At 71.5% G+C, this 460026-nt stretch carries 386 protein-coding genes, 6 tRNA genes, 3 rRNA genes, 1 pseudogene and 3 riboswitches (2 of these 399 running past the window's edge); of the genes and pseudogenes, 145 read left to right on the top strand and 251 right to left on the bottom strand.

Going from position 1 to position 460026, the window contains the following annotated elements; all coding sequences use genetic code 11:
* Together GC092_RS03810 and GC092_RS03805 are read right to left on the bottom strand one after the other, a co-directional pair.
* A protein-coding gene (locus tag GC092_RS03810) for a monocarboxylic acid transporter (RefSeq protein ID WP_271173548.1) crosses the window boundary here: on the bottom strand, window positions 1-1318 show its 5' portion. It extends 290 nt beyond the left edge of the window; only the first 1318 of its 1608 coding nucleotides appear in the window; it begins with the start codon at window positions 1316-1318; the stop codon falls past the left edge of the window.
* Window positions 1315-1665: a DUF485 domain-containing protein gene (locus GC092_RS03805; protein ID WP_271173549.1), complete on the bottom strand. Its 351-nt coding sequence runs from the start codon at window positions 1663-1665 to the stop codon at window positions 1315-1317. The genes GC092_RS03810 and GC092_RS03805 overlap by 4 nt, the downstream gene beginning before the upstream one ends.
* A 133-nt stretch (window positions 1666-1798) precedes the next feature.
* Between GC092_RS03805 and GC092_RS03800 the strand changes: the two genes are divergently transcribed.
* From GC092_RS03800 to GC092_RS03785, 4 genes are all read left to right on the top strand, one after another.
* Window positions 1799-2665, top strand: a complete 867-nt coding sequence (locus GC092_RS03800) for a LuxR C-terminal-related transcriptional regulator (protein WP_282979390.1) — start codon at window positions 1799-1801, stop codon at window positions 2663-2665.
* A 60-nt stretch (window positions 2666-2725) separates the two neighbouring features.
* Complete coding sequence (locus tag GC092_RS03795; RefSeq protein ID WP_271173551.1) at window positions 2726-3079, top strand: histone-like nucleoid-structuring protein Lsr2; 354 nt, start codon at window positions 2726-2728, stop codon at window positions 3077-3079.
* Between the two features lie 132 nt (window positions 3080-3211).
* Complete coding sequence (locus GC092_RS03790; protein WP_271173552.1) at window positions 3212-3493, top strand: Fe-S cluster assembly protein HesB; 282 nt, start codon at window positions 3212-3214, stop codon at window positions 3491-3493.
* A gap of 76 nt (window positions 3494-3569) precedes the next feature.
* Window positions 3570-3642: transfer RNA gene (locus GC092_RS03785), tRNA-Arg, on the top strand.
* Between the two features lie 5 nt (window positions 3643-3647).
* On the opposite strand, the gene GC092_RS03780 is transcribed toward GC092_RS03785, so the two are convergent.
* From GC092_RS03780 to GC092_RS03770, 3 genes are all read right to left on the bottom strand, one after another.
* Window positions 3648-4145 carry an HNH endonuclease gene (locus GC092_RS03780; RefSeq protein ID WP_324014145.1) on the bottom strand — a complete coding sequence of 166 codons (498 nt, stop codon included), beginning with the start codon at window positions 4143-4145 and terminating at the stop codon, window positions 3648-3650.
* 366 nt (window positions 4146-4511) lie between these two features.
* Window positions 4512-5432: a M23 family metallopeptidase gene (locus GC092_RS03775; RefSeq protein ID WP_271173554.1), complete on the bottom strand. Its 921-nt coding sequence runs from the start codon at window positions 5430-5432 to the stop codon at window positions 4512-4514.
* 198 nt (window positions 5433-5630) lie between these two features.
* A complete protein-coding gene (locus GC092_RS03770) occupies window positions 5631-6332 on the bottom strand; it encodes an iron-dependent transcriptional repressor DtxR (RefSeq protein WP_271173555.1) in 702 nt (233 codons plus the stop codon).
* A gap of 97 nt (window positions 6333-6429) precedes the next feature.
* Here GC092_RS03770 and serC point away from each other — a divergent pair, with 97 nt between their 5' ends.
* Complete coding sequence (gene serC, locus GC092_RS03765; protein WP_324014144.1) at window positions 6430-7539, top strand: phosphoserine transaminase; 1110 nt, start codon at window positions 6430-6432, stop codon at window positions 7537-7539.
* A 62-nt stretch (window positions 7540-7601) separates the two neighbouring features.
* Here the strand turns inward: serC and GC092_RS03760 are convergent, their stop codons facing one another.
* Together GC092_RS03760 and GC092_RS03755 are read right to left on the bottom strand one after the other, a co-directional pair.
* Window positions 7602-8303 (bottom strand): DUF3027 domain-containing protein, encoded by a 702-nt coding sequence (locus tag GC092_RS03760; RefSeq protein ID WP_324014143.1) that lies wholly within the window; start codon window positions 8301-8303, stop codon window positions 7602-7604.
* Window positions 8296-8679: a cold-shock protein gene (locus GC092_RS03755; protein ID WP_271173558.1), complete on the bottom strand. Its 384-nt coding sequence runs from the start codon at window positions 8677-8679 to the stop codon at window positions 8296-8298. The genes GC092_RS03760 and GC092_RS03755 overlap by 8 nt, the downstream gene beginning before the upstream one ends.
* 96 nt (window positions 8680-8775) lie before the next feature.
* Here GC092_RS03755 and GC092_RS03750 point away from each other — a divergent pair, with 96 nt between their 5' ends.
* From GC092_RS03750 to GC092_RS03725, 6 genes are all read left to right on the top strand, one after another.
* A complete protein-coding gene (locus GC092_RS03750) occupies window positions 8776-9042 on the top strand; it encodes a multidrug ABC transporter ATPase (protein WP_271173559.1) in 267 nt (88 codons plus the stop codon).
* A gap of 4 nt (window positions 9043-9046) precedes the next feature.
* Complete coding sequence (locus GC092_RS03745; RefSeq protein WP_324014142.1) at window positions 9047-10738, top strand: helicase-associated domain-containing protein; 1692 nt, start codon at window positions 9047-9049, stop codon at window positions 10736-10738.
* A 49-nt stretch (window positions 10739-10787) separates the two neighbouring features.
* Window positions 10788-12431 carry a DNA repair helicase XPB gene (locus tag GC092_RS03740; protein WP_324014141.1) on the top strand — a complete coding sequence of 548 codons (1644 nt, stop codon included), beginning with the start codon at window positions 10788-10790 and terminating at the stop codon, window positions 12429-12431.
* An 81-nt stretch (window positions 12432-12512) separates the two neighbouring features.
* Entirely contained in the window at window positions 12513-13208 is a 696-nt protein-coding gene (locus GC092_RS03735; RefSeq protein ID WP_271173562.1) for a response regulator transcription factor, read from the top strand.
* A 61-nt stretch (window positions 13209-13269) separates the two neighbouring features.
* On the top strand, window positions 13270-15072 hold the full coding sequence (locus GC092_RS03730) for a sensor histidine kinase (protein ID WP_271173563.1): 1803 nt from the start codon (window positions 13270-13272) through the stop codon (window positions 15070-15072).
* 47 nt (window positions 15073-15119) lie between these two features.
* Window positions 15120-15407: a WXG100 family type VII secretion target gene (locus tag GC092_RS03725; RefSeq protein ID WP_271173564.1), complete on the top strand. Its 288-nt coding sequence runs from the start codon at window positions 15120-15122 to the stop codon at window positions 15405-15407.
* Window positions 15408-15489: 82 nt separating this feature from the next.
* Here GC092_RS03725 and groL read toward each other — a convergent pair whose 3' ends face one another.
* From groL to GC092_RS03700, 5 genes are all read right to left on the bottom strand, one after another.
* Window positions 15490-17109, bottom strand: coding sequence for a chaperonin GroEL (gene groL / locus GC092_RS03720; protein ID WP_271173565.1), 1620 nt, complete (start codon window positions 17107-17109; stop codon window positions 15490-15492).
* A 179-nt stretch (window positions 17110-17288) separates the two neighbouring features.
* Window positions 17289-17492, bottom strand: coding sequence for a cold-shock protein (locus GC092_RS03715; protein ID WP_271173566.1), 204 nt, complete (start codon window positions 17490-17492; stop codon window positions 17289-17291).
* Window positions 17493-17595: 103 nt separating this feature from the next.
* The gene (locus GC092_RS03710; RefSeq protein ID WP_282979401.1) at window positions 17596-18135 is read right to left on the bottom strand and encodes a LytR C-terminal domain-containing protein; all 540 of its coding nucleotides are present in this window, start codon (window positions 18133-18135) and stop codon (window positions 17596-17598) included.
* A gap of 29 nt (window positions 18136-18164) precedes the next feature.
* Window positions 18165-18410, bottom strand: a complete 246-nt coding sequence (locus GC092_RS03705; protein WP_271173568.1) for a DUF3263 domain-containing protein — start codon at window positions 18408-18410, stop codon at window positions 18165-18167.
* 35 nt (window positions 18411-18445) lie between these two features.
* Entirely contained in the window at window positions 18446-19444 is a 999-nt protein-coding gene (locus GC092_RS03700; protein ID WP_324014140.1) for a DUF2332 family protein, read from the bottom strand.
* A 72-nt stretch (window positions 19445-19516) separates the two neighbouring features.
* Here GC092_RS03700 and msrB point away from each other — a divergent pair, with 72 nt between their 5' ends.
* Both msrB and GC092_RS03690 read left to right on the top strand, forming a co-directional pair.
* Complete coding sequence (gene msrB / locus GC092_RS03695) at window positions 19517-19918, top strand: peptide-methionine (R)-S-oxide reductase MsrB (protein WP_271173570.1); 402 nt, start codon at window positions 19517-19519, stop codon at window positions 19916-19918.
* Between the two features lie 11 nt (window positions 19919-19929).
* On the top strand, window positions 19930-20478 hold the full coding sequence (locus tag GC092_RS03690) for a nitroreductase family protein (RefSeq protein WP_324014841.1): 549 nt from the start codon (window positions 19930-19932) through the stop codon (window positions 20476-20478).
* A 17-nt stretch (window positions 20479-20495) separates the two neighbouring features.
* On the opposite strand, the gene GC092_RS03685 is transcribed toward GC092_RS03690, so the two are convergent.
* The 3 genes from GC092_RS03685 to GC092_RS03675 form a co-directional block, all read right to left on the bottom strand.
* Entirely contained in the window at window positions 20496-20933 is a 438-nt protein-coding gene (locus tag GC092_RS03685) for a hypothetical protein (protein ID WP_324014139.1), read from the bottom strand.
* Window positions 20934-21040: 107 nt separating this feature from the next.
* A complete protein-coding gene (locus tag GC092_RS03680) occupies window positions 21041-21334 on the bottom strand; it encodes a DUF4287 domain-containing protein (protein WP_271173571.1) in 294 nt (97 codons plus the stop codon).
* Window positions 21334-21666 (bottom strand): cupin domain-containing protein, encoded by a 333-nt coding sequence (locus tag GC092_RS03675; protein WP_324014138.1) that lies wholly within the window; start codon window positions 21664-21666, stop codon window positions 21334-21336. The genes GC092_RS03680 and GC092_RS03675 overlap by 1 nt, the downstream gene beginning before the upstream one ends.
* 65 nt (window positions 21667-21731) lie before the next feature.
* On the opposite strand from GC092_RS03675, the gene GC092_RS03670 reads away from it, so the two are divergent.
* A complete protein-coding gene (locus GC092_RS03670) occupies window positions 21732-22712 on the top strand; it encodes an ArsR/SmtB family transcription factor (protein WP_324014137.1) in 981 nt (326 codons plus the stop codon).
* A 4-nt stretch (window positions 22713-22716) separates the two neighbouring features.
* Here GC092_RS03670 and GC092_RS03665 read toward each other — a convergent pair whose 3' ends face one another.
* On the bottom strand, window positions 22717-23667 hold the full coding sequence (locus GC092_RS03665) for a DMT family transporter (RefSeq protein WP_324014136.1): 951 nt from the start codon (window positions 23665-23667) through the stop codon (window positions 22717-22719).
* 226 nt (window positions 23668-23893) lie between these two features.
* Window positions 23894-24193, bottom strand: coding sequence for a hypothetical protein (locus GC092_RS03660; RefSeq protein WP_324014135.1), 300 nt, complete (start codon window positions 24191-24193; stop codon window positions 23894-23896).
* 306 nt (window positions 24194-24499) lie between these two features.
* Between GC092_RS03660 and GC092_RS03655 the strand changes: the two genes are divergently transcribed.
* Together GC092_RS03655 and GC092_RS03650 are read left to right on the top strand one after the other, a co-directional pair.
* Complete coding sequence (locus tag GC092_RS03655; protein ID WP_324014134.1) at window positions 24500-25270, top strand: metal-dependent hydrolase; 771 nt, start codon at window positions 24500-24502, stop codon at window positions 25268-25270.
* A gap of 77 nt (window positions 25271-25347) precedes the next feature.
* Entirely contained in the window at window positions 25348-28242 is a 2895-nt protein-coding gene (locus GC092_RS03650; RefSeq protein ID WP_324014133.1) for a glycosyl hydrolase, read from the top strand.
* A gap of 60 nt (window positions 28243-28302) precedes the next feature.
* Here the strand turns inward: GC092_RS03650 and GC092_RS03645 are convergent.
* Together GC092_RS03645 and GC092_RS03640 are read right to left on the bottom strand one after the other, a co-directional pair.
* Window positions 28303-28378, bottom strand: a tRNA-Thr gene (locus tag GC092_RS03645).
* Window positions 28379-28431: 53 nt separating this feature from the next.
* On the bottom strand, window positions 28432-29421 hold the full coding sequence (locus GC092_RS03640) for a DsbA family protein (protein WP_324014132.1): 990 nt from the start codon (window positions 29419-29421) through the stop codon (window positions 28432-28434).
* Window positions 29422-29691: 270 nt separating this feature from the next.
* Between GC092_RS03640 and GC092_RS03635 the strand changes: the two genes are divergently transcribed.
* Window positions 29692-30789 (top strand): ABC transporter ATP-binding protein, encoded by a 1098-nt coding sequence (locus GC092_RS03635; protein WP_271173579.1) that lies wholly within the window; start codon window positions 29692-29694, stop codon window positions 30787-30789.
* A gap of 78 nt (window positions 30790-30867) precedes the next feature.
* On the top strand, window positions 30868-32151 hold the full coding sequence (locus tag GC092_RS03630) for a DUF4032 domain-containing protein (RefSeq protein ID WP_271173580.1): 1284 nt from the start codon (window positions 30868-30870) through the stop codon (window positions 32149-32151).
* A 64-nt stretch (window positions 32152-32215) separates the two neighbouring features.
* Here the strand turns inward: GC092_RS03630 and rlmB are convergent, their stop codons facing one another.
* Both rlmB and cysS read right to left on the bottom strand, forming a co-directional pair.
* On the bottom strand, window positions 32216-33190 hold the full coding sequence (gene rlmB / locus GC092_RS03625; protein ID WP_271173581.1) for a 23S rRNA (guanosine(2251)-2'-O)-methyltransferase RlmB: 975 nt from the start codon (window positions 33188-33190) through the stop codon (window positions 32216-32218).
* Window positions 33183-34574: a cysteine--tRNA ligase gene (gene cysS / locus GC092_RS03620; RefSeq protein ID WP_324014131.1), complete on the bottom strand. Its 1392-nt coding sequence runs from the start codon at window positions 34572-34574 to the stop codon at window positions 33183-33185. Before cysS ends, rlmB begins: the two co-directional genes overlap by 8 nt.
* An 86-nt stretch (window positions 34575-34660) precedes the next feature.
* Between cysS and GC092_RS03615 the strand changes: the two genes are divergently transcribed.
* Both GC092_RS03615 and GC092_RS03610 read left to right on the top strand, forming a co-directional pair.
* Window positions 34661-35572: a DMT family transporter gene (locus GC092_RS03615; RefSeq protein ID WP_324014840.1), complete on the top strand. Its 912-nt coding sequence runs from the start codon at window positions 34661-34663 to the stop codon at window positions 35570-35572.
* Between the two features lies 1 nt (window position 35573).
* A complete protein-coding gene (locus GC092_RS03610) occupies window positions 35574-36035 on the top strand; it encodes a GNAT family N-acetyltransferase (protein WP_324014130.1) in 462 nt (153 codons plus the stop codon).
* Between the two features lie 10 nt (window positions 36036-36045).
* Here GC092_RS03610 and ispD read toward each other — a convergent pair whose 3' ends face one another.
* The 3 genes from ispD to GC092_RS03595 all read right to left on the bottom strand — a co-directional run bounded on the left by ispD (window position 36046) and on the right by GC092_RS03595 (window position 39243).
* The gene (ispD, locus tag GC092_RS03605) at window positions 36046-37227 is read right to left on the bottom strand and encodes a 2-C-methyl-D-erythritol 4-phosphate cytidylyltransferase (RefSeq protein WP_324014129.1); all 1182 of its coding nucleotides are present in this window, start codon (window positions 37225-37227) and stop codon (window positions 36046-36048) included.
* Between the two features lie 82 nt (window positions 37228-37309).
* Window positions 37310-38476, bottom strand: a complete 1167-nt coding sequence (locus GC092_RS03600; protein ID WP_324014838.1) for an IS30 family transposase — start codon at window positions 38474-38476, stop codon at window positions 37310-37312.
* Between the two features lie 281 nt (window positions 38477-38757).
* On the bottom strand, window positions 38758-39243 hold the full coding sequence (locus tag GC092_RS03595; protein ID WP_271173585.1) for a CarD family transcriptional regulator: 486 nt from the start codon (window positions 39241-39243) through the stop codon (window positions 38758-38760).
* Window positions 39244-39417: 174 nt separating this feature from the next.
* On the opposite strand from GC092_RS03595, the gene GC092_RS03590 reads away from it, so the two are divergent.
* The gene (locus GC092_RS03590; RefSeq protein ID WP_324014128.1) at window positions 39418-39945 is read left to right on the top strand and encodes a DNA modification methylase; all 528 of its coding nucleotides are present in this window, start codon (window positions 39418-39420) and stop codon (window positions 39943-39945) included.
* A gap of 71 nt (window positions 39946-40016) precedes the next feature.
* Here GC092_RS03590 and GC092_RS03585 read toward each other — a convergent pair whose 3' ends face one another.
* Window positions 40017-40700, bottom strand: coding sequence for a response regulator (locus GC092_RS03585; RefSeq protein WP_271173587.1), 684 nt, complete (start codon window positions 40698-40700; stop codon window positions 40017-40019).
* A 28-nt stretch (window positions 40701-40728) separates the two neighbouring features.
* Window positions 40729-41919, bottom strand: coding sequence for a sensor histidine kinase (locus GC092_RS03580; protein WP_324014127.1), 1191 nt, complete (start codon window positions 41917-41919; stop codon window positions 40729-40731).
* 190 nt (window positions 41920-42109) lie between these two features.
* Here GC092_RS03580 and phoU point away from each other — a divergent pair, with 190 nt between their 5' ends.
* A complete protein-coding gene (phoU, locus tag GC092_RS03575; protein WP_271173589.1) occupies window positions 42110-42799 on the top strand; it encodes a phosphate signaling complex protein PhoU in 690 nt (229 codons plus the stop codon).
* A gap of 54 nt (window positions 42800-42853) precedes the next feature.
* On the opposite strand, the gene GC092_RS03570 is transcribed toward phoU, so the two are convergent.
* A complete protein-coding gene (locus tag GC092_RS03570; protein WP_271173590.1) occupies window positions 42854-43597 on the bottom strand; it encodes a phosphoglyceromutase in 744 nt (247 codons plus the stop codon).
* 71 nt (window positions 43598-43668) lie between these two features.
* Here GC092_RS03570 and GC092_RS03565 point away from each other — a divergent pair, with 71 nt between their 5' ends.
* Window positions 43669-44487 (top strand): class I SAM-dependent methyltransferase, encoded by an 819-nt coding sequence (locus GC092_RS03565; protein ID WP_324014126.1) that lies wholly within the window; start codon window positions 43669-43671, stop codon window positions 44485-44487.
* Between the two features lie 13 nt (window positions 44488-44500).
* On the opposite strand, the gene GC092_RS03560 is transcribed toward GC092_RS03565, so the two are convergent.
* From GC092_RS03560 to GC092_RS03545, 4 genes are all read right to left on the bottom strand, one after another.
* On the bottom strand, window positions 44501-45625 hold the full coding sequence (locus GC092_RS03560; protein WP_324014125.1) for an FUSC family protein: 1125 nt from the start codon (window positions 45623-45625) through the stop codon (window positions 44501-44503).
* A 17-nt stretch (window positions 45626-45642) separates the two neighbouring features.
* Window positions 45643-46740, bottom strand: coding sequence for a CAF17-like 4Fe-4S cluster assembly/insertion protein YgfZ (locus tag GC092_RS03555; RefSeq protein ID WP_324014124.1), 1098 nt, complete (start codon window positions 46738-46740; stop codon window positions 45643-45645).
* Between the two features lie 119 nt (window positions 46741-46859).
* Window positions 46860-47465: a nitrobindin family protein gene (locus GC092_RS03550; RefSeq protein ID WP_324014123.1), complete on the bottom strand. Its 606-nt coding sequence runs from the start codon at window positions 47463-47465 to the stop codon at window positions 46860-46862.
* A 176-nt stretch (window positions 47466-47641) separates the two neighbouring features.
* The gene (locus tag GC092_RS03545; protein ID WP_271173595.1) at window positions 47642-47932 is read right to left on the bottom strand and encodes a hypothetical protein; all 291 of its coding nucleotides are present in this window, start codon (window positions 47930-47932) and stop codon (window positions 47642-47644) included.
* Window positions 47933-48073: 141 nt separating this feature from the next.
* Here GC092_RS03545 and GC092_RS03540 point away from each other — a divergent pair, with 141 nt between their 5' ends.
* From GC092_RS03540 to GC092_RS03520, 5 genes are read left to right on the top strand one after another with little or no spacing between them, the layout of a single operon-like run.
* Window positions 48074-48772 carry a response regulator transcription factor gene (locus GC092_RS03540; RefSeq protein ID WP_324014122.1) on the top strand — a complete coding sequence of 233 codons (699 nt, stop codon included), beginning with the start codon at window positions 48074-48076 and terminating at the stop codon, window positions 48770-48772.
* A 49-nt stretch (window positions 48773-48821) separates the two neighbouring features.
* Window positions 48822-51005, top strand: coding sequence for an RNA degradosome polyphosphate kinase (locus GC092_RS03535; protein ID WP_324014121.1), 2184 nt, complete (start codon window positions 48822-48824; stop codon window positions 51003-51005).
* Window positions 51002-51946, top strand: coding sequence for an NUDIX hydrolase (locus tag GC092_RS03530; RefSeq protein ID WP_324014120.1), 945 nt, complete (start codon window positions 51002-51004; stop codon window positions 51944-51946). The genes GC092_RS03535 and GC092_RS03530 overlap by 4 nt, the downstream gene beginning before the upstream one ends.
* 19 nt (window positions 51947-51965) lie before the next feature.
* Complete coding sequence (gene trpS, locus GC092_RS03525; protein ID WP_271173599.1) at window positions 51966-52973, top strand: tryptophan--tRNA ligase; 1008 nt, start codon at window positions 51966-51968, stop codon at window positions 52971-52973.
* A gap of 7 nt (window positions 52974-52980) precedes the next feature.
* Window positions 52981-53613, top strand: coding sequence for a GNAT family N-acetyltransferase (locus tag GC092_RS03520; RefSeq protein WP_324014119.1), 633 nt, complete (start codon window positions 52981-52983; stop codon window positions 53611-53613).
* Window positions 53614-53731: 118 nt separating this feature from the next.
* On the opposite strand, the gene GC092_RS03515 is transcribed toward GC092_RS03520, so the two are convergent.
* Both GC092_RS03515 and GC092_RS03510 read right to left on the bottom strand, forming a co-directional pair.
* A complete protein-coding gene (locus tag GC092_RS03515; protein WP_324014118.1) occupies window positions 53732-54604 on the bottom strand; it encodes a type IV toxin-antitoxin system AbiEi family antitoxin domain-containing protein in 873 nt (290 codons plus the stop codon).
* A gap of 235 nt (window positions 54605-54839) precedes the next feature.
* On the bottom strand, window positions 54840-55301 hold the full coding sequence (locus GC092_RS03510; protein ID WP_324014117.1) for a GNAT family N-acetyltransferase: 462 nt from the start codon (window positions 55299-55301) through the stop codon (window positions 54840-54842).
* Window positions 55302-55427: 126 nt separating this feature from the next.
* On the opposite strand from GC092_RS03510, the gene GC092_RS03505 reads away from it, so the two are divergent.
* The 9 genes from GC092_RS03505 to GC092_RS03465 all read left to right on the top strand — a co-directional run bounded on the left by GC092_RS03505 (window position 55428) and on the right by GC092_RS03465 (window position 65416).
* A complete protein-coding gene (locus GC092_RS03505; RefSeq protein WP_324014116.1) occupies window positions 55428-56291 on the top strand; it encodes an Fpg/Nei family DNA glycosylase in 864 nt (287 codons plus the stop codon).
* A 62-nt stretch (window positions 56292-56353) separates the two neighbouring features.
* A riboswitch (FMN riboswitch) is annotated at window positions 56354-56500 on the top strand.
* A 55-nt stretch (window positions 56501-56555) separates the two neighbouring features.
* Window positions 56556-57590, top strand: coding sequence for a bifunctional diaminohydroxyphosphoribosylaminopyrimidine deaminase/5-amino-6-(5-phosphoribosylamino)uracil reductase RibD (gene ribD / locus GC092_RS03500; RefSeq protein WP_282979434.1), 1035 nt, complete (start codon window positions 56556-56558; stop codon window positions 57588-57590).
* 1 nt (window position 57591) lies between these two features.
* A complete protein-coding gene (locus GC092_RS03495) occupies window positions 57592-58347 on the top strand; it encodes a riboflavin synthase (RefSeq protein WP_282979435.1) in 756 nt (251 codons plus the stop codon).
* Window positions 58344-59630, top strand: a complete 1287-nt coding sequence (ribA, locus tag GC092_RS03490) for a GTP cyclohydrolase II (RefSeq protein WP_271173605.1) — start codon at window positions 58344-58346, stop codon at window positions 59628-59630. Before GC092_RS03495 ends, ribA begins: the two co-directional genes overlap by 4 nt.
* On the top strand, window positions 59627-60100 hold the full coding sequence (ribH, locus tag GC092_RS03485; RefSeq protein WP_324014115.1) for a 6,7-dimethyl-8-ribityllumazine synthase: 474 nt from the start codon (window positions 59627-59629) through the stop codon (window positions 60098-60100). The genes ribA and ribH overlap by 4 nt, the downstream gene beginning before the upstream one ends.
* Before the next feature lie 47 nt (window positions 60101-60147).
* Window positions 60148-60498: a Fe-S protein gene (locus GC092_RS03480; RefSeq protein WP_324014114.1), complete on the top strand. Its 351-nt coding sequence runs from the start codon at window positions 60148-60150 to the stop codon at window positions 60496-60498.
* A gap of 236 nt (window positions 60499-60734) precedes the next feature.
* Window positions 60735-62165 carry an MFS transporter gene (locus GC092_RS03475; protein WP_324014113.1) on the top strand — a complete coding sequence of 477 codons (1431 nt, stop codon included), beginning with the start codon at window positions 60735-60737 and terminating at the stop codon, window positions 62163-62165.
* A 76-nt stretch (window positions 62166-62241) separates the two neighbouring features.
* On the top strand, window positions 62242-64299 hold the full coding sequence (locus tag GC092_RS03470) for an ABC transporter ATP-binding protein (RefSeq protein ID WP_324014112.1): 2058 nt from the start codon (window positions 62242-62244) through the stop codon (window positions 64297-64299).
* Window positions 64300-64342: 43 nt separating this feature from the next.
* Window positions 64343-65416: a winged helix DNA-binding domain-containing protein gene (locus tag GC092_RS03465; RefSeq protein ID WP_324014111.1), complete on the top strand. Its 1074-nt coding sequence runs from the start codon at window positions 64343-64345 to the stop codon at window positions 65414-65416.
* Window positions 65417-65521: 105 nt separating this feature from the next.
* On the opposite strand, the gene GC092_RS03460 is transcribed toward GC092_RS03465, so the two are convergent.
* Window positions 65522-67378 (bottom strand): phosphoenolpyruvate carboxykinase (GTP), encoded by a 1857-nt coding sequence (locus GC092_RS03460; RefSeq protein ID WP_324014110.1) that lies wholly within the window; start codon window positions 67376-67378, stop codon window positions 65522-65524.
* A gap of 121 nt (window positions 67379-67499) precedes the next feature.
* Between GC092_RS03460 and GC092_RS03455 the strand changes: the two genes are divergently transcribed.
* From GC092_RS03455 to GC092_RS03445, 3 genes are all read left to right on the top strand, one after another.
* Entirely contained in the window at window positions 67500-68948 is a 1449-nt protein-coding gene (locus tag GC092_RS03455) for a helix-turn-helix domain-containing protein (RefSeq protein ID WP_416383290.1), read from the top strand.
* A 204-nt stretch (window positions 68949-69152) separates the two neighbouring features.
* The gene (locus tag GC092_RS03450; protein ID WP_324014108.1) at window positions 69153-69332 is read left to right on the top strand and encodes a hypothetical protein; all 180 of its coding nucleotides are present in this window, start codon (window positions 69153-69155) and stop codon (window positions 69330-69332) included.
* A 32-nt stretch (window positions 69333-69364) separates the two neighbouring features.
* A complete protein-coding gene (locus GC092_RS03445; protein ID WP_282979444.1) occupies window positions 69365-69805 on the top strand; it encodes a hypothetical protein in 441 nt (146 codons plus the stop codon).
* A gap of 3 nt (window positions 69806-69808) precedes the next feature.
* On the opposite strand, the gene GC092_RS03440 is transcribed toward GC092_RS03445, so the two are convergent.
* From GC092_RS03440 to glyA, 3 genes are all read right to left on the bottom strand, one after another.
* A complete protein-coding gene (locus GC092_RS03440; RefSeq protein WP_324014107.1) occupies window positions 69809-71389 on the bottom strand; it encodes an AMP-binding protein in 1581 nt (526 codons plus the stop codon).
* Between the two features lie 133 nt (window positions 71390-71522).
* Window positions 71523-72404, bottom strand: a complete 882-nt coding sequence (locus GC092_RS03435; protein ID WP_324014106.1) for a bifunctional methylenetetrahydrofolate dehydrogenase/methenyltetrahydrofolate cyclohydrolase — start codon at window positions 72402-72404, stop codon at window positions 71523-71525.
* A gap of 120 nt (window positions 72405-72524) precedes the next feature.
* Window positions 72525-73823: a serine hydroxymethyltransferase gene (gene glyA, locus GC092_RS03430; protein WP_324014105.1), complete on the bottom strand. Its 1299-nt coding sequence runs from the start codon at window positions 73821-73823 to the stop codon at window positions 72525-72527.
* Between the two features lie 34 nt (window positions 73824-73857).
* Window positions 73858-73941, bottom strand: a riboswitch (ZMP/ZTP riboswitch).
* A 57-nt stretch (window positions 73942-73998) separates the two neighbouring features.
* On the opposite strand from glyA, the gene GC092_RS03425 reads away from it, so the two are divergent.
* The 4 genes from GC092_RS03425 (at window position 73999) to GC092_RS03410 (ending at window position 80510) form a co-directional block, all read left to right on the top strand.
* Window positions 73999-75165, top strand: a complete 1167-nt coding sequence (locus tag GC092_RS03425; RefSeq protein ID WP_324014104.1) for an N-acetylglucosamine-6-phosphate deacetylase — start codon at window positions 73999-74001, stop codon at window positions 75163-75165.
* Between the two features lie 364 nt (window positions 75166-75529).
* Entirely contained in the window at window positions 75530-78676 is a 3147-nt protein-coding gene (locus GC092_RS03420) for a sigma-70 family RNA polymerase sigma factor (RefSeq protein ID WP_324014103.1), read from the top strand.
* Window positions 78677-78695: 19 nt separating this feature from the next.
* Window positions 78696-79517 (top strand): alpha/beta fold hydrolase, encoded by an 822-nt coding sequence (locus GC092_RS03415; RefSeq protein WP_324014102.1) that lies wholly within the window; start codon window positions 78696-78698, stop codon window positions 79515-79517.
* A gap of 9 nt (window positions 79518-79526) precedes the next feature.
* Window positions 79527-80510: a malate dehydrogenase gene (locus GC092_RS03410; RefSeq protein ID WP_324014101.1), complete on the top strand. Its 984-nt coding sequence runs from the start codon at window positions 79527-79529 to the stop codon at window positions 80508-80510.
* A 54-nt stretch (window positions 80511-80564) separates the two neighbouring features.
* On the opposite strand, the gene GC092_RS03405 is transcribed toward GC092_RS03410, so the two are convergent.
* The 3 genes from GC092_RS03405 to GC092_RS03395 all read right to left on the bottom strand — a co-directional run bounded on the left by GC092_RS03405 (window position 80565) and on the right by GC092_RS03395 (window position 84578).
* Window positions 80565-82502, bottom strand: coding sequence for a helicase HerA-like domain-containing protein (locus tag GC092_RS03405; protein WP_324014100.1), 1938 nt, complete (start codon window positions 82500-82502; stop codon window positions 80565-80567).
* 137 nt (window positions 82503-82639) lie between these two features.
* Window positions 82640-83296 (bottom strand): phosphatase PAP2 family protein, encoded by a 657-nt coding sequence (locus GC092_RS03400; protein ID WP_271173624.1) that lies wholly within the window; start codon window positions 83294-83296, stop codon window positions 82640-82642.
* A gap of 46 nt (window positions 83297-83342) precedes the next feature.
* On the bottom strand, window positions 83343-84578 hold the full coding sequence (locus GC092_RS03395; protein WP_324014836.1) for a multidrug effflux MFS transporter: 1236 nt from the start codon (window positions 84576-84578) through the stop codon (window positions 83343-83345).
* Window positions 84579-84911: 333 nt separating this feature from the next.
* On the opposite strand from GC092_RS03395, the gene GC092_RS03390 reads away from it, so the two are divergent.
* Entirely contained in the window at window positions 84912-85625 is a 714-nt protein-coding gene (locus GC092_RS03390) for a thioredoxin-like domain-containing protein (protein ID WP_282979456.1), read from the top strand.
* 2 nt (window positions 85626-85627) lie between these two features.
* Window positions 85628-86302, top strand: a complete 675-nt coding sequence (locus GC092_RS03385; RefSeq protein ID WP_324014099.1) for a DUF305 domain-containing protein — start codon at window positions 85628-85630, stop codon at window positions 86300-86302.
* A 55-nt stretch (window positions 86303-86357) separates the two neighbouring features.
* On the opposite strand, the gene GC092_RS03380 is transcribed toward GC092_RS03385, so the two are convergent.
* From GC092_RS03380 to rplJ, 5 genes are all read right to left on the bottom strand, one after another.
* A complete protein-coding gene (locus GC092_RS03380; RefSeq protein WP_271173627.1) occupies window positions 86358-87293 on the bottom strand; it encodes a carbohydrate ABC transporter permease in 936 nt (311 codons plus the stop codon).
* Window positions 87293-88426: a carbohydrate ABC transporter permease gene (locus GC092_RS03375; RefSeq protein WP_271173628.1), complete on the bottom strand. Its 1134-nt coding sequence runs from the start codon at window positions 88424-88426 to the stop codon at window positions 87293-87295. The genes GC092_RS03380 and GC092_RS03375 overlap by 1 nt, the downstream gene beginning before the upstream one ends.
* A gap of 9 nt (window positions 88427-88435) precedes the next feature.
* Complete coding sequence (locus GC092_RS03370) at window positions 88436-89770, bottom strand: ABC transporter substrate-binding protein (RefSeq protein ID WP_324014098.1); 1335 nt, start codon at window positions 89768-89770, stop codon at window positions 88436-88438.
* A gap of 172 nt (window positions 89771-89942) precedes the next feature.
* Window positions 89943-90332: a 50S ribosomal protein L7/L12 gene (rplL, locus tag GC092_RS03365; RefSeq protein ID WP_271173630.1), complete on the bottom strand. Its 390-nt coding sequence runs from the start codon at window positions 90330-90332 to the stop codon at window positions 89943-89945.
* A 51-nt stretch (window positions 90333-90383) separates the two neighbouring features.
* Window positions 90384-90899 carry a 50S ribosomal protein L10 gene (gene rplJ, locus GC092_RS03360; protein WP_271173631.1) on the bottom strand — a complete coding sequence of 172 codons (516 nt, stop codon included), beginning with the start codon at window positions 90897-90899 and terminating at the stop codon, window positions 90384-90386.
* A gap of 334 nt (window positions 90900-91233) precedes the next feature.
* Between rplJ and GC092_RS03355 the strand changes: the two genes are divergently transcribed.
* The 3 genes from GC092_RS03355 to GC092_RS03345 all read left to right on the top strand — a co-directional run bounded on the left by GC092_RS03355 (window position 91234) and on the right by GC092_RS03345 (window position 94520).
* Window positions 91234-91920, top strand: coding sequence for a YqaJ viral recombinase family protein (locus tag GC092_RS03355; protein WP_324014097.1), 687 nt, complete (start codon window positions 91234-91236; stop codon window positions 91918-91920).
* 367 nt (window positions 91921-92287) lie between these two features.
* On the top strand, window positions 92288-93964 hold the full coding sequence (locus GC092_RS03350) for a DHA2 family efflux MFS transporter permease subunit (RefSeq protein WP_324014096.1): 1677 nt from the start codon (window positions 92288-92290) through the stop codon (window positions 93962-93964).
* Between the two features lie 22 nt (window positions 93965-93986).
* A complete protein-coding gene (locus GC092_RS03345) occupies window positions 93987-94520 on the top strand; it encodes a MarR family winged helix-turn-helix transcriptional regulator (protein WP_271173634.1) in 534 nt (177 codons plus the stop codon).
* Between the two features lie 11 nt (window positions 94521-94531).
* Here GC092_RS03345 and GC092_RS03340 read toward each other — a convergent pair whose 3' ends face one another.
* From GC092_RS03340 to GC092_RS03305, 8 genes are all read right to left on the bottom strand, one after another.
* Entirely contained in the window at window positions 94532-95089 is a 558-nt protein-coding gene (locus tag GC092_RS03340) for a hypothetical protein (protein ID WP_324014095.1), read from the bottom strand.
* Window positions 95086-95715 (bottom strand): hypothetical protein, encoded by a 630-nt coding sequence (locus tag GC092_RS03335; RefSeq protein ID WP_324014094.1) that lies wholly within the window; start codon window positions 95713-95715, stop codon window positions 95086-95088. The genes GC092_RS03340 and GC092_RS03335 overlap by 4 nt, the downstream gene beginning before the upstream one ends.
* A complete protein-coding gene (locus tag GC092_RS03330) occupies window positions 95712-96314 on the bottom strand; it encodes a signal peptidase I (RefSeq protein WP_324014093.1) in 603 nt (200 codons plus the stop codon). The genes GC092_RS03335 and GC092_RS03330 overlap by 4 nt, the downstream gene beginning before the upstream one ends.
* 10 nt (window positions 96315-96324) lie before the next feature.
* Window positions 96325-96951, bottom strand: coding sequence for a SipW-dependent-type signal peptide-containing protein (locus GC092_RS03325; protein ID WP_324014092.1), 627 nt, complete (start codon window positions 96949-96951; stop codon window positions 96325-96327).
* A 4-nt stretch (window positions 96952-96955) separates the two neighbouring features.
* Entirely contained in the window at window positions 96956-97558 is a 603-nt protein-coding gene (locus tag GC092_RS03320; RefSeq protein ID WP_324014091.1) for a SipW-dependent-type signal peptide-containing protein, read from the bottom strand.
* 175 nt (window positions 97559-97733) lie between these two features.
* On the bottom strand, window positions 97734-98426 hold the full coding sequence (gene rplA / locus GC092_RS03315) for a 50S ribosomal protein L1 (RefSeq protein ID WP_271173640.1): 693 nt from the start codon (window positions 98424-98426) through the stop codon (window positions 97734-97736).
* A 14-nt stretch (window positions 98427-98440) separates the two neighbouring features.
* Window positions 98441-98872 (bottom strand): 50S ribosomal protein L11, encoded by a 432-nt coding sequence (gene rplK / locus GC092_RS03310; protein ID WP_271173641.1) that lies wholly within the window; start codon window positions 98870-98872, stop codon window positions 98441-98443.
* 112 nt (window positions 98873-98984) lie between these two features.
* Window positions 98985-99968, bottom strand: a complete 984-nt coding sequence (locus GC092_RS03305) for a helix-turn-helix transcriptional regulator (RefSeq protein ID WP_324014835.1) — start codon at window positions 99966-99968, stop codon at window positions 98985-98987.
* A gap of 101 nt (window positions 99969-100069) precedes the next feature.
* On the opposite strand from GC092_RS03305, the gene GC092_RS03300 reads away from it, so the two are divergent.
* Window positions 100070-100468 (top strand): VOC family protein, encoded by a 399-nt coding sequence (locus GC092_RS03300; protein ID WP_324014090.1) that lies wholly within the window; start codon window positions 100070-100072, stop codon window positions 100466-100468.
* A 56-nt stretch (window positions 100469-100524) separates the two neighbouring features.
* Here the strand turns inward: GC092_RS03300 and nusG are convergent, their stop codons facing one another.
* From nusG to GC092_RS03280, 4 genes are all read right to left on the bottom strand, one after another.
* Window positions 100525-101535, bottom strand: coding sequence for a transcription termination/antitermination protein NusG (gene nusG, locus GC092_RS03295; protein ID WP_271173642.1), 1011 nt, complete (start codon window positions 101533-101535; stop codon window positions 100525-100527).
* 98 nt (window positions 101536-101633) lie between these two features.
* On the bottom strand, window positions 101634-101897 hold the full coding sequence (gene secE / locus GC092_RS03290; RefSeq protein WP_271173643.1) for a preprotein translocase subunit SecE: 264 nt from the start codon (window positions 101895-101897) through the stop codon (window positions 101634-101636).
* A 35-nt stretch (window positions 101898-101932) separates the two neighbouring features.
* Window positions 101933-102005, bottom strand: a tRNA-Trp gene (locus GC092_RS03285).
* A gap of 137 nt (window positions 102006-102142) precedes the next feature.
* Window positions 102143-103612: a helix-turn-helix domain-containing protein gene (locus GC092_RS03280; protein ID WP_324014089.1), complete on the bottom strand. Its 1470-nt coding sequence runs from the start codon at window positions 103610-103612 to the stop codon at window positions 102143-102145.
* A gap of 145 nt (window positions 103613-103757) precedes the next feature.
* Between GC092_RS03280 and aceA the strand changes: the two genes are divergently transcribed.
* From aceA to GC092_RS03265, 3 genes are all read left to right on the top strand, one after another.
* Window positions 103758-105074, top strand: a complete 1317-nt coding sequence (gene aceA / locus GC092_RS03275; protein WP_271173645.1) for an isocitrate lyase — start codon at window positions 103758-103760, stop codon at window positions 105072-105074.
* Between the two features lie 49 nt (window positions 105075-105123).
* Complete coding sequence (gene aceB / locus GC092_RS03270) at window positions 105124-106782, top strand: malate synthase A (protein WP_324014088.1); 1659 nt, start codon at window positions 105124-105126, stop codon at window positions 106780-106782.
* Between the two features lie 130 nt (window positions 106783-106912).
* The gene (locus GC092_RS03265; RefSeq protein ID WP_324014087.1) at window positions 106913-108112 is read left to right on the top strand and encodes a pyridoxal phosphate-dependent aminotransferase; all 1200 of its coding nucleotides are present in this window, start codon (window positions 106913-106915) and stop codon (window positions 108110-108112) included.
* A gap of 118 nt (window positions 108113-108230) precedes the next feature.
* On the opposite strand, the gene GC092_RS03260 is transcribed toward GC092_RS03265, so the two are convergent.
* From GC092_RS03260 to GC092_RS03250, 3 genes are read right to left on the bottom strand one after another with little or no spacing between them, the layout of a single operon-like run.
* Complete coding sequence (locus GC092_RS03260) at window positions 108231-109367, bottom strand: UDP-N-acetylmuramate dehydrogenase (RefSeq protein WP_324014086.1); 1137 nt, start codon at window positions 109365-109367, stop codon at window positions 108231-108233.
* On the bottom strand, window positions 109364-109768 hold the full coding sequence (locus tag GC092_RS03255) for a MaoC/PaaZ C-terminal domain-containing protein (protein ID WP_324014085.1): 405 nt from the start codon (window positions 109766-109768) through the stop codon (window positions 109364-109366). The genes GC092_RS03260 and GC092_RS03255 overlap by 4 nt, the downstream gene beginning before the upstream one ends.
* Entirely contained in the window at window positions 109761-110219 is a 459-nt protein-coding gene (locus GC092_RS03250; RefSeq protein ID WP_282979475.1) for an FAS1-like dehydratase domain-containing protein, read from the bottom strand. The genes GC092_RS03255 and GC092_RS03250 overlap by 8 nt, the downstream gene beginning before the upstream one ends.
* 334 nt (window positions 110220-110553) lie before the next feature.
* On the opposite strand from GC092_RS03250, the gene GC092_RS03245 reads away from it, so the two are divergent.
* Complete coding sequence (locus tag GC092_RS03245; protein ID WP_282979476.1) at window positions 110554-111045, top strand: FBP domain-containing protein; 492 nt, start codon at window positions 110554-110556, stop codon at window positions 111043-111045.
* An 11-nt stretch (window positions 111046-111056) separates the two neighbouring features.
* On the opposite strand, the gene GC092_RS03240 is transcribed toward GC092_RS03245, so the two are convergent.
* Window positions 111057-111851, bottom strand: coding sequence for a sulfite exporter TauE/SafE family protein (locus GC092_RS03240; protein WP_282979478.1), 795 nt, complete (start codon window positions 111849-111851; stop codon window positions 111057-111059).
* Between the two features lie 112 nt (window positions 111852-111963).
* Window positions 111964-112572 carry a GNAT family N-acetyltransferase gene (locus tag GC092_RS03235; protein ID WP_324014084.1) on the bottom strand — a complete coding sequence of 203 codons (609 nt, stop codon included), beginning with the start codon at window positions 112570-112572 and terminating at the stop codon, window positions 111964-111966.
* A 35-nt stretch (window positions 112573-112607) separates the two neighbouring features.
* On the opposite strand from GC092_RS03235, the gene GC092_RS03230 reads away from it, so the two are divergent.
* Entirely contained in the window at window positions 112608-113183 is a 576-nt protein-coding gene (locus tag GC092_RS03230; RefSeq protein WP_324014083.1) for a 4'-phosphopantetheinyl transferase family protein, read from the top strand.
* On the opposite strand, the gene GC092_RS03225 is transcribed toward GC092_RS03230, so the two are convergent.
* The 3 genes from GC092_RS03225 to GC092_RS03215 form a co-directional block, all read right to left on the bottom strand.
* A complete protein-coding gene (locus tag GC092_RS03225; RefSeq protein ID WP_324014082.1) occupies window positions 113171-114502 on the bottom strand; it encodes a M1 family metallopeptidase in 1332 nt (443 codons plus the stop codon). The genes GC092_RS03230 and GC092_RS03225 overlap by 13 nt on opposite strands.
* A complete protein-coding gene (locus GC092_RS03220; protein WP_324014081.1) occupies window positions 114499-118431 on the bottom strand; it encodes a Pls/PosA family non-ribosomal peptide synthetase in 3933 nt (1310 codons plus the stop codon). The genes GC092_RS03225 and GC092_RS03220 overlap by 4 nt, the downstream gene beginning before the upstream one ends.
* Before the next feature lie 121 nt (window positions 118432-118552).
* On the bottom strand, window positions 118553-119155 hold the full coding sequence (locus GC092_RS03215) for a TetR/AcrR family transcriptional regulator C-terminal domain-containing protein (RefSeq protein ID WP_324014080.1): 603 nt from the start codon (window positions 119153-119155) through the stop codon (window positions 118553-118555).
* Window positions 119156-119341: 186 nt separating this feature from the next.
* On the opposite strand from GC092_RS03215, the gene GC092_RS03210 reads away from it, so the two are divergent.
* Both GC092_RS03210 and GC092_RS03205 read left to right on the top strand, forming a co-directional pair.
* Entirely contained in the window at window positions 119342-120583 is a 1242-nt protein-coding gene (locus GC092_RS03210) for an MFS transporter (protein ID WP_324014079.1), read from the top strand.
* On the top strand, window positions 120583-122181 hold the full coding sequence (locus GC092_RS03205) for an amidohydrolase (RefSeq protein WP_324014078.1): 1599 nt from the start codon (window positions 120583-120585) through the stop codon (window positions 122179-122181). The genes GC092_RS03210 and GC092_RS03205 overlap by 1 nt, the downstream gene beginning before the upstream one ends.
* Window positions 122182-122345: 164 nt before the next feature.
* Here GC092_RS03205 and GC092_RS03200 read toward each other — a convergent pair whose 3' ends face one another.
* Window positions 122346-122957, bottom strand: coding sequence for a TetR/AcrR family transcriptional regulator (locus GC092_RS03200; RefSeq protein WP_324014077.1), 612 nt, complete (start codon window positions 122955-122957; stop codon window positions 122346-122348).
* A gap of 64 nt (window positions 122958-123021) precedes the next feature.
* Between GC092_RS03200 and GC092_RS03195 the strand changes: the two genes are divergently transcribed.
* A complete protein-coding gene (locus tag GC092_RS03195) occupies window positions 123022-124059 on the top strand; it encodes an agmatine deiminase family protein (protein WP_324014076.1) in 1038 nt (345 codons plus the stop codon).
* Entirely contained in the window at window positions 124059-125759 is a 1701-nt protein-coding gene (locus GC092_RS03190; RefSeq protein WP_324014075.1) for an amidase, read from the top strand. Before GC092_RS03195 ends, GC092_RS03190 begins: the two co-directional genes overlap by 1 nt.
* Window positions 125760-125877: 118 nt before the next feature.
* On the opposite strand, the gene GC092_RS03185 is transcribed toward GC092_RS03190, so the two are convergent.
* From GC092_RS03185 to gabT, 6 genes are read right to left on the bottom strand one after another with little or no spacing between them, the layout of a single operon-like run.
* Window positions 125878-127239, bottom strand: a complete 1362-nt coding sequence (locus GC092_RS03185) for an NAD-dependent succinate-semialdehyde dehydrogenase (RefSeq protein ID WP_324014074.1) — start codon at window positions 127237-127239, stop codon at window positions 125878-125880.
* A 19-nt stretch (window positions 127240-127258) separates the two neighbouring features.
* Window positions 127259-128725 carry an NAD-dependent succinate-semialdehyde dehydrogenase gene (locus tag GC092_RS03180; protein WP_271173663.1) on the bottom strand — a complete coding sequence of 489 codons (1467 nt, stop codon included), beginning with the start codon at window positions 128723-128725 and terminating at the stop codon, window positions 127259-127261.
* 37 nt (window positions 128726-128762) lie between these two features.
* Entirely contained in the window at window positions 128763-130310 is a 1548-nt protein-coding gene (locus GC092_RS03175; protein ID WP_324014073.1) for an APC family permease, read from the bottom strand.
* 4 nt (window positions 130311-130314) lie between these two features.
* A complete protein-coding gene (locus tag GC092_RS03170; RefSeq protein ID WP_324014072.1) occupies window positions 130315-131190 on the bottom strand; it encodes a universal stress protein in 876 nt (291 codons plus the stop codon).
* Entirely contained in the window at window positions 131187-132545 is a 1359-nt protein-coding gene (locus GC092_RS03165; RefSeq protein WP_271173666.1) for a flavin monoamine oxidase family protein, read from the bottom strand. Before GC092_RS03165 ends, GC092_RS03170 begins: the two co-directional genes overlap by 4 nt.
* A gap of 26 nt (window positions 132546-132571) precedes the next feature.
* Window positions 132572-133924, bottom strand: coding sequence for a 4-aminobutyrate--2-oxoglutarate transaminase (gabT, locus tag GC092_RS03160; protein WP_324014071.1), 1353 nt, complete (start codon window positions 133922-133924; stop codon window positions 132572-132574).
* A gap of 84 nt (window positions 133925-134008) precedes the next feature.
* Between gabT and GC092_RS03155 the strand changes: the two genes are divergently transcribed.
* The 4 genes from GC092_RS03155 to GC092_RS03140 all read left to right on the top strand — a co-directional run bounded on the left by GC092_RS03155 (window position 134009) and on the right by GC092_RS03140 (window position 138663).
* On the top strand, window positions 134009-135511 hold the full coding sequence (locus GC092_RS03155; protein ID WP_324014070.1) for a PucR family transcriptional regulator: 1503 nt from the start codon (window positions 134009-134011) through the stop codon (window positions 135509-135511).
* Between the two features lie 27 nt (window positions 135512-135538).
* Entirely contained in the window at window positions 135539-135718 is a 180-nt protein-coding gene (locus GC092_RS03150; RefSeq protein WP_271173669.1) for a hypothetical protein, read from the top strand.
* Window positions 135719-135778: 60 nt separating this feature from the next.
* Entirely contained in the window at window positions 135779-136984 is a 1206-nt protein-coding gene (locus tag GC092_RS03145) for a low temperature requirement protein A (RefSeq protein WP_324014069.1), read from the top strand.
* 272 nt (window positions 136985-137256) lie between these two features.
* Window positions 137257-138663: a ricin-type beta-trefoil lectin domain protein gene (locus GC092_RS03140; protein ID WP_324014068.1), complete on the top strand. Its 1407-nt coding sequence runs from the start codon at window positions 137257-137259 to the stop codon at window positions 138661-138663.
* Between the two features lie 314 nt (window positions 138664-138977).
* On the opposite strand, the gene GC092_RS03135 is transcribed toward GC092_RS03140, so the two are convergent.
* The 5 genes from GC092_RS03135 to GC092_RS03115 all read right to left on the bottom strand — a co-directional run bounded on the left by GC092_RS03135 (window position 138978) and on the right by GC092_RS03115 (window position 142508).
* Window positions 138978-139051 (bottom strand) — tRNA-Met (locus GC092_RS03135).
* Between the two features lie 23 nt (window positions 139052-139074).
* A tRNA-Thr gene (locus GC092_RS03130) sits at window positions 139075-139146 on the bottom strand.
* Window positions 139147-139226: 80 nt separating this feature from the next.
* Window positions 139227-140300: a M23 family metallopeptidase gene (locus GC092_RS03125; protein WP_324014067.1), complete on the bottom strand. Its 1074-nt coding sequence runs from the start codon at window positions 140298-140300 to the stop codon at window positions 139227-139229.
* Between the two features lie 365 nt (window positions 140301-140665).
* Window positions 140666-141457, bottom strand: a complete 792-nt coding sequence (locus GC092_RS03120) for an inositol monophosphatase family protein (protein ID WP_324014066.1) — start codon at window positions 141455-141457, stop codon at window positions 140666-140668.
* A 79-nt stretch (window positions 141458-141536) separates the two neighbouring features.
* A complete protein-coding gene (locus GC092_RS03115; RefSeq protein ID WP_324014065.1) occupies window positions 141537-142508 on the bottom strand; it encodes a hypothetical protein in 972 nt (323 codons plus the stop codon).
* 201 nt (window positions 142509-142709) lie between these two features.
* Between GC092_RS03115 and GC092_RS03110 the strand changes: the two genes are divergently transcribed.
* Window positions 142710-142791 (top strand) — tRNA-Tyr (locus tag GC092_RS03110).
* A gap of 50 nt (window positions 142792-142841) precedes the next feature.
* Here the strand turns inward: GC092_RS03110 and GC092_RS03105 are convergent.
* Window positions 142842-144020, bottom strand: coding sequence for a MarP family serine protease (locus tag GC092_RS03105; RefSeq protein WP_324014064.1), 1179 nt, complete (start codon window positions 144018-144020; stop codon window positions 142842-142844).
* Between the two features lie 216 nt (window positions 144021-144236).
* On the opposite strand from GC092_RS03105, the gene GC092_RS03100 reads away from it, so the two are divergent.
* A complete protein-coding gene (locus GC092_RS03100) occupies window positions 144237-145277 on the top strand; it encodes an NAD(P)-dependent alcohol dehydrogenase (RefSeq protein ID WP_324014063.1) in 1041 nt (346 codons plus the stop codon).
* Window positions 145278-145356: 79 nt separating this feature from the next.
* On the opposite strand, the gene GC092_RS03095 is transcribed toward GC092_RS03100, so the two are convergent.
* Entirely contained in the window at window positions 145357-146247 is an 891-nt protein-coding gene (locus GC092_RS03095; protein ID WP_324014062.1) for an alpha/beta fold hydrolase, read from the bottom strand.
* Between the two features lie 53 nt (window positions 146248-146300).
* On the opposite strand from GC092_RS03095, the gene GC092_RS03090 reads away from it, so the two are divergent.
* Window positions 146301-146840: a TetR/AcrR family transcriptional regulator gene (locus tag GC092_RS03090; protein WP_324014061.1), complete on the top strand. Its 540-nt coding sequence runs from the start codon at window positions 146301-146303 to the stop codon at window positions 146838-146840.
* A gap of 1 nt (window position 146841) precedes the next feature.
* On the opposite strand, the gene GC092_RS03085 is transcribed toward GC092_RS03090, so the two are convergent.
* From GC092_RS03085 to GC092_RS03075, 3 genes are read right to left on the bottom strand one after another with little or no spacing between them, the layout of a single operon-like run.
* Window positions 146842-148065: a PQQ-dependent sugar dehydrogenase gene (locus tag GC092_RS03085; RefSeq protein ID WP_324014060.1), complete on the bottom strand. Its 1224-nt coding sequence runs from the start codon at window positions 148063-148065 to the stop codon at window positions 146842-146844.
* A gap of 39 nt (window positions 148066-148104) precedes the next feature.
* Entirely contained in the window at window positions 148105-148497 is a 393-nt protein-coding gene (locus tag GC092_RS03080; protein ID WP_282979508.1) for a DoxX family protein, read from the bottom strand.
* Window positions 148498-148525: 28 nt separating this feature from the next.
* The gene (locus GC092_RS03075; RefSeq protein WP_271173680.1) at window positions 148526-149017 is read right to left on the bottom strand and encodes an FBP domain-containing protein; all 492 of its coding nucleotides are present in this window, start codon (window positions 149015-149017) and stop codon (window positions 148526-148528) included.
* 81 nt (window positions 149018-149098) lie between these two features.
* Between GC092_RS03075 and GC092_RS03070 the strand changes: the two genes are divergently transcribed.
* Entirely contained in the window at window positions 149099-149587 is a 489-nt protein-coding gene (locus GC092_RS03070; RefSeq protein ID WP_271173681.1) for a YajQ family cyclic di-GMP-binding protein, read from the top strand.
* Window positions 149588-149770: 183 nt separating this feature from the next.
* On the opposite strand, the gene GC092_RS03065 is transcribed toward GC092_RS03070, so the two are convergent.
* Entirely contained in the window at window positions 149771-150094 is a 324-nt protein-coding gene (locus tag GC092_RS03065; protein WP_324014058.1) for a hypothetical protein, read from the bottom strand.
* Window positions 150095-150347: 253 nt separating this feature from the next.
* On the opposite strand from GC092_RS03065, the gene GC092_RS03060 reads away from it, so the two are divergent.
* Window positions 150348-151943 (top strand): DEAD/DEAH box helicase, encoded by a 1596-nt coding sequence (locus GC092_RS03060; RefSeq protein WP_324014056.1) that lies wholly within the window; start codon window positions 150348-150350, stop codon window positions 151941-151943.
* Window positions 151944-152191: 248 nt separating this feature from the next.
* On the opposite strand, the gene GC092_RS03055 is transcribed toward GC092_RS03060, so the two are convergent.
* The 3 genes from GC092_RS03055 to GC092_RS03045 all read right to left on the bottom strand — a co-directional run bounded on the left by GC092_RS03055 (window position 152192) and on the right by GC092_RS03045 (window position 156119).
* Window positions 152192-153112, bottom strand: a complete 921-nt coding sequence (locus GC092_RS03055) for a sugar ABC transporter permease (RefSeq protein ID WP_156243004.1) — start codon at window positions 153110-153112, stop codon at window positions 152192-152194.
* A complete protein-coding gene (locus tag GC092_RS03050) occupies window positions 153109-154731 on the bottom strand; it encodes an ABC transporter permease subunit (protein ID WP_324014053.1) in 1623 nt (540 codons plus the stop codon). The genes GC092_RS03055 and GC092_RS03050 overlap by 4 nt, the downstream gene beginning before the upstream one ends.
* 146 nt (window positions 154732-154877) lie before the next feature.
* Complete coding sequence (locus tag GC092_RS03045; RefSeq protein WP_282980369.1) at window positions 154878-156119, bottom strand: sugar ABC transporter substrate-binding protein; 1242 nt, start codon at window positions 156117-156119, stop codon at window positions 154878-154880.
* Window positions 156120-156306: 187 nt separating this feature from the next.
* On the opposite strand from GC092_RS03045, the gene GC092_RS03040 reads away from it, so the two are divergent.
* Entirely contained in the window at window positions 156307-157947 is a 1641-nt protein-coding gene (locus tag GC092_RS03040; RefSeq protein ID WP_324014050.1) for a glycoside hydrolase family 13 protein, read from the top strand.
* 33 nt (window positions 157948-157980) lie between these two features.
* Complete coding sequence (locus GC092_RS03035; protein ID WP_282980366.1) at window positions 157981-159006, top strand: LacI family DNA-binding transcriptional regulator; 1026 nt, start codon at window positions 157981-157983, stop codon at window positions 159004-159006.
* Between the two features lie 21 nt (window positions 159007-159027).
* Here the strand turns inward: GC092_RS03035 and GC092_RS03030 are convergent, their stop codons facing one another.
* The 4 genes from GC092_RS03030 to GC092_RS03015 all read right to left on the bottom strand — a co-directional run bounded on the left by GC092_RS03030 (window position 159028) and on the right by GC092_RS03015 (window position 162960).
* Window positions 159028-160398, bottom strand: coding sequence for an FAD-dependent oxidoreductase (locus GC092_RS03030; protein WP_282980364.1), 1371 nt, complete (start codon window positions 160396-160398; stop codon window positions 159028-159030).
* Between the two features lie 35 nt (window positions 160399-160433).
* On the bottom strand, window positions 160434-161495 hold the full coding sequence (locus GC092_RS03025; protein ID WP_271174588.1) for a polyprenyl synthetase family protein: 1062 nt from the start codon (window positions 161493-161495) through the stop codon (window positions 160434-160436).
* A gap of 45 nt (window positions 161496-161540) precedes the next feature.
* The gene (locus tag GC092_RS03020) at window positions 161541-162296 is read right to left on the bottom strand and encodes a class I SAM-dependent methyltransferase (RefSeq protein WP_282980362.1); all 756 of its coding nucleotides are present in this window, start codon (window positions 162294-162296) and stop codon (window positions 161541-161543) included.
* Between the two features lie 121 nt (window positions 162297-162417).
* Complete coding sequence (locus GC092_RS03015; RefSeq protein ID WP_324014048.1) at window positions 162418-162960, bottom strand: DUF402 domain-containing protein; 543 nt, start codon at window positions 162958-162960, stop codon at window positions 162418-162420.
* 58 nt (window positions 162961-163018) lie between these two features.
* Here GC092_RS03015 and GC092_RS03010 point away from each other — a divergent pair, with 58 nt between their 5' ends.
* Window positions 163019-164275, top strand: coding sequence for an isochorismate synthase (locus GC092_RS03010; protein WP_324014046.1), 1257 nt, complete (start codon window positions 163019-163021; stop codon window positions 164273-164275).
* 8 nt (window positions 164276-164283) lie between these two features.
* Here the strand turns inward: GC092_RS03010 and GC092_RS03005 are convergent, their stop codons facing one another.
* The 11 genes from GC092_RS03005 to GC092_RS02955 form a co-directional block, all read right to left on the bottom strand.
* Entirely contained in the window at window positions 164284-165531 is a 1248-nt protein-coding gene (locus tag GC092_RS03005; protein ID WP_324014044.1) for an FAD-binding protein, read from the bottom strand.
* Between the two features lie 93 nt (window positions 165532-165624).
* Window positions 165625-167118 carry an arabinosylfuranosidase ArfA gene (locus GC092_RS03000; protein WP_324014042.1) on the bottom strand — a complete coding sequence of 498 codons (1494 nt, stop codon included), beginning with the start codon at window positions 167116-167118 and terminating at the stop codon, window positions 165625-165627.
* A 50-nt stretch (window positions 167119-167168) separates the two neighbouring features.
* Window positions 167169-167798 (bottom strand): DUF624 domain-containing protein, encoded by a 630-nt coding sequence (locus tag GC092_RS02995; protein WP_324014039.1) that lies wholly within the window; start codon window positions 167796-167798, stop codon window positions 167169-167171.
* Window positions 167799-167800: 2 nt separating this feature from the next.
* Window positions 167801-168736, bottom strand: a complete 936-nt coding sequence (locus GC092_RS02990; protein WP_324014038.1) for a carbohydrate ABC transporter permease — start codon at window positions 168734-168736, stop codon at window positions 167801-167803.
* An 8-nt stretch (window positions 168737-168744) separates the two neighbouring features.
* Complete coding sequence (locus tag GC092_RS02985; protein ID WP_271174580.1) at window positions 168745-169671, bottom strand: carbohydrate ABC transporter permease; 927 nt, start codon at window positions 169669-169671, stop codon at window positions 168745-168747.
* A 55-nt stretch (window positions 169672-169726) separates the two neighbouring features.
* Complete coding sequence (locus GC092_RS02980; RefSeq protein ID WP_282980355.1) at window positions 169727-171061, bottom strand: ABC transporter substrate-binding protein; 1335 nt, start codon at window positions 171059-171061, stop codon at window positions 169727-169729.
* 133 nt (window positions 171062-171194) lie between these two features.
* On the bottom strand, window positions 171195-172232 hold the full coding sequence (locus tag GC092_RS02975; protein WP_271174578.1) for a LacI family DNA-binding transcriptional regulator: 1038 nt from the start codon (window positions 172230-172232) through the stop codon (window positions 171195-171197).
* Window positions 172233-172256: 24 nt separating this feature from the next.
* Complete coding sequence (locus GC092_RS02970; RefSeq protein ID WP_324014035.1) at window positions 172257-173402, bottom strand: glycerate kinase; 1146 nt, start codon at window positions 173400-173402, stop codon at window positions 172257-172259.
* A 60-nt stretch (window positions 173403-173462) separates the two neighbouring features.
* The gene (locus GC092_RS02965; RefSeq protein ID WP_324014033.1) at window positions 173463-174332 is read right to left on the bottom strand and encodes a polyphosphate kinase 2 family protein; all 870 of its coding nucleotides are present in this window, start codon (window positions 174330-174332) and stop codon (window positions 173463-173465) included.
* A 44-nt stretch (window positions 174333-174376) separates the two neighbouring features.
* Entirely contained in the window at window positions 174377-176065 is a 1689-nt protein-coding gene (menD, locus tag GC092_RS02960; RefSeq protein WP_324014031.1) for a 2-succinyl-5-enolpyruvyl-6-hydroxy-3-cyclohexene-1-carboxylic-acid synthase, read from the bottom strand.
* A 1-nt stretch (window position 176066) separates the two neighbouring features.
* The gene (locus GC092_RS02955) at window positions 176067-176441 is read right to left on the bottom strand and encodes a PLD nuclease N-terminal domain-containing protein (RefSeq protein ID WP_271174574.1); all 375 of its coding nucleotides are present in this window, start codon (window positions 176439-176441) and stop codon (window positions 176067-176069) included.
* A gap of 79 nt (window positions 176442-176520) precedes the next feature.
* Here GC092_RS02955 and GC092_RS02950 point away from each other — a divergent pair, with 79 nt between their 5' ends.
* A complete protein-coding gene (locus GC092_RS02950; RefSeq protein ID WP_324014029.1) occupies window positions 176521-176799 on the top strand; it encodes a DUF4229 domain-containing protein in 279 nt (92 codons plus the stop codon).
* Window positions 176800-177095: 296 nt separating this feature from the next.
* On the opposite strand, the gene GC092_RS02945 is transcribed toward GC092_RS02950, so the two are convergent.
* The 7 genes from GC092_RS02945 to GC092_RS02915 form a co-directional block, all read right to left on the bottom strand.
* A complete protein-coding gene (locus GC092_RS02945) occupies window positions 177096-178049 on the bottom strand; it encodes a 1,4-dihydroxy-2-naphthoate polyprenyltransferase (protein ID WP_324014027.1) in 954 nt (317 codons plus the stop codon).
* A gap of 11 nt (window positions 178050-178060) precedes the next feature.
* Complete coding sequence (locus GC092_RS02940; RefSeq protein ID WP_324014025.1) at window positions 178061-179209, bottom strand: AMP-binding protein; 1149 nt, start codon at window positions 179207-179209, stop codon at window positions 178061-178063.
* Between the two features lie 13 nt (window positions 179210-179222).
* The gene (locus GC092_RS02935; RefSeq protein WP_324014023.1) at window positions 179223-180131 is read right to left on the bottom strand and encodes a 1,4-dihydroxy-2-naphthoyl-CoA synthase; all 909 of its coding nucleotides are present in this window, start codon (window positions 180129-180131) and stop codon (window positions 179223-179225) included.
* Between the two features lie 97 nt (window positions 180132-180228).
* A complete protein-coding gene (locus GC092_RS02930) occupies window positions 180229-181029 on the bottom strand; it encodes an LLM class F420-dependent oxidoreductase (protein ID WP_324014021.1) in 801 nt (266 codons plus the stop codon).
* A gap of 50 nt (window positions 181030-181079) precedes the next feature.
* Entirely contained in the window at window positions 181080-181742 is a 663-nt protein-coding gene (locus GC092_RS02925) for a DNA alkylation repair protein (RefSeq protein ID WP_324014019.1), read from the bottom strand.
* Window positions 181743-181811: 69 nt separating this feature from the next.
* A complete protein-coding gene (locus GC092_RS02920; RefSeq protein WP_324014017.1) occupies window positions 181812-182771 on the bottom strand; it encodes a permease prefix domain 1-containing protein in 960 nt (319 codons plus the stop codon).
* 1 nt (window position 182772) lies between these two features.
* On the bottom strand, window positions 182773-183114 hold the full coding sequence (locus GC092_RS02915; RefSeq protein WP_324014015.1) for a PadR family transcriptional regulator: 342 nt from the start codon (window positions 183112-183114) through the stop codon (window positions 182773-182775).
* Between the two features lie 96 nt (window positions 183115-183210).
* Between GC092_RS02915 and GC092_RS02910 the strand changes: the two genes are divergently transcribed.
* Complete coding sequence (locus GC092_RS02910) at window positions 183211-184197, top strand: o-succinylbenzoate synthase (RefSeq protein ID WP_324014014.1); 987 nt, start codon at window positions 183211-183213, stop codon at window positions 184195-184197.
* Window positions 184198-184393: 196 nt separating this feature from the next.
* Here the strand turns inward: GC092_RS02910 and GC092_RS02905 are convergent, their stop codons facing one another.
* From GC092_RS02905 to GC092_RS02890, 4 genes are all read right to left on the bottom strand, one after another.
* A complete protein-coding gene (locus GC092_RS02905) occupies window positions 184394-185449 on the bottom strand; it encodes a hypothetical protein (RefSeq protein WP_324014011.1) in 1056 nt (351 codons plus the stop codon).
* Complete coding sequence (locus GC092_RS02900) at window positions 185446-187326, bottom strand: GNAT family N-acetyltransferase (protein WP_324014009.1); 1881 nt, start codon at window positions 187324-187326, stop codon at window positions 185446-185448. Before GC092_RS02900 ends, GC092_RS02905 begins: the two co-directional genes overlap by 4 nt.
* A gap of 1 nt (window position 187327) precedes the next feature.
* Complete coding sequence (locus tag GC092_RS02895; RefSeq protein ID WP_324014007.1) at window positions 187328-188911, bottom strand: phenylacetate--CoA ligase family protein; 1584 nt, start codon at window positions 188909-188911, stop codon at window positions 187328-187330.
* Between the two features lie 80 nt (window positions 188912-188991).
* Window positions 188992-189627 carry a TetR/AcrR family transcriptional regulator gene (locus GC092_RS02890; RefSeq protein WP_271174561.1) on the bottom strand — a complete coding sequence of 212 codons (636 nt, stop codon included), beginning with the start codon at window positions 189625-189627 and terminating at the stop codon, window positions 188992-188994.
* A 165-nt stretch (window positions 189628-189792) separates the two neighbouring features.
* Between GC092_RS02890 and GC092_RS02885 the strand changes: the two genes are divergently transcribed.
* From GC092_RS02885 to GC092_RS02875, 3 genes are all read left to right on the top strand, one after another.
* Window positions 189793-192591, top strand: a complete 2799-nt coding sequence (locus GC092_RS02885) for an MMPL family transporter (protein WP_324014005.1) — start codon at window positions 189793-189795, stop codon at window positions 192589-192591.
* Complete coding sequence (locus GC092_RS02880; protein WP_324014003.1) at window positions 192588-195032, top strand: YhgE/Pip family protein; 2445 nt, start codon at window positions 192588-192590, stop codon at window positions 195030-195032. The genes GC092_RS02885 and GC092_RS02880 overlap by 4 nt, the downstream gene beginning before the upstream one ends.
* Window positions 195033-195198: 166 nt before the next feature.
* On the top strand, window positions 195199-195642 hold the full coding sequence (locus GC092_RS02875) for a DUF1905 domain-containing protein (RefSeq protein WP_324014001.1): 444 nt from the start codon (window positions 195199-195201) through the stop codon (window positions 195640-195642).
* A 55-nt stretch (window positions 195643-195697) separates the two neighbouring features.
* Here the strand turns inward: GC092_RS02875 and GC092_RS02870 are convergent, their stop codons facing one another.
* The 3 genes from GC092_RS02870 to GC092_RS02860 are packed head-to-tail and all read right to left on the bottom strand — an operon-like array spanning window position 195698 to window position 199553.
* Window positions 195698-197734 (bottom strand): PTS fructose transporter subunit IIABC, encoded by a 2037-nt coding sequence (locus GC092_RS02870; protein WP_324013999.1) that lies wholly within the window; start codon window positions 197732-197734, stop codon window positions 195698-195700.
* Window positions 197735-197775: 41 nt separating this feature from the next.
* Complete coding sequence (locus tag GC092_RS02865; protein ID WP_271174556.1) at window positions 197776-198777, bottom strand: 1-phosphofructokinase family hexose kinase; 1002 nt, start codon at window positions 198775-198777, stop codon at window positions 197776-197778.
* A complete protein-coding gene (locus GC092_RS02860; RefSeq protein ID WP_324013996.1) occupies window positions 198774-199553 on the bottom strand; it encodes a DeoR/GlpR family DNA-binding transcription regulator in 780 nt (259 codons plus the stop codon). Before GC092_RS02860 ends, GC092_RS02865 begins: the two co-directional genes overlap by 4 nt.
* 137 nt (window positions 199554-199690) lie before the next feature.
* Here GC092_RS02860 and GC092_RS02855 point away from each other — a divergent pair, with 137 nt between their 5' ends.
* Window positions 199691-201133, top strand: coding sequence for a glycosyltransferase (locus GC092_RS02855; protein ID WP_324013995.1), 1443 nt, complete (start codon window positions 199691-199693; stop codon window positions 201131-201133).
* Here GC092_RS02855 and GC092_RS02850 read toward each other — a convergent pair.
* The 10 genes from GC092_RS02850 to GC092_RS02805 all read right to left on the bottom strand — a co-directional run bounded on the left by GC092_RS02850 (window position 201123) and on the right by GC092_RS02805 (window position 211357).
* A complete protein-coding gene (locus GC092_RS02850; protein ID WP_324013994.1) occupies window positions 201123-202265 on the bottom strand; it encodes an acyltransferase family protein in 1143 nt (380 codons plus the stop codon). The genes GC092_RS02855 and GC092_RS02850 overlap by 11 nt on opposite strands.
* Before the next feature lie 52 nt (window positions 202266-202317).
* Entirely contained in the window at window positions 202318-203295 is a 978-nt protein-coding gene (ccsB, locus tag GC092_RS02845; protein ID WP_416383289.1) for a c-type cytochrome biogenesis protein CcsB, read from the bottom strand.
* A gap of 54 nt (window positions 203296-203349) precedes the next feature.
* Window positions 203350-205071: a cytochrome c biogenesis protein ResB gene (gene resB, locus GC092_RS02840; protein WP_271174551.1), complete on the bottom strand. Its 1722-nt coding sequence runs from the start codon at window positions 205069-205071 to the stop codon at window positions 203350-203352.
* Window positions 205068-205841 carry a cytochrome c biogenesis CcdA family protein gene (locus GC092_RS02835; RefSeq protein ID WP_282980321.1) on the bottom strand — a complete coding sequence of 258 codons (774 nt, stop codon included), beginning with the start codon at window positions 205839-205841 and terminating at the stop codon, window positions 205068-205070. The genes resB and GC092_RS02835 overlap by 4 nt, the downstream gene beginning before the upstream one ends.
* Window positions 205842-205860: 19 nt before the next feature.
* The gene (locus GC092_RS02830) at window positions 205861-206496 is read right to left on the bottom strand and encodes a TlpA family protein disulfide reductase (protein WP_324013988.1); all 636 of its coding nucleotides are present in this window, start codon (window positions 206494-206496) and stop codon (window positions 205861-205863) included.
* A 142-nt stretch (window positions 206497-206638) separates the two neighbouring features.
* Window positions 206639-207523 (bottom strand): N-acetylneuraminate synthase family protein, encoded by an 885-nt coding sequence (locus tag GC092_RS02825; protein WP_324013987.1) that lies wholly within the window; start codon window positions 207521-207523, stop codon window positions 206639-206641.
* Window positions 207520-208083, bottom strand: a complete 564-nt coding sequence (locus tag GC092_RS02820) for a KdsC family phosphatase (protein WP_374727746.1) — start codon at window positions 208081-208083, stop codon at window positions 207520-207522. The genes GC092_RS02825 and GC092_RS02820 overlap by 4 nt, the downstream gene beginning before the upstream one ends.
* Before the next feature lie 121 nt (window positions 208084-208204).
* Complete coding sequence (locus tag GC092_RS02815; protein WP_324013986.1) at window positions 208205-208834, bottom strand: histidine phosphatase family protein; 630 nt, start codon at window positions 208832-208834, stop codon at window positions 208205-208207.
* 19 nt (window positions 208835-208853) lie between these two features.
* The gene (locus GC092_RS02810) at window positions 208854-209561 is read right to left on the bottom strand and encodes a DedA family protein (protein ID WP_324013984.1); all 708 of its coding nucleotides are present in this window, start codon (window positions 209559-209561) and stop codon (window positions 208854-208856) included.
* A 134-nt stretch (window positions 209562-209695) separates the two neighbouring features.
* Window positions 209696-211357 (bottom strand): HNH endonuclease signature motif containing protein, encoded by a 1662-nt coding sequence (locus GC092_RS02805; RefSeq protein WP_324013983.1) that lies wholly within the window; start codon window positions 211355-211357, stop codon window positions 209696-209698.
* Between the two features lie 343 nt (window positions 211358-211700).
* Between GC092_RS02805 and aspS the strand changes: the two genes are divergently transcribed.
* Complete coding sequence (gene aspS, locus GC092_RS02800; RefSeq protein WP_324013981.1) at window positions 211701-213476, top strand: aspartate--tRNA ligase; 1776 nt, start codon at window positions 211701-211703, stop codon at window positions 213474-213476.
* A gap of 67 nt (window positions 213477-213543) precedes the next feature.
* Here the strand turns inward: aspS and GC092_RS02795 are convergent, their stop codons facing one another.
* From GC092_RS02795 to GC092_RS02765, 7 genes are all read right to left on the bottom strand, one after another.
* Window positions 213544-213846 (bottom strand): Dabb family protein, encoded by a 303-nt coding sequence (locus GC092_RS02795; protein WP_271174421.1) that lies wholly within the window; start codon window positions 213844-213846, stop codon window positions 213544-213546.
* A 16-nt stretch (window positions 213847-213862) separates the two neighbouring features.
* A complete protein-coding gene (locus GC092_RS02790; protein ID WP_282980178.1) occupies window positions 213863-214123 on the bottom strand; it encodes a glutaredoxin family protein in 261 nt (86 codons plus the stop codon).
* A 5-nt stretch (window positions 214124-214128) separates the two neighbouring features.
* Entirely contained in the window at window positions 214129-214422 is a 294-nt protein-coding gene (locus GC092_RS02785) for a rhodanese-like domain-containing protein (protein ID WP_271174419.1), read from the bottom strand.
* A gap of 50 nt (window positions 214423-214472) precedes the next feature.
* On the bottom strand, window positions 214473-215171 hold the full coding sequence (gene aqpZ / locus GC092_RS02780) for an aquaporin Z (protein WP_271174426.1): 699 nt from the start codon (window positions 215169-215171) through the stop codon (window positions 214473-214475).
* Between the two features lie 156 nt (window positions 215172-215327).
* Window positions 215328-215426: a 30S ribosomal protein bS22 gene (locus GC092_RS02775; protein ID WP_003792170.1), complete on the bottom strand. Its 99-nt coding sequence runs from the start codon at window positions 215424-215426 to the stop codon at window positions 215328-215330.
* A 138-nt stretch (window positions 215427-215564) separates the two neighbouring features.
* Window positions 215565-215768 (bottom strand): helix-turn-helix domain-containing protein, encoded by a 204-nt coding sequence (locus GC092_RS02770; protein ID WP_271174418.1) that lies wholly within the window; start codon window positions 215766-215768, stop codon window positions 215565-215567.
* Window positions 215769-215860: 92 nt separating this feature from the next.
* Window positions 215861-216805 carry a TetR/AcrR family transcriptional regulator gene (locus tag GC092_RS02765; protein WP_282980173.1) on the bottom strand — a complete coding sequence of 315 codons (945 nt, stop codon included), beginning with the start codon at window positions 216803-216805 and terminating at the stop codon, window positions 215861-215863.
* An 83-nt stretch (window positions 216806-216888) separates the two neighbouring features.
* On the opposite strand from GC092_RS02765, the gene GC092_RS02760 reads away from it, so the two are divergent.
* Window positions 216889-217785: an efflux ABC transporter ATPase subunit, DrrA-related gene (locus GC092_RS02760; RefSeq protein ID WP_324013977.1), complete on the top strand. Its 897-nt coding sequence runs from the start codon at window positions 216889-216891 to the stop codon at window positions 217783-217785.
* The gene (locus GC092_RS02755; RefSeq protein WP_324013975.1) at window positions 217782-218570 is read left to right on the top strand and encodes an ABC transporter permease; all 789 of its coding nucleotides are present in this window, start codon (window positions 217782-217784) and stop codon (window positions 218568-218570) included. The genes GC092_RS02760 and GC092_RS02755 overlap by 4 nt, the downstream gene beginning before the upstream one ends.
* Before the next feature lie 45 nt (window positions 218571-218615).
* Here the strand turns inward: GC092_RS02755 and GC092_RS02750 are convergent, their stop codons facing one another.
* From GC092_RS02750 to GC092_RS02740, 3 genes are all read right to left on the bottom strand, one after another.
* Complete coding sequence (locus GC092_RS02750) at window positions 218616-219977, bottom strand: copper amine oxidase (protein ID WP_324013974.1); 1362 nt, start codon at window positions 219975-219977, stop codon at window positions 218616-218618.
* A gap of 71 nt (window positions 219978-220048) precedes the next feature.
* Complete coding sequence (locus tag GC092_RS02745; RefSeq protein WP_324013972.1) at window positions 220049-226093, bottom strand: hypothetical protein; 6045 nt, start codon at window positions 226091-226093, stop codon at window positions 220049-220051.
* Window positions 226094-226503: 410 nt separating this feature from the next.
* Window positions 226504-226917 (bottom strand): ArsR/SmtB family transcription factor, encoded by a 414-nt coding sequence (locus GC092_RS02740; protein ID WP_271174412.1) that lies wholly within the window; start codon window positions 226915-226917, stop codon window positions 226504-226506.
* 69 nt (window positions 226918-226986) lie between these two features.
* On the opposite strand from GC092_RS02740, the gene GC092_RS02735 reads away from it, so the two are divergent.
* Entirely contained in the window at window positions 226987-228426 is a 1440-nt protein-coding gene (locus tag GC092_RS02735; protein ID WP_324013969.1) for a TrkH family potassium uptake protein, read from the top strand.
* Window positions 228419-229090 carry a potassium channel family protein gene (locus GC092_RS02730; protein ID WP_271174410.1) on the top strand — a complete coding sequence of 224 codons (672 nt, stop codon included), beginning with the start codon at window positions 228419-228421 and terminating at the stop codon, window positions 229088-229090. The genes GC092_RS02735 and GC092_RS02730 overlap by 8 nt, the downstream gene beginning before the upstream one ends.
* A gap of 9 nt (window positions 229091-229099) precedes the next feature.
* Here GC092_RS02730 and GC092_RS02725 read toward each other — a convergent pair whose 3' ends face one another.
* Window positions 229100-229795, bottom strand: a complete 696-nt coding sequence (locus GC092_RS02725; protein ID WP_324013968.1) for a potassium channel family protein — start codon at window positions 229793-229795, stop codon at window positions 229100-229102.
* Window positions 229796-229821: 26 nt separating this feature from the next.
* Window positions 229822-231285, bottom strand: coding sequence for a TrkH family potassium uptake protein (locus GC092_RS02720; RefSeq protein WP_324013967.1), 1464 nt, complete (start codon window positions 231283-231285; stop codon window positions 229822-229824).
* A gap of 9 nt (window positions 231286-231294) precedes the next feature.
* Here GC092_RS02720 and GC092_RS02715 point away from each other — a divergent pair, with 9 nt between their 5' ends.
* The gene (locus GC092_RS02715) at window positions 231295-232503 is read left to right on the top strand and encodes an FAD-dependent oxidoreductase (protein WP_324013966.1); all 1209 of its coding nucleotides are present in this window, start codon (window positions 231295-231297) and stop codon (window positions 232501-232503) included.
* Window positions 232504-232507: 4 nt separating this feature from the next.
* On the opposite strand, the gene proC is transcribed toward GC092_RS02715, so the two are convergent.
* Complete coding sequence (gene proC / locus GC092_RS02710) at window positions 232508-233347, bottom strand: pyrroline-5-carboxylate reductase (protein ID WP_324013965.1); 840 nt, start codon at window positions 233345-233347, stop codon at window positions 232508-232510.
* A gap of 74 nt (window positions 233348-233421) precedes the next feature.
* Between proC and GC092_RS02705 the strand changes: the two genes are divergently transcribed.
* Both GC092_RS02705 and GC092_RS02700 read left to right on the top strand, forming a co-directional pair.
* Window positions 233422-234387: a cation diffusion facilitator family transporter gene (locus tag GC092_RS02705; protein ID WP_282980161.1), complete on the top strand. Its 966-nt coding sequence runs from the start codon at window positions 233422-233424 to the stop codon at window positions 234385-234387.
* A gap of 29 nt (window positions 234388-234416) precedes the next feature.
* Window positions 234417-235340 (top strand): LLM class F420-dependent oxidoreductase, encoded by a 924-nt coding sequence (locus GC092_RS02700; RefSeq protein ID WP_324013963.1) that lies wholly within the window; start codon window positions 234417-234419, stop codon window positions 235338-235340.
* A 240-nt stretch (window positions 235341-235580) separates the two neighbouring features.
* Here the strand turns inward: GC092_RS02700 and tadA are convergent, their stop codons facing one another.
* On the bottom strand, window positions 235581-236042 hold the full coding sequence (gene tadA / locus GC092_RS02695; RefSeq protein ID WP_416383288.1) for a tRNA adenosine(34) deaminase TadA: 462 nt from the start codon (window positions 236040-236042) through the stop codon (window positions 235581-235583).
* Window positions 236043-236107: 65 nt separating this feature from the next.
* Between tadA and upp the strand changes: the two genes are divergently transcribed.
* Window positions 236108-236740, top strand: coding sequence for a uracil phosphoribosyltransferase (upp, locus tag GC092_RS02690; RefSeq protein ID WP_271174406.1), 633 nt, complete (start codon window positions 236108-236110; stop codon window positions 236738-236740).
* 23 nt (window positions 236741-236763) lie between these two features.
* Here upp and GC092_RS02685 read toward each other — a convergent pair whose 3' ends face one another.
* Both GC092_RS02685 and GC092_RS02680 read right to left on the bottom strand, forming a co-directional pair.
* Window positions 236764-237537, bottom strand: a complete 774-nt coding sequence (locus GC092_RS02685) for a hypothetical protein (RefSeq protein WP_324013961.1) — start codon at window positions 237535-237537, stop codon at window positions 236764-236766.
* On the bottom strand, window positions 237534-241085 hold the full coding sequence (locus GC092_RS02680; protein ID WP_324013960.1) for a TM0106 family RecB-like putative nuclease: 3552 nt from the start codon (window positions 241083-241085) through the stop codon (window positions 237534-237536). The genes GC092_RS02685 and GC092_RS02680 overlap by 4 nt, the downstream gene beginning before the upstream one ends.
* A gap of 84 nt (window positions 241086-241169) precedes the next feature.
* Between GC092_RS02680 and GC092_RS02675 the strand changes: the two genes are divergently transcribed.
* Window positions 241170-241991: an SMP-30/gluconolactonase/LRE family protein gene (locus GC092_RS02675; protein ID WP_324013958.1), complete on the top strand. Its 822-nt coding sequence runs from the start codon at window positions 241170-241172 to the stop codon at window positions 241989-241991.
* Between the two features lie 44 nt (window positions 241992-242035).
* Here GC092_RS02675 and GC092_RS02670 read toward each other — a convergent pair whose 3' ends face one another.
* Complete coding sequence (locus GC092_RS02670) at window positions 242036-242344, bottom strand: mannitol-1-phosphate 5-dehydrogenase (protein ID WP_271174402.1); 309 nt, start codon at window positions 242342-242344, stop codon at window positions 242036-242038.
* The gene (locus GC092_RS02665; RefSeq protein ID WP_324013956.1) at window positions 242341-244062 is read right to left on the bottom strand and encodes a PspC domain-containing protein; all 1722 of its coding nucleotides are present in this window, start codon (window positions 244060-244062) and stop codon (window positions 242341-242343) included. The genes GC092_RS02670 and GC092_RS02665 overlap by 4 nt, the downstream gene beginning before the upstream one ends.
* Window positions 244063-244196: 134 nt before the next feature.
* On the opposite strand from GC092_RS02665, the gene GC092_RS02660 reads away from it, so the two are divergent.
* Genes GC092_RS02660 through GC092_RS02650 form a run of 3 tightly spaced genes read left to right on the top strand, consistent with a single transcriptional unit; the run spans window position 244197 to window position 248136 of the window.
* Window positions 244197-245381: an ATP-binding protein gene (locus GC092_RS02660; RefSeq protein WP_271174400.1), complete on the top strand. Its 1185-nt coding sequence runs from the start codon at window positions 244197-244199 to the stop codon at window positions 245379-245381.
* Entirely contained in the window at window positions 245368-246033 is a 666-nt protein-coding gene (locus GC092_RS02655; RefSeq protein ID WP_271174399.1) for a LuxR C-terminal-related transcriptional regulator, read from the top strand. The genes GC092_RS02660 and GC092_RS02655 overlap by 14 nt, the downstream gene beginning before the upstream one ends.
* 45 nt (window positions 246034-246078) lie before the next feature.
* A complete protein-coding gene (locus GC092_RS02650; protein WP_324013954.1) occupies window positions 246079-248136 on the top strand; it encodes an NAD(+) synthase in 2058 nt (685 codons plus the stop codon).
* Here the strand turns inward: GC092_RS02650 and GC092_RS02645 are convergent, their stop codons facing one another.
* Complete coding sequence (locus GC092_RS02645) at window positions 248137-248691, bottom strand: hypothetical protein (protein WP_271174397.1); 555 nt, start codon at window positions 248689-248691, stop codon at window positions 248137-248139.
* Between the two features lie 88 nt (window positions 248692-248779).
* Between GC092_RS02645 and GC092_RS02640 the strand changes: the two genes are divergently transcribed.
* Complete coding sequence (locus GC092_RS02640; RefSeq protein WP_324013952.1) at window positions 248780-250240, top strand: lipase maturation factor family protein; 1461 nt, start codon at window positions 248780-248782, stop codon at window positions 250238-250240.
* Here GC092_RS02640 and GC092_RS02635 read toward each other — a convergent pair whose 3' ends face one another.
* A complete protein-coding gene (locus GC092_RS02635; protein ID WP_324013951.1) occupies window positions 250241-251149 on the bottom strand; it encodes a LysR family transcriptional regulator in 909 nt (302 codons plus the stop codon). It abuts the gene before it with no gap.
* 70 nt (window positions 251150-251219) lie between these two features.
* On the opposite strand from GC092_RS02635, the gene GC092_RS02630 reads away from it, so the two are divergent.
* Complete coding sequence (locus GC092_RS02630) at window positions 251220-252407, top strand: MFS transporter (RefSeq protein ID WP_324013950.1); 1188 nt, start codon at window positions 251220-251222, stop codon at window positions 252405-252407.
* Window positions 252408-252410: 3 nt separating this feature from the next.
* On the opposite strand, the gene GC092_RS02625 is transcribed toward GC092_RS02630, so the two are convergent.
* Entirely contained in the window at window positions 252411-253016 is a 606-nt protein-coding gene (locus GC092_RS02625) for a nucleoside deaminase (RefSeq protein WP_271174393.1), read from the bottom strand.
* Between the two features lie 225 nt (window positions 253017-253241).
* On the opposite strand from GC092_RS02625, the gene GC092_RS02620 reads away from it, so the two are divergent.
* From GC092_RS02620 to GC092_RS02595, 6 genes are read left to right on the top strand one after another with little or no spacing between them, the layout of a single operon-like run.
* Window positions 253242-256121, top strand: coding sequence for a glycoside hydrolase family 3 N-terminal domain-containing protein (locus GC092_RS02620; protein WP_324013947.1), 2880 nt, complete (start codon window positions 253242-253244; stop codon window positions 256119-256121).
* A 60-nt stretch (window positions 256122-256181) separates the two neighbouring features.
* Complete coding sequence (locus GC092_RS02615) at window positions 256182-258641, top strand: glycoside hydrolase family 3 C-terminal domain-containing protein (RefSeq protein WP_324013946.1); 2460 nt, start codon at window positions 256182-256184, stop codon at window positions 258639-258641.
* The gene (locus GC092_RS02610; protein ID WP_271174390.1) at window positions 258638-259264 is read left to right on the top strand and encodes a hypothetical protein; all 627 of its coding nucleotides are present in this window, start codon (window positions 258638-258640) and stop codon (window positions 259262-259264) included. Before GC092_RS02615 ends, GC092_RS02610 begins: the two co-directional genes overlap by 4 nt.
* A 4-nt stretch (window positions 259265-259268) precedes the next feature.
* On the top strand, window positions 259269-260294 hold the full coding sequence (locus tag GC092_RS02605) for a glycosyltransferase family 2 protein (RefSeq protein ID WP_324013945.1): 1026 nt from the start codon (window positions 259269-259271) through the stop codon (window positions 260292-260294).
* Between the two features lie 18 nt (window positions 260295-260312).
* Window positions 260313-261035 carry a LytR/AlgR family response regulator transcription factor gene (locus GC092_RS02600; protein WP_282980144.1) on the top strand — a complete coding sequence of 241 codons (723 nt, stop codon included), beginning with the start codon at window positions 260313-260315 and terminating at the stop codon, window positions 261033-261035.
* Complete coding sequence (locus tag GC092_RS02595) at window positions 261032-262336, top strand: GHKL domain-containing protein (protein ID WP_324013944.1); 1305 nt, start codon at window positions 261032-261034, stop codon at window positions 262334-262336. The genes GC092_RS02600 and GC092_RS02595 overlap by 4 nt, the downstream gene beginning before the upstream one ends.
* 21 nt (window positions 262337-262357) lie before the next feature.
* On the opposite strand, the gene GC092_RS02590 is transcribed toward GC092_RS02595, so the two are convergent.
* Together GC092_RS02590 and GC092_RS02585 are read right to left on the bottom strand one after the other, a co-directional pair.
* Complete coding sequence (locus tag GC092_RS02590) at window positions 262358-262537, bottom strand: hypothetical protein (protein ID WP_324013943.1); 180 nt, start codon at window positions 262535-262537, stop codon at window positions 262358-262360.
* Between the two features lie 23 nt (window positions 262538-262560).
* The gene (locus GC092_RS02585; RefSeq protein WP_324013942.1) at window positions 262561-263925 is read right to left on the bottom strand and encodes an HNH endonuclease; all 1365 of its coding nucleotides are present in this window, start codon (window positions 263923-263925) and stop codon (window positions 262561-262563) included.
* A gap of 193 nt (window positions 263926-264118) precedes the next feature.
* Here GC092_RS02585 and GC092_RS02580 point away from each other — a divergent pair, with 193 nt between their 5' ends.
* Both GC092_RS02580 and GC092_RS02575 read left to right on the top strand, forming a co-directional pair.
* On the top strand, window positions 264119-265045 hold the full coding sequence (locus tag GC092_RS02580; RefSeq protein ID WP_324013941.1) for an aldo/keto reductase: 927 nt from the start codon (window positions 264119-264121) through the stop codon (window positions 265043-265045).
* Window positions 265046-265087: 42 nt separating this feature from the next.
* A complete protein-coding gene (locus GC092_RS02575) occupies window positions 265088-265861 on the top strand; it encodes a hypothetical protein (RefSeq protein WP_324013940.1) in 774 nt (257 codons plus the stop codon).
* Here the strand turns inward: GC092_RS02575 and GC092_RS02570 are convergent.
* The 6 genes from GC092_RS02570 to GC092_RS02545 all read right to left on the bottom strand — a co-directional run bounded on the left by GC092_RS02570 (window position 265842) and on the right by GC092_RS02545 (window position 272345).
* Complete coding sequence (locus GC092_RS02570) at window positions 265842-268907, bottom strand: AAA family ATPase (protein WP_324013939.1); 3066 nt, start codon at window positions 268905-268907, stop codon at window positions 265842-265844. The two genes, GC092_RS02575 and GC092_RS02570, sit on opposite strands and share 20 nt — an antisense overlap.
* Window positions 268904-270061: an exonuclease SbcCD subunit D gene (locus GC092_RS02565; RefSeq protein WP_324013938.1), complete on the bottom strand. Its 1158-nt coding sequence runs from the start codon at window positions 270059-270061 to the stop codon at window positions 268904-268906. Before GC092_RS02565 ends, GC092_RS02570 begins: the two co-directional genes overlap by 4 nt.
* 111 nt (window positions 270062-270172) lie before the next feature.
* Window positions 270173-270559 (bottom strand): PNPOx family protein, encoded by a 387-nt coding sequence (locus GC092_RS02560; RefSeq protein ID WP_324013937.1) that lies wholly within the window; start codon window positions 270557-270559, stop codon window positions 270173-270175.
* 79 nt (window positions 270560-270638) lie between these two features.
* Window positions 270639-271610: an SDR family oxidoreductase gene (locus tag GC092_RS02555; protein WP_324013936.1), complete on the bottom strand. Its 972-nt coding sequence runs from the start codon at window positions 271608-271610 to the stop codon at window positions 270639-270641.
* 10 nt (window positions 271611-271620) lie between these two features.
* The gene (locus GC092_RS02550; RefSeq protein WP_324013935.1) at window positions 271621-272061 is read right to left on the bottom strand and encodes a pyrimidine dimer DNA glycosylase/endonuclease V; all 441 of its coding nucleotides are present in this window, start codon (window positions 272059-272061) and stop codon (window positions 271621-271623) included.
* On the bottom strand, window positions 272058-272345 hold the full coding sequence (locus tag GC092_RS02545) for a GNAT family N-acetyltransferase (RefSeq protein WP_282980131.1): 288 nt from the start codon (window positions 272343-272345) through the stop codon (window positions 272058-272060). The genes GC092_RS02550 and GC092_RS02545 overlap by 4 nt, the downstream gene beginning before the upstream one ends.
* Window positions 272346-272803: 458 nt before the next feature.
* Between GC092_RS02545 and GC092_RS02540 the strand changes: the two genes are divergently transcribed.
* From GC092_RS02540 to GC092_RS02530, 3 genes are read left to right on the top strand one after another with little or no spacing between them, the layout of a single operon-like run.
* On the top strand, window positions 272804-273526 hold the full coding sequence (locus GC092_RS02540; RefSeq protein WP_324014831.1) for a winged helix-turn-helix domain-containing protein: 723 nt from the start codon (window positions 272804-272806) through the stop codon (window positions 273524-273526).
* A 47-nt stretch (window positions 273527-273573) separates the two neighbouring features.
* The gene (locus GC092_RS02535; protein WP_324013933.1) at window positions 273574-274557 is read left to right on the top strand and encodes a DNA-3-methyladenine glycosylase family protein; all 984 of its coding nucleotides are present in this window, start codon (window positions 273574-273576) and stop codon (window positions 274555-274557) included.
* Between the two features lie 18 nt (window positions 274558-274575).
* Window positions 274576-274770 carry a hypothetical protein gene (locus GC092_RS02530; protein WP_271174366.1) on the top strand — a complete coding sequence of 65 codons (195 nt, stop codon included), beginning with the start codon at window positions 274576-274578 and terminating at the stop codon, window positions 274768-274770.
* Window position 274771: 1 nt separating this feature from the next.
* Here GC092_RS02530 and GC092_RS02525 read toward each other — a convergent pair whose 3' ends face one another.
* From GC092_RS02525 to GC092_RS02510, 4 genes and pseudogenes are all read right to left on the bottom strand, one after another.
* The gene (locus tag GC092_RS02525) at window positions 274772-275527 is read right to left on the bottom strand and encodes an iron ABC transporter ATP-binding protein (RefSeq protein WP_271174365.1); all 756 of its coding nucleotides are present in this window, start codon (window positions 275525-275527) and stop codon (window positions 274772-274774) included.
* The gene (locus GC092_RS02520) at window positions 275524-276570 is read right to left on the bottom strand and encodes an iron chelate uptake ABC transporter family permease subunit (protein ID WP_416383287.1); all 1047 of its coding nucleotides are present in this window, start codon (window positions 276568-276570) and stop codon (window positions 275524-275526) included. The genes GC092_RS02525 and GC092_RS02520 overlap by 4 nt, the downstream gene beginning before the upstream one ends.
* A pseudogene (locus GC092_RS02515) lies at window positions 276563-277548 on the bottom strand (ABC transporter permease). The gene GC092_RS02520 and the pseudogene GC092_RS02515 overlap by 8 nt, the downstream one beginning before the upstream one ends.
* Window positions 277549-277612: 64 nt before the next feature.
* Window positions 277613-278617, bottom strand: a complete 1005-nt coding sequence (locus GC092_RS02510) for a siderophore ABC transporter substrate-binding protein (RefSeq protein WP_324014829.1) — start codon at window positions 278615-278617, stop codon at window positions 277613-277615.
* Between the two features lie 146 nt (window positions 278618-278763).
* Here GC092_RS02510 and GC092_RS02505 point away from each other — a divergent pair, with 146 nt between their 5' ends.
* Complete coding sequence (locus GC092_RS02505) at window positions 278764-279546, top strand: siderophore-interacting protein (protein WP_416383286.1); 783 nt, start codon at window positions 278764-278766, stop codon at window positions 279544-279546.
* Window positions 279547-279549: 3 nt separating this feature from the next.
* On the opposite strand, the gene GC092_RS02500 is transcribed toward GC092_RS02505, so the two are convergent.
* Complete coding sequence (locus GC092_RS02500) at window positions 279550-280110, bottom strand: hypothetical protein (protein WP_282980126.1); 561 nt, start codon at window positions 280108-280110, stop codon at window positions 279550-279552.
* A 103-nt stretch (window positions 280111-280213) separates the two neighbouring features.
* Between GC092_RS02500 and GC092_RS02495 the strand changes: the two genes are divergently transcribed.
* Window positions 280214-280510 (top strand): DUF503 domain-containing protein, encoded by a 297-nt coding sequence (locus tag GC092_RS02495; RefSeq protein ID WP_282980125.1) that lies wholly within the window; start codon window positions 280214-280216, stop codon window positions 280508-280510.
* 5 nt (window positions 280511-280515) lie between these two features.
* Here GC092_RS02495 and coaBC read toward each other — a convergent pair whose 3' ends face one another.
* The gene (coaBC, locus tag GC092_RS02490) at window positions 280516-281730 is read right to left on the bottom strand and encodes a bifunctional phosphopantothenoylcysteine decarboxylase/phosphopantothenate--cysteine ligase CoaBC (protein WP_324013926.1); all 1215 of its coding nucleotides are present in this window, start codon (window positions 281728-281730) and stop codon (window positions 280516-280518) included.
* Between the two features lie 71 nt (window positions 281731-281801).
* Between coaBC and GC092_RS02485 the strand changes: the two genes are divergently transcribed.
* On the top strand, window positions 281802-282530 hold the full coding sequence (locus GC092_RS02485) for an NRDE family protein (protein ID WP_324013925.1): 729 nt from the start codon (window positions 281802-281804) through the stop codon (window positions 282528-282530).
* A gap of 82 nt (window positions 282531-282612) precedes the next feature.
* On the opposite strand, the gene rrf is transcribed toward GC092_RS02485, so the two are convergent.
* From rrf to GC092_RS02465, 4 genes are all read right to left on the bottom strand, one after another.
* Window positions 282613-282729: ribosomal RNA gene (gene rrf / locus GC092_RS02480) — 5S ribosomal RNA — on the bottom strand.
* Between the two features lie 103 nt (window positions 282730-282832).
* Window positions 282833-285936, bottom strand: a 23S ribosomal RNA gene (locus GC092_RS02475).
* A gap of 363 nt (window positions 285937-286299) precedes the next feature.
* Window positions 286300-287823, bottom strand: a 16S ribosomal RNA gene (locus GC092_RS02470).
* Together the 16S, 23S and 5S rRNA genes form the textbook arrangement of a ribosomal RNA operon.
* 540 nt (window positions 287824-288363) lie before the next feature.
* Window positions 288364-289005 carry an NAD(P)-dependent oxidoreductase gene (locus tag GC092_RS02465; RefSeq protein WP_282980051.1) on the bottom strand — a complete coding sequence of 214 codons (642 nt, stop codon included), beginning with the start codon at window positions 289003-289005 and terminating at the stop codon, window positions 288364-288366.
* A gap of 124 nt (window positions 289006-289129) precedes the next feature.
* Between GC092_RS02465 and GC092_RS02460 the strand changes: the two genes are divergently transcribed.
* Window positions 289130-289486, top strand: coding sequence for a winged helix-turn-helix transcriptional regulator (locus GC092_RS02460; RefSeq protein WP_271174290.1), 357 nt, complete (start codon window positions 289130-289132; stop codon window positions 289484-289486).
* Window positions 289487-289500: 14 nt separating this feature from the next.
* Here GC092_RS02460 and GC092_RS02455 read toward each other — a convergent pair whose 3' ends face one another.
* Both GC092_RS02455 and GC092_RS02450 read right to left on the bottom strand, forming a co-directional pair.
* Window positions 289501-290610 (bottom strand): threonine synthase, encoded by a 1110-nt coding sequence (locus GC092_RS02455; RefSeq protein WP_282980052.1) that lies wholly within the window; start codon window positions 290608-290610, stop codon window positions 289501-289503.
* Window positions 290611-290657: 47 nt separating this feature from the next.
* On the bottom strand, window positions 290658-291953 hold the full coding sequence (locus tag GC092_RS02450) for a hypothetical protein (protein WP_324013922.1): 1296 nt from the start codon (window positions 291951-291953) through the stop codon (window positions 290658-290660).
* A gap of 267 nt (window positions 291954-292220) precedes the next feature.
* Here GC092_RS02450 and GC092_RS02445 point away from each other — a divergent pair, with 267 nt between their 5' ends.
* A complete protein-coding gene (locus GC092_RS02445; RefSeq protein ID WP_271174293.1) occupies window positions 292221-293765 on the top strand; it encodes an SDR family oxidoreductase in 1545 nt (514 codons plus the stop codon).
* A 99-nt stretch (window positions 293766-293864) separates the two neighbouring features.
* On the opposite strand, the gene GC092_RS02440 is transcribed toward GC092_RS02445, so the two are convergent.
* The 3 genes from GC092_RS02440 to soxR all read right to left on the bottom strand — a co-directional run bounded on the left by GC092_RS02440 (window position 293865) and on the right by soxR (window position 295549).
* The gene (locus GC092_RS02440) at window positions 293865-294497 is read right to left on the bottom strand and encodes a superoxide dismutase (protein ID WP_271174294.1); all 633 of its coding nucleotides are present in this window, start codon (window positions 294495-294497) and stop codon (window positions 293865-293867) included.
* Between the two features lie 27 nt (window positions 294498-294524).
* A complete protein-coding gene (locus GC092_RS02435) occupies window positions 294525-295019 on the bottom strand; it encodes a flavin reductase family protein (RefSeq protein ID WP_324013919.1) in 495 nt (164 codons plus the stop codon).
* Between the two features lie 62 nt (window positions 295020-295081).
* A complete protein-coding gene (gene soxR / locus GC092_RS02430) occupies window positions 295082-295549 on the bottom strand; it encodes a redox-sensitive transcriptional activator SoxR (RefSeq protein ID WP_324013917.1) in 468 nt (155 codons plus the stop codon).
* Window positions 295550-295670: 121 nt separating this feature from the next.
* Between soxR and GC092_RS02425 the strand changes: the two genes are divergently transcribed.
* Together GC092_RS02425 and corA are read left to right on the top strand one after the other, a co-directional pair.
* A complete protein-coding gene (locus GC092_RS02425; RefSeq protein ID WP_324013916.1) occupies window positions 295671-296969 on the top strand; it encodes an alpha-galactosidase in 1299 nt (432 codons plus the stop codon).
* 286 nt (window positions 296970-297255) lie between these two features.
* The gene (corA, locus tag GC092_RS02420; RefSeq protein ID WP_324013913.1) at window positions 297256-298272 is read left to right on the top strand and encodes a magnesium/cobalt transporter CorA; all 1017 of its coding nucleotides are present in this window, start codon (window positions 297256-297258) and stop codon (window positions 298270-298272) included.
* A gap of 12 nt (window positions 298273-298284) precedes the next feature.
* Here corA and GC092_RS02415 read toward each other — a convergent pair whose 3' ends face one another.
* The 4 genes from GC092_RS02415 to GC092_RS02400 form a co-directional block, all read right to left on the bottom strand.
* A complete protein-coding gene (locus GC092_RS02415) occupies window positions 298285-298668 on the bottom strand; it encodes a hypothetical protein (RefSeq protein WP_324013912.1) in 384 nt (127 codons plus the stop codon).
* Between the two features lie 86 nt (window positions 298669-298754).
* Window positions 298755-299252: a hypothetical protein gene (locus tag GC092_RS02410; protein WP_324013909.1), complete on the bottom strand. Its 498-nt coding sequence runs from the start codon at window positions 299250-299252 to the stop codon at window positions 298755-298757.
* 58 nt (window positions 299253-299310) lie between these two features.
* Window positions 299311-299742, bottom strand: a complete 432-nt coding sequence (locus GC092_RS02405; protein WP_324013908.1) for a YkvA family protein — start codon at window positions 299740-299742, stop codon at window positions 299311-299313.
* Window positions 299739-300083: an ArsR/SmtB family transcription factor gene (locus tag GC092_RS02400; protein ID WP_324013907.1), complete on the bottom strand. Its 345-nt coding sequence runs from the start codon at window positions 300081-300083 to the stop codon at window positions 299739-299741. The genes GC092_RS02405 and GC092_RS02400 overlap by 4 nt, the downstream gene beginning before the upstream one ends.
* An 83-nt stretch (window positions 300084-300166) precedes the next feature.
* Here GC092_RS02400 and GC092_RS02395 point away from each other — a divergent pair, with 83 nt between their 5' ends.
* From GC092_RS02395 to GC092_RS02365, 7 genes are all read left to right on the top strand, one after another.
* The gene (locus GC092_RS02395) at window positions 300167-301459 is read left to right on the top strand and encodes an FAD-dependent oxidoreductase (RefSeq protein WP_324013904.1); all 1293 of its coding nucleotides are present in this window, start codon (window positions 300167-300169) and stop codon (window positions 301457-301459) included.
* Between the two features lie 75 nt (window positions 301460-301534).
* A complete protein-coding gene (locus GC092_RS02390; RefSeq protein ID WP_282980067.1) occupies window positions 301535-302008 on the top strand; it encodes an HD domain-containing protein in 474 nt (157 codons plus the stop codon).
* A gap of 445 nt (window positions 302009-302453) precedes the next feature.
* A complete protein-coding gene (locus GC092_RS02385; RefSeq protein ID WP_324013902.1) occupies window positions 302454-303740 on the top strand; it encodes an ABC transporter substrate-binding protein in 1287 nt (428 codons plus the stop codon).
* Window positions 303741-303744: 4 nt separating this feature from the next.
* Window positions 303745-304677, top strand: a complete 933-nt coding sequence (locus tag GC092_RS02380; RefSeq protein ID WP_324013901.1) for a carbohydrate ABC transporter permease — start codon at window positions 303745-303747, stop codon at window positions 304675-304677.
* Window positions 304674-305570 carry a carbohydrate ABC transporter permease gene (locus GC092_RS02375; protein WP_324013899.1) on the top strand — a complete coding sequence of 299 codons (897 nt, stop codon included), beginning with the start codon at window positions 304674-304676 and terminating at the stop codon, window positions 305568-305570. The genes GC092_RS02380 and GC092_RS02375 overlap by 4 nt, the downstream gene beginning before the upstream one ends.
* Window positions 305567-307243 carry a hypothetical protein gene (locus GC092_RS02370; protein WP_324013898.1) on the top strand — a complete coding sequence of 559 codons (1677 nt, stop codon included), beginning with the start codon at window positions 305567-305569 and terminating at the stop codon, window positions 307241-307243. Before GC092_RS02375 ends, GC092_RS02370 begins: the two co-directional genes overlap by 4 nt.
* Before the next feature lie 60 nt (window positions 307244-307303).
* Window positions 307304-307750 carry a MarR family winged helix-turn-helix transcriptional regulator gene (locus GC092_RS02365; RefSeq protein ID WP_271174314.1) on the top strand — a complete coding sequence of 149 codons (447 nt, stop codon included), beginning with the start codon at window positions 307304-307306 and terminating at the stop codon, window positions 307748-307750.
* Here the strand turns inward: GC092_RS02365 and GC092_RS02360 are convergent.
* Window positions 307732-309204, bottom strand: coding sequence for an MFS transporter (locus tag GC092_RS02360; RefSeq protein ID WP_324013894.1), 1473 nt, complete (start codon window positions 309202-309204; stop codon window positions 307732-307734). The two genes, GC092_RS02365 and GC092_RS02360, sit on opposite strands and share 19 nt — an antisense overlap.
* A 181-nt stretch (window positions 309205-309385) precedes the next feature.
* Between GC092_RS02360 and poxB the strand changes: the two genes are divergently transcribed.
* Window positions 309386-311110 (top strand): ubiquinone-dependent pyruvate dehydrogenase, encoded by a 1725-nt coding sequence (gene poxB / locus GC092_RS02355; protein WP_282980071.1) that lies wholly within the window; start codon window positions 309386-309388, stop codon window positions 311108-311110.
* A gap of 28 nt (window positions 311111-311138) precedes the next feature.
* On the top strand, window positions 311139-312638 hold the full coding sequence (locus GC092_RS02350) for a carboxylesterase/lipase family protein (protein WP_324013891.1): 1500 nt from the start codon (window positions 311139-311141) through the stop codon (window positions 312636-312638).
* A 10-nt stretch (window positions 312639-312648) separates the two neighbouring features.
* Here GC092_RS02350 and GC092_RS02345 read toward each other — a convergent pair whose 3' ends face one another.
* On the bottom strand, window positions 312649-313632 hold the full coding sequence (locus GC092_RS02345) for an LLM class F420-dependent oxidoreductase (RefSeq protein ID WP_324013889.1): 984 nt from the start codon (window positions 313630-313632) through the stop codon (window positions 312649-312651).
* Between the two features lie 115 nt (window positions 313633-313747).
* Between GC092_RS02345 and GC092_RS02340 the strand changes: the two genes are divergently transcribed.
* Entirely contained in the window at window positions 313748-315790 is a 2043-nt protein-coding gene (locus GC092_RS02340) for a 5'-nucleotidase C-terminal domain-containing protein (protein WP_324013888.1), read from the top strand.
* A gap of 12 nt (window positions 315791-315802) precedes the next feature.
* Here the strand turns inward: GC092_RS02340 and GC092_RS02335 are convergent, their stop codons facing one another.
* The 3 genes from GC092_RS02335 to GC092_RS02325 are packed head-to-tail and all read right to left on the bottom strand — an operon-like array spanning window position 315803 to window position 318777.
* A complete protein-coding gene (locus GC092_RS02335; RefSeq protein WP_324013887.1) occupies window positions 315803-316813 on the bottom strand; it encodes a DNA-methyltransferase in 1011 nt (336 codons plus the stop codon).
* Window positions 316810-317859 carry a lipoate-protein ligase LplAB gene (locus GC092_RS02330; protein ID WP_324013884.1) on the bottom strand — a complete coding sequence of 350 codons (1050 nt, stop codon included), beginning with the start codon at window positions 317857-317859 and terminating at the stop codon, window positions 316810-316812. The genes GC092_RS02335 and GC092_RS02330 overlap by 4 nt, the downstream gene beginning before the upstream one ends.
* 60 nt (window positions 317860-317919) lie before the next feature.
* Complete coding sequence (locus tag GC092_RS02325; RefSeq protein WP_324013882.1) at window positions 317920-318777, bottom strand: alpha/beta fold hydrolase; 858 nt, start codon at window positions 318775-318777, stop codon at window positions 317920-317922.
* Between the two features lie 59 nt (window positions 318778-318836).
* Here GC092_RS02325 and GC092_RS02320 point away from each other — a divergent pair, with 59 nt between their 5' ends.
* The 3 genes from GC092_RS02320 to GC092_RS02310 are packed head-to-tail and all read left to right on the top strand — an operon-like array spanning window position 318837 to window position 321057.
* On the top strand, window positions 318837-319277 hold the full coding sequence (locus tag GC092_RS02320) for a MarR family winged helix-turn-helix transcriptional regulator (RefSeq protein ID WP_271174323.1): 441 nt from the start codon (window positions 318837-318839) through the stop codon (window positions 319275-319277).
* 5 nt (window positions 319278-319282) lie between these two features.
* On the top strand, window positions 319283-320650 hold the full coding sequence (locus GC092_RS02315; protein WP_324014826.1) for an MFS transporter: 1368 nt from the start codon (window positions 319283-319285) through the stop codon (window positions 320648-320650).
* A 53-nt stretch (window positions 320651-320703) separates the two neighbouring features.
* A complete protein-coding gene (locus GC092_RS02310) occupies window positions 320704-321057 on the top strand; it encodes an L-rhamnose mutarotase (RefSeq protein ID WP_282980080.1) in 354 nt (117 codons plus the stop codon).
* Between the two features lie 59 nt (window positions 321058-321116).
* Here the strand turns inward: GC092_RS02310 and GC092_RS02305 are convergent, their stop codons facing one another.
* The 5 genes from GC092_RS02305 to GC092_RS02285 form a co-directional block, all read right to left on the bottom strand.
* Window positions 321117-322403 (bottom strand): MFS transporter, encoded by a 1287-nt coding sequence (locus tag GC092_RS02305; RefSeq protein ID WP_324013879.1) that lies wholly within the window; start codon window positions 322401-322403, stop codon window positions 321117-321119.
* 189 nt (window positions 322404-322592) lie between these two features.
* Entirely contained in the window at window positions 322593-323792 is a 1200-nt protein-coding gene (gene rocD, locus GC092_RS02300; RefSeq protein WP_324013877.1) for an ornithine--oxo-acid transaminase, read from the bottom strand.
* Window positions 323789-324658 (bottom strand): dimethylargininase, encoded by an 870-nt coding sequence (gene ddaH / locus GC092_RS02295; RefSeq protein WP_282980086.1) that lies wholly within the window; start codon window positions 324656-324658, stop codon window positions 323789-323791. The genes rocD and ddaH overlap by 4 nt, the downstream gene beginning before the upstream one ends.
* 386 nt (window positions 324659-325044) lie before the next feature.
* Window positions 325045-328773, bottom strand: a complete 3729-nt coding sequence (locus GC092_RS02290; protein ID WP_324013875.1) for a proline dehydrogenase family protein — start codon at window positions 328771-328773, stop codon at window positions 325045-325047.
* A gap of 65 nt (window positions 328774-328838) precedes the next feature.
* Entirely contained in the window at window positions 328839-329396 is a 558-nt protein-coding gene (locus tag GC092_RS02285; RefSeq protein ID WP_282980090.1) for an acyl-CoA thioesterase, read from the bottom strand.
* A 120-nt stretch (window positions 329397-329516) separates the two neighbouring features.
* On the opposite strand from GC092_RS02285, the gene GC092_RS02280 reads away from it, so the two are divergent.
* The 4 genes from GC092_RS02280 to GC092_RS02265 are packed head-to-tail and all read left to right on the top strand — an operon-like array spanning window position 329517 to window position 331892.
* Window positions 329517-330026, top strand: a complete 510-nt coding sequence (locus GC092_RS02280; RefSeq protein WP_271174330.1) for a GNAT family N-acetyltransferase — start codon at window positions 329517-329519, stop codon at window positions 330024-330026.
* 5 nt (window positions 330027-330031) lie between these two features.
* On the top strand, window positions 330032-330796 hold the full coding sequence (gene cofE / locus GC092_RS02275; protein ID WP_324013872.1) for a coenzyme F420-0:L-glutamate ligase: 765 nt from the start codon (window positions 330032-330034) through the stop codon (window positions 330794-330796).
* Window positions 330797-330846: 50 nt separating this feature from the next.
* Entirely contained in the window at window positions 330847-331233 is a 387-nt protein-coding gene (locus GC092_RS02270) for an ArsR/SmtB family transcription factor (RefSeq protein WP_271174332.1), read from the top strand.
* Window positions 331234-331235: 2 nt separating this feature from the next.
* Window positions 331236-331892, top strand: coding sequence for an SRPBCC domain-containing protein (locus tag GC092_RS02265; RefSeq protein ID WP_324013870.1), 657 nt, complete (start codon window positions 331236-331238; stop codon window positions 331890-331892).
* Here the strand turns inward: GC092_RS02265 and GC092_RS02260 are convergent, their stop codons facing one another.
* Window positions 331893-333038: an alpha/beta hydrolase family protein gene (locus GC092_RS02260; protein ID WP_324013868.1), complete on the bottom strand. Its 1146-nt coding sequence runs from the start codon at window positions 333036-333038 to the stop codon at window positions 331893-331895.
* 119 nt (window positions 333039-333157) lie between these two features.
* On the opposite strand from GC092_RS02260, the gene GC092_RS02255 reads away from it, so the two are divergent.
* Window positions 333158-335104, top strand: a complete 1947-nt coding sequence (locus GC092_RS02255) for a bifunctional metallophosphatase/5'-nucleotidase (protein ID WP_324013866.1) — start codon at window positions 333158-333160, stop codon at window positions 335102-335104.
* 185 nt (window positions 335105-335289) lie between these two features.
* Entirely contained in the window at window positions 335290-338850 is a 3561-nt protein-coding gene (locus GC092_RS02250) for a choice-of-anchor I family protein (RefSeq protein WP_324013865.1), read from the top strand.
* 78 nt (window positions 338851-338928) lie between these two features.
* Here GC092_RS02250 and GC092_RS02245 read toward each other — a convergent pair whose 3' ends face one another.
* Entirely contained in the window at window positions 338929-339168 is a 240-nt protein-coding gene (locus GC092_RS02245; RefSeq protein WP_324013863.1) for a hypothetical protein, read from the bottom strand.
* Window positions 339169-339460: 292 nt separating this feature from the next.
* On the opposite strand from GC092_RS02245, the gene GC092_RS02240 reads away from it, so the two are divergent.
* Both GC092_RS02240 and GC092_RS02235 read left to right on the top strand, forming a co-directional pair.
* Window positions 339461-340558 (top strand): NAD(P)-binding domain-containing protein, encoded by a 1098-nt coding sequence (locus GC092_RS02240; protein ID WP_324013859.1) that lies wholly within the window; start codon window positions 339461-339463, stop codon window positions 340556-340558.
* 131 nt (window positions 340559-340689) lie between these two features.
* Window positions 340690-341967 carry an ATP-binding protein gene (locus tag GC092_RS02235; protein ID WP_271174338.1) on the top strand — a complete coding sequence of 426 codons (1278 nt, stop codon included), beginning with the start codon at window positions 340690-340692 and terminating at the stop codon, window positions 341965-341967.
* Between the two features lie 95 nt (window positions 341968-342062).
* Here GC092_RS02235 and GC092_RS02230 read toward each other — a convergent pair whose 3' ends face one another.
* The 3 genes from GC092_RS02230 to rlmN all read right to left on the bottom strand — a co-directional run bounded on the left by GC092_RS02230 (window position 342063) and on the right by rlmN (window position 345475).
* A complete protein-coding gene (locus tag GC092_RS02230; protein WP_324013856.1) occupies window positions 342063-342977 on the bottom strand; it encodes a cytochrome b/b6 domain-containing protein in 915 nt (304 codons plus the stop codon).
* A gap of 100 nt (window positions 342978-343077) precedes the next feature.
* The gene (locus GC092_RS02225; RefSeq protein WP_324013854.1) at window positions 343078-344091 is read right to left on the bottom strand and encodes an aldo/keto reductase family protein; all 1014 of its coding nucleotides are present in this window, start codon (window positions 344089-344091) and stop codon (window positions 343078-343080) included.
* A gap of 127 nt (window positions 344092-344218) precedes the next feature.
* Window positions 344219-345475: a dual-specificity RNA methyltransferase RlmN gene (gene rlmN / locus GC092_RS02220; protein WP_324013852.1), complete on the bottom strand. Its 1257-nt coding sequence runs from the start codon at window positions 345473-345475 to the stop codon at window positions 344219-344221.
* 60 nt (window positions 345476-345535) lie between these two features.
* Between rlmN and GC092_RS02215 the strand changes: the two genes are divergently transcribed.
* Entirely contained in the window at window positions 345536-346261 is a 726-nt protein-coding gene (locus tag GC092_RS02215; protein WP_271174342.1) for an aminoglycoside 3'-phosphotransferase, read from the top strand.
* Window positions 346262-346268: 7 nt separating this feature from the next.
* On the opposite strand, the gene GC092_RS02210 is transcribed toward GC092_RS02215, so the two are convergent.
* The gene (locus GC092_RS02210; protein ID WP_324013850.1) at window positions 346269-347108 is read right to left on the bottom strand and encodes an SDR family oxidoreductase; all 840 of its coding nucleotides are present in this window, start codon (window positions 347106-347108) and stop codon (window positions 346269-346271) included.
* Window positions 347109-347325: 217 nt separating this feature from the next.
* Between GC092_RS02210 and GC092_RS02205 the strand changes: the two genes are divergently transcribed.
* Window positions 347326-348585: an Nramp family divalent metal transporter gene (locus tag GC092_RS02205; RefSeq protein WP_324013849.1), complete on the top strand. Its 1260-nt coding sequence runs from the start codon at window positions 347326-347328 to the stop codon at window positions 348583-348585.
* Window positions 348586-348597: 12 nt separating this feature from the next.
* On the opposite strand, the gene GC092_RS02200 is transcribed toward GC092_RS02205, so the two are convergent.
* From GC092_RS02200 to GC092_RS02185, 4 genes are all read right to left on the bottom strand, one after another.
* Window positions 348598-349596: an aldo/keto reductase gene (locus GC092_RS02200; RefSeq protein WP_271174345.1), complete on the bottom strand. Its 999-nt coding sequence runs from the start codon at window positions 349594-349596 to the stop codon at window positions 348598-348600.
* A gap of 65 nt (window positions 349597-349661) precedes the next feature.
* Window positions 349662-350447, bottom strand: coding sequence for an energy-coupling factor transporter transmembrane component T family protein (locus GC092_RS02195; protein ID WP_271174346.1), 786 nt, complete (start codon window positions 350445-350447; stop codon window positions 349662-349664).
* Window positions 350444-351928 (bottom strand): ABC transporter ATP-binding protein, encoded by a 1485-nt coding sequence (locus GC092_RS02190; RefSeq protein WP_324013846.1) that lies wholly within the window; start codon window positions 351926-351928, stop codon window positions 350444-350446. Before GC092_RS02190 ends, GC092_RS02195 begins: the two co-directional genes overlap by 4 nt.
* Window position 351929: 1 nt before the next feature.
* Window positions 351930-352550, bottom strand: coding sequence for an ECF transporter S component (locus GC092_RS02185; RefSeq protein WP_271174348.1), 621 nt, complete (start codon window positions 352548-352550; stop codon window positions 351930-351932).
* A riboswitch (TPP riboswitch) is annotated at window positions 352542-352652 on the bottom strand. Its footprint overlaps the gene before it by 9 nt.
* Window positions 352653-352717: 65 nt before the next feature.
* Here GC092_RS02185 and GC092_RS02180 point away from each other — a divergent pair.
* Window positions 352718-354109: a D-alanyl-D-alanine carboxypeptidase family protein gene (locus GC092_RS02180; RefSeq protein WP_282980115.1), complete on the top strand. Its 1392-nt coding sequence runs from the start codon at window positions 352718-352720 to the stop codon at window positions 354107-354109.
* Window positions 354110-354297: 188 nt separating this feature from the next.
* Here the strand turns inward: GC092_RS02180 and GC092_RS02175 are convergent, their stop codons facing one another.
* Window positions 354298-357753 (bottom strand): bifunctional proline dehydrogenase/L-glutamate gamma-semialdehyde dehydrogenase, encoded by a 3456-nt coding sequence (locus GC092_RS02175; protein WP_324013843.1) that lies wholly within the window; start codon window positions 357751-357753, stop codon window positions 354298-354300.
* Between the two features lie 99 nt (window positions 357754-357852).
* Here GC092_RS02175 and GC092_RS02170 point away from each other — a divergent pair, with 99 nt between their 5' ends.
* Both GC092_RS02170 and GC092_RS02165 read left to right on the top strand, forming a co-directional pair.
* Entirely contained in the window at window positions 357853-358752 is a 900-nt protein-coding gene (locus tag GC092_RS02170; RefSeq protein ID WP_271174351.1) for a LysR family transcriptional regulator, read from the top strand.
* A 59-nt stretch (window positions 358753-358811) separates the two neighbouring features.
* A complete protein-coding gene (locus GC092_RS02165; protein ID WP_324013840.1) occupies window positions 358812-359798 on the top strand; it encodes a nuclease-related domain-containing protein in 987 nt (328 codons plus the stop codon).
* Window positions 359799-359817: 19 nt separating this feature from the next.
* On the opposite strand, the gene GC092_RS02160 is transcribed toward GC092_RS02165, so the two are convergent.
* The 4 genes from GC092_RS02160 to GC092_RS02145 form a co-directional block, all read right to left on the bottom strand.
* Window positions 359818-360750, bottom strand: coding sequence for an aminotransferase class IV (locus tag GC092_RS02160; protein WP_324013838.1), 933 nt, complete (start codon window positions 360748-360750; stop codon window positions 359818-359820).
* 22 nt (window positions 360751-360772) lie between these two features.
* A complete protein-coding gene (locus GC092_RS02155; protein WP_324013837.1) occupies window positions 360773-361732 on the bottom strand; it encodes a phosphotransferase enzyme family protein in 960 nt (319 codons plus the stop codon).
* A gap of 52 nt (window positions 361733-361784) precedes the next feature.
* Entirely contained in the window at window positions 361785-363539 is a 1755-nt protein-coding gene (locus GC092_RS02150) for an HNH endonuclease signature motif containing protein (RefSeq protein WP_324013834.1), read from the bottom strand.
* Between the two features lie 390 nt (window positions 363540-363929).
* Complete coding sequence (locus GC092_RS02145) at window positions 363930-364538, bottom strand: GrpB family protein (RefSeq protein WP_324013831.1); 609 nt, start codon at window positions 364536-364538, stop codon at window positions 363930-363932.
* Between the two features lie 61 nt (window positions 364539-364599).
* Here GC092_RS02145 and GC092_RS02140 point away from each other — a divergent pair, with 61 nt between their 5' ends.
* Window positions 364600-365007, top strand: coding sequence for a RidA family protein (locus tag GC092_RS02140; protein ID WP_324013829.1), 408 nt, complete (start codon window positions 364600-364602; stop codon window positions 365005-365007).
* Window positions 365008-365053: 46 nt separating this feature from the next.
* Here GC092_RS02140 and GC092_RS02135 read toward each other — a convergent pair whose 3' ends face one another.
* From GC092_RS02135 to GC092_RS02000, 28 genes are all read right to left on the bottom strand, one after another.
* Window positions 365054-365914, bottom strand: a complete 861-nt coding sequence (locus GC092_RS02135) for a phosphotransferase (RefSeq protein WP_324013827.1) — start codon at window positions 365912-365914, stop codon at window positions 365054-365056.
* A 4-nt stretch (window positions 365915-365918) separates the two neighbouring features.
* Window positions 365919-366560, bottom strand: a complete 642-nt coding sequence (locus GC092_RS02130) for a DNA-3-methyladenine glycosylase I (RefSeq protein WP_324013826.1) — start codon at window positions 366558-366560, stop codon at window positions 365919-365921.
* The gene (locus GC092_RS02125; protein ID WP_324013825.1) at window positions 366560-368731 is read right to left on the bottom strand and encodes an ABC transporter ATP-binding protein; all 2172 of its coding nucleotides are present in this window, start codon (window positions 368729-368731) and stop codon (window positions 366560-366562) included. Before GC092_RS02125 ends, GC092_RS02130 begins: the two co-directional genes overlap by 1 nt.
* Complete coding sequence (locus GC092_RS02120) at window positions 368728-370455, bottom strand: ABC transporter ATP-binding protein (RefSeq protein WP_282978711.1); 1728 nt, start codon at window positions 370453-370455, stop codon at window positions 368728-368730. The genes GC092_RS02125 and GC092_RS02120 overlap by 4 nt, the downstream gene beginning before the upstream one ends.
* Before the next feature lie 117 nt (window positions 370456-370572).
* Window positions 370573-371631: a WxL protein peptidoglycan domain-containing protein gene (locus tag GC092_RS02115; protein ID WP_324013824.1), complete on the bottom strand. Its 1059-nt coding sequence runs from the start codon at window positions 371629-371631 to the stop codon at window positions 370573-370575.
* 112 nt (window positions 371632-371743) lie between these two features.
* The gene (locus GC092_RS02110) at window positions 371744-372355 is read right to left on the bottom strand and encodes a hypothetical protein (protein WP_271172875.1); all 612 of its coding nucleotides are present in this window, start codon (window positions 372353-372355) and stop codon (window positions 371744-371746) included.
* Window positions 372356-372455: 100 nt separating this feature from the next.
* Window positions 372456-376805: a family 43 glycosylhydrolase gene (locus GC092_RS02105; protein WP_324013822.1), complete on the bottom strand. Its 4350-nt coding sequence runs from the start codon at window positions 376803-376805 to the stop codon at window positions 372456-372458.
* A 250-nt stretch (window positions 376806-377055) separates the two neighbouring features.
* Window positions 377056-380541, bottom strand: a complete 3486-nt coding sequence (locus GC092_RS02100; protein ID WP_324013820.1) for a family 43 glycosylhydrolase — start codon at window positions 380539-380541, stop codon at window positions 377056-377058.
* A gap of 262 nt (window positions 380542-380803) precedes the next feature.
* Window positions 380804-383695: an immunoglobulin-like domain-containing protein gene (locus GC092_RS02095; protein WP_324013818.1), complete on the bottom strand. Its 2892-nt coding sequence runs from the start codon at window positions 383693-383695 to the stop codon at window positions 380804-380806.
* Between the two features lie 142 nt (window positions 383696-383837).
* Window positions 383838-384884, bottom strand: a complete 1047-nt coding sequence (locus tag GC092_RS02090; RefSeq protein ID WP_271172879.1) for an ABC transporter permease subunit — start codon at window positions 384882-384884, stop codon at window positions 383838-383840.
* Window positions 384881-385945: an ABC transporter permease gene (locus tag GC092_RS02085; protein WP_271172880.1), complete on the bottom strand. Its 1065-nt coding sequence runs from the start codon at window positions 385943-385945 to the stop codon at window positions 384881-384883. The genes GC092_RS02090 and GC092_RS02085 overlap by 4 nt, the downstream gene beginning before the upstream one ends.
* Window positions 385942-387501 (bottom strand): sugar ABC transporter ATP-binding protein, encoded by a 1560-nt coding sequence (locus tag GC092_RS02080; RefSeq protein ID WP_271172881.1) that lies wholly within the window; start codon window positions 387499-387501, stop codon window positions 385942-385944. The genes GC092_RS02085 and GC092_RS02080 overlap by 4 nt, the downstream gene beginning before the upstream one ends.
* Window positions 387502-387592: 91 nt before the next feature.
* Window positions 387593-388576, bottom strand: coding sequence for an ABC transporter substrate-binding protein (locus GC092_RS02075; protein WP_324013815.1), 984 nt, complete (start codon window positions 388574-388576; stop codon window positions 387593-387595).
* Window positions 388577-388731: 155 nt separating this feature from the next.
* Window positions 388732-390270, bottom strand: a complete 1539-nt coding sequence (locus GC092_RS02070; protein WP_271172883.1) for a sugar ABC transporter ATP-binding protein — start codon at window positions 390268-390270, stop codon at window positions 388732-388734.
* Entirely contained in the window at window positions 390267-391286 is a 1020-nt protein-coding gene (locus GC092_RS02065; protein WP_324013814.1) for a LacI family DNA-binding transcriptional regulator, read from the bottom strand. Before GC092_RS02065 ends, GC092_RS02070 begins: the two co-directional genes overlap by 4 nt.
* Window positions 391287-391392: 106 nt before the next feature.
* Entirely contained in the window at window positions 391393-394914 is a 3522-nt protein-coding gene (locus tag GC092_RS02060; RefSeq protein ID WP_271172885.1) for a discoidin domain-containing protein, read from the bottom strand.
* A 142-nt stretch (window positions 394915-395056) separates the two neighbouring features.
* Window positions 395057-396022, bottom strand: a complete 966-nt coding sequence (locus GC092_RS02055; protein ID WP_324013811.1) for an NAD(P)-dependent oxidoreductase — start codon at window positions 396020-396022, stop codon at window positions 395057-395059.
* The gene (locus GC092_RS02050) at window positions 396019-396912 is read right to left on the bottom strand and encodes a family 43 glycosylhydrolase (protein WP_282978724.1); all 894 of its coding nucleotides are present in this window, start codon (window positions 396910-396912) and stop codon (window positions 396019-396021) included. Before GC092_RS02050 ends, GC092_RS02055 begins: the two co-directional genes overlap by 4 nt.
* A complete protein-coding gene (locus GC092_RS02045) occupies window positions 396909-398996 on the bottom strand; it encodes a glycoside hydrolase family 36 protein (protein WP_324013808.1) in 2088 nt (695 codons plus the stop codon). Before GC092_RS02045 ends, GC092_RS02050 begins: the two co-directional genes overlap by 4 nt.
* Complete coding sequence (locus tag GC092_RS02040) at window positions 398993-399697, bottom strand: hypothetical protein (RefSeq protein ID WP_324013806.1); 705 nt, start codon at window positions 399695-399697, stop codon at window positions 398993-398995. The genes GC092_RS02045 and GC092_RS02040 overlap by 4 nt, the downstream gene beginning before the upstream one ends.
* Entirely contained in the window at window positions 399694-400572 is an 879-nt protein-coding gene (locus tag GC092_RS02035) for a carbohydrate ABC transporter permease (RefSeq protein WP_271172890.1), read from the bottom strand. The genes GC092_RS02040 and GC092_RS02035 overlap by 4 nt, the downstream gene beginning before the upstream one ends.
* Entirely contained in the window at window positions 400569-401555 is a 987-nt protein-coding gene (locus GC092_RS02030) for a carbohydrate ABC transporter permease (protein ID WP_324013804.1), read from the bottom strand. Before GC092_RS02030 ends, GC092_RS02035 begins: the two co-directional genes overlap by 4 nt.
* 62 nt (window positions 401556-401617) lie before the next feature.
* Window positions 401618-402967, bottom strand: a complete 1350-nt coding sequence (locus GC092_RS02025; protein ID WP_324013803.1) for an ABC transporter substrate-binding protein — start codon at window positions 402965-402967, stop codon at window positions 401618-401620.
* 111 nt (window positions 402968-403078) lie between these two features.
* The gene (locus tag GC092_RS02020; RefSeq protein ID WP_271172893.1) at window positions 403079-404122 is read right to left on the bottom strand and encodes a LacI family DNA-binding transcriptional regulator; all 1044 of its coding nucleotides are present in this window, start codon (window positions 404120-404122) and stop codon (window positions 403079-403081) included.
* Window positions 404123-404361: 239 nt separating this feature from the next.
* On the bottom strand, window positions 404362-406308 hold the full coding sequence (locus tag GC092_RS02015) for a glycoside hydrolase family 127 protein (protein WP_324013801.1): 1947 nt from the start codon (window positions 406306-406308) through the stop codon (window positions 404362-404364).
* A 2-nt stretch (window positions 406309-406310) separates the two neighbouring features.
* Window positions 406311-407210, bottom strand: coding sequence for a carbohydrate ABC transporter permease (locus GC092_RS02010; RefSeq protein ID WP_271172895.1), 900 nt, complete (start codon window positions 407208-407210; stop codon window positions 406311-406313).
* A 1-nt stretch (window position 407211) separates the two neighbouring features.
* Window positions 407212-408120, bottom strand: coding sequence for a carbohydrate ABC transporter permease (locus GC092_RS02005; RefSeq protein ID WP_324013800.1), 909 nt, complete (start codon window positions 408118-408120; stop codon window positions 407212-407214).
* 64 nt (window positions 408121-408184) lie between these two features.
* Window positions 408185-409483: an ABC transporter substrate-binding protein gene (locus GC092_RS02000; RefSeq protein WP_324013798.1), complete on the bottom strand. Its 1299-nt coding sequence runs from the start codon at window positions 409481-409483 to the stop codon at window positions 408185-408187.
* 179 nt (window positions 409484-409662) lie between these two features.
* On the opposite strand from GC092_RS02000, the gene GC092_RS01995 reads away from it, so the two are divergent.
* Window positions 409663-410685, top strand: a complete 1023-nt coding sequence (locus tag GC092_RS01995) for a LacI family DNA-binding transcriptional regulator (protein WP_271172898.1) — start codon at window positions 409663-409665, stop codon at window positions 410683-410685.
* A 221-nt stretch (window positions 410686-410906) separates the two neighbouring features.
* Here the strand turns inward: GC092_RS01995 and GC092_RS01990 are convergent, their stop codons facing one another.
* The 20 genes from GC092_RS01990 to GC092_RS01895 form a co-directional block, all read right to left on the bottom strand.
* Window positions 410907-412139, bottom strand: coding sequence for an ROK family transcriptional regulator (locus GC092_RS01990; RefSeq protein ID WP_282978738.1), 1233 nt, complete (start codon window positions 412137-412139; stop codon window positions 410907-410909).
* Between the two features lie 91 nt (window positions 412140-412230).
* A complete protein-coding gene (locus GC092_RS01985) occupies window positions 412231-414612 on the bottom strand; it encodes a glycoside hydrolase family 2 TIM barrel-domain containing protein (protein WP_324013795.1) in 2382 nt (793 codons plus the stop codon).
* Window positions 414613-414616: 4 nt separating this feature from the next.
* Entirely contained in the window at window positions 414617-415258 is a 642-nt protein-coding gene (locus GC092_RS01980) for a YesL family protein (protein ID WP_282978742.1), read from the bottom strand.
* A gap of 78 nt (window positions 415259-415336) precedes the next feature.
* Window positions 415337-416887: an ABC transporter substrate-binding protein gene (locus GC092_RS01975; RefSeq protein ID WP_282978743.1), complete on the bottom strand. Its 1551-nt coding sequence runs from the start codon at window positions 416885-416887 to the stop codon at window positions 415337-415339.
* Between the two features lie 45 nt (window positions 416888-416932).
* Window positions 416933-417922 carry a carbohydrate ABC transporter permease gene (locus GC092_RS01970; RefSeq protein WP_271172903.1) on the bottom strand — a complete coding sequence of 330 codons (990 nt, stop codon included), beginning with the start codon at window positions 417920-417922 and terminating at the stop codon, window positions 416933-416935.
* Complete coding sequence (locus tag GC092_RS01965; RefSeq protein ID WP_271172904.1) at window positions 417909-418844, bottom strand: ABC transporter permease; 936 nt, start codon at window positions 418842-418844, stop codon at window positions 417909-417911. The genes GC092_RS01970 and GC092_RS01965 overlap by 14 nt, the downstream gene beginning before the upstream one ends.
* 193 nt (window positions 418845-419037) lie before the next feature.
* The gene (locus GC092_RS01960) at window positions 419038-421830 is read right to left on the bottom strand and encodes a discoidin domain-containing protein (protein ID WP_324013794.1); all 2793 of its coding nucleotides are present in this window, start codon (window positions 421828-421830) and stop codon (window positions 419038-419040) included.
* Window positions 421831-422003: 173 nt separating this feature from the next.
* Window positions 422004-424076: a hypothetical protein gene (locus GC092_RS01955; protein ID WP_324013793.1), complete on the bottom strand. Its 2073-nt coding sequence runs from the start codon at window positions 424074-424076 to the stop codon at window positions 422004-422006.
* A gap of 27 nt (window positions 424077-424103) precedes the next feature.
* Complete coding sequence (locus tag GC092_RS01950; RefSeq protein ID WP_324013792.1) at window positions 424104-424967, bottom strand: carbohydrate ABC transporter permease; 864 nt, start codon at window positions 424965-424967, stop codon at window positions 424104-424106.
* A complete protein-coding gene (locus tag GC092_RS01945; protein WP_324013790.1) occupies window positions 424964-425932 on the bottom strand; it encodes a carbohydrate ABC transporter permease in 969 nt (322 codons plus the stop codon). Before GC092_RS01945 ends, GC092_RS01950 begins: the two co-directional genes overlap by 4 nt.
* Window positions 425933-425985: 53 nt before the next feature.
* Window positions 425986-427116, bottom strand: a complete 1131-nt coding sequence (locus tag GC092_RS01940; protein ID WP_324013789.1) for an ABC transporter substrate-binding protein — start codon at window positions 427114-427116, stop codon at window positions 425986-425988.
* A 279-nt stretch (window positions 427117-427395) separates the two neighbouring features.
* The gene (locus tag GC092_RS01935; protein WP_324013788.1) at window positions 427396-428406 is read right to left on the bottom strand and encodes a LacI family DNA-binding transcriptional regulator; all 1011 of its coding nucleotides are present in this window, start codon (window positions 428404-428406) and stop codon (window positions 427396-427398) included.
* Between the two features lie 259 nt (window positions 428407-428665).
* Complete coding sequence (locus GC092_RS01930; RefSeq protein WP_324013786.1) at window positions 428666-433168, bottom strand: Ig-like domain-containing protein; 4503 nt, start codon at window positions 433166-433168, stop codon at window positions 428666-428668.
* Between the two features lie 279 nt (window positions 433169-433447).
* Window positions 433448-437419, bottom strand: a complete 3972-nt coding sequence (locus tag GC092_RS01925; protein ID WP_324013784.1) for a hypothetical protein — start codon at window positions 437417-437419, stop codon at window positions 433448-433450.
* A gap of 82 nt (window positions 437420-437501) precedes the next feature.
* On the bottom strand, window positions 437502-438518 hold the full coding sequence (locus GC092_RS01920) for a hydroxyacid dehydrogenase (protein ID WP_324013783.1): 1017 nt from the start codon (window positions 438516-438518) through the stop codon (window positions 437502-437504).
* A 27-nt stretch (window positions 438519-438545) separates the two neighbouring features.
* Window positions 438546-439208, bottom strand: a complete 663-nt coding sequence (locus GC092_RS01915; protein WP_324013782.1) for a ferredoxin-NADPH reductase — start codon at window positions 439206-439208, stop codon at window positions 438546-438548.
* Window positions 439209-439210: 2 nt separating this feature from the next.
* Window positions 439211-440125, bottom strand: a complete 915-nt coding sequence (locus GC092_RS01910; protein WP_271172910.1) for a carbohydrate ABC transporter permease — start codon at window positions 440123-440125, stop codon at window positions 439211-439213.
* Window positions 440125-441039 (bottom strand): carbohydrate ABC transporter permease, encoded by a 915-nt coding sequence (locus GC092_RS01905; protein ID WP_271172911.1) that lies wholly within the window; start codon window positions 441037-441039, stop codon window positions 440125-440127. Before GC092_RS01905 ends, GC092_RS01910 begins: the two co-directional genes overlap by 1 nt.
* Window positions 441040-441216: 177 nt before the next feature.
* Window positions 441217-442515, bottom strand: a complete 1299-nt coding sequence (locus GC092_RS01900; RefSeq protein ID WP_282978750.1) for an extracellular solute-binding protein — start codon at window positions 442513-442515, stop codon at window positions 441217-441219.
* 44 nt (window positions 442516-442559) lie between these two features.
* Window positions 442560-444515 (bottom strand): DUF2264 domain-containing protein, encoded by a 1956-nt coding sequence (locus tag GC092_RS01895; protein WP_324013780.1) that lies wholly within the window; start codon window positions 444513-444515, stop codon window positions 442560-442562.
* A 143-nt stretch (window positions 444516-444658) separates the two neighbouring features.
* On the opposite strand from GC092_RS01895, the gene GC092_RS01890 reads away from it, so the two are divergent.
* Both GC092_RS01890 and GC092_RS01885 read left to right on the top strand, forming a co-directional pair.
* Window positions 444659-446557, top strand: coding sequence for a heparinase II/III domain-containing protein (locus GC092_RS01890; RefSeq protein ID WP_324013778.1), 1899 nt, complete (start codon window positions 444659-444661; stop codon window positions 446555-446557).
* Window positions 446554-447645, top strand: coding sequence for a substrate-binding domain-containing protein (locus tag GC092_RS01885; protein WP_324013776.1), 1092 nt, complete (start codon window positions 446554-446556; stop codon window positions 447643-447645). Before GC092_RS01890 ends, GC092_RS01885 begins: the two co-directional genes overlap by 4 nt.
* 33 nt (window positions 447646-447678) lie before the next feature.
* On the opposite strand, the gene GC092_RS01880 is transcribed toward GC092_RS01885, so the two are convergent.
* Complete coding sequence (locus GC092_RS01880; protein ID WP_324013775.1) at window positions 447679-448521, bottom strand: TIGR03620 family F420-dependent LLM class oxidoreductase; 843 nt, start codon at window positions 448519-448521, stop codon at window positions 447679-447681.
* A 2-nt stretch (window positions 448522-448523) separates the two neighbouring features.
* On the bottom strand, window positions 448524-449621 hold the full coding sequence (locus tag GC092_RS01875) for an enoyl-CoA hydratase/isomerase family protein (protein ID WP_324013774.1): 1098 nt from the start codon (window positions 449619-449621) through the stop codon (window positions 448524-448526).
* Window positions 449622-449759: 138 nt separating this feature from the next.
* Between GC092_RS01875 and GC092_RS01870 the strand changes: the two genes are divergently transcribed.
* Window positions 449760-452108 carry an ATP-binding cassette domain-containing protein gene (locus GC092_RS01870; RefSeq protein ID WP_324013773.1) on the top strand — a complete coding sequence of 783 codons (2349 nt, stop codon included), beginning with the start codon at window positions 449760-449762 and terminating at the stop codon, window positions 452106-452108.
* 16 nt (window positions 452109-452124) lie between these two features.
* On the opposite strand, the gene GC092_RS01865 is transcribed toward GC092_RS01870, so the two are convergent.
* Window positions 452125-452574, bottom strand: coding sequence for a hypothetical protein (locus GC092_RS01865; protein WP_282978755.1), 450 nt, complete (start codon window positions 452572-452574; stop codon window positions 452125-452127).
* A gap of 115 nt (window positions 452575-452689) precedes the next feature.
* On the opposite strand from GC092_RS01865, the gene cofG reads away from it, so the two are divergent.
* Genes cofG through cofC form a run of 4 tightly spaced genes read left to right on the top strand, consistent with a single transcriptional unit; the run spans window position 452690 to window position 458299 of the window.
* Window positions 452690-455101: a 7,8-didemethyl-8-hydroxy-5-deazariboflavin synthase CofG gene (gene cofG, locus GC092_RS01860; protein ID WP_324013771.1), complete on the top strand. Its 2412-nt coding sequence runs from the start codon at window positions 452690-452692 to the stop codon at window positions 455099-455101.
* Complete coding sequence (locus GC092_RS01855; RefSeq protein WP_324013770.1) at window positions 455098-456645, top strand: flavin-containing monooxygenase; 1548 nt, start codon at window positions 455098-455100, stop codon at window positions 456643-456645. Before cofG ends, GC092_RS01855 begins: the two co-directional genes overlap by 4 nt.
* Window positions 456642-457655 (top strand): glucose-6-phosphate dehydrogenase (coenzyme-F420), encoded by a 1014-nt coding sequence (gene fgd, locus GC092_RS01850; RefSeq protein ID WP_324013769.1) that lies wholly within the window; start codon window positions 456642-456644, stop codon window positions 457653-457655. The genes GC092_RS01855 and fgd overlap by 4 nt, the downstream gene beginning before the upstream one ends.
* On the top strand, window positions 457652-458299 hold the full coding sequence (gene cofC, locus GC092_RS01845; protein WP_324013768.1) for a 2-phospho-L-lactate guanylyltransferase: 648 nt from the start codon (window positions 457652-457654) through the stop codon (window positions 458297-458299). The genes fgd and cofC overlap by 4 nt, the downstream gene beginning before the upstream one ends.
* Window positions 458300-458323: 24 nt before the next feature.
* On the opposite strand, the gene GC092_RS01840 is transcribed toward cofC, so the two are convergent.
* Window positions 458324-459046 (bottom strand): DUF2786 domain-containing protein, encoded by a 723-nt coding sequence (locus GC092_RS01840; protein WP_324013766.1) that lies wholly within the window; start codon window positions 459044-459046, stop codon window positions 458324-458326.
* Window positions 459047-459167: 121 nt separating this feature from the next.
* Window positions 459168-460026, bottom strand: the 3' portion of a protein-coding gene (hemL, locus tag GC092_RS01835; RefSeq protein WP_324013764.1) for a glutamate-1-semialdehyde 2,1-aminomutase. The gene runs 464 nt beyond the window's last position; only the last 859 of its 1323 coding nucleotides appear in the window; its start codon lies off the right edge, out of view — the gene reads right to left on this strand; the stop codon is at window positions 459168-459170.

The following is a 460026-nucleotide window of genomic DNA, read 5'->3' as shown; positions in this document are numbered from 1 at the left end:
CGCGCCAGAACAGCGAGTAGAGGATCGTCGGCAGGTTCGCCGACGCCGCGACCGCGAACGCGAGCGCCACGAGGAACGCCACGTTCTGCCCCTGCACGCCGATGCCGCCGACGATCGCCAGCGCGCCGATCACGAGCACCGTGATGCGGGCGACCCGCACCTCGCCGTCGCCCTCCACGCGCCCGTTCTTGATGACGTTCGCGTAGATGTCGTGGGCGAACGAGGTCGCGGCGGTGATCGTGAGGCCCGCGACGACCGCGAGGATCGTCGCGAACGCGACGGCGGAGATGAACCCCATCAGCACGGGGCCGCCGAGCGCCTGCGCGAGCAGCGGGGCGGCCGAGTTCACGCCGCCCGGCGCGGCCGCGATCGTCTCCGCGCCGACGAGCGCTCCCGCGCCGTAGCCGAGCACGAGCGTGAGCAGGTAGAACAGCCCGATGAGCCAGATCGCCCACACGACCGAGCGACGCGCCTCCTTCGCCGTCGGCACCGTGTAGAAGCGCATGAGCACGTGCGGCAGGCCGGCCGTGCCGAGCACGAGCGCCATCCCGAGCGACAGGAAGTCGAGCGGCTTCGCACCGTACTGGAGGCCGGGCGCGAGGATGGCCTCGCCTGCCGACGCGTTCGCGACCGCGGCGCCGAGGAGGCCGTTGAAGTCGAACCCGTGCTGCGCGAGCACCCAGATCGCCATCGCGATGGCGCCGCCGATGAGGAGGAAGGCCTTCACGATCTGCACCCAGGTCGTGCCCTTCATCCCGCCGATGAGCACGTAGACGACCATGAGGACGCCCACGACCGCGATGACCACCGACTGGCCGACGCGGTCGCCGACCCCGAGCAGAAGCGACACGAGGCCGCCCGCTCCCGACATCTGCGCGAGGAGGTAGAACAGGCACACCGCGAGGGTCGTGATCGCAGCGGCCATCCGCACGGGACGCTGCCGCAGGCGGAACGACAGCACGTCGGCCATCGTGAACTTGCCCGTGTTGCGCATGAGCTCGGCGACGAGCAGCAGCGCGACGAGCCACGCCACGAGGAAGCCGATCGAGTACAGGAACCCGTCGTACCCGTTCAGCGCGATCGCGCCGACGATGCCGAGGAACGACGCGGCGGAGAGGTAGTCCCCCGCGATCGCGAAGCCGTTCTGCGGCCCGCTGAACGAGCGCCCGCCGGCGTAGAAGTCCGCCGCGGTCTTGTTGTTGCGACTCGCCCTGATGACGATGAACAGCGTGACCGCGACGAAGGCGCCGAACACGCTGATATTGAGGATCGGGTTGTTCTCCATCTGCGCAGGTGCCGCTGCCATCCATGCGCTCATGCGCCGGCCGCCTTCCGCTCGAGTTCAGACCGGATCTCGGCGGAGATCGGGTCGAGTCGGCGATTCGCGAAGGCCACGTATCCCATCGTGATCGCGAATGTCGTGACGAATTGGCCCAATCCGAAGAGCAGGCCGACGGTGATATCTCCCCACACCCTCTGCCCCATGAACTCGGGGAAGAAGCCCGCGAGGACGACGTAGAGGAAATACCAGACGAGGAAGAATGCCGCGAGCGGGAAGATGAAGCTCCGCTGGGTGCGCTTCAGCTCGCGGAATCGCGGTGAATCCTCCACCGCCGCATAGTCGATCGACGTCGTCGGGGCGACGCCGCCCGGAGAGTCAGTCATGAGGCCTCCTTGCCGCATGGTCCCTGCCGCACTGCGTGTTCGCAGAGCCGGTGTTCCGGCACCTCGCCGGTGATATCTTCGACGCTACGGAAAGCGACAGAGCGGTCGTCACCCCCGAAAGTAGGTATCCCCGGTGCAGACAGTGTTGCCGTCTCGCGGAGCCGATGAGCAGCGGCTCGTCGCGGGCGCCGTCGACGAGCTCGCTCGGCGCACGCGCTTCCCCGTCGCGTTCGGCGGACTCCTGGAGGACGGCCGCGTCGCGATGTCGGCCTTCCACGGCACGCGGACGTCGGCGCTCGACGGGCTCGCGGTGCGCCCCGAGCGCGGCCTCGGCGGGCGCGCGATCATGGAGCTGCGCCCCCGCTTCGCGAGCGACTACCGCACGGCGAAGCAGATCACGCACGACTACGACCCGTACATCCTCGGCGAGGGCATCGGCACCCTCCTCGCCGTCCCCGTCATCGTCCAGGGGCGCGCACGAGGCGTGCTCTACGGCGCCGCCTGGGGCCAGTGGAACGTCGGCGGGGTCGCCGCGGCTCCCGCCGTCGAGGTCGCCGACCGGCTCGCGAGCCAGATCGCCGCGCTCGACGCGTCGCGGCGGCGACGGGAGGCGGCGGCGGAGTCCTCGGCCGTGCTCCCGCCCGCGCACCAGGAGGAGCTGCGGGAGACCTACGCCGAGCTGCGGCGCATCGCGGCCGCCGTCGATGACGGCGCCATCCGATCCCGTCTCGAGGAGGTCGAGCGTCGGCTCGCCGCGCTCTCCGGCGTGGCCGTGTCGGCACCTCGTCCGGCGGCCGAGCCGACCGTGCACCTCTCCCCGCGCGAGGTCGACGTGCTCGCCTGCGCTGCTCTCGGTGCGACGAATGCCGAGATCGCCGCTCAGCTGGGTCTTCGCGAGGGAACCGTGAAGGCCTATCTCGGCGCCGCGATGTCGAAACTCGACGCCTCGACGCGTTTGGCCGCGGTCGCGAAAGCACGTCGCGCCGGTATTCTGCCCTGATATCCCCGGGCAGACGCGAATTGTGCTCGAATTGGCGCCTTCTGACGCTACATTCGAGATATGGCCCGAAAGATCATCCACCAGCTTGTTGACGACCTCGACGACACCGTTCTCGAGCCCGGAGAAGGCGAGACCGTCCTCTTCGCCCTTGACGGAAAGAGCTACGAGATCGACCTCTCCGCCGACAACGCGGCGGAATTCCGCGCGCAGTTCGAGCGCTACATCTCGGCCGGCCGCCGCGTCGGAAGCGGATCCGGCTCGACGAATTCGAGCGCATCGCGCGTGACCCGCCGGCGCTCCGGCCAGACCGATTACGGACCGGTTCGCGCGTGGGCGAAGGAGAACGGCTATTCCGTCTCCGAGCGCGGGCGCGTCCCCGCCGCCGTGCTCGAGGCCTACGAAGCGGCTCACTGAGCCCGCTCGTCACGGCGCCGATTCGCCGGATGCACATGTGCATCCCGTGTGAATCGGCGCCGTGTCGCGTCCGGGGGTTGCATCCCGGCGGCGTTCTCGGAATCGTGGCTGGCCCGACGGAAGGAGAGCCGAATGCTCACACTCACCGAGAACGCCCAGACCGCCGTCCGAACGATCGTCGACCAGTCGCCGGATCCCGCCACCGCGGGCCTGCGCATCGACGGCTCGAGCTCTTCCCCGCAGGGGTACACGCTCACGCTCGCGCCCTCGCCTGAGGCCGCCGACGCCGTGGTGGAGAGCGGCCCGGTTCGCGTCTTCCTCCCCCAGGAGGCGGCCGTCGAGCTCGACGACAAGGTGCTCGACGCCGAGGTGACGCCCGACGGCGTGCGCTTCGCGCTGGCCGTCCAGGCCTGAGAGCGTCGCACGGCGCCGCCCGGGAATCCCGGGCGGCGCCGTGTCCTGTCCGCACTGCCGATAAGCTGGTGCGGACGCCCCCGTAGCTCAGTGGATAGAGCGTCGGTTTCCTAAACCGTGCGTCGCTGGTTCGAGTCCAGTCGGGGGCACCGTCTCACGCCGCGAGCGCGAGGTACGGCTCCCAGCGCGGATCCGCGCGCTCGGCCCCGCGCACCGTCCAGGACGTGCTGCGCGGCGCCCCAGGCGCGAAGCGGAGCTCCCAGCCCATCTCCTGCGGAGTCCGATCGCTCTTGATGTTGTTGCACCGCAGGCAGCACGCCACGAGGTTCTCCCACGTGTCCCGTCCCCCGCGCGAGCGCGGGAGGATGTGGTCGATCGTCGAGGCCGAGGCTCCGCAGTACCCGCAGCGGAAGCCGTCCCTGCGCAGCACGCCGCGACGCGTCACCGGCGTCCGGCGCGCCGTGGGCACGCGCACGTAGCGGGTGAGGACGATGACGGCGGGCCGGTCGAACACCGATCTCGTGCCCCACACGGGCTCCCCCTCGACGTGCTCGATGACGGTCGCCTTCTCGTTCATGACGAGGACGAGGGCTCTCTTGAACGAGACGACCGCGAGGGGCTCGTATCCCGCATTCAGCACCAGTGTTCGCATACTCGATCCCTTCGATACGACCCGGACGGCTTCCGGGCATTCGAACTGCGACCGCTCCGATCGGCGGCGGGCGTGCGCGGGCACGAAAAAGGGCGCTGTCTCATGGACAGCGCCCTGGAGAGACCGCGGCTGCTCCGCGGCCCGTGTGCACACGATGCCGGAGGACGTAACGCCCGAGCGCATCCGTGGTGCGGATGCGAGGTATTCGTTCCATCGGCTCCCTCCGCCTCTCTCGGCGACAGGGTCAGGCTAGCGCACCCCGGGCGTGTCGAGGGCGAAGAGCGGGTGAACAGCCGGGGATTCCGTGGCCGGATGCGACAGAGCGCCCGGCACGCGACGTGCCGGGCGCTCTCGCGCGGGATCCGATCAGATCGGCAGGTAGCTCATCGGGTCGACGATCGCGCCGTTGATGCGGTACTCGATGTGGAGGTGGTTCGCCGTGGAGCGGCCGGTCGAGCCGACGTAGCCGATCAGCTGGCCCGCCTCGACGGTCTGCCCGACCTCGACCTGGCGGGTTCCGTAGGTCATGTGGCCGTAGAGGCTCGAGGTGCCGTCGCCGTGGTCGATCGCGACGGTGACGCCCCAGCCGCCGAGCGCCTCCTGCGAGGTGATGACGGTGCCGGACTTCACGGCGTAGATCGGGGTCATCGCGGGCGCGACCATGTCGGTGCCCTCGTGGCCCGACCCGACCGAGCGGCTCACGTAGTAGGTGCCGGCGGGCAGCGGGCAGATGCCGCCGTCGCTCACGACCGGGGGCTCGTACGTCTGCGGCTGCTGCTGCGGCTGCTGCGGCGCGGTCTGCGCCTGCTGCTCCTGCTGCTGGGCCTGCTGCTCGCGCTGCTGCTGGGCGAGGAGCTCGGCCTGCTCACGGGCGCGCTCGGCGGCCTCCGCCGCCGCGGCGGCCGCCTTGGCCTCCTCGATCTCCTCCGGCGTCGTCGCGGAGTACGCCGCGCCGCTCAGCGGGGCGGTCTCGACCGCGGCGTCCACCGCGATCGACTGGGCCTCGCGCTCGGCGGCGTCCTGCATCGAGACGGTCTCGGGCGCCGGCTGCGTCGCCGCGTACGCGGGGATGGCGACGCCGGCGAGCAGGGCGAGGACGGCGGCGATCGTGCCCGCGGCGCGGACCGGCTTCACCTGGGGGGCGCCGGCACGGCGGGCGGCCCGCTCCATGCGCCGGACGTCGCTGCGCGGCATGACGACGATTCCTCGCGTCACGGGCTGCACGGCCTTCGTCGGGGTCGTCGCGTCGGCGTCGGGGGCGCCCGCGGACGTGGGGTTCTCAGCCAAGTTGTCTCCTCCGTCGCCTCGCGCCAGGGAGCGCCGACTCGTCAGAACTGGTCGGGGCACAGTCTCACTCCGTCAGAACGACGAGCCGGGGAGGCGATTTCTCACGGAGCGCCCGGGGCTCGGAGCCGCCGGGTATCGCTCAACGGTAACGGAAGATAACGGAAATGTCACGCTCCCCGTCGGGCTCCCAGCCGAGCGTCAGCCGCGATCGTCGACGAGGAAGATGTGCGACGCGATCTCCACGGGCAGCTCGAGCGCGTCCTGCGCGCCGGCGATCTGGACCAGCACGTACCCCTCGCTGTAGCGGAAGTCGCCGTGCGCACCCGGCACGACCCCGGCGTCGCGCAGCTGCTGCAGGAGCTCGGGGTCGACCTGGGCCGACTCGGCGAGCCGCCGGACCGTGCCGGAGACGGGCCCGCCGTTCTCGTCGAGGCGGCGCACGAGGCCGACCACCCCCTGATCGGCCCGCTCGACGGAGAACTCCCCGAGCTGCTCCAGCCCGGGGATCGGGTTGCCGTACGGCGACTCGGTCGGGTAGCCGAGCAGCTCGACGAGGCGGCGCTCGACCTGCTCGCTCATGACGTGCTCCCACCGGCACGCCTCGTCGTGGACGTAGGCCCAGTCGAGGCCGATCACGTCCGACAGGAGGCGCTCCGCGAGGCGGTGCTTGCGCATCACCTCGACGGCCTTGGCCCTGCCCTCGTCGGTGAGCTGCAGACGGCGGTCCTCGGCGACGACGACGAGGCCGTCGCGCTCCATGCGGGCGACGGTCTGCGAGACGGTCGGGCCGGAGTGGCCGAGGCGCTCGGAGATGCGCGCGCGCAGGGGGATGATCTCCTCCTCCTCGAGGTCGAGGATGGTGCGGAGGTACATCTCCGTGGTGTCGATCAGGTCGGTCATCGATCCTCCGTCTGCGTCGAAGGCAATCCTAACCGGGAGCACGGACACCGGGCGCTGGCCGCCGGGCCGCCCGCGGACGCGCCGTAGGATGAGCAGCATGACGCTCACGATCCCCGCCGATCTCCTTCCCTCCGACGGCCGGTTCGGCTGCGGCCCCTCGAAGGTGCGTCCCGAGCAGGTCGCCGCCCTCGCCGAGGTGGGATCGTCGCTCCTCGGGACGTCGCACCGCCAGGCGCCGGTGAAGAACCTCGTCGGGAGCGTGCGCGAGCGCCTCGCGCAGCTGCTCCGCCTGCCTGACGGCTACGAGATCGTCACGGGCAACGGCGGCTCGACCGCGTTCTGGGATGCGGCCGCGTTCGGGCTCATCGAGCGCCGCTCGCAGAACCTCGTGTTCGGCGAGTTCGGCGGGAAGTTCGCGAAGGCGGCCGCCGCGCCGTGGCTCGAGGCCCCCGACGTCCGCAAGGCGGAGCCGGGCACGCGCGCCGAGTCCGAGCCGGTCGAGGGCGTCGACGTCTACGCCTGGCCGCACAACGAGACGTCCACGGGCGTGGCCGCACCGATCCGGCGCGTGTCCGGCGACGCGGGTGCGCTCACCGTGATCGATGCGACGAGCGCCGCCGGCGGCATCGACTTCGATGTCGCCGAGACCGACGTGTACTACTTCGCGCCGCAGAAGAACCTCGGCTCGGACGGCGGGCTGTGGTTCGCCGCGATGTCGCCCGCGGCGATCGAGCGCATCGAGCGCCTGCACGCGTCCGACCGCTACATCCCGGAGTTCCTCAGCCTCTGGAATGCGGTCGACAACTCGCGCAAGGAGCAGACGCTCAACACCCCTGCCCTCGCGACGCTCCATCTCCTCGACAGCCAGCTGGGCTGGATCCTGGAGAACGGCGGCCTCGAGTGGGCCGCGGCCCGCACGGCGGAGTCGTCGCAGGCGCTGTACACGTGGGCCGAGGCGTCGTCCTCGGCGACCCCGTTCGTGGCCGACCCCGCGCACCGCTCCCCCGTCGTCGTGACGATCGACTTCGACGAGGCGGTCGACGCGGCGGCGGTCGCCAAGACGCTGCGCGCCAACGGGATCGTCGACACCGAGCCGTACCGCAAGCTCGGCCGCAACCAGCTCCGGGTCGCGACGTTCGTCTCGATCGAGCCCGAGGACGTCCGCCAGCTCACGCGCGCGATCGACTTCGTTCTCGAGAACAGCTGATCCGTCACCGCAGACAGGAGGAGCCCCGGCCGGTCGGCCGGGGCTCCTCCTGTCTCACGCGGTCAGTCCTCCGCGTCGTCGTCATCCCACGCGTCGTCGTCCTCGTCCGCGTCGTCGTCCGCGCTGCGCGCCTCGTCGTCGTCCTCGTCGTAGTCCTCGTCGGACTCGGCCGCATCGTCGTCATCGGCCGCATCGTCGTCGCCCGCGTCGAGCTCGTCGATGTCGACGCCGTCGACGTCTCCCGCGTGCAGGATCGGCGAGCCGTCCTCGTCGAAGTCGTCCTCGTCCTGGTCGAACTCGTCGCCTTCGGACGCGAAGTCCTCGCCCTCATCGGACTCGTCGGCCGCCGCGGCCTCGGCCGCCGCGCTCTGCGCCGCCTTGTACTCCTCGAGGCGCACCGACCACGGCACCCACTCGGGCGCGAGCAGCGCTCCGTCGCCCGGCAGCAGCTCCGCCTCGAGCACGGTCGGCTCGGCGTCCTCGACGACCGCGAGGGAGACGGTCCAGTGCCATCCCGGATAGCCGCTCAGGCGGTTCTCGAAGCGCAGCGAGACGACGCCGTCGCCCTCGACGGTGTAGCCCGCCGGCTCGCCGATGGTCTGCGCGGGCGTGATCTCCCGCAGCGCGGCGAGCGCGAGATCGCGAGCCTCGAGCAGGCGAGGGTCGGGCTCGACGGGCGCGGCCTCGAGGGAGGCGTCCTCGCGGGGCGCCTCGGAATCCGCGAGCGCCTCCGCGTCCGCCGCAGGCTCGGGAGCCTCAGACATCGAGCTCGTCCGCGACCTTGCGCAGCACGGCCGCGACCTTGCGCGCGTGCGACGACGAGGGGTAGCGGCCGCGACGCAGGTCGCCGCCGATGTCGTCGAGGAGCTTCACGAGGTCCTCGACGATGACGGCCATGTCGTCTGCCTTCTTGCGCGACGCCTTCGCGAGGCTCGGCGGAGCCTCGAGCACCCGCACGGAGAGCGCCTGCGGCCCCTTGCGGCCGTCGGCGATCCCGAACTCGAGCCGCGTCCCGGCCTTCACGACCGCGCCCGCGGGGAGCGCGCTCGCGTGCAGGAACACGTCGTCCTGTCCGTCGTCCGACGTGATGAAGCCGAAGCCCTTGTCCTCGTCGTAGAACCTGACCTTGCCGGTGGGCATGTGAACCTCGCTGATACCGCTGGAACGTAGAGAGAGGGATCGATCGATCCCTCTCCGCCATCCTAGTCCGGCAGGCGTACGACTATCCTGGTCAGGATGAGTGATCAGCCCAGCGCGCAACCCGCGGTCCGCCGCGTCGACCGCATCCTCGCGTTCATGTCCCTGGGGATCGTCGTGCTGTCGATCGGCTGCTTCCTCGCCGTGATCATCGCGACCGCCTCAGGGGTCACCGACTTCAGCGGCGGCGCGTGGCCGGTCGTGTTCCTCGTGCAGATGATCGGGCCCGTGATCGCCTTCCTCCTGCTCCTCACGCTGCTCGTCATGAGCTTCGTGCGAAGGGGTCGCGCCTCGCGCCGGAGCTGAGCGGATGAGCGGCGCGGACGCACGGGTGCTGGCGGAGCGGCTGGCCGCGATGTCCGACGCGCGGCTCGGCTCGCTCCTCGCGGCCCGCCGGGTCTCCGCCCACGTCGGCTGGCGCGACTTCTTCGACGCCGCCGACGCGCTGCTCGCCCCCGAGTCGTTGACGACGGCGCTGCGTCAGCTCCCGCGCGACGTGCTCGCCGACCTCGCAAGCGGCCGTCCGATCGCCGACGAGGGCATCGCGTCCTCGCTCGTCGACGGATCCGGGTCGCCGCTGCCGTCGGTCCGCCGCGCGCTCGACGGCGTGGACCTCGCGCCTGCCCGCCACGACGCCCCTCAGCCCGCCGACGAGTCGGCCGCGGCCCGGGCCGCGGAGCGCGCCTTCACGACCCTCGGGGCGCTCGCTGACGTGCTCGTCGCGGCGCTCGCGACTCCGCTGTCGCGCGTCGGCGGCGGGTCGGTCGGCGCGACCGACCGGCGCCGGCTCGTGCAGGACGAGGTCGTGCGCGACGCCGAGGAGCTCGACGACCTCGTCGCGCTCGCCGAGGCGGCCGGCCTCGTGCGTCCGGTGGATCGCGCCTGGCTCGTGGCCGACGCCGGCGAGGACTGGACGCGCGAGCCCACGCGTCGTCGCTGGGAGATCCTCGCGACGGGATGGCGCGACGCGCTGCCCGCAGGTCTGCGCACCCGCGAGGGCGGCTGGGTGCCGCCGTCGGCGTGGGTCGACGCCTATCCGCTCGACCCGGCCTGGCCCGAGCGGGCGGCCTCGGCCCTGCGTCTGGCGGCTCTGCTCGGCCTCATCGCGCCCGACGGCACGGAGACCCCGTGGGCGACGCCGTTCCGGGCGGGCGGCGCCGCCGACGCCGGCCCCCTCGCAGAGCTCCTCCCCGGTGAGGTCGACCGCGTCTTCCTGCAGAACGACCTCACCGCGATCTCCCCGGGACCGCTCGTGCCCGCGCTCGACATGCGCCTGCGCGCGATGACCGTCCGCGAGTCGCACGCGCAGGCCTCGACCTACCGCTTCACCGAGGCGTCGCTCTCGTCGGCGATCGCGGGCGGCGAGACGGCCGAGGCCATCCGCTCGTTCCTCTCCGAGCTCTCGCTCACCGGCATCCCGCAGCCGCTCGACTACCTGCTCACCCGGACCGCCGAGCGGCACGGCCTCGTGCGGGTCTCGGTCGAGCCGGGCAGCGGCCACACGATCGTGTCGAGCCGCGACCACCATCTCGTCGAGACCATCGGCGTCGACCAGGCGCTGCGCCCGCTGGGCCTCGTGCGCGAGGGCGCGCTGCTGCGGACGCGCGCTGCACGGCAGACCGTCTACTGGGCGCTCGCCGACGCGCGCTATCCCGTCGTCGCGATCGACGACGACGGCCGCACCGTCGCGCTGCACCGCCGCCGACTCGCGCCCGCTGCCGAGGAGGATGCTCCCGAGGAGCGGTACCGGGCCGTCATCGACCGGCTTCGCGCTTCGCACGGCGAGGATGCGGAGGCCGCGTGGCGCGAGCGCGAGCTCGACGCCGCCGTCCGCGCCAAGGCCGTCATCGTCGTCGAGGTCGCGATGCCCGACGGGACGACGCGCGAGCTGACGCTCGAGGCGTCGGGGATCGGCGGAGGACGGCTGCGCGGCCTCGACCGCGCGGCCGACGTCGAGCGCACCCTCCCGGTCTCGCTCATCCGCTCGGTCCGCACCGCGTGACGCACCGCCCCGACCCCACGGCGGCGGCCCGCCGGTAGACTGGACAGCTATGTCCGACGGCCCCCTCATCGTCCAGAGCGACCGCACGGTGCTGCTCGAGGTCGCGCACCCCGACGCGGAGGCCGCGCGCCACGAGCTCGCGGTGTTCGCCGAGCTCGAGCGGGCGCCCGAGCACATCCACACGTACCGCGTGACCCGGCTGGGCCTGTGGAACGCGCGCGCGGCCGGGCACACCGCCGACGACATGCTGGAGACCCTCGACCGATGGTCGCGGTTCCCCGTCCCGCCCTCGGTGTCGACGGACATCCGCGAGACCGTGAACCGATACGGGCGCCTCGTGATCGACCGCGACGACGAGGGCCGCCTGCGCCTCGTCTCCCAGGACGAGGCGGTGATCACCGAGGTCTCGCGCAACAAGCGCATCCAGCCGCTGCTCGTCGAGCACCCGACGCCCGACTCCTACATCGTCGACGCGTGGGCGCGCGGGCACATCAAGCAGGAGCTGCTGAAGATCGGATGGCCCGCGGAGGACCGCGCGGGCTACACGCCGGGCACGCCCCACCCCATCGCCCTCGCCGAGGACGGGTGGGCGCTGCGCCCCTACCAGCGGCTCGCGGTCGACACCTTCCGCGAGGACGGCTCCGGCGTCGTCGTGCTGCCGTGCGGCGCCGGGAAGACCCTCGTCGGAGCGGGCGCGATGGCCGCGACCGGGACGACGACCCTCATCCTCGTGACGAACACGGTGTCGGCGCGCCAGTGGCGCGACGAGCTGCTGCGGCGCACGACGCTCACGCCCGAGGAGATCGGCGAGTACTCGGGGCAGTCCAAGGAGATCAAGCCGGTCACGATCGCGACGTACCAGATCCTCACGTCGAAGCGGAAGGGCGAGTACGCGCATCTCTCGCTCCTCGACGCCCTCGACTGGGGCCTGATCGTGTACGACGAGGTGCACCTGCTGCCCGCGCCCGTCTTCAAGCTCACCGCCGACCTGCAGGCGCGCCGACGGCTCGGGCTCACCGCGACCCTCGTGCGCGAGGACGGCAGGGAGGGCGACGTCTTCAGCCTGATCGGGCCCAAGCGGTTCGACGCGCCGTGGAAGGAGATCGAGGCGCAGGGCTACATCTCCCCCGCGGCCTGCTACGAGGTCCGGATCGACCTGCCGGCGTCGGAGCGCCTCGAGTACGCGGCCGCGGCCGACGACGAGCGCTACCGGCTGGCGGCGACGGCGCCCGCGAAGATCGACGCCGTGCGGCGCATCCTCGCGCACCACCCCGACGAGCAGGTGCTCGTGATCGGCCAGTACCTCGACCAGCTCGACGAGCTCTCCGAGGCGCTCGGCGCGCCGAAGATCACGGGCGCCACGCCCGTGGACGAGCGCGAGCGGCTGTTCTCGGCGTTCCGGGAGGGGTCGCTGAAGCTGCTCGTCGTGTCGAAGGTCGCGAACTTCTCCGTCGACCTGCCCGAGGCGTCGGTCGCGATCCAGGTGTCGGGGTCGTTCGGCTCCCGCCAGGAGGAGGCCCAGCGCCTGGGACGCCTCCTGCGTCCGAAGCAGACCGACCATACGGCGAGCTTCTACACGCTCATCGCGCGCGACACGGTGGATCAGGACTTCGCGCAGAACCGTCAGCGGTTCCTCGCCGAGCAGGGCTACAGCTACACGATCCTCGACGCCGAGCGGCTCGCCGCCGCGTAGCGTTCGCGCTCGGCGCACGGATTCCGGGCCCGACGCGCGGATTTCCAGCCCGCGCTTACCCGGCACCGACATAATGGGGTCATGACCGCACCGCGCATCCTGGTCGTCGACGACGAGCCGAACATCCGCGACCTGCTCTCGCAGAGCCTGCGATTCGCCGGATTCCAGGTTCGGACCGTGTCCAACGGAGCCCAGACCATCTCGGCCGTGCTGGAGGAGGAGCCCGATCTCATCGTGCTCGACGTCATGCTCCCCGACATGAACGGGTTCAGCGTCACCAAGCGCCTGCGCGACGCCGGATACACCGCCCCGATCATCTTCCTCACCGCCAAGGACGAGACCGAGGACAAGATCAAGGGCCTCAACGTCGGCGGCGACGACTACGTCACGAAGCCGTTCAGCCTCGACGAGATCGTCGCGCGCATCCAGGCCGTCCTGCGCCGCACGATGCAGAACGACGAGGAGGAGTCGGTCATCCGCGCGGGCGAGCTCACGATGGACCAGGACACGCACGACGTCTACGTCGGCGACGAGCAGATCGACCTGAGCCCGACGGAGTTCAAGCTCCTCCGCTACCTCATGCTCAACCCGAACCGCGTGCTGTCGAAGGCGCAGATCCTCGACCACGTGTGGGAGTACGACTTCAACGGCGACGCGGGCATCGTCGAGAGCTACATCTCGTACCTGCGCCGCAAGATCGATCCGCACACCGCGGAGTCGCTCATCCAGACCAAGCGCGGCTTCGGCTACATGCTGAAGGTCGACAAGGTCTCCTGACAGTCGGCGGGCGCGCCCCGCCTCGCGGAAAGGCCCTGCCCTGGCACGCAAGCACGACGCCGTGACCCGGTGGTGGCGACGCGTCAGCCTGCGGGCGAAGGTCACCGGCGTGACGGTGTTCGTCCTCGCCGTCGGACTCCTCATCACGGGCGTCGTGACCGTGCCCATCCTCCAGCAGAACCTGCTCGGCAGCGTGCGCAGCACGGTCCAGGAGTACGCCGACTCGAACGTCGCCGAGCGGCTCCTCACGCCGCTCACGACGGCATCGGGCGAGCTGATGTTCGTGCCGGCCGACAACGAGCCGCGCACCGAGTACTTCGTCGCGATGTACAACCGCGAGGGCGAGCTCATCGCGACCGCGGGCGGCTCGGAGGAGGCCGCGGAGCCCGCCTTCCCGCGCCGCCTGCCCCTCGACGAGGCGTACATCCGGCGCGGCAGCATCGTCCCCCTCGACGCGGAGACCGGACGCGGACCCGGGTTCTACGCCGCGACGACCGTGAATACGCTCCAGTCGGAGAGCTACGACCTCCCGTACGCCACGGTCGTCGCGCTCCCCCTCGCCGACGTCGACAGCTTCGTCCGCACGTACATCGCCGTCTTCACGCTCGTCGCGTTCGCGACGGTCATCGCGGCGGCGTTCCTCACCCGCGGCCTCGTGACGCTGACGTTCCGCCGCTTCGGCCAGGTCGAGGCGACCGCCATGGAGATCGCGGCGGGCGACTTCAGCCAGCGGATGACCGACATCGAGCCCAGCACCGAGATCGGCCGCCTCAAGATCGCGATCAACACGATGCTCGACCGCATCGACGGGGCGATCGACGAGCGCGACGCCACGGTGCGGCAGATGCGCCGCTTCATCGGCGACGCGAGCCACGAGCTGCGCACGCCGCTCGTGAGCGTGCGCGGCTACGCCGAGCTGTACCGGATGGGCGCGCTGCAGGGCGAGGAGGCGACAGCCAAGGCGATGGAGCGCATCGAGGCCGAGGCCAAGCGGATGGGCGTCCTCGTCGAGGACCTGCTCGCCCTCACCCGGCTCGACGACCGCCGCGAGCTCGACATCCGCCCGGTCGACCTCCGCCCGATCGCGCACGATGCCGCGCTCGACGTCCGCGCGGCCGAGCCGGGCCGCGACGTCACGGTCGTCGACCACACCTTCGAGGCGATCACGGGGGCGGTGACGCTGCCCGAGCGCGCCGAGCTCGAGGCCGCGACATCCGCTCCCGAGGACGGCCGCGCGGACGGGCCCGACGCGCCGCGGCGGCGCTGGGCGCCGGGAACCGCCGCGATCGCCCGCGCGTCGGCGGCGCTGCGTCGCCGACGCCCCGCCCAGACCGGCGAGCAGCCGCTCGTCGCGCAGCTCGACATCCCCGTGCAGCCGCCCGCGAAGCCCGTCGCGCTCCCTCCGATCGTCCGCGGCGAGGAGGACAAGATCCGCCAGGTGGTGTCGAACCTGCTCGGCAATGCGCGCCGCTACAGCCCCGCCGAATCCCCCATCGTCATCGAGGTGGGCGTGGACGCCGCGGCGCGCACCGGATGGATCGCGATCGTCGACCATGGCGAGGGCGTCCCCGAGTCGATCAGGGACAAGGTCTTCCAGCGGTTCTGGCGGGCCGACACCTCGCGCGCACGGGAGACGGGAGGCAGCGGCCTCGGCCTCTCGATCGTCGCCTCGATCGTCGACTCACTCAGCGGAACCGTCCAGGTGACCGACACCCCCGGAGGCGGCGCGACGTTCCGCGTGGCCTTCCCGCTCGCCCGGGAGGGGTCGGATGCCGGGGCGACGCCGCGTGCACAGTCCGGCATCGCCGCGGTGTCGCCGGGCGACGCTGTGGACGACCCGGAGGGCGGCGCGCCCCGCTCCTAGCGTGAGGACCACGCCGATCTCCGGCGGTCACACGAGAAGGAGCACCCATGCCGATCTTCGCCGTCGACAGCGACGCCCTCGTCGCGCAGTCCGCCAACGTCCGCGCCACGGGCGACCGCATCCAGGCCGATTCCGACACCATGCTCGCGCAGCTGCTCGAGCTGCAGGCGGTGTGGCAGGGATCGGCCGCCGCGGGCTTCCAGAGCGTCATGGACCAGTGGCGGGCGGCACAGCTCGCCATCCAGGAGTCCCTCGCGTCGATCGGGCAGGCGCTCAGCGTCGCGGGGATGCAGTACGCCGAGGCGGAGCAGGCCAGCGCCGGCATGTTCCGCTGAGCCCGCGTCCCGGTACGCAGAAGGGCCCCTCCGCGAGGAGGGGCCCTTCGTGTCGTTCAGCGCGACGAGCGCGCGGCGCGGATCAGAAGTCCATGCCGCCGCTGGGGTCAGCAGGAGCGGCCGCGGCCTTCTCCGGCTTGTCCGCCACGACCGCCTCGGTCGTGAGGAACAGGCCGGCGATCGACGCGGCGTTCTGCAGAGCCGAGCGCGTGACCTTGGCGGGGTCGATGATGCCGGCCTCGAAGAGGTCGACGTACTCGCCCGTGGCCGCGTTGAGGCCCTGGCCGACCGGGAGCTCGGCGACGCGGTTCGCGACGACGCCCGGCTCGAGGCCCGCGTTGAGCGCGATCTGCTTGAGCGGAGCCTCGATGGCGATCTTCACGATGTTCGCGCCGGTCGCCTCGTCGCCAGTGAGCTCGAGACCGTCGAACGCGACCTGGCCCGCCTGGATGAGCGCGACGCCACCACCGGGGACGATGCCCTCCTCGACGGCCGCCTTCGCGTTGCGGACGGCGTCCTCGATGCGGTGCTTGCGCTCCTTGAGCTCGACCTCGGTGGCCGCACCCGCCTTGATGACGGCGACGCCGCCGGCGAGCTTGGCGAGGCGCTCCTGCAGCTTCTCGCGGTCGTAGTCGCTGTCGGTGTTCTCGATCTCGCGGCGGATCTGGGTCACGCGACCCTCGATCTGCGCGGCGTCACCGGCACCCTCGACGATCGTCGTCTCGTCCTTGGTGATGATGACCTTGCGCGCACGGCCGAGGAGCTCGAGGTCGGTGTTCTCGAGCTTGAGGCCGACCTCCTCCGTGATGACCTGGCCGCCCGTGAGGATCGCGATGTCCTGCAGCTGCGCCTTGCGGCGGTCGCCGAAGCCGGGGGCCTTGACGGCGACCGACTTGAAGATGCCGCGGATCTTGTTGAGCACGAGCGTCGCGAGAGCCTCGCCCTCGACGTCCTCGGCGATGATGACGAGCTCCTTGCCCGCCTGGATCACCTTGTCGACGACGGGCAGAAGGTCCTTGATGTTCGAGATCTTCTGGTTCGCGATGAGGATGTACGGGTCCTCGAAGACGGCCTCCTGGCGCTCCGGGTCCGTCACGAAGTAGGGGTTGAGGTAGCCCTTGTCGAAGCGCATGCCCTCCGTCAGCTCGAGCTCGGTGCCGAAGGCCTGGGCCTCCTCGACCGTGACGACGCCCTCCTTGCCGACCTTGTCGATCGCCTCGGCGATGAGCTCGCCGATCGAGGTGTCCGCAGCCGAGATCGACGCCGTCGCGGCGATCTGCTCCTTCGACTCGATCTCCTTCGCGGTGGAGAGGAGCTGGTCGGTGACCGCCTTGACGGCCTTCTCGATGCCGCGCTTGAGGCTGATCGGGTCGGCGCCCGCGGCGACGTTGCGGAGGCCCTCGCGGACGAGCGCCTGGGCGAGGACGGTGGCCGTGGTCGTGCCGTCACCGGCGACGTCGTCGGTCTTCTTCGCGACCTCCTTGACGAGCTCGGCGCCGATCTTCTCGTACGGGTCGTCGAGCTCGATCTCCTTCGCGATGGAGACGCCGTCGTTCGTGATCGTGGGAGCGCCCCACTTCTTCTCGAGCACGACGTTGCGACCACGCGGGCCGAGCGTCACCTTGACGGCGTCGGCCAGCGTGTTGAGGCCGCGCTCGAGGCCGCGACGGGCCTCTTCGTCGAAAGCGATGATCTTTGCCATGTGTTTGTCGTCCCTCCCGGACGTAGGCGTATGGGTTTAGCACTCTCTTGACGGGAGTGCTAAACGCCATTTTGGCACTCGACCCCATCGAGTGCAAGCCGGGAGGCGTCACCCGCCGACACACGCGCAGCCGCCCCGCGACCGGGGTCGCGGGGCGGCTGCGGAGAAGGCGGGAGCGCTCAGACGGGGCGGACCGCCTCGGCCTGGGGGCCCTTCTGCCCGGTGCCCACCGTGAACTCGACGGCCTGGCCCTCCTCGAGCACGCGGAAGCCGGTCATCTCGATGTTCGAATAGTGCACGAAGACGTCCTGGCCGCCGTCGGCGACGGTGATGAACCCGTAGCCCTTCTCGGCGTTGAACCACTTCACGGTGCCCTGGGTCATGGCGATCACTCCTGTTGCGGGATGGAACTGGAGCGATCGTATCCGCGTGATTCCGCGGCAGAACGTCGATCAGGCGACGTTTGACACGGTCGTCTCGTGACGTTTACGCGCCGGAAACACGGTCGAGTCCGACGACCACCGTGAGCTGTCGGCCGTCGCCGCTCTGGTACGCGTCGCTCTGCACCACCTCGGTCGCACCGATGGCCTCCGCGACGCCGCGCGCCGCCGGCTCATCCTCGGGGCTCGCGTAGAAGACGGTCGTCTTCTCGAAGTCCGTCTCGTCGGAATCGGTGGGGGTCACGGCCCCCTCGGGGAAGCCCGCGTCGACGAGCTGCTCCGCGACCTCGTCGTCGAGCCCCTCTGTCGCCGTGCCGTTGAGGACGAGCACCGAGTACGACGTGTCGACGACGGGCGCCGTCGTCGCCGCCGGCGCCGGCGTGTTCTCGGGCGCCGGGAGCGCGCCCTGCTGCGAGAGGACGAGGAAGCCGAGGATCCCCGCGATCACGAGCACGATCGTCGCGACGATCGCCCACAGCAGCACGGCGGGTCCGCTCATGCCCGGGTTCTCCGCGCGGTGGGCGCCGACGCGCCCGGTCTCGCGCGGGATGTCGTCGAAGCGGTCCCGGGGGTAGGTGCTCGGCATCCCTCGATGCTATCCGCGGACGTCGTGGATCAGCTGGTGACGCGGAGGCGCGCCGCCTCGCGCTCGTCGCGCAGTCGGCGGAGGCGCTTGACGAGGAGCGGATCCGCGGCGAGCGCGGCCTCGGTGTCGATCAGCCGCCCGAGCAGCTGGTAGTACCGCGCCGGGGTCATCGCGAGCTCTGCGCGGATCGCCTCCTCCTTGGCGCCGCCGTGGGCGCCCCACGCCGCCTCGAAGGCGAGGATGGCGCGCTCGCGTTCCGACAGGGAGGTGGACATGCTCCGAGCGTATGGCGCGCGGCGCCGCTCGGCCGTCAGGCGCGCGAGCGGACGCGGGCCCCGAGCGGATCCGCCGCGGCGAGCACGCGGCCGTCGAGAGCGAGCGCGAAGCCACCGGGCCATTCCGCCTCGTCGACCGGCTCGGCCCATCCGCTGTGGAGCCCCGGCGCATCGAGCGTGATCCAGCGCGCGCCGAGTGCCCGGATGGCGTCGATGAGCGCCTCCCGGCGGGCACGCGGGAGGTACGGGAGCACGCCCGGCGTCGACACGACGAGCGTCGCCTCCGATGGCGCGTCCGCGGCGAGCGCGCGGAGGGCCTCGGGATCGCCGGCATCGCCTGCGATGAGAAGAGGCGGATCGGCCGCCGCGATGTCGAGCGCCCGCGCGATCCGCTCGCGCCGCCCCTCCTCGCCCGGCCACACGAGCATCTCGAGCCAGGCGCGGTCGCGCGGGTCGCGCGGATCGCGCGGCTGCAGGTCGACACCCGCGCGCCAGACGACCTCCGGCAGCCGCAGCTCCGGCAGCCGCAGCTCCGGCAGCGGGCCATCCCAGGTCGAGGTCAGTACGACCCCGGACGCCCCGTCGACGGGGTCGAGGTGCACGTGTCGGCCGGTCGCCGCATACCGGTACGAGTAGCGGTCGGGGTAGAGGCACAGGCCACCCGATGCGCCGAGCTCGAGGAGGGCGATCGGGCCGGCGAGGAGCGAGAGCGCGGGCAGGAGCGCCGCGCAGCGCAGCGGCTCGTTCGTCTGCAGGCCGCGGACGCCGCACTCGGCGACGATGTCGTCGGCCCGCTCGCGCACGAAGCGCGCCCAGTCGGCGGCGTCGGCGTCGTCCGCCGCGCCGAGCAGGCGCGTCACGGCGAACACGAGCGGCGGCTGGCGGTGCGCCGCCGGGATGCGGGCGAGCACGGCGGCGACCGTGCCGTCCTCGGCGACCCTCGCCGACCAGTCGCCGTAGACGCGAGACCGTCCCGGCGCCTCCTCCGCGGCGAACCGGGCGAAGCGTTCGGCGACCTGCGCGACCTCGTCCATCCCCGCCATTCTGCCTTCTCCCGGCGCCCTTCCTCCGGCCCCTGCCGTCCTGCGCGGCGGTAGAATCGGGGCATGTCGTACAGGGTCGAGAAGTCCGAGGCGGAGTGGCGTGCAGAGCTGACGCCTGAGCAGTACGCGGTGCTGCGCGAAGCCGGAACCGAGCGGCCGTGGACCGGCGAGCTGCTCGACGAGGAGCGCGCGGGCCTGTACACGTGCGCCGCATGCGGCGCCGAGCTCTTCCAGAGCGGCACGAAGTTCGACTCGCACTGCGGATGGCCGAGCTTCTACGAGTCGGTGCGGCCCGAGGCCGTCGAGCTGCTCGAGGACACGAGCCACGGCATGGTGCGGACCGAGGTCCGCTGCGCGAACTGCGGCTCGCACCTCGGACACGTCTTCCCGGACGGATTCGGCACGCCCACCGGCGACCGCTACTGCATGAACTCGCTCTCGCTGAACTTCACGCCCGAGGCGTGAGCGCTCCGCGCATGGGCTCCGCGCTCGAGGCCGCCCGCGCGCGGCGCTCATCGTCCAAGGTCACCGACGAGGCTCCCACGCGCGAGGAGCTGCTGCCGCTCGTGGCGGCGGCCGGTCGCGTCGCCGACCACTCGAACCTCACCCCGTGGCGGCTCATCGAGCTGCGCGGCGACGACCGTCTGCGGCTCGGCCGCGCGATCGGCGAGGCGACAGGCGAAGGACCTTCGACGAAGCCGCTGCGCGCTCCCCTGCTCATCGCGATCGTGTCGAGCCCCCGCCCGTCCGAGAAGGTGCCGGAGTGGGAGCAGGAGGCCGTCGCGTCGGGCGTGGCCCACCTGCTGAGCCTGCTCCTCGACGAGGCCGGCTGGGGTGTGATGTGGCGCACGGGCGCCTTCGTGCGCTCCCCCGCGGTCGCGAAGGCGCACGGCCTCACCCGCCGCGAGAAGCTCCTCGGATGGCTGTACGTCGGCGGGCGCCCTCCGCGCGACCGCGAGGGGTTCCGGCCCGGTGTCGACCCGGACCGGATCCTCGGCAGGATGCCGGGCGGCGAGCGCTCCTAGGCGCCCGCCGCACCGCATCAGTCGTACGGGTTGTACGGGTCGTCGGGCGCGCCGGACGACGGGTAGTCGTCGTCCTCGCAGCCGTGGCTGATCACGAGCTGCGGGTTGCCCCCGGTCTGATCCGACCACGCCGAGACCGTCCCGACGAGCGCGTCGAGGTCGTAGAAGTCGCTCGTGAACTTGAACGCCCCGCCGCCCGACTGCGTCATCTCCGCGGTGCCCCATGGCCCGGAGATCGTCGCCGACGTCCCCTTGGTCGCGGTGAGCACCCACAGCAGGTAGCCGTCGCCGCTCGTGTCGCACTGCGCGCTCTCGAGCACGCGTCCGTCGGGCGTGGACATCGTCCCCTGGCCCGTGTAGCCCACCGAGACGGCGGCGTGCGCCGCAGTCCCCATCGCCAGCGCCGCGCCGAGTACGAGTGCGCACACGCCGACGGCCTTCCTCATCCGAGACATCGGATCTCCTTCGAACCGGTCATACGCGCGGCTCGCCGCACGCCCCCCGGCGCATTCCCGATGCTAGACCCGGCGAAGGCGCGCGTCGAGAGGTCCGCGTGCGCGGTTCACCAGCCCGCGGGCCGGGTGTCCTTGCCGTCGAGCCACAGCCGGTCCGACGCGTCGCTGTGGGCGGTCCCGCTGCCGACGTGCTTGGCGTCGATGCGGTCGCCCTTGGTGATGACGTGCACGAGCGCCATCGCGTGGCCGCGGCCGAGGCCGTAGTCGGCGGCGAGCCACTCGATGATCGGGCCCGCCTTGGTCCCGGGGCCGAAGCCGCGCTCGGCGGCGAGGTCGACGAAGGCGCGCGGCGTGACGCCGGTCTTCGTCTCGATGTTGTCGAGGTACGCCTGGAAGGACATCAGAGGGACTCCTGGATCATCGTGTCGGATGCGTGGATGCAGAGGATGCGCAGAGGCCCATCGCCCGAGTTGACGAAGCCGTGCCACACGCCGGCTCCGACGGTCGCGGTGTCGCCCGCGTGGGCGACGATCGTCTCCTCGCCCATCGTGATCGTGGCCTCGCCCGCGAGGACATGCCAGGTCTCCGAGTAGGGATGGCGGTGCAGCCCGGGCCCCTGACCCGGCTCGTTGTCGACATGGAAGAACGACACGGCCGCGCCGTGCTCCCGCCCCTCGAAGCGCAGCGTCCTGCTGCCCGGCATGCGGATCCCATCCGCCGTCACGATGCCCATGAGCGGCTCCTCTCTCTCACGACGCGACTCTCGCAGGCGCGGTTCGGCGAGGATAAGGTTTCGACGTGCATCGAAAGCTCGTCGAGTTCCGCCTGCGCCCGGACGACGTGTCGGCCATCCGATTCGGCATCTCGCCGGGGCACGAGCTCGTGCACGCGGTGCGCTCCCTCGCCCGCCCCGCGGAGAACCCGCTCCAGTGGGGATGGCTGCGCCAGGCCCGCGACGTCGTTCCGCGCCCTGCCTTCGAGCTGCTGCGGACCGTGGTCGGGGCTGACGGCTACGTCCCCGACTTCCTCACCTCGGAGCCCTCGTGGGATCTCGACCCTGCCGAGGAGGCGGCGCGCCGCCGCCGGGCTCCGCTGCCGGGGATGCAGGTCGACCTCCGCAAGCGCGTCGACCGCAGCACGGGCCGCGAGCGGACGGCGCTCCTCCGACTTCTCGACGACCCGCACCGCGCGCGAGCCGTCATCGCCGAGGCCGCCGACGCCGTGTGGGATGCCGTGCTCGCGCCATCCTGGTCGCAGCTGGAGCGCCTCCTGCGGGCCGACATCGTGGCACGGACGCGGGTCGTCACGACGGCCGGCATCGGCGCGATGGCGACGGCGCTCCACCCGGCCGTGGACTGGTCGGCCGACTCCGTGCGCGTCGAGCTCACGCGCCACGAGGAGACCGTCGACTGCACGGGGCGCGGCCTCGTGCTCGTGCCGTCGGTGTTCGCGCGGCGGTGCTCGGTGATCACCGAGCCGCCGGCGCAGCCGACGCTGTTCTACCCCGCGCTCGGCGTCGCCGAGGACTGGCATCGCGAGGGCGTCGCGCACGCGGCCGCACTCGGCCGGCTTCTCGGCGAGGGGCGGCTCTCGGTGCTCCTGGCGCTGCGGGAGCCGCTCTCGACGAGTGCCGTCGCCACGGCGACCGGGCTCGCGATCGCGACGGCATCGCATCACCTCAGCGCGCTGCGCGACGCGAAGCTCATCACGTCGCGGCGGTCCGGGCAGCGCATGCTCCATGCGCGCACGCCGCTGGGCGAGGCCCTCCTCGCTGGCTGACCGGTCAGCGGCGCCCGGCGCGCACGGTCGCGACGACGACGCCGCCCGCGGCGAGCGCCACCGTGAGCGCGCGCTGCCACAGCGCGGGCGGCGCGGCGGGCGGCCAGACGACGTCGAGGACGACGGATGCGCCGAGCATGCCGAGCACGGACCCGAGCGTCATGAGCAGCACTCCCGTGCGCGGAGTGAGGGCGGCCGAGATGAAGATGTACGCGACGCCGAGCGCTCCGCCGAGGTAGAGCCACGGCTCGCGCGGCGCGGATGCGGGCGCGCCCGCGGTCGCGAGGTGCCAGACGGCGGCGACGGCGAGCACGGCCGTCCCGCCGATGAAGTTGACGAGCGTCGCCGCGAACGCGGAGCCGACGGCCTGGCGCAGCCGCCCGTTCGTCGCCGTCTGCCACGCGACGCCCGCCCCGACGAGGAACGGCAGGACGAGCATCCACAGCGGGGCCCGCGCCACGGCGTCTCCGGTCAGCGACACGACGACCGCCGAGAGCACGAGAGCGGCTCCCGCGACGCGCGGCAGCGTCACGGCGCTCACGCCCGCGGGGCTGTAGCCGATGCGGTCGAGCACGAGTCCGTGCACGGTCTGGCCTGCGACCATGCCGACCGAGAACATGGCCACGCCGATGACGGCGACCGTGAAGCTCTGCGTCGCAACGCTGAACGCCCCTGCCGCGCCGCCCACGAGCATCCACCAGGGCACGCGGCGCTCGCGCAGGGCCGATCGGAGCACGCGGACGCCGGCGCGGCCGCTCGGGAGAAGCGGCGCGAGCACGAGCAGGATGACGAGGCCCGACCCGAACGAGATGAGGGCCGCGACGAGCGCGGCGTCGAGTGCGACGCCGAGCTGCCCGTTGACGCGCGCCTGGATAGCCGTGAGGGCGCCCACGAAGACGGCGCCGCCGACGCCGATCACGATCGCGAGCCGGTGCCTCGGCGCTCCCCGGTCCATCGCGCCTCCCCCTGCTCGTGCGACCTCGGCCATCCTACGGCGGCACCGGGCCGCAACCGCGCGCGGTGCCTCGTCACGGCAGTGCCATGTCACGTCGCGGCGCAGCGCGTCACGGGAATCGGATCCGTGGTGCGCATGTGCACGCCTGTGGCCGACACGCGCACACCGGCCCCGCGCATCCGAATCCCGGCACAGCTCGGGAGCGGCAGCCGCGGGCGGCGCGCGGTCAGGCGATCGCGCGCCGCGAGAGTCGGCGCGGGCGAGGCGTGCGGGGAGGGTGCGCGGCCTTGAGGATGGGCTTCACGTCGCGGGCGCGGTCCTCGAGCGCCGCGAGGGCGGTCGCGAGCGAGGCGAACTCGCCGATCGCGACGCCATGGCGGTCGTGCGCGAGGTGGCGCCGGCCGTCGACCGTGACGAAGCCCGCGAACTCGCCGGCATGCGTCGCGACGAAGACGTCATCTGCCGCCTGCTTCCAGGCAAGCGGCTCGTCGGTATGGTGAGGGTCGTCGAGGTGGGTGATGGTCATGTCGTGCTCTTCTCGTCTGAGTGCGGGCGGCCGCGTGGGCATGCCCGCGATGCGGCGGCTCCGGGCGATCGCCGCTCGCATCTGTGCGAGGGGATCCGTGGATGGCCCTGAGCCGGTGAGCTGCGGCGATCGGCCGTGAGAGGCGGCGGACATCGCACTGCAAGCTCCGTCCAGTCTACCTGCAGCGGGCGGAGAAGGCCATCCGCGTGTCGCCGCGCCCGGCGATGTCGGCGCGCACACATAGCCTGAACGTCGTCCCGACGTCGTGACGCGCCACGCCCTTCGACCTCCAAGGAGACCCCCGACATGATGGGGACCTCGCACGCCGCCAGCGGCGCCGCCGCCTGGATCGCGCTCACCGCCACGACGCTCCCCGCCCTGGGAGCGCACGAACTCGCGCCCGCCGCGGTGCTGCTCGGCGCGCCCATCGCGGCGGGCGCCGCCCTCCTGCCCGACGCGGATCATCACAGCGCGACGATCGCCCACTCCGTGCCCATCGCCGGGCGACTCGCGGCAGGTGTCGTCGGCGCCGTGTCGGGCGGGCACCGGAAGGGCATGCACTCGCTGCTCGCCGTGCTCGGCGTCATCGTCGGCATGCGCTTCCTGGGAGAGGTCGTCTGGCACCCGGACGGCTCGGTCGAGCCCTACCACCTGGGCGTCGCGATCGCGGTCGCGGCGTGCACCGCCTTCGCGCTCAAGGTGCTGCGGATCGCGCGACGGTGGCCCCTCGCGTGGGCGGGCGGCGCGGCGCTGGGCGCGGCGGCCGGCTTCCTCGCCCCCGCGCAGACCTCCTGGCTCCCCTGGTGCGTCGGGGTCGGATACCTCGCGCACCTCGCCGGCGACCTCCTCACGACCGGCGGCATCCCGCTGCTGTGGCCCATCCGCGTGCGCGCTCCTCGGTGGGCGCGGCGCACGCCGCTGCTCCGCCGGGTGTGGCTGCGCGGCGGCGGCATCGCGGTGCCGATCCTCGGCGATACGGGATCCTGGCGCGAGCAGGCGCTCTTCGCCGCGCTCAGCTGCTACGCCCTGTGGGGCGTCGCGGCCGAGGCGGCCGCTGTCCTCGCGGGAGGGATGTGAGGAAGTTTGTTGACATGTGTAACTAAGTCACGGTAGGACTTCTGTGGGCACCGACGCCCACCTGAGGAGGTTCGCCGATGAACAGCACCCCCGCGCCCGCCTGGGCGCAGCCATCCCGTCGCGTCCGACCGCGACGACGCGGCAGGCGCGCCGCGGTCGCCGTCGCGCTTGCGCTCGGCCTCGCGGCTCCGCTCGCCGTGACTCCGGTGGCGCACGCCGCCCCCATCGCGGCCGAGGTCGACCTGGTCGACCCGGACGCGACACCCGAGACGCGCTCACTCTTCGCGTACCTGCGCGACATCGACGCAGAGGGCGTCCTGTTCGGGCACCAGGAGGACCTGTACTTCGGGGAGTCCTTCCCCGCGCAGGACGGCACGTCCTCCGACACCCTCACCGCGACGGGCGACCATCCGGCCGTCATCGGATTCGACACGCTCGAGACCGCGGGCATGCCGCTCGCCGAGCGCGAGGCGAAGGCGCAGCAGCTGGCGGCGAACATCCGCCAGGCGCACGACGTCGGGGCGATCAGCACTCTCACGATCCACATGGAGAACCTCGCGACCGGCGGCGACTTCTACGACACCTCGGGCGACGCGCTGCGCGCCGTCCTCCCCGGCGGAGCGCAGCACGATGCGCTCCGCGCGTATCTCGATCGCATCGCCGCGACCGCGCATGCCGCCGTCGCCGCCGACGGCACGGCCATCCCGATCGTGTTCCGCCCGTGGCATGAGAACGCAGGCTCGTGGTTCTGGTGGGGCGCGGCGTTCGGCCTGCCCGGCGAGTACGCCGAGCTGTTCCGCTTCACGGTCGAGTACCTGCGCGATGTGAAGGACGTGCACAACCTCCTGTACGCGTTCTCGCCCGGGGGCGGGTTCGGCGGCGACGAGGACCTGTACCTGCGCACGTACCCCGGCGACGACTTCGTGGACGTGCTCGGCTACGACGTCTACGACAGCTCGGGCGCCGCGCAGAGCTTCCTGGACGGGCTCGTCGCCGACCTCGGCATGATGGGCCGGCTCGCGCAGGCGCGCGGGAAGATCAGCGCGCTGACGGAGTTCGGCATCTCGGGCGGCGTGCGCCCCGACGGCGAGAACGCGAACGTGACGTGGTTCACGGATGTGCTCGACGCGATCATGTCGGATCCCGACGCGGCGCGGACCGCCTACATGATGACGTGGGCGAACTACGGCGGCGACTCGACGCCCTACTTCCCGGTCGAGGGCGAGATGCTGCCGGACTTCCAGGCGTATCACGACGACCCGCGCACGTTCTTCGCCGACGACCTCGCGGGCGTCTACGACGCCGACACCGCGTCCGTCGCCTCGGCCGCTGCGCACCTCGCGTCTCCCGCCGACGGCGCGCGCGTGGTGGCGGGGCCCGTCGAGCTGCGCGCATCGGTGACGGGCCACGCGGCCGATCGCGTGACGGTCACGACCGATGCGGGAGACGTGATTGAGCTCGCGGCCCCGGCTGACGGCGGGATGTGGTGGACCGGGGCGTGGGAGGTCGCCCCCGAGCAGCTCGACAACACGTCGCACGGGCTGACCCTGCGCGTGTTCGCGGGCGGCGCCGAAGTGGAGACCACGGCGTCGACCGTCGTCCTCGGTCCCGAGCCGGTGCTGCCGCTCGGCGTCGTCGACGACTTCGAGTCCTACGACGCCGACGCCGCCCTGCAGAGCAGGTGGGTGCCCCAGAACGCGAATGTCCTCGAGCTCGCCCGCGCGGCCGAGGGCGACGCGGTCGGAGGCGGAGAGGCCGCGATGCGGCTGTCGTACTCCTTCGCGACGCAGTCGTACACGGGTGCGGGCCGGCCGGTCGCGGGCGACTGGTCGTCGTTCTGGGACTTCCAGGCGTGGATCGATCCCGATGCGTCCGGCAACCGGCTCGTCCTCCAGCTCGTCGCCGACGGCGTCGCCTTCGAGGCCTACCCCTCCCTCGCCGGCGACGACCCCTACCTCGCCACCATCCCCTTCGCCGACTGGCGCCCCGCCCCCTGGGACACCGCCAACGCCGACCGCCGCCTCACGCCCGAGGCCCTCGCCCACGTGTCGCAGTTCAGCGTGTTCGTCAACGCAGCCGACGCAGGCGCCGTCGAGGGCTCCATCGTCGTCGACGAGCTCCGCGCGGTCGAGGGCACGCCCCCGCCGCCGGTCTACGTCGACGTCGAACGCGACGCCCCCGACTACGCCGCGATCGCGTGGCTGCACGACGAGGTCGTCAATCTCGGCGACGCGAACGGCCGCTTCCACCCCACGCGCCCCGTGACGCGTGCGGAGGCGACGCACGCACTCGCGGCGTACCGGGAGGATGCCCCGGCGGTCGACGGCACGGCGAAGGCTCCCGTCGAGCGCGCCGAGCTCGCCCACGCGCTGTGGGAGCTCGCGGGCGCGCCGACGCCCGCGGAGCCCGCGGACTTCGACGATGTGCCGCCGGCCCATCCGTCGGCCGAGGCGATCGCGTGGGTCACGCAGAACGGCATCGTCGAGCCCGCCGGTGACGGCCGCTTCGGGATGCGCGGTCCCGTGACGCGGGCGGAGCTCGCCCGCGCCTTGCGGGCCTTCGACGCGGCCCCGGGCACGGAGCCGCCGACCACCCTGTTCGACTTCGCGGACGGACCGCAGGGATGGGCCGCGAACGGGGCCATCGACGCCGCGGACGGACGCCTCACGGTCGACCTCGCGGAGAGCGGATGGATCTGGGCGACCGGCTCGTGGGACCTCTCCGGCCGCTCGACGCTCGTCATCGACGTCGCGGAGACGACCGGCACGTCGATCGGCCTCGCGCTGCAGGTCGGCCCCTCGTGGAGCTGGTGCGAACTGCCCGCCGGCGACCCTGTCTCCGGCGGCGCGTCGGTCGCGATCGACCTCGGCGCGCTGTCATCCGAGTGCCGCGGTCAGCTCGGCGACGTCCGCGGCGTCAACCTGCGCCTCGACGCGGGGCAGCACGCGATCGACGCCATCCGCGTGCGCTGAACGTGGCTCGCGCCCGGGCCATCCGCTGATCGAGCGGATGGCCCGGGCGCGGCCGCGTGATGGTGCCGGCTGCCAGGTTCGAACTGACGACCCCCTGTTTACAAGACAGGTGCTCTACCAACTGAGCTAAGCCGGCGCGGGTCCCCGAGGGGACCTGGAAAGCATACCGTCGCGCGGCGACGGGATCCGCTACTCCGCGGGGGTCTCGGTCGGCTCGGGCTCCGCGGTCTCGCTCGGCGCGGGCTCGGGCTCCTCTGTCGCCTCGGGCTCCTCGGCGGGAGTCGGCGTCGGCGAGGCCGTCGAGTAGTAGGCCTCGCTCGAGACGGTGAGCACGAACTGCGCGAACTCGGCGGGGTCGTCGAGCTGACCCTGATACGGACGGCCGTTCACGAGGATCATCGGCGCGCCGGTCAGGCGCACGTCCTCGGTGTCGGGCAGGGGCTCCTCGAGGACACGCTGGGTCGTCTCGCTCGCCCAGGTCACGAAGTCCTCGTTCTCGATGCACTCGCGCACGGCCTTCGTGTCGTCGACGCCGACGGCGGCCGCGAGCGCGGCGAGCTCCTTGTCGGTGTACCCCTCGCTGTCGACCGAGGGCTGCTCGACGAGCAGCTCGTGGTTGAAGGCGAGCGCCGACTCGGGCGCGTGCGTGCGCACGCAGGCGACCGCGCCCGCTGCGCGCAGGGAGTACTTCGAGCCGTTCGACTTGGCCGTGAGCAGGGCCACGGGGTGGTACGAGAGGTCAGCCGCGCCCTGGGCGACCCACTCCGCGAGCTGGGACGAGTTCGTCTGCTCGAACTGCGCGGACCCCTCGGACAGGTAGTCGACATACACGCGGATGCTGACGGCGGACGCCGAGCTCGCGCGCTCCGCCTCGGGCTCAGCGGGGTCGGTGGCCTCGAGCGAGCTCGTCACCATGGGCGACAGGTCGTCGGAGTCGGCGACGACGATGCCGTCGTCCTCGAGGTTCTCCGGTGTCAGGGTCGGGCGGTTGAGGGCGGGGACGACGACGCTCGTCACCGCGAACGCGATCGCGGCGACGCCCGCGACGATCACGAGGGTGATCCCGCCTCGACGCAGCATCTTCGCGCGCGTCTGCTTCGCCTTGACCTTCTGCGCCTTCTCCCGCACAGCATCGCGTCGCTCGCTGCCCGGGGGAACGATCGGGTTCTCGTTCGTCATCGCCTGCTCGCACTCCCCTTCGCCGCCACGGGTACCGGCGGTCGACCTCGAAGAGGCTAGAGCGTGTCACTGGGAAATGCCCCGGCAGACACGGCAGATCCGCCGTCTCCGCGCCCGCGCCATCCGCTCATCAGCAAACGATTTCCCCACGCGCGCGGATTCGATGGCATACTGAGCCGAGACCCGACGAGGGGTCTACGGCGGTTCGCACCGTCGGTTCCATTCACTACGGATCGTCCGGCACGTACCTGCCGGTGAAGGAGAAGAACCATGGCCAGTGTCACTTTCGACGACGCCACCCGCCTCTACCCGGGCGGAACCCGTCCCGCGGTCGACAAGCTGAACCTGGAGATCGGCGACGGCGAGTTCCTCGTTCTCGTCGGCCCCTCGGGCTGCGGAAAGTCCACCTCGCTGCGCATGCTCGCGGGCCTCGAAGAGGTCAACGACGGCCGCATCCTCATCGGCGACCGCGACGTCACCGACGTGCCGCCGAAGGACCGCGACATCGCGATGGTGTTCCAGAACTACGCGCTCTACCCGCACATGACGGTCGCCGAGAACATGGGCTTCGCGCTCAAGATCGCTGGCGTGAGCAAGGATGAGCGCGCCAAGCGCGTTCTCGAGGCCGCCAAGCTCCTCGACCTCGAGCAGTACCTCAACCGCAAGCCGAAGGCCCTCTCGGGTGGTCAGCGTCAGCGTGTCGCGATGGGCCGCGCCATCGTCCGCGAGCCCCAGGTGTTCCTCATGGACGAGCCGCTGTCGAACCTCGACGCCAAGCTCCGCGTGCAGACCCGCACGCAGATCGCGTCGCTCCAGCGTCGCCTCGGCGTCACCACGGTCTACGTCACGCACGACCAGACCGAGGCGCTCACGATGGGCGACCGCATCGCGGTCCTCAAGGACGGCCTCCTCCAGCAGGTGGGCACGCCGCGCGACCTGTACGAGAAGCCGAACAACGTCTTCGTGGCCGGCTTCATCGGCTCGCCCGCGATGAACCTGTTCCCCGCGGAGATCGCCGAGGGCGGCATCCGCTTCGGCACGAAGGTCGTGGGCGTCGACGCGTCGGCGCTCAACAAGGCGCACGGCTCCAAGGTGACGGCGGGCGTCCGCCCCGAGGACTTCATCGTCGGCCCCGCCGGCAGCGAGGGCCTCGCGGTCAAGGTCGACCTCGTCGAGGAGCTCGGCGCCGACGGCTACCTGTACGGCCACGTCGAGGGCTCGGACGCGCAGATCGTCGCGCGCGTCGACGGCCGCCGCCACCCGATGGCCGGCGACACCGTCTCGCTCCTGCCGACGCCCGACCACATCCACGTCTTCGACGTGGAGACCGGCGAGCGCCTGCTCGACAAGGCGATCGTCTCGGCGTAACGCCTTCACCGCGCGACGGCGCGGGCGAACCTCCGGGTTCGTCCGCGCCGTCGCCGTTTCTGGGGGAAGATCTTCTCTATGGCCGATTCGCTTCGCATCACCGCCGCCGAGATCGACCCGCAGCTGCTCACGCTGCCCTGGCGGACGAAGCTCGCCGAGTGGCCGAGCAGCGCGATCGTGAAGCTCCCGAAGGGCATCTCGCGGCACATCGTCCGCTTCAGCGAGCTGTCGGGGATGGTCATCGCCGTCAAGGAGACGACGGCGCACATGGCCCAGCGCGAGTACGAGCTCCTCGGCGCGCTGCAGCGCCTCGAGGTGCCGTGCGTGCGCCGCGTCGCGGTCATCGACGGGCGCACCGACGAGCAGGGCAACCCGCTCCCCGCGGCCCTCGTGACCGCGCATCTGAAGTTCTCGATGCCGTACCGCGCGCTGTTCACGCAGACGCTGCGCCCCGACACCGCCACGCGCCTCGTGGATGCGCTCGCCCTCCTCCTCGTGCGCGTGCACAAGGTCGGCTTCCGCTGGGGCGACGTCTCGCTGTCGAACACGCTCTTCCGCCGCGACGCCGGCGCGTTCGCCGCGTACCTCGTCGACGCCGAGACCGGCGATCTCTATGAGGGCGGGCTGACGGATGGCCAGCGCGAGCACGACATCGACATCGCGCGCACGAACATCGCCGGCGAGATCATGGACCTCGAGGCCGGCGGACGCGTCGAGATCGGCGTCGACGCCGTCGAGGTCGCCGATCAGCTCGTCGCGACCTACCGCGAGCTGTGGTCGGCGCTCACGGAGGCCGAGTCGTTCGCCCTGACCGAGACCTGGCGGATCACCGAGCGCGTGCAGCGGCTCAACGAGCTCGGCTTCGACATCGACGAGATGACGATCCAGACCGACCCCGACGGCACGCGCGTCTCGATCCAGCCGAAGGTCGTCGACGCGGGGCACCACCGTCGCCGCCTGCTGCGTCTCACGGGCCTCGACGCCGAGGAGAACCAGGCCCGCCGTCTCCTCAACGACCTCGACGAGTACCGCTCGCGGATCTCGCGCTCGTCCGACGAGGAGGTCGCCGCGCACGAGTGGGTGACGCGCGTCTTCGAGCCGGTCGTCCGGGCCATCCCCTATGAGATGCGCGCGAAGCTCGAGCCCGCCGAGGTGTTCCACCAGGTGCTCGAGCACCGCTGGCATCTCTCGCAGGCGCGCGGTGCATCCGTGCCGCTCGCCGAGACGCTCACGAGCTACATCCGCGACGTGCTGCGGCACCGGCGCGACGAGGCCACGATCATGGGCCCCCTCACGGAGACGCTCACCGAGCCCCTCGCGACGGCCTCGGGAGAGGCGCGCGACTGGCGCGACCTGGTCTGACCGAACGGGGCAGGGCCCGCAGGCGCCTGCCCCGTTTCGCGGCGAACCCGCGCCGTCGCGCGGGTTACGCCTGGGCGCCGCGGATCGTCGAGACCTGGTAGAGCGCGACGGATGCCGCGATGCCCGCGTTGAGCGACTCGGTCACGTCGGAGATCGGGATGGACACGACCTGGTCGCACGTCTCCGTCACGAGGCGCGAGAGGCCCTTGCCCTCACTGCCGACGACGATGACGACCGGGCGGTCGGCGAGCTCGATCGAGGGCAGCGACACGTCGCCGTCGCCGTCGAGGCCGAGCACGAAGACGCCCTGCTTCTTGAACTCCTTGAGCGTGGTCGTGAGGTTCGGCGCGATCGCCACGGGGATGCGCGCGGCGGCGCCCGCGCTCGTCTTCCACGCCGCCGAGTTCACGCTGGCCGAGCGGCGCTGCGGCACGATGACGCCGTGGCCGCCGAACGCGCCGGTCGAGCGGATGATCGCGCCCAGGTTGCGCGGGTCGGTGATGCCGTCGAGCGCGACGAACAGCGGAGTCGCGCCCGTGTCGACGACCTGCTCGAGGAGGTCCTGGGGGTGCGCGTACTCGTACGGCGGCACCTTGAGCGCGACGCCCTGGTGGACGCCGTCGAAGCCGGCCATGCGGTCGAGCTCGGGGCGGGTGACCTCGAGCACGGGGATCTCGCGGTTCCGGGCGATCGCGAGCATCTCCTTGACGCGGTCGTCCATCTCGACGCGCTGCGCGATGTAGAGCGCGGTCGCGGGGATCTTCGCGCGCAGGGCCTCGAGCACGCTGTTGCGCCCGGTCACGTTCTCGGTGTCGTCCTTCGGGCGCGACGAGCGCTGCTGCGGCTTCTGCGCGCTCCCGCCGCGCTTGGCGGCGAGGCGCTCGGCGGCCTGCTTGCGCTTGTGCGCGACGTGGTACGGCCGGTCCTCGGCCTTCGGGGTCGGGCCCTTGCCCTCGAGCGACCGGCGGTTCTTGCCGCCCGTGCCCTTCGTGGGGCCCTTCTTGCCCTTCGCGGCGCCGGGTCGTCCAGGCTTAGCCATTGATGCTCCAAGTGGTTCCGTGTGCGGTGTCTTCGAGGGCGATGCCCGCCGCGGCGAATGCATCGCGGATGCGGTCGGCGCTCGCCCAGTCCTTCGCCGCACGCGCCTCGGCGCGCTGCGCGATGAGCTGCTCGACGAGGGCGGAGAGGGACTCTGCCGTCGGGCCGTCTCCGGAGCTCCGCGCGAGCGCGCCGAACGGATCCAGGCCCAGGACGTCCATCATGGCGGACACGGCTGAGAACGCGCCCCGCGCCGCCGCCTCATCGCCCGCATCGAGCGCGGTGTTGCCCGCGCGGACGGTCTCGTGCACGACCGCGAGCGCCTGCGGGACGCCGAGGTCGTCGTCCATCGCGTCCGCGAAGGCGCCGGGGATCTCGGCCGCCTCGGGGCGCGGATGCACCCGCAGGAACCGCTCGAGGAAGCCGCGGATGCGCGCGAGCGCCGCCTCCGCCTCGCGCCACGACGCGTCGGTCAGGTCGAGGCTCGAGCGGTAGTGGGCTGCCGCGAGCGCGTAGCGGACCACGAGCGGATCCTCGGCCGCGAGCACGTCGGCCGCGAGCGTGAAGTTGCCGAGCGACTTCGACATCTTCTGCCCGTCGACCGTGACGAGGCCGTTGTGCACCCAGTAGCTCGCGAACGCGTCTCCGGCGGCGGTCGACTGCGCGAGCTCGTTCTCGTGGTGCGGGAAGCGCAGGTCGAGCCCGCCTCCATGGATGTCGAAAGCCGGCCCGAGGTAGCGGCGCGACATCGCCGAGCACTCGATGTGCCATCCGGGGCGCCCCTCGCCCCACGGCGACGCCCACACCGCGCTGCGCGGCTCGTCGGGCTTGGCGCCCTTCCAGAGCGCGAAGTCGTGCGGATCGCGCTTGCCGCGCGGATCCGCGTCGGCCGCGTCCTCCATCGCGTCGACCGACTGGCGTGTGAGGGCGCCGTACGCGCGCCACGACCGCACGTCGAAGTAGACGTCGCCCGCTGACGCATACGCATGACCCCGCTCGATGAGCTCCTGGATGAGCTCCTGCATTTGCGGGATGGATGCGGTCGCGCGCGGCTCGTAGGTCGGGGGCAGGATGCCGATGGCCGCGTAGGCGGCGGTGAACTCCTGCTCCATGCGGTAGGCCAGCGCCCACCACGGCTCGGCCTCGGTCGCGTTGGCGAGCACCTTGTCGTCGATGTCGGTCACGTTCCGCACGAACGTCACGCGCGGGTAGCGGTGCGCGAGCCATCGCCTCAGCAGGTCGAAGGCGAGGGCGCCCCGCAGGTGCCCGATGTGCGGGCCGGACTGCACCGTCGGGCCGCACACGTACATCGTCACGTTCTCCGGGTCGAGAGGCGCGAAGTCGCGCAGCGTCTGAGCGCGGGTGTCGTACAGCCGGAGAGTCACCCCCTCAGACTACTGGCCGCCGTCCGCCCCGCCCCGGCGGCCCGCGTCACACGGACGTCATCCGGAGCGTGTAGAACCGAAGGGTGATGTCCGTCCTCGCCGTGCTCGCCGCGGCCGTCCTGTTCGGGACGACGGGGACGGCGCAGGCCCTCGGCCCCGACGGCACGACGCCCCTCGCGGTGGGAGCCGTCCGCGTCGCGGTCGGCGGTCTCGCCCTCACCGCGCTCGCGACGGTCGCCGGCGCGTGGGCGCGACGCACGGGCGGTGTCCGGTCGCCGCGGCCCGAGACACGCCCGCTGCTCCTCATGGGGATCGCGGGCGTGTGCCTGTTCGCGTACCAGCCGCTGTTCTTCCTCGGCGCCTCGGTCAACGGCGTCGCGGTCGGCACGGTCATCGCCCTCGGCTCCTCCCCCGTGCTCGCTGGCGCGATCGAGGGAGCGCTCACGCGCCGCGCGCCGGGGCGCACCTGGATGGTCGCGACCCTCATCGCGACCGGCGGCGTGGCCCTGCTCGCCCTGGGCGGTCAGGAGGGCGCGGCGACCGCGCCCCTCGGCGTGGCCGCCTCTGTCGGAGCCGGCGCGTCCTTCGCCGTGTTCGCCGTCGCGCAACGGCGCCTTCTCGACGGCGGCTGGCAGCCCCTCACCGTGATGGGCGTCGCGGGTGGCGTCGCGGCCGTGCTCGCCGCCGCACTGCTGCCCTTTCAGGACCTGGCATGGCTCACCCGCCCTGACGGCGCCGCGATGGCGCTGTGGCTTGGCCTCGGCGCGACGACGCTCGCCTATGCCTCGTTCACGTGGGGCCTGCGACGTGTGCCCGCGCCGACCGCCGCGACCCTCACGCTCGCGGAGCCGCTGACGGCCGCGCTGCTCGGCGTGATCGTGCTCGGCGAGCGCCTCGCGCCGCTGAGCATCGCGGGGCTCGCGGCCCTCGCCATCGGACTCGTCCTGCTCGCCAGGGGCGCGCGGCGCCCCATCCGCCCCTACGCCCTGGAGGCCTGACATGACCATCGACATCCGCGTCGACGACCTGACCCACCCTGCGACCCAGGCGCTCGCGGCCATCCACCTCGCGGGCATGCACGCCGGCACACCCGCCGAGAGCGTCCACGCGCTCGATCTCGACGGGCTGCGGCATCCGTCGGTCACGCTGTGGTCGGCGTGGATCGACGGTCAGATCGCGGGGATCGGCGCGCTCAAGCGCCTCGACGACGAGCGCGGCGAGCTCAAGTCGTTCCGCACCGCCGAGACGCACCTGGGCCGCGGCGTCGCCCGCGCCGTTCTGCGGCACATCATCGCCGAGGCGCGAATGCGCGGGATGGCGTCGCTGTGGCTCGAGACCGGCAGCGACGCCGCGTTCGCCCCGGCGCGCGGCCTGTATGCGAGCGAGGGCTTCGTCGAATGCGGGCCGTTCGACGACTACGTCCTCGACCCGCTCTCGACCTTCATGACGCGCACGCTCTGACGCGGGCGGCTCACGCGCGGTGCACGAGGGCGACCGCGAACGCCTGCACGCCCTCCGCGGCGCCCGTGAACCCGAGGCCGTCCGTCGTCGTCGCCGACACCGTCACGGGCGCGCCGCCGAGCGCGGCGGACAGTGCCGCCTCGGCCTCCGCTCGCCGCGGCGCGAAGCGCGGCCGTGCGGCCTGCACCTGCACCGAGACGTTGCCGATGGTCCACCCCTCGGCCGCCAGGTAGGCGCGGGTGTCCTCGAGGAACGCGGCGGCGTGCGCGCCGGCGAACTCGGGGCGGTCGGTCCCGAAGCGCGAGCCGATGTCGCCGAGGCCTGCAGCGGAGAGCAGGGCGTCGACGATCGCGTGCGCGACGGCATCCCCGTCGGAGTGGCCGGAGAGGGCGGGCTCGCCCGGCCACTCGAGGCCCGCGAGCCAGAGCGCGCCCTCGCCGCCGAATGCGTGCACGTCCGTCCCGACGCCGATGCGGGGCAGGGCGGGGCCGGCCGGGGCCGGGCTGATGAGAGTCCGCGCGCGCTGCAGGTCGGCCGGCGTCGTGATCTTGAACGCGCGCGCGTCGCCCTCGACCGACGCGATCGGATGGCCGGCGGCCGCGACGAGGGCCGAGTCGTCGGTGTGCTCCTCGCCCGCCACGCGGTAGGCCGTCTCGAGGATGTCGCGTCGGAAGCCCTGCGGGGTCTGCGCGGACGCGAGCTCCGAGCGGTCGACGACCCCCGTGATCAGCTCGCCGTCGACGCGCTTGATGGTGTCGACGACCGGGAGAACGGGCACGACGCCCCATCCGGTCCGCTCGACGGCGTCGACGACCCGGTCGATGAGCTCGGCCGGCGCAAGCGCGCGCGCCGCGTCGTGCACGAGCACGATCTCGACGTCGGGCCAGACCGCGGCGAGACCTGCCGCGACGGACTTCTGGCGGGTGCTCCCGCCCGCCACGACCGAGACGAGCTCACGGCGCGCGCCTGCGGCCTCCTGCGCGTCGGTCAGCGCCTCGCCGACCCGCTCCTCGGGCGCGACGACGACGACCTGCGCGGTCCGGGCGGCGAAGACGCGGTCCAGGCAGTGCCGGAGGATCGTGTGGTCGTCGATCCCGACGAAGGCCTTGGGCGCGCCGGCGCCGAGGCGCGTGCCGGATCCGGCTGCGACGACGATGACGGCGACACGGGGCGACGGCGTGACGGTGCTCACACCCCCACGGTACCCGCCGGACGCGGAACGGCCCGGCTCACCTCAGGGGCGGATTCAAGGGGTCGTCGCAACACCAGGTGAACTAAACGAGTTCTAGCAGACGCTCGGCTGGGGTATCCCAGCCGAGCGTCTTGCGTGGACGGCGGTTGAGCTTCTGTGCGACGTGTTCGAGGTCTTCTGGGCCGTAGACGGACAGGTCGGTGCCCTTCGGGAAGTACTGGCGCAGCAGGCCGTTGGTGTTCTCGTTCGAGCCGCGCTGCCAGGGTGAGGCGGGGTCGCAGAAGTAGACCGGGACGCCGGTGGCGATCCGGAATGACTTGTGCGCGGCCATCTCCGCGCCCTGGTCCCAGGTCAGCGACCCGCGCAGATGCGCCGGGAGTGTGTCGACGAGGTTCACCAGGACGTCGCGGACCGTCTCGGCGGTGTGATCGCCGTTGGGGAGGTGGCCGAGCATCACGTAGCGGGTGGAGCGTTCGACGAGGGTCACGATCGCGGACTGGTTGCCCGTCCCGAGGATCAGGTCGCCTTCCCAGTGCCCGGGGACGGCGCGGTCCTCGACCTCCGCGGGCCTGTCGCTGATCATCACCATCGGGTCGACGAACCGGCTGGTGCGCTGCTCGGGCGACCGGTGCGGCTTGCGACGGGTGCGGCCGGTGCGCAACGCGTCGGCGATCTCCCGCTTCAACCCGCCGCGGGCCTGGACGTAGATCGCCTGGTAGATCGTCTCCGTGCTCACCTGCATGCTCTCGTCGCCCGCGTGATCTCGCGACAGGACGCCGCTGATCTGCTCCGGAGACCATTGTTCCTTCAGCCGGTCCGAGACGTAATCCCGCAGCCGGCCCGGTTGGGCGAGCTTGGCCGGCTTCGGTCGTGCGCGCCTGGTCGCAGCGCGCCGGTGCGCGGTGTTCGGGAGATAAAGACCCTCGCTGGAGTGAGCGTCGAGTTCCCGCTTGACCGTCGACGCCGACCGGCCCAGCTCCCGCCCGATCGCCCGCAGCGACCACTCCAGGCGTCTCAGATCAGCGATCTTCTCCCGCTCCTGCAACGACAGCAGGCGAGAACCGACTTGCTCTGCAACCGGCGCCGGTGGGTTGGTCATGGACTCCATGGTGACCTCGCCGGTGGCGTAGTTCACGCGACGCCCGTCGGGATAGAACCGCGAGCGGCGGGACTTGCGGACGCCCTTCTCCCAGTCCCGCGCAGTGCGCTCATGGACGCCGACCCGAGCCGACGCCTCCCGTTGCGTCAGCCCCGCGGCCCGCAGCCGAGTGAACTCAGCCTGCCGCGGGTCGACCCGCCCCAGCCGAACCGACCGCTTGCCCGCCTGACGCGCCCAGCCATACGCGGTGTTCGCATTCACGCCCAGCTCGAGCGCCGCCACCCGGACGTTATCCACCTCATCGAGCAGGGCGAGGAACTGCTTACGTTGCTCCGAAAACGACACGGTGGTCGCAACCTCCTGAAAATCAGGGTGTTGCGACCACCGTTAGAACCCGCCAGGTGAACCGGGCCGTTCCGATCGATCGCGCGTCAGCTGCTCGCGAGGACCTCGTCGAGGAGCTCTGCGGCCTTCTCCTCTTCGACCTTCTCCGCGAGCGCGAGCTCGGAGACGAGGATCTGGCGGGCCTTGGCGAGCATCCGCTTCTCGCCGGCGGAGAGCCCGCGGTCCTGGTCGCGGCGCCACAGGTCGCGCACGACCTCGCTGACCTTGATGACGTCGCCCGAGGCGAGCTTCTCAAGGTTCGCCTTGTAGCGGCGCGACCAGTTCGTCGGCTCCTCGGTGAACGGGGCGCGCAGCACCTCGAACACCTTGTCCAGCCCCTCCTGGCCGATGACGTCGCGCACGCCGACGAGGTCGACGTTCTCTGCGGGGACCTCGATGACGAGGTCGCCCTGCGTGACGTTCAGCTTGAGGTAGATCTTCTCCTCGCCCTTGATGACGCGAGTCTTGACTTCGGTGATCGTCGCCGCCCCGTGATGGGGGTACACGACCGTCTCGCCAACCTCAAAAAGCATAGAATTGTGTCCTTTCGGCGATCTCAAGGATATCACAGCTCGCGATGCACTAAGGTTCGCGCGGCATCGGCCCCCATGCCACGCCATCCGCGTGATCACGGGCCCGCACGCCATCCCTTTAGAATGGCGTGGGAGCGTCTGCCGACGGGCGACGCCGCAGCATCTGGAGGATCCGTGAACACGCGCGCACTCGCGTCCGCCGCCCTTGCCGGCCTCGTCATCCTGGGAGCCACGGGCTGCCAGGCCATCACGTCGCAGGCGACGACGATCAAGTACTCCGCGTCGGACGGCGTGAACGTCCCCGATGCCGAGGGCGCGCCCGTCGAGATCCGCAACGCGGTCATCATCGCCGACGAGGACGGCGACCAGGGCAACCTCGCCGCCGCGCTCGTCAACCGCACCGACAGCGCCGCGACCCTCACGCTCGAGTGGGGCGACGAGCGCGAGACGGTGCGGATCCCGGCCGAGAGCGTCGTGAGCCTCGGCACCGAGGAGACCGAGCCGCTGCTGCTCGACGCGATCGACTCCCCCGCGGGCTCGACGCTCCCCGTCTACTTCCAGTCCGGCGACGCCGAGGGCGTCCTCACCGAGGTCCCGGTGCTCGACGGCTGCCTCGAGCAGTTCGCCGACCTCGTGCCCGGCGGCGGCGCGAGCGACTGCGAGAAGGAAGCCCCCGCCGAGCACGGCGAAGAGGGCCACTGACCCGACGCCCGATGGCGTGAAGAAGGGCCGAGCGGAGATCCTCCCGCTCGGCCCTTCTTCGCGTCCTGGGGTCAGCCCTCGAAGCGGTAGCCGAGGCCGCGCACGGTCACGAGCATGACCGGCTCGCTGGGCACCTTCTCGATGCGCGAGCGGATGCGCTTGATGTGCACGTCGAGCGTCTTCGTGTCGCCGAAGTAGTCGCTGCCCCACACGCGGTCGATGAGCTGGCCGCGCGTGAGCACACGCCCCGCGTTGCGCATGAGCACCTCGAGCAGCTCGAACTCCTTGAGCGGCATGTTGATCTGCTCCCCGTCGACCGACACCGTGTGGCGGTCGATGTCGAGCGTCACGCGGCCGCCTTCGAGCACGCGCTCGTCGAGGTCGGCCTCCGCCTGCAGCGAGCGGCGCATGACCGCCCGCATGCGCGCGAGCAGCTCGCGCGCCGAGTACGGCTTCGTGACGTAGTCGTCGGCGCCGAGCTCGAGCCCGACGACGATGTCCACCTCGGAGTCCTTGGCCGTCAGCATGATGATCGGCACGGCCGACGTCGTGCGCACCTGACGGCAGACCTCGGTGCCCGGCATCCCGGGAAGCATGAGGTCGAGCAGGATGACGTCGGGCTCCTGGTCCCGGAACGCCGCGAGCGCGGCGTCTCCGTCCTCGGCGATCTCGACCTCGTAGCCCTCGCGCCGCAGCAGGTAGGCGAGCGGGTCGGCGAGGTCGGGTTCGTCCTCCACGAGCAGAACACGCGTCATTCGTTCTCTTTCCTTCCGTGGCGCCTCGTCACGCGGCGTCGACCGCGCGGGCGCCCTTCCTCTTGCGTTTCGCGGACTCGGCGCCGACGAGCGGGGCCTCCGTGCGCGGGAGCCTGATGGTGAATGTCGACCCGCGATCGGGCTGCGACCAGAGCCGCACCTCGCCGCCGTGCCGATTCACCGCGTGCTTCACGATCGAGAGGCCGAGACCGGTGCCTCCCGTGCGGCGCGAGCGCGCCTGGTCGGCGCGGTAGAAGCGCTCGAACACGCGCTGCTGGTCGGCCTCCGCGATGCCGATGCCCTGGTCGGTCACGGCGATCTCGACGGCCTCCGCGGTGCCGCGCACGCCGATGCCCACGCGCGAGCCGCGCGGGGAGTACGCGATGGCGTTCGCGACGAGGTTGCCGAGCGCCTCGACGAGGATGGTCGCCGAGCCGCGCACGAAGAGCCCGCGGTCGCCGCCGCGCACGAGCGCGACATCCGCCGACTCGGCCTGCACCTGGTACTGCTCGAGGGCCGCGGCGACGACCTCGTCGATCGCGACGTCGCCGACCTCGGTGAGCTCGTCCGCGGCCTGCAGCTTGGACAGGTTCATGATGCGCCCCGTGAGCTGGCCGAGGCGCTGCGCCTCCGCCGACATCCGCGCGGCGAAGCGGCGCACCTGCTCGGGATCGTCGGAGGCCGACTCCATCGCCTCGGCGAGGAGGCCGATCGCCCCGACCGGCGTCTTCAGCTCGTGGCTCGTGTTCGCGATGAAGTCCTGCCGCATCTGCTGCAGGCGCTCCTGCTCCGAGATGTCGCGCACGATGAGCAGCGTGAGCCGGTCGGCGATCGCCGTCGCGCGCGCGACGACGAGGCGGGTGTCGTCGGAGATCCGGCCACGGCGGATGCGCAGCGTCTGCGACTCGGTCGAGGAGCCGAGCCCGCGTGCGGCCTTCACGAGCTCGCGGAGCTCGGGCTGCTCGAGCCCCTGCCCCGGAGTCAGGCCGAGCCACGTCGCCGATGCCGAGACCGAGACGACGGCGCCCGAGGAGTCGATCACGGCCGTCGCGTCGTCGATCGCGTCGAGCGCGGCCGTGAGCGCCGGCGGAAGCGCGAGGCTCTGCTCGCGCAGCGCCCGCTCCCTGGCGCGGAACGCGAGCACCACGATCAGGGTCACGCCGACGCCGAGGATGATCCCTGCGGCGAGCGCGAGCAGCGCGAGCTGCGTGGAGTCCATGTCTCCAGAGTAGAGTGCAGCCGAGAGCCCCTCTGGACGAATGGGCTCGTCGGGGCGCCGCCCCGACGCACTGTTCACCGACCGGGCACCGGCCGTTCACCTTCGCGCATGACAATCGCGAGGCGCACAGGCCAGTGTGAGAAGCCGCCGCTGCGCGGCCGAGACCCGAAACCGACGAAAGGTTCGCCAGATGCGCGAAGTCTTCCACCAGGCCCTCGAGGACATCCAGAACCGGCTGGTCGAGATCGCCGAGCTGGTCACCGTGGCCATCGACAAGGCCACCATCGCCTTCGAGAACGGCGACGTCGCCCTCGCCGAGGAGGTCATCGCCGATGACGTCCGCATCGACGAGCTGGCCCTCTCGGTCGACGAGCTCGCGATCGACACGCTCGCGATGCAGCAGCCCGTCGCCCGCGACCTCCGCATCATCGTGAGCGCGCTGCGCACGAGCGCGTCGCTCGAGCGCATGGGCGACCTCGCCGAGCACATCGCGCAGCTCGCCCGCTCCCGCTTCCCCGAGCGCGCCATCCCCAAGGGCCTGAAGAGCACGTTCGTGAAGATGGGCAAGCTCGACGTCGAGGTCGCACGCACGCTCGTCGAGCTCCTGCGCACGCAGGACCTCGCCTACGCCGCGCAGATCCGCGACGCCGACGACGTCATCGACGAGCTCCACGCGACCGTCTACGAGAAGGTGCTCAGCGAGGCGTTCGCGGGCGACGCGAGCCACGTCATCGACGCCGCTCTCGCGAGCCGCTACCACGAGCGCTTCGGCGACCACGCGGTCTCGATCGCGAAGAAGATCGTCTACCTCGCCACGGGCGACTGGACCGGCTCCGCCGACCCCGAGATCGAGGTCGTGGACCGCACGCCGGGCGTCTGACCCGAGAACGACGAAGCGCCCCGCCGGTCGGCGGGGCGCTTCGTCGTTCTCGCGCTACTTCTTGCCCTGGGCGGCGACCGCTGCGGCGCCGGCCGCTGCGGCCTCCGGGTCAAGGTAGCGGCTCGGGCCGGTCGGCTTCATGTCGTCGTCGAGCTCGTACACGAGCGGGATGCCCGTCGGGATGTTCAGGCCGGCGATGTCGTCGTCGCTGATGCCGTCGAGGTGCTTCACGAGCGCGCGCAGCGAGTTGCCGTGCGCCGTGACGAGCACGGTCTTGCCGGCTGCGAGGTCGGGCACGATCTCCGACTCCCAGTACGGCAGCAGGCGGTCGATGACGATCTTGAGCGACTCGGTGCCGGGGATCTCGCCGTCGATCCCGGCGTAGCGCGGGTCGTGCGTCTGGGCGTACTCGTCCTCGGGGTCGATGACGGGCGGCGGCACGTCGAACGAGCGACGCCACTCCATGAACTTCTCCTCGCCGAACTCGGCGAGCGTCTGCGCCTTGTCCTTGCCCTGCAGAGCGCCGTAGTGGCGCTCGTTCAGGCGCCACGAGCGCTTGACGGGGATCCAGAGGCGGTCGGCCGCGTCGAGCGCGATGTTCGCCGTCTGGATGGCACGGCTCAGCACGGAGGTGTGGAGGATGTCGGGCAGCACGCCCTGCTCCTTCAGCAGCTCGCCGCCGCGCTGGGCCTCGGCCTTCCCCTGCTCCGTGAGCCGCACGTCGACCCATCCGGTGAAGAGGTTCTTCTCGTTCCAGTCGCTCTGCCCGTGGCGGAGCAGGATCAGGGTGTGCGTCATACCTGACATGCTACCGAGGCGGCGCGAGGCCCGATGCCGCGGCCCCCGTGCGTTCACGCGAGAATGGAGGCATGCCGACGACCGAGGGCCGACCGACCCGCGGCACGACCGGCACCAACCGGCTGCGCCGCGTCGACCGCTGGATCGCGCAGCACCCCGCGCTCCTCGGCGCCGGCGACCCGCTCGTCGTGGACCTCGGCTTCGGCGCGAGCGGCGTGACGGCGTTCGAGCTCGCCGCGCGCCTGCGTCGCGCACGCGCGGATGTCGAGGTGCGCGGTCTCGAGATCGACCTCGAGCGGGTCGAGCGAGCGCGGGCGCAGCTGGCCAACGTCCGCGCGGGGCGCACCGTGTTCGCGCCCGACATCGCGGTCTCGTTCGCACGCGGTGGATTCGAGATCCCGACGGAGGGCGGGCGGCGGCCTGCCGTCGTGCGCGCGTTCAACGTGCTGCGGCAGTACGACGAGCACGAGGTCGCTGCGGCGTGGCGCCGGATGGCCGAGCGCCTCGCGCCCGGCGGCGTCCTCATCGAGGGCACATGCGACGAGCTCGGCCGCGTCTGCGCGTGGGTCGACGTCGCGCCGACCGGAGAGGCCGTCCGCTTCACGGTCTCGCTGCGGCTCGCCGATCTCGAGCGCCCCGGCATCGTCGCCGAGCGGCTGCCGAAGGCGCTCATCCACCGCAATGTGCCCGGAGAGCGCGTGCACGCGTTCCTGCAGGCGCTCGACGGCGAATGGGAGCGCGCAGCGCACCTCTCCCCCTTCGGCCCCGTGCAGCGCTGGATCGCGACGGTCGAGGCGATGCGCCGCGGCGGATGGGATGTCGTCGGCACCCGGCGGCGGTGGCGGCTCGGCGAGCTCACGGTCCCCTGGGCGGCCGTCGCGCCCGCCTGAGGGCGCGACGCGATCAGATGCGCGGGATGGCCGCTGCCGCCTCGGCGTGGGTGAGACCGCTCGCGACGAGCAGGTCGACCGCGAACGGGCGCAGCGCCGCGAGCAGCGCGAGCTCGCCCTGCGACGCGTCGGGCATCATCGCCGCGGGATCGAGCCGCCGCGCGATCGCGAGGAGCGCCTCTCGCGCCGCGGGCTCGGCGGAGATGTCCTCGAGCGCGTGCGCGACGACGCCCGCCGCGCGCTGGAGCTCGGCGAGCGGCTCGGCGATCGCCGGGCGCGGCTCGCCGTCGCGCACGACGTAGGCCGCGCGCCGCGCGACGACGCGCAGATTCCGGGCGGCGAGGTCGACGCTCTGCAGGACGCGCGCGTGGCGGGCGAGCTCGATCCGGCGGGAGCGCAGGAACGGCGAGAGCGCCGAGACCGCCTGCGCCGACTCGAGCGACGTGCGCCAGGCGTCGACATCGCCCTGCAGTCCGCGCGCCTTCTCGAGCCCGCGATCCGCCCGCACGGCGTCGCCGCGTCGGAGCCCCTGGACGACGCGCCCCATCGCCGCGTCGAGTGCCGCGAACAGCACGCGGGCATCGCGCAGCTCGGTGCTCATCGGGTTGCGCGGCAGCAGCGCGGTCATGACGATCGCGAGCGCCCCGCCGATCGCCCCGTCCGCGAGCCGGAGGAACGGCAGCGGCCCAGCCGGCAGCACCATCGCGATCGCGGACTGGATGGCCGCTGCGACGGCGAACTGCGGAGAGGGCATGAGGAAGCGCGCGACGAGGAGCGTGACGGCGAGCGTGAGCGCGAGCTGCCACGGCCCGGAGCCGAAGACGAGGCGGAGCAGCTCGGAGATGAGGATGCCCGTGAGCATGCCCAGCACCGTCTCGACGACCTTGCGCGGCCGCGCGTCGCGCGCGAGGCCGAGGGAGGAGATCGACACCGTCGCCGCGAGCAGGGGGGCCTCGTGGCCGAGGAGATAGTGCGCGAGGAGGAAGGCGCCTGTGGCCGCGATGACGATCTGGGCGATCGCCGCCCCCGAGTCGCGCACGCGCTCGAGCCCCGGCCGCAGGGAGAGGCGGCGGCGCCATGTGACGGGAATCGCCGCGGTCAGCGGCGAGGTCTCGGGGGCGTCACGCGGCTCGGGCACGTTCCGACGCTACGCCGTCACTGCGCGAGCGGGCGGCGCGACAGGCGCGTGATGCGCGGCACCTCCGCGGTCGCGCCCGCGTCGCCCGGCACGATGACCTCCTGCGCCGCGGCGACGCGCACGCCGTCGGCCTCGACCGCGAGCGTCTCCCCTTCGGGGATGCGGCGGGCGACGATCGCGAGCGCGATCGGGCCCAGCTCGTGATGCCACGCCGACGACGTGACGTGCCCGGCCTCGGCCTCGCCCGCGAGCACGCGCGCACCGCGCTCGGGGAGCACGCTGTCGCTGCCGTCGAGATGCAGCATCACCAGTCGACGCGGCGGATGGCCGAGGTTGTGCACCTTCGCCACGGTCTCCTGGCCGCGATAGCAGCCCTTCGCGAGGTGCACCGCCGACCGCAGCCAGTCGCTCTCGTGCGGCAGCGCCCGCTCGTCGACCTCGGCGGCCCATCGCGGGCGCCAGGCGGCGATCCGCAGCGCCTCCGCGGCGAGCAGCCCGGCGACCGGGAGCGCTGCGGCATCCGCCCACGCGCTCTCCTCGAGGATGGCCTCGGCCCACGCGTGCGCGGAGCCCGGATGCTCCTCGGCGCGCGCGTACTGCCATCCGCCCGCGCTCACCCCCGTCCAGGGGTCCTGCCAGACCAGCGCGACGCCGTTCGGCCGAGCGGCCGCGTCGGCGAGCGCGTGCTCCGCGCCCGCGCCGCGCACGAAGCCGGCCACGCGGAGGTCGGGGCGCGGGGCCACCTCGACCTGCGCGCGGAAGCGCATCATGCCGAGCCACTTCGCGAGTCCGGCGGCATCCGCCGCATCGGCGATGAGCCATGCGGTGGCGCCGTCGTCGATCACCGCCGCCGCGTGCTCGACGTGGCCCTGCGGGTCGAGAACGAGCAGCTCGGTGCTCACGCCGGGCGCGAGGCGCGCGACGGCCTGCGACGTGATGGAGTCGAGCCACGTCAGCCGCTCGGGCCCCGAGACCGCCACGACGGCACGGTCGCCGCGCGGGACGATCGCCTCCCCCTGGGCGAGGGCGCGCTGCTCCCGCGTGGGGTCGCCGAAATGGGCGACGCCGTCATCCGAGAGCACGGCCCCGGGGATCTGGGCGAAGGGATCGGTCATGCTCCCATTCTCCGGCACGGCGCGAACAGAGGCGCCGCGCCGTTTCGACTCGCTCCGCTCTGCGTTTCGACTCGCTCCGCTCGCTCAACGACCGGGAGCGGCTCGCTGCGCTCGCAGGGCTACTGTGTGCGGGCGAGGCGCGCGGAGGCGTGCGACCCGAGCTCGCGGCCCAGCGCCGCGATGTCCCACGCCCACAGGAGGTGTCCGTCGACGAGGCCGTACATCCGCGTCGCGGCGGCGTAGTGCTTCGCGCCGGCGGTGCGGACGACCGCGTCCGTCGCGATGTCGATGCGGGGCCCCTTGACCTGACCGAGGTAGAGCTCGCTCACGCCGTCCGCGTGCACGAGGTTGACCTCGATCTCGAAGCCGCCGCCCGCTGTGCGCAGGCGCTCGACGTCGTCGGCCGTCCGAGTCGGCTCCGTCTCGAGCGCAGGGAGGAGGCCGGGCCCCGGCGTCGCAGCGGTCGCCGGACGCGAGAGGCGCCAGAAGCCGGTCTCGGCGACGAGCTGCTGCGCGGGGCGCTCGCCCTCGGGCGCGAGCCATGCGGTGGCCGAGTAGTTGAGGTACGGACCGCCGTCATGGCTGAAGCTGACGCGGTGCGTGAACTCGCCCTCGTAGTGGGCATCCCCGACGCGGTAGTCGATGACGCCCGTCCCCTCCCACACTCCGATGAGCCAGGAGAGCGGGACGAGGTCGGCAGGCAGGTCGGTCGGAATCTCGATCACGAGGCTCCGCCCCGGCTCAGCGCTGGCCGCGGAAGAGGTTGACGATCACTGCGCCGGAGCAGAAGGCGATCGCGAGACTCGCGAGGCCCAGCAGGCCGACGAAGAACAGTTCGAGGGCGACGAGATCCATGGCACCACTCTAGTCCTCCCGGCGCGCCCCGGCGACCGCGCTGAGCTCAGCCGGGGACGATCGCGGCGAGCGCGAAGATCGCGGACACGACGCCCATGATCCCGACCCCGCCGACCGCCGCGGCGGCGACCCGCGAGATGAACCCCTCGGCGCGACCGAGGCGCAGCTCCGCCGCGAACGCGACGAGGAGGGCGGCGCCCGCGCCGACGGCGAACCATCCGAACCGATCGGCGGGCGCCACGAAGATGCCGATCGCGATCGCGACCACGCCGGCGAACGCCCAGGTCACGGCCAGGCCGACCGGGAATCTGCGCGGGACGAGGACGGGTTCGGTCACGCCCTCCATCATCGCCGATCGCGGGCCCGGACGACAGGATCCACGGTGGCGTGCCGCGCGCGCAGGCGTCTCGCCGCACTTTCGGCTGCCCCTATCATCGGAAGCACGGCGTGGCACCCGCCGCCGGCGAAAGGACCTCGCTTGGCTCAGCTCCTCGTGCTCAGCTCCGCCCCCGGCGGAGCCTCTGCGCTGCCCGCACTCGAGCTCCTCAGCCACCGTGTGCGACAGATCCCCGCGGAAGCCGCTCAGCTCGTGAACGCACCGAGCGCTGACGCGATCTTCCTCGACGCGCGCACCGACCTCGTCGGCGCGAAGGCGCTCTGCAAGATCCTGAACACGGCGGGCATCGACGCGCCCCTCGTCCTCATCGTCACGGAGGGCGGCCTGACGGCCGTCTCCCCCGACTGGGGTGTCGACGACGTCATCCTCGCGACGGCCGGCCCCGCCGAAGCCGATGCGCGCATCCGCCTCGTGGTGGGGCGGCGCACCGCGGAGGAGACCTCGAGCCGCGTCCAGACCTCGGGCATCACGATCGACGAGGCCTCGTACTCGGCCAAGGTGCACGGGAAGCCGCTCGACCTCACGTACAAGGAGTTCCAGCTCCTGCACTTCTTCGCGACCCACCCCTCGCGGGTGTTCACGCGCGAGCAGCTGCTGAGCGAGGTGTGGGGCTACGACTACTTCGGCGGCACCCGCACGGTCGACGTGCACGTTCGGCGCCTGCGCGCGAAGCTCGGCGACCTCGAGCAGCTCATCGGCACCGTGCGGAACGTCGGCTATCGGTTCAACGTCTCGGAGGACGACGAGGACGCGCCGGCGCAGGGAGTGCGGAAGGCCTGACGCGCCGCCCGTTCACACGCGCGACACCCGCGGGTGCCAGGATAGGCACATGACGGATGCGCCCCTGGTCGACCCCGGCTTCGACACCGAGGACGACGACTTCGACGAGATCGTGGAAGCCCCCGATGCGAGCCTCCCCGAGCATCGCTTCATGGACCGGGAGCTCAGCTGGCTCGCGTTCAACAACCGCGTGCTCGAGCTCGCGGAGGACCCGGCGCTCCCGCTCCTCGAGCGTGCGAACTTCCTCGCGATCTTCGCGAGCAACCTCGACGAGTTCTTCATGGTCCGCGTCGCGGGCCTCAAGCGGCGCATCGTGACGGGCCTGGCCGTCCCGACGAACGTCGGAACGGCGCCCGCGAAGGTGCTCTCCAACATCTCCGAGCTCGCGCACGAGCTGCAGGCGCGCCACGCGGCCGTCTGGAACGACGACCTCAAGCCCGCGCTCTCCGAGGCCGGGATCGACTTCGTCCGCTGGGACGAGCTCACCGACAGCGAGCGCGCCGACCTCTACGAGTACTTCCAGGCGCAGGTCTTCCCCGTGCTCATGCCGCTCGCAGTCGACCCGGCCCACCCGTTCCCGTATATCTCGGGCCTCTCGCTCAACCTCGCCATCCGCATCCGCAACGCGCGCACGGGGCGCGAGGAGTTCGCGCGGCTGAAGGTGCCGCAGATGCTCCCCCGCCTCGTGCAGGTTCCCGCGAAGGACGACGCGCCCGGCAGCATCCGCTACCTCGCGCTCGAGGACCTCATCGCCGAGAACCTCGCCGACCTCTTCCCCGGGATGGAGATCCTCGACCACCACGCGTTCCGCCTCACGCGCAACGAGGACGTGACGATCGAGGAGGACGAGTCGGAGAACCTCATCCAGGCGCTCGAGGCGGAGCTGCTGCGCCGCCGGTTCGGCCCGCCCATCCGCCTCGAGATCACCGAGGACATGGACGACGTCACCCTCGACCTGCTCATCCGCGAGCTCGACATCTCTGAGCAGGAGGTCTATCGCCTCCCGTCTCCGCTCGACCTCCGGTCGCTCTTCAGCCTCGGGAAGATCGACCGGCCCGAGCTGAAGTTCAAGCCGCACCTGCCCGTGACGCCGCTCGCCTTCCAGCCCGCCGACGCGGACTCGAAGCACGCGCGCGCCGACATCTTCGGGGCCATCCGCAAGGGCGACGTGCTCGTGCACCACCCGTACGAGTCCTTCGCGACGAGCGTGCAGGCGTTCCTCGAGCAGGCCGCGCGCGACCCGCACGTGCTCGCGATCAAGCAGACGCTCTACCGCACCTCGGGCGACAGCCCCATCGTGCAGGCGCTCATCGACGCGGCCGAGGCCGGCAAGCAGGTGCTCGCGCTCGTCGAGGTCAAGGCGCGCTTCGACGAGGCCAACAACATCGAGTGGGCGCGCAAGCTCGAGAAGGCGGGCGTGCACGTCGTCTACGGCCTCGTCGGGCTCAAGACCCACTGCAAGCTCGCTCTCGTCATCCGCGAGGAGAAGGGCCTGCTGCGCCACTACACGCACGTCGGCACGGGCAACTACAACCCCAAGACGAGCCGCATCTACGAGGACCTCGGCCTCTTCACGTGCGACCCCGATGTGGGGCGCGACGTCACCCGCCTGTTCAACGAGCTGAGCGGGTACGCGATCGAGAAGAAGTTCAAGCGCCTCCTCGTCGCGCCGCTCCACCTCCGCAAGGGCCTCCTGCGGCTCATCGACCGCGAGCGCCGCAACGCGCTGGCCGGCAAGCCCGCGCACGTGCGCATCAAGGTCAACTCGATGGTCGACGAGCAGATCATCGACGCGCTCTACCGCGCGTCGCTCGCGGGCGTGCAGGTCGACGTCTGGGTCCGCGGCATCTGCAGTCTCCGCGTGGATCTGCCCGGCGTGAGCGACAACATCCGCGTCCGCAGCGTGCTCGGCCGCTACCTCGAGCACGCGCGCATCTTCGCGTTCGCGAACGACGGCGACCCCGAGGTCTACATCGGCAGCGCCGACATGATGCACCGCAACCTCGACCGCCGCGTCGAGGCCCTCGTCCGGGTCGCGAAGCCGCAGCACATCAAGGAGCTGCAGGCGTTCTTCGACCTCGGGATGGATGACGCGAGCGCGACCTGGCACCTCGGCGCCGAGGGCGTGTGGACGCGCCACCACCTCGATGAGAACGGCAAGCCGCTCGCCGACGTGCAGGATAAGACCATGGCAGCGATCCAGCGACGACGGCGTCCGCGCGCGACTCGATGACGTCAGCGCATCGACCCGTGTACGCCGCGGGGTGCGTGGTGTGGCGCGAGCTCGACGGCGAGCTCCTCGTCCTGCTCGTGCACCGCGGCAAGTACCGCGACATCTCCCTCCCGAAGGGCAAGCTCGATCCGGGAGAGATGCTCGCGGAGACCGCCGTGCGCGAGATCCACGAGGAGACGGGCCTGCGGGTGTCGCTCGGCCCTTCTGTGGGCCAGTCGGTCTACATCCAGCCGTCCGGACGCGAGAAGATCGTGCACTACTGGGCCGCCGAGGCGACGCAGGAGGCGATCCGCGCCAGCACGTTCGTGCCGAACAAGGAGATCGCCGGGCTCGAGTGGGTCACCGTCGGCGCGGCGCGCAAGCGCCTCAGCTACCCGGTCGACCAGGACATCCTCGATCGCTTCGAGCGGCTGCGCCGCGCCGCGAGCCTCCGCACGTTCCCGGTCGTCGTGCTGCGGCACGGGAAGGCCGTCGCGCGCGACGAATGGGGCGGCGAGGACGCCGCCCGTCCGCTGCAGACCCGCGGCAAGGAGCAGGCGAAGGCGATCGTCGGGGCGCTGCGCGCGTTCGGCGTCCGCAAGATCGTCTCGAGCGACGCCGAGCGGTGCGTGAAGACGGTGACGCCGCTGTCGAAGGCGATCGGCCGCCGGATCGTCGAGACACCGCTCATCAGCGAGGACGCATGGGATGCCGGCACGGCGGATGCCCGCGAGGTCGTCGGCCGCCGGGTGCGGTCGGGCAAGCCCGCCGTCATCTGCAGCCATCGGCCCGTGATCCCCGCGCTCATGCGGGAGCTGGCGCTCGCGACGGGGACCGTCCACGGGCCCCATCTCGAGAGCGCGGCGGGCCTCGACCCCGGCGCCTTCGCGGTCGTGCACCTCTCGGCGACGAACCCCGGAGCGGGCATCGTCGCGATCGAGACGCACGCTCCGGGGGTCTGACGGCGTCTAGAATCGTCCGGTGACTCAGAAAGCGCGCCTCTACTCGGGAATGCAGCCGTCGGCCGATTCGCTCCAGATCGGCAACTACATCGGGGCTCTCCTGCAGTGGCGCGACATGCAGGACACGTACGACGCGTTCTTCTCGGTCGTCGACCTGCACGCGCTCACCCAGCCGAACGACCCGGCCGAGCTCCGCGAGAAGACCCGCCGCACGGCCGCGCAGTACATCGCGGCCGGCATCGAGCCGTCGCGGTCGACGCTGTACGTGCAGTCGCACGTGCGCGCGCACGCCGAGCTCGCCTGGATCCTCTCCACGATCACCGGCTTCGGCGAGGCCGGCCGCATGACGCAGTTCAAGGACAAGTCGCAGCGCTACGGCGCCGACGCGACGAGCGTGGGCCTCTTCACGTATCCCGTGCTCATGGCCGCCGACATCCTGCTCTACCAGACGCACGTCGTCCCGGTCGGCGACGACCAGAAGCAGCACGTCGAGCTCACGCGCGACCTCGCCGAGCGCTTCAACGCGCGCTACGGCGAGACGTTCCGCGTGCCGGAGCCGGTGATCCAGGCCGAGACGGCGCGCATCTACGACCTGCAGAACCCGTCGGCGAAGATGTCGAAGTCGGCGGAGTCGCACGCGGGCGTGCTGTGGCTGCTCGACGACGTCGACGTCACGGCGAAGAAGATCATGCGCGCCGTGACCGACAACGACGGCGTCGTCGCCTACGACCGCGAGGGCAAGCCCGGCGTCTCGAACCTCCTCACGATCTACGCGGCCCTCACCGGCCGTCAGATCCCCTCGATCGAGGACGAGTACGCCGGCCGCGGTTACGGCGACTTCAAGAAGGGCCTGCGCGACGTCGTCGTGGCCGAGTTCGAGCCGGTCCGCGCGCGGGCCCTCGAGCTGCTCGACGACCCCGCCGAGCTCGACCGCGTGCTCGCCGTCAACGCCGAGAAGGCCGCGGCCGTCGCCGACGAGACCCTGAGCACCGTGTACGACCGCGTCGGACTGCTGCGCCGTGCGTGACGCGCTGATGCTGCGGACCGCCCGCCTGACTCTCACGCCGCCGACCGAGGACGATGTCGAGGCCATCCACCTCGCCTGCCAGGACACCGAGGTGCAGCGGTGGACGAACGTGCCGTCCCCCTACACGCGGGAGGACGCCGAGCAGTTCGTCGCGCTCTGCGCCGAGAGGCGCAGCGCCGGCGAGGAGATCACCTGGGCGATCCACGACGCCGAGGGTCTCGTCGGGATGATCGGCCTGCACCGGATCGGGGACGGCTCGGCCGAGCTCGGCTACTGGATCTCCGCCGACGCGCGCGGGCGCGGCTACGGCGCCGAGGCCGGCTGCGCGGTCGTCGACTTCGCCCTCGGCCCCATGCGCCTCGAGCGGATCGAGTGGCACGCGGTCGCCGGGAACGAGCCGTCCGCCCGCCTGGCGCGCTCGCTCGGGTTCCGGTTCGAGGGCACGCGGCGCCGCGGCATCCGCGCCTCCGCCGAGCGCGAGGACGCGTGGATCGCGGGCCTCGTGGCGAGCGACGACCGCTCCCCCGTCGAATGGCCGGTGCTCGAGCCGAAGACCGCGTCGCTGTCGATCCGCCGGCGCCGTCGGCGGCCCATCCGCGTCTCCGGTCCGCGCACGGCGGCCTCGTCCGCTCTGCGCTGAGGGCTGCCGGGACACAGCGCAGGAGCACTCTCACCCCGCGCCGCCGACGGCCGCGTGATCCCGCGTGCCGACGGCCTCTGCGCGGACGGATCTCCTGCGTTCTGTCCCGCCGGTCCGCTCAGCGGCGAGCGCGCAGGAGCCCGCGGACCGCGGCGACGAGCACGTGCCGCTCCTCGAAGACCGTCATCGCCGTGACCCGGACGCACGCGTAGCCGCGCGCGGCGAGCGCGAGGTCGCGGCGGCGGTCCTCCAGCTGTGCCGCCCAGCTCTCGTGGAACGCCTTGCCGTCGCATTCGACGACGATCCATCCGTCGACGAGCAGGTCGACGCGGCCGACCCCGTCGATGCGCACCTGGAGGTCGATCGACCGGCCGAGCACGTGGAGCGCCAGGCGCGCGAGCGACTCGGCGCCGGATTCCGCCCGGCCGTCGACGAGCGGACGCAGCGCGGCGCAGCGCGCAGGGAGGAGCGCGAACAGCGCGTCGATCTGATCAGCGCGGATCACCCCGAGGTGGAGTGCACTGTCGATCGTGGCCACGGCGTCGCGCGGATGCTGGCAGCGCACGGCACGCGCGGCAGAGGCGACGGGGTCGGCGAGGAGGTCGTGGTCGGGCGCCGGGTCGTCTCGCCAGTGCACGACGACGCCGTGCACTGCCGCGAGGCACTGCTTGCGATCCTCGGGCGATGCGAGTCGGCCGCTGCGCGGATCCACCTGGATGTGCAGTCCTCCGCGCTCGCGCACGAAGACGCCCCGCTCCCGCATCGCCGAGACGCAGTCCAGTCGGCCTCCGACCCGCGCTGCCCGAACGATGTCCTCCGACTCCCCGCGTTCGACGTACACGTCTCGCCGCACGCGCACGTACTCGCCCTCCGCGACCCTGCGCCGGATCGCCCGTCGGCTCATCCCCCGCGCGCGCAGCGCGGCGAAGGAGAACGACCTCGGCGACCTCCGCGCCTTCTTCCGCGCTTCGGCGGTGCTGCCTCCTGCCATGACGGCATCGTGCCCGTGGCGACAGCGGTGGGGAGACGCGAGAGTCGGACCTGTGGAGATCTTCACCCCGACACGCCGTCTGTGCACGACGCGTCGGCGCGGGGAGCGGGACACAACGCAGGAACTTCGCGCGCGCAGCCGCCGACGAGGCGCGGGTTCTCGGGGGCCGCTGCTTGCCGCCCCGCAGAAACTCCTGCGCTCTGTCCCGGGCGACGAGCGCGCCCGGCCCGGGCCCCTACACGACGCGGTACTTGAAGCCGACGTGCGAGGCGACGAATCCGAGGCGCTCGTAGAAGCGGTGCGCCGCGACGCGCGCGGAGTCCGAGGTCAGCTGCACGAGTGCGCAGCCGAGCGCCGGCGCCGCGTCGTCGACAACCCACCGCATCATCGCCGAGCCGACGCCCGATGAGCGCAGGTAGGAGCGCACGCGAACGGCCTCGACGAGCAGCCGGGTCGCGCCGCGACGGGCCATTCCCGGGATGCGGGTGAGCTGGAGCGTCCCGATGAGCGCGCCATCGGCGGCCTCCGCGACGAGCAGCGCGTTCGCGGGGTCGGCCTGGATGGCCGCGAGCGCGGCGGCGTAGGCGGGGCGGTCCTCCTCGGAGGCGACATCGCCGCGCGCGGCGCTCACCTCGTCGTCCGCGAGCAGCGCCATGAGCGCGTCGAGATCCTCCTCGCGGGCCGCGCGCAGCGTCACCTCCCCAGGCGGGACTCGAGGACGACGGGCAGCAGCGCGAGGTCGGCGATCACGGATCCAGTGTCGCATCGGCGTCGCCCTGTCCAGCCCGTGACGGATGTCCGTGCGCGGTGCGAGGATGGCGGCATGCCCGAGATGCCGGAGGTGGAGGGGCTCGTGCGCTATCTGCGCGAGCGCACGTCAGGGCGCGCTGTCGTCAAGGCCCAGGTGGCCGCGATCGCGGCGCTCAAGACCTACGATCCTCCGATCGACGCGATCGTCGGCGCCCGCGTGCGCGACGCGCAGCGCCACGGCAAGTTCGTCGACCTCGAGCTCGAGGGCGGTCTCCACCTCGTCTTCCACCTCGCGAAGGCCGGATGGCTGCGCTGGCACGAGTCGCTGCCGGCGACCGTGATCAAGCCGGGCCGCTCGCCGATCGCCCTGCGGATCGGGTTCGACGACGGCTCGGGCTTCGACCTCACCGAGGCCGGCACGAAGAAGTCGCTCGCGGTGTACGTCGTCCGGGCGATCGGCGACGTGCCCGGCATCGCGCGCCTCGGCCCCGATCCGCTGGGCGACGGCTTCGACCGCGACGCTCTCGCCGGGCTGCTGCGCGGGCGCCGCACGCAGATCAAGGGGCTCCTGCGAGACCAGTCCGTGATCGCGGGCATCGGGAACGCCTACTCCGACGAGATCCTGCATGCCGCGCGGATGTCGCCCTACGCGCTCGCGGCGAACCTCGACGACGCCGAGGTCGACCGCCTCTACGACGCGCTCCGCGCGACCCTCGCCGAGGCCGTCGCGACGGCCTCGGGCAAGCCGCCGGCCGATCTCAAGGACGCGAAGCGGCGCGGGATGGCCGTGCACGCGCGATCGGGCGAGGCCTGCCCGGTCTGCGGAGACACCATCCGCAGCGTCTTCTTCGCCGACACCGACTTCCAGTACTGCCCGACGTGCCAGACGGGCGGCAAGGTCCTCGCCGACCGCCGGCTGTCGCGCCTGCTGAAATAGGGCGACGCATACGCCGCCGGGAATAACGGCGCACGCTCGCGGTTGATTATGCTGAGTGCACAGAACGTGCTCCGGGGTCGGTGAGAATCCGAACCGGCGGTGACAGTCCGCGAACCCCCGTCCTGATGGCGGGGGCCGATCCGGTGGGATTCCGGAACCGACGGTGATGCAGGCGCAGCCTGCGAGTCCGGATGAGAGGCAGCACGTGACGTCGCCCGTCGAGGGCGCCGTTCGCGAACCCCGGGGTGCCTGCAGGAGGTTCGGATGGCGTTCAGCGACGCGGAGCGGCGGGCGATGGCCCGCGCGCTCGAGCTCGCGCGCCGCGGGCCGCGCAGCCGGAACCCGCAGGTCGGCGCGGTCATCCTCTCCCCCGACGGCGATGTGATCGCCGAGGGCTGGCACCATGGGGCCGGGACCGCGCATGCCGAGGTCGACGCGCTCTCGCACCTCGCCCCGGGCGCGGCCCGCGGCGCGACGGCGGTCGTGACGCTCGAGCCGTGCAACCACACCGGCCGCACGGGCCCCTGCTCGGAGGCCCTCATCGCCGCGGGCGTCGCGCGCGTCGTGTACGCACTGGACGACCCGGGCGATGTCGAGAGCGGAGGCGGCGATCGCCTCCGCGCTGCGGGCGTGAGCGTCGAGAGCGGCCTCATGGCGCCCGAGGCCCATGCGCTTCTCGACTCGTGGCTGACGGCGCGACGGCTCGGCCGCCCCCACGTCACGATCAAGTGGGCTCAGAGCCTCGACGGCCGCGCGGCCGCGGCCGACGGCACGAGCCAGTGGATCACGGGAGCCGAGGCGCGAGCGGATGTCCATGTCCGGCGGGCGCAGGCCGATGCGATCGTCGTCGGGTCGGGCACCTTGCTCGCCGACGACCCTGCTCTCACGGCCCGCGACGGCGACGCCCTGCACCCCGCGCAGCCCGTCCCCGTCGTGATCGGCACCGCCGACATCCCCGACGGAGCGGCCATCCGCCGCCATCCGCATGAGGCGATCCACTACCGCACGCGCGATCTGCGCGCCGTTCTCGACGACCTCCACGAGCGCGGGCTCCACCGCGTGTTCGTCGAGGGCGGGCCGACGCTCGCGAGCGCGTTCCTCGCTGCGGGACTCGCCGACCGCGTCCTCGTCTATCTCGCGCCGACCCTCCTCGGCGGTCCGCGGCTCGCGCTCGGCGAGATCGGCGTCCCCACCATCTCCCGGCAGCGGCGCCTCGCCGTCGAGCAGGTCGACCGCCTCGGCTCCGACCTCCTCGTCGTGGCCCGCCCGGCCCCCGAAGCCCCCGAAGGAGGCATCTGACATGTTCACCGGCATCATCGAGGAGATCGGCCGCATCACGGCGATCGAGCCCTCCGGCGACGGCGTGCGCCTCACGCTCCACGCCCCGCGCGTGATCGAGGACGTGCACCACGGCGACTCGATCGCGGTGAGCGGCGTGTGCCTCACGGTCGTGGACTGGACGGACGAGGGCTTCACGGCAGACGTCATGAAGCAGACGCTCGACATGTCGACGCTCGACGCGGCGCGGACGGGCACCCCCGTCAACCTCGAGCGGGCGACGGCCTCGGGCGGCCGGCTCGGCGGCCACATCGTGCAGGGGCACATCGACGGCACGGGAACCGTCGTCGACGTCCGGCCCGGCGAGCAGTGGCGCGTCGTGCGCATCGCGCTCCCCGCCGAGCTCGCGCCCCTCGTCGTCGACAAGGGCTCGATCGCGGTCGACGGCGTCTCGCTCACCGTGAGCGCCGTCAGCCCCGCCCATGAGCCGACGCCGTGGTTCGAGGTGTCGCTCATCCCCGAGACGCTCGAGGCGACGACCCTCGGCGAGCGCCGCATCGGCGACGCCGTCAACCTCGAGACCGACATCCTCGCGCGCCACGTGCAGCGGCTGCTGTCCTTCGGCGCGCAGCAGGCGACCCCCGCGCCCGTCCGCGCGGCCGTCGCGACCGCCCAGCGCGAGGCCGGGACGGGTCACGAGTCGTCCTTCGCGACGTACGACGTTCCGCCCGCCGACTTCGTCATCCTCCGCTCCACCCCCGAAGGAGGCTCGCGATGAGCCTTGCCAGCCAGCTGTCGACCATCCCCGAGGCGCTCGAGGCGCTCCGGGCGGGCCGCCCCGTCCTCGTGGCCGACGACGAGAACCGCGAGAACGAGGGCGACGTCATCCTCTCGGCGCAGCTCGCGACACCCGAGTGGATCGCCTGGACCGTGCGGTACTCCTCGGGCTTCCTGTGCGCCCCCATGCCCCAGGACTGGGCCGACCGCCTCGACCTCGCGCCCATGGTGGCCGTGAACGAGGACGCGCGGTCGACCGCGTACACGGTGAGCGTCGACGCGGCCGAGGGCGTCACCACGGGCATCAGCGCGCACGATCGCGCCCGCACGGTCAACGTTCTCGCCGACCCCGAGTCGACGCCGACGAGCATCATCCGCCCCGGCCACATTCTGCCCCTGCGCGCCGTGCCCGGCGGCGTCCGCGAGCGCTCGGGCCACACCGAGGCCGCGGTCGACCTCATGCGCCTCGCGGGCCTCGCACCCGTCGGCGTGATCGGCGAGGTCGTGGCGGAGGACGGCGACATGATGCGCCTCCCCGGTCTCATCGAGCTCGGACAGCGCGAGGGGCTCCCTGTCGTCACGATCGAGCAGCTCATCGCCTACCTCGAGGAGAACGACCCGTCGGCGGAGCCCGTCACGCCGTTCCGCCGCCAGGTGAGCCTGCGCGCGGACTCCACCGTCCCGACCTCGCACGGCGTCTTCCGCTTCCTCGCATACAAGGACCGGATCACGGGCACCGACCACCTCGCGGTCGTCAAGGGCGACCTCACCGACGACGCGCCGCTCGTGCGCGTGCACTCGGAGTGCCTCACGGGCGAGGCGTTCGGCTCGCTCAAGTGCGAGTGCGGCCCCCAGCTCGACGCCGCGCTCGACGCGATCGAGCAGGACGGCGGCGTGGTCATCTACATGCGCGGGCACGAAGGGCGCGGCATCGGCCTCATCAACAAGCTGCGCGCCTACGCGCTGCAGGAGCGCGGCCTCGACACCGTCGACGCCAACACGGCGCTCGGACTCCCCGCCGACGCGCGCGACTACGCGGCGGCCGCGGGCATCCTCGCCGATCTCGGCGTCGAGCGCATCCGCCTCCTCACGAACAACACCGACAAGGTCAGCCAGCTGCGCGCCCTCGGGCTCGAGGTCGTCGAGCAGGTGCCGCTGATCGTCGGCGTCGGACCCAACAACCACCAGTACCTCGAGACGAAGCGCGACCGGATGGGTCACGTGATCGGCGAGGAGGCGCTCGCCGCGGCGGTCGCCCAGATGCACGAAGGAGCAGAGAAGTGAGCGGCAAGGGAGCACCCGAGAAGGGCGGCATCGCGGCGGATGGCCTGCGCGTGACGATCGTCGCGGGCACGTGGCACGACGAGATCACCGACGGGCTCATCGCAGGGGCGCAGCGCACCCTCGACGCGGCGGGCGCCGAGTCGACGCTCGTGCGCGTGGCGGGCTCGTTCGAGCTCCCGGTCGTCGCGAAGGCGGCGCTCGAGGCGGGCGCGGACGCGGTCGTCGCGCTCGGCGTCATCATCCGCGGAGGAACGCCCCACTTCGACTTCGTCTCGAACGCCGCGACGGATGGCCTCACGCGCGTCGCGCTCGACACCGGCAAGCCGGTCGGCTTCGGCGTGCTCACCCTGGACGATGAGCAGCAGGGCCTCGACCGCGCGGGCCTGCCCGGCTCGAAGGAGGACAAGGGCGCAGAGGCGGCCGACGCGGCGCTGCGCACGGCGCTCACGCTGCGCACGCTCCGCGGCTGAGGGCGACCTTCCTTCTACATATCGTAGAAAACCCGTAGGGTGTGCTCATGGAGATCCTGCGCAGCATCGTCATCGTCATCCACCTCGTCGGCTTCGCGACGCTCTTCGGCTCGTGGCTCGTCGAGGTCGCGAACCGGCGGACGCACGTCACGCGGCTCATGCACTGGGGGCTCGCGATCGCCGGTCTCGCGGGTCTCGCTCTGGCCGCCCCGTGGGGCGTGGACGGCGACCTGAACTACGCCAAGATCGGCGTCAAGCTCGTCGTGCTCCTCGTGATCGGCGCGCTCCTCGGCATCCTCTCCGCACGGCAGAAGCGCGGCGCGCAGACGCCGCCCGCGCTGTTCTGGATGGTCGGCATCCTCACGCTCGCGAACGCGACGATCGCGGTCATCTGGTGACCGCATCCGAGCCATCGGGCCGCTGAGCATTCCGCCCACCGGCTCCGGCACGCACGACGGCCCCTCTGCGCACCTTTCGCGCGAGGGGCCGTCGCGGTCTCCGTATTGCTGAGGGCGCGTAGACTTGACGATCGCGTCCGCGCGTCGAGACGGCCATCCGGCTGGCGACGACGCCGACGCCGTCTCCCCGGCGAGCGCCCTCCGCGCCGCCGTCTTCCCTCCGGACAGGCATCTCCATGACATCCACCGCAGCACAGAGCCCCGACGCCCCCGCCGCCACCACGCCCGCGAACACGCGCGGCCGCGTCATCACCGCGAGCCTCGTCGGCACGACGATCGAGTTCTACGACTTCTACGCCTACGCGACGGCGGCCGTCCTCGTCTTCCCTGCTCTCTTCTTCCCGACGGGCAACGAGACCACGGCGCTGCTCGCGTCGTTCGCGACCTTCGGCGCCGCGATGCTCGCGCGCCCGGTCGGGGCGATCGTCTTCGGCCACTTCGGCGACCGGTTCGGACGCAAGGCGACCCTCGTCGCATCGCTGCTCACGATGGGCATCGCGACCTTCCTCATCGGCCTGCTGCCGACGTACCAGCTCATCGGCGCGTGGGCAGCGCTCCTCCTGCTCATCCTGCGGCTCGCGCAGGGCTTCGCGCTGGGCGGCGAGTGGTCGGGCGCCGCGCTCGTGGCGACCGAGAACGCGCCCGCCGGCAAGCGCGCCCTCTACGGGACGTTCCCCCAGCTCGGCGCGCCGATCGGCTTCATCATCGCGAACACCCTCTTCCTCGTGATCAACTTCGCCCTGCCCGGCGAGGGCGGCCTCGCATCGGAGGCGTTCCTCGCGTGGGGCTGGCGCATCCCGTTCCTCTTCTCCGCGGTCATGGTGATCATCGGCCTTTGGGTCCGCCTCAAGCTCGTCGAGTCGGACTCGTTCACGAAGGCGGAGAAGACCGGCGCGATCCAGAAGTTCCCGCTCGGCGCGACCGTCCGCACGCACTGGCGCCCGCTCATCCTGGGCACCTTCTACATGCTCGCGACGTACGTGCTCTTCTACCTCATGACGAGCTTCACGCTCGCGTACGGCACCCGCCCGGTGACCGCCCCCGAGGGCGTCGACCCCGCGACCTTCGTGCCCGGGCTCGGGTTCACGTACGTCGACTTCGTGCTCATGCAGATCATCGGCGTCGTGTTCTTCGGCCTCTGCACGCTGCTCTCGGGACCGCTCGCCGACTCGGTCGGACGCCGCCGCCTCCTCATCTGGGTCACGACCGCGATCATCGTGTTCGGGCTGCTCTTCGTCGTCTTCCTCCTGCCGCAGGGCCAGGAGAAGTTCACAGGCGCGCTCGTGCAGGCGTTCCTCATCTTCGGCTTCCTCCTCATGGGGATGACGTTCGGGCCCATGGGCGCGCTGCTTCCCGAGCTGTTCCCGACCAACGTGCGGTACACCGGCTCGGCCGTGTCGTACAACGTCGCGTCGATCCTCGGCGCCGCCGTGGCGCCCTCGATCGCGCTGGGTCTGTGGGCCCTCGGCGGCGGCAACCCCTGGCTCGTCGGCGTGTACCTCGCCGCGGCCGGCGTGCTCACGCTCGTCGCGCTCCTCATCGGCAAGGAGACGAAGGACGTCGACCTCGACGACGACGCGGCGGTCGCAGCGGCCTCCCGACGCTGAGCCGATGCGCGGGGCGGTTGCCTAGGCTGGCTGAGGTGCGCTCGGCGATCCCCCGCGCACCTCGGAAGGAGACCCCGTGAGCCAGACCGCCCCGCGCGCACGACGCTCGCTCTTCGCGCGACCGCGTGCAGAGGAAGGACCGCGCGCGTCGTTCCGGCAGCTGCTGCCCTTCCTCCTGGAGCACCGCGGCGTGCTCGTCGTCGTCGCGGTGCTGAGCATCGTCGAGGCGGTCGCGACGCTCGTCCAGCCGCTCCTCATCGGGCAGGTGATCGACCGCGTCCAGGCCAGCTCACCTCTCGGGTGGCTGCTGTGGGCTCTCGTCCTCCTCGTCCTCGCCTCGAGCGCCGTGGGCGCGTACCAGCACTACCTCCTGCAGCGCACGGGCACCGCGGTCGTCCACTCGAGCCGGCGCCGCCTCATCGCGCGCATCCTCCACCTCCCGGTGAGCGAGTTCGACGCGCGGCGCACCGGCGACCTCGTCTCGCGCGTCGGCACCGACACGACGCTGCTCTACGCCGTCCTCACCCAGGGCCTCGCCGACAGCGTGGGCAACGCCCTCCTGTTCGTCGGCGCGCTCGTGGCGATGCTCTTCATCGACCCCGTGCTGCTGCTGACGATCGTCGGCGTCATCGGCGTCTCCGGTGCGGCCGTCGGGCTCCTGTCCGGTCGCATCCGCGCCGCATCGGCCGCGCAGCAGGAGCGCGTGGGCGAGCTCTCGAGCGGCGTCGAGCGCGTGATCGGATCCATCCGCACCATCCGCGCGGCGGGAGCGACCGACCGCGAGCAGGAGTCGGTCGGCGCGATGGCGACCGCCGCGTACCACGCCGGCATCCGCGTCGCGAAGGCGTCTGCGCTCGTCGTCCCGGTCGCGGGCATCGCGATGCAGGTCTCACTGCTCGTCGTGCTCGGCGTCGGCGGCATGCGCGTCGCATCGGGAGCGCTCACGATCGCGAGCCTCGTCACGTTCGTGATGTTCCTCTTCCTCCTCATCATGCCCCTCGCCTCGGCGTTCGGGGCCATCGCGAGCGTCGGCCAGGCGCTCGGCGCGCTCGGGCGCATCCAGGAGGTCCTCGACCTCCCCACCGAGGACGCCGACGACCGCGTCCGCGCCGACGCCGCGCCGGCGACCCCGCGCGGCGGCAGGACGGATGCGCGAGAGCAGGACCCCTCCGCGGGAATCCTCCTGCAGCGGGCGGATTCTCCTGCAGCGGATGGCACGGGCGCGACGGCAGCGGATGGCACGGGCGCGACGGCAGCGGATGGCGAGGGCGCGACGGCAGCGGATGGCGCGGCGCCGGCGATCGCCTTCCGCGACGTGCGCTTCGCCTACCCCGCGGCCGCGGTCGCGGCACGCGAGGAGGCGGCGCGCGAGGCGCAGCGGGCGATCGAGCGCGCGCACCTCGAGACGGGGGCGCTCGACGAGGAGGCGGCGCAGGCGCCGAGCGAGGCCGACCGCGAGGTGCTCCGCGGCGTCTCCTTCGAGGTGCCGCACGGCGCGCGCGTGGCGCTCGTCGGCCCATCCGGCGCGGGCAAGTCGACCATCCTCTCGCTCATCGAGCGCTTCTACGACCCGACGGGCGGCGCGGTCCTCCTCGACGGCGTCGACATCCGCGACCTGCCCCGCGCCGAGCTGCGGGCGCACTTCGGATACGTCGAGCAGGACGCGCCGACGCTCGCCGGCACGCTCGCCGACAACCTCCGCCTCGCCTCGCCCGACGCGAGCGACGCCGACTGCGACCGCGTGCTGCGCGCCGTGAACCTCGGCGAGATCGTCGACCGCAGCCCGCTCGGGATCGACACCCCGGTGGGCGAGGACGGCGTCATGCTGTCCGGAGGCGAGCGCCAGCGGCTCGCGATCGCCCGCGCGCTGCTCGCGGCTCCGCCCATCCTGCTCCTCGACGAGTCGACGTCGTCCCTCGACGGCGTCAACGAGCAGAGGATGCGCGAGGCGATCGACGCGGTCGCCGAGGGGCGCACGCTCATCGTGATCGCGCACCGCCTCTCGACCGTCGTCGACAGCGACCGCATCATCGTGCTCGATCGCGGCCGGGTGATCGGCCAGGGCACGCACTCGGAGCTCGTCGCGAGCGTGCCGCTCTACCGCGATCTCGCGAAGCACCAGCTGCTCGTGTGAATCGCCTTCCCCGATGTCGGCGGCCACGGGCAGGATGGGCGGCATGGATCTCCCCGCCCTGCGGCGAGCGCGCCTGCGCCACCACCGGCTCGTCGCTCCCGCGCGCACACCCGTCGACGCCGCCCGCCATCTGACCGCCACCCAGTCCCAGGACTTCTGGGGCGGCCGGCTGGCTCTCGCCGCGCGGACGCGCAGCACAGGGGTGTCGGCCGTCGACCGCGCCTACGACCGCGGGGCAACCGTGCGGGCGTGGACGCAGCGCGGCACGCTGCACACCGTCGCGGCCGAGGACCTCGGCTGGATGCTGTCGGTCACCGCCGCGCGGATGCTGCAGGCCGACGCGAAGCGGCTGCGCGACCTGGGCATCGCCGACGACGACATCGCGCGCGCCGAGAAGCTCGCCGTGGGCGCCCTGCGCGGCGGCGGCCGCCTGACCCGCGCGGAGATCGCCGCGGTCTGGGAGTCGGGCGGCATCTCGACGGCCGGGCAGCGCGGCTACCACCTCATCGTGACGCTCGCGCTCCACGGCGTCCTCGTCTGGGGCCCCGTCGTCCATCGTGACGGGGCCGAGCCCCGCGAGCAGCACCTCGTCCTCGCCGAGGAGTGGATCCGCGAGTCCGCGTCGCCCGCCGACCCGCTCGCCGAGTTCTTCGCGCGCTACATCGCGGGGCACGGACCGGCCACGGCGCGCGACTTCGCCTGGTGGGCCGGGCTCCCGCTCACCACGGCACGCGCGGCCGCTGCCGCTGCGGCGGATCGGGTGAGGGTCGTCGGGGACGCCGACGAGCCGCTCTACGCGTCTCCCGCGCCGCCGCGCACCGCTCCCGACGCCGCGCGGACGTTCGCGCTGCCGACGTTCGAGGAGTTCTACATCGCCTACGCCGACCGCACCGTGACCGCATCCCCCGATGCGCTCGCGGCCGCAGGTCCCGGCGCCAACGGCATGGTGCGGCCCCTCATCGTGCACGACGGCCAGATCGTCGGCGTGTGGAAGCCGCCCGCGATGGCGCAGCGGGCGACGGGCGACGCGCAGATCGAGCTCTTCGCCGATGCTCCGATCGACGCATCCGACGCGCGCACCGCGGTCGACCGGGCCATGGCCATCCTGCGCGCGTGAGCCGAGCATGAAGCGGCCCGCCCCGGATCGGAAGGGGGCGGGCCGCTGGGGTGCGTCACCCGGCGTGCGGTCCGGGTGGACGCGGCGGAAGGCCGTCTGTGCGGATCAGGCCTTCGCGGACTCGAGACGCTCGCGAAGAGCCGCGAGCTGCGCCCGCAGAGCGGTCGGGACGCGGTCGCCGAACGTGTCGTAGAACTCCTCGGTGAGCGCCGCCTCGGCGAGCCACGACGTCGGGTCGACCTCGAAGAGCTCCTCGAGGTCGGCTGCGGGCACATCGATGCCATCGAGGTCGAGGTCGGCGACGACCGGCAGCAGGCCGATGGCGGACGGCACCGCCTCGACCTCACCCTGCAGACGGCGGATGATCCAGTCGATCACGCGCGAGTTCTCGCCGAACCCGGGCCAGAGGAAGCGGCCGTCAGCGCCCTTGCGGAACCAGTTGACCTGGAAGATCCGCGGGAGCTGCTCGGCCCTGCCGCCCATCTCGAGCCAGTGACCGAAGTAGTCGGCCATGTTGTACCCGCAGAAGGGCATCATCGCGAACGGGTCGCGGCGCAGCTCGCCCACGGTGCCCTCGGCCGCCGCGGTGCGCTCCGACGAGATCGTCGACCCGAGGAAGACGCCGTGCTCCCAGTCGAACGCCTCGACGACGAGCGGGACGTTCGTCGCGCGACGGCCCCCGAAGAGGATGGCATCGAGCGGCACCGCCTCCTCCCAGTCGTCCGCGATCGACGGCGCCTGATCGGCGGCCACGGTGAAGCGCGAGTTCGGGTGGGCGGCCGGGCGGCCCGCGTCGGGAGTCCAGTCCTGACCCTGCCAGTCGATGAGGTGCGCGGGCGTGTCGTCCGTGAGGCCCTCCCACCAGACGTCGCCGTCGTCGGTCAGCGCGACGTTCGTGAAGAGCACGTTGCCCCACAGCGTCTCGACCGCGGTGACGTTCGTCGACGCGCCCGTGCCGGGTGCGACCCCGAAGAACCCGGCCTCGGGGTTGATCGCGTGGAACCGGCCGTCGGCGCCGGGGCGGATCCACGTGATGTCGTCGCCGAGGGTCTCGACCCTCCATCCGGGGATGGTGGGGCGCAGCATCGCGAGGTTCGTCTTGCCGCAGGCCGATGGGAACGCCGCGGCGACGTGGTACGCGCGGCCGGCGGGGTCGATGACGCGGATGAGCAGCATGTGCTCGGCCATCCAGCCCTGGTCGCGCCCGAGCACCGAGGCGATCCGGAGCGCGAAGCACTTCTTCGCGAGGATGGCGTTGCCGCCGTAGCCCGAGCCGAACGACCAGACCTCGAGCGTGTCGGGGAAGTGCACGATGTACTTCTCGTCGTTGCACGGCCACGCGACGTCGGCCTCGCCCGGCTCGAGCGGGGCTCCGACGGTGTGCACCGTGCGCACCCAGTCGGCGCCCTCGGCGATGAGGCGCGTGACGTCGTCGCCGACGCGGGTCATGATCTCGATCGACGCGACCGCGTACGGGCTGTCGGTGACCTGCACGCCGATCTGCGAGATCGGACCGCCGACCTTGCCCATCGAGAACGGCACGACGAACATCGTGCGGCCGCGCATGGAGCCGCGGAACAGCGGATTCAGGGTCTCGCGCATCTGCGCGGGGTCGGCCCAGTTGTTCGTGGGGCCGGCGTCCTCCTCGCGCTCCGAGCAGATGTACGTGCGCGACTCGAGGCGCGCGACGTCGCCGGGGTGCGATCGCGCGAGGAACGAGTTCGGGCGCTTCTCGGCGTCGAGCGGGATGAGCGTGCCGGAGGCCACCATGTCGGCGATGAGCGCGGCGTTCTCCTCCGCGGAGCCCGAGACCCAGTGGATGCGATCGGGCTGGGTGAGACGGGCGATCTCGTCGACCCACGCGGCGAGCTCGCGCATGCCGGCGCCGTCGTAGGCGGGCCGTGCGCCGAAGCCGGCGAGGGCGTCCGTCGTGTGAGGGGCGAGGGGTTCGGCGATTGCCATCAGAGCTCCTTGTGGGTGAGACGTGGTCGCTATGCCAGGTTCTCTCGGTTCTGCCGCTCTTTTCGGCCATCCGAAGTCGAAAGAATGAGGGATCTTTAGCTATCATCAAGGAATGCCTCCGATGAGCGACCAGAAGACCGGCCTCGAGCTCAAGACCCTCGGCCACCGCATCCGCCATCACCGCGTGCAGCGGGGGCTGACGCTCGATGAGCTCGGCGCGCTCGTCGGGGTCGCCGGAAGCCAGCTGAGCCTCATCGAGAACGGCAAGCGCGAGCCGAAGCTGTCACTGCTGCAGGCCATCGCCGACGCCGTGGACACGAACGTCACCGACCTCATCTCAGGAGAGCCGCCGAACCGCAGGGCCGCCCTCGAGATCGAGCTCGAGCGGGCGCAGTCGAGCCAGGTGTTCCGCCAGCTCGGCGTCCCGCCGATCAAGGTGACCAAGGGTCTCAGCGACGAGACCATCGAGTCGATCATCGGCCTGCACCGCGAGCTGCAGCGCCGTGAGAACGAGGCGATCGCCACCCCGGAGGAGGCGCGGCGCGCCAACACCGAGCTGCGCCTGCGGCAGCGTGCGGCCAACAACTACCTGCCCGAGATCGAGGAGCTCGCCGAGCGCCAGCTCCGCGCGGCCGGCCACACGTCGGGCGCCCTCAAGCACCGCACGGTGAGCATCATGGCCGAGCAGCTCGGCTTCGAGCTCATCTACGTGAACGACCTGCCCTCGTCGACGCGCTCGATCACCGACCTCGAGAACGGCCGCATCTACCTGCCGCCGGCGTCGATCCCCGGCGGCCACGGTCTCCGCTCAATGGCTCTGCAGGCGATGGCTCACCGGCTGCTCGGGCACGAGCGGCCCACCGACTACGCCGACTTCCTCCAGCAGCGGCTCGAGATCAACTACTACGCCGCGTGCTGCCTCATCCCGCAGACCGCCGCGGTGGCGTTCCTCGAGCAGGCGCGCAAGGACCGCAATCTCGCCGTCGAGGACTTCCGCGACGCGTTCGGCGTGACGCACGAGGCGGCGGGCATGCGGATGACGAACCTGCTCACGACCCACTTCGGCATGCGGCTGCACTTCCTCAGGGTGGGGAGCCAGGGCCAGGTGGAGCGCGTGTACGAGAACGACGGCCTGCCGCTGCCCGAGGATGTGACCGGTGCGATCGAGGGCCAGATCGTGTGCCGCAAGTTCGCGGCGCGCAACGCCTTCGAGCAGCAGAACCGCACGACCGAGCACTACCAGTACACCGACACCCCGGCCGGGACGTTCTGGTGCGCGACGCAGACGGGCTCGCGCAGCTCGGGCGAGTTCTCGATCACCGTCGGCGTCCCGTTCGACGACGCGAAGTGGTGGCGCGGTCGCGAGACGCAGGTCCGGGCGTCGTCGAGCTGCCCCGACGAGTCGTGCTGCCGGCGCCCGCCGAGCGTCGCGGAGTCGCCGTGGCGCGGCAAGGCGTGGCCGAGCGCGCGCGTCCACACGCACATCTTCTCGCCGCTGCCCCGCGGCGCCTTCCCGGGCGTCGACGACCTCGAGGTCTACGAGTTCCTCGACCGCCACAGCGAGCACTGACCTCCCCCGCCCCCCTTCTGCATGTCTCACTCGCCGTGGTTTCGGCGGCCCCTTTCACACCCCGTGTGAGACATGCAGAACCTGGACGGGGTCATCCCGGAGGAGGACCCTGGGATGACCCGGGTTCATCCCCCAGCGGGATGTGCGCGACGCCCCGCCGGGCGGAAGCTGGAGCAGTACCAGCCGCCGACCCGAGGAGCCGTCATGCCGGCCACCGCCATCCCCTCGCCCTCGCACCCCCCGAGCGCATCGCGCCGCACCGGGCTCGTCGACCCCGCGTACAGCGCCCTGCGCATCGCCGCGGGCACGCTCGTCTTCCTCGGCACGGAGTCGACCGTGTCGGTGAGCACGCTGCGCCTCGCGGGCGAGCCATCCGCCTCGTAGCCGGCGAGCGGCCGGCGTGGCAGGCTGAGGCCATGAAAGCGTGGTTCATCCGGCTCGTCTGCCTCTACCTCTTCGACGTGCTCGTGCTCGCGGTCGTCGGATGGCTCGTCCCGTTCGTCTCCGTCGGCTGGGCCGCGTGGTGGGCGGCCCTCGTGCTCGCGCTCGCGACGATCTGGCTCAAGCCGCTCCTCGCACGGATCTTCCGCGGCGCCGCGTCCTCGCTCGCGCGGCGGGCGCGCATCGGCGAGAAGCTCGTCCAGTACCTCGCGACGTTCCTCGTGCAGCTGGTCATCTGGATGCTCGTGGTCGCCCTGTCGGACGTCGACGTGCGCGGCTGGTTCTGGGGCTACGTCCTCCCGCCGCTCTACCTGCTCGTCGCGTGGGTCGTCTACGACCTCATCGACGACCGCTTCGAGCGCCGGGCGACGCGGATGCTCGACGACGCCCGGGCGCGCATCAAGCGCCGCGGATGACCCTCACTCCCCCGTCAGACGGGCCTTGAGGTCCTTGCGGAGGATCTTGCCCGATGCGGACTTCGGGATGGCGTCGACGAACTCGACCCGGCGCAGCTTCTTGTAGGGCGCGACCTGGCCGTTGAGCTCGGCGAGCACGGCGTCGGCGTCGGGCTCGCCCTGCGGGACGACGAAGGCCACGGGCGCCTCGTCGCCGTCCTCGAGCGGCTCGCCCACGACCGCCGCATCCGCGACGCGGTCGCTCGCAAGCAGGAGCGCCTCGAGCTCCGCGGGTGCCACCTGGTAGCCCTTGTGCTTGATGAGCTCCTTGAGCCGATCGACGATGAACACGGCCCCGCTCGCGTCGTATGCGGCGATGTCGCCCGTGCGCAGCCATCCGTCCTCGGTGAGGCATTCGGCCGTCGCCTGCGGGTTGTCGAGGTACCCGAGCATCACCTGCGGCCCGCGCACCCACAGCTCGCCCGAGCGCGAGCGCCCCTCCTCCGGCACCTCGATCACCGCGTGCGTCTCGATGTCGACGATCTGCGCCTCGGTGCCCGGCACGGCCGGCCCGATCGACGACAGCGGGACGCCGTCGCTCGCGCCGCGCACCATGGCGTGCGAGACGGGGCTGAGCTCGGTCATGCCGTAGCCCTGCAGCACCTCGACGCCGAGACGGTCGGCGACCGCACGGCCGAGTCGCTCGTCGAGGGGCGCGGCTCCCGAGAAGACCGTGCGCAGGGCGGTCAGGTCGTACTGGTCGACGAGCGGGTGCTTCGCGAGGGCGACCGCGATCGGCGGGGCGATGAAGGCGTAGGAGACGCGGTGGTCCTGCAGGACGCGCAGGAACTCCTCGAGATCGAACCTCGGCATCGTGACGAGCGTCGCACGCGCGCGCAGCGCGAGGTTCAGGAGCACGGTCATCCCGTAGATGTGGAAGAACGGGAGCACCGCGAGCAGGCGCTCCTGCGGCGACACGTGCAGTCGCGCGACACACTGCTGCACGTTCGCGACGAGGTTGCGGTGCGAGAGCATGACCCCCTTGGGCAGGCCCGTCGTGCCCGACGAGAACGGGATCACGGCGACCTGGCTCCGCGCCTCCGGTGTCACGTCGGGGGCGGGATGGCCCTCGGCCAGCAGGTCGCGGAGGGTCGGGAAGGCGTCCCACCCGTCGAGGACGACGATGCGCTCGGCCGGGATGCCCGTCGCCTGCGCCGCGGGCACCGAGCCGGGCGCGAGCGGCGAGACCGTCACGTGCGCGACGGCCCTGGCCATCCGCAGCTGCTTCTCGATCTCGCCCGGCGTGAAGAGCGCGTTGACCGTGGTCGCCGTCGCGCCGGCGCGGAGGATCCCGTGGAAGGCGATCGCGAAGGCCGGGGTGTTGACCGCGTGCAGCGAGACCACGTCTCCGGGGCCGATGCCGCGCGCGGCGAGCGCACCCGCGAAGGCGTCGATCGCGTCGACGAGCGCTCCGTAAGTCAGGGTGTCGCCCGTCCGGCCGTCGATGAAGGCGACGAGGGCGCGCTCCTCGTCGCGGAGGTCCGCGAACAGGAGGTCGTAGACGGGTGCGTCGGGAATGGTGAGCTCGGGCTCCGGAGCGTGCATGATGGCCTCTCGTCCCCTTCAGGGCCGCCCCTCCGACGGCCCCTCCGGTCGCCGTCGACCGGATGCGGGGAGTCTCTCACGAAGAACCCCGGCCCGACGAGAGCGGACCGGGGTTCGTGTCGGCGGACGCGACTCAGGCGAGGGAGCGCTCGGCCGCCTCGACGACGTTCGTCATGAGCAGCGCCACGGTCATCGGGCCCACGCCGCCGGGGTTCGGCGACAGGAAACCCGCGACCTCGGCGACGTCGGGGTGCACGTCTCCGAAGACCCGCTGCTTCCCGGTCTCGGGGTCGGTCTCGCGTGTGACGCCCACGTCGAGCACGGCCGCACCGGGCTTGACGTCCTCCGCGCGGATGAGGTGCTTGACGCCGGCGCCCGCGACGATGACGTCGGCCTCGCGCAGGTACGGCGCCATGTCGGGCGTGCCCGTGTGCACCTGGGTGACCGTCGCGTTGACGTCGCGCCGCGTGAGCAGGAGCCCCATGGGGCGGCCGATCGTCACGCCGCGGCCGACGACCACGACGTGCTTGCCGTTCAGGTCGTACCCGTTGCGCACGAGCAGCTCGATGACGCCGCGGGGCGTGCACGGCAGCGGGGTGGCGATCGGCGCGTTCACGTTGAGCACGAGACGGCCGAGGTTCGTCGGGTGCAGGCCGTCGGCGTCCTTCGCGGGGTCGATGCGCTCGAGCACGGCGTCCGTGTCGATGTGCTTGGGCAGCGGCAGCTGCACGATGTAGCCGTGGCACGTCGGATCGGCGTTGAGCTCGTCGATCAGCGCCTCGACGTCGGCCTGGGTCGCGTCAGCCGGCAGCTCGCGCTGGATCGAGTTCATCCCGATCGCCACCGACTGCTTGTGCTTCATGCCGACGTACAGCTGCGACGCGGGGTCGGCGCCGACGAGTACGGTCGCGATGCCGGGCGTGACGCCCTTCGCCGCGAGGGCGGCGACCCGCTCCGCGAGCTCCGCCTTGATCGCGGCCGCGGCCGCCTTGCCGTCGAGAATCTGTGCGGTCATCCGTCTTCGTCTTCCCTCGTTCGTGGGTCAGAACCCGTCGAGACTAGTGCCCGTCGTCGAAGCCAGCGCGGGGAGCGCTGGCTTCGACGACCGGGGCTAGTCTCGACGGATCGGGGCGCCTCAGACGCCCGCGTAGCCCTGGCCGACCTGCTCGAGGCCGGGGTAGAGCGGGAACGCGTCGGCGAGCTTCGCGACGCGCTCGCGCAGGGCGTCGACGTCGGCGCCGGGAAGCAGCGCGAGGGCGATGATGTCGGCGACCTCGGTGAACTCGGCGTCGCCGAAGCCGCGCGTCGCGAGCGCGGGCGTGCCGATGCGCAGGCCCGAGGTGACCATCGGCGGGCGCGGGTCGTTCGGGACGGCGTTGCGGTTGACCGTGATGCGGATGTCGTGCAGGAGGTCCTCCGCCTCCTTGCCGTTGATCGCGGCGTCGCGCAGGTCGACGAGCACGAGGTGCACGTCGGTGCCGCCCGAGCGGACCGCGATGCCCGCGTCCTTCACGTCCTGCTGCGAGAGGCGATCGGCGAGGATGGCCGCGCCGCGGACGGTGCGCTCCTGACGGTCCTTGAACTCGGGCGTCGCGGCGAGCTTGAACGCGGTCGCCTTGGCGGCGATCACGTGCATGAGCGGGCCGCCCTGCTGACCCGGGAAGACGGCCGAGTTGATCTTCTTCGCGATGTCGGCGTCGTTCGTGAGGATGAAGCCCGAGCGGGGGCCGCCGATCGTCTTGTGCACGGTCGACGAGACGACGTGCGCGTGCGGGACGGGGCTCGGGTGGACGCCCGCGGCGACCAGACCGGCGAAGTGCGCCATGTCGACCCAGAGGTACGCGCCCACCTCGTCGGCGATCTCGCGGAACGCGGCGAAGTCGAGCTGGCGGGGGTACGCCGACCAGCCGGCGATGATGACCTTCGGCTTGTGCTCGAGGGCGAGGCGGCGCACCTCGTCCATGTCGACGAGCGAGGTCTCGGGGTTCACGCCGTAGGCGACGATGTCGTAGAGACGGCCGGAGAAGTTGATCTTCATGCCGTGCGTGAGGTGGCCGCCGTGGTCGAGCGAGAGGCCGAGGATGGTGTCGCCGGGGCGGGCGATCGCGTGCAGCACGGCCGCGTTGGCGGTGGCGCCCGAGTGCGGCTGGACGTTCGCGAACTCGGCGCCGAACAGCTCCTTGGCGCGGGCGATCGCGAGCTCCTCGGCGACGTCGACCTCCTCGCAGCCGCCGTAGTAGCGGCGGCCCGGGTAGCCCTCGGCGTACTTGTTCGTGAGCACGGAGCCCTGCGACTGCAGCACCGAGACGGGCACGAAGTTCTCCGACGCGATCATCTCGAGGAAGCCGCGCTGGCGATCGAGCTCGCGCTGCAGCACCTCCGCGATCTCCGGGTCGACCTCGGCGAGGGGGGCGTTGAACAGCGGATCGGTCATGGCGATCTCCAGACGACAGACGAAAAGGGGTCATCGCATCGGCCCAGGCGTGCGGTCGAATGCCGTCTCGGTCGCTTCCCGGTGGTGCACCACCTCAACGCCAGTCGCGACGCGAACAGCATAGCCGACCCGAGTCGGATGGCCGCGGTCGGGTGGATGTGGGAGGGTCGGGAGCATGGGGACCGTGATCCACTCGACGCTGCTCGTCTCCGACCGCCGCGCGGAGCGCGACGGCTGGATCCGCTTCGAGGACGGACGCGTCTCGTCGCGCGGCGACGGAGACGGATGGCGCGCCGCAACGCAGACGGGCGATGTCGTCATCGACGCGGCCGAGATCGCGGGCGACGGCGCCGTGCTCACGCCGGGGCTGATCGACCTGCACGGGCACGGCGGTGCGGGCGCCGCCCACGAGGACGGGGCGGACGCCATCCGGACGGCACGCGCTCTGCACCGGGCGCACGGCACGACGCGAGCGGTCATCTCGCTCGTGACCGCCTCCGTCGACGACCTCGAGGCGCGCGTCGCCGCCATCGGGCGCCTCGCCCAGCACGAGGACGACATCCTCGGCAGCCATCTCGAGGGGCCGTTCCTGGACCCCGGCCATCACGGCGCGCATGACCCCGAGCTCCTGCGCCACCCCGACCCCGACACGGTCGCGCGCCTGCTCGCGGCGGGCGAGATCGGCGGAGCCCAGACCATCCGGCAGATCACGATCGCCCCCGAGCTGCCCGGCGCGATCGACGCGATCCGCGCCATCTCAGCGGCGGGGGTCATCGCGGCGATCGGGCACACCGACGCCGACGCCGACGCGACCGCGGCGGGCGTCGACGCCGGTGCGACGCTCGTGACGCACGCCTTCAACGCGATGCCGGGCATCCACCACCGCCGGCCGGGGCCCATCCCGACCGCCGCGCGCGACGACCGGGTCGTGCTCGAGCTCATCGCCGACGGCGTGCACGTCGCCGACGCCGTGATGCTCATGCTGCTCCGGGCCGCGCCGGGCCGGGTCGCGCTCGTGACCGACGCGATGGCGGCGACCGGCATGGCCGACGGCGACTACGCGATCGGCGCCCTCGACGTGGTCGTCGAGCAGGGCGTCGCGACGGTGCGCGGCACCGACACCATCGCGGGCTCCACGCTCACGCAGGACGTGGCGCTCCGCCGGGTCGTCGGGCTCGGCGTCCCGCTGCCCGACGCGGTCGGGGCGCTCACGGCGACGCCCGCCAAGGTGCTGCGCCGCGACGACCTCGGCACGCTCCGCACCGGGGCGATCGCCGATGCGGTTCTGTGGAGCCGCGAGCTCGAGGTCGCGCGAGTCTGGACCGCGGGCGCCGTGCGCTGAGGCGTCCGGAGAGAGATCAGGGGCCCGGACCCCTCCCCCGAGTGTCCGAGCCCCTCGTCGCGAGCGGCGATGCCGCCTCGCGAGACCTCCGACCCGAAGCTCCCCAGCAGCTGGGCGGAACGTCCCTCACCGCATGAGACGGCGGTGGGGCGGTTTCATTACGCGACTTCCGAGAAATTTGTCGATCTCCGGATGTGACCGTGCCATCGGGCGGAAAATCCCCCGTGAATCCCTACATCGGGGTGGCGGAGCCGCCCGATCCGCGGGAGGATGTTCACCGGCCTGACGACCCGACGTCGGCCGCACGCGCACCCGCCGCCACCGATGCGACGAGGGGTGTGCCCACCGACACGGACCCGCACCTATGACCACAGACGACGAGAACCTCAGCGACGGCGAGGCGCCGGCATCGGCGACCCCCGACGCGGATCTCGTCCTACGCACCCGCTCGGGCGACCACGACGCGTTCGGCGAGCTGTGGCGACGCCACTACCGATCGGGCATCGTCGCCGCGCGGTCGATCACGTCGAGCCTCGACGCCGACGACCTCGTGCAGGAGTCGTACGCGAAGATCTTCCAGTCGATCCAGCGCGGCAACGGGCCGACCGGCTCGTTCCGCGCCTACCTCTTCACGACCATCCGCAATGTGGCGGCATCGTGGGGCCGCGCGCGCACGGAGGCGACGAGCGACGCGCTCGAGGAGGTCGAGGACCCGGAGTCAACCGAGGAGGCCACGGACGAGGCGCTCGACCGCAGCCTCACCCACACCGCCTTCCGCAGCCTGCCCACGCGCTGGCAGGAGGTGCTCTGGTACACCGAGATCGAGCAGATGAAGCCCGCGGAGATCGCACCGCTGCTCGGCATGAAGGCGGCCGCCGTCTCGCAGCTCGCGTTCCGCGCTCGTGAGGGGCTGCGCGAGGCGTGGATCCAGGCGCACATCGCCTCCGTCGAGGACGGGTCCGCGCACGCCTGGACGATCGAGCGCCTCGGCGCGTACACGCGCGGCAACCTCGGATCGCGCGACCAGGCCAAGGTCGACGCGCACCTCGGCGAGTGCGCGCGCTGCGCGATCGTCGCGTCGGAGGCGAAGGAGGTCGGCAGCCGACTCGCGCTCGTGCTCCTGCCGCTCACGATCGGCGTCACCGGCACCGCCGGCTACCTCGCCTCGCTCCAGCGCGACGAGTCGGCGCTCGTGGCGCTCGCGGCCATGCCGTCGTCGGTGTACGAGGGCGCTGTGGCGGTCGCGGGCGGAGCCGTCGGCGCCGGAGCGGCGACCGGCGCGGCAGCGGATGGCGCCGCCAAGTCGGTCGGGTTCGCTGCGGCGGGCGGCGGATCAGGTGGATCCGGAGGATCGGCCGGCGGGTCGGCGTCGAGCTCCGCGTGGACGATCGGCGGACTCGTCGGCGCCGGGATCGCGGCGGCCGCGGTCGCGGGTACGGTACTCGCGGCGACGCTGACGGGCGGCTTCGCGGGATCCGCGAACGAGGCCGCGTCGGCATTCGAGGACGCCGCGCAGCCCGACGCGTCGATCGAGGCCTCCGACGAGCTGCTCGCGCAAACCCCGGCCCCCGAGGAGCCGACCGCTCCCCCGGTCGACGAGCCCGCGCCATCCGCTTCGCCGACCCCGACGCCGACGCGCACTCCGGCGCCGGCTCCCGAGCCGAGCGCCGAGCCCCAGCCGACGGCCGAGCCTCAGCCGACCGTCGAGCCCCAGCCGACAGCCGAGCCCACGCTCGAGCCGCAGCCGACCGCCGAGCCCGAGCCGTCAGAGGCGCCGTCGCCCGAGCCGAGCCCGTCGGAGGAGCCCGCGCCGAGCCCATCGGACGAGCCGTCGCCCGAGCCGACGCCGCAGCCGTCGGAGCCCGCACCGGAGGTCGAGAGCCCCGCGCCCATCGGCTTCGAGCGTGCGTCCGTCGTCGATGCACGCGAGCGCATCGTCCAGGTGGACGTGACCGGCGAGCCCGGTGAGCCCGTGGCCGTGACCGAGTCGAGCTCCGCGCCCGCTGCGGCCTCTGCGATGCTCCTCCTCACGGCGGCCGACGCGGATGCCCTCGCGGAGGGCGAGTTCTCTGCCGACGGCGTCGCGGAGCTCCAGTTCGCCCTCACCGCCGTCCAGGTGATGGACGACGTCACGCTCGAGATCGCCTATCGCGACGTCGAGGGCGAGTCGTTCGTCGCGTCGCTGTCGACGCTGGGCGTGCGCGATCCGCTGCTCGAGGCCGTCGAGCCCGAGCCGACTCCGACTCCGACGGTGACGCCGACCGCGAGCCCGACGCCCACGCCGGAACCGACGCCGACTGAGACGCCGGTGCCCCCGAAGCGGATCGACATCGGCGCGGCGGTCGATGTCGACAAGAACGCCGGAACCGTCGAGTTCGCCGTGACAGGCGAGGTCAGCAAGCAGGTTTCCGTGTACGTCAACGGGTCGACCTCGTCCGACGACTCGCGAACGCTCGATGCTGAGGGGAAGGCCACGCTCACCATCGCGCTCGGCCCGGGCGAGGTCCGAGACGATCTGCCGATCGAGGTGCGCTACCGGGATGGCGCCCTCGCGGGCTTCGAGGGCAGCACCATGCTGGGCGAGCTGATCGATATCGAGGATGTCGCGATCGATGACGAACTGACGCTCTCGGCTGAAGTCGACCCCCATGCGGAGACGAAGGTCGTCGATCTCGTCGTCACGGGCGAGCCCGACGCCGACATACGCCTGACGCTCCCGGACGGCGATTCGATCGAGGCCTCTCTGATCGGCGGGGCGACTCGGATTCCCTTCACTCCTTCGATGCACGACATCACCGAGAACACGCGTGTTTCGGTCGCATACGCGGCGGCGCATGCCGACCGGCGAACGGCAGAGTTCGGGCTCGGAGAACTCGACGAGCTGCTCGACACTCCTGTGGTGATCGGCGCTGCTTCCCCTGACCCCGAGCCTGCGGATGGCGCGCCCTTCGGATTCTTCGTCGACATCCGCGGCGAACCGGGCGCCGATGTCGAGGTACTCCTGGACGAAATCCCGGTGGGCGCGCTTCACTTCGAAGGAGCGCAGCCTCAGTCGATCTGGATCGAGCCGCGTCTCAACAGCGCACAGAACGCCCTAGAAGGTAATCCCCGTCTGAGAGCGCGATACGTCTCGACCGACGTCTACGGGAGGGAGGACTTCGTGGATCTGGCGGAACTGGGGGTCGCCAAATTCATCCCTGTCGATCTCGATATCTCAACCACGGACGTCACCTCGGATTTCTCAACTTGGACCGTCGCGTTCAAGGTGATCGGTGCACCGTTTGCGACCGTTGACCCCTCAGTCACCCCGGGTCTCCTCGAAGACATTCCCGATCCGCAAGCACTCACGCTTGATAAGAACGGCACGGGCGCGTTCGAGATCAGCGGCAGCACCTTGGACGCGCTGAACTGGTCCATCGCCGACGTCACCGTTTCCTACTCCGACGGGCAACACGGGAACCCCGACACAACCTCATTCCTGAGCGCCCTTCTGGGAAGTCGTCTCCTCTGACCCGGCTACCCTCGTCCGAGTGACGGACAATCCCTACGGGCCCGAGTGGGTGCGGCACGATGCGACCGCGGCCGACGGCATCCGGCTCGCGTACTGGACCGCGGGGCAAGGCGCACCGCTCGTGCTCATCGCGGGTCAGGCGGTCGATCACCGGTCGTGGCAGATCGTGGGGCCGGGACTGCTCCGCGATCGGCAGATCGTGATCTTCGACCACCGCGGCATCGGCGACAGCGAACTGGGCGAGGCCGAGCGCTTCACGACGCGGCTCTTCGCCGACGACGTCGTGCACATCCTCGACGATGCGGGCATCGAGCGAGCCGACGTCGTCGGGCATTCGATGGGCGGCCGCGTCGCGCAGTGGCTCGCGATCGACCATCCCGAGCGCGTGCGCAAGCTCGTGCTCGTCTCGACATCGGCCGGCGACGCGCACGGCCCGCGGCGTTCCGACGAAGCCGACCGCGCCATCCGCTCGCGCGACCGGAAGGAGGTCGCGTCGGTCTTCTGGGACGAGGCGCAGGACGACCTGGTGCGGCTCCTCGCTGTCGGCCGCGACCGCACCGCCCTCGCCCGGCATCATCGCGCCAGTCGCGCGCACGACACGCTCGACGACCTGTCGCGCATCACGGCCCCGACGCTCGTGCTGCACGGCGAGCTCGACGCCCTGACGCCGGTCGAGAACGCCCGGGTCCTCGACGCGCGCATCCCGGGCGCCCGACTGACCGTGATCAAGGGCGCCAAGCACGGCGTGCTGCTCGACGGCGGGATCGGGATGCAGATCGCCGACCGGTTCCTGCGCCGCCCGCTGCGCTCGGCCCTGCCGGAGGCACCGGCCGACCGGTAGCGTCGAGTCATGGTCACACCTCTTCGCATCGCCGTCACGGGCGCGGCCGGTCAGATCGGCTACAGCCTCCTCTTCCGTCTCGCGAGCGGCGGTCTCGGCGACCGCCCGGTCGAACTCCGCCTGCTCGAGGTCGCGCCCGCGCTGCCGAAGGCGGAGGGCGTCGCGATGGAGCTCGTCGACTGCGCGTTCCCGCTTCTCTCCGGGATCGACATCACCGACGATGCCCGTCGCGCGTTCGACGGAGCCGACCTCGCGCTCCTCGTCGGCGCCCGCCCGCGCACGGCCGAGATGACCCGCGGCGATCTCCTGTCCGCCAACGGCGCGATCTTCACGGCCCAGGGTCAGGCGCTGAACGACGTCGCAGGCGACGACATCCGCGTGCTGATCACGGGCAACCCTGCGAACACGAACGCGCTGATCGCGCAGCAGAACGCGCCCGACATCCCGGCCGAGCGCTTCTCTGCCCTGACCCGCCTCGACCACAACCGCGCTCTCGCGCAGCTGGCGCTCAAGACGGGCGCGCCGGTGTCGGAGATCTCGCGCATGACGATCTGGGGCAACCACTCCGCGACGCAGTACGCCGACCTGTCGCACGCCGTGGTGTCAGGCCGGCCCGCGCTCGAGCTCGTCGACCGTCCGTGGGTCGAGAGCGAGTTCCTGCCGACCGTCGCGAACCGGGGCACGGCGATCATCGAGGCGCGCGGATCGTCGTCCGCAGCGTCCGCGGCGAGTGCGACGGTGGATGCCGCGCGCGACTGGCTGAACGGCACGACCGAAGGCGACTGGACCTCGATGGCGGTCGTCTCCGACGGGTCCTACGGCGTGCCCGAGGGACTCGTGTCGTCCTTCCCCGTGCAGACGGAGAACGGCCGATGGCAGATCGTGCCCGACCTCGAGATCGACGACTTCTCGCGCGCCCGCATCGACACGTCGGTCGCGGAGCTCGCCGACGAGCGCACCGCCGTGCGCGAGCTCGGGCTCATCCCGTCCTGAGTTGATGGTGGAAGCCACGCCCGCCCGACACGGGGGCGGGCAGGGCTTTCACCCTCAGCGCCGGCGGCTGTTGCCGAACAGACCCCGGATCACGCTGTTCACGAGCGTCGTCGCCGCCGATCCGATGACGCGCTCGACCACGCGGTCGCTGCTCGACCGCGTGGTGCGCCGCGTCGTCGTGCGGCTCTTGGTCGACTTCAGCAGGCGGTCGTACTCCTGCTGCGCCTTCTTCTCGATCGCGGCCTTCTGCTTCTCGTACTCGGCGTCGGCCTTCGCCTTCTCGAGTGCCTTCTCCTCGGCCTCCGCGGCCTCGGCGGCGGCGTTCATCTTCGCCGTGAGCATCTCGTACGCGGATTCGCGATCGACGGGCTCGCCGTACTTGGGCAGGAGCGTCGACGACGCGACAGCCTGCTCCACGACAGCGGCGGGCGACGCGTCCATGAGCCCCTGCGGTGCGCGCACGCGCGTCCACGCGACGGGCGTGGGCGCACCCTTCTCGCTCATGACGGTGACGATCGCCTCTCCGGTGCCGAGCTCCTGCAGCACCCGCTCGAGGTCGTAGCCCGACTTCGGATACGTCCCGACCGTCGAGCGGAGCGCCTTCGCGTCATCCGGCGTGAAGGCGCGCAGCTGGTGCTGCACGCGGGAGCCGAGCTGCGCGAGCACGTCGCCATCGACATCCTTCGGGGTCTGCGTGACGAAGAAGACGCCGACGCCCTTCGAGCGGATGAGCCGCACCGTCTGCGTGATCGCCGCGAGGAAGTCCTTCGACGCGTTCTTGAAGAGCAGGTGCGCCTCGTCGAAGAAGAACACGAGCTTGGGCTTGTCGACGTCGCCGACCTCGGGCAGCAGCTCGAAGAGCTCGGCGAGGAGGTACATGAGGAACGTGGAGAACAGCTCCGGTCGATCGGCGACGCCCGGCACCTCGAGCAGGGAGACGATGCCGCGGCCATCCTCGGCCGTCCGCAGGAAGTCCTGCACATCGAACTCGGGCTCTCCGAAGAAGACGTCGGCGCCGCCCTCGGCGAACGTGATGAGCTCGCGCAGGATGACGCCGGCGGTCGCCGACGACAAGCCGCCCAGCCCCTTGAGCTCGGCCTTGCCCTCGTCGCTCGTGAGGTACTGCAGCACCGCGCGGAGGTCGGCGAGATCGACGAGCGGCAGGCCCTTCTCGTCGGCGTAGTGGAAGACGAGCCCGAGGCTCGACTCCTGCGTGTCGTTGAGACCGAGCACCTTCGACAGCAGGAGCGGCCCGAAGCCGGTCACCGTCGCGCGCACGGGCACGCCCGTGCCGATCCCGCCGAGCGCGAAGTACTCGACCGCCGCCGCCTCGGGCTTCCAGTCCTGGCCGATGCCCTTCGTGCGGGCGAGAAGCTTGTCACTCGGCTCCCCCGGCGTCGCCATGCCCGTGAGGTCGCCCTTGATGTCGGCCGCGAACACGGGCACGCCCTTCGCGGCGAGCTGCTCCGCGAGCCCCTGCAGAGTGCGGGTCTTGCCCGTTCCGGTCGCTCCGGCGACGAGGCCGTGCCGGTTGAGCATCGCGAGCGGGATCCGGATCTGCGCGTCGGCGAGCGGCTCCCCGTTCACGAGCGCGCCGATGTCGAGCGTCTCCCCCTCGAAGGCGTAGCCGTCGACGATGCGCTGCACGTCGCCCGCGTCGAGCGGCCCGTCAGACGCCGCGGGCTTCGCGGGTTCCTCGGATGGCTCGGGCTCGGGCTCCGCGGATGGCTCGGTCTCCGGCGCGGACTCGGGCTCGGGCTCCGCGGATGGCTCGGTCTCCGCAGATGGCTCGTCCGCGGCGGGCGGCTCGGCATCGTCCTCGGCGGCCGGCTCGGCGCCATCCGCCCCTCCGGCACGTGCCGCGGCGGCCTCTGCGGCGGCGAGCTTCGCGCGGGCCTCCGCGGCCTTGAGAGCGGCTTCGGCGGCCGCGGCCTCCGCGCGCAGTCTCTCGAGTTCGGCGGCAGCGGCGTCAGGAGCGTTCTCGGGGCTCATGGCCACAGCCTAGCCAGCGCGGGTCGCCCGACGCGGGACACGACGCAGGAACGCCCCGGGCCCGGCGCGCGCTCACCCCCAGGGTCGCGCGGGCAGCAGGCTCCGCCTGCGACCGGACTCCTGCGCTGTGTCCCGCCCTACGACCGGGCGAGCCTCTCCGACTGCTCCCGCCGCTCGGCGATGCGGTCGCGATCTCGCAGGAGACGCGCGTTCAGCAGCGCGGCGACGATCAGCGCCGCCCCGGCCCCGACGAGCGCGCCGCCCGCGGTGTCGCTCGCCCAGTGCGCCGAGAGATACGTGCGCGCGAACGCCATCGAGAGCGTCCAGATCACCGCGACCGTGGCCATCCACCATCGCGGGAAGAGCACCCACAGGGCGAACACGACCGTGGCGGCATTGGCCACATGCCCCGACGGGAATGAGCCGTGGTCGACGACGACGAGGATGTCCTCGGGGCGCTGCCGCGAGTAGAGCTGCTTGAGCAGCTGCACGAACCCCGCGCTGGCGGCCGTCGCGACGAGGAAGTACAGGGCTCCCCATCGGTGGCGCGTCGCGAGGAGGAAGGCCCCGATCCCGAGCGGGAAGACGAGGATGGCCCACCACCCTCCGCCGATCCGGTCGAGGAGGAGCGAGAACCACAGGCGGACGCCCGCATCGGCTTCCGGCAGCACGCCGGCCCACCATGTGTCGATCGGGAAGGGATCGCGGTGCAGCACCGTGGCCCAGCCGAGCAGCGCGGCCGCCGCGATGAGCCCGATCCCCCACCACAGCATGGCCCGACGCGACATCCCCATCGCCCCATTCTGCCCACGCCCGCGCCGTTCGGGCGCAGGCGTGCGGTCAGTCGGCGAGCAGGCCGAGCGAGCGCGGGCGGACGACGAGCCAGAGCGAGAGGACGGCGATGGCCGAGCAGCCGAGCATCACCGACGCCATCGTGGTGCCCGTGATGCCCGAGGCCGCCGAGATCACGCCGACGAGCGGCGAGATGACGCCCGCGATCCCGTTGTTCGTCGCGCCGAGCACCGAGGCCGCCGTGCCGGCTGCCTCGGGGTGCCGGTCGAGCGCGAGCACCTGCGCGCAGGGGAAGGTGAAGCCGCACGTCGTCATGAAGACGAACAGCGGGATCACGACGCCCCACACCCCGAGCCCCAGCTGGTCGCCGACGATGATGCCGGCAGAGGCGAGCACGAGAACGGCGGTCGCGTACGCGAGCACCCACTGTGGCCCGAACCGCGCCGCGAGACGGGCCGCGACCTGGTTGCCGATCACGAGGCCGACCGAGTTCGAGGCGAACAGCAGGCCGTACTGCACCTCGGTGAAGCCGTACGACTGCTGGAACAGGAAGGACGACGCCGACAGGTACGAGAAGAGGCCTGAGAAGGTCATCGCTCCGATCACGAGCACGCCCAGGTACACGCGGTCGGTGAGCACGACGCGATAGCGGTGCCACACGGACACCGTCTCGTGCGAGATGCGGTCGGACGCGGGGCGGGTCTCGGGCAGCGCGAAGATCGCGCACAGGAGCATGATCGTGCCGTACGCGGCGAGCACGAGGAAGATCCCGTGCCAGGGCATGACCGTGAGCAGCGCCGAGCCGATGAGCGGCGCCACAACGGGCGCGACCCCCGTCACGAGCGCGAGCCGCGACAGCATGATGACGAGGCGGCGCCCGCCGAACAGGTCGCGCACCATGGCCATCGCCACCACGCCGCCCGCGGCCGCGCCCATCCCCATCAGCACTCGCGCGGCGCCGAGCAGCTCGAGCGTGGGCGCGAAGGCCGCCGCGAGGCTCGAGAGCACGTGCAGCGCGGTCACGATGAGCAGCGGAACCCGCCGGCCGAACTTGTCGCTCAGCGGACCCACGACGAGCTGGCCGAGCGCGAAGCCGATCATCGTGCCCGTGAGCGTGAGCTGGATGGCCGCGCTCGTCGTCTCGAAATCGCGCTCGAGCAGGGGGAACGCGGGCAGGTAGAGGTCGATCGTGAACGGGCCGAGCGCCGTCAGCGCGCCGAGCAGGAGGACGTACGCGAGGCGCCGGCCGCTCGAGAGCGCGTCACCGCGATGCGTGCGCGGCATCTCCCCCGCTGCCGCGCGCGCGGCATCGGGCAGCGGAATCGTCCCCGTGGGCACCGGGATGAGGCCCGTGGCGGTGGGGATGCTGCCCGTGTGCGGGTGGTGCCCGTGCTCGTCGCGCGGGGAACGGTCTTCGTGAGTCATCGTGAGCGTCGCTGCTTTCGCGGACGAGGGGTGCGGAGAAAGAAAGAAGTCCCAGACGACGCCCGGAGGATCCGCGCGAAGGGGACGCCCTCAATCCTAGGGTCGAGGGGGACGGGCAGCGCAAGGCGGAAGCCCAGGTTCCCGGCCCGATTCTCCCAGCGGCGCGCGCATTCAGCCGCATAGGATCGGAGCGTGTCGACGCAGAAGCGCCCCCAGAAGTCCAGCGGCAACCCCGCCCGCCAGGCCGAGATCGAGCAGACGGTCAAGCAGCAGCGCGAGGCCCGGCGTCAGGAGAAGCTCGCCGAGTACCAGCGGCAGCTCAAGAAGCGCCAGCGCGGGAAGCTCGTCTGGTGGACGGTCGGCACGGTCGCGGCGGTCGCCGTGATCGGTGCGATCGTCGCCTCGTTCGTCTTCACGCCGCGTCCGAATGTCGCCGAGTACGGCATCGGCGGCGACGGGGCGGAGATCGAGGGGGTCGAGACCTTCTCCAACACGAACACGCACGTCGAGGGCACCGTCGAATACGAGCAGACCCCTCCCGCGGGCGGCCCGCACAACGTGTACTGGCTGAACTGCGGCGTCTACAGCGAGCCGCAGCAGAACGAGAACGCGGTGCACTCCCTCGAGCACGGCGCGGTGTGGGTCACGTACGACCCCGAGCTCGTGAGCGACGAGGAGCTCGAGACGCTCAAGGGCTACCTGCCGTCGAGCTACGCGATCCTCTCGCCGTACCCCGACCTCGGGACGCCGGTCGCCGTGAGCGCCTGGAACGCGCAGCTCAAGGTCGACTCGGTCGACGACGAGCGCATCGCGGAGTTCTTCGAGGAGTACTGGCGCAACCAGAACGTGCCGGAGCCGGGCGCCGCATGCACCGGCGCCATCGACGGCCCCGGCAAGCTCAGCTGAGCATGACGGAGTCCGACGGCCCGACCGCGCGCACGGGCATCCCCTGGCCGCTCGTGGTGATCGCGGTCGTGCTCGTGGCGGGCCTCGCGTTCGCGATCGGCCGCTTCACGACGTTCGACGACCTCTCCGACGCGACCGGCTCGAGCGGCGGGCCGAACGCCGCGGACGCCGGCTTCGCGCGCGACATGCAGGTGCATCATGCGCAGGCCGTCGAGATGGCGATGATCGAGTACCGCGCGACCGACGACGACGAGCTCCGCGCCCTCGCGTACGACATCGCGACGGCTCAGGCGGCGCAGCGCGGCGAGATGTACGGATGGCTCGTGGCGTGGGGCCTGCCCCAGGCGGGCGACCCGCTCATGTCGTGGATGTCGGGAACCGGACACGACCACGGCGCGAGCGCGACGGCATCCGCCGAGGAGCTCGAAGCGGCGATGGGGATGGCCACGGCCGAGGAGATCGACCGGCTCGCCTCGCTCGAGGGCTCGGCTCGGGACTGCCTCTTCCTCGAGCTCATGATCCGTCACCATTCGGGCGCGATCGAGATGACGGACGCCGTCGTGGAGCTCGGCAGCGACGAGCGCGTGGTCCAGACCGCGCGCAGCATGGGCCAGGGCCAGACGGCCGAGATCGCGGCCATGCAGTCGATCCAGACGCGCCTCGGCTGCACCGGCTGAGCGGGCCGACGCATGACGAAGGGCCCGCCGTCCGGCGGGCCCTTCGTCATGCGGGTCATCCCTTCGCCGAGCCCGCCAGCAGGCCGCGGACGAAGTAGCGCTGCAGGAACAGGAACACCAGCAGCGGCACGATGATCGCGATGAACGCGCCGGCGGTGAGCAGGTGCCAGTCCTGACCGCGCGACCCGGTCATCTGCGCGAGCAGCTTCGTGATCGGCGCCACGTTGCCGTCCGCGAAGATCAAGGCCACGAGCAGGTCGTTCCAGACCCACAGGAACTGGAAGATCGCGAACGACGCGATCGCCGGCATGCTCAGCGGGAGCACGATGCGGAAGAAGATCTGCCCATGCCCCGCACCGTCCACGCGGGCCGCCTCGATGACATCCGCCGGGATCTGCGCGATGAAGTTGTGCAGCAGGAAGATCGCGAGCGGCAGGCCGAAGATCGTGTGCGCGATCCACACCTGCGCGTAGCCCGACGACCCCACCGCCTGGATGACCGGGACCCCGAACAGCTCTCCGCGCGAGAACAGCTGCAGGAGCGGGATAAAGGCCATCTGGATCGGGACGATCTGCAGCGCGAACACGAGCACGAACAGCAGGTTCTTGCCGCGGAAGTCCATCCAGGCGAACCCGTACGCCGCGAGCGTCGCGATGATGAGCGGGATGATCGACGCCGGGAGCGTGATCGCGAAGGAGTTCACGAACGAGCCCAGCATCGTGAGGCCGCCCGTCGAGGTGTTCAGCGCCTCGACGTAGTTGTCGAACGTCCAGCCCCAGTTCTGGAAGACCGTCCACCATCCGGTCGTCTGGATCTCCACACGCGGACGGAACGACGACACGAACACGCCGAACGTCGGGATGGTCCACAGCACCGCGATGACGAGCGCGGCAACCGTGGCCCACGGGTTCGTCAGGCGGCGCTTGGTGTCGCTCAGCGCGCGCTTCCTCGACGGCTTGCCCGCCGTCGTCACGAGCTCGGTCGCGGTCATCAGCGCACCTCCCTCTGTGCCTTGAGCTGTCGCGCGTTGTAGATGACCAGCGGGAGCACGAGCACGAACAGGATCACGGCGTACGCCGCGGACCGTCCGGCCTCGAAGCTGCGGAACTGCGAGTACATCTCGTTCGCGAGCACCGAGGTGTTGTTCGCGCCCGCGGTCATCGTGCGGACGATGTCGAAGATCTTCATGGACGCGATCGCGATCGTCGTGAGGACCACGATCAGGGAGGGCCGGATGCCCGGCACGACGACGTTCATGAAGCGCTCGTACGCGTTGGCTCCGTCGAGCTCAGCCGCCTCGAGCTGCTCGGTCGGCACGCCCTTGATCGCCGCCGACAGCACGACCATCGCGAATCCGGTGTAGATCCACACGAACACGACGATGAGGAACAGCGTGTTCCAGGGCTCCACCTGGAGGAACGGGACAGGGCTGCCGCCGAACCAGACGATGATCTGGTTGACGAAGCCGATCTGCTCCGCGTCTGCGGGCCGGGCCGTGTACATGAAGCGCCAGATGATCGACGCACCGACGAACGAGATCGCCATCGGCAGGAACACGAGGATCTTGTAGACCTTCTCCCCGCGCGTCTTGTCGATGAAGTACGCGTACACGAGGCCCACGACCGTCGACACGATCGGGGCGATGAGCACCCAGACGATCGTGTTCACGATCGTGCGGATGCCCTGCGGCTGCGTGAAGATCCAGATGAAGTTGTCGAGTCCGATGAACCGCGAGCCGCTCGCATTGAACATCGACTGCCCGAACGTCTGGATGACGGGGAAGACGAGGCCGACGAGCAGCAGGATCAGAGCGGGCGCGAGGAATCCGACGAGCTGGAACAGGTAGCCGGCTCCCTGCTTCGACCGGTAGTCGAGCCAGAAGAACAGCAGGCCGAGGACGCCGGCCGCGATGATCGCCCACCAGTAGGACTGGAGCATCCACATCACGGCCAGGGGCAAGAGCACGCACGCGGCGAGCCGGATGTACGTGTACACCCGGCCCGCGCGCGGCGCGATCTCGATGAAGAAGAGCAGGATGCCGACCGCGAGCAGGAACACCCCGATGATGATCGGGATCTCCAGCCACGGCGAGAGCGTGCTCAGCCAGTCGAGAAACGCTTTCATGTCCGGCCGTTACTCTTCCGGCCAGCCCGATTCGATCTGCTCCAGGACGTCGTCGGTCGAGGCGCCGTTCACCCAGTCGCGCATGCCCGTCCAGAACGTGCCGGCGCCGACTGCGGAGGGCATGAGGTCGGATCCGTCGAAGCGGAACGTCGTCTCCTCGTCCTGGAGGATCTCGATGGCCGCCTTGAGGATCGGGCTCTGCGCGTTCTCGGGGTCGAGCCCGTTGTTCGCGCTGATCACGCCGCCGAGCGAGACACGGGAGTTCGCCCACTCGGGGCTCGACAGGTACTCCTGCACCTTGATGACGTTCTCGTCGTCGCTGAACGCGCCGACGATCTCGCCGCCGCCCGTGATCATCTGGCCGGCGCCCGCGTCGACCGGGGGCAGCATGAACGCCCAGACATCGCCATCCTCGCCGACCTCGCCGCCGGCCTCGACGATGAAGCCGTCGAGGAAGGACGCCTGGTGCGTCAGGAGGCAGTCACCCGAGACGAGCGCGTTCGCCACGTCGCCGAAGGGCGTCGAGCCGATCGACGCCACGTCGCCGAAGCCCGCGTTGACGTAGTCGGGGTTGAGGAGGATCTCGGCCGTCGCGTCGAAGGCCTCCTTGATCTGCGGGTCGGTGAAGGGGACCTCGTTCGCGACCCACTGGTCGTAGACCTCGGGGCCGGCCTGGCGCAGGACGAGGTCCTCGATCCAGTCGGTGCCCGGCCATCCGGTCGCGGCGTCGGACCCGAAGCCCGCGCACCACGGCGGCTCGCCCGTCTCGTCGCGGATCTGCTGCGTGAGGTCGAGCAGGCCCTGCCAGTCGGTCGGAACCTCCCACCCGTTCTCCTCGAACACGCCGGGCTGGTACCAGATCCAGCCCTTCGCGTTCGCCATGAGCGGCGCGCCGTAGATCGTGCCGTCATGCGAGGCGTAGGTCTCCCAGTCCTCGGCCCAGTACTCGCGGAGGTTCGAGACCACTCCCTCGGGCGCCTCCATGAGGTAGCCGCGGCTCGCCATGTCGGACAGCAGGCCGGGCTGCGGGAAGATCGCGAGGTCGGGCGGGTTGCCGCCCTGCGCGCGAACGGCGATCTGCGCCTCGAACTCCTGCGAGCCCTCGTACACGATGTCGATGCCGCTCTCCTCCTCCCAGTCCGCCCAGGACTGCTCGAGGAGCTCCGCCTCCGCGTCGACGATCGTGCCGTAGACCGTGACCTGGGCGTCTCCGCCGTCGCCACCGCCCCCGTCTCCGCCGCCATCCGATGCTCCGGGGCCGCTCGTGCATCCCGCGAGAGCGAGACCGGCGATCCCCAGCCCGCTCGCCGCGAGGAGGATCCGCTTGCGTCCTGCAGTCTTCATCGTCTGCTCCTATCTCGAGCATCTTCTCTGTGGAAAGGCTGTGCCCTCCAAGCTAGGAGCCATAGGAGCGCTTCCACAATCACTTGACAGTCACGGACCCGTAACGTCCGCAGACGCACGAAGGCCCCGGGACGAACCCGGGGCCTTCGCGAAGAAGCTTCGAGAAGAAGACTTACTTGAGGGTGACGGTCGCGCCGGCGCCCTCGAGGGCCTCCTTGGCCTTGTCGGCCGTCTCCTTGTTGGCGCCCTCGAGGACAGCCTTGGGAGCGCCGTCGACGACAGCCTTCGCCTCGCCGAGGCCGAGCGAGGTGAGCTCGCGGACGACCTTGATGACCTGGATCTTCTTGTCGCCGGCAGCCTCGAGGATGACGTCGAACGAGTCCTTCTCCTCCTCGGCCGGAGCGTCGCCGCCCGCAGCCGGGGCGCCAGCGGCCGCAACGGCGACCGGGGCAGCAGCGGTGACGTCGAAGGTCTCCTCGAAGGCCTTCACGAACTCGCTGAGCTCGATGAGCGTGAGCTCCTTGAACGCGTCGAGCAGCTCTTCGGTGCTGAGCTTCGCCATGATGTTTCTCCTACTTTTTCGGGGTTTCGGGGTTGCTTCCGCGCAGCCTGATCAGGCTGCGGTCTCCTGCTTCTCGCGCAGCGCCTCGACCGTGCGAACGGTCTTCGACAGCGGCGCCTGGAAGAGGGCGGCAGCCTTCGACATCGAGGCCTTCATCATGCCCGCGACCTTGGCGAGCAGGACTTCGCGGCTCTCGAGGTCAGCGAGCTTGCTGACCTCCTCAGGGCTGAGGGCGGTGCCATCGAAGTAGCCGCCCTTCACCACGAGAAGAGGGTGTGCCTTGGCGAAGGCGCGCAGACCCTTGGCGACGGCGACGGGGTCGCCGTGCACGAAGGCGACGGCCGACGGACCCTTGAGGTCGTCGTCCAGCGCCGTGATCCCCGCGTTGTTCGCGGCGATCTTGGTCAGCGTGTTCTTCACCACGGCGTACTCCGCGTCCTGACGGATCGCGTTGCGGAGCTCCTTGAGCTCGGCAACCGTCAGACCGCGGTACTCGGTGAGCAGAACGGCGGTCGAGCTCTCGAACTGCTTCGTGAGCTCGGCGACCGATGCTTCCTTCTGCGCCATGGCCACTCCTTGATTGTCCTGAGGTGCTCCACGGAGGTGGGGCACCGGCCGCGCCACCCGCCCCGAACATGAGAAAGAGCTCCGGCGCAAGCGCACGGAGCTCGGTTCCCGTTCACACAGGATTCGTTCGTGACACCTGCGCAGGCCCCTGCAGTGCAGAGCTTCGATCGTCACGTGCTTGCGCACACGGCGATGACCGGCGGTCTTCGGCTCGGACCAGCGTACCCGACTCGAGAGCCTGGGCCAAATCGACGGAGCGGACCTTCCGCACCGAGTCCGCCGAACCCGCATGTCCGGTCGGGACGCCGTCAGGGGGCGGGGTTAGGGTCAAGAGGTGACCCCCGAACTCGCCGCCCGGATCGTCGCGGACTCCCGCGACAGGGTGGCCTGGCTTCGGGCGCGATCGCAGGGCATCACCGCGACCGACATCGCGACGATCACGAGCGAGCGGGTCATCCCCCGCGCCGCCGAGCAGAAGCTGCGCGGCTCGTCGTTCGGCGGCAACACGTACACCGACCACGGCCGGCGCCGAGAGCCCGAGATCGCCTCGTGGGTCGCCGCGACCCACGGCATCCAGCCATCCAGCGCCCTCTTCCACGCGACGATCGAGAAGCGCCATCTCGCAACCCCCGACGGGATCGCCGTCGACCAGAGCGGCCGCATCCTGCTCGCCGAGATCAAGACGACGAACAAGACGTGGCGCACCATCCCGCGCTCGTACCTCCGCCAGGTGTGGTGGCAGCAGCACGTGCTCGGCGCCGAGCGGACGCTCTTCGCCTGGGAGGAGCACCGCGACTTCCGGCCGCTGCACGACGAGCCGAAGTGCGTCTGGATCGACCGCGACGACGCGGAGATCTCGCGACTCGTGAAGCTCGCGACCGCCCTCATCGACGAGCTGTACCGACGCACGACGGGCAACGAGCCGCCGCGCCGGCCCGAGGCCGCCGCGACCGCGCCGCTCACTCCGCGCGAGCGCGCACTCCAGCGCTCCGCGTATCGGGCACTGGCCCTCGCCGACTGACGCGCCGCGTCGCACGCCCGGGGTGCCGGTGTGGCGGGTGGCCGCCGTGGGCGGCCGCGGTGGGTGGCTGCCATGCCTCACCCGCCGTGCCGTGTCATGTCTCACCCGCCGCCGTTATAGACGCCTCATACCGGCACCCAGCGAGACACGCACCGGCCGCCAACGCCGCATGTCTCACCCGCCACCGTCATCGGCACCCCATACCGGCACCAAACGAGACACGCACCGCACGCCCACGCGAACACCACACGCACCGACATCCGGGAATTAGTTGCGGTTTGTCAACGTTCTGGATATCGTTGACTTTCTTCAACTTCTGCATGCCGACGCCGTCATGCCAATCCGGACACGATCGCGAAAGGTGCGTATGAGCGCGCAACCCACCCCCGCACAGGCGCCCGCGGCGCGGATGTCCCGCCGCCAGGTGCTCGAGGCCCTCTCGGGTCTCCTCCTCGCCATGTTCTGCTCCATGGTCTCCACGACCGTGGTCGGCACGTCGCTGCCCATCATCGTCCCGGCGCTCGGCGGCACCCAGGAGTCCTACACCTGGGTCGTGACGATCACCCTCCTCACCACGGCGATTTCGACCCCGATCTGGGGCAAGCTCGCCGACCTCGTCAACCGCAAGACCCTCATGCTCATCGCCCTGGCGGTCTTCGTGCTCGCGAGCGCGGGTGCCGGGATGTCCACGAGCGCCGAGATGCTCATCGCCTTCCGCGCCCTCCAGGGCCTCGGCGGCGGCGGTCTGGCCGCGCTCAGCCAGGTGCTCATGGCCGACATCATCAGCCCGCGCGAGCGCGGCAAGTACATGGGCCTGTTCGCGGGCGTGATGGCTGTCGCGACGGTCGGCGGCCCGCTGCTCGGCGGCGTCATGACCGACACGATCGGATGGCGCTGGAACTTCTACGTCGGCGTCCCGCTGGGCATCATCGCGTTCGCCGTGCTCCTGCGGACGCTGCGGATCGAGCAGATCCGCGCGGCGAAGGTGCGCATCGACTACCTCGGCATCGTGCTCCTCAGCGTCTCGGCCGGTGTGCTCCTCGTCTGGATCACGAACGTGTCGGACTACGGATGGATCAGCTGGGAGACCGCATGGATGGTCGGCATCGCGCTGATCGCGGCCGTCGCGTTCGTGCTCGTCGAGCTCCGCGTCGCCGAGCCGCTCATCCCCCTCACCCTCTTCCGCAACCGCACCTTCACGCTCGCGGTGCTCGCGTCGATCTCGATCGGCGTGGCGATGTTCGGCACCTCCGTCTACCTCGGCCAGTACATGCAGATCTCCCGCGGCTACGGCCCGACCGAAGCGGGTCTGCTGACGATCCCGATGGCCGCGGGCATGCTCGTGGCGTCGGCCGTCGTGGGGCAGCTCGTCACGCGCTTCGGCCGCTGGAAGAGCTACCTCGTCGTGGGCGCCGTGCTCATGATCGCCGGAACGTGCCTGCTGTCGACGCTCGCGTACGACACGTCGCTGTGGCTCGTCGGCACGTACATGTTCCTGCTCGGAGCGGGCACCGGCATGACCATGCAGAACCTCGTCCTCGTCGTGCAGAACACGTCGAAGCCGCAGGAGATCGGCGTCGCCAGCTCGGGCGTCAACTTCTTCCGCACGGTCGGCGGCACCGCCGGCGTCGCCGTCATGGGCTCGGTGCTGGCGGCGAGCATGACCCAGCAGCTGACGGATCGCGCACAGGAGATCGGCGCCGCCGTGATGAGCCTGGGCGAGCAGGGCCAGGCCATCCTCGCCCAGCTCCAGTCGGGCGCGCTCCCGGTCACGCGGGACATGCCCGAGGCCATCGCCGTGATCATCGAGGACGCCTCGGCTCAGGCGATCTCGCACGCGTTCCTCATCGGCGTGCCCCTGGCCGTCCTGAGCCTCGTGGCGATCGCCTTCCTCCCGAACAAGCCCCTCACCCGGCAGAACAACATCGAGCGGATGCGCGCGCAGCGTCTCGAGGGCGATCTCGCGGTCGCGACCGCCGAGACGGGCTCCATCCCCGTGCACGTCGCAGATGACGGCGACGCGTCATCTGCGCGCAGCCGCTGAGACGATCCGAGAGAATGATCCCGTGACCGCCGACACCGCCCAGGACGCCGCGCCCCCGCGCGGACCCGGGCTCCCGCTTGCGGGGACGACGCCCGCCGAGGGCGTCTCCCCCGAGCAGGCGGAGGCCATCAAGTCGGTCGAGGCCGAGTTCAGCGAGCTGATGACGCACGTGCGGCGCATCATCCACGAGAACGCAGACCGCGTGTCCCCCGGGCTCAACCCCGGCGCCTACAAGGTGTTCACCGCGATCGTCCGGCACGGCCCGCTCAAGGCGTCGACGCTCGTCGAGCGGATGATGCTCGACAAGGGCCAGTTGAGCCGCACCGTGAAGGACCTGCAGGATCTCGGCCTCATCGCCCGCACACCGGATCCGAGCGATCGACGGGCGCATCTGCTCGAGGCGACCCCGCTCGGCATCGCGCGCCTCGAGGAGGCCCGCTCCCATCACGAGAGCCTGCTCTACGACACCCTCCTCGCCTGGGATGTCGAGCGCGTCCGAGACCTCGCTGGCCTCCTCCACGCGCTCACCAACGGGACGACGCCCGACCCCCGCTGAGCGTCGGGCCCTCAGTTCACCGAGCAGCTCGCCCCCGCCAGCGGCGGGATCGTCATCGTCACGCCGCTGCGCGTCGGCGACGTCCAGGTGGTCGTCCCCGTTCCGACGACACCGGTCGTGACGACGTCCGCCGAGAAGGATGACCCGAGCAGGAGGTTGCTGAGCCCGCCCAGAAGGTTCCCGAGAAGGGTGCCCGTGAACGTCGTCGTGTAGACGCCGTTCGCCACGGTGGTCGTCGGCGCCGCGGGGGTGGGCGAGCCCGCCACCGGTGTGATCGCGGTCGTCGTCCAGGACGCGTTCGCTGCAGAGTATCCCGAGTACGGCGCTCCGGCGTCGGGCCAGCGCCACGTGATCGTGAGGTAGACCGCCCCGGGGTTGAGCAGTGCAGGACGCGAGCACGTCACCCCCGTGATCGTCGGCGGCTGCAGGCGCAACGCCGTCAGCGTCGCGTTCGCGTGCTCGGTGTCCGTGAATGCTGCATCCGTCGCGGTCGCGGCAGGCGTGAGCGCGGCGCCGCCGAGCGCGGCGGCGAGGGCGAGTGCGGCGATCCGCCTGCGGAGCCGGGTCATCGCGGCGACCTCCGTGCGCGGCGGCCGCGGGCGAGCGCGGCAGCGCCTCCGCCCAGCAGCACGGCTCCGGCCGCAAGCAGGAGCGGTGCGGCAGATCCGCCCGTCGGCGACAGGTCGCGCTCGTCGTCCTGATCGACGAAGACCTCGTCACCGGCCGCGCGCACGTGGACCGAGACCTCCGCTTCGGCCGATTCGACGGCCGAGGGCGCCAGGCCCACGTCCAGCCGTACGAAAACGGGTTCCTCGGTGCCCGAGCTCCGCAGCCAGTCGGTGTCCCCGTCGAGCGGCAGCGCCCAGTCGGCGCGCAGGACCTCCGCCCCCTCAGGGCACTCCGCCCCCTGCCAGGCGACGCCGCACGTGGCGATATCAGCGACCAGGTCGAGCCCGCCCGTGCCGCGGACGCCGATGTCGAGCGTCCCGGGGTCGGGCGCGTCCACGGAGATCGCGAGCGTCCACGCGACGCTCTCCCCCGGCGCGAGCCGCGCCATCCGCTCCCAGTCCGCCGTCGACTCGATCCGGATGTGCTCGCCCTCGATCACCCGCGTCGTCGGAGCGGCGACGGCCGCCGTCGGCAGCGCGAAGGCCGCGACGACCGCCGCGAGGCAGAGAGCTCGACGCGGGGTCATCCGGTCCCCCTACCGTCAGGCGCGGGCTCTTCCCCCGCGCGCTCGGTGTCATCCGCCCGGCGGGGCCAGAAGGCCCAGCCGACGAGCAGGGCCGCCCCGATGGAGAGCCCGCCGAGCACACGCGGATCGCCGAAGGACGCGATGAGCGGCGCGATCCCGGGCACGGAGAAGAGCACGATCCGCGCCGTGGTGATCGCGTACGGCGCGACGTCGTCCTGCTCGTTCGCGTCGCCGCGCATCGTGATCACGCGCTCGTCGGCGCTCGCCCCCGGGTCGATCGAGGTGATGCGGTGCGTCACGGGCAGCTGGCCCTCGCGGTCCACGGTCACGACGTCGCCCACGTCGAGCGACGCGGCCGGCACACGCTGCACCACGGCGACGGAGCCGGAGGGGATGGTCGGAGCCATCGATCCCGTGCGGAACATGATGAGCGTGATGTCGAAGAGGTACGCGAGCACCACGAGCACGATGCAGACCGTGCCCGCGAGCGCCGCGAGGGTCAGGAGCACGTCGCCGAGGAAGCGCGCGGGCGTCCGCCGACGGATGCCCTGGGCCCGGCGGGCGCGGGCGTCGCGACGCGTCTGCGGAGGAGCGCTCATGCGAGGACGCTCACGAGGACGTCGCCGTGAACTGCCACGTCGGCGTCACGGAGGCCCCCTGCGCCGCGTTGGGCGCGGTCGACGGGAGCGTGACGGCGAAGCAGTAGTTGACGGTGCTCGCGCCGTTGGCAGACAGGCTCTGCGACGACGCGGCGTCAGCGCCGAGGGGCGAGCCCGACAGGATCACGGTCGCGGTCGATGCTCCGAACGTCGTCGCGTCGCACTGCGCCGCGGGAACCGTGCGGACGCCGTACGTGAGGTACTGACCGAGCCCTGTCGTGGCGTTGCTATCGGTCGCGGTGAGGAGGACGCTGCCCGCCACCGAGGGATTCACCGTGCGCACACTGAACAGCGCGTACGTCGTCGTGCCGGGCGTCATCGCGGTCGGCGCGACCTGGAAGTTCAGGACCGCGGCCGCGCCCGCACTCGCGTGCTCGGTGAAGGTCGTGCCGTTGGTCGCACCCACGATCCCGAACGTGCCCGCCGTGAGCGTCGCCGTCGTGTGCTCAGTGTCGTTCCACGCCGCCAGCGTCGCGGCGGCGCCGATGCCGAGCACGACGCCGCCTGCCAGCACCGCCCGCAGGCGACGCCACCGCAGCGCCCGCCGCCGCGCGTCGCGCGTGGCCTTGCGCGCCACGGGACTACTCCGACGTCGCCGTGAACGACCAGGTCGCCGTCGCGTCGCCGCCCTCCTCGAGCCCCGCCCCGGCCGTCACCTCGAAGCACAGCTGCACGGGTGCACCGGGCGCGGCGTCTCCCGCGGTGAGGGTCACGTCGGCACCTGCGGTCAGCGCGTTGAGCGTCGCGCCCGATGCGACGAGCGTGCCCGTCGCGGTCGCCGCGCTGCAGGTCGCGTCGGCGGCGATCGCGTACACCTCGTACGACAGGTTCGCCGCGTTCGCGCCCGTGGCCGCGACGGTGTCGGCGACGAGCGTCGCGTCGGAAGTCGTCGTGTCATCGAGCCGCACCCAGAACGGCGCGTAGACGACGTCGGTCGGCGACAGGTTCTCGGCGAGCGGCAGCGTGAAGGCGAGCGCCGCGCCGGGTGCCGTCTCGTGGTCCGCGTAGCCGTCCGTCGCGCTCGTCGTCGAGCCCTCCAGGTTGAACGCGCCGGCCCCGAAGGTCCCCGTCGCGAACTCCGAGTCGTTCCAGGCGGCCAGCGTGACGGCGGCGCCGACGCCGAGGACGAGTCCTCCGGCGAGGACGGCGAAGACCTTGCGGCGCCGGGTGTCGGTCGTGCTCATGTGTTGCCCCCTCGTGGTGCTGCCTGTACGGATATCGGTATTCGCGATATTCCAGAGTTGCATGAAATACGCGGCGCGCATAGCCCTCAGGCTGGGGGCCGGACACCCACGTGCGTCCGGGGCTGGAGACGACGAAGGCCCCGTCCGGAGACGGGGCCTTCGCAGGATGGGCGTGTTACGCGATCGCGTTGACGTCCAGCGGGATGCCGGGGCCGAACGTGGTCGACACCGCGCCCTTCTGGATGTAGCGGCCCTTCGAGCTCGACGGCTTGAGGCGGACGATCTCCTCGAGCGCTGCGCCGATGTTCTCGTTCAGCTGCTCGGCCGAGAACGAGGCCTTGCCGACGACGAAGTGCACGTTGGCGTGCTTGTCGACGCGGAACTCGATCTTGCCGCCCTTGATCTCCTCGACGGCCTTGGCCGTGTTGGGCGTGACGGTGCCGGTCTTCGGGTTGGGCATGAGGCCACGGGGGCCGAGCACCTTGCCGAGTCGACCGACCTGGCCCATGAGCTCCGGCACGGCGACAGCCGCGTCGAAGTCGGTCCAGCCGGCGGCGACCTTCTCGATGAGCTCGGCGCCGCCGACCTCGTCCGCACCGGCGGCGATGGCGGCCTCGGCGGCCGGGCCGTTGGCGAAGACGATGACGCGGGCGGTCTTGCCCGTGCCGTGCGGCAGGATGACCGTGCCGCGGACCATCTGGTCCGCCTTGCGCGGGTCGACCGAGAGCTTGAGCGCGACCTCGACGGTCGAGTCGAACTTCTTCGAGCCCGTCTCCTTCGCGAGCGCGACGGCCTCAGCGGGCGTGTAGAACTTGCCGGCCTCGATCTTCTCGGCGGCGGACTGGTAAGCCTTGGACTTGGTAGCCATGTTCGTTATCCCCCTCAGTCCTCGACCGTGATGCCCATGGAGCGGGCGGTGCCGGCGATGATCTTCGAGGCGGCCTCGAGGTCGTTCGCGTTGAGGTCGGGCTGCTTCGTCTTGGCGATCTCGGCGACCTGCTCCTTGGTGAGCTTCGCGACCTTGACCGTGTGCGGCGTGGACGAGCCCTTGGCGACGCCAGCCGCCTTCTTGATGAGCTCGGCTGCCGGCGGAGTCTTCAGCACGAACGTGAAGCTGCGGTCCTCGTAGACGGTGATCTCCACGGGGATGACGTTGCCGCGCTGCGACTCGGTCGCCGCGTTGTACGCCTTGCAGAACTCCATGATGTTGACGCCGTGCTGACCCAGGGCGGGTCCGATCGGCGGCGCCGGGTTGGCTGCACCGGCGTTGATCTGAAGCTTGATCAGGCCGGTCACCTTCTTCTTCGGTGCCATTTCCTCTTCCTCTCATCGAGTGGATGCCGGATGCATCCGCTCTCCCGCGCATCCGGCGGATCCGGATGGCGGTGTGTCGGCGCGCGCGAAAGCGCACGCAAACCACACAAGTCTACCGGATCGCAGAGCCGGCTGCATCGCCCTCGTCCGCGTATCGCGCGAGGAGTCGCTCGCCCAGTCGTCGCAGAGCCCGACGCACGTCATCCGGCTCGATCACCTCCGCGACGTCTGCCCACCCGGCGAGCTGCTCAGCCAGGGCATCCGCGCTCTGCGCGCCGACCTCGACGAGTGCGCTCCCGCCCTCGGCCCCTGGTTCCCGCGGGGCAGCCTGCACTCCGAAGCGGTCGCAGAGCGCCTTCACGGCCCACGGCTGCACGCGCACGATGGCTCGCACCTCGCCGCGCAGACGCTCGACCCGCTCCGTCATCCGCGTCCAGGCCTCCGCGGGATCGAATCCCGCGGGAGCCGCACCGGGCTCCTCGATCGCGTGCAGCTCGCGCATCCGGTCGACGCGGTAGGTGCGCAGACGGTCCTCATCGGCTGTCGTCTCCCCCGGGAGGCACGGGGCGGCGAGCAGATACCAGTTCGCGCCGCGGCTCCCGACGAGAAGGGGCACGAGGTCGAGGTGCTCCCCCGCCGACGCGCTCCCATACACAAGCCACACAAGGCGACGTCGTGCGATCGCCCGCTGCAGCTCCGCGACCGCGGACCGCGTGCGTCCGTCGTCGCGCTCGCCCCACGGCAGGTCCCGCACGGTCGCGGCGGCGACGAGCTGCGCTCCCTCGCGGAACGGGGCAGGCGCGGCCTGCACGAGCTTGCGGATGGCCGCTGTCCGCTCCGCCGAAGGAGAGCTGGACTGCGTCACGGCGATGACCAGCGCCGTCACCTCCCCCTCGGTCAGGCCGGTGAGGTCGGTGCGAGCACCGCCGATGAGCCGCCAGCCGCCGCCGCGGCCGCGGGTGGGGTAGATCGGCACCCCCGCCATCGCAAGCGCCTCGAGATCGCGCCGCGCGGTCGGCACAGAGACCTCGAGCTCCGCCGCGAGCTCCGCCGCGGTGATCTGCACGCGCCCCTGCAGCAGGAGGAGCGCCTGGATGAGCCGGTCGGCGCGGATGTGGACCCCGTTTCTGAAGTGATCAGAAGGTGATCACTTCACCGACGAGCATAGGGGAATCAGCCCCGATCGAGGAGGACATCATGTTCCGTGGTCTCGCCCAGCTCAACGTCGTCGCCGACGACATGAGCGCAGCCGTCGCGTGGTACACCGCCGTCTTCGGCACGCCGCCGTACTTCGTCCGCCCCGAGGAGGGGCCCACGCAGTATGCGGAGTGGCGCTTCGGCGACGACGACGACGAGTTCGCCGTCATGGACGCGCGCTTCCGCCCCGTCCTCCCCCAGCCGGGAGGCGCGCTCGCGAGCGTGCACGTCGACGACATCCGCGGCGAGGTCGATCGCCTCGTGGCGGTGGGCGCGTCGCCGTTCGACCCCGTGGTCCAGCGCGGCGAGGGGTGGTGGTCGGCGTCGGTGAGCGACCCGTTCGGGAACCTCATCGGCCTGATCCAGAGCCCGCACTGGGCCGCGCAGCACGCCCGCTGAACGGCGAACGCCCCGCCGGCGGGAGCCGGCGGGGCGTTCGCGACGCGCGAAGCGGGTCAGATCTTGGTGACCTGGTCGAACGAGAGCTCGACGGGCGTCTCACGCTCGAAGAGCGACACGAGCACCGTGAGCTTGCCGCTCTCGGGCTTGATCTCGCTGATGGAACCGGGAAGGCCGGCGAACGAGCCCTCCTTGATCGTGATCGTCTCGCCGATCTCGAAGTCGACCTCGGCCGGGATGACGCGAGCGGGGGCCGCCTGGCCCTTCTTCGACGCGCCCTTCGCGGCCTGCGCCTGCGCCTCCTTGAGCTCCGCGAGCGGCTTCAGCATGTTGAAGGCCTCTTCGAAGCGGAGGGGCGTCGGGTTGTGGGCGTTGCCCACGAAGCCCGTGACGCCCGGCGTGTGGCGCACGACCGACCAGGTGTCCTCGTTGAGCTCCATGCGCACGAGCACGTAGCCCGGGATGCGCACGCGCGTGACCATCTTGCGCTGGCCGTTCTTGATCTCGACGACGTCCTCCATCGGGACCTCGACCTGGTAGATGTCGTCCTCGACCTCGAGCGTCGACTTGCGCTGCTCGATGTTGGCCTTCACCTTGCGCTCGAAGCCCGCGTACGAGTGGATGACGTACCACTTGCCCTCGAGCGAGCGCAGCTCGCGGCGGAACGCCTCGTAGGGGTCGTCCTCGGCGTCCGACTCCTCGTCGTCGGCGTCGTCGCCGACCTCGGGTCCGTCGTACGGTGCGACCTCCTCGGCGGCAGCCGCCGCGGCCTCGTCGGCCTCCTCGGCCGCGGAGTCCGTGAGGACCTCGGCAGCGGCCTCGACCTCAGCGGCCTCGTCGATGTTCAGTGCGTCGTTCACGATCGCGTCGGCCTCCGGGTCGTCGATGTCGATGTCCTCGTCAGAGTCCTCGTCGAAGTCGCCCTCGACGTGCATGGCGTTGTGCTCGGCGGACGAGCTCGAGCGCTCCTCCTCGGCGAGGACGTTGCCCTCCTGGGCCTCGTCCTCTTCGCTCGACTGCTCAGCAGCCGTCGCCAGGTCGACGTCGTCGGCATACTTCTCAGACACGTGGTTTCTCTTCCGTTCCGGACGCCGAGAGGCGTCACGCAGACTTGCTCTCTCCATTGTGGCGCGGAGAGGGCATGCGCGTCATCCGACCGGCTGGATCAGCTCGGGACGCCGAAGACCACCGTCGTGACCCACGAGAACAGGTAGTCCAGGCCGTACACGAGGGCCATCATGATCACCACGAACCCCAGCACCACGGCGGTGAACTTCAGGAGCTCCTTGCGCGTGGGAGTGACGACCTTGCGGAGCTCGGCGATCACCTGGCGGATGAAGATCACGATGCGCGCGAAGAAGCCTGCCTTCTTGCCGCCGGTCGTGCCAGCCGCCGCGACGATCTCGCCGCCCGAAGCGTCGTGGGCCATGGGTTACCTTTCGTGAGTCAGCTGTCGCTGACGCGCAGGGCGGACAGGAATCGAACCTGCAACCTGCGGTTTTGGAGACCGCTGCTCTGCCAATTGAGCTACCGCCCTAGAGATCGTGCGATCTCAGGAATGCCCCTCCCCGACTGCCGTCGTGCACGAGGCACAGCGGAAGAATGCAGAGGAGCACTGCTTCATCCAGCATACGGCATGCCGATGGGCACCGCGAACCGAGGCGCGCCGTCCGCTCAGCGCGCGTCCGCGTGCTCGCGCGGAGCGTGGGCTTCCAGGAACGCGTACACGTCGGTCGTGTCGACCCCCGGGAAGGAGCCGGTCGGGAGCGTCGCGAGCAGGGTGCGCGGCGTCCGCACGTTCGGCCACGCGCCATCCCGCCACGCGGACTCGAGCTCGGCGGGCGGACGCCGACAGCAGGTCTCGACCGCGTGCCGCGACACGCCGCGCTGTGGCGTGTCGCGCCCCACGAACCACTTCGTGTCGTCGAAGCGCACGCCGACGCTCACCGAGTGCGCGCCCTGGCTCGAATGCTCCACGCGCGCCGTGCACCAGTAGGTTCCGTTGCCCGTGTCGGTGTACTGGTAGTACGGGTTGAACCGATCGTCGACGTCGAAGACGACGCGGCTCGTCCAGAGCCGACAGCACAGCTGCCCCTCGATCGACCCGAGGCGGTCGGTCGGGAAGTTGACGTCGTCGTTCTCGTAGGCCTTCGTGATCGTGCCCGACTCGTGCACCTTGAGGAAGTGGACGGGGATGTCGAGGTGCCGGGTCGCGAGGTTCGTGAACCGATGGGCTGCGCTCTCGTACGACACCGCATAGGCGTCGCGGAGGTCCTCGATGGAGATCGCGCGTCGCGCCTTCGCGTCGCGCAGCACGGGCACCGCGTGATCCTCCGGGATGAGCAGGGCGCCGGTCAGGTAGTTCTGCTCGACGCGCTGCCGCAGGAACTCCCGATAGTCCGAAGGCGCCGAGTGCCCGAGCACGCGGCTGGCGAGAGCCTGCAGCACCGCCGTGCGCGGATCGCCGCTCACCCGGTCGGAGAGGTAGAGCCGCCCGTGGCGGAGGTCGGCGACGCTGCGCGTGGTCTGCGGGAGATCGGGCACGTAGTGGAGCGTGAAGCCGAGATGCGCCGCGATGTCGCTCGCGGCGCGCTGCGTGAGCGGCCCTCCCGGGTGGTCGATCGCCGCGAGGAGCTCGCGCGCCTTCTGCTCGAGCTCCGGGAAGTAGTTGTCCTGCCGTCGCATGAGACGGCGCAGCTCGACGTTCGCGCGGCGCGCCTCCTCGGGCGTCGCCGAGCGCTCGTCATGCAGGCGGTCGATCTCGCCGGTCAGGCGGAGGATGGCTCGGAGCACGTCATCGGGGACGGCCTTGGGGATGCGGAAGGGCTCGATCCCGAGGGTCTGCATGCGCGGCGAGCGCAGCGCCCGCTCGAGCGCGATCTCCATGCCCGCCCGCTCGTCGAGCGCGTCGGCCTCGAGCAGCGCGTCGATGCCCACGCCGAGCGCCCTCGCGATCGTGCGCAGCATCGACAGGCGCGGCTCGCGCCGCCCGTTCTCGATCATCGAGAGCTGGCTCGGTGCGCGCCCGACCGACGCCGCGAGCGCATCGAGCGTCATGCCCCGCTCGGCGCGGAGCTGGCGGATGCGGCGCCCCACGGCGAGCGCGTCGGGCCCGTCCTCTTCGACTTCTTCTGCGGCGACCATGCGCCGATGATGCCACAGGACATCCGATCTGCAGAAGATCTCGTAAAATTCTCCTCTCGAACTTTCCCCGAATCGCTCGACTTTCTCGGATCGTTGTGTTCACGACAGCACGCGGCACCCGCCGCTCACCACGAGGAGCACGATGATGAGCACCCCCGAAGAGAACACGACCGCCGGTCGCCGCCCGGGCGACCAGACCCAGACGGCCGAGGAGCTCCGCCTCGAGTGGAGCGCCGATCCCCGCTGGAACGGCATCACGCGCGACTACACGGCCGAGGACGTCATCCGCCTGCGCGGCACCGTCCGCGAGGAGGCGACCCTCGCCCGCCGCGGCGCGGAGGTCCTGTGGGAGCGCCTGAACTCGGACGAGTACATCCGCGCGCTCGGAGCGCTCACCGGCAACCAGGCGGTCCAGCAGGTCCGTGCAGGGCTCAAGGCGATCTACCTCTCCGGATGGCAGGTCGCGGCAGACGCGAACCTCTCAGGGCAGACGTATCCCGACCAGTCGCTCTACCCCGCGAACTCCGTTCCGGCCGTCGTGCGCCGCATCAACAACGCCCTCCTCCGCCAGGACCAGCTCGAGCACGCCGAGGGCGAGGTGACCCGCGACTGGCTCGCCCCGATCGTCGCCGACGCGGAGGCCGGCTTCGGCGGCCCGCTCAACGCCTACGAGCTGGCGCACGCGATGATCCAGGCGGGCGCCGCCGGCATCCACTGGGAGGACCAGCTCGCGAGCGAGAAGAAGTGCGGGCACCTCGGGGGCAAGGTCCTCGTGCCGACGCAGCAGCACATCCGCACGCTCAACGCCGCGCGGCTCGCGGCCGACGTCGCGGGCGTGCCGACCATCCAGATCGCGCGCACCGATGCCCTCGCAGCCGACCTCCTGACGAGCGACGTCGACGAGCGCGACCGCGCGTTCACGACCGGCGAGCGCACGGACGAGGGCTTCTACCGCGTGCGCAACGGCATCGAGCCGGTGATCTCCCGCGGGCTCGCCTACGCTCCGTACGCCGACCTGCTCTGGGTCGAGACGGGGACCCCCGACATCGAGCTCGCCCGCGAGTTCGCGGCGGCGATCCACGCCGAGCACCCCGGCAAGATGCTCGCCTACAACTGCTCGCCCAGCTTCAACTGGCACCGCGCGCTGTCCGACAGCCAGATCGCGTCGTTCCAGGAGGAGCTCGCCGAGCTCGGCTACCGGTTCCAGTTCATCACCCTCGCCGGCTTCCACGCCCTCAACCACTCGATGTACCAGCTCGCGCGCGGCTACGCCGAGCGCGCGATGACGGCCTACGTCGAGCTGCAGGACGCCGAGTTCGCCGCCGAGGCCGACGGCTACACCGCCACCAAGCACCAGCGCGAGGTCGGCACCGGCTACTTCGACCACGTGTCGACCGCCCTCAACCCCTCGAGCGCCACCCTCGCTCTCGTCGGCTCCACCGAGGCCGAGCAGTTCCACTGATGCCGCACCCGGCTCAGGCCATCCGCTTCTCTTCCCTTCAGGAGTCATCATGATCATCACCGACATCGCCCCGCCCGCCGCCGACGAGCGCTACCGCGCGCGCACCGCCCCGTCGATCGAGGTCGCCGGCCGCCTCCACAAGCGCTTCGAGGAGATCCTCACCCCCGAGGCGCTCGCGTTCCTCGCCCAGCTGCACGAGCTCTTCGCAGGCGCGCGCTACGACCGTCTCGCCGATCGGATGCGGCGCGGCTACGAGATCGGCAACGGCCGGGACCCGCGCTTCCGCGAGGACACCGCGCGCATCCGCGAAGACGCCTCCTGGCGCGTCGCGGGCCCCGGGCCGGGTCTCGAGGACCGACGCGTCGAGATCACCGGCCCGACCGATCCGCGCATGACGATCAACGCGCTGAACTCGGGGGCCCGCGTGTGGCTCGCCGACCAGGAGGACGCGACGAGCCCGACCTGGCGCAATGTCATCGGCGGGCAGCTGTCGCTGCGCGACGCGATCCGCGGCGACCTCTCGTACACGAGCCCGGACGGCCGCCGCTACGAGGTCACCGCCGAGCGCACGCCCACGATCGTGATGCGCCCCCGCGGCTGGCACCTCGAGGAGCACCACCTGCTCTTCACCGACCGCCACGGGCGCACGATGCCCGCTTCGGGCTCGCTCGTCGACTTCGGCCTCTACGTCTTCCACAACGCCGAGCAGCTCATCGCCAGCGGCGCAGGCCCGTACTTCTACCTGCCGAAGATCGAGTCGGCGGAGGAGGCGCGCCTGTGGGACCACGTCTTCTCGTTCTCGGAGCAGTACCTCGGCATCCCGCACGGCACGATCCGCGCGACCGTGCTGATCGAGACGCTGCCGGCCGCGTTCGAGATGGAGGAGATCCTCTACGAGCTGCGCGACCACTGCGCGGGGCTCAACGCGGGCCGCTGGGACTACATCTTCTCGATCATCAAGACCTACCGCGGCCGCGGATCGCGCTTCGTGCTGCCCGACCGGAACGAGGTCACGATGACGGTCGACTTCATGCGCGCCTACACCGAGCTCCTCGTGCAGACGTGCCACCGGCGCGGCGCGTACGCGATCGGCGGCATGAGCGCGTTCATCCCCAACCGCAGGGACCCCGAGGCGAATGCGCGGGCGATGGAGAAGGTCGCGGCCGACAAGAAGCGCGAGGCAGCGGACGGCTTCGACGGCACCTGGGTCGCGCACCCCGATCTCATCCCCGTCGCCCAGGCGGAGTTCGACGCCGTGCTCGGAGACCGGCCGAACCAGCTCGAGCGCACCCGCGACGACGTCAGGGTGCGCGAGCGCCACCTGCTCAACCTGTGGATCGGGCGCGCGATCACCGACGAGGGCGTCCACGGGAACGTGTCCGTGGCCATCCGCTACATCGAGGCCTGGCTGCGCGGGCTCGGGGCCGTGGCGATCGACGGCCTCATGGAGGACGCGGCGACGGCCGAGATCTCGCGCTCGCAGATCTGGCAGTGGATCCGGCAGGAGCAGGTCACCGAGCAGGGCACGCCGATCACCCGCGAGTACGTGTCGGAGCTCGTCGACCGCGTGCTCGGCGAGGTCGAGCGCTCGGAGGGCGACCGCTTCGACGAGGCGGCCGAGGTCTTCCGCGACGTGGCCCTGAGCCCGACGTTCCGCGCCTTCCTCACGACGAAGGCCTACGCCGACCATCTCGTCGAGCGGGACTGACGTCCTGCGCCCGTGCGAGTCGGAGCCTCGGGCCTCCGGCTCGCACGGGCTTGACCAGGGCGAAGGAACGGCCGAGTTTTCGCCCCCTCGGCGAACGGCGCGCCCGCGTCGCGCCGACTACGCTGGGGGCGTGACCGACCGCGCACCGCTCTCTCGCAAGCTCTCCGCCATCGCCGAATCCGCGACCCTCAAGGTCGACGCCAAGGCGAAAGCCCTGAAGGCCGAGGGCAAGCCCGTCATCTCGTATGCCGCCGGCGAGCCCGACTTCTCGACGCCGCAGTTCGTCGTGGACGCGGCGGCCGAGGCGCTCCGCAACCCGGCGAACTTCCGCTACACCCCCGCCGCGGGTCTCCTCCCGCTGCGCGAGGCGATCGCCGCGAAGACCCTCCGCGACTCGGGCCTCGAGGTGTCGCCGAGCCAGATCGTCGTGACGAACGGCGGCAAGCAGGCCGTCTACCAGGCGTTCCAGGCCGTCGTGAACCCCGGCGACGAGGTGCTCCTGCCCGCGCCGTACTGGACGACGTACCCCGAGGCCATCCGTCTCGCCGACGGCGTCCCGGTCGAGGTCTTCGCGGGAGCCGACCAGGAGTACAAGGTCACCGTCGAGCAGCTCGAGGCCGCGCGCACGGAGCGCACGACCGTCCTCGTGTTCGTGTCGCCCTCCAACCCCACCGGCTCGGTCTACACCGCCGAGGAGACCGCCGCGATCGGCCAGTGGGCGCTCGAGCACGGCATCTGGGTGATCACCGACGAGATCTACCAGAACCTCGTCTACGAGGGCACGCGCGCCGTGTCGATCGTCGAGGCCGTCCCCGAGCTCGCCGGGCAGACCCTGCTGCTGAACGGCGTCGCGAAGACGTACGCCATGACCGGATGGCGCGTGGGCTGGATGGTCGGGCCCTCCGACGCGATCAAGCTCGCCGCGAACCTCCAGTCGCACCTCACGAGCAACGTCAACAACATCGCGCAGATCGCGGCGACCACCGCACTCAGCGGACCGCAGGACGAGGTCGAGGAGTTCCGCACGGCGTTCGACCGCCGTCGCCGCCTCATCGTCTCGGAGCTCGCGAAGATCGAGGGCGTCACCGTGCCGAACCCGCTCGGGGCGTTCTACGCGTACCCCGACGTGCAGGGCCTGCTCGGCCGCGAGTGGAAGGGGCGCCGCATCGAGACGTCGCTCGAGCTCGCCGACTTCATCCTCGACGAGGCCGAGGTCGCCGTCGTGCCGGGCGAGGCCTTCGGCCCGAGCGGCTACCTGCGCCTGTCGTACGCGCTCGGCGACGACCAGCTGCTCGAGGGCGTCCGGCGCCTCCAGGAGCTCTTCGCGTAACACTCCGTCGGTCGGCCCACCACGGTCCACGAGACTAGCCCCCGTCGTCGAGACCGGTGCTCCGAGCACCGGTTTCGACCACGGGGGCTAGTTTCGATGAAGTGCGGGTGGGACGGCGCTACAGCTCGACACCCACGAGGACGGGCTCGGGCTGCAGCACGATGCCGAACTCCGCCGCCACGCGGCTGCGGATGAAGCGCGCGAGCTCGGCGACCTCCCCGCCGGTGGCGCCGCCGCGGTTCGTGAGCGCGAGCGCGTGCTTGGTCGACACGCCCGCGCGCGAGCGCGGCAGGCGGAAGCCCTTCTCGATGCCCGAGTGCTCGATGAGCCACGCCGCGGGCACCTTCACGTCGGCGCGTGTGCTCACCACGCGCGGCAGGGCCCCGTCGTAGGACTCGAGCGGGATGACGACGACCGGGTCGAGATCCGGCTCGACGGGCCACCGCGGGCACTCGTCGGGCAGCGTGCGCGCGACCGACTCGGGCAGGATCGGGTTCTGGAAGAACGAGCCCGCGCTGTGCGTGTCGGCGTCGGGGTCGTCGAGGACCATGCCCTTGGACGCCCGGATCGCGAGGACGTGATCGCGGACCCACGCCAGCGAGACCGCCGCGTCCTCCGCGACGCCGAGGGCGCTGCGCAGCCGCGCATCGCGGATGGGCCGCTCGCCCGTGCCGACCTGCTCGAGCTCGAGCGTGAGCGAGAGGATGACCGCCTCCCGCTCGGGCACGGACCCGTAGTGGCGCTTGAGCACCGACGTGCGCGGGCCGAGCGCGAGGTCGGCGGCCGGCACCGTCGACACCTCGCCCGTGGACGCGTCGATGAGGTCGACCTCGACGAGCGTCTGGACGATCTCCTGCCCATAGGCGCCCACGTTCTGGATCGGCGCGGCCCCCGACGTGCCGGGGATGCCCGACATCGCCTCGATGCCCGCGAGCCCGTTCGCGACCGTCCAGGCGACGAGCTCGTCCCAGTTCTGGCCGGCCTCGACGCGCAGCCGGACGCGGCCCTCGCGTGCGCCGCCGACGACCTCGAAGCCGCGGGTGAGGATGCGGACGACCGTGCCGGGGAACGGCTCGTCCCCCATGAGCAGGTTCGACCCGCCGCCGAGGACCATCCACTCGCCGTCGTCGCTCCAGACGTCGCGCAGGGCCGCGACGAGCTCGTCGCGCGTGTGCGCGTCGATCATGCGCTCGGGCGCGGCGCCGACCCGCAGGGTCGTGAGCTGCGAGAGGGGGATGGGCGCGATCTCGCTCATGCGCGGCGCACGCGCACCTGCGCCTTGCCGAGCACGGTCGTGTCGGCGTGCGTCACGGTGAGGTCGATGCGCACGGTGTCGTCGGCGATCTGCCCGACCTTCGCGACGACCGAGACGTCGGCGCCGGTCTCGGCGTCCACGACGACGGGGCGCGTGAAGCGCACGCCGTACTCGGCGATCCGGCCGGTGTCGCCGAGCCACTCCGCGATCGTGCCGACCGCGAGGCCCATCGTCAGCATGCCGTGTGCGAGCACGCCGGGCAGGCCCACCGACTGGGCGACGTCGTCACGGTAGTGGATCGGATTGAAGTCGCCGGATGCCCCGGCATAGCGCACGAGGGACTCGCGCGTGAGGTGCACGGTGCGCTCGGCGACGACCTCGCCGACGGTGAGCTCAGACATCCGCGCTCTCCTCTCCCCCGACGAGCAGGACCGACGTCGCGGTGACGACGTGGCGCCCCTCGGCGTCGACGATCTCGGCGTCGCTCGTGATCATGGCGTTCGAGCCGACCGAGCGGATGCCCGTGACGGTCAGCTGCGCCGTGAGCTCGTCGCCCGCGACGATCGGGCGCGTGTAGCGGAAGCGCTGCTCGGCGTGGATCGTCCGCTCGAGCGCGATGCCGCTGTCGGGCTCGCCCAGCAGCTGCTGCAGCGTGTGGTCCTGGACGACCATCGCGAAGGTCGGCGGCGCGACGACGTCGGCGTAGCCGAGCGCGCGCGCGGCCTCCGGGTCGCGGTGCTGCGGCGCGTCGGCGAAGACGGCGCGCGCGAACTCGCGCACCTTCTCGCGACCCACCAGATACGGGGGCGTCGGCGGGAACTCTCGTCCGACCAGTTCGGGGTTCACAGGCACCCGGCCATCCTAACGAGGCCGCCTCCAGGCGCGGTCGGTAGACTGCCGCACGTGTCCCATCGTGTGAGCCCGCGTCGCGGGCGTGAGGAGGTCGTCGGCGCCGCTCGCGCCGACGACAGAGCCTGAGCGGTCGCCGCGCCCCTGCGCGGCCCGTCGCTCCGGCGCGCCCTTCTGCGGCGTGCCGTGCTCTCGCCATCCGCGCGAGACCTCACCACCCCCGCGAGACCGCGACCCGCTCGCGAGACCTCCTGCACGGCAGGCGGTCTCGCCGTCGGCCGGAGTCCCGCTGACACACGACGCCGCGCACGCACGCGGCCGCCTTCGAGGACCTGACATGAACACCCTGACCGAGCGCGACATCCGCGCCTCCTTCGTCAACGCCTCCCGCAAGGAGGTCTCCGACCTGACCCTCCCGGTCGACTTCGCCGAGCGCGACTTCGATCGGCTCGACTACCTCGGCTGGGCCGACCCGAAGCTCCCCCGACGCGCGTACGTCGTCGCGGAGCTCGGCGGGCGCCCCGTGGGCGTGCTCCTGCGCCAGGCCGAGCAGCGCACGGGCGCCCGCGCCCTGTGCTCATGGTGCGAGGACGTGACCCTGCCGAACGACGTGCAGTTCTTCGCGGCGCGCAAGACGGGCCCCGCCGGCCGCAAGGGCGACACGATCGGCACCCTGGTGTGCGCGAACTTCGGGTGCCCCGCCGCCGTGCGGAAGCTCCCGCCCCTCGCGTACCAGGGCTTCGACCGCGAGGCGGCGCGCGACGAGCGCATCCGCCGTCTCGGCGAGCACGTCCGGGCGTTCATCCGCGCGCTCGGCGTCGAGGGCTGACGCCGCCGGGGTCACCCCTTCGCGCGCGCGGCGCGGATGGCCTTCTGGGCCATCTGCGCCGCGATCACGACGAGGAAGACGGCGAAGAGGATGTTGCCGACCTGCGGGTCGACGAGGTTCGCGACCCACGTGCCGAGCGGCGCGGTCGCGCAGGCCGCGAGGCCCACGCCGACGGCGGCGGCGACGTCGACGTTGTGCTTGCGGATGTTCGCCACGGTGCCCGAGAGCGACGTCGGGATCATCATGAGCAGCGACGTGCCCTTCGCGACGAGGTCGCTCATCCCGAAGAGCAGCATGAGGACGGGCACGACGACGATGCCGCCGCCGACGCCGATGAGCCCCGACACGATGCCGGTCACGAGGCCGAGCACGACGAGGCCCGCGCCGCTCCAGACGTCGATCTCGAGCACGGCGTCGCGCGAGGGCACGATGAGGAAGAGGCTGATCATGACGACGACGAGGAAGCCGACGAAGATCCACCGGAGCACGGGCTCCGACAGCGCGTGGAGCATCCGCACGCCGATCTGCGCACCGAAGACGGCGCCCGCGGCGATCAGCAGCGCCGCGATCCAGTCGACGTCGCCGTTCACGGCGTAGGAGATGACGCCGACGATCGCCGTCGGGATGATCGCCGCCGACGACGTGCCCGCGCCCAGGCGCTGCGTGAAGCCGACGAGGAGCACGAGCAGGGGGACGATGACCGTGCCGCCGCCCACGCCGAAGAGCCCGGACAGGAAGCCCGCGAGCGCGCCGATCCCGACGAACGCCGCGATCGCCCCCGCGCCGCGGCGGCGCACCTCGGTCACTGCGCCGACCCGATCGCCGACACCGCGCCATCCCTCGTCATCCGTCCGTGAGCCATCCGTCCACGCTACCAACGGCATGTTTCCGGCGATGACGCGCGGGCCGCGCGCGGCGTCAGCGCAGCGCGCGGACGAACACCGCGGAGTCGCGGGCGCTCTCGACGCGGGTGAACCCCAGGCGCGGGTAGAACGCGAGCGCGCCCGTGTTCGCGGGATCCGCGGCGAGGTGCACACCCGGCACCCCGCGCTCGCGCAGGGCGTCGAGCAGCGTCTCGACGAGGCGCCGCCCCCACCCCTGTCCCTGCAGCTCGGGCAGCAGGTCGATGTGGAGATGCGCGGGATGGGCGGCGAGATGCGGCTGGTCCTCGGGGCCCCGGCGATGCGCGTACCGGAGGAGGTCGGCTTCGCGCCCCGGACGATCGCCGGGGTCGGGAAACCGCGCGGCGCGCGGCGGCCACCACGTATCGCGGAACCAGGTCTCGAAGGCGGTCGTGTCGGGCGCGCACACGATGTAGCCGGCCGCGCGCCCTCCCGACTCGACGACGAGGGCGAGATCGGGGTGTCGGTCGACGTACGGATACAGGAAGAGCTCGGGCCACAGCGCGTCGTCGCCGAGGAGGCCGGTCGCGTCGCCGCCCGCGTCGGCGGTGCGCACGCACACCTCGCCGAGTGCTGCGCGATCGGAGGGACGGTACGGACGCATCAGCGCGGCGGGTTCGCTCACGACCGCCAGGCTATCCCGCGCGGTAGCCTCGCGAGGTGCCCGTCCGCCTCGTCGCGCCGGGCGTCGCGTGGCTCGCGGCGTCCGACGCCGCCCTGCCTGCCCTGTCGTCCGCCGACGCCGAGCGCGCGGCGACGCTGACCGCTCCGCGGCGCGCACGGTTCCTCCGCGGGCGCGCGGCGCTGCGCGCGCTGCTCGACGAGCGCGCGGTCGTCGAGCCGGCACGCTGCCCCGACTGCAGCGCGCGGCACGGTGCTCCCGAGGTGCGGGCGGATGGCGCGCGCCTCTTCGCGAGCACGTCGCACGCGGATGGCGGATCGCTCGCGGCGGTCTCCCGCCGCCGCGTGGGGGTCGACGTCGAGACGGCGAGCGCTCTGCGCGTGCCGCCGCCCATCCCGGTGCCGCCCGGGGAGGATCCGCTGCGGCACTGGACCAGGGTCGAGGCCGTGCTCAAGGCGGATGGCCGCGGCCTGCGCGTGGATCCCGCCGCGGTCGCGCTCGCCCCGGCGGGCGACGGATGGCGCGCGGAGCTCGAGGGGGCCGTCTACGACGTGCGCGACCTTGCGATCGACGCCGCGCACGTCGCGGCGATCGCGGTGTCTCAGTCGTCCTGACGCGCTGGGCCTGCTGCGCGGCCGGACCGGCGCGGCGGCAGCTCGGGCAGCGCGCGCTCGTGCAGCCATGGAGCGAGCACGGGGTCGGCCATCCGCTCGAAGTCCGCCGACGCGGCGACCCCGTGACGGTGGTTCGCGGTCCACGCCCGCACGAGATCGAAGAACGCCGGATCGCCGATCGTCAGGCGCAGGGCGTGCAGCGCGAGCGCGCCGCGCTTGTAGACGCGGTCGTCGAACATGAGGTCGGGCCCCGGGTCGCTCAGGAGAAGGTCCTGCGGGAGCTGACGCAGCCGCGCGTGGTGCGTGCGTGCGAGCTCATCGGCCGAGGGGCCGCCCTTCGCCTCGGACCAGATCCACTCGGCGTAGCACGCGAAGCCCTCGTTGAGCCAGATGTCGCGCCACTGCCCGACGCCCACGCTGTTGCCGAACCACTGGTGCGCGATCTCGTGGGCGACGAGGCGCTCCGATCCGCCGCGCCCGTCGATGTGATTCGCGCCGAACACGGCCATCCCCTGCGCCTCGAGCGGGATCTCCAGCTCGTCCTCGGTGACCACGAGACGGCACACCGACATCGGGTAGGGCCCGAAGGCCCGCTCGAACGTCTCGAGGATGCGCGGGACGACCGCGAGGTCCGCGTCGACGCGCGCGGCGAGCGCGGGCGAATGCACCGCGGCGACCGGGACCCCCTCGGCCGTCTCGGCGATCTGGCGGGAGACGTAGCGCCCGATCTGCACCGTGACGAGGTAGGCCGACGTCGGGGTGTCCTCCTCGAAGACGTGCGTCGTCCGCCCTGCGCGTGTCGTCGTCGACACCCGGCGCCCCGTCGCCTCGACGCGGTGGTTCTGGTCGCACGCGATCGCGATCCGGTACCGCGCCTTGTCGGCGACGCGGTCGTTGCACGGGAACCAGGTCGGCGCGCCGGTGGGCTGCGAGGCCACGAGCACGCCGTCCTCGAGCTCCTCCCAGCCGATCGGGCCCCAGGGAGACCGGCGCGGCCGCGGCGAACCCGCGTAGTCGATGCGGACGTCGAGAGGGGTCCCGGCGGGGAGCTCCTCCGACAGCATGACGCGCACGCGGCGCTCCGACTGGCGCATCTTGGCGACCTTGCGCCCGCGCACCTGCACGTTCGACGCGCGCAGCCCCACGAGGTCGAAGGACAGCACCGAGGTGTCGGCGAGCGTGACGAGGGCGATCTCGGCTCGCCCCGCGAGACGGTTCGTCGCGATGCGGTAGTCGAGGTCGACGTCGTAGCGCTCGACGCGGTACCGCGTGTCGCCGCTGCGCGGCACGTACGGGTCGGCGCCCAGGCCGGCCGTCACGAGGCGGTCGCCTGGTAGGCGCGCACCTTCACGGCTCGCCACGGCCCGATCGGGTTGCCGCTCCAGCGGCTGCCGACGGGCACGGCCTCGCCGCGCATGACGAGCGAGGCAGGGCCGACCGTCGCGTGCGCGCCGATCGAGGCCGCCGGCAGGATCACGCTGTGGGGGCCGAGGGTCGCCCCCGGCTCGAGCGTCACGGTGTCCATGCTCATGATTCGATCATGGAACAGGTGGGTCTGCACGACGCACCCGCGGTTGACCGTCGCGCCGTCGCCGAGCGTGACGAGGTCGGGCTCGGGCAGCCAGTAGCTCTCGCACCACACGCCGCGGCCGATGCGGGCGCCGAGCGACCGCAGCCACGCGGCGAGCGCGGGCGTGCCCGACGCGGGCCGCGCGAACCACGGCGCAGCGAGCATCTCGACGAAGGTGTCCGAGACCTCCGTGCGCCACACGAAGCTCGACCAGAGCGGCTGCTCCCCCGCGCGGATCGGCCCAACGATGAGCCACTTGGCGGCGGTCGAGACGAGCGCGGCGACCGCCCCGGCCGCAAGCATGACGACGCCCGAGAGCAGCAGGGTGACGACCACGCCGAGCAGCTGGGCGAGCGCATAGAGGGCGAACAGCACGCCGAGCCCGAGACCGCACGTGATCACGACGGGCACGAAGCGGCACAGCTCCCACAGCGTGCGGGCGACGCGCAGCCGGGCGGATGGCCGGAAGGTGCGGCTCTCGTCGACCTCGGCGACGACGCGCCGGAGGCGGACGGGCGGCGACCCGAGCCAGCTGGAGCCGGCCTTGGCCTTCATGGGCGCGACCGACAGCACGGCGACGAGGCCGTCCTTGGGAACGCGGTGGCCGGCCGCGGCCATCCCAGAGTTGCCGAGGAACGCCCGCTTGCCGATCCGCGCGGGCGCGACCCTGAGCCATCCGCCGCGCAGCTCGTACGAGGCGACCATCGTGTCGTCGGCGAGGAACGCGCCGTCGTCGATCGTCGTCATCGACGGCAGGAGCAGAACCGTCGACGCCTCGACGTTGCGCCCGACCTTCGCGCCGAGAAGCCGCAGCCACACGGGCGTGAAGAGGCTCGAGTAGATCGGGAAGAGCACGGTGCGCGCGGCGTCGAGGAGGCGCTCGATGCTCCAGGCCTGCCACGCCGGCACGCTGCGGATGGGATACGTGCCCTCGCGCAGGCCGATCGAGAGCAGCCGCACGAGCACGACGACCGCGCCGGCGAAGACGAGGCCCGTCACGACGACGGCCGGCACGAGGAGCGCGAACGCGGCGAGCGCGGCCTCCGCGAGGTCGTCGGCGCCGCGCATGCCGAGCGCGAGCACGAGCCCGCCCGCGGCGAACGCGACGATCGGCAGGAGCGCGAGGCCCATCGACGACAGGGCATAGAGCGCCAGGTGACGACGCGGTGCGGGCGGGCGCTCCTGCGGCCATCCCCGCGTCGCCGCGCCCGCTCGGACGGCGGGCGATCCCGACCAGTGCTGCCCCGCGCGCACGCGGCCGAACACGGCCGATCCGGGGCCGACCTCCGCGCCCTGGCCGATCTTCGTTCCCGGAGCGAGGGTGCTGCGCGCGCCGATCGTCGCGCCGGCGCCGATGCGGATGCCGCCGATGCGGACGGTCTCGCCGTCGATCCAGTACCCCGACAGGTCGACCTCGGGCTCGATCGCGGCGCCCGAGCCGACCTCGAGCATGCCCGTCACGGGCGGCATGGTGTGCAGGTCGACGTCTCGGCCGATCTTCGCGCCGAGGGCGCGCGCGTAGTAGCTGACCCACGGCGCACCCGCGAGGCCGACCGGGTCGATCTGGTCGGTGACCTTCTCGGCGAGCCAGAGGCGCATGTGCGTCGCGCCCCCGCGGCGGTAGTCGCCCGGCCGGAGTCCCGCGAGCAGCACCCGCGCGAACAGCGCGCCCAGCGCCATCCGCCCGAACGGCGTCGCGAAGACGATGAGCCCGAGGAGCGTCCACCACCAGTCGATGACCGGGAGGGCCTCGAGCCCGGGGACGAGCGACAGGAGAGTCGAGGCCGTGAGCGCGTACACGAGCCAGCGGGCGCCGGTGAGGATCAAGAGCGGGATCCCGACGAGCGACTGGGTCCACTGCGTGAGCCGGGGCGTCGGCGCGGGCGTGCTGAACCCGCCGGCGACCTCGGGGTCGACGGTGTCGAGCGCGGCTTCGGCCATCGCGGCGAGACGCGGGTGGCTGTACACGTCGGCGACCGTGAACTCGGGCGCGGTCTCGCGGATGAGCGTGACGAGCTGCGCGGCCGCGAGCGACCCGCCGCCGAGGTCGAAGAAATCGGCGTCCGAATCGGCGACGGGGATGCCGAGCACCGCCTGCCAGTGCGCCGCGAGCCACGCGACGTCGGCGTCGAGGTCGGAGGCGTCGGGGTCGCCCGCATCCGCGAGCGGCCACGGCAGCGCGGCCTTGTCGACCTTGCCCGACGTGCGCGTCGGCAGCTCGTCGATGACGGCGAGGGTGGGGATGAGCGGCGCGGGCAGGCGCTCGGCGAGGCGCGAGCGCGCGTCGGCACGGTCGAAGCCGGCATCGGCGACGAGGTAGCCGACGAGGATGTCGACGCCGGCCGCGGTCTTGCGGACCGCGACGGCGGCGCCGCCGACGCCCGGGAGGTCCTGGAGCGCGGCCTCGACCTCGCCCAGCTCGATGCGGCGCCCGCCCACCTTCACCTGGTCGTCGACGCGGCCCTGGAAGAGGAGCCCCTCAGGCTCGAAGCGCACCATGTCGCCCGAGCGGTACGCCCGCTCCCACCCGAGAGTCGGCATGGGCGCGTACTTCTCGGCGTCCTTGGCGGGGTCGAGGTAGCGCGCGAGGCCGACCCCGCCGATGATGAGCTCGCCGGGCTCGCCCGCCGCGACCGGGCGGCCGTCGGCGTCGACGACGGCCAGCTGCCATCCGTCGAGCGGAAGGCCGATCCGCACGGGCTCGTCGGCGCGCATGAGCGCCGCGCACGCCACGACGGTGGCCTCGGTGGGCCCGTAGGTGTTCCAGACCTCGCGGCCCTCGCCGACGAGGCGGGCGACGAGCTCGGGCGGGCAGGCCTCGCCGCCGAAGATGAGGAGGCGCACGTTCTCGATCGTGTCGGCGGGCCACAGCGCGGCGAGCGTCGGGACGGTCGAGACGGCCGTGATGCCGTGGCCGAGCAGCCACGGGCCGAGGTCGGATCCCGAGCGCACGAGCGAGCGCGGGGCGGGAACGAGACACGCCCCCGAGCGCCACGCGAGCCACATCTCCTCGCACGACGCGTCGAAGGCGACGGAGAGGCCGGCGAGCACGCGGTCGCCGGGCCCGAGCGGCTCGTCGGCGAGGAACAGGCGCGCCTCGGCGTCGACGAACGCCGCGGCCGAGCGGTGCGAGACCGCGACGCCCTTCGGGGTGCCCGTCGAGCCCGACGTGAAGATGATCCAGGCGTCGTCGTCGATGCCGGGGCGCTGGTCCTCGGTGGGCTCGGCGGCCGGGGCGGGCGGGTCGGCGGGCTCGTCGACCGGGGCGGACGGGTCGGTGGGCTCGAAGCGCCCGCCGCCCGTGAGGACGCCGCGCACCTTCGCCTCGCCGAACACGAGGTCGGCGCGCTCCTGGGGGTCGTCCGCGTCGACGGGCACGTACGCGGCTCCCGCGGCGAGCACCGCGAGGATCGAGACGTACAGCTCCGCCGTTCCCGAGGCCATCCGCACGCCGACGCGGTCTCCGCGGCGGACCCCGTGCATCCGCAGGCGCTGCGCGACGGCCCGCACCTGCGCGAGCAGCTCGCGGTAGCTGAGCGCTCCGTCGGCGTCCTCGATCGCGGACGCGTCGGGATGCGCCCGCGCGGTCTCCTCGAGGATGTCGACGAGGGTGCGCGGGGGTGCGGCGCTCTCGCCGCGATCGAGCACGGCGCTCTGCGCCGCCGCGGTGTCGGTCAACCTGTCTCCATCCGTGGCGTCGCCGGGTGCGCCGCCATCGTCGTGGGGTCAGGTTACCGATCGGTGAACGACCGCCGACCGGCGCGGGGCCGCACGACGACGGCCGGGCGCGTCGCGCCGATCAGCGCGGCAGGCGCGCGCGCAGGGAGTCGATGAGGATGGCGGCGCCGAGCTCGAAGGACCGCGCGGCGCGCGCCTCCCCGCGCACGCCGCCCTCGAGAAGGCGCCCGAGGGTGCGGGTGTCGCCCTCTGGGCGCCAGACCTCGTCGGGCGACGCGAGATCGAGGCCGAAGCCGATCGCGAAGGCGTCGATCACGGCGATGATCGTGAGGACCTCGTCCTCGGGGAAGCCCGCCTCCACGAGCACGGTCGCGAGGTCGTCGTACGACGCGATGAGGTCGGGGTTCGTGATCGTCCGGTCGACGAGCAGCGGGACGAGAGCCGGGTAGTCGGCGTACATGCGGCGCTGGGCGCGCAGCACCTCGAGCACGTAGTCGTCCCACGGCACGCCCTGCGGCTGCACGCGGTACGACGCGATGAGGCGGCCCCGCATGAGCTCGAGGATCGCATCGGCGCCGTCGGCGTGGTTGTAGAGCGACGACGGCCGCACGCCGAGGCTGCGCGCGATCGCGTTGACGCCGAACGGCTCTCCCGCCCGGGCCAGCGCGAGCCCCGCGTCGCCGATGATCTCGGGCGACAGCAGCGGTGTGGACGGCCTGGCCATGCGCTCCCCTCTCCGCCGATCGGAGCACGATCGCCGCCCGGGGGTTTCGCGCGGCGTCTCTTCCCTGCATAATAACGAACATCGTTCGTTGACGAACACCATTCGTTAAACGGCCGAGCCGCACCACCCGATGCCGGCCCGCACATCCGCTTCCGCGCACAGCGCCGTGCCCCCTCTGGAGTCCCCATGTCAACCATCGACCTGACGAGCCGCGTGCCCCTGCGACTCCCCACCGCGACCGCGACATTCGCGATCGGGATCGCCGGCTACCTCGGCGTCAACCTCTCGCCGTACATGATCACGGCGGCACAGTCGGGCCTCGGCATGGACGTCCTCGCGGCGAGCTGGCTCGTCACCGCGACGCTCCTGCTGACCGCCGTGACCGGCCTCGCCATCGCCCCGCTCTGCGCGGGAGCGCACCGTCGCACCGTCGCCCGCGGCGGCCTCGCCCTCGGGCTCCTCGGCTTCGGCGCAGCCGCCGTCGCGCCGGCCCTCATCCTGCCGGGGCTCCTCGCCGGCGGCGTCGGCGCGGGCGGCGCGGTCGCCGCCTCGGGGGCCGCTCTCGCGGCGTTCCGCAACCCCGATCGCGTCGCGGGCTTCAACGGGCTCGCCAACCGCGCCGTCATCACCGTCGTGCTCGCCGTGCTCCCCCTCATCGGGCTCGCGCCGATCGACGTGTTCGGCGCGCTCGCGCTCTTCTGCCTCATCGGGCTCGCGGTGTCGCTCTGGCTGCCGGCCGCGCCCGTGCTCGAGCCGCACGCCGGCGCCGCCGTCGCGGAGGCCATGCCGATCGAGATCCCGCCCACCGGCATGGTGCGCACCTCGGTGCCGCGCTCGCGCACCGTCACGATCGCCGGCTTCGCCCTGCTCGTCACATTCGCGCTCTGGGCCGCGAGCGAGGACTCGCTGTGGGCGATGGCGGGAGTCATGGGCGCCGAGCAGGCGGGTCTCACTCCCGAGGGCCTCGGCATCGCGCTCAGCGGAGCGACGGCGGGCGGGCTCCTCGGCTCGATCCTCCTCATGATCGTCGGCGACCGCCTCGGCCGCGCCGTGCCGCTCGCGACCCTGCTGCTCGCGGGCGCCGCCCTCAAGTTCGCCGAGGGCTTCATGGCCGACCAGACCGCGTTCATCGTCGTCTTCATCGCGTGGAACACGATCTACGCGATCGCCTTCATGTACTTCGTCTCGACCTCGGCGGCCCTCGACGCGGACGGCCGCTGGTCGGGCCCGCTCCTCGCGGTCTACCTCGTCGGCTCGGCGCTCACGCCCGTGATCGGCGCGGCCCTCGTCGGCGCGCTCGGATACCAGGGCTTCACGACCGCCCTCTCCATCGCGAGCGTCGTGCTCGCCGTCCCCGCGGGCGCGATCGCGCTCCTGTCCACGCGGCTCGAGCGAGCCGCACGCACCGCCATCCCGGAGGACGCCTGATGACCCGCACCCTCTACCGCAGCGCCCGCATCTTCACCGCCGACGAGCCCGCCTGGGCCGAGGCGCTCGTCGTCGACGGCGACACGCTCGCGTACGTCGGCGACGCCAGCGGCGCGCCCGCCGCCGATGCGACAGTCGACCTCGGCGGCCGCCTCGTCCTGCCCGGATTCACCGACGCGCACACCCACCTGCTCATGACGGGCGAGGCGCTCGGCCAGGTCGGTCTGACCGACGCCCGCACGCTCGACGAGATCCAGAGCCGGCTCCGCGACGCGCGCCCGGGCGCCGACGGCGTGCTGCGCGGGCGCGGGTGGCTCTTCGACGCGATCCCCGGCGGAGCGCCGACCGCCGCGATGATCGACGAGGCCGTCGCCGACATCCCCGTGTACCTCGACGCGAACGACTACCACTCGTGCTGGGTCAACACCGCGGCGCTCGCCGAGCTCGGCATCACGCGGGACACGCCCGACCCCATCGGCGGCCGCATCGAGCGCGACGCCGACGGCGAGCCGACCGGACTGCTCTACGAGACCGCGGCCGTGCAGTACGCGTGGGCGCATCGCGACGCGACGGCGACCGACGCGCAGCGCGACGCCGCGGTCGAGCGCGTGATCGGGGCGTACCTCGCGACCGGCGTCACCGGGGTCGTCGACATGGCGTTCGACGACTTCGGGCTCGAGGCGTTCCGCCGCGCGGCTGAGCGGCGCGGCGGCACGCTGCCGATCCGCGTGGCCGCCCACTGGTTCGTGACGAACACGGGCGACGATGCGGAGAACGTCGCGCAGGTCGCCCGCGCCGCCGAGCTCGCTGCCGCGACCGCGTCGCCGTGGCTTCGGGTCATCGGCATCAAGCTCATCCTCGACGGCACGATCGACGCGTGCACGGCGGCCATGGGCCATCCGTACGCCGACGGCACGAACGCCGAGCCGATCTGGCCGGCCGAGCGGCTCGGGCCCGTGGTCGATGCGGCGGATGCCGCGGGGCTGCAGATCGCCATGCACGCGATCGGCGACCGCGCGAGCACGATGGCACTGGACGCGATCGAGCACGCGATCGCCGCGAACGGGGAGCGTCCGCGACGCCACCGCATCGAGCATCTCGAGTACGCGGCGCCCGGCACGGCCGAGCGGATGGCGCGCCTCGGCGTCACGGCGTCGATGCAGCCGGTTCACGCGGATCCCGCCATCTTCGCCAACTGGGCGGCTCAGCTCGACGACGAGCGGGTCGAGCGCGCCTTCGCCTGGCCCGAGTACGAGGACGCGGGTGCCCTCCTCGCCTTCTCGACCGACGCGCCGACGGCGCCGCACGCGTCGCTCGCGAACATATACGTCGCCACGACGCGCGCGTCGGCGCTCGACACGTCGGTGCCGGCCGTGCACCCGCAGTTCGCGCTGCCGCTCGACCGCTCGATCGTCCACGCGACGCGCGACACGGCGGCGTCGATCGGCGACGGCGGATGGCGCGGGCGCCTCGTGCCGGGAGCCGCGGCCGACTTCGCGGTGCTCGACACGGACCCGTTCGCCGCCGGGCCGGAGGCGCTGCTCTCCGCGCGCGTCGTCATGACCGTCGTCGCGGGCCGCATCGCATACGAGGCCTGACCCACCACCCTCTCTGCATGTCTCACTCGGCGCGGGATACGCCTCGGCATTCCCGCGACGAGTGAGACATGCATGCCTTCGGGTGAGACATGCAGGCGTGCGAGCGGGACGCGCGGGGTTGCGCGCGGGACGCGCGGGGTTGCGACCGGGCCGCGCGGGGTCGGTCAGCGGACGCCGAGCATGGCCTCGGCGGCGCGGAGCAGCAGCTCGGCGCGCTCTGCCGCGCCGCCCCACCGCACGAGGGCCTGCGCGTTGAGGCCGTCGATCATCCCCAGCAGCTGCCAGGCCGCGGCCGACGGGTCCTCGACGCGGAACGACCCGTCGGCCGCTCCCTCCTCGATCACCTCGCGCAGCAGGCGGGCCCACGCGTCCATCTGCTCGCGCACCGCGGCGGCGAGCGGATCGCTGCGGCGTCCGAGCGCCCACGCCTCGACCCACACCGCCGTGACGTCGTCGCGCGTCCCGCTGAGGAGGGTCTCGATGAGGGCGCGCAGCGCATCCCGCGGGGCCTCCCCCGCGACGAGCTGGGCGACCTCGGCGAGCTCGTCGCTCACGATGCCGGCGAAGGTCGTCGCGACGAGCTCCTCCATGGCCGGTGCGTAGTGCGCGACGAGCGCAGGAGTCACGGATGCCCGGGCGGCGATCGCGCGGAGCGTCACGGCATGCAGCCCATCGGCCAGGGCGATCGCGCGCGCCGCCGCGGCGATCTCGGCGCGGCGCTCGGCGGGCGCGCGGCGCGGCGCACGTCGGCGAGGGGGCGCCGCTTCGCTTGACATGTCCCTCACCCTAGCGTCAGAATCAAGTTATTGATCATACGATCAATACACGAGAGGATCGATGATGACCTGGCGGATGCCCGCAGAGACGGATCGGCACGAGCGCACCTGGATGGCGTTCCCCAGAGAGGGATTCACCCTCGGCGACACCGACGCCGAGCGCGAGGCCGGCTACACGGCGTGGAGCGCGGTCGCGCACGCCGTCGCCGAGTTCGAGCCCGTCACGATGGTCGTCGACCCGAGCGAGGTCGCGCGCGCCCGGCGCATGCTCTCGTCGCACATCGAGCTCCTCGAGGCGCCCCTCGACGAGTTCTGGATGCGCGACGTCGGCCCGACCTTCGTCGTCGACGACACGCGCCCGGGCGCTCTCGGCGCCGTCGACTGGACCTTCAACGGCTGGGGCGCGCCCGCGTGGGCGGAATGGTGCCTGTCAGCGCAGCTCGGACGCATCGTGGGCCGCGCCGCGGGCGCGGCGATCGTCAGCTCGGCGCTCGTGAACGAGGGCGGCGGCATCCACGTCGACGGCGAGGGCACCGTGCTCGCGACGGAGACCGTGCAGCTCGACCCGCGTCGCAACCCGTACGCCGACAAGGAGCGCGTCGAGGCCGAGTTCGCCCGGACGATCGGCGCGGCGAAGGTCGTCTGGCTGCCGCGCGGACTCACGCGCGACTACGACGAATTCGGCACCAACGGCCACGTCGACATCGTCGCGACGCTGACCTCCCCCGGCGTCCTCCTGCTCCACGATCAGCGCGACCCCGACCATCCCGACCACGCCGTGACGCGCGAGCTGCGCGCGCATCTCGCCCAGCAGACCGACGCCGCGGGCCGCGCCTTCGAGATCGTCGATCTGCCCGCGCCTGCGACGCTGCGCGACGACGAGGGCTTCGTCGACTGGAGCTACGTCAACCACCTCGTCGTGAACGACGGGGTCATCGCGTGCGGATTCGGCGAGGACGAGGCGGATGGCCGCGCGCGCGACATCCTCGCGGAGGTCTACCCGGGCCGCACCGTGAAGACGGTCGACGCCCGCGAGATCTTCGCGCGCGGCGGCGGCATCCACTGCATCACGCAGCAGCAGCCGTCGGTGGGGGCGCTCTGATGATCGACGTGCTCGAGGCATCCATCGCCGACCTCCAGCAGGCGCTCGCGCAGGGCCGCACGACCGCGGTCGAGCTCGTCGAGGCCTACCTCGCCCGCATCGACGCCTTCGACGCCCCCGGCACCGCGACCGCGCTCAACGCGGTCGTCGTGCGGAACCCCGATGCCCGCGACGAGGCACGCGCGTCCGACGCCCGTCGCGCGGCCGGCCGCCTCCTCGGTCCGCTGGACGGCATCCCGTACACGGCCAAGGACAGCTACCTCGTGAAGGGCCTCACGGCCGCGTCGGGCAGCCCGGCCTTCGCCGATCTCGTCGCCCAGCGCGACGCGTTCACGATCGAGCGGCTGCGCGCATCCGGCGCGATCTGCCTCGGTCTCACGAACATGCCCCCGATGGCCAACGGCGGCATGCAGCGCGGCCTCTACGGCCGCGCTGAGAGCCCGTACAGCGCCGAGTACCTCACGTCGGCGTTCGGGTCGGGCTCGTCGAACGGGTCGGGCACGGCGACCGCCGCGAGCTTCGCGGCGTTCGGCCTCGGCGAGGAGACGTGGTCGAGCGGGCGCGCGCCCGCATCGTGCAACGCGCTGTGCGCGTACACGCCCTCGCGCGGCGTCATCTCGGTGCGCGGCAACTGGCCGCTCGTGCCCACCATGGACGTCGTCGTGCCGCACACGCGCACGATGGCCGACCTGCTCGCGGTGCTCGACGTCGTCGTCGCCGACGACCCCGAGACGCGCGGCGACTTCTGGCGCGTGCAGCCGTGGGTGCGGATCCCCGCGGCGTCCGCCATCCGCCCCGCCTCCTACCCGGCCCTCGCCGACGGCGCCTCGCTGCGGGGCAAGCGCCTCGGGGTGCCGCGCATGTACATCAACGCCGATCCCGACGCCGGCACCTCAGACGACCCCGGCATCGGCGGCCCCACCGGGCGCCGCATCAGCACGCGCGAGTCCGTCATGGAGCTGTGGCGGGCCGCGCGCGCCGACCTCGAGGCGGCCGGAGCGACCGTCGTGGAGGTGGACTTCCCGCTCGTGTCGAACTACGAGGGCGACCGGCCCGGTGCGCCGAAGATCACGACGCGCGGGCTCGTCACGCCCGCCTACCTCCACCGCGAGATCGTCGACCTGTCCGCGTGGGCGTGGGACGACTTCCTGCGCGCGAACGGAGATCCGGCCATCCCGTCGCTCGACGTGGTCGACGGCGCGCAGATCTTCCCTCATCCCGCGGGCGCGCTGCCCGACCGCTACACGGGCTTCGACGACGACATCGCGTCGTACCCCGCGCACGTCCGCGAGCACCCCGTGGCTTCGATGACGGACATCCCCGAGCTCGAGAGCGGCGTGCGCGGCCTCGAGGAGACCCGCCGCGTCGACCTCGAGCAGTGGATGGACGGCCTCGGACTCGACGCCGTCGTCTTCCCCGCGATGGCCGACGTCGGCCGCGCGGACATGGACGTGAACCCGGAGTCCGCCGAGCTCGGCTGGCGCAACGGCGTGTGGGTCGCGAACGGCAACCTCGCCATCCGCCACTTCGGCGTGCCGACCGTGACCGTTCCGATGGGCACGATGTCGGACATCGGGATGCCCGTGGGCCTCACCTTCGCCGGCCGCGCCTACGACGACGCGGCGCTCCTCGCGCTCGGCGCCGCGTTCGAGGCGACGGGCGCGCGCCGCACGATGCCGCCGCGGACGCCCGCGCTCTGACGCGGCGCCGACGCGCGAGAGCCCCGGATGGCCGTGGTGGCCATCCGGGGCTCTTGTGTTTCCGGCCGGGGCGGCAGCAGGGCGGATCCGCGGGGCGGATCCGCCCGCCCGACCCGGCTCAGCCCACCCGGATGAGCTTCTTGTTGACGAACTCGTCGGCCGCAAGGAGGCCGAGCTCACGCGAGGTGCCGCTGCGCTTGACGCCGCCGAAGGGCAGCTCGGGGCTGTCGGCGAGCACGATGTTGACGTACACCATGCCGGCCTCGATGCGGTCGGCCACCCGCTGCGCCTGCTCGGCGTCGGTCGTGAAGACGTACGACCCGAGGCCGAACGGGGTGTCGTTCGCGAGACGCACGGCCTCGTCCTCGTCGGCGACGCGGTACACGACGCCCGCGGGGCCGAAGAGCTCCTCGCGGTAGACGTCCATCTCGGGCGTCACGTCGGTGAGCACGGTGCCGGGGAAGTACGCGCCGTCGCGCTTGCCGCCCACGACGAGCCGCGCGCCCTGCTCGACGGCGCGGTCGATCTGCTCCTGCAGGCGCTCCGCGGCGGCGAGCGACGAGAGCGGCCCGAGGACCGTGTCCTCCTCGAGCGGGTGGCCGACCTTCGCGGCCTCCATGGCCGAGGAGAACTTCGAGAGGAACTCGTCGTACAGGCCGTCGACGACGATGAACCGCTTGGCGCCGTTGCACGCCTGGCCGTTGTTGTCGAGGCGCGCGTCGACGGCGGCCTGCACGACCGCGTCGAGGTCGTCGGCCGAGAGCACGATGAACGGGTCCGACCCGCCGAGCTCGAGAGCCACCTTCTTGAGGTGCTGGCCCGCGAGCGCGGCGACGGCGGAGCCCGCACGCTCCGAGCCGGTCACCGAGACGCCCTGGACGCGCGGGTCGGCGATGATCGTCGCCGCCTGCTCGTTCGTCGCGTACACGTTGACGTAGGCCCCCTCGGGCAGGCCGGCGTCGCGGAAGATCTCCTCGAGCGCGGCCGCCGACTCGGGGCACTGCGGGGCGTGCTTGAGGATGATCGCGTTCCCGATCACGAGGTTCGGGCCCGCGAACCGCGCGACCTGGTAGGTCGGGAAGTTCCACGGCATGATCCCGAACAGCACGCCGAGCGGGGCGCGGCGGATGACCGCGCTCCCCTCGCCCAGGATGTCGATCGGCTGGTCGCGCGTGATCGCCTCGGCGTTGTCGGCGTAGTACTCGATGATGTCGGCCGAGAAGTCGACCTCGCCGAGCGCGGCCTCAAGCGGCTTGCCCATCTCGCGCACGATCGTCGCGGCGAGGGCGTCGCGGCGCTCGCGGTGCAGGGCGGCGGCACGGCGGACGGCCGCGGCGCGGTCGGCGACGGAGAGCGCCGCCCAGGCGCGGGCTCCCTCGCTCGCGCGCGCGATCGCGTCCTGGATCTGCGCGTCCGTGAAGGTGTCGTACTCGGCGACGGTCTCGCCCGTTGCGGGATCGACGACGGCGTAGTCGCTCATGATGTTCCTCTCGTCGCGGTCAGTCGTTGGGGATGAGGGTGTACTTCGTCGACAGGTACTCGTGGATGCCCTCGAGCCCGCCCTCGCGTCCGACGCCGGACTGCTTGACGCCGCCGAACGGAGCGGCCGCGTTCGAGACGACGCCGGCGTTGAGACCCATCATGCCGGTCTCGAGGCGGTCGATCATCCGGTGGCCGCGGGCGAGGTCCTGCGTGTAGACGTACGACACGAGGCCGTACTCGGTGTCGTTCGCGAGGCGGACCGCCTCGTCCTCGTCGGCGAAGGTCGCGATCGCGAGGACGGGTCCGAAGATCTCCTCGCGCAGGATGGCGCTGCCTGCGGTGACTCCGGTGAGGACCGTGGGCGCGTAGAACGTCCCGGGTCCGTCGAGCTTCTCGCCGCCCGTGAGCACCGTGGCGCCGCGGTCGGTCGCGTCCGTCACGAGCTCGTCGGCCTTCGCGACCGCGTCGGCGTCGATGAGCGGGCCGATGGCCACTCCGTCCTCGGTGCCGCGGCCGATCCGCATCGCCTGGACGCGCTCGGTGACCTTGGCCGCGAAGGCGTCGGCGATGGACTCGTGCACGATGAAGCGGTTGGCCGCGGTGCACGCCTGCCCGATGTTGCGGAACTTCGCCGCGAGGGCGCCCTCCACGGCCTTGTCGAGATCGGCGTCCTCGAAGACGACGAACGGCGCGTTGCCGCCGAGCTCCATCGAGACGCGCAGCACGCCCTCGGCGGCCTGCGCGATGAGCTGGCGGCCGACCTCGGTCGAGCCCGTGAACGACAGCTTGCGCAGTCGCGGGTCGGAGATGATCGGCGCCGAGACGCGACGCGACGACGCCGACGTGACGACGTTCACGACGCCCGCGGGCACGCCGGCCTCGACGAGGAGCTGCGTGAAGAACAGCGTCGTGAGGGGCGTGAGCTGCGGGGGCTTGATGACGACCGTGCAGCCGGCGGCGAGCGCGGGCGCGATCTTGCGCGTGGCCATCGCGAACGGGAAGTTCCACGGGGTGATGAAGAACGAGGGGCCCACGGGGCGCTGCGACACGACCATCCGGCCGGTGCCCTCCGGGTTCAGGCCGTAGCGGCCCGTGATGCGCACCGCCTCCTCGCTGAACCAGCGCAGGAACTCGCCGCCGTAGACGACCTCGCCGCGCGCCTCCGCGAGCGGCTTGCCCATCTCGAGCGTCATGAGGAGGGCGATGTCCTCCTTGCGCTCCTGCACGAGCTCCCAGGCGCGGCGCAGGATGTCGCTGCGCGTGCGGGGCGCGGTGGCCGCCCAGGCGTCCTGCGCGGCCACCGCGGCGTCGAGGGCGCGGGTGCCGTCCTCGGCGGTCGCGTCCGCGACGCGGGCGATCACCTCGTTCGTCGAGGGGTCGTGGACGTCGAAGGTCGCGCCCTCGGGGGCGTCGACCCACTCGCCGCCGATGAACAGACGGGTCGGCACCGAGGCCAGCAGGGCGCTCTCGCGGTCGTTCGTCATGTCGGTTCCTTCCGGGTGGATGGTCGGTGAGGTCGGTTCAGCGGCGGGTGCCGCGGAGGCTGGGCGGCGCGTCCATGGTCAGCACGCTGCCGCGGAAGAACGCGGGCTCGCGCGCCGCCTGCCACAGCATCAGCGCGATGCCGATGACGATGACGGCGATGCCGAGGATGAAGACGAGGCCGATGCCGCCGATCTGAGAGCCGCTTCCGTAGGCCGGGTCCATCGTGTCGATGAGGGTCGCCACGAAGAGGATGGCCAGGATGATCCCGCCGACGAGCGGGAACAGCAGCATGAAGAAGACGTTGCGCACGGAGTCGAACCACTGCCGGCGGAAGTACCAGACGCACGCGAAGGCGGTCAGCCCGTAGTAGAAGCAGATGAGCATGCCGAGCGCGAGGATCGTGTCCCACAGGGTGTTCTCGCTCACGAAGCGCATGACCGCGTAGAACACGCTCGTCACGATCGCCGCGACGATCGTCGAGTACCCGGGACTGAAGAACCGCGGGTGCACGGAGCCGAACTTCTTCGGGAGCGCTCCGTAGTGGCCCATGGCGAGCATCGTGCGGGTGGGCGACGCGAACGTGGCCTGCAGCGACGACGCCGAGCTCGTGAGCACCGCGAGCGAGACGAGGAAGCCCAGCGAGCCCATGATCGGGTTCGACAGCGCGAAGAACACGTTCTCCTGGATGTCGGGGTTGCCGAGGCCGAGCTCGCCGTCGCCGACGCCCGCGAACATCACCATGCCGATGCCGAGGATGAGGTACAGGAACACGACCACGAGCACGACGACGGTGGCGGCGCGGCCCGGGGTCTTCTCGGGGTTCTTCGTCTCCTCGTTCATCGTGAGGACGAGGTCCCATCCCCAGAAGATGAAGATCGACAGCGACAGGCCGGCGACGGCCGCGCTGAACGACGGGACGGCGAACGGATTGAACCAGTTCGGGTCGAACGGCGTCGGGTCGAACGCGTCACCCGACGCGGCGCGCGTGATCGCCGTGATCGCGAACACCACGAGCACGACGACCTGGAAGCCCACGAGCACGTACTGGAGGCGCTGCGACGTCTGCAGGTCGCGGTACGACACCCACGTCGCCGCGAGCACGAACAGGAGGCAGACGCCCACGTTGATGAACGGGTTCCGCGTCAGCTCCGCGATCTCGGCGTTGCCCGTGATCTGGCTGATCAGGAGGAAGAGGAAGTCGACCGCGATGCCCGCGAGGTTCGACAGGACGAGGATGGTCGCAGCGATCAGGCCCCACCCGGCCATCCAGCCGATCCAGGGCCCGAAGGCGCGCGTCGCCCACGTGAACGAGGTGCCCGAGTCGGGCATGACGCGGTTGAGCTCGCGGTAGCCGAAGGCGACGAGGAGCATCGGGATGAAGCCCACGATGATGATCGCGGGCACCTGCGTGCCGACCTCGGACGCGGTCGGGCCGATCGCGGCCGTGAACGTGTAGGCGGGCGCCACGGTGGAGACACCGAGGACGACAGCGCCGATCAGCCCGAGCGTGCCGGCGCTCAGGCCCTTGCTCGAGATGCCGGTGGTGACGGGATCAGACACGACGGTGTGCGGGTTCTGGCTCATGCGCTCAGGATTCTTCAGGCGCGCGGGTGCGCGAGACGACGATCATCGGGACGGGCAGCTCGTGCAGCATCTTCGCCGCGGTCGAGCCGAGGAACAGGAAGCGGGGGCGTGCGAGACGGCTCGAGCCGACGAACACGACCTCGCCCGGCTCCCATGCGAGGCGGGTGACGGCATCCTCGATCGAGTCGCCCTCGGCGACGACGACGTCGACGGGCACATCGGCCGGGAGCTCAGCGCGCGCGGCCTCGAGAACGGTGTCGGCGTGCGAGGCGCCGACGACGCGGATGGCGGACGTCTGCACGCCCGCGGGGAGGTCCACGGTGACGAGCGAGACGAGACGCAGGGGCACGCGCGCGGCCGCGGCGAGCGCTGCGGCATCCTCGAGGAGGACGTCGGCGCCCGGGCGCGTGCCGATCGCCACCGTCACGCGGTCGAGCGGCGCCGTCACGTCGACGGAGCCCGCCGGCGCGAGGACGACGGGGATGTCGGACGAGTGCAGCAGCTCGTTCGCCACGGACCCGAGGCGGTGGCGGCCGCGGAGGCCGCCGTCGGCAGCGCCGACGACGATGTGCGACGCGCGGAACTCGCGCGCGGCGGCGAGGAGGCCCTCCCCGAAGGACTCGGCCGTGCGCACGTGCGCACGGTGGTCGAGGCCTTCGGGGAGCGAGGCGGCCGCGTCGCGCAGCCACTCGCGCGCCTGCGCGCGGACGTACTCGTCGTAGGACGCGTCGGGCGGCGTCAGGGCGTTGCGGCCCTCGGCCGGCAGCACCATGACGATCTCGACGCTCGCGCCGGTCGCGGCGGCGAGACGGCCCGCGAGCGCGACGGCATCCGCGCCCGCGGGGGTGGCGGTGTAGCCGACGACCAGCGCCGCGGTCATGAGCGGGACCGCTCGATGATGTCGGCGGCGGCGAGGCGGCCCATGCGGATCGCGCCGTCCACGTGCTGGTAGCCGAGGCCCGCGAGGTCGCTGCAGGCGAAGTGGATCGGGCCGACGGGCGCCGACTGGTCCTTGCCGTAGCGGTGCAGGCCGCCGAGGTCGAAGCTCGCGGCGTACGCGCCGCGCGTCCACTCCTCGGAGCCCCAGTCGCTCTCGTAGTACACGACGGGGTTCTTCGCCTCGGGGCCGTAGTAGTGCGAGATCGACTCGAGGATGCGCTCCTTGCGCTCCTCGGCCGAGAGCTCGAACACGCCGTCGGCGTTCTTGTCGGACACGAAGCCCACGAGGGTGCCGCGCTCGTCGCCGTGGTTGGTGTTGTCGTACGCCTCGTGGCACAGCTCGTACGGGCTGAAGGCGGTCGCCGAGAGCCCCTGCTCGCGCCAGAACGGCCGGTCGTAGACGGCGTGCACCTTGATGACGAAGCCCATCGACAGGTGCTGGTGCAGCTGGTGCTGGCGGCGCGGCAGCGCGGGCACGAACGAGATGCGGTCGTACAGGACCGGCGCGTGCGCGAGGATCGCGTACTTGGCGCGGACGGTGATGCCGTCGGCCTCCGCGATCACGCCGTCGGCGCCCCACCGGAGCGTGCGGACGGGCGCGTTCAGGTGCACGTCGTCGCCGAGGCGCTCGGCGAGCAGCTGCGGCACCTGCTGCAGGCCGCCCACCACGCGCTTGTCGAGGATGAAGTCGGCGTCGACGAGGTTCGAGAAGCTCCCGGCGCTCGCCGCCATGTGCAGGGCCTGCAGAGCCGAGAACGCGTGGGCGGGCTTGGTGAGCATCGCGCCCGCGATGAAGAGCGCGATGTTGTCGCGCGCCTCCTGGTCGTCGGTCTCGCGCGCGAGCCAGCCCTCGAACGAGATCGTGTCGAGCGCCTCGGCGTCGGGGTGCTCCCACGGGCGCGCGGGGTCGATCTCGGCCGTCAGGCGGTCGAGCTTCTCGATGAGCTCGACCATGACCTTCTCGGTCTCGGGCGCGACGGGGAAGATCTCGCCCGTGAAGCGGGTGAGCTTGCCGTCGGCGTCGACGTAGACGCTCTCGCCCTCGCGATAGCGGCTGTAGGTCTCGAGACCGAGCTCGGCGATCGTCTCCTTGAGCGCGTCCTGGTCGGGCGACACCCACTGGCCGCCGATCTCGAGCATCGCCCCGTCGACGACGTCGGTCCACAGCCGGCCGCCGACGCGGTCGCGCGCCTCGAGCACGGCGACCGACAGACCGGCCTTCTTCAGCTCGTTCGCCGCCGTCGTGCCGGCCGCTCCCGCGCCCACGATGACGACGTCGCGTGTGATCTCCGTCATGTCGTTCTCCTTCTTCCGGTCGTCCGTCAGGCCGCGGCCAGCGCGTCGGCGACGACGCCGAGACCCTCGGCGAGCAGCGCGTCGTCGATCGAGAGCGGGGGCAGGAACCGGATGACGTTGCCGTAGGTTCCGCAGGTCAGGACGATGACGCCCTGCGCGATGGCCGCCTTCGCCACCGCGGCGGTGAGCGCCGCGTCGGGCTCGCCCGTCTCGGCGTTCACGAACTCGACCGCGATCATCGCGCCCAGGCCGCGGACGTCGCCGATGCGCGCGTCGCCCGCCTGCAGCTCGGTGAAGCGGCCCTTGATGAGGTCGCCGATCTCCCGTGCGCGGGAGATGAGGTCGTCGTTCTCGAACACATCGATCGCCGCGAGCGCGGCCGCGCACGCGATGGGGTTGCCGCCGTAGGTGCCGCCGAGGCCGCCCGCGTGCGAGGCGTCCATGATCTCGGCGCGTCCCGTGACGGCGGCCAGCGGCAGGCCGGCCGCGATGCCCTTGGCGGTCGTGATGAGGTCGGGGACGATGCCGAAGTGCTCGCTCGCGAACATCGCGCCCGTGCGGCCGAAGCCGGTCTGCACCTCGTCGGCGATGAAGACGACGCCGTTCGAGCGGCACCAGTCGACGATCGCGGGGAGGAATCCGTCGGCCGGGACGATGAAGCCGCCCTCGCCCTGGATGGGCTCGATGATGACGGCGGCGAGGTTGTCGGCGCCGATCTGCTTCTCGATCTGCGAGATCGCGCGCTTCGCCGCCTCGGTGCCGGACAGGCCGTCGCGGTACGGGTACGACAGCGGGGCGCGGTACACCTCGGGCGCGAACGGGCCGAAGCCGCTCTTGTAGGGCATCGACTTCGCGGTGAGCGCCATCGTGAGGTTCGTGCGGCCGTGGTAGCCGTGGTCGAACGCGACGACGGCCTGGCGCCCCGTGTGCTTGCGCGCGATCTTGACCGCGTTCTCGACGGCCTCGGCGCCGGAGTTGAACAGCGCGGACTTCTTCGCGTGGTCGCCCGGGGTGAGGCGGTTGAGCGCCTCGGCGACGGCGACGTACGACTCGTACGGCGAGACCATGAAGCAGGTGTGCGTGAAGGCGGCGACCTGGGCCTGCACGGCCTCGACGACCTTGGGGTGCGCGTTGCCCACCGTCGTCACGGCGATGCCGGAGCCGAGATCGATGAGCGAGTTGCCGTCGGCGTCGACGACGACGCCGCCGCCGGCCGCGACGGCCGAGATGGGCGCGGTGTGGCCGACGCCCGCGGCGACCGCATCGGCCTTGCGCGCGAGCAGCTCCTGCGAGCGCGGGCCGGGGATCGAGGTGACGAGGCGGCGCTCCTGAGGCAGGGCCGGGCCGCCCACAGCGGTGGCGAGGGTAGAGGTGGTCATGCCGCGAGCGTACGACCGGGCCCGAAGTCGCTGCATTCGCCGTGCGGTACAGAATCGATGCATTCGCTATACGCTCTGTACACGATGTCTCAGCCCGCACCATCCGCCCCCACGCTCCGCGCCCTGCTCTCGCGCGGCGACCTCGCCCTGCGCCTCGCGTCCGCGTCGCACGGAGCGCTCGAGCAGCCCATCCGCTGGGTGCACAGCTCGGATCTGGCGGACCCGACGCCCTTCCTCGCGGAGGAGATGGTGCTCCTCACGACCGGGACGCAGTTCTCCGGAGACGACGCCGCGCAGTACGAGGAGTACGTCCGCCGGCTCGCGCATCGCGGCGTCGTCGCACTCGGCTTCGGCACCGAGGTCGCCCGCACCGGCATCCCCGAAGCGCTCTCGGCCGCGTGCGAGGCGCACGGCGTGCCGCTGTTCGAGGTGCCCTACCGCACGCCCTTCATCGCGGTCGCGCGCGCGGTCGCCGAGGCGATCGCCGCGGGAGCATACGCTCGGCGCACCTGGGCGCTGTCGGCGCAGCGGGCGGTCGCCCTCGCCGCCCTGCGGCGGGATGGCCTCGGCTCGGCGATCTCCGAGCTCTCCCGGCAGCTGGGCGCGTGGGCGGGACTGTTCGACTCCGCGGCGGCCCCCGTGCGCGCGTCTGCGCCGCTCGAGCCCGCGCTGGCCGAGCGTGTGCAGCAGGAGTGCGAGACGATGCTCGCGCGCGGGGCGAGCGCTGCCGCGGTGATCCGCGTCGGCGGTCGCTCGTTCACGCTCCAGACGCTCGGACCGGGCGGCACGCTGCGAGGCGTGCTCGTCATCGGGGCCGAGGCGCTCGACGAGGAGGCCCGCAGCGTCGTCACGGCGGTCGTCGCGATGACGGGGTTCGCGCTCGAGCAGAACGAGGCCCTCGCGCGTGCCCGCGGCACGCTCCGCGCTGGCGTCGTGCGGGCGCTCCTGACGGGCGACACCGCGCTCGCGGGCGAGATCGGCGACGCCGCGTGGGGCGGACTGCCGACCGACCCGGTCGTCGTCGCGGTCACCGATGAAGCACCGGATGCCCTCGCCGCGTTCCTCGAGCTGCGCGCGGGCCGCGAGCAGGGGAGCTTCTTCTTCGGGAGCGACCCCGAGGGTGGGATCGCTCTCGTCCACACGGCGGATGCCCCTCTCGCGCTCGACGAGCTGGCCGAGCGCTTCGACGTCGCGGTCGGGGTGTCGGAGCCGGGGCCGCTCGCGTCCTTCGCGGCGTCGCTCGACGAGGCGCGCATCGCGCGCGACCGAGGCGAGGGCGTCACGCGCTTCGCCGATGTCGCATCCGCCGGAGTGCTGAGCACCCTCTCCCCCGAGGCCGCGAACGTGGCGCGCACGGTCCTGTCCCCCATCGTGCGGCATGACGACGTGCACGGCACCGCCATCCTCGACACGCTGCGGATCTGGCTCCTGCACGATGCGCGCTACGACGACGCCGCCCGCGCGCTCGGCGTGCACCGTCACACCGTGCGCACCCGCATCCGCCTCGCCGAGCGGCTGCTCGAGCGCGACCTCCAGTCGTTCGCGGCGCGCGCCGAGATCTGGGTCGCGCTGCTCGCGGCGCGCTGACGCTAGGGTGGCGGGATGCTGAGGCGGATGTCGACCACGCGCCTGGCCGCGCTCTCGCTCGTCCTGCTCGCGGTCGGCATCGCGCTCGTCGTCGCAGCGGGCGGTCCGCCGCGCCTGCTCGGCGCCGTGCTCGCGCTCGTCGGGCTCGCCGGGCTCATCACGCTCGTCCTGCGGCTCATCGAGCACCTGGGCTCGCGCGGCGACTGAGACGAGGCGCGCTCGAGGGCGCCGCTTCACCGGGTCCCCGCGGTGCGGGATGCTGTCGTCATGCGCCCCCAACGCCTCCCCTCCGGGATCGCCCGTCTCGGCCTTCCGCGGAACGTGCTGAGATCGAGCGGGGCCGACCGCGTGACGCACGTCGAGCTCTTCTTCGACCTCGTGTTCGTCTTCGCGCTCACCCAGCTCTCGAGATACCTCTTCGATCACCGAGAGCTCCTCGGCGCTCTCGAGGGCGCCATCCTGCTCTGCGCCGTGTGGTGGACCTGGGTCTCGACGACGTGGGTGACGAACACGCTCGACCCGGCGAAGCTCCCCGTGCGCGTCGCGGTGATCGCCCTCGCATTCCTCGCCCTGCTCATGGCCGTGGCCACCAAGGAGTCATTCGGCGACCGCGCCTGGACCTTCGCCGTCGCGTATGTCGCCCTGCAGCTGGGCCGCACGGCCTTCATCGTGTGGGCGACGATGCGGCATGACCGTCGGATCGCGCACGACTTCACGTGCATCCTCATCTGGACCGCGGCGGGGTCCGCGCTGTGGATCGTCGGCGCCCTCCTCCCGCTGCCCGCGCAGCTGCCCCTGTGGATCGCCGCCCTCGGCCTCGAGCTCGTCGGCACCGTTCTGGGATTCCGCGTACCGGGATGGGGCGGCGTCTCCCTCGAGCGCTGGGACCTCTCCGGCGCGCACATCGCCGAGCGCACGTCTCTCTTCGTGCTCATCGCGATCGGCGAAGGCCTTCTCGTCACCGGCTTCGCCTTCGTCGCGAAGGAGTCATCGCCGGAGAGCGTGATCGCGATGGCCTGCGCATTCGTCACGGCTGCCGCGACCTGGTGGATCTACTTCGATCACGGCGAGCGGGTGGGAGCCGAGGCGATCGAGGAGTCGGATGCTCCCGGGCGCCTCGCCCGCATCGTCTACACCTGGGTGCACCTGCTCATCGTCGGCGGCATCGTGATGCTGTCGGTCGGCGACAAGCAGGCGCTCTCGCATCCACACGAGCACGGTGCGGTCAGCGCGCTCACGACCACGACCGGCCCGTTCCTCTTCCTTGTCGGGACGGTCGTCTTCCGCAGGCTGCTCGAAGGGCGGATGCCCAGGGCTCAGCTCGCAGGAGCGGTCGCCATGGCCGGCGTGTGGGTCTTCGGGCTCTTCGCGAGCGCGCTGACAACCACGGTGGTCGTCACCGCCGTGCTGGTCGCGGTCGCCGCGGGTGAGACGATCGAGCGCGTGCGGCGCGGTCGACGCGCAGGCGGCTGACCCGGGCGCCTTCCGCCCCGGCGCCCGCCTCACCGAGCGTCGCGCCCGGCGCCGAGGCGCTGCCGCCCGCGCCGGGTGTCGATCCTGCGCCGAAAGCCGCGCCCCTGCCTGCCCCGTCGGCGCCAACCGGCACACTCGCCCGGCAACCCGCCCCGACCGCGACAGATCCGCGATCGTCGGCTACGCTGTCCGCGGCGGATGTTTGCGCAACCATTGCGCGCCATCCGCTGTCACCCATGGCGCGACGCTGCGCCGGAATGGAGTACTGATCGATGAAGAGAGCACTCGGGATCGCGGTAGCGGTCGGCCTGCTGCTGACCGGAGGCGTCGCCGCCAGCGCGACCGCCGCCCCGACGAGCGGACCCAAGGGGACGAACGAGTTCCGCGGCGTCAACTGGGCCGACCCTCGCGACAACTACGCGGACGACGAGGTCGTGCCATCCGGACTCAGCACTGCGGACGACTACCGGACCACGTATGAGAAAGCGTCGGACATCGTCTCGGAGTTCCGACACGAGCTGCGCGCGAACACCGTGCGTCTGCCGATCAACCCGTCCAGCGTCGGAACGGAATGGTGGGACTCGTACCGCGGCGCGATCGACGCGGCCACCCGCCACGGCTTCGACGTCATCCTCAGCTACTGGGAGGCCGACAACGCCAAGGACGGCCGAGCCGACGACCCGGCTGCGTTCGCTGAGATGTGGGACACGGTCGTCGACACGTACGAGCGCAACCCGCACGTGTACTTCGAGGTGATGAACGAGCCGTTCGGCTACTCGCTCGACGAGTGGGTCGATCTGAACGTCGACTGGCTGGAGCAGCACTCCGACGTGCCCCGCTCGCGCGTGATCGTCTCGGGAACGGGCTACAACGACGACGTCACCGGCGTCGGTGCGGCCGAGGAGCTCGAGGGCACGCTCCTGTCGCTGCACTTCTACGGCTTCTGGGCGGATCACACGACCGAGGAGGAGTGGAAGCAGAACCTGCTGCCGCGGATCGGCGAGTACGGATGGCGCACGCTCGTGAGCGAGGCCGGCTCGCCGATGACGACGGGGCTGAACTACGGCAACCACACGGGCGACGTATCCACGTCGTACCTCGGCGCGCTCACGGAGGTGACCCGCGACCAGGGAATGGGCGTCGTCTACTGGCCGGGCCTGCGCACGAACGACTCGTACACGCTCACCGAGCTCGTCGGCGACGGCGACCTCGAGGTGACGAACGAGTCCGGGCTCGCCCAGCTCCAGTGGGGCTGGGGCCTGCTGAAGGACGAGCAGCTCAACGACCTCCCGCCCGCCCCTCCCGGCGAGCCGATCGTGAGCGAGCAGCACGGCGTCTGCATCGACGTGCCCGGCGCCTCGTCCACACCCGGGACGATGCTGGGCCTGTGGAACTGCAACGGCGGTGCGAACCAGTCGTTCAACGCGACGCCCGAGGGCGAGGTCACGGTCTACGGCGACATGTGCGTCGATGTGGCCGGTTCGCTCGCCGTCGGAAGCGGCCTGTCGATCGAGGACTGCTCCGGCGAGGCGACCCAGCTCTGGGAGTTCCGAGCCGACGGCACCATCGCGAGCCTTGCCGATCCCACGCTGTGCGTCGCGACCGCGGAGACGGAGTGGTCGCTCGCGCTCGAGACCTGCGACGCGACGAGCGCGACCCAGCGCTGGAGCCGCGGCTGACGCCATCCGCGTGCAGGCAGCGCCCCGGGAACGCCCTGCGTCCCGGGGCGCTGCCGTTGCATCGCATGTCTCACTCGCCGCAGCCATCCGCCCGCCATTCCCGCGCGAAGCGAGACATGGATCCCGGTCGGTCGCCGGAACGAGCAGGTCTGGACCAGGTCACGGGACAAGAGGCTCCAGCGACGAGGGCCCGGCATGACGATGGTTCCGGCGACGTCGGGCTGGCACGACGAAGGCTCCGGAGAGGACGACGCTCGCGACGCGACGGGCTCCCAGACACGACGAAGCCCCCGCCGAAGCGGGGGCTTGATCTGTAGCAGGAGCGGGGCTTGAACCCGCGACCTCACGATTATGAGTCGTGCGCTCTCACCAACTGAGCTACCCTGCCGCGATGCATCCGTGGATGCTGCGAGCCCCGAGTCAGGATTGAACTGACGACCCCTTCCTTACCATGGAAGTGCTCTGCCACTGAGCTATCGGGGCGTGCTGCCTTCAGCAGGCAACCAGAAGAGAATACCATCTCCGCGCGGCGACTTCGAACCGACGACCGCCGCGCGCGTCGGTCACTCCGCCGTGATCTCCGAGCCGAGGAGATCCGTGAGAGCGGCCTCCGCAGCGGCCTCCTCTTCCTTCGAGTAGCGCGTGTTCGCATGCTCCTGGAGCCACGGCAGCGGGTCGGTGGTCTTCCCGTTGATGATGATCTCGAAGTGCATGTGCGCGCCGTAGGAGCGGCCGGTGTTGCCCGTGAGGCCGACGACGTCGCCGGTCTCCACGCGCTGGCCCTGCGTCACCTTCAGCGAGCCGTACTGCATATGCGCATAGTGGCTCGTGACGACCTGGCCGTCGATGACGTGGTCGATGTAGACGGTCACGCCGTAGGCGCCGCCCGACTCGGTCGCGATGCGCACGACGCCGTCGGCGATCGCCTGGACGGGAGCGCCGTCACCTGGTGTGAAGTCGACGCCCTCGTGCATGCGGCCCCAGCGCGGCCCGTAGCCCGAGCTCATGCTCGTGCCGACCGCGAACGGCCACTGGATGTCGGCCGACGCATCGTTCGTGAAGAACGCGCCGGCCGTGCTGATGCCATCCGCCGACGCGAGGGTCGGGAGCGTCTCCGCCGAGTACCCCTGGGCACGCGTGACATCGGCGTTCTGCACCTCGGAGGAGGCGACGAAGGCCTGGATCTCCTCATCCTCGAGGTCCTGCGCGTCGCTGCCTGCCGCGATCGAGACGGTGGCCGCAGCATTGGCGGCGCCGCCCTGCGCGAGGGCGCCGAGCGGCGTGGTCATGCCGACGGCGAGGAGGCCGATGACGCCCATCGCGCCGATCGACGCCGCGGCGGTCGCGACGCGACGGAAGGCGAGCCCACGACGCGGAGCGACGTGCGCCTCCTGAGCGGGAGTCTCCGGCGCAGGCTCGGGAGCCTCCGCGGCGGGAGCGACGGAGACGGGCGTCTCGCCCGTGAAGTGGAGGGCACGCGCGGCGGCGAGGAACTCGTCGTCCTCAGCCGTGGGGATGGCGCCGGTGGCGGGAGCGGAGCTCGCCACCTGCTCGGCGACCTTGAGGGCCTCGCCGAAGTCGGCGTCGCCGTCGTGGATGATCTCGGGGGCGGGGGTGGCCGAGGCGAGTTCACGCAACCGGCGACGCGTCAGCGGCGGCTCGGGAAGAGTCGTCTCCACATCGTCAGCACGCGTCGTCGCACCCTGCGGGTCTGGCATGGACGTCGCGCGGAGGTCGCGACGCGAGCGGCGCTGGGGCGCAGCTTCAGCCATGGGTGTGTCGAGCGGCAAGGAGGAGTGCTTTCCGTAGGTCGCTGCGGGGGAACAGCGAGAAACGTGATCGGGGCGATCGGTTACTCCGCAAGATCGGGCTGCGAAAGTAACGATCCGGTAACCAACGTAGCGGATGTTCTCTGGGAGCGCCATCCACGGCGGGAGGTTGGGGACGAATCTAACCGACCCGGCACCCTGTGCACGAATCGACGAGAACGCCCGTCCCGCCCTCAGTTGGCGAGCACCTCGACGAGCCGGTCGTACACCGCCGCACTCGCGGCGACCATCATCCGGCGCCCCCAGGCGTCCGTCTCGAACCACCCGAGTCGCCCGCCGGCCTCGGTCACGAGGAGCGATCCCGCCGCCATGTCCCACGGCTTCAGGCCGCGCTCGTAGTAGGCGTCCAGGCGCCCAGCCGCCACGTACGCGAGGTCCAGGGAGGCCGCCCCCGCACGGCGGATGTCGCGCGCGATGGGCATGACGCGCCGCAGTTCGTCGAGAGCGCTCGCATGCGTCTCGGGGTCGTATCCGAAGCCCGTCGCGACGAGCGCGCCCGCGGGCGCCTCCGCCGTCACGGAGAGCCGCCGGTCCCCTGAGAACGCACCGTGCCCGCGCGCGGCGGAGAACATCTCACCCAGAGCGGGCGCCGCGACCGCGCCCGCGATGACCTGCCATCCGAGCGGGTCGGCGGGCCCGGTCACCGCGGCGATGCTCACTCCATAGGCCGGTTGCCCGAACGCGTAGTTGACGGTCCCGTCGATCGGGTCGACGACCCACGTCACCTCGGAGGCGCCGGCGCCACCGCCCGACTCCTCCCCCAGGAACCCGTCATCCGGACGCGCCTCGGCGAGGCGCGAGCGGATGAGCGCCTCGACCTCGCGGTCGGCCTCGGTGACGATGTCGGCGAGGGTCGACTTGCTCGCGGCGATGGCCACGCCCTCATCGCGGCGGCGCTTCGCGAGCTCACCCGCCTCGCGGGCGATGTCGATAGCGAGGTCGCGCAGGTCGAGTTCGAGAGTCATCCCTCCACGCTATCCGCGTGCGCTGGCCGGATGGCGACGGCGCCGTGAACGGGCGGCTCCCGCCTTCAGCGGGGAGCCGTCAGGACACGGGCGGGACGGGCGGGAGCGGCGGACGCGGCGGCACCTCGGCTTCGCCGGATGCGGCGGGAGTCTGCGGATAGGTCGGGTACCCGGTGTAGTACGCGTTCCAGTCGGGGGATCCGTCGGGCAGCACAGGAAGCGGCGTCACGCCGTCGTAGTACGTCGGCCACGCGGGAGGGGCGTAGCCCTGCGCCTGCGCCTGCGGATGGCCCTGCGGCTGCGCGTACGGCTGCGGCTGGACCTGCGCGTAGCCCTGCGCGGAGGCCGGACCCATCGGGCGCGGCTTCCGCGGCGCGAAGAGGGCGTTGAGCAGCGGCAGGAGCGTCGTGCCGACGGCCGCGAGGATGGCGAGGGACACGACGATCCGCCAGTACAGCTCGCCGAAGTCGAAGCTGTCGGGGAACGTGAAGAAGAAGACGAGCATCCCGACGAGCACGATGAGGAAGACCGTCGTCGCGATCGCGATGATCCGCGTGAACGTCGTCACGTGGCGCTCGTGGGCTCGCCAGAAGAGGCGCTGGTGCAGCAGCGCGAGCTGGAGCACGCCGATCACGAGGACGAGGTGGAAGAAGCGCTCGATCCCCTCCGCACCGTATCCGTACTCGAAGTAGTCATCGGACTCCCACCCGCGGGGCACCACGTCGAGCCAGATCTTCACGGCGCCCACGAGCAAGACGACGACCCACGAGATCATGCTCGCGAGTGCGAACCAATCCGGACGCCGCGGCGCGAGGTTCGCGTCGAGCAGCACGACCCCGGCGAAGCCCGCCAGGAGGAGCACCGTGAGGAACGCCTTGCCGATGATGCCGTTCTGGTCGCCCACGAGCACCCACACCACGCAGATGAGGGCGGCCGCGATGAGCGCGCCGATCGCGATCCAGATGGCGCCCTTGATGAGCTTCGACATCGGACGATCGCCCGGCGCGACAGCCTGCTGCGGCTGATCGTGAGGCGGGTACGGTGCAGACATCTGGTCCCCCTTCGGCGGAGCCGGCGCTCCGATGTCGTCATCATTCCACGGCGGGCGGGCGCCCTCCCCGACCGTCGCCGAACCGTGAGCAACGCGCCCGAGAGGCGCTTGCCATCCGGCGATTTCACCTTGTCCGTCTCACGGGGTAATATCGTTACTCGCGCATCCGGTCGTCTGGTGAAAGTCGGGCGGGCGCGCACTGGCAAGTTGCCCGAGCGGCCAAAGGGAGCTGACTGTAAATCAGCCGCGTCATGCTTCGGGGGTTCGAATCCCTCACTTGCCACCCACAGAGAAGGCCCCCGCGAGAGCGGGGGCCTTCGCCGTTTCCCCCAGTCAGCCCAGGCAGCGCCCGGTGGACACCGTGTCGGTCGCTCCGGGAAGCGCGTCGAGCACGGGCTGCAGCTCGGCGTTCGACATCGCGTAGCCGATCTCCGGACGCGCCTCGTCGCGGGCGAAGACGACCCCGGCGACCGTGCCGTCCTCGCTGAGCAGCGGGCCGCCGGAATTGCCGGGGGCGACCTCCGCCTCGAGCGCATAGATCTCCCGCTCGGTCGCGCTCTCACCGTAGATGTCCTCGATGAGCGCGGGGCCGCTCGCCGCGATGCCGGCCGAGACGGTGCGGAACGGCCCACCGTACGGGTATCCCTGCACGGCCCCGGCGTCACCCGCCTGCACGCTGTCGTCGAGCGCGAGCGGCGCGGCCTCGACGTCGACGGCGATCACCGCGAGGTCGTCGATCGGATCGAAGTACACGATCCGGCCGTCACGGGCCGGTTCGCCGGGAAGCTCGACCATGGGCGTCTCGACGCCCGCGACGACGTGCGCGTTCGTGACGATGCGGTCCTCCGCGACGACGAATCCGGTGCCGCTGGGCCTCGTGCTGCACTCCGCGGCCATCCCCGACACCCTCGCCACCGACTCAGCGGCCGCGGCGAGCGCGGGGTTCTCGAGATCCGCGTTGCCGGGGTCCGCCGCGTCGGGTAGGTCGCCGAGGAGCCCGTCGATCGTCGGCAGCACCGTCTCTCCGAGGATGGCCGAGTGAAGCCGCGCCATGGCCTCGGACAGCGGAGCAGGAGTGAGCGCGTCGATGGTCCGCAGGAGCGACGAGGACGCGACCGACGACGACACGACGGGGATGCCGGCCGACGCGATCCCCGCTCCGGTGAGCGACACCGCGAGCGTGCCGGCGACGAGCCCGAGGGCGCCGCCGAGCAGCCGCTCGAGCGCGCGAAGGCGCAGTCTGTCGGCACCGCGGCGGATGACCCCGCCGATCGCGGCCCCGAGGCTCGCGCCGAGCGCGAGCAGGAGGATCGCGCTTCCGATCACGGCCAGCCCGCGCCATCCCTCATCCGGCACGGCGGAGGCGACGAGGGGCAGGACCCACGGAGCCGCGACGCCCGCCGCGACGAGTCCGCACAGGGCGCCGAGCGCGGCGAAGAAGCCCGCGCGCAGTCCCGACAGGAGCGCGCCGAGGAGCAGCACGACGATCAGCACGTCGACGACCGAGGGCATGTCGTCCTCCTCCCCCACGCGTCGCCCGCGTGTCGCCCTCAGGCTACGCACGGCACCTCTGCCTCGGCCGGGAGCGCGCTCGATGCGGCACGCGCGCTTCCGCGAGGAAGGCGGGGACCGGGACCCCCGCATCGCGCCCTCTGCCCCCGATCCCGCGGGAGGATGGAATCCATCGACGCCCGTCGGGCGTCGACAGACCGCATCACAGGAGATCGCATGCTCACTGTCAACGCCTACGCGGCGCCATCCGCGACCGAGCCGCTCGTCCCGACCACCATCGAACGACGGGATGTCGGCCCGAAGGACGTCCTCATCGCCATCCGCTACGCCGGCATCTGCCATTCCGACATCCACACGGTCCGCGGCGACTGGGGGCCGATCACCTACCCGCAGGTCGTCGGCCACGAGATCGTCGGCGAGGTCGTGGAGGTCGGCTCCGACGTCGTCAAGCACGCCGTCGGCGACCGCGTCGGGGTCGGCTGCATGGTCGACTCGTGCCGCGAGTGCGAGAACTGCCAGGCCGGCATGGAGAACTACTGCCTCGCCGGCAACACGCAGACGTACGCGTCGGTCGACCGCGACGGCACGATCACGCAGGGCGGGTACTCGACGCACGTCGTCGTCGACGAGGACTTCGTCCTGAAGGTGCCCGAGGCCATCCCGTACGAGGCGGCAGCGCCGCTGCTGTGCGCGGGCATCACGACCTACTCGCCGCTCGCCCACTGGAATGCGGGCCCCGGCAAGCGCGTCGCGGTCGTCGGCATGGGCGGTCTCGGCCACATGGCCGTCAAGATCGCCGCCGCAATGGGCGCCGAGGTGACGGTGCTCTCGCGCACCCTCGACAAGAAGGATGACGCCCTGCGCTACGGGGCGACGGATCACTTCGCGACCGCCGACCCCGCGACCTTCGCCGAGCTGCGCAACCGGTTCGATCTCATCGTCAACACCGTCAGCGCGCCGCTCGACCTCGACCGCTACCTCTCGCTGCTCCGTCTCGACGGCACGATGGTCAACGTCGGCGCACCGCCCGAGCCCCTCGCTCTGCACGTCTTCACGCTGTTCGGCAACCGCCGCTCGTTCGCGGGATCGAGCATCGGCTCGATCGCGGAGACCCAGGAGATGCTCGACTTCTGCGCCGAGCACGGCATCGCGCCCGAGATCGAGCTGATCCCGGCCGAGCAGATCAACGAGGCGTACGAGCGCGTGCTCTCGAGTGAGGTGCGGTACCGCTTCGTCATCGACAGCTCGACGCTGTAGGTCAGGGCGGAAGGCGCCCGTTCCGGATGGTCGCGGCCGCGACACCGGGAGGGGCGCCTTCTGCGGATGGGGATGGTCGTCAGCGCGTGAGCTCGCGCACCGCCGCCACGACCGCGTCGGGGCGCTCGCTCGCGATGTAGTGCGCGGCGTCCTTGACCCAGATGGCCACGAGGTCGTCGGCGCGATCTCCGACATCGTCGGTGCGGGCGGCGCGCATGATCGGGTCGCGAGCGCCGAGGAGGATGCGCGTCGGCACCGTCAGACGGCGCCCTCTTCCCAGCGCTGCCATCGTCATCATCCCCGGGAGCACGAGGCTGCGATACGTGCGCGCGAGTGCCCGTGCATGGACGGGGTCGCGCAGCGGCGCGAGGAAGCATTCGAGGTCGTCGACGTCGCACCCGCCGAGGCCGGGCGCGTACCCCTCGATCATGTAGCGCACGAGCCGCTGCCGCCCGCCCGCGATCAGCCGGGGCCCGAACGGCGAGATGATCACCTGCTGGAACCAGGCCCGCCACAGCTGGAGCGCCATCCTCGGCGTGATCCCGCTCCACGGATGCGGGCTCCCGAGCGCCGTGAGGCTCGCGAGCCGATCCGGATGGTCGAACGCGAGACGCCAGCCGAGGAACGCGGAGTAGTCGTGGACGACGAGATGCGCGCGGTCGATGCCGAGCGCGTCGAGCAGAGCGAGGACGTCCGCCGTCTGCTGGGCCTCGTCGTACCCGTGATCGGGAGCGTCCGACCATCCCGCTCCCCTCAGATCGGCCGCGATCACGCGATGATCGGCGGCCAGCTCGGGGATCACACGGCGGTACTCCCACCAGTGCTGGGGCGAGCCGTGCAGGAGGAGCACCGGCACGCCGGCACCCGCCTCCGCGACGTGCAGCGCGAGCGCGTCGCCGTGCTCGTGCACCTGGACCATGCGATGCGTCACGTCGGCCAGGTCCGGCATGCGCAGTTCGAGAGCGCTCATGGCCGCATGTTACTACGATCGTAGTAACAGCACCATGACTACCCTGGAGCGCGATGGCACGCACGCGAGAACTCGTCGTCGAGGCGGCGATCGCCCTCCTCGGTGAGGAGGGGATGCGCTCCTTCACGCATCGGAGGGTGGATCGGCGGGCGGGCCTGCCCGAGGGCAGCACGTCGAACTACTTCCGCACGCGGGAGGCGCTTCTCGCGGGCGTCGTCGACGGCATCGTCGCGTCCGAGCTCGACACCGCCGAGCCCCTGCCCGGCGACCCCGACGCCTTCGTCGATGCCCTCGCCGGAATGGTCGAGTTCATCACGGGCCCCCGACGAACCCACACCATCGCCCGCCACGCGCTCTTCCTCGAGGCGTCGCACGACCCCGAGCTCAGCGCGAAGCTGTCGTCGTCGCGCGAGCGCTATGTCGCGGTCGTGTCCGATGCGGTCGCCCGGCTGGGCGCACCCGATCCCGACGCGTCGGCGGCCGCCGTGATGAGCGTGTGCGAGGGACTGATCCTGCACCGCATCGCCCGCGGCGACACGAGCGACCCGCGGCCGGCGATCGCGGTGGCGATCCGCGGAGCGCTCGCGGACTGAATCAGCGCAGGGCGAACCCGAGGATCCGGTCGTCCTCCGGGCGCGGCTCGCCGCGGCCGTCGGTGTTGTTCGTCAGCACCCACAGCTCTCCGTCGGGCGTCACCACGACGTCGCGCAGGCGCCCCTCCTCGGCGACGAGGTGCTCGATCGAGGACGCCGGGTCGGCCAGCGGAACCTCGCGCAGGCGCTCGCCCCGCAGGTTGGCGATATAGAGGGTGTCGCCCGCGATCGCGATGCCGCTCGGGCTCGCGTCGGCCGGCGCCCACTGCTGCACGGGGTCGATCAGGCCCGCGCGCCCGACCGCGCCCTCGACGTCGGGCCATCCGTAGTCTCCGCCCGGCTCGATGACGTTGAGCTCGTCCCACGTGTCCTGGCCGAACTCGCTCGCGTACATCGTGCCGTCCTGCGCCCACGCGATGCCCTGCGGGTTCCGATGCCCGAGGCTGTAGACGAGCGATCCGGGGTACGGGTTGTCGGCCGGCACGCCGCCATCGGGCGTCATCCTGAGGATCTTGCCGGACAGCGCTGCCGGGTCGCGCGCGCTCGACCGATCGCCCGCGTCGCCCGCCGTCGCATAGAGCATGCCGTCGGGCCCGAAGGCGATGCGGCCGCCGTTGTGGTTGCCTGCGGCGGGGATCCCCGCGAGCACCGTCTCGCCCGACCCTAGGGCGAGCGGGTCGCCGTCGAGCGGAAAGCGCTCGATGCGGTTCTCCCCCGCCGCGGTGAAGTAGGCGTACAGCAGCCCGTCGTGCACCGCGATGCCGAGGAGACCGCCCTCGCCTCCCGCGCGGACCCCGGGGATGACGCCGACCTCGCGCACGCCGCCCTCGCCGTCGAGCTCGAGGATGCGCCCGCTGTCGCGCTCGCTCACGAGCGCCGTCGCGCCCAGGAACGCGACCGACCAGGGCGCGTCGAGTCCCTCGGCGACCACGCGGCGCTCATCGAGCACGAGGGCGGATGGCTGCGGCGAGGGCTCCGCGGATGGCGCGCGTGACGGCGATTCGGAGTCCAAGGGCGCGGATGGCGAGGGCGATCCGGAGCCCGAGGGCGCGGATGGCGATGGCGCGGTCGGTGCGGAGCTCGCCGGCGCCGTCGGTCCGTCCCCGGTCGGAGGCGACGAGGGCCCGCATGCGGCGAGCGCGACGGCCGTGACGGCGATCGCCACTCCGGCGACGACCCTGCGCGCCGGCAGCCGGCCCCTGCGCGCCTCAGGCGCCCTGGCCATCCGCTCGCTCATCGTCGGCCTCGCTCGCGCGTCTCCTGCTCAGCGCACGCGCGGCGTCCGCATCGACCACAGCGCGAGGGCGACGAGAAGCGGCTGGAAGAAGAGGCGCGCGAAGCGCTTGCCGTCGGTGTCGAGTCCGAACGCGCTCCGGCGATGCCGCCACTGCGCGATGTTGCCCGGGAAGACGGCGACGAAGAAGAGTGCCGCGAGCGTGCCGACCCGGCGGCGTCGACGGCGGGCGAAGAGCAGCGCGGCTCCGAGGCCGACCTCGACGACGCCCGAGGCCACGACCGTCGTGTCGGGGTCGAGCGGCACGAAGTCGGGCACCTGTGCGCGGAACTCCTCCCGCGCGACGGTGAGGTGCGCGACGCCCGCGAACGCGAGCGCCGAGCCGAGGAGGAGGCGGCCGATCGTGCGGACGGGCGTGCTCATGCGGCGAGTCTAGGCGCGCCAGCGGACGTCAGGCCGCTTCCTCCAGAACCCGCTCGACGAACGCCCGCGAGCGCCGCGCCGTGCCGTCGATCTTCATGTCGACGCTCGCGCGGTACTCGTTCGGGGCGAGCGGCAGGGCGAGACGCACGTTCTCGTGGCACGAGAGGTCGGCGCAGATGTACGTGCCGACGCTGTCGCCCTTCTGCCCCGCACGGCCCGCCTTGCGCGCCGTGAACATGGTCACCTGGTTGCCGGGCTGCATCGTGCGGCAGATGTTGCAGATGCCGTGCCGCGCGCCCGAGGTCGTCGAGGCCGCCCGCAGCACGACGCCGGTCGGCTCGCCGTCGATCTCGGCGACGATGTACCCGCGGCTGTGGGTATGCGGATCACGCCAGGCGAGGAAGTCGAGGTGATCCCACTCGGTGAGCGGGAAGTCGTGGGGAAGCTCGACGAGCTCGAGCTCACGGTCGTCCGCGTTCACGAACGACTCGAGGACATCCTTCTCTGTCAGCGGGCGCATGGCCATCCTCCTCGCCGTGTTCTCGCGGGCCATTCTACGAAGCCCCGCGCCGCCCGGGATCGGGTGGGTAGGCTTTTCGACATGGCCGACAGCTCATTCGACATCGTCTCCAAGATCGACCGCCAGGAGGCGGACAACGCGCTCAACCAGGCACGCAAGGAGGTCGAGCAGCGCTACGACTTCAAGGGCACCGGCGCCTCCATCGAGTGGAGCGGCGAGGCCATCCTCATCAAGGCGGACAGCGAGGACCGTGCGAAGGCCGTGCTCGACGTCTTCCAGTCCAAGCTCATCAAGCGCGGCATCTCGCTCAAGAGCCTCGAGTCGGGCGACCCCGTCGCGAGCGGCAAGGAGTACCGCATCACCTCCACGCTCAAGGAGGGGATCTCGCAGGAGAACGCGAAGAAGATCGGCAAGATCATCCGCGACGAGGGCCCCAAGGGCGTGAAGTCGCAGATCCAGGGCGACGAGCTGCGCGTGTCGTCGAAGAGCCGCGACGACCTGCAGGAGGTCATCCGTCTCCTGAAGGCCGCCGACCTCGACATCGACCTCCAGTTCATCAACTACCGCTAAACCTGAGGGGTTCCTGAAGTCGCGTCATAGATGGGCCGCTCGGCGGTCTCATCGACGGGGGTTCCGACGCAGGTCGGGCCCCTGCGGGGGCGGGGCTTCTGGGGAGCACCGCCTCCGCTCCGGGGGATACGCGCGGGAATGCGGATCGGCCCGGCGCCTCGAAGGCGCCGGGCCGATCGCGTCTCAGTCCCGGAGCGGCGTGGACGGCGGGTTCGCCGTGCCGCCCGGGTAGGACGGTCCCGATCCCGGCGAGCCGGGGTGCTGCGGCCCCGCGTATCCCTGCTGCGGCGGATACGGCGCACCGGGTCGCGGCGCGAGCCCGCGCGCCGCGCGCTCCTCGTCCGCGCGCAGGATGCCGTTCTTCACGGCCGTCCGCATGATCAGGTACCCCACCCACAGCATGAGCGCCAGGATCCCGAGGTAGATGACGAGCCCCAGGATCATCATCCCCACGCCGAGCCCGGCCATCCATCCGTAGTCGTCGCTGTACATCGCGTCCCCCTTCATCCGCGGACTTGTCTGCAAGCACAGTATCGAGCGGCGGCCGCCCGCACATCAGGGAGAGGTGCCCCAGGCCGCGCTCAGCGCCGGATGCTAGAGTCGGGATCTGCGCGACCCGAGTGTCGCGCGTCGTCGTGTCTTGATCGCGCGGAGGGACTCCCCCGCCGCGCCTCGCGAACATCCTGCCGCGGCGAACGGATCCGGCATCCGCCGAGTTCGCCATCTGCCGTCGTGCCCCGCGATCAGCGTGTTCCCCTGCATGACGGCCCCTTCTCGAAAGCAGTCATCTGTGACCACTGCGACCACGCAGCCCGAGACCACCTTCGCCGACCTCGGCGTCCCCGCGCACCTCATCGAGGTGCTCGTCGCCGAGGACCGCCCGACCCCCTTCCCCATCCAGCGCGAGACGCTGCCCTCCACCCTCGCCGGCCGCGACGTGCTCGGCCGCGGCAAGACCGGCTCGGGCAAGACGCTCGCGTTCGCCATCCCGCTCGTCGCGCGCCTGTCGGCCGCGAAGCCGAAGCGCATCGCCGGGCGCCCGTCGGGCCTCGTGCTCGCCCCGACCCGCGAGCTCGCGACCCAGATCGCACGCGTCGTCACGCCGCTCGCGAAGGCCTCCGGCCTCACGGTCGCCGTCGTGTTCGGCGGGGTCTCGCAGAAGCCGCAGGAGGCTGCGTTCCGCGCCGGCGTCGACATCGTCGTCGCCTGCCCCGGCCGCCTCGAGGACCTCATGAGCCAGGGAATCGTCAACCTCGACCGCGTCGCGGTGACGGTGCTCGACGAGGCCGACCACATGGCCGACCTGGGCTTCCTGCCCGGCGTCACGCGCATCCTCGCGAAGACGCCTGCCGGCGGTCAGCGGATGTTCTTCTCCGCGACGCTCGACAACGGCGTGGACAAGCTCGTCGCGCGATTCCTCAAGGACCCGGTGCGCCACTCGATCGACCCGGCCGAGTCGCCGGTCCCCGCGATGACGCACCACGTCTTCGAGATCGACGACGAGGACAAGACCGAGCTCGTCCGCACCCTCGCGTCGGGCGTCGCGCGCCGCATCCTCTTCACCCGCACCAAGCACCAGGCGAAGAAGCTCGCCAAGCAGCTCACGGCGCGCGGCATCCCCGCGGTCGACCTGCACGGCAACCTGTCGCAGAACGCCCGCGACCGCAACCTCGCGGACTTCTCGTCGGGCCGCGTCCGCGTGCTCGTCGCGACGGATGTCGCCGCGCGCGGCGTGCACGTCGACGGCGTCGACCTCGTGGTCCACGTCGACCCGCCCGCCGAGCACAAGGCGTACGTCCACCGCTCGGGCCGCACCGCGCGCGCGGGCTCGGCCGGCGACGTCGTCACGGTCATGCTGCCCTCGCAGCGCCAGGACACCAAGCAGCTGCTGCGCAAGGCGGGCATCGCCGCGCAGCCGCAGCGCGTCACGCCCGAGAGCGCGGCCGTCACGGCCCTCGTCGGCGAGGTCGCTCCGCGCGTCGCACCGGTCCCCGGCGGCCCGGGCTCGGGCAACGCTCCCGCGCCGTCGGCTCCCGGCACGTCCCAGGGGGCGAACGCCCGTCGCAAGCGCGCGGCCCGCGAGGGTCAGGGCGGCCAGCAGCCGGCCGAGCGCGCGGGCGGCCGCGGCGGTGCATCGGCTGGTCGCAACGGCGGCGGCGGTCGCAACGGCGGCGCGGCGCGCGGTCAGGGCGGCCGCGGGCGCGCGCAGGGCGGCTCGCAGCCGATGTACTCGACGTCGTCGGGCGACACCGCTCCCCGCACGCACGCCGCGGGCGCCGAGAGCGCCCCGTCGCGCCCGCCGCGCCGCCGGCAGCCGCGCCGCGTCTCGGCTCCCGCGCAGTCGACCCAGGGCTGATCCCCGTCGACAGAGCCCCGGCCATCCGCTCTCGGATGGCCGGGGCTCTGTCGTTCCCTCCCGATGCGGGACAGAACGCAGGAGATCCCGGCCCCGCGCGCACCGCGGCCTGCAGGAATCCGGGGCGCAGCCATCCGCACCCCGAAGGAACTCCTGCAATGTGCCCCGCAGGGCTGCTCCAGGCGCGGGACCGCAGACACGTCGAGGGGCCCGCGCCCCAGCGCGAGCCCCTCGACGAGCGGTGCGGCCTACTTCACGGCGCCCGCCGTCAGCCCTCCGACGATGTACTTCTGGAGGAAGAGAAACAGCGCCACGACGGGCAGCGCCGCGATCACGGCGCCCGCCGAGAACGCGCTCCAGTCGGCGTAGCGCGGGTTCGACACGAGCTTCGTGAGGCCGACCGCGAGCGTCTGCACGTCGGTGTCGATGAGCAGCACCGACGCGACCACGTACTCGTTCACGGAGGCGATGAACGACAGCAGCGCGACGACCGCGAGGATGGGCGCCACGAGCGGCAGGATGATCGTGAAGAACACGCGCGCATGCCCTGCGCCGTCGATCTTCGCGGCCTCGTCGATCGACTGCGGGATCGTGTTGAAGAACCCGTACATGAGGTAGGTGTTCACGCCGAGCGCGCCGCCCAGGTAGACGAGGATGAGGCCGATGCGGGTGTTCAGGCCGATCGCGGGGAACCAGTCGCTGATCGCGCTCATGAGGAGGAAGATCGCGACGACGGCGAGCAGCTGCGGGAACATCTGCACGACGACGATCGCGATGAGCCCGAACCGGCGGCCCGCGAACCGCATGCGCGAGAACGCGTACGCCGCGAGCCCGCCCAGGAACACGGTCGCGACGGCGGTGATGCCCGCGATGATGAGCGTGTTGCCGAACCAGGCCACGAACGGCACCTTCGGGTCGCTCAGGATCCGCACGTAGCTGTCGATGCCGATCTTCGAGAAGAGCGCGTTCGAGCCGGTGAGGGTGCCGTTCGGGTTCAGCGAGCTCGAGATGACGAAGACGATCGGCAGGAGCGAGAACGCGACCATGACGACGCCGACGAGGTGGCGCCATCCCGTGTCGGCGAACCAGCGCCCGAAGCCGCGCCGGCGGGGCGCGTACGCGCCGCGGCTGCCGCCGGTGATGGCGACGGTGTCGAGTGAGGCGGTCATCCGTTCAGCTCCTCGAGGGACTTGGTGCGGCGGAACGCGATCACGGAGATGACCGCCACGATGATGAAGATGATGATCGAGTACGCGCTCGCGAGCCCGTAGTCGCGGGTCTGCCCCGTGAAGGCGACCTTGTAGACCATCGAGATCAGCAGGTCGGTGTGGCCGACCGGGATCGGCGCCTCGCTGTCGCGCGGACCGCCGTTCGTGAGCATGTAGACGATGTTGAAGTTGTTGAAGTTGAACGCGAACGACGCGATGAGCAGAGGCGCCACGCTCACGAGCAGGAGCGGCAGCTTGATGAGCCGGAACACGGCCCACGGCTTCGCGCCGTCGACGGTCGCGGCCTCCTGGAGCTCCTCGGGGATGGCCTGCAGCGCTCCCGTGCACACGAGGAACATGTAGGGGAAGCCGAGCCAGAGGTTCACGATGAGCACCGACACCTTCGCGAGCACGGGGTCGGTCAGCCACGGGATGTCGGCGCCGCCGAAGATCACCTCGTTGAGGAACCCGAAGCTCTGGTTCATCATGCCGGCCCACACGAGTGCCGACAGGAACGACGGCACCGCATACGGGAGGATCATGAGCACGCGGTAGGTGCGGCGCCCCCGCATGCGCGCGTTGTTGAACGCGATCGCGAGGAAGAGGCCGAGGAAGAACGTCGACGCGACCGAGATGAGCGCGAACGCGAACGTCCAGATCGTGACGTAGACGAGCGGGCTCGCGAGGCGCGCGTCCGTGACGGCGCGGATGAAGTTGTCGAAGCCGACCGTGACCTGCCACCCGGGAAGGATCTCGGTGCCGTCGGGCGCCGTGAACGCGCCGGTGCCGAGGTCGGAGTAGACGGTGCCGCTGCGGAGGTCGGTGAGCGTGCCGGCCGCCTCGTCGTACTCGAGCGTCGAGGTGTAGAGGTACGCGCTCGTCCCGTCGGGGGTGCGGAGGGCGCCGTCGTTCGGGTCGTCCGAGAACGGCACGGCGAGCTCGGTGATCTGGTCGGTGCGCTCGAGCACGTCGGCGAACTGCAGCGTCGTCCAGCCGGGCGCCGACACGGCCTTGTCGCCGTCGAAGCCGGCGTCGACCGGCGCGAGGGGCTGCTCGGCGGTCCCCAGGAGGGCCTCGCCGTCGGGCGTGGTGACGAGGAGGCCGATCTCGCCTCCGGCCTCGACCACCGTGATCGGGTAGCTCGCGGAGTCGGGCACGCGCTCGAGGGCCGAGGCCATGAGCGAGGCGACGGCCTGCTCCTTCGAGCCGTTGTGGCCCGTGCCGTAGTTCGTGAAGGCGACGTAGCCCGTGTACACGAGCACGAAGACCTGGAACAGGCACAGGAAGATGAGGCCGGGCGCGAGGTACTTCGCCGCGAGCGCGCGGCGGGAGAAGTAGACCCAGTTGACGATTCCCGCCACGAGCACGACCGCCGCGAGGACGATCCACTGCTCGTGGCCGAACAGCACGAGAGCCGCGTAGACGGCGATCGCGTCGACGATCGCGAGGGCCGCGATCTTCACGATCACGGAGGCCAGTCCGCCGCCGGCCTGGTCGGCGATCGACCGCGCGCGCCGCTGGCGCGCCGTGGGCTTCGGGTCTTCGGTCGCCGTCTCGGCGCCGGAGAGGGTGTCGGTCATGGGTTCCTATCGCTGTCTCGTGGGGTCAGCGGCCGGTCGCCAGGGCGGGCGGACCGCTGCGGTGCGCTCGGATGGTCCGCGGCCGCGGGCGGGGACGCCCCCGTCGAGGGGGCGGCCCGCCCGCGTCCGCGATCCGAGCGGGTGCGTCAGCCGATCGCGGCCTGCACGTCGGCGGCGAGCTTCTGCCACGTCGCGACGGGGTCGGCGCCGTTGATGATCTCGGCCTCCGCGATGCCCCAGTACTGCCACACGGCGCCCATCTCGGGGATCGCGGGCATCGGCACGGCCTCCGCGCCGACGGTCGCGAAGCCGCCGATGATCGGGTCGCTCGAGGCGGTCTCCGCGGCCGACGAGAGCGCGGGGAGGATGTTGCCGGCCTCGAAGAGCGCGAGCTGCGCCTCCTCGCTGCCGAGGTAGTTCACGAGGAAGTCGTTCGCGGCGACCTTGTCGTCAGACTCGGCCGACACGAAGAAGCCCTTCACGCCCGCGAAGGGCGACGCCGGCTGATCGGTCGGGCTCGGGACGGGGTCGATCGCGACGTCGATCCCCGCGTCGACCGCTGCGCCGACGTTCCACGGGCCGGTCAGCCAGAAGGCCGCCGTGCCGTCGAGGAACGCCTGCTTGGCGATGTCGCCGTCGATGTCGGTGTTGAACGCGCCCTTGCCGCCCTGCTCGCCGAGCCACGTCGCGAACTCCTCGCCGCCGGCGTTGCCCAGCTGCAGGTCGGTCGCGTCGTAGCCGTTCTCGTTCGTGCCGAAGACGGGAGCGCCGAACGCGGTCTGGAACGGGTAGAGGTGGTACGGGTTGCCCTCCGCGCCCTGCTCGACGACGAACGGGGTCTCGAGGCCGGCGGCCTGGCCCTTCGCGATCATGTCGTCGAAGCTCGTCGCGGCCTCGGGGACGAGCTCGGCGTTGCGCAGCATCGCGATGTTCTCGACCGCGTACGGGAGCATGTAGACGGTGCCGTCGTACGTCGAGGCCTCGACGGCGACGTCGAGGAAGTCGCCTGCGGCGTCGCCCAGCTCGAGCGGCGCCACGACGCCGTTCGTCGCGAGCTCGCCGAGCCAGTCGTGCGCGCCCATCGTGATGTCGGGGCCCTCACCGGTCGGCACCTGCTGGATGAAGTCGTCCTTGATCGTCGCGTTGTCCTTGCCGACGAGCTCGACCTCGACGCCGCTCTTCTCGGTGTACGCGTCGGCCACCGCCTGCAGCGCGTCGACGCGCTCGGCGTCGACCCACACGGTGAGCGTCGACGAGGGCGCCTCGGCGTCTCCGCCGCCCGAAGCGCCTTCGTTCGCGCTGTCGCTCGCACAACCCGCGAGCCCGAGTGCCGTCACGCCGGCCATCGCGACGACGGCCGCGAAGCGTCCCCTGCTGTTCACCTTCATTGGTGTGTCCTCCTGGTTGATGAGCCCGCAACTGTGCAAGCGTTTACAGGTATACACCGTCGAGCACCGATTTGAAAACCGCGAATCTGCGGGCGTGACCGATTCGATACGAATCGCGGGCCGAGTTACACGCCCATGAACTGCAAACGCTTACAACCGATGCGGAAATCATCTAGAGTGGGCGACCATGACCCCTGAATGGTGGCGCACCGCCGCGATCTACCAGATCTACCCGCGCTCGTTCGCCGACGCCTCGGGCGACGGCGTCGGCGACCTCGCGGGCGTGACGTCGCGCATGGACGCGCTCGCCGAGCTGGGCGTCGACGCGATCTGGCTCTCGCCGTTCATGACCTCACCCCAGCGCGACGCGGGCTACGACGTGACCGACTACCGCGACGTCGATCCGCTCTTCGGGACGCTCGCCGACTTCGACGCGATGCTCGAGTCCGCGCACGCCCGGGGCATCCGGGTCATCATCGACCTCGTGCCGAACCACTCCTCCGACCAGCATGTCTGGTTCCAGGAGGCGCTGACCGCCGCGCCCGGCAGCCGCGAGCGCGCACGCTACCTGTTCCGCGACGGCCGCGGTCCGGGCGGCCACGAGCCGCCGAACAACTGGCAGTCGATCTTCGGCGGCTCCGCGTGGACGCGCGTCACCGAGGCGGACGGCTCTCCCGGTCAGTGGTACCTGCACCTCTTCGACTCGAGCCAGCCCGACTTCGACTGGACGCAGCGCGAGGTGCGCGACGAGTTCCTCGACATCCTGCGCTTCTGGCTCGACCGGGGCGTCGACGGCTTCCGCGTCGACGTCGCGCACGGCCTCATCAAGGAGGACGGGCTCCCCGACTACATCCAGCCCGAGGACGCCGACTCGATGGGCGGCGAGGCCGAGGACGACGTGCCCTACTGGGGGCGCCCCGGCGTCCACGAGGTGTACCGCGAGTGGCGCGCACTGCTCGAGGAGTACGACGGCGACCGCGCGCTGTGCGCCGAGGCGTGGCGTCCGACCGCGCGCGAGACCGCGCTGTGGGTGCGCCCCGATGAGATGCACCAGGCCTTCAACTTCCCGTACATGATGACCGAGTGGGACGCCGCGGCTCTGCGCACGGTCATCGCCGACTCGCTCGAGGCATTCCCGGCCGTCGGCGCGCCCGCGACGTGGGTCCTGTCGAACCACGACGTCATCCGGCACGCCTCGCGACTCGCGCTGGGCGCCGACAGCCCGCAGGGCCACGGCATCGGCCCGCTGTCCCCGGGCAAGCCCGACCCCGTCGTCGGCCTCCGCCGTGCCCGTGCGGCGACGACCGTCATGTTCGCGCTGCCGGGGAGCGCCTACATCTACCAGGGCGAGGAGCTCGGGCTCCCCGAGGCGATCGAGCTTCCCGACGAGGCCCGCCAGGACCCGACCTGGTTCCGCACGAACGGCGAGCGCTACGGCCGCGACGGCTGCCGCGTCCCCATCCCGTGGGAGGCCGACGCGCCGGCGTTCGGCTTCAGCGCGACCGGGGCGTCGTGGCTCCCCCAGCCGGCAGAGTGGCGGGCGCTCGCGCGCGACGCCCAGCGCGACGATCCCGCGTCGACGCTCTCGCTCTACCGCGATCTCCTGCGGCTGCGCCGCGAGGAGTCCCTCGCGAGCGGCGACCTCGAGTGGGTCGACGGATGGCCGACGCACGTCCTCGCGTTCCGCAACGGGCGTGTGACAGTGATCGCGAACACGGGATCCGAGGATGTCCCCGCACCCGAGGGCATGCGGGTCCTGTGCGCGAGCGGACCGCTCGGCGAGGGCGTCGTCCCCGTCGACACGGCCGCCTGGTTCATCGCAGGATGACGCGGGATGCCCCGCGTCTCCTACGATGAACGCGTGCATTCCGTGAGCATCGCCGAGGTCGCCCAGCGCGCAGGCGTCTCGACCGCCACGGTCTCGCGCGCCCTCTCCGGCCGCGGCCACGTGTCGGCGGCGGCGAAGGAGGCCGTCCTCGCGGCGGCCGACGCGCTCGGGTACGTCGTCTCCTCGAACGCCTCGAGCCTCGCGAGCGGGCGCACGCGCAACGTCGGCGTCGTGCTGCCGTTCCTCAACCGGTGGTACTTCGCCTCCGTGCTCGAGGGTGCTCAGCAGGCGCTCCTCCGGGCGGGCTACGACGTGACGCTCTACAACCTCTCCGGCGGCGGAGAGGAGCGCGCGAGCGTCTTCGAGCACTTCCTCCTGCGCCAGCGCGTCGACGCCGTGATCGCCGTGTCGCTCGAGCTCACGGAGGACGAGGTCGCCCGCCTGCACGCGCTCGGCAAGCCCATCGTCGGCGTCGGCGGGCCCATCCCGGGTGTGCGCACGCTCGCGATCGACGACGTCGCTGTCGCCAAGCTCGCGACGGAGCACCTCACGGGGCTCGGGCACACGCGGATCGGCCACCTCGGCGGCCGACCGGAGTTCGACTCCGACTTCCACCTCCCGGTCCAGCGCCGTCACGGGTACGAGGCGGCGCTCGACGAGGCGGGCATCCCGTTCGACCCCGACCTCGTGGCGAACGCCGACTTCACGGTGCAGGGCGGGTACCACGCGGCCAAGCAGCTCCTCGGCGCTCCCCCGCGCAGCCGTCCGACGGCGATCTTCGCGGCCTCCGACGAGATGGCGATCGGCGCCATCCTCGCGGCCCGCGACCTCGGGCTCGCCGTGCCCCACGACGTCTCGGTCGTGGGCATCGACGACCACGACCAGGCCGAGTTCTTCGGGCTCACGACGGTCGCGCAGTTCCCGCGGAAGCAGGGAGCGCGCGCGGTGGACATCCTGCTCGAGCAGCTCGAGCCGCGCGACGGCTCCGAGCCGCTCGCGGACATCCCGCTGCCGTTCGAGCTCGTCGTGCGCTCGTCGACGTCGCGCCCGCGCGACTGAGCCGACCCGGCGCTCGGGCCGTCAGTCGCGCGAGATCCGCACCATCTCGTCGCGCGGGACGACCTTGATGCGCGCGCGGCCGTGCGGCTGGCCCAGCGCGATCTCGTGCGCGTCGAGCCGATGCCACCCCTCGAGGTCGGTCCAGATGACGCCGCGCTCGGCGAGGAGCGCGGGGATGGCGTCGGCCGACGGGTCCTCCGGCTGCCACCACGAGCCCTGATCGTTCACGATGTGCTGCACGGTCTCCATCGCGTCGGACTTCGTGTGCCCGATAAGTCCGACAGGGCCGCGCTTGATCCAGCCGGTCGCGTACAGCCCGGGCACGCGCTCGTTCGAGTCCTCGTGCAGCACCTGGCCCTCGTGGTTCGGGATGACCCCGTGCTTCTCGTCGAACGGCACGCCGGGCAGGGGCGATCCGAAGTACCCCACGGCGCGGTAGAGCTGCCCCATCGGCACCTCGCGCATCTCGCCTGTCCCGATGACGCCGCCGTGGCCATCCGGTCGCGTCCGCTCGTACACGAGGGCGGCGACACGGCCCTGCTCATCGGTCTTCACCTCGACGGGGCGCGCCCAGAAGTGCAGGTGCAGACGACGCGAGGCGGTTCCCCCGGCCCCGTTCGCACCCGGGCGGGTGCGCCATTCCTGGAGGACGCGGTCGATGACCTTGACCTGCTTGTTCGACGCGACGGCGGCCTTCGACGCCTCGTCGTAGTCGAAGTCCTCGTCGTACACGACCATGTCCACGTCGCGCAGCTCGCCGAGCTCGCGCAGCTCGAGCGGCGTGAACTTCACCTGCGCGGGGCCTCGGCGGCCGAACACGTGCACATCGGTGACGGGCGATGCCGCGAGCACCTCGTAGACGTTGTCCGGGATCTCGGTGGGCAGGAGGTCCTCGGCGTGCTTGGCGAGCATGCGCGAGATGTCGAGGGCCACGTTGCCGTTGCCGATCACGCCCACCGACGAGGCCGTGAGCGGCCACGTGCGCGGGACATCCGGGTGCCCGTCGAACCAGCTCACGAAGTCGGCGGCGCCGAACGAGCCGTCGGCGTCGATGCCGGGGATCGCGAGGTCGGCGTCGCGCACCGCGCCGGTCGCGAAGAGCACGGCGTGGTAGTGGCGCTTGAGGTCGTCGAGCGTGAGGTCCTCGCCGAAGCGCACGTTGCCGAAGATGCGGATGTCGCCGCGGTCGAGCACCTCGCGGAGGGCGCCGACGACGCCCTTGATGCGCGGATGATCGGGCGCGACGCCGTAGCGGACGAGGCCGTAGGGCGCGGGGAGCTGCTCGAACAGGTCGATCGACACGTCGAAGCTGCGCTCGGTCTTCAGCAGGATGTCCGCTGCGTAGATGCCGGCCGGGCCTGCGCCCACGATGGCGAGACGGAGCTGGGTCATATCGGTCCCTTCGTTCGGCACCGCGGAGGCGGGCGTCAGCTGGAGCGGATGGCGAGACTCTCCGCGAAGCGCGTGAGCGCCTCGCGGACGGCGCCGCGCGGGAGCGCGTCGAGCGCCGCGATGGCGCCCCTGGTCCATTCGAGCGACAGCTCGCGGGTGGCCTCGGTCACCGGGTGGTCGCGGAGCTCCGCGAGCGGCCCGTCGAGGATCGCGGGGTCGGCGCCGTCGGCGATGCGCGCGACGCCCTCGTCGATGCGCGCGAGGAGGCCGCGCGACGCGTCGTCATCGCGACGCGACAGGAGGAGGTAGGGCATCGTCGGCACGCCGGCGCGCAGATCCGTCCCCGGCACCTTGCCCGTGTCGTCGGGGTTCGCCGAGAGATCGATCACGTCATCCGCGAGCTGGAACGCGACGCCCACCTTCTCGCCGTACACGCGCAGGGGCTCGCCGTACTTCTCGTCGGCCCCCGAGAAGTACGCTCCGGCCTGGGCGGCCGCGGCGATGAGCGAGCCCGTCTTGTCGGCGAGCACGCCGATGTAGAACTCGATCGGGTCGTCGCCCGGCTGCGCTCCGAGCGTCTCGTGCATCTGCCCGAGGACGAGGCGCTCGAACGTCTGCGACTGGATGCGCATGGCCTCCTCGCCGTTGCGCGACATGATCACGCTCGCGCGGGACAGCAGCAGGTCTCCCGTGAGGATGGCGACGCTGTTGCCCCAGACCTGGTGCGCGGCCGCGACGCCGCGACGCCGGTCGGCGCCGTCCATGACGTCGTCGTGGTAGAGCGACCCGAGGTGCATGAGCTCGAGGGCCTTGGCGGCCTCGATGACCGGCTGCGTCGCCCCCTGGCCGAGCTGAGCGGTGAGCAGGACGAGCATCGGGCGGACGCGCTTGCCGCCGGCCTCGTAGAGGTACCGGCTCATCGCGTCGACGAGCGGGTCGGCGGCCTTGAGCTCGACGGCGAGCTCGCTCTCGACCTGCTCGAGGCCCTCCTCGATCTTCGCCGCGAGGCGCCGGGCGACGGGTCCGGCGAACACGCGGTCGCTCAGACCGAATCGGCTCGCCAGCTGCGAACCCGGCGCGGAGGGGCTCGGAGTCACCTGCCCAGCCTACCTGCCCGGCCCGCACCGGCGCTCACGGTGCCTTCAGGCCGAGACATCTCCCGATGCCGCCTCGCCCGTCGGCTTGACCCCGCGGTGCAGGGCGACGATGCCGAAGCTCAGGTTGCGGTACCGCACGTCGACCCAGCCCGCTTCGCGGATCCACGTCGCGAGCGTCGCCTGGTCCGGCCAGTGCCGGATCGACTCGTTGAGGTAGTCGTAGGCCTCGCCGTTCGATCCGACGAGGCGCGCGACCCGCGGCAACACGTTGTCGCCGTAGAACCGATAGAGCTTTCCGAACAGCCGCCCGGGCGGGGTCGAGAACTCGTTGATGACGAGCCGTCCGCCCGGCTTCGTCACGCGGAAGAGCTCGGCGATCGCCTTCTTGGGGCGGTCGACGTTGCGGAGCCCGTACGACATCGTCACGGCGTCGAACTCGTCGTCATCGAAGGGCAGGTCGGTGGCGTCCGCCTGCACGAAGGTGAGGTTGCGGATGTCGCCGTGTCGCCGGCGCCCCTCGGCGAGCATGCCGGGCGAGAAGTCGGCGGCGACGACCTCGGCGCCGCTGCGCGCGAGCGACGCGGACGACGAGCCGGTGCCCGCCGCCAGGTCGAGAATGCGCTCCCCCGGCCGGGGCGCGACCGTGCGGGTCGTCGCCGCGCGCCAGAGCGCGTCGTTCCCGAACGTCATCGCGACGTTGGTGAGGTCGTAGCGCGCAGCGACCTGGTCGAACATCCCCGCGACGCTCGCGGGGTCCTTGCCGAGGTCGGCGCGGTTGGGTTCCTTCGGTGCGGCGCTCACCCTGTCGAGTCTAGGTTGAGGCGCGCGAAGCGCGCAGCGTCCGGTCGTTGAGCGATGTTTCGACTCGTCGCTTCGCTCCTCTCTCAACACAGGTCTCCGCGAGGCGAAACGTGAGCTGCGCTCAGTCGTGGCGCAGGTCGTGCAGCACCCCGAACCAGCGGTCGGCGGTGGCGTCGTCGAACGGCGCGACGTCGGCGCGCACCTCCTGCTCGAGGACGAGCGTGCGGGCCTCGAGCCCCTCCTGCACGTCGGCGGGATAGCCGTAGTGCGCGCGGTGCTCGTCCCACTCGTCGCGGTCGTCGACGTAGATGCCGCGGTGGTCGAGGCGGTGAACGACGTCGAGGTCCATGTCGATCGCCGTCGGCTCGGGGCCATCCCAGCGCGCATCCCACGCGAGATCGATGTAGACGCGCGTGAGCGACGGCGCCGCGTTCCGCGTGAGCGTCCATGTGGCCTCGCCCGCGGGGAGGAGCGTGATGCACGCGGCGTCGAGGACGACATCGCGACCGGGGCGCGCGCTGCGCCACCCCGGGAGCTGGCCGAACCAGTCGCCCCAGTCGTCCGAGCCGAGGTACACGCACTCGTGCACCCAGTGCGGAGAGCCGTCCCACTTGCGCCAGCGGAAGAGCAATCGGGTTCCCACGGCGGGTCGGTCGGCGCTCACCCTGCCGAGTGTAGACGCGCACGACGTGCGCTCAGCGTGAGTCCCTAGGCTGGAGGCCGTGCCCGACCCGCTCTCCCTGCCGCGCCTGCGCGCGGTGACGCGCCCCATCGACGCCCCCGAGGATCCGCTGCTGCTCGCCTCCGCCGAGGACCCGCTCGTCTGGATGCGCCGCGGCGAGGGGATGATCGGATCCGGAGCCGAGGTGCTGCGGATCGACGTCGGAGAGGACGGCCGGCTCGAGGCGATCGCCGACGTGTGGCGCGCGATCTCGGCCGCGGCCGAGGTGGACGACGCCGTCCGCCTGCCGGGAACGGGACTCGTCGCGTTCGGGGCGTTCGCGTTCGACGAGACCTCGCTCGCGCCGAGCACGCTCATCGTGCCGAGCATCGTCGTGGGGCGCCGCGGCGGCCGCGCGTGGATGACGCGCATCTCGCGGATGGATGGCCCGGAGCCGGCTGCCCCCGATCCGCTCGCGTATGGCCCGCACTGGTCGGCGACGCTCGGTCCCGGCGAGCTCGACCCCGCAGGGCACACCGCGGCGGTTGCCGCCGCACTCGAGGCGATCGCCGCCGGCGAGGTCGAGAAGGTCGTCATCGCGCGGGACATCGCGGGCACGCTGCCCGCCGACGCCGACCTGCGGCGGCTCGTGCGCGCTCTCGCGGAGGGGTACCCCGACACCTGGGCCTATGCCGTCGACGGCATCATCGGGGCGAGCCCCGAGACGCTCGTCACGGTCTCGGGCGGCACCGTCACGGCGCGCGTGCTCGCCGGCACCCGCCCGCGTGGCGCGAACGCGGATGAGGACACGGCGATCACGGCCGAGCTCGCGACGACCGCGAAGGACCTCGACGAGCACCGCTACGCCGTCCAGAGCGTGCTCACGGCGCTCGAGCCCCACACGTCGGCTCTCGTCGCCGCCGAGCAGCCGTTCACCCTGAAGCTGCCGAACGTGTGGCACCTCGCGACGGATGTCGAGGGCACGCTCGCGAACGGCGACTCGGCTCTCGACATGGTGCGCGCGCTGCATCCGACCGCCGCCGTGGCCGGGACCCCGACGACCGACGCGATCGCCGCCATCCGGCGCATCGAGCCGTTCGACCGCGGTCGCTACGCCGGGCCCGTCGGCTGGGTGGACGGCGACGGCGACGGAGAGTGGGCGATCGCGCTGCGCTGCGCCCAGATCGGCGCACCCGAGGGGGCGCACCGCCCGGTCACCGCGCACGCGGGCGGGGGCATCGTCGCGGGCAGCCAGCCCGAGGCCGAGCTGCTCGAGACGCGCGTGAAGTTCCGCCCGATCGTCGACGCGCTCGCGTAGCCGGCGGCTCAGCCCGCGGCGGCGAGCACCCGGTCCAGGAACGGATTGCGCAGCTTCCCCTCGGGGTCGAAACGCCGCGCGAGCTCCGCGAAGTCGCCCAGGCGCGGCCACACCGACCGGAGCATGTCGGCGTCGAGTCGCGTGAGCTTGCCCCAGTGCGGGCGCGCGCCCCACGGCTCGAGCGCCTTCTCGAGCTTCGCCACGACGGCCTCGACCTCGGCCTGGCGCTGGTGCCACGTGAAGTGCAGGCCGATCGCGTCGTGACCGGAGGCCGGGCTCAGCCAGAGGTCGTCGGCGCGCATCGAGCGGATCTCCATCACCTGCACGAGCGGCGCGACCTCGTCGGCGAGCGCGCGGACGGCCTCGATCGCCCCCACCGCGTGCGTGCGCGGCACGAGGAGCTCCGACTGCAGCTCGGCGCCGTTCGACGGCGTGTGGCTGAGCTTGAAGTGCGCGAGCCGGTCGAGCCACGCTCCGCGCTCGCCGAGCTGCGGCGTGGTCGCCTCGGGGGTGACGCCGGCGAGCATGTGCACCTGCTCGGTCGCCTCGGCGATGTCGCCCGGCAGCCGCGGTGCCTCGTCGCCGCGCGCCTTCGTCCAGACCTGGTCGATGACGTCGGGGTCGTCCCAGCGGTGGAAGAGGCTGACGCTGTACGCCGAGGCCATGAGCACGTCGAACTCCGCGAGCGCGACCTCGAGCGGCAGCCGCTCGTACACGCGCTGGCGGATGGCGAAGGTCGGCTCGATGTCGAGCGTCACCTCGGTGACGATGCCGAGCGCGCCGAGGGAGACCACGGCCCCGTCGAAGTCGCGGTCGCCACGGCGCAGGGTGACGACCTCGCCCGTCGGCGTGACGAGCTCGAGGGCCGCGACCGCGGAGGAGAGCGTGCCGACCGTGTCGCCCGATCCGTGCGTTCCGGTCGCGATCGCGCCCGCGATCGAGATGTGCGGCAGCGATGCGAGGTTCGCGAGCGCCCATCCCTCGGCCTCGAGCGCGGGCGCGAGCTCGCCGTAGCGCATGCCCGCGCCGACCGTGACGGTGCGGGCGCCTGCATCGATGCGCGGCGCGGCCGTGAGCCGCGCCGTCGACAGGAGCGTGTCGTCGGTGTCGGCGATGAGGTTGAACGAGTGCCCCGACCCCAGCGCGCGCACGCGGCCGGCCGAGGCCAGCACCGCACGGACCTCGTCGACGCTCGACGGCGTCTTGACCCGCTGCGCGCCGAAGCGCACGTTCCCCGCCCAGTTGGCCTGCGCCATCCTCGTCTCCTTCATCGCCGTTGATTTGTTGCCACTATAGCGTTATTGAGGGCGGGGCGCATCCGCGCCCCGCCCTCCCGACCGTAGCGCGGCTCAGCGCAGCGCGATGGCCGACCACGACACGGGCTCGAGCCGCACCCGCAGGGTGCCGCCGTCGAGCCGGGCGTCGAGGGGCTTGAGCCCCACGCGCTCCTGGTCGTCGATCGTGTTCTTCGCGTACACGTCGTCGTCCCACAGGGTGACGGCCTCCGCCACCGCGGCGCGCCCCACACCCGAGACGTCGATCGTCACGTCGACGGCCTCGCGCGAGCGGTTCACGAGGAACACCGCCGAGCCCTCGTCGCCGTCGGTCGCGACCGCGTCGACCGCCGATGCCTCTCCGTACTTCTTCGAGGTGACCGTCCCGGCCTCGACGCGCGGCTTGAGCACGCGGCCCTGCGCGAGGCGCGAGGTGACCGAGAACGGGAAGAACGTCGTCTGGCGCCACGCGTCGCCGCCCGGCTCGGTCATGATCGGCGCGATCACGTTGACGAGCTGCGCGAGCGAGGCCGAGCGCACGCGGTCGTGGTGCTCGAGCAGGGTCATCAGCAGGCTGCCGAAGACGACCGCGTCGGCGACCGAGTACACGTCCTCGAGCTGGCGCGGCGCGATCGGCCAGGTCTCGTTGACCTCGTCGGACTCCTGGTGCTCCTTGAGGTACCAGATGTTCCACTCGTCGAACGACAGCATGATCTTCTTGTCGGTCTTGCGTCGATGCCCCACCGCGTCGGCCGTCGTCACGACCGTCTCGATGAAGTAGCGCATGTCGAGGGCCGACGCGAGGAAGGAGTCGAGGTCGCCGTCGAACTCCTGGTAGTAGGCGTGGCACGAGACGAAGTCGACGTAGTCGTACGCGTGCTCGAGGACGGTGCGCTCCCACTCCCCGAAGGTCGGCATCGACGATCCCGACGACCCGCACACGACGAGCTCGAGGTCCTTCTGCGCGGCCTTCATCGCCTGCGCGGTGCGCGCGGCGAGCTTGCCGTAGTCGTCGGCCGTCATGTAGCCGGTCTGCCAGGGGCCGTCCATCTCGTTGCCGAGGCACCACATCCGGATGTCCCACGGCTCGGGGTAGCCGTGCGCGGCGCGCAGGTCGCTGAGCGCCGTGCCCGACGGGTGGTTGGCGTACTCGAGCAGGTCGAGCGCCTCGAGGATGCCGCGCGTGCCGAGGTTCACCGCGAGCATCAGCTCGCTGCCGATCTCCTGGAGCCACGAGGCGAACTCGTTCAGGCCGATCTGGTTCGTCTCGAGCGCGTGCCATGCGAGGTCGCGGCGGACGGGGCGGCTCTCCCGCGGCCCGACGCCGTCCTCCCACCGGTAGCCCGACACGAAGTTGCCGCCCGGATAGCGGATGGTCGTCGCGCCGAGCTCCTTCACGAGGGCCGTGACGTCCTTTCGGAAGCCGTTCTCATCGGCCTGCGGATGGCCGGGCTCGTAGATGCCGTCGTAGACGCAGCGACCGAGGTGCTCGACGAACGAGCCGAAGATGCGGCGGTCGATCGGTGCGACGACGGCCTCGGGGTCGATGCGAATGCTCGCGGTGGACATGCGTACCTCTCGGTTTCTCTCTCAGGGGGTGGCCGGTGCCGGCCATGGTGTCACGCGGTCGCGCGGTCGACGGCGGGGCCGATGAGCGCCGCGTGGACGAGGAGCGGCGCGCTCGCTCCGAAGAGGAGCGCGATGGGCGGTGCGGTCAGGAGCGCCGCGGCGACGGCGCCGAGCGCGGCGAGGACGACGAGGGCCCGGCCCGGGGTCAGCCAGGGCGCCACGACCGCGAATCGCAGGACGGTGCGGGTCGTCGCCCGCGGCGCACGGGCCAGGGCGACGACCGCGTACGCCGCCGACACGGCGGACACGGCGCCGACGATCGTGACGGCCGCGAGGGCTGCCGACGCGATGCCCGCCGGCAGCGACGACGAGACGGCGACGTCGAGCGCGACGACGAGCCAGACGACCTGGAACCCGGCGCCGGCGAGGTTCGCGCGCCCGAACGCCTCGCGATAGGCCGCGACGAACGCGCGGACCGGCGCGGACGGCGCCTCGAGCGCGCGCACGGCGGCGACGGATGCCGGGAAGACGCCGAGCACGACGAGGCCGGCGAGCGCGCCCGCGAGCCACAGCCCCTGCACGAGCAGCAGCCGCGAGACGTGGCCGAGCACGTCCATGACGCGCCCCGACCATCCGATCGCCTCCTCGCCTGCCGCGCCCCGGGCATCCGTCGTCGCCACGATCAGCCCTTCGATCCCGTGAGGGCGATCGACTCGATGATCTGCTTCTGGAAGATCACGAAGACCGCGAGGACCGGCACAAGGGCGATGCACGACGCCGCCATGATGAGCGGATAGTCGGTCTGGCTCGCGTACGTCGCGTTGAAGCGCGCGATCACGAGCTGCAGGGTCTGCACCTCGGGCGAGTTCAGGTAGATGATCGGCGCGAGGTAGTCGTTCCACACGGCCATGAACCACAGGATGAACTGCGCCGCGATCGCCGGGCGGATGATCGGGAAGATCAGGCGCCAGAAGATCGTGAAGTGGCTCGCGCCGTCGATCACGGCCGCCTCGATGATCGAGTCGGGCACCGTGTCGAGGTACTGGCGCAGGAAGAACACCATGACGATGTTCCCGAAGATCCCGGGCAGGATGAGCGGCCAGAGGGTGTCGACGAGGCCCGCGCGGGCGAACATCTGGAACTGCGGGATCATGAGCGTCGGGAACGGGATCATGATCGCCGCGAGCAGCGACAGGAACAGCGCTCCCTTGCCGGGCAGGCGCATCTTGGCGAACGCGTAGGCGGCGAGCGCCGACGCGGCACCGCCGATGAGCGTCACGCTCACGGCGACGATCGCGCTGTTGGCGATGCCCGTGAGGAGCGGCCCGGCCGTCCACACGCGCACGTAGTTGTCCCACTGCACGGGGTCGGGGATCCACTGCGGCGGCAGGAAGAACACGGCCTCGCGGGTCTTGAGCGAGGTCGTGAGCATCCACAGGAGCGGAGCGACCATCGTGATGCCGCCGAGCGACAGGATGATCGCGACGATCACGTTGCCGAGGCGGGAGCGGCGCGTGCGGCTGCCCTCGGAGCGGCGGCCGCCCTTCTGCGGCTGCACGAGCGCGCGCGTCGACAGGCTCTGCGTCGTGGTCGGGGTGGGGGTCTGGAGAGCGGTCATCGTCGGCCTCACTCGATCGAGAACGTGCTGCGCCGGTTGAGCGCGAACTGGATGGCCGTGACGACGAACACGAGGATGCCGAGGACGATCGACATCGCCGTCGCGTAGCCCATGTTGAGGTACTCGAACGCCTGGCGCCAGATGTACCAGACGATCGTGGCCGTGGAGAACTCCGGGCCTCCGGTCGGGGTCATGATGTTGATCTCGACGAAGATCTGCGCTCCGCCGATGATGTTGGTCACGACGAGGAAGAAGGTCACGGGCCGCAGCATCGGCACGGTGATCGCGCGGAACTGCTGGAACGCCGACGCCCCGTCGAGGCTCGCCGCCTCGTACAGCTGCCGGGGAACGGACTGCAGCGCCGCGAGGTACAGGAGCATCGAGTAGCCGAGGCCCTTCCACACGGTCATGAGGATGATCGCGGGCTTCGCGGTCGCGGCATCCTGCAGCCAGTTCGGCCCGTCGATGCCGACGTACGCGAGCGCCTGGTTCACGAGACCGAAGTCGCCGTTGTACGCCCACTGCCAGAGGATGGCGATGGCCGCGATCGAGGAGATGACCGGGATGTAGTAGATCGTCCGGAAGAACGTCGTGCCGCGCATCTTGCGGTTCATCGCGAGCGCGAGCAGGAGCGACAGGATGAGCCCGAGCGGGATGCCGAGCATGAGGAAGACGGTGTTGCCGAGCGACTTCCAGAAGTACTCGTCGCCGAGCATGCGCACGTAGTTGGCGATCCCGTTGGGCGCGGGGGCCGTGATGCCGTTCCAGTTCGTGAACGACGTCGCCGCGGCGAACACGAGCGGGTACGCGACGAACGCGAGGAACCCGATCACGGGGATCGCCACGAAGAGCGCGGCCGCCCGGTGCTCGCGCCGATGCAGCGCGCTGCGCCGGCGGGTCGCCCTGGGCGGGGCGACGGCGGAGGTGGTGGTCATCGTCGAGCTCCTTCGTTCGACAGGGAGAGGGAGGGCAGGGGCAGCGGCGCCGCGATCATCCGCCGGTCCTCGCCATCTCGGACTGGTCGTTGGCCATGTCGAGGAACTCCTGCATCCTCGGCTGCGCCTGCGCGAGGTACTCCTCGGCCGTGACCTTGCCGTCGATGACCGGCTGGATGTTCGTGAAGAGCTCGTCGTACCACTGCGCGTTGTACGTGTAGGTGGCGGGCAGCGCGCGGCCGTAGTCCTGCAGGACCTGGAGGAACTCCTCCTTGTTGGCCGGCATGGTGGAGTCGTCGGCCGCGTACTCCTCGGCCATGTCGATGAGGTTGGGGATCTGCACGCCCGCGTCGACGAGCGCCTGCTGCGTCTCGCGGTCCGCCGACAGGTACGCGGCCAGGTCGACGGCGGCCTCGGTGTTCGCGGTCGAGGCCGACACGGCGATGCCCAGGGTGCCGATCCAGGACGCGGTCTCCCCCGTCTCGCCGACCGGCCACGGGATGAGGTCCCACTCGAAGGGGAGGTCCTTGTAGATCGGGACGTCCCACGGGCCGACGGGGAAGAACCCGATCTCGCCCTGCATCCAGCGCTGGTAGGTGTCGAGCGTCTGCGCCTCGGCGACCGAGGGCGTCACGGCGTGGACGTTCTGCAGGTCCGCGAAGAACTGCAGCGCCTCGGCGAACTCGGGGGTGTCCACCGTGACGCTCTCGGCGTCCTCGTCGATCCAGTCGGCGCCGTTCGACCACGCGAACGACTGCAGGTTCCAGACCACGTTGAGGCCCGTGCCCCACTGGTCGAGCTCGCCGTCGCCGTCGGTGTCCTTCGTGATCGCCTTGAGGACCTCGACCCACTCCTCCCACGTGTACGGGTCGTCGGGGTCGGGCCGCTCGACGCCCGCGGCGTCGAGCATCGTCGCGTTGTAGCCGAACGAGAACGGGCCGACGTCCTTGGGGAGCGCATAGAGCGGACCCTGCCCGAGCTTCTCGCCGTCGTAGCGGTACGAGTCGATGCCGTAGTCCCACATGTTGTCGAGGTCGATCGCGTCGGACGCCTCGACGTACTCCGTGATGTCCTGGATCACCCCCGCGTTCACGTAGGACTCGACGCTGCCCGGATCGATGTAGAACACGTCGGGCACCTGGCCGCCGACGATCGCCGCACGGAGCTTCGTCGCGTACTCGTCGGCCGTCGTCATGATGATCTCGACGTCGATGCCGGTGTCGGCCTCGTACTGCTCGATGGCGGCGGTGTACGCCTCCTCCTCGGCGGGTCCGCCGCGGAACATGAACGTCAGGGTGTCCTCGTCCTGCGCAGCGGCGCAGCCGCCGAGCACCGGCGCGGCGATCGCCAGCACGGCGGTCATCCCCGCGATCGCGATCTTCCTCGGCATCGCGACCTCCTTCTTCTCAGGCGGCGACAGCGCCGCTCGAAACGCTCTTCTCCGAGCCTGGTTTCCAACGTTGTAAAGCCAACGTTGTAAAGATAGACCGCCGACCCCACGACGTCAAGACGACGCGGCGCCGTCAGGCAGCGGGGGCGTCCGCGCGTCGGGTCGACTCGCGCTCGACGATCCGGAACGGCGTCGTGTAGCGGCGCGGAGCCGCTGCGGCGCCGCCCGAGCGGCGCTCCTCGATGCGCGACAGCAGCACCCGCACCGCCTGCTGGGCGATCTGGAGGCGGCCGGGGTCGACGGTCGAGAGGGAGGGCGCCGTGTACCGGGTCTCGTCGAGGTCGTCGAAGCCGATGATCTTGACCTCGTCGGGCACGCGGCGCCCCTCGTCCTGCAGGGCGCGGAGCGCGCCGAACGCGAGCGTGTCGTTCATGCCGAAGACGCCGTCGACGGCGACGCCGCGCGCGAGGACCTCGTGCATGGCCTGTGCGCCGTCCAGGCGGTGCCAGAGGCCGACGTAGCCGACGAGGCTCTCGTCGTAGGGCAGGCCGGCCGCTTCGAGCGCCTCGCGGTATCCGCGCAGGCGCAGGGCCGCGGAGCCCTGGTCCTCGCCGAGGTGCGCGCCGATGGCGGCGATCCGCCGGCATCCGGCCGCGATGAGGTGCTCGGTGGCCGCGCGCGCGGCGACCACGTTGTCCATGACGACGTGGTCGCACGGCGGGTCGAAGATGCGCTCGCCGAGGATGACGAGCGGGTAGTCGACCTCGAGGCGCGCGACGTCGTCCTGGCTCATCGCGAGCGGGCTGAAGATGAGCCCGTCGGTCAGCTGGAGGCTCGGGCTGCGCAGCACGTCGTACTCGGCGTCGAGCTCGGCCCCGGTCTGCTCGATGAGCACCGTGACCCCGTGCTCCTTCGCCTCCGAGATCACGGCTCCCGCGAGCTCGGCGAAGTACGGCAGGGCGAGCTCCGGCAGCGCGAGGCCGATGACGCCGCTGCGCCCGATGCGCAGGCTGCGCGCGGAGATGTTCGGCTGGTAGCCGGTCTGCTCGATCGCCGCGAGCACGGCCGTCCGCGTCGACTCCTTGACGTGCTTGTAGCCGCGCACGACGTTGGAGACCGTCTTGATCGAGACGCCGGCGAGCTCCGCGACGTCACGCAGGGTGGCGGCCATGGCGCCCCTCCTCCCCCGCGCCGCTCACAGTGCCTCCGCGAGCGCGGATCCGGCCGCGCGCAGGTGCGTCGCGGGATCGGCGATCGCCGCGTCGGATGACCCCGCGAGCTCGGTGAGCGAGAGGGCGCGCCAGAGCCCCGACGTGTCGGCGGCGATGCGCCCGGCCACGATCGCGACGCGTGCGCCCGCGGCCTCGGCCAGAGCCGAGACGTGAGCGGGCGCCTTGCCCGAGGCGGACTGGCCGTCGTACGAGCCCTCGCCCGTCACTACGAGATCGGCGCCGGCGATCGCGTCGCCGAGGCCGGTGAGCTCCGCCACGCGCTCCGCCCCCGGGACGATCTCGGCGCCCCACACGAGCAGCCCGTAGCCCGCGCCGCCCGCGGCACCCGCGCCGGCCTCCTCGGGGTCGGCGACGCGCGCGAGCGAGCCGGCGACGGTGTCGCCGCTCACGCCGCGCAGCACATCCACGAGGCGCGCGAGGCCCGCGTCAGCGCGCGCGACGCCCTCCTCGTCGAGGCCCTTCTGCGGGCCGAACACGGCCGCCGCGCCCCGGCCGCCGAGCAGCGGGTTCGTGACGTCGCAGAGCACCTGGACCCCGCCCTCCGGCAGCGGGCGCAGCCGAGAGAGGTCGACCTTCGCGACGTCGTCGAGGCCCGATGCCCCGGGCGCGATCGACGTGTCGAACGCGTCCGTGAAGCGCGCGCCGAGTGCGGTGAGCAGGCCCGTTCCGCCGTCGGTCGACGCGCTCGAGCCGATGCCGAGGACGAGCTGCGAGACGCCGGCGTCCAGGGCGGCCGCGATCGCCTGCCCGAAGCCGAGCGTCGACGCCTCCCACGGACGACGCGCGTCGCCCAGCAGCTCGATGCCCGAGGTCGATGCGAGCTCGACGACGCCGATGCCGCCCGGGGCGGCGTCGGTCGCGGGAAGGCGCAGCCACGACGCGTCGACGGCGAACCCCGACGGCCCGGTCACGCGGATGGGCACGCGCACGGCTCCGGGGACGGCCTCCGCGAACGCGGCGAGGGTGCCCTCGCCGCCGTCGGCCATCGGCCGCGCGACGATCTCGTCGTCGGGGCGCACCGCTGTCCATCCCTCGGCGAGCGCCGCGGCGACGTCCGCCGCCGCGATCGTGCCCTTGAAGCTGTCCGGTGCGATGACGATGCGAGCCATGCCCCCATCCTCCCGCATCCGCGGAGCGCGCACGGACCGCGGCCATCCGCCGTCGCGCGGTCAGCGCATGGTCGCGCGCAGCCGCGCCTTCTCGGCCTCGACGTCGAAGTCGGCGGTCGGCCACTGCGGGTCGATCTGCTCGAGCGTCTCGAGGAGGAGCTCCTGCACGGCGAGCCGCGCATACCACTTGCGGTTCGCCGGGACGACGTACCACGGGGCCTCAGGGGTCGAGGTGCGGTCGAAGACCGTCTGATACGCCTCCTGGTACGCAGGCCACTGCGCGCGCTCGTCGACGTCGCCGGGGTTGTACTTCCAGTGCTTGTCCGGGCGCTCGAGGCGCTCCATCAGCCGTTCGCCCTGCTCGTCGTAGGAGATGTGCAGCATGACCTTCACGATGCGCGTGCCCTGCTCGACGAGGCGCTTCTCGAACGCGTTGATCGCGTCGTAGCGCCGCTCGATCTCGTCTGCCGGCGCGAGGGCGCGGACCCTCCCGATGAGCACGTCCTCGTAGTGCGAGCGGTCGAAGACCCCGATGAAGCCCGGGCGCGGCACGCGCTGCTCGATGCGCCAGAGGAAGTCGTGCTCGAGCTCCTCGGGTGACGGCGCCTTGAAGGCGACGAGCTCGATCCCCTGCGGATCCACGCCGCCGACGACGTGGCGCACGATGCCGCCCTTGCCCGCGGAGTCCATCGCCTGCAGGACGAGCAGCACGCTGTCGCGGCCGTCGCCGCCGTGGCTCTCGGCGTAGAGGCGCTCCTGGTACTCGGCCAGCTGGGTGAGACCGGAGGCGAGGTCGACAGCGCCGTCCTTCTTGTCACCCGCGTAGCCCGGGGTCGCGTCCGGATCGAGATCGGCCAGGCGGAACCCCGCCGGGGCTCGGAGCGCGGTCAGCGCGTCCTCGGTCCACTTCACCTGGCTCTTCGCGATCATGGTCCCCATCCTGCCGCGAGCGGTCGCCGCGGCGCCAGGGCGGGTCAGCGCGCGAGCGGGACCTCGATGATCCGGCGGCGGCCGACGGTCGAGGTGAGCGCCTGGTCGAGCGCGCCGCGCGTCGTGACGCGGTGGTGCTCCCACCCGTACGCCGCGGCGAGCTGCTCGATGCGGGCGGACTGCGGCGTGTAGAGCACGCGCGTCATGTCCTCGTCGGAGGCCGTCGCCGCGACCTCGAGCCCGTCGAAGATCGTTCCGCCGCGGTCGTTGCCGACGATCACCTGCACACGCGGCTCGTCCTCGAAATCGGGCAGGAGGAGCGCGCCGGCGTCGTGGAGGAAGGCGAGGTCGCCGAGCAGGACGCGGGTGACGCCCGGCCGGTCCGGGCCCTGGCTCGCGAGCGCGACGCCCATCGCCGTCGCGACCGTGCCGTCGATGCCGGCGAGCCCGCGATTCGCGTGCACGGGCACCTTCTTGCCGGGCAGCAGCGCGTCGGCCACGCGCACGAGCCGCGACGACCCGAAGACAAGCCGGTCGTGCGGCCAGGTCGCCGCCCAGACCGCCGACACGAGCTGCGCACGGTCGAGGGGCCGCCGCACGGCGTCGAGCTCGGCGCGCACGGCGTCGAGGCGCTCGTGCGGATCCGCAGAGCGCAGCCCGGGCAGGTCGGGCGCCGGCGCGTCGAGGTCGGCGGCATGCGCGTGCGAGAAGCGCATCCACGCGCCCAGCCACGCGTCGTCGACGGGTCCGTCCTCGACCGCGACGGCGTCGGCGGGGCGCGTGCGGCCGTTGAGGTTCAGCTCCTCGCCCCCGCGGCGGACGGCCACGACGTCGACCGCGGGGTCGGACAGGAGCGCGGCGACCTCGCGGCTCAGGGTCGGATGGCCGAGCACGACCGCCCGCTCGACGCAGCCGCCCAGCTCGGGGTCCCGCAGCGCAGCGCGGTAGCCGTGGATGATCCGCCGACCGAACCGCGCGCCGCTCACGATCTCCGCGACGAGCGGCCAGCCCGCCTCGTGCGCGAGGTGCTCGGCGTCAGCGCCCGCACCCTCGCCCGCGACGACGACCGTCCGCGGGCCGCGCGGCAGGATCGTCGTCGTGCGCGCGGGTGCGCTCGGGGGGACGTCTGCCGACGGCCCCGGCTCCCCGTCCGGCTCCGCGATGGCGCCCGCGAGCGGCTCGCGGTACGGCAGGTTCAGGTGAACAGGGCCCGGCACGGCGTCCCCCGCCCGCCCCGTCGCGTGCGCGAGCGCGAGCGCCGCGAGCCGCGCCATCCGCTCGCCCTCGCCATCCGCGCCCGTCGGCGTCTCGGCATCCGTCGCGAACCGCGCGAGCGCGTCGAAGAGGCCCGGCTGCCGCGTGGTCTGGTTCGCGCCGACGCCGCGCAGCTCGGGCGGCCGATCCGCGGTGAGGAGGAGCAGGGGCACGCCCGAGTGGTGCGCCTCGAGGGCGGCCGGGAGGAGGTTCGCGACCGCCGTGCCCGACGTGCAGACGACCGCAGCGGGCACGCCGAGCTCGCGGCCGATGCCGAGCGCCGTGAACCCCGCGACGCGCTCGTCGATGCGGACGTGCAGGCGGATGCGACCCTCGCGCTCGAGTCGCGCCGCGGCGAGCGCGAGCGCCTGCGACCGCGACCCCGGGCTCAGGACGACGTGCGAGACCCCGCCGCGGACGAGCTCGTCGAGCAGCCGCCACGCGGCCGCGGAGGCCGGGGAGGCGATGGCGTCCGGCATGTCAGCGGAGGCGTCCGTCGCCGTCGGGATCGTCGCGCTTGTCGTCGCGGGTCGGGTCGTCCTCGGCGTCAAGCCGGGCGAGTTCCTCCTCGAGCTGGCGGATGCGCTCGTCCTGGTCGGGGATCGGCCGCACGGTGCCGAGGAAGGTCGGGTCGTCGTCCGGCGCGATCGGGCGCTGGCGCTGCGCGTCGGGGCGTGTGCGCCCGATGACGAACCAGAGGATCCCGCCGATGACGGGGATGAGGACGACGATGGCGATCCATGCGCGCTTCGAGACGCCGCGGTGACGCGACGGCGGCTGCACCGAGCAGTCGACGATGCTGAACACCCAGAACACAGCAGCGGCGACCGCCAGGACGATGAGAGCGCGGGCCATCCTCACATCCTAGGCGGGGGAACCGGGAGCGGCCCGGGTGCCCCGGATTCCCTCAGACGACGCTCCGTAGGATGTCAGCGTGAAGATCCGGTCTGTCGTCGTCTACTCGGTGCTGCGTCTGCTCGCGTTCCTCGTGCCGTTCGGCGTGCTGATGATCTTCCCCGTCTTCCAGCAGCTGTGGTGGCTCGCGGCGATCTTCGCGGCGCTCATCGGGCTGAGCCTGTCGATCCTCCTCCTGCGCCGCCCGCTCGACGACGTCTCGACCGGCCTGTACACGTCGCGCCAGGAGAAGCAGTCGCGCCGCCGCTCCGCCGCCGAGCTGGACGCCGAGGCCGAGGACTCCGCCACCGGCGCGTGACGCGCCCCACGGCGTCCCGGCGGTGGGTGTCTCACGCCAGGCCGTGCATGTCTCACGCAGGCCGTGCATGTCTCACTCCCTGCCGGAAAGGCCCGGTCTAAGCCGCAGCGAGTGAGACATGCGCAGTGGGGGTCTCACTCCAGGCCGTGCATGTCTCACTGCCTGCCGGAAAGACCCGGGCTAAGCCGCGGGCAGTGAGACATGCAGAGTGGGAGTCTCACGCCAGGCCGTGCATGTCTCACACTCTGCGTGAAAGGCCCGGTCTAAGTCGCGGCGAGTGAGACATGCGGATGGGCTCAGCCGACGAAGGCCCAGGCGAGGAAGGCGCCGTACGCGAGCGACCCGAGCGACGTGAGGGCGAGCGCGAGGATGAGCTCGCGCGCGGTCTGATACGTCCACACGATGAGGATGGCCGGCCCCACCGCCAGGAGCGCGAGCAGCGCGAGCCACGCGATCGGATAGAAGAACGCGAGGTACACGGCGATCGCGAACGCGAGCGCGACAAGCGCCGTGAAGAGCGCCTGCGTCGCGCGCTTGCCGATGAGCACCGTGAGCGTCCGCTTGCCGGCCGCGCGGTCCTGGTCGATGTCGCGGAGGTTGTTCGCGAGAAGCACGGCGCACGCGAGGAAGCCCGCTGCCACGGCGCCGAACCACGCCTCCTGCGGGAGGGCGAGCGCCTGCACCCACGTCGTCCCGAGCGTCGCGACGAGCCCGAAGAACACGAAGACGAACACCTCGCCGAGAGCGTTGTAGCCGTAGGGGCGCTTGCCGCCCGTGTAGAACCAGGCGGCGACGATGCAGAACGCGCCGACCGCGAGCATCCACCACTGTTGCGTGCGGATGACGATGGCGAGCCCGGCCACCGCGGCGATCCCGAAGAAGACGAGGGCGACGACGAGCACCGACTTCGCGGACACGCGCCGCGACGCGGTGAGCCGTGCCGGGCCGACGCGGTGGTCATCCGTGCCGCGGACGCCGTCGGAGTAGTCGTTGGCGAAGTTCACGCCGATCTGCAGCGCGACCGCGACGACGAGGCACGCGAGCGCGATGACCCAGTGGAAGAGGTCGCCGACGAGAACGGCGGCGCCGGTTCCGATGACAACCGGGGTGATCGCGAGCGGCAGCGTGCGCAGTCGCGCCGCGCCGATCCAGTCTCCGAGCGTGACGGGCTTCGGCGGAGGGGCGACGACGCTGCCGCGCTTCGCCGGGTTGCCGCTGACGTTCTTCCTGCGGTTCTTCGCCTGTGCCACGGCTTCCGATCCTACGACGCAGGCTCGCCCTGCCCGCGCACGAGGCTCCGGATGGCCTGACGGTCGGGCTTGCCGGAGGCGAGCCGCGGCAGCGCGTCGACGAGGACGAGGTGCGAGGGCCTGGCCGGCTTCCCGACGGCCGCGGCGACGGCCGCGCGCACGACGTCGAGGGACGGCGCGTCCTCCGCTCTGCGCGTCGCGACGACGACGGGCGTCTCTCCCCAGCGCTCGTCGGGCGCGCCGACGACGACCGCGTCGGCGAGCCCGGGAAGCTCGCGGACGGCGCGCTCGACGCGGTCAAGCGAGACGTTCACTCCGCCGGAGACGATGACGTTGTCGATCCGGCCCGTGACCGACACCGCGCCATCCGCGACCGCTCCCGCGTCGCCCGTCCGGTACCAGCGGATGCCGTCGCCATCCGTCGCGAAGGTGCGCGCCGTGAGCTCGGCGTCGAGGTAGCCGTCCGCGAGCACGGGGCCCGCGATCCGCAGCTCGCCGCCGACCTCGGCGACGCGGACGCCGTCGAGCGGCACGCCGTCGTACACGCAGCCGCCGCTCGTCTCGGTCGAGCCGTAGGTGCGGACGATCCGCGCACCGAGCTCGGCCGCGCGCTCGCGCAGCGCGACCGGCAGCGCCTGCCCGCCGACGAGGATGGCCTCGAACGACGCGAGCGCGCGCTGCACCTCGGCGCTCTCGGCCGCGGCGTCGACGAGGGTCTGCAGCTGCGCGGGCACGAGGGATGTGTAGGTCGGCACGCGCTCGCCGCCGCGCGACGATCGCATGCCCGAGACGACATGCGCGAAGGCCTGCGCGGAGAACCGCCCGGACAGCACCGCAGGCTCGGTGCCCTCGACGAGCCCGCGCACGAGCACCTGGACGCCGGCGATGTACGTCGGCGCGAGGGGCAGGAGCCACTGCCCCGCGCCGATTCGCTCGCGCGTCGCGAGGGCGCTCGCGGTGAGCGCGTGCCGCGACAGGACGACGCTCTTGGGCACCCCTGTCGAGCCCGAGGTCGTGAGGACGACCGCGGTGCCCGCCGGGACATCCGCGGGCAGGCCATCCGCCGCCCCCACGGCGATCGCGGGGCCCGCCCCCAGCGCGCTGCGCAGAGCCCGCAGGAGGTCGCGCGGGTCGTCGCCCGCGAAGCGCTCGAGCTTCACCGCGCCATCCGGATCAGAAGTGCCACGGGAACGGCGCCCAGTCGGGATCCCGCTTCTCGAGGAACGCGTCGCGGCCCTCGACCGCCTCGTCGGTGCCGTAGGCGAGACGCGTCGCCTCGCCCGCGAAGAGCTGCTGCCCGACGAGGCCGTCGTCGACCGCGTTGAAGGCGTACTTCAGCATGCGGATGGCCGTGGGCGACTTCCCGAGGATGGTCCGGGCCATCGCGATCGCCTCGCGCTCGAGCTCCGCGTGCGGGACAACGCGGTTGACTGCGCCCATCTCGTACGCCCGGTGCGCCGAGTAGGTCTCGGCGAGGAAGAAGATCTCGCGCGCGAACTTCTGGCCGATCTGCCGCGCGAAGTACGCCGAGCCGTATCCCGCATCGAACGAGCCGACGTCGGCATCCGTCTGCTTGAACTTCGCGTCCTCCGACGCGATCGAGAGATCGCACACGACGTTGAGGGAGTGCCCGCCTCCCGCGGCCCAGCCGGGGACCACGGCGATGACGACCTTCGGCATGAAGCGGATGAGCCGCTGCACCTCGAGGATGTGAAGCCGCCCCGCGCGCGCGGAGTCCGTGACCGACGTCTCGTCCTCGGAGTACTTGTACCCGTCGCGGCCGCGGATGCGCTGATCCCCGCCCGAGCAGAACGCCCATCCGCCGTCCTTCGGGCTCGGGCCGTTGCCCGTGAGAAGCACGACGCCGATGCGCGGGTCGGTGCGAGCGAGGTCGAGAGCGCGGTAGAGCTCGTCAACCGTCGCCGGACGGAACGCGTTGCGCACCTCCGGCCGGTCGATCGCGATCCGCGCGATGCGGCCGTCCTTCGACACGTGCGCCGTGATGTCCCGGTAGTCCTCGGAGCCGGGCGCGGCGTCCCACTCGGCGGGGTCGAACAGGTCGGATACGAAGGCGTCGCTCACGTGGTCCAGCCTATTGCGGGGCCCGGGGAGGCGGTTCGCCGCGTTTCGCGGCGAACGGGCTCGGGTTCGCCGCGTTTCGCGGCGAACCCTCCCCGCCTCAGCCGTTCTTCGCGTCGCGCCAGGCGAGCCAGCGGCGCACGAGGTCGAAGTCGAGCTCGGGGCCGCTGATCCCGAGCGTGAACAGGCGCACGCCGGCCGCGAAGAGCTCGTCGGCCTTCGCCTCGTCGCGCCCCTTGAGCTCGTTCGAGACGACGAGCTGCGACAGGTCACGCTCCTCCTTCTCCCCCCAGCTCGCGAGCACGTCGAGCTTGCGCGCGAGCTCCTCGCCCTCCGTGAAGCTGTGCCAGATGTCCGCGTGCCTCGCGACGAGGCGCAGCGTCTTCTGCTCGCCCTTGCCGCCGATGAGCACGGGGATCCGCCGCGTCGGCGCCGGGTTGAGCGCGTCCCAGCGGCGCTCGATCCGCTCCATCCCCGCGGCGAGGTCCTTCAGGCGCGTGCCCGGGGTGCCGAACTCGTAGCCGTACTCGTCGTAGTCGCGCTCGAACCATCCGGCTCCCGTGCCGAAGATGAAGCGCCCGGTCTCGCCGCCCTTCGCGGAGATGTGGTCGACGGTCCGGGCCATGTCGGCCTGCAGATCCGCGTTGCGGTACGAGTTGCAGTTCACGAGGCAGCCGAACTCGACGCGCTCGGTCTGCTCGGCCCACGCCGCGAGCATCGTCCAGGCCTCGAAGTGCGTGCCTTCGGGGTCGCCCGAGAGCGGGAAGAAGTGGTCCCAGTTGAAGAGGATGTCGACGCCCATGTCCTCGAGGCGGGAGACCGCGTCGCGGATCGTGGCGTAGGAGGAGTGCTGCGGCGCGATCTGGACGCCGAGTCGGACCGGGGTGTCGAGAAGAGGCATGTGGCCAGCCTATGGGCGCGCGGATGGTGCGGGCTCGGACGGCGGGCCGCTCACGGGAGCTTGGCGCGCGCCTCTCTCCGGACGGAAGCCGGGAGGCGCTCCCCGACCCGCTCCAGGAAGGCTTGCACCGCGTCGGGCGAGGCGGCCCCGGCGTGCTTGAGGGCGATGCCGACCGGCTTCGAGACGAGCGGATCGGGGTCGTCCGCGAGCAGCTCGGCGAGGCGGAGGAGGTCGTCGATGCCCGCAGGGTGCGGCGGTCGCGTGTACGCGAGCGGCGCGGTCATGGCCGTGCGCCGCCGGAGCGGGTCCGGCGACACCGCGAGGTCGAAGAGGATGTCTCGCGGGCGCTCCCGCAGGAATCCTCCGACGACGCGCGGCGCCGCGCGGTCGACCATGTCCCACGAGTCGATGCGATCATGCCGGTCGAGGTAGAGGCGGAAGCATGACGCCCCGTCGGCGTCGGCCATGCGCGGAGATCGGACGGCGAAGTCCAGGACGCAGAAGGCCGCCAGGCGCGCCTCGTAGGGATCCTCGTCGAGCAGCCGGCCGATCTCATCGAGCGGCAGCGCGGCGAAGGCCTTCGCGATGTCGAAGACCGTGCCCATCCGCACGCCCATGACCCGGGCGTCGCCGCGGTAGTGGCGGTTCGGGTGCGCGAGAGGATCCGCCGCCGCCTCGAGCTCGGCGACGAGGGCATCGGCAGTCAGCGCCATGCGGGCATGGTACCGGTCGCCCGTGCACCGGAGGGGCGCCCCGCCCGCCGGCGAGGCGCCCCTTCTCAGTCAGCGCGCTGCGCGACGGGCCTTCACGAAGCCGTCGACGATCGACCACCCCGCGACGGCGATGATCACGACCCCGAGGACCGCCTTCGTGACCGGGAGCGCCGCGCCCGGCAGGAACGTCGCGGTGAACGCGGGGCTCAGCAGACCGTCCTGCACGAGCAGCACGAGGGCCGGCACCGCGAAGGCGAGAGTGGCGACCGCGTTCAGGGCGGCGAGCGCGCTCGTCCACCGCCCCTTCGCGTACACCGCGATCGCGACGAGCGCCGACAGCACGAGGGTCGCGAACAGCCACGCGATCCCCCAGGGCCACAGTCGCTGGTCGAGCACAGGCATCCATCGCTCGGGCGTCCGCGCGAACCCGACCGCGCTGTCCCAGAGGATGGCCCCCGCGAGCGCGCCGAGCAGGACGAGCGACGCGATGAGGTCGCTGCGCCCCGTGCCGTCGCCGCCCGGCTCGGGCAGCTGATCGACGCTCCACCGCACGCCGGTGTCGGTGCCCGTGCGCTCGAGGATCGCGAACACGAGCGTCGTCCAGAACGCGACATGGACCCCCACGGAGAGGCCGAGCGCGATCGACCCGCCGATCACCTCCCCGATGAGGTTCGCGCTCGCGTCCAAGCCGGCCGCGCGCTTCGTGAGCACGAGGGCGATCGCATGGCCGACCATGGCGCACGGGATGACGATCCACAGCAGGAGCTTGAGGAGCCGCCACCACACGAGGTAGTAGCGCGGGCCGATGAGCTGCAGGGGCCGGTCGGCGTAGCGCGCCGCCAGCACGTCGGGGTCGCCGAGCTCGGTGAGCACGGCGCGCTCGGCGTCGACGAACGGCTGTCCCGCGTCGACGCGCGCGTCGATCGCGTCGGCGATCGACGCCTGGAGCTCATCGCGGACGTCGCCCTGGGCGGTGGGCGGAAGCGTGCGGATGGCGGCGGCGATGTACCGCTCGGTGTAGCCGGTCATGTCAGTCCTCCGAGGAGTCGGTGAGGGAGGTGATGGAGGCGGTGAGCGCGCGCCACTCGCCGGTGAGGGTCTCGGCGAGGCGGATGCCCGCCGCCGACGTGCGGTAGAACTTGCGCGGCCGCGCCTCGTCGGTGTTCCACTCGCTCGTGAGGTGTCCCTGCTTCTCGAGGCGACGCAGCAGCGGGTACAGGGTGTTGGCGTCGGTCGCGAAGCCGTGGCGTTCGAGGTCTTCGAGCAGCCCGTACCCGTAGCCCGCGTCCCGCAGGAGCTGCAGGCATGCGAGCACGATCGTGCCGCGCCGGAGCTCCTGCAGGTGCGTCTCGAAGGCCTCGTTCTCGCTCATGCGCCTCACATTACTGTGTGACACACACTATTGCAATAGGCACTACTGGCCCGCGTCGCGCACGCTGCGTCCCGCGGCGAGGGGCAGGATGGTCCCATGACCGCTCCGCTGCCCCCGCTCGCCGAGATCCTCGCGGGCACGCGCATCGTCTCGCTCCCGCTCGCGACCCGGTTCCGCGGTGTCGACCACCGCGAGGCCGCGCTGCTCGAGGGGCCGGAGGGGTGGGCCGAGTTCTCCCCCTTCCTCGAGTACGACGACGAGGAGGCGAGCACCTGGCTCGCGGCGGCGATCGACTTCGCCTGGAACCCGCAACCCGCGGCGCATCGCTCCTCGATCCCCGTCAACGCGACGGTGCCCGCCGTCGCCGCCGCAGATGTCGCGGCCATCCTCGCCCGCTACGACGGATGCCGCACCGCGAAGGTCAAGGTCGCCGAGCGCGGGCAGACGCTCGACGACGACATCGCCCGCGTGAGGGCGGTGCGCGAGGCTCTGGGTGTCGAGGCGCGCATCCGCGTCGACGCGAACGGCGGCTGGAACGTCGACGAGGCCGAGCGCGCCCTCCACGCCCTCTCCGAGTTCGACCTCGAGTACGCGGAGCAGCCGTGCGCGAGCGTCGACGAACTCGCCGAGATCCGACGTCGTCTGCATGACTGGGACATCCCGGTCGCGGCCGACGAGAGCGTGCGGAAGGCGGCCGACCCGCTGCGGGTCGCCCGCGCGGGAGCGGCCGACATCCTCGTCGTGAAGGCGCAGCCCCTGGGCGGCACGAGGCGCGCCCTCGACATCGTGCAGGCGGCTGGGCTCCCCGCGGTCGTCTCGAGCGCCCTCGACACGTCGATCGGCCTCGCGCAGGGCGCGGCCCTCGCCGCAGCTCTCCCCGACCTGGCATACGACTGCGGCCTCGGCACGGCCGCACTGCTCGCGGCCGACGTCGTCGATCCGCGCCTCGTCCCCTCAGGCGGCGCGATCCCCGTCACCCGGCCGGAGCCGGATCCCTCCCTGCTCGACGCGCACGGGGCATCCGCCGAGCGCGAGCAGTGGTGGCGCGCCCGCATCACCCGCTGCCACGCGCTCCTGACGTAGCGGACGCCGACCGCGACCCCAACCACACACCACCCCACCCAGGTCGCAACTCCCGTCCCCACAGGCACCGATACCGACGGAAACCGCGACCCGAACGACGCACCACCCCACCCAGGTCGCAACTCCCGTCCCCACAGGCGCCGATACCGACGGAAACCGCGACCCGAACGACGTCGCGGTCGCTCTGCGGACGAGATCAGCCGAGACGCGGCGAGCGCGGCGGCACCGCCATCGGCCGCCCGGCCGATGTGACGAAGAGCGGCACCGCGCGGCGCCCGAGCCCGAGCCGGTACTGCAGCTCGCCCTGGGCGAGTGCAGAGTCGAGCACCTCCGAGTGGGGCGCGAACGCGATGCCGCGCTCGGCTGCGAGAAGCCACACCCGCATGAGCGCGCGGCCGGCCTCGAACACCGTCTCCGCGGGCAGGCCGAGCGGCGAGTTGAGGATCCGCGTGAGCGCGGCGCCGGTGCCGAGGTCGAGCTCGTCCGACTCCACGACGAGCACGAAGTGGTCAGCGTCGGCGGCCTCCCCTGCGGCCTGCACCGGCACCTCGAGCAGCACGCGGCGCACGAGGTCGCCGCCGATGCGCGCCACCCGGGCCGCGCCGTCGCGCAGCCGGCGGCGTCGCGTGAACGGCGCGGCGAGTGCCGCGAGGCGCGGCGGCAGGAGGAGCACGCGGTCGCTCAGCCCGTCGACGTCATAGCGGGGGTGCTGCGGCGACAGCCTCAGCCAGGAGGCGAGCTCCTCCGCGACGCCGGGCCGGGTGAGCGTGTCGGCCGTGCCCAGTGCCGACAGCCGGCGCAGGTCGCCCGCGGCGATGGGCACGAGCCGGATCCACGGCGGCACGACGGCGGACGCCGCCTCGAGGAAGCCGGGCACGCGCCGCACGGCCCCGCGATACGTGAGCCGCCGATCCAGAGCCGTGCGCTGCACGGGCACCTCGCCACCGAGCGTGAGACGAGCGACGGGGTCGCGGCGCTCGGCGCGGACGATCACCGCGGGGTCCGCGAGGGCCGGCAGGGTCTGCACGTCGAGGGCGCGCCCGCGCGCACGCGCCGCGGCGACGGCGGCCTCGGTCCACGCGCCGAGCGCGATCACGGTGTCGCGGCCCGTGGGGTCGCCCACGCGGAGCGTGCGGCCCTCCGCGACGCCCAGCTCGATCGCGTCCGAGCGGATGCGGGCGTCCCACGGCTGCGTGTTGTGCGCGGACGGCGCGCTCGACGCCGCCGCGACGATGTCGCGAAGATCGGTCATGGCTCCTCCAGCCGGCGGCGGTAGAAGGCCGTCCCGTGCAGCGGACGGCCGCCGAGCCGCTCGATGGGTCGGGCCGAGGCCGCGTTCTCGCGCCCGATGTACGTCGTCCGCAGGGTGCGGTAGCCGCCCTCGCGGAGCCGCTCGGCGACGGCGCGCCAGAGGAGCCCGGCGATGCCCCGCCCCTGGCGCTCGGGCACGACGCCGTGGATGACGAGCACGGCGTCGCGGCCGCGCCCGCCGCGCAGCAGTCGAAGGGCCTCGCGCGGCCCGACGCGGCCGCCGGATCCTCTCAGCACGTCGACCGGGTCGGGCACGACGAGCACGAAGCCGACCGGCTCGCCCGTCCGCGCGTCCTCGGCGAAGACCCACAGTCCGGGGTCCATGAGCCCGACGAGCCCGCTCGTCGCGTCGCGCATCTGCGCGCGCGAGATCTCGGTGTAGTACGGCAGCTGCGCGAAGGCGGCGTTGACGAGCGTCCGCAGCCGGGCCACGTCGCGCGCGAACCGCACGCGCGACGCGCGACGGATCCGGATGCCCGCGGCGGCGAGCTCCTCGGCCGACGGGGCGGATGGCGCGGGAGCGGCATCGAGGTCGGCGATCCAGGTGTCGGACGCGTTCCAGACCGCGAACCCCGCCTCCTCGTACACGCGCGGGACCCACTCGGGATTCCAGGCCCCGTCGAAGAAGCCGGGCTCGTCGAATCCGCTCGTGATCACCCCGCCGGTCTGGTTCGGCAGCAGCGAGACGGGGCCGATCACCTCGGCGCTGCCGTCGCGCCGCCCGCGATCCGCGATGAGCTCGAGCAGGGCCCGGAGGTCGTCGGGCGTCGCCGCCCAGGTCGCCCCGAAGAGCGTCGCGCGCGTGCCGAGCTTCTCGTCGAGCGCGCGGTCGGCGTGGATCGTCGTGCGCCCCACTGTCTCGTCGCCGCGGCGTGCGAGGAGCAGCTCGGTGCGGCCAGCCGCCGCCGCCGACCCGTCGAACCACGCGCGCACGACGTCCTCGAGGAGCGGCACCGCGAGGTGCGCGGGGTCGCCGTGGCGCGACACCGCGAGGAACTCCTGCAGCTGCGCCTCGGTCTCGACCCGCTCGAGGCGCAGCCGCTCCCCGTCGTCGCCGCCTGGGCCATCCGCCGGAACGCGGGCCGACGCCTGCTCGGCCGCCGATGCCTGGCGCGCGAGCTCGCCGCGCGAGGAGAAGATCCGGATGAAGCCGCCCGTCGCGTTGACCGTGTCGCGGACGATCCACTGCATGAGGTGGCGATGCTCCGGCATGCGCGCGAAGCGCATCATGTCGTCGCGCGTGCGATAGGTCGCGAGCGTGCCGAGCGTGAACGGCCACTCGGCGTAGACGCCGTGCCACACCGTCCCGGGCATGCGGTGCATCTTCGCGACCATGGGCCACCAGTGCCGGTTCGTGGCGAGCCACGCGAGCGGATGGCGGTAGCGCGTCGCGCCGAGGAACATCGACTCCCCAGCGAAGATCGTCCAGCGACGCGGCTCGGGGCGACGGCGCTCCCGTCGCGGACGCCGCACCGGCCCGGCGATCTCGGGCGGCTCCCGGCCGTCGCGCAGCTCGGTGGAGACGGGGTGGAAGCGCTCGTTGTGCGCCATCCCGCTGTCCTCCGCGCGCCACACGCCGTTCGTGTAGCCGCGCGGCTCGGCCACGAGGAGCCGCACGCGCCCGCGGTGCGCGCGGGCGGCGGCCTCGGCGGCCGCGACCGACGAGAACAGGACGAGCTCGGCGCGGATCGACCCGTCACGCAGCCGGCGCCGCCACGTCACGCCGTCGCGGCGGCCCGCCGCGCACCGGCCCTCGGCGATCACGAGAGCCGCCGCGCGGCCCTGCACGGGGGCGCGGGAGAAGTCCTCGGTGAACACGTCAGTCCTTCACGAGGTAGACGTTCTTGATCTTGGACTCGCCGCCCGCGAACGGCCCCGTGCCGTGCGCGTGCACCTCGACGCGGATGTCGGCGGTCGTCGGGTCCTCCTCGAGCGACTGCGCGAAGTCGCGCGAGACCGCCTCGAGGTGCGCGACGATCCCGCCCCGCGCGGCCTGCGCGAGCTCGTCGCGCTCCGCCGCGTCGAGGGCCGCTCCCTCGCGCAGCTGCACATGCACGAGCGGGCGCTGCTCGTGCGCGCCGATGTCGACGAGCGCGAGCTTGAACGACTCGATCTGCGGCGCGAACCGGTTGTCCCGGTAGAGCCCGTTCTCGATGTCGATCGGATAGAGGTTCGCGCCCATGTACGAGATCGTGGAGTCCTTCCGCCCGAACAGGAAGAGGAACGGCAGGCGCATACGCTGCACCGCGAACGCCCGGTGGAACGCGCGCTGCAGCTCGGGGTCGAAGGCGAGCGCGTCGAAGACCTCGGGGAGCGAGATGAGCTTCGCCTCGTCGCCGATGTTGTAGCGGAGCTTGGGGCTCATGACGGCGGTCGAGTTGAGCGTGACGACGAGCTCGCCGGCGCCGTTCACCTCGAGGAAGGTCTCGAGCGGGTTGTACTGGAACACCATCGGGATGCGCGTCTCATCGGGCCCGAGCAGCCGCTCGCGCACCCGCTCGTCGGCGTACATCGACCGCCGCAGCCACACCGCGACATCCGATTCCCCTCCCATCCCGATCGTGAGGTCGCTCGCGCCGTATCCCGAGTACACGCGTCCGAAGCAGACCTCGAGGTAGTCGCGCAGGCCCTCCGTCATGGCCTCGCCGCCGACGAACCCGTTCAGCTGGTAGTCGCGCCACGAGAACCACTCCTCGCGGTCGAGCCGGTCGCGGAGGTGCTTGAGGAACGGCGGGTACGCGCTCACGAGATACACGAAGCGCGGCCCGAAGTGGCGGATGGTGTCGACGATCTTGTCGAGGTCGGGTCCGGTGTTCTTCACCATGGCGATCTTCGACATCGCATGGCCGGTGTTCGTCCCCGTCGCCCAGGCGCCCATCGAGAACGCGTTGATGCAGAACAGCCGCTTCGAGCCGAACAGGAGCGTCACGTACCCCGCGACGTTGCTGTGGATGGTCTTCAGCTCGTGACGGCCGCGCATCCAGTTGAAGGGCGTGCCCGACGAGCCGGACGACTCGTCGACGACCGTGCCGATCGTCTCGATCTCGCCGTTCCAGCAGCGGTCGTCCTCCGAGTGCGCCGTGACGTAGCCGTGCTTGTCGGTCTCGGGGAAGCTGTCGAGCCGGAACCACCGGAAGCGGAACCCGTGCGCACGGAGGTGGCGCTGATAAGCCGGCACGTCGAGGTTCGCGAGCTGGCACATCATCCACGCGTTGAACCTCGCGAACCGCGCCATCCCGGGCTGGAAGTGCCGCGCCGTCCACCGCCAGACCACCGGATGGATGCGGTACAGCTCGTAGAGGTCGGTGATCGCCTTGGCCGAGAGCCGCAGGAGCGTCTGCCGCAGAGCCGAGCCCGGCCCCTCGAGTCCGGCCGGCCCCGGGCCGCTGTGCCTGCGCGTCACGACGCCTCCCCCTCCGTCCGCGCCCGATGCGGACCCCTGGGCAGAAACCTAGCGCCCGGCGGCCCCCGTCTGAAGCACGGTCAGCACCGCTCGATGAGCAGCTGCACGACGCGGCCGACCTCCACGCTGCGCAGCTCGCGCGCGGCGTCCGCGTCGAGGCCCGCGATGGCCGCACGACCCGAGACGTCGCCCCACACGGCGAGGATGATGCGCGCGGCCTCGAGCGAGGTCACACGCAGCTCGAGCCGCTCGTTCTCGACGACCTCCTCGATGAGCTGGACGACCTCGTCGACCATCTCCTGCTCCTGCACCGCGTAGGCGACGGCGAAGTCCCGGTCGCGCATCGCGTGGAGATTGATCTCGTACATGAGGAGCGTGCTCAGCCGGTCGTCGCCGATCACGTCGAGGACCCGGATGATCGCCGCGACGTCGGAGGCCTCGACGCCGATCGTCGCGGCGACGTCGATCTCGGCGACACGCGCCCGCGCCGCGGCCACCCGGTCGCGGGCGACGACCTTCGCGAGCTCGAGGAACATCTCGTCCTTCGTGGCGAAGTTCGAGTAGAACGCGCCGCGGGTGTAGCCCGCCCGCTCGCAGATGCGCTCGACCGACGCCTCGCCGAGCCCCACCTCCGCGAACACCTCGGCAGCCGCCTCCAGCAGCCGCGCGCGCGTGTTCTCGCGGCTCCGCGTCCCGCTCCGCACCTCTTCTGCCACCTCGACCTCCTCCCGCAGAGCGCGCCATCGGCGCGCGTCCCGCGCTGTTCACGATCTCACACCCGGGATTCAGCCCGGGATCCTGCTCGGTCGATTACGATACAGTCCTGTATCGGATACAGCGCTGTATCGAAGCCCGCCTGACGTGCCCCCGGAGGCGCCACCGTGTCCACTCTGCTGTTCTCGCTCGGCCGCTGGTCGTTCCGCCACCCCTGGCGCGTCCTCGGCGGCTGGCTGCTCCTCCTCGTCGTCGTGGGGGCAGGCGCCCTCGGCCTGAACCGCGGCTTCGACAACAGCTTCTCGATCCCGGGGACCGAGGGCCAGGAGGGCATCGAGCAGCTGAGCCGCACGTTCCCGCAGGTCTCGGGGACGGCCGCGCAGTTCGTCGTCGTGGCCGCCGATGGCGACCGCATCGACGATGCGGCCTACCGGGAGCCGATCGAGGAGAAGGTCGATGAGCTCGCCGACTTCCCCGGGGTCGAGGCGACGACCTCGCCGTACAGCGAGATGGTCGACGGCCTCGTCTCCGACGACGGCGAGGCCGCGATCGTGCAGGCGCAGTTCACCGGCCAGAGCTCGACGATCTCCGATGAGACGAAGGACGGCTTCGCCGACGCCGTGCACGAGCTGCGCGGCGAGCTGCCCGACGGCGCGCGCGTCGCGCTCGGCGGCGACCTCTACGCGACCGAGCTCCCCGCCCTCTCGATCGTCGAGGCCGTCGGCGTCGTCATCGCGCTGCTCGTGCTCATCGTGACGTTCCGCTCGTTCGTCCTCGCTGGCCTCCCCCTCGGCATCGCCCTGCTCGGCGTGGGCGTGTCGATGCTCGGCATCGTGGCGTCGACCGCGTTCGCGACCGTGTCGTCGACGACGCCGATGCTCGCCCTCATGCTGGGGCTCGCGGTCGGCATCGACTACGCGCTCTTCATCGCGGCGCGACACCAGGACCAGGTGCGCAGCGGCGTCGACCCCGAGGAGTCCGCCGCCCGGGCCACCGGCACGGCCGGATCGGCGGTGGTCTTCGCGGGCGTCACGGTGCTCATCGCGCTCGTGGGCCTGGGCTTCGCCGGCATCCCCTTCCTCACGACGATGGGCATCGCCGCCGCCGTCGCCGTCGCCGTCGCCGTGCTCATCGCGGTGACGCTCACGCCCGCCTTCCTCGGGCTCGTGAAGGGCCGAGCCGCCGGTCGGCGGCCCCGGGCCCGGCGCGCACGGAAGAGCCCGGCGGCCCCGGCGGATGGCGCAGAGCCGGCCGAGGACGCAGGCGCGCGCCCGGGGTTCGCGCTGCGCTGGGTGCGCGGAGTCACGCGCCACCCCTGGATCACGACGGTCGCGGTCGTGCTCGGGCTCGGCATCGTCGCCATCCCGTCGGCCCAGCTCGGCCTCGCTCTGCCGAACGCCGGCGTGCTGCCTGAGGACAGCGAGGCGCGGCAGAGCTACGACCTCGTCGGCGAGCACTTCGGCGAGGGGTTCAACGGGCCCCTCATCCTCACCGGCACGATCGTGACGTCGGACGACCCGCTCGGCCTCATGGAGGATCTCGCCGACGAGGTCGAGCAGATCGACGGCGTCGCCCGGGTCGCGCTCGCGACCCCCAACGAGACCGCCGACACGGGCATCGTCCAGATCATCCCCGAGACCGGGCCATCCGACCCCGCGACGAGCGAGCTCGTGCGCGAGCTGCGCGCGCACCACGACGCGTGGCTCGACGAGTACGGCGTCGACCTCGTCGTGACGGGCTTCACGGCGGTCTCGATCGACATCTCCGACCGGCTCGGCGAGGCGCTCCTGCCGTTCGGCGTTTTCGTCGTGGGCCTCTCGTTCGTCCTGCTCATGATCGTCTTCCGCTCGATCTGGGTGCCGCTCAAGGCCACCGCGGGGTACCTGCTGTCGGTTCTCGCCGCCTTCGGCGTCGTCGCCGCCGTCTTCGAGTGGGGCTGGGGCGCCGACCTCCTGCACGTCGCGCGCACGGGCCCCGTGATCGCGTTCATGCCGATCATCGTCATGGGCGTGCTCTTCGGCCTCGCGATGGACTACGAGGTGTTCCTCGTCTCGCGCATGCGCGAGGACTACGTGCACGCGGCGCGGCGACGCGGCCGCACGCGCGAGGTGGCGGTGGGCGCGATCCACACGGGCTTCGCCGCCTCGGCCCGCGTCGTGACGGCCGCCGCGGTCATCATGTTCGCGGTGTTCGCGGCCTTCGTCCCCGAGGGCGACAGCAGCATCAAGCCGATCGCGCTCGCGCTCGCCGTCGGCATCGCCGTCGACGCGTTCCTCATCCGCATGACGCTCGTGCCCGCGGTCCTCGCGCTCCTCGGACGCCACGCCTGGTGGATGCCGGCGTGGCTCGAGCGCGCCCTGCCGCACTTCGACATCGAGGGCGAGGCCGTCGAGCGCGAACGCGAGCTCGCCGACTGGCCGGAGCCCGGCTCGACGGCGGTCGTCGCCGCCGAGGGACTCGTCATCGCCGACGGCGACCGCGCACTCGTGTCCGGCGCGGATCTGCGCGTCGACCCCGGCGAGGCGCTCGTCGTGACCGCGGACGACCCGGCCCGATCGCGCGCCGTGCTGCTCGCGATCGCCGGCCGCCTGCCGATCGCCGACGGCCGCCTGCGCGTCGCCGGCCATCTCCTGCCCGGACGCGGGGCCTGGGTCCGCGGCCATGTCGGCGTCGCCCTCCTCGACGGCGCGGACGACCCGGCCGCCGACCTGCGCGCCGCGCTCTCCGGCGCGACGCGGCTCGTGGTCGTGGACGGCCTCGACACGCTCTCCCCCGCGACCGGCGACCAGGTCGCCGCGCTCCTGCGGGATGCCGCGCACGCGCAGGACCCGACCGCGCCGCTCACGGTCGTCGCCGCGGCGCGCGACTCCCGGGCGGCCCTCGCCCTCCTCGCCGCCGCGGGCTTCCCCGATGGCGGCACCGCAGACATCCGCACGCCCGACGAGACCCTCGAGGTGACCGCATGACGCCCTTCCGGCCATCCGCAGACCGCAGCCGCGTGCGCTGGCTCGCGGTGATCGGAGCGCTCGCTCTGCCCGCCCTGCTCGGCGGCGTGCTCGTGTCGGCGCTCGACGACCCGACCGCGCGACTCGACAACATGACGGCCGCGATCGTGAACGACGACGACGGCACCGAGATCGACGGTCAGACCGTGCCGCTCGGCCGCCAGCTCGCCGCGGGGCTCGTCGAGGGCTCCGACGACCTCGACAGCAACCTCGACTGGGTGCTCTCGAACGAGGACGACGCCGAGGAGGGCCTCGCGGACGGCACGTACCAGGCCGTCGTGACGATCCCCGCCGAGTTCTCGGCCGCGGCGATGTCGTCGGCGCAGTCGCTCTCGGGCGAGGACGAGAAGCCGGAGCAGGCGCTCATCGAGGTCACGACCGCCCCCGACGCCCGGGTCGTAGACGGCGCGATCACGAGCGAGATCGCCTCGGTCGCGGCATCGACGCTCGGCACGACGCTGTCGGAGTCGACGCTCGAGAACGTCTTCGTCGGCTACACGACGCTCGGCGACCAGCTGGGCGAGGCGGCCGACGGCGCCCACGCGCTCGCCGACGGAGCGACGCAGGCGCAGGACGGGGCGACTCAGCTCGCCGACGGAGCGACGCAGGCGCAGGACGGGGCGATGCAGCTCGCGAACGGCGCAGGTCAGGCGCAGGATGGCGCCGTCCAGCTCGCGAACGGAGCCGGAGCGGCCCGCGACGGCGCGACGCAGCTCGCCGATGGAGCGGGCGCCGCGCAGACCGGCGCGACGCAGCTGGCCGACGGCGCGACGCAGGTCGCGGACGGCATCGGCCAGCTCGGCACGGGCGCCGGCGACCTCGCGAACGGCGCCGACCAGCTCGCGACCGGAGCGACCGACGCCTCGGCCGGCGCGACCCGGCTCGCCGACGGAGCGGGCGCGCTCGCGGACGGGGCGACCCAGCTCGCCGCCGGCATCCGGCAGGCGCAGGATGGCGCCGCGCAGATGCAGACGCAGCTGTCCGACGGGGCGGCGGCCCTCACCGCGAGCGGACTCGTTCCCGACGATCTCCTCGCGGCCGCGAGCGGAGCGGCGCAGGCGACGACCGGCGTCTCCGACGGCCTGGACGCCCTCGTCGCGGGCTGCGCGGCCTCGGGAGCGGCGGCGGAGTACTGCGCGCAGCTGTCGGCGATCGCGGGAGCCGCAGACCAGGCCGAGCAGGCCGCGGGCGGCACCTCGGGCGGCCTGTCGGCGTTCGACGCGCAGGCCACGGCGCAGATCGCGGGGCAGCTGCAGGAGGCAGCGGGCGGCGCGGGCGCTCTCGCCGGCGACGAGGGCCTGGGCGCCCTCGCGACGGGCGCCGACGAGCTCGCGTCGGGCGCGAGCGAGCTGCAGACCGGGGCCGGCGCGCTCGCCGACGGGGTCTCGCAGCTCGCGGGCGGCGCCACGCAGCTGGGCGACGGCGCGCGCCAGCTGCAGGGAGGCGCGGCCCCGCTCGCGGATGGCGCGACGCAGCTCGCCACGGGAGCCACCGACCTGTCGGGCGGCATCGGACAGCTCGCCGGCGGCGCCACCGACCTGTCGGACGGCATCGCGCAGCTCGCGACCGGCGCGGCCGATCTCGGCAGCGGCATCGGGCAGCTCGAGGACGGCGCGACCGACCTCGGCGGCGGCATCGGGCAGCTCGCCGACGGCGCGACCGACCTCGGCGACGGCATCGGCGAGCTGGGGTCGGGAGCGACCACGCTCGGCGACGGGCTGGATCAGGCGACCGAGGCCCTCCCCTCGTACACCGACGAGGAGGCCGCCGACCTCGCCTCGGCGGTCGCGGACCCGGTCGCCTCGAGCGCGTCCGATCTCGAGCTCTTCGGCGCCTCGGCCATCCCGCTCCTCATCGCGGCCGTGCTGTGGTTCGGCGGTCTCGCGACGTTCCTCGCGCTGCGCCCCATCGCCGGCCGGACGCTCACCTCGCGCCGCGCATCGGTCCTGCTGGCGGGCGGCGGACTCCTCCCCGCAGCGGGCATCGGCGCCGCGCAGGGCGTGCTCGTCGCGGGCGTCGTGCAGCTCGCGGCGGGCTACGAGGCGTCGACCTTCTGGGCGCTCCTCGGGCTGAGCGCGCTCGCGGGCGTCGCGTTCGCCGCCGTGCACCAGGCGCTCGTCACGATCCTCGGTGGGGCGGGCCGCTGGATCGCGGCCGTGGCCGGAACGCTCGCGATCGCCACGGGCATCGTGTCGACGACCCCTGGCGTGCTCGGCGACCTCGCCGCGGCCCTGCCCACGGCCCCGGCGCACCGCGCCCTGCTCGCGGTCATCGCCGATGCGCCGGGCGCGGGCGCCGCGATCGCCGGGCTCGTCGTCTGGGCGGTGCTGGCGTTCGCGGCGACCTCGATCGCGGTCGCCGCGCGGCGCACGGTGTCGGCGCGCGCCCTGCTCGCGAGCTGAGCCGGGTGCCGCGACCCCGGGCGGCGCGAGGTCGCGCGGCCTACCCGGGTCCGCCCGACGTCCTTGCCGCGTGCGGCCGCCATCTGCCCGCCTGACCGGCCACTCGCGGCACATGTGCAGGGCGCGACGCATCCGAACGCGGATCCGAGGCCGCTATCGTGACCGCATGAACGCCCTGCAGCTGCACACCACCATCCATGCGCGCGGGCTGGCCGCGGCCATCCTGCTCTCGGACGAGCAGGTGGCCGCGCTCGGCTCGGTGAAGAACCCGCCCGTCGTCGTGACGATCGGCGACCGGGTCGCACGGCTGCGCATCGCGCGGATGGGCGGCGAGAACATGCTCGGGCTCAGCAAGGCCGCGCGCGCCGAGCTGGGCGTCGAGATCGGCGACGATGTCGAGGTCGAGATCGCCCTCGACGCGGCAGAGCGCACGGTCGAGGTGCCGCCCGCGCTCGCCGAGGCGCTCGCGGCGGATCCCGCCGCGAAGGCCGCCTTCGACGCGCTCGCGTACTCGCGCCGCAAGGAGATCGCCCGGTCGATCGCGGAGGCCAAGCAGGAGGCGACGCGCGACCGCCGCCTCGAGAAGGCGCTCGCCGAGCTGCGGGGCTGAACGACAGCACGGCGCCCCATCCGGCGAGCGGATGGGGCGCCGTGCGCCGCGCGGATCAGGCGATCGCGACGGCCTCCTCAACGGCCGGTGCGGGAGCGTCGGTGCGGCGACGCGCGAACCGCTTGAGGAGCACGACCGCGAAGGCCGTGACGACGGTGCCGGCGACGAGCGAGAGCGCGAAGCCCCAGATCGGGTCGATCGCGAACCACACGAACAGGCCGCCGTGCGGGGCGCGCGAGCCGACCGAGAACAGCATCGAGAGCGCGCCCGTGACGGCCCCGCCGAGCATCGAGGCGGGGATGACGCGCAGCGGGTCGGCCGCCGCGAACGGGATCGCCCCCTCAGAGATGAAGGACAGGCCCAGCAGCCACGCGGCCTTGCCGTTCTCGCGCTCGGGCGCGGTGAACGCCTTGGGGGCGAGCACGGTCGACGCGAGCGCCATGCCGAGCGGCGGCACCATGCCGGCGGTCATGACCGCCGCCATGATGAGGTACGGCACGCTGTTGCCCTCGGTCGCCGTTCCCAGGCCCGCGACGGCGAACGCGTACGCGACCTTGTTCACGGGGCCGCCGAGGTCGAAGCACATCATGAGGCCGAGGACGATGCCCACGACGACGATGAGGCCCGACTCCGCGAGCCCGTTGAGGCCGTCGGTCATGGCGCTCATGAGCGCCGCGATCGGCCAGCCGAGGAACAGGATCATGAGGCCCGACGCGAAGATCGAGCCGAGCAGCGGGATGATCACGACGGGCATGAGGCCGCGGAGCCAGCGCGGGACGCTGAGAGAGCCGAGCCACCAGGCCGCGAGCCCGGCGAGCACGCCGCCGACGATGCCGCCGATGAAGCCCGCGCTCATGAGCACGGCGACCGAGCCGGCCACGAAGCCGGGCGCGATGCCCGGGCGGTCGGCGATCGCGAACGCGATGTAGCCCGCGAGCGCTGCGACGAGGAAGCCCATCGAGATGCCGCCGATGGAGAAGAACACGGCGCCGAGGTATGGGAAGAGGCCGCCCTCCGGCAGGTTCCACAGAGCGTTCTCGATCACGATCTGGTTCGCGACCTGATCGATGCGGAACCCACCGAAGAGGAACCCGAGCGCGATCAGGAGGCCGCCGCCCGCGACGAACGGGATCATGTACGAGACGCCCGTGAGGAGCACGCGCTTGACCTTCGCGCCGAACGACTCCTTCTGCGCGGAGGCGGCGGCGGTCGACGCCGCCGCGCTTCCGCTCACGCGCTCCGCCGCCGGGTCGGCCGCGGCCTTCGCGGCCGTCTCGATGAGCTCGGCGGCGTGCTCGATGCCCGCCTTCACCGAGCGCCGCACGACGGGCTTGCCGGCGAAGCGCTCGGGCTCGCGCACGTCGACGTCGACCGCGAAGATCACGGCGTCCGCCTGCGCGATCGTCTCGGCGTCGAAGCGGTCGAAGCCGCTCGAGCCCTGCGGCTCGACCGCGAACTCCACGCCGGCCTTCTTCGCGGCGGCGGCGAGCGCGTCGGCCGCCATGTACGTGTGGGCGATGCCGGTGGCGCACGCGGTGACCGCGACGATCCGCACGGGTCGCCCGTCGATCTGCCGTCCGCCGTCGGCGGGAGCCGCCGGCGTCGGCGCCACTGCGACCGGCTCCGCGTCGGCAGCTCCGTCGCCCTCGCCGATCGCGTGACGGACGATCGCGACGGCCTCATCGGCGTCCTTCGCGCCGCGCAGCGCGGCGAGGAAGTCCTCGTCCATGAGGTGTCGCGCGAGCGTGGAGAGCACGGCGAGGTGCTCCTCGGCGGCGGTGTCGGGCGCGGCGATCATGAAGACGATGTCGCTCGGGCCGTCGAACGAGCCGAAGTCGACGCCCGGCGAGAGCCGCGCGAAGGCGAGCGAGGCCTGGGTGACCGTCGCGCTCTTGGCGTGCGGGATCGCGATGCCTCCCGGCAGGCCGGTCGCGTCGGTCTCCTCGCGCGCCCACGCGGCGGCGAAGAGCTCCTCGGCGTCGCGGGCGCGGCCCTGCGCGACGAAGCGCGCCGAGAGCGAGCGGAGCACGGCTTCCTTGTCGGCTCCGAGATCCTCGTCGAGGCTGACGAGCTGGGGGATGATGGTGGACACGGTGCCCTCCTGGATGGGTGCGGTGCGGGATTCGGGTGCGCTCAGTCGAGCGCGCGGACGGGGATGTCGCCGGTCGGGAGATCGGCGGGGGTCGCCAGGCGCGTCCCGGGCAGGGCCGCGGTCGCGGAGCCGTAGCGGACGGCGGTGCGGAGCCGCTCGGCGGGGGCGGCCCCGGCCCGGTCGGCGAGCAGGTAGCCGGCGAGCGAGCTGTCGCCCGCTCCGACGGTGCTGAGCACGTCGACGCCCGCCGGGATGCCGGCGTGCCAGACGCCGTGCGCGTCGACGAGGATCGCGCCGTCGCCGCCGAGCGTCACGAGGGCCGCGCGGACCGTGCCGGGCACGAGCTCCCGCGCGAGGCGCGCCGTGGCGGCGATCGGGTCGGCCTCGACCTCGCGGACGAGACGCGAGTGCAGCGCGGGCCGGTCGACATCCGGCGCCGAGAGGTCGACCGCGAGCTGCACGAGCTCGTCCTCGTTGGGCTTGATGAGGTCGACGGCGCCGATCTCGTCGGCCTGGGCGAGCACGGTCTCGAGCGCGGGCCCGGTCGCGTCGACGGCGATCCGCGGCGGATGCGCGACGCGGGCGCGCACCGCGTGGATGACGGTCGCGTAGAGGTCGCCGGGGGCGCCCGCGGGCAGCGAGCCGCACAGGGCGAGCCAGTCGGCGCCGTCCGAGGCCGCGACCACGGCGTCGACGAGCGCGCGGAGCACGTCGTCGCCGAGCGGGGTGCCCGCGAGGTTGATCTTCGTCGTCTCGCCGGCGGCATCCGTCAGCGCGATGTTCGCGCGGGCGTGCGCCGTCGTCGGCACGGCGCGGATGGCCAGGGTCGGGTCGAGCAGCGCCGCGAACGGGTCGTCCGCGGCGAGCGGCAGGACCGCGAGGGTCTCGACCGCGGAGCCGTGGAGCACCCGGGCGACGTTGACGCCCTTGCCCGCGGCGTCCTCCTGCGCGGAGGAGGCCCGGTGCACCTCGCCCGGCACGAGGGCGCTGTCCAGCGCGATCGTGCGGTCGAGCGCCGGGTTGGCGGTGAGCGTGACGATCATGCGACCCAGACCTCCGTTCCCGCGTCCTCGAGCGCCGCGGCGAGCGCCGCGTCGGGGGCGCGATCGGTGACGAGCACGTCGAGCTGGTCGAGCCTCGCGAAGCGCTGCAGCGACTCCTCGCCGAACTTCGACGCATCGGCGAGGACGACGACGCGGCGCGCGGCGCGCACGATCGCGCCCTTGACATCGGCCTCGTCGGGATCGGGGGTGCTCGCGCCGAATGCGGCCGACAGGCCGTTGACGCCGACGAAGGCGATCTCGGGCCGGAGGGACGAGATCGCCTCGACCGTCCGCGCACCGACCGCCGCTCCGGTCACGCCGCGGACCCGTCCGCCGATCGCGGAGAGGGCCACCCCCTCGCTCGCGCTCAGGGCGGCGGCGATCGCGACCGAGTGCGTGACCACCTCGACCCGCGCTCCGCCGAACCGGGCGGGAAGCAGATCGGCGAGCGCCGCGGTGGTCGTGCCCGCGTCGAGGAGGACGGAGCCCGTGAAGCCGGAGGGCAGGGCGTCGAGCGCACGCTGCGCGATCCGCCGCTTGGCGACGCCGTGGCGGCCGACGCGCTCCCTGAGGTCGGTCTCGGCGAGGCTGCCGCGGTCTGCGGGAACCGCGCCGCCGTGGACGCGGCGGAGGACGCCGGCCTCCTCGAGGACGGCGAGGTCGCGGCGCACGGTCTCGGTCGTGACGCCCAGGCGCTCGGCCAGATCGGCGACCGCGACGCGGGCGTCGGCGAGCAGCGCCTGCTCGATGAGCTCTCTGCGCTCCGTTGCGTACATGCGACATCCTCCTTCGGATTCCCACACAATACAACCGAAACCCACACAAAGCAACAGAGTTGTGGATCCCCTGGCAGACCGTCCGCCACACGCGCAATCCCCTGGGACCGCTGAGGCCGCCGACTTAGGCTCTCCGGATGCTGCACCTCCGCCCGATGCTTCCCCGCGGGCGTCAGTACGCGCTCACGTGGTCGGTCGACGACACGTGGGGCGGGATGACCTCCGCGATGCTCCACCGCAGCCGCGCGTTCGTGCGTCTCGCCGACCGGCCGGTGACCGTGCTCACGTTCGATCCGGACCCGGACTACCCGGCCAGGGAGGAGCGTCTGCGGCGCGAGGGCATGATCATCGACAGGATGGCCCTCCTCAATCTGTGGGACTGGCTGCGCGAGAACCCCCTGCCCGGCGGCTCCCTCCGCCCCGACCGGCACCCGTTCACGCCGCTCGCGACCCTGTCGCCGCGTGACGGCGAGCGGCTGTCCGAGCGGCGCCGGGGCGACACCGTGCTCAGCCGCGTGCGCGCATCAGAGGGCGGCGAGATCCTGCAGACCGACCACTTCCGCGCGGACGGCTCGCTGCTCCTCTCGGAGCGCCGCGACGTCGCCGAGCGCGGGACCCCGGGCGGGAAGTCCGTCGTCCTGTGCGACGGCGACGGCCGGCCGGTGCGGTCGTGGGGCCGCATCGCGCACCTCTACCGCGCGTGGCTCGACGCGCTCACCGAGGATGAGCCGTCGTACCTCGTCGTCGACAGCAAGACCGTCGCACGCTGGGCGATGGACTACCGCCGCCCGCACGCGGTGACCATGCACGTCGTGCACGCGTCGCATCTCGTCGGACGCCGGCGGCCGATGGGGCGCCTGCGCGAGTCGCGGAGGCCCGTGTTCGAGAACCTGGACGCGTTCGACGCGGTCGTGCTCCTCACGCGGCGCCAGCGCGACGACGTCGTGGCCCTGCTCGGCGAGCACGCGTGCCTCGACGTCGTGCCGAACGGGCGCGACCTGCCCGAGGCGCCGCCGCTCGAGGGCCGGCCGCCCGGTGCCGGCATCATGCTCGCGAGTCTGACCCGACGCAAGCGCGTCGCGCACGCCATGGCGGCCGTCCGCGCCGCCCGCTCCGTGGGCCTCGACGTCGAGCTCGACGTGTGGGGCGAGGGCGAGGACCGCGCGAGCCTCGCCCCGCTCGCCGACGACAGCATCCGGCTGCGCGGGTACGCGCCCGACGCGGCCGCTCACCTCGAGCGCTCCTCCTTCCTGCTGTCGACGTCGACCTCGGAGGGCTTCCCGCTCGTCCTCATCGAGGCGCTCGCCGCGGGCTGCGTGCCGATCGCGTACGACGTCCCCTACCGAGCGGCCGACATCATCCGCGACGGCGAGAACGGGTTCCTCGTTCCCGCGGGCGACGAGGAGGCGCTGGCCGCCGCGGTCGCGCGGTTCGTCGGAGCGTCAGAGGCGGAGCGGATGCGGATGCGCCGTGCGGCCGTCGAGAGCGCGCAGCGCTTCTCCGACGAGGACGTCACCCGCGCGTGGGGACAGGCGATGCGCCGCGCGCACCGCAGGAAGCACCGCCTGCTCAGGCGGTGACGCGGGTGAACGCGCGCTCCGCGCGGCGCCCCGCCGCGCGCGCGGCACGGTGGGAGGGCCGCTCGACGCCGCGGTGGAAGAGCCACCCGACCGCGAGGCTCAGCGGGACGCCCGCGAGGGCGACGAGCGCCCAGTTCTCGTCGCCCCACGCGAACGCGAGCGTCGCGAGGATCGGCGCGTGCACGAGGTAGAGGCTGAACGAGATGTCGCCCAGCCAGCGCAGCGGGCGCGTCTGCAGCACGCGCTCGGCGAGCGGGGAGCACACGGCGAGCAGGATGAGCCCTGCCGCGCCCGCGCCCGCGAGACCCCACAGCGCCTCCCCCAGCGTGCTCGACGGCGGCACAAGCGGGCGCGTCCACCACGACGCGATGAGCAGCAGCCAGGAGGCGGCGAAGAGCGCGAGCCACAGGATGGGCCGCGGCCGACGCCGCGCCCACGCGGTGATCTCGTCGAGGCGGACGGCGATGAGGCAGCCGAGCAGGAACGTCGGCAGGTAGACGAGCGCGTCGAGGTCGAAGGGCCGCTCGTCGAGCACCCGGCCGGCGACCATCGCCGCGATGCACGCGACCGCGGCCGGCCAGGCCCAGCGCCGCAGGAGCAGCGCGACGGCCGCGAACACCGGCAGCAGCACGCTGAAGACGATCTCCCAGCGCAGCGACCAGAGCGTGTTCACCGTGTCGTACGTCACGGGCATGAGGGTGGCCTCGTCGAACGCGAGCGGCCAGTCGGGGAAGGTGATGTTGGCGTTCACGATCCAGACGTCGGGCGTCACCCGGGAGGGGTCGCGCGGGATGGCCACGACGAGGAGGACGGCGAAGAGGATGGCCGCCCACACGGGGAGGTAGAGGCGCACGAGTCGCGAGACGAAGTAGCCGGGCCACGAGAACCCCGCGCGCAGCGCAGGGAGCGTCACGACGAGGCCCGACAGCACGAAGAACACCTGGACCGCCTCGGTTCCCGCGAACCCCAGCTTGAGGGGCGACTCGGTCGCCGTCTCCCAGATGAGGCGGGCCGTCCCGTCATCGGCGAACGGCCGGGCGATGAGGCTCGCGTGGTAGAGCACGACGACGAGCGCGGCCGCTCCGCGCACGCCGTCGAGCGCGTGCAGTCGTGCGGGTCGGGGCGCGGCCATCCGATCAGCCTAGGCAACCGAGCGGGGCGCGGTGCTCAGGCTCCTCCCACGCTCAGCTGAGGCCGCTGTACGCGTGCAGCCCCTCGAAGAACATGTTCACGATCGTGAAGTTGAAGATCACGGCGGCGAAGCCGACGATCGAGAGCCACGCCGAGCGCGTGCCGCGCCAGCCGCGCGTCGCCCGCGCGTGGATGTAGCCCGCGTAGAGCACCCAGATGATGAAGGTCCAGACTTCCTTCGTGTCGAAGCCCCAGTAGCGCCCCCAGGCGTCGTTCGCCCAGATGGCCCCCGCGATGAGCGTGAACGTCCAGAAGATGAAGCCGATGATCGCGAAGCGGTATGCGAGGCCCTCGAGCGCCTCGGCGCTCGGGATGGTCCGGAGCATGCTGCGGCGCGCGGGCGCCTCGGCAGCCTCGACCGCCATCCGCTCGCGCCGTGCCTGCAGGAGCTGCAGCACCGACAGCGCGAAGGCGAGCGCGAGGAAGGCGGTCGCGAGCGACGCGACGAAGACGTGGATGACGAGCCAGACCGACTTGAGCGGGTCCATGAGCGGCGTGATCTGCACGTAGAACAGCGACGACGAGCCGAGCAGCACCGTCACGAGGCCGGTCATGAACGACCCGAGGAAGCGGAGGTCCTTCCAGAACAGGACGCCGAGGTAGACCGCCGTCATGAGGAGCGTGCCGGTCATCGCGAACTCGTACATGTTCGACCACGGCACGCGCCCCGCCGCGAGGCCGCGCAGGAGCGTCGCGCCGAGGTGGAACACGAAGCCGAGCCACGTGAGCGAGGTGCCGATCCGGCCCCACACGTAGCGCGGGGCCGCCGCGACCACGGTCTCGCTCGCGGCGGGCGACGCGGCGCGGGCGCCGACGCCGACGAGCTGCCGGGCGTCCTTCGCGGCCAGCGACGCCTGCGAGCGGTTCGCGAGGTCGACCGCGTAGGCGATGAACGCGAGGACGTAGAGCGAGATGGCCGTCCAGACGAGCACGACGGAGAAGCTGTCCATCGTCACGGGATCGAGCTGCATGGTGTCCATCCTAGGTTTCGGGGGTCGCGCGCGGTCGGGAGCCGAGCGCGAGGATCAGTCGTCGAGCGCGGCCCGGTGCTTCGCGCGCAGCTGCTCGACCGCGTCGGCGAGCGCGGGATCCTCGCCGCGGGCGAGAGCCGCGTACTCGAGGCGCACGCCGTCTCCGTCGGGCGTGGCCTTGACCCACATCCGGCGCCGGGGCACGAAGAGCGCGACGAGCAGGCCGAGCGTCGCGAGGACCGCGAACACGAGCACGCCGAGCGCCGAGGGATCGTGGTGGATCTGGAGCGACACGAACCGCTTGACCGACTCGGTGTAGCCGAGGGCCGGATCGGTGCCCTCGGGCGTCTCGTCCTCGAACGTGATCGTGCCCATGCCGTTCGGCAGGTCGGCGGTGTCACCCGGTGCCAGCTCGATCGAGTCGACGCCCGTGTCGCCGCCCGTGAGCTGCTCGAGCCCCGTCACGTCGAGGGCGTACACCGAGCGCGGCGTGCCGTCGTCGATGCCGAGGTCGCCCGCGTACACGTTCAGGGTGAGCATGGGGTTGAGCAGGTCGCCGTACGCCGAGGCGAACGCGCCCGTGTCGAGCGGCACCTGGGTCGGGTAGAAGAAGCCCACGAGGCCGAGCTGCTCGGAGAGGCCGTCGGGCACCTTGACGACGCCGGTCGACGTCATCGCGGTGTCCTGCGGCAGGAACGGCACGGAGTCGCGGTACACGACCTCGCCCTCGGGGTTCCGGACGGTGATCGTCGGCGCGTACCCGTTGCCGAGCAGGTAGATCGCGTCGCCCTCGAGCTGGAGAGGGTGGTTGACGCGCACCGCGTCCTCCGACGTCGACCCGTCGGGATGCGTGACCGTGACGTTGGCGGAGAAGTCGCCCGCCTGCCCCGACCCGGGCCCGCCGTACTCCTGGTAGGTGACGTCGAACGAGTCGAGCCGCATCGAGTACGGCGTGAGGGCCGCCTCCGACACGAAGCGGCCGCGGTTCATCGACGAGTAGTCGAGCAGCGAGTTGACGAAGGTCGTGCCCTCGACGACGACGCGCTGGCCCGTGTAGGCGAATCCGCCGCCGATGCCGACCGTGAGGAGCACGCCGACGAGCGACGCGTGGAAGACGAGGTTGCCCGTCTCGCGCAGGTACCCGCGCTCGGCCGACACCGAGAACGCGCCGCGGCCGTCGTAGCGCTCGACGCGATACCCCTGCGCCTTGAGCTGCGCGGCCGCGAGATCGACGGCGTGGGCGGCCTCGGCCTCCGGGTCCTCGGCCGCGATGCGGTCCTCGCGGAAGTCGTCGAGGCGCGCGAGCCGCGCGGGCGTGCGCGGCGGCTTCGTGCGCAGGGCCTTCGCGTGGTGCTTCGTGCGGGGCAGGATGCAGCCGATGAGCGAGACGAAGAGCAGGATGTAGATCGCCGAGAACCAGGCGGACTGGTACACGTCGAACAGCTGCAGCGCGTCGAGCACGGGGAACAGATCCGGGTTGTCGCGCTCCCACTGCGTGACGCCGTTCGGGTTCGCCATGCGCTGCGGGAAGATCGACCCCGGAACGGCCGCGATCGCGAGCAGGAGCAGCAGCACGAGCGCCGTGCGCATGCTCGTGAGCTGACGCCATCCCCACCGCAGCCATCCGACGAAGCCGAGCGCGGGCTGCGCGATCGCCTCGTCGGCGTCGACGTGGTCGGAGGGGCGCAGCGGCTCGCTGCCGTCGCGCTGGGGCGCGGTGCGCTGATCGGTCACGGTGTCCTTCCGGGCGGTCGCGGCGCCCTTCTCGGCGGTCATAGGGGCGGCTCGATCGTGGCGAACAGCACGCCGAGGCGCGACATCACGTCGGTCCACAGGCCCGTCACCATGAGCAGGCCGAGCACGATGAGGAGCACGCCGCCGACGATGTTCACGACGCGGATGTGCCGACGCAGGAACGCGGTCGATCGCGTGACCCAGCCGAAGCCGAGGGCGACGAGGAGGAACGGGATGCCGAGCCCGAGCGAGTAGGCGAGGCCGAGCACCGCGGCGCGCCATCCGTCTCCCTGGATGATCGCGAGCGACATGATCGCCGTGAGGGTCGGTCCGATGCACGGCGCCCACCCGATGCCGAGGGCGATCCCGAGCAGCGGCGCGCCGATGAGGCCGAGGTCGCCCTTGACCTGCGGGCGCGCGATGCGCTGCGCGAACCCGAGGAAGCCGATGAAGACGACGCCCATGAGGATGATGACGACGCCGAGGATGCGGGTGATGAGGTCGCCGTAGAGCAGGCTGAACTGCTGCAGGCCGCTGCCCGCGAGCCCGCCGAGCACGATGAGGGTCACGAACACGAGCGTGAAGCCCGCGATGAACAGGAGCACTCCGCCGACGAGGCGACCGCGCGAGCCGCCCGGCGCGGCGCCATCCGCCGCCCCGCCGCGGGGCGCGACGGCTCCCCCGATGAAGCCGAGATAGCCCGGGATGAGGGGCAGCACGCAGGGCGACACGAACGACACGAGCCCCGCGAGCATCGCGATCGGGATCGCGAGCCACAGGGCCCCGCCGAAGACGACGGCGTCGAGGCTCACGATGCCGCGCCCGCGGCGGTCATGCCGACTCCGCGAGCGTGTCGGCCACGAGCGTCGAGAGGATGGACGCGCCCTCGAGCTGGCCGATGAGGACCGCGGCGACGCGCCCCTCGGTGTCGAGGACGAGCGTCGTGGGCGTCGCCTGGATCGAGGTCGCGCCGGCGAAGGCGAGCTTCGCGCTGCCGTCGTTGACGTCGATGATGCTCGGGTACGTCACGCCCCACCGCTCGGCGAACGAGCGCGCGGTGTCGGCCTGGTCGTTCGTGTTCACGCCGACGAACGACACGTTCTCGCCCTGGTACTCCTGCCACACCGACTCGAGGTCGGCGGCCTCGGCCCGGCAGGGGCCGCACGCGGCGTACCAGAAGTTCACGACGGTGACATCGCCCGCGGTGTCGTCGCTCGAGAGCTCGTCGCCCTCCTCCGTGACGCCCGACCACTCGACGGGGTCGCCGCGCTCCTCGACGGGGATCTCCTTCACCCGGAAGTCGCTCGCGATGTAGCCCTTGTCGTCGCCTTCGAGGTAGGCCTGCGTCACGGGGTCAGCGGAGCACGCCGCCAGACCGGCGATGAGCGTCGCGACGGCGAGCGCGGCGGCCGCTCTCGCGCCCCGGCGGATGCGGGGAGACAGGCTCGGGACGGCAGGCGTGCGCACGGCTCCCATCCTACGTTCCCGTGTTCGAGGTGCCTGGGTCGATGCTGTATGGCCGGACAGCGGCTTCGGGGCAAGGCTCGGCGAGCCTTGCCCCGAAATGCGGCGATCGGGCGCCGGTTCGCCGCGAAGCGCGGCAGGCGGGTCAGACCGCGGCGCCCGCTCCCACGCGACGCAGCTTGGCCATGGGCGCGAGCTCGCCGGGGAAGACGCGCTTGACGCCGTCGCCGAGGGCGAGCTCGATGTCGCGGATGCCGGCGACGAGGGCCGCGAGCTCGGTCGGCTCGATCGAGGCGGCGTGGTCCGAGCCCCACATGCCGCGATCGAGCGTGATGTGGCGCTCGACGGCGGCCGCGCCCAGCGCGACGGCCGCGAACGAGATCGCGAGCCCGCGCTCGTGCCCCGAGTATCCGACCGGGACGCCGGCGAAGCGGTCCTTCAGCGTCGGGATCATGCGGAGGTTCGCCTCCTCCGCAGGCATCGGATACGTCGACGTCGCGTGCAGGAGGACGAGGTTCTCCGTGCCGAGGAGGTCGACCGCCCGGTCGATCTGCTCCATGGTCGACATGCCCGTGGAGAGGATGATCGGCTTGCCCGTGTCGCGCAGCGCCGCGAGGAGCCCGTCGTCGGTGAGGCTCGCCGACGCGACCTTGTGCGCGACGACGTCGAGGTCCTCGAGGAACGCGACCGACGGCTCGTCCCACGGCGACGCGAACCAGTCGACGCCGCGCTCGGCGGCGTGCGCGCCGATCTCGAGGTACTCGTCGCGGCCGAACTCGACCCGGTAGCGGTACTCGAGGTACGTCATGGTGCCCCACGGCGTCTCGCGCGGCACGTCGCGCATGTGCTCGGGCGTGGAGATCTCCGGGGTGCGCTTCTGGAACTTGACCGCGTCCGCGCCGGCGGCCGCGGCGACGTCGATGAGCTCCTTGGCGATCTCGACCGAGCCGTTGTGGTTCAGGCCGATCTCGGCGATGACGTAGGTGGGGTGCGCATCGCCCAGCGTGCGAGTGCCGATCGTGACCGTCATGAGTGCTCCTCCGGTTGTGACGAGGACGGGATGGACGCGCGGAGCGCAGCGCCCGCGCGCTCGGGCACGAGGCCCGTGCGGGAGCGCAGGACGCGCTCGGCCAGTTCGCGGACGGCGCCGTCGCCGCCCGCTCGGTGCAGGACGACGCGGGCGATCGCGAGCACGTCGGGATGGGAGCGCGGAACCGCGACGGGCCAGCCGACGATCCGCAGGCACGGCAGGTCGTTCACGTCGTTGCCCAGGTACGCGACATCCGCGAGCGCGACGCCCTGGGCATCCGCCCACTCGCGCAGAGCCGCAGCCTTGTCGTCGAGCCCCTGGCGCACGTCGACGCGGAGCTTGCGGGCGCGCGCGGCGACGACGCCGTTCGTCTCGGTGGAGAGGATGAGGAAGGGGATGCCGGCCCTGCGCAGGAGCGAGACGCCCATCCCGTCGGAGCGGCTCACGCGGACGAACTCGCGGCCGTCGGCGTCGACGAAGGCGGTGTCGTCGGTGTGGACTCCGTCGAAGTCGGTCACGACCGCTCGGGCGTCGATCGCCTCTCGCCTCAGACCGCTCACGTGACCTCCGTCAGCGGGCGTCTCCCGCTGACCTTCTACGGTCAGCGCACTGCGTGAACGCGAGGGGTCCGGAAGGTGCCCGCGAGGCGACGGCGGGGTGAAGGATGGCGCGGTGCGGGTCTCAGACGGCGCCGACGTCGACCGCGCCCGCGGTCGAGGCAGGCTCGACGTAGTCGATCTCGCGCCAGACGTCGCCCTTGCGCTCGAACGAGGTCACGCTCGAGAGGGCGCACCGGCGCGTGCGGGGATCGTGCCGCAGCGGCAGGCCCGCGATGGAGAGATGCGTGATCCAGATCGGCGCCTGGTGCGTCACGATGACGACGTCGCCGCCGTCGGCGGCGTCCCACGCGTCGTCGAGGGCCGCGTGCATGCGGTCGACGACCTCGCGGTACGGCTCGCCCCAGCTCGGCCGCGACGGGCGGCGCAGGTGCCACCAGTTCTGCGGGATGAAGACGGCGCGGCTCATGCGCTTCCCCGCGAACGCGTTCCACGGCTCGATGACGCGCTCGTCGGCGCGCGGCTCGAGCTCGAACAGCGCCGTGAACGGCTCGGCCGACTCGCGCGTGCGCTCGAGCGGAGAGCACACGAGCTCGGCGAGCGGGCGATCGAGCGAGCGCACGTAGTCGGCCGCTGCCCTGGCCATCCGCCGCCCGTCCTCGCTCAGGCGGAATCCGGGCATGCGCTCGTACAGCACGCGCCGCGGATTGAAGACCTCGCCGTGGCGGACGAGATGGAGGCGTTCGGCGGGCACAGGCCCAGTCTACGAACGCTCAGTCGGCCGCGGGCGCCTCGCGCTCGCCGCGCGGAGCGACGGCACCGGCCGCGCGCTGGCGACGCTGCGCGCGGACGCGGACGACGACGAACCAGACGACCGCGGCCGCGACGCCCACGATGACGACGTTCTGGACGATGTCCATGTACTGCTCGACGATGTGCCACCCGCTGCCGAGATACCAGCCGACGAGGATGAAGACGGTGTTCCAGATGACGCTCCCCGCGGCCGTGAGCAGCGCGAAGCGCCACACGGGCATCCGCACGACGCCGGCCGGGATCGAGATGAGGCTCCGGAAGATCGGGACGAACCGGCCGAGGAAGACGGCCTTGCCGCCGTGCCGGTGGAACCAGGCCACCGTCCGGTCGATGTCCTCTCCCGAGACGAGCGGCAGGCGCTCGGCGATGCGGCGCAGGCGGTCGACGCCGAACCAGACGCCGATGCCGTAGAGGAGGAGCGCGCCGACGACGGACCCGACGGTCGTCCAGAGGATCGCCTCCCACAGCGCGAATGCGCCGCGATGGGCGGCGAGGCCCGCCATGGGGAGGATGGCCTCGCTCGGCAGCGGCGGGAAGAGGTTCTCGGCCGCGATCGCGACGCCGGCGCCGTAGGGGCCGATGACGTCCATGAGCCCCACGACCGCATCCACGAGAGTGGAGAGCCAGGATCCTCCGTCGGCGGCGGCCGCGATCTCGGTCGTCGTCATGTCGGTGCGGCCTTTCCGTCGGCGCGGGCGGTGGGGTCGGGCTCGACGCTATCGACGGCGCATCCGGGTTCCCTGTGCGAAGGGCCGGGATCGCCTGTGCGCTCGTCGCGCGTGGTTCGGCATCTGCGCGGTTGTCAGCATCTGAGGTGTTGGGTGAGTTTGGTGTGGAGTCTGGTGCGGGAGGTGGGTGCTGGTCGGTGGCGGTGGTGTCGGTCGATCCAGTTGGGGGCGGCGATGTAGGGCACGCCGTGGTGCATGTGGATGGTCCAGCCGGAGGTGTCGAGGTGGTGGTGGTGCCACCAGCAGAGCAGGACGCCGTTGTCGGTTTCGGTGGGTCCGCCTCGGGCGTGGTCTTGGACGTGATGGATTTCGCACCAGGCGGCGGGGATGGTGCAGCCGGGGATGATGCAGCCTCCGTCGCGGGCGACGATGGCTTTGCGCTGGGTGGGGGTGAAGCAGCGTTGGATGCTGCGCAGCTCGAGGATGCGCCCCTCGGGACTGAAGACGGCGCGGAGGATGTCTCCGGTGCATCCGATCCGGCGGGCCACGGTCGCGGGGACGGGCGCGTCGACCCCGTCGAGGTGCGCGATGCCGTGCCGGCCGGTGTCGGTGTCTGTGGTGGTGAGGTCGTGGGCGGTGATGTGGATCATGACGGTGGGGGCGGCGCCGCCGAGGGTGGGGGTCTCGGCGGCGCGTGAGGCGGCCTGGATCATCGCGAAGAACGCGTCGTGGCGTTTCTGTCCGGGGGTGCGGGGGTCGTGGATGATCTCGTCCGGTCCCCACGGGTCTGTGTCGTTGCGGGTCTCGGTGTCGATCCCGTCGAAGAACCCGCCATCGCCATCCGTGTCCAGGCCATCGCTCGCAGCTGCGCCTGCCGCGCAGTCTCCTGCGGCCGCGTCCGCACCGTCCGCACCGTTGTCGGCCTCGGCCGCGTCGTCGTCGTGGTCTGTGGTGGGGGTGAAGGTGACGTGGCGGGCGGGGTTGGTGTGGGCGGAGAGGAGGTTCTGCAGGAGGGCGCCGGCTTCGGGGACGAGGGTGCCGTTGACGCGGAAGGCCCCGTCGGGCAGGGGTGTGAGGGTGAGGGTGCGGTTGCGGATGGGGCGTTCGGGGTCGGGTGGGAGGCCGTCCGCGGTGAGGACGTCCACCCACGCGTCCGCGTGCGCTTTCACGACGCTCCACGGCACGGCCGCGGCCGTGCCGTCGGAGTAGGCGGAGGTCATCTGCGCCGGGGGTGCGGCCTCGTCCAGGTCGGTCGCGATCGCGCCGGTGGCGATCCCGACGAGGTGACGCTCCATCACCTCGAGCTTGTCGGCCTCGGAGGCGGGCGCGCCGCGGCGGGCGGTGGCGACGGCCTTCACGATCAGCGCCGCCGGCTCCGCCCCGAGCAGGCCCGCTTCCACCGCCGCGGCCACCGCCGGGTGCGCCGGCGGCAGGGGGAGCCCGGTGGGGCCTTCCCGGTCGCGGGTGGCCTCATCCAGCCGCACCCGCGCGGATACCGCCGGCCCGGGGATCCCGGTGAGCCGCTCGAGCAGTTCCCTCCCGTCCCGGCAGCCGAGCTCTCCCGCGAGGGGCCGTTCCAGGCCCCGCCGGGACCGCCACGCGACCTCTCCTGCCGCCCGCACCCGCAGCGCGTCCACGACCCGCCCCAGCTGCTCCACCTGCGCGGTGAATCCCGCGAGATCTCCCGACGCCACGTCCCCCACCCGTGTGAACAGCCCGCCCAGCAACCCGACCGCGGCGCACACTGCGCCGGCCGGATCATCCTGCCCCTCATCGGGCGCCCATGGGAAGGCCATACCCCATGGTAGAACACAAATACGACAAGGCGCAAGACATTTCTCGAAGATTCTTCGAAGATCCGTTGCTCGCAATCTCGCGCGCCCAGAGCCACAAGAGAAGGGACCCATCCTCGTCCCGACCACCGACATCCTTCGGGACATGTAAGCGAAATGCTTACATGCATCTGTCGCGACCGAGCGGGACCGCCCCGCGCACTAGCCAGCGTTCGCTGTTCCGCGCGCCTCCGCCAGCCGCCCCGCGCCCTGCGAGCCCTGGCTAGTCCGCTCCCGCGAGCGGATGGCCAGGACGCGCGCGGTCCGTAGAATGGTGCGGTTCCCTTTCCTACCAGGAGGATTCTCCGTGCTGCGCACCCACAAGGCAGGCTCGCTCGACGCCTCGCTCATCGGTCAGACCGTCACCCTCACCGGGTGGGTCGATCGCCGCCGCGATCACGGAGGCGTCGCCTTCATCGATCTGCGCGATGCATCGGGCATCGCACAGGTCGTCATCCGCGACGAGGAGATCGCGCACCCGCTGCGCAGCGAGTTCGTCCTGAAGGTCACGGGCGAGGTGTCGCGCCGTCCCGAGGGCAACGCGAACCCGAACCTCGCGACCGGCGAGATCGAGATCATCGCGTCCGAGGTCGAGGTGCTCAACGAGTCGGCCGCGCTCCCCTTCCAGGTCTCGACCGCGCTCGACGGCACCGAGACCGTCGGCGAGGACGCGCGCTTCAAGTACCGCTACCTCGACCTCCGCCGCCCCGCGCCCGCCGCGGCCATCCGCCTGCGCTCGAAGGCATCGGCGGCCGCGCGCCGTGTGCTCGAGGAGCACGACTTCGTCGAGGTCGAGACCCCCACGCTCACCCGCTCGACGCCCGAGGGCGCGCGCGACTTCCTCGTGCCCGCGCGCCTCAGCCCGGGCAGCTGGTACGCGCTCCCCCAGTCGCCGCAGCTCTTCAAGCAGCTGCTGCAGGTCGGCGGGATCGAGCGCTACTACCAGATCGCACGCTGCTACCGCGACGAGGACTTCCGCGCCGACCGCCAGCCCGAGTTCACGCAGCTCGACATCGAGGCGAGCTTCGTCGACCAGGAGGACGTGATCGCCCTCGGCGAGGAGATCGTGCAGGCGCTGTGGCGCCTCATCGACGTCGAGATCCCGACGCCGATCGAGCGCATCACCTTCGCCGACGCGATGCGCCTGTACGGCTCGGACAAGCCGGACCTGCGCTTCGGCAACGCGATCGTCGAGCTCGCCGACTACTTCGCCGACACGACCTTCCGCGTCTTCCAGCAGGAGTACGTCGGCTCGGTCGTGCACCCCGGCGGCGCCTCGCTCCCCCGTCGTCAGTTCGACGCGTGGCAGGACTGGGCCAAGTCGCGCGGCGCGAAGGGCCTCGCCTACGTCACGTTCGGCGAGGACGGGACGCTCGGCGGCCCGGTCGCCAAGAACCTCTCCGACGCCGAGCGCGAGGGGCTCGCCGCCGCGACGGGCGCTCAGCCCGGCGACGCCGTGTTCTTCGCGGCGGGCCGGACGAGCGAGGCGCGCGCCCTGCTCGGCGCCGCGCGCGTCGAGATCGCCAAGCGCACGGGACAGATCGACGAGAGCGCATGGTCGTTCGTGTGGGTCGTCGACGCGCCCCTCTTCAAGCCGACCGGCGAGGACGACGACGTCGACCTCGGCCACTCCGCCTGGACCGCCGTGCACCACGCGTTCACGTCGCCCAAGCCCGAGTGGATCGACCGCTTCGAGGAGGCCCCGGGCGAGGCGCTCGCGTACGCGTACGACATCGTGTGCAACGGCAACGAGATCGGCGGCGGCTCGATCCGCATCCACCGCCGCGACGTGCAGGAGCGCGTCTTCGACGTCATGGGGATCGGCCCCGAGGAGGCGCAGGAGAAGTTCGGCTTCCTGCTCGACGCGTTCCAGTTCGGCGCCCCGCCGCACGGCGGCATCGCGTTCGGGTGGGACCGCGTCGTGTCGCTGCTCGCGGGCGCCCCGTCGATCCGCGAGGTCATCGCGTTCCCGAAGATCAGCAGCGGCTTCGACCCGCTCACGGCCGCTCCGGCCCCGATCACGCCCGAGCAGCGCGCCGAGGCCGGCGTCGACTACGAGCCCGAGGAGGACGACGAGGCCTGAGCCTCTCCCGCCCTCATGCACGACGCCCCCGCCATCCGGCGGGGGCGTCGTGCGTGAGGGACGGGTCTCAGACCTCGAGGTCGATCGCCGCGCGCCCGCTGCGGACAGACCCGACGAAGCGCGCCGCCTCGACGTGGGCGGGGTGCACCTGGTACGCCTCGAGCGCGGCGAGGTCGGGGAAGAGCGCGTCGAGCACGATGTCGTGGTTCTCACCCTCGTAGGCGGCGTTGCGCGAGACGGTCAGCTCGAGCAGACCGGGGACGACGCCGACGAGCGCCTCGAGGCGCTCCTTCGCCTCGGCCGCGTGCGCCGCGCGGGTCTCGGGGTCGGACGCGGCGAGCTGGAACAGGACGATGTGGCGGATGGCCATGGCAGAGCCTCTCGGTTCAGGATGCGGCGACGAGGGCGTCGCGCAGGCGGTCGGGGGACACGCGCCAGTGGCCGTGCAGGCGTCCGTCGATGAGGACGACGGGGATCTTCTCCCACCACTGCGCGTGAAGCTCCTCGTCGTCGGCGATCGACCGCTCGACGACCTCGATGCGGTCGGCGGTCTCATCCGGGAGCTCGGCGAGGACCTGGTCGACGACCTCGCGCGCGACGTCGCAGAGATGGCAGTCGGGCTTGCCGATGAGCGTCAGCTGCGTCATCCGGCTCAGGCCTCGATGTCGTAGCCAGCCGCGCGCCACGCGCTCGTGCCGCCCGCGACGTTCGTCGCCTCGTAGCCCCGGGCCGTGAGCGCCTCGACGACCCGGGCGGAGCGTCCGCCGACCTCGCAGATGACGTCGAACGGCTCTGCGGGCAGCTCGTCGAGCCGCATCCCGAGCTCGGACATCGGAAGGTTGACGGCACCCGGCACACGTCCTGCCGCGAACTCGTGCGTCTCGCGGACGTCGATGAGCGGAACGCCCTCGCGCGAGCGGAGCTCCTGGACCGTGATCTCGTTCATCCCTCCAGTATCCCGTGGATCACGGGCCGTCGCTCCGCTCGCGCTGCTGCTCAGCGGCGCGCCGTGTCGAGCAGCGGCTTGTAGGCGAAGCCCGCGATGAGTCCGCCGACGAGGGGGAACACGAGGAAGACCCAGAGCTGCGCGAGCGCGTCGCCTCCCCCGAAGATCGCCGACGCGATCGATCGCGCGGGGTTCACCGACGTGTTGTCGACGGGGATCGTGACGAGGTGGATGAGCGTCAGGGTGAGGCCGATCGCGAGACCCGCGAGCGCGGGGTTGCCGCGCGTGGGGTGCGTGACGCCGAGGATGACGAGCACGAAGAGCGCCGTGAACAGCACCTCGACGACGATCGCGCCGAGGATGCCGAAGCCGCCCGGCGAGAGCTCGCCGAACCCGTTGCTCGCGAACCCGCCCTCCTGGGCCGCGGCGAGCCATCCGTCGCCGGACGAGCCGATGAGCGCGATGACGCTCGTCGCCGCGACGCCGCCGATGACCTGCGCGACGACGTAGCCGGCGACGCCGCCCCACGGGAACCGGCCGGCGGCGGCCAGGCCGAGGGTGACGGCCGGGTTGAAGTGCCCGCCGGAGATCGGCCCGAAGGCGTACGCCCCTGCGACGACGGTGAGCCCGAACGCCAGCGCGACGCCGACGAAGCCGATGCCGAGGCTCGTCCCGGCATCGCTCGCGCCGAAGTCGGCGGCGAACAGCGCCGCGCCGACGCCGCCGAGGACGAGGAGGAAGGTGCCCAGGAACTCCGCGACGAGCGTCGCGGCGGTGGACGGGCCCGTGGGGTCGGGGGCGAGTCATCATGTGACGAGTCGCGGCGACAGGTGACGACCGGCGATGACGCCCGGATACCAGAAACGCCGGCCCGTGGATCACGGAGCCGGCGTTCGCGGGGGCCGCTACTTCTTGTTGCGGCGCTGGTGGCGAGTCTTGCGAAGCAGCTTGCGGTGCTTCTTCTTCGCCATGCGCTTGCGGCGCTTCTTGATGACAGAACCCACGGAAACCTCGCTATGTCAGGGGTTGGATGTCCGGTCGCGACGGCCGTCGCTGACATCCGGGATCGGGCACCATGGAAAAGTGCCTCAGAGCATCTTATCCCATGATGGGAGCGGCGCCTGAACGCCGACTCGGAGCGCTCAGCCGGCGTCGGCGATGGGGCGCTCCGACGGCATCTCGAGAGCGGCCGTGACGGCCGACTCGGGGACGCGGTAGCTGCGGCCGAACCGGACGGCGGGGAGCTCGCCCGAGTGGACGAGCCGATAGACGGTCATCTTCGAGACGCGCATGATGTCTGCGACCTCGGCGACCGTGAGAAACCGCACATCCGGCAGTTCAGCCATTCCCCCACGACCCTCTCTGTTCGATCCCGACAACTCTAGAGGCTAGCGGAGACGCCTGTAAACCCGAGTGACCCGTGTGACCCGGGCACCCGTCAGCGCGCGGCGCGCTCCCGCGCCTCCTTGAGAGCCTGGGCCTGAGCCCTGCGCGCCTGGCGCAGCGCCTTCTCCGCGGCGACGAGCGCCTTCTGCGCGTCTCGGGACGCCTTCGCCGCCGCGCGGTAGCGCTTGTCCTCGAGCACGTCGGCGTCGTCGAGCTCGATCCATCCGCCCTCGCTCGCAGGGGGCTCACCGCGGTCGAGCCGGGCGATATAGCCCTCGACGCCGTCGAGAAGGCGGGCGAGCCCGAACCGGAAGGGATCGGCCTCGTCGAGGAAGACGCCCGCATCGATCGCGCCGCGCAGCGCGGGATACCCGTCGGCGTCGATGACCGCATCGAACAGGGCCGCCTCGCGCGCCGCCACCTCCTCGGGCGCGAGCCCGTCTGCGCGCGCGGCCTCGCTGTAGCCGGCGTTCACGATCCCGCACCACCGCGCCTGCCCGGTGACGGCCAGCGCGACCGCGAGCCGCTCCGACGGAGCGAGGGGCGTCTCCGCCAGCGCGCCGAGGGCCGCATCGAGCCACGCCGAGCTGTTCGGCGTGATCGGCGAGCCCGCGATCGGCAGAGCCAGGATCCACGGATGGCGGAGATAGATCTCGACCTGCGCGCGGAAGAGCACCTCGAGCGCCCGGCGCCAGCCATCCGCCGTCCGATGCTCCTCGGGAGGCAGCCCCGTCGCCTCCTCCTGCATGAGGAGGAGCAGGTCGTCCTTCGCGCTGACGTACCGGTAGAGCGACATGGGTGTGAAGCCGAGCTTCTTCGCGACGGCGGCCATCGACACGGCGCCGATCCCCTCGCGGTCGGCCAGCTCGACGGCCGTCTCGACGATGCGCTCGACGCTCATCTCGCGCTTGGGCCCCCGCTGCGGATTCGCGGCGACCCCCCATGCGAGCGCGATGCCGCGGGGCAGCTCGACGGGGGTCTGCTCGGTCTCGCTCATGCGTCTCAGCCTAGGCCTGTATATGGCATAAACAGTGTGTTACCGTCATAAACAGTTTTGTCCATACACAGAAGGGAGACGCCATGCGTCCCGCCATCGAGGTGCGAGGACTGCGCAAGCGGTTCGGCGCGCACACCGTCCTCGACGGGCTCGACCTCTCGGTCGAGCCCGGAGAGGTCTTCGCCCTGCTCGGCCCGAACGGCGCGGGCAAGACGACGACCATCAGCATCCTCACGACGCTCGTGCACCCGGACGACGGCATCGCGCACGTCGCGGGCCACGACGTCGCGACGCAGCCCGACGAGGTCCGCCGTCGCATCAGCCTGACGGGTCAGTCCGCTGCGGTCGACGACGTGCTCACGGCGTCCGAGAACCTCGTCATGTTCGGCCGTCTCGCCGGCCTGTCGCCCCGAGCCGCCGCCGATCGCGCACGGGATCTCCTCGCCCGCTTCGCCCTGTCCGATGCCGCAGCGCGGCGCGTGGGCACGTTCTCCGGCGGGATGCGCCGCCGTCTCGACCTCGCGCTGAGCTTCGTCGTGACGCCCGAGGTGCTCTTCCTCGACGAGCCGACCACCGGTCTCGACACCCGAAGCCGCCGTGACCTGTGGGACGTCATCCGCGCCGTCGCCGCAGCCGGCACCACCGTCTTCCTCACGACCCAGTACCTCGAGGAGGCGGACCAGCTGGCCGACCGGATCGCCGTGCTGCACGAGGGCCGGGTCGCCGCGCTCGGCACGGCCTCGCAGCTGAAGGCGCGCGTGGGCGGCGACACCGTCGAGCTCCACGACGCCCGTGGCGACCTCCTCCGCGAGGTGCCGACCGACGGCACCGTGTCGGGCCTGCGCCGGGCCCTCGACCTGCTCGACGCGTCCGGCGCCAAGGGCGTCGTCTCGCTGCGACGCCCGACGCTCGACGACGTCTTCCTCGCCCTCACCGAACCCGCGTCCGCCCGGACGCCCCAGCTCAAGGAGTCCGCATGACCGCCGTCGACCTCGCCCGCCCGCGCCTGCGCGGCCTGACCGCCGAGTCGGTCTTCGTCGGGCGCAGCCTCCGCCATTCGCTGCGCGACGGTGAGTCGCTGCTCATGGCCATCCTCCTCCCCGTGATGCTCATGCTCATGTTCACGTGGATCTTCGGCGGCGCGATCGATCCGTCCGGCGGCTACGTCGACTATGTCGTGCCCGGGATCGTCTTCACGTGCGCGGGCTTCGGCGCAGCCTCGACAGCCGTCTACGTCGCCGGTGACATGAAGGCGGGCATCATCGACCGGTTCCGCACGATGCCGCTGCGAGCGAGCGCCGTCCTCACGGGACACGTCGTCGCGAGCCTCATCCGCAACCTCGTGGCGACGGCGATCGTCGTCGGCGTCGCCCTGCTCGTGGGCTTCCGCCCGACGGCCGGTCCGCTCGAGTGGATCGGCGCCGCCGCGCTGATCGCGCTGTACATCCTCGCCATCACGTACCTCTTCGCCGCGATCGGACTCGCCGCGTCGAGCCCCGAGGGCGCCAACGCCTACGGCTTCGTGCTCCTCTTCCTGCCGTACCTCTCGAGCGGGTTCGTCCCGGTGGACTCCCTGGCCGACTGGCTGCAGCCGATCGCGACCTACCAGCCCGTGACGCCCATCATCGAGACCATCCGCGGCCTGCTCTTCGGCACCGACATCGGTGCACAGGGCGCCTGGGCGCTGCTCTGGTGCGCCGCGATCCTCGTCATCGCGGTGGCCTGGGGCGGATGGCTGTTCCAGCGCAAGGCAGGGCGCCGCTGAGCAGGCGGGCGGAGGGCGCGCCCCTCCGCCCGCTCCCTCCCCTGCTCAGTCCTCCTCGTCGAGGCGGTACCACTTCCGGAACTCGCCCTCGAGCTCGCCGTTGAGCTCCTCGCGCCCGTCCGGCACGGCAACCCGCTGCGCCGTAAGGTCGCGCGGTCGCAGGGCGAACCCCTGCCAGTGCATGTCCATCGGCGACTGATCCTCATCTCGGACGACGTGGTGGAAGCCCACGGCGACCCAGGAGACGACATCGCGCAGCTCCTCGTCCGCGGAGTCCTCGATGTACTCGTGCACGCTCTGCCCGCAGGTCGACCCCGCCCCGTTGCGGACGGCGAGCAGCTCGCACGGGTCGGCATTCGTGAACGCGACGTCGTACGCCTCCTCCTCGCCGTGGAAGAGGTGATCGTGGGTGAAGGTGAAGGTGTCGCTCTTGCCGAGATCGATCTCGTAGGAGATCGGACGGCCATCGGCGTTGAGCACGCCCGGGGCCAGGACGCGCCACCAGCGCCGATCCTCCCACTGCGCGATCGCCGGATGCTCGATGGCCCGCAGACTGCCCTCCACGATCGGCGCCTTCGGCCCCATCTCCCCCGTGTCCTCCGCGTCGTACTGCTCGACCGCGAGCGCGCCCGGATCGTCGAGCGCCCAGTGGACCCGCCAGACGGCGTTGTGGGAGTGGCTCGTCGCGTGCGCATGATCGCCCTCGCCCACCGCCGTGCCGTGCTCGTGGTCGCTGAAGTCGATCGGCGAGATGTCGCCGGTCGCGCCGAGGTCGGATCGGATGACGCCGTCGGAGCCGAACGAGTACTGCGTGACGTACTCGTACCATCCGACCTTCGAGATCGTGGAGAGCTGCCAGTCCTCGCGTCGCGCGGCGACGACCTCGCCGAACTCCCCCGACCGGTACCCGAGCCCGCCGTCGACGATGAGCGAGCACAGCACCTCGCGGTGACGGGTCTTGCCGTACGTGCCGTCGTCGATGTCGGGGATGTCCGTCGCGATCCGCTCCCCGACGCACTCCGTCTCGGTGAGGGTCTGCATCTTCGTGCCGCCGAAGCCGGCGTCGGTGAGGTCGTACGTGGTGTTCTCGCCCGAGTCGTACGGGACCTCGAGCTGCGCGAGCGAGAGCTCCTCGGCGATGAGGACGGGCTCGGCATCGGTCGGCGTGAAGCGGATGTCCGTGAGCACGAGGCCGCGATCGGGATCGACCTGCCAGCACATGGCCCACTCGGCGCCGTTCTCGAGGGCGTTCGCGAGCGGCTCGCCCTGATCGCAGTCGAACGTCGCGGCGTGCGGCGCCTCCTCGGGCGCTGCCTGCGGCTCATCCGTGCAGGCGGCGAGGCCACCCGCCGCCACCAGCGCGATCAACGCGGCCCCCGCTCGCCTTCGCATGCTCTCGATTCTCACAGAACTCCTCCCCCGCACACGCCGACGGCGGCCCCGTCTCCGAGGCCGCCGCCGGTGTGCGCGTCAGATGGTCAGTCCTTGCGGACCAGCCACTTGCTGCGGGTGGCGCCGAGCAGGATGCCCGTGCCGGCGAGGATCACCAGCAGCGCCAGCGGGATCGCGTCGAACTCGCCGCCGGTCGGCGAGAGCGGGCGCTTCTTGCCGCCGCTGTCGCCGTTGCCGTTGCTCGAGCTGTTCGCGTTCGCGTCGCTGTCGTTGTCAGCGTTCGCGGTGCTGTCGTTGTCAGCGTTGGCGTCGGACTCGTTGTCGGAGTCGGCGTTGCTGCTGCTGTCCGCATTGCTGGAGCTGTCCGCATTGCTGGAGCTGTCCGCGTTGCTGGAGCTGTCCGCATTGCTGGAGCTGTCCGCATTGCTGGAGCTGTCCGCATTGCTGGAGCTGTCCGCGTTGCTGGAGCTGTCCGCGTTGCTGGAGCTGTCCGCATTGCTGGAGCTGTCCGCATTGCTGGAGCTGTCAGCGTTGCTGCTGCTGTCAGCGTTCGCGTCGCTGTCGGCGTTGCTGCTGTCGTCGGCGTCGCCCTCGTTCGCGACGGTCAGCGGCGCCTCGACGACCGCGTCTCCGTCGGTTCCGACGACCGTGTAGTCGCCGGGCTCCGCGTCAGCGGGAACGGGGACGCACGTGCCGGCCGGCAGGTTGCCGTCGGCGTCCGCCGTGACGACCACCGGGTCGCCCACGGGGTTGCCATCGGCATCCGTCAGCTGGATCGTGACCTCCGAGTTCGGCAGCCAGCCGCCCGAGACGACGTCGGCGCACGTGCCGGGCGCCGCCGGGGTCTCGACCTCGAGCGTCGGCGAGTACACGTCGACGGTGTCGGACAGCTGCAGGCCCTCCGCGTCGGCCGCCGTGACGGTGAAGACACCGGCCTCGGCGTCCGCCGGGATCGGCACGGCCGTGCCGGCCGGCACGTCGCCCTCGGCGTCGGTGGTCACGACCACGGGCTCGCCCGCGTCCGCGCCCTCGGGGTCCGAGAGCTGGAGGGTGACCTCCGACTCAGGGGCCCAGCCGCCCGACGTGATCTCCGACTCGCCGCCGGCCGGAACCGGCGACTCCGCGTCGAAGGTCGGCTCACCGGAGGCCGCGATGACCTCGACCGGTGCGGAGACCTCCGCGCCGTTCGCGTCGGTCGCGACGACCGTGTGCGCACCGAGTGCGGCGTCGGCGGGAACCGGAACCGTGGTGCCGGCGGGGACGCTGCCGTCCGCGTCGACCGTCACGGCCACCGGGTCGCCCACCGGCGCACCCTCGCCATCCGTCAGCTGCAGCGAGACCTCGCTGTCGCCGATCCAGCCGGACGACGTGACCTCGGTCGCGTCACCGGCCTCGACCGGAGACGTGGCCTCGATGACCGGCGCGTAGACCGCGAGCGGAGCCTCAGCCGTGTTCTCGTTGGCGTCCGTGCCGACGACCGTGTAGTCGCCCGCGGGAGCGTCAGCGGGAACAGGGACCGTCGTGCCGGCGGGGACGCTGCCGTCCGCTTCGGTCGTGACGACCACCGGGCCGCCCACGGGGTTTCCGTCGGCGTCCGTCAGCTGGAGCGAGACCTCGGACTCAGGAGCCCAGCCGCCCGATGTCACCTCGGTCGCGCCACCGGCCGGAACCGGAGACGTGACCTCGATGGACGCGATGATCTCCACTGTGTCAGAGACCTCGGCGCCGTTCGCGTCGGTCGCGACGACGGTGAACATGTCACCGGCTGCCGCGTCAGCGGGGATGGAGACCGTCGCGCCTGCGGGCACGGTGCCCTCGGCGTCGGTCGTGACCGTCACGGGGTCGCCAGCGGCGTTGCCGTCGGCGTCCTCGAGCTGGAGCGTGACCTCCGACTCCGGCAGCCAGCCGCCCGACGTCACCTCGGTCTCGCCGCCGGCGATCTCCGGCGACGTGACGTCGATCGCGGGAGCGTAGACCGCGACCGGAGCCGAGATCGCGTTGCCGTTCTCGTCGGTCGCCGTCACGGCGTAGTCGCCTGCTGTCGTGCCTGCAGGAACCGGGATGGCCGTGGCCGGGATGTCGCCGGCCGCGTCGGTCGCGACCGGAACCGGGTCGCCCGCGGGGTTGCCGTCAGCGTCCGTCAGCTGGAGCGTGACCTCCGACTCGGGCAGCCACCCGCCCGACGTCACCTCGGTCTCGCCACCGGCCGGAACCGGAGACGTCGCCTCGATGGCCGGAGCGATGACCTCGACCGGAGCCGAGACCTCGGCGCTGTTCGCGTCCGAGCCGACCACCGTGTACGCGCCCGCAGGAGCGTCAGCGGGGATCGGGACGACCGTCCCGGCGGGGACGTTGCCGTCCGCGTCCGTCGTGACCGTCACCGGGTCGCCCACGGGGTTGCCGTCAGCGTCCGTCAGCTGGAGCGTGACCTCCGACTCGGGCAGCCAGCCGCCCGACGTCACCTCGGTCTCGCCACCCGCGATCTCCGGCGACGTGGCCTCGATCGACGGCGCGTAGACCTCGACGGCGTCCTCGGCCGTGTTGCCGTTCGCGTCCGAGGCGACGACCGTGTAGTCGCCCGCAGGGGCGTCAGCCGGAACCGGGACCACCGTGCCGGCGGGGACGTTGCCCTCCCCGTCCGTCGTGACCGTCACCGGGTCGCCCACCGGGTTGCCGTCGGCGTCCGCGAGCTGGAGCGTGACCTCCGACTCCGGCAGCCAGCCGCCCGACGTGATCTCCGACTCGCCGCCGGCCGGAACCGGCGAGGAGGCGTCGACCGTCACCGCGCGGGCGACGATCTCGACCGTGTCGGAGACCTCGGCGCCGTTCGCGTCCGTCGCGACGACGGTGAACACGTCACCGGGGGTCGCGTCGGCCGGGGTCGGGACCGTCGTGCCGGCGGGGACGCTGCCGTCCGCGTCGGTCGTCACCGGAACCGGGTCGCCCACGGGGTTGCCGTCGGCGTCCTCGAGCTGGAGCGTGACCTCCGACTCGGGGACCCAGCCGCCCGAGGTGACCTCGGTCGGGTCACCGGCCTCGACCGGCGACGTGACCTCGATCGCGGGAGCGTAGACCGTGACCGGAGCCGAGATCGCGTTGCCGTTCTCGTCGGTCGCCGTCACGGAGTACTCACCCGCAGGAGCGTCAGCCGGGACCGGGATGGCCGTGGCCGGCACGTTGCCGCCCGCATCCGCCGTGACCGGAACCGGGTCGCCCACGGGGTTGCCGTCCGCGTCCACGAGCTGAAGCGTCAGCGGGGTGTCGGCCGGCCATCCGCCCGACGTCACCGAGGTCTCGCCACCGGCCGGAACCGGGGACGTCGCCTCGATCGTCGGCGCGATGACGTCGACCGGGGCCGAGACCTCGGTGCCGTTCGCGTCGGTGCCGACGACGGTGTAGGCGCCCGCGGGTGCATCAGCCGGAACCGGGACGACCGTGCCGGCGGGGACGTCGCCGTCCGCGTCCGCCGTGACCGGAACCGGGTCGCCCACGGGGTTGCCGTCAGCGTCCGTCAGCTGGAGCGTGACCTCCGACTCCGGCAGCCATCCGCCCGAGGTCACCTCGGTCTCGCCACCGGCGATCTCCGGCGACGTGGCCTCGAGCGTCGGCGCGTAGACCTCGATCGGGCCCTCGACCTGACCGCCTTCGGGGTCGGTGCCGATGACCGTGTAGTCGCCGGGCTCCGTGCCCTCGGGGATCGTGACGCACGTGTCAGCCGGGACGTTGCCCGCGCCGTCGGTGGTCGCCGTGACCGGGTCGCCGACCGGGTTGCCGGCCGCGTCGGTCAGCTGGAAGGTGACCTCCGTGTTCGGCTGCCAGCCGCCCGAGACGATCGCGACGCAGGCGCCGGGAGCGGCCGGGGTGAGCGGCTCGAGCGTCGGCAGGTACACCTGGATGGTGTCCTCCGCGGTCTCGCCGTTCGGGTCCGTGCCGACGACCGTGTAGTCGCCCGCCGGCGTGCCGGCCGGGATCGGCAGCGTCGTCCCCGCGGGGAAGGCGCCGGCGTCGTCGGTCGTCACCGTGATCGGGTCGCCGACCGCGTTGCCGTCGGCGTCCTGCAGCTGGACCGTCACGTCGACCGTGGGGTCCCAGTTCTCCGACGTGATCTCGGTCTCGTCACCGGCCGGAGCAGGCGAGGAGGCGTCGAGCACGGGCGCGGTCGGGTCTGCGACGACGAGCGGCGACGTGATCTCGGCGCCGTTCGGGTCGGTGCCGACGACGGTGTAGTCGCCGGGCTCGGTGCCCTCGGGGACGAGGACGCACGTGTCAGCCGGGATGTTGCCCTCGGCGTCGGTCGTGACGACGACCGGATCGCCGACCGGGTTGCCCGCCGCGTCGGTCAGCTGGAACGTGACCTCCGTGCTCGGCAGCCATCCACCCGAGGTCAGGACCGAGCACTCCGTGGGGAACACGGGCGACTGGGCCGTGAGCGTCGGGGCGTAGACGGTGACCGGAGCCTCCGCGGTCTGCCCGTTCGGGTCGGCCGCGGTGAGCGTCAGCTCACCGGCCGGGGTGTCCGCGGGAACCGGGACGACCGTGCCGGCGGGGAACGCGCCGTTCGCGTCCGTCGTCACGACGACCGGCTCGCCGACGGGGTTGCCCGCGGCGTCCTCCAGCTGGAGGGTGACGTCGGTCGCAGGAGCCCAGCCGCTCGACGTGACGTCGATGTCGGTCCCCGCAGGCACCGGCGACTCGGCGTCCAGAGTGATCGCACAGGCGTCGACCCGGAGACCGGCGTTGCCGATGTTGAACCGACCCACGCCGCCCGCGACCCCGAAGCTCAGCGCCGAGAGCTGGAGCGACGCGAGCGTCTCGCCGCCTGCCGGCAGGGTGCAGCTCGCGGTCTCCTGGTGGTTCAGCTGAACCGAGAAGACGTTGTCTGCGAAGAGCTCGATGAACGGGTTGAGAACCGCACGGACCGGAGCGGTGATCGTGTCGGTCTTGATCGTCTCGAACGCCTGGTACAGCGCACCCGCCGGGTCCGTCAGCACCGGGCTGAGCCCGCTGACCACGGTCTGCACGAGCGGCACGGCCGTGCCGCACAGAGCGACGCCGCCGAGGCCGCCGCCGACGCAGGGCTCGACGATGTCGCCCGAGAGGTTCATGGCGAACGCCGCCGTGCCCGCGACCGACGTGATGTCGAAGTCGATGACCACGCTGTCGAGCGAGTTGATCGCCGAGTCGAGAGCGACGTCGATCACCTTCTCGATGACGTCGTGGATGCTCGACGCGATGAACGGGTAGGTCTCATCGTCGATCAGCTCGGTGTTGGGGTTCTGGTTGTTGATCCCGACCGGGCGGTCGATGATGCCGTCGTCGTTGCCGCCGATCCGGGCGAGGTCGACCGTGATCGTGCCCTCGCTGAGGTTGATCGACGCGAGACCGTCGTCCGTCTCGATCGGACCGAGCATGACCGCATCGAGCACGTCCTGCTGAAGGTTGCTCGTGATCGTCGTCTCGACCGTCGCCCCAGGCACGAGCGTGCCGAGCCCGAGCGCGGTGTTGATCGTGTCGACGAGCGTCTGCTCCATCTGGCCCACGGCGTCGCTGAGGCCGGCGGCGGCCGTCTCAAGTGCAGGCGAGTGGAGTTCGAGCTTCATGTCGCCGACGCGGTATTGACCCGCGCCGCCGACCGCGTCGGGGTCCTGGAACTGTCCGTCGACAGCCTCGACCCACGCGCCGCCGAGCCCGAAGCTCAGGTCGGCCTGATCGACCGCCGGGTCCGTGACGCCACCGAGACCGGCCGCCTGGAACACCGAGAGCAGGTTGATGCGCGCCGTGCCGAAGTCGGAATCGGTGCCGTCGAGCGCGAGTCCGCCGTCCGCACCGGCGATGCCGGTGATGGCCTCGCCGTTGCGGCCGTCGGTCGCGGTCGACTCGCTCTGGATGACGCCGAGCTCGCCGAACTGGATGAACTGGTCCAGCGGGATGGTGTACCCCGCGCCGAAGTCGATGACCTCGGCTCCGACGAACGAGCCGCTGAACGCCTCGCGGTTCGGGCCGGGATTCGACACCGAGCCGGCGTGCGAGTGCGCGGCGCTGAGGACGTCGTCGCCGTTCAGCACGAGCTCGGCGATGTTCGCCTCCGCCTCGGTCGGCTCGTCCGGATAGGTGTTCAGTCCTGCGGCCATGGCCGCATTCGTGGTCGAGACGATCATGGCCGCGGCGACCGCCGCGGCTGTCCCGGTCAGAAGGCTGGGCAGCTGCCAGCGCTTCCTCCCCCTCGTGCCACCCCGAGCCGGCGGCAGATTTCGCTGTTGACGCATCAACCTTCGCCCTTCTATGTGACGCAACTCCCCCAAGTGCCGACACGGGTCGACCGAGCGCGCTCGTGATGCCAGTATTACGGGATCACATTCAGGTTGTCCACAGGTCCCGCGAAAGTTCTTCCCAGCGTCGAAGGGATGCCCCGACGGGCTTCCGGACCGCGGAAATCGCCGGTCAGCGCTGAGAGCGCTCCCCTCGAAGAATCAGCGCGCGATGACACCTCCTCAGTCCGCGCGGACGAGGAGGAGCGGATGGCCCGAACGCGCCCGGTGGGTCAGGCCCCGAGACGACGCAGCGCCGACTGCACCACGTTCTTGGCGGACGCCGCGGCGCGGCCGACCGACTCCGCCACTCGTGCGGCCGGCTCCGGCAGGGTCGGCGCGTACGACGCGGCCTCCTCCGCGAGGTCGGACTCGTCGACGAAGAACGGCACGAGCCAGTCGTCGACCGCCTCGAGCGGCTCGGGCGACAGGCTGTAGTAGCGGTGCTGCCCTTCCTCGCGCACCGAGACGAGACCGGCCTCGCGCAGCACCTTGAGATGCTTCGAGACGGTGGGCTGGCTGACCCCCATCTCGGCGACGATCTGCGACACGCTCGTGCCGTCCTGGCCATCCGACGATCGGCGAAGCAGAAGCTGAAGGATGTCGCGCCTCGTGCCGTCCGCGATCACGTCGAAGATGTCCGCCATGCCGATAGGTTAGCCGCGCGCGCCGCGGAGTACCATGATGGGCGACTTCGGCGCGAAGGGGGAGAGCGGATGGCGGCGAGCCGGTCGGCGGCACTGGCCGGCGCGTTCAAGGATGCCGGGCGGGAGCTCGGCCAGTTCTTCCGCGACTTCACGACCTCCTCGCCGGCGCGATTCGCCATCCTCGTGTTCGTCTCGCTGATCCTCATCTTCACGGCGCTGCTGTCGCTGCCGATCGCGAGCGACGACCGCTCGCGCACCCCGCTGTCGGACGCGCTCTTCACGGCCGTCTCGACCATCTGCGTGACCGGCCTGTCGACGGTCGACATGGCGACGCACTGGTCGGCGTTCGGGCACGCCGTCATCTTCATCGGCGTCAACATCGGCGGGCTCGGCGCACTGACCCTCGCGTCGCTGCTCGGCCTCGTGATCTCGAAGCGGCTGGGCCTGCGCGCCAAGCTGATCGCCGCGGGCGACACCAACCCGCTGCGATCGCACGGGGGCGTCGTCAACGAAGGACAGGCGGTTCGCCTCGGCGAGATCGGCCAGCTGCTGCGCGTCGTCGCCCTGTCGACCCTCGTCATCGAGGTGGTCGTCGCCGTGCTCCTCTACTTCCCGATCGTCTGGGCCGGGTACAGCTGGCTCGACGCCGCGTGGATCGCGCCGTACTACGCCGCGATGTCGTTCACGAACACGGGCTTCACGCCGACCGTGGGCGGACTCGAGTCGTTCCACACCGACTACTTCTTCCTGACCGTCCTCATGATCTCGGTGTTCCTCGGCAGCATCGGGTTCCCCGTCATCTACGCGCTCTCGCGGCAGCTCACCCAGCCGCACCGCTGGCCGCTGCACACGAAGCTCACGCTCATCACCACCGTCATCCTCTTCGTCGCGGGCGCGGCGGTGTTCCTGGTTCTCGAGTACGGCAACCCCGGGACCTGGGGCGAGAGCGATGCGTGGGACACGACCTTCCAGGCGTTCTTCCTCAGCGCCATGACCCGGTCCGGGGGCTTCTCCGTGATCGACCCCGGCGAGCTGTATGAGTCATCGATGCTCGCCGCGTCGATGCTCATGTTCGTCGGCGGCGGATCGGCGTCGACCGCGGGCGGCATCAAGGTGACGACCCTCGCCGTGCTGGCCCTCTCGGTGTGGTCGGAGGCCAAGGGCCGACGCAGCGTCGAGGTCTTCGGGCGGCGCATCCCCAGCGACGTGCAGCGCGTCGCCGTCGCGGTTCTCGCCTGGGGCGCCACGATCGTCGCCCTGTCGACCATCATCATCGCGCAGATCACCAAGGCGCCCCTCGCCGAGGTGCTGTTCGACGTCATCTCCGCGTTCGCGACCGTGGGGCTCTCCACCGGCCTCACGGCGGAGCTGCCCGACTCCGCCGTCTACGTGCTCGCCGTCACGGTCTTCATGGGGCGCGTTGGTACAGTGACCCTCGCCGCGGCCGTGGCCGCGACCTCCAAGTCGCAGCAGTACGCGCTGCCCGTCGAAAGGCCCATCGTTGGTTGAGCAGATCCGCAGCGACGCGCCCGTCCTCGTCATCGGACTCGGGCGCTTCGGCGCCGCCTGCGCGGGCGAGCTCGACCGCCTCGACCGCGACGTCCTCGCGATCGACGACAACCTCGATCTCGTGCAGAAATGGTCCGAGCGCGTCACGCACGCCGTGCAGGCGGATGCCCGCAGTCTCGAGGCGCTCCAGCAGATCGGCGCCGGCGACTTCCAGGTGGCCGTCGTGGCCGTCGGCTCGTCGATCGAGGCGTCGGTGCTCATCACCGCCAACCTCGTCGACCTCAAGGTGCCGCAGATCTGGGCGAAGGCCGTCTCGCAGTCGCACGGCAAGATCCTCGCCCGCGTGGGCGCGAATCACGTCATCTACCCCGAGCGGGAGGCAGGAGAGCGCGTCGCCCACCTCGTGAGCGGCCGCATGCTCGACTTCATCCGCTTCGACGACGACTTCGTGCTCGCGAAGATGTACCCGCCGCGGTTCATCCGAGGCAGGGGCCTCAACGAGTCGGGCGTCCGCTCGAAGTACAACGTGACCGTCGTCGGCGTGAAGAGCCCCGGCAAGCCGTTCCGCTACGCCGAGGCGAACACCGTCGTGACGAACCACGACCTCATCATCGTGTCCGGGACGAACGAGGACATCGAGCGCTTCGCCTCGCTCGACCGCTGAGCCGCGCCCTCAGCGCAGCTGCGCGAACGACTCGACGCGCCGGGTCGGCCCGACGACGAGCACGACGTCGCCCTCATGCAGGACCGTGTCGGCGTCGGCGTTGGCCCACTCGTTCGACGCGCCGCGGAACGCTGCGATCGTCACGCCGTGTCGCCGGCGCAGGTCGGTCTCGCCGAGCGGCACCCCCTGCACCTCGGCGGGAGCCGCCGTCTTGACGATCGCGTAGCCGCGATCGATCTCGAGGTAGTCCGAGGCGGCGCCACGGACGAGATGCGCGACACGGCGCCCCATGTCCTTCTCGGGATAGATGACGTGGTGCACGCCCAGCTGCTCGAGGATGCGGCCGTGCTGCTCGTCGACCGCCTTCGCCCAGATCACCGGGACGTTCAGCTGCAGCAGGAGCGAGGCGACGAGGATCGACGCCTTGATGTCGGTGCCGATCGCGAGCACGACGCGGTCGAACTCGTCGACGGCGAGCTGACGGAGAACCTCCTCCTTCGTCGCATCCGCGCGCACCACCTGCGTGAGACGCGAGTTGTGGTCCTGCACGACCTCCTCCGAGCCGTCGATCCCGAGCACCTCGGTGCCCGACGCCATCAGCTCGAGCGCGAGGGAGCTGCCGAACCGGCCGAGCCCGATGACGGCGACCGAGTCGGCCTCGGCGATGCGGCGAGACGTCTCGCCGAATGAGAGGAACCTGCCCATGGATTCGATCCTTTCCGCCGGCGGCATCAGCCGATCGCCGGCCGCTCCTTCGGGAGCTCGTATAAGACGCGGCGCTCGCGCAGTGCGAGAGCCGAGCCGAGTGTGAGAGGGCCGATGCGGCCCAGGAACATCAGCGCGACGAGGATGAGCTTCGCCGCGTCGGGCAGATCGGCCGTGATCCCGGTCGACAGCCCGACGGTCGCGAACGCCGACACGGCCTCGAACAGCACGCGGTCGAGGTCCAGGTCGGTCATGGCGAGGATCGCGATGACGCCGGCCATCACGGCGGCGATCGCCATGAGGACGACGGAGATCGCCTCGCGGTGCACCGCGCGGGACAGGCGCTTGCCGAAGACGTTGACGGCCGTGCCGCCGCGCAGCTCGGTCCAGAGGATGAAGAGGAGCACGGCGAAGGTCGTGATCTTGATGCCGCCCGCGGTTCCGGCCGGCCCGCCGCCGATGAACATGAGCACATCCATCCCGAGCCAGGTCTCGTCGTGCATCTGGCCGATGTCGAGCGAGTTGAATCCCGCGGTGCGCACCTGCACGGCGTGGAAGAAGCCCGCGAGGATGCGCGTCGCCGGGTCGAAGGCGCCCAGCGTGCCGGGGTTCTCCCACTCGATCACCGTGATGTACACCGCGCCGAGGACGAGCAGCACGACCGTGCCGGCGAGCACGATCCTCGTGTTCATCGTCCAGTGCAGGGGCCGCCCGATCTCGCGCCTCAGCTGCCGGAGCACGGGGAAGCCGAGCCCGCCGAGGATGATCGCGGCGCAGAGCGGGAGGCAGATCCACGGGTCGCCGACGAAGGACATGAGGTTGTCGCTGTACAGCGCGAAGCCGGCGTTGTTGAACGACGACACCGCATGGAACACCGCGAGCCACGCCGCCTCGCCCGCCGAGGACCCGTAGCCCACGACGAACCGGACGAACAGCAGCACGGCCACGACGCCCTCGATCGCGATCGACGTCGCGAAGATGCCCCACGCGAGCCGCCGGACATCGCCGATGCCGTCGGCTTTCGCCTCCGCGACGGCGTTGAGCCGTGAGCGCACGCTGAGCTTGCGCGCGAGCACGATGCCGACGAGCGACGCGAACAGCATGATGCCGAGTCCGCCGAGGTGGATGAGCACCAGGATGACGACGAGTCCGAAGGGGCTCCAGTGATCCGCCGTGTCGACGACCGTGAGGCCGGTCACGCAGAGCGCGGACGTCGCGGTGAACACCGCGTCGACGGGATCCGTGAACTCCCCCTCTGCGTTCGAGATCGGAAGCCAGAGGAGCGAGGTGCCGACCGCGAGCGCGAGCCCGAAACCGGTGGCGATCGCCTGCGCGGGAGCGAGGTGCCGGAGCCGTGCGCGGTGTCGCCGCGACGACGTCGCTGAGAAGAGCACGAGGAAGCACGATACTCCTGCTTCGCGCGGCGCACGGACGACGCGCACTCCCCCGCTCCCGTGGACGCCCTTGCCGTCATCGGCCGGTCGCCGCATGATGGCTCCGTGCCCGCCCAGCGCAGAGCCCCGAGCCGGATCGACGCCGACTGCGTCATCGCGGGCGGCGGGCCGGCGGGCCTCATGCTGGGCCTGCTGCTCGCGCGGGCAGGCGTCGACGTCGTCGTGCTGGAGAAGCACGCCGACTTCCTCCGCGATTTCCGCGGCGACACCATCCACCCGTCGACGCAGGAGGCGCTGCACGAGCTGGGCCTGCTCGACGAGTTCCTCGCCCTCCCCCACGCCGACACGGAGCGGATCACCGTGAGCTGGCACGGCGAGGAGGGCGTCATCGCCGACTTCTCGCGTCTGCCGCTGCGTCGTCGCGTCATCACCTTCATGCCCCAGTGGGACTTCCTCGACCTGCTCTCCCGCGCGGGCGAGCAGGAGGCGTCCTACCGGCTCCTCCGGTCGACGCGCGTCGAGGGTCTGCTCCGCGACGCCGATCGCGTGACCGGCGTGCGGGCCTTCGGGCCGGATGGCCCGCTCGAGGTCCGCGCGCGGCTCGTCGTCGGGGCGGATGGCCGCGACTCGCGCGTCCGCGAGCGCGCGGGCCTCGTGCCGAGGGGGAAGGCCGCGGGCATGGACGTGCTGTGGTTCCGCCTGCCGAAGCGCGCCGGCGAGCGCCACCCCTTCGTGCAGGCGGGAGCGGGCATGATCATCGCGATCGACCGCGGCGACTTCCTCCAGGTGGCCCACGTCATCCCCGCGGGCGGCTGGCAGGGCAGCGCGGCGGATCTCGCGCGCATGCGCGACCGCATCGCGCGCATCTCCCCTCGCCTGTCAGAGGCGGCCTCCCGGCTGACACCCTCCGACGTGCACCTCCTGCGCGTGCGGATCGAGCGCCTGCGCCGGTGGTGGTCGGAGGGGCTGCTCTGCATCGGCGACGCCGCGCACGCCATGTCGCCGGCGGGCGGCGTCGGCATCAACCTCGCGCTGCAGGATGCGATCGCGGCCGCGCGGATCCTCACCCCGGCCCTCCACGCGGGCGGTGCTGTGCCCGGCAGCGTCCTCCGCCGCGTGCAGCGGCGACGCGCGTTCCCGACGATCGTGACCCAGACCATCCAGCGCCGGATGCAGGCGCCCCTCCTGGCCGAGCGCGCGCCCGGTGCGCCCCTGCCGCTGATGCTCCGCCTGCTGCAGGATCACCCGCGGCTGACCCACCTCACCGGGAGGTTCGTCGGGATGGGCGTGCGCCCCGAGCGCATCGGCCGCTGACGCGTCACGCGCCCGCGGCGAGCTCCTTCGCGCGCGCGATCGCGGCATCCGTCGCCGTCCGGAAGAGCTCGCTCAGGCGAGCGTCCTGCAGGACCGCGATCGCCCGCTCGGTCGTGCCCTTGGGGCTCGTCACCTGCCGACGCAGCTCGGCGGGGTCCTCCGCCGTCGCGTCGAGGAGCGCCGTCGCGCCGATGAACGTGCCCTCGGCCATCGCGCGCGCATCCGCCTCCGCGAACCCCTGCGCGACGGCCGCGCGCGTGAGCTCCTCGACGAGGAGGAAGACGTAGGCGGGCCCCGAACCCGAGATCGCCGAGAGCGCGTCGATGCGCTCCTCGGGCACCTCGATCACGGTGCCCACCGTCTCGAAGAGGCGGCGCACGACGCGCACATCCTCGTCGCTCGCGGCGGCGCCCCGAGCGAGGCCCGTGACGCCCTTGCCGATGCGCGCGGGGGTGTTCGGCATCGAGCGGAGGACCGCGGTCTCGGAGCCGAGGATGCTCTGGAAGGTGTCGAGCGTCACGCCCGCTGCGAGGCTCACGACGATCGCGTCGTCGCGGAGAGCGGACCCGATCTCGCGGAGGAGGTCGGGCACCATCGCGGGCTTCACGCCGACGAGCACGATGCGCGCCTCCGACGCGGCGCGCGCGTTGCCGTCGGGCTCGTCCTCGAGCGCGATGCTCGTGACCCCGGGGAGCGCGGCGAGCTCGGCCGCCTTCTGCGCCGAGCGGTTGGTCGCGAAGACGCCGCCGTCGACGTCGAGGCCGCTCGCGACGAGACCCCGCAGGATCGCACCGCCCATCGAGCCGGCACCGAGGAACGCGACGGAGGGGAGCGAGTCAGTCATGCTCCAATCCTAGGGATCGCGTGCGGCGCGCCGACGGGCGGGCGAGGCGCGAGCGCCCGCCTTAGACTGCGAGCATGAGCGCACACGGCGGTGGCAAGGCGATCCTGGCGGCCTTCGCGGCGAACATCGGGATCGCGATCGCGAAGTTCATCGGATGGATCATCTCGGGCTCCGCATCGATGCTCGCGGAGGCCATCCACTCGGTCGCCGACTCCGGCAACCAGCTCCTCCTCCTGCTCGGCGGACGCCGCGCGCGGCGAGCCGCCGACCGCGAGCACCCCTTCGGGCACGGCCGCGAGCGCTACGTGTACGCGTTCGTCGTCGCGATCATCCTCTTCTCGGTCGGCGGGGTCTTCTCGCTCTACGAGGGAGTCGAGAAGCTCACCCACCCGCACGCGGTCGAGAACGCCTGGCTGCCGATCGCCATCCTCGTCATCGCGATCGGGCTCGAGAGCTTCTCGCTGCGGACCGCCGTCAAGGAGAGCAACGCGGTGCGCGAGCGCGGGCAGTCCTGGGCGTCGTTCATCCGCCGCGCGAAGGCGCCCGAGCTGCCCGTCGTCCTCCTCGAGGACTTCGCGGCGCTGATCGGCCTCACCCTCGCGCTCCTCGGCGTGGGCCTCACGGTGCTCACCGGCGACGCCGTCTTCGACGCGCTCGGCACCATCTGCATCGGCGTGCTCCTCATCCTCGTGGCGATCGTGCTCGGGATCGAGACCAAGAGCCTGCTCGTCGGCGAAGGCGCATCGGAGGCCGACTTCGAGCGGATCGTCGCCGCGATCGAGGCGGGGCCCGAGGTCGAGAAGCTCATCCACGTGAAGACGCTCTACGTCGGGCCCGAGGAGCTCATGGTGGCCGGCAAGGTCGGCCTCCCGCAGGACATCTCCGTGGCCGATGCGGCGCGCGACATCGATGCGGTCGAGGCGCGCATCCGCGAGGCTGTGCCCGCCGCGCGGATCATCTACCTCGAGACCGACGTCTATCGCGCTCCCCACGAGCCCGGTCCTCCGACGGAGACCTTCATCCTCAAGTCCTCCGACTGACGGCTCCCTGCGCTGACAGACTGGGGCGCATGGAGTTCTGCGTCTTCACCGAGCCCCAGATGGGGGCCAGCTACGACACCCAGCTCGCGTTCGCGCAGCAGGCCGAGCGCGTCGGGTTCGACGGCTTCTTCCGCTCGGACCACTATCTGACGATGGGCGGCGAGGGGCTGCCGGGTCCGACGGACGCCTGGACGACGCTCGCCGGCCTGGCGCGCGAGACGACCCGTCTGCGGCTCGGCACCCTCGTCTCGTCGGTCACCTACCGCTGGCCCGGGATCCTCGCGATCCAGGTCGCGCAGGTCGACGCGATGTCGGATGGCCGCGCCGAGCTCGGGCTCGGAACCGGCTGGTTCGAGGCGGAGCATCTCGCGTACGCGATCCCCTTCCCCCGGAAGCGGTTCGGGATGCTCGCCGAGCAGCTCGAGATCGTGAACGGGCTGTGGTCCACCCCGGTCGGCGAGCGCTACGGCTTCGAGGGAGAGCACTACCGGCTCGTCGACTCCCCCGCCCTGCCGAAGCCCGTGCAGGATCGGGTGCCCGTCATCGTGGGCGGCGCAGGCCTCACCCGGACGCCGGAGCTCGCGGCGCAGCACGCGACCGAGTTCAACATCGCCTTCCAGCCCGAGGACGTCATCGCCGACCGCTTCGCCCGCGTGCGCGCGGCGTGCGAGCGGATCGGACGGGACCCCGAGACGCTGAAGCTCAGCGTCGCGCTCACGACCCTCGCGGGCGGCAGCGAGGCCGACCTCGAGCGGCGCGCGGCCGCGACCCAGACCGACCTCGCGGCGTTCCGCGCGGGAGACGGCTTCGCCGGCTCCGCCGACGACATCGTCGCCAAGGCGACCCGGTTGAAGGAGCTCGGCGCGTCTCGGCTGTACTTCCAGCTGATGGACATGGGCGACCTCGATCACGTGGCGTATCTCGGCGAGGAGGTGCTGCCGCGCCTGCGCTGAGCGAATCGCCGTCAGGGTCTTGCATTCCGATATTTCAGTAGGCGAGGCTAGGGACTGCGCCCGACCGGCGCACCTCTCCCACCTGGGCTCCGGCCCGCAGAACAAAGGAAACGACCATGGCAGATCTCCTCGGCCTCCTCTCCGGACTCCTCGAGACGCTCCTCGGCCTCCTCGGCGGCCTCGGCATCTGAGCCCATCGCTCGAGAGTCCCCGCGGCGCGGCCGCGGGGACTCTCTGCGTTCAGCGGCGCTCGGCGAAGAAGGCGCGCAGGAGCGCCACGGCCTCGTCCTCGAGCACGCCGCCGACGACCTCCGCGCGGTGGGGAAGGCGCCGGTCCCGCACGACGTCGTACATCGATCCCGCGGCCCCTGCCTTCTCGTCCCACGCCGCGAAGACGAGCCGGCCGATGCGGGCCTGCAGGACCGCTCCCGCGCACATGACGCACGGCTCGAGCGTCACGACGAGCGTGCATCCCTCGAGGTTCCAGGATCCGATAGCCTCGGCCGCGCGGCGCATGGCGACGATCTCGGCGTGCGCCGCGGGGTCGTGCGTCTCCTCACGGAGGTTCCGCCCCTCGCCGAGCACCGTGCCATCCGCCCCGAGCACCACGGCTCCGACCGGGATGTCCCCGCGCTCCCCCGCCGCGTCGGCCAGCGCGAGCGCGCGGCGCATCGCGGACACGTCGGATGGCGAGGAATTCACCCTCCGAGCCTAGAACGGCCCCGGCTCTCTGCATCCGCGCAACCGCGTCCCGGTAGCCTTGCCCTATGCGCCTGCACGTCGCCGACCACCCGCTCATCACGCACAAGCTCACGGTGCTCCGCGACAAGGCAACGCCGTCGCCGGTCTTCCGTCAGCTGACCGAGGAGCTCATGACGCTCCTCGCCTACGAGGCCACGCGCAACGTGCGCGTCGAGCCGGTCACGATCGACACCCCCGTCACGCAGACGAAGGGCGTCCGGATCGCCGACCCGAAGCCGCTCGTCGTGCCGATCCTGCGCGCAGGGCTCGGCATGCTCGAGGGGATGACCAAGCTCGTCCCGACCGCGGAGGTCGGCTTCCTCGGCATCGTGCGGAACGAGGAGACCCTCCTTCCGACCACGTACGCCGAGCGCCTGCCCGACGACCTCAGCGACCGCCAGTGCTTCGTGCTCGACCCGATGCTCGCGACCGGCGGCTCGCTCGCCGCGGCGATCAAGTACCTCTTCGACCGCGGCGCGACCGAGGTCACCGCCGTGTGCCTCCTCGGCACCCCGGAGGGCGTCCACGCGATCGAGAGCCTCGTGGGCGACCGCGACATCACGCTCGTGCTCGGCGCGCTCGACGAGGGCCTCAACGAGCACGGGTACATCGTGCCGGGGCTCGGCGACGCGGGCGACCGCCTGTACGGCACGGTCTGAGCCGGGGCGGCTCGGGCCGCGCCTCAGTCCACGTCGAGCCGGTAGGCCCGCTCCTCGCCGTACGTCCGGAAGCCGGCGCGCGCGAGGATCGGCGCCGAGGTCGACACGCGCCCCTTGACGAGCGCGGTCGACGCGCCGAACGCGCGGGCGAGGCGGAGCCGCTCCGCGAGCACGGCCCGGTACGCGCCGCGCCCGCGGTCGGAGGCGAGGGTGGCCGCACCCCAGAGGCGCGCGAACTCCCCGACGATCGTCGCGCCGCCCGTGCTCACGGGGCGGCCGTCGATGCGCGCGAGCACGCGGAACCCGCGCCCCGCGCTCCAATCCGCCTCGAGCTCGCGCAGCTCGGCGTCGAGCCCCGCTTCGTCGAGCGGCGCCTGCTCCCAGACCGGCACGTTGACCGCGTCGACGTCGCGCAGCTGCTCTCGTGTGCGCACCGTCTCGACCGTGACGCCCGGGGACTCCCCCGGCGTCGCCTCGTCGAGGGCGAGCGCGAAGACGGTGACGGTGTCCTCGTGCACCGCGCCGCGCCGGAGCAGCGCGTCCGCGAGCCCCGCTGGGCGGTCGGATGCGCCGACCCAGAAGGTCGTGCGCCGCTCGCCCCAGTCGCGGGCGCGGTCGAGCGCGGCGTCCACCGCCTCATCGGGTGTGCCCTCGCGGTCGAACGCCGAGACCCGCACCCCGCCGCCGAAGCGCGCGGGATACCGCACGGCGACCATCCCGTCGACGACGTGATCGGAGTCGCGGGGCAGCCAGACCCACTCGGCGGCTGCGCGGCGGATGGCGTCGGCGTCGGTCATGCGGGCTCCTCCTGGGCAACGAGGCGGGCGAACGCGCTCATGCGCGCGACGCCGGCGGGCGTGTGAGGCAGGTCGTCGAGCAGGGCGGGCGAGTGCACGAGGTACGCCGCGACCATCGCGCGGGAGATCGCGACGTTGAGCCGGTTCTGGAGCAGCAGGAACTCCGTCCCGCGCGGGGCGTCCTTGCCCGATGAGGCCGCGAGCGTCACGATCGAGATCGCGGCCTCCTGCCCCTGGAAGCGGTCGACGGTCCCGACGCGCACGCGCGGCCATCCGGCACGCTGCAGGGTCTGCTCGACGAGCTGCTGCTGGGCGTTGTACGGCGCGACGACGATGATGTCGTCCTCCGTGAGCGGGCGCGGCGGGCACGCGTGGGCGACGCCGTCGTCGTCGATGCGGATGTCGGTGAACGCCCGCCCGACGACCTCGCCGACGATCCGCACGACCTCGTCGGCCTCGGCCTGCGACTCGGTCGCATCGCCCCGATGACGCACGGGCACCGCGTGCAGGCCCGGCGCGACGCCGTCGACCGACCGGCGCTCCGCGCCGGCGCGCGACGCGAGGCGGCTGGCGTAGGACAGGTGCGAGACGGCCTCGGACACCTCCGGATGCATGCGCCACGACCGCGCGAGGAAGTAGCCGTGCGTCTCCGGGAGCACCTGCTGGCCATCCATGACCCACCCGAGGGCCGACGTGTCGACGGGCTCGGGATGCACCCCCTGGCTCACCTGCGGAAGCTGCTGCGGATCGCCGAGCAGCAGCAGGCTGCGCGCCGCCGTCGAGACCGCGATGGTCGACGCGAGCGAGAACTGGCCCGCCTCGTCGATGACGAGCAGGTCGAGCCCGCCGCGCGCGATGCGGCCGGTGTGCGTGAAGTCCCACGCGGTGCCGCCGACGACGTAGCCGCCCTGCTGCTCGGAGATGAAGCGGGCCACGCCGTTCTTGGGGATCAGCGTGAAGGCGGGGTCGCGCGGCTCGGCTCCGGACTTCGGCGCCTTCGCGACGCGCGAGCCGGGCACCCCCGCCGCGACGACGCGGTCGAGCATGTTCTCGACCACGGCGTGCGACTGCGCGACGACGCCGACCCGGTAGCCGTGCTCCATGACGAGGCGCGCGATGACGTGCGAGCCGACGTACGTCTTGCCGGTGCCGGGAGGGCCCTGGACGGCGACGTAGGAGCGGTCGAGGCCGCGCACCGTCCGGACGATCGCGGACACGTCGTCGCCGTCGGACGGCGCGATCCCGGCACCGCGCGGCGGGATGCGGCGCAGGATGTCGGTGGCCGGGTCGGCCGGGAGCTCCCCCGCGTCGGCCGCGCGCACGACCATCTCGGCCCATGCGTCGATGGCCCCCTGCTGGTTGCCGGCACGCGGCGGGGGTGAGGGGGTGAGGGCGACCGGAAGCTCCTGCCACGTCTCGCCGTCGGCCGCGCGCTCCTCGATGACGGCGCCGTCGTCGAGGACCTCGATGACGCGTGCCTGGCGGGGCACGTGCACCCAGCGCGGGGAGGCCTGGTTCGGGAACGGAGCGGGTCGCGGATAGAGCAGGTACGGCTCGACGCCCTCGCTCAGTCGCGTTCCCGGTGCGAGCTCGCCGCGGAGCTCGACCACGCGGCGGACGGATCGCGCGCCCTCGGGCATCCCCCAGTCCTCGACGACGCGGCAGCGCGAGGCGTCGACGGCGAGGACATCGCGGGTGTCGAGCCAGAGGCCGAGCGGCTCCCGCAGCCGCTGGAAGTGCCCGTGCCAGAAGCTCTTCGCCTCGCGCGGGTAGTAGTCGATCGCGGCCGCAGCGAGACGCAGCGCGTCCTCGTCGGCGCTCGGGGCCGACAGCGGGTCTGCCGCCACGCGGGCATCGCGGCGCGACGCGGCATGCGCGTCGAGCGCGAGCGCGAGCGGAGACGGCGCGTACGCGAGCTCGTCCGGCACCTCGGGCGGGGCAGGGGTCACGCCGGTCTCCCGCGCACGCTCGACGAGCCAGTCGCGCAGGCGCCGGGTCGAGACGCAGTCGTAGCGGTTGTAGTCGGCGAGGTCGTCGAGGATGGCCCGCGCGGCCGCCTCCTGCCCATCGGCCTGCAGGGCGCGCGCCTCGACATAGCGGACGATCGAGTCGTCGCCCTTCTGCACGTCCTGCGTGCGCACCTCGTCGCCCATGTAGAGCGGCTCGAGCTTCTTGATCGAGTACGACCGCGAGCCGATGCGCAGGGCCCGGCGCACGATCGGGTAGAGGTCGACGAAGAGCTCGTCGCGCAGCATCCGGTCGACGTCGGCCTCGCGCACACCGTGCCGAGCGGCCATCGCCGCCAGGTGCGTGGGCTCGTACGGCGCGTAGTGGTAGATGTGCATGTCGGGATGCGCGGCCCTGCGCGCCGCGACGAAGTCGCAGAAGCGCTCGAGGGCGACCTTCTCCTCCGCGAGGTTGTGCGCCCAGAGCGCGGAGTACTGCTCGCGCAGGTCGACCCATCCGAAGAGGTAGTCGATGCCCCAGACGGCGGCCGAGCCGACCTGCTCGCTGTAGAGCGGATCGCCCTCGAAGTCGAAGAACACGTCGCCCTGGCTCGGGCGGGGCATCGCGCCGAGCGCGAGCGGGTGCACGACCTCGTACGCGGGAACGGGGTGCGCGTCGGCCGGCTCGTCACCCGGAACGCCCGCAGGGCTCTGCAGCTGGAGGCGCGCCTGCGTGCGCAGCGACGCGAAGACGTCGGAGTTCATCCGCGCGGGCCCGGTCTCGGCCGCCGCGAGGTCGTCGATCGTGCGGATGCCGATGTCGCGCAGTCGAGCGCGCTGGGACGGGCGCATGCCCGCGACGAGCAGCAGGTCGCGATGCGCGACGACCTCGAGCTCGCAGGTCGCGCAGCGCCCGCACGCGGACACCTCGAGCTCGCCGCGCTCGTCGCCCCACGCGATCGCCTCGGCCGACGCGCCCCGCTCGATCCCGCGATCCGCGATGAGCGCCCGCAGGCGCCGACGGCGCACGTCGAACATCGGAAGCAGGTCGTCCACCCGGTGCGTCGACACCGAGCCGTCGCCGAGCAGGAGGTCGACCTCGTCGGAGGTCGGGATGCCGAGACGGCGCAGCTGATCGACGTATGCCGCGAGCTGCATGAGCGCCGTCACGCGGGCCGTGCGGGCGAGCTTGCTGTCCTGCACGCGCCAGCGGCCATCCGCCTCCTGCACGAGGAAGTCGGCGAATCCGACGAACTCGTCCGTGGTGAAGGCCGCCTGGAACAGCACCCGCGCATCCGACCGCAGCGCGTCGACCGTCTGGGCCGCCACGTCGGCGAGCGCCGCGGAGTCGGCCGACGACACCCGCTCGAGCTCGACCACCCCGGCGCCGAACTCCTGGCGGTAGCGCTCGAGGACGCGCTCCTCGTGGCGATCGCCGAGCCGGGCCGCGCGCTCGAGCATGGCGTCCTCCGGATCCTCGACGGCGGCGACGCGGCCGAGCTTCGCGTCGATCGCCCGCAGCCACGCGAACTCGCACTCGGCGGCGGCCTTGAGGTCGCTCGCGCTCCACACGAGGCGCTGCTCTGTCGGGATGAATCTCACACTCCGACGGTAGCCCGGGTCTCGGACATCCCCGTCCGCCGGCATGACACGATGGCTCTGATGCCCGCGAGCGGAGGAGACGGCATGGACGAGCGACCCGGCCCGTGGACCCGGCTGAGCGCCGCGGCCCATCCCCTCGGCGAGGGATCGCGGCTCATCGACGGCGTCGTGCACTGGGTCGACCTCGAAGGCGGCGTCCTGCACGCCTGGACCCCCGAGGGCGGCGACGCCGCGACCCATCGGCTCGACCGCCCGATCGGCTTCGCCGAGAAGGCGCCGGACGGACGCCTGCTCGCCGCAGCCGGGACGGGCGTCGTCGAGCTCGACATCTTCGGGCGCCACACTGCTCTCGCCGACACCGGTCTCGACCCCGCCCGGCATCGCGTCAACGACGGGACCATCGCGCCCGACGGATCCCTGTGGTTCGGGACGATGGTCCGGGACGGCTCCGATCCCGAGGGCGCGGTCTGGCGCTGGGACGCGGGCACCGGCGAGGTGACGCGCCTCGCGACCGGCATCGACATCCCGAACGGCCCGGCCTTCCATCCCGACAGCGAGACCGTGCTCATCGCCGACACCGTGGGCGGCCGCATCCTGCGCGCGCCGATCGCGGCGCCCGACCGCCTCGACGTGTTCGCCGCGGTCGACGGGTCGCCCGACGGCCTGCACGTCGACGCGCAGGGACGCATCTGGAGCGCCGTGTACGACGGCGGGCGCCTCGACGTGTACCGAGCGGATAGCGCGCGGCTCGCGCGCATCGAGGTCCCGGCTGAGCACCCCACGAGCGCCCTCACGACGCCGGACGGCCGCGTCATCGTGACGAGCGCCGCGCAGGGGATGGACGAGCCGGGCCCGTTCGACGGGCACACGTTCGCCGCCGCGATCGCCGACGTGCTCGAGGCCTGAGCCCGGTCATCCGGCCCGGGCGTCGAGGTTCGCCGGGGCCCGGCTCAGCGCCGCGCTGACCGCTTCTGCACGCCGCGCGCGAGCCCGGCGAGACCGGCGACGAGGATGACCGCGCCGGCGGCCAGGACGACGGTCACCGCGGTCGACACGGGGTCGGCCGTGAGGATCCAGTCGGCCACCGCCGCCTGGAGCGCGGCGTATCGCGTCGCGTCGAGCACCTGCCCCAGCCCGACGAGGGAGACGACGAGCATGAGCGCACCCCAGATGATCGCCGCCCAGCGGATGCGGGGCCGCTCGGCAGGCTCGGGGCCCGCGGCCGGGGCGCCCTCGGGGACGCGCTGCTCTTCGCTCATCGTGCACTCTCCTCGTCAGCGGACGGCGTCGGCTCGGCCGCGCCGAACTCGGCCTCGTCGAGCACCCAGATCGACACCTCACCGCCCTCGGTCTGCGTGATGTCCACCGTGCGCAGGGGCGCATCCGCCTCGGCGCCGTCCTGCGCCCACTCGACGATCCCGTCGCGCGGCACCGGCAGGTCCTCCGACTCGTAGACGCCCGCGTCGCTCATCCGGGTCACCATGACGCGCGTGTCGTCGTCGGCGTGGATCCGGATGTCCGCCGCGACATCCGGAGGGACGGTCACCTGCGTGAAGCCGGCACGGCGGACGACCGTGGCGCTGCCCTCCCCGCCGCCATCGGCCATCAGCCACAGCTCGAGGGAGCCGTAGGCGCGCGTCACCTCGTACGACGAGCCGTCGACGGCGATCGTCTGCCAGCTGTTCGCGCCGATCACGTTGTTCGCGCCGAGCGCCGTGCCGGCCCCTGCGGCGAGCGCGATCGCGGCGAGGGCCGCGAGCGCCCCGCTGCGGCGGCGCAGGGCCCCCGCGATGACCATCCCGCCGGCCGCGACCGCCGACATCGCGAAGGCCGCCGCCGCAAGGGCGGCCGAGGCGCGCTCGGGCTCGATCGGCCAGGTCCCTCCGCCGAGGACGACGAGGGCTGCGGCCGATCCCGCGACGAGGGCGAGCCCGAGGGTCGACGCGCCGAAGGCGAGGGAGATCCTCGGACGACTCGCCCTGCGGGCCGCGCGCACGCGCGCCGCCTCCTCCGCGAACGCGCGCGCGGCCCGCTGGCGGCGGGCGCGCTCCTCCTCGCGGGCGAGGCGCTCCGCGTCGGTCTGCTGCGCGCGCCACGCGTCGTGCTGCTCGCGCCACTCCTCGTGCTGGCGACGCCAGGCGTCGAAGTCGCCGTCGGCGGGCGGCTCGGGCGACGGAGCCGGCTCGAAGGGCGGAACGGCCGGCCCCCCGGCCGTCCCGCGCGCGGCGGGGGTTCCCTGCACCCCGCCGAGGCCCCCGCCCGACACGGGGGACGCGATGCGCCGGCCGGCCCAGATGCCGAGCGCGGCGATGGCCGCGACCGCCGCGAGCCCGACGAGGAGCGCGACGGGCGATCCGTACCCGAAGATCGCGGGCACGACGACGCCGAAGCCGATCCCCAGGATCGGGATGGCGGCAGCGACGCAGACGAGGACGATGAGCGCCGTCCGCCCCGGACCGAGCGCGGCCACGCCGCCCACGGGCCGCTCGCGCCGGACGAGCCAGAGCGCGAACGCGGCGACCGCCGCGACGACCGCGATCCAGAACGAGGCCTCGATGGCGGTCCAGACGATCCGGCCCGGGTACGCCAGGGCGAGGAAGTCCTCCATGAGCGTCGCGCTCGCCCAGCTGGCGAGTGCGCCGAAGCCGATCATGATCGCGATGCCGACGAGCGCCGGGCCCGAGCCGGTCCGCAGCCGGATCGCGATGTCGCCCCGCTCATCCGGGAGCAGAGCCCATCCGAGGGCGTACAGCCACAGCGCGGGGAACCCGAGCACCGCGGCGACGACGAAGATGCCCCGCACGATGACGGGATCGGCGCCCGTGCGACGCGCGATCGCGGCGCACACGCCGCCGATCCAGCCCTCCGTGCGCACGAGGCCGAGCGATCGCACCCAGTCGAAGAACCCTCCTCCCGGACGACGCGACGGCGCCTCGACGGCGGGAGCGCCGCCATCCGCCCTTACGGCGCTCGTCATCTTTGTTCCCCGCGGTTCGCTCTCGGTCATGGTCCGATCCTCGCGCGCTGCGCGCCGGCGCCGCCATGAGGGATCACCCCGGTCCTCCCCTGATTCGCCCGCTCAGGGCGGCCCGCGCGTGGTTGCATGGGGGCATGACCGCCGCGCCTCCCGCCTCGCGCCTCGCGCGCTCGCGCAGCGCGGTGGTCGCGGGCGTCGCCGAGGGCGTCGCGCGGCACCTCGGATGGCGCGTGCCGGTCACGCGGCTCCTGTTCGCCGCGACGGCGGGCATCTGGGGCGCGGGCGCGCTCCTCTATCTGTGGCTCTGGGCCTTCACGCCCCTGCAGGATGGCGATGCGCGCGTCACGCGGCGGGCTCCCGTCGCGTGGATCCTCCTCGCGGGGGCGGCGCTGTTCCTCCTGGTCGCGCTCCAGATGAACTACTGGAGCCTCACTCAGGGCGTCCTCCCGCCCGCGAGCCTGCTCCCCGCGGTCTTCGCGATCGCGCTCGCGACCGCCGGGGGCGTGTGGTCGGCCGTCCTCGACCGGGCCGACCCGGCCCGCGGCCCCCAGCAGGACCTCCTCCTGCGAAGCATCGCGTCGGCCGTGCTCGCGGCCGTGGCCATCCTCATCCTCACCCGAACGGGCTCGGTCGCGGCCCAGCTCGCGCCGGTCATGCTCCTCATCGCGCTCGCGGCAGCGCTCGGCATCGCCGTCGTGTGGTCGTCGACCTGGATCGCGCGGTTCCGCGAGCTCCAGGCCGCGCGCATCCAGGGCATCCGCGAGGAGCAGCGCGCCGAGATGGCCGCGCACCTGCACGACTCCGTGCTGCAGACGCTCGCGCTCATCCAGAACCGCGCTGGTGCCTCGAGCGAGGTCGGCCGGATCGCCCGCGCCCAGGAGCGCGAGCTGCGTGCCTGGCTCTACGACGACGACGCGCCCGCTGACAGCGACCTCGCGACCGATCTGCGCGACTACGCGACAGCGCTCGAGCTCGACTACGAGGTGGCGATCTCGGTCGTGTCGGCCGGATCGTCGACCGAGCGGGCGAGCGGCGAGGTCGCCGCGGCGGCCCGCGAGGCGATGCTCAACGCGGCGCGCCACGCGGGCGGCGAGGTCTCGGTCTACATCGAGGGCGCCCCGGGAGCCGTCGACGTCTTCGTCCGCGACCGCGGTGCCGGGTTCGACCTCGACGCCGTCCCCGAGGACCGCTTCGGCGTGCGCGAGTCGATCGTCGGCCGCATGCGGCGCACGGGCGGGATGGCCTCGGTCACGCGCGGCGCAGGAGGCGTCGGCACGCAGGTGCACATCCGCTACCCTTCGGCAGGTGCCCGTGCCTGAGCTCACCGTCGTGATCGTCGACGACCACTCCATCTTCCGCTCGGGGCTGCGCGCCGACCTCGACGGCGCGCTCCGGGTCGTCGGCGAGGCCGCCGACGTGCCGTCCGCGGTCGCCGTGATCGCCGAGACCGCGCCCGACGTCGTGCTCCTCGACGTGCACCTGCCCGGCGGCGCGGCCGGCAGCGCGGGCGGCGAGGACGTCCTGCGGCAGGCGTCGCCGCTCTCACCCGGAACCCGCTTCCTCGCCCTGAGCGTCTCCGACGCGGCGGAGGACGTCGTGCGGGTCATCCGCGCGGGCGCCCGCGGCTACATCACGAAGGGCGCATCGGGAGCCGAAGTCTCCCGCGCGGTGCGGGTCGTCGCATCGGGCGACGCGGTCTTCTCCCCGCGCCTGGCCGGATTCGTCATCGACGCCTTCGGCGCGGCCTCGGGCGAGACCGCGGTCGCCGACGACGAGCTCGACCGTCTCTCCGCGCGCGAGCAGGAGGTCATGCGGCTCATCGCCCGCGGCTACGCCTACAAGGAGGTCGCCGCCGAGCTCTTCATCTCGGTGAAGACCGTCGAGACCCACGTGTCGGCCGTGCTCCGCAAGCTCCAGCTCTCGTCGCGGCACGAGCTCACGGCGTGGGCGTCGGCGCGACGGCTGCTCTAGCGGCGATCGGGGCGGCCCGCCGCCTCCGGTGACAGACTGGACGACGTGAGCGACTTCGACTTCGGCAGCGCATACGGCCACGGCTTCGCCCGCGTCGCGGCGGCGACCATCCCGCTCGCGGTCGCGGACCCGGCGACGAACGCCCAGGCGGTCATCGAGACCGCCCGCGAGCTGAGCGACGACGCCGTCGCGGTCGCGGTGTACCCCGAGCTGTGCCTCTCGGGCTACGCGATCGACGACCTCGTGCTGCAGGACCCGCTCCTCGACGCGGTCGACGACGCGATCGCGACGATCGTCGCGGCCTCGGCCGATCTCTTCCCCGTGCTCGTCGTGGGCGCGCCCCTCCAGCGCGGCAGCCGCGTCTTCAACACGGCCGTCGTCATCCACCGCGGCGAGATCCTCGGCGTCGCGCCGAAGTCGTATCTGCCGACCTACCGCGAGTTCTACGAGCGCCGCTGGTACGCCCCGGGCGACGACCAGCGCGGCACGATCGCGGTCGCAGGTCGCGAGGTGCCGTTCGGCCCCGACCTCCTCTTCGAGGCGGCGGACGTGCCCGGTCTCGTCGTGCACGTCGAGGTGTGCGAGGACATGTGGGTGCCCGTTCCGCCCTCGTCGCTCGCGGCGCTCGCGGGCGCCACCGTGCTCCTCAATCTCTCCGGCAGCCCGATCACGATCGCGCGCGCCGACGATCGTCACCTGCTCTGCAAGTCGGCCTCTGCCCGATGCATCGCGGCGTACGCGTACGCCGCGGCCGGGCAGGGCGAGTCGACGAACGACGTCTCGTGGGACGGCCAGACGATGGTCTACGAGGTCGGCACGCTCCTCGCCGAGACCGAGCGCTTCCCGGATGGCGCGCGCCACTCCGTCGCGGACGTCGACCTCGACCGCATCCGGCAGGACCGCCTGCGCCAAGGCACATTCGACGACAACCGGCGCACCTTCGCCGAGCAGACGCGCTTCCGGACCGTCCGCTTCGAGGTGGATCCGCCGCGCGGCGACGTCGGCCTGCGGCGAGCGCTCGACCGGTTCCCCTTCGTGCCCGACGACCCCGCTCGTCTCGCGCAGGACTGCTACGAGGCGTTCAACATCCAGGTGTCGGGGCTCGTGCAGCGCCTGTCGGCGATCGGCAGCCCGAAGCCCGTCATCGGCGTGAGCGGCGGTCTCGACTCGACGCACGCGCTGCTCGTCATCGCCCGCGCGATGGACCGGATGGGCCGCCCGCGCAGCGACATCCTCGCCTACACGATGCCGGGGTTCGCGACGAGCGAGCACACGAAGTCGAACGCGATCGCCCTCGCGGAGTCGGTCGGCGCGACCATCGAGACCATCGACATCCGCCCGGCCGCGACCGAGATGCTCACGCGCATGGGCCATCCGTTCGGCCAGGGCGAGCCGGTCTACGACGTGACGTTCGAGAACGTGCAGGCAGGCCTGCGGACCGACTACCTCTTCCGGCTCGCGAACCACCACGGCGGCATCGTCGTCGGCACGGGCGACCTGTCCGAGATCGCCCTCGGCTGGGCGACCTACGGCGTGGGCGACCAGATGAGCCACTACTCGGTCAACCCCGGCGTCCCGAAGACCCTCATGCAGCACCTCATCCGCTGGGTCATCGCACACGGCGAGGGCGTGTCGGAGGCGGAGCGGAAGGTGCTGCAGTCGGTGCTCGACACCGAGATCAGCCCCGAGCTCGTGCCGGCCGGCCAGGACGGCAAGGTGCAGTCGACCGAGAGCACGATCGGTCCGTACGCCCTCCACGACTTCACGCTGTTCCACATCCTGCGCTACGGCATGCGGCCGTCGAAGATCGCCTTCCTCGCGGAGCGGGCGTGGGGCGACGCCGAGGCGGGCGCGTGGCCCCCCGGGTTCCCCGCGGAAGACCACTACGCCTACGACCTCGCGACCATCGTGAAGTGGGAGCAGGTCTTCCTCAAGCGCTTCTTCGGGTTCTCGCAGTTCAAGCGGTCGGCCATCCCGAACGGGCCGAAGGTGTCGCCCGCCGGCTCGCTCTCGCCACGCGGAGACTGGCGTGCGCCGTCCGACGGGAACGCGAGGGCCTGGCTCGCAGAGCTCAAGGCCGCGCTGCCCGACCTCGTCGAGTAGTCACTCGGGGTCGCGGTCGCGCAGGCCGACGCGATCCGGGATCTGCATCGCGAGGCCCGGGAGCCACGTCGCGGGATCCGGCCACGGGCGCGACGTCGGCAGGCTGCGGAGCATCCGCGCCGCCTGCTCGCGGCGCTCGGCCTCGGGCGCATGCACGGGCACGATGCGCCGCGGCGCCCGGTGGCCGAGCGCGCCGCACCACCAGTGCCGCCAGATCTCGGGGGCCTCGTCGGGTTCGAGCACGAGGTAGTAGTCGGGCATGAGCGCGTCGCCGCGCTCGAACTGGCGGAGGGTGTCGCCGATCTCCGCTTCGAGCACGCCGAGGGTCGCACGCTCCTCGAAGAGCTCGATCCACGCGGAGGCCACGTGCTCGAGCGGGTCGGCGTCGTGCACCACCCAGGGGGTGCCGGACGCCGAGATGCGATGCGCCGCGAGAGACGGCTCGGAACCGCGCAGCGAGAGCGCGGAGACGCCGTCGAGCGCGTCGACGGAGGCGAGCACGTCGTCGGCACCGGGGCCGACGACGGCGACGATGGTTCCGGTCGTACCTTCCATGCCTCAATATATGCCGGGATCCGGATGCGGGGCCAGACCCCTCCGTCAACCCCGTGAGAGCCGGGCGCGACGGTCGTATCGTGGCGGCATGGACGGCTTCGCGGCGGTCGACTTCGCGTTCGCGCGCGAGGTGCTCCAGCGCGGCATCGCGGCGCTGTACCTCGTCGCGTTCCTCTCGACGCTCAACCAGTTCCGCGCGCTCCTCGGCGAGCACGGCCTGCTCCCGGCGCCCGAGCTGCTCGCGTGGGCGCGCTCCTCCGACCGCGCCGCCCGGGCGCTGCGGCCCACCCTGTTCCGATGGATCCGGTACACCGATCGCCGTCTCGTCGCGCTCTGCATCGGCGGGATGGCCGTCAGCGCGCTGATCGCGGCGGGCCTCCCCCAGCTCGGTCCGCCCTGGCTGCCGATGCTGTGCTTCCTCGCGATCTGGTTCGGCTACATGTCGATCGTCTCGATCGGGCAGACCTTCTACGGCTTCGGATGGGAGATGCTGCTCCTCGAGTCGGGCTTCCTCGCCGCGTTCCTCGGCTCGCACGACCAGCCGCCCGCGACGGCGATCATCGTCCTGTTCTGGTGGCTGCTGTTCCGGCTCGAGTTCGGCGCCGGCATGATCAAGATCCGCGGCGGACGCGAGTGGCGAGACCTGACGGCCCTGACCTACCACCACGAGACGCAGCCGATGCCGGGGCCCCTGAGCCGCCAGGCGCATCTGCTGCCGCGCTGGTTCCACAGGCTCGAGGTCGTGGGCAATCACATCGCGCAGCTCGCCGTGCCGTGGCTCGCGTTCGCGCCGCTCCTCGGGCTGTGGCTGCCCGACGCGATCCCGCTCCTCATCGGCGCGTGCGCGGCGGCCGTGATCATCGCGACGCAGCTCTGGCTCGTCCTCACGGGCAACTTCGCATGGCTGAACGCGGCGACGATCGTCCTCGCCTTCTCAGCCGTGGGCATCCCCGCGGGCGACGAGCGCGGCGAGCTCCCCCTGCCCTGGCTCGTGGTCACCTCGGCCGTCGCGGTGCTCTGCGTCGTGCTGAGCGGGCAGCCGCTGCGCAACCTCTTCGCGCATCGGCAGCTCATGAACGCGAGCTTCAACCGCTGGAACCTCGCCAACGCGTACGGCGCCTTCGGCACGGTCACGAAGGAGCGCATCGAGTTCGTCGTCGAGGGCACTCTCGACGCGAATCCCGGGCACGCGCAGTGGCACGAGTACGGCTTCCGCGGGAAGCCCGGCGACGTGCGTCGCAGGCCCCCTCAGGTCGCTCCGTACCATCTGCGGCTCGACTGGCTGATGTGGTTCCTCCCGCTCGGCCACCGCATCGACGACTGGTTCCTCGTGTTCCTCGTGCGGCTGCTCGAAGCCGACCGTCCGACGCTCCGGCTCCTCGCGCGCGACCCGTTCCGCGGCCAGCCGCCCCGCTTCGTCCGCGTCGTGACCTACCGCTACCGCTTCGCCTCGCGCGCCGAGAAGCGCGAGAGCGGAGACGTGTGGGTGCGCGACCGGCGCAGGACCCTCGTGCAGCCCCTGTCGCTGCACGACGTCCGTGAGGCCTGATCAGCCGTCCGCCCAGATCCGCCGCTCCTGCGCGACGCGGACGACCGCGTCGCGCACGAGCAGCACCGCAGGGCGCGACTCCCCCGCGGCCGTCACCGCGCACATCCGTCGCGACGCGAGGCGGCTGCGGATCGGCACGCACACGCAGCCTGCGGGCACGACCGGCTGCTCGGGCACGACCGCGAGGCCGAGCCCGGCCGTCACGAGACCGCGCACCGTGATGAGGTCCTCGCCCTCGAAGGCGATGCGGGGCGTCCGCTCGCTGCGCGCGAAGAGGGCGTCGAGCGAGTCCCGCAGCCCGAAGCCGCGCGCGAGCGTGACGATCGGCCACTCCGCGATCTCCGGCACCGAGACCGACGCGCGCCGCGCGAGCGGATGGTCGTCGGGCACGAGCGCGACGAGCGGCTGCTCGAACAGGGGCACGACCTCGACGTCGCCGCCGATCGCCGGGGTGTCGACGACGAGGGCCATGGCGACGCGACCCGAGTGCAGCTGATCGATGAGGAGCGAGCGCGCGCCCTGGTGCAGCTCGAAGCGCAGATCGGGGCGGTCGCGGCGCACGGTGCTCACGACCTCGGGGATGAAGCGCTCCCCGAGCGAGGTCTGGAAGGCGAGCGACACCGTCGACGAGGCCGCGCCCGTGACGGCGCCGACGCCGTCCTCGATGAGCTCGATCGCACGTCGGAACGCGGGCAGGAGCGTGCGCGCCGCGGCGGTCAGGCGGATGCCGCGGCCCTCCCTCTCGACGAGCGCGACGCCGAGGCGCTGCTCGAGGGTGCGGATGGCGCGGCTCACGTTGGGCTGCGGCATGCCGAGGCGCTCGGCGGCGGCCGTGACGTGCTCCGTCTCGCCGAGCGCGACGAGCACCGGCACGAGCGGGAGGACGCCGCGGATGCGATCCGGTTCCATGCTCTCATGGTATGCATCAAGCCGATCCGGTATTGGATCCGCATGCATCTGGCGGGCTAGCGTCGAGGGCATGACGGCGACCGGCTCCCTCCCGACAGCGAGGGAGTCCGCCGTGCCGACGTCGCGCCGCCTCTCGATCGCGATGTGGTGCGCGGGCATCGCGAGCTTCGCGCTCCTCCACGCCCCGCAGGGGCTGCTCACGTTCGTCGCCGCCGACCTCGACCGCTCCGCCGCCGCCGTGGCGTGGATCATCTCCGGCGCGACGCTCGGCCTCGCCCTCTCGCTTCCGCTGTGGGCGGTGCTCGCGGCACGGCGCGGGGTGGCGTGGTCGATGCGCGTCTCGGCGACGACGTCGGCGCTCATCGCGCTGCTCCTCCCGCTCGCGCCCACCCTCGAGCTCCTCGTGGCGGGGCGGTTCCTGCAGGGCGCGGCGCTGGGCGGGATCCCGGCGCTGGCCGTCGCCCTCGTGCACGAGGTGATCTCGGGGCGCCGCGCCGCGGTCGTGGCGGGCGGCTACATCGCGGCGGCCTCGATCGGCGGGCTGTCCGGGCGGCTCGTCGCGCCGCTCCTCGCCGAGATCGGCGGATGGCGCCTCGGCCTGCTCCTCCTCGATCTCGTCGGCGCCGCGATCACGATCACGATGGCCGTCCTGCTGCCGCGCACGACGCCATCCGGAGCCCCCGCCGGGCGCACGCTCCGGGTGTTCCTGCGGCAGCTGCGCGATGCGCGCCTGCGCGCGCTGTTCCTCATGGGCGGCATGCTGCTCGGGGCGATGATCGGCATGTACAACGCGATCACGTTCCGCCTCGAGGCCCCGCCCTACGCCCTGCCGGCTGCGGTCGTCTCCTTCGTGTTCCTCGCCTATCTCGGCGGGACGGCCGCCGCGCAGCTCTCCGGGCGCCTCTCGCTCCGCTTCGGCCTGCGCACGCCCCTGCTCGCGGGATGCGCGCTCATGCTCGCGGGCGCCCTGCTCACGGGCACGACCCCGCTGCCGCTCGTGATCACGGGCGTCGTGCTGCTCACGACCGGGATGTTCCTCGCGCACTCCGTCGCGAGCTCGGCCGTGGCGGGCTTCGCGGGCGCCGACCGCGCGAGCGCGGGGTCGATGTACAACGTCTTCTACTACGGCGGATCGAGCCTGTTCGGATGGCTCTGCAGCGCCGCGTGGACGGCGTCCGGATGGCCCGCGGTCGTCATCGTCCTGGGCGCGCTCGCGATCGCGGCGGGCGGATGCGCGCTCGCGGCCACGCGCCGCTGACGATCAGCCGCGCGCGTTGTAGACCGTGATCGCGCCGGCGTCGACCGCCGCACGGTACGCGCGGAAGACCGCGACCGCGTCGTCCTTCGCGACGCCGTCGATCACGGCGATGCCGCGGGCCTCGAAGGCCTCCGCCCAGTCGGCGACCATCGGGCCCTCGTCGAACGTCGTGATCTCCTCGCACTCGGGCCCCGACCCGGCGATCGCGAGGGTCGTGATGCCCGACCACATCGCCGCGCCGTAGCACTGCACGCACGGGCGCCAGTTCACGACGAGCTCGTGCCGAGGCTGGTCCGATGCGCCGAGGTCCCACGAGCCGACCCGCGCCTGAGCCATCCCGAGCGCCGTCACCTCGGCGTGCCCCGACGTGATGCCCGTGGACAGCACGACGTTCACGCCGACCGACACGATCCGGCCCGTGTCGGCCTCGGCGACGAGGGCCGCGAACGGGCCGCCGTTGCCCTCGCGCCAGTTGCGGTCGGCGAGCCGGTTGACGAGCGCCATGCGCTCCTCGAGGGTCGGGATGACATCGGGAACGTCGGCGAGCTCCTCCGCGATCCAGGCGGGAAGGGAGATCGTGTACGAGGTGGCGAGGGGTGGGAACTCCATGACGCCAGCATGCTCCACGCATGTGTCGGCCGTGTGACGGACCGCGGGCGGCCGACAGTTCATCCGCCGGAAACGACAGATTGTGCGGCAGCGCCCATGCAGGTGCATGAACATCGGTGGAATGGGTGGCGGCGTCTGCGCACCGAGGCGGGACGCCGGCCTCCGCCGAGGGAGGCCCGCATCAAGAGGAGAGAACACGTGGGTTCAACGAAGGCCAAGGCGCCGATGTCGAACAGGAGGTTCCTCGCGATCTGGATCCCGATCGTCGCGTTCGTGGCCGTCCTGGCCGTCGGCGCGAACATCGCGATCGGGATGTTCCGCGGGGCGATCGAATCGTTCATGGGCACCGGCACGTACGTCGTCAGCAACACCGCCGAGGGCGCTGAGCTCGACACGACCTACTACGAGAGCGATCACGCGACGCAGGACGACGCCAAGGCGGCGTCGGCCGAGCTCGTCGAGGACATCGCCGACGAGGGCATGACGCTCCTCAAGAACAACGGCGCGCTGCCGCTCGAGACGGGCGCCGTGACGCTCCTCGGGCGTGGCGCCGCCGACCCCGTGTACGGCGGCTCCGGATCGGGAACCGCCGACACGCGCACGGCCGTGAACATCCGCCAGGGCATCGAGAACGCCGGCTTCACGGTCAACGACACGGTCTTCGACGAGCTCGCGGCCTTCGCCGAGGCGAACCCCGCGGCGGAGGGCGGCCGGACGAACATCGTCATGGACAAGCCCGAGGAGTCGAACTACAACATCGGCGAGATGCCGGTCGAGGAGTACTCGCAGGACGCGCTCGACAGCTTCGCGGAGTACGGCGACGCGGCGATCGTCGTCCTCGGACGCGCCGGCGGCGAGGGCGGAGACCTCGCCACCGACATGACCCCCTGGGACGAGACCGCCGAGCCGGGGCAGCACCAGCTCGAGCTCAACCAGGACGAGAAGGACCTCGTCGCCCTCGCCGAGGAGAACTTCGAGACCGTCGTGGTCGTCGTCAACGCGTCGACGTCGATGGAGCTCGGCATCCTCGAGGACGACCCCGCAGTCGACGGCATCGTGTTCGCCGGCTCGCCGGGTGTCTCGGGCTTCAACGCCCTCGGCAGCATCCTGAGCGGCGCGGTCAACCCGTCCGGTCACACCGTCGACGTCTTCTCGGCCGACTTCACGGCCGACCCGACGTTCGTCAACTTCGGCGACTTCGCCTACTCGAACCTCGAGGACGCGTACTTCGTGGACTACGAGGAGGGCATCTACAGCGGGTACCGCTACTACGAGACCGCCGCGGTCGAGGGCTTCATCGACTACGACGAGGCCGTCGTCTACCCGTTCGGCTACGGGCTGAGCTACACGACCTTCGACTGGAGCGTCGCGGACGCGCGCCTGGGCGAGGTCGACGGCGAGATCTCGATCGACGTCGACGTGACGAACACGGGCGACGTCGCCGGCAAGGACGTCGTCCAGCTCTACTACACCGCTCCCTACACCCCGGGCGGCATAGAGAAGGCCCACGTGGTGCTCGGCGACTTCGCGAAGACGGGGCTCCTCGAGCCCGGCGCGACGGAGACCGTCACGCTGACGCTCGCCGTCGAGGACATGGCCTCGTACGACGCGGCAGATGCCGCGGCCTACGTGCTCGAGCAGGGCGACTACGAGCTGAAGCTGCAGACCGACTCGCACAGCCTCAAGGACGGCATCGAGCCGCTCGTCTACACGGTCGACGAGACCGTCGTCTACACGGACGGACGCGCGAGCGACGAGGTCCCCGCGACCAATCGCTTCGACGACGTGACGGCCGCGTTCGAGGACGGCACCCGCACGGCGTTCTCGCGCGCGGACTTCGCGGGCACGTTCCCGACCGCTCCCGAGGGCGCCGACCTCGAGGCGAGCGAGGCGACGATCGCCGCGTACGAGCCGTTCGACGCCGCAGCCGCCGCGTCCGACGCCGAGGGCGCCGAGGCTCCGACGTGGAACGCCGACAACGACCTGTCCCTCGTCGATCTGCGCGGCCTGCCGTACGACGACCCCGCGTGGGAGGAGCTCCTCGACCAGCTCGACCCCGACGAGGTGCTCACGCTCCTCACGTCGGGCGCGTACAACACGGCCGGGCTGCCGGAGATCGGCAAGATCCGCACGAACGACCTCGACGGCCCCGCGGGCTTCTCGTCGTTCATCAACCCCGACCTCTGGACCGGGACCGCGTTCCCCTCGGAGTACCTCATCGGCCAGACGTGGAGCCGCGACCTCGCGAACGCCATGGGCGTGGCCGTGGGCAACGAGGCGCTGCACATGGGCGCGAACGGCTGGTACGCCCCCGCGGTGAACCTGCACCGCTCGCCGTTCGCGGGCCGCAACTTCGAGTACTACTCGGAGGACCCGGTGCTCTCGGGCGCCCTCGCGACCCAGGTCGTCGACGGCGCGCTGACGAAGGGCGTGTACTCGTTCACGAAGCACTTCGCCATGAACGACCAGGAGACCAACCGCGTGAACGGCGGCGGGCTCTCGACCTGGGCGACGGAGCAGACCATCCGCGAGCTGTACCTCAAGCCGTTCGAGATGGTCGTGAAGGACGCGCGCGGCGAGGTCGAGTACTACGACGCGGATGGCGAGCTGCAGACGAGCGAGATCGGCTCGACCGCGATCATGAGCTCGTTCAACCGCATCGGCGCGACGTGGGCCGGCGGGTCGTCCGCGCTCATGCACGACGTCCTGCGCGAGGAGTGGGGCTTCCGCGGCTTCGCGATCACCGACTTCAACCTGTACGACTTCATGTACCCCGACCAGGCGTGGAACGCCAGGGGAACGGATCACATGCTGACGTTCGAGGGCTCGAAGACGATCGCGGACTCGACGAGCGCGGCCGCGCAGGACAACCTGCGGTACGCCATCCACAACGTGCTCTACACCGTGGCGAACTCCAACGCGGTGAACGGCATGGCCTCGGGTGCGACGCTCACGTACCAGCTCGCGGGCTGGGAGATCGGCGTCATCGTCGGGACGATCCTGCTCGCGCTGCTCGTCGTGGCCGGCGTGGTCTGGATGGTCGTGCGCGTGCGCCGTCACCGCGCTCGCCCGACCGTCGCCCCGGCCGGCGCGGCGACGTACTGACCCAGCCATGAACCGGGGCCGGGAGGGCGACCTCCCGGCCCCGCACAGGAAGACCTCATCGTGAACGACACACCGGCGCTCCTCGCCCAGCTCACCCTCCTCGAGAAGGCCGCCCTGCTGAGCGGTCAGAACACCTGGCAGACGCGCGCGATCGCGCGTCTCGGCATCCCCGCGATCTGGATGTCGGATGGCCCGCACGGTGTGCGCAAGCAGGTCGGCTCCGCGGACCACCTCGGTCTCAACGCCTCCGAGCCGGCGACCTGCTTCCCGACCGCGGCCACGATCGCCAACAGCTGGGACGAGGAGCTCGCCGCCGAGATCGGCCGAGCGCTCGGTGCGGAGGCGTCCGCCCAGGGCGTGCACGTGCTGCTCGGACCGGGTCTCAACATCAAGCGCAGCCCGCTCGGCGGGCGCAGCTTCGAGTACTTCTCCGAGGACCCCGAGCTCGCGGGGCGCCTCGCCGCCGCGTACGTGCGCGGCATCCAGGAGCAGGGCGTCGCCGCGACGCCCAAGCACTTCGCCGTCAACAGCCAGGAGCTGCGCCGGATGGTGAGCGACTCGGTCGTCGACGAGCGGACCCTGCGCGAGATCTACCTGACCGCGTTCGAGATCGTCGTCGAGGACGCGGCGCCGTGGGCGATCATGTCGTCGTACAACCTCGTCAACGGCGCCTACGCGCACGAGAACGCGCATCTTCTCGCCGAGATCCTCCGCGAGGAGTGGGGCTTCGACGGCGCGGTCGTCTCCGACTGGGGTGGCGGCAACGACGCCGTCGCCGCCGTGCGCGCGGGCGGCTCCATCGAGATGCCCTCGCCCGGGTTCGACTCTGCCCGTCAGATCGTCGCCGCCGTCGAGCGGGGCGAGCTCGCCGAGGCGGACCTCGATGCGCGGGTCGCCGAGATCCTCGACCTCGTGCGGCGCGTCACGACGCGGACGACGCGCGCCCGATCGCGCTTCGACGCCGACGCGCACCACGCCCTCGCCCGACGCGCGGCGGCCGAGTCGGCCGTCCTCCTGCGCAACGAGGGCGGGCTCCTCCCCCTCTCGTCCGGCACGCGCGTCGCCCTCATCGGCGACTTCGCCGAGACCCCGCGCTACCAGGGCGCGGGATCGTCGGCCGTCAACGCCACCCGGGTGACGAACCTGCGGGATGCGCTCGCCGACACCGACCTCGAGGTGCTCTCGTTCTCGCCGGGGTTCCGCCGGGACGGCCGCCCCGACGCCGCGCTCCTCGCAGGTGCCGTCGCCGCGGCGCGCGAGGCCGAGGTCGCGGTCCTCGCGCTCGGCCTCCCCGAGATCTCCGAGTCGGAGGGGCTCGACCGCGGCTCCCTCGCGCTGCCCGCGGCGCAGGTCGACGTGCTGCGCGCTGTCGCGGCCGCGAATCCGCGCACGGTCGTCGTGCTGAGCGCGGGCGGCGTCGTCGAGACGCCGTGGGCGGATGACGCGGCGGCTCTCGTGCACGCATACCTCGGCGGACAGGCCGGTGCGGAGGGGCTCGCCGACGTGCTGACCGGAGCCGTCAACCCCGGCGGTCGCCTCGCCGAGACCGTCCCGCGCCGCCTCGCCGACACGCCGACCGCCGGACGCTTCCCGAGCGTCGACCGAACCGCCGAGTACCGCGAGGGCCCCTTCGTCGGCTACCGCTACTACGAGACCGCGGGCGTCGATGTCGCGTTCCCCTTCGGATTCGGGCTGAGCTACACGACGTTCGCGTACTCCGACCTGCAGGTGGGTGACGACGCGGTCTCGTTCACCGTGACGAACACGGGCGGCGTCGCAGGCGCCGACGTGGCGCAGGTCTACGTCGGCCGCCGCGGCACGGGCGGCGTCCCGCGCGCCGTGCGCGAGCTCAAGGGCTTCCGCAAGGTGCGGCTCGCGGCCGGCGAGTCCGCGCGGATCACCGTGCCGCTCGGCGCGCGCGCCTTCCGGTTCTTCGACGTCCGCACGGGCGCCTGGCAGATCGAGGAGGGCGACTACCTCGTGCAGGTGGGCCCGAATGTGCGCGATCTGCCGCTCGAGGCCGTCGTGCCCGTCGGGGGCACCGTGCCGCAGCGGACGCCGGAGGCAGCACTCGCCGTCTATGCCACGGGACGCGTGCACGACGTCTCCGACGCGGACTTCACCGCGCTGCTCGGCCGCCCGCGCTCGGAGTCGGGATGGGGCGACGGCCCGCTCGGCGTGAACGATCCGATCGATCGGCTCCGCGTCGCCCGCAGCCCCCTCGCGCGTCTCGTGTTCCGGATCGTCGACGGTCGTCGGCGCAAGGCCGAGGCGTCCGGGGAGCCCGACCTCAACATCCTCTTCCTCTTCAACGGGCCGTTCCGCGTCATCTCGAAGATGAGCGGCGGCCTCGCGACGAGCCGGCTCACCGACGCGCTGCTCACCCTCGTCAACGGGCAGACGATCCGCGGTCTGGGCCGCGTCGTCGCCGCCTTCTTCCGCGGACGCCGGGAGGAGAGGCGCACCCGCGACGCCTTCCTCTCCGCCGCCGACGCACCCACCTCGAACAGGAGCGCATGATGTTCACCGCGATCAAGGACTGGTGGCGAGGCTTCCAGGACCGGCACCCCGAGCTGTCGAAGTTCCTCATGTTCTTCGTGCTCTCGAACGGCGTGACCGTGCTGCAGCTCGCGCTCATGCCGATCTTCCGCTGGGCGTTCGACAGCTTCACGGGTCTCGTCGGGGTCGACTTCCAGGTGCTCCCGGTCGGCTCGAACGTCGACGGCTCGACGTACTTCATGTTCGACTACGCGGCCGGCGCCCTCCCCGAAGGGGGCGGCGGTCTCGCCTACTTCCTGGCCGTCCAGATCACGCTGCTCATCGCGCAGGTCATCAACTTCTTCCTCCAGCGCAACATCACGTTCAAGTCGAACACCTCGCCGTGGGTCGCGGCCGGATGGTACGCGCTCGCCTACGTCGTCATCACGTTCGTCGCGGCTGCCGCGCAGGGGTTCTACAAGGCCCCGATCTACGACCTCCTCATCGGGATGTGGGGCGGCACGGGCGAGGTCGTGGCCGACGTCGCGACGATGATCATCAACTCGGCGATCTCGTTCTGGGTCTTCTACCCGATCTTCAAGCTGATCTTCCGCCAGACGCCCGACGCCGCCGCCGTGGCCGCGCCCACCGCACAGGCAGACTAGAGCCATGCCCCTGCTCTCGATCGTGGTCCCCGCCTACAACGCGGCCGACCACCTTCACCGTGCCCTCGTCCCCCTTCTGCGGATGCGGCACGACATCGAGGTGATCGTCGTCGACGACGGATCGACCGACGCCACCGCCGAGATCGCCGACGACTACGCGCGTCGGCGCCCCGACGTGTTCCGGGCCATCCATCAGCCGAACCGGGGGCACGGCGGGGCGATCAACACCGGTCTCGCCGAGGCGCGCGGCACGTACCTCAAGGTGCTCGACGCCGACGACTGGCTCAGCATCCCCGCTCTCGAGCAGGTGCTGCAGATCCTGCGCACCCTCGAGGAGTGCGGCGGCGTCGACGCCGTGTTCACCGACTACGTGCACGACCGCGTGGGCAAGTCGAACCGCGTCTCCCGGTTCGACAGCGTCTTCCCCGCGGGCCGGGTCTTCGGATGGGGCGACACCGAGCGGTTCAGCCGTCGCCAGTACCTCATGATGCACGCGATCATCTACCGCACCGAGATGGTGCGGGCATCCGGCCTCCGGCTGCCCGAGAACACCTTCTACGTCGACAACCTCTACGTCGTCGTGCCCCTCGCGCGCGTGCGGAGCATGTACTACCTGCCGGTGAAGCTCTACCACTACGTCATCGGCCGCGAGGGGCAGTCGGTCGAGGCCGACACGATGCTGCGCCGCGTCGACCAGCAGCTGCGGGTGAACCGCCTCGCCCTGCGCGCGCTCCCCTCTCCCGCCGAGGTCGCGACCGGAGAGGTGCCGGCGCCCCTGTACGCCGCGCTGCTGCACTACATCGAGGCGATCTGCGCGGTCACCTCCGCCACTCTCGCGCGAGGAGGAACGCGTGCGCACCTCGCTCAGCGCGACGCCTTCTGGCGCGAGGTCAAGGCGGAGAGCCCGTGGGTCTACACGAGGCTCCGACGGAGCTTCATGGGCGCGAGCAGCAACCTGCCCGGTCATGCCGGGCGCCGCGTGACCTCGCTCGCGTACAGCGTCGCGCGCCGGGTCGTCGGTTTCAGCTGATCCGAGGAGGGAGAGAGGATGATCCGCATCGCCGTCGTCGAGGACGACCCGGGGAGCATCGACCGTCTCCTCTCGCACCTCGACCGGTTCCAGCGCGAGCACGACGAGCGGTTCCACATCGGCGCGTTCCATGACGGCGCGGACATCCTCGACGACTACCGGCCCGACTGGGATGTCCTCCTCCTCGACATCCAGATGGAGCGCGTGGACGGCATGACCGCCGCCCGCCGCATCCGCGAGGTGGACGGCGAGGTCATCATCGTGTTCGTGACGAGCTCGCCTCAGTACGCGATCAGCGGATACGAGGTCGACGCGCTCAGCTACCTCCTCAAGCCGGTGTCCTACGCCGCCTTCGAGCAGGAGATGGAGCGGTGCCTCGTCCGCCTGCGGCGGCGCGAGCGCCGTCACCTCCTCTTCTCGACCACCGACGGGGCGCGCCACCGCGTCGACGTCGCCGACATCGTCTACCTCGAGAGCGCGAAGCACAACGTGCTGATCCACACGCTCGAGACCGACCACACGGTGGTCGCGACGCTCAAGGCCATGGAGGCCGAGCTCGCGGACGAGGGCTTCCACCGGTGCAACAGCGGATACCTCGTCAATCTGCGCCACGTCACGGGCGTCGAGGGCAGCGACTGCCGGATGCGCGGCGGCGCGAGACTGCAGATCAGCCGTCCGCGCAAGAAGGACTTCCTCGCGGCGCTCGCGAGCTACATCGGCTCGCGCGGGATCACGGCATGAGCGACGTCGTCACGAGCGAGCTCGCCGAGATCCCCCGCCTGTTCACCGCTCTCGCCGAGTGGGGCGCCTGCGTGGTGTTCATCGCGATCGTCCGCCGGCGCATGCGGTGGCTCCCGACCGTCGGCGTCGCCCTGGCCGGGCTCGCGGCTCTCGTCGGCCTGCAGCTGTGGGCAGACACCCTCCCTCTCGCGCTGTGGATCCCCGGCATGCTCGGCGCCGCGCTCACGATGTTCGCGCTCCTGTTCGCGTCGCTGCGGATCACCGCGGTGACGGCGGGGTACCTGACGGCGCGGGCGTTCGTGCTCGCCGAGTTCGTCGCGTCGCTGCACTGGCAGCTCGAGCGCTTCTACCTGCCCGACGCCGAGGGCGTCGCCCGCGCGGCGTTCCTCGCCCTCGTCTACGGCGGCGTGCTCGTGCTCGCCTGGCTCGCCGAGCGCCGGCATCTCACGCGCGGCGCGGAGATCGAGGTCGGATGGCGCGAGCTCGTGAGCGCGCTGGCCATCGCCGCAGCGACCTTCGGGATCTCGAACCTCAGCTTCGCCAACGCCAACACGCCGTTCAGCAGCCGGCTGGGCCCCGAGATCTTCTACATCCGCACGCTCGTGGACCTCTGCGGCTACATCGCGCTCTACGTGCAGCACGAGGTGCGCCGCGAGATGCAGACCCGTCGCGACGCGGAGGCGATGTCGCAGCTGCTCCGGAGCCAGCACGACCAGTACGAGCTCTCGCGACGCGCGATCGACGAGGTGAGCCGCAAGTACCACGACATGAAGCATCACCTCGATGCCCTGCGGGCCGAGACCGATCCGCGGCTGCGCGAGCGGATGCTCGACGACCTCGAGGAGTCCATCCGCGACTACGGGGCGCAGGTGCGCACGGGCAACCGCGTGGTCGACGTGGTCCTCACGGGCAAGCGCCTGCGCGCCAACGAGGACGGAGTCGACGTCTCGTACGTCGCGGATGGCCGGCTGCTCGACTTCATGAGCCCGCTCGACGTGACGGCGGTGCTGGGGAACGCCCTCGACAACGCCATCGAGGCGACGAAGCGCATCGCGGACGCCGATGAGCGCCTCGTGCGGGTGGCCCTCTTCGCGCAGGACGACTTCGTGATGCTGCGTGTCGAGAACACCTTCGACGGCATCGTGAAGCGCTCGGATGGCCGGATCGTCTCACGCAAGCGCGAGGCCGGCCACGGCTACGGTCTGCGCAACATCGAGGCGGCCGTCGAGCGGTACGGCGGCTCGCTCTCGATCAGCGCGGACGAGCGCTGGTTCTCGCTGCGCGCGCTCTTCCCGCGCTGAGCGTTCCGGGCTCGGCGGTGCTCAGTCGCGCCGCGAGCTCACGAGCGACCGCAGCACGAAGAAGACGACCACGGCCACGACGGCGACGACCGCGAGCTTGAAGATCCAGAACATCACCGAGAACAGGATGTTCACGAGCCACCACGCGATGACGACCGCGGCGATGACGCCCAGGACTGTCCAGATGGTGCTCTTGTTCATGACTCCAGCCTAGGGCCCGCCGATCAGCAGGCCACCCGGTACCGGGTCGGCCCGCCACGACGCGGCGTGCGCGTGTGGTCGAGCCAGGGCGGCGGGATGAACCACGGCACCGCGTCGACGCCGGCGCCATCGATGCGGATATCCCATCCGTCGTCGTGGATCCGATGATGACAGGCCACGCACAGGAGGATCCCGTTGTCGAGATCGGTCCTTCCTCCCCGCGACCACCACTCGATGTGGTGCACCACAGCGTGGCCGGGCGGGGCGCCGCAGAATGCGCACCCCTCGTCGCGGAGGGAGATCGCGAGCTTCTGCTTCGGCGTGAAGAGACGCTCTCTGCGTCCGAGGTCGAGGATCTCGCTCTTGCCGCCGAGCACGCACGGGATGATCTGCGCATCGACCGCCATGCGCCGCACCGCCTTGGCGGTCACGGGCTGCTCGATTCCGTCGATGGTCGCCATGCCGCCGCCCGACGCGTCGCCGTTCTGCTCATCGAGTGCCGCACGGAAGGTGTCGTAGTCCATCCGCACGACCATCGTGGCGATGGGGCGGGTCGGGATGGCGGTGCAGCCGAGAGCATGCCGAGCGACGTCGGCGAGGATGTCGATCTGCATCTGCAGCCGCGTGCGGCGATCGCGCCGCGCCTCGTCGGGCTCGTGCTCGTTCGCGCGCATCCGCTGCGTCACCATGCCGTCGAGCAGCGCGACGATCGGCGCCGCCGTCTCGGGGTCGGCGCGCCCCGTGAAGGACACCGAGCCGTCGCGCTCCGTGCGCCACGCGAGCATGCGCCGATCGCGGCGATCCTGCTCTCGGTCTTCCGCGCCATCCGGATCGAGCCGCATCTCGGCATCGAGCAGCAGGCGCCGCAGCTCGTCACTCGTGAGCCCGGGGGCCCGCGCGACGAGGATCGACTCCATCTCGTCGCAGGCCGCCGTGCCGGCGCGCACGACCACCCGGTCGAGCATGCCGACGATGGCCTCCGCTGCGGCGAGGCCGAGGGCGCCGGCCCGAAGCGCCTCGGCGACATGCGGGTGCTTCGCGGGCAGCCGCTCCCCGACGAGGCTCATCCGCGGCGCGATCGCCTCGCCGACGCGCATGAGCCGAGCAGCCTCGCCCGTCGTCACACCCGTCGTGGCCGAGAGCAGGGTGCCCGGCGAGGAGTACCCCTGCCTGCGCGCGAACCCGTCCTTGCCGAGCTCGCGGCGCGACTGCCGGGCGATCTCTCCCGAGGCCGCGGCGAGCGACGCATCGACGCTCCGCCGGAGGGCGCCGAGCACATCGGTCAGCGCCCTCAGCTCGTCCGGAGCGAGACCATCCACATCGAGGTCAGCGACGTCGGCACGCAGGGCCGCCAGGCTCTCGCTGAGTGCTGATGTCATCCTCGACATGACTCCATAGTAGTTCTGTTCGATTGATCGCGCAAGGATTTTTAGAAGTTTTCTTCGAGTTCATTCGCACACGATCGCACGTCCCTCCCCCGCGAACGCAGCCGCAGCATCCGCTGATCTCCCCGCGATCCGCGCCCCGGCCATCCGACAGCTCATAGCCTGGAAGCCGAATCACCGAACGACTGGAGGCACCATGGCACGGATCGGCACGAGCGAGCTCGACGTCTTCCCCCTGAATCTCGGCGGAAACGTGTTCGGGTGGACGGCAGACCGCGACGAGTCGTTCCGAATCCTCGACGCCTTCGTCGAAGGAGGCGGCGACTTCATCGACACGGCCGACTCGTACAGCGCCTGGGTTCCCGGCAACAGCGGCGGCGACAGCGAGCGGATCATCGGAGCCTGGCTCGCCGATCGCAAGCCGCAGGGCGTGACCGTCGCGACGAAGGTCAGCCAGCACCCCGACTTCCGCGGCCTCTCCGCCGCCAACGTCCGCGCCGCCGCGGAGGCGTCCATCGAGCGCCTCGGCGTCGAGTCGATCGATCTCTACTACGCGCACTTCGACGACGAGTCGACGCCGCTCGAGGAGACCGTCGCGGCGTTCGGCGAGCTCGTCCAGGACGGCCTCGTTCAGTACACCGCGATCTCGAACTACACGCCAGAGCGCATCCGCGAGTGGATCCGCATCGCGCGCGAGATCGGCGCCCCTGAGCCAGTCGCCGTGCAGCCCCACTACAACCTCGTCGAGCGCGGCATCGAGCAGACGATCCTCCCTCTCGCCGAGGAGTTCCACCTCGGCGTCCTGCCGTACTTCTCCCTCGCGAAGGGCTTCCTCGCGGGCAAGTACCGCTCGGCGGCCGATGCCGGCTCTCCGCGTGCGGGCGCTGCGAAGGAGTACATCTCCGAGAAGAACCTCGCCCTCATCGACGGCATCGAGCGGATCGCGCAGGCCCACGGGGTGTCGATCGCGACGATCTCGCTCGCCTGGCTTCGGTCGCGCCCCACCGTCGTCGCCCCGATCGCGTCGGCGTCGCGCGTCGACCAGGTGGCGGATCTCCTCGCCGCCGGACGCCTCGAGCTCGCGCCGGAGGAGATCGCAGAACTCGACCGCCTGTCCGCGTAGCGGCTCGCAGCGCCACCCGCGCGCGATGGCAGGATGAGCGGGATGGCTCCCGCGACCGACGACGAACTGCGACTCCTTCGCGAGCAGGCCTTCGGGCGTGGGGCGGACGGCGCGACGCGCGCCGCCGCACTCGCCCGCCTCGCGGAACTCGACGGTGCGGCCCGGACCGCGAAGGTCGACACCGCGGGTGACGAGGGCGTCGCGGCTGCTTCCCCTTCGCTCGCGGCGGACGGGGCGGCGCGGCCCGGTGCGGCAGCGGACACGCAGAGCGCGCCATCGGAGAGCGATCCAGTGCTGTCCGCTCCAGCGGATGGCGTGTCGGGATGGCGATGGATCGAACGGCTTGCGGCGCGCATGCGCGGCCTTCCCACGATCAGACTCCTCGCCCTCTGGGCTGCATCGCTCGTGCTCGCCGTCGCGGTCGCCCTCGGGGGCGTGGCCGCCGTGTCGAGCATCGACGTGCACCGGGTCGCCGTGCTGCACGTCGACCCGGACGGCGAGCTGCCGCCGGAACTCGACATGCCGGGAGATGTCACGGTCTTCGAGGAGTTCCACGGGTTGAGCGTCGCGGTGCACCCGGGGGCGACGTTCGGGTACGACTCGGACGGAAGCTGCGTTCAAGGGCTAGCTCCCCTGTCGCAGGAGCAGCCCGGCGCCTACTACGGCTTCGGCGCCTGTGAAGCCGGCTCGTTCCCGGCAGTCGCGACGATGATGGTCGAGGAGTCCTCGCCGGAGTCGCTTCGCGACATCTTCCCCGTCGGAACGGCCCTCCAGTTCGAGCTGTCCGGAGATCAGATCATCGTCCGAGCGGACTGACGGTCTCCTGGGTCACGGTGCTCCAGCCCTGAGGCGTGCGATCGACGCGCAGCTGCGCGGGGATCTGCTCCTTCATGGCCTCGACGTGGCTGATCACGCCCACGGTGCGGCCGCCCTCGCGGAGGCCGTCGAGCGTGCGCATCGCGACCTCGAGCGTCTCGCTGTCAAGTGATCCGAAGCCCTCGTCGATGAAGAGGGTGTCGAGCGTGATCCCCCCTGCGCGGTTCGTGACGACCTCGGCGAGCCCGAGCGCGAGAGCGAGGGAGGCGAGGAACGTCTCTCCGCCCGACAGCGATCGCGGTGACCGCGGCTGCCCTGTGAAGCGGTCGAGCACCTCGAGCCCGAGGCCACTCGCCGCGTTGCGGTATGCGAGCGCGTCGGTGTGCTGGAGCGCGTAGCGGCCATCCGACATCTCGTCGAGGCGGCGGTTGGCGGCTTCGACGATGCCCTCGAGCTCGGCCGCGAGGACGAACGTCTCGAGGTCCATCTTCTTCATGTTCCGCCCGGCGACGGCGTCGGCCAGGTCGCGGATGATCGTCGCCTCCCGCATCGCGGCGGCGATGCTCTCATGCGCCTCCTGCGCCCGGCGGAGCGCGTCCTGCAGCGCCGCAGCGAGCTGACGCATCGACGACAGGTGCGCGACAGCCGCGTCGCGGGCGTCGTCGGCCGCGGCCAGCGCGGCCTGCGCGCCGTCGACATCGATCGGCTCCTCGGGCAGCACGAGGAATTCGAGCTCCATGAGCGCGGCCTTCGTGCTGCGCAGATCGCCGTCGTGGGTGCTGATCTGCTGCTCGATCTGCTCCTGGACGGCGACGTCGCGGATGGCCGCACGCGCACTCTCGACGTCGGCGAAGCCCGCTTCGCGGACGGCCCGGTCGAGCGCCTCGGCCGCCTCCGTCGCGGCTCGCTCGGCACGAAGCGCATCGTTCTGCGCTTCGGCGTAGGCCTCTGCGGCTCCCGCGCGCCGGGTCTCCGCCTCGATACGATCGGCGACCGACTCTGCGTCGCCTCTCGCTGCCGTGACCGTCGCGCGGTTCTTCTCCAGCCCGTCCTCCGCCGAGCGGATGCGCGAGGCCAGCTCGGTCTTCTCGGTCTCCACCGCGGTCCGCTCGGCCCCGAGACGCTGCTCCTCCTCGGCGAGCTCGCGCTGGGCCGACTCGATGGCCTTGAGCTCCTCTGCCGCGGCCGTCGCCGCGCGGAGCTCCTCTGCCGCCGCGTCGCGTTCGGACTCGAGCTGCTCGACGCTCCGCCCGCCCGACTTCGCCTCGGCTTCGGCGAGCGCACGCTGCGCCTCTCGACGGGTCTCGGATGCCGCGAGCTCGGTTCGGCTCGCATGCGCCTTCCGCTCCTCCGCGGCGTCGATCTCCTCAGCGGAGACATGGTCGTCGTCCCGCTCGGCTGGCGCGGGGTGCGCCGTGGACCCGCAGACCGCGCACGCGACGCCGTCCGAGAGCTCCGCCGCGAGTTCGGCGGCGTAGCCGCTGAGGCGACGCCGATGGAGCTCGGCGAGCTCGCGATCGGCGGCGTCGCGCGCACGCAGCGCCTCCTCGGCCGCCGCGGCGGCGCGCTCGTACTCGGACGCGAGTCGTGCAACCTCACGCGCAGCCTCGAGCTGCGCCGTCGCCGAGGTCAGCCGGTCCTCCGCGTGGCGGCGCTGCCCCGCGGTCTCCGTGGCCGACTTCGCCGCGGCGTCGAGCTCCCCACGTCGACGCGGGATCTCCGCGAGGCGCACCGCGACCTTATCGGCGCGCTCCTGCGCTCGTGCGGCTTCGTCGCGCAGGGCGGCGAGGGCCTCCTCGTCGGCGACGAGGCTCTGCTCGACGGCGAGAACCGGTCGCCATTCACCGATCCGCTGCTGCGCCTCCGTCGCGATCCGCTCGAGATCGGCGGGCTCGAGGCCCTCGCCCGACGCGAACTCGGACCACCGCTCCGCCGCGCCCTCGACCGTGCTCACAGCGGTCGCGACGGCGGCGAGGGCGCGTCCGGCGCCATCGAGCGCGCCGCGCACGCTCTCCGCCCGGCGCGCCGCGGTGAGCTCCGCCCGCGCGCGCTCGATGTCGTCGATGCGCGCTTCGAGCTCGTCGAGCCGGCGCCGCAGACCGTCACGCTGCTCCTGCTTCTCCCGTTCGCCGCGCAGGCGGTCGAAGGCCTCGGCGGCCGTCTCGCGGCGGCGACGCGCCTCGGCCTCCGCGGCCTCCGCGATCTCCACCTCGTGGCGCGAGCGCTGCTCGGCGCGCTCGAGCTCGGCGATCCGCATGTCCTCAGAGGCGCGCCCGGTCGCAGCCTCCGTCGCCTCTCGGCCCGGGCCATCCGCTGTCGCCGCATCCGCGATCGCGCCGCCCTCGCCATCCGCCTGGGCCTCGGACGAGGACGGAAGCCGGGCCGCGATGCCGTCGGCCTGGTCGAGCACGACCGAGAGGAGCTGACGCCCCTCGGCGACCGTCGCCTCAGCCGATGCCCGCCGCTGATCGAGCTCCCTCTCGTAGTCCTCGAAGCGGCGCGAGCCGAACAGGGTGCGGAGGAGCTTCTGGCGATCGTTGTTGTCGGCGAGCAGGAAGCGGGCGAAGCGCCCCTGCGCGAGCAGGATGACCTGAAGGAACTGCTGCTGGTTGAGTCCGACGACCTCAGCGACGAGGTTCGCGACGTCGCGGTCCTTCGCGGCGCGCCAGTCGACGGAGTCGCCGACCACCTCGCCCATCTGAGCGCGTGCGGGAGCCGTGGTCATCCCGTCGCCGCGCTTCTTCGGGCGCTCGTACTCGGGCGATCGCTCGATGCGCCAGCGGGTGCCGCCGGTCGTGAACTCGACCGCGACGCTCGTCGGGTCGTCGGGCTCGCAGTGGTCGCTGCGGAGGCGCTTCTCTCCGCCCTCGTAGCGAGGAACCGAGCCGAAGATCGCGAAGGTGATCGCGTCGAGGATGCTCGACTTGCCGGCGCCCGTGCGCCCGCCGATGAGGAAGAGGCCGTCGGCGGCGTATGCGTCGAGGTCGACGACCTGGCGCCTGCGGAAGGGGCCGAAGCCCTCGATCTCGACGCGGTGGATTCTCATGCGCGCGTCTCCGCGGCCTCGCGGGTCGAGACGACCTCGCCGATGATCTCCCGCTCGACGTCGGTCGCGCCCTCGCCGTTGCGCACGTGCGCCAGGAAGTCGTCGACGAGCTCGCGGTCGGAGCGCGCGCTCTCGACTCGCTCACGGAAGGTGCGACGCTCCTCCTTGACCCCTCCGACGGGTGCGAGCTGGATGGTCGCGCATCCGTCGAAGCGCGCGCGGAGCTTCCGCATCGGCTCGAGCGGCGGGTTCACGTCGGTCAGCACGGCGCAGACCCAATCGCCCTCGTGCTCGCGGTAGCGCTCGTCGGCCAGCAGCTCGTCGAGGGTGCCGCGCAGAGTGACGAGCCGGCGCGGGATGGGGAGGTCGAGCCATTCGATGCGCTCGACACCGTCGGCGCCGAGATCGACGATCCAGGCGCCGCGGGGCTTGTCGCCCTCACCGAAGCTGTAGTGCAGCGGCGCGCCCGAGTAGCGGACGTTCTCGGCGAGGCGCGACCGCCCGTGGATGTGCCCGAGCGCGACGTAGTCGGGCCCGTCGAAGTCGACGAGCGGCACGACGTCGAGCGACCCCTGCCGGATCTCGCGCTCGACGCCCGCGGTCGGCTCGACGTCGCCCGCGAAGCAGTGGGACGCGACGATCGATCGCCCGCCCCGCTCGGAGCGGTCGGCGTTCACGAGGCTCATCGCGTGACGGATGGCCTGCTCCTGCGTGCGCAGTTCGGCGTCTGGCCAGACGCTGCGCACGATCGCGGGCTCGAGGTAGGGAAGACCGTAGAAGTGGACCGGACCATGCTCATCCTCGATCGTGACGGGGGTGCCGGCCGAGCGCGGATCGGTGATGATGTGCACGCCGGCTGCGCCGAGCAGCGGCGCCTGGAAGCCCAGGCGCGCGGCCGAGTCGTGGTTGCCGCTCGTGACGACGAGCTGAGCCCCTGCCGAGCGGATGGCCCGGAGCGTGTCGGTGAGCAGTTCGAACGCGGCAGCGGCGGGCGTACCGGAGTCGAAGACATCGCCCGCGACGACGACCACGTCGATCTTCCGGGCGCGCACCTCCTCGACAAGGGCATCGAACACGCCCCGCAGCGCATCGAGCGTCGAGAACCCGTGGAAGGTCCGCCCGATGTGCCAGTCCGAGGTGTGCAGGATCCGCATGCTTCAACGGTAAGGAGGGGGTCGGACATTGCCGCGGCGACGCGGCGGGCAAGGATCAGGAGGTCATGCGCGACCGCCGCCGTACGACGAGGTCCACTCGGCGCTGACGGCCTAACGCGCCACCCGCAGCAGCCGGAACTCCCGCTTCCGCAACAATCGCAGCAGCCACGACGCCGGCGGGCCGAAGGCCTTGAGCCCCTCCTCGACGCCGTACGGCTCGACGGAAGTGATCTCGAACCACTCCCCCCGATGCAGCACGCGCCCGCCGCCCGCGACGACGTTGCGGTACCAGTTCACCTGCGGGCCGTACGTCAGCTCGGCGACGAAGCCCTCGGGCACGCGCGCGAGGATCAGCGGCGCTTCAAAGGTCCGACCCGAGCGCCGTCCGACATGCTCAATGAGCGAGAACGGACCCCGCCCGCTCCGCGCCGCGCGCAGCGTCAGGGGATTCAGAGTGCGGTTGAGCACCTTCAGGAACGACGACTTCACGCGGGTCATGGGAATCCCTTCCGGGACCATCTTGCGCCGTTTCGACGCGCTTCGCTCGCTCAACGACCGGGGGCGACGGCCCCGCCCCCTACGCCCCGTGCTTCGCGATGAGCCGATCGAACGCGGCGTCCAGCTCCGCGTCCACCTCCTGACGCGACGGATCCGCTCGATGCCACTCGACGATCTCGCGCGCACCCTCCGCGAACGGCGTCGTCGCCGTCCATCCGGGCACGAGCTGCTTGATCCGCGTGTTGTCGAAGATCACCGAGTGCGCCTTGTCGCCCACGAGCCCGGGGCCCATCTCGGGAAGCTCGCGCGCGATCGCGTCCGACGCCACGTGCACGATCTCCGGCTCGCGACCGAGCGCGCGGCCGAGAAGCCGGGCGATCTCATCCCACGTGAGGCTCTCGTCGCTCGTGATGTGCACCGCCTGCCCGAGCGCGTGCGGATTGCCGAACAGCCCGACGAACGCCCGAGCGAAGTCGCGCGAGTGGGTGAGCGTCCACCAGCTCGTGCCGTCGCCGTGCACGACGATCGGCCGCCCGTCGAGGATGCGCTGCAGCGCGGTCCACTTGCCCTCGAGCGGGATGAGCGACGGACCGTAGGTGTGGCTCGGCCGCACGATCGTCATCGGGAAGCCCGACGCGCGGTACGCCGCCACGAGCAGGTCCTCGCTCGCGATCTTGTCGCGCGAGTACTGCCAGAACGGGTTCCGCAGCGGCGTCGACTCCACGATCGGCAGCTGCGCGATCGGCTTCTGATACGCCGACGCACTCGAGATGTAGATGTACTGCGCCGTCCGGCCCTCGAAGATCCGGATGTCGTCGGCCACCTGCTGCGGAGAGAAGCTGCGGAAGTTCGCGACGACGTCGAACGTCTCAGCGCCGACCGCGCGCTCGATCGATGCGGCGTCACCCGCGTCGCCGACGAGCGAGCGCACGCCATCCGGCACCTCGCTCTTCCCGCGGTTCAGCACGGTGACGTCGTGCCCGCGCGCGAGAGCCTCCTCCGTCACGTACGAGCTGATGTTGCCGGTGCCGCCGATGAGGAGGATGCGCATGGACGCCACGCTACTCCCGCCCGCGCTCCCAGGGCTCGACGTCGCCGGGCACGATCACGAAGAGCGGATGGCTGTCGCGCGTGAGGCGCGCGGCATGCGCCTCATGGAGCTCGGGAGAGCGGATGGCCAGCTTGCGCAGCAGATGACCCCATTCGAACTCGAGCTGGCCCGCGGTCGCGGGGATCGCCTCGACCTCGCCGTGTGGCGGCACCGCGATGCGCTCGGCGTCGTATCGATAGCCTCGGCGGGTCGCCTCCTCCTGCACGCCGGCGAGGTAGGCGCCGATCGCCGCCTCCGGATCCGCGTGGGCGCGGAAGCGGTCGAGCTGCGGGTGCGCGGTGTACCCCTTCGTCCGCCCCAGGAGCACCGCCTGCGCGAGCAGCCCCTCACGCCAGACGGCGGTGAGCCCCTGCCGATCGAGGAGCGAGGGGTGCAGCGTCCAGAGCCTCACGAAGCGAGCAGGCCGGCGCGCTCGGGATGCTCCGCGAACCAGTCGGCCACGTACCAGCACACCGGCAGCACGCGCCGATCGCCGCGGGACTCGATGTCGGCGACCGCGCGCTCGGTCACGACCGCGGCGTAGCCGTGGCCTCGGAAGCGGGGATTCGTGTACGCGCGCGTGAGCGCGACCGTGCGCCCGTTGTCGCGGTAGTCGAGGATGCTCACGAGGTCGTCGCCCCGCCGCAGCTCGTAGCGCGACGCCTCGGGCGCGTGGGTGAAGTGGAGCTCGGTCACCCTCCGAGAGTACGCCCGCCCACCGACATCGAGGCGCGTGCAGATCGCCCTGCCGGGAGGCTCTCAGGCGCGCACATCCGTCACATTTCTTCACGCAGACCGTCACATCCGGACTCCGTTTGACACACCCCGACACGCCCGGACATAATCGGCGACATGACTGACAGCACACAGCCCTTGTCCGCCTGGGAGGCGAACGGGACTGCCGGCATGATGATGGCCGGCTGTGTTGTCACGTGCTGTCGAATGTGCAGCTGACGTCGGATAACCCCTCAGCAGCACCGCCAGGGCACAGCGAGACCCCCATGGTCGCAACGCCCCCGAGCTCCGATCACCCCGGCAGCTTCGACACCGCCGCACCCGGCACCGGCCGAGCTCACGATCAGGCGATCACCGCCGATCCGGCCGCACCTCAGCACGACCGAACCCACCGGGTTCCCCCGCAGAAGGACTCCATCATCATGTCTGCTTCCCTCCTCGAGCGCCCCGCGACCGTCCGCCCCGCCGATCCCACCGCCCGTCCGACCCACCTCCGCGCCGTCCCCTCCCCCGCCGAGGCGCCGCAGACCGGCCCGCAGCCGGGCGTCTCGCCCCGCGGCTTCGCGCTCTACGTCGGGCTCGACGAGGCCAAGGCCGTCGCCGACGGCGTCTCGCTCTCGACGATCGTCGAGGCGCTCCGCCGCACCATCGCGGAGCTCTCCCCCAGCGCCGAGACGTACGCGGCCGTCGCGCTCGCTCCGCAGAACGCGGGCGGCCGCGACGTCGACGTCGTCCGCCTCGCCCTCAAGGAGCCGGGTGCGGTCGCCCGCGTCCAGCCCGAGACGACCGAGCCCGAGCAGGCCGAGGGCGTCGTCGTCGACATCTCGCGCAAGCGCGTCCTGCTCGACGGCGAGTCGGCCGCCCTCACGTTCAAGGAGTTCGAGCTGCTGCAGTACCTCGTCCTCCGCGAGGGCCGCACGATCGAGCGCACCGAGCTCGTCGAGTCGCTGTGGCAGGCGCAGAGCGAGGACGACGTGCCCGGCGAGCGCACCATCGACGTGCACGTGCGCCGCCTGCGCGCGAAGCTCGGGCGCTACGAGGACATCGTCCGCACCGTGCGCGGCGTCGGCTACCGCTTCGACCGCCACGCCGACGTCACCATCCGGTACGGCGCCGGCGCCCCGTCGCCCGACCGCTTCTGACCCGCGCCGCGCACCGCTTTGTCGGGTGCGGGGCGTAGCGTGGCGGCATGATCCCTCAGGCCGCGCTCGAGTCGCGCTTCGCGACGCGCGAGCGCGACCCGCGGCCCGACCCCGGCCCGCGCCTCGAGACGGTCTACCGCCCGCGGCGCCCTCTCGACCTCTACGCGACGGTCGCCGTGCTGCAGCGCGGCCCGGGCGATCCGGCGCAGGCCTTCGACCGCGGCGTGGTCTGGCGCGCGACGCGCACCCCCGACGGCATCGCGTGCACGGCGCTGCGGCAGACGGCGGATGGCGCGGTGCGCGCCGCGGCCTGGGGCCTGGGGCGCGCGTGGGCGATCGCCCAGGTGCCCGCCCTCTGCGGCGCGCTCGACGATGACGGCGACTTCGACGCACGCGCCCATCCGCTCATCGCGGACGCGCACCGGCGGCACCCCGGCCTCCGCATCGCGCGCAGCGACCTGCTCTTCGACGCGCTCGCGCAGTCCATCACCGAGCAGAAGGTGACCCTGCGGCAGGCGTTCGGCGCCTGGCGCTCCCTCGTCACGTGGTTCGGCGAACGCGTCCCCGGCCCGACACCGCGGCCCCTGTTCGCGCCGCCCTCGATCGACGGCTGGCGGCTCATCCCGTCGTGGGCATGGCACAGAGCAGGGCTCGAGCCGCCGCAGGCGCGCACCATCGTCGAGGCGGCCCGACGCGGACCCTCGCTCGTACGGGCGGCGCTCGACGCGGCGGATGGCGATGGTCGCGACCGCGCCCTCACGGCCATCCGCGGGATCGGCCTCTGGACCGCATCCGAGACGCGCATTCGCGCGCTCGGAGATCCGGACGCCGTGAGCGTGGGCGACTTCCATCTCGCGCATCAGGTCGGGTATGCGCTCACCGGCTGCCGGACGGACGACGACGGCATGCTCGAGCTGCTCGAACCCTGGCGCGGGCAGCGCTACCGGGTCATCCGCCTCATCCTCGCGTCCGGCGCGAGCGAGCCGCGGCGAGCGCCGCGCCTGCACATGGAGGACCACCGCGACCGCTGAGCGCGGCATGATGGTGGCATGACCCGCGGCCGCACCCTGCTCATCGCCCTCGGCGTGCTCGCGCTCGCCATCATCGTCGGGCTGATCCTGGGCAACGTCGGCCTCGGCATCGTGCTCGGCCTCGTCGTCGGGCTCATCCTCTTCATGTCGTTCGAGTCGCGCCGCGGGCGCAACCAGGGCGTGAACGACGAGGATCACGGCATCGAGCTGTAGGTCAGTAGTAGACCGCGAGCGGCCCGTTCGGGCCCGCCACCACCTGCACCGGGGTGTCGAAGACGCGCGTCAGCACCTCGTCGGTGAGGATCTCGTCGGGCGTGCCGAACTCGACGACCCTGCCGTCCTTGACCGCGCAGATGCGATCGGCGTAGTGGCCCGCGAAGTTGATGTCGTGCAGCACGATGACGATCGTCCGCCCGAGCTCCTCGGCCGCGCGCCGCAGCTGCTTCATCATCTGCACGGAGTGGCGCATGTCGAGGTTGTTGAGCGGCTCGTCGAGCAGCACGTACTCGGTCTCCTGCGACAGCACCATCGCCACGTAGGCGCGCTGCCGCTGACCGCCCGAGAGCTGGTCGAGATAGCGGTTCTCGAGCGCCGTGAGATCGAGGAAGTCGATCGCCCGGCTGATGATCTCCTCGTCCGCCCGCGTCAGACGCCCCTTGGAGTACGGGAAGCGCCCGAACGACACGAGCTGGCGCACGGTCAGTCGCGTGATGAAGTGGTTCTCCTGGCGGAGGATCGAGACGATGCGAGCGAGGTCCTTCGAGGCCGTGCTCGCGACGTCGCAGCCCGCGATCTCGATGCTGCCCTCGTCGATGCCGAGCAGGCGGCCGATCATCGTGAGGAGCGTCGACTTCCCCGCGCCATTCGGCCCGACGAGGGCCGTGATGCCGCCCTCGGGGATCTGCAGATCGACGGGGCCGATCGCGACCTCGGTGCTGTAGTCCTTGCGGACGCCGGTGAGCGAGATCACAGCCTGCCCTTTCTGAGGATGACGAAGAGGAAGACGGTCCCGCCGACGAGCTCGACGATGATCGAGACGACGCCCTGCGCGGCGAAGACGTTCTTCATGACGAAGTACGCCCCGGCCAGGACCACGAAGCCGGTCAGCGCCGCGACCGGGAAGACGAGGCGGTGGTCGTACGTGTCGGCGAACTGGTAGGCGAGCGTTGCGACGAGGAAGCCGAGGAACGTCATCGGACCGACCAGGGCCGTCGAGACCGCCATGAGGATGGACACGAAGAACAGCATCCGCATGACCTCGCGTCGGTGGTCGATGCCGAGGCTCGTGCTCAGGTCGCGGCCGAGGGCGATCGCGTTGAGCCGGCGGCCGTTCGCGAGGATGAAGATCACCGCGAGGCCCACGAGCGGGAGAGCCACGGGCAGGTAGGAGGCGTCGGCGTTCGCGATGCTCCCGAACAGCCGGGCCGCGAGCACGTCGAACTCGCTCGGCGTGAGCAGCCGCTGCATGAAGGTCGAGACCGACCCGAGGCCCGCGCCGATGACGATCCCGACGAGGAGCATGATGTGGAGGCTTCCGTACCGCCCCGACAGCAGCCATCCGTAGAGCAGCAGCGAGAGCCCGACCATGAGGGCGACCTGCAGGAGGAACTGCGGCACACCCTGAAGCGCGACCACGCCGGCTGCGCCGAGGACGTAGACCGCCGATGTCTGCACGGCCGTGTAGAGGGACTCGAAGCCCATGATCGACGGGGTGATGATCCGGTTCTCGGTGACCGTCTGGAACGTCACCGTCGCGATCGCCTGGCACACCGCGACGACGGACAGCACGACGAGGTTCGTCGCGCGGAGGTTCGCGATGCGCCAGAACCCCTCGGAGCCGACGGGCATCGGGTTGTCCCACGCGAGCAGTCCGAACGCGGCGCCGGCCGCGAGCGCGGCGAGCACCGCGAGCAGGATGGCGTAGCGGCGCCGCGCGCGGAGGGTCGGCAGCGGCGCGGCGCTGCGGCGGGTCGCAGCGCCTGCGGGGGCGAGGACGGTTCGGGTGTCAGCCACGTCGACGCTGCCTCAGGAGAAGGAGGATGAAGACGGCGGCACCGACGACACCCAGGATCAGGGACACCGGCACCTCGAACGGCATGATGATCGTCCGCCCGACGAGGTCGCACACCGTGACGATCGCGATGCCGAGCAGGCAGACCCACGGCAGGTTGCTGCGCAGGTCGTCGCCGCGGACCATCGAGACGACGTTGGGCACGATCAGCCCGAGGAAGGGCAGGTTGCCGACGACCACCGTCACGACGCCCGTGGCGACCGCGATGAGGGCGGTTCCGAGGAGCATGATGCGGTTGTAGTCGAGGCCGACGTTGGTCGCGACCTCCTCGCCGAGCCCCGCCACCGTGAAGCGGTCGGCGGCGATGAAGATCGCGATCCCCACCGCCAGGACGACCCACAGCGGCTCGTACTGACCGCGCAGGACGGAGGTGAAGCTGCCGGCGAACCACACGCCGAGGCTCTGCAGCATGTCGGTCTGCAGGGCGAAGAACATGGAGACCGAGCCGACCACGGCGCCGAGCATGATCCCGACGATCGGCACGATGAGCGAGGACCGGAGCGAGACCCTGCGCAGGAAGAGGAAGAAGACCATCGTGCCGACGAACGCGGCGACGACCGCGCCGACCATCCGCGTGAGGATGCTCGCGTCGGGGATGAGCACCATGACCGCGAGGAGGCCGAGCCCCGCCCACTCCGTCGTGCCCGTCGTCGTGGGCTCGACGAAGCGGTTCTGCGTGAGCAGCTGCATGACGAGGCCGCACATCGCCATCGCCGCGCCCGCGAGCACGAGGGCGATCGTCCGGGGATCCGGGTGATCGCGAACATCTCGGCGCCGTCGTCGGCGCCGAGCACGTCGTAGACGCCGACGAAGAGCGAGAGCACGAGCAGCGCCGCGACCACGGCGACGCCGATCAGCAGCCGAGCGTCGAAGAGACGGCTGCGGCGCGCGGGCGCCGCGGTGGGGATGGCCTGAGTCATGGGGTCCTCTGTGTCGACGGCGGGCCCGCATCCTGCGGGCCCGCCACCGTTCAGCCGTGTCGGATCACGCGCCCGCTTCGAGGGCGTCGGCGAAGTCGTTGAAGAACTCCGTGTAGGTCTGGATGCCCTCGTTCGTGTACGTGTCGGCGGGCATGTACACGATCTGGTCCTCCTGCACGGCGGTGACGCCGGCGAGCGCCTCGGAGTCCTCGAGCACCTCGGCCGCCTGCGTGTACTCCGGGTCGTCTGCGGCGACGGCCGCGTCACGGTCCATCACGAGGAGCCAGTCCGGGTTCGAGTCGGCGATCGCCTCGACGGAGATGTCGTCGCCCTGGTGGTCCTCGCTCGACTCCGGGACCTCGAGCGCGGGCGTGAGACCGAGGATGTCGAACACCGGGCCGAGCGTGCGGCCGTTGCCCGGCGCCGAGTACCCGATCTCTCCGCCCGACGTGATGACCGCCATCACCGAGTCGGCCGGGTCGTAGGCGGCCTTCACGCGGTCGATCGCAGCGTCGAGGTCGGCCGCGAGCTCCTCGGCCTCGGCCTGCTTGCCGAAGACCTCACCGAGCACGGCGACCTGGCGCTTGAGCTCCGCGTCGAAGGGCTCGCCCTCGCGCGGGTCGAGTTCGAGGATCGTCGCGTCCGGCGCGAGCGCCGCGAAGTCGTCGTGGTACTGCGCGAAGCGCTGACCGTTCACGATGAGGTCGGGCTCGGCCGCGACCACGGCCTCGAGGTCGGGCTCGTTGTGCGTGCCGAGGTCGACGATCGCGTCGTCGGTCGTGTACGGGATCGTCTCGGGCATGAGCGACACGGCGGCGGCGGAGAGCTCGATGCCCCAGTCGCTGAGCGTCTCGAACGTGCGGTTGTCGGTCGCGACCACCGACGTCGGCGGGACGGCGACCGTCTGCGTGCCGTTGTTGTCCTCGACCTCGACCGAGGTCGGCTCGGCGGCCGCCGACTCCTCGGGAGCGGCCTCGGCGCTGTCATCGGCAGCCGAAGCGCAGCCGGCGAGAGCGAGGGCGGATGCCGCGACGAGCGAGAGCGCGGCGATCGGACGGGTCGTGGACATAGCGATGCCTCCTGGGTCGGAGAGCGCGGTGTCATCCGCGGTCTCGTGGGGGACGATGCCGGGAGCGCCGCTCATCCTCGGGACGCTCGATTCAGGTAAGCCGAACCTAACCGGATCGCAGGAAGGCTAACCTAAGTCTTATGCACTTGTCGAATTCCACGGACGCCCGCTTCGCACTCGAGCGCTCGCGCGTCGACCTCCGCTTCCGGTTCACACGGCTCGCCTCCCGCGAGTGGATCGGTCCGGACTACGTCCGGGTGCGCGTTCAGGGCGACGACCTCGCGGGCTTCGGCGAGGGCCTCGGCCACGACGACCACATCCGCATCTTCTTCCCCGACGGCGCCCCGTCGAGCGTCGAGGAGATGCGCGAGGCGCCCAGCCGCGAGTTCACCCCGCTGCGGTGGGGCGAGGACTGGCTCGACCTCGAGTTCGCCGTGCACGGCGACGAGGGCGTCGCGGGTGTGTGGGCGGCCGGAGCGCCGATGGGCTCGCTGCTCGGCGTCGGAGGCCCGCGCGGCACGCTGCGCATCGACGGCGCGCCCGACGCGTGGCTCCTCGCGGGCGACGAGACCGCCATCCCGCAGATCCGCCGCTATGCTGCGGCGATCCCGGATGGCGCGAGCGCCCGCGTGCTCGTGGAGGTCGCGGATGCCGCGCATGAGGTGCCGATCGATGCACCGGTCGCCGTGGAGTACGTGCATCGGGATGGCGCCCGCCCGACATCGGCGCTCATCTCCCGGCTCGAGCAGCTCACCGAGGCCGACCGGCCCGATGGCGACGTCTTCGCATTCATCGCGGCCGAGCAGGCGGTCGTCAGGGCCGGGCGCGCACTCACCGTCGACCGCTGGTCGCTCGACCCCGAGCGCATCATCGTCAAGGGCTACTGGAAGGCCGACGAGAGCGGCGCGACGTACCACGCCGCGCACTGAGGCTCACGGGTTCGAGCCGACTCCGTCGAGCCACTCGGCCCAGTGCGCCTTCCACCACTCCGCCTCCTCGGGCGTGGGCAGCTTCTCGTGCGTGACCGTGAGGCGCGTGCCGTCGCCCGCGTCCTCCGCGGTGAACGCCACGATCCCCGTCTCGACGCCCTCATGGGTGACGCGGAAGCGCAGGTTCTTCGCCGTGGGCCGCGAGAGCAGCTCGGTCTCGACCTCGCCGAGCAGCTCGCGCCGCAGCGCGTCATCGAGCAGCGCGTCGCGCAGGGTGTCGGCCTGCACGCGGAGACGCCGGCTGCGCGAGACGCTGAACGTCCCGTCGGGCATCTGCCCCGGCAGCCGCAGCCCTCGGATGCGCTCGTAGCCGACGGTCACGGACTGCGCCCACCACGCGTCGACCGCGTGCGCGTCGACGAGCCAGCGGGCGATCGCCGTGTGCCCGGCCTCGGGGCCCGGGCCGGCGTCGATGAGGGCGACCCACTCGTCCCATCCGCGCCCTGTGCTCGCCGTGACCGTGGCGTCGTCGACCGTGGGCTGCGCGATCCAGGTGCTGCTCATGCGCGGAGCCTACGCCGCGTCGCTGGCGATATCCCGGACATCTCGGGTGGATCCATCCGCTGCGCGCTCACGCGCGCCGAGGCGGCCATGCGACACTGGCGCCATGTGGATCGGCTGGGTCGAGTTCGACGTCCTGCTGGGTGACGTGCACTCCCTCAAGGAGAAGCGGAGCGTCATCCGGCCGCTCATCGCGAACCTCTCCCGCCGCACCGAGGCCGCCGCCGCGGAGGTGGGTGCGCACGACCTGCACCGGCGGACCGCGATCGGGCTCTCGGTCGTGGGCGCCGACCTCGCGCACGTGCGCGACGTGCTCGACCGCGCCGAGCGCGTGCTCGCGGAGGAGCACCCCGAGGTGACGCTCCTGTCCGTCCGACGGGGACTGCACTCGAGCGACGACTGAGGGGGTCAGCTCCGCACGGCGAGGATGGCGTCGATCAGCGCATCGGCGACCTCGCGCTTGGAGCCGGTGACGGATGCCGCGACCTGGTCCTGCGCGTCGATGATCGTGAGCGCGTTGTCGGCCTGCTCGAAGCCCTCCGACCATCCGACCGCGTTCACCGCGAGGAGATCGACGCCCTTCCGTCGACGCTTCCGCACCCCGCGCTCGAGAAGGGTCTCCCCCTCCGCGGGCGTCTCGGCGGCGAAGCCGACGACCGTCTGGCCCGGCCTCCGGTCGGCGGCCAGTCCCGCGAGGATGTCCTCGTTCTCGACGAGCTCGAGCGTCGGGGGCACGCCGCCAGCCGCCTCCTTCGTGAGCTTGCTCTCGGACACAGACGCGACGCGGTAGTCGGCAACCGCCGCGGCCATGATCACGACATCGACGCCGGGTGCCACCTCGCGCATCTCCGCGGCGAGCTCGGCGGCCGTGCCGGCGACGCGCACCCGGATGCCGGGGTGGCCCTCGAGGGTGCTCCGGACGGATTCGTCCACATGCGCGAGCACCGCGGTCACCTCGGCCCCGCGGTCGGCCGCCGCGATCGCGATGGCCGCGCCCTGGCGACCGCTCGAGCGGTTGCCGAGGAAGCGGACGGGGTCGATGGGCTCGCGCGTCCCGCCCGCAGAGACGGCGATGCGCAGCCCGGCGGCGTCCTGTCGACGCGCGAGGATCGCGCGCAGAGCCTCGTGGATCCGCTCGGGCTCGGCCATCCGACCCGGCCCGACGTCGTCCCCCGTGAGCTGCCCCGACTCCGGGCCGACGAAGAGCACGCGGCGGCGGCGCAGGGTGTCGACGTTCGCCTCCGTGGCGGGATGCCGCCACATCTCCGTGTGCATGGCCGGGGCGACGACGACCGGCGCCGTCGTCGCGAGCAGCGTCGTGCCGAGGAGGTCGTCCGCGATGCCCGCGGCCATCCGCGCGAGCGTGTTCGCGGTGGCAGGCGCCACGACGACGAGGTCGGCCGCCTGGCCCAGCGCGACATGGCGCACGCTCGCGACGTCCTCATGCACGGATGTCGTCACCGGATGGCGGCTGATCGCCTCCCAGGTCGGCAGACCGACGAAGCGCAGCGCGTCAGCGGTGGGCACGACGTGCACGTCGTGACCGTCCTTCACGAGCAGCCGCACGAGGTGCACGGCCTTGTACGCGGCGATGCCGCCGGACACTCCCACGACGATGTTCATCGAGTGCGATTCTCCCATCCGTCTGGCCGCCCGGCACCCCTCCGCGCGGCCGTAGGCTGATCGGGATCGCTATGTGCACCGTCGTCATCCGCATTCCCGAGCCCGGCGCCACCGCCGAGCCCGTCCGCCTTCTCGCCGTGCGCGACGAGGACCCGGCTCGCCCGTGGAACCCGCTCGGCTCGTGGTGGCCGCAGCTGCCGGACGTCGTCGGTGTGCAGGATCGCCTCGCGGGAGGCGCATGGCTCGCAGCCCGGCCTGGCCGCCTCGCGGTGCTGCTCAACCGCGCCGGCGAACCGGATCTCCCCGCCGCTCAGATCGCCTCGCGCGGGGGCATCGTGCTCGACGCGGTCGGCGGCGCCACCCCGCAGGGAGAGCTCCGCACCCTGGGCTTCAACCTCGTCGAGGTCGATGGAGACGGCGCGTCGGTCGTCTCGTGGGACGGGCAGGAGCTGCGACGCGAACGCCTGTCCCCCGGCACGCACATGATCGCGCACACCGATGCGGACGACCCGGCCACGCCGCGCATCGCGGCATGGCACGCGGCCTTCGAGGCCGCGTCGACGGATGGCGATGCGAGCGGATGGTGGGAGCCCTGGCTGACAGTGCTCGCGCAGAGCGCCGAGCTCAGCCCGGAGGACGACCGCGCGATCATCCGCGACAACCGCCCGCACGGCTACCCGACGCAGTCTCTGCTGGCGTGCGTGGCATCGGTCTCCGCGCAGACGACCGACGTGCGGTACGCCGAGCTGCCCCACGCGGGCGAGTGGTCTCCGCTGAGCTTCGAGCCGCCGCGCGGCTGACTGCCGCGAGGCGGTGTTCGGGTGATTGCCGTGTAATGCACGAAAGGCCACCCGGCGTTGGGTGGCCTTTCGTTCAGGTTAAGTCCGGCGGTGTCCTACTCTCCCACAAGGTCCCCCTTGCAGTACCATCGGCGCTGAGAGGCTTAGCTTCCGGGTTCGGAATGTGGCCGGGCGTTTCCCTCTCGCTATGACCGCCGAAACATCTGGTGATGTGTTCGACATCAAGCTTTCTCTATGAAAGTTTTCTGGTGCCCGTACATCGGGAACCACAAAGTGGACGCGAGCACCGCAGAAGACGGTGTGTTATCAAGTCATCGGCTTATTAGTACCAGTCAGCTGCACCCATTGCTGGGCTTCCACGTCTGGCCTATCAACCCAGTAGTCTGCTGGGAGCCTCTCCACCCGAAGGTGATGGAAGTCTCATCTTGAGGCCGGCTTCCCGCTTAGATGCTTTCAGCGGTTATCCATCCCGAACGTAGCCAACCAGCGGTGCCCTTGGCAGGACAACTGGCACACCAGAGGTTCGTCCAACCCGGTCCTCTCGTACTAGGGTCAGATCCTCTCAAACTTCCTACGCGCGCAGCGGATAGGGACCGAACTGTCTCACGACGTTCTAAACCCAGCTCGCGTACCGCTTTAATGGGCGAACAGCCCAACCCTTGGGACCTACTCCAGCCCCAGGATGCGACGAGCCGACATCGAGGTGCCAAACCATGCCGTCGATATGGACTCTTGGGCAAGATCAGCCTGTTATCCCCGAGGTACCTTTTATCCGTTGAGCGACAGCGCTTCCACAAGCCACTGCCGGATCACTAGTCCCGACTTTCGTCCCTGCTCGACCTGTCAGTCTCACAGTCAAGCTCCCTTGTGCACTTACACTCGCCACCTGATTGCCAACCAGGTTGAGGGAACCTTTGGGCGCCTCCGTTACTCTTTGGGAGGCAACCGCCCCAGTTAAACTACCCACCAGGCACTGTCCCTGAACCGGATCACGGTCCGAAGTTAGATATCCAGAGTGACCAGAGTGGTATTTCAACAACGACTCCACAATGACTGGCGTCACTGCTTCACAGTCTCCCACCTATCCTACACAAGCCACACCGAACACCAATACCAAGCTGTAGTAAAGGTCACGGGGTCTTTCCGTCCTGCTGCGCGTAACGAGCATCTTTACTCGTAATGCAATTTCGCCGAGTTCGTGGTTGAGACAGTTGGGAAGTCGTTACGCCATTCGTGCAGGTCGGAACTTACCCGACAAGGAATTTCGCTACCTTAGGATGGTTATAGTTACCACCGCCGTTTACCGGGGCTTAAATTCTCAGCTTCGCCTTGCGGCTGACCGGTCCTCTTAACCTTCCGGCACCGGGCAGGCGTCAGTCCGTATACATCGTCTTGCGACTTCGCACGGACCTGTGTTTTTAATAAACAGTCGCTACCCACTGGTCTCTGCGGCCCACACACGCTTTCGAAGCAAGTTCTAATACGCGCTGGGCCCCCCTTCTCCCGAAGTTACGGGGGCATTTTGCCGAGTTCCTTAACCACGATTATCTCGATCTCCTTGGTATTCTCTACCTGACCACCTGAGTCGGTTTGGGGTACGGGCGGCTAGAACCTCGCGTCGATGCTTTTCTCGGCAGCATAGGATCACCCACTTTTCATCCCCATCACATCTCAGCCACATGAGCCACGGATTTGCCTATGGCTCGGCCTACATGCTTGGACCAGGACAACCATCGCCTGGCTTGGGCTACCTTCCTGCGTCACACCTGTTAATACGCTAACCGCACCAGCATGGGGTCGCGCGCTCCACCAGACGGTGCCACCCGAAGGCGGCGATGTCTGGCTTTGGGCGCTTAGCACCACTGGATTGATTGGGGCGGTTCTTCGCCGGTACGGGAATATCAACCCGTTGTCCATCGACTACGCCTGTCGGCCTCGCCTTAGGTCCCGACTTACCCAGGGAAGATTAGCTTGACCCTGGAACCCTTGGTCTTCCGGAGGACGTGTTTCTCACACGTCTTTCGCTACTCATGCCTGCATTCTCACTCGTGTGGCCTCCACGGCTGGATCACTCCGCCGCTTCACCGCCCACACGACGCTCTCCTACCCATCAACACGGCTGGACCACGAAGGCCTACCAAAAATGTCAATGCCACAACTTCGGTGGCGTGCTTGAGCCCCGTTACATTGTCGGCGCGGAATCACTTGACCAGTGAGCTATTACGCACTCTTTCAAGGGTGGCTGCTTCTAAGCCAACCTCCTGGTTGTCTGAGCAACTCCACATCCTTTCCCACTTAGCACGCGCTTAGGGACCTTAGATGGTGGTCTGGGTTGTTTCCCTCTCGACGATGAAGCTTATCCCCCACCGTCTCACTGCTGCGCTCTCACTTACCGGCATTCGGAGTTTGGCTGACGTCAGTAACCTTGTAGGGCCCATCGGCCATCCAGTAGCTCTACCTCCGGCAAGAAACACGCAACGCTGCACCTAAATGCATTTCGGAGAGAACCAGCTATCACGAAGTTTGATTGGCCTTTCACCCCTATCCACAGCTCATCCCCTCAGTTTTCAACCTAAGTGGGTTCGGCCCTCCACGACGTCTTACCGTCGCTTCAGCCTGGCCATGGATAGATCACTTCGCTTCGGGTCTAGGACACGCGACTGACTCGCCCTATTCAGACTCGCTTTCGCTACGGCTGCCCCACACGGGTTAACCTCGCCACGTATCACTAACTCGCAGGCTCATTCTTCAAAAGGCACGCCGTCACCCCAACAAGGAGGCTCCGACGGTTTGTAAGCAAACGGTTTCAGGTACTATTTCACTCCCCTCCCGGGGTACTTTTCACCTTTCCCTCACGGTACTTGTCCGCTATCGGTCATCTGGGAGTATTTAGGCTTACCAGGTGGTCCTGGCAGATTCACACGGGATTTCACGGGCCCCGTGCTACTTGGGATACCACTCGCGGCAGGCAACGCATGTCGACTACGGGGCTACCACCCGCTCTGGCCGGCCATTCAAAACCGTTCGTCTATACGCACCTGTACCACCGAGACCTGCGGCAGCGGTCTCAGAATGGTCCCACAACCCCGAACGTGCAACACCTGCCGGCTATCACACACGATCCGGTTTAGCCTCATCCGCTTTCGCTCGCCACTACTCACGGAATCACTGTTGTTTTCTCTTCCTGTGGGTACTGAGATGTTTCACTTCCCCACGTTCCCTCTACCCGCCCTATATATTCAGACGGGAGTCACCAGGTCAGCACGCCGCCTGGCGGGGTTTCCCCATTCGGAAATCCTCGGATCACAGCCCGCTTATCGGCTCCCCAAGGCTTATCGCAGATTGCTACGTCCTTCTTCGGCTCCAGATGCCAAGGCATCCACCGTTTGCTCTTAAAGACTTGAAATCACATGAGCCACAGAACCCCCGAAAGGATCCTGCGTTCGCTTCTTTAAGATGCTCGCGTCCACTGTGTAGTTCTCAAAGTACGGGCGGCACCCCACCCTCCCCGACCAGACGGCCGGCTCAGACGAGGCCCACAAGGAAACAGACACCCGAAAGCGCCTGGTCCCTCAGGACCCAACAACGTGCACGCGCCCCACCCGCAACCAGCACCCCGTTCCCACCACACCCCGAAGGACATGACGTACTGAGAGCACCAGCGCAGCTGAGGCGCCTTGTCAAATGTTCCACCCATGAGCAACCCGTCGAGAACATCCGTCTCGAAACGGGCCTCTGCGAACCCCGAAGGGCTCGAGATGCTCCTTAGAAAGGAGGTGATCCAGCCGCACCTTCCGGTACGGCTACCTTGTTACGACTTAGTCCTAATTACCGATCCCACCTTCGACAGCTCCCTCCCACAAGGGGTTAGGCCACCGGCTTCAGGTGTTACCGACTTTCATGACTTGACGGGCGGTGTGTACAAGACCCGGGAACGTATTCACCGCAGCGTTGCTGATCTGCGATTACTAGCGACTCCGACTTCATGAGGTCGAGTTGCAGACCTCAATCCGAACTGGGACCGGCTTTTTGGGATTCGCTCCACCTCACGGTATTGCAGCCCTTTGTACCGGCCATTGTAGCATGCGTGAAGCCCAAGACATAAGGGGCATGATGATTTGACGTCATCCCCACCTTCCTCCGAGTTGACCCCGGCAGTATCCCATGAGTTCCCACCATAACGTGCTGGCAACATAGAACGAGGGTTGCGCTCGTTGCGGGACTTAACCCAACATCTCACGACACGAGCTGACGACAACCATGCACCACCTGTACACCGACCAAAAAGGGGCGACTGTTTCCAGACGTTTCCGGTGTATGTCAAGCCTTGGTAAGGTTCTTCGCGTTGCATCGAATTAATCCGCATGCTCCGCCGCTTGTGCGGGTCCCCGTCAATTCCTTTGAGTTTTAGCCTTGCGGCCGTACTCCCCAGGCGGGGAACTTAATGCGTTAGCTGCGTCACGGAGACCGTGGAAAGGCCCCCACAACTAGTTCCCAACGTTTACGGGGTGGACTACCAGGGTATCTAAGCCTGTTTGCTCCCCACCCTTTCGCTCCTCAGCGTCAGTAACGGCCCAGAGATCTGCCTTCGCCATCGGTGTTCCTCCTGATATCTGCGCATTCCACCGCTACACCAGGAATTCCAATCTCCCCTACCGCACTCTAGTCTGCCCGTACCCACTGCAGGCCCGAGGTTGAGCCTCGGGTTTTCACAGCAGACGCGACAAACCGCCTACGAGCTCTTTACGCCCAATAATTCCGGATAACGCTTGCGCCCTACGTATTACCGCGGCTGCTGGCACGTAGTTAGCCGGCGCTTTTTCTGCAGGTACCGTCACTTACGCTTCTTCCCTGCTAAAAGAGGTTTACAACCCGAAGGCCGTCATCCCTCACGCGGCGTTGCTGCATCAGGCTTCCGCCCATTGTGCAATATTCCCCACTGCTGCCTCCCGTAGGAGTCTGGGCCGTGTCTCAGTCCCAGTGTGGCCGGTCACCCTCTCAGGCCGGCTACCCGTCGACGCCTTGGTGAGCCACTACCTCACCAACAAGCTGATAGGCCGCGAGCCCATCCCCAACCGAAAAATCTTTCCCACCACAGACCATGCGGCCATGATGCATATCCGGTATTAGCAACCGTTTCCGGCTGTTATCCCAGAGTCAGGGGCAGGTTGCTCACGTGTTACTCACCCGTTCGCCACTAATCCACCCAGCAAGCTGGGCTTCATCGTTCGACTTGCATGTGTTAAGCACGCCGCCAGCGTTCATCCTGAGCCAGGATCAAACTCTCCGTAAAAAACAGAAGCAGACACCCACCCGGGAAAACGGACAGGCACCTGCGAGTTCAATCATGACCAAAAAGGATGCCAAAAACTGACAACCATAAAATTTGATCCAAAGGAATTCTCAACCAGCCGAAGCTGGACGAGGATAATTTGGCATTTGACAAGTGCACGCTGTTGAGTTCTCAAGGATCAGACGCACCCAGCCCCACGACTCCCGCCGTGGCCCTCCGGGGCAACTTCTCTATCTTAGCCGCTCTCTCACCAGTATGCGAATCCGACACGCCGTGTCGATCGCAGCCGCTCGAGAGAACGACCGCCACCCCTTCGAGTCGACGCACGAGTGCGTCTCTTCTTCGAGGTGGTTTCTGTCGCAGACCTGGGGCGGGGAACCTTCCGGCTCAACCTCACCGCTTGGCGGCGACAAGGGAATACATTACGCGGATCGGTGGGGTCGGGCAAACCGAGGTCAGCGTCGGGCGTGTCGCGCTCCTGCGCCGAGGCGGGGCGGCCGCCATCGCGACCGCCCCGCCTCTCCCCAGCGTCCCCAGCTGTCAGTAGGCGACCGTGAAGCGCTTGCGGTGGTGCTTCGGCGCCTCGATCTCATCCACGATCGCGAGCGCGAGGTCGGCACCCGAGATGAACGACTCCCCGCCCTCGTCCACGAGAAGCACGTCGCCGCCGAGACGGTACGTGCCCTTCGCCTCGCCGGGGTTGAATGCGCCGAACCCGCCCGCGGGGCTGATGAAGAACCAGTCCAGGTCCTCGGGCGAGGCCTTGAGCGCCTCCAGGACATCCGTCATCTCAAGGGCCTCTGCCTTGAACGCCTCCGGGAATCCGCTGTCGAGCACGCGAGGCCCGCCCTCCGACACGTGCAGCGACCCTGCGCCGCCGATCACGCCGATCCGCGTGCCGGCCGCGCGCGCGGCCTCGGCCAGCTGGGCGATGGCAGGCGCGACCGCGCCCTCCATGTCGCCCCGCGGGGCGACGGCGCTGATCACCACGTCGGCATCGGCGACGGCCTGCTTCACCGTGTCGGCATCGGCGATCGACCCCGTCCGGTAGTCGACGCCCTCGATCGTCGTCGCGGGAACCGACCGGCTGTACGAGATCACCTCGTGTCCGCGCCCCACGGCGTTCTCGACGATGTGCCCTCCGGCGAAGCCGGTTCCTCCGAAGACGGCGATACGTGTCATCTGGATGTCCTCCTGTAGTCGGTCCGCGGCGATCACCGCGCAATAGTCACTCTAGGAGAGCCTGTTACTGTGGGGAAGCAGGCACTTTTCCGTGCCCTGGTCACCGCGACGTAAGTGAGGCGTGATGGACGCGTGGAACCCCTACGCCAAGGACTGCCCCAGCCGGCAGCTGCTCGACCGCATCGGCGATCGATGGACTGCGCTCGTCCTCGGCACGCTCGAGGACGGGCCGCTTCGCTTCTCTGAGGTCGCCCGCCGCATCGAGGGCATCTCGCAGAAGATGCTCACCCAGACGCTCCGCGCACTGGAGCGCGACGGACTCGTGACGCGGACCGTGTACGCCGAGGTGCCGCCGCGCGTGGTCTACGAGCTGTCCGACCTCGGACGCAGCCTGCGCGAGCCGCTGCGCGCGCTGGAGACCTGGGCGACGACGCACATGCCCGACGTGCTCGAGGCGCGCCAGCAGGCCGACGCCGCCTGACGCCACCGGACGCCTCAGGACAGCAGCGACCGGATCGTCTCGGCCGCCTTGAGCCCCGAGCCGCTGAGCATGACGACCGTCGTCTCGCTGTCGCGGATCACCCCGCGCGCGACGAGCTCGTCGAAGGCGGCCGCGGCGAGCGCGCTGGTCGGCTCGGCGAACAGCCCGCGATCGCACAGCGCGCGCAGGGCGGCGACGATGCCCTCCTCCGAGATCGCGAGAGCAGCGCCATCCGTCTCGCGGAGCGCCTGCAGCATCTGGTCGAGGCGGAGAGGCGATCGGATGGCGGTGCCCTCGGCGATCGTCGGCGCATGCGCGTGCCGCTCTCCCGAGAGCGCGGCGACCACCGGGGAACACCCCCGGGGCTGTGCGGCGAAGAGCCGAGGCATCCGCTCGATCTGACCGGCGGAATGCAGCTCGCGGAAGCCGAGCCAGCACCCGAGCAGGCTGCTCCCGGCGCCGACCGGCACGATGACGTTGTCGGGCGCGCGGAACCCGAGGTCCTCCCAGAGCTCGTAGGCGAGCGTCTTCGTCCCCTCGAGGAAGAGGGCCTGCCAGTTGTGGCTCGCATAGAACGTCTCGTCCGATGCGCGGATCGCCGCTTCCTGAGAGGCCTCCCGCGGCCCGTCGACGAGTTCGACCTCGGCACCGTATGCGCGCACCTGCGCGATCTTCGCGGGAGACGTCGAGGCCGGCGCGAAGATGCGCACTCCCATCCCGCCGGCCGCGCCGTACCCGGCGATCGACGATCCGCCGTTCCCGGAGCTGTCCTCGAGCACGGCCTCGACTCCGCGCTCGCGCAGGTACGACAGCATGACGCTCGAGCCGCGGTCCTTGAAGCTCCCCGTCGGGCTGAACCACTCGAGCTTGAAGAGCGGACGATGACGCCCCCACTCCCGCTCCACGAGCGGCGTGCACCCCTCGCCGAGCGTGATCGGATGCGCGATGTCGACGGGGAGCGCGGCGTGATACCGCCAGAGCGAGCGCTCGCGTGTCTCGATCTCGTCGCGGGCGATCCCTCGCTGCGCACTCACCATGAGGGGCCGCCCCGCGTCGGAGCGCCAGCGCGGCGTGTCCAGACCATAGGTGCGGCCGTCGACAGGATCCACGTACACGGCGACCATGTCATCCCCTTTCGGGTGCTCGGACGAGCAGACTATCGAGCGAGGGGTCAGATGCTGTCGCGGTACTCTTCGATCGGCGCACCCGGCGTGCCATCCGAGTACGCGACGCGGATCAGGGGATTGCTCAGCTTGAGGTCAACGAGCGACCTGCCCAGCGTGATCGACGCGGCACCGGAGCCGCCGAACGTGATCGAGCCCGCGGCGGACCCGCCGTAGGTGACGGTCGCCGTCGATCCGGGCTCGCCGACCACCGAGAGCGTGTAGCTTCCGAGCACCTTGATTCCCAAGAGGCTGAGCGTGTAGTTCTCGCTGAGCCCCGCGAACTGGAGGGGATCAGGTGCGGGGGCCGGCGGTTCGCTCGTGGGCGGCGGAGGTGGCTCACTCGTGGGAGGAAGACTCGGGCTCGGCGGCTGTGAGGGCTCGCTCGTGGGCGGCGTCGAAGGCTCCTCGGTCGGCTCGGAGGGTTCGCTGGGCTCTGTCGGCGACGGCTCAGCGGGCTCGGACGGCTCGCGGGTCGGCGCGGGCTCAGAGGGCTCAGACGGCTCGCGCGTGGGCGCAGGCTCCGAGGGCTCCCGGGTGGGCGAGGGCTCGGAGGGCTCGCGCGTCGGAGACGGGTCCGATGGCTCCCTCGTCGGAGACGGCTCGGACGGCTCGGACGGCTCCCGCGTCGGCGAGGGGTCGGATGGATCGCTCGGCTCGCGCGACGGCTGCGGCTTCGTCGTCGGAGACGGGTCGTCGAGATCGAAATCGAAGTCGGGCCACCACGGGAAGGGGCTCGGGCTCGAGTCCTGGTCCTCGTCCCCATGGTCGTCTCGGCCGCCCCGGTCGTCCTGCCCCTCGCGGTCGTCGCCGTCGCGCTCGTCCTGGGGGTCATCGCCGCCGCCGTTGTCGTCGTCGCCTCCGCCGCCGGAGCGATCGTCGGGCTCATCCGAGCGCAGGTCGTCAGGAAGCGTCGACGGCAGGATCCCGAGCGGCTCGAGGTCATCGGCGGGCGGCTCGACCACCTCGACGGCGAGTCCGCCCTCGCCGTCCGCCTCGGGGGTGCCCGCGTAGGTCCCCTGCTGTGCCTCAGCGAAGGTGAAGCCCGACCCGAGGAGCGTCCCGCCGCCGCCTCCCGGAGTGAACGCGGTCGCCACGGCGGCGATCACCGCAGCCGCCGTGCCTGCGGCGACGAGCTGACCCGCGCGGAACGACGATCCGTTCGCGGCGTCCTCGGTGCGCACGGGCGTGACCGGCGCCGCGAACGGCAGAGCCGCGATGCCCGAGGCACCGCCGCGACGCGGAGCGGACCCGTACGACGGCAGGATGAGCGGCGTCACGGGCGCCGTGTCGAGACGGCGCACGGGCACCGCCTCAGGGAGGCCCTCCCGACGACTCCGACGCGCGCCGCCATGCGAAGACGCGGCCACGGCGTCGTCTTCGCCAGCGGTCATAGCTGCTCTCCGTGCCATCCGGTCGCGCACCCGCAGTCAGGGCCACGTCTTCCCCCGTGCCAGCCGGCACAGAACACCGGTATTCTAACCAGCCGTCATCTCGGCGCAAGGAATCGCATGGTCGCGCCGGCTGTCAAGCGCTGGGCGGCGGCGAACGGGGCCTCCTAGCCTGAGCGGATGATCGACCTCACGGCGCCCACGGGACACGAACCGGCATTGCGCGCGCTTCCGCGAGCGGACGGCACACCACCCCGCGCGCTCGTGCTCGGGGCGACGGGCTATGTCGGCGGCAGACTGACGCCGCGGCTCGTCGCAGCCGGATACCGCGTGCGCGTGCTCGTGAGAGACGCCGCTCGTGCACGATCGCTGCCGTGGGGCGACGAGGTGGAGATCGTCGAGGGCTCCGCTGCTGAGGCGAGCGCGGTCGCGCGTGCATGCGACGACGTCGATGTGCTGTTCTACCTCGTCCACTCCATGGGAGCCGGCCGGGGATTCGAGCGCGCAGACGAGCTCGCGGCGCAGACCGTCGGGAAGGCGGCGGCCACGGCCGGTGTCCGTCGCCTCGTCTATCTCGGCGGACTCCATCCCGCCGATGCCGAGCTCTCACCGCACCTCCGCTCGCGCGTCGCCGTCGGGGAGATCCTCCTCAACTCAGGGGTGCCGACTCTGGTGCTGCAGGCGGGGGTCGTGATCGGCTCCGGCTCGGCGTCATTCGAGATGATCCGCCATCTCACCGAGGTCCTCCCGTACATGCCCGCGCCGCGCTGGGTGCGGAACCGCATCCAGCCGATCGCGATCCGCGATGTGCTCCACTATCTGCTCGGAGCCGCACGGGCGCCCAGCGGGATCAGCCGTGCGATCGACATCGGCGGTCCTGACGTGCTCCGATACGGGCAGATGATGAACGGCTACGCGATCGAGGCGGGGCTGCGCCAGCGCGCCATCGCCGCGCTGCCCGTGCTCACGCCGACCCTCGCATCGCACTGGGTGAACCTGGTCACTCCGGTGCCGCGTGCGATCGCGCGCCCGCTCATCGCGTCGCTTCAGAACGAGTGCATCGTGAAGGACGGCGTGCCCGACGACCTCATCCCGCCTCCCGCAGGCGGGCTGACGCCGTATCGCGAGGCGGTGCGCCTCGCGCTCGGCCGCCTCGACGCGGACCGTGTCGAGACGAGCTGGCAGGACGCCGAGGTCTCCGGCGCACCGAGCGACCCGCTGCCGAGCGACCCCGAATGGGCCGGCCGCACCGTCTTCACCGATGAGCGCGAACGCTGCACGCGCGCCTCGGCCGAGGACGTCTGGGAGATCGTGCTCGGCATCGGGGGCGAGAACGGCTGGTACTCCTCACCCGTCCTCTGGGCGGCGCGCGGCTGGATGGACCGGGTTGCGGGCGGGGTCGGACTGCGCCGCGGGCGGCGCTCCCGCAGCGCGGCTCGCGTCGGCGACGCGATCGACTTCTGGCGTGTCGAAGCGATCGAGGACGGCCGTCTCCTGCGGCTGCGGGCGGAGATGAAGGTCCCGGGTGCCGCGTGGCTCGAGCTGGGGGTCGAGCCGGACGGCGCCGGCGCCCGGTACCGGCAGCGAGCGGTGTTCTTCCCGCGCGGTCTCGCCGGACGCCTCTACTGGCTTGCCGTCCTGCCCTTCCACGGATTCATCTTCGCGGGGATGGCCGAGCGCATTACGGCGGCTGCGGAGGCGCTCGGCGGCCTCAGCGCCCGATGACACTCGCGACGGCGCCGACCGCGACGGGCACGGCGAGCAGCGCCAGAAGCGCTGCCCGCCGCAGCCGTGTCGCGAGTCGCGCGCCGTCTGCGCGAGGGCTCAGCTCGCCGCCGGGACGATGAGGCCCGACGTCGCCGTGCGGGCGGCCTCGAAGCGGCGCTGCACGTCGGCCCAGTTGACGACCTCCCAGAACGCCTTCACGTAGTCCGCGCGCACGTTCTGGTAGTCGAGGTAGTACGCGTGCTCCCACACGTCGAGCTGAAGAAGCGGGGTGACGCCGAGGGGCGCGTTGCCCTGCTGGTCGAACAGCTGGAAGATCACGGGACGCGCGCCGACCGAGTCCCACGCGAGCACCGACCATCCCGAGCCCTGCACGCCGAGCGCCGTCGCGGTGAAGTGCGCGCGGAAGCCGTCGATCGAGCCGAACGCGTCCTCGAGCGCCGCCGCGAGCTCGCCCTCGGGCGCTCCGCCGCCATCCGGCGACATGTTCTGCCAGAACACGCTGTGGTTGATGTGACCGCCGAGGTTGAACGCGAGGTCCTTCTCGAGCTTGTTCACGTTGGCGAGGCTGTTCGTCTCGCGCGCCTCGGCGAGCTGCTCGAGCGCCGTGTTCGCACCCGTGACGTAGGCCTGGTGGTGCTTCGAGTGGTGCAGCTCCATGATGCGCGCCGAGATGTGCGGCGCGAGCGCAGAGTAGTCGTAGGGAAGATCGGGCAGTGCGTATGCGGGCATCGTTTCCTTCTCTCTGGGTGGGTGCGGTCAGCCGACCGCGGTGGGGTTGAGGACGTGGAAGGCGCGATCGAAGTAGACGACCGGCTCGCCGGCCTCCCCTTCGATCACGTCGAGGACTTCAGCGAGGACCAGGGAGGACGCGCCCACGGGCGTCACCTGCAGAGGCCGGCAGCGCAGCGCGAAGCGCGCCGACGGGAGGTAGGGCTCGCCCGTCTCGAGCGTCGACCAGCCCTGCTCCGGAGTGAAGCGGTCGGCGCCCGTGACCGCGAAGGCCTGCGCGGTCTCGACGTGGCGCGCGGTGACGAGGTTCACGACGAACGACTCGGCGCGGAGGATGCCGCCGGCACTCCCCCGCGACCGGGTCACGGAGAACGCGAGGGCGAGCGGGTCCAGTCCGACCGACGCGACGCTCGAAGCCGTGAGCCCGACCGGGCCCTCCTCCGTGCGAGCCGACACCACCGCGATCCCCGCCGGATGCAGACGGAACGCGGTCTTGAAGGCATCGACGGATGGGCTGTGCATGCTTCGACGGTAGAACCTCAGGTGCACTTGAGGGCAAATCGGCGGCCGATCGCGGCGGACCCTCAGGAAGCGTCGTCGACGTCGAGCCGCCGCGCGCCCGCGCCCTCCTGGCCCAGCTCGTCGTCGGGGTTGAGCAGGCGACACGCGTTCATCGAGAGGCAGCCGCAGCCGATGCAGCCGGTCAGCTCATGCTCGAGACGCTCGATCGCCTGCCGCCGTCGTTCGAGCACCCGCTTCCACTCGCGCGAGGCCCGCTGCCAGTCCGCCTGCGTGGGCCGCCGGTCGAGCGGCACGTCGGCAAGCGCTCGGCGGACGTCGGCGAGCGGGATGCCGAGCCGCTTCGCCACCGCGATCAGCGTGATGCGGCGGATCATGTGCCGGCGGAACCGGCGCTGGTTTCCCGACGTGCGCGAGGCCGCGATGAGTCCGAGCTGCTCGTAGTAGTGCAGCGCTGACACGGCGACTCCGGTTCGCGCGCTCACCTCGCCGACCGTGAGCAGCTGCTCGGGATCGCGTTCGACCTCCGCCATCCGTCCAGGGTAGAGCGCGCTCGCGCCATCCGATCGCCGGTCTCCTCCAACGTGAGAATTCCGGTAGCGTCGTCCGCGGCACCGCGTCGTGCCCTCCCCGCGAACCCGACGAAGGGACACCATGCCGCTCGCGCGCACCACCCCGCCCATGGGCTGGAACAGCTGGGACTGCTTCGGCACCACCGTCACCGAGGCGGAGGTCCTCGCGAATGCCGAGTTCATGGCGAAGCACCTCCTCCCCTACGGGTGGGACACGGTGGTCGTCGACATCGACTGGTCCGATCCGACCGCGCGCTCGCACGGGTACAACGACGACGCGCCGCTCGCGATGGACGAGCACGGCAGGCTCATCCCCGACCCGGGGCGCTTCCCGAGTTCGGCCGGCGGCGCGGGCTTCGGGCCACTGGCCGAGCGCATCCACGCGCTCGGCCTCCGCTTCGGCATCCACACGATGCGGGGCATCCCGCGGCGCGCGGTCGCCGCCGACGCGCCGATCCTGGGCACCGACGCGCGCGCGTCGGAGGTCGCCGACCCCGCGAACGCCTGCGAGTGGAACCCCGACATGGTCGGGCTCGACCATGACCACCCTGCGGCGCAGGCGTACTACGACTCCACGCTCGATCTCTACGCGTCGTGGGGCGTCGACTTCATCAAGGCCGACGACATGCTGTGGCCGTATCAGGCGGCCGACATCGAGGCATACGCGCGCGCCATCGCCCGCACCGGCCGCCCGATCGAGCTGAGCCTCTCGCCGGGCCGCGACCTCTCCCTCACCCGCCTCGATCACCTCCGCGAGCACGCGACGATGTGGCGGATCTGCGACGACCTGTGGGACGACTGGCACGACGTCGAGGCGAACTTCGCCCGTTTCGCGCGCTGGGCGCCGCACGCGTCGGCGAGCGGATGGCCGGACGGCGACATGCTGCCGCTCGGCCGGATCGGCATCCGGGCCGAGCGCGGCGAGCCGCGTCACGACCGCCTGACCCCCGCCGAGCGGGTCTCGCTCATGACGCTGTGGCTCGTGGCCCGGTCGCCCCTCATGATCGGCGGAGACCTTCCGACGAGCGACCCTGCCACGATCGCGCTCTTCACGAACGCCGATGCGCTCGCGCTGCTGCGCGCCGAGGCGAGTCGCGAGGTGTTCCGCGAGAACGGCCTCGTGCTGTGGACGGCCGACGGCACCGACGGCGAGCGCTACGTCGCCGCGTTCAACCTCCACGACGAGGCGCGCGACATCGCCCTCGACGCGCAGAACGTCGACCTCCCTGCGAAGCTCGACGGCGAGCTGCGCGAGCTGTGGACGGGTGCCGAGATCGCGACCGATCATGCCGCCGTGCGCGGCGTCGCTCACGGCAGCACGGCCATCCGCCTCTCCCTCGCACCGCACGGAGCCGCACTCCTCCGCTACGTGGCGCACTGAGAGGTCGGGGCTTCCCCCGACGGAGCGCCGGATTTTGACGCCTCGGCAGCCGCGACGTATCATTCCCCGGGCTCTCCATGCCCATTCCCCGATCCGAAGGCAGGTGATGCGCGATGTCCAGTGATAGTCGCCGCGCCGCCGATTCGCCTTCGTCGATCAGCGTCACTCCTCGCTGACGTCTTCGCCCATCGGCGGCGCCTGCCGCGTGCTCGAGCGCGCGGCCTCTCTGCACGTGCGGAGCCCTGCTCGCGCGTGCCTCGAAGTGAGCAGAAAGAGGTGAATGATGATGGCATTGATCGACAACGCGGTGTACGTGGACGGACACCGCACGGCCGACCCGGCCGACCTGACCGCGACCCGCGAGACCATGCGCGATCGCGACGGCATGGCGTGGATCGGGCTCTATCGCCCGACGGCGGAGGAGATCCGCGCCATCGCCGCCGAGTTCTCGCTCCACCCGCTCGCCGTCGAGGATGCGCTCAAGGGGCACCAGCGTGCCAAGCTCGAGCGCTACGGCGACACGCTCTTCGTCGTGCTCCGGCCGGCGCGCTACCGCGATGACGAAGAGCAGGTCGAGTTCGGCGAGCTCCACCTCTTCGTCGGGCCCGACTTCGTCGTCACTATCCGCCACGCGGAAGCGCCCGATCTCGCGAGCGTGCGCCGCCGGCTCGAGGCCTCGCCTCAGCTCCTCGCGATGGGGCCCGAGGCGGTGCTGTACGCCGTGCTCGACGAGGTCGTCGACAAGTACGCGCCCGTGGTCGCCGGCCTGGAGAACGACATCGACGAGATCGAGGACGAGCTCTTCTCGGGCGCCGACTCGGCTTCCCGACGCATCTACGAGCTCGCGCGCGAGGTCATCGGCTTCCAGCGCGCGACGCAGCCGCTCGTCGCCATGCTCGAGGCTCTCCTGCGCGGCTCCGACAAGTACCGTGTCGACCTCGAGCTGCAGCGGTACCTCCGCGATGTGCTCGATCACGCGCTGCGCATCGCCGATCGCACGGGCGCCTTCCGGTCGATCCTCGAGAACGCGCTGACGGTCGACGCGACGCTCGCCGCTCAGCGTCAGAACGACGAGATGCGCCGGATGACAGAGTTCAATCTCGCGCAGAACGAGGAGATCAAGAAGATCTCGTCGTGGGCCGCCATCCTGTTCGCGCCGACGCTCGTCGGCACGGTGTACGGGATGAACTTCGAGCACATGCCGGAGCTGGACTGGACTTACGGCTACCCGCTGTCACTCGCCCTCATGGTCGGGCTCGGCCTCGCGCTCTGGGGCGTGTTCAAGCGCAAGCGGTGGCTCTAGCGCCCGCGCCGGTCACTCCGACGGGCGCGCCTCCTGCAGCCACTCGGTGCACGGCTTGAGGTAGAGCACGGCGACCGCGGCGACGGCGAGAAGACCCGTCGGCCCCTGGCCGGTGAAGATCCCGAGCAGCATGTTGCCGATCACGATGACCGTCAGCACGGTGCGCGCCCACATGCGCCCGAACCACACGAGGATCGCCAGCACGAGGTCGACGACGACGACGGCTGCGGCGATGAGGAAGAGCGCGGCGCCCTCCTCATCGCCGTGGTCGGATGCATCGACGAAGCCGAGGATGCCGAAGGTGAGCCCCAGGAGGCACGTGAAGACCATGAGCCCGACTCCGATGTGGAGGGCTGTCGGTCGAGGTGGGTGCGTCGCCGCTCGAGGTGCGCTCATGGCGCACAAGCTAGCGTCGCCGTCGGAACGGCGGAAGACGGCGCGACGGTGCCCGGGTCTGCTCCCCGCGGAGCCGACGCCCGCGCTCACTGCGCCGGCAGGCATCCTCCGTCGGCGATGCCCCCGCCGACGTCGATCGTGACGGCCTCCGGTGCGACCGCGCCGAACACGCATCCGCCCGTGGCGGCGACCGCGCCGAACAGCACGTGCCCGGCGCTCTCGCGGGTCTGCACACTGGACAGGCCCTCCGCCTCGAGCAGATCGACGACCGCGTCCGCGGTCACCGGCTCGCCGCTCGCGCGCAGGGCCTCGAGGTCATCGGCGGCGGCCTCGGCGATGTCGCGCGCCGCCTCCTCGACCGCCGGGTCGAGCTCGCCCCGTTGGCGGTAGGCGTCGTTCTGCGCCATCGAGTGCTCGGGGTCGTAGCCGGCGCACTCGGGAGGCAGCTCGACTCCCGGCTGCTCGGGGCACGCGGCGGTCGGTGTCGGCGAGGCGGATGGCGCGCGGCCGGCGGCCGTCGGGGTCGCGCACCCCGTCAGCAGAAGCAGGGCAGCCGAGGCGACGACCAGCGTGCGCGTTCTCATCCCGGCAGGCTACGTCGAGCGTCGGGTCGAGCGCTGTCGGCTCTTCGGCGGACAGGGCTCAGCGGCGAGACCGCATCCGGAGGAGCGCGAGAAGACTGCCGAGCCCATCCTCGCTGCCCGGCCAGTGGCGTTCGATCGGCTCTCGCCCCGCCGTGCGAATGGCGTGCCGCAGCACGAGGATGACGATGATCACGTCATCCGCGTAGCCGAGAACCGGAATAACGTCGGGCACGAGATCGATCGGGAGGAGCAGGTATCCGAGGAGGCCCAGGAGCCACCATCGCGTCGATCGAGGCACCCTGCGATCCGCCGCCAGTCGCCGGATGAGCCGGATCACGTCGGGAACGAGTCGGGCCGCCTCCCGCCAGTCCACGTCTCGCCCCGCCCGCTTCGCCTGGACCCACAGGATGGCGATGAGCCCGAGCCACAGGACGAGGAGCGCGCCGAGCACCGCGACGAGGATGTCGAGCCAGTCCGGCAGCGGCGTCATGCGGTGCGGAGGGCCGCGGCGGCCTGGTCGAGGGCGCCCTTGTCGATCGCGTAGTAGGCCCACTTCCCCCGCTGGTCACGCGTCACGAGGCCCGCTTCCGCAAGGAGCTTCATGTGGTGCGACACCGTTCCCTGGGAGAGCCCGACCGGTTCCGTGAGATCGCAGATGCACGCCTCAGCGCCATCCGCCGACGCGATCAGCGACAGCAGCCTCACACGCGTCGGGTCGCCGAGCGCCTTGAAGACGCGCGCGACCCGCTCCGCGTCCTCGATGCTCATGATCGACGTGATCGGCGGCACGCAGCACGTGCCCGTCCCGTCGATCACCGCAGGAAGACTCATGTCCCCAGTGTCGCACGCATTGACATCTTTCGATAGGTCGGGCACGCTCATCACATTGACGTCTTTCAATCCGAGGAGATCCGATGTCTCAGCTTCCCGTCGTCATCATCGGGGCGGGCCCCCAGGGCCTGGCCACCGCCGCGCACCTCGCCGAGCGCGGACGGGACGCCATCGTGCTCGAGCGGGGCCGCACTGCGGGCGCCGCCGTGTCGGAATGGGGCCACGTGCGGCTGTTCTCAGCCTGGCCGGAGCTCATCGATGCCGCGGCGCGCCGCCTCCTGACTCCGACCGGATGGACCGCGCCGACGGCCGGGTACCCCACCGGCGCAGAATGGGTCGACCGCTACCTCCTCCCCCTCGCCGCCGCCCTCGGCGAGCGCGTGCGCACGGGGATCGAGGTGACCGGCGTGAGTCGCGTCGGACGCGACCGCGTGGTCGACGCCGGGCGCGGTGAGCAGGCGTTCACCGTTCACACGAGGGACGCGGATGGTCGTGAGGCGCGGATCCTCGCCGGCTCGGTGATCGACGCGAGCGGCACCTGGAGCCACCCCAATCCCGCCGGTGCCGACGGGCTTCCCGCCATCGGAGAGACCTCGGCAGCAGGCGCGATCTCCTATCGCATCCCCGACGACGTCTCCGCGTTCGCGGGGCGCCGGGTCGCGGTCGTCGGCGCGGGACACTCGGCAGCGCACGCCGTGCTCCGGCTGGCCGAGCTCGCCCGGAAGACCCCCGGGACGGTCGTCACCTGGGCGCTGCGTCGGGGCGCGGCGGTCCTCGGATCCGGCGACGCCGACGGGCTGCCCGAGCGCGCCGCGCTCGGAGGCCGCGCGCGCCGCGCGATAGAAGAGGGCCTCGTCGAGGTCGTCGCAGGGTTCCGCGTCGCGGAGGTGCGGGCTCACGCGGATGGCGTCGACCTCGTCTCCGAGGACGGACGACAGCTTGCGGGGCTCGGCCACGTGTTCGCCCTCACCGGCTTCCGGCCGGACACGTCTCTGCTGTCCGGGCTGCGCGTCGCCCTCGACCCGACCCTCGAGGCCGTCGCGGGGATCGCCTCGGAGATCGACCCGAACATCCACTCGTGCGGCACGGTCGCCGCGACCGGGGCGCGCGAGCTCGTTCAGCCCGAACGCGGTCTCTTCATCGTCGGAGCGAAGAGCTACGGCCGCGCGCCCACGTTCCTCGCACTGACCGGCTACGAGCAGGTGCGCAGCGTCGCAGCCCACCTCGCGGGCGATCACGACGCGGCCGCACGGAACGAACTCGCCCTCCCCGAGACGGGTGTCTGCGGAGGCGCGGCCGCGTTCGACGAAGGCGGAGGAAGCTGCTGCCCGGCCCCGGTCCTGCAGATCGGATCGCGACCGACCCCCGTGGGGTAGATGCGCACGGCGCCATGGTGCCGCCCTCGCCCACGCTGGGATGCGGTCCATCGGTCAACGATGGAAGATGGACGCGTGAGTGGATGGATCGCTCGACGCGCGGAGAGATTCGCGCGCGCGGCGCACGCGGACCAGGTCGACCTCCTCGGGAACCCGTACGTCGACCATCCCGCACGCGTCGCCGCACGAGCCGAGGGCGACCACGTGCTCGCGGCGATCGGATGGCTGCACGACGTGCTCGAGAAGACCGACACCTCCATCGAGGACCTGCGCGCGGAGTTCCCGGCGCACGTCGTCGAGGCTGTCGACGCCCTCTCGATCCGCGACGACGAGCCCGTCGAGGCCTACTACGGCCGCGTGCGCGCCAATCCGCTTGCGCGCGCCGTGAAGGAGCACGACCTCGCCGACAACATGCGCCCGGAACGGCTTGCGGCGCTCGACGCGGCCACGCGCGAGGTGCTGTTCGCGAAGTACGAGCGGGGGCAGGCGCTGCTCGGGCTCGGCGCTCCCGCACGCGAGGAGCAGCCGTCGACTCCGCTCGCATCCTGAGCCCAGACCTCCGCCGAAGGACCGGTCCCGCACCAGGTCGAGGCGCTGCCTGACTGATCGCTATGCGTCGGTGAAGAAATCACAGGAAGATAACGCCGAGGGTTGCTCCCGTTACCTCCCCGTTATAGAGTCATCGCACGGCAGCTGTTTTGCTGTGGCAGCTGCCGACATGTGATTGCAGGACACTCTTGGTGCAAGGGACAAGGGCCGGGCGGCTTCCTCTCCGCCCGGCCCTTACTTGTGCCGGCTGAGCCCCTGCGCCCGTCGAGCAGGAGTCGAGCTCCGGGTTGCAGATCCCTTCCACGCCGACCATCCGGGCAAGCGCTTGCCCATCCCCGATCAGCGGGCTAGCATCGTGCCACCCACCTTTGTCCGGACGTAGAGACAATCACACATCCGAGACATCCAGCCCGACCGCGGCATCGATGCCGCCGAGGAGGTTTCGATGACGAACCGCAGCACCCGCTTCATCCGCACGTCCGCCTTCGTCGCTGCAGGGAGCGCTGTCCTCGCACTCGCCGGATGCGCAGGCGGCGCGAGCGGCGAGGCCGACAGCATCACGTTCTGGCTGTCGACGAGCGTCGAGCAGCAGGCGGGCTACGACGCGCTCGCCGAGCAGTACGAGGAGGAGACCGGGACCGCCGTCGAGATCGTGAACATCCCGTACGACGGCTACGGCACGCGCCTGCGCAGCGCGGCGCAGGCGAACGAGCTCCCCGACGTGGCGCGCGTTCCGGGGCTCGATCCTCTGTGGACACCGGCGGCTCAGGATCTCGCCGAGATCGTTGACGACCCGGAGAACGGGATCAACGCCGATCTCATCGTGCGAGGCGACGACGACTCGGTGCTCAGCATCCCCTCGGACGTCACCGCATCCGGCATGTTCATCAACAAGACCCTCTTCGACGAGGCAGGCGTCGCCTACCCGACCGATCCGAATGAGACGTGGACGTGGGACGCGTTCCTCGACGCGACGACGCAGGTGCGGGAGGCGACCGGCGCGCAGTACAACCTGACCTTCGATGCATCGCCGTCGCGCTTCCGCGCGTTCCAGTACCAGCTGGGCGGCGAGGCCATCCAGTGGGATGACGGAGAGATCTCCACCAACGACGCGACGATCGACATCTACGAGCGCTTCAAGGCGATGAACGACGACGTGATCATGCCAAAGTCGGTCTGGACGAGCGGCGCCGACCCGAACGCCCTCTTCAAGAGCGGCCAGGTCGTCGCGTACTTCTCCGGCGTCTGGCAGATCGCGGACTTCAGCTCCACGATCACCGACTTCGAGTGGGCCGCAGTGCCGGCGCCGGCGCAGCCCGTGCACGCGACGGACCTCAACTTCGGCGGGCTGACGGTCGCATTCGACAACGGCGGCGGCCGCTCTGAGGCCGCATACGACTTCGTCGACTGGATGTACGACCCCGAGCAGTACGCGGTGCTCGCCGAGACGAACGGGTTCCTCCCCGTCGAGAACGGGCTCGACCTCGCCTACCCGTTCGAGTCGCAGGCCGCGCTCGACGGGTTCGAGCTGTACACGCAGGAGATCGAGCTGGCCGACCCGATCTCGAGCTCGTTCGCTCAGGCGCAGACACGCTGGGCGCTCGACGACAAGGCCCTCGCCGAGGACCCCACGGTCTCCGAGATGGGGGCGTTCATCAACGGACAGCAGGACGCGCAGACCACGCTCGACAACATCCTCGCGGGCTACGAGGACCAGGTCGGAGGCGAGTGAGCGCATGACGACCGCCCTCCAGGCACCGCCGGCGGCCCCTGCGGCCGGCGGTGCCCGGCGACGCCGACCGCTCCACCGCTACCGGGTCGCGCCGCTCACGCTCATCGCGGCGAACGTCGTCCTCTTCGCCCTCTTCTTCGTCTGGCCCGGGGCGATCGGGCTCGCGTACTCGTTCACCGACTACACGGGGATCGGCACTCCCGATTTCATCGGATTCGACAACTACGCCGAGCTGTTCGCAGACAGCGGCTTCTACCAGGCGCTCGCGCGCACGTTCCAGTACGCGATCCTGCAGGTGCCGCTGTCCTACGCACTCGCGCTCGGCATCGCATCGCTCCTCGTCAGCAAGTTCGCGCGGGGGCGTGCGGTGGCGCGCATCGTGTTCTTCATCCCCTGGCTCATCTCCCCCATCGTGACCGGCGTGGTCTGGCGCTGGATGTTCGGGGAGAACTTCGGCTTCGTCAACTTCGTCATCGGGATGCTCGGCGGCGCTCCCGTCCCCTGGCAGTCGAACGCCGACATCTCGCTGCTCGTCGTCGTCTTCGCGGGCGCGTGGGCCGGCACCGCGTTCAACATGCTCCTCTTCATCGCCGCGATCCGGAACGTTCCGCAGGCGTACTACGAGGCCGCCGAGCTCGATGGCGCCGGCTCCTGGCAGCGCTTCCGGCACATCACGCTGCCGAGCATCGCCCCGACGTCGTTCATCGTGATCCTCCTGTCGACCATCGGCTCGATCAAGGAGTTCGCCATGATCCAGGCGCTCAACAACGGCGGACCTGGAACCGAGAACAACCTGCTCGTGCAGTACATCTACCGAACCGGGTTCCAGAACGGCCAGATCGGCTACGCGAGCGCGGCGTCCATGATCCTCATGGTCATCCTCATGGTGATCGCCCTCGTCCAACTGTGGTTCAACAAGAGGAGGGGTGCGGCATGAGCACGCTCACCGAGGTCGTGACGACGGCTCCTTCCCGGCGCCGTCGCCCCGCAGCCGACCGCCTGCGCGGCCCCGCCGAGCGCGTGAAGGCGGTCGGCGCGACGGCACTCCTCTGGATCCTCGTGCTCGCGTTCGGCTTCCCGCTGCTGTGGTTCCTGCTGAGCTCGTTCAAGCCCGCCGGCGATCTCTTCTCCTATCCTCTGACTCTGCTCCCCGAGCGATGGGACTTCTCCGGGTATGCCACGGCATGGTCGAGCTACGACTTCGCCGGCTACTTCCTGAACACGGCCTTCGTCGCCGTCACCACCACCGCACTCACCATCGTCGCCAGCGCCTGCACGGGATACGCGCTGGCGAAGTACGACCGGTGGTGGCTCAAGGCCTTCTTCATCTGCATCCTCGCCACGACGATGCTCCCGACGGAGGTCATCCTGTCGCCGACGTTCCTCGTCATCCGCGACCTGGGCCTCTACAACTCCCTGTGGGGCCTCGTGATCCCCTCGATCATCACGGCGACGGGCATCTTCATGTTCCGGCAGTTCTTCCTGACGGTGCCCGACTCGCTGGTCGAGGCCGCGCGCATCGACGGAGCGAGCGAGCTGCGGATCTTCGCGCGGATCATGATCCCGATCGCGCGGCCGATCATCATCACCCTCGCCATCTTCTCGTTCCAATGGCGCTGGAACGACTACATCTGGCCGCTCATCGTGCTCAACGATCCGGGGAAGTTCACCCTGCAGATCGCGATCCAGTCGATCGTCGGCGCCGAGAACGTCAACTGGTCCGTGCTGCTCGCCGCGTCTGTGATCTCGATCATCCCGCTCGTGATCATGTACGTCGTCTTCCAGAAGTACGTGATGAACGCCGACATCAACGCAGGGCTGAAGGAGTGAGCGAGGACCTCGTCTTCCGTCGGGCGGTGCTCGCGGCCGCGGACCGCGACATCGCGCGTCTTCTCCGCAGCCCGAGCCGAGCGGATGCCCTTCCCGCTCATCGCGAGCTCATGCGCCGGGCGAAGCTGCTCGTCGCGGCCGCGCTCGCTCCGGGGAGCGCCCACGCCGGACGGGGCGATGCCGCCCGGGCGGCGGCCGACCTCGTCATGACGCTGAGCGAGCTGCAGTCCCCCTCCGGACTGTTCGCGGGCGGCGACAACGTCGAGTCGCCGCCCGATTCCGCCTTCACCGTCAGCGATGTCGCCGACGCGCTCGAGCTCATCCGGCGGGCGGATGATCCAGGACCGCTCCGCGAGGTCGCGACGGCGCTCGATCGGATCGCGGAGCGCGCGGCGCCCGCCATGCTCGCGGGCGGCGTGCACACGCCGAACCACCGATGGGAGCTCGCCGGGGCGCTCGCCCGACTCCACCGCCACACCGGCGATCCGGCGCTGCGGAGCCGCGCGGAGACGTGGCTCGAGGAGGGCGTCGACATCGACGCGGACGGGATGTACTCCGAACGGAGCGCCAACTACGCCGCGCACGTGTCGAATCCCTCCCTCACGGCCATCGCCGACATCCTCGGGCGCGAGGACCTGCGGGAGATCGTCGCGCGCAATCTCACGTCCTTCCTCGGGCTCATCCGCGGCGACGGCTCCGTCGAGACGGTGCACTCGCGGCGCCAGGATCAGCGGGACGATCGCTTCCCTGCCGCCCCCTTCCTCGTTCTCTACCGTCGGTACGCCGTGGAGACGGGCCGAGGCGATCTCGCGTGGGGCGCGGAGCGCGCCCGTGCCTCCGGCGTCTCGTCGGACGCCCTCGCCGAGCTGCTCCTCCACCCGGCGATCGGCGAGACGCTTCCCGCGCCGCTCGCACCGGAGCTGCCGAGGCGCGACCGGTGGCCCGCAAGCGGCCTCGTCGTCGACGCGCGCAGCGAGCGCACCGTCGTGGTGTTCGGCGGGTCGGACTACGCCCGCATGCGCCGGGTCCGGTCAGGGCTATCGAACAGCCCCACGTTCCTGCGGCTCGAGGCGGGGGCCGCGCGTCTCGTGTCCGCACGGCTCTCCCGGGACTTCTTCGGTCTCGGCCCCTTCCGTCCTGGCGGTCTCGTCGAAGAGCACGGTCGGCTCGTCCTCGACGAGCGCGTCGAGGGACGGTACTACCAGCCCCTCCCGTCCACGGCCATCCGCGCGATGGGCGACTACGCGCTCGCGGACGAGGGCCGCTTCGCGGCCGCGATGTCCTTCGACGCGAGGGAATCCGATGCGGTAGAGGTCGTGACGCGCATCGAGATCACGCCGAGCGACGACGGCGCCGACATCGAGATCTCGCTGCAGGGCCCTGCCCTGGCATGGTCACTCGAGCTCGCCTTCGCTCCGGGCGGCCGCATCGACGGCGCCGCACCGCTCGGAGGCGGTGCCTACCAGCTCAGGGACGGCTACGGCCGGTGCACGATCGGACACGACGTCATCGAGTTCGGCCCCGCGCTGCCCGGCGGCCCGCCTGCGTTCTACGAGCCGGGAGAGGACTACACCTACCTCGGCGGCACCGACGCGCAGTCCGGTCCGAGGGTCTACATCACGGGGCGCGCGCCCGGGGCGGCGCGTCTCACGCTGCGCGCGCGTGGCACCTGAGGGCGCCCCTGCGCCCCGATCAACTCCTATAGGCGCGCATGGAACGCTAGCCTGAGAGGCATGGCCGACCGCAGACTCGCTATCGCCGCGTGGGAGAGCCTCTTCCGTGCGCAGCACGAGGTGTTCGAGGACGTCTCGAACGACTTCGTGGGCGGCGACCTCTCGCAGGCGGAGTACGACGTGCTGCTCACGGTCACCCGCGCCCCGGACATGACGGCGCGGCTGCGCGACGTCACGGCGAACATGCTCATCAGCCAGCCGAGCGTCTCCCGGCTCGTCGACCGCATGGTCGGGCGCGGGCTCGTCACGAAGTGCAGCGACCCCGACGACGGGCGCGGCGCCCTCGTGACGGCGACGGAGGACGGCGCCCGCGCGTTCCGATCGATCGCCGCGGCTCACGGCAAGAGCATCGCCGAGCGCATGTCGTGCCTCGACGACGACGACCTGCGGACGCTGCTCGACATCACCGAGAGGCTCCGCGCGGGAAGCTACCGGTCGGTCGACTGATCCGGCGCGACCGGCTCGTCCTCCGCGTGCGGAGTCGCGACGAGCCCCGCCGTCCCGGGCGTCGGAGCGGCCGGCGCCTCGGGTGCCGCGTTCGGCTCTTCGCCGTCGCTCTTCAGGAACTGGGTCGACAGCATCCGGTAGGCCGGCAGGAGGAACGCGCCGAGCGCCAGCAGGATGGCGACGACGCCGGCCGCGACGAACACGAGCGCGATGCCCCGCGCCTCGCCCTCCCCCAGCAGCCAGGCCCACTGCCGTTGACCCGCGTCCGTCTGCATGTACGGGATGACCCAGAGCTGGGCGATCGGCGCGATCAGGAACGAGGTGATGGGCGCCGAGGCCGCTTCGAAGGTCATCGCGAACCCGAAGACGCGCCCCTGCTTCTCGTACGGCGTCACCTTCTGGATGACCGTCTGCTCGGCCGCCTCGACGGCGGGCATGAGGCACATGAAGACCCAGATGCCGCCGACGTAGAGCCACGCCCAGTCCCTCAGGGTGAAGACCGCCCCGACGACGCCGACGAGCGCGGCGATGAGCAGCATCGTGCGGATCGGGTTCCTGCCGAGCCCCAGCTTCGCGATCACCGCGCCGCCGACGATGAAGCCGGTCGAGCCCACCGCGAGCCAGATGCCCCACATCTCGACCGAGAACATCTCGAGCCCGTACGGGTCCATGAGCGCCATGTAGACGCCGCCGACGAGGTTGTTCAGCGTCGTGAAGAGCACGAGCGTGAGCAGCCCCGGGACCGCGCGCACCGCCTGGAACCCGCCGGCGACATCCACCCACCGGGTCTGCCCCTCGGCGTGCACGATCTCGCGCTCGGGGATGCGGATGGCCATGAGGTGCAGAAGCGACAGTGCCATCGCGACGAGGGCGATGAGCAGCGTCGTGCCCATGCCGAGGAGGCCGACGGAGAGCCCGCTGAACACGCTCGTGACGAGGAATGCGAGGCCCTGCACGGTGCCGACCATGCCGTTCGCGTTCGCATGGCGGTCGACGGGCACGAGAAGCGTGACGGTCGTCGAGAGGGCGATGTTGCGCAGCTGCTCGACCACGGCACCGGCGAGCATGACGACGGCGAAGATCCAGAACCACGGCTGCGTGAGGTCGACGATGCGCTCCTCGCCCAGCACGAAGAAGAAGATCGCGTCGAGGCAGAAGACGCTGAACGCGATGAGCGTGGCCCAGGCCATGACCGCCTTCTTGCGGAAGCGGTCGACGAGGGTCCCGAAGAACATGCTGAAGAGCGCGATGAACAGCATGTAGGCGCCGCCGATGACGCCCGTCGCGATGACGTTGCGGGTCTCGAGGTAGATCCAGAAGGTCAGGGCCCACCAGAGGTAGCTCGTCGTGATGTTCGCGAATGCCGTGTTCACGAGCACGTGCAGGAAGCTGCGCATGCCGTTCTCGGGAGGCGCCGGGTTGCCGTCGCCGGGATGGGTCTGCGTATCCGCCATGGTCTCTCTCCGTCGTCGCACGCCGTCGTTCGGATACTTGCAAAAGGCAAGTACCTCGTCAAGAGGATCTGTCGAGGAGAAGCTACGCGCCCCCTCGGACATTCCCGCGGACCGCCTCCGGGCTCCGGATCGGGCGTAACGTCGGAGGTACCGCAGGCAGGCTCGAACGGAGGCACGACCCATGACCGACGTCGCCCAGAACATCGTCGCGACCCTCAGGGCGAACGGCGTCGAGCGCGTGTACGGGATCCCCGGCGACTCGCTCAACGGCTTCACCGACGCGCTCCGCAAGGACGGATCCATCCGGTGGGTCCACGTGCGCCACGAGGAGTCGGCGGCGTTCGCGGCGGCCGCCGAGGCGGCGCTGACCGACGACCTCGCCGTCGTCGCGGGCTCGTGCGGTCCGGGCAATCTGCACCTCATCAACGGGCTCTACGACGCGCATCGCTCGCGGGTTCCCGTGCTCGCGATCGCCGCGCACATCCCGACCTCCGAGATCGGCACGAACTACTTCCAGGAGACGCACCCGCAGGAGCTGTTCCGCGAGTGCAGCGCCTACGTCGAGTACGTCGCGGACGCGAGCCAGATGCCGCGCATCCTCGAGATCGCGATGCGCACGGCCATCCAGGAGCGCGACGTCGCGGTCGTCGTGATCCCCGGCGACGTCGCGCTCGCGGAGGCCGCCTCCGACCGCGTGACCGTCATCGACCGGGCGCGCCCGGTCGTCCTGCCGAACGACGCCGAGCTCGACCGCGCGGCCGAACTGCTCGACGGCGCGAAGAAGGTCACGATCCTCGCCGGCGCCGGCGTCCAGGGCGCGCACGACGAGGTCGTCGCCCTCGCCGACCGGCTCGCCGCTCCGGTCGTCCACGCGCTGCGCGGCAAGGAGTTCATCGAGTACGACAACCCGTTCGACGTCGGGATGACGGGACTGCTCGGATTCGCCTCGGGCTACCGCGCGATGGAGGGCGCCGACGCGCTCCTGATGCTCGGCACCGACTTCCCGTACCCGCAGTTCTACCCCGAGCACGCGACGACGATCCAGGTCGACATCCGCGGCTCCCAGCTCGGCCGCCGCCATCCGCTCGACCTCGGGCTCGTCGGAGACGTCAAGGCGACCGCGGCGGCGCTGCTCCCCCGTCTCTCCGAGAAGCGCAGCCGGCAGCACCTCGACGACGCGCGCGACCACTACGTCAAGACGCGGCGCAAGCTCGACGAGCTCGCGGTGCCGCGCCGCGGGGCGCACCCGATCCACCCGCAGTACCTCGCGCGACTCCTCGACGAGGCCGCAGCCGACGACGCCGTCTTCACCGCCGACGTCGGCTCGCCGACCGTCTGGGCCGCGCGGTACCTCACGATGAACGGGCGCCGGCGTCTCATCGGCTCGTTCAGCCATGGATCCATGGCGAACGCGCTCCTGCACGGCATCGGCGCGCAGGCCGCGCAGCCCGGCCGCCAGGTGGTCGCCCTCGCGGGCGACGGCGGGCTCGCGATGATGCTCGGCGAGCTCATCACCCTCACGCAGAACGATCTGCCTGTGAAGACCGTCGTGGTCAACAACTCGTCGCTGAACTTCGTCGAGCTCGAGATGAAGGCCGCCGGCTTCGTGACCTACGGCACGGGTCTCGAGAACCCCGACTTCGCGGCCGTCGCGAACGCGCTCGGCATCAAGGGCATCCGGGTGGAGCGGTCGGATGCCCTCCCTGCCGCGATCGAGGAGCTCCTCGCCCACGACGGGCCGGCGCTCCTCGACGTCGTGACCGAGCGGCAGGAGCTGTCGATGCCGCCCACGATCACGGCCGACCAGGTCGGCGGATTCGCGCTCTACGCCATCCGCACCGTCCTCTCCGGCCGCGGCGACGAGCTCCTCGACCTCGCGAAGGCGAACTGGCGCCAGCTGTTCTGAGCCTCCCGGGGGCGGCGATACTGGAACCGTGACCGCGAGCATCCCGACCGATCCGCACCGCGTCGAGCAGCCCGTCGTCGACACCGAGGCGGGTCGCGTGCGCGGGTTCTGGCGCCGGGACTGCGCGACGTTCCTCGGCATCCCGTTCGCGCAGCCGCCGGTCGGGCGCCTCCGCTTCCAGGCGCCCGCGCCGCACGAGCCCTGGGATGGCGTGCTCGACGCCACCCGGCAGGGGGCGACGCCCCAGCGCGGGGCGACCGGCATCACGCTCATCCCGGAGCCGTCGGTCCCCGGTCGCTCGACGCTCAACGTCAACGTGTTCACCCCGACGACCGATCCGGGTGCGGAGCTTCCCGTCCTCGTGTACTTCCACGGCGGCGCCTACGTCTCCGGCTCGATCGCGAGCCCCTGGTACGACGGGCGCTCGTTCGCCCGCGACGGCGTCGTCGTCGTGACGGCGTCGTACCGCCTCGGCTTCGACGGGTTCGGCTGGATCGCCGACGCGCCGAGCAACCGCGGGGTGCGGGACTGGCTCGCCGCCCTCGAGTGGGTGCAGCGCAACATCCGTTCCTTCGGCGGCGACCCCACCCGCGTGACGATCGCGGGCCAGTCGGCCGGCGGCGGAGCGGTGCTCACCCTTCTCGGGATGCCCGCGGCGCAGCACCTCTTCTCGGCGGTCTGGGCGATGTCGGCCACGATCGGCGTGATCACGCCCGAGGAGGCCGAGCGCTTCGGGCGCCGGGCCGCAGCGGAGGGAGGCGTCGAGCCGACCGTGGCAGGATGGCGCGCCCTCACCGAGAAGCAGGTGCGCGACGCCGCGAAGGACCTCATCGCCATGCGCGATCTCCACGGCGCCCAGGCCGTGCTGTCGGATGGCCTGCGGCTGGGTCCTGCGATCGACGGCGAGCTCATCCTCGAGCCGACTCTGCGTGCCCTCGCGAAGGGCGTCGGCTCCGACAAGCCCCTCGTGATCGGCACCACGGACGACGAGTTCTCGATGATCGTCGACGACCACAGCCGGTGGCTCCGCTGGGTTCCGGCCTGGCTCGTCCTGACCGTGCTCGGGCTCCCTCGGAAGCGACGCCGCGCCTACCTCCGGGCGAACGCGGAGCTGCGGCGCGAGCGCGGCGTCCCCGCCGCGATCGGCCGCTTCGTCACCGACGCGCTCTTCCGCCGCCACGTGGTGCGCATCGCCCGCGCGCGATCGGCCGCGACCTCGGGCGGCCGCACCTGGGCGTACCGCTTCGAGTGGGTGTCGCCGGCGCGCGGGTGGTCGCTCCACTGCCTCGACGTGCCGTTCTTCTTCGACGTGCTCGACGCCGAGGGCGTCGACCTCATGACCGGCGAGGACCCGCCGCAGGAGCTCGCCGACGCCGTTCACGGCGCGGCGGTCGGCTTCATCCGGACCCGCGCCGCGGATTGGAGTCCCTGGTCAGCCGGCTCGACGCCGTCGCGCGTGTTCGCGTACCCCGCGACCACGGAGACCGAGTCGCTGGATGCGTACGACGGGGCGATCCCGCTCGCGTGAGGCCGCGCGCTCAGCTGAGCGCCGGGATCACCTTCTGCTCGAACAGCTCGACACCCGACCGGTCGTAGGCGGCCTCGGGGAAGTAGTGGATCGCGTAGGCCAGACCCTGGTCGCCGAGCGCGGCAAGGCGCTCGGTCACCTGCTCGACCGTGCCCACCGCGACCGCTCCCCGGTACTCGCCGATGAAGCCATCCGTCGCATCGCCGAGATGCGGCCGGACGCGCGCCTCGATCGCCGCGAGGCGCTCCTCGACCTCGGACTCGGTCTCGCCGATGACCGTGTTGTAGTTCGCCGACCGGACGATCTCGGCGAAGTCGCGGCCGATGGCGTCGCAGTGCTCGCGAAGCACGGCGCTCTTGTGGGCGAACGCGTCGGGCGCGCCGGCGAAGTTCGTGTACTGCGCGTACTCCGCGGCGATCTTCAGGGTGACCTTCTCGCCACCGCCCGAGATCCAGAACGGGATGCCGGGGCGCTGGATGGGCCGGGGCTCGACGATCGCGCCGTCGACCTGGTAGAAGCGGCCGTCGAGGGTCGCCTCCCCCGTCTCCCACGCCTGCTTCATGATCTCGACACCCTCGCGGAGCATCCGGAGTCGATCGCCGATCTTCGGGAATCCGTACCCGTACGCGCGCCACTCGTGCTCGTACCATCCGCCGCCGATGCCCATCTCGACGCGCCCGCGCGAGACATGGTCGACCGTCGCGGCGACCTTCGCGAGGTATGCGGGGTTGCGGTATCCCATGCACGTGCACATCTGCCCGAGGCGGATGCGGGTCGTCGACGCCGCGAACGCCGACATGAGGGTCCACGCCTCGTGAGTAGCCTCGCGCGACGGCACCGGCGTCGTGTGGAAGTGGTCGTAGACCCACAGCGACTCCCACGGACCGGCGTCGGCGGCCTGCGCGAGCGACAGCATCGCGCTCCACTGCTCGGCCGGATCGATGCCGACGAGGTCGTGACGCCAGCCCTGGGGGATGAAGGTTCCGAAGCGCATGCCGCCAGGGTACCCGCCTTCCCGCGCGCGACATCCGCATGTCATCGGACCCCCGTAAGGTGTCCCCGTCGCCACCGCGACGCCCTCTCCCCTCTCCCGAACCAGGAAGGCACTCATGCGCAGGATCATCGCCGCGCCCGCCGCCGCCCTGCTCGTCCTGCTGCCGGCGGCACCCGCCGCATCGGCCGCTCCGGACGACGCAGAGCGGCGCATCCCGCTCACGCTCATGGCCACGACCGACGTGCACGGACACGTCGTCGACTGGGACTACTTCCAGAACGCGCCGTTCCCCGCCGACGACGCACTCGGGCTCACCCGGGTCGCCACCGCCGTCGATCAGGTGCGCGCGGAGAAGGGCGCCGAGTCGGTCGTCGTCCTCGACAACGGCGATGCGATCCAGGGCACTCCCCTCACCTACTTCTACGGGATGGGCGACGGAGCGCCGTCCGTGCTGTCGGGCGAGCTCGAGCACCCCATGGCGACGGCGTTCGACGCGATCGGCTACGACGCGCAGGTGGTCGGCAACCACGAGTACAACTACGGTCTCGACCTCCTCGCCGCCTACGAGCAGGGCCTCGACGCTCCGCTTCTCGGTGCGAACGTCATCGACGTCGCGACCGGCGAGCCTTATCACGAGCCCTACACGCTCATCGATCGCGAGATCGACGGCGAGACCGTCACGATCGGCGTGCTGGGGGTCGTGACCCCCGGCGTTCGGGTGTGGGACAAGGCGATCGTCGACGGCGTGCTGGAGTTCCGCGACGTCGTCGAGACCGCGGCGGAGTGGGTGCCCGTGGTCGAGGAGCAGGCCGATGTGGTCGTCGTGCTCGCGCACACGGGCAAGGGCACCACTGCCGACGCGGACTACGACCCGGCTCTGCTCGAGGAGGACGCCGCCCGCAACATCGCGTCCCAGGTGCCCGGCATCGACGTCGTCGTGGCCGGCCACAGTCATCAGGACGAGCCGGAGGAGGTCGTCGAGAACGCCGCGGGCGAGAAGGTGCTCATCACCCAGCCGGAGTACTGGGCGCGCAGCGCGAGCCAGGTCGACCTGACGCTCGTCGCCGACGGCGACGGCTTCCGCGTCGACTGGTCGGATGGCCACGCCCCGGTCGTCGTGCCGCACTACGGGCGAGAGGGGATCGGCGAGAGCGCCGGGCTCGCCGAGGCGGTTCAGCGCGCGCACGACACCACGGTGTCGTACGTCAACACCCCGGTCGCGACGTCGACCGAGGAGCTGCGCACCGAGACGTCGCGCTACGAGGACACCCCGATCATCGACTTCATCAGCGAGGTGCAGGCCGAGACCGTCGCGAACGCGCTCGACACGACGGAGTACGCCGACCTGCCGGTGCTCTCCCAGGCGTCGCCGTTCTCGCGGACGGCGCGCTTCCCGCAGGGCGAGGTCACCATCCGCGATCTCGCAGGCCTCTACATCTACGAGAACACGCTTCTCGGCGTCGTGCTCACGGGCGCGCAGGTGCAGGACTACCTCGAGCACTCCGCGCGCTACTTCGTCCAGACGGAGGAGGGCGCCGAGTTCGATCCCGAGAACGGCACGAACGCCCGCTACGAGGATGCCCCTGAGGGCATCCCCGACTACGCGTACGACGTGCTCACCGGGCTCGACTACACGATCGACATCTCGCAGCCGGTCGGCGAGCGCATCACGGGGCTCCGCCACCCCGACGGCACCCCCGTGTCCGACGACGAGCAGTTCGTGCTGGCCGTGAACAACTACCGGCAGAGCGGCGGCTCGGGCTACCCGCACGTCGCGGAGGCGCCCGTCGTCTACGACGAGCGCCTCGAGATCCGGCAGCTGCTCGTGGACTGGGCGCAGTCGCGCGGCGTGATCGACCCGGCCGACTTCTTCACCGAGAACTGGTCCCTCACCACCTCGCCCGTCGAGGAGGCGCCGTCGCCGGCGCCCACCCCGGAGCCGACTGCGGAGCCGACCGCGGCGCCCTCGCCGGAGCCCACTGCCGAGCCGACCGCAGCGCCCTCGCCCGCGCCCACCGCAGCGCCCTCGCCCGAGGCCGACGAGGATGCTCCGCTTGCGCCGACGAGCGGCTCGACGGTCATCGGCACCGGCGTCGCCGGCGTCCTCGTGCTCGGAGCGGGGGCCGTGGTCCTCGCGGCGCGCCGGCGCCGAGTCTGAGGCGGGCAGGCGCTACCTGCGGAGAACGACGCGCGCGTCGGGGATGCGGTCTCCCATGATCCGGATGGCGTCGGGGTTGTCGTCGATGAGCACCGCGTCGCGGCCGAGCGCTGCGGCGACCGCTCCGGTCGTGCCGCTGCCCGCGAACATGTCGAGGACGCGATCCCCCGGGCGCGAGGAGGCCTGGATGATGCGGCGCAGGATGCCCTCGGGCTTCTGCGTCGCGTATCCGGTCCGCTCTGCCCCGCTCGTCGGCACGATCGTGTGCCACCAGACATCCGTCGGCAGCTTGCCGCGACGCGCCTTCTCGCGCGTGACGAGCCCGGGTGCCATGTACGGCTCGCGGTCGACGGCCTCGGAGTCGAACCAGTAGCGGTCGGGGTCCTTGACGTAGACGAGGATCGTGTCGTGCTTCGTCGGCCATCGGCGGCGCGACTTCGCCCCGTAGTCGTACGCCCAGATGAGCTCGTTGAGGAACGCGTCGCGGCCGAAGACCGCGTCGAGCATCACCTTGGCGTAGTGCGCCTCGCGGTAGTCGAGATGCAGGTAGAGCGTGCCGTCGTCGGCGAGGAGCCGCCAGGCCTCCTCGATCCGCGGCATGAGGAAGCCCCAGTAGTCGTCGAACCGGTCGTCGAAGGTGCGCAGCGCACCCCGCACGCGCTCGTAGCTGCGGCCGTGGAAGCCCGTGTGCGTCGCCGCGCGGACCTCGGCCTCGTGCGCGTCGATCGCCGCGATGTCGGCGCCGTCCGGGCTCCCGAAGAGCGCGCCGTCCTCGAGGACGGGCTCGGGGGCATCCGCCGCCGCCTCGGGCTCGTCGGGCACGTGGATCGAGAAGCCGCGGCGGCTCTCGTCGGTCTCGCGGCCGCGCCCCGTGTTGAACGGCGGGTCGAGGTACGCGATGGTGAAGGCGCCGTCGGGCAGCCGTGCCGCGACGTCGAGGTTGTCGCCGTAGTGGATCGCGACCGCGCCGCGGCCCGGTGTGAGGGCGGCGAGCGGTGCGTCGTCGAGGATGTCCTGGCTCACGGGACGCGGTGGAGCCACGCGTCGGTCGCGAACTTGGTGCGCACGAGCTCCTCGGCCTCTGCGAGTTCGTCAGGCGCCACGTGCCCGCGCTCGGCGCCGGTGAACGCCTGGAACGACGCCATGAAGCGGTCGATGATCTCGCGGCGCGACATGCCCGTCTGGCTGCGGATCGGGTCGACGCGCTTCGCGGCCGACGCCGTGCCCTTGTCGCTGAGCTTCTCGCGCCCGATCCGCAGGACCTCGGTCATGACCTGGCCGTCGATGTCGTACGAGAGCGTGGCGTGGTGGAGGACCCCGCCGTTCGCGAGCCGCTTCTGCGCCGCCCCGCCGATCTTGCCCGAGGGGCTCGCGATGTCGTTGAGCGGCTGGTAGGTCGCCTCGATGCCGAGCCCGCGCAGCGCCTGCAGCACCCAGTCGTCGAGGAAGGCGTACGAGTCGGCGAACGTGAGTCCCGCCACGAGCGATGCCGGCACGTAGAGCGAGTAGGTGATGATCTGCCCGGCGCCCATGAGCATGGCGCCGCCGCCCGAGATGCGGCGGACGACCTGGAAGCCGTGGCGTGCGGCGCCCTCGGGGTCGACCTCGTTGCGGTACGACTGGAACGAGCCGATCACGACCGCCGACTCGTCCCACTCCCAGATGCGGAGCGTCGGCTTGCGGCGACCGTCGCCCACGCGCCCCGTGAGCACCTCGTCGAGCGCGAGGTTGACGAGCGGCGAGACGGCGGGGTCGTCGATGATCTCCCACTCGAAGTCGGTCCAGGTCGACGCCGTCACGAGCGCGCGGCGCACGGCCGTGCCGACGGCCTCGGGCGTGAACCCGAGCATCTGGACGCCCTCGGGGAGGCGCGCGCGGATGGCCGCGGCGATCGCCGGGACGTCGGCAGTGTCGGGCATGCCGATCAGCGCGCGGTTGATGTCGTCGAGCGCCGTGTCGGGCTCGAGGAAGAAGTCGCCCGCCAGGTGGAAGGAGCTGATCCTCCCGGCCTCGACCTCGAGGTCGACGACCACGAGCTTTCCACCGGGGACCTTGTACTCGCCGTGCACGCGTCCAGCCTACGTCGTCGCGTCGAGACGACGCCGAGAGAGCGAGCGCTCTCTCGCACGCTACGACCGCGCCGGCACGCGCGCGTCGAGCCAGGCGAGGATGTCGGCGCGCACGCGCCCCTGCACGGGCTCGTTGAGGATCTCGTGCCGCCCGTCGTAGACGAGCGTCGTCACATCCGTCAGCCCGGCGCGCTCCCGATACGCCTGCGCGAGCTTGTGCACGCCGCGCGGGCCGCCGACCGTGTCGTCGCGCCCGACGAGGAGGAGCACGGGGACGTCGGCCCCCGCCCGCTCGCGGAGGTCGCGGCGGGGGCGCCCGTAGATCCGGGCGGCCTCGACCACGCCGAACAGCTTGACGAGCGGCACGTTGACCGTGAGCGGATCGTCGAGGAACGCCTTCTGCACGGCCGGGTCGGTCGAGAGCCACTCGACGCCGGTCGCGCCCGGCGCCTTCCACGGCGCGTTGAGGTCGCCCGGGTTCAGGGCGCCCGGCCACCGCAGCGACGAGCCGACGAGGACGACCGCGTCGTACGCCTCGGGGTGGGCGTCGAAGAGGATCTGCGCGAGGAAGGATCCCCACGAGTGGCCGAGGAGCACGAGCGGGAGGCCCGGGCGCTCGTCGCGGATCCGCCGCGACAGCTGCCAGACGGCGTCGACCGCCGCGCGGTGCCCGCCGACGCCGAGGCGACCGAGCTTCGCCGCGTCACCGTGCTGGCGCATGCCCGTGCGGCCGTGACCGCGATGGTCGTCGGCGTTGACCGCGAAGCCGGCCCCGGTCAGCGCCTCGGCGAGCGCGGCATAGCGCCCCGCGTGCTCGCCGACGCCGTGGAGCACCTGGACGACACCGCGGGGCCGCCCCTCCGGCTCGTAGACGTCGTACACGATGGCGACGCCGTGCGCGTCGACGAACTCGGGCATGCGTCGATCGTACACACCCCTTTATTTAGCAAAGCTAATGAGCTATGCTAATGGTTGACATGGCTAAACAATCCGCATCGACGAAGCTCTCCTCCGACGCCTCCGAGATCCGGGCCGCCGTCTTCCGCCTCTCCCGGCGGCTCAAGCAGCAGCGCGCCGTCTCGGACATGACCGACGGGCAGTTCGCCGTGCTCGTCGCCCTCAAGGTGCACGGGCCGCACACGCTGTCCGCGCTCGCCGAGCGCGAGGGCATCACCGCGCCATCCATGAACCGGACGGTCAACTGCCTCGAGGAGCTCGGCCACCTCAGCCGCACCGAGAACGGCGATGACCGGCGCAAGGTCGACATCCAGATCACCGAGAGCGGGCGGCGCGTCGTCGAGGAGACCGCGCGGCGACGCGACGAGTGGCTCTCGAAGGTGCTCGCCGACCTGTCACCCGAAGACCGCCAGACGCTCCGCAGCGCGGCGGCGATCATCATGCGGGAGGTCGAGCGATGAACGCGATGTTCCGGTCGTTCGCCTCGTTCAACTACCGCATCTGGTTCCTCGGGGCCCTCATCTCCAACGTCGGCGGATGGATGCAGTCGACGGCGCAGGACTGGGTCGTCCTGACCGAGCTCACCGACAACGACGCGACGGCCATGGGCGTCACGATGGCGCTGCAGTTCGGTCCGCCGCTCGTGCTCGTGAGCGTGACCGGCTGGGTCGCCGATCGCTTCGACCGGCGACGTCTTCTCATGGTCACGCAGGGCGTGCTCCTGCTCCTCGCGCTCGGGGTCGGCGCGCTCCTCCTCGCGGGCGTGATGACCCTGCCGCTCATGCTGCTCTTCGCGCTGGCCTTCGGCGTCGCGAACGCCTTCGACAGCCCCGCGCGGCAGGCGTTCGTGTCGGACGTCGTCGAGCGCCGGTACGCGGCCAACGCCGTGGCGCTGAACTCGGCGTCGTTCAACATGGCGCGCCTCATCGGCCCGGCCGTGGGCGGTCTGCTCATCGTCGCGGTCGGGAGCGGATGGGTGTTCTTCGTGAACGCCGCCACCTTCCTCGCCATGATCGTGGCGCTCATGCTCATGCGCCGCGACGAGCTCGTGCCGCGCGTGCGCAGCCAGGGCGCGGCGCGCGTCGCCGACGGCTTCCGCTATGTCTCGCGCCGCCCCGACCTCATCGTCGCGTTCGTCATGGTGTTCCTCGTGGGTGCGTTCGGCATGAACTTCCCGATCTTCGCGTCGACCATGGCGATCGAGTTCGGGCACGGTGCGGACGGCTACGGGCTGCTGAGCTCGGTGCTCGCGATCGGCTCGCTCACGGGCGCACTGCTCGCCGCCCGACGCGAGCGCGCCCGGCTGCGCGTCGTCATGATCGCAGCGGGCGGCTTCGGCGTCGCGTCGCTCGTGTCGGCGGCGATGCCGAGCTACTGGACGTATGCCGCCGCCCTCGTCTTCGTCGGCTTCGGCACGGTGACGATGCTCACCACCGCGAACGGCTACGTGCAGACGAACTCCGACCCGGCCCTGCGCGGCCGCGTGCTCGCCCTCTACATGGCGGTCATCATGGGCTCGACCCCGATCGGCGCGCCGATCGCGGGGTGGGTCGCCGACGCGTTCGGCCCTCGCGCCGCCATCGTCCTCGGCGGCACGGCCGGCGTGCTCGCGAGCCTGATCGGGCTCACCTGGGTCATCTGGTCGGGGCGCCTGCACCGCGATGCCGACCGCCGCCTCGGCGTCTCCCTCGACGAGACCCGCCCGCTCGACATCATCACGAAGGCGAACCCCACCGTCGCGCCTGAGGAGTTCAGCGACCAGGTGGCCCAGACCACGGCCATCCGCATCGACGACGAGGACGAGGGCGAGCGGATGGCGCGACGCGGCCGCTGAGGCTCGACGGCTAGCATGAAAGCGCTTGCCCGCCATCGAGAGAGGCCCCGCCCATGAGCTCCACGACCCGCGTCTGCTTCCGTCTCCGGGTGAAACCCGAGATGCTCGACGAGTACATCGCGCGCCACAGCCCGGTGTGGCCGGAGATGCTCGAGGAGATCGCCGCAGCCGGGCGGCGGAACTACTCGATCTTCCACCTGGGCGGCGGGGAGCTCATCGGGTTCTACGAGACCGACGATGACGCCGCCGCGCAGGCCTACCTCGCGGAGTCGGAGGTCGCGGCGCGCTGGGAGGAGTCGATGGCCCCCTTCTTCGTGTCGCTCGACGGCCGCGCCGACCAGGCGGCCGAGACGTTCCCCGAGGTGTTCCACCTCGAGTCGCAGCTCGCCGACGCCCGCGGCGCCTAGCAGCGACGACGAAGCCCTCCTGCGCCGGTCGGCGCAGGAGGGCTTCGTGCTGCGGGAGCTCAGACGAGCGACTTCGCGGGAGCGCCGTAGCGCTCCTCCTCGATCTCCTCGAGCGTCTTGCCGCGCGTCTCAGGCGCCCAGATCGCGCCGACGAGCAGGGCGACCGCGAGGATGGCGATGAGCAGCGCGCCGAGTCCGTGCAGACCCATCGTGGTCAGCCAGACCGGGAAGCCGTAGCTCAGGATGCCGACCATGATGCGAGCGGCGAAGAACAGCACGCCCTGCGCCGACGCGCGGTAGCGGGTCGAGAACAGCTCCGCTGTCCAGAGGCCGTAGAACGCCTGCGCGCCGATGCCCGAGGCGAAGCCCCACAGCACCGCGAACGCGAGCATCGTGACGGCGGAGGCCGGCAGGTAGACGAGCACCACCCATCCGGCGATCCCCATGACCGCACCGATCACGTAGAGCAGGCGACGGGAGACGCGGTCGGCGAAGCGCATGAACCCGAAGTAGGTGCCGAGCACGGTGAAGAGCCACAGCAGCGACTGCAGGAAGAACTGCTGCTGCGCGTTGGTGAGGCCCGCCGCGTCGTAGACGCGCGGCATGAAGATGCCGCCCTGGCCCGCGACGGTGTTCCAGAAGCCGTAGACGCCGATGAGGAACAGCCGCGCCGTGAGGTTCTGCTTGCGGCCGAAGAGCGCCTTGAGCCCCTTGCCGCCGATCGCGTTGGCGGAGGCGTCGTCGCGCGCGGCCTTCCAGCGCTTCGACTCGGAGAGCCCCTGCCGGACCCACCACGTGACGAAGGCGACGACGAAGAGGTGCACGAAGATGATGCGCGAGCCGAGCAGTCCGAGCGGCTCGAGCAGAGCAGCGAGCAGGAAGCCGATCATCGGGCCCACCGACCAGGCGAGCTGCGCCGTGCCGACGTGGGCCGCGCGCTTGTCGGCGGGCGCCTCCTCGGCGATGTAGGTCCACGAGGCGGGCACGCCCGCGCCGACGGCGATCCCGGTGATGACGAACGCCGCGAGCAGCATCCACTCGTTCACGGCGAATGCCGCGATGAGCACGCCGACCATGTAGACCATGAGGTCGTAGGTGTAGATGAACTTGCGCCCGAACCGGTCGCACAGCGGCCCGCCGATGATCGCTCCGATCGCCGCGCCGAACGCGTTCGCGCTGAGCGCGGCGAGGAGGCCAGCGAAGCCGTCGGTGAACCCGAACTGCGCCTGCCAGAATCCGAGGCTCGTCGCGATCGCGATGATCGAGCCCGCTTCGATGTAGTTGGACATCGCGACCGAGATGGTGGCCTTCCACCCCGTGGTCGATTTCGCTCCGATGCGTGCCATGTGAGTCGTCTCTTCCTTGAATCCGTTCGACGTCGTCCGCGTCCTCGCGCTCCGATGTGACCGCTCTCATAAAACGATTCAACGACGCCGAGTCGGTACCTTACGCGGCGCGCGGACCATCCGCAAGCCGCCGGACGACAGAAGCCCTCCGACCCCTGTCGGGGCGGAGGGCTTCCGGAGGAACGGGGGTCAGCCGGCGAGATCCGCCAGCACGACCTGGAGCTGCTCGAGCGCCCAGTCGATCTCGGTCGCGCGGATGACGAGCGGCGGGGCGATCCGGATGGTCTGCCCGTGGGTGTCCTTGACGAGCACGCCGCGCGCCATGAGCGCCTCCGACACCTGACGCCCCGTGCCGATGGACGGGTCGATGTCGACACCGGCCCAGAGCCCGGCGACGCGGATCTCGGTGATGCCCTGCCCCACGAGCGCCTCGAGCTTCTCCCGCAGGTGCGCACCGAGGAGCTGCGCGCGCTTCTGGAACTCGCCGGTCGCGAGCAGCTCGACGACGCGAAGCGCCACGGCCGCAGACAGCGGATTGCCGCCGAACGTGGACCCGTGCTCACCCGGGCGGATGACGCCCAGCACGTCGGCATCCGCGACGACAGCCGACACGGGCAGGATGCCGCCGCCGAGTGCCTTGCCGAGCAGGTAGACGTCGGGGACCACGCCCTCGCGATCGCACGCGAACGTCTCGCCCACGCGGCCGAGCCCCGACTGGATCTCGTCCGCGATGAAGAGCACGTTGCGCTCGCGCGTGACCTCGCGGACCCGCCGGAGGTAGCCATCCGGCGGGATCACGACGCCCGCCTCGCCCTGGATCGGCTCGATGAGCACGGCTGCCGTGTCGTCGTCGATCGCCGCGGCGAGCGCATCGGCGTCGCCGTAGGGCACGGTCACGAATCCCGCCGGGAACGGCCCGAAGTCGTCGTGCGCCTCGGGGTCGTCGCTGAAGCCCACGATCGTCGTCGTGCGACCGTGGAAGTTGCCGTGTGCGACCACGATCTTCGCGCGGTCATCGGCGATGCCCTTCACCCGGTAGCCCCACGCCCGCGCCACCTTGATGCCGGTCTCGACGGCCTCCGCGCCGGTGTTCATGGGGAGGACGAGGTCCTTGCCGCACAGCGCGGCGAGTGCCGTCGCGAACGGCTCGAGGCGGTCGTTGTCGAACGCGCGGCTCGTCAGCGTGATCCGCCCCAGCTGCTCCGTCGCGGCCGCGACGAGGTCGGGGTGCCGGTGGCCGAAGTTGAGGGCCGAGTACCCCGCGAGCATGTCGAGGTACCGCTTGCCCTCGACATCCGTCACCCACGCGCCCTCGCCGCCCGCGATGACGACGGGAAGGGGGTGGTAGTTGTGCGCGACGTGGCTCGTCGCGGCCTCGACCGTGGTCACTTCGCGCCCCGCAGCTCGAGCGTGCAGCACTTGATGCCGCCGCCGCCGAGCAGGAGCTCGGACAGGTCGATGAGCACCGGGTTGTACCCGCGCTCGCGCAGCTGCGCCTCGAAGCCCTTCGCGCGCGGCGAGATGAAGACGTTGTACCCGTCGCTGGCGGAGTTCAGGCCGAAGACGGCGCCGTCCTCATCCGAGACCTGGATCGCGTCGGGGAACCGCTCCTCGAGGATCGCGCGGCTGCGCTCGTCGAATGCGCCGGGGAGATAGGCGATGTTCGCCGGCCCGGTCGTCTCGTCCTCGACCGGGTCGAGCACGCTGAGCGCCGTGTCGAGGTGATAGAACCGAGGGTCGACGAGGTTGAGGCTGATCACCTCTCGGCCGAACACGCGGGCCACCTCGGCGTGGCTGTCGCCCGTCGACCGGAAGCCCGTGCCCGCCAGGATGACGTCGCCCGCGAGGAGGAAGTCGCCTTCGCCCTCGTTGACCTCCTCGGGCACGACCGTCTCGAAGCCGTTCGCGCGGAACCAGTCGATGAACGCGGGCGCCTCGCCCTGGCGCTCGACATAGCGGAAGCTCGGCCCGTAGGCGATGCCGTCGATGACGAAGCCGCCGTTCGCCGTGTAGACCATGTCGGGGTAGTCGGCGAGGGGCTCGATGAGCTCGACCTCGTGCCCCAGCTCGCGGTAGGTGTCGTAGAGCACCTGCCACTGGGCGACCGCCCGCGCGGTGTCGGTCGGCCGCGTCGGCTCCATCCAGGGGTTGATCGAGTACGACACGGTGAAGTGCTCGGGGCGGCACATCAGATAGCGCCGCTTGTGCTGAGTGCGAGTCGGCGCCTCGGTGGGCGCGGGAGACGCGACGGACATATTTCGCTCCTCGTCGTGGCAACGGGTGGCGGACGCTGTCCAGAGGCCCGGCGGAGCTGGAAGCCGCGATCCGGGCACGCCGAGGTCATTCTTCCACGGCGATCCCGAGTCGTCGGTGAGAACGCGGCGTCAGGGCACCACGACGATCTTCCCGAGGGCCTGCCCGCTGTGAGCGCCCGCTGTCGGTGAACGCTCCCGGATTCGGACCGGTGGGGCTGGTGTGAGCCCCCGGGGCCGACACGCGCACACGCGCCCCACCGATCCGAATCCGGACACGCCTGCGCGACCCCCGGCACGCCTGCGCGACTCCGGACACGCCAGCGCGACGCCGGACACGCGACCGCGCCCCGCGTCGGAGACGATCAGCCCCCGCGCCGCGCTGACCGTCAGATCACGTCGGAGAAGCGATCGTCGGGATTGCCGAAGCGGTGCGCCGTGATCGAGATCGACTGCTCGCGCAGGAACGGCAGCAGCTCGAGGCGCCCGGCCGTGGTGACCTCTCCCGCATAGACCGCGAGATCGGGATCGCCCTCGACGCGTGCGGCGAGCGCTCGATGCAGACGCTCGACGCTCTCGCGCGATCCGACGAGGCGCGCGCGGGACGGCCGCTCGCGTCGGATCCCGAGGATGTCTTCCGAGGTCGGCACCGCCGCGTCGTCGGCCTCCTCCTCGGAGACGTCTCGAGCCTCGCCGCCCTCGAGGGCCTCGTCGGCGGGCGCGGCTCCGGCCATCCGCTCGATCCACTCCGCGTCGCTCTCGACGAAGACCGGCACGTCGAGCTCGCCGAGCGCACGGCGCACGGCCGCCGGGAGCCCCGACGGCACGCTGAGGGAGAACCAGTCGGCGGCTCGGACGCCCGCGATCACGACCCGCAGCACGGCCTGCCACGGAGCGTCGGCGGTCGCCCGGATCGCGACAGAGGCCGCGCGGTAGCGGAAGAGGTTGCGCTCGATTCCGAGTCGCGAGACGTCCTTGACGCGGCCGAACTCGCGGTCCCACGCGATCGCGTCGGACAGCGCGCCGCGCCGCAGCCACTCGAACTCGTCGTACGACAGCGAGGGCTGCGCGGCCTCGATGAGCGCGGCGATGCGCGTGTCGAGCCCGCGCAGGTGCAGCGACTGCGACGACGGGCCTCCGCTCGTCGCGCGCCACGATCCGAGGCCGACGAGGTAGTTCGGCCCGCCGGCCTTGGCGCCCGCTCCGACCGACGAGCGCTTCCAGCCGCCGAACGGCTGCCGCTGCACGATCGCGCCCGTGATGCCGCGGTTGACGTAGAGGTTCCCGGCCTGCACGGTCTCGAGCCACTGCTCGAGGTCGTCGGGGTCGAGCGTGTGCAGACCGGCGGTGAGACCGTAGTCGACGGCGTTCTGCAGCTCGATCGCCTGCTCGAGGCTCGCGGCGTGCATGATCCCGAGCACGGGCCCGAAGAACTCCTCGCGGTGGAAGCGCGAACCGGGCCGCACGCCGATCCGGATGCCCGGCGTCCAGTAGCGGGCATCAGCGTCCTCGAGACGGCGCGGCTTGAGGAGCCACGACTCTCCCTCCTCGAGCTCCGTGAGCGCCCACGCGAGCCTGCCCTGCGGCTCCTCGATCACCGGCCCCATCTCGGAGAGCGGGTCGTGCGGCGGTCCGACGCGCAGCGACCGGGTGGCGTCGACGAGCTGCCGCGCGAAGCGCCGGGAGCGGCCGACCGGCCCGACGAGGATCGCGAGCGATGCGGCAGAGCACTTCTGCCCGGCGTGGCCGAACGCGCTGCGCACGACATCGGCCGCAGCGAGGTCGAGATCCGCCGACGGCGCCACGACGATCGCGTTCTTGCCGCTCGTCTCGGCGAGGATCGGCAGATCGGGGCGCCACGACCGGAAGAGCTGCGCCGTGTCCCACGAGCCCGTGAGGATCACGCGCTCGACGGCGGGATGCGAGACGAGGCGCTGCCCGAGCTCTGGCTCGTCGAGCGCGACGAGGGCGAGCGCGTCTCGGGGCACGCCCGCGTCCCAGAGCGCCTCGGCGACGACCGCCGCGCAGCGCCGCGACAGGTGCGCGGGCTTGAAGACGACGCCCGAGCCCGCGGCGAGCGCCGCGAGCACGCCGCCTGACGGGATGGCGATGGGGAAGTTCCAGGGCGGTGCCACGACCGTGACGGCCGACGGCTGGAAGACGGCTCCGGCCACCCGGTCGAGCTCGCCCGCGTTCGAGGCGTAGTAGTTCGCGAAGTCGACGGCCTCGCTCACCTCGGTGTCGGACTCGGCGAGCACCTTGCCGGTCTCCGACGCGGCGACCTCGATGAGCTCGGCCCGCCGCGCCTCGAGCGCCCGGGCGGCACGGCGCAGCACGGCCGCGCGCTCGGCCGCGGGGCGCGCGCCCCACTCCCTGCCCGCCGTGCGCACCCGCTCGACGATCTCGTCGAGCGCGGCGGCGTTCGCCACGTGCGACGTCGCGACGGTGTCGGCTCCTGCGCGCGAGTCGGGGATGCGGGCGAGGATCTCCCGCGCCCATTCCCGGTTCGCGGCCAGGGCGGGATCGGTGTCCGGGGTGTTCCGGAACCCCGGCGCGCCTGCCGCCGCCGCGCTCTCCTTTCGCGCGAAGACGGCGGTCTCGACCCATTCGTCCTCGAAGCCTGCGGCCGACGCGGATTCGCCCGCCGCGATGTCGAGCACGACCTGCGTGAGCTGGCCATCGCCATCCGACGCCGCGTCGCCCGAGCCGCCATCGAGGTCCGCGTCGTCGGCCCGCCGCTGCGCACGGCGCGGCCCGCGCGCGAGAGACGCGTCGTCGGCTCGGCGCACGGCGCCCGCGAAGCGGTTCTCCTCGCGCGCGAAGAGCGTCTCGTCCTCGTGCAGCGAGAAGGCGGCGGACAGGAAGTTCTCGCTCGATGCGTTCTCCTCGAGACGCCGCACGAGGTAGCTCACGGCGACGTCGAACTCGTCGGGGTGCACGACGGGGACGTAGAGGAGCACGCGCCCGACCTCGCGCGAGACCGCCTTCATCTGGCCCTCGGCCATCCCGAGGAGCATCTCGAACTCGACCGCGTCGCGCACTGCGCGCTCCCCCGCGAGCAGCCACGCGTAGGCGATGTCGAAGAGGTTGTGGCCGGCTACCCCGATGCGGACGGCGCGCGTGCGCTCGGGCGAGAAGGCCGCCCGCAGGCAGCGGATGTAGTTGGCGTCGGTGTCGAGCTTGGTGTCGTACGGCGCCTGCTCCCACCCGTGCAGAGTCGCGTCCACCCGCTCCATCGCCAGGTTCGCCCCCTTGACGAGCCGGATCTTGATGGGCGCGCCGTCGCCCTCGACGCGCTCGGTCGCCCAGTCCGTCAGGCGGTCGAGCGCCGGCAGCGCGTCGGGCAGGTACGTCTGCAGCACGATCCCGGCGTGGTAGCCGTGCAGTCTCGGGTCGTCGAGCACGCGCTGGAAGACCGCGATGGTGAGATCGAGGTCGCGGTACTCCTCCATATCGAGGTTGAGGAACGTGCCGTTCTTCGCCGCGGAGAGGTAGAGGGGCAGGAGCCGCTCGGCGACGAGCTCCACGGTCTCGTCGAACGCCCACATCGAGAGGCGGCTCGCGATCGCGGACACCTTGACCGACACGTAGTCCACGTCGGGGCGGCGGACGAGATCGTGGATGCCCTCGAGGCGACGCCGCGCCTCCTTCTCGCCCAGCACGGCCTCGCCGAGGAGATTGAGGTTGAGCCGCGCGCCCTTCTCGCGGAGCTTCTCGATCGCCGGCCCGAGCTTCTCCGGCCGCGCGTCGACGATGAGGTGCCCGACCATCCGCCGCAGAGCGGCGCGGGCCGCCGGGACGACCGCGATCGGGGCGACGGGAGCGAGGACGCCGCCGGCCTGCACGGCGCGGCGGAGGTACCAGGGCAGGAACCGCGGGGCCTTCGGCGCGATGCGGGCGAGCTGCGACGCCGCTGCCGAGAGGCTCTCGGGGCGCATGACCCCGTCGACGAAGCCGAGCGTGAAGGGCAGGCCGTTCGGATCCTGCAGCACGCCGGCGAGCCGCTTCGCGGCCGGATCGACCTCCGCCTCAGCCGCCTCGTGGACCCAGCGCCGCGCCAGCGCGACGGCGCGCTCGACCAGTTCGTCCGTGCCCTCGGATGGTGTCTGCTCGGCCATGCGCTCAGCCTACGAGCGCGATCCCCGCGGCGGCGGGCATGGATGATGTGGGTCTGCTGAGTCGCTCAGTCCCAGATGCTGGGGGCGGGGCGCCGCGTCGACGGCAGCGCCGCCGCGTCGGCCCACGTGTGGATCCACTCGTCGACCTCGGGAAGGCCCTCGGGCACGTGCACCGCGGCGAACAGGTCGTCGTGCGGAACCGGCCCGCCGGGGCCGAGGAGGCGCGCCCGCACGATGGCGCGCGCGAAGACCTCGCCGTCGACCACGGCGCGGTGCTCCATGTAGAGCGCGCGGTCGTCGCGGCCGATCCAGCGCGTCTCGAGGTCGAACCTCTGCCACAGGTCGAGCGAGCGGCGGAAGGTGATCGTCTCGCTCGAGACGACCGGGTACCAGCCGCGGGCGCGGAAGACATCGGTGAGTCCGGCCTGCTCGAGCATGTCCCAGCGCCCCAGGTCGAACAGCGACAGGTAGCGCCCGTTGTTGAGATGCCGCAGGAGGTCGATGTCGGTCGGCAGCACGCGGAGACGGATGCGGTAGACGTCGGTGAGGGGCCGCGTCCCGCGACGGCGCCTGCGCAGCTTCGCTCGGAGCATCACGAAGAGGGTTCGCCAGAGCACGTTCACGATCCGGACGCTATCGGCGGCGCGCGCCCGGGCCGCTTTCCTTGTGCTCGTCCCACAACCCCGCGGCCGGCCATCCCCCTCCGATTTCGCCCCTCCTCCGGGCGCGCGTAATCTGACGGCATGGCCACCGAAACGCACGCCGACGTGCTCGTCCGACCTGTCCGCGATGTCGACGTCGAGGCACTCGGACGCGTGCACGCGAAGGTCTGGCACGAGACCTACGACCAGCTGATCAGCAAGGCCACGCTCGAGAACGTCTCGCCCAAGCGCCTGGCCGAGCTCTGGACCCACTACACGGCTCTCGGCCCCGAGTACCGGATGGCCGCCGCTCTCGTCGACGGCGAGATCATCGGCTTCGCGGGCTCCGGTCCGGCGCGCGACACGGACGCCCCGGCCGCCCGGGAGCTGTACTTCGTGTACCTGCTCGACTCGTGGCACCGCAAGGGCATCGGCCGCGCGCTCTTCGACGCGGTCGTCGAGAAGGACGAGCCGCTGTACCTGTGGCTGGCCGAGCAGTACCCCGGCGCCCGCGACTTCTACGAGAAGCGCAACCTGCGCCTCGACGGCGGCCGGCGCGAAGAGGCGTTCCTCGGTGAGACGATCACCGAGGTGCGCTACTCGCGCAGCTGAAGCGCGTGCTGCAGATCTGGGCGCTCGCCGGCATCGGCGAGGTGACGGCGGACGACGACCTCGCCCAGCTCATCGGCGACGCGCTCGCGGCGGCGGATGTCCCGGTGGCGGACGGCGACATCCTCGTCGTCACGAGCAAGATCGTCTCGAAGGCCGAGGGGCGGTTCGTGGTCGCCGACGACCGCGAGGACGCCATCACGCGCGAGACCGTTCGCGTCGTCGCGACGCGCACCGCTCCGTCCGGCCACACGACGCGCATCGTCGAGAACCGGCTCGGGATCGTGTCGGCGGCGGCCGGCGTCGACGCCTCGAACACGCCCGAGGGCACGGTCCTGCTGCTGCCCGAGGATCCGGATGCGTCGGCTCGCGCGCTCGCGGCGGCGCTCCGGGACCGGTTCGGCGTGCGCCTCGGGGTGCTCGTCTCGGACACCCTCGGCCGAGCCTGGCGCGACGGGCAGACCGACCACGCGATCGGCGCGGGCGGCGTGCACGTCTTCGAGGATCTGCGCGGCGAGGTCGACGCGCAGGGCCGTCCGCTCGTCGTGACCCTCCCGTGCGTCGCGGACGAGCTGTGCGCCGCAGCCGACCTCGTCAAGCGGAAGGCGACGGGGATGCCCGTCGCGGTCGTGCGCGGGCGCGGCGACCTCGTCGGCGACCTCGACCTGCCGGGCGCCCGGTCGATCGTGCGCACCGGGGAGCGCGACATGTTCCGACTCGGCGCCGACGAGGCGTACGCCGAGGGCTACGCCGCCGGCCGCGCCGCGCGCTGACCGTCGAGTTAAGCATTGACTTATATAAGCGCCAGGTGAAGAATGGGCGCATGCACGCGCTCGATGTCCTCGGGGATCCGGTCCGCCGGCGCATCCTCGAGCTCCTGACCGACGGCGAGACCGCCGCGGGAGACCTCGGCTCGGTGATCCAGGCCGAATTCGGAATCAGCCAGCCGGCCGTCTCCCAGCACCTGCGCGTGCTCCGCGAGCAGGGGTTCGCGACCGTGCGCGCCGAGGGCGTCCGGAGGATCTACGCGGTCGACCCGCGCGGGATGCAGGCCGCGAGCGCATGGCTCACCCCGTTCGAGCGCTTCTGGCGTGGGCCCCTCGCGGCACTCGACACCGAGCTCGCGCGCGGTCGGCGCGCGCGCCGTGCGGAGGAGCCATCCGAGCGCGAAGCCGATGACCGGGAGCCTCCCGGCGACAGAGAGGAATGATCATGGTGGACATCCAGGCGCAGCTCGATGCGGTCTCGCGCGAGCTGCGGGAGGACGAGGTCGACGGGCACGCTGCGCACGTGCAGACCATCGCGCAGGAGTACCCGTCGGGCATCGACGACGTGTGGGAGGCCGTGACCGCGCCCGAGCGCATCGCCCGCTGGTTCCTCCCTGTGTCGGGAGACCTGCGGCTCGGCGGCCGGTACCAGCTCGAGGGCAACGCGGGCGGCGAGGTCCTCGCGTGCACCGCACCGGACGGCGGCTCGGCGGGCTACCGCGTCACCTGGGAGTACGGCGGAGGCGTGACGTGGCTCGCCGTCCGCCTCACGTCCGTCGCCGACGGCCGCACCCGGCTCGAGCTCGAGCACACGGCGCGCACGGCGGATGTGCCGCCGGGCATGTGGGAGACGTTCGGCCCCGGGGCGACCGGCGTCGGATGGGACCAGGGCCTCCTCGGCCTCGCGCTGCACCTCGGCGCGGTCGAGGGCGCGGTCTCGCCCGCCGAGGCCGAGGCGTGGCAGCTGTCGGACGAGGGGCGGGCGTTCACGCGCGCCGCCGCGGACGGCTGGGCGGCCGCCCAGGTCGCGTCAGGGGCCGACCCGCAGGCCGCTCAGGCGGCAGCCGATGCGACCTACGGCTTCTACACGGGCCAGCAGTGATCAGGCGACGTGCGCGCGCAGCCACGCGCGCACCGTCTCGGTGAACCACTCGGGCGCGACGTTGTACTCCCAGGAGTGATCGGCCGCCGGCGCCTCCTGCACCTCGACGAGCCCGGGGTTCGCCGCCGCGAACCGCTCGGTCGAGTCGAACGGCACCGTGCGGTCGGCCCGCGAATGCACGACCAGCGTCGGCACGGCGAGGCGTCCGGGTCGCGTCCAGTCCAGCTCGTCCAGGTCGACCGGTGCGCGCATGCCCGCGAGCCGCGACAGCAGCGGATGGCCGAGCGCGGCGCACGCGATGCGCGCGGCCGCCCCGGGCAGCGGGACGCCCCCGGCCGCCGCACCCGATCGGATGGCCGCGCGCCAATCGGTCGCGGGGCCGACGAGCACGAGGCCGGCGATCCGCTCGCGATGCGCGCTGCGCTCCGTGAGCCGCAGCGCGATCCCGCCGCCCATCGACCAGCCCACGAGCACGATCCGCTCGGCGCCCCGCTCGACCGCGAAGCCGATCGCGGCATCGACGTCGTCCGCCTCGTCGAGCCCGAGACGGCTCGCGCCTCCCGGAGCAGGGGCCGCGTCGCCGTCGCCGCGGTACGAGACGACGAGGCTCGACAGGCCCTCGGCCTCGGCAGCGGGCACGGTCCGCAGCGCGCCGTCGCGCGTCGAGCGGATGCCGTGGATGTGGATGGCCCAGGTCGCGTTCTCGGCCGGACCGAAGCGCCACGCGGGCGCGGGCCCGCTCGGTGCGTCGATCAGCACATCGACGTGCGGTCCGACGTCCGAGGGGAGAGCATGCACGTCCCCCTCCCAGCTGGCGCCGCCTCGGCCGGGAGGGCGTCCGGAGACCTCGCGCAGCTCGCGCGTCACGGTCCGAGCGTCCTCGGCGACGACCGGGCCGGCAAGGGCGTACCCGTCCGCGTACCGCATGCCGAACACCCCGGGATGACGCGTCTTGAGCGATGCCGCGAGCACGACCATCCGCTCGTCTGCCGCGAGCACGCGCTCGTCGTCGTGCGGTCGCCAGCGGACGACCCGGCGCGCGAACGCCGCGGCGAGCGCGACACCGAGGGCCCCGACCGCCGCTCCCCCGGCCGCGGCTCCCCCGAGCACGCGGACGACGATGCGGGGGTCGCGCGGAGTTCCCATGGTGCTCGCCAGCGTATCCGTCTTCCGCGGCCTGCTCTTCCCCTCGCCCCGTCGCCGGGGCAGGATGGCGGAGTGTGCGCGACCCGCGCCATCCATCCGCTCTCACGACGAGGATCACGATGCCCTCACCCTCCCTCAGACGCGTGACCGGCGCGGCCGCCATGACGGCCGCGTGCGCTCTCGCTTTCCTCCCCGGGGCGGCGAACGCCGCCGTCGAGCCCGAGACGACCGATCTCCGCGTGCTCACGATCAACGACTTCCACGGTCGGATCGAGGCGAACGGCGACGAGGTCGGCGCGGCCGTCCTGGCGGGCGCCGTCGCGCAGTTCAAGGCCGAGAACCCGAACACGATCTTCGCGTCGGCCGGCGACAACATCGGCGCCTCGACGTTCACCTCGTTCATCCAGGACGACAACCCCACGATCGACGCGCTCGTCGCCGCCGGACTGGATGTCAGCGCGGTCGGCAACCACGAGTTCGACCAGGGCTTCGCCGACCTGCGCGACCGCGTCATCCCGCGCTACGGCAGCGGCGAGTGGGCGGCGGGTGTGGACTTCGCGCTCGGCGCGAACGTCTACGCGAAGGGCACGACCGAGCCTGCGCTCAAGGAGTACGCCATCCGCGAGGTCGACGGCGTGCGCGTGGGCTTCATCGGCACCGTGACGAGCGACACCGCGACGCTCGTGAGCCCCGCCGGCATCTCCGAGATCGAGTTCGGCAGCCAGCTCGAGGCCGCCAACCGCGTGGCCGCCGAGATCGCCGACGAGACCGACGTCGTCGTGCTGCTCACACACTCGGGCGCGGCGACCGAGGACTGCGCGGCGATCGCCGGCGAGCAGTCGGAGTACGGCGAGCTCATCCGCGAGGCGTCTCCCGAGATCGACGCGATCGTGTCGGGCCACACGCACCAGCTGTACTCGTGCGACATCGCCGACCGCCCCGTCATCTCCGCCCACCAGTACGGCACGACGCTCGGCTCGCTCGAGATCAGCGTCGACGCCGCGACGCACGAGCTCGTGTCGATCGCGGGGTCCACCGTCGACCTCGCGACGCAGGAGCTGGACGAGAACGGCGAGGAGATCGACGTCCCGCAGTTCCCCGCCGACCCCGAGGTTCAGGCGATCGTCGACGCGGCGACCGAGGAGGCGGACGTGCTCGGCCAGGAGGTGGTCGGCACGATCAGCGCCGACATCCTGCGCGGCGGCAACCCGCCGGGCGACGACCGCGGCGTCGAGTCGACGATGGGCAACCTCGTCGCCGACATCTACCTCTGGTCGACGTCGCCCGAGTACGCGAACTACGGCGGCGAGCCCGCCGACATCGCCGTCATGAACCCCGGCGGCCTGCGCGACGACCTGCTCTACGGCGAGGACGGCACCGTGACGTACGAGGAGGTCGCGGCGGTTCAGCCGTTCGGCAACACGCTCACCACGACGACGCTCACGGGCGCCCAGCTCGAGCAGCTCCTCGAGGAGCAGTGGCAGCCCGGCAACGAGCGCCCGAAGCTGCACCTCGGCATCTCGGAGGGCTTCGCGTACGAGTACATCGAGGACGCGCCCGCGGGCGAGCACGTCGTGTGGATGACGTTCCAGGGCGAGCCGATCGCCGCCGAGGACGAGTTCCTCGTGACGACGAACTCGTTCGTCTCGGCGGGCGGCGACGGCTTCACCGCCTTCCTCGAAGGCACGGGCACGTCGGACACGGGTCTCATCGACCTGTCGGCGACGGTCGACTACTTCGCCGCGCACGAGATCGTCGACCCCGCGCCGCTCGGCCGCGCCGCCGAGTACGTCGCGGAGCCGACACCCACGCCGACCGCGACGCCGACCGCCACGCCGACCGCGACGCCGGAGCCGACCGAGACGCCGACGGCGTCTCCCGAGCCCACGGCGACGGCCACGCCCGAGCCGACGAGCGAGCCCTCGACGCCGCCCACCCAGAAGCCCGAGGACGAGCACCTCGCGCCGACGGGGACGGACGTCACGTGGGGCCTGGCCGCGGCCGCGGCCGGTCTCGTCGCGGCAGGCGCGCTCCTCGTCGCCCGTCGACGCCGCGAACGCGCGTAGCGATCACCCACGGCGCCCCGCGACGATCCGTCGACGCGGGGCGCCGTGCTGTGCGCGCGGAGGGGCGCCGACCTCGCCGACAGGCGTTCGCCATCCGTTCACGTCGGCGACACCTGCCGACGACAGGGTGGAGCGCGGTGCCCGGGCATCCCGACCCGGCGCTCTCTCCGACCACGAGGACAGCGATGCCTTCTTCTCCCTTCCGTCGCGCCGTGGGCGCGGCCGCCGTCGCGGCGACCGCGTGCGCGCTCGCGATCGCGCCCGTCACCGCGGCGAGCGCAGCTCTCGTCCCCGATCCGCTCGTCCACGCCTCCGCGGACGCGCCGTTCGATCTCGTGCCCACGGGCACGTTCGAGACCGGCGTGTTCGACGAGGGCGCGTCCGAGATCGTGCAGGCCCACGGCGACCGCCTCTTCTCGATCAACGCCGCCGAGGGGTCGGTGAGCGTTCTCGACATGAGCGACCCAGCCGCTCCCACCCTGCTCTACACGATCGGCGCCGAGGGCTTCGTCGCCAACTCCGTCGCGATCCGCGAGGACGGGCTCGGCGTCGTCGCGCTCGAGGTCGCCGATGACAAGACCGCGGACGGCGCGCTGCTCTTCTTCGACGCGGATGCCGAGTCGGCGACCGTGCTCGGCACGGTGACGGTCGGCGCTCTGCCCGACATGGTGACCGTCTCACCCGACGGCGCATACGCGCTCGTGGCGAATGAGGGCGAGCCTGCCGACGACTTCTCGAGCGATCCCGAGGGCTCGATCGGCATCGTCACGCTGCCGGAGGCCGGCACGCTCGCCGCGCCCGCACAGGCGGATGTCCGGATCGCCGACTTCCACGCGTTCGAGGGCGGCGCACTCCCCGCCGACGTCCGCGTGTTCGGCCCGCGCCCCCACGGCGACGACCTTCCCGTGTCGCGCAATCTCGAGCCGGAGTACATCGCCGTCTCGGGGACGACCGCCTATGCGGCACTCCAGGAGGCCAACGCGGTCGCGGTGATCGACGTGCCGACCGCGACCGTCACCGACATCTGGTCGCTCGGCTTCAAGGACTGGGGCCAGGTCGCCCTCGACCCGTCGGACCGCGATCCCGAAGACGCCCCCACGATCGACCTGCGCACGTTCGAGGGTCTGCACGGGATGTACATGCCCGACGGCATCGCGTCGTACGAGGTGGACGGCGAGACCTACCTCGTGACGGCCAACGAGGGCGATGCGCGCGAGTGGGGCGACTACGTCGAGCCCGCCCGCGTCAAGGACCTCGGCGAGGTCGACGACGAGACCGGGCTCATGACGGGCTACGGGCCCGTGTGCGAGACCGCCTTCGACGCGGCTCTGCTCGAGGACGACCAGCTCGGTCGCCTCGAGGTCACGACCGAGCTCGGCTTCGACGAGGAGCAGGGCTGCTACGACGAGCTCTACGCCTACGGGGCGCGCTCGTTCTCGATCTACACCGCCGACGGCACGCAGGTCTTCGACTCGGGCGCGCAGTTCGAGGAGATCACGGCCGGGCTGCTGCCGGAGCACTTCAACGCGGGCCACGACGACAGCGAGCTCGAGAGCCGCAGCGACGCCAAGGGCGTGGAGCCCGAGAATCTCGCCGTCGGGGAGGTGGACGGCCGCACCTACGCCTTCATCGGCTTCGAGCGCCTCGGCGGCGTCATCGCGTACGACATCTCCGACCCCGCGTCGCCCGCGTACGTGACCTACGTGAACAACCGCGACTTCTCGGTGTCGGCTGCGGACGACATCGAGGCCGCTCCCGAGCGCCAGGCCGAGATCCTCTCGCAGGCCGGCGACCTCGGGCCCGAGGGCCTCGACTTCATCCCCGCGAGCGCGTCGCCCACCGGCAAGCCCCTGCTCGCCGTCGGGAACGAGGTGTCCGGGTCGACCACCCTCTACACGATCGACGATGGCACGACCGAGGGGCGGATCCTCACGATCAACGACTTCCACGGTCGAATCGAGGCGAACGGCGACGAGGCGGGCGCCGCGGTGCTCGCGGGCGCTGTCGCGCAGTTCACGGCCGAGAACCCGAACACGATCTTCGCGTCGGCCGGCGACAACATCGGCGCCTCGACGTTCACCTCGTTCATCCAGGACGACAACCCCACGATCGACGCGCTCGTCGCCGCCGGACTGGACGTCAGCGCCGTCGGCAACCACGAGTTCGACCAGGGCTTCGCCGACCTGCGCGACCGCGTCATCCCGCGCTACGGCAGTGCCGACCTCGCGCTCGGCGCGAACGTGTACCTCAAGGGCACCGACACCCCCGCGCTCGAGGAGTACGCCGTGCGCGAGGTCGGCGGCGTCCGCGTCGCCTTCATCGGCACGGTCACGAGCGACACCGCGACGCTCGTGAGCCCCGCCGGCATCTCGGAGCTCGAGTTCGGCAGCCAGCTCGAGGCCGCCAACCGCGTGGCCGCGGAGATCACGGCGGATGGCGCCGCGGACGTCATCGTGCTGCTCACGCACTCGGGTGCGGCATCGGAGGACTGCACCTCGGTCGCCGATGAGCAGTCGGAGTACGGCGAGCTCATCCGCGAGGCGTCTCCCGAGATCGACGCCATCGTGTCGGGCCACACGCACCAGCTGTACTCGTGCGACATCGCCGACCGCCCTGTGATCTCGGCGCACCAGTACGGCACGACGCTCGGCGCCCTCGACTTCCAGGTCGACGACGCGACGGGCGAGCTCATCTCGATCGCCGGCTCCACCGTCGACCTCGTCGCCCAGGAGACCGACGAGCTGGGCGAGGAGATCGACGTCGCGCTCTTCCCGGCCGACCCCGAGGTGCAGGCGATCGTCGACGCCGCGGCGGCCGAGGCGGATGTGCTCGGGCAGGAGGTCGTCGGGCGCATCAGCGCCGACATCCTCCGCGGCGGCAACCCGCCCGGCGACGACCGCGGCGTCGAGTCGACGATGGGCAACCTCGTGGCGGACATCTACCGGTGGGCGACGTCCGCGGAGTACGCGAACTACGGCGGCCGACCCGCCGACATCGCGATCATGAACCCGGGTGGTCTGCGCGACGACCTGCTCTACGGCGAGGACGGCACCGTGACCTATGAAGAGGCCGCGGCCGTCCAGCCGTTCGGCAACACGCTCGTCACGACGACGCTCACCGGCGCGCAGCTCGAGCAGATCCTCGAGGAGCAGTGGCAGCCCGGCAACGAGCGCCCGAAGCTGCACCTCGGCATCTCGGACGGCTTCGCGTACGAGTACATCGAAGACGCTGCGGCCGGAGAGCACATCGTCGAGATGACGTTCGACGGAGACCCGATCGCCCCCGAGGACGAGTTCCTCGTGACGACGAACTCGTTCATCGCGTCGGGCGGCGACGGATTCACGACCTTCGCGGAGGGCGTCGGAACGGCGGACACGGGCCTCATCGACCTGTCGGCGACGGTGGACTACTTCGCCGCACACGAGGTCGTCGACCCCGCGCCGCTCGGCCGCGCCGCCGAGCACGTCCCGGGTGAGACCCCCGCTCCCGAGGCACCCGAGGAGACGCCGGCACCTGAGTCGCCCGCGCCGGAGAGCCCCGCGCCGGAGTCGCCCGCGCCGCAGGAGCCCGCGCCCGAGCCGCCTGCGCCGCAGGAGCCCGCGCCGCAGGAGCCCGGGGCCGAGCAGAAGCCGCAGGGCGAGCTCGCTCCGACCGGTGGCGACATGGCCGTCGTGGGCGGCATCGCGGCAGCCGTGCTCATCGCCGTCGGCGCGCTGCTGTTCGTCGTGCGACGCCGTCGCGTCTGACGACGGGATCCCAGACGGGGTCGGGTCTCTCCGGAGATCCGACCCCGTTCGGCATCCTGCGCGCTCGCGGCGCCGGCGTCATCCCTCTGAGTCGGAGGGTCCCCGGCCGAAGATCCCCCATGCGAGCAGGGCCGCACCACCGGTCAGCACGAGAAGCGACGCTCCGTGCGTGATCCAGCCGAGCGCCGAGTCCATTCCGAGCACGCTCTCGAGGCCTTCCAGCTTCCGGACCACCATCCACGCGAGGAAGACGATCACGAGCAGCGCGCCCGCGGCCGTCGAGAGCCCGCGTCGGAGGTTGCGCCGCGATCCGTTCAAGGCCCATCCCCTTCGCCGTACGGAGCACCCTGGTGCGCCAGGGTCCGTGCCACCGTATCCGCCCCGGGCCGTCGCCGTCAGTCGGCCATTCGGCGGACATCCGAGGGCAGCATCCCGTGACCACGAGCCGCAGCGGCGGCCCCTTCCGTGCGCGGACGATGTCGTCTCACCGAACCGACCCGGAAGATCGAGCGATTCCGTGTCACCTCGACGAGACGACATCGTCTGACGAGGTCAGCACCTCCATGCAGCCGCATGGAATACGCACCGCGCCGCCCGCGTTGCGCCGGATATGACTCCGCAGCCCGTCGACGTCGTCGTCATCGGCGCCGGGCAGGCCGGACTCTCCGCGGCCTTCCACCTCCGCCGTCGCGGATTCGCGCCCGTCGACGAGGGCGGCGAGCGCACCTTCGTCGTGCTCGACGCGAACGCCGCACCGGGTGGCGCGTGGCAGCATCGCTGGGCCTCGCTGCGCATGGGCACGGTCAACGGCATCCACGAGCTCCCCGGCCATCCTGTGCCTCAGGCGGATCCGGCGAGCGCGAGCCGCGACGTCCTCCCCGCGTACTTCGCGGAGTACGAGCGGATGTTCGACCTGCGCGTGCACCGTCCGGTCGCCGTGCGCGCGGTGCGGCGCGAGGACGACCACCCCGATGGCCGCCTGCGTGTCGAGACGGATCGCGGCGCCTGGTCGGCGCGCTTCGTCGTCAACGCCACGGGAACGTGGACGAGCCCCTTCGTCCCGCGCTACCCGGGCCAGGAGCGCTTCCTCGGACGCCAGCTCCATGTCGCGGACTACGTCTCCGCCGACGAGTTCGCCGGGCAGCGCGTGATCGTGGTCGGCGCGGGCATCTCGGCCGTCCAGCTGCTCGACGAGATCTCGCGCGTTGCCGACACCGTGTGGATGACCCGGCGCGAGCCGCGATGGATAGACGACGACTTCGACGAGGCGGCTCGCATCGCGGCGATCGCCGGGGTCGAGGAGCGTGTGAGCCGCGGCCTCCCTCCCGGCAGCGTCATCTCGGTGACGGGCATGCACTGGACGCCCTGGGCGCGGGCCGCGCGCGACCGCGGAGTGCTCGTGCGCCATCCGATGTTCGCGCGGATCGAGGAGGACGGGGTGCGGATGGCCGACGGCACGTTCATCGCCGCCGACGCGATCCTCTGGGCCACCGGGTTCCGGCCGGCGCTGCGTCACCTCGCGCCCCTGGGCCTGCGGACACCCGATGGCGGCATCCGCGCGTCGCACGGGCGCGCCCTCGACGAGCCGCGGCTCTTCCTCATCGGGTACGGGCCGTCCGCGTCCACGGTCGGCGCGAACCGCGCGGGCCGCGCGGCGGTGAACGCCATCGTCGCTGAGCTCGACCGCGCGGGCGCGCAGGCGGCGTGATCGACCCGCCACCGCCATCCGCTACGCTGTCCGTTACCGTCCCGCACCCGGGACCGCGATGACGCGGCACGACCCCTGCCGGCACCTCTCCGCCGCTCCCCCGAGAGCGACCGCTGCCGTCAGGAGGCACCATGAGCCGTACCCGCATCCGCGACTTCCACGACGACGATCTCGACGGGATCGTCCGACTGTGGGAGGACTCCCACGACGATGACGCACCCGTCTACGCACTGTCGGAGGTCATCGCGTCGTGCCAGGCCGACCACGCGGTCGTCGCCGTGCGCGACGACGAGATCGTCGGCGCCGCCGTCGGCCGTGCCGCGCACGCGCAGGGCTGGGTGGTGTTCTTCGCGGTGGCGCCGCACGAGCGCACCGACCGCGTCGAGGCAGGGCTCCTCGACGCGCTGGAGCGGCGGATGGCTCCGCTCGGCCTGGGCAAGCTGTCGATCCTCGTCGCGGATCGGGCGGGAGCGATCGACGGCCTCACCGCGAACGGATTCGAGGCGCGCACGCAGCTGCGGTACCTCGAGCGCCAGATGCCCGTGCAGCGTCGCGAGCTCGACCTCCTGAAGGGCGTGGGTGGGCGCATCCTCCCCCGCCACCTGTGGGATGCCGTGAGCGGCATGCAGCTCGAGAAGGACCTGCTCGAGGAACGGCTCGTCGTGCCGCTGTCACGCCCCGACCTCGCCGATCGGTTCGGGGTCGTGCCGCCGCGCGCGGTCATGCTGTTCGGACCTCCCGGCACGGGCAAGACGACCTTCGCGAAGGCGGTGGCCTCGCGCCTCGACTGGCCGTTCGTCGAGCTGTTCCCCTCGCGCCTGTCGGGTGAGCCGGGCGGGCTCGCCGCGGCCCTGCGCGCGACGTTCGAGATGATCGGCGAGCTCGAGCACGCGGTCGTGTTCATCGACGAGGTCGAGGAGATCGCGGCACGGCGTGGAGGCGAGCCGCCGTCGCCCATGCAGGGCGTGACGAACGAGCTGCTGAAGCTCGTGGCGGAGTTCCGCGAGCGCGAAGGGCGTCTGCTCGTGTGCGCGACGAACTTCGTGCGCGCCCTCGACGCGGCGTTCCTGCGACATGGGCGGTTCGACTACGTGATCCCGATCGGGCTCCCCGACGAGGAAGCCCGTCGGGCGATCTGGCGCCGCTACGTGCCGTCGCAGCTCGTCGACGGACTCGATCTCGACGCGCTCGTCGACGCGAGCGACGGCCTCACGCCGGCCGACATCGAGTACGCCGCCCGACGCGCGTCGCAGGAGGCGCTGGCCCGTGCCCTGCGCGACGGCGAGACCGGAGAAGCGGATCTCGGCACCGACGACTACCTCGCGGCGCTCGGCGCGACCAGGGCGACGGTGTCGGAGGAGACGGCGCGCGAGTTCCGCGACGACGTGCAGACCATCGCGCGGCTGTGACGTGGCGGCCCGGCCGCCGAGACTAGCGTCGGTCGTCGAGGCCGGTGCCCGGAGCGCTGGGCTCGACGACGGACGCTAGTCTCAGGCAGCCGCGGCTACTTGCGCAGGCGCACGTCGCCGAAGCGCCGGGCGAACGCCGCGATCCACGCGTCGTTGCGGATGGCGAACCAGCCGACCACGAGGGCCACGACCGAGAGCGCGAAGATCCCGAAGCCGAGCCATCCGTCGCCGTCGTTCCCGGCGTACATCGTGTTGAGGTTGCGCAGGATGCCCGTCGTCAGCACGAGCCCGACGTGCACGACGACGAACGCGACGAAGAACAGCATCGTCGGCCAGTGCAGGGCCTTCGCGATGCGCTCCGGGAAGAGCGCGCTCAGACGCTCGCTCTGGCGCGGCCAGAAGGCGCTCAGGCGGAACCCCGTGATCGCCGCGAGCGGAGCGGCGAGGAAGACGATCGCGAAGTAGCTCAGCTGCTGCAGCGCGTTGTAGTTCGTCCAGCCGTCGTGGGTCGGCCAGTCGAAGGACGCGTACTGGATGAGCGCCGACAGCGCGTTCGGGAAGACGTCCGCGCTCGTCGGCACGATGCGTGCCCAGTGACCCGACGCGAACAGGAGCACGACGAAGACGACGCCGTTGACGAGCCACAGCACGTCCACGGCGATGTGCCCCCACAGCGCGAGGCTCATCCGGCGCTTCTTCACGCGCTTCGACGACCACAGCCCTCCGGCCACCTTCTCGTTCCGCACACGCAGCCCCGACCGGATGATGAGCACCAGGAAGAACGCGTTGAGGAAGTGCGTCCACGAGACCCACGCGGGGATGCCCGGGGTGACGAAGTCGGGGAGCGTCGAGTCGCCGGGGTACGCGCGCAGGAAGTCCGCGACGGGCTCCAGGCTGGCGACGACGCGCACCGCGGCGACACCCGCGGCGGCGAGGACGAGGAGACCGGCGGCGCCCAGCAGGTACGCGAGCGCACGCGGCCATGGCGTGCGGGGGCGGGGGGACGTCACGAGAAGATCATGCCAATCGCGGCACCTCATCCGGAAACCGGATGAAACACAACGCACACGGAGGGCTCGCGGCCGTTCGGCCGCGAGCCCTCCGTGTGGTTCAGACCAGTCGGGTCTTCGGCGAGACGCCGTACGTGTCCTCGGGGTCGTCGTTCACGACGCCCTCGAGCGCCGCGTCGATCGCGGCCAGGACTCCGGGCTCGAGGACGACGCCCGACGCCTTGACCGTGTCGGCAAGCTGCTCGGGGCGCGAGGCGCCGACGAGGGCGGCCGCCACGTTCTTGTTCTGCAGCACCCACGCGATCGCGAGCTGCGGCATCGTGAGGCCGAGGTCCGACGCGATGGGCTTGAGCTTCTGCACGGCGGTGAGCGTCTCCTCGGTGAGGAAGCGCTGGATGAACCCGGCGCCGCTCTTCTCGTCGGTTGCGCGGCTGCCGGCCGGCACGGGCTGGCCCGGCAGGTACTTGCCGCTGAGGACACCCTGCGCCATGGGCGACCAGACGATCTGCGAGATGCCGAGCTCCTCGCTCGCCGGCACGACCTTGCCCTCGATCACGCGGTGCAGCATGGAGTACTGCGGCTGGTTCGACACGAGCTGGAAGCCGAGCTGCTTCGCGAGCGCGTGGCCCTCACGCAGCTGCTCCGCCGTCCACTCCGAGACGCCGATGTACAGCGCCTTGCCCTGGCGGACGACGTCGGCGAACGCCTGCATCGTCTCCTCGAGGGGCGTCTCGTAGTCATAGCGGTGCGCCTGGAAGAGGTCGACGTAGTCGACGTTCAGGCGGCGCAGCGATCCGTGGATGCCGTCGAAGATGTGCTTGCGGCTGAGCCCGGTGTCGTTCGGCCCCTTCGGACCGATCGGGAAGTAGACCTTCGTGAAGATCTCGAGGCTCTCGCGACGCTGCCCCTTGAGGGCCTCCGCGAGCACCTCCTCGGCCGCGGTGTTGGCGTACGTGTCCGCGGTGTCGAACGTCGTGATGCCGGCGTCGAGGGCGGCGTGCACCGTCGCGATCGCCGCGTCGTTCTCGACCTGGGAGGCGTGCGTCACCCAGTTGCCGTAGGTGATCTCGGAGACCTTGAAACCGCTGTTGCCGAGGTAGCGATAGTTGACCATGCCTTCACGCTAGCCGCCCCTGACGGCACCTCGGCGCGAAATCCGGAAACCGCTTGCTACGACTCAGCCCGCGGCTGCCGTAGCCGCCTGATCGTCCTCCGTGGCGGTTTCGTCTCGCTTCGCTCGCTCAACCCGCGGCGACGGGCGAGCCGCTTCGCGGCTCAGGATCATCCGCCGCGAGCTGACCGCAGGCGCCGTCGATCTCCTTGCCCCGGGTGTCGCGGATGGTCGTCGGCACGCCCGCGTCGTTGAGCCGGCGGACGAACTCCATCTGCACCGAGCGCTCCGACGCGTCCCACACCGATCCCGGCGTCGGGTTCAGCGGGATGGGATTCACGTGCACCCAGCCCTTGCCGCGCGCGTTGAGCTTCTCGGCGAGGAGGTCGGCACGCCACGCGTGGTCGTTCATGTCGCGGATGAGGGCGTACTCGATCGAGACGCGGCGTCCGGTCGCGTCGAAGTAGGCGCGCGCGGCGTCGAGCGCCTCGTCGACCTTCCAGCGCGAGTTGACGGGGATGAGCTCGTCGCGCAGCTCGTCGTCGGGCGCGTGCAGCGACAGCGCGAACGTGACGGGGATGTCCTCGGCCGCGAGCTTGCGGATGGCCGGGACCAGCCCCACGGTCGACACCGTGATGCCGCGGGCGCTCATGCCGAGGCCCTCCTTCTTGTCGACCATGACCCGCACCGCCTGCATGACGCGCGCGTAGTTCGCGAGCGGCTCGCCCATCCCCATGAAGACGATGTTCGAGACGCGCTCGGCGCTGTGATCGTCGGCCTTCTTGCCGCCCAGCTCGCCCGACGCGATGACCTGGTTCGCGCGCACGATCTGGTCGACGATCTCGGCCGCCGACATGTTGCGCGTGAGACCCGCCTGCCCCGTCGCGCAGAACGGGCAGTTCATGCCGCAGCCGGCCTGCGACGACACGCACAGCGTGATGCGCCCGGGGTAGCGCATGAGCACCGACTCGACGAGCGCTCCGTCGTGCAGCCTCCAGAGGAACTTGATCGTGTCGCCGCCGTCGGTCTGCAGGCGGCGCACCTCGGTCAGAAGCGGGGGCAGGAGCCCGGCGACGAGCTCCTCGCGCCCTTCCGCAGGGAGGTCCGTCATCGCGGCGGGGTCGCTCGTGTAGTGCGTGAAGTAGTGCTTCGCGAGCTGCTTCGCCCGGAAGCCGGGGAGGCCGAGCTCCTTGACCTTGGCGACGCGCTCCTCGGGCGTGAGGTCGGCGAGGTGCACGGGGGGCTTGCCCCGCTTCGGGCTCGCGAACTGCAGGAGCGGGCGACCGCTCTCGTCCTTCTGCTGCTGCCACCCCTCCGTGCGCGGGCGCACCTGCCGCACGCCGGTGCTCGTCGGGCGTGTCGTCGTGCTCTCGGGGCGCTCGGTCATTCCTCCAGGGTAGAGCCCCGCCCTGCGAAGCCGCTGGTTCCGGCAGGGCAGGATGGCTGCATGAGCATCCCCGTCGACGACATCGCCGTGCCGGACCGCGTGCGCGCCCTCGCGGGGCCCGCGCGGCTCGAGCCTGCCTGGCGGAACGAGCTCGGCGGTCTCACCTTCCGAACCGACGACGGGCGGTACATCAAGTGGGGCCCGCTCGACCTCGAGACGTCGATGGCGGACGAGGCCGAGCGGCTCGCGTGGGCGGTGCGGTGGGCTCGGGTTCCCGAGGTGATCGCGCACGGCTCGGATGGCGCGCACGAGTGGATGGTGACGCGCGCGCTCCCGGGGCGGAGCGCGGTCGCACCGCGGTGGCTCGCCGACCCCGCGACAGCCGTGCGCGCCGTGGGCGAGGGCCTGCGAGCGCTGCACGAGGCGCTCCCCGTCGCCGAGTGCCCCTGGTCGTGGCAGGTGCCCGACCGTGTGTCCAACGCCGCGCGCCGCGGCATCCGCGTGCCCGACGCCCTCCAGGCCGCGCCGCCCGTCGACCGGCTCGTCGTCTGCCACGGAGACGCCTGCTGCCCGAACACCCTCGTCGACGACGCGGGCCGGTGGGCGGGTCACGTGGATTTCGGCGCGCTCGGCGTCGCCGACCGCTGGGCCGACATCGCGGTGGCCGCCATGAGCACCGAGTGGAACTACGGCCCCGGTTGGGAGGACGCGCTCGTCGAGGCCTACGGCGTCGCACCCGACCGCGAGCGGATGGCGTACTACCGCGACCTGTGGAACGCGACGTGAGCCGAGGCTAGAGGAAGACGTCGGGGATGAGGTCCTCGTCGGGCGTCCCGGGCACGGCCGCGTAGCCCGAGAGGTCGGTCACGCCGGCGTCGGCGAGCACGTCCTCGACGATGAGCGTCTGGCCCGAGTACGCGCGCGCCGGCTGGGTGAGCACGACGTGCGCGGCGTCGGCGTAGATCTCCGGCGTCCGGCTGCGCGCCATCATCGCGTCGCCGCCGATGATGTTGCGCACCGCCGCGGTCGCGATGAGCGTCTTCGGCCAGAGCGCGTTCGCGGCGATCCCCGCGTCCGCGAACTCGGCGGCGAGCCCGAGGGTCGCCATGGTCATCCCGAACTTGGCGATGCTGTAGCCGGGATGAGCCCCGAGCCACCGCGGCGTGACGGTGAGCGGCGGCGAGAGCGACAGGATGTGCGGATTGCCGCTCTCGCGCAGGACGGGGATGGCGGCCCGGCTCAGCATGAACGTCCCTCGGACGTTGACGTCCTGCATGAGGTCGTACTTCTTGGCCGCGAGGTCCTCCGAGCCGGAGAGGTCGATCACGCTCGCGTTGTTGACGACGGCGTCGATGCCCCCGAACGTCCCGACGGTCTCCATGACGGCCTGCGCGATCGCGTCGTCGTCGCGCACGTCGCCGACGATCGCGAGGGCCTGCCCGCCCGCGGCGCGGATGGCGTCCGCCGCCGTGTGCACCGTGCCCTCGAGCCGCGGGTGCGGGCTGTCGGTCTTCGCCAGCAGCGCGACGTTGGCCCCGTCACGCGCGGCGCGCAGCGCGATCGCGAGTCCGATGCCGCGGCTCCCGCCCGACATGAGGATCGTCCGCCCTGCGAGGGAACCGTCCTGGATCATCCGCTCTCCTTCGAACGTGCATGTGGCGCGCGGGCGCGCGCGGGTCCATCCTGCCCCCGCGCGGCACCGACGGGCGAAGGCGTTATCGGATGCGCACAATGTGGCCGCCGCGCTCCCGCCCGCGCACCACCCCGGAGCGGATGCGCCGATCCGCCGCGATCTGCCGTTAGCGTCGGAGTGCGCGGGCCGTGCCGCGCCGCGAGACGAGGAGGTTCGCATGTCGACGTCGCCTGAGCAGACCCCGAAGTGGAAGGTGATCGGCCCCGGCCTGGTCGTCGCGGCGACCGGCGTGGGCTCGGCCGACATGGTCGCGACCCTCGTCGCGGGCTCGAACTACGGCTACATGCTCCTGTGGGCCGTGGTCCTCGGCGTGATCCTCAAGATCGTGCTCGTCGAGGGGGCGGGGCGGTACACGGTCGCGACCGGCCGCACGATCTTCGAGGGATGGCGCTCCCTTGGGCGCTGGCCCGTGTGGTACTTCGCCCCGTACATCGTCATCTGGGGCTTCGTGTACGCGGCGTCGGCCATGAGCTCGACCGCGCTCCCGCTCGTCGCGCTGTTCGGCGGCGAGACCTGGATGTGGGCGGTCGCGATGGGGCTCGCCGGCTTCGTCCTCATCTGGTTCGGCAAGTACCGCTTCTTCGAGCGCATCACGGCCGCGCTCGTCGGCCTCATGTTCGTGACGATCGTGATCCTCGCGATCATCGCGGCGCCCAACGTCTTCCAGGTGCTCACGGGCCTCGTCCCCCTTCTGCCGGATGCCCCGAACGGCATCTTCTACACGCTCGCGCTCGCCGGCGGGGTCGGCGGCACGATCACGCTGGCGGCGTACGGCTACTGGCTGCGCGAGAAGGGGTGGGACAAGCCCCGCTTCCTCCGCGTCATGCGCATCGACAACGCGGTCGCGTATGTCGTGACCGGCATCTTCGTGATCTCGATGCTCATCGTCGGGGTCGAGGTCGTGCAGGCAGCGGGCGTGGCGCTGGCGTCCGGCGACCAGGGCCTTCTCGAGCTCGACGCTGTCCTGCGCGAGCGCTACGGCGAGTTCATCGGCGTGTGGTTCCTCGTCGGCTTCTGGGCCGCGGGCTTCTCGTCGGTTCTCGGCGTGTGGAACGGCGTCTCGCTCATGTTCGCCGACTTCATGGGCAACATCACCGGCAAGGGCTCCGATCACGCCGACTCCCGCGGACACGGCAAGTGGTTCCGCGTCTACGTGCTGTGGCTGACGTTCCCGCCCATGCTCATGCTGTTCCTCGACCAGCCGATCTTCCTCGTGCTGCTCTACGGATTCCTCGGCGCGCTCTTCATGCCCTTCCTCGCGATCACGCTCCTGCCCATCCTCAACACCGATCGCGTGCCGACGGAGTTCCGCAACCGCTGGCACCACAACGTCGCGCTCGGCATCACGGCCGTGCTCTTCATCGTGCTCGGGGTGTACCAGGCCTGGAACGCGATCGCGACGGTCATCGCGGGCTGAGCCCGCGCCGCCTCACCAGCGCGGGTGGATGGCCTCGCGCAGGTGGGCGTCGTAGATCCGGCGCACGCCGGCCTCGAACGCCTCGCCGAGCGGGGAGACAGAGCCCGCGGCCGCGTTGCTCCGCGCCTGGGCGATCGAGCGGGCGCCGGGGATGACGCTGCTCACGCCGGGCTGCTGCCAGAGCCACGCGATCGCCGCCTGCGCGGGCGACACGCCCTCGGGTGCCTGCTCGGCGACGAGCGCGCTGAACTCGCGCGCGGCCTGGACGCCGGTCGCGTAGTCGACGCCGGAGAAGGTCTCGCCCACATCGAAGGCCTCGCCCGAGCGGTTGTACGTGCGGTGGTCGTTCGCCGCGAACGAGGTCGTCTCGTCGTACCGCCCGGACAGGAGACCCGAGGCGAGCGGCACCCGGGCGATGATCCCGACCCCGGCCTCCTGCGCAGCGGGGAGCACCTCGTCGAGCGGCTTGAGGCGGAAGGCGTTCACGATGATCTGCACGGTCGCGACGTTCGGCCGCGCGATCGCCGTGAGCGCCTCCGCGACGGTCTCGACGCTCACGCCGTAGTGGGCGATCGCCCCCTCGTCCACGAGCACGTCGAGCGCGTCGAAGACCGCGTCGTCGGCGTACACCGACGACGGCGGGCAGTGCAGCTGGACGAGATCGAGGGTGTCGACGCCGAGGTTGGCGCGCGACCGGTCGGTCCACGCCCGGAAGTTCTCGAGCGTGTAGTTCTCGGGCACCTGATCGACGCGACGGCCCATCTTCGTCGCGACCGTGATGTCGTCGCGCAGACCGCGCTCGTCGAGGAAGCGGCCGATGATCTGCTCGCTGCGGCCGTCGCCGTAGACGTCGGCGGTGTCGAAGAACGTCACGCCGCCCTCCGTCGCCGCCGCGAGCACGCCGAGGGCGTCGGCCTCCGACACGTCGCCCCAGTCGGCGCCGAGCTGCCACGTGCCGAGTCCGACGACGGAGACGTCGCGTCCGGTTCGTCCGAGTGTCCTGTGCTCCATGTCCGCCTCCGCGTCGTGGGTTGTCGAGCCGCGTCCGATTATGCCTGCCCCCGACGACACCGGGCTCAGCTCGGGCCGAGGATGAAGTTCCACGCGCCCGTCGCGACCGCGACGGCAACCGCGGTGAGCGAGATGCCGAGGCCGATCGCGAGCAGCATCCACTCGCGCGCGCCCCAGGGCGAGCGGCGCGCCCACGTCCGGGCGCGGTCGCTCCCGAAGCCGCGCGCCTCCATCGAGGTCGCGAGGGTCGCCCCGCGACGCAGGGCGAGGACGACGAGGGCGAAGGCCATCCCGAGGACGCGGCGCACGCGGCCGGTATCGGCGACGCCGCGCGCACGACGGGCCAGCTCGAGCTCGCGCCAGTCGTCGAAGAGGAGCCCGACCAGGCGCATGCCGCCGAGCGCGCCGAGCACGAACCGTGCCGGGAGCCGCACGCGCTGCGCGAGACCATCCGCGAGATCCGTCGGATCGACGGTCGCGAAGAGGACGACGCCGGGCAGCGCGAGCGCGAGGATGCGCAGGCACGTCGCGGCGGCGAGGGCGAGCGATCCGTCGCTCACGCGCACGAGCAGCCACTCGAAGTGGACGGTGCCGCTGGGCTCGCCGTACAGCGCGATCGTCACGGCGGCGAGCGGCGCCGCGATCCAGACGGGCGCGGTGCGGCGCCAGAACGTGCGCGCGTCGACGCCGGCGGCGAGGAGCAGCGGGATCTCGAGGAGGAGCGCGACCGCCGCCGAGACGACGTCGATCGTGAGGATGAGCGGGAACGCGATGAGGAGCGCGGCGCCGAGCTTCGCGACCGGGTTCACGTGCGCGAGCGGGCCCCGAGGGATGGGCGGCGCCGGGATCATCCGAGCACCCCCGCTCCGTCGAGGCGGTGGACGCGCGCCTCGAGGGCCGTGAGGACGTCGGCGTCGTGCGTCACGGCGACGACCGCCGACGGAGCGGCGTCTGCTCCGTCGCGCAGCCGGGCGATGATGTCGACGAGCTCGGCCCACGTCGTCGCGTCCTGGCCGAACGTCGGCTCGTCGAGGACGCAGACGCGCGGCCGGGTCGCGAGCATGGCCGCGACCGTGAGGCGGCGCTTCTCGCCGCCCGAGAGGGTATGGGGGTTGGCGTCCGCGAGGTGCGCGAGGCGCAGCGTGGCGAGGAGCTCCTCCCCGCGCGCCGAGATCTCCGCGTCGGGCATTCGGAGCGCGCGCATGCCCACCTCGAGCTCGGCGCGCACCGTGTTCGCGAGGAGCTGGTGATCGGGCGACTGCAGCACGGTGCCGATCCGGGTGAGGAGCTCGCGCGAGCGCCATCGGATGGGCGCGGGGCCCGCCCCTGCCGCGAGTTCGGGTGCCGCCGCCACTCGGCCGTCGACCGGCGGCAGGAGCCCTGCGAGCGTGCGCGCGAGGGTCGACTTCCCCGCGCCGTTGCGGCCGGTGATGCCGAGCACCTCGCCGGGGCGCACCTCCAGGTCGACGGGACCGGCCACGGCCGTGTCGCGCAGGCGCCCCACCTGCAGCGCTTCCGCAGCGAGGAGAGGAGCGCCCGGCGCGTGGCGCGGCGGGCCGGGGCGACGCGGCGGGATGCCCGGCACCCACACGCCGCCCGACGCGAGCTCGGCGCCACGTCGGGCGAGGACGACCTCGGGCGTCCCGTCGGCGACGACGCCCTGCTGACCGCCGCCGAGGACGATCACGCGATCGACGACGGGAAGCCACACGTCGACCCGGTGCTCGACGACGACGAGCGTGGCACCCGTGTGCGCGACGACGCGCGACACCGCGTCGCGCACCTCGACGACCCCTTCGGGATCGAGGTTCGCGGTCGGCTCGTCGAGCAGCAGGAGCCCGGGGCGCATGGCGAGCGCACCGGCGAGGGCGAGGCGCTGCTTCTGCCCGCCCGACAGCGCGGACGTCGAGCGGTCGAGCGGCACGTCGAGGCCGACGATCGCGAGCGCCTCCTGCACGCGCGACCAGATCTCGTCGTGCGGGACGCCGAGGTTCTCGCACCCGAACGCGACGTCGTCCCCGACGCGCGCGAGCACGGCCTGTGCGTCGGGATCCTGCTGCACGAGCCCGGTCCGTCCGCGTGCGGCCTCCGGCGGCGCGCCGTCGACGAGGAGACGGCCCGCCTGCTCTCCCTCGTCCTCCCCGCCGAGCACGCCGGCGAGCGCCTGCAGCACGGTCGACTTGCCCGATCCGCTCGCTCCGAGGAGCAGCACGCGCTCCCCCGGCCGGATCGACAGCGTGACGTCCTGGGCCGCCCATGCCAGGCGCGTGCCGTACCGCCATCCCCACCCCTCGGCGAGGATGCCGCAGGGGCGGGTCTCCGCGGCCGTCACGTCAGACGCGTCGCGCGACGTCGCGCCCCGCGGCGAAGCGGCTGAGCGCTCCGGTCGCCGCGAGTGCGCGCACGATCGCCCAGCCGCCGAGGCCGGCGATGACGGCGCCCGACAGCGTCGTCGACGCGATGTAGATGGCCGTGAAGGCCGCGTCGGCCCCCGCGTACCAGTTGACGATGTCGTTGATGCCGCAGGCGAGGCCCGCCGCAGCGCCCGCGAGCGCCGCGACGACGGGGCCGAAGGCGCGGTACAGGAAGATCGCGAGGACGATCTCGGCGCCGAGGCCCTGCACGAGGCCCGAGACGATCGTGAGCGGACCCCACTGGTTGCCGACGAGCGCCGAGATCACGGCGGCGAGCAGCTCGGTGTAGAGCGCGGCGCCCGGCTTGCGGACGACGAGTCCGCCGATCACGCCCGCGATGAGCCACGGGCCGGCGACGAGGCCGCCGAGCCCGGGCAGGAGCGGGCTGAGCAGCGTGCTCGGCAGCTCGTAGGCGATGTTCCAGACGAGGAACACGACCGCGCACGCGACGCCGATCACGCTCGCGACGACGATGTCGACGACCCGCCACGTGAAGCGGCGGCCGGTCGCGGTCTGTCCTGCGGAAACGGACGTGGACATTCGTTCTCCTTCCTTCGCCGGCATGACCCGGATCAGGTTCGACGGTCGACGCGCGGCTCGCGTCCTCTCAGTCCGGCTCGGCGGACTCCCGTGTGATGTGGGCTGATTCTACTCGCATCCCACGAGCCGCTTCCCGTCTTCGCAGGAGCAGCGGGTACCGTATGCGGGTGGCAATCGACGACATCCCTGCGGCGGAGACCGCGCCGTCGCAGGACGCCGCTGCGGCGCTCACGGCGCTCGGCTGGGTCGACCCCGACGCCGTCGCCGCCTCGCGCACGGCCGGCGCGCTTCCCACGAGCCGCCTCGTGCCCGTCGAGCCGTCGCTCCTTCCGCCGCGCACGCGCCGCCGGTTCTGGCTCGGGCCGACCGTCACTCTCGGTGTGCTCGCCCTCGGCTACGTCGCGTCCTGCGCGGTGTGGCCGCTCGCGAACGTCGCCCCCACCATCTCGGATCTCACCGTCGAGACGCCGATCGGCGAGGAGTTCCCCGTCACCTGGCCGGAGGACGGCATCGCCGCCCTCGCTGCGGAGGGCGGCCCCGGCGGCCCGATCGCCTCGAGCGACGAGGCGCTGCCGATGGCGAGCATCACGAAGATCATCACCGCGCTCATGATCATCGAGCGCGAGGGCCTCGAGCTGGGTCAGGATGGGCCGTCCTACGCCTTCACGCAGGCCGACAGCGACGAGTACTGGGCCTATCTCACGGCCGATGAGTCGTCGCTCGATGTCCCCGTGGGCGGCACGCTCACGCTGCACGAGATGCTGCAGGGCGTCATGCTCGGCTCGGCGAACAACTACGTCGACCGGCTCGTCCTCGAGCTGTGGGGCACGCAGGAGGCCTGGCTCGCCGACGCGCAGGCCTGGCTCGCGCAGCACGAGCTCACGGGCATCACGGTGGCGGACCCGAGCGGCATCGACCCGGCGAACACCGCTGACGCGCGCTCGCTCATCCGCCTCGCCGAGATCGCGCTCGAGGATCCGGTCCTCGCGAGCATCATGGCCGAGGACTCGGTCGTGCTCCCGGGAGCGGGGCTCGTCGAGAACTCGAACCCGCTCATCGGGGACGAGGGCGTGGTCGGCCTGAAGACCGGCTCGCTGTGGTCGACGGGCACGCAGTACTGGAACCTCCTGTCCGCGAAGGAGGTCACGATCGGCCAGACGAGCGTGACGCTCTACGCCGCGGTCGTCGGCCAGCCCGACGACGACAGCCGCGCGATCGTGAGCCGCGAGCTCCTCGCGCAGCTCGAGGAGGGCATGCAGCTCACGACCGCCGTCGCCGCCGAGGTGCCCGTCGCGCACGTCCGGACCGAGTGGGGTGCGCAGAGCACGATCGTGACCGCCGACGAGGCCCAGGTGATCTCGTGGCAGGGCGTCGCGCCATCCACCGATCCGTCGTACGAGGTCGAGCTCGGAGCCGAAGCCGGCGACGAGGTCGGCACGCTGGCCGTGCAGGGCGGGATGGACGACACGAGCGTCGCGCTCACCCTCACCGACGACGTGCCCCCGCCCTCCTTCTGGTGGCGGCTCACGCACCCGCTGTCGCTGCTCGGCCTCGACTGACCCGACCGCCCGAAGCCGGCCGAGCATGTCTCGCTCGGCGCGGGATTCGGCCTCCCTATCCCGCCGGGAGTGAGACATGCAGGGCGGGCGACATCCAGATCTGGCGAGACGCGGACGGACGGGGGGACGGAGGCGGACCGCCCGTGACAGAGGCGGACCGCCCCGGGAGGGAGCGGCTCGCCCTCTGATCAGGCGTCGGCGAGACCGGGAACGACGTACCGCCGCTCGTTGCCGAAGCGGTGCGCGGTGATCGACACCGCCTGCTCGTGCAGGAACGGCAGCATCTCCACGCGGCCGGCCGACGTCACGGGACCGTCGTACACCGCGACGTTGGGGGCGCCGTCCGTCGCCGCCACGACGTCGGCGAGCGCACCGCCGAGGAGGCGGATGCGCCCGCCCGTCTGGGCGAGGCGCGCCGCGCGGGCCGCCCACGCCTCCGCATCCTGGAACGCCACCTCGACGCCTGCGTCCGTCAGCCACGTCGCGACCCGCTCGGGGAGAGCAGTCGGCGTGCTCACGACGAGCTCGGCGCCCACACGCAGCCCCGCGGCCGCCACGCGCACGAGCTCCGCCGGCGGGCGTCCGTCGAAGCGGATCGTCACGGGAACCGGCGCGTACCGGAGCACGTTCTGCTCGAGCCGGAGGCCCTGCACATCCCGCGCGACGCCGAACTCCTCCGCGAACGCGACGACGTCGGTCGCGAGCGCCTTCTCGAGCCACTCCGCGCCATCCGCGTTGCCGAGCGCCTCGACCGCGCGCCGTGCCGCGCCATCCGCACTGCTCGCCGTCACGACGGGCGCATCCGTCCAGGTGCCGAGCCCGAAGAGGTAGCTGGGGCCGCCGGCCTTCGTCCCGGCGCCGACCGCCGACTTCTTCCAGCCGCCGAACGGCTGGCGCTCGACGATCGCGCCGGTCGTGCCGCGGTTCACGTAGGCGTTGCCGACGTCGATGCGCGAGAGCCACCGGGCGATCTCGTCCTCGTCGAGGGCGTGCAGCCCCGACGTGAGGCCGTAGTCGACGGCGCGCACGAGGTCGATCGCCTCGTCGAGGGTCTCGGCCGTCATGATGCCCAGCACGGGGCCGAAGTACTCCGTGAGGTGGAACTCGCTGCCGGGCTGCACGCCATCGCGGATGCCGGGCGTCCACAGGGCGCCGGAGTCGTCGAGCTGCTTCGGCTCGCGGACCCACGTCTGACCGGGCTCGAGCTCGGTGAGGGCGCGGCGGAGCTTGCCCTCAGCGGGGCCGATGAGAGGGCCGATCCGGGCGGCGGCCTGCCACGGCATGCCCACCTCGTAGCCCTCGACGGCGTCGACGAGCTGGCGGCGGAACCGCTCACTGCGGGCGACCGACCCCACGAGGATGACGAGCGACGCCGCCGAGCACTTCTGGCCGGCGTGGCCGAACGCCGAGTACGCGACGTCCTTCGCGGCGAGGTCGAGGTCCGCCGACGGGGTGACGATGATCGCGTTCTTCCCGCTCGTCTCGGCGAGGAGCGGGAGGTCGCGCCGGAACGACCGGAAGAGCTCCGCGGTCTCGTACGCGCCGGTGAGGATGACGCGTTCGACGCGCTCGTGCGACACGAGACGGCGGCCCAGCTCGTTCTCCTCGACCCGCGCGAGACGCAGCACGTCACGCGGGACGCCCGCCTCCCACAGCGCCTCGGCGAGCACGGCGCCGCAGCGTCGCGCCTGCGACGCCGGCTTGAGGATCACCGGCGACCCTGCGGCGAGCGCCGCGAGGGTCGAGCCTGCGGGGATGGCCACGGGGAAGTTCCAGGGCGGCGTCACGACGGTGAGCCGGACGGGCTCGAACGCGGCCCCGTCGACCTCGGCGAGCCGCAGGGCGCTCTCGGCGTAGTAGTGCGCGAAGTCGATCGCCTCGGAGACCTCGGGGTCACCCTGCTCGATGACCTTGCCGCACTCGGACCCCATGACCTCGAGCAGCTCGGCGCGCCGGGCCTCGAGGATGTCGCCCGCGCGATGCAGGATCGCCGCGCGCTCCGCGGGGGCGAGCGCGCGCCATCCCTCGCCCGCCGCGACCGCGCCGTCGACGACGGCGTCGACCTCCTCGAGCGTGCGGAGCGTGTGCGCCGCGAGCGTCTCCTCGCCGAGGGTCGACGCCGCCATGCGGGCGCGGATGTCCGCGGCCCAGGCCCGGTTCCCGGCGATGCTCGGGTCGCTGTCGGGCGCGTTGCGGAAGCCGTCGCGCGGACCCTCGGGCTGCGGCTCGCGGCGATCCTGCACCCGGTTGGACGGGGGCACGTCGCTCGGCATGAGGTCGATCGACGCGAGGAAGCGGTCGCGCTCGCGCGCGAACAGGGCGGGGTCGGCGTCGAGGTCGAACACGGCCGACATGAAGTTCTCCGGGCTCGCGCCCTCCTCGAGGCGGCGGATGAGGTACGCGATCGCGACGTCGAACTCGTCGGGGTGCACGACCGGCGTGTAGAGGAGGAGCGACCCGACCTCGCGGCGCACGACCGCGGCCTGAGCCGTGGCCATCCCGAGGAGCATCTCGAACTCGAGGCCCGGGCCGCCGGCGATGCCGCGGCGCTTCGCGAGCAGCCATGCGAGTGCGATGTCGAAGAGGTTGTGGCCCGCGACGCCGATGCGCACCGATCGCACGCGCTCGGGGTGCAGCGCGTAGTCGAGCACGGCTTTGTACGACGCGTCGCTGTGCTGCTTGCTCGGCCAGGTCGCGAGCGGCCAGCCGTGGGTCTCCGCGTCGACCTGCTCCATGGGGAGGTTCGCGCCCTTCACGACGCGGACCTTGATCGGGGCGCCGCCTCCCGCGACGCGCTCACTCGCCCATTCCTGAAGGCGCATCATCGCGCCGAGCGCGTCGGGGAGGTATGCCTGGAGGACGATGCCGGCCTCGACGTCGTGGAACTCCGGGCGCTCGAGAAGGCGCATGAACACCGCGAGCGTGAGGTCGAGGTCCTTGAACTCCTCCATGTCGAGGTTGATGAACGTGCCGTTCGCGCGAGCGGCCGTGTAAAGCGGCGCAAGCGCGGCGACGGCGTGGTCGACGGCCTCGTCGAACGCCCACGGGCTGTGCGGCGCGACGGTCGAGGACACCTTGATCGAGACGTAGTCGACGTCGTCGCGCTCGATGAGGCGTCGGGTTCCGGCGAGGCGCTTATCGGCCTCGCGCTGGCCGAGGATGGCCTCGCCGAGGAGGTTCACGTTGAGGCGGATGCCCTCGCCGCGCAGGCGCGCAAGCGTCGATCCGAGCTTCTCGTCACGCGCGTCGACGATGAGGTGCCGGACCATCCGGCGCAGGACGGCGCGGCTCGCGGGCACGACGACGCTCGGGAGGACGGGCGCGAGCGCGCCGCCGAGACGGATGAGCCCGCGCAGCGGTGCCGGCAGGAAGCGCGGGATGAGCGGCACGAGGCCGGCGAGACAGCGCGCGGCGACGCGCGTGTCCTCGGGGCGCACGACGCCGTCGACGAAGCCGACGGTGAAGGCCAGGCCGTTGGGGTCGCGGAGGACGCCGGCGAGGTTCTTCGCGGCTGCGTCGACCTTCTCGTCGCGCGCCTCGCGCAGCCAGGTGCGGACGAGCGCGATCGCCTCCTCCGCGAGCTGCGGGTCGATGCCGGGGACGTGTGCCGCCTCGTGAGCGGATGACGGGGGTGCGATGGTCATGGCGAGGTCTTTCTCGAGAGGATCGCTCTCATTGTGCGGCCGTCGACCATCCGGCAAAAGCGCACGTTTTCGCGCATGACCTTTCGATATTCTCGAACGATGGCGACCCCCTGGAACAGCCGCGGTCTCCTGCTCCTGCACGAGCTCCGGATGCGCGGCACCCTCTCGGCCGTTGCGGCCGCGCGCAGCTACAGCGCATCGACCGTGTCGCATCAGCTGCAGCAGCTCGAGAGGGAGGTCGGCCTCCCTCTCCTCGAGCCGGAGGGGCGAGGCCTGCGCCTGACGGCAGCGGGCGAGGCGGTCGCCCGCCACGCCGCGCAGCTGCTCGCTGCCGAGGAGGCGCTGCGCGGCGAGCTCGCGGCCCTGGCGCCCGACGCGGCGCCGCTGCGGATCGCGGCGCTCCAGACGAGCGCGCGCACGCTCATCCCCCGCATGCTCGACGCCCTTCGCGACGCCCTCCCCGCGCTGCGCGTCGAGGTGATCGTCACCCCTCCCGAGCACGGCCTCTTCGAGACCGAGGCCGGGGGCTTCGATCTCGCGATGGCCGAGCAGTACCCGGGCCATACGCGGCCGCATCGCGCCGGGCTCGACCGCGAGCTGCTCGGCCGCGACCCGATCCGCTTCGCCGCGGGGCCCGCGAGCGGCATCGCGTCGCTCTCCGACGCGCGCGAGGCGGCCTGGGTGATGGAGCCCGAGGGGACAGCCGCCCGCGCGTGGGCGGTGCAGCAGTGCCGGGCTGCGGGGTTCGAGCCCGACATCCGGTACGAGGCGACGGACCTCTCCGCGCACCTCCGTCTCATCGCCGCCGGGCATGCCGTCGGGCTCATCCCGGGTCTCGCCGTCGCGGCCGACGAGGCAGAGCCGCGGCTCGTGGACCTGCCCGGCTCGCCGCACCGCGAGATCTTCACCTCGACGCGCGTGTCGGCACAGCGTCTGCCCGGGCTCCGGATCGCCCGCGACGCCCTCGCGGAGGCGTTCCGCTCGCTCCCCGAGACCTGAGTCGCACCTCAGCGGGACGCCGCGACGAGGATGCCGCCGAGATGTGATGGGCTGGAGTCGTGGATGAGACGCAGTGGCTGTGGGTGGCAGGCGCGGGGTGCGGTGTGCTCCTCATCGCGGTCGTGGTGCTCGTCATCGCGAACCGCCGCGGCAGGGAGCGCGCACGTCGTCGAGTGGCGGAGATCGAGGTCGCGAGTGCGACGCGCGCCGCGGAGCTGACCCGCGCGCATGAGGACCAGGTCGCGACGCTGGCGGCCGAGCACGAGAGCCGGCTCGCCGCGGTATCCGACGATCACGAGCGCGAGACCATGCGACTGCGCGCCGAGACGGCGGCGTCGATGGAGGTGGCGCGCCGCACGCGCGAGACGCTCGCGACGGGGCTGAAGTGGGAGGCCGCATCGCGTCGGCTCATCCTCGCCGCGTGCGAGCAGCTCGGTCTTCGCGGAAGCCTCCACACGAACGTCGTGTTCATGCCCTCCGACGCGCTCGAGACGCGGACCTTCGTCACGCAGATCGACCACGTGCTCCTGCTCGACGGCGCGCGGCTCGTCATCGAGAACAAGCGCTGGCAGGGCGTGCTCTTCGACGGCGTGCGGCCATCCGCCGTGCACGAGGCGTTCGGCAAGCTCGTCGACGAGAACGACCTCGGCGAGCACTTCGCCGTGCAGCTGCGCCGCGATCCCGAGTCGCCGCAGTCGATCACCGTGAACCGCCATCTCGGCGAGCGGGCGCCCGTCGTGCAGGTGCGGCGTCAGGCGCAGCAGCTCTCGCGCTTCGTCGAGCAGGAGCTGTCGGAGCCGATCTGGTTCGACACCTGCGTGCTGTACTCGCACGAGCGGGCCGAAGCGCACCTCCGGCAGCGAGACCAGTCATCGGGCGGAGCGAGCACGTGGGTCGTCGCGGGCGCCGACGGACTCATCGCGTGCCTCGAGTCGTTCGCGAGCCGGACCGGCAACGACGACACGCGGCGAGACGACGCGGCCCTGTTCGAGACGCTGTCCGCCCTCGGCGCCGACGCCACGCGCTTCGGGCCCGACGAGAGCTGACCGGGCGGGCGCGCGCTTCTCAGCCCGGGACGTGCGCGCGCGTCCAGGCGTCGATCGCTGCGCGCTCGGTCTGCATGAACGCGTTGATCGCGTCGGTCGCGGCGCGATCGTGCGCGATGGCGCGTCCGTCGATCGCGGTGACGGACTGCACGAACGATGCGCCCATCATCCACACCTGGTCGGCCGCGTGCAGCCGCTCGACCTCGACGTCCTCGTAGGCGACCTCGAGGCCGTTCAGCGACGCCCAGGCGAAGAGCTCGACCTGCGTCGTGCCGTGGAGGATGCCGATCCGCGGATGCGGCGTCACGACTCGGGCGCCCTCGCGCAGGACGATCGACGACTGCGGCCCCTCCAGAACGAAGCCGTCGCGGGTCACGTAGACGCCGTTCTGGGCTCCGCGTCGCTCGTACTCGCGGCGCGCCGCCATGTTCGTCGCATACGAGAGGGTCTTGGCGCCGAGAAGCAGCCACGGGGCTCGCTGAGCGGAATCGCGCAGGAGCTCGCGCTCGAGCGTGGCGACCTCGATCTCGGGCTTCTTGGGAGCGAACCCGGGGTCGATGATCGCGAAGACGGTCGGGGACGTCGGCACATCGACCGCCGACAGGGTCGCATCGGCCCCGCGCGTGATCACGAGCTTGATGTGGGCGCGGGCGATCGGGCTCATCCGACGGATGGCCGCGCGCACGAACAGGTCGAGCGCGCGGACGTTCGGGGCCGGCAGGTCGAGCGCGGCCGCTGACTGGAGGAGGCGCCGCACGTGGAGGTGCCAGGCGAGCGGCACGTCGTCGACGACCGTCGTGGCCTCGAAGACGCCGTCGCCGCGGAGCAGCCCGAGGTCGAACGCGGACACGCTGGCGGCGGCGGGGTCGATCGCGCGGATGTCGGGCTCGCCCGCGAAGGACGTGTCGAGGAGCTGGTCGGCCCGCCCGAAGAACACTCCGAAATCGGTCATGGGATCACGCTAGTGCCGGGGTTCAGCGGAGCGCGGCCGCCCACTCGGACGGATCACTGCCGAACGGGATGGCCATGAGCCCGTGCCAGAGGATGAGAGCTTCGAGCCATGCGCGCTCCGCTTCTCCGAGGGCTCTCACGGACTCGTACCCGCGCCGCAGGCTCTCGCGGGTTGCCACGGAGGTCGGCCGCCAGTCGGTGAACCGGGTGCGCAGGTACACCGACGCGCGTGCGAGGTCGTTCACCCGATGTGAGGTCGCGACCTCGTCGAAGTCCAGCACGGCGGCGACGGTGGACCCGCGGGTCAGGATGTTCGCGGCCCGGAAGTCGTTGTGCACGAGCTGGGGCGGGTCCTCGAGGTCAGGCAGGTCGGCGAGGAGCGCTTCGAGCCGCGAGGAGGCCTCTGGAACCTCACCGTGATCGTGGTGCGCGAGCCAGGTTCGGATCCGTGCTCGCGGGTCGCCGACGTCCATCTGGAGGGCGCTGTCACCGCTTTCGCGGCCTAGGGCGTCGTGGAGTCGAGCAAGGCACTGCCCCGCGGCGTGAACGGCGTTCAGATCAGCCGTGTCGAGCCAGACGCCCGACACCTCGGGGAGGACGGCCATGGAGAGCGGACCGCCCGGGCCGTCCTGAACCGCGCGTGCACGACGTTCCGTCGTCAGGATCGGATCCGCCACGGGAAGCCCGCGCGCCGCAAGCGATCTGAGGATCTCGGCGGAGGCAGCCAGCCGATCGAACTGCTGCGTCGCGCAGGACCATTTGACGACCAACGGGCCGCTGCCGCTGCGCACCCAGACGATCGCGTTGCGATCGCTGATCACGAGACGGGCGACGCCGTGCAGATCGATGCCCCACACCTCGCGCAACGTGACCGAGAGCCACTCCGAGGCGTCGGGAAGACCGGTGAACCCGAACCGTTCGAGAAGCGCCGCGTCGGGAGAGGTCTGCTCCCACAGCATCGACAGGCCGGCAGGCAGGGTCATGCAGCGATGCTACGGGGGGGCAGATCTGGGGACGACCTTCACGGCGCGGTTGTCAGCATCTGAGGGTGTGGGTGAGTTTTGCGTGGAGTCGGGTGCGGGAGGTGGGTGCTGGGCGGTGGCGGTGGTGTCGGTCGATCCAGTTGGGGGCGGCGATGTAGGGCACGCCGTGGTGCATGTGGATGGTCCAGCCGGAGGTGTCGAGGTGGTGGTGGTGCCACCAGCAGAGCAGGACGCCGTTGTCGGTTTCGGTGGGTCCGCCGTGGGCGTGGTCTTGGACGTGGTGGATCTCGCACCAGGCGGCGGGGATGGTGCAGCCGGGGATGATGCAGCCGCCGTCGCGGGCGACGATCGCTTTGCGCTGGGTGGGGGTGAAGCAGCGTTGGATGCTGCGCAGCTCGAGGATGCGCCCTTCGGGACTGAACACGGCGCGGAGGATGTCGCCGGTGCACCCGATCCGGCGGGCCACGGTCGCGGGGACGGGCGCGTCGACGCCGTCGAGGTGCGCGACGCCGCGCTTCGGGCGGGTGAACGCGGACCCCGGGCCGTGGGCCGCGGTGTCATGCACGCCGTCGCCGTCGCCGGTGGGGTTGGTGGTGGTGAGGTCGTCGGCGGTGATGTGGATCATGACGGTGGGGGCGGCGCCGCCGAGGGTGGGGGTCTCGGCGGCGCGTGAGGCGGCCTGGATCATCGCGAAGAACGCGTCGTGGCGTTTCTGCCCGGGGGTGCGGGGGTCGTGGATGATCTCGTCCGGTCCCCACGGGTCTGTGTCGTTGCGGGTCTCGGTGTCGATCCCGTCGAAGAACCCGCCATCGCCATCCGTGTCCGCGCCATCGCTCGCAGCTGCGCCTGCCGCGCAGTCTCCTGCGGCCGCGTCCGCACCGTCCGCACCGTTGTCGGCCTCGGCCGCACCGTGGGCGCCGTTGTCTGCGTCGGCCGCGCCGCTTTCGGCGTCGTGGTCTGTGGTGGGGGTGAAGGTGACGTGGTGGGCGGGGTTGGTGTGGGCGGAGAGGAGGTTCTGCAGGAGGGCGCCGGCTTCGGGGACGAGGGTGCCGTTGACGCGGAAGGCCCCGTCGGGCAGGGGTGTGAGGGTGAGGGTGCGGTTGCGGATGGGGCGTTCGGGGTCGGGCGGGAGGCCGTCCGCGGTGAGGACGTCCACCCACGCGTCCGCGTGGGCTTTCACGACGCTCCACGGCACGGCCGCGGCGGTGCCGTCCGGGAACGGCGAGGTGGCCTCGGCTGGGGGTGTGGCCTCGTCCAGGTCGGTCGCGATCGCGCCGGTGGCGATCCCGACGAGGTGGCGCTCCATGACCTCGAGCTTGTCGGCTTCGGAGGCGGGCGCGCCGCGGCGGGCGGTGGCGACGGCCTTCACGATCAGTGCCGCCGGCTCGACCCCGAGCAGGCCCGCTTCCACTGCCGCGGCCACTGCGGGGTGCGCGGGCGGGAGGGGGAGCCCGGTGGGGCTCTCCCGGTCGCGGGTGGCTTCATCCAGCCGCACCCGCGCGGATACCGCCGGCCCGGGGATCCCGGTGAGCCGCTCGAGCAGCTCCCGCCCGTCCCGACAGCCCAGCTCTCCCGCGAGGGGCCGCTCCAGGCCCCGCCGGGACCGCCACGCGACCTCTCCTGCCGCCCGCACCCGCAGCGCGTCCACGACCCGCCCCAGCTGCTCCACCCGCGCGGTGAACCCCGCGAGATCGCCCGACGCCACCTCCCCCACCCGTGTGAACAGCCCGTCCAGCAACCCGACCGCGGCGCACACCGCGCCGGCCGGATCATCCTGCCCCTCATCGGGCGCCCATGGGAAGGCCATACCCCATGGTAGAACACAACTACGACCCGGCACAAGACATTCCTCGAAGATTCTTCGAAGATTTCTCGCTCTCCGAACCATCTTGTACCAGGGACTCCGCGTGAGAACCTTACCGTGAGGCACCGACATTGATCCGTGCAGGTAAGTCGACTGCTTACCTATGGCTATCGCGGTTGAGACATGCTCCGTTCGCGCGTGCCTGCGTGCGCGCGGCTGTCTCGAGGCGGCGGCTCCCTGGGGGCGGCTTGCGGCGTTTCGACTGCGCTCGCTGGCGCTCGCTCCGCTCAACGACCGAGAAGGGAACCCCGCTCCGCTCAACGACCGAGAAGGCGGAACCCGCCCCGTTCGACGAGCGAAGCCATGCCCGGCTCGGCGCACGGGAGCCCTCCCCTACGGGCGGGCGCGTCCCCAGGCCTCGAAGGACGCCTGGACCTCGTCGAAGAACGCGGTCTTCCCGCGCGTGTAGTCGTCGTAGTCGGCCTTCCCGCGGTTCTCCGCCGAGAGACCGCGCTTCACCTGCTCGTAGCGATCGCGCTGGTCGGGATGGGCGCGGAGCCAGTCTCGGAACCAGACCGCGTATCGCCCCCAGGGGGAGTCCATCCGGCGCACATGGAGGATCGTCGTCCCGTCGCGCCCGACGAAGAGCCGCTTCTCCCACACCTCGTCCGCCACGGCCTCGCTGCCGCGGGGCAGGTCTCGGTGCACGCCGGGTGAATCCGGTCGTGAGCCGTGGGCTCGCCGATAGCCGATCCGAGCGAACGCGGCGTCCAGCGCCCCTTCGGCCGGCAGCGGGGAGATCCGCACCTGCAGGTCGACGAACGGCTTCGCCGCGAGCCCGGGCACCGACGTCGAGCCGATGTGATCGAGGACGGCCTCGGATCCGCCCTCGACGTCCTCAAGCGCGTGAGCGACCGCGGCGAGCTCCTGTTGTGCGATCAGAGACCACGACGGATCATGCGCGACAAGACGCGCAGGGTTGCCTGCATCAGACCGGGGCATGACCCGATTCTCCCCCGCGCGCGGGATCCGGCACGGGCCCGCCGCGCACGAGAATGATCACATGGCCTCCGCTGTCCGACTCATCCGCTCGTCCTCGCTGTCCGACGTCGCCGAGTACGCCTACGCGGCGACCGCGCCGAAGGACGCTCGCCTGATCTTCCTCGCCGGAGCCTGCCCGCTGGATGACGACGGCGCCACTGTCGCTCCCGGAGACTACGTCGCGCAGGCCGCCCGCTGTGTCGAGACGCTGACGACCGCGCTCGCGGACGCGGGCGCGACGCTCCGTGACGTGATCAGCACGCGCGTGCTCGTCGCGTCCTCCCGCCAGAGTGACCTCGTGGCCGCGTGGGAGGTCGTCCGAGACGCGTTCGGCGACTACGATGTGCCGAGCACGCTCCTCGGCGTGACCGTCCTCGGCTACGACGACCAGCTCGTGGAGATCGAGGCCGTCGCCGCCGTCGTGGACTGATCGGTGCGCGGGTTCGGCCACCTCGCCCGGATCGCACGCGTCGGCGTCAGAATCGCGCGAGAGCCTCGTCGAGCATCCGGAGTCCCTGCCGTTCGAAGCACTCGTCGCCGACCCGGTGCGACCAGACAGCGGTCGAGATCGCCTCGCGCAGGAGGGTGAGCGACCAGTCCGGCTCCGTGCGCGGGTCCGCCCCGTAGCCCTCGAGGAAGGCGCCCTCGAGCGCGGGCTTGTCTCGCCACTGCTGCACCGCGAGGCGAGCGAGGTCCGTTGCGGCAGGTCTCAGATCGAAGCGCCCGAAGTCGATGATGCGCACGCTCCCCGTGGCGTCCACGAGCCAGTTGCGGGGCTGCCAATCGCCGTGCGTCGGGACGAGCGGCACATGCGCCGGCGCGGATGACCGCAGCACGGCACGCGCGCGCCGCACGATGGCCGCCTCGATTCGATGCGGCTGCTCGAGCATCGCCAGCACTCGCTCGGTCTGCCGCTGCGCGTAGCCGGCCCCATCGTGCTGCGCCTCCGCGTGGAAGACGCGCAGCAGCCGTCCGGCCTGCCGGTGCACGTCCGGAGCGAACTCGGCGCCGCTTCCCTGCACGAGCCGGCCTTCGAGGTACCGCGTCACGAGCACGTTCGCGTCGCGGTCCGCGGCCACGAGCGGTGCCGCCGCGCCCCGGCGCACGAGCGGAGCCGTCGCCCGCTCGTGCGCCGTGATCTCGCGGCCGATGTGGTGGTTCCCGAGGCCAGCGGCCTTGACGATGAACTCGCCCTGCTCCGCCCGCACGTGGAGAACCCGAGTGTCGACCTGCCCCCACGAGAGGTCTGCGATGAGCGCGCTGGTCGGGAGCCACGCCTCCACGAGTGCCGCCTGCGCTCGGGTCGGCAGCGCCTCGCTCCACCAGCCGCCGGTCACGTGACTACGCCCACACCCCGCTTGTACCGCGGCGATGGCTGCCGACGAGGTGGGTGTCGACGATGCCCACGGCCTCCATGAGCGCGAACATCGTGGTCGGGCCGACGAAGCGGAAGCCGCGCTTCTTGAGCGCCTTCGACAGCGCGATCGACTCGGGCGAGGTGGTCGGGATCTCGGCGTACGAGGTCGGCGCGGGCGTCTGCGCGGGTCGGTGACTCCAGATGAAATCGACGAGTCCGCCCTCCGCGCGCAGCTCGACGGTCGCGCGTGCGTTGCCGATGGTCGCGAGGATCTTCGCGCGATTGCGGATGATCCGGGCATCGCCCAGGAGCCGCTCGACGTCGGACTCGTCGAAGGTCGCGACGGCATCCGGATCGAAGCCCGCGAACACCTCGCGGAACGCCGGCCGCTTCCGCAGGATGGTCGCCCACGACAGCCCGGACTGGAACGCCTCCAGGCTCAGCCGCTCGAAGAGGCCCGTCTCGTCGCGGACGGGCATGCCCCATTCCGTGTCGTAGTACGCGCGCATCAGCTCATCGGAAGCCGCCCAGCGCGGGCGGCCGAGACCATCCGGCCCGATGACGAGATCCGCTGAGGCGGCACCGGGGCCGGCCGCGAGGCCGGCCCCGGTGTGCGCGTCGGCCATCAGGGTCGTCGACCCTCGCCGTCGTCCTCGCCTTCCGGAGAGGACGTCGGGATCGCGCCCGTCACGACCGAGACGCTGCCCGCGACGACCGGCGCGGGGCTCATCCCGCCCGGAGCCGGAGCCGAGTCCGCATCGGCGCCGTCAGCCTCCGCCTCCCCGGGCTCGGCCTCCGCGGCGTCGAGGTCGACGACGGCGTGCTCGAACTGCGACTGGTACAGCCGCCAGTACGCCCCCTCCTTGCGGATGAGCTCGTCGTGCGTGCCCTGCTCGACGATGTCGCCGTGCTCCATCACGAGGATGAGGTCGGCGTCGCGGATCGTGGAGAGGCGGTGCGCGATCACGAACGACGTGCGGCCCTCGCGCAGCGCCGCCATCGCGTGCTGCAGCAGCAGCTCGGTGCGGGTGTCGACCGAGCTCGTCGCCTCGTCGAGGATGAGCACGCTCGGTCGGCGCACGAACGCGCGCGCGATCGTGATGAGCTGGCGCTCGCCCGCCGACACGTTGGCCGCGTCCTCATCGAGGACCGTGTCGTACCCGTCGGGCAGCGAGTGCACGAACCGGTCGACGTACGTGGCCTTCGCGGCGGCGAGGATCTCCTCGTCGGTCGCCGACTCGCGTCCGTAGCGGATGTTGTCGCGGATGCTGCCCGCGAACAGCCACGGGTCCTGCAGGACCATTCCGGTCCGCGAGCGGACATCCTCGCGCGTGAGCTGCGAGATGTCCTGTCCGTCGAGCAGGATGGCGCCGCCGTCGAGCTCGTAGAACCGCATGATGAGGTTCACGAGCGTCGTCTTGCCCGCACCCGTGGGCCCGACGATCGCGACGGTCTGACCCGGCTCGACCCGGAACGACAGATCGCGGATGAGCGGCTTCTCGGGAGAGTAGGAGAAGGACACGTTGCGGAACTCGATGACGCCGCGTCCGTCGGGGACGGCGGGCGCGTTCTCGGCGTCGGGCTCCTGCTCCTCCTCGTCGAGCAGCGCGAACACGCGCTCGGCCGAGGCCGTTCCCGACTGGACGACCGGCAGCATGCCGCCGAGCTCGGTGAGCGGCTGCGTGAACTGCTGCGAGTACTGCACGAACGCCTGCACGTCGCCGATGCGGATCTGGCCGCTCGCGACCATGATGCCGCCGAGCACCGCGATGCCGACGTACGTGAGCGAGCCGACGAACTGCATGCTCGGCATCATGATGCCCGAGAGGAACTGCGCCTTGAACGCGGCCTGGTAGAGCTCCTCGTTCTCCTCCTGGAAGGCGGCGGCCGTGGAGCGCTCGCGGCCGAAGACCTTCACGAGCGCGTGACCCGAGAACGACTCCTCGACGCGGGCGTTGAGACGCCCGACCTTGCGCCACTGCGTCTGGAACGCCTTCTGCGACGCGGGCCCGATGCCGAGCATGATGAACGCGATGAGCGGCAGCGCGACGAGGGCGACGAGCGCGAGCTGCCACGAGATCGAGAACATCATGATGAGCACGCCGACCACGGTGAGCAGCGAGGTGATGGCTCCCGACAGCGCCTGCTGGAGCGTCTGGGTCATGTTGTCGATGTCGTTCGTGACGCGCGAGATGAGCTCGCCGCGCTGCACGCGGTCGAAGTAGGCCAGCGGCAGGCTGTTGATCTTGCGCTCGACCTGCTCGCGCAGGTTGAACATCGTGCGCACCATGATCACGTTGATCACGTAGCCCTGGATCCACTGCAGCAGCGACGACACGACGTAGATCGCGAGCGCCCAGACGATGACCACGCGGAGCGCGTCGAAGTCGACTCCGGCGCCGAGCTCGAAGTGGGTCATCGCCGCGACGACGTTCGCGAGGTCGTTCTGCCCTGCGGCCCGCAGAGCGGCCACGACCTCGTCCTGCGAGGCGCCGGCCGGGAACTGGTCGGCGAGCGTCAGCGAGAGGACGCCCTCGAAGACGATGTTCGTCGCCTCGCCCAGCACCTTGGGCGCGATCACGGCGAGCACGACGCCGACCGCTCCGAGGAGCGAAACGAGCGCGAACACCCACGCGTAGGGGCGGAGAAGGCCGATGAAGCGGCCGAAGCTCTTGCCGAAGTCGGCGGCCTTGCCGGGGGCGACCGAGTCCCAGTCCCCCGAGTTCAGGCGCGCCTGCTCGGCGAGCTCGAGCTCGAGCTGCTCGTCGATCTCGGCCTGCGTCTTCTTGTCGCTCACGCTTCCACTCCCAGCTGCGATTCGACGATCTCGCGGTAGGTGCGGTTCGTCGCGAGGAGCTCCTCGTGCGTGCCGGAGCCCACCATCTTCCCGTCGTCGAGCACGATGATGCGATCGGCGTCCGTGATCGTCGACACGCGCTGCGCGACGACGATCTTCGTGACGTGCGGCAGCTCGCGCCACAGCGCCTGCCGCAGACGCGCGTCCGTCGTGAGGTCGAGTGCGGAGAACGAGTCGTCGAACACGAGGATGTCGGGGTTGTGCACGATCGCGCGCGCGATCGAGAGCCGCTGCCGCTGGCCGCCCGACACGTTCGTGCCGCCCTGCGCGATCCGCGAGTCGAGGCCATCCGGCATCTCCTCGACGAAGTCCTTCGCCTGCGCGATCTCGAGCGCCTTCCAGATCTCCTCGTCGGTGGCGTCCTCGCGGCCGAACCGCAGGTTGCTGGCGACCGTGCCGCTGAACAGGAACGGGCGCTGCGGCACGAGGCCGATGCCGCTCCACAGCCTCTCGAGGTCGGCCGAGCGCACATCGACGCCCTGCACCTGCACCTGCCCGGCGGTCGCGTCGAACAGACGAGGGATGAGCGACACGAGGGTCGTCTTGCCGGAGCCGGTCGATCCGATGATCGCGACGGTCTCCCCCGGCTCGGCGTGGAAGGTGATGCCCTCGAGCACGGGCGACTCCGCGCCCGGGTAGGTGAACGCGACGTTCTGCATCCGGACGGACCCGCGGCGCGGGAACTCGGTCACGGGCTTGTCGGGGCGCAGGAGGGTCGACTCGCTCTCGAGGACGGCGCCGACGCGGTCGGCCGAGACGGCCGCGCGCGGGATCATGATCGTCATGAAGCTCGCCATCATGACGCCGCCGAGGATCTGGCCGACGTACTGCATGAAGGCGAACAGCGTGCCGATCTGGGTCTCGCCCGCGTCGACCTGGATGCCGCCGAACCACACGACGCCGACGATCGTCACGTTGAGCACGAGCATGACGAGCGGGAACATCAGCACGAAGAGCGAGCCGACCTTGCGGCCGACGACCATGATGTCGGTGTTGGCGAGGCGGAAGCGCTCCTCCTCGATCGCCTCGCGCACGAAGGCGCGGACGACGCGCACGCCCGTGAGCTGCTCGCGCATGACGCGGTTCACGCCGTCGAGCTTCTCCTGGTAGGCGCGGAAGAGCGGCACCATGCGGCCGATGATGAGGCCCGCGACGATGAGCAGGGTCGGGATCGAGACCGCGAGGATCCAGCTGAGGCCGATGTCCTGGCGGAGCGCCATGATGATGCCGCCGATGGCGAGCATGGGCGCCTGGACGAGCATCGTCGCGCTCATCATGGACACCATCTGGATCTGCTGCACGTCGTTCGTGTTGCGCGTGATGAGCGAGCCGGCGCCGAACTGCGACACCTCGCGCTCGGAGAACGCGCTCACCTTGCCGAACACGTCGCGGCGGATGTCGCGGCCCGCGCTCATCGCGGCGCGCGCGGCGCAGTAGGTCGCCACGATCGACGCGAGGATCTGGCCGAGCGAGACGGCGAGCATGAACATGCCCGTGCGGATGATGTAGCCGGTGTCGCCGCGGGCGACGCCGTTGTCGATGATGTCGGCGTTCAGCGTGGGAAGGTAGAGCGCCGCGAGCGCGGAGCCCAGCTGGAAGACGAGGACGCCGACCAGGAGCCATCGGTATCGACCGAGGTAGCGGATGAGCAGCTTGAGAAGCACCTGGAAAGGATGCCACCGACCTCCGACATCGGCATCCTCCTGAAGGGGGATATCCGCTGACAGCGGAACAGATCCGGATGTCGGGGGTCGGCTGAGCGAGGCCGGCCGTCGGCTCCCTCAGTCCCCCGTCGGCGCGGCGGCCTCGCGGCGGCCCTCCTCGCGCGCCTGCGCGAGGAGGCGCTCGATGCGGCGGCGCGAGCGACGACGGCCCCACACGCCGGATCCCACGATGAGCGCGATGCCCGCGAGCACGGCCAGCTGGGACCACGGGATCGCCCACATCCCGGTCTCGATGCGGACCGCGTCGACGGGCGTGCCCTCGCCCTCGCCGACCACGGTCGGGACGACCTCGAGCTCGACGGGGACGGAGAAGAGCGGCCACACGTCGTCCACGGGCACGGTGAACGTCCGCCGATCGCCCGGCAGCAGCTCCTGGTCGATCTCGTCGGGGCCCGGGAACGCGGACTCCCGGCCTCCCGCGGCGGCAGTACCCGTCACCATGAGCCGCGTGTTGCCCGAGTTCACGACCTCGAACCGCACGACCGCGTCGCCCGGGGCCAGCGGATTCCACGACACGTCGTACTCGGACGAGACGGCCTCCACGGATGCGGACGGCGTGAGCTCCCCCGCCACCCGCGTCATGACGCGGAAGCCGACGCGCGACTCGACGCCCACCGACGAGCCGTCCTCGCCGACCTGCTGCGACAGGATCGACGCCGCGATCCCCGCGGCGTGGTCGCCGGGGGTCGCGTTCTCGGGAACCGTCGTCGTGAACGGCACGATCTCCACCTCGCCCGCGCCGACGACGACCTCGTCGACCACGTCGATCCACGTGCCCGCGTCGACGGACTCCTCCGTCGACGGCAGCATGCTGAAGCGGCCGTTCTCCTGGAAGTACGCGTCCGCGGTCGTGATGCGGAAGGTCACCTCCTGCTCCGAGAAGTTCCGGATGGCCAGATGCTCGGTCGCGCTCGCGCCCGGGTCCAGCTCCTGCTCGACCCAGGCGCGGCCATCCTCGCCCGACGCGTCGGCCGGCCGCACCGACCACGTGACCGTCCCGTCGTCCTGCGCCTCCGCGAGCGCGGGCGCGGACGCGCCGAGTGCGAGGAGCAGCACGAGCGCGAGGGCGGAGACGCGCGGCAGGGCGCGTCGGATCGGGGTCGTGGGGGAAGCCATCATCGGCCTTTCGGGATCGGGTGGGACCGAACGCAGGAGATCCGACGCGGAACGGGGCGGGAACACGGTTCCCGCTCCTCGATCCGCGCGGATCTCCTGCGCTGTGTCCCGCTTATTCGAACAGCGACAGGGTCAGCGTCGACGTGTACGCGCCCGGCGCCGTCTCCGCCGGCACCTTCAGCACCAGCTCAGCCGTCGCCTCCCACGACCCCACCGCCTCCTCGCTCGTGAGCGCCATCGCCAGCAGCTCACGCCCCTGCAGACCGACGTTGTTCGGCCCCTCATCCAGAACCGTGTCCACATCCGACCCCACCGCGACAGCCCCCGACCCGTCATCGGCCACATGAGGACGCCACCCCAGATGATCCGGCGTGATCTCCGCCTGACCCGCATCCCCCACGAAGCTCGACGCCGTGCCCTCGACCCACCAGAACGCCCCGTCCGGGATCTCCTCCGCCGTCCGCGTATCCGTCACCGTCACCGTCGGCAGAGCACCCGTGAACTCGCGCACCAGCTCCGACGACCCCGACTCAGACAGAGACGTCGACGTCCCCGCCACGCTCATCGCCAGGACCCCCGCACCCGTGTCCTCGATCTGCACGTTCACATCCACCTCCCCCGAACCCACCTGCTCCTCCGCGAACGCCGCACCCGCGACCCCCGCCAGCAGCACGCCGCCCACAGCCGCGACACCCAGCCGCGCCTTCACACCCTGCTTCATCATCGAAACCACCTGCCTCTTCCTTCCCATCGGTTCACCGACGAGACGCGCCCTTCGCGCCCCGCCCCATCTCACGCCCGCCGCAGCGGCGGGCGCCGCCTGCTCATCCGCAGCTCGCGCCCGCGTACGCGACCGTCTTCTCGGTCGTCGCGCCCTGGCCATCCGTCGCCGTGACCGTCAGCGAACCTGCCGCGATCTCGACGGAACGCGTCGTCACCGCGACCGACGCGGCCCTGCCGGGCGCGATGCTCGCGATCGTCTTCTCCCCGTACGCGCTCGAGACCGTCGCCGACACCGGCCGCTCGCTCTCGTTGCGGACCGAGACCGTCAGCATGACCCTCCCCGCGACGCAGCGCGGCGAGACCGTCGCCGAGATCTCGGGGCCGACGGCGGGCACCTCGTGCGGGGCGACGCTCGTGAGGGTCGGCGTCACGGTCTGGAACAGCCCGTCCTCGCCGATCTCGAGCCGGTCGATCGTCGTCTCCCGGTGCGTGCCGTCCCCGCCGGGGATGGCGAACCGGTGATACGCGATGTACCAGTCGTCGGTGCCCGGCACGTTGACGATCGAGCTGTGCCCCGTGCCCCTGATCCCGAGTGCGGTGTCCTTCTGCAGGATCACGCCGCGATACGTCCAGGGGCCGTCGAGGCTCGTGGCCGTCGCATAGCCGACGCGGTAGTTCTCCGAGCCGGTGTCGTCGATCGAGTACGTCAGGTGGTAGAGCCCGTCGCGGTAGTTGAGGAACAGCCCCTCGCGGAAGTCCGTGAGCCCCGCGATGCGCCTCAGCGTGCCCTCCTTGAGCGAGGTCATGTCGTCGCCGAGCTCGGCGATGACCGGACCGTTCGACGGCCCGCCGTTGCCCCACGCGAGGTAGTACCGGCCGGACACCGGGTCGCGGAACGCGGCGGGATCGATCGCCTGACCCGAGGTCACGGCCTCGTTATTCAGGATCATCGCCTGCGGCTGCGCCGTGAAGGGCCCCGTGGGGCTGTCGGCGACCGCGACCCCGATCGTCTTGCGACCGAGGGCCGTGTTGTGCCCCGAGAAGTAGAACCAGTACCTGCCGTCGCGCTCGATGATCGTCGGCGCCCACGCGTTGCCGCTCGCCCACGGCACGTCGCCGTTCGCGCCGTCGAGGGTCAGGATGGGCTCCTCCGAGCGCGTCCACTCCACGAGGTCCTTCGAGCTCCAGACGTAGAACTCCTTGCCGCCCCACCCCGCGTAGCCGTCGCTGGTCGCGTAGATGTAGTACGTGTCGCCGAACACGGCGATGTTCGGATCGGCGTACAGACCCGGCAGCACGGGGCTGCTCATGACCTGCGCCGAGAACGTCCACGTCGTGGTCTGCCCGTCGGCGGTGATCTCGTACGTCACGGGTTCGGTCAGGTCGACGGTCGCCCCCGACGCCGGGGACGCCGTCGCACCCCCGGCGGTGACGAACGTCGGAGCGAGGGAGGACACGTCGGTTCCCGGCACGACCGGCAGGACGACGGTGTGCTCGGCCTGGTCGACGATCGGCGCGACCTTGAGCGCCGCGGGGTCGGCGAGCGACACCTCGCCGATCGCGCCCGGGGCTCCCGCCGTCTCGAGGACCTCGCGCGCCGTGAGGGCGCGGTCGTAGATCGCGAACTCGCGGAACCGACCCGTGAAGCGCGCGTCCTGCTCGTAGAGCGACCGGCCGAGGTAGTTCGCCCAGGTCTCGCCACCCGAGATGTCGCCGGGATCGATCGTGACCCCGTCCTTGGTCGCGACGAGCACTCCGTCGAGGTAGAGGCGTGCGGTCTCTCCCTCGAGCGTGTAGGTCAGGTGCGCCCAGCGTCCGCGCGGCAGGGCCGACCCCTGGCGCACGGTCTGCTCCTCCGTGTAGGTGCCGGTCGTGATGCTCGTCCGATACGCGCTGTCGCCCGTCGTGAAGAGGTACCCGCGACCGGCTCCCGCGGCGTCGGTCGTGCCGAGCCCCCAGATGAAGTAGCTGCCGGACTGCGCCGGGTCGACCCAGACGTCGGCGTCCACCGTGACGTCCTCGAGGCCTGCCAGGAGATCATCCGGCAGGTCGACGTAGTCGTCGACGCCGTCGAAGTGCAGCGCGCCATCCGTCCAGGTCGCCCCGTGGATGGCCGCATCGCGTCCGTTCCCCGACACGTCCGTGAGCGTCGCGCCCGCGCCATCCGAGAAGTCGTAGCGCACGACCTCCCCCTCGGCGTTCGAGGAGACGGGATCCTTGCCGGCGTACAGGCCGGCGAGCTCCGCCGCCGTGACCGGGATGACCGTGCCGTGGCGCGGGCTCGCCGGCAGGTCGTACTCGGGCGCGACCGACCATCCGCCCGCCGAGATGTCCTCGGTCACCAGCGGGATGTACCCGCGCCCGCCGTACTCGTCGACGAACAGGTAGTGCCTGCCGCCGCCGTTGACGTCGCCGGGGTTCGACTCGAAGATCGTCGGGCCCTCGACGGCGCTCGTGCCGGCGTCCCGCCCGATGCACGAGTCGATCATGGTCCACTCCTCGAGGGGAGCGCGCAGCGAGGTCGACGACTCCTGGATGATGTCGGAGCACCCGGTCGTGCCGGCGCCCTCGTCCTTCGTGAAGCGGTGGTAGACGCCGTCGGAGCGCGTCACGGTCGAGTCGATCCGCGACATCCCGTCCTGCCAGATCTGCGGCTCGGAGAAGGTGACGAAGTCGCGGGTCGTGGCGTACATCATCCGGTTGTAGGTGCTGCCCGTGTGACCGGGGTCATCCTCCGCGTAGAGCTTCGACGCCCAGAACACGACGTACGCGCCGAGCTCCTCGTCGTAGTACGCCTCGGGAGCCCACGTGTTGCCGGCCGTGTCGGGTGAGACGCGCACGTGCCGCTGCGCGGACCAGTTCACGAGATCGTGCGACTCCCACACCTCGAGGTACTTGCTGCCCTGGCGCTGCGACGTGTCCCACGAGGTGCCAGACCCGATCGAGAGGTCGGTCGCGATGAGGTAGAAGGTGTCGCCCTCGGGCGAGCGGATGATGAACGGGTCGCGCAGGCCCTGCTCTCCGTACTGCGACGAGAGGACGGGCAGCCCGCCGTTCAGCTCGTTCCAGGCGAGGGCGTTGTTGCCGTCGCTCGCGGCGAAGTGGATGTTCTCGCCCTCGACCGTGTTGCCCGTGAAGTACGCGAACGCGTAGCCCTCGTACTCCTCCTGGGGGCGCGCGGCGCGCACCGTGAGCGAGAACTCGCGCGTGAGGCCGCCCGCCGTCGCGGTCAGCACGACGTCCTGGTCGGTCGCGCCGCGGGTCACGACGCCCGGGGCGATCTCGCCGTCTGCGCTCGTGCTCACGATGCCCTCGGGTGAGGCCGTCCACGAGATCGGCGTGCCGTGCACCGGCCCCGTCTCGGGGAGCGTGATGTTGCCGCGGACGTCGTCGGCGTTCGGGATGGAGATCGCGTCGAGGTCCGCGCGGAGATCGGCCTCGCCCGCGGCGGGGACCGTCGCGGAGAACGCACGCGTGGCGGTCGCGTCGCCCTTCACGGCCGTGGCCGTGAGCGTGACGTCCACGGATCCGGATGCGGGCCGCGTGACCTCGCCGGACGGCGAGATGACCGACTCGTCGCTCGATGCCCACGTGATCGCGGATCCGTTCGGCGCGGCCGTCGGCAGTGCGAGGTCGGCGGTGACGTTCGAGAGGTCGCCGAGGGAGAGCGCGTCGACGTCGCGCTGCGCCTTCACCTGGTCGGATGGCTGGAGCGCCGCGACCTCGGATGCCGAGAGCGCGGTGTCGTAGATCCGGAAGTCGCGCAGGCTGCCCGCGAGATGGCGGTCGGAGGAGTAGTTCGAGCGGCCCAGGTAGTTCGCGGACGTGCGTCCTCCGCCGATCTGCCCGGGCTGGATGGTCACGCCCGTCTTGCGCGCGACCTCCGTGCCGTCGAGGTAGAGCACGGCCGTGTCGGTCGCGTCGTCGAGCGTGTAGGTGATCGTCTTCCAGACGCCGCGCGCGAGGTTCGCGCCGCTCGTCGCGGTCTGCTCGCCCGACCAGTTGCCGGTCGTGATCGACGTGCGGTACGCGTTGCCGGTCGAGAAGAGGTAGCCCGTGCCCGAGCTCGACGACGCGGGGTTGCCGAGGCCGTAGATGAAGTAGGGGGTGCCCTGCTCGGGTCGGACGAGCACCTCGGTGCTCACGGTGATCGACGTGAGGCCCGCGAGGATGTCGTCGGGCAGCTCGACGTGATCGTCCACGCCGTCGAGGCGGATGCCCTCGCCGCCCGTGAGGGTCGCGCCGCCGAGGATCGCCGCATCCCGGCCGTTGCCGGAGCTGTCGACGGCGACCGCGCCGGTCGTCTCGTCGAGGGCGTAGTGGGCGACGAGGTGCTCGTCGGCGGCCGCGGCGTGCACGGGGGCGATGCCCGCCGCGACGATGCCGAGGGTCGTCGCCGTCGCGAGGACGGCGCGGCGCGCGAGACCGCGCGCGCGGGTGGGGGCGACCATGCGCTCTCCTTCGAGGGGTCGTGGCAACGTCGGGTTGTTACCGGTATCAGATGTTAGCGTCACCACTCGCCCGGGACAAGGATTCGTGCCCGGCCTCCTTCATGTCTCACCCGCCGCGGGAAAGGGGGCGCCAAACCCGCCGCGCGTGAGACATGCAGACAGGTGGACGCCCGCCCTGGCCACCGTGTCTCACTCGCCGCGGGAAAGGCGGGGCCGATCCCGCGGCGAGTGAGACATGGATGGCGCGGGCTCAGCCGCAGGTGGTGGCCTCGTAGGCGATCTCGCGGACGGCGGAGGTGCCATCCGCACCCTCGGCGGCGACCTCGACGAAGCTGGCCGGGATCGCCGTCTGACGCGTCGTGAACGAGACGGACGCCCGCGCCCCCGGGGCGAGGTCCTTCTTCGTCTTCACCCCGTACGGCGAGGTCACCGTCGCGGTGAGCACGGTGTCGTCCTCGTTCGCCACGGTGACGGTCTGCACGACGCGGCCCGCGACGCAGCGCGCCCCCACCTCGGCCTCGAGCGCGAGCGCGGACTCCACCACGGTCACCTCGACGCTCACCGCACGGTTCGCAGGAGCGACCTCCTCATCGGCCTCCTGGTCGAACACGGGCATGCCGTCGGCCGCCCAGTGCACCCGGCGCACGAACGTGTCGCGCCCCGTGAGGCCGAGGTTGTCGGTCCGCGCGTGGAAGACGTAGAGCAGGTTGCCGTCCTCGTCGGTCGACCACATGCCGTGCCCCGTCCCCAGCTGCCATGCGCCGTTGAACGGCCCCGACTTCTGGATCGGGTAGTTCAGCTTCGTCCACGCCGCGGGGTCGGTGAGGTCGATCCCCTCCCCCGCCGTCGCCGTGGCAAGACCGGTGGTGTAGGTGTCGCCCACGGTCGAGCCCGAGTAGATGAGGAAGAGCGTGCCGTCGTGCGCGAGCACGTTCGGCCCCTCGGCGATGACGTTGTCCCATGCGTACTCCGGCACGACGATCCGCACCGGATCCGACGTGATCCGCGTCGGATCGGACGGGTCCATCGTCGCGATGAAGACGGAGCCGAGCATCTGCCACACGTAGTACGACTGCCCCGAGTCCTCGACGTACGTCATGTCGAGCGAGATGCCCTGGGCGGCGTTGAGCGCCGTCCCGTCCGCGCGCACGACGTGCTCGGCCTTCGTCCAGTTCGCCGGGACCGCCGGATCGAGGTCGTTCCCCTGCGCGTCCTTCTTCAGCTGGATGATCGAGGAGCGCCCCGTCCACATGTCGGGGCGCCCGTTCGCGCCGTCGTAGCAGGGCATGAAGAGGATCGACAGCGTGCCGTCGATGACGTGGAACTCAGGAGCCCAGAAGCACCCCGTCATCGCCTTGCCGTATGCGTCGAGGTCGCCGTCGCGCAGCAGATCGACCTCGGTGTTGCGCCCCGAGCGGATGGCCTCATCCGAGAGATCCTCGATCGTGTCGGCGATCCGGAACGGCATGTGCGGGCCGTTCGCGGGGTCGATCGGATTCATGTGGAGGTCTTCCGTGGCGATCATGAGGAACTTCGTCTGACCGTTCCACTCGTAGCGGAAGACGGATGGATCGGCGCGCTCGTCCGCGAAAGGCGTCGGATAGGCCTGCTGCGCGATCGTCCCGGTCACCTCGTACGTGCCGGGCGTCGAGGTGTCCACGGCGGCGAGCGAGGCAGGATCCCAGTCGATCGCGCGCGTCGCGGTCGATCCGTCGTCGTAGGCGAGCTCGGCGCGCGGCGGGAGCGCCGACGCTTCGAGAGGAGAGCCTGCGGCAGCCTCGACGCCGTCGAGGGGCGCGACCGTCATGTTCGCGATCCGCCCGAAGCGCACCTGCAGAGCGCGCGCGACATCATCCGTCACCGCGATCGCGTTGCCGCTCGCGTAGTCCTCGACGCCGGTCTCGGACTCGCCGGCCGTCGCCGACACGGCCCCGCGCTCGACCGGACCGCGCGTCGCGGCGTCGGCGAGGTCGGCGAAGGTCGTGTGCATCGCGGCGCCGCCGTCCGAGGTCCAGGAGACGACGTACCGCCGCGTCGCGGAGTCCCAGACCACGGCCGGATCGTTCACGCCGCTCGTCACGCCGAGGTCGACGAGGCCGACCTCCTCGTAGGACAGGAGGTCGGTGCTGCGCGCGAAGAGCATGCGCCCGCTCTGCGTGCCGTCGGATCCGCCGCCGCGCGCCGTCCGCGTCGCCACGATGCCGAACGAGCCGTCCTCGAGATAGAACAGGTGCGGGCTCCTCAGGCTCCGCAGGATGGCCTCGGTCGTGCCGTTCGGCCCGGGAGTCTGCGCGGTCTTGGCGAAGAAGACGCCGTAGTTCTCGTTGAGCGGCGCCCATCCGCCATCCTGTCCGAGTGCGAGGTGCATGCTCAGCGCGATGTCGGCGTTGTTGGCCTCGGCGGCCGTCGTCGGCAGACGGTCGTAGGCGAGCAGCGGCGTCGACGCATCGGCCGGGAGCACGCGCACCGCGTACGTGCGCGTGGCGCTCGCGCCCGTTGCCGCGTCGGTCGCGGTCACCGAGATCTCCCCGTCGACCGGCTCGTCGGCGTCGGTCGAGATCGCCTCGTCGACCGTGAGGCCCTCGCTGACCGCGGTCACCGCGATGTCGACGCCCTCGGGTGCGGCAGGAAGGGCCGTGCCGGACGCGACGACCGAGGGGATGACGAACCGCTGCGCGAGCCGCTCGATGCGCTGCGCGGGGGTCTCGTCGGAGGGCAGCACGGTCACCGCGATCGAGGTGCTCGCGCGCGCACCGCGGATCTCGACCGTGGCCGTGAGCGTGACCTCGACCGCCGACTCTCCCTGGAGCGGCGGGGTGACGGCGCCGTCGGGAGCGACGATCGCGGGATCGCTCGACGTCCACGTCACCTGGCCGCCCGCGGTCGGCAGGTCGATGTCGTCGCTCGTCTCGAGATCGGACAGGCCCAGGCCATCCAGGATTCCCTGCGCCTCGGCGCGCAGCTCGTCCGCGTGGACGAGCGCGTCAGAAGCCGACACGTCGGCCACCTCCGCCGCGGTGAGGGCGCGGTCGTACACGCGGAACGACGACAGCGCACCCTGGAAGAGCGGGTCGGGCCACGGCGCGCGGCCGATCGTGTTGAGCGACTGGTCGACGATGTCGGCCGGGGTCGCTCCGAGGGCGCCCTCTGCCACGAGCGCGCCGTCGAGATAGAGGCGCCCCGTGCCGTCGGCGTCGACGACCGAGGCGACGTTGACCCACCGGTCGGCCGTGACGCCGCATGAGCCCGACTGCACGAGCCTCTCGGCCCCGGCGGCCTTGAGGCCGACGAGCGGCGAGCGCCCCGAGCCGCAGTTGAGCGACGCGAAGAAGTACTCGGTCGCCGAGGACTCGTTGCCGATGTTCCAGAGGAAGTGGAAGCCGCCGAGCATCGCCTCCGACGCCTTCACCTCCGCGACGACCGTCGCGGAGGTCTCACCCTTCAGCAGGTCGTCGGGCAGCTCGACCCAGTTGCCCGGCCCGTCCTTCGCCCCTCCGCGCAGCGTGAGGGCGTCGCCGGTCCAGTCGGCGTCCTGCACGTTGCGCACGATCGCGGCTCCGAACGGCGAGCCGGGCGCCGTGTTCGACACCTCCGCCCCGGTCGTCTGCCCGAACGCGTACTGGGCGAGGAGCCCGTCAGACGGAGCGTCGGCGAACGCCGCTGTCGCCCCCGTCCCCAGGATCATCGCGCCGACGGCCATGGCCGTCGCCGCTCGTCGTCGGAAGGTCTGCATCATTGCACTCTCCATCGTTGTAAATCGCCGCGGCTGCGGCGGGCGGTGGTTGAAGTCGCCGGGCATCGGCCGGGTGGCCCGGATTCGGGGGTGGGGGGGCGGGGTGGCCAGTCCCGGGCGGCCAGTCCGGGATGTCGGACGGCCAGTCCGGGACGGCCAGTCCCCGATGTCTCACTCGCCGCGGGAAAGGGGGCGTCTTTCCCGCGGCGAGTGAGACATGCTGACCCGTGCGTCAGCCGCCGCGGCCGTGCGTCAGCGACCGGGGTCAGCCGCAGGTGACGGCGGCGTAGGGCGCGTCGATCTGGGCGCCGCCGGCCGCCGCGGTGACGACGCCGGCGGGGGTGGCCGCGGCGCGCGTCGGGAACGCGACCGAGCCGCTCGCGTCGGGCTGCAGCGCCGCGAGGGTCTTCGCTCCGAAGCTCGACGACAGGGCGACGTCGACCGCCTTGGCTCCGACGTTCGTCGCCTTCACGACGACGGTCGCCTTCCCGCCGACGCAGCGCGTCGACGCCGAGACCTCGAGCGGCGCCGTCACCGTGACGGTCGCTTCCACGGGCGCGCGGGACGCGTCCTGCGCGACGCCCCGCACGGTGAACGTGCCGGGCTGCGCGTATGCGGCCGGGTCGATCGCATCCCAGACGACCGCGACATCCTGCTCCGAGCCATCCGCCATCGTCAGGTGCGCACCGGGCAGCGCCGGCGTCGTGCCCGCGGGCGTCGTCACGGCGATCGCGTCGGCCTCGGCCACCGCGAGGTCGGGCGCGAACGCCTCGAGCACCGTCTCGTACTCCTCGCGGGTCACGGGCAGCACCGTGCCGTGCCGCGGCTTGCCGCCATCGGCGTTCTGCGGCAGGTTCTCCCGCAGCGTGGCGCCGACGGGCTGCCACGCATCGCCGTCGGCGATGTCGTCGGTCGCGAACGGGATGTAGTAGTTCGGCCCCGCGTGGTACGACGGCTGGTCGATGAACAGGTACCACTCGTACCCGTTCACGTCGCCGTCGTTCGCCGGGAAGACGCTCGGCCCCTCGCCCTGGGTGAAGGTGCCGCCGGGCTCGCCGTTCGGCAGCCCGGTCGCGACCTGGTCCTTCACGAGCGTCCACTCGTCGGCCGCGCCCTCGCCGTCCGGCAGGGTGCCCGAGACGGTCGCGAGCAGGTCCGTCGAGCGCTCCTGGCGGATCGTCATGGACGCCTCGTCCTTGAGGAACCGGTAGTACGTGCCGTCGACCCTGGCGATCGTCGCGTCGATCGTCCCGCGGCCGGTGCCGCGCTTCACGTCGACCCACGGCCGCGCCTCGGAGAACGTGACGAAGTCGTCGGTCGTCGCGTACATCATGCGGTTGTACGTCACAGCCGTCCGGTCGGCGGGATCCGTCGTGTCGTAGAGGTTCGAGGCCCAGTACACGACGTACGTGTCGAGCTCCTCGTCCCAGTACGCCTCGGGCGCCCAGGTGTTCCCCGCGAAGTCGCTCGACACCTTGACATGGCGCTGCTCCGACCAGTGCACGAGGTCGTTCGACTCCCAGACCTCCATGTGCAGCGAGCCCGTGCGCTGGGCCGCGTCGAAGCCGCCGGCCAGGCCCGCGACCTTGAGGTCGGTGGCGAGCATGTAGAAGCGGTCGCCCTCCGCCGAGCGGATGATGAACGGGTCGCGCAGGCCCTGCGTGCCCTGCGTCGACGTGAAGAGCGGCTGCCCGTCGTTGAGCGTGTTCCATCGGAGGGCGTCGTTGCCGCGCGAGGCGGCGAGGCTCACGCGCTCGGCGCCGTCGCCCTCGCCCGTGAAGAAGGCCCAGACGTACGCCTCCTCCTCTGCCGTGTCGGATGGCAGGGGCTGGATGGCCAGGGCGATCTCGCGGGTTCGCGTCGCGTCGCCGACGCGGGCTGTCGCCGTCAGGATGACGTCGACCGCCTCCTCGCCGGCCGCGGGCCGCTCCACGACGAGGGTCTGCGTGCCCTCGGCCGCGCCGTCGCGCAGCGAGACCGGAGCACCCTCGGGCACCGTCCAGCTGATCGCCGATCCGTGCGCGCCGGTCGTGGGCACGGAGACGTTCGTCCGCACGTCTGCGGCGCTCGCGATCTCGATCGCCGCGAGGTCGCCATCCGCCTTCTCCGCGTCGGTGAGGTCCTCCGGGACCGTCACGGCGAACGTCGCCGTGCGCGTCTGCTCTCCCGCGGTGAACACCGCGGTCAGGGTCACGGCCGCGTCGCCCGAGCCCGGTGCGGGGCGCACCACGGTCGCCGATCCGCCCGAGATCGCGATCGCGGGGTCATCCGAGCTCCACGCGATCGACGTGCCGTACGCGGTCGTCGGCAGCGCGAAGTCGGCCTCCGCGGTCGCGGGCACATCGACCGACGCCACCGCGCGATCGAGGGCGCCGTCGCTGTAGAGCGCGGCGGCCTCGGTCGGGTCGAGCGCCTCGCCGTACACCGCGAGATCGTCGATGTCTCCCGCGAAGAACGGGTCGCGGTAGGTCGAGCGGCCGAGGTAGGCGACGAGGCTGCTGCCGAAGCTCGCGACGTCGCGCGCGATGGCGTGCTCGGCGGCCTTCTCGCCGTTGACGTACAGGGTGAGCCGCCCGTTCGTCCCGTCGATCACGGTCGTGTAGAGCGCCATCCCGGCGGGCGTGCGCACCCCCGCGGTCGGCGTGCCGGTGGCGCCGGCGCCGACCTCGGTGCCCCACGGCGCCGACGCGCTGACCGTGTTCGTGACGACGGACTTCACGTAGCCGCTCGGATTCGACGGGTTGAGGAGCCAGTATCCGCTCGAGTACGACGCGCCGCTCGCGACGGGCGCGCCGATGAACGCTGCGGCGAGGTTCCCCGGCCCCGAGCGGTGCGATGCCCACATCGACACGGTGAGGTCCTTGCGGCCGACGAGGTCATCTGTCGGCAGCTCGACGTAGGCCGCTGAGCTCGTGGCCGATCCGCCCGGGAGCGACAGCACACCGTCGGCGAAGGCCGCGCCGGACTGCCGCAGGACGCCGTGATTGCCGTTGCCGCTGAGGTCGTCGATCGTGACGCCGTCCGCGGGCGCCGCGTCGAACGCGTAGTGCAGAAGGGGCGCGGCGTCCTCGGCAGCGGCCGGAGCCGTCGCCGCCGCGAGCCCGACGGTCAGGGCCGCCGCGATGCCGATCGCGGCGGGGCGGAGCGTTCTTCTCAAGGTCGTGCCTCTCGTCGTCGAGAACGGCGTCGTCAGCGGCGCCGGGGGGTCGCGCGCGGGGCGCAGGGGTCGCCCGTCGCGGGCGGAGGGCGGCCGGCGCCTCACGCTCGATCGGTCGATGAGGCGCCGGCGCGTCGGTGCGCTACTCGCGACGCCGTGCGAGCACGGCGCGCTGCAGCAGGACGAACACGAGGAGGATGCCTCCCGTGATGATGGTCGTGGCCTCCGGCGGGATGCCGCCGTCGCGCGTGATGAGCACGTTCATGAGACCGAGCACGAGGGCGCCGACGACCGAGCCGAGCACGAAGCCCGCGCCGCCCGTGAGCAGCGTGCCGCCGATGACCGCCGCCGCGATCGCGTCGAGCTCCCACCCGATGCCGGTGATGTTCTGGGCGCTGCCGAGACGAGCGGTGTAGACGACGGCGGCGAGCCCCGACAGGGTGCCGCTGATGACGTAGACCCACATCTTGGTCGCGGCCACGGGCAGGCCCATGAGCGCCGCGGACTGCTCCGAGCCGCCGATCGCGTACACCGTGCGCCCGGTGCGGGTGCGGTGCAGCACGAAGAACGCGATCGCGACGACGACCACGGCGATGAGCACGCCGGGCGTGATCACGATGTCGTTGACCTTGGGCCCGTCGACGACCTTGATCTGCGTGCCCAGCGTGCGCAGCGCGGAGTCGTCGGCGAGGCGCTCGGGCACCGTGCTGAGCATCGACGCGAGACCGCGGCCGAGGAACATCATCGCGAGGGTCGCGATGAACGGCTGCACGTGGAAGTACTGGATGAGCACGCCCGAGATCGCGCCGAACACGGTGCCGATGAGGATCATGAGCACGGTCGCGACCCAGGGGTCCCAGCCCGCGTTGATGAGCAGCACCCCCGCGACGCTGCTGAACGCGATCACGGCGCCGACCGAGAGGTCGATCCCGCCCGTGAGGATCACGAACGTGAGGCCCACGGCGAGGATGATGAGGTGCGCGTTGTTGATGAGCAGGTTCGACAGCGTGTTGAACTGCACGATCTGGCCGTACGCGGCCTCGCCGTAGATGATCATCCCGACGAAGATCACGACGGCCGCGGCGGTCGGGAGCGTGTCGAGGTGGAGGGACAGCCGCTGGAGGATCGGGCTCAGGCGGCCGGGCTCCTGCGCGGGTGCGGGAGCCGGGGGCGTGGTGAGAGCGCTCATGCCGCGACGACCTCTCGCTGGGCCGGGCGGGCTGTGCGCGCCCGGCGCTGACGGAACACGCGCCGCACCCGCTCCGACTGGAGGAGGCAGAGCGCGACGATGACGATGGCCTTGAAGGCCGGGGTCGCCGACGACGAGATGCCGAGGAAGACGACCGTCTTGTCGAGCGTCGCGATGAGGATGGCCCCCACGACGGCGCCCGTGACGTTGAACTTGCCGCCCGCGAGCGACGTGCCGCCGATGACCACCGCGAGGATCGCGTCGAGCTCGAGCTGGTAGCCCGTGCGCGACACGTCGACGGTCATCACGCTCGCCGTCGCGAAGACGCCCGCGATGCCCGCGAGCACCCCGCCGACGATGTACACCGTGAACAGCAGCGCGCGGCGGTTGACGCCGGCCAGGCGCGCGGCCTTGGCGTCCATGCCGATCGCCTCGAGCATGAGGCCCAGGGCGCTTCGGCGGACGAGCAGGCCGACGGCGATCACGATGAGCAGCGCGAGCAGGAACACGACGGGCAGGCCGAGCACATACCCGTTCGCGATCCACCGGAACGCCTCGTTCGAGGCGGTCGTGTTCTGGCCTCCCGTGATGACCTTCGCGAGACCGCGCCCCGCGAGCATGATGACGAGCGTGCTGATGAAGGGCTGCAGGCCCACGACCGACACGAGCACGCCGTTCACGGCGCCGAGCGCCGCGCTCACGACGACCACGAGACCGAGCGCGGCGAACGCGGAGCCGAGCGTGTCGGGTGCCGCGCTGAGGAACTCCATCGACACGGCGCCGGCGACGACCATCACGGATCCCACCGAGAGGTCGATGCCGCCTGTCGCGACGACGAGGCACATGCCGACCGCGATCATCATGATCGGCGCGGCGGCCCGCAGGATGTCGATGACGTTGCCCACGAGGTGGCCCGACGAGCCGACCGTGACGGCGAGATAGCCGGGGTCCTTCGCCAGGTTGACGGCGAGCAGGAGCACGATGGCGACGACGCCCCACACGTACTGGCTCTTGAGCAGTCCCCTCAGGACCTCTCGGGAGCGGGATGCGCTCTCGCTCATGATGCGACCTCCTCGCGGATGGCGCCATCCGCGTCTGCACCGTCGAGGCCGTCCTCGGCGATGATCGTGACGATGGAATCGGCGGAGACGCCGGGGCCGCCGTCGATCTCGGCGATCTTGCGGTGGTCCTTGAGGACGACGATGCGGTCGCTCTGCCGGACGACCTCCTCGAGCTCCGACGAGATGAAGACGACCGACAGCCCCTCGTCGGCGAGAGCGGCGACGTACTCCTGGATCTCGGCCTTGGCGCCGACGTCGATGCCGCGCGTCGGCTCGTCGAGGATGAGGATCTCGGGCTCGGTCGCGAGCCACCGGCCCAGCAGGACCTTCTGCTGGTTGCCGCCCGAGAGCAGGCGGATCGGCCGCTCGGGATCGGTCGGGCGGACGCCGAGGGCCGAGATGTACTTCCTCACGAGCTCATCCTGCTCGCGGCGCGGCAGCGGGCGCGCCCAGCCGCGCTTGGCCTGGACGGCGAGGATGAGGTTCTCCCGGACGCTGAGGTCGCGGATGATGCCCTCGTCGCGGCGGTTCTCGCTCGAGAACGCGATGCGCTCGGCGAGCGCCTTCGCCGGCGTCGAGATGTCGGCCTTCTTCCCCCGGAGCGCGACCTCGCCCGTGTCGGGGCGGTCGGCGCCGAAGACGAGGCGCGCGAGCTCCGTGCGCCCCGATCCGAGGAGGCCGGCGAACCCGACGACCTCTCCGCGGTGCAGGTCGAGGTCGACCTCCTCGATCGCGCCCTTGCGGCTGATCCCCTTGGCCGAGTACAGCGCGTCGCCGCGCACACGCCGTGCCGGCTTGGCGTCGAGCGACGCCAGCGTCTGGGCGTCCTTGCCGATCATGGTGGAGATGAGGGTCGCGCGGTCGATCTCGCGCGTGCGGAACTCGCCCTCGAACCGGCCGTTGCGCAGCACCGTGAGGCGGTCGCTGATCGCGTAGACCTGGTCGAGGAAGTGCGAGACGAAGAGGATGGCGACGCCCTGGTCGCGCAGGCGGCGGATGACCGCGAAGAGCTGCTCGACCTCGTTCGCGTCGAGGCTCGAGGTCGGCTCGTCGAGGATGAGCACCTTGCACTGCGCGACCATCGACCGGCTGATCGCGACGAGCTGCTGGATGGCCAGGGGCAGGGTCGCGAGCGACTGCTTGGGGTCGAGGTGGCCGAGCCCGAGCTTCTCGAGCGTCTCCCCGGCACGGCGGTGCGTCGCGCGCCAGTTGATCCCGAGCGGGCCCTTCACCTCGTGGCCGAGCATGACGTTCTCGCCGATCGTGAGGTTCGCGCAGAGGTTGACCTCCTGGTACACGGTCGAGATGCCCGCGCTCTGCGCGTCGGCCGTGCCGGTGAGCCGCCGCGGCTCGCCCGCGATGCGGATCTCGCCCTCGTCGATCCGGTAGACGCCCGTGAGCGCCTTGATGAGGGTCGACTTCCCGGCCCCGTTCTCGCCCATGAGCGTGTGCACCTCGCCGGGGAAGAGCCGGAAGCTCACCTCGTCGAGGGCCTTCACGCCGGGGAACGATATCGAGATGCCCTCCATCTCGACGATCGGACGCGATTGCGTCATCGCATGCTCCACATCTGTCGCCGCGAGCGTGCCGCGGGTGGTCTGAGCGTGCGGGGCCCGCGAGGGCCCCGCACGTCGGGCGCGTGCCCGATCAGTACTTGCGGTCGGGCAGCGCGGTCTCGGCGGCCTCGGGCGAGTCGAAGGTCTCGCTCGGGACGACGATGCTCGGCTCGACGTCCTCGCCCGCGAGCACCTTCTCGACGACGTCGAGGGCGGTCTCGCCGAACAGCGGGTTGTACTCGGCGACGAAGCTGAGGTCGCCGGCCGCGAGGGCCTCGAGGGCGCCCTGCGTGCCGTCGATCGTGGCGATCTTGACGTCCTCACCCGGCGTGAGCCCCGCTTCCTCGACGGCCTGGACGGCGCCGAGGCCCATCTCGTCGTTCTGCGCGAAGATGAACTGCACGTCGTTTCCGTTGGACTTCAGGACGGTCTCGACGACGCCCTTGGCCTCCTCGGTCGACCAGTTCGCCGTCTGCGCGCCGATCTTCGTGAAGCTCGACTCGGCGCCGACGACGGCGTCGAAGCCCTCGTTGCGCTCGTTCACGACCGAGACGCCCGCCGGGCCCTCGAGCACGAAGTAGTTCGCGCCGTCGGGGAAGGCCGACACCGCCCACTCCGCGACCGCCGTGGAGACCTCGATGTTGTCGGGCGCGATGCGCGTGACGTAGAGGCTCGTGTCGTCGGGCTCGATGCCGCGGTCGAGCAGCACGACGGGGATCTCCGCCTCCTGGGCTCGCTTGAGCGAGTCCTCCCAGCCGGTGGCCTCGGTGGCCGACAGCAGGATCACGTCGACGCCTTCGTCGACGAACGACGTGAACGCGTCGATCTGCGACTTCTGGTCGAGGTTCGTGGCGGGCGCGTACTTCAGCTCGTAGCCCGCTTCCTCCGTGAACGTGTCCTGGATGTTCTGCTCGTTCGCCTCGCGCCAGGCGCCCTCGGGCCCGACCGCGACGAAGCCGATCGTCGTGACGTCGTCGTCGCCGGCCGCCCCGCCCGAGCAGGCAGCGAGACCGAGCGACAGGGCGCCGACGGTCGCGAGACCGAGCACCTGGAAGACGCGCTTGTGTGCAGACATGGTTCTCCTCCTCGAGACACCGGGCGCAGGGCCGCCCGGCGATCCGGATCCGTCGTGGATCCGCTGCCGATTGCAGTGACGCGTGGTGCGTCGTGCTCGAGATGTTACCGGGAACAATTTGTTCCGTGCAAGGGCGAGATCGGATCGTGATGGGATCAGTCCCCGAGGTCCCCGTCGAGGTCGGCGGCGATCATCTCGACGATCGTGTCGACCGTCACGCCGGGGCCGTTGCTGAGCTCGCCGATCTTCTCGCGGTCCTTGAGCACGACGATGCGATCGCTCAGGCGCACGACCTCCTCGAGCTGCGACGAGATGAAGACGACCGCGACGCCCTCCCCCGCGAGCTGAGCGACCTTGCGCTGGATGTCGAGCTTCGCGCCGATGTCGATGCCGCGCGTGGGCTCATCGAGGATGAGCACGTGCGGGCGCGTCGCGAGGAGGCGCGCGAGCATGATCTTCTGCTGCGTGCCGCCCGAGAGCTCCTCGACGGGGCGGTCGATGTCGGACGGCGACAGGCGCAGGGCCTCGAGGTACGTCTCGATGAGCGCGTCCTGCTCGCCGCGCGACAGCGGCCGCGACCATCCGCGCAGCGCCTGCAGAGCGAGCACGATGTTCTCGCGCGCCGTGAGCCCGCCGATGATCCCCTCGTCGCGGAGGTTCTCCGTGGAGAGGGCGATGCGGTGGTGGAGCGCGGCGCCCGGGCTGCTGAGCTGCACCCGCCGTCCGTCGACCCAGAGCTCTCCGCTGTCGGCGCGCTCGGCGCCCGCCATGAGGCGCGCGAGCTCGGTCCGCCCCGAGCCGCGCAGCCCGGCGAAGCCGACCACCTCGCCACGGGAGAGCTCGAGATCGGTCGGCTCGAGCGTGCCGCGTCGGCCGAGCGCTGAGGCCGACAGGGTCGGCTCCCCGGAGGCCGCGTAGTGGTGCGACAGGCGCTCCGAGCGCAGCGCCTTGAGCGCCTCGATGTCCTCGCCGATCATCTTCGAGATGAGGTCGGCCCGGTCGAGATCGTCGGCGGCGTACTCCCCCACCACGCGCCCGCCGCGCAGCACGGTCATCCGGTCGGCGATCGCGAAGACGTGCTCGAGGAAGTGCGAGACGAAGAGGATGGCGACGCCGCGGTCGCGCAGACCCCGCACGACCCGGAGGAGCGTGCGGACCTCGGCCGCGTCGAGGCTCGCGGTCGGCTCGTCGAGGATGAGGACGCGCGGCTCGAGCACGAGGGCTCGCGCGACGGCGACGAGCTGCTTGACCGCGGGCGACAGTGCCGTGAGCGGCGCGCGGGGGTCGACGTCGTCGAGGCCGAGCCGCGCGAGCACCTCCCGGGTGCGGGCGCGGTTGGCCTTCCAGTCGATGCCGAGGCGGCCTCGGATCTCGTTGCCGAGCATGACGTTCTCGGCGACCGTGAGGTGCGGACTGAGACGCGTCTCCTGGAACACGGTCGCGATGCCCTGTGCCCGGCTGCGCGCGACGCCCACGGGAACGCTCTCGTCTCCGTCGATGCGCACCTCGCCCGAGCGGATGGGCACGGTTCCGGTGAGCGCGCCGATGAGCGTGGACTTGCCGGCGCCGTTCTCGCCCATGAGCGCGTGCACCTCTCCCGGGCGCAGCGTGAGGTCCACGTCGTCGAGGACGCGGACCCCCGCGAACTCGACGCAGATCCCCGTCATCTCCACGACGGGCTGACGCGCGGTCATCGCCCCTCCCGCGGCGCGGCCGTGGAGGAGCGCACGAGGAGCTCGGCGGGGATGCGCGTCACGCGAGGGATCTCGCGCTTCTCGATCGCCGCGCGCAGCATGTCGACCGCGGAGACGCCGAGCGCGTGGAAGTTCTGCCGGATGGTCGTGAGCGGCGGCAGCACGTGCGCCGAGAGCGGCACGTCGTCGAAGCCGACGACGCTGAGGTCGTCTGGCACGGAGAATCCGCGGTCGGCGAGCCCGTGGATGAGCCCGACCGCCATGTCGTCGTTGCCCGCGAAGATCGCGGTGTAGTCGGGCAGCTCGCGGATGCCCCTGGCGAAGTCGTAGGCGAAGTCGGCTGTCCAGTCGCCGACGACGATCGGGCGCTCCCGGATGCCCCACGCCTTGGCGCGTGCATGGAACGCGCGCTCGCGTGCGCGGGCGTCGAGCCAGTCGAGCGGCCCGGCGAGGTGCAGGATGTCGCGGTGCCCGAGAGAGACGAGATGGTCGACCGCGAGGGTCGTGCCCTCCTGCTGGTCGACCGAGACGGTGAGGAATGTCGGGTCCTTGTCGGGCTTGACGACGAGCACCGGGACGCCGATCGAGATCTTGCGGAGGGCGGCGATCGACGACGAGCGCGGGGCGACGACGCACAGGGCGTCGATCCCCTGGGTCGTGAGGTTGTCGACGGCCTCCTGCGGCGTGATCTCGTCGCCGCCGCGTAGCGCGATCGCGCTCACGGAGTATCCGGCCAGCCGCGCGGCCGACTCGACGGCGCGGAGCGTGCTCGTCGGGCCGAACTCGACCGCGCTCTCCACGAGCACGCCGATCCGCTGGCTGCGCTGCGTCGCGAGGGCGCGCGCCGCCATGTTGGGGCGGTAGTCGAGCTCCTCGATGACCTCGAGCACGCGGCGGCGCGTGGCCTCCTTGATGTACGGGTAGTCGTTGAGGACGCGCGAGACCGTCATGTGCGAGACGCCGGCGAGCTGGGCGACCTGCCGGATGTTCGGCTTGTCCGCGCTCGTGTTCGCCACCGGAGTCCTCCATCGGTCTCGCCGTCGCCGGGAGCGGGACGGGGCCGCGCGCGGCGGCGCGCGGCCCCCTCAGCCTAGCGATCGCGGCGGTCTGTGAGCGGGAACATCAGCGCGCTGCCTCGAGCCCCTGGAGGGCATCGTCAAGGCCGTCGGCCGCGGCGTCCACGTCCGCCTGTTCCGCCGACGCATCGGCGAGCACCGTCTCCGCCCCGACGCGGGCGGCGCGCAGTCGATCCCATGATTCGGACGTCCAGTCCTCCTCGACGAGCTCGGCCGCCTCGTCGAGGAGGAGGCGGAGCGCGCTGCGGTCGACCGTGCTCGCGACGAGCTCGACCTCGGCGAGGTTGGTGTTGCCCGACGCCGCGAGCACGCGCACGGCGCCCGTCTCGATCGGAGCCTCGAGATCCAGGCGATTCCACCCGTCGACCGCGTTCGCGACGGTCGCGAACGTCGTCCACGTACGACCGCCGTCCGTCGAGCGCTGGAACTGGATGCCGTTGGCTCGCGCGATGTGGCCCGCGCGCGGCGCGAAGCGCACGGCGGCGACCGGGAGCGCCGAGCCGTCGTCGGGGATCGCCGTCACCCAGCCCGACGAGGTGGTCGTGTCGGTGTACGTCGCGAGGTCGCCGTCGAACATCGCCCAGCCGTTGCCCGCGGCATCACGCGTGCCATCCCACGACGGTGTGCTCGCCGTGACCCAGTCGTGCGCGATCGCGCTCGTCTCGACAGACGGCGCCTCGAGCAGCTCCCATGCGGCCCGAAGGCGCGCGGCGAGCGCTGCGTCGTCGGCGTCCGGCTCGGACGCCGCTGCCACGACGTCCTCGAGCTCCCGCGTGAACAGCAGGGCGGATGCGCGCGAGAACTGCGAGAGGTCGGCCTCCCGCGCCTCGTCGAGCAGGTCCTCGAGCGTCGCCTCCGAGCGGACGCCGTCGATGCGCACGTCGGCGAGCGACCAGATCCCTGGGTAGGCCGGGTCGGTCGGGATACCGGGCTCGTCGATCTGCAGCCGGAGGTACCGGAACCGCTCGTCGCGGACCTCCTCGCGCACGTCGACGTACTCGACCGCGGTGTCGTCGCCCGCATTCGGGCGCTCCGTCAGCAGCGTCCACGTCTCGTTGTCGTTCGAGCCGTAGGCGTTGGTGCCCTCCGCACGATTCGGGAAGGTGTCGCGGGCGAGGAACCCGATCCGGTCGGCCTGGATGCGGAATCCGACGCCGAAGTCGAGCTCGACCGACACGTCTCGGCGGTCGCCCCAGGTCGTCTGGTTCGACCCGTCGACCAGGTTGCGCAGGGTCGCGATGGGCAGCTCGGGCGAGGTGGCGGTGAGCGAGTAGTCGTGCGTCCCGTCGGCGAGCATCGGATTCAGCAGGTCGAGATCGGCTACCGCGAGTCGCAGGTCCTCGAGGAGCGCCGCGAAGCCCGCGCTGTCGGCCTCGATCCCTTCGCGCGCCGCGGCCTCGGCCTCGGCGACGGCGGCCCAGCTCTCGCTCGTGTATGCCGCGACGTCCTGGAGTCCGTCGAGAGCCGCCGCGATCGCTCCGGGGCGGTCCGCTGCGACGGTCACGCGCACCGGCAGCGTCGCGGTCGAGGTGCCGTCCTGCGCGACAACGATGAGGCTCTCCTCGCCGGCGGCGCGCGGTGTCCAGGTGAGTGCGCCGTCCTGCCCGATCGTTGCCCCGCGGGGCGCCCCCTGGAGTGAGAGCGTGCGCTCGGAGTCGGCGTCCTCGACCGCGAGCGCCCGCTGAATGGGCTCGCCCGCCACCGCGAGGAAGGCCAGCTCGGGCGCGTCCGCGAACACAGGGGGCGAGAGCTCGCCCTTCGCGTCGCCGAGCACACCCGACACGTCCACGCGGGCGGCGCCCTCGGCCACGCGCAGGTACACGATGTGGTGGCCGACGGTGCCAGGGGGCACGGCGCCGAGATCGAGTCCGACGTGCGTCCACTCCCCCTTCGTGTCGGGGAGGGAGACCTCGAACGGTGTGGCGCCGTCGGCGGTCCCCGACACCTGCAGGGTCGCCTGCCCGTTCGTGCGCACGCGGATGCCCATGCTCGCGCCCCAGACCATCCGTCGGACCGCGACTGTCGCGTCGCCGCGCTTCGCGTTGAGTCGCGCGAAGCTCTCCCCCGCGTCGTCCGTGACGATCTTCGCTCCCGCGCCGAGCGGGAGCCCGTACTTCGCGGTCGGCACCCACGCGGTGTCAGCGGGCTGCGGGATCTGCACATCCTGCTCTGCGAGCTCCTCGGGGAACGCGAGCCAGTACTCGGCGTCGGTGAAGTCCGAGCCGCGCGGGTTCCAGAAGTTCTCGACGTGCGCGCCGTAGCGGTACAGGGGTCCGTCGCTCTGCCGATGCAGGAGCGCGACGTAGGGGGCCTCCTCTTCGACATCGACGCCCTCGACGTACGTGTACTGGTAGTACAGGTCGTTCATGAGGTCGCGGAGCCGTCCGCGGTACGCCTGGGAGAGCGTGCTCGCTCCGCCCGACGTGTCGACGAACGGCGGCTCGTCGCCCATCATGAAGCGCGCGAACGCGTCGGCGCCCTCGAGCAGCCGGTTGTCGAGGAAGCCGTAGGGCGTGACCGCGTCAACCTCGTCGGAGACAGTGCCTTCGACAGGGTCGAGTCGCGTGCCCTGGTTGTGGATCATCCGCGCTGCGGCACTCAGCGTCGTGATGTCGCCCTCCGCGTGCGCCTGATCCCGGGCCATCTCGAGCAGCTCGACGAAGTCCTCGCCGTAGGGGTTGCGCGGGTCGTCGGCGTCGATGAGGCGGATGAGAGATGCCAGGCCTCCATTGACGTCACCGCCGTTGATGGTGTGCTCGCTCTCGTAGGTCGAGTTGACCGAGAACCACTCGACACGCTGCGCGTACAGCTCGGGGTCGTCGAGGAAGATCGCGGCCGCGATCATGCCGACGACGCCGTAGGTGTGCTGGTTCCAGAGACGGTTCTGGGAGAAGAGGAAGGTCTCGAGCGTCGGGCGGACGAGGTTCTCCTCCGCCCTCTGCTGGTCGCGCTCGGTCCATCGGAGGTCATACCCCTCGAGGCTGTCGTTCACGGGCTCGGTCGATCGGATGATCTCGGCCGCGGTCACGAAGTAGTAGAGCGGCACGCCCGTGTGGATGTGCGCGTCGGAGAAGTAGGCGTAGCCCTCGGGATCGAGGCTGCTCCAGGTGCGCAGCACGTGCAGGGCGTTGGCCCGGTAGACCTCGTCGCCCGTCGTGGCGTACATGATCGCCTGCGTCAGCGCGCCGATGCTGTCGTCGAGGGCGCGAGACCGCATCCGCGTCTCGTTGTACGAGGCATCCTTCGGCTGCTCATCCGTCGCGCCCTGGTTCTGCCCGACGTAGGTCTTCGACGCATACTTCGTCTGCGCCATCGCGGCATGGTGGCTCGCCCACGGCTCGACACCCGCAGCGACCTGTTCCTGAACGGTCTCGAGCTGGTCGGCGGTGACGCCGGTACCGGGATGGAGGAAACCCTCCGCACTCGTGGTCTCGGTGATCTCGGGCAGGGCGGGCGGCGCCGTCTCCTGCGCGACGGCGGGTGGCCCGACAAGCGCCGAGAGCCCGACTGTCGCGGCGACGAGGGCCCCGAGAGCCCTCGCCCTTCCTGGTGCGTGCGATCGCTTCATCGCGATGTCCTTTCGTCTGCGTCATTGCGGATCGCGGGCCTCGCCCGCGGACGGCCCCGTCGCCGCCGTGTCAGTGCTCTCGCGTCCCCTTTCGGATATCGTTTGCCGACCGGTCTGCGATCAAGCCGGTCTCCTCCGTCTGTCAGGCGATCGGATGGGCGAATGCCTCGCCGTGTGCGAAGCGGAGCGCCTCGGCGGTCGCGACGGCACCGAGCGTGCGCAGCTCGGTTCCCATCGAGCCGGCGAGGTGCGGCGTGAGGAAGACATTCGGGAGAGAGAAGAGCGGGTGGCCCGGCGGCAGGGGATCGGGCTCGGTCACGTCGAGGACGGCGCGCAGCCGCCCGGCGGCGAGCTCGGCGACGAGCGCGTCCTGATCGACGATCGCGCCCCGCGCGGTGTTGACGACCGTGGCGCCGTCGGGGAGCGCGGCGAGCACGGCCGCGGACACCATGCCGATCGTCCGCGGGATCTGCGGTGCGTGGATCGAGAGGATGCGGCTGCCTGCTGCGAGCGCGATGAGGTCGTCGATGAGTTCGACGTCGAGCACGGCGGCGCGCTGGACCGAGAGGGTGGGGTCGTAGACGGCGACCGCGATATCGCGATCCCGCAGACCGCGGATGACGAGCTCCCCGACCGCGGACGCGCCGACGATCCCGACCCGGGCGCCACCGAGGCCCGTGTGCCCGTACTCCGCCTCCCGGTCGAGGAAGCGCTGCTCCGACGCGTACCGGCGCGCCGCCCAGAAGACATCCTTCGCTGCAAGGGTGATCATCGCGAGTGTGAACTCGGCGACAGGAACGGCATTCGCGGCCTTCGCGGACGCGAGGGCGATGCCGCGTCGCGCTGCCTCGTCGGCGGTCGCGAAGCCGCCGCCCCAGTGCACGATGGCGCGCAGGCGCGGCATGGCATCGAAGTCGGCGGCGGAGGGCGCCTCGGCACCCCAGCCCATGAGCAGCAGCTCGATCTCTGCCGGGTCGTCGAGCGCGGAGACCGCAGTCGCGGCCGACGAGAAGTCGACGGCGAGCTCGTCCTCGAGCGCGCGGCGCTCCTCCTCGCCGAACACGAAGCCGACGAGGTGCGCCTCCATCAGCAATGCGGCCCTGATCATCCGCGCTCCTCCCCTGCGCGCCACGCGTCCCGCCACTCGAGCGTCGCTGTCTCACCCACGATGCGCAGCGGGAGGATGACTGTCGGCGAGTGGAACAGGTCGTCGGGCCGCCAGCGGTCGCCGACGTAGATGAACCCGTCGCCCATGGGGACGACGACGCTCACCTGGGAGTCGAAGGTCCGGCTGCCATCGGGCGCGAACCCCGACCACGCCGACCACGGGCCTTCGAGGGCAGGAGCCGTGGCGTGCATGTTGTCGTTGAGACTCCACCCGGTGAGATCGGATCCGAACAGGTGGTAGCGCCCCTCGTGCTTCACGAGCGTCGGCGATTCGTACCCGATCTCCGGTCGGCGCTCCTGGCGCAGCGTCGCGACGGTCGCCTCCGCCCCCAGGTAGTCGTCACGCAGACGGTGGATGTGCAAACCGTTCTCACGGTCCTCCGAGAGGAGGTAGCCGACGCCGTCCTCCTGGTAGACGCCGATGTCGCGGCTGATCGTGCCGAGCGGACGCTCGCTTCCGAGATAGCGGTACGGCCCCTGCGGCCGCTCGGCGATCGCGTAGCCGACACGCGCAGCGGAGTAGTCGACGGTGTCGATGTGCAGGAGCAGCACCCACATGCCGTCAGGGCGACGCAGTGCCTTGGGCCGCTCGACGATGCGGTCTGGCCCGATATCGCCGTCCCCCGCTTCAAGCGCGTTCCCCTCGAATCGCCAGTTCGCGAAGTCGTCGGTCGAGTAGCACGCGACCGCCGTGAACGTCGAGCCCGCCGTCTTGTCCTCACCCCAGGCGAACCAGCGGTCGCCCACGCGCTGCACGCCGATGCCGTGCAGCTGGGCGACGCGCCCGCGGTCGTCGATGACGACGTGCCCCGGTCGGATCGTCCCTCTCATGCGCGCTCCTCCACCGTCAGGACGCGGGCGGTCGGCCCGGACATCGTCCGCAGCCGCACACCGCCGTCGACGCGCGAGACTGCCCATCCGCTCGCGGGGAAGGTCTGCCGGACCTCGCCCGTGATCCCGGGAAGCACGATGTCGACGGCCGTGTCCGCACGGTCCCATACGAACAGGAGCGTGCGGTCCGAGGCGCGCAGCCCGAGGCAGACGACGTCGGAGTCCCACGCCGGGAGTCCGAGCGGCCAGAACGGCACGGCGTCGGCGAGCGACTCGCGGTGCTGCTTGTGCAGCGCGACCGCGGTGCGCACGGCCGACCGCTGCTCCTCGCTCAGTCGGTCGAGGAAGCCGGACAGGTAGAAGCGCCCGCTGAGGCCGGTCACGAGGGTGAACGCGGTCTCCTCGACGCTCATCTCGGCGGCCGGATACGCCCAGTTGCCGCACTGCTCGGGGAGGATGGACGCCGGCGCGGACGCTGCCACGGGCGGGTACAGGCGGAAATCCTGCTGGTCGCTCGTCGACTGCAGGTGCGTCACGGCCAGCAACCCGTAGTCCGCGCGCATGGCGCCCGAGCTGCAGTTCTCGATGTCGAGCGCAGGATGGCGTTCCTGCACGGCCACGAGCCAGTCGCGGAAAGCCCGCGTGTGACCGAGGAGTCCGTCGCCCGGAGCAGCCGCGCGCCACTCCGTCCCGGCACCCGGGTTGATGTTGTAGTCCAGCTTGAGATAGCTCACGCCGTGGTCGCGCACCAGCTGATCGACGACCGCATCGAGGTGCGCCCGAGCCGCAGGGTGCCGGAAGTCGAGGTGATACCGGTCGTGCTCGCGCACGCGCGCACCGAACCGCTGGAAGAACGCGTCATCGGGAAGTGCCTCGGCCGCACAGCTTCGGATGCCGACTACCTCGGGCTCGAGCCAGAGGCCGACACGCATGCCCGCCTTGCGGATCGCCTGCGTGATCCGGCGCAGCCCGCCGTCGGGGAAGCGCGCTGACGACTCCCGCCATTCCCCGACCGTGGCCCACCAGTCGCCGATGTCGGGATCGGCGAACCAGCCGGCGTCGATGCAGAACACCTCGCATCCGGCGTCGGCCGCCTCGCGGATGAGCGGCAGGAGCACCTCGGTAGTGGGCTGCCCCATGACCGTATTCATGAAGTCGTTGTAGACGACAGGCAGGGCCTGCCCGGCGTGCCGGCGGCGCAGCCACCGGCGATAGCCGGTCAGGCCTCCGATCGCGCCCTCCGCACCCTCCCGAGAGACGGAGACGGCCACCGGCACGGCGTCGAACGACTCCCCCGGAAGGAGCAGATGCGCGAAGTGGTTCTCGAGGTCGGTTGGCCCCGTGAGCGTGAGGACGCCACCCGCCGCCGTCTGGCAGAGGTCGACGTTCCAGCCCGCGCTGGACTCGATCTGCCAGGCCAGCGCATGGTCGCCGCCGATCAGTGCGCCGACCGGCACGTGCTCCCCGCTCGACCATGCACCATGACTCGACAGCGCCGCGTGCCCGCGCCCGTCCTGCCCGTGCAGCGGCAGCGCGATCGCGGGCAGCAGCTCGCCGAGCGGCGTCGTCTGCCACCGGTTCTCCGCGAGCCACTCGCTGCGTGCCGCGAGCAGGACCATCCGCTCGAGGTCAGCTGCGTCGCGTCCGAAGCCGATGGTAGCCGAGCCGACCGCGGTGAGCACGACCGCTTCGGCCGAGGTGTTGCGGATCCTCGTCTCGACCCGCAGCACGTCGACGCCCTTCGGCGCAGTGAGCGTCGTTCGGGCCTCGAGTCCCGTCGTCTCGTCGCGCTGGATGACGATCGCGCGCTCCGCGCCATCCGACTCCTCGCGCGCCGCCTCCTGAACCCGCAGTCGCGCCCCGACGGCCGAACGGTAGTAGGCCTGGCTCGTGCGCTCGCGCTGCTCGCGCGCCGTGAAGACCTCGACGAGCGCCGTGCCGGGGCGGCCTGCGAGCGGCGACATCTCCGAGTGCACGCTCAGGGGCCGGTCGTCTGACCAGGTCAGCGTGAATGCGCCGAGTTCGACGCTCGCAGGTCCGGCCGGCTCGGCGGTGTCGAGGATGTTCAGGGCGGTGTCTGTCACGACGTCTCCGTTTCGAGGCGCTCGCGACCGAAGCCGAGCGCGCGGTTGCAGATGTGGATGCTGATGGCGACCAGCGGCGGGGCGAACACCGCGACGCTCGAGCCGACGAGGGGGATACCGCTCGCTGCGGCGCCGATCGCGGAGAGCAGGAGCCAGCACAGCACGATGTGCGGGCGCCGCACCGCCGCCGTGAGCGCCGCCGACACGAGGGCGACCCCGCGCAGAGCGGTCTGCGCAGCCGCGACGCACACCGCCAGGAGCGCGGCGATCGCGAGCACCGTCGCGCCGATCGCGGCGAGGAGGAGCGCGTCGACGTGCCCGACGAGCGCGATGTCGTATGACAGCACGACCGCCGCGATTCCTGCCGCGAGCGCCGCGCCGCTCAGCCGACGGGCGCCCGAGCGGAGCGCCGCCCAGAAGGCGCGACCCGCGCCGGCTCCGCCACCGAGGTCGAGGAGCCGCTCCGTCGCGACGAGCAGTGCGTGGACGCCGGGAACGAGCGGCACGACGGCGAGCCCGAACAGCGCGATCGCGAGGTGCGTCGCCTGCCAGCCGACGAGGGCGTGGAACACGAGCAGCGGCGCTGCGGTCGCGAGGAACGAGACCCCGATGAGGAAGCACCGCCAGATCGCCAGAAGCCATCCGGCGATGCGCCCGTCATGCGCGAGCAGCTGTCCGGTGCGAGTCAGCAGGGCGCTCATCCCTTCACCGCCCCGATCGACATGCCCTTGATGAAGTAGCGCTGGAATGCCGCGAAGATCGCGACCGACGGGATGATGGCGAGGATCGCACCCGTGTAGATGAGCTGCCACTGCGAGGTCAGCAGACCGACCATCCGGTTGATGGCGACGTTGATCGTCCCCGCCGACGAGGAGTCGAGGAAGACGAGAGGGATGAAGAAGTCGTTCCACAGGCCGAGAGCCTGGATGATGACGAACGCGCTCGTGACGGGCAGCAGCATCGGGAAGACGATGAGCCAGAACGTGCGCAGGCGGCCGGCGCCGTCCATGTGCGCGGCCTCCTCGACCTCGACGGGGATTCCCTTGATGAAGCTGCAGTAGAGCAGGATGCCGAAGGACGCCGCGCCGCCGAGGTGGACGAGGATGACGCTCGTCAGGGTGCTGTAGAGACCCACGTCGTCGAACCCCTCGACGAGCGGGATCATCCGCACCTGAAACGGGATCATCAGCCCGGCGATGAAGAGGACATAGATCCCGCGGCCCAGGCGCCCGCCGAGGCGCTCGATGCCGTACGCGGCCATCGGGACCATCGCGACGAGCAGCATGACGGTCGCGACCGTGATGATGAGGGTGTTGCCCACGGCCTCCGCGAAATCCGTCTGCTGGAACAGCTGGACGTAGTTGTCGAACGTGAACGACGTCGGGAGCCCCATGGGATCGCGCGTGATGTCGCTGTAGGACCGGAACGAGTTCGCGAGCGCGTAGAGCACGGGCGTCGACACGAGGAGCACGAGCGCACTCAGCACGACCATCACGACGATCTCGCTCGGCGTCCACCGCTTCCGCACCCGGGGAGCCCGCTCGCGGCGTGTGGTCAGAGCCTCCGTGGCGCTCATGCCTGGATCTCCCTCTTGCGCATGTAGGTGTTCGCGGCGACCGTGCTGACGATCACGACGATGAACAGGACGATGGCGGCCGCGCTGCCGAAGCCCGCGCGGTACTCGCCGAAGCCGACCTTGTAGATGAAGAACGCCATGGTCTCGCTCACGAAGCCCGGGCCTCCCGAGGTGAGCACCATGACCTGGTCGAAGATGGTCCATCCGGCGATGAGCGCGAGGGTCATGTTGACCGTGACCGCGCCCGCGAGCATCGGCCAGGTGACGTTCGCGAACACCTGCCGCCGGTTCGCGCCGTCGATCCGCGCGGCCTCGAGCAGCTCCTGCGGCACGGACTGCAGGTTCGCGAGGTAGATGAGGGTCGTGTTGCCGCCCAGCGTGAAGCAGGTGAGGAAGAGGATGACCCACACGACGATGCCGCTGTCTCCGAGCCAATCGCGCGCGGCATCGGGCATGCCGAGGTCGCGGAGCAGCGTGTTCACGAACCCGAAGTTGAAGTTCAGGAGGTACTTCCAGATCGTCGCCGCGATGAACGCGCTCACGAGCGCCGGCAGGTACACCGCGGCGCGGAAGAACCCCTGGCCGTGCTCGAGCTTGTCGAGCATGAGCGCCACCACGAGCGAGATCACGTTGATGATGACAGCCGAGCCGAGCCCCAGGATCAGCGTGTTCTTGACGGCGTTCCAGAACCGGCCGCTCGCGAAGATGTCGGCATAGTTCGCGAAGCCGATGTAGGCGTAGTCATCGCTGATGCCGTCCCAGTCCGTGAAGCTCAGCTCGACCGACTGCAGCGACGGGATGATCACCATCAGCAGGTAGACCACAAGGGCCGGGGCGATGAAGCCGAGCAGCACCCAGCGCCCTCGTCGGCCCCCGCGGCGGGGCGGGCGGATCGGCGCGCGCACGGGCGGCGCCGCGAGGGGCGGAAGCCCGGGCTCTGAGACGACCTCGACGGTCGCCGTGGCCTGCGGGGAATCGCTCATGACATCTCCTCGTCGCGATGCGGGGCGGAGGGGCCGGGCGTCACCGCCCGACCCCAAGGCCGTCAGCCCGCCGCGACCGTCTTGTCGAATTCGGCCTGGAGCTTCGAGATCGCCTCATCCACGGTGATCTGCCCGTCCTGCATCTCGATGCGGACCTGACGGAAGAACGTGTTGAAAGCGCTCAGCGCCTCGTTCGACGACTCGTTGCTGTACCAGTTGAGGTTCGGATCCTCCAGGAGCGCGAAGTAGTCCGCGGCTCCGGGGATCTCGGTGTTGCGCTCGACCTCGTCCGACGCCGCGATGTTCGGGGCGATCCAGCCGAGCGACTCGATGAGGTTGGCGGCCTCGACCGAATAGAAGTACTCGAGGAACTCGACTGCGGAGTCGTACTCCGCGCCGTCCTCCTGCGCCTGCGCCGAGATCGCCAGGCCGGACGCCGTGTCGCCCACGACCGAGTTCTTGAGGACGTTGATCGTGCCGTCATCGGCGGGGATGATGAACAGCCCTGCGTCGAACTCGGGATCGACCTTGTGGATGTCGTTCAATCGCCCGATGCCCGCCGACGATGTCGCCATGACGGCCTGGCCGTTGACGAGAAGCGTCGTCGTCTGGGCATCCGCCGTGGACTGCCATCCCTCGAGCACGAAGTCGTCCGTGATCTGCACGAGGCGCTCGAGCGGTTCGCGGAGGTCCTCCATGGACGCGGTCCCCTCGGCGACCGCATTCCAGAAGCCCTGCTCGGAGTACTCGGCGAAGACCGGGGCGGCGAGAGGCTTCCAGAGCTGGTCGCTCGGCCAGACCTCGGCAGCGGCCGTCGCAAGCGGGACATCGCCGTTTGCCTGGATCTCCTCAAGCAGCGCGATGAAGTCGTCGTACGTCTCCGGGACCTCGAGGCCGTTGTCCGCGAAGTACGACTTGTCGTAGACGATGTTGATGCCGATCTCGCCGTTGAGCGCCGAGGAGGGCACCGTGTAGACGTTCCCATCCTCGGCGGCACCGTACACGTCGGGGGCGAGCAGGTCGGTCACCGACTCGGGGATCGGCGCGAGCTTTCCCGCCTGGATGTATGTGAGCGTGTCGCGCATGTCGACGACAGCGGGCCAGTTGCCTGTCGCGTCCATGGTCTTGAGGGCCGTCGCGTAGTCGCTGCCCGCAGGGAGCGGATCGAGTTCGACGACCGTGGAGTCGCTCTGCTCGTTGAAGGCCTTCACAACCCCGTCCACGACCGAGTTCCAGGTCTCGTCGCCCGTCGCGTACAGGAAGCGGATGGTCGTCTTCCCGCCCGCATCGCCGGCGTCTGCGCCGCCCGCGCACCCGGCGAGCACGACGACCGCGGCTGCGGTGGCCGCGAGCGATGCGGCGGCGCGTCGGGATGCGCGGCGCCGGGCGTCACGCGTCTGTGCGTTCTGCATGTGATCTCCCTTGATTCGGATCGGACCGCGTCCGACTCCAGGAGCGTAACGCAAAGTGGACAACGTTTGCCACTTCTTTTTCCGGAGGCCGCACGACGCGGACTGACGACGTCAGCGCCGGGCGACGGCGGCGCCGTGCACGATGGGGGTCGCGCGCAGCGCGATGCGCTGGTCGGGCTGCGGATCCCCGTCGTCGAGGGCGAGCGAGAGTGCCGCCTCTCCGAACGCCTCAAGCGGCACCTCGACGGTGCTGAAGTTCGGGAGCACGTCGCCGAGCATCGGCACGTGGTCGAATCCGCTCACCTCGACGTCACCCGGGGCCTCGACTCCCTGCTCGCGCAGCCGGGCGATCACGCCGACCGCCATCGCGTCGCTCATCGCAGCGATCGCGTCGAGTTCCGCGACGGGCGTCGCCAGGTCGTCGACGGCGGCGTATCCGCCGTCCCGCGAGAACGAGCGATGCACGACGTCGCCCGAGAGGACGCTGATTCCGTGCCGATCGAGACCTTCGAGGAACCCCGCGACACGGTCCTGCGAGGTGATCTCGAAGTCGGGGCCCGAGACGACGGCGAAGCGACGATGGCCGGCCAGCGCGAGGCCCTCGGCCAGGGCCGCGGCCGCCTCCCTGTTGTCGACGGTGACGGATGGGAAGGGCAGGGCGCTGTGGCCGATGACCACCACGCGCGTGCCGTGCGCGTCGAGCGTGCCGAGCTGCGCAGCCAGTGCCGCCTCGCGGCGCGCGTCGGTCGTCCGGCTCGTGCCGATCACGATCGCGCGGTGCCGCTCGCCGCGCAGCTCCTCGAGGAGGGCGATCTCGCGCAGGGGATCGTCGCGCGTCGTGCGCACGGCGACCGAGACGCCGCGCTTCTCGGCGGCGTGCATGACACCCGAGATCATCGTGGCCGACCCGAAGTCGTCGATGTCGCTCACAACGAGCGCGATCGTGCGGGCCCGCCCGCCCTTGATCGCCTGCGCCGCGGGGCTCACGGAGTATCCGAGCGCCCGCGCGGCGTCCTGCACGCGCTGACGCATCTCAGGGGAGCCGCTCTGCTTGCCGCGGACGCCGCCGTTCAGCACGCGCGACGCGGTCGGCACCGACACCCCCGCGAGTCGTGCGACGTCGGTGAGTGTCGGCGGCCTGTCGGCGTTCGGCATGAGCCCCCCTCGATCGATCCAGACAACGCTATCCACACGACGCCCCGATGTCGATTCGCCCCCTCCCCCGATCGCGCTCGCGTCGCGTGGAGGTCGGGCGGAAGGCGGCCCCGGCCATCCGCTCTCCCCGAGACTCGGCGTCCCCGACTCTGCATGTCTCACTCTCGGCGGCTTCGCGCCCGCCAGAACCGCGGAGAGTGAGACATGCAGAGTCGGGGTGGGTGGAAGGGGCGGCGGGGTCAGGCCCCCGCGCGGCGCTCGGGGATCCAGATGCGCATCGTGGAGGGGCCCCGCTCGGCCCACTCGTGATACGGGATGAGCGGCACGTCGACGATCTGCTCGTCGTCGGCGACCTCCGGATCCCCGAACGGCCATGGCGCGTCGACGGGGCGGCGGATGGCCAGGCGCGCGACGACGCGTCCGTCCTCTTCGCGCAGGGGCGCGTCGGGATCGATCGCCACGACATCGACGTCGATCCCCGCGGGGAGGTCGACCGATTCGAGCGCCAGCACCTCGGGGCCGCGCTCCACCGCCACCGCGCCCCGGATCGCGTCGATGCGCGCGTCCGGCCGCGTGAGCCGCGGCGCGACAGGGAGGCGCAGCGTCACGACATCGCCTGCGGAGAACGCGCGACGCACGGTCGCGTACCCGGGTTCCGCCGCGAGCGTCTGGACCCCGCCGTCCGCCGAACGGACCTCGAGCGCTGCTCCGACCGCCCAGCTGGGCACGCGGAGCGAGAGCGTCCACTCCGCGTCCGCTGCGGCGTCCACGGTGACGCGGATGTCGCCGTCCGCCGGGTAGCCGGTCTCCACGTGCAGCAGGACGTCGTGGCCGGCGACCGCGGTCGAGATCGTGGCGGGCGCGTACTGGTGGATCTGGAGCCCCTCCTCGTCGACGGTCGCGACGTACGCGGCGAGGCTGGCGAGGGTGCGGGCGACGTTGGGCGGGCAGCACGACACCTCGAACCACGGCGCGCGCAGCGACGACTCCGCACGCGCGGACGGCGCATCCGGGTCGGCGACCTCTCCCGGCGTGCGCTGGTGCAGCGTGTTCGCGTAGTAGAACGCCGTGCCAGCGGACGAGGGCGACGTCGCGACGACGTTGTACAGCGTGCGCTCGATGAGGTCGGCGTACTTCGCCTCCCCGCGCTCGAGCAGCAGGCGCCAGCTGAACTGGACCGATGCGATGCCCGCGCAGGTCTCGGAGTAGGCGCGGTCGGGCGGCAGCTCGAAGTCGGCGCCGAACGCCTCGTCCTGGTGGTGGGCGCCCTGCCCGCCGGTGATGTACGTGCGGCGGGCGACCGTGTTGTCCCACTGCCGCACGAGCGCCGAGGACAGCTCGCCGTCGGCCGTCTCGACAGCGACGTCGAGCGCCCCCGACGAGAGGTAGTTCGCGCGCACGGCGTGGCCGCGGAGGACGTCGGCCTCGCGGATCGGGATGTCGTCCTGGAAGTACGAGCGGCCGAACTCGATGTCCGCGAGCACGCCCGTGCCGTGCCGGTCGACGAAGAGCTTCGCCTGCGCGATGTAGCGGGGCTCGCCTGTGACGCGACCGAGCTCGACCAGTCCCGTCTCGATCTCCGCGTGCCCGCACATCGACGGGATGCCGTCCTCGCCGAACACCTCGCAGACGAGGTCGGCGGCGCGTGTCGCGATCTCGAGGAGCCCGTCGTCGGCGCCGGGCTTCGTGCGTGCCCGCGCGACCGCGGCCTGGAAGAGGTGCCCGAGGCAGTAGAGCTCGTGCCCCCATTCGAGGTCGGACCACCTCGGGCCCTGACCGGGGCGGCCGAACCGCGTGTTCAGGTACCCATCGGGCTCCTGCGCCGCGCCCACGACCGAGACGACGTCGCGGAACACGCGCTCGAGCTCGTCATCGGGGGCACGGCCGATCTCCCACGCGAGCGCCTCGAGGTACTTGTAGACCTCGGAATCGGAGAACTCACGACCACGGCGGCCCTCGGGCAGCCCGCCGGCGACGGCGAGCTCGAAGTTGCGGATCCAGCCCTCGCGCTCGAGCCACGTGCCGATGTGCGCGAGGGTCGCGCGCCGGTTCACGCGCTGCCGAGCACCCCAGAACCCTCCCGTGATCGCGACCTCCTCGATCCCCAGGGGACGCAGCGCGCCCGAGCTCGGCAGGACAGGAGCGGCAGCCGCCGCGGTCGCGCGGTGCGATGTGGTGAGTGTCATGATCATCCCTTGAAGGCGCCGGACATGAAGCCCTGCACGTAGTGACGCTGGAGAACGAGGAACAGGAGCACGCAGGGCAGCGCGAGGACCGCGACCCCGGCGAGCGTGGCGCCGTAGTCGATCACGCCCATCGTCTGGCCGCGCAGATTCGCGACCGCGAGCGGCAGCGTCATCCGATTCGTGTCGCTGATGAGGATGAGAGGCGCGATGAAGTCGTTCCACGCGGTGAGGAAGGCGAAGAGCCCCACAGTGATGAGCCCCGGCTTGGTCGCGGGCAGCAGCACGCGCCACAGCGCCGAGAAGCTGTTGCAGCCGTCGACGAGGGCGGCCTCGTCGAGCTCGCGCGGGATCGACTCGAACGAGATCCGCATCATGAACGTGGAGAACGGCAGCTGGAACATCGTGAGCACGAGGGCGACGCCCACGGTCGTGTTGCCGAGGCCGAGGCCGTTGAGGATCACGTACAGCGGGATGAGGAGGGTCGCGTACGGGACCATGAGGATGGCCAGGGTCGTGAGGAACAGCGCGGTCTTCCCCGGGAACGAGAACCGGGCGAATGCGTATCCCCCGAGGAACGAGATCACGAGCGTGAGGATCACGGTGAGGCCCGACACGACGAGCGAGTTGCCGAGGTAGACCCAGATGCCCGCCTGGAACTCGGCGAGCGTCGCGTAGTTCCCGAGACCCCAGCCTTCCGTCTGACTCGTGCCGGCGCGCGGCGCGAACGACGACACGACGGCCCAGACGAGCGGGTAGAGGAAGACGGCCGCGAGCGCGGCCGAGAAGATGCCGAACGGCGCCCTCGCGAGCAGCCGGCGCCATCCGCCCTGCCGCGGCGCGCGCGACGCGCCGCGGCCCTCCGTGACGATGACCTCGGTCTCGGTCGGAGCGAGCGCGGTCATGTCAGCTCTCCTCTCCGCCGCGGAGCACCCGCAGCTGGAAGACGTTGATGACGACGAGGGCGATGAGCACGATGACCGACAGCGCCCCCGCGATCCCGAGGTCGTTCTGCCCCTGGAAGGCCATGGAGTACATGAGCTGAACGACGGTCATCGTGGAGTTGTCGGGACCGCCCTTGGTGAGGATGTAGAACTGCTCGAACGCGAGCAGCGAGCCCGTGACGCACATGACGATCGTGAGCGCGAAGGTGGGCCGCATGAGGGGCATCGTGACGTGCAGGAAGGTCTGCAGCTTCGAGGCCCCGTCGATGCGCGCCGCCTCGTACACCTCGCCCGGGATCGCCTGGAGGCCCACGAGCATGAGCAGCATGTAGAACCCCGTGAAGCGCCACACGATGAGGAAGACCGTCGCCCACAGCGCGCCGCCCGGCGTCCCGAGGATCGTGAAACCGGATGACTCCATCCATTCCGCGAACGGACCCGCGATCGGCGAGTACAGGACATAGAAGAGGAGCGACGCCGAGGCGAGGCCGAGGGCGCTCGGCACGAGGAAGGCGGTGCGCAGGAACGACCGCCACCGCGACGACTCCTGCACGAGCAGGGCCAGCCCAAGGCCGAGGCCGATGAGGAGGACCGTCGCGGCGATCGTGTAGATCACCGTGAAGCGGATGGCCTCCCAGAACAGGCGGTGGTCGACGGCTGCGATGTAGTTGTCGGGGAAGTTCCAGCCCCGGAAGCCCGCGAGCAGCGGCCAGTCGCCGAGGGACATGGCCACGACGAGGACGAGGGGGACGACGAAGAGGACGCCGACGAAGAGGGCGGTGGGCGAGGCGTACAGCCATCCCTGGATGGCGTGCGCGCGCTGCGCGCGGGTCCGCCCGGGACGTCGCGCGGTCGTGGCGGCGGTGGTCATCGTGGATCCTTCTGTCCGATGCCGTCGGGGCGCTCCGCTGCGGGGAGCACCCCGACGGCGGCTGTCACTGCGAGAGGATCTCGGTGATCGCGGCGTTGTCCTCTTCGAGGGTTCCGCCCTCGCCGAGCACCTCGTTGCGCACGAGGGTGAGCCAGGGGCTTCCCGCGGCGTTGAAGGCCTGCTGGAAGTTGACGGCCACGGGGGTGTCGCCCTGGGCGGCGACCTCGTTGATCGTCACGAGGCGCGGGTCGGCCGATGCGTGCTCGTTGTCGGCGAGGTCTCCGCGGGAGACCACGTTGCCGTTCGCCGCGAGGACGTCGACCTGCGTCTCCTCCGACATCATCCACGCGAGGAAGTTCCACGCCTGCGCAGAGAGCTCGGAGTCCTTCGAGATGCCGATGCTGTCGCCGCCGACGAAGGTCGAGGCGCCGCCGTCGACGCCGGGGAGGCCCGCGACGCCCGCGTCGAACTCGAGAGCCGGGAGAAGCGTCGCCGGGTACGGCATGATGCCGACCTTGCCCTCCTGGAAGCCGGCGACCCACGTGGCGCCGGTCTCGTCCTCGGACCCGGGCGCGACGACGCCGTCGTCGACGAGGCCCTTCCATGTGCCGTAGATCTCCTGCGCGGCCTCGCCGTCGAGGAGCGACTCGGTGCCGTCCTCGCTGAGGACCTCCTCACCGGACGCCCAGATCGACGGGAACCACGTGAAGAGCAGGCAGCCGCCGCAGTTGAGGCCGGTCGAGGTGCCGGAGACGCCGTCCAGGCCGAGCGCGTCGACGTCACGCGCGATCTCGGCGAACTCCGCGATCGTCTCGGGGGCCTTCTCGGGGTCGTGGCCCGCCTGCTCGACGAGCTCCTTGTTCCACATCATGACCGACAGGTCGAGCACGAAGGGCAGCGTGTACTCGGCATCGTCGATCGTGCCGGCCGACATGTGGCCCGCGTTGATCTCGTCGGCGTAGTCGAGCTGCTCGACGAGCGGCGAGATGTCCTGGAAGAGCCCCTGGCCCGCCCAGTTCGGCACGTAGACGACGTCGGCGGCGAACAGGTCCGGCAGCCCGCCGGACCCCGCGGCCGCCCCGACCTTCGCCACGTAGTCGTCGTTCGGGACGACCGTGAGCTCCACCTGGTTCTCGTGCGTGGCGTTGTACTCCTCCACGAGCAGCTTGGCCTGCGCCTCGATCGGCGCACGCGTCCACAGCGAGAGGGTGGAGCCGTCGTCTACGCCCTCGGCGGGGATCTCGTCGACCGCGGCCTGGCCCCCGCTGTCGCCCGAGCACGCCGTGAGGCCCACCGCGAGCGCGCCCGCGACGGCGAGTCCTGCGGCGCGCATCGCTGTGCCGCGCCGGATGGTCGTGATCATGTGTCTGCTCCTCTGGCTCTTCGTTGAGCGAGCACGCCGCCGTTGCCGCCGATGCTCGACACGCCGCACGAAAGCTTTCGAAACGGCTTTCGTTGAATCTAGCGGCGACACTTCGGGCCGTCAAGCACGACCGTGCAGAAATCCATGTAACGGTTTCGAGACTGTGGCACGCTAGAGCGATGAGCACGGAGCGCAACGGGCGGGCCGCCACCCTGAACGACGTCGCGCAGCGCGCGCGCGTCTCGGCGGCGACCGCCTCCAAGGCACTCAACGGCCGCACCGACGTCGCAGCGGCGACGAGGGCTCGCGTGCTGGCGGCAGCCGAGGAGGTCGGGTTCACCCCAAACGCGGTCGCGCGCGGCCTCACCGCCGGGCGCACGAGCACGGTGGGACTCCTCACGAGCGACCTCGACGGCCGCTTCGTCCTGCCCATCCTCATGGGTGCCGAGGACGCCTTCGGCGCGGGGCGCATCGACGTGTTCCTGTGCGACGCGCGCGGCGACGCCGTCCGCGAGCAGCATCACCTGCGCGCGCTGCTCAGCCGCAGGGTCGACGGGATCATCGTCGTGGGCGACCGCACCGATCCCCGCAGGAGCCTCGGCCGCGCGCTGCCGGTCCCCGTGGTGTACGTCTATGCACCGTCCAGCGATCCGCGCGACCTGTCGCTCACGCCCGACAACGTCGAGGGCGGCCGTCTGGCCATCCGCCATCTGCTCGCGTGCGGCCGCAGCCGCATCGTGCACATCGGAGGCGATCCCTCCTATGCCGCCGCGCAGGATCGCCTGAGCGGAGCACAGGAGGCGCTCGCCGCGGCCGGCACGGCCTTCGCGGCGGAGCCGATGCTCGGCGAGTGGTCGGAGCACTGGGGGCGGGCGGCTGCGGCCCTTCTGCTCGAGCGCGATCCGGAGATCGACGCCGTCTTCTGCGGCTCGGACCAGATCGCGCGCGGCGTGCTCGACGCGGCGCGCGATCTCGGGCGCGACGTGCCACGCGACCTCGCGGTGATCGGCTTCGACAACTGGACGGTGCTCGCCGAGAACTCGCGCCCGCGCCTGACGACGGTCGGCGTGGACTTCGAGGCGCTGGGCCGAACCGCCGCGCAGCACCTCTTCCACGCGTTCGACGACAACGGGATCGAGAGCGGCGTCCTGCACACGCCCGTCCAGCTCGTCGTGCGCGGAACGACCATCCCGGTCGGCTGAGCGCGGGACACGACGCAGGAGATCCGCGGCCGACACGCCCCGGAATCCGGTTCCCGCGGCTCAGGCCACGGAGAACTCCTGCGCTGTGTCCCGCACACGCATCCCGACGCCCGCGGCAAGCCCTGCATGTCTCACTCTCGGCGGCTTCGCCCCCGCCAGAACCGCGGAGAGTGAGACATGCAGAGCCTGCAGAGCCCCGACGTGCAGAGCGCGCAGAGCCGTCAGAGCGCGATCGGCGTCCGGCTCGTCAGAAGGCCCGCGTCGGCGAGGAAGCGCTCGAGCGCGATGACGGCGATTCCGGTGGACACGGTGCTCCCGCCGATCGTCGACACGCCGAGCTCGACGTCGGCCCCGGCCGTCCCGGGCGCCTGGTCGCGCAGGTGCTCGCGGGTCGCCGGCAGCAGGCGATCGCCGAGCGCCCAGGCCGTCCAGCCGGTGAGCGTCACCACCTCGGGGTTGACGACCGCGACGAGATCGGCGAGCGCCGACCCCAGGTACCAGGCGGTGCGCGCGATCGTCTCGTCGACCGCCGCATCGTGCTCGGGCCCATCCGCCGCTCCGGCCATCGCCTCGATGAAGTCGCGCTGCGAGTCGAGCGCGAGAAGCGGATGGTCCGGGGCGATCTCGCGGAGGGTCTGCCGGATCCCGGGTGCTCCGACATACGCCTCGACGCAGCCGCGGCGGCCGCAGCGGCACCCGCGGCCGTCGAGCGCGAGCAGCGAGTGCCCCCACTCCCCCGCGAGATTCGTCGCTCCGCGCAGGATGCGCCCCTCGAGCACGATCGCGGCGCCGACGCCCGTGCCGAGGTTCACGGTGACGAGACTCGAATGCGACCGGCCGCGCCCGAGCCAGAGCTCCGCCGTCGCGATGACCTTGAGCGGGTTGTCGATGACGAGCGGCAGCCCCACCCGCTCGCGCAGGCGGTCGAGCTCGACGGTGTGCCAGGTCCAGTTCGGCACGAGCACCGAGACGCCGGCGGGCGCCTGCACGAGCCCCGGCAGCGAGACCCCGACGCCGAGCACATCGCCCCGGTGGACGCCGCCCTGCTCGAGCACGCGGTCGAGCGCGCTGCCGATCGCCTCGACGACGGAGTCGGGGTCGAGGAGGTGCTCGTCGCGCGCGACGTCGACGAGCGCGATCTGGGTGAGCGCCGTGTCGAACAGCTCGGCGCGCACGTAGGTCTCGGCGACGTCGATGCCGACCACCCGGCCGCGATCGGGGTTCATCGCGAGCGTCGCCGTCGGCCGCCCGATCCGGCCGACCGTGACCTTCGTCTCGACGACGATGCCCTCGACGAGGAGCTCGCCCACCACCGTGGCGACGGTCGCCGGGCTGAGCCCCGTCGTGCGGGCGATCTCGTTGCGCGTGGTCTCGCCCTGCGACAGCAGGACGTGCAGCACGTCGAGCCGCGACTCGCTCCGGATGTCGCGCGACGTGCGCCTCGAGACAGCCATGTTCACTCCCGCGCCGCGGCCATCCGCATCGGGTCCGCCGCCGCGGCGGGCGATCCCGGCGACCGGTCCCCCGCCGGTCGTCGCCAGTATGTCACGGCCCGCACTCCACGATCGTCTCGGGGAGCCCCTCGGCCCGGAGGCGCACGACGGCGCCGGCGTCCGCGCGCACGAACACGGCGAGCCGCCCCTCGAGGGTCCGCCGCTGCGAGCTCGCGTAGGGCGTGACGTCGGCGAGGTCGCCGTTCTCGATCCCGAGCAGCTCGCCGCCGGAGACCTCGACCGAGACCATCCGCTCGTCCCGCGCCGATCCTCCGTCGGCGTCGCGCAGCGCGCACTCGATCTGCACGAGACCGTCGAACGGGGCGCCGTCGAGAGCGAGGCCGGCGTCGGCGCAGCGGCGCGCCGCATGCTCCGGGGCCTCCCAGACGACCGCGTCGAGGCGGGTGGCCGCCCCGCGCGCGCGGAGCTCGTCCTGTGCGACGACGTCGCCGTCGCGGACGATCTCGAGCACGAGCGGCGCGGAGCGCACGTCGATCTCGGCCGTCCAGAAGCCGCCCTCGTCGTCCCATGCGAGCGGGATCGTGTCGCCTCCGCAGGTGAGCCGCGGCTCGCCGCCACCCGCGAAGCAGAGCACCTCGACCCGCTCCCCGCCCTCCCATGCACGCGAGACGGGATGGCTCCAGAAGCTGCGCGGGCCCTCCCCTGCCGGTCGGGTCACGAGATGCGCGACCGGCTCGTCGGTCCACCAGCTGCGCCGCAGATGCCACGTGTGCTTCGCGAAGCCCGCGAGCGTGAGCAGCCCCGCCCCCGAGCCGTGCACGGGCCATCCGTGGGCCTCTCCGAGATAGTCGATGCCGGTCCACAGGAACTGTCCCGCCACGTAGTCGGCCCGTACGACGTGCTGCCACTCGGCGTAGCCGTGGCCGTTCTCGCTGCCCAGCAGAGGCTTGTCGGGGAACCGCGCGTGGTCGGCCTCGTACAGGTGCTCCTTGTAGTTGTAGCCCACGACGTCGATGTCGTCGAGGAAGCCCGTGAGGCTCGACAGCTCGGGGAAGGCCGCCGCGATCGTGACGGGCCGCGTCGGGTCCTTCGCGCGGACGATCGCCGCGAGCCGCCGAGCGATCGTCGTCAGGCGCCGGATGTCCGGACGCGACGGATCGTAGACGCGCTCGGCCGCGGGCTTGCTCGCGTCGTTGTTGCCGGTCATCTCGTCGAAGAGGGGGCTCGCGTACGGGTCGTTCGGGTAGTCGATCTCGTTGCCGATGCTCCACGCGATGATCGACGGATGGCCGCGATGCGCGTCGATCATGGCGACGAGGTCGCGCTCGTGCCACTCCGGGAAGTCCTTGGCGTAGCCCTCATGCCGCGGCGGGTACACGTTGTGCCCCTGCCACCACTTGTTCTTCGGGTTCTCCCACTCGTCGAAGGCCTCGTCGATCACGAAGAGGCCGAGCGCGTCGCAGAGGGCGTACAGCTCGGGGGCGTGCGGATTGTGGGCCATGCGCACGGCGTTCGCGCCCATCTCCTTCAGCCGCAGCAGGCGCCGCAGCCACACCGCCGGGGGCACGGCGGTGCCGAACGGCCCCGCGTCCTCGTGCAGGCACACGCCCGTGAGCGTGCGCGGCTCGCCGTTGACCGAGAAGCCCGCGGCGGGGTCGAAGGCGACCGTGCGGATCCCGACGGTCTGCGTGTAGCGGGCGGATGGCCCCCGGTCGGGCTCAAGGGTCGTCGACAGACGGTGCAGGTGCGGATCGGTGTCGGACCAGAGCTCGGGATCGGGCACGCGCGCCTCGCTCTCGACGTCGGCCGCGCCGCCCGCTGGCACCTCGACGGCCGCGCCGAAGGCGTGCACGCGCCCCGACGTCAGTGAGCGCAGCTCGTGCCGGAGCCGCACCGACACCGGCTCGGGGCCGTCGTTGACGAGGGTCTGGACGACGCGCACGACGGCCTCGTCGGCGTCGGCCGACACCGTCGTGAAGGCCGTGCCGTGCTCACGGAGGCGCACGGCCTCGTGCACCTCGATCTCGACGCCGCGGGTGATCCCCGCGCCGTTGTACCAGCGCGAGTCGGAGAGGTCGGAGTGGTCGACCCGCACGCTCAGCACGAGGTCGTCGTCGGGCGCGTAGGAGAGGATCTCGGTCAGGTCGAACGAGAACGCGGCGTACCCCGACGGCCGTCCGCCGAGGTGGTATCCGTTCGCCCAGACCTGCGCGTTCTTGTAGACCCCGTGGAACACGAGGCGCACATGCGGGGCGTCGGCGAGCTCGCCCATCGGCACGTGGGCGCGGTACCAGCCGACGCCGCCCGGCAGATATCCCGTGCCGCTCGAGCAGTCGCGCGAGAACTCCTGCTCGACGCTCCAGTCGTGCGGCACCCTCACGGCACGCCATGCGGTGTCGTCGAAGCCCTTCTTCCACGCGTCGGGCTCGTCGCCGAGGTGGAAGCGCCAGGGGATGATGGGGTTCGCGCGCACGCGCCTACCTCTCGCTCGAAGAGTCGATGTACCGGCTGAAGACCCGGTCGAGCACGCTGCCGATGACGATGGCGAGCCCGCCGAATCCGATGAGGAGCCACAGCAGGCCGTAGCCGGTGGCCTGCGGGGAGAAGATCGTGACGACCGCCGACAGCACGAGGACGGTCAGGATGAGGAACGTCGAGAGCGGGTGCCGCAGGGAGAGGAGCCGCGCGTTCCGGAGGACCTCGGGGATGGTCCCCTCGAAGGTCGCGAGATAGGGGAAGACGTAGACGGCCCACGCGACGCAGAAGAACACGACGACGTACCAGATCGCGAGGAGGGCGAACTCGAGCATCGGCGGGACTCCGATCCCGTTCACGACGACGAACCATGCGGCGAGCGCCGCGCCGACGAGCAGCATGAGCAGCCACACGGCCGTCGCCTGGCGGAGGTTCCGCCGGAAGGACCGGAGGAAGTCGCCCGTGACCGATTCGCACGCGCCCGTCGCGAGCCTCCGCCCCGTGAAGCTCAGCGCGGTGAGCGATGCGCCGATGGTCACGACGGGCAGCGACGCCACGATGAACAGGCCGTTGAGGATCATCGCGTCGGCGACGCGCGTGAGAAACCGCATGAGCGCGGAGTCCGCCGCGAAGATGCCGTTCATCCTCTCCCCTTTCGAGATCGGGCGGGCCCGCGGTGCGCGGGCCCGCCCTTGCCGATGCAGGCGCTCAGTCGCCTGCGGTCACTGGGTCTCCGCCCAGGCGTCCATGTCGGCCTGGACCGAGGCGAGGGCGTCCTCGTAGCCCGCGTCGCGGAGCTTCTGGCGCATCTCCTCGATCGCGGCCTCGGGGTCGTCGAACTTGCCGTACTGCAGCTGCGGGATGTACTCCGAGAACACCGCGCCCATGGCGGCGAGAGTCGGATCGATCGCGTCCTTGTTGAACAGGAGGGTCGAGTACGGGTAGTCCTTCGCCTCGGCGTCGAGCTGGTCGTAGAGCTCCTGCTTGTTCTCCGCGTCGGTGACCCGCGGCAGCTCGTACTCGTCCATGCGGCCGGCCCAGAAGTTGGCCCCGAGCGCGTCGGTCGACGGGTCGTAGCCCTCGGGGTTGTCGAGCTTGCCGTCGTCCGTGATGACGTAGTCGGTGCCCTCGATGCCGTAGTTGATGAGGCGGTACGACTCCTCGTCGTTGCGGAGCATGTCGTACACCTCGAGCGCCTTCTCCGGGTTCGCCGAGGTCGCGCTCACGGCCATCGCGCCGTGCGTGAGGATGTCGCGGAAGTAGTTGCCGTTCTCCTGGCCCCAGTAGAAGAACTTGGGGTCCGATCCGGGCTGGCGCTCGTTCATGTTGTGCACGATGCCGCCCACGAACGTCTGGGTGTGGTGCTGGTCGGCGCCCGACAGGCCCGAGTAGAAGAGCTCGCGGGTGTCGCCGTCGTAGTTGAGCGCGTCCTCGCGCCACACCCCGATGTCGTTCCACTCCTTGGCGAGCTCGGCGGCCTCGAGCAGCTCGTCGCCCTCCATGTACCAGGACGTGACCGTGTACGGGTCGGACTCGGACGTCTGGAACGGGTAGTAGATGCCCGCGCTGATCTGCTGGATCGTCTGCAGGTCGGTGTGCCCCTGCAGATAGCCCGTGAGGGCGGCCTCGTTCGTGCCGGCGACATCCCACGGGTAGGCCTCCGGCTTGTTCTCCTTGACCCACTGGAAGTAGGTCGTGAAGTCCTCGAAGGCGGTGATCTCGCCGTTCTCGAAGCCGGCCTCGGCCGCCCAGTCCCCGCGGTAGAAGAACCCGTGGTTCGTCCACTGGGTGAAGTTGTCCTCGGGGATGAAGTAGATCTGCCCGTCGTCGAGCTTCGTGAGATCCCAGTGCCCGTCGGCTTCGACCTGCTCCCACGTCTTCGGCGCGTGCTCCTGGAGCATCTCCTCCGACAGCGGCAGGAAGGCTCCCTTCTCCGCGTTCTCCCACGCGAACAGCCAGTCGGTGGCCGTGGTGATGAGGTCGATGTTCGAGTCCCCGGAGAGCAGCTGCACGTTGTACTGCGTCTGCCAGTCGGCCCACTCGACGTAGTAGAGGTCGAGCGTCGCACCCACCTCCTCGGCGAGGCGCTCGTTGAGCTTCTCGAGCATGGCCTCGACGCGCCCGTTGGTCGGCTTGTCGCCGAGCACGAGCATCGTGATCTCGGCGGTGCCGCTCGACTGCTCGCCGCTGCCGGCGGTGCACGCCGACAGCATGCCCGCGCTGACGCCCACGGCGAGCAGCGCTGCTCCCGCTCGGACGATGTTCCTTCTCATGTGAGACTCCTTCGGCTCATTCCTGGTGGAGGGGTGGGATCGGGTTCAGCCCTTGACGGCGCCGACGGTGATGCCGGTGACGAAGTACTTCTGGACGAACGGGTAGACGAGGAGGATCGGGCCGGTCGCGATCACGGCGCTCGCCATCTTGAGGGTGTTGCTCGGCAGCTCGGAGATCACCACGTTGTCGCCGGCGACCGAGTTGCGCAGCGCGTTCGCGGTGTTGATGACGTTGTAGAGGTAGTACTGCAGCGGCTTGAACTCCACGGAGCTGCCGAGGTAGAGCGATGACAGGTACCACTCGTTCCAGTAGCCGAGAGCGAGGAAGAGGCCGATCGTCGCGAGCGCCGGCTTCATCATCGGGAGCGTGAGCTGCGCGAAGATCCGGAAGTCGCCCGCGCCGTCGACCTTGCCCGACTCGACGATCTCGTACGGGACCGTCCGCATGAAGTTCTTCATGAGGATGATGAGCCACGGCGTCATGAGCAGCTGCAGGAAGACCGCGAGGTAGCTGCCGCGCAGCCCCAGGTCACGCCCCACCCAGAGGAAGGTCGGCGCGAGGCCCGCGGAGAACAGCGTCGTGAAGTAGATGAAGAACGAGATGACATTGCGGTACCGGAAGTCCCGGCGGAACAGGGCGTACCCCGTCATCGAGATGATGAAGAGCCCGATCGCCGTGCCCGCGACCGTCATGATGATCGTCACGGCGTAGGAGCCGAGGATCTGCCGAGGCGAGTTGAAGATGTACTCGTACGCCGTGAGCGTGAAGCCCTTCGGCCACAGTCCGAACCCGCTCTTCATGATCTCGGACTCGCTCGAGAACGACGCCGAGATGATGAGGATGAACGGCAGCGCGCAGAACAGCGAGAAGAGCGAGATCGTCACATACGAGATCGCCTTGAGCGTGTAGTCGCTCTTCGCGAGCTTGATGGTCGTCGGCCGCCCGGTCGGGCCGCCGCGGCGCTTCCTCGCGTTCGCGGTCGTGACCGCCTCGGTGACCGTGGGCGGGGGGACGAGCGTCTCAGAAGATTGCATAGTCCTTGTTCATCCTTCGCACGACCCAGTTCGCCGTCATCACGAGGGCGAAACCGAAGAGGGACTGGTAGAGGCCGACCGCGGTCGACGTCGTGAAGTTGTTCTGCGACATGACCATCCGGTACACCGAGGTCTCGATGATGTCGGTGGTCGAGAACAGGGCGGCGTTGTTGCCGATGAGGTTCCAGAACAGGCCGAAGTTGCCGTTCATGATCCCGCCCAGCGAGAACAGCAGCAGGATGATGAACGTCGGCTTGAGGCTCGGCAGGATGACGTAGCGGATCCGCTGCCACGCCGAGGCCCCGTCGATCGCCGCGGCCTCGAACAGCGTCCGGTCGATGCCCATGATCGCCGCGAAGTACACGATCGACCCGTACCCGGTGCTCTGCCAGAGGTGGACGAGGATGATGATGAGCGGCCACGCGCCCGCCGTGCTGTAGATCTTGATCGGGTCGCCGCCGGTCGACTCGATGAGGGCGTTGAGCGCGCCGGTGTCGTAGTTGAGCAGGTTGAACGCGATCACGCCGATGAGCACGACCGAGATGAAGTACGGCAGGAACATCACCGTCTGCGTGACCTTCTTGAAGTACTTCGAGGCGATCTCGCTGAGCATGATCGCAAGCGCGATCTGCAGGATGTTCCCCAGCACGATGAACGCGAGGTTGTAGAGGATCGTGTTCCGCGTGAGCAGCCAGAGCTGGCCCGACTTGATGAGGAACTCGAAGTTCTGGAACCCCACGAACGGGCTGCCGAAGATGCCGTCGCGGTAGTTGAAGTTGGTGAACGCGATCCAGATCCCGGGGAGCGGCGCATAGCTGAAGATCGCGAAGAACACGATCGCCGGGATGCACATGAGGATGAGCACCCTGCTGTGCCTGAGATCCTTCAGCAGCCGTCGTCTGGGCTGCACCCTGTCCGTCACGGACATCCTCTGCCTCTCTGCAGTCGGAGCATCGGCTCCATCGCCGACGGGTGTCTCTTCGACGATAAATCTAACCGTCGATGAAACTAGGAAGACAGTAGCGATCCCCTGCCGGCTTGGCAAGAGCCGCCTTCGGGAAGCGGTCGGAATCGGTCGCGGGTGCCCCGGCCGCGGCCGGGGCACCCGCGCGCACTCAGCCGCAGCTGGCGGCGGGGTAGCCCACCGTCACGGGCACGCCATCCGCTCCCGTGAAGGTCGTCTCGCCGGCCGTCGCCGAGGCGGCTCGGACGGCGATCGCGGCCGAGGCCGCGTGTCCTGGCGCGAGCTCGTCGAGGACGCGCCCTCCGTACGCGCTCTGCACCGCGACATCCGCCGGGCCGTCCGCCGTGTTGCGCGCGGTCGCGACGAGCTGGACCTTGCCTCCCACGCAGCGGCTCGTCACGGCGGGCTCGACCGCGGCGTCGACCGCGCCGACCGCGAGCACCGGGATCTTGAGGTACGAGCCCGGCGTCGCGAAGACGAGACGCACGGCCGAGGCGAGCACCGGCTCGAAGGTGAACGACGTGGGCGTGCCGTTCGCGCTCGGGACGACGTCCTGCGCGGTCGTCGGGTGCCAGGTGCCGTGCGCGTCGCGGTACTCGACGCTCACGCCCGTGATGGTGCCCTCGCGGTTGGTGAAGCCGACCCGGTCCACGATATGGGCCTCGGCGGGCTCGATCGTGAGCGTCGCCTGGTCGCGCTTCGTGCTGTCCCACGTCGACCACGAGGTCGCGGCGCTGCCGTCGCACGCGTTCGCGGGCGGCATCGTCTCGTACTGCGTCTGGTGGAAGCTCGCCGTGAGCGTCGTGCCGTCGGCACCGCAGACATCCCGCACTCTCTCGGCGCCCCACAGCTGCACCTCGGAGATCGACTGCCACACGTTCGTCGCGGTCTTCAGCTGCAGGCGGACCCCGCTGGTCGCCGGGATGCCCGACACGTCGAGCTTCGCGACGGGTGCGGTGGCCGAGGCGTCCTGCGCGAGGTCGACGCTCGCGTTCGCCGACACCCAGGCCCCCGATGCGTCGAGGTACTCTGCGGCGATGGTCGACGGCCACGTCGCGCCTGCGCCGTCCTTGTAGGTGTGCACGACGACCTCGTCGACGTCCTGCGGGAAGGCCCAGGCGTACGACAGCCAGCTGCTCTTGGGGTACACGCCGCCCCCGACCCAGTCGTCCCAGCCCTTGCCCTTGACGTTGCCGTCGGCCGTCGTGCCGGCGAGGTCCTGGCGGCTCGATGCCGCCACCGCGGCGTCGAGCGCGAGGTTCACGATGCCGGGCGTCGCGACCTCGATCGTGCGCGTGAACGTGCGCCCCGCCGTGAACGTCGCATCGGCCGCCAGGGTGCCGGTGATGAGCTGCGTGCCCCGCTCGTCGAACGACGTCGCGCTCCACGTCACCGCGACCTCGGCCGTCGCACCGTCGACGGCGACCGGGACGGTCTCGGGCAGCTTCGCGGAGAAGTCCTCCCCCGGTTCGACGGTCTCCGGCAGGCGGTCGTCGACGACCGACCAGATGCCGTCGCCCAGACCGTGCTCGTCGAAGTACGACGTATCCCAGCCGGCGCCCCAGCGCTCCGGGTCCTCCGTCGCGGGATTGCGCATCTCGGCCCGGCCGTTCTCGCCGATGGTGATCGGCAGCCACACGTAGGTCGAGTCGGCGGCACCGGAGTTCCAGCGATCGCCCATGTAGACGAAGCGGCCGCCGCCCAGGTCGAGCACGTTCGTGGACTGCGAGCCGAACGTCGTGCGGCGCACGTCGCCGACCGAGAGGAGGCCGTCGCCGCCCTCCGGGATCGCGTTGTACGCGACGTTCTCGTAGGCGTCGTCGGCCTGGACGCCGCGGATCCACGACCCGAGGATGGTGTCGGCCGTGTGGTATGTCTGCGGGTTCGGCGCCCAGCCCGTCGCGCCCGATGCGACCACGTAGTACCGGCCGCCGTGCTCGAAGAGCGCGGGCGCCTCGAGCATGCCGCACTCCTTGACGATCTGGAAGTCCTCACCGCGCACGGGCGCCTCCGGAGTCCCGTCCGCGAAGAGATAGGGGAATCGGCCGTCCTCCGAGTACTGCCCCGCGTCGGCCATGTCGGTGTCGGTCGTGTGGGTGACGTTCGTGTACGACGCGTCGAGCTCCGCGATGTACAGCGAGCGGTTCTCCTCCGAGGAGTAGACGATGTACGCCGTGCCGTCGTCGTCCTGGAACACGGTCATGTCGCGGGCCTGGCCGGGAACGGCCGCCGAGATGCACGCCTTGTAGTCGGTGCGGTTCGGCATCCGGTAGACGCCGGTCATCTTGAAGGGCCCGGTCGGGCTGTCCGAGACGGCCACGCCCGCCATCGAGCGGGCGTACATGCTCCCACCCGGGGTCGTCTGGCCATCCGAATGCCACCACAGCACCCACTTGCCCGTGCTCTCATTGAAGAGCACCTTGGGCCGCTCGAAGATCGTCGTGTACTCGGCAGCGTCGTTCGTGTTGAGGTGGTAGTTCAGCTCGGCGATGCGCTCCGTGCGCGGCTGACCCGCGTCGTCGACCGTGTCGTAGAGGGCGTCGAAGTACTCCGTCTCGAGTTCGGAGGCGTCGGACACCGAGCGCAGCACGACGCCCTGGTCGACCCAGTTCACGGTGTCGTACGACTTGTAGGCGTGCACGCCGGGGCTGCCGTAGTAGCCGTTGCTGCGGTCTTCGCCGTACCAGTAGTAGACGGTGCGACCGTCTTCCTCGGCGGTCACGATCTGGCCGCCGTGCGCCTGGATGTGCGCGCCGTTGTCGTCGAGCCACAGCGGCTGGAAGTAGTCGGGCGCGCTGCTGCCCGGATCCTGGATGGCCGGATACGACGTGTACGTCGTCGGCTCGCCGACCGGGACCTCGGCGGTCGCCGGCCCCGCCAGGGACATCGTCAGGGCGGCGGCGAGAGTCAGCCCCGCCGCGGCCGTCATGGTTCTCTTCAACATCACTCCCTCGTGAGCGAGGCGACGCCGCCTCGCGGATGTTTGCGTGAACATCAGTCAAGCGGGAGTCCGCATCGCGCGGCAACCATGCCTTCGTGGAAGCGATCGCAATCGATCATGCAGGCGGATGGCCGGGATGGACGGCTCGCCGCCCGGCGCCTGCGGCCGCGATCTCGCTAGGGCAGCGTCGTGTACCCGTCGGAGGCGAGCTGCATCCACAGCGCGAGGTGGAAGTCCTGGTCGTTCGCGAGCGGATCCGCGCTGTGGGCGGGCACTCCATCCACCGAGGAGGGCATCACGAAGGCGCACGTCGCGGAGCCGTCGTCGCCGTAGTTCGCCATGTTCGCCCGCAGGATCCGGTCGGCGAGCGCATCCGTCGCCGATGTGCGCAGCTCGGAAGGCAGGCGCAGGAGCACCCCTGCCGTGAGGGCGCTCCAGTAGTGAGGGAAGACATCCCCCCACTGCCTGCGCTGACCGAACCAGTACCCGTCCCAGTGCCGGATGGCGATTCCGCCGAGGCGCGCGTGCGGCTGCGGGCCGCCGAAAGCGAGCAGCCACGGAAGCCGTTCGCGGATGGCCTCGAGCAGCGCCTCGTCGCCGGTGAGCGCGTGCGCGTCGATCAGCAGGTTGAGCAGCGGCGCCACGATGGCCTGCTCGTAGGCGACCTCGTGCCCGGGAAGGTCCGCGCCGCGGGCGGCGTACTGCCGCGCGCTTTCGACGACGGCCGAGCGGAGCGCGCCCGCCCGACCGGAGGCGCCCGCGACGGCGAGCGCGCTCGCGACGGCGACAGCGACCTCGGAGAACCCGATCGTGAGCACCTTCCCGATCCCGAGCTCGAGGGCGCGCTCGAGGATCCGCGCCGCGAGCTCGAGGTCCTCCGCGCGCCGGCGGTGCGCGTGCCGGAGGAGGAAGAAGCGCGCGAGCCAGGGCGAGTCATAGAGCCGGATGCCCGCGTGATGCTGCTGGGAACCGCGCCGCGGGGCGGCGGTGTCGTCGAGGAGGTGCTCCCGCGCGAAGCCCGCCCAGCCGTCGAGCGCGTCGTCGACCTCCGCGCCGAGCCAGCCGCGGGCGACGCCGTGCTGGAGCATGATCGCCACCCCGATGCGCTCGGACCCGTCGGTCCAGTCGGACCAGCCGTTCGTGAGCTGAGTCAGGCGCGTGCGGGTGTCGACGGGCAGGATGGCGTGGGAGAGCAGTCCTGGGCGCTCGCGGCCGAGCTGATACCGCATGACGAACTCCGCCCGCTTCCGGACGGCGTCGGCCACCGAGTCGTGGAAGAGCACCTCGCTGCGCGCGCCGTCGCCCAGCCGGATCGCGTAGAGACCGTGCACCCGAGCGGTGATGCGCGCGCCGCCGGGCTCCGTCACCACCTCCACCCCGCCCGCCGCCCGGACCTCGCACGGCGTTCGGATGGAGATGGGCTCCCCGACGGTCGCCGCCAGCGCCGAGAACTCGGCGGGCGCGTGGGTCGCCTCGATGAAGGACGCGATGTCGCTGTGCCAGCCGAGCTCCCAGCCGAGCACGTATTCCGCCCCGGCGTCGAGCGCCAGCGCGGGCTGACCGCCGAAGGCATCCGGGTTGCGCGCCCGATCGGTGACGTTGAGCACGAGATGCCCTCGCGCGTTCGAGATCGTGTTCGCGTTCCGCGTCTCGACCGAGTACGACCACAGTTCACCCTCGGTCACTCTCAGCCCGAGGACGTGCCCCCGACCGTCCATCGGCTGGGCGGCCACCCACGCCCATCGTCCGCCGGTGAAGACGTGCGCGTGCACCCGCCTGGTCAGAGCGTCGAGCGCGCCAGGGTAGAGGTCGGCGAAGGGAGTCTGGACCGCGAGACCTGTGATCCGGATGGTGCTGTCCGAGGTGTTGCGGAACCGATAGGTCTCCTGCAGCAGGTCGCCACCGCGACGCTCGACGTCGACGACCAGCGGGCCGACCTTGTACGCGGCCCGCACGACGTCGCCGTCCATCTCGAGCTCATGCGGAGCGTTCCATCGGCCGGCGAACGTGTCCGCGACGACGTGCCCGCTCCCCCATGCGTGCTCGAGGGAGTGCCAGGGTGTCCGCCCGTCGAGGAGGTAGGTGCGCTCGGGGGCGGTGTCGTCGACGAACTGCAGCGGGCTTCCCGTCTCCGCGTCGAGGAGAGCACGCCCCGAACCGAGGCGCAGCTCGATCTCGCGCGCCACGGCGCGCTCGACGGGGTCGACCGCGATGGTCGTCTCCTGGTCGATGGTCTCTGTCGAGGTCATGCGGTCGCTCCGTCTCGTCGTGCCATGTCAGCCCTTGATCGATCCGGCGACGCCGCCGATGACCTGCCGCTGGAGGATGAGGTAGAACACCACGAGCGGCAGGACCCCGAGGACCATCATCGGGAAGAGCGAGGTCCAGTCGATCGAGAACTGGCCGATGTTGCGGTACACCTCCTGCAGGATGACCTGCTTCTCACGGGACTGCAGGAAGTAGAGCGGGCCCATGAAGTCGTTCCACGCGCTGAGGGTGTTGAGGATGGCCACGGTCACCACGGCGGGGCGGAGCAGCGGGAACACGATCGTGACGAAGGTGCGGATCGCCCCCGCGCCGTCGATGCCCGCCGCCTCCTCGAGCTCGCGCGGAACGGTCGTCGTGAAGGCGTGGAACAGCAGGGTCGCGAAGGGCAGGTTCACCGCGACGTTGATCAGGATGACCGCGAGCAGGCTGTTCATGAGGCCGAGCGCCTTGACCACCTCGTAGAGGCCGAGGATCGACATCTGGTACGGGAACATCAGCCCCGAGAGCAGGGTGAGGAACGCGATCGAGGCGACTCGGCTCCCGGACTTCCGGCTGAGGGCGTACCCGGCCGGAGCCCCGAGGAGCACGACACCCGCAACCGACCCGACCGTGATGAGGAAGGTGTTCAGGAACGCACGCGGATACTCCATCTTCAGGAAGGCATCGACGTAGACGGTCAGGTCGAACGACGCGGGCAGGCCCATCGGATTCGCCGCGGCCTCGGCCGGCGACTTGAACGTGGTGACGACGAGGTAGTAGATCGGCACGAGCACGAGCACCGCGAGGATGCTCAGCACGATCAGCGCGAGGATCGAGGTCCGCCGGCGGCTGCGTCGGAGCGAGGGCATGCGGATGACGGTGGACGCGCTCATGAGTACTTCGCCTCGAGTCGGCGGAACAGACGCAGGAGCAGACCGCCGATGAGCAGGCTGACGATGAGGAAGAGCACGCCGAACGACGCCGCGAGGCCGTAGTTCCCCTCCGAGAACTTGCGGTACATGAGGGTCAGGACGGTCTCGGTCGCGAAGCCCGGACCGCCGTTGGTCATCGAGATCACGATGTCGAACACCTTGAGGCCGGAGATGAGGCCCGTGACGAGCGTGATCTGGAAGGCCGGGATGAGGCCCGGCAGGGTGACGGTGCGGAACGATCGCCACCGCCCCGCGCCGTCGAGCGCGGCCGCCTCGTAGAGATCGGGGTTGATCGTCTGCAGGGCCGCGAGGTAGATGATCATCTGGTAGCCGAACCACTGCCACACCTGGGTGACGATGATGCTGCCGAGCGCGAGATCCGGGTCACCCAGCCAGTTGACGTTCGACAGCCCCACGGAGCGCAGCAGCACGTTCAGCAGGCCGTAGTCGTTCGACGAGAAGATGTAGCTCCACAGGTATCCGACGACGAGCACGCTCAGCACGGCCGGGCCGAAGAAGATCGTCCGGAATCCGCCGCGGAACGGGATCCGCCCGTGCAGCAGCAGCGCCACGGGCAGCGCGATGGCGTTCTGCAGGACGACGACCGCGACCGCGTAGAGCAGTGAGTGCTGGATCCCGGCGAGGATCTGCGGGTTGGTGAGCGCTTCGACGTAGTTCTCGAGCCCGATGAAGGCGACGTCCTGGCTGTGGTTGCTCTGGTCCGTGAGGCTCAGCACAGCGGTGCGGACGACCGGGATGATGAAGAACACCGCGAAGATCGCGAGCGCCGGCGCGACCATGAGGATGTAGGGGGCGTTCGCCCGAAGCCGTGGCCGGCGGGCGCGGGCGCCGCGCCCGATCGAAGCCGAAGGCTCAAGGCGCGGCCCGCGCGCGGCGGGCGCCGGGCGCAGCTGCTGCGTCGTCATGCGGTGTCTCCTGTCCGGGGCGCGGCCGCATGCGGCGGCCGCGCCCTCGCGGCTCAATAGCGGATCGAGTCAGCCTGGCTGTCGAGCTGGGCGATCAGATCGTCCGTGGTCTGCTGTCCGCTGATCACGCTCTGAAGTCCCTTGGTCAGGGTGTCGAGCATGGTCTGGGCCGGCATGTTCACACCCCACCGGTCCCATGCGACCGCGACGCGCCCTTCGTCGAGCAGAGGGGCGACGAGCTCGTACTCCGAGGGGAACGTGCCCTGGACGCCGTCGAGGTAGCTGAACGCGCCGGGGTTCGCGTCGACGACCGCCTGCTGCGCCTCGGGCGACGCAAGCGCACGCAGCGCGGTGAGCGCCGCGTCCGGCTGGTCGCTGTCGGCATTGACGCCCATGCTCGCCGCCGGCCCGCCCAGCAGCCACTGGTTCTCGGCGTCTCCGCCGACGTGGGAGAACATGCCGAAGTCGAGACCGGCGTCCTTGATCGCCTGGTAGTCCCACGGACCACTGATGTACATGGCCGCCTCGCCGTTGGTGAACTCGGCGACCGCCTGTGACAGCGGAACGCCGACCATCTCCGGCGTGAGGACGCCGTGCTCGATCACCTGACTCCAGTCCGAGAGGGGATCGTTCCAGTTGCCATCGAGGGTCGCCTCGCCGTACGCGAAATCCGTGTCGAGCTGCACGCTCCCGTCGCCGTTGTTGTAGTAGGCGTTCTCGAGGTAGCCCATGAGCGAGTGGATGGCCTTGTCGCTGTCGGCGAGGCCGGCGGCCATCGGCTGGATCCCCGCAGCCGTCAGCTTGTCGGCGGCGTCGAGGAACTCGTCGAACGTCGTCGGCACCTCCGCGCCTGCTTCTTCGAAGAGCGCCTTGTTGTAGAAGATGCCGGAGAACCAGCCGTAGGAGGGGACCCCGAAGACCCGACCCTCGGCATCGCTTGCGAGAGCGAGGCCGACCTCGCTGAAGCCCTCGATGACGTCGTCGTCGCTGAGGTCGACGAGATTGCCCGCGGCCACGCGCGCCGGGAAGCTCGCGCCGTCCATGATGATGTCCGGCCCCTCGCCCGAGGCGAGCTGCGTGCTGAGCCAGGTGTTGTACTGATCCAGGGGGACCTGCGTGTACTCCAGCGTGATGCCGTCGGCGGCGAGGAGCTCGTTCGCCGCCTCGAGCGTGCTGCCGATCACGCCGTCTTCATACCAACCGGCGATCGTCACTGTGCCCGCGTCGTCGCCATTGTCCGTCGCTGACGAGCACGCGGCCAGAGCGGCCGAGGCGGTGAGTGCGACCGCCGAAGCGGCCGCCGTGCGCATCCAAGCTCGACGTCGAGTCATCGGAGTTCCTTCCATGCCGTCGCCAGCGGCGGCCGATTCGTGATTCGATGCGCATCGATTCGATGCGCATCGACAGACTAGACGCCGAGGCGGGTCAACGCAAGCACACGCACGGACGCCTGCGCGCCGTGATCAGCGCGGCGGCGCGGTCGTGCGACGTCGTGTGAGTCTCGGGGAGACGAGCTGCACGCCCCGTTCAGCCGGGCGCCCATCTAATCGCGCGAAGAGACTCTCCATCGCGAGCCGAGAGACCTCGCGCGGCTCGGGCGAGATGTTCGTCACCGGGATGCGGAATGCCTCGGCCGTGCTGTCGGTGCAGACGCCGACGAGCGAGACGTCCTTCCCGGGCGTGACCCCGGCAGCCTGCAGGATCTGCAGGGTCATGTCGATCGCCTGCGGGGTGCGGGCGATGACGCCCGCCCGCACCGCCGCGAGCTCTGCCGCCTGCGACTCGAAGCGCGTGAAGCCCGCCCACCCTTCGGCGTCCGGCTGATAGGTCGATACCGCGATGCCTGCGTCGGCTGCCGCGCTCTCGACGCTCTCGGCGAACTGCGCGACGAAGCCGAACTGGTCTGCCCGAACCACAGGACTCTCGCCGATGAGCGTGATGCGCCGATGGCCCGCCTCCGCGAGTTCGCGAACCGCCAGACGGCCGGCCGCCTCGACGTCGACGTCGACGCAGTCGAGATCGCGCGGGTCATCCGGTACGCCGATGAGGACGACGGGCACCTGCACGGAGTGCGCAGCCGGGACGCGGTCGTCGTCGCGGCGGATGTCCATCAGCACGATTCCGTCGACGATCGCGCGTCCCGCGAGCCGCTCGAGGCCGGCAGGGCCCTCGTCCTCGGTCACGAGCACGACGTCGTAGTCCCGCTCCCTGCAGAAGGACGAGATCGTCTCGATGAAGGGCAGCAGAGCGGCCACATCCGTATTGGCGGCGAACCGGACGACGAGTCCGACGACATTCGTGCGACGACCCGCGAGGGCCCGGGCGCCGGCATTGGGGTGGTAGTCGAGCTGGCGCATCGCGGCCTCGACGCGCGCGCGGGTCTCGGCGGAGATCGATCGCGTGCCGCTCATCACGTACGAGACCGTGCTCTGCGAGACGCCAGCCAGCCTCGCCACATCAGCGCTCGTCGCCATCCAGACCTCCTCGTCGAGTCTAGGACTCCCGTCGATGCGCATCGGCTGCCGCGAGGCGGGGCGCGAGAAGAGCGAATGGCTTGGACGGCGCGCACGGCGGGACACCACGCAGGAGTTCCGACGCGGAAAGGGGCGGGAACCCGGTTCCCGCCCCTCGATCCGCTCGGATCTCCTGTGCTGTGTCCCGCTGAGCACCCGCGGCGTCGGGGTCACCCCCGGACGGTCCGGAGGGCGGCGGCTCGTGGCCGCCGCCCTCCCATCACCGGCAGGTGAAGGCGGCGTACTCCGCGGAGGAGGTCCCCGTCTCCTCGCCGGCCGTCGCGGTGGCGTCGACCGCGCCCGCCGGAACCTCCTTCTCACGGGTCTTGAACGCGACCGAGACGCTGTCTCCGGGCTCGACGCCCGCGAACGTCTTCTTCCCGTAGGGCGAGCGGATCTCGATGTCCGCGGCCGCGCTTGCGTCGTTGGTCGCCTTCACCGCGATGACGCCCTTCGCGCCCACGCAGCGGCCGTCCACCGACACGGCGACCGAGACGGGGCTCTCACCGCCGCCTGCCCCGACGATGACCGAGGCGGTCGCCGTCTTGTCGCCCGCATGGTCGCTCTGGACCGTTCCCGCCACCTCGAACTCGCCCTCCGAGGCGTACTGGGCAGGATCGATCTCGTCCCAGACCACCGGAAGCGTCTCCTTCGAGCCGTCGTTGTACAGCACCGACGTGCTCTCCGGCAGCGCAGGTGCGACGCCGACGGCGGTGTGGACGGAGACCGTGTCGACCTGGTTGATCGTCAGCTCGTGCGTCGAGCGCACCCAGACCGTCGCCTTCGCGGTCGCCGAGGCGCCCTCGACGATGCCGCGCACCTCGAAGCTCCCCTCAGCCGCGACCTGGTCCTCCGTCACCGGTGCCCACGTGACCGCGGCGAGCGCTCGGCTGTCGTCGGCGTACGTGACGCCGACCTGCTGCGGCAGGGTCGGCAGCGCACCCACATCCGTGCGGACGTGGGTCTCGTCGATCGCCGCGGGGGCCGCAGAGAAGACGTCCCATTCGCTGACGCCGACGGCCGAGTACGACGTCCCGGTCGCGTTCGGAGAGGCTTCGAAGGTCGCACGCAGCGCCGTCGTCGTCACCATGTCGAAGGTCGTCGCGTTGGTGCCGGTGCGCTCGGTCCCGTACCCGGATGCGTTCGGGACGTCGACCCACGCTCCCTCGGCGTCGAGGTACTGGATCTTCCACGACGCCGGCACCGCGACGCCCTCGCCCGTTCCGGCCGCGGAGTCCGTCCAGAACATGATCTCCGACCCGGCGACGCGCACCGGCTCCTCCCACGTGTACTGCAGCCATTGGGAGGCGGGACGATCCCCGGACCAGGTGCCCCAGATCTGGGCCTGATCGCCGCCCTCGTTCACACCGCTGCCGTCGTTCACAGCCGTGACGCGGTTCCATCCGGCCGTGTACGAGGCGGTCGGGGTAGCCGACGGTCCGATGTCCGTACCGCCGTCTGCAGCCTCGCCGCGGATGACGACGTCGTCCGAGACCGAGTGCTCGCCATCCGTCGCAGTGAGCCGAAGGCGGTACTCGCCCGCGACCGTGAAGCGCACGATCGTGTTCGCGCGGTCGGCGTGCTCGATGAACGCATCGCCGCCCTCGGGTGCGGACACGACGCTCCACGAGACGGTGAGCGGATCGGAGGGAGCGCCGTCGTCCTTCACGATGCCCGTGAGCTCGGCTCGTCCGGCGCTCACCGCTCCCGCCTGCGTGTAGGCGAGGACGCTCGGGGCGGCGTTCTCCGCCGCTCCGACCGGCTCCCCGGTCCGGAGCACCTCGAGCTCCTTGAGCCCGGTCCTGTACCCCTCTGCGTGCGCCACGGAGATGCGGATGCGTTGCGTCGTGATCTCGGGGAACCGCGCCTCGTTGAGGTTCGGCTGCGGCACGGTCGGCGCCTCGACGGCACCGGGCACGGCTGTCCATCCCGCGCCGTCCCAGTACTCGATGCCGTACCGCGAGGGCTCGGCGTAGCCGGACGCCGTCGCGCTCGAAGACGTGTCGTAGAAGTACGCGCGCACCGTGTCCACGGCCTGCGGCGATCCCAGGTCGATCTCGAGCCAGTCGGTGGCGTTCGGCGATCCGGCCGTGCCCCAGAAGGGCTCGTTGATCGTCGTGCCGTTGACCGCGGCATTCGCGGGGCGGCCGTCCGCCGAGAACGACGCCGTCACCGGGCGCCCCTCCGCCAGATTCTCCGCCGCGTGCGAGGAGATGTCCTGTCCGGCCTTCGCGAACAGGTCGACGACACGGGAGTCGTCCGCGTACACCACGTCCTGCGGCGACCGGAGCGCAACCGGAGCCGCGTCGACGACCTTCGGCTCGGACACGCCGTTCACGACGTCCTCCTCGAAGGACACCTCGCCCGTCGCGGGGTCGTACACGACATGCGTGAGGGAGTCGACCGTGAACGCGCGCTCGCCGTCCACGAACACGGAGTAGCCCTCGGGCACCGAGTCGCCGTACGGGCGCTCGCCGTCTCCCGGCTCATCCCACGTGATCGTGAGATCGCTGCCGTGATACGAGATGTTGTTCACGGTGAAGTGCGGCCAGTCGATGTCGATCGGGTAGAGCTCGATCCTGTCGTCCGTGCGGGGCTGCAGCCCCATCGCGTCCTCGATCATCGTGAAGTTCGTCGTCCCGAGGATCGTGTGGTGGATCCACGAGCGGTACCCGATGCTCTGCGGATCGGCGTCCCCGTCGGCCCAGAACTCGTTCGCGTCAGGAAGGCGGTTGTCGCCACCGTTCTGATAGTGCGCCCACGCGTTCCAGTAGAGGAGCTTCTTGTACCACTCGGCGTCGATGGCATCGCTCGGGTACTCCCGGAGCGCCGCTGCGACCATCCGGAACGTGACGGTGGAGTTGATGATCGAGAAGTTGTTCGTGCCGGGGTGTCCCGCCGCCGCCGCTTCGGCCTTGTCGGCCTGGTTCGCTGTCGTGAAGGGGAAGATCGGGTACTCCGCGTCATCGGCGAACAGGCGGAGGGCGTCCACGTAGTCGTCGGCGTAGTCCTCGTCGCCCGGCTTCGGCATGAGGCCGACCGAGAACGGGTAGTAGTTGTTGATCTCCTTCCAGGGGATCAGCTCGCCTGTCTGGAGATCGCGGTGCTTGATGAGGTTCTCCTCGGCGTCCCAGAGGTTCTCGAGGACGCCGGTCTTCACCTTCTCGGCGATCGCGTCCATCTCCGCCGACTTGTCGTCGCGGCCGAGCAGCCCGTAGGCGGCCGACGCCGCACGGGCGCCGCTGTACACGTAGGCGGACTCGGCCCGCTCATTCGCGCGCCGGAAGTAGTCGAACGACACGGCGTCGGCGTCGTTGCCGGTCCACGCATTCCAGTTCGTCTCGAGCAGGCCATTGCCGTTGGAGTCGTACGAGCTGAGCTGTCCCTTCGCATCGCCCTCCGCGTAGCGCGCGAGGTTCTCGACGATCCCGAGCGGGCCGCCGTGCACCTGGTACGACTTCCAGGCGGCCTCTGCGATGTACTGCGTGTGGCTCGCGTTCCAGTTCGCCGGGTCACCCGGGTTGTCGACGAAGCGCCCGCCCTTCGACGTCTCGCCGGTCGACACCCATCCGCCGTACGAGTAGATCGGGTTGCGGAAGTACTTGAGGTCGTCGATGAACATGCCGACCGTGAGGTCGATCGCGTTGTTGTAGCCGAGCGCGCCCTCGACGGCGGTCGGGAACTGGTACGCGTTGCCGGGCGCATTCGCATCGAGGTAGTTGAACCGCAGGAGCCACCAGCGGTAGAAGAGCGTCTTGTCGATGTCATCCTCGGGGGTGTCGAGGTACGGCACGTTGTCGGCCCACCAGCGGTTGTACGCCGTGACGTGCTCCGTGTACGCGTCGGAGGGCGAAGCGGCGGCGATCGCGTCGTACGCGGGGCGCGACTCCGCGATCTCCTCGGTGACGAGGCCCAGCTGCAGCTTGGTGACGGCGCTCTCCCCCGCGCCGATCGAGAGTGTGGTCTCGAGACCGCCGTCGACCGGCGCGAACCCGTCCCCGGAGAATCGCGGATGGACCCTGGTGATGTCGTTGAGGGCGTCGAACGTTCCCGTGAGCTCGTTCTCCTCGGCCACCGTCGCGTACGGCGACACGGCGCGGAGCCCGACTTCGACGGCCGCTCCAGTGGCTCGCACCTCGAGTTCGGTCACGAGGACGTTGGCGTCGATGATGAACTTCGTCTGGACGATCTCGACCCCCGCGTCGGCGTTGCTGTGCACGCTGCGCCAGTAGCTGGGCGTCTGCTTGCGCGCGGCCTCGTCCTCGGTGAGCGTGATCTGCTCGCCGCCCACGCTCGCGGTGACCGTGTAGGCGTCGCGGCCGTCGACCGCTTCCCAGTAAGCCAGCTGGCCGCCGAATCCGAGCTTCGCCGGGTCGTGCACCTTCATGAAGGCGGCGCGCCCTCGGCTGAACAGCCACTGGTTCTCGTCGCCGAAGCTTCCCGCGGTCCCGGTTCGCGTGAGCATCCGATCGAACCAGAAATCCTTTTCGGTGCTGGCGCCCGCTCCCGCAGCGAGATCCGCATCGAAGATGGCCTGCAGCTGATTGCCGACGGTGTATCCCGTCCCCGTGTCAGGAACGGGGTTCTCGCTTCCCGAGAAGACCGGGTAGCCGAGATCGCTGTTGGCCGCGAACGCCGGCGAAGCCGACAGTCCCCCAGCCAGCGTGCATACGACCCCGACGGCGATCCATGCCCTCGCGGGCCGACGGGATCTCTCCTTCATTGACCAGACCACTGTGTCTGCTCCCTTTCTCGCCGAGCTTCGGCGCACGCTCGTCACCCTAGGGACGGCGCAGGAGCGACCGCAAGCCTTTTCGAAAACTTTCGGTACGAGGAAGAGCGGATGGCCGGGATGGCGCGGACAGCGCGCGCACGGCGGATGGCGACGCCGGGACACGATGCAGGATTTCCGACGCGGAAAGGGGCGGGAACCCGGTTCCCGCCCCTCGATCCGCTCGGATCTCCTGCGCTGTGTCCCGCTGTCGCGCGGGTCCGCCTCGCCTCAGCCGCAGGAGAGCGGGCCGTACGCGGCGGTGAGCGTCTCCGTCACCGCCTCGCCGTCGATCTCGCCGGTGATCTCGACCGACGCCTCGCCTTCCGGCACCGACGCCTCGCGGGTCGAGAAGGTCGCCGACCGCTTCTTCTCCGCGTCGACCTGCAGGGTCTTCGCCCCGAACGGCGTGGTGATCTCGAACGACCCGTCCGCGACGGCGCCGTTTCGGACCTCGACGACCGCGACCGCCTTGCCTCCGACGCACCGCAGCGACGCGGTCGCCGACGCCTCGAACGAGGGCTCGTCCGCCTGTGCGACCGCGAGCCAGCTGATCACGGGGTCCTGCGAACCGGTCTTCCGCACGGTGTAGGTGACAGTCGTCGGCTCGGTCAGCGTGAACGTCACGTCGCTCGTCGCCCGCGTCGTGCTGCTCGAGAGGGAGACCGGCGCCCCGGCGACGGTGTGCGTCCCCGTCGAGTCCGTGAACGACACCTCGGTCGCCATGGGGCGGTTCTGCCCCCACCACTCCGCGAACCCGGCCGTCAGGGTGTACTCGCCGGCATCGAGAGGCAGCCGGTAGCGCACCGTCTTGCCCGCGCCCGCCCACAGACCGGTGGAGAAGATGTCGTTCACATCCGTCCCGCCCTTCACGTTGAGCCCGTCGTTGACGAAGCCCCACGAGGCCGCGTCGGCCGAGGCCCGGTCGACGGCGTCGTTCGCGAGATCGAACGTTCGCGACACCGCATCGAACGCGGGTGACGCCTGGCCGCTCGGCACGCCCGAGTCGATGAAGTACCGGATGCCGTCGGGCACGACCTGGAAGCGGGCGGAGATCTGCTGCTTCCGGCCGTCGGCGATCGGCTCCGTCGTCCAGCCGAGCACGGTCACTGCAGCGTAGGGCCGACGCTCGACCTCGTCGCTCCCTGGCGCCCACTGCACCGCACGCTCGACGCCGTCGATGACGACCGATGCCGGGAGGTCGCCGCCGACCGAGACCGCCCCGGCCAGGCCGAGATCGCGCACCTCGTCCGTCACGTCCGCCGGCCGCAGCCCGTTGGCCGCGGACTCCAGCCGCGCGGCGAGCTGGGCGGCGCCGATCGCGTCGAGACCGGCCTGGCCGTCGACCGCCGCCTCGGCTGCCGCGCGCGCGGCGGCGAACGCGGCCCACGAGGCCTCCGAGTAGTCCCCCTGCTCGTAGCCGGCGGTGTCGTCGAGTGCGTCGCGGATCTCGTCGGTGTCGACGGTTCCGTCGACGACGTCCGAGATGACGGAGTAGCCGTCGATGACGACCGTTCCCGAGACCACCTCGATCACGACCGTGTGCTCGCCGTCGGGCAGGCCGCGCAGGGAGTACGCCGCCTCGCGCTTCGAGGTCGCGCGCAGCGTCGCGCCCTCGACGGGCTGCCCGTCGACCGAGACGCGGATGCGCGCACCCGCGGCGTTCCCGCCGATGAGGTCGACGCCCGTGCCCGAGAACGCGATCGTCGCCGTCGCGCCCGCAGCCGACGTGGTCGACGTCGAGCGGTACCAGTCGTCGGCGCTGCCGGCGGTGGCCTTGTGCGCCCACGCCCCGGTGTACGCCACGCGGGAGTCCATGTTGTCGACGAGCTCCGAGGCGTAGGCGGTGTAGCCGTCGACCTTCTCCACGCGCAGGTCGTCGAACGCGACCTCGTGGAACTCCGTGCCGAGGTTCACGCGCCCGGCGTACTCCGGGTTGGGGTCGGTCCACGTCGCCACCTGCTCGCCGTCGACCCATGCCGTGATCTGCGCGCCCTTGGCCTCGATCGCGAGACCGTAGCCATCCGCTGCGGCGACCGAGCCGCTCGCGACCGTCGTGTCGTGGCGCGCGAGCGTCCACGCGCCCGCCTTCGTGACGCGGATGCTGTACGCGGCGTCGCCCGCGCCCATCCCCTTCTGCTGCCGCACGCCCAGGCGCGCGAGCCCGCCCGCCTCGTCGACGAACGACACGTCGACGGACGCCCGGTAGTTCTGCCAGCGGAAGTCGCCGACGAGCGTGTTCGGCTGGCGCACGTTCCAGGCGCGCGTGTCCTTCATGGACTGGTCCATCCGCTGGAAGAGCACGCGGTCTCCGGTGCCGTCGTCGCCGACCTCCCACGCCCCGGTCTGGTCGACCATGTAGCGGGGCTGGTGGCCGCGCGAGGTCAGGTAGTCCTGCTCCTCCGTCCGCGCGCCGTTGTCGACGCCGACGCGCACCGGTCCCTCCTCGTCGTACTCGAAGTCGTCGGCGTAGAGCACCTCGTCCGATGCGTCGAGAGCGCCGCCGGTCTCGTCGGTGTCGAGCACGGCGCGCTCGGCCTGCTCCGGAAGGCGCTCGGCGAGGTCGGCGTCGCCCGAGCGATCGAGCGTCGTGAAGGTGATGATCGACCTCGGCGCGACCGTGAAGGTGTACGAGCCGTCGGACGCGGGCTGCAGCTCCTGGGCGAGGTGCAGCATGTTCGCGTCGTAGGCCTCGCCGGCGTCGGCCGCGCGGGTCTCCCAGAGCTCCGCCGTGAGGTCGTCGCCGAGCGCGAGGGCGGATGGCGCGATGCGGTAGGTCTTCGTCTGGTCGCTGTCGTTCACGACCACGGTCGAGAAGTCCGAGGCATCGGGCGCCGCGAGCGTCATGTAGCTCGGCGCCCCGTTCGACCCGTCGAGGTTCTCCGTGCCCAGGACGCCGCTCGCGCTCGCCTCGGGGATGGTCCGCCAGATGCCCGCGGTGTTGTCGGCGTTCTCCCACCCGGTCTTCGCGAACGACGTGAAGTGGCGCATCACGTACGTCGCCGCGTCGTAGTGGATGGATCCCGACCACGGGTCGCGGGCGCTCAGCAGCTCCTTGTGGCTGTACTGCGCCCCCTCGTAGAACGAGCCGATCGCGGGCTGGAAGATGTAGTGCGTGCGCTTGGAGTTCGCGTACCCCTTGACGACGCGGTTCGCGAGGTCGAGCGCGCTCTGCACGCCGCCGATCCCCGTCGACGCGCCGCCCGGGCCATCCGTGTTGTTCACGCGGTAGTCGGTGTAGCCGAACGAGCCCACGCCCTCCGAGTACCAGACCTCGCGATCCTCGCCGGTGGGCGTCTGTCCGGTCGCGAGCTTCGTGTACGGCTGGTAGGTGCTGCTCGTCGGGTCGCCGTCGAGCCGGTCGTCCGTGTTGTAGTGGTAGCCGACAGCGTCGACGATGTCGAACAGCTCGGGGTCGTCGAGCAGCGCGGGGCCGATCTTCTTCGTCTGGTTCTCGTCGGACGCGACGATCCGAATGGACCGGTACGCCTCGCCGACAGCCTCCTGCTCGTCGGCGGGGATCCCGTAGCGGGGGTCGGCGAAGTCGGTGTCGTTCGCGACGCGGTCCGCGTACCACTTCACGAACGCGATGTCGGGGTTCGTCGTCTCGTTGGTGTCGGGGTTCACGTAGTCGACGATGAAGCCGTACTTCTCGTACGCGTCGAGGATGGTCTCCTTGTACCAGGTGTACATCTCGTCCTGGCCGGTGCCGGCGCTCCAGGCGGTCTGCACCCACTGCGGCATCGTCCAGCGCAGGATCGACACCTTCACGTCGGGGTTCGCCGTCTTCGCGTCGGCGGCCAGCTGCCATCCGGGCGAGCGCGACGCGTCCGCGAGCTCGTCGGGCGTGCGCATCGTGGCGGCGTCCGCCCCCGTCGAGTTGTTCGTGTCGGAGCCCATCTCGATCTTCACGTGGCTGATCAGCGGGTACTCGCCGCCGAACAGCACATCGATGAGCTGCCAGTACGCATCGGGGTGCTCGGCCTTGTAGTCCATGAGCAGGTTGCTCGTGGAGTTGGCGCTGAGCACGCCGAGCCCCTTGAAGGGCAGGCCCGCCGTGTTGTCGGGTCGGATGTCGCCGCCGTCGACGGCGATCTGGACGGTCTCGTCGGCCGCCTGGGCGGCAGGTGCGACGAGGGCGGATGCCGTGAGCGCGGCGAGCGCGACGGCGGCAGCTCCCGCGGTGCGGGCGGGTGAGGGCATGCGAAGACTCCTTCGTCTTGCGGATGGGGGTGTGCCCCTCGAGGCAGATGCCTCTCGGGCGGAGCGCCTCAGGCGGCGTGCCTCAGGCGGCGATGACGAGCGATTCGAGCAGGACGGGGTGGGCGAGCGGCTCCCCCGCGGCGACGCGGCGGAGCTCGGCGATCTCGGTGTCGATCATGCGATCGACCTCGGTGCCGACCGACCCGGCGATGTGCGGCGTGAGCAGCACGTTCGGGTGGTCGTAGAGCGGATGGTCGGGCGGGAGCGCCCACGGGACGGTCACGTCGAGCACTGCGTGCAGGTCTCCGACGAGGATCCGCTCGGTGAGCGCCTCCTGGTCGACGATCTCGCCGCGGGCCGTGTTGATGAACGTCGCGCCGGGGCGCATCGACGCGATGAGCGGCGCGGAGATGAGACCGCGCGTCGACGGCAGCGAGGGCGCGTGCACCGACACGACATCGCTCTCGGCGCACAGCTCGGCGAGCGTGACCGGCCGCGCGCCGAGTGCGGTCACCGCGTCGTCGGACAGCGTGGGGTCGAACAGGAGCACGTCGAGGTCGAACGGGCGCAGGAGCTCGACGACGCGGCGGCCGATGCGCGACGCGCCGACGATGCCGACGACGCGCCGGTAGTTGCCGACGACGCCCAGCCCGGCCTGGTCGATGAGCTCGCGGCGCTCGCGGTACTCGCGCGCGATCTGCACGATGCGCTTGTTCGACATGAGGATGGCGGCGAGGGTGAACTCGGCGACGGGCACGGCGTTCGCATCGACGGCCGAGCTCACCTGGATGCCGCGCTCCCACACGACGGGGTCGAGCTGGTCCTTCACGGATCCGGCGACGTGCAGGATCCAGCGCAGCCGAGGCGCGCGATCGAGCACGGCCGCGTCGACGCGCGGCGTGCGCCAACCGGTGATGAGCACGTCGGCCTCGGCGAGCGCGGCGAGCGCCTCGGGGGTGTCGAACGCGTCCACGGTCGCGAGCAGCTCGCCGTGGGCGGCCAGCTCCCGAGCGAGGTGCGTCTCGGACTCGGGAGCGAACGCGCCGGAGCCGACGGCGCTCACGATGCGCGGGCGGATGGCGATGGCGGGCGGGTTCATGGTGGTCCTTCGGGAGAGAGGGGAGGGTCAGGACTCTGCGGGCGCGAGCACGGGCTGCAGGGTGTAGCGCCCGCCTGCCCACACCACGTAGAGGCACGCGGCTGCGGTGAGCCCGATCCCGAGCGCGGGCGCGGCGACGACGACCGCTGCCTGCACGGCGACGACGGCGAACGAGGCGACGGTGAGCGGCCAGCGCCGCACGGCGAGCACGAGGCCCGCGCGCAGCACGTCGCGCAGCCGCGCGTCCGGATCCTCCGCGACCGCGACCATCCCGACCATCCCCATCGCGATCGCGAGCAGGGCGACGACGATGAGCAGCGGGGCGACGACCGCGCCGGCGCCGGTCGGGACGAGCACGAACACGTCGACGAGGGCGACGGTCACGACGGCGCCGACGAGCGCGGAGAGCGCGAGGGCGCGTCGCCAGGTCGCGCGCAGCGAACGGGCGAAGGCGCGCAGGACGCCGGTCTCGCCGTCGGCGTGCGCCCGGAACGTGCCGAACGCGGCGGCGACGCCGGGCCCCGCGAGCACCGCGGCGAGCGCGAGCGCGGGCCACGAGAGGGAGGGGTCGGTTGTCAGGAGCAGCGCGATGAGCGGCAGGGCGACCGCGGCGAGCGCGAGGTTCACGCCGAGCGCGAGGTGCACGACGCCGAAGAGCGTCGCGTACACGCTGTGCGGGATGCGCTTCATGATCAGCCCTTCATGCCGCTCGTCGCGATGCCCTCGACGAAGAACCGCTGGCCGAGGAGGAAGACGATCGCGATCGGCAGGATCGAGATCACGAGGCCCGCGAAGAGCACGCCGTAGTCCACGTCGTAGAGGCTCGAGACGAAGTTCTTGAGACCCAGCTGCATCGTCCACAGGCTCGGGTCGCGCAGGTAGATGAGCGGTCCGAGGTAGTCGTTCCACGTGTTCACGAAGGTGAGGAGCGACAGGCTCGCGATCGCCGGCACCGACAGCGGGAGCATGATCCGGCGCCAGATGCCGTACTCGCTGAGCCCGTCGAGGCGCGCCGCCTCGGACAGGTCCTCGGGGACGGTCTCGTAGAACTGCTTCATGAGGAACACGCCGAACGCGCCGAACGCCTGGAGCAGGATGATCGACCACAGCGTGTTCGCGAGGCCCGCGTCCGACAGCAGGATGAACTGCGGGATCATGTACGACTGCCACGGGACGGCGATCGTCGCGACGTAGAGGAGGAACAGCGCGTCGCGGCCGGGGAAGCGGATCCGAGAGAACCCGTACGCCGCGAACGAGCCGGTCAGCACCTGCAGGGCCGTGACCGTGACCGAGAGGACGAGCGTGTTGCGGATCCACGTGACGATGTCGGAGCGCGTCCAGATCTCCACGTAGTTGTCCCACACGAACACCTCGGGGATCCAGCGGATCGGCACCGAGAAGACCGCGTTGGCCTCCTTGAGCGAGCTCATGATCATCCAGAAGAACGGAGTCAGCATGGCGGCCGCCGCCGCGATGAGCGCGACGTAGAGGAGCGCGCGGGCGATCGGGTGCGCCTTCCCTCCCGCGCCGCGCGGGCGGGGCTTCGGGTCGATCGAGAGCCGGCGACGGGTCGGCTCGGGGGCGACGAGGGTCATGGTCTCGCTCATCACGAGTCCTTCCGCTTGTTCCACAGGAACTGCGCGATCGTCACGACGATGCACAGGAGGAAGAGCACGACGGCCGCGGCGGACGCGTAGCCGAACTGGTTCTCCTCGAAGCCCTTGCGGTAGATGAACTGCGAGATCACGGTCGTCGACTGGCCGGGGCCGCCGTTGGTGAGCACGAGGATGAGGTCGAAGATCTTGAACGAGTTGATCGTGAGCATGACCGTGACGAAGAACATCGTCGGCCGCAGCATCGGGATCGTGACGTTCCAGAACCGCTCGAAGACGTTCGCGCCATCCATCCGGGCCGCCTCGTGCAGCTCGCGCGGCACCGTCTGCAGCGCCGCGAGGAAGAGCACCATGTAGTAGCCCATGTCGCGCCACGTGCTGATGATCACGACCGCGGGCATCGCCCACTCGGCCGAGGTGAGCCATCCGGGCGGCTCGGCGATCCCGATGAAGCGGAGGATCTCGTTGATCGGGCCGTACTGCGGGCTGAACAGGAGGTTCCACACGAGCGCGATCGCGACGATCGACGTGATGTAGGGGAAGAACGCGGCGGTGCGGAAGAACGCGACGCCGCGCAGCTTGTTGTTGAGCAGGAGCGCGAGCCCCAGCGACACGACGATCGTGAGCGGGATGTGCAGGACCGAGTAGTACAGCGTGTTGACGAACGCGGTCCGGAAGCTCCCGTCGCCGAGCAGGCGCTGGAAGTTCTGCAGCCCGACGAACTGCGACGATCCGAAGATGTTCCAGTTCGTGAGGGACATGTAGAACAGGACGACCACGGGCACGAGCGTGAGGACGGCGAACCCGAGGAAGTTCGGCAGGATGAAGCTCCACCCGATGAGGGTGTTGCGCATCCGCAGGCGGGATGGGCGACGCCGTGCAGGCGGCGCCGTCGCGGTGGTGGTCATGATGCTCCTAGGTCCTGGTCCTGATGTCTCACGCGCGGTGTCGTTCACTCCGGTCGTTGAGCGAGCGAGGAACGAGCGAGTCGAAACGCGGTGCCTCGTCTCGAGGTCGGCTTGCGACGTTTCGACTCGCTGCGCTCGCTCAACGACCGGGAAGCGGCTCGCTGCGCTCGCTGAGTGCTACTCGGTGCCGACCTCGTTGGCGACGCGCTCCTCGGCCTCCGCGATCGCGGCGTCGACGTCAGCCGAGCCGGACAGGATGGCCGAGTGCATGTCGGCGAGGATGTTCTGCACCGCGGCGGTCTTGCTCGAGGTCGGGCTCTCGGCCTTCGTCTCGTGGGTCTGCACGGCGAACGCCGACAGCTCGTCCTGCGGAGCGCCCTCGACGCCGAAGTACGCCTCGACGACCGGGTCGGTCAGAAGCGCGGGCGAGATGCCGATGCCGGCGAGTGCCGTCGCGGCCTCCTCGCTCGCGGCGAAGGCGAGGAAGTCCTTCGCGATGTCGACCTTGCTCTGGTCGATGTTGGCGTTGATCGCGAGACCCGTCGGGTCGCCGAACGTGACCGGTGTCGCGTCGGGACCGGTCGTGGCAGCGTCCTGCTGCGGGATCGGCGCGATGCCCCACTCGAAGTCGTCGGCCTCACCCGAGGCCTGCTGCGCGATGAGGGTCGCGACGAACCACGTGCCCATGGGCAGCATGGCGGCCTTCTGCTTGCCGAACTCGCCCTGGTAGGTGAGCTGGTTCGCCGTGACGGTGTTGTACGCCTCCTGGGCGCCGGCCTCCTGCAGCGCGAGGACGCGCTCGTAGTACGGGGCGAAGTAGTCGTAGTCGCCGCTCAGCAGGTCCGCTCCCTCGGTCTGCGCGGTCGCGAAGCCCTGCACGGTCGACTGCCAGCCGTGCTGGTACGCGCCCTTCGCGGTCGATCCCGCCTCGCCGAGCTTGGTCGTGAGCTCCTCGGCGGCCGCCTCGTAGTCGTCCCAGGTCCACGATCCGTCGGGCTGGGCGACGCCCGCCTCGTCGAAGAGCGCCTTGTTGTAGAAGAGGACCCACGAGTCCTGGCGGTACGGCACCGCGTACGCCGTGCCGTCGACCTCGTACGACGCGGCGCCGCCGATCCCCTCGGGCAGCTCGACGTCGGACACATCGAGCAGCTGCCCGCCCTCCTGGAAGGTCGTGACGTACTTGACCTCCTTCTGGGTGATGATGTCGGGGCCCTTGCCCGCCGCGAGGTCGGCCGTCACGAGGGTGTTGTACTCGGCCGGGTCGTAGTCCACGATCTCGACCGTCACGTCGGGGTGGGCGTCCTCGAACAGGTCGGCGAGGAGCTGGAACTCGGGCGTCGTCTCGACGCTCCAGCCGGAGAGGGTCAGCGTGACCGGCCCGTCGGGATCGGCCGCCGGCGTGCCGCCGCCGCATCCGGCGAGGGCGATGGCCGAGGCCGCGAGGCCGGCCGATGCGGCGATGATGCGCTTCTTCATGGGAGTGCTGCTCCTTTGCTGCAGGATTTTCGGGTGTTCGGGGGTCACCGCTGCGCGGGCTGCGCGAGGCGGAGGTCTGAGAGGGCCGTCGTCGTCTCGACGCCGTCGGGCCAGGTGATGTGCGCGCTGTCGCCGTCGAGACGGAGCTGCACGTGCGGCAGCTCCTCGGCGCCCGAGAGGGCGAGCTCGACCGCGCGCCACTCGCCGACGACGACCGCGCTCTCGAGAACGGGGACGGCGGCGGTCTCGCCGAGCGGGCTCGCGTCGCGTCGCTGCTCGACCCGGGCGCTCGCGACGTGCCCGAGCGCGCGGATGGCGCTGGTCGTGCCCTCGACCGACGCGATCGCGATCGCGTCGGGTGCGGTCTCGACGCGCGCGTCGACCCGGGCGCCCGCGGCGGGCCATCCGCCCCAGCGCAGCCGCCATCCGGCGAGGCTGCTCTCGGGGTCGTCGACTCGCGCGAGGCGCACCTCGTGCGCGCCGCGGACGATCGACACGACCGACAGCCGCGCGACCGCCTCTGCCGTGCCGCGCAGGCCCGAGCCGTGCGCGACCTGGTCGGCATCGGCCGAGAAGGTGTGCGCGACCGCGGTCGATGCGCCGACGCCGACGCCGTCGCCGGCGCGCACGCCGTGGCAGGACATCCCGGCGCGGTGGGTCGCGGCGCCGGTCGGGTCGACGAGCGAGACGGACTGCTCGAGCGGCTCGCGCCATCCGCGCGCGTCGAGCAGCGGGCTCGTGGCGGTCGAGTATCCGAGCCGCGCGTACAGCGGCGAGTCGGCGACGAGCGCCCCCTCGACCTCGTGGTCCGTGCCGTGGTTCGCGACGCGCACGATGCCGTCCGTGGCCGTGCCCGAGACGATCCACCCCGGCGCCGCGATCGCGCGCACGAAGTCGCCGCGCTCGACCGGGAGCGGCTCTGCGGGAGCATCCCAGACCGGATGGTCGGCCGGGAGCATGATCCCGAGCAGGCCCTTGGCGGCCCAGTAGGGCGAGCCCGGCCCCGAGTACGACTGCGCGAGCTGGCGCCATTCGCCGTGCCAGCCCATCGTCAGCACGCCGCGGTCGTCGGGGATGCCCCGGTCGGCGAAGTGCGACACGATCCGTGCGGCCGCATGACGCAGCGCGCCCGCGGAGACCGAAGGCACGTCGGCGACGACGCCTGCCCAGAACGGCGCGGCCGCCGCGAAGCGGTAGATGAGGCTGCGGCCCTGGATGAGGGGCGAGCCGTCGGCGCCGACGAGGTGCACGGCGTCCTGCAGGAAGCGGTCGAGCGACGCCCGGTCTGCCGCGATGCGGTCGCCGGCGAGATCGGCGGCGCCCGCCATGCGCGCCCAGAGCACGGGGTAGAGGTGCAGCGCCCAGCCGACGTAGTGGTCGTACGAGCGCGCCGCGCCGTCGGCCATCCACCCCTCGCCGCGCGCGAACGTGTCGTGCAGCGCGAGATCCGCGGCGATGTCGTCGGCGGACCAGGGACCGCCCACCGAGCGCAGGAAGGTCTGCACGACGACGCGGAACCACAGCCAGTTGATCGGCGGATAGGTGTCGTCGCCGACCGCGGGAGCCAGGTAGTCGATCACGCGCTGCTGCGTGAGCGCGTCGAGGCGGTCCCAGATCCAGGGGCGGGTCAGGTCGAGGATGAGCGCGATCGACGCGGCCTCGACCTTCGCCTGCGCATGCTCCTCCATGCGCACCCAGCGGTCGGGCGCGTCGGGATCGACGCCCGCGCGGATGCCCTGCGAGAAGAAGTCGATGAGGTGGTCGACGCCGCGGCCGCGCTCTCCCGCGATGCGGAAGCCCGCGATGAGGAAGGTGCGCGCGAAGCCCTCGAGGCCGTCGACGTCGCGTCCGTAGCCGCCCTCGGCGCCGGGGATGAGGATGCGCCCGCGGCCGGCGGAGCCGTGCGCCATCGCGCCCTCCAGGAGGCGGTCGGCGTAGGCCGTCCAGTCGGCGCGCGTCCACTCGGACGAGTGCGCTGCGCGGGCGGGTGCGGGTGTCACGGGTTCCCCTTCGAACGGCGTGCGGGCGGGCTGACGTTGAGGAGCGTATCAATCAGATCCGCTCTTGCAAACGCAATCTTGAACGGGCATGATCGTTTCTGATCATTTCGGCGGATGTGGCCGAGGGCAGGAGGAGATCGACGATGACCCCTTTCCGTGGACCGCTCGCGGACGCGCTCGCGCGCGCAGCCGGCGTCGAGCTCGATGCCCTCGACCGGGCCCTCGCCGAGCGACTCGCCGAGCCCGACGCCGCTCTTCCGCCCGCCGATCTGCGGCACGCAGACCCTGCTGCCATCGCCGCCTTCCGCGCGCGGGCCGAGCGCGAGCTGGCGGAGCCCTGGCCGCAGCCCCGTGCGCACGACGCGGCCCGATTCCACGGCGACGGCGACCGCGTCGCCTGGGAGGCGCCCGCCTTCGCCCGCCAGGAGCGCCTCACGCGCGTCGCGGTCCTCGCGGGCGCCGGGGGCGAGGAGACGTGGCTCGACGAGACGCTCGACGGCGTCGTGATGCTCTGCGAGCAGAGCTCGTGGTGCTGGCCCGCGCACGATGACACGCGCGATCTGCACGGGGCCGTCCTTGCGACCGTGACCGACCCCTATGTCGATCTCGGCGCGGGCGAGGTCGTGTCGCAGCTCGCCTGGCTCGACCACGCGGTCGGCGAGCAGCTCGAGGCCCGCTTCCCCGGCATCCGGGCGCGCGTGCGGCACGAGGCGCACGTGCGGATCTTCGAGCCGTTCCTCCGCCGCCGCGACTGGCGGTGGATCGGCCTCGACGGACACGTCCACAACTGGAACCCCTGGATCCACGGCAACGTGCTCGTCGCCGCGCTGCGGCTGCTCGACGCCCCCGAGCAGCGCGACGAGCGGGCGCGCGTCGTCGCCCTCGTCGTCGAGGGCCTCGACCGCTACGTCGCCGCGCTGCCCCTCGACGGCGCGATCGACGAGGGCTACGCCTACTGGTGGAACGGCGCGTGCCGCCTGCTCGAGGCGCTCGACGTGCTCGCGCACGCGACCGGCCTCGACGTGACCGGCGACATCCCGTCGCTGCGCGAGACGATCGCCTTCCCGCATCGCATGCACCTCGGCGGGCCGTGGTTCGTGAACGCCGCCGACGGGCAGGCGCGTCAGACCGGGCCGCAGCCGTGGCACGCGCTCCACCGCGCGGCGCGACGCGTCGGTGACGACGCGGCGGCCGCCTTCGCCGCGCTCCACCGCGATCCGTCGCGCCCCGCCGTCGCCGAGCCGGAGGGTCTCGGCCGGGTGCTCCGCGGGCTGACCGATCCCGCGTGGCTCGCGGCCGACCCGGGCTCCGACCCGCTGCCCGCCCGCGTGTGGCTCCCGTCGACCGAGATGCTCGTCGTCCGCGAGCGCGAGGGCGAGCCGCGCGGCCTGACCGTGGTCGGCAAGGGAGGGCACAACGCCGAGAGCCACAACCACGACGACGTCGGGAGCGTCATCGTCGCATCCGACGGAGTGCCCGTCGTCGTGGATGCGGGCCGGCCGACGTACGAGGCGCGGACGTTCAGCGACGCGCGGTACGAGCTCTGGCCCATGCAGAGCGCGTGGCACAGCGTCCCGTTCATCCGCGGACGGGGGCAGTCGGAGGGGCGCGAGCGCGCGGCGCGCCTCGTCGACGTCGGCGACGCCGAGCTCGTCCTCGAGCTCGCGGACGCCTACGACGTGCCCGAGCTCGAGAGCTGGCGCCGCGCCATCCGCCTCGACCGCGCGCGACGCACGGTCGCGATCGCCGACGCCTGGCGTCTCGCACCCGGGGACGGCGCGACCGAGATCCGCCTGCTCGCGGCCGGCGACGTCAGCCTCGCGGAGGGCGCCGCGCGGATCGTCCCGCTCGACGAGGCGCGGCCCGTCGAGCTGTCGTGGGACCCCGCGGCCCCGGCACGGCTCGTCGAGCAGCCGCTCACCGACCCCATGCTCACCCATGTGTGGGGCGAGCGCCTCGTCCGCATCGACATCGACGTGTCGGGCCTCGCCGAGCTCACGGTCACCGTGCGCCAGGATGGATCGACCGAGGAGGGACGATGACCGATCAGAGCGCGCCGCTCGCGGCCTCGCGCCGCGACCTCATCCTCGACGCGCTGGCGCGCGCGGGCGCCGTCCGCGTGTCGCAGCTCACCGAGGACCTGGGCGTGGCGGCCGTGACGCTGCGCCGCGACCTGCAGCAGCTCGAGGAGGAGGGCCTGCTCATGCGCGTGCACGGCGGCGCCGTGCCGCCGCCCGGAGGCGTCATCGCCCGGCGCCCCTCCCCCGACCGCGCGTCGGCCGCGAGCATCGGCGTGCTCGTGCCGTCGCTCGACTTCTACTGGCCGCAGGTCGTGCGCTCGCTCGAGGGCGCCGCCCGCGAGCACGGCGCGTCGATCCTCCTGCGCGGCACCTCGTACGACATGCAGGACGAGCGCCCCGTCCTCGAGCGGATGGTCGAGGCAGGCGATCTCGCCGGGCTGGTCGTCGCGCCGAACACCGACACCGAGTACGCGCAGGACGTCATCGCGTGGCTCACCTCGTCGGGGATCCCGTTCGTGCTCGCCGAGCGCGAGGCGGTGTCGCGCCCCGACGGGGCCCCGGTCGAGTCCGTCACGACCGACCACGCGCTCGGCGCGGTGCTCGCGGCGCGTCACCTCGCGCAGCTGGGCCACCGCAAGGTCGGCCTCCTCATCTCGCGCAACTCGCCGACCTCGCGCAAGATCATCGCCGGATGGACGGCCGCGTGCCGCGAGCTCGAGCTCACCCCCGCGGAGCACGTGGAGCGGATCCTACCCGACCGGGGCGCCCCCGGCTTCTCGAAGGGCGTCGACGAGATGCTCGACAGCGTGCTGAAGGCCGGCGTGACGGCTCTGCTCGTCCACTCCGACCGCGAGGCCATGGCGATCGTCGACCTCGTGCTCTCGCGCGGCCTGTCGGTGCCGGGCGACCTCTCCGTCGTCGCCTACGACGACGAGTTCGCCGAGCTCTTCACGCCCGCCCTCACGGGCGTCGCTCCCCCGCGCGCGGCGATCGGGCGCGCCGCGCTCGAGCTCCTCTTCGCGCGCATCGCCGACCCGTCGCGTCCCGTGCACCGCGTGACGCTGAGCCCCGCGCTCAACGTGCGCGCGTCGACGGGGGCACCGGCGTAGCGCCGCCGGCTCCGCGTCGGCGGCGCGGTCGCGTCAGTGCCGCAGGGGCTCGAGGCCGAGCGCCGGCGCGAGCCGCTCGAGCGACCCGAGCGGGTCGTCTCCGAGCGGCTGCAGCGCCACGTGGTCGGCGCCCGCGCCGAGGTGCGTGCGCAGTGCGGCGGCCGCGGCCCCGGGGTCGGGGTTCGCCGCGACGGCGTCGATGAGCTCGTCCGACCCGCCGTCGGCGAAGTCCTCGTCTCTCGCGCCGAAGCGCTTGAGCGCGTCGACGTAGTTCGACAGCCGGAAGTAACGCTCGAGGTAGGCCCTGGCGGTCGCGCGTGCGGTCTCGGCCGAGTCGGCGAGCGCGACCTTCATCTCCGGCGCGAGGAGCGCGTCGCCGAGCACCTCGCGCGCATGCGCGGTGTGCGCGGGGACGGTGAGGTACGGATGGGCGCCGAGCGTGCGCTCCGCGGCGAGCGCGAGCGTGCGGTCGCCGAGCGCCGCGAGCACGCGCTGATCGGGGCGGACGCCCTCCGCATCGAGCACATCGAGGTACGCGTTGAGCGCGGCGAGCGGCTTCTCGCGGTGCGGCGTGGCCTCGCGATGCCCCGAGCCGATGCCGAGGACGAGCCGGCCGGGATGCGCGTCCTCGATCCGATGGAACGCTCGAGCCACGCTCTCGGCGTCGGCCTGCCAGATGTTGACGATGCCGGTCGCGACGATGATCGACGTCGTCGCGTCGAGGAGCTCCTCGACGATCACGAGGTCCTGCGCGGGCGACCCGCCCACCCACAGCGTTCCGTATCCGAGCTGCTCGACGCCCTGGGCGAAGGCGCCGTCGAGGCGCGCCGCGGGGCGCCACACGCCGTAGGAGCCGAACTCCGCCTTGTCGGTCATGCTCACCTCTCCAAGTCGGGGAACAGCATCCGCTCCGCGCGGTGCGCGAAGGCCGTGCCCACCGTGTCGGGGTGCACATCCGCCACCGTAGCCGGGTTCCAGCGCGGCTGCCGGTCCTTGTCGATCACCTGCGCCCTGATCCCCTCGACGAGGTCGGGCTGCGTCGCGAGGTACCAGCACATGAGGTGGTACTCCTGCTCGAGCGCGTGGCGCTGCGACGGCAGCGCGCGAGCCGAGCGGATGGCCCCGAGCGTGACGACGAGCGCGGTCGGCGAGCGCTCGTCGAGGGCCGCGAGGGCCGTGGCCGGCGACGGGTTCTCGTCGGCGGCGACGCCCTCCGCGACCAGCTGCTCGAGCCGCTCGCGGATCTCGGGGAGCGTGTCGGCCGAGAAGGCGCGGTCGATCCACGGCTGCGCGCGCTGGATCCGGCTCGGCTCGGGCGTCTCGTCGAAGAGCATGACGAGCTCGGTCGGCGTGGCCGGGTCCGCGCGCATCTCGAGGGCGTCGACGACCGACGGGATGCGGTCGCTCGGGACGTAGTGGTCGGCGAAGCCGCAGTGGATGGCGTCGGCGGCGTCCATCGTGTCGCTCGTGAGCGCGAGGTACTCGCCGAGACGGCCTGGCGCGTGCGCGAGGAGCCACGATCCGCCGGCGTCGGGCGAGAATCCGATGCGCGTCTCGGGCATCGCGAGGCGCGAGCGCTCGGTCACGATGCGGACGTGCGCGTTGCCGGCGAGCCCGATCCCGCCGCCCATGGTGACGCCGTCGGCGATCGCGACGATGGGCTTGGGATACGCGGCGACCTCGGCGTCGACGCGGTACTCGACGCGGAAGAACGGCTCGGCGGCCGGCTCGCCGCCGTCGAGCATGCTCGCGTACAGGGCGCGGATGTCGCCGCCCGCCGAGAACCCGCGGTCGCCGGCGCCCTCGAGCAGCACGATCGCGACATCCGGCTCACCCCGCCATCCGTCCAGGATCTCGCCCACGGCCTGGAGCATCTCGAGCGAGAGGGCGTTGATGGCCTCGGGGCGGTCGAGCGTGATGCGCCCCACCCCGCTCTGCATCTTCGCGGCGACTCTGGCCGAAGGCGTCGTGTCCATCACGCGTGCCACGTTACCCGGCGCGCGTCCCGGCCCCGGCCGCGGGGTGCCCACGCAGGGGTTTGCGCCGATGTGCCACGGTTCTCAGCGGGATTCCGACAAGATAGGGGGAACATGCATGCAGATGAAGGGGTCACCATGACCGACGGCAAGGTGCTCGAGTTCACGGGCGTCACGAAGACCTTCGACGGGATCGCCGCTGTCTCGGACTTCACCGCCCGCGTGGACCCCGGCTTCGTGACCGCGTTCCTCGGCCCCAACGGGGCGGGCAAGACGACGACGCTGCGGATCCTCCTCGGGCAGCTGCGCGCCAACGCGGGCACCGCGACGATCGGCGGCAAGACGTTCGCGCAGCTCTCCAGCCCGCGCCGCGTCGTGGGCTGGGTGTCGGAGTCGCCGACGTTCCGGGCGCGCCGCACGGCGGTCAAGCACCTGAGCACGGTCGCACGTCAGGCCGGGGTGCCCTCGTCGCGCGTGGCCGAGGTGCTCGCGCTCGTGGGCCTCTCCGAGGTCGCCGACATGCGCATCTCGGGCTACTCCCTCGGCATGACGCAGCGACTCGCGGTCGCGGAGGCGATGATCGGCGACCCCGGCGTGCTCGTCCTCGACGAGCCCGCGAACGGACTCGATCCCGAGGGCATCCGGTGGATGCGCCTCCTCATGCGCCGCCTCGCCGACGAGGGCCGCACGGTGCTCGTGTCGTCGCACCTGCTCAGCGAGATCCAGCAGGTCGCGGATCGGCTCCTCGTCATCTCGAACGGCTCGCTCGTCTTCGCGGGCGCCATCGAGGACCTCGAGGACGCGTCGTCGCAGACGGTCGCGGTCGACTCGCTCGACCGCGCCGCGCTCTCGCGCGCCCTGCGCGACGCGGGCTACGAGGTCGAGCTGCTGCGCTCGGGCATCAACGTGCAGGGCGCCTCGGCCGCGGAGATCGGCGCGCTCGCCGCGCAGGCCGGTGTCGCGCTCACCACGCTGCAGCAGCGCAGCCCCAGCCTCGAGGACGTCTTCATCCAGCTCGTGAGCGGCGAGTATGTGCCGCCGATGACCGCGGCGCTGCCGCCGACGGCGGATTCGGCGGATGGCATGGTCGCGGACGTCTCGGATGACGCGGATGCCGCGAGTACGGATGTCTCGGATGTCGCAGCTGCGGATGTCTCGGATGGCGCGGCTGCGGATGTCTCGGATGGCGCGGCTGCGGATGTCTCAGATGAGGCGGACGCGACGACCGTGGACGCCGAGGCCGACCGCCGCGAGGACGCGGAGTCGAACTCCGAGGATGCGGGTCTCTCCCCCGCCGAGGTCGGCGTGACGGCTGCCGCGGGCGCCGCTGCCGGAGTCGGCGTGGCCGCCATCGTGACCGACGCGACCGACGAACAGCCGGCCGACGCCGACTCGGGGGAGACTGCCGACGCCGACGAAGCTCGCCAGGGCGCCGACGCCACCGGTGAGAACGCGGACGCCGCCGAGGAGGGCGAGGCGGACGCCGAAGACGCCGCACCCCAGGGCGCTGCGGACGCAGAGGGAGAGACGGCCTCCGACGAGACGATCTCCAACGAGACGGCCTCCGACGGGACGGCCTCCGACGGGACGGCCTCCGACGAGACCGAGGACTACGCGCCGGCGGAGTACGAGGCCGCCGGCGAGGAGGACGACGCCGAGGGCGAGGACGCGGCAGCGGAAGCGGAAGCGGAAGCGCTCGAGCACACCGCCCCCGAGGACGCGCCGATCGAGGACGCGCCGTTCGTCGCCGACGCGCCGGCGCCGGTGCCCACGTGGCACATCCCCGCCGCTCCTGCGCCGACCACCGACGCCGACTTCGAGCGCGAGGTCGCCGAGGCCGACGCCTTCCTCCAGGCTCCGGCCATGGACGGCGACCCCGGCGCCGCGCACGCGTGGGACGACGAGGCTCCCGCAGCTCCCGAGCACGTCGCCGAGAGCCACGAGGACTGGACGCCCGAGGCCGACGACGCCGACGCCCCGGCCGATGCCTTCGCCGCCGATTCCGATCCGTCGGAGGCTCCCCACGACAGGCACGAGGGCGACGAGGATGCTCCTCGCGACGACGCCGACAGCCCCGACGTGCTCGAGGAGCCCGACGCGGTCGTCGAGTTCGACGGTGGCGACGACGCCGAGGACGCCGAGGCGGCTCCGTTCGCGGGCGGCCTGCCGGGGTCGGCGCGTCTGGCGAACCTCCTGGCCGGTGGCGACGAGCCGGTCGGCGGCGCGGCCGCGTTCCTGGGCCAGGACGCCGACGAGCACGAGCCGGGCGAGCCGACCATCGCCATCCCGGCGATCGACCACCTTTCGACGGAGACCGTGGCCGTGCCGATGATCGGCGCCGAGGAGTCCACCGAGGAAGAGGACGCGGCCGTCGTCGAGGGCGAGAACGAGGAGGGCTTCTCGTTCGACGACATCCTGCGCGGAGCGGGCGTCGACCCGGTGACCTACGAGGGCACCGAGCAGCCCACCGAGGACGACGCCGACTGACGACGGCGCCGCCGGCTCAGATCGCGGGAGCGGGGCGCGGGGCGGGGCGGGGCGTGCGCTGCGGCTCCTTCGCAGGCTCCGCGCCGAGCTCGACGGCCTCGGCGGCCTCGTCGAGGTTGAGGCGCAGCGCGCGCGTGAGCGCGAGGCCGTGACGTGTCGAGATGACGAGACGCTCGAACTCGCCCTCGCCATCCAGATCGATCACGACGCCGGGCAGACGGCGGCCGCGCACCGCGACGAAGTCGTCTCCGGTCTCCGTCCGCCACGTGCCGAGCGCCGTGAAGCCGGGCAGGAACGTGCCGCGGGCGCGCACGCCGCGCAGCCAGGTCCACGGGTCGTCCGTGAGCTGCACCTTGACGATCGACGAGCGCTCGACGCGGATGCTCGTGCGGCGGAACGCGAGGGCGCGCTCGGTGGCCGACAGCGAGATCTCGAGCTGCGCGTGATCGAGGAGCAGGGTGACCATGGCATCCATCCTGCCAGCGGACTCCTCCCGAGAGGCTGGTGAGTTCGCACAGCTTCGCCGCGGCCGCGCTGTCCGCGGCGGCGCCCGTCGCCGCGCACGGTGCGAGACTGGATCGGTGACCCTGCTCAGCGCGAACGCTCCGGCTCTCGCCGCCGCTCTGCGAAAGGCCGAGCGCGGGGAGCGCCTCGACGCCGACGACGCGCTCGCGCTCCTCGAGGCGACGGGCCCCGATGCCGAGCGCGTGCTCGATCTGGCCGCGCGCACGCGCGACGAGGGGCTCGCCCTCGCGGGCCGACCCGGTGTCGTGACGTACTCGCGCAAGGTGTTCATCCCCCTCACGACGCTGTGCCGCGACCGCTGCCACTACTGCGTGTTCGTCGACACCCCCGGCCAGCTGCTCAAGAAGGCGAAGCCCGCGTACATGTCGCCCGAGCAGGTGCTCGCCGTCGCCCGACAGGGGCAGGCGCTCGGCTGCAAGGAGGCGCTGCTCACGCTCGGCGATCGCCCCGAGGACCGGTGGCCCGAGGCGCGCGCCTGGCTCGACGAGCACGGCTACGCGTCGACTCTCGAGTACGTCGGCGCGATGGCCGAGCTGATCGTCGACGAGACGGGTCTCCTCCCCCACCTGAACCCGGGCGTGATGAGCCCCGACGAGCTCGCGGCGCTGCGCCCGTTCGCCCCCTCGATGGGCGTCATGCTCGAGACGACCTCGCGCGCGCTCTTCACGGAGCCGGGGCGCGTGCACCACGGCTCGCCCGACAAGGACCCCCTCGTCCGGCTCGAGCTGCTCGAGAACGCCGGCCGCGCCCGCATCCCCTTCACCTCGGGCATCCTCGTCGGGATCGGCGAGACGCTCCGCGACCGCGCGGAGTCGATGATCGCCCTCCGCGACGTGCACGAGCGACACGGGCACGTGCAGGAGGTCATCGTCCAGAACTTCCGCGCGAAGCCGCGGACCGCGATGCAGGACGCGCCCGACGCCGCCCTCCACGAGCATGCGATGGCCGTCGCTGTGACGCGGCTCGTCCTGGGGCCGCGCATGCGCGTGCAGGTGCCGCCGAACCTGTCCGACCCGCAGGAGTTCGCGCTTCTCCTCCGCGCAGGCGCCGACGACTGGGGCGGCGTCTCGCCGCTCACCGCCGACCACGTGAACCCCGAGCGCCCGTGGCCGCACCTCGACGACCTCGCGGCGCGCACGGCCGAGCTCGGCTTCACGCTGCGCGAGCGCCTCACGGCCCACCCCGAGTACGTGCACGCCGACGCGTGGGTCGACGCGGCCATCCGCGGTGCGACGCGCGCCCTCGCCGACGAGAGCGGGCTCGCGCGGCGCGCGGCGGATGGCGGCATCGTGCGACCCGAGGCGCGCTCGCCCCGCGCGGGACACGACGCAGGAGTTCCGGGCCGGCAGGAGCCGGGAGACCGCTCCCCCGATGCGGGCGCGGTCGAGACTCCTGCACTGTGGTCGCCCGGTGGGCTCATCGCCGCCGTCATCGAGCGCGCCGCGCAGGACCCTGGAGCGCTCGACGACGCCGAGTGGGAGCGCCTCCTCACCGCGACCGGCGACGAGCTCGAGGCCCTCGTGCAGACGGCCGACGACGTCCGCCGGTACACCGTCGGCGAGACCGTGAGCATCGTCGCGAACCGCAACATCGCCTCGACCGGCTTCCGCGCACGAGGCGGCCGGGCGGACGACGAGTTCGACCTCCCGCTCCTCGAGGACGCCGCGCGCGACGCGGTCGACCTCGGTCTCACGGAGATCTGCGTGCAGGGCCTCCTCGCGCCGGGCGAGGAGCCCGAGGCATATCTCGAGATCGCTCGCGCCGTGAAGCGCGCGGCCCCGGCCATCCATCTCCACGCCTTCCGCCCGCAGGATGTCGCCGACCTCGCCGACCGCGCGGGGCTCGGGGTCGACGGCGCTCTCGCAGCGCTGCGCGAGGCGGGAGTCGACACGGTGCCGGGAACGGGCGTCAAGATCCTGAGCGAGCGCGTGCGCGCCGAGGTCGCGCCCGGCGACCTCGAGATCGACCGCTGGATCGAGACCATCACGTCCGCCCACCGCGCGGGCTTCCGCTCGACATCCGTCCTGTTCTACGGGCACGTCGAGACGGCCGCGGAGCGCATCGCCCACCTCCGCAGGCTCCTGGCCATCCAGCGCGAGACCGGAGGGTTCTCCGAGTTCGTGCCGATCCCGATGCCGGGCTGGGGCCGGCCGCTCGTCGACGGCCGCAGCCCGCGTGATGAGCACCGTGCCATGGTCGCCGTTTCTCGCCTCATGCTTTCGGGCGCCATCGCGCACGTGCAGATCCCGTGGACGCGTCACGGCCTCGAGCTGTCGGCCGACCTCCTGCGCGCGGGCGGCGACGACCTCGGCGGAACGCTGCTCGACGGACGCGTCGCGCCTCGCGCGGGGGTCGAGGCCGGCCTCGAGCTGCCGCTCGACACGGCGCGCGGCATCGCGAAGCGGCTGTTCCGGCCGTTCCGCCAGCGGACGACGACCTACGGAGACGTCCAGCGGAGCGGCGGATGATCCGCGTCGGCACGCTCATCGTCGGCGCCGGCTTCGCAGGCCTCGCGGCCGCGCTCGCACTCCGGGCGCAGGGCGTCGACGACTTCGCGATCATCGAGCGCGCCGACGGGGTCGGCGGCACGTGGCGCGACAACACCTACCCCGGCGTCGCGTGCGACGTGCCCTCTCACCTGTACGGGCTCGCGAGCCATCCGTCACCCGACTGGACGCGCGTGTTCGCTCCCGGCGCGGAGATCCGGGAGTACCTCGAGCGGATCGCGCGCGATGAGGGGCTCGACGCGCGGATCCGCTTCGGCACCGCGCTCATCGACGCACGGTGGGATGGCGACGAGTGGGCCGTGCGCACCGGCCCGGGACACATCGCAGGACCTCCGAGCGGCTCCGCGCGCGGGAACCGGATTCCCGGTGCGGCGGGCCGAGAGGATCCTGCGTCGTGTCCCGAGGAGATCCGGGCGCGACATCTCGTCCTCGCGTGCGGGCGGCTCACCGAGCCGCGGATCCCGGACGTCGTGGGGCTCGAGACCTTCCCCGGCCCGCTCTTCCACTCCGCACGGTGGGACCACACCCAGGACGTCGCGGGGCGCCGGATCGCGGTCGTCGGCACGGGGGCGAGCGCGGTGCAGCTCGTGCCCGCCCTCGTCGATGCGGGCGCCGAGGTCGTGCTCTTCCAGCGCACGCCCGCGTGGATCGTCCCCAAGCGCGACCGGATGTACGGCCCCGAGGAGCGCGCCGCCCTGCGCGAGCCGTCGGCCGCCGCGCACCTGCGCGACGGGCTGCTCCGCGAGGGCGAGGCGCGCTTCGCGTCGCGATCCGGCGACCGCGCGGCCGCCGCCGAAGCCGAGGCCGTCGCGCGCGCCCACCTCGCGTCGCAGGTGGCCGACCCGGCCCTGCGCACCGCTCTCACCCCGGATTACGCGTTCGGCTGCAAGCGCGTGCTCCTGAGCGACGCGTTCTACCCGGCCGTCTCCTCGGATGCTGTGCGTCTCGTGCCGTCGGCCCTGGCCGCTGTGGAGAACGGCGCGCTCGTCGCGGCCGACGGCTCGCGCCACGCGGCCGATGCGGTCGTCCTCGCCACGGGCTTCGCCTCCACCCGCCAGCCCTACGCGCCCCTCGTGACCGGAGAGCACGGTCGATCCCTCGACGCGCACTGGTCCGACGGCATGCGCTCGGTCGGCTCGACCCTCGTGCACGGCTTCCCGAACCTCTTCATCCTCGGCGGGCCGAACGCGGCGCTCGGCCACAACTCGGCCGTGCTCATCCTCGAGGAGCAGGCCGCCTTCGCCGCGGCTCTCATCACCCGGGGACTCGACGTGCGCGTGAGCGCGCAAGACGAGGCCGCCTACACGCGGGAGATCGTCGAGCGCTCGAGCGGGACCCCGTGGGTGTCGGGCGGCTGCGAGAGCTGGTACGTCGACTCCCGCAGCGGCCGGCTCACGCTCCTCTGGCCGGGGACCGTCGCCGCCTTCCGCGAGCGTCTCGCGCGCGTCGCGCGCGACCTGCTCGAGCCATCCGCCGTCCTCACCTCCGAAGGAGCCCTGCCATGACCATCCCCTTCCGGTTCGGCTACAAGGCCTCGTCCGAGCAGTTCGGGCCGCGCGAGCTGCTCGACTACGCGATCCTCGCCGAGGAGGTCGGGTTCGACTCGGTCTTCCTCAGCGACCACCTTCAGCCGTGGATGCACGAGGGAGGGCACGCGCCCGCCGCGCTGCCGTGGCTCGGCGCCGCGGCCGAGCGCACCTCGCGCGTGCTGCTCGGCACGTCGGTGCTCACGCCGACCTTCCGCTACCACCCGGGCGTCGTGGCCCAGGCGTTCGGCACCCTCGGCGCCATGCACCCCGGGCGGATGATCCTCGGCGTCGGCACGGGCGAGGCGCTCAACGAGGTCACCCTCGGACTCGACTGGCCCGAGTCGCCCGAGCGGTTCCAGCGCATGAAGGAGGCGATCACGCTCATCCGCCGGCTGTGGACCGACGATCGCGTGACCTTCGACGGCACGTACTACTCGGTGCGCAACGCCACGATCTACGACCGCCCGGACGAGCTCGTGCCCATCTACATCGGCGCCTCGGGCCCCGCGGCGACGCGGCTCGCCGGCCGGATCGCCGACGGCTACATCACGACGAGCGGCAAGGCTCCCGAGCTGTACAGCGAGAAGCTCCTGCCGGCATTCGACGAGGGGCTCGCCAAGGCGGGCCGCGACCGGTCCGACGTCGACACGCTTCTCGAGGTCAAGGTCTCCTTCCGCCACGACCGCGCCCAGGCCCTCGAGAACACGCGCTTCTGGGCCCCGCTCGCCCTGAGCCCCGAGGAGAAGATGGGCGTGGACGACCCGCTCGAGATGCAGCGCCTCGCCGAGCAGCTGCCCACCGAACGCGCCGCCTCGCGCTTCATCGTGTCGGACGACGTCGACGAGCACCTCGCGGCGATCCGCACCTGGATCGACCTGGGCTTCCGGCACCTCGTCTTCCACGACCCCGGTCACGACCAGGAGACCTTCCTGCGCCTCTACGGCGAGGAGGTGCTGCCTCGGCTCCGCGCCGAGTACGGGGCGTGAACGGCGACGCGGGCTTCGCCTGGCACGTCGTCATCCCCGTGAAGCCGCCCGCACGGGGGAAGTCGCGGCTCGAGGCGCCCGGCGTCGATCGCGCGGCGCTCGCCGACGCGATCGCGCGTGACACGGTCGACGCGGTCGCGCACGCCTCGCGGGTCGCCGAGGTCGTCGTCGTCACGGCGGCCTCCGGATGGCCGGAGGGCCTCGCAGACAGCACACCCGCGCGCGCACGGCCATCCGCCCCCATCCGCGTCGTCCGCGAGTCCGAGCCCGCGGGGCTGAACGCCGCCATCCGCCGCGGGCTCGCGACGATCGATCGCGTCCTCCCGCGGGCGGTGCTCCTGGGCGACCTGCCCGCGCTCCGACCGGCAGACCTCGATGCCGCGCTCGCGCTCGCCGGCGCGGCGCGGCTCGGGCTCGTCGCGGACGCCGAGGGCGCGGGATCCACCCTCATCACGGCGCGCGCGGGCACCGCACTCGTGCCGGCCTTCGGAGCGGACTCGGCCGCGGCGCACCGGGCGGCGGGGCACGTCGACCTCGGGGTGGCGCAGGAATCGACGCTGCGCCGCGACGTCGACACCGTCGAGCAGCTGCGCGCCGCCGCCGCACTCGGCCTCGGCTCGCGGACCGCGACGCTGCTGGGCTGAACAGCGTCGCGCCGCCGCGGTGCCTCATCGCGGGAGGCCCCTTCTCGCGCCGATCGCGGCCTCGCCCGTGTTCGCCTGACGACCGGAGCGGTGCCCCGACGCGAACGCGCCCGCGTCGGCCCCCTGGCGCCGGCGCCCTCTCCTCGGGGAGAGCGCGTCGACGTAGGCGTCGACCCGGCTTCGACGTGACGCGAGGACGAGGTCGGTTCCGCTCCCCGCCTCCTCGATGATCGCGCGGCGGTTCTCGGCGATGCGCGCCGCGGCGCCGGCCCCGAATCCGCGGACGAACCCGCTGCGCGCGCGACGGCGGTCGCTCTCCGTGCACCAGTCGTACGACGCTCGCTCGATGAGCCACCATGCGCGCATCGCGACGAGCGCCTGGACGCGCAGGCTCGCGATGAGAACACGCGCCTGCTGCACATCGGACGCGAACCCGACGAGATACAGCACCGATCCGCGAGCGGAGTCGGCGATGAGCGGCCGGATCGTGCCGAGGGCGCGCGCGACCCCGCCGCCGAGCTCTCGGAGATCGCGCGCGTAGGCGCCCGTGAAGAGCATCTGCTCCTCGACGACAGGGTCCTGCGTCTCGCCCAGTCGAGCACGTCTCTCATCGAGCAGCGCCTGCCCGATCCCGTACTTCACCATGAGGCGCTCGGCGTGCTCGGTGAGCGCCTCGGCCTCCTCGGGCGTCGTGCTCTCGGCCTTCGCGAGCAGCTTCGCGATGAGGTCGAGCTTGGCGTCGGTCATGGTCTCCTCCTCGGTCGGATGCGTCACATCCTCGGAGGGACCACCCCCGTCGACGGCTCGCACGCGGTTCGCCTGGGGAGGACGCGCCGGCGCGAGCCGCCTGTGCAGAGGGCGTCGCGGCTCAGGCGGTCGCGGTCGCGGCAGCCCGCGCGGCTGCGGGCAGCGCGTCGACGATGCGAGCGAGCGCCTCGTCGTCGTGCGCCGCCGTGAGGAACCACGCCTCGAACACGCTCGGGGGCAGGGCGACGCCCGCCTCGAGCATCGCGTGGAAGAACGGCGTGTATCGGAACGCCTCCTGCGTCTTGGCGGTCGCGTAGTCGGCCGGCGCCTCGGGCAGGAACGCGAGCCCGAAGAGGTTGCCGGCGCGCGGGATCGCGTGGACGACGCCCTCCGCCGAGAGCGCGGCGGCCAGCGCGTCGGCGACTGTGGCCGCGGAGGCGTCGACGGCCGCGTAGACCTCGGGAGTGGCCAGACGCAGCGTCGCGATGCCGGCGGCGACGGACAGCGGGTTCCCCGAGAGGGTGCCGGCCTGGTAGACGGGGCCGACGGGAGCGAGCTGGTCCATGACGGCGCGCTTGCCGCCGAGCGCTGCGAGAGGCATGCCGCCGCCCACGACCTTGCCGAACGTGATGATGTCGGGTTCGAAGGCCTCGCCCGCCTCGACCTGGAGCCCCCAGTGCCCCGCCGGGTGCACGCGGAAGCCCGTGAGCACCTCGTCGAGGATGAGCAGCGCTCCCGCGTCGTGCGCGATCTGCGCGAGCGCCGCGTTGTAGCCGGGCGCCGGCCGCACGACCCCCATGTTGGCGGGCGCGGCCTCCACGATGATCGCGGCGATCTCGTCGCCGCGGACCGCGAAGATCTCGCGCACCGCGTCGAGGTCGCCGTACGGGGCGACGAGCGTCTGCGCCGCGATCGGCGCGGGCACCCCAGCAGTGCCGGGGAGGGCAAGCGTCGCGACGCCGGAACCCGCCGCCGCGAGG

It is taken from the genome of Microbacterium sp. JZ37, from assembly GCF_035188445.1.
Lineage (GTDB): Bacteria > Actinomycetota > Actinomycetes > Actinomycetales > Microbacteriaceae > Microbacterium > Microbacterium barkeri.
This window is presented reverse-complemented; position numbering and strand designations above follow the sequence as displayed.

What these genes read in the sequence shown, in the direction of transcription:
- GC092_RS03805 (WP_271173549.1), bottom strand. Translation starts at nt 1,665, where the DNA reads ATGACTGACTCTCCGGGCGGCGTCGCCCCGACGACGTCGATCGACTAT.
- GC092_RS03795 (WP_271173551.1), top strand. Translation starts at nt 2,726, where the DNA reads ATGGCCCGAAAGATCATCCACCAGCTTGTTGACGACCTCGACGACACC.
- GC092_RS03790 (WP_271173552.1), top strand. Translation starts at nt 3,212, where the DNA reads ATGCTCACACTCACCGAGAACGCCCAGACCGCCGTCCGAACGATCGTC.
- GC092_RS03780 (WP_324014145.1), bottom strand. Translation starts at nt 4,145, where the DNA reads ATGCGAACACTGGTGCTGAATGCGGGATACGAGCCCCTCGCGGTCGTC.
- GC092_RS03770 (WP_271173555.1), bottom strand. Translation starts at nt 6,332, where the DNA reads ATGACCGACCTGATCGACACCACGGAGATGTACCTCCGCACCATCCTC.
- serC (WP_324014144.1), top strand. Translation starts at nt 6,430, where the DNA reads ATGACGCTCACGATCCCCGCCGATCTCCTTCCCTCCGACGGCCGGTTC.
- GC092_RS03760 (WP_324014143.1), bottom strand. Translation starts at nt 8,303, where the DNA reads ATGTCTGAGGCTCCCGAGCCTGCGGCGGACGCGGAGGCGCTCGCGGAT.
- GC092_RS03755 (WP_271173558.1), bottom strand. Translation starts at nt 8,679, where the DNA reads ATGCCCACCGGCAAGGTCAGGTTCTACGACGAGGACAAGGGCTTCGGC.
- GC092_RS03750 (WP_271173559.1), top strand. Translation starts at nt 8,776, where the DNA reads ATGAGTGATCAGCCCAGCGCGCAACCCGCGGTCCGCCGCGTCGACCGC.
- GC092_RS03745 (WP_324014142.1), top strand. Translation starts at nt 9,047, where the DNA reads ATGAGCGGCGCGGACGCACGGGTGCTGGCGGAGCGGCTGGCCGCGATG.
- GC092_RS03740 (WP_324014141.1), top strand. Translation starts at nt 10,788, where the DNA reads ATGTCCGACGGCCCCCTCATCGTCCAGAGCGACCGCACGGTGCTGCTC.
- GC092_RS03735 (WP_271173562.1), top strand. Translation starts at nt 12,513, where the DNA reads ATGACCGCACCGCGCATCCTGGTCGTCGACGACGAGCCGAACATCCGC.
- GC092_RS03725 (WP_271173564.1), top strand. Translation starts at nt 15,120, where the DNA reads ATGCCGATCTTCGCCGTCGACAGCGACGCCCTCGTCGCGCAGTCCGCC.
- groL (WP_271173565.1), bottom strand. Translation starts at nt 17,109, where the DNA reads ATGGCAAAGATCATCGCTTTCGACGAAGAGGCCCGTCGCGGCCTCGAG.
- GC092_RS03715 (WP_271173566.1), bottom strand. Translation starts at nt 17,492, where the DNA reads ATGACCCAGGGCACCGTGAAGTGGTTCAACGCCGAGAAGGGCTACGGG.
- GC092_RS03710 (WP_282979401.1), bottom strand. Translation starts at nt 18,135, where the DNA reads ATGCCGAGCACCTACCCCCGGGACCGCTTCGACGACATCCCGCGCGAG.
- GC092_RS03705 (WP_271173568.1), bottom strand. Translation starts at nt 18,410, where the DNA reads ATGTCCACCTCCCTGTCGGAACGCGAGCGCGCCATCCTCGCCTTCGAG.
- GC092_RS03700 (WP_324014140.1), bottom strand. Translation starts at nt 19,444, where the DNA reads ATGGACGAGGTCGCGCAGGTCGCCGAACGCTTCGCCCGGTTCGCCGCG.
- msrB (WP_271173570.1), top strand. Translation starts at nt 19,517, where the DNA reads ATGTCGTACAGGGTCGAGAAGTCCGAGGCGGAGTGGCGTGCAGAGCTG.
- GC092_RS03690 (WP_324014841.1), top strand. Translation starts at nt 19,930, where the DNA reads ATGGGCTCCGCGCTCGAGGCCGCCCGCGCGCGGCGCTCATCGTCCAAG.
- GC092_RS03685 (WP_324014139.1), bottom strand. Translation starts at nt 20,933, where the DNA reads ATGTCTCGGATGAGGAAGGCCGTCGGCGTGTGCGCACTCGTACTCGGC.
- GC092_RS03680 (WP_271173571.1), bottom strand. Translation starts at nt 21,334, where the DNA reads ATGTCCTTCCAGGCGTACCTCGACAACATCGAGACGAAGACCGGCGTC.
- GC092_RS03675 (WP_324014138.1), bottom strand. Translation starts at nt 21,666, where the DNA reads ATGGGCATCGTGACGGCGGATGGGATCCGCATGCCGGGCAGCAGGACG.
- GC092_RS03665 (WP_324014136.1), bottom strand. Translation starts at nt 23,667, where the DNA reads ATGGACCGGGGAGCGCCGAGGCACCGGCTCGCGATCGTGATCGGCGTC.
- GC092_RS03660 (WP_324014135.1), bottom strand. Translation starts at nt 24,193, where the DNA reads ATGACCATCACCCACCTCGACGACCCTCACCATACCGACGAGCCGCTT.
- GC092_RS03655 (WP_324014134.1), top strand. Translation starts at nt 24,500, where the DNA reads ATGATGGGGACCTCGCACGCCGCCAGCGGCGCCGCCGCCTGGATCGCG.
- GC092_RS03650 (WP_324014133.1), top strand. Translation starts at nt 25,348, where the DNA reads ATGAACAGCACCCCCGCGCCCGCCTGGGCGCAGCCATCCCGTCGCGTC.
- GC092_RS03640 (WP_324014132.1), bottom strand. Translation starts at nt 29,421, where the DNA reads ATGACGAACGAGAACCCGATCGTTCCCCCGGGCAGCGAGCGACGCGAT.
- GC092_RS03635 (WP_271173579.1), top strand. Translation starts at nt 29,692, where the DNA reads ATGGCCAGTGTCACTTTCGACGACGCCACCCGCCTCTACCCGGGCGGA.
- GC092_RS03630 (WP_271173580.1), top strand. Translation starts at nt 30,868, where the DNA reads ATGGCCGATTCGCTTCGCATCACCGCCGCCGAGATCGACCCGCAGCTG.
- rlmB (WP_271173581.1), bottom strand. Translation starts at nt 33,190, where the DNA reads ATGGCTAAGCCTGGACGACCCGGCGCCGCGAAGGGCAAGAAGGGCCCC.
- GC092_RS03615 (WP_324014840.1), top strand. Translation starts at nt 34,661, where the DNA reads ATGTCCGTCCTCGCCGTGCTCGCCGCGGCCGTCCTGTTCGGGACGACG.
- GC092_RS03610 (WP_324014130.1), top strand. Translation starts at nt 35,574, where the DNA reads ATGACCATCGACATCCGCGTCGACGACCTGACCCACCCTGCGACCCAG.
- GC092_RS03595 (WP_271173585.1), bottom strand. Translation starts at nt 39,243, where the DNA reads ATGCTTTTTGAGGTTGGCGAGACGGTCGTGTACCCCCATCACGGGGCG.
- GC092_RS03585 (WP_271173587.1), bottom strand. Translation starts at nt 40,700, where the DNA reads ATGACGCGTGTTCTGCTCGTGGAGGACGAACCCGACCTCGCCGACCCG.
- GC092_RS03580 (WP_324014127.1), bottom strand. Translation starts at nt 41,919, where the DNA reads ATGGACTCCACGCAGCTCGCGCTGCTCGCGCTCGCCGCAGGGATCATC.
- phoU (WP_271173589.1), top strand. Translation starts at nt 42,110, where the DNA reads ATGCGCGAAGTCTTCCACCAGGCCCTCGAGGACATCCAGAACCGGCTG.
- GC092_RS03570 (WP_271173590.1), bottom strand. Translation starts at nt 43,597, where the DNA reads ATGACGCACACCCTGATCCTGCTCCGCCACGGGCAGAGCGACTGGAAC.
- GC092_RS03565 (WP_324014126.1), top strand. Translation starts at nt 43,669, where the DNA reads ATGCCGACGACCGAGGGCCGACCGACCCGCGGCACGACCGGCACCAAC.
- GC092_RS03555 (WP_324014124.1), bottom strand. Translation starts at nt 46,740, where the DNA reads ATGACCGATCCCTTCGCCCAGATCCCCGGGGCCGTGCTCTCGGATGAC.
- GC092_RS03535 (WP_324014121.1), top strand. Translation starts at nt 48,822, where the DNA reads ATGACGGATGCGCCCCTGGTCGACCCCGGCTTCGACACCGAGGACGAC.
- GC092_RS03530 (WP_324014120.1), top strand. Translation starts at nt 51,002, where the DNA reads ATGACGTCAGCGCATCGACCCGTGTACGCCGCGGGGTGCGTGGTGTGG.
- GC092_RS03520 (WP_324014119.1), top strand. Translation starts at nt 52,981, where the DNA reads ATGCTGCGGACCGCCCGCCTGACTCTCACGCCGCCGACCGAGGACGAT.
- GC092_RS03515 (WP_324014118.1), bottom strand. Translation starts at nt 54,604, where the DNA reads ATGGCAGGAGGCAGCACCGCCGAAGCGCGGAAGAAGGCGCGGAGGTCG.
- GC092_RS03505 (WP_324014116.1), top strand. Translation starts at nt 55,428, where the DNA reads ATGCCCGAGATGCCGGAGGTGGAGGGGCTCGTGCGCTATCTGCGCGAG.
- ribD (WP_282979434.1), top strand. Translation starts at nt 56,556, where the DNA reads ATGGCGTTCAGCGACGCGGAGCGGCGGGCGATGGCCCGCGCGCTCGAG.
- GC092_RS03495 (WP_282979435.1), top strand. Translation starts at nt 57,592, where the DNA reads ATGTTCACCGGCATCATCGAGGAGATCGGCCGCATCACGGCGATCGAG.
- ribA (WP_271173605.1), top strand. Translation starts at nt 58,344, where the DNA reads ATGAGCCTTGCCAGCCAGCTGTCGACCATCCCCGAGGCGCTCGAGGCG.
- GC092_RS03480 (WP_324014114.1), top strand. Translation starts at nt 60,148, where the DNA reads ATGGAGATCCTGCGCAGCATCGTCATCGTCATCCACCTCGTCGGCTTC.
- GC092_RS03475 (WP_324014113.1), top strand. Translation starts at nt 60,735, where the DNA reads ATGACATCCACCGCAGCACAGAGCCCCGACGCCCCCGCCGCCACCACG.
- GC092_RS03465 (WP_324014111.1), top strand. Translation starts at nt 64,343, where the DNA reads ATGGATCTCCCCGCCCTGCGGCGAGCGCGCCTGCGCCACCACCGGCTC.
- GC092_RS03460 (WP_324014110.1), bottom strand. Translation starts at nt 67,378, where the DNA reads ATGGCAATCGCCGAACCCCTCGCCCCTCACACGACGGACGCCCTCGCC.
- GC092_RS03455 (WP_416383290.1), top strand. Translation starts at nt 67,500, where the DNA reads ATGAGCGACCAGAAGACCGGCCTCGAGCTCAAGACCCTCGGCCACCGC.
- GC092_RS03450 (WP_324014108.1), top strand. Translation starts at nt 69,153, where the DNA reads ATGCCGGCCACCGCCATCCCCTCGCCCTCGCACCCCCCGAGCGCATCG.
- GC092_RS03445 (WP_282979444.1), top strand. Translation starts at nt 69,365, where the DNA reads ATGAAAGCGTGGTTCATCCGGCTCGTCTGCCTCTACCTCTTCGACGTG.
- GC092_RS03440 (WP_324014107.1), bottom strand. Translation starts at nt 71,389, where the DNA reads ATGCACGCTCCGGAGCCCGAGCTCACCATTCCCGACGCACCCGTCTAC.
- GC092_RS03435 (WP_324014106.1), bottom strand. Translation starts at nt 72,404, where the DNA reads ATGACCGCACAGATTCTCGACGGCAAGGCGGCCGCGGCCGCGATCAAG.
- glyA (WP_324014105.1), bottom strand. Translation starts at nt 73,823, where the DNA reads ATGACCGATCCGCTGTTCAACGCCCCCCTCGCCGAGGTCGACCCGGAG.
- GC092_RS03425 (WP_324014104.1), top strand. Translation starts at nt 73,999, where the DNA reads ATGGGGACCGTGATCCACTCGACGCTGCTCGTCTCCGACCGCCGCGCG.
- GC092_RS03420 (WP_324014103.1), top strand. Translation starts at nt 75,530, where the DNA reads ATGACCACAGACGACGAGAACCTCAGCGACGGCGAGGCGCCGGCATCG.
- GC092_RS03410 (WP_324014101.1), top strand. Translation starts at nt 79,527, where the DNA reads ATGGTCACACCTCTTCGCATCGCCGTCACGGGCGCGGCCGGTCAGATC.
- GC092_RS03405 (WP_324014100.1), bottom strand. Translation starts at nt 82,502, where the DNA reads ATGAGCCCCGAGAACGCTCCTGACGCCGCTGCCGCCGAACTCGAGAGA.
- GC092_RS03400 (WP_271173624.1), bottom strand. Translation starts at nt 83,296, where the DNA reads ATGGGGATGTCGCGTCGGGCCATGCTGTGGTGGGGGATCGGGCTCATC.
- GC092_RS03395 (WP_324014836.1), bottom strand. Translation starts at nt 84,578, where the DNA reads ATGCCGCGCACGCATCGCGGTGACGCGCTCTCGAGCGGCCGGCGCCTC.
- GC092_RS03385 (WP_324014099.1), top strand. Translation starts at nt 85,628, where the DNA reads ATGACGGAGTCCGACGGCCCGACCGCGCGCACGGGCATCCCCTGGCCG.
- GC092_RS03380 (WP_271173627.1), bottom strand. Translation starts at nt 87,293, where the DNA reads ATGACCGCGACCGAGCTCGTGACGACGGCGGGCAAGCCGTCGAGGAAG.
- GC092_RS03375 (WP_271173628.1), bottom strand. Translation starts at nt 88,426, where the DNA reads ATGAAAGCGTTTCTCGACTGGCTGAGCACGCTCTCGCCGTGGCTGGAG.
- GC092_RS03370 (WP_324014098.1), bottom strand. Translation starts at nt 89,770, where the DNA reads ATGAAGACTGCAGGACGCAAGCGGATCCTCCTCGCGGCGAGCGGGCTG.
- rplL (WP_271173630.1), bottom strand. Translation starts at nt 90,332, where the DNA reads ATGGCGAAGCTCAGCACCGAAGAGCTGCTCGACGCGTTCAAGGAGCTC.
- rplJ (WP_271173631.1), bottom strand. Translation starts at nt 90,899, where the DNA reads ATGGCGCAGAAGGAAGCATCGGTCGCCGAGCTCACGAAGCAGTTCGAG.
- GC092_RS03350 (WP_324014096.1), top strand. Translation starts at nt 92,288, where the DNA reads ATGAGCGCGCAACCCACCCCCGCACAGGCGCCCGCGGCGCGGATGTCC.
- GC092_RS03340 (WP_324014095.1), bottom strand. Translation starts at nt 95,089, where the DNA reads ATGACCCGGCTCCGCAGGCGGATCGCCGCACTCGCCCTCGCCGCCGCG.
- GC092_RS03335 (WP_324014094.1), bottom strand. Translation starts at nt 95,715, where the DNA reads ATGACCCCGCGTCGAGCTCTCTGCCTCGCGGCGGTCGTCGCGGCCTTC.
- GC092_RS03330 (WP_324014093.1), bottom strand. Translation starts at nt 96,314, where the DNA reads ATGAGCGCTCCTCCGCAGACGCGTCGCGACGCCCGCGCCCGCCGGGCC.
- GC092_RS03320 (WP_324014091.1), bottom strand. Translation starts at nt 97,558, where the DNA reads ATGAGCACGACCGACACCCGGCGCCGCAAGGTCTTCGCCGTCCTCGCC.
- rplA (WP_271173640.1), bottom strand. Translation starts at nt 98,426, where the DNA reads ATGGCTACCAAGTCCAAGGCTTACCAGTCCGCCGCCGAGAAGATCGAG.
- rplK (WP_271173641.1), bottom strand. Translation starts at nt 98,872, where the DNA reads ATGGCACCGAAGAAGAAGGTGACCGGCCTGATCAAGCTTCAGATCAAC.
- GC092_RS03300 (WP_324014090.1), top strand. Translation starts at nt 100,070, where the DNA reads ATGTTCCGTGGTCTCGCCCAGCTCAACGTCGTCGCCGACGACATGAGC.
- secE (WP_271173643.1), bottom strand. Translation starts at nt 101,897, where the DNA reads ATGGCCCACGACGCTTCGGGCGGCGAGATCGTCGCGGCGGCTGGCACG.
- GC092_RS03280 (WP_324014089.1), bottom strand. Translation starts at nt 103,612, where the DNA reads ATGGTCGCCGCAGAAGAAGTCGAAGAGGACGGGCCCGACGCGCTCGCC.
- aceA (WP_271173645.1), top strand. Translation starts at nt 103,758, where the DNA reads ATGAGCACCCCCGAAGAGAACACGACCGCCGGTCGCCGCCCGGGCGAC.
- aceB (WP_324014088.1), top strand. Translation starts at nt 105,124, where the DNA reads ATGATCATCACCGACATCGCCCCGCCCGCCGCCGACGAGCGCTACCGC.
- GC092_RS03260 (WP_324014086.1), bottom strand. Translation starts at nt 109,367, where the DNA reads ATGAGCGAGATCGCGCCCATCCCCCTCTCGCAGCTCACGACCCTGCGG.
- GC092_RS03255 (WP_324014085.1), bottom strand. Translation starts at nt 109,768, where the DNA reads ATGTCTGAGCTCACCGTCGGCGAGGTCGTCGCCGAGCGCACCGTGCAC.
- GC092_RS03245 (WP_282979476.1), top strand. Translation starts at nt 110,554, where the DNA reads ATGAACACCCTGACCGAGCGCGACATCCGCGCCTCCTTCGTCAACGCC.
- GC092_RS03215 (WP_324014080.1), bottom strand. Translation starts at nt 119,155, where the DNA reads ATGGCCAGGCCGTCCACACCGCTGCTGTCGCCCGAGATCATCGGCGAC.
- GC092_RS03210 (WP_324014079.1), top strand. Translation starts at nt 119,342, where the DNA reads ATGTCAACCATCGACCTGACGAGCCGCGTGCCCCTGCGACTCCCCACC.
- GC092_RS03205 (WP_324014078.1), top strand. Translation starts at nt 120,583, where the DNA reads ATGACCCGCACCCTCTACCGCAGCGCCCGCATCTTCACCGCCGACGAG.
- GC092_RS03200 (WP_324014077.1), bottom strand. Translation starts at nt 122,957, where the DNA reads ATGTCAAGCGAAGCGGCGCCCCCTCGCCGACGTGCGCCGCGCCGCGCG.
- GC092_RS03195 (WP_324014076.1), top strand. Translation starts at nt 123,022, where the DNA reads ATGACCTGGCGGATGCCCGCAGAGACGGATCGGCACGAGCGCACCTGG.
- GC092_RS03190 (WP_324014075.1), top strand. Translation starts at nt 124,059, where the DNA reads ATGATCGACGTGCTCGAGGCATCCATCGCCGACCTCCAGCAGGCGCTC.
- GC092_RS03185 (WP_324014074.1), bottom strand. Translation starts at nt 127,239, where the DNA reads ATGAGCGACTACGCCGTCGTCGATCCCGCAACGGGCGAGACCGTCGCC.
- GC092_RS03180 (WP_271173663.1), bottom strand. Translation starts at nt 128,725, where the DNA reads ATGACGAACGACCGCGAGAGCGCCCTGCTGGCCTCGGTGCCGACCCGT.
- GC092_RS03175 (WP_324014073.1), bottom strand. Translation starts at nt 130,310, where the DNA reads ATGAGCCAGAACCCGCACACCGTCGTGTCTGATCCCGTCACCACCGGC.
- GC092_RS03170 (WP_324014072.1), bottom strand. Translation starts at nt 131,190, where the DNA reads ATGACCGCGGCGCTGGTCGTCGGCTACACCGCCACCCCCGCGGGCGCG.
- GC092_RS03165 (WP_271173666.1), bottom strand. Translation starts at nt 132,545, where the DNA reads ATGACGGAGATCACACGCGACGTCGTCATCGTGGGCGCGGGAGCGGCC.
- gabT (WP_324014071.1), bottom strand. Translation starts at nt 133,924, where the DNA reads ATGACCACCTCTACCCTCGCCACCGCTGTGGGCGGCCCGGCCCTGCCT.
- GC092_RS03155 (WP_324014070.1), top strand. Translation starts at nt 134,009, where the DNA reads ATGTCTCAGCCCGCACCATCCGCCCCCACGCTCCGCGCCCTGCTCTCG.
- GC092_RS03150 (WP_271173669.1), top strand. Translation starts at nt 135,539, where the DNA reads ATGTCGACCACGCGCCTGGCCGCGCTCTCGCTCGTCCTGCTCGCGGTC.
- GC092_RS03145 (WP_324014069.1), top strand. Translation starts at nt 135,779, where the DNA reads ATGCGCCCCCAACGCCTCCCCTCCGGGATCGCCCGTCTCGGCCTTCCG.
- GC092_RS03140 (WP_324014068.1), top strand. Translation starts at nt 137,257, where the DNA reads ATGAAGAGAGCACTCGGGATCGCGGTAGCGGTCGGCCTGCTGCTGACC.
- GC092_RS03120 (WP_324014066.1), bottom strand. Translation starts at nt 141,457, where the DNA reads ATGACTCTCGAACTCGACCTGCGCGACCTCGCTATCGACATCGCCCGC.
- GC092_RS03115 (WP_324014065.1), bottom strand. Translation starts at nt 142,508, where the DNA reads ATGTCTGCACCGTACCCGCCTCACGATCAGCCGCAGCAGGCTGTCGCG.
- GC092_RS03105 (WP_324014064.1), bottom strand. Translation starts at nt 144,020, where the DNA reads ATGCCCTCGGTCGTCGACGTGCTGATCGTCGTGCTGCTCCTCGGCGCG.
- GC092_RS03100 (WP_324014063.1), top strand. Translation starts at nt 144,237, where the DNA reads ATGCTCACTGTCAACGCCTACGCGGCGCCATCCGCGACCGAGCCGCTC.
- GC092_RS03095 (WP_324014062.1), bottom strand. Translation starts at nt 146,247, where the DNA reads ATGAGCGCTCTCGAACTGCGCATGCCGGACCTGGCCGACGTGACGCAT.
- GC092_RS03090 (WP_324014061.1), top strand. Translation starts at nt 146,301, where the DNA reads ATGGCACGCACGCGAGAACTCGTCGTCGAGGCGGCGATCGCCCTCCTC.
- GC092_RS03085 (WP_324014060.1), bottom strand. Translation starts at nt 148,065, where the DNA reads ATGGCCAGGGCGCCTGAGGCGCGCAGGGGCCGGCTGCCGGCGCGCAGG.
- GC092_RS03080 (WP_282979508.1), bottom strand. Translation starts at nt 148,497, where the DNA reads ATGAGCACGCCCGTCCGCACGATCGGCCGCCTCCTCCTCGGCTCGGCG.
- GC092_RS03075 (WP_271173680.1), bottom strand. Translation starts at nt 149,017, where the DNA reads ATGCGCCCGCTGACAGAGAAGGATGTCCTCGAGTCGTTCGTGAACGCG.
- GC092_RS03070 (WP_271173681.1), top strand. Translation starts at nt 149,099, where the DNA reads ATGGCCGACAGCTCATTCGACATCGTCTCCAAGATCGACCGCCAGGAG.
- GC092_RS03065 (WP_324014058.1), bottom strand. Translation starts at nt 150,094, where the DNA reads ATGAAGGGGGACGCGATGTACAGCGACGACTACGGATGGATGGCCGGG.
- GC092_RS03060 (WP_324014056.1), top strand. Translation starts at nt 150,348, where the DNA reads ATGACGGCCCCTTCTCGAAAGCAGTCATCTGTGACCACTGCGACCACG.
- GC092_RS03055 (WP_156243004.1), bottom strand. Translation starts at nt 153,112, where the DNA reads ATGACCGCCTCACTCGACACCGTCGCCATCACCGGCGGCAGCCGCGGC.
- GC092_RS03050 (WP_324014053.1), bottom strand. Translation starts at nt 154,731, where the DNA reads ATGACCGACACCCTCTCCGGCGCCGAGACGGCGACCGAAGACCCGAAG.
- GC092_RS03045 (WP_282980369.1), bottom strand. Translation starts at nt 156,119, where the DNA reads ATGAAGGTGAACAGCAGGGGACGCTTCGCGGCCGTCGTCGCGATGGCC.
- GC092_RS03040 (WP_324014050.1), top strand. Translation starts at nt 156,307, where the DNA reads ATGACCCCTGAATGGTGGCGCACCGCCGCGATCTACCAGATCTACCCG.
- GC092_RS03030 (WP_282980364.1), bottom strand. Translation starts at nt 160,398, where the DNA reads ATGACCCAGCTCCGTCTCGCCATCGTGGGCGCAGGCCCGGCCGGCATC.
- GC092_RS03005 (WP_324014044.1), bottom strand. Translation starts at nt 165,531, where the DNA reads ATGGCGCAGGCCAACTGGGCGGGGAACGTGCGCTTCGGCGCGCAGCGG.
- GC092_RS03000 (WP_324014042.1), bottom strand. Translation starts at nt 167,118, where the DNA reads ATGTCCACCGCGAGCATTCGCATCGACCCCGAGGCCGTCGTCGCACCG.
- GC092_RS02990 (WP_324014038.1), bottom strand. Translation starts at nt 168,736, where the DNA reads ATGACCGCTCTCCAGACCCCCACCCCGACCACGACGCAGAGCCTGTCG.
- GC092_RS02985 (WP_271174580.1), bottom strand. Translation starts at nt 169,671, where the DNA reads ATGACCACCACCTCCGCCGTCGCCCCGCCCAGGGCGACCCGCCGGCGC.
- GC092_RS02980 (WP_282980355.1), bottom strand. Translation starts at nt 171,061, where the DNA reads ATGCCGAGGAAGATCGCGATCGCGGGGATGACCGCCGTGCTGGCGATC.
- GC092_RS02975 (WP_271174578.1), bottom strand. Translation starts at nt 172,232, where the DNA reads ATGGCCGCCACCCTGCGTGACGTCGCGGAGCTCGCCGGCGTCTCGATC.
- GC092_RS02970 (WP_324014035.1), bottom strand. Translation starts at nt 173,402, where the DNA reads ATGGCTCGCATCGTCATCGCACCGGACAGCTTCAAGGGCACGATCGCG.
- GC092_RS02965 (WP_324014033.1), bottom strand. Translation starts at nt 174,332, where the DNA reads ATGATCGCGAAGAGCCAGGTGAAGTGGACCGAGGACGCGCTGACCGCG.
- menD (WP_324014031.1), bottom strand. Translation starts at nt 176,065, where the DNA reads ATGCCGGACGCCATCGCCTCCCCGGCCTCCGCGGCCGCGTGGCGGCTG.
- GC092_RS02955 (WP_271174574.1), bottom strand. Translation starts at nt 176,441, where the DNA reads ATGGCCCGCGCTCTCATCGTCCTGGCGGTCGCCGCTGCTGTGTTCTGG.
- GC092_RS02930 (WP_324014021.1), bottom strand. Translation starts at nt 181,029, where the DNA reads ATGCCTCTTCTCGACACCCCGGTCCGACTCGGCGTCCAGATCGCGCCG.
- GC092_RS02925 (WP_324014019.1), bottom strand. Translation starts at nt 181,742, where the DNA reads ATGGCGCTGACTGCCGATGCCCTCGTCGCCGAGCTCGAGGCGGCGGCG.
- GC092_RS02920 (WP_324014017.1), bottom strand. Translation starts at nt 182,771, where the DNA reads ATGACCGGCTACACCGAGCGGTACATCGCCGCCGCCATCCGCACGCTT.
- GC092_RS02915 (WP_324014015.1), bottom strand. Translation starts at nt 183,114, where the DNA reads ATGAGCGAGAACGAGGCCTTCGAGACGCACCTGCAGGAGCTCCGGCGC.
- GC092_RS02910 (WP_324014014.1), top strand. Translation starts at nt 183,211, where the DNA reads ATGACCGCTCCGCTGCCCCCGCTCGCCGAGATCCTCGCGGGCACGCGC.
- GC092_RS02905 (WP_324014011.1), bottom strand. Translation starts at nt 185,449, where the DNA reads ATGACCGATCTTCGCGACATCGTCGCGGCGGCGTCGAGCGCGCCGTCC.
- GC092_RS02880 (WP_324014003.1), top strand. Translation starts at nt 192,588, where the DNA reads ATGACGCCCTTCCGGCCATCCGCAGACCGCAGCCGCGTGCGCTGGCTC.
- GC092_RS02875 (WP_324014001.1), top strand. Translation starts at nt 195,199, where the DNA reads ATGAACGCCCTGCAGCTGCACACCACCATCCATGCGCGCGGGCTGGCC.
- GC092_RS02865 (WP_271174556.1), bottom strand. Translation starts at nt 198,777, where the DNA reads ATGATCGTCACGCTCACCGCCAACCCGGCGCTCGACCGCACGATCGCG.
- GC092_RS02860 (WP_324013996.1), bottom strand. Translation starts at nt 199,553, where the DNA reads ATGTACGCAACGGAGCGCAGAGAGCTCATCGAGCAGGCGCTGCTCGCC.
- GC092_RS02855 (WP_324013995.1), top strand. Translation starts at nt 199,691, where the DNA reads ATGCTGCACCTCCGCCCGATGCTTCCCCGCGGGCGTCAGTACGCGCTC.
- GC092_RS02850 (WP_324013994.1), bottom strand. Translation starts at nt 202,265, where the DNA reads ATGGCCGCGCCCCGACCCGCACGACTGCACGCGCTCGACGGCGTGCGC.
- ccsB (WP_416383289.1), bottom strand. Translation starts at nt 203,295, where the DNA reads ATGCAGCTCGATCCCGTGACGATGGACAGCTTCTCCGTCGTGCTCGTC.
- resB (WP_271174551.1), bottom strand. Translation starts at nt 205,071, where the DNA reads ATGACCGCCGAGAAGGGCGCCGCGACCGCCCGGAAGGACACCGTGACC.
- GC092_RS02825 (WP_324013987.1), bottom strand. Translation starts at nt 207,523, where the DNA reads ATGACGGTCACGATCGGCACTCGCACGCTGGGCGATGCGCACCCCACC.
- GC092_RS02810 (WP_324013984.1), bottom strand. Translation starts at nt 209,561, where the DNA reads ATGACGACGACCGAGATCGCGGCCGCCGCCGACGGAGGATCCTGGCTC.
- GC092_RS02805 (WP_324013983.1), bottom strand. Translation starts at nt 211,357, where the DNA reads ATGGCCTTCCCATGGGCGCCCGATGAGGGGCAGGATGATCCGGCCGGC.
- GC092_RS02795 (WP_271174421.1), bottom strand. Translation starts at nt 213,846, where the DNA reads ATGGCCATCCGCCACATCGTCCTGTTCCAGCTCGCCGCGTCCGACCCC.
- GC092_RS02790 (WP_282980178.1), bottom strand. Translation starts at nt 214,123, where the DNA reads ATGACGCAGCTGACGCTCATCGGCAAGCCCGACTGCCATCTCTGCGAC.
- GC092_RS02785 (WP_271174419.1), bottom strand. Translation starts at nt 214,422, where the DNA reads ATGAACGAGATCACGGTCCAGGAGCTCCGCTCGCGCGAGGGCGTTCCG.
- GC092_RS02770 (WP_271174418.1), bottom strand. Translation starts at nt 215,768, where the DNA reads ATGGCTGAACTGCCGGATGTGCGGTTTCTCACGGTCGCCGAGGTCGCA.
- GC092_RS02765 (WP_282980173.1), bottom strand. Translation starts at nt 216,805, where the DNA reads ATGAGCGAGACCGAGCAGACCCCCGTCGAGCTGCCCCGCGGCATCGCG.
- GC092_RS02760 (WP_324013977.1), top strand. Translation starts at nt 216,889, where the DNA reads ATGCGTCCCGCCATCGAGGTGCGAGGACTGCGCAAGCGGTTCGGCGCG.
- GC092_RS02755 (WP_324013975.1), top strand. Translation starts at nt 217,782, where the DNA reads ATGACCGCCGTCGACCTCGCCCGCCCGCGCCTGCGCGGCCTGACCGCC.
- GC092_RS02745 (WP_324013972.1), bottom strand. Translation starts at nt 226,093, where the DNA reads ATGGCCGCAGGACTGAACACCTATCCGGACGAGCCGACCGAGGCGGAG.
- GC092_RS02740 (WP_271174412.1), bottom strand. Translation starts at nt 226,917, where the DNA reads ATGGCGGACATCTTCGACGTGATCGCGGACGGCACGAGGCGCGACATC.
- GC092_RS02735 (WP_324013969.1), top strand. Translation starts at nt 226,987, where the DNA reads ATGGCGGCGAGCCGGTCGGCGGCACTGGCCGGCGCGTTCAAGGATGCC.
- GC092_RS02725 (WP_324013968.1), bottom strand. Translation starts at nt 229,795, where the DNA reads ATGGGCAGGTTCCTCTCATTCGGCGAGACGTCTCGCCGCATCGCCGAG.
- GC092_RS02720 (WP_324013967.1), bottom strand. Translation starts at nt 231,285, where the DNA reads ATGCGGCGACCGGCCGATGACGGCAAGGGCGTCCACGGGAGCGGGGGA.
- proC (WP_324013965.1), bottom strand. Translation starts at nt 233,347, where the DNA reads ATGACTGACTCGCTCCCCTCCGTCGCGTTCCTCGGTGCCGGCTCGATG.
- GC092_RS02705 (WP_282980161.1), top strand. Translation starts at nt 233,422, where the DNA reads ATGAGCGCACACGGCGGTGGCAAGGCGATCCTGGCGGCCTTCGCGGCG.
- GC092_RS02700 (WP_324013963.1), top strand. Translation starts at nt 234,417, where the DNA reads ATGGAGTTCTGCGTCTTCACCGAGCCCCAGATGGGGGCCAGCTACGAC.
- upp (WP_271174406.1), top strand. Translation starts at nt 236,108, where the DNA reads ATGCGCCTGCACGTCGCCGACCACCCGCTCATCACGCACAAGCTCACG.
- GC092_RS02685 (WP_324013961.1), bottom strand. Translation starts at nt 237,537, where the DNA reads ATGACCGACGCCGACGCCATCCGCCGCGCAGCCGCCGAGTGGGTCTGG.
- GC092_RS02675 (WP_324013958.1), top strand. Translation starts at nt 241,170, where the DNA reads ATGGACGAGCGACCCGGCCCGTGGACCCGGCTGAGCGCCGCGGCCCAT.
- GC092_RS02670 (WP_271174402.1), bottom strand. Translation starts at nt 242,344, where the DNA reads ATGAGCGAAGAGCAGCGCGTCCCCGAGGGCGCCCCGGCCGCGGGCCCC.
- GC092_RS02665 (WP_324013956.1), bottom strand. Translation starts at nt 244,062, where the DNA reads ATGACGAGCGCCGTAAGGGCGGATGGCGGCGCTCCCGCCGTCGAGGCG.
- GC092_RS02660 (WP_271174400.1), top strand. Translation starts at nt 244,197, where the DNA reads ATGACCGCCGCGCCTCCCGCCTCGCGCCTCGCGCGCTCGCGCAGCGCG.
- GC092_RS02645 (WP_271174397.1), bottom strand. Translation starts at nt 248,691, where the DNA reads ATGGAAGGTACGACCGGAACCATCGTCGCCGTCGTCGGCCCCGGTGCC.
- GC092_RS02640 (WP_324013952.1), top strand. Translation starts at nt 248,780, where the DNA reads ATGGACGGCTTCGCGGCGGTCGACTTCGCGTTCGCGCGCGAGGTGCTC.
- GC092_RS02635 (WP_324013951.1), bottom strand. Translation starts at nt 251,149, where the DNA reads ATGGAACCGGATCGCATCCGCGGCGTCCTCCCGCTCGTGCCGGTGCTC.
- GC092_RS02630 (WP_324013950.1), top strand. Translation starts at nt 251,220, where the DNA reads ATGACGGCGACCGGCTCCCTCCCGACAGCGAGGGAGTCCGCCGTGCCG.
- GC092_RS02625 (WP_271174393.1), bottom strand. Translation starts at nt 253,016, where the DNA reads ATGGAGTTCCCACCCCTCGCCACCTCGTACACGATCTCCCTTCCCGCC.
- GC092_RS02620 (WP_324013947.1), top strand. Translation starts at nt 253,242, where the DNA reads ATGTCGAACAGGAGGTTCCTCGCGATCTGGATCCCGATCGTCGCGTTC.
- GC092_RS02610 (WP_271174390.1), top strand. Translation starts at nt 258,638, where the DNA reads ATGATGTTCACCGCGATCAAGGACTGGTGGCGAGGCTTCCAGGACCGG.
- GC092_RS02605 (WP_324013945.1), top strand. Translation starts at nt 259,269, where the DNA reads ATGCCCCTGCTCTCGATCGTGGTCCCCGCCTACAACGCGGCCGACCAC.
- GC092_RS02600 (WP_282980144.1), top strand. Translation starts at nt 260,313, where the DNA reads ATGATCCGCATCGCCGTCGTCGAGGACGACCCGGGGAGCATCGACCGT.
- GC092_RS02595 (WP_324013944.1), top strand. Translation starts at nt 261,032, where the DNA reads ATGAGCGACGTCGTCACGAGCGAGCTCGCCGAGATCCCCCGCCTGTTC.
- GC092_RS02590 (WP_324013943.1), bottom strand. Translation starts at nt 262,537, where the DNA reads ATGAACAAGAGCACCATCTGGACAGTCCTGGGCGTCATCGCCGCGGTC.
- GC092_RS02585 (WP_324013942.1), bottom strand. Translation starts at nt 263,925, where the DNA reads ATGTCGAGGATGACATCAGCACTCAGCGAGAGCCTGGCGGCCCTGCGT.
- GC092_RS02580 (WP_324013941.1), top strand. Translation starts at nt 264,119, where the DNA reads ATGGCACGGATCGGCACGAGCGAGCTCGACGTCTTCCCCCTGAATCTC.
- GC092_RS02575 (WP_324013940.1), top strand. Translation starts at nt 265,088, where the DNA reads ATGGCTCCCGCGACCGACGACGAACTGCGACTCCTTCGCGAGCAGGCC.
- GC092_RS02570 (WP_324013939.1), bottom strand. Translation starts at nt 268,907, where the DNA reads ATGAGAATCCACCGCGTCGAGATCGAGGGCTTCGGCCCCTTCCGCAGG.
- GC092_RS02565 (WP_324013938.1), bottom strand. Translation starts at nt 270,061, where the DNA reads ATGCGGATCCTGCACACCTCGGACTGGCACATCGGGCGGACCTTCCAC.
- GC092_RS02560 (WP_324013937.1), bottom strand. Translation starts at nt 270,559, where the DNA reads ATGACCCGCGTGAAGTCGTCGTTCCTGAAGGTGCTCAACCGCACTCTG.
- GC092_RS02555 (WP_324013936.1), bottom strand. Translation starts at nt 271,610, where the DNA reads ATGCGCATCCTCCTCATCGGCGGCACCGGCAACATCAGCTCGTACGTG.
- GC092_RS02535 (WP_324013933.1), top strand. Translation starts at nt 273,574, where the DNA reads ATGATCCCTCAGGCCGCGCTCGAGTCGCGCTTCGCGACGCGCGAGCGC.
- GC092_RS02530 (WP_271174366.1), top strand. Translation starts at nt 274,576, where the DNA reads ATGACCCGCGGCCGCACCCTGCTCATCGCCCTCGGCGTGCTCGCGCTC.
- GC092_RS02510 (WP_324014829.1), bottom strand. Translation starts at nt 278,617, where the DNA reads ATGTCCACGACCCGTCCGATCGCCGCGCTCTCGCTCGTCGCGGCATCC.
- GC092_RS02500 (WP_282980126.1), bottom strand. Translation starts at nt 280,110, where the DNA reads ATGAGCAGCACCTGGATCGCGCAGCCCACGGTCGACGACGCCACGGTC.
- GC092_RS02495 (WP_282980125.1), top strand. Translation starts at nt 280,214, where the DNA reads ATGTGGATCGGCTGGGTCGAGTTCGACGTCCTGCTGGGTGACGTGCAC.
- coaBC (WP_324013926.1), bottom strand. Translation starts at nt 281,730, where the DNA reads ATGAACATCGTCGTGGGAGTGTCCGGCGGCATCGCCGCGTACAAGGCC.
- GC092_RS02485 (WP_324013925.1), top strand. Translation starts at nt 281,802, where the DNA reads ATGTGCACCGTCGTCATCCGCATTCCCGAGCCCGGCGCCACCGCCGAG.
- GC092_RS02465 (WP_282980051.1), bottom strand. Translation starts at nt 289,005, where the DNA reads ATGACACGTATCGCCGTCTTCGGAGGAACCGGCTTCGCCGGAGGGCAC.
- GC092_RS02460 (WP_271174290.1), top strand. Translation starts at nt 289,130, where the DNA reads ATGGACGCGTGGAACCCCTACGCCAAGGACTGCCCCAGCCGGCAGCTG.
- GC092_RS02455 (WP_282980052.1), bottom strand. Translation starts at nt 290,610, where the DNA reads ATGGTCGCCGTGTACGTGGATCCTGTCGACGGCCGCACCTATGGTCTG.
- GC092_RS02445 (WP_271174293.1), top strand. Translation starts at nt 292,221, where the DNA reads ATGATCGACCTCACGGCGCCCACGGGACACGAACCGGCATTGCGCGCG.
- GC092_RS02440 (WP_271174294.1), bottom strand. Translation starts at nt 294,497, where the DNA reads ATGCCCGCATACGCACTGCCCGATCTTCCCTACGACTACTCTGCGCTC.
- GC092_RS02435 (WP_324013919.1), bottom strand. Translation starts at nt 295,019, where the DNA reads ATGCACAGCCCATCCGTCGATGCCTTCAAGACCGCGTTCCGTCTGCAT.
- soxR (WP_324013917.1), bottom strand. Translation starts at nt 295,549, where the DNA reads ATGGCGGAGGTCGAACGCGATCCCGAGCAGCTGCTCACGGTCGGCGAG.
- GC092_RS02425 (WP_324013916.1), top strand. Translation starts at nt 295,671, where the DNA reads ATGCCGCTCGCGCGCACCACCCCGCCCATGGGCTGGAACAGCTGGGAC.
- corA (WP_324013913.1), top strand. Translation starts at nt 297,256, where the DNA reads ATGGCATTGATCGACAACGCGGTGTACGTGGACGGACACCGCACGGCC.
- GC092_RS02415 (WP_324013912.1), bottom strand. Translation starts at nt 298,668, where the DNA reads ATGAGCGCACCTCGAGCGGCGACGCACCCACCTCGACCGACAGCCCTC.
- GC092_RS02410 (WP_324013909.1), bottom strand. Translation starts at nt 299,252, where the DNA reads ATGAGAACGCGCACGCTGGTCGTCGCCTCGGCTGCCCTGCTTCTGCTG.
- GC092_RS02405 (WP_324013908.1), bottom strand. Translation starts at nt 299,742, where the DNA reads ATGACGCCGCTGCCGGACTGGCTCGACATCCTCGTCGCGGTGCTCGGC.
- GC092_RS02400 (WP_324013907.1), bottom strand. Translation starts at nt 300,083, where the DNA reads ATGAGTCTTCCTGCGGTGATCGACGGGACGGGCACGTGCTGCGTGCCG.
- GC092_RS02395 (WP_324013904.1), top strand. Translation starts at nt 300,167, where the DNA reads ATGTCTCAGCTTCCCGTCGTCATCATCGGGGCGGGCCCCCAGGGCCTG.
- GC092_RS02385 (WP_324013902.1), top strand. Translation starts at nt 302,454, where the DNA reads ATGACGAACCGCAGCACCCGCTTCATCCGCACGTCCGCCTTCGTCGCT.
- GC092_RS02380 (WP_324013901.1), top strand. Translation starts at nt 303,745, where the DNA reads ATGACGACCGCCCTCCAGGCACCGCCGGCGGCCCCTGCGGCCGGCGGT.
- GC092_RS02375 (WP_324013899.1), top strand. Translation starts at nt 304,674, where the DNA reads ATGAGCACGCTCACCGAGGTCGTGACGACGGCTCCTTCCCGGCGCCGT.
- GC092_RS02365 (WP_271174314.1), top strand. Translation starts at nt 307,304, where the DNA reads ATGGCCGACCGCAGACTCGCTATCGCCGCGTGGGAGAGCCTCTTCCGT.
- GC092_RS02360 (WP_324013894.1), bottom strand. Translation starts at nt 309,204, where the DNA reads ATGGCGGATACGCAGACCCATCCCGGCGACGGCAACCCGGCGCCTCCC.
- poxB (WP_282980071.1), top strand. Translation starts at nt 309,386, where the DNA reads ATGACCGACGTCGCCCAGAACATCGTCGCGACCCTCAGGGCGAACGGC.
- GC092_RS02345 (WP_324013889.1), bottom strand. Translation starts at nt 313,632, where the DNA reads ATGCGCTTCGGAACCTTCATCCCCCAGGGCTGGCGTCACGACCTCGTC.
- GC092_RS02340 (WP_324013888.1), top strand. Translation starts at nt 313,748, where the DNA reads ATGCGCAGGATCATCGCCGCGCCCGCCGCCGCCCTGCTCGTCCTGCTG.
- GC092_RS02325 (WP_324013882.1), bottom strand. Translation starts at nt 318,777, where the DNA reads ATGCCCGAGTTCGTCGACGCGCACGGCGTCGCCATCGTGTACGACGTC.
- GC092_RS02320 (WP_271174323.1), top strand. Translation starts at nt 318,837, where the DNA reads ATGGCTAAACAATCCGCATCGACGAAGCTCTCCTCCGACGCCTCCGAG.
- GC092_RS02315 (WP_324014826.1), top strand. Translation starts at nt 319,283, where the DNA reads ATGTTCCGGTCGTTCGCCTCGTTCAACTACCGCATCTGGTTCCTCGGG.
- GC092_RS02310 (WP_282980080.1), top strand. Translation starts at nt 320,704, where the DNA reads ATGAGCTCCACGACCCGCGTCTGCTTCCGTCTCCGGGTGAAACCCGAG.
- GC092_RS02305 (WP_324013879.1), bottom strand. Translation starts at nt 322,403, where the DNA reads ATGGCACGCATCGGAGCGAAATCGACCACGGGGTGGAAGGCCACCATC.
- ddaH (WP_282980086.1), bottom strand. Translation starts at nt 324,658, where the DNA reads ATGTCCGTCGCGTCTCCCGCGCCCACCGAGGCGCCGACTCGCACTCAG.
- GC092_RS02290 (WP_324013875.1), bottom strand. Translation starts at nt 328,773, where the DNA reads ATGGCCGAGCAGACACCATCCGAGGGCACGGACGAACTGGTCGAGCGC.
- GC092_RS02280 (WP_271174330.1), top strand. Translation starts at nt 329,517, where the DNA reads ATGGCCACCGAAACGCACGCCGACGTGCTCGTCCGACCTGTCCGCGAT.
- GC092_RS02270 (WP_271174332.1), top strand. Translation starts at nt 330,847, where the DNA reads ATGCACGCGCTCGATGTCCTCGGGGATCCGGTCCGCCGGCGCATCCTC.
- GC092_RS02265 (WP_324013870.1), top strand. Translation starts at nt 331,236, where the DNA reads ATGGTGGACATCCAGGCGCAGCTCGATGCGGTCTCGCGCGAGCTGCGG.
- GC092_RS02260 (WP_324013868.1), bottom strand. Translation starts at nt 333,038, where the DNA reads ATGGGAACTCCGCGCGACCCCCGCATCGTCGTCCGCGTGCTCGGGGGA.
- GC092_RS02255 (WP_324013866.1), top strand. Translation starts at nt 333,158, where the DNA reads ATGCCCTCACCCTCCCTCAGACGCGTGACCGGCGCGGCCGCCATGACG.
- GC092_RS02250 (WP_324013865.1), top strand. Translation starts at nt 335,290, where the DNA reads ATGCCTTCTTCTCCCTTCCGTCGCGCCGTGGGCGCGGCCGCCGTCGCG.
- GC092_RS02240 (WP_324013859.1), top strand. Translation starts at nt 339,461, where the DNA reads ATGACTCCGCAGCCCGTCGACGTCGTCGTCATCGGCGCCGGGCAGGCC.
- GC092_RS02235 (WP_271174338.1), top strand. Translation starts at nt 340,690, where the DNA reads ATGAGCCGTACCCGCATCCGCGACTTCCACGACGACGATCTCGACGGG.
- GC092_RS02225 (WP_324013854.1), bottom strand. Translation starts at nt 344,091, where the DNA reads ATGGTCAACTATCGCTACCTCGGCAACAGCGGTTTCAAGGTCTCCGAG.
- rlmN (WP_324013852.1), bottom strand. Translation starts at nt 345,475, where the DNA reads ATGACCGAGCGCCCCGAGAGCACGACGACACGCCCGACGAGCACCGGC.
- GC092_RS02215 (WP_271174342.1), top strand. Translation starts at nt 345,536, where the DNA reads ATGAGCATCCCCGTCGACGACATCGCCGTGCCGGACCGCGTGCGCGCC.
- GC092_RS02210 (WP_324013850.1), bottom strand. Translation starts at nt 347,108, where the DNA reads ATGATCCAGGACGGTTCCCTCGCAGGGCGGACGATCCTCATGTCGGGC.
- GC092_RS02205 (WP_324013849.1), top strand. Translation starts at nt 347,326, where the DNA reads ATGTCGACGTCGCCTGAGCAGACCCCGAAGTGGAAGGTGATCGGCCCC.
- GC092_RS02200 (WP_271174345.1), bottom strand. Translation starts at nt 349,596, where the DNA reads ATGGAGCACAGGACACTCGGACGAACCGGACGCGACGTCTCCGTCGTC.
- GC092_RS02195 (WP_271174346.1), bottom strand. Translation starts at nt 350,447, where the DNA reads ATGATCCCGGCGCCGCCCATCCCTCGGGGCCCGCTCGCGCACGTGAAC.
- GC092_RS02185 (WP_271174348.1), bottom strand. Translation starts at nt 352,550, where the DNA reads ATGTCCACGTCCGTTTCCGCAGGACAGACCGCGACCGGCCGCCGCTTC.
- GC092_RS02175 (WP_324013843.1), bottom strand. Translation starts at nt 357,753, where the DNA reads ATGACCATCGCACCCCCGTCATCCGCTCACGAGGCGGCACACGTCCCC.
- GC092_RS02170 (WP_271174351.1), top strand. Translation starts at nt 357,853, where the DNA reads ATGGCGACCCCCTGGAACAGCCGCGGTCTCCTGCTCCTGCACGAGCTC.
- GC092_RS02160 (WP_324013838.1), bottom strand. Translation starts at nt 360,750, where the DNA reads ATGACCGATTTCGGAGTGTTCTTCGGGCGGGCCGACCAGCTCCTCGAC.
- GC092_RS02155 (WP_324013837.1), bottom strand. Translation starts at nt 361,732, where the DNA reads ATGACCCTGCCTGCCGGCCTGTCGATGCTGTGGGAGCAGACCTCTCCC.
- GC092_RS02150 (WP_324013834.1), bottom strand. Translation starts at nt 363,539, where the DNA reads ATGGCCTTCCCATGGGCGCCCGATGAGGGGCAGGATGATCCGGCCGGC.
- GC092_RS02145 (WP_324013831.1), bottom strand. Translation starts at nt 364,538, where the DNA reads ATGCCCCGGTCTGATGCAGGCAACCCTGCGCGTCTTGTCGCGCATGAT.
- GC092_RS02140 (WP_324013829.1), top strand. Translation starts at nt 364,600, where the DNA reads ATGGCCTCCGCTGTCCGACTCATCCGCTCGTCCTCGCTGTCCGACGTC.
- GC092_RS02130 (WP_324013826.1), bottom strand. Translation starts at nt 366,560, where the DNA reads ATGGCCGACGCGCACACCGGGGCCGGCCTCGCGGCCGGCCCCGGTGCC.
- GC092_RS02115 (WP_324013824.1), bottom strand. Translation starts at nt 371,631, where the DNA reads ATGGCTTCCCCCACGACCCCGATCCGACGCGCCCTGCCGCGCGTCTCC.
- GC092_RS02110 (WP_271172875.1), bottom strand. Translation starts at nt 372,355, where the DNA reads ATGATGAAGCAGGGTGTGAAGGCGCGGCTGGGTGTCGCGGCTGTGGGC.
- GC092_RS02105 (WP_324013822.1), bottom strand. Translation starts at nt 376,805, where the DNA reads ATGGTCGCCCCCACCCGCGCGCGCGGTCTCGCGCGCCGCGCCGTCCTC.
- GC092_RS02100 (WP_324013820.1), bottom strand. Translation starts at nt 380,541, where the DNA reads ATGATGCAGACCTTCCGACGACGAGCGGCGACGGCCATGGCCGTCGGC.
- GC092_RS02090 (WP_271172879.1), bottom strand. Translation starts at nt 384,884, where the DNA reads ATGAGCGCTCTCACCACGCCCCCGGCTCCCGCACCCGCGCAGGAGCCC.
- GC092_RS02085 (WP_271172880.1), bottom strand. Translation starts at nt 385,945, where the DNA reads ATGAGCGAGAGCGCATCCCGCTCCCGAGAGGTCCTGAGGGGACTGCTC.
- GC092_RS02080 (WP_271172881.1), bottom strand. Translation starts at nt 387,501, where the DNA reads ATGACGCAATCGCGTCCGATCGTCGAGATGGAGGGCATCTCGATATCG.
- GC092_RS02075 (WP_324013815.1), bottom strand. Translation starts at nt 388,576, where the DNA reads ATGTCTGCACACAAGCGCGTCTTCCAGGTGCTCGGTCTCGCGACCGTC.
- GC092_RS02070 (WP_271172883.1), bottom strand. Translation starts at nt 390,270, where the DNA reads ATGACCGCGCGTCAGCCCGTCGTGGAGATGACGGGGATCTGCGTCGAG.
- GC092_RS02060 (WP_271172885.1), bottom strand. Translation starts at nt 394,914, where the DNA reads ATGAAGCGATCGCACGCACCAGGAAGGGCGAGGGCTCTCGGGGCCCTC.
- GC092_RS02055 (WP_324013811.1), bottom strand. Translation starts at nt 396,022, where the DNA reads ATGATCAGGGCCGCATTGCTGATGGAGGCGCACCTCGTCGGCTTCGTG.
- GC092_RS02050 (WP_282978724.1), bottom strand. Translation starts at nt 396,912, where the DNA reads ATGAGAGGGACGATCCGACCGGGGCACGTCGTCATCGACGACCGCGGG.
- GC092_RS02040 (WP_324013806.1), bottom strand. Translation starts at nt 399,697, where the DNA reads ATGAGCGCCCTGCTGACTCGCACCGGACAGCTGCTCGCGCATGACGGG.
- GC092_RS02035 (WP_271172890.1), bottom strand. Translation starts at nt 400,572, where the DNA reads ATGAGCGCCACGGAGGCTCTGACCACACGCCGCGAGCGGGCTCCCCGG.
- GC092_RS02030 (WP_324013804.1), bottom strand. Translation starts at nt 401,555, where the DNA reads ATGAGCGATTCCCCGCAGGCCACGGCGACCGTCGAGGTCGTCTCAGAG.
- GC092_RS02025 (WP_324013803.1), bottom strand. Translation starts at nt 402,967, where the DNA reads ATGCAGAACGCACAGACGCGTGACGCCCGGCGCCGCGCATCCCGACGC.
- GC092_RS02020 (WP_271172893.1), bottom strand. Translation starts at nt 404,122, where the DNA reads ATGCCGAACGCCGACAGGCCGCCGACACTCACCGACGTCGCACGACTC.
- GC092_RS02015 (WP_324013801.1), bottom strand. Translation starts at nt 406,308, where the DNA reads ATGACACTCACCACATCGCACCGCGCGACCGCGGCGGCTGCCGCTCCT.
- GC092_RS02010 (WP_271172895.1), bottom strand. Translation starts at nt 407,210, where the DNA reads ATGACCGCGCTCGCTCCGACCGAGACCGAGGTCATCGTCACGGAGGGC.
- GC092_RS02005 (WP_324013800.1), bottom strand. Translation starts at nt 408,120, where the DNA reads ATGACCACCGCCGCCACGACCGCGCGACGTCCCGGGCGGACCCGCGCG.
- GC092_RS02000 (WP_324013798.1), bottom strand. Translation starts at nt 409,483, where the DNA reads ATGATCACGACCATCCGGCGCGGCACAGCGATGCGCGCCGCAGGACTC.
- GC092_RS01995 (WP_271172898.1), top strand. Translation starts at nt 409,663, where the DNA reads ATGAGCACGGAGCGCAACGGGCGGGCCGCCACCCTGAACGACGTCGCG.
- GC092_RS01990 (WP_282978738.1), bottom strand. Translation starts at nt 412,139, where the DNA reads ATGGCTGTCTCGAGGCGCACGTCGCGCGACATCCGGAGCGAGTCGCGG.
- GC092_RS01980 (WP_282978742.1), bottom strand. Translation starts at nt 415,258, where the DNA reads ATGAACGGCATCTTCGCGGCGGACTCCGCGCTCATGCGGTTTCTCACG.
- GC092_RS01975 (WP_282978743.1), bottom strand. Translation starts at nt 416,887, where the DNA reads ATGAGAAGGAACATCGTCCGAGCGGGAGCAGCGCTGCTCGCCGTGGGC.
- GC092_RS01970 (WP_271172903.1), bottom strand. Translation starts at nt 417,922, where the DNA reads ATGCAATCTTCTGAGACGCTCGTCCCCCCGCCCACGGTCACCGAGGCG.
- GC092_RS01960 (WP_324013794.1), bottom strand. Translation starts at nt 421,830, where the DNA reads ATGTTGAAGAGAACCATGACGGCCGCGGCGGGGCTGACTCTCGCCGCC.
- GC092_RS01955 (WP_324013793.1), bottom strand. Translation starts at nt 424,076, where the DNA reads ATGACCTCGACAGAGACCATCGACCAGGAGACGACCATCGCGGTCGAC.
- GC092_RS01950 (WP_324013792.1), bottom strand. Translation starts at nt 424,967, where the DNA reads ATGAGCGCGTCCACCGTCATCCGCATGCCCTCGCTCCGACGCAGCCGC.
- GC092_RS01945 (WP_324013790.1), bottom strand. Translation starts at nt 425,932, where the DNA reads ATGACGACGCAGCAGCTGCGCCCGGCGCCCGCCGCGCGCGGGCCGCGC.
- GC092_RS01935 (WP_324013788.1), bottom strand. Translation starts at nt 428,406, where the DNA reads ATGGCGACGAGCGCTGATGTGGCGAGGCTGGCTGGCGTCTCGCAGAGC.
- GC092_RS01930 (WP_324013786.1), bottom strand. Translation starts at nt 433,168, where the DNA reads ATGAAGGAGAGATCCCGTCGGCCCGCGAGGGCATGGATCGCCGTCGGG.
- GC092_RS01925 (WP_324013784.1), bottom strand. Translation starts at nt 437,419, where the DNA reads ATGCCCTCACCCGCCCGCACCGCGGGAGCTGCCGCCGTCGCGCTCGCC.
- GC092_RS01920 (WP_324013783.1), bottom strand. Translation starts at nt 438,518, where the DNA reads ATGAACCCGCCCGCCATCGCCATCCGCCCGCGCATCGTGAGCGCCGTC.
- GC092_RS01915 (WP_324013782.1), bottom strand. Translation starts at nt 439,208, where the DNA reads ATGAAGCGCATCCCGCACAGCGTGTACGCGACGCTCTTCGGCGTCGTG.
- GC092_RS01910 (WP_271172910.1), bottom strand. Translation starts at nt 440,125, where the DNA reads ATGAGCGAGACCATGACCCTCGTCGCCCCCGAGCCGACCCGTCGCCGG.
- GC092_RS01905 (WP_271172911.1), bottom strand. Translation starts at nt 441,039, where the DNA reads ATGACCACCACCGCGACGGCGCCGCCTGCACGGCGTCGCCCATCCCGC.
- GC092_RS01900 (WP_282978750.1), bottom strand. Translation starts at nt 442,515, where the DNA reads ATGAAGAAGCGCATCATCGCCGCATCGGCCGGCCTCGCGGCCTCGGCC.
- GC092_RS01890 (WP_324013778.1), top strand. Translation starts at nt 444,659, where the DNA reads ATGACCCCTTTCCGTGGACCGCTCGCGGACGCGCTCGCGCGCGCAGCC.
- GC092_RS01885 (WP_324013776.1), top strand. Translation starts at nt 446,554, where the DNA reads ATGACCGATCAGAGCGCGCCGCTCGCGGCCTCGCGCCGCGACCTCATC.
- GC092_RS01880 (WP_324013775.1), bottom strand. Translation starts at nt 448,521, where the DNA reads ATGACCGACAAGGCGGAGTTCGGCTCCTACGGCGTGTGGCGCCCCGCG.
- GC092_RS01875 (WP_324013774.1), bottom strand. Translation starts at nt 449,621, where the DNA reads ATGGACACGACGCCTTCGGCCAGAGTCGCCGCGAAGATGCAGAGCGGG.
- GC092_RS01870 (WP_324013773.1), top strand. Translation starts at nt 449,760, where the DNA reads ATGACCGACGGCAAGGTGCTCGAGTTCACGGGCGTCACGAAGACCTTC.
- GC092_RS01865 (WP_282978755.1), bottom strand. Translation starts at nt 452,574, where the DNA reads ATGGTCACCCTGCTCCTCGATCACGCGCAGCTCGAGATCTCGCTGTCG.
- GC092_RS01855 (WP_324013770.1), top strand. Translation starts at nt 455,098, where the DNA reads ATGATCCGCGTCGGCACGCTCATCGTCGGCGCCGGCTTCGCAGGCCTC.
- fgd (WP_324013769.1), top strand. Translation starts at nt 456,642, where the DNA reads ATGACCATCCCCTTCCGGTTCGGCTACAAGGCCTCGTCCGAGCAGTTC.
- GC092_RS01840 (WP_324013766.1), bottom strand. Translation starts at nt 459,046, where the DNA reads ATGACCGACGCCAAGCTCGACCTCATCGCGAAGCTGCTCGCGAAGGCC.